Here is a 369869-nt window from a genome sequence, read left to right as displayed (position 1 = left end):
CCAGTCCGAACTAAGGGAGGGTTACAGTACCAGTTTGGGTACCACTAAAATTTAGATTAAGAAATATTAATGGCGACACTATAGCAGAAATTGTTATTATTTGTCAAGTGTTTGATAGCGAAATTTGGACGGTATTGGATGGCATAATTAATTAAATTATGGCATTTGGGAACAGGAGGCCCACAGTTCGAATCTGTGTATCCCGACCATTTTAAATACTTAAAAAACCTCGCTTTTTTGGCGAGGTTTTTTAATTTGGATAGGCCTTGTTTGCGGTAAAATGGCGTTTGGGTACCAGTTTGGGTACCACTAAAAATTAGACTTTATTAAACACGGGTGGATTTGATTCTCAAAAATTTGCGAGTAAATCACCAATACTATCCGTTTTGAATTTCTCAATTAAATAAATTGAGGGCCAATTTCTTGTATCCAGCCAGTAGGCTCGGTATATATATGAGGCTCATGGTTATAAATAAATTCACGAATGAAATTATAATGGTCACTATTACTAAATGAGTTTATTATTAGTGCCCTTGCTTCTTCTACATTATTAGCTAACGCAAAACCTTTTGTCTCTTTGTCGGTAGGAAAGCCCGACCATGTGTAAAGTTTCATTTTATCAGTTTTTAATTTAATCAACTTGTATGGTTCATATCCAATAATCTGAGCCGTTCTAAAATAAATTCTGCAATTTTATTAGGCTCAAATTTACTGGCATCTATATATCCATCGGTATTAAATACCCCATCAACAGAGCCTTCACCTGCTTTAATAAACATTACCCGATTAAATTCACGATCAAATACAATATCTTTTATAGCCCGAAATTCAACACCGCACCAATTTTTTTTCTGGTAATCGGCACTTAAAAAAACTACATCAAGTTTAGCTCTCCTATATATACCTTGAAGCAATGTATCTAAAGATGGCTGCGCTAACTGGGAAACGTAATTGTTATCATAAAAATAACGGTTAGGGCCTAATCTTCGCTCTAACTCTTGCACAATTTTTTCAACCAATGGTCTCGCTTCGCCAGGGAACGATAACGCTACATCGAATATATGTTTTGAAACGTCCACGGCATTAGCTATATCACGAAGTGACGCGGGGATTAATATACCCTTAGAATGTAATTCTTTGGGTAGGTTAACGTCTTTTACAGCCCAATGAGTTCTATACAGTTCAAGCTTTCCAATATCTAATTCAAAAGTCATCTGTTCCAAGTCTTCTGCTGTAAGAAATGGCTCTACATGTTGGATTTCATACTCTATACGTACTTCCCCCTGTCTAATTACAATGTCTTTTATGAAACCAAATTTAGGCGGTAATTTGTGGCCTGATTCATACGCGAAGATACACGGCAATCTTTTTAATTCGCCAATAGAAGCAGGATCAAGTTTTCCTAATCGCAGGCTTAGGTTAGGGTTTGTGTACTCACTAATGCAGCGTGTTAATTCAATTTGAAAGGGCTTTCCAGTCCATTCTTGACCATTTCCTGATACAAAAAGGTTGTACATGGGGCCGAAAGATACATTTGATTTTTGTGCTATCAGATTGTCCAGTATCAAAACATCCATAAAAATTTGATCAAAGATTGCTTTCTGGTCAGGCCAAACCATATCGTGTGGACTGCGTAGATTATTCACATCATATGTTGCGACGCCAGGGTCGCCAGTAAGCGATATGTATAGACCAGCTAAATCGCTATACCGCCGTACAAATGAATTAACACCTGTCCATTTTGCGTGGTCTGGCGTTGTACCTCTTGTGACATTCTCCATAGCTTGACGTAAGCCAGAGAGATGTGCTTTCATATCCAATAACGACATTTAAATACTCTTTTGATTAAGACTAATAAGTTTTTTGATAATGCTTATCTACTTGTATCGATTTTTTCTTGGGTATCATCGATCAAAACTTGAGGCGTAAATTCGTCATTTTCTCTTAGAAGTGAGCGTTCTTTTATACCATCACCAATGAGTATTAAGTTGGCTTTTCCTCCAAAAAAGTTCAAATTATAATTTGCTGCCGAATTTGTCGTATTTTTCAATTCAGCAATCGAAAAAATTATTTGAGTATCAGTTGGACGATTTTTTGATATAAAGTTTATAATTAACTTTTCGGTATTTTCATCTGTATCTTCTTTCAAAATAGCATCTAACATAAATGGGAAACGATGAATTGATTGCGATTGCGCAATGATTTTATTGAAGGCAAAATGATAGGCCATAACGGTTTTATGAAGTTCAACTCCTTGCGACGGAAATGAAGATATTTCGTATAATTCGGTATATCGACGCTCATCTAATGATTTGACGTTCATCTCTTTTAAGTAGCCCGTAAAAACAGATTTAAACAAATTGTTTTTTTCTTTTCTTAATTCTTCAACCTGTTCATCTGTTTTGAACCGACCTAATTTTTCAATAATATCATTTTTTTCTAATGTTAGCGCGCCAACTTTTAAGGTTATGTTGTTTATAAGTTGGACATTTGCTTTGTTGTTCAACCATTGATCGTAATTAATTTGACTTTCGCTATAACTGTTCAGTATGCGATATTTATTTGCGATTTCTTCCTTGTCTTCATCAATGTGTTTTCGTAAAGAATTTATTTTCGCTTGAACATCTTTTATCTCGTCTTTGCACTTTTTCAATTCCTTTTCAGTGTCATTCTCTTCTTGAAAAAACTTATAATTCGCCTGTAGCGTCGGTTGTAAATTTTGGAAACACAGCGGACAATTACCAATTTCTGGTTTTTGATGCGTTCTATGTTGCTTTACCTTTCTAAGCACAGATAATCTTTCATTTAAAAATGCAAGTTCATTGCATTTTAAAATAAACTCATTTTCGTTATCAATTACCTTACGTTGAGTGGTTGCGTATGTTTCTACGTAAGCTTTAGAGGTTTCAATAAACTTCTCGTCAAGTATTTTTGTGACTTGCAGTGTTTGGTCTTGTTTTTCCGCGGAACTTATAAATGAAATTTGATCCTCTTTTTCCTTTAATTGGTTTTCAAGCCTCTTTTTTTCATCTCGTTCAATAGCGTTTTCTATTTCTAAGTAGTAATCCAAGTAATCTTCTTTGAAATTTCTATAAAAATCGAGACTATTAAATGATTTGCGCAGGTAAACCCATCCAACGGATTGAGCAATATAGAAGGGTAAAAGCATCGCTTCTAAAGGGGCACTTTTATACTCATTTTTACTTTCTAATTTAAGATTGAAATTGAAAAGATGACTTACGTAATCTTTGAGCTTGATGTGTTCAAATGAGCTATTTCCACTTATGCCACTAAACTTTCGTGTTAAGTGATCTCCAACTTTGACTATTAAGGTTTCATTTTCACGAATAAAAATACAAGGGGTTGCGCTTCCTCCTGTTGTCATTTCGATATCCAGGCGAAAAAAAACATTTTCGGAAAGCAAATCTTTAATATATGCATTGCCGTCGTTTATTCCCAAGGTATACAGCAAGCACTGAAAGAGGGTAGATTTTCCTGAAGTATTCCGGCCATAAACAATGTTTACTCCTTTCCCGAATTCAGTGAAAAAGTATTTCTTTTTGTCTGCTGAATAAGCCAAAAGGCTTTTAAACTCTATAGTAGTATTCATTACAAGCTTTCTAAAAGTTCTATGTATGCCGCATAAATCGCGGCTTTTAATTCATTCTCACCAAGTTGTGTTCGGATATTGGCTTTGAAATTTTTGTATAAAACCACTATACATTCAGCATCCGTCGTTAAGGTATCCAGAAGCATTTTATTATTTTGTACATATGTGTAAACCAATCTGTGATCGGCTTGCTGTAGGTCTTTAAATAAATCAAAGCTATTAGTAAAATCCTGGACGAATTTCTTCTTGGAGATTATTGGGATGTTAAGACTATCTGATATGGCATCGCCTTTTGTACGCCACAATTCATAAGCTTTTGTCTGTGTAGTTATAATATTGATAGCCTTATTTATTTCATCCGAAGTTACCTGTTTACTTACATCCATTAACTTAATAATATTGCCGTTATTTAACGTATTTTCTACGTTTCTGAATAACAATAACAGAGTATCGACTGCTGCCTTATGATCTATAACGGAGTTACCGAAGATATTTCCGAATTCTCCGATGAGAGTAGATTTTTGTTTACTACTTGTCTGGGGCAAGTCAATAAATCTAAAAGTCATTTTTTGCAACTCGTTGATTGCCGCAGGGCTACAGCTAAAAGTATTCTTTAATTCATTTTTGATTACATCGCTGATTGTTTGGTCAAGAGTTGAAAATCCTACGCTCGTGTTTGAGGCATTAATAGTCGCAGTGATTTTATTTTTCTTCGTTTTTTTGTTATTGAGATTAATTGCGCGATTGGAAAGAAACTGTAAGCTATGATCGTATTGAGGATCTTTTTTTATCGGGTCGGCTGCAAGGTCTAAACCGCCCTGAGCAATTTTACTTAAGAGATCATATAAATCTTGACTCATCCCCCAATCTGTAGTTGATTTTTTAGCTTGATAAGCTTGTATCGAAAGTATATGCCCATTTGGCGCTATTCTCGATAACAAAAAGTCATCATGGTGTTCTAAACAAATAAAGTATGGATGGGATTTTAATTGAGAATATTGATCAAATAAAATTAACAGTGCGCAATGTTTCTGAAATTCGAAACCATTAGCCGCATTTACACCTGCATTAACAGCTTTAGTTGATATCGCCATTTAGTTATATCCTATACTTATAATTCAATATCTTATAATTGAAATCTAAATATATCAATTGTTTTTAAACTTATTTTATGGCAATGATATGGATTTACATATGCCTATTTAACTATAATACTATCTGCCCTTTAACTTAGTTTGATTTCGCTCTTTCCTTGCTTGCTGTTGCTGGAAAATCTTGTCTTTGTGCGATTGTTTGGCACCTTGTGTTAAGGCTTGCGCAATTTCATTATCGTTATCCGTCGATAGAAGTTTTTCCACCAGTTCAGGATCGTACTGTTGCATGGTGTAGCCAGCATTAAAGGCCATTGCTATTTGTTCGTCTGTTGCCATGGTTTAACTTTTACGAGTGTGCCTGTCGAGATAGGCGCGGATGCTATCAATATTATACAAGATTACCTTTTTGGACGGTTGGGAGATTTCAATTTCACCTGTATCTCTTAGCTCCTGTAGTTTGGTTGTCTTCACGCCGAGCATTTCCATTGCTTTTTCCGGCAATACCCATTTCTCTTCTTTTATATCGTGTAGGGCTTTGATGTACTCATAAGATTTTTTGAGTAGATCAAAATAAGCGTCTTCCTGAATGCAAATAACTTCCATTTGTGATTGGTTAAGTTATCAACAAAATTATAAGAATATTTGAGGGAACAAAATGGATTGGTCTAACATCCTGCAAATGTTAGACCAATGTTAGACCAGAAATTTTTGGCAACAAAAAAGCGATTAGTGTCTTTCACCTAATCGCCTCATTTTCAAGTACTCAGAGCGGGAATCGAACCCGCACTCCGTTTACGGGAACAGGATTTTAAGTCCTGCGTGTCTACCAGTTCCACCATCTGAGCAGGTGTCTAACCTTTTAAAAATAAAACCCTTCTTTCAATCAGAAGGGCTTTGAGCGAAAGACGAGATTCGAACTCGCGACCCCGACCTTGGCAAGGTCGTGCTCTACCAACTGAGCTACTTTCGCGTTGATATTTCCTCGCTTGGAGTTGGCTTTCGTTTTACCGTTTGCTTATCTCGTTTGCGGGAGTGCAAATATAGGCAGAAATGAATAGTCTGCAAGGAAAATTTTCATTTTTTTGAAAATAGTTTATAACTCGCTGTCTTTCAAAATATCTAATATCAGCTCGGCCTCAAATCCGCGGCCCATGGCGTACTGTTGGAGTTTGTAGCGGCGCTTTAACTGGTTCTTTTCGGTTAGGGTGGCCGCTTTTTTTTGTAAAAGATGGGTTAAGGCGGCCAAATAATCGTCAAGGTCGATGTTCAGGAGCGCCTTTTTGATCAATACATCAGGGATCCGCTTCAGCTTAAGTCCTTGTTTTATCTTAATACGTCCCCAGGCTTTTTGATTGAATTTACTTTTGGCATAAATTCTTGCAAAGCGTTCCTCATTCAGGAAATTACCTTCTATTAACTGACTTATAATGTGTTCAACAGCATCAGGCCATAATCCCCATTCGTAAAGTTTGTCGCGAACTTCCTGTTGGGCACGTTCCTGGTAGGCACAAAAATGCTCGGCTTTGGCAAGGGCAACTTTCTCGTCGGTAATTTTAATTGATTTGGGCTGATCCATTTAAAAACCAAAATTCGTTAAAAATTATTCTATTTGTTTTAATATCTCCAAATTAGCAGCATGCCCAATAACACGTACTCTATCTCCGCTATAAAAAAGATCATCAAGGCCGATGGTAACATCGTTGAAGAATATACCATCAGCGCGCTTTTTACTGATAGCCGCCGGATCAACAATCCTGCCGAGGGCTTATTTTTTGCCCTGAGCGGCAGGCGCAACGGGCACGAGTTTGTTGCCGAGGCCTATGCCGGTGGTGTGCGCAATTTTGTGGTTGAGCATGGTCCGGAGTTTAACCTGCCTGGCGCTAACTTTTTGATAGTGCCCGATCCATTGGCAGCCTTGCAAACGCTTGCTGCGTATCATCGGAGCCTATTTAACTTGCAGGTTATTGGTATTACCGGTAGTAATGGTAAAACAATAGTAAAAGAATGGCTTTACCAGCTGCTTTCGGCCGATAAAAATATCGTACGTAATCCTAAAAGTTATAACTCCCAAATTGGCGTTCCCTTATCGGTATGGCAAATCAACGAGCGGAACGACCTGGGCATTTTTGAAGCGGGCATCTCCACCGTAAATGAAATGGATAAGCTGGAAGCCATTATCAAACCGGAAATAGGGGTGCTTACCCATATTGGCCCGGCGCATGACGAGGGATTTGAATCGCCAAAGCAAAAATTGCTGGAAAAGCTGGGACTGTTTAAAAACAGCAAACTGCTTATTCACAATTATGATCAGTTAATCGGTTATGAAAATGATATCGCTGCCAACGAAACTTTTACCTGGAGCCGTAAATTTCGCGAGGCCGATCTTTATGTTTTCAGCGAAACGGCGATCTCCAAAAATTACTACTTCCGCGCCCGCTACCAGGGTAAGGAGATTGAGTGCCTTGTTCCATTTACCGATCAGGCATCGGTTGAAAATGCTATTACCTGCTGGGCAACAATGCTGGCTTTAAACTATAGTCCGGTAGAGGCTGATAAGCGTATTGAGCGCCTTGCTCCGGTAAGCATGCGGTTGGAGTTAAAAAATGGGGTAAACAACTGCTCTGTTATTGATGATTCTTATAACTCAGATCTGCAGTCGCTTGAAATAGCACTTAACTTTTTATCACAGCAAAATCAGCATCAGAAAAAGACGCTCATTCTGTCGGATATTTACCAGTCGGGCTTGCAGCAAGATATACTGTATAAGCAGGTTGGCGAATTGATCAGGGCTAAAAAGATAGACAAGTTTGTTGGCGTAGGTGAAGCATTGCTTAACCATCAGCAATATTTTGATGTTGCTGAGCAGCATTTTTTTGCCGATACCACCACGCTGCTTCAGCAATTAAAAACGCTTAGTTTTAAAGAAGAAACTATCCTGATCAAAGGTTCGCGCAGTTTTGAGTTTGAGCAGGTAAGCCGTGCCCTGGCCCAAAAGGCGCACGAAACGGTAATGGAAATTAACCTGAACTCTTTACTAAACAACCTGAACTTTTATAAATCAAAGCTTAAACCGGGTGTAAAGGTAATGGCTATGGTTAAGGCTTTTAGTTATGGCAGCGGTACGTTTGAAGTGGCCAATATGCTGCAATATAACAAGGTTGATTACCTGGCGGTGGCTTATATTGATGAAGGGGTGGCCTTACGTCAGGCAGGCATCATCCTACCCATTAAAGTGCTTAACCCGGAAGCCTCCGCATTTGACAAACTTACCGAATACAAGCTTGAGCCGGTAATTTATAGTTTCGGTTTATTGGATGATTTTGTGGGTTATGCCTTGGCACAGGGTATTTCCAATTACCCGGTACACCTTAAAATTGATACGGGTATGCACCGCCTTGGTTTTGAAAACTACGAGATAGAAACCCTGTGCGATATGCTGGAGGCAAACCGGTATGTGAGGGTACAGTCGGTATTTTCGCACCTGGCGGCCAGTGAAGCACCGGAACATGACGAGTTTACCAAAAAACAGATCAAGCGTTTTGAGAAAGCCTTTAAAGAGATTGAGCGTACACTGGGATACAAAGTGATCAAACATATTTGCAATACGGCGGGCATTATCCGCTGGCCATCGGCTCACTATGATATGGTTAGACTTGGGATTGGGTTGTATGGGATTGATTCGTCGGTGCCGGCTTCTGATGCAGGCTTGCAGCCTATTGCCAGCTTAAAAACAAGTGTTGCCCAGGTTAAAAAGATTGGGGCAGGGGAAACCATCAGCTACAGCCGTAGCGGCAGTTTGGCTAAAGACGGTAAAATAGCTACTATTCGAATTGGTTATGCCGATGGTTATCTGCGCGCTTTTGGTAAAGGCGTTGGCAAAATGCTCGTAAAAGGTAAGTTAGTACCCACGGTGGGCAACATTACAATGGACATGTGTATGCTCGACGTAAGCGGACTGGATGTGCGCGAAGGCGACGAGGTAATCATATTCGACGAGCACCAGCGCATTGAAGAACTGGCAAAGCAGATAGGTACCATTCCCTATGAAATATTAACCAATATTTCACAAAGGGTAAAAAGAGTGTACTTTTACGAGTAGAAATCTGGGGTTAAAATGAACAAGGTAGCGCGGGTATTATTCAGGTATTTTGTAAAAGGGATGTTGGTGGTTGTGCCGGTGGGTGCAGCTATTTTCCTGATGTACTGGGCCGTGGCCAGCATTGATAAGGCATTAAACCTGAGTGATTTTCTGGTTGATAAAACTGGAAAACACATATACATTCCCGGCCTCGGCATCCTGAACGTGGTTGTGGTGATCATGGTAATGGGGGTTCTGGTTACCAATGTAATTACCGAGCCCATTAAAGCCTGGTTCAAGCGCTGGTTTGCGCGTTTGCCTATTTTCGCGTTCCTGTATTCCTCAATAAAAGATCTCACCGAAGCCTTTGTTGGCGAAGAGAAAAAGTTCAATGAGCCGGTACTGGTTGAGGTTAACGAGTTCGGCTTAAAAAAGATAGGTTTTCTTGTTCAGAAAGATCTGGCAAAGATCGGTTTACCCGGTGAGGTAGCTGTGTATTTTCCATATTCCTACTCGTTTGCCGGCCAGGTTGTAATTGTTGCTGCCGATAAAGTAAAGCCAATGGATAAGAGCGCGGCAGATGTCATGAAGTTTGTGATATCAGGTGGTGTGAGCGGGTTGGATTAAACAATTCCCTTATTTAAAAACGATATTATCCCACCTTAAAAAGAAGCGTCGGCCCGATAAAAAAGGGGGGAGGGTGTATGGCCTGTGGGCANTAAAAAAGGGGGGAGGGTGTATGGCCTGTGGGCAGAAGCATTTTTTTGTCTTGATGTTTGGTTACTTTGCATCTAAGGTAAAGTAACTGGCCCGCCCGGCCAAGAGGGCGACGTTGGAAGTTGTTATAACAAAATTTGTTATTTATCCTATTTGGGATTGCTTCGGACCCTATAGTGGATTGTTAGATATGTTTTCTTGAATTTTGTTATCAATTTGGCGTTGCCTTCGGCCCGGGCTTTCCGCTCATACGCCTGCAGGCATTACGCTCAAGGCCGGTATCCGCTGCAATCCCTAACGCTGGCCTGCGCATTCTGAACCTGTGAAATTACGGTACCGCTTCCACTTCTTTTGAATCAACCACCCCGGTTTTCTTAAAACTCCTTATCGCCAGGAAAACAGCTATCAGCATTAAAACCGCTCCCAAAATATACGGAGCGCCCGGAAAATAGGTTGATGTATTGCGATGGGTAAACAAATGAAATACCGAACTCATCAATAGTGGCCCTATGATCACCGCCAAACTGCTGATACTGGTTAATGAGCCCTGCAACTCGCCCTGCTCTTTGGGGGATACCGTACTGGTGATCATCCCTTGTAGCGATGGCCCCGAAATGCCGCCGAGGCAATAGGGCACCATGAAAGCGTACATCATCCATCCCTGGTTGGCAAAGGCGATGAGTGTTAAGCCGATGGTATAAAATAGTAGTCCGGCTACGATATTTTTTTCCTGTCCAAATTTGGGGATGGTGTATCTGATCAATCCTCCCTGTATAGCTACCAGCACAATGCCGATAAAAAAACCTAAAAAGCCAATGCTTTTGAGGGCCCAGTCAAATTTTTCTGTTACGTAAAAAGATAATACGTATTCAACTGCTTTTTGTGCGATATATACTAATGAAAACGCCCCAATTAATCCTGTCAAAGATTGATAGCGCGATAAGTTACGTAATGAGCTTATTGGGTTAGCCTTTTTCCACTCAAAACGCCTGCGGTTTTTAATATTTAATGATTCAGGCAATACAAAGTATCCATAGGTGGCATTTAGCAAAGCCAGTCCTGCAGCCAGCATAAACGGGAACCGCACATTCAGCGCACCCAAAAAGCTTCCTGTACCTATGCCAATGATAAACCCAAGTCCTGATGCTGCCCCAACCAAACCGAAGTTAGCCGCCCGGTTTTTGCCGGTACTGATATCGGCTATGTAAGCCGTTGCTGTGGTATTACTGGCCCCGGCAAAGCCCGCTATCGCCCGGCCAATAAATAACCATGCTACAGTAGGGGCAAAGGCCATAAAAATATAATCTATCCCAAACCCAATCAGTGAACCCAATAACACCGGTCTGCGCCCGTACCTGTCACTTAGGTTACCCAGTAGTGATGAAAACAGGAACTGCATAGAGGCATAGGTGAAAGTGAGATAGCCATTGTACTGCGCGGCGGTGCTCACATCCATATTACCCAGTTTTTCGAGCAGCGAAGGCATTACCGGAATAATGATACCCAAACCCAACACATCAATAAAAAGCGTTACGAAGATAAACCCTAAGGCGGCGGTATGTTTTTTTTTAGGTTTGGCGCTCATTAATAATGATAAAGGTTTAAGCAGGTTAAAAGTTTTATTATGAGGTGTTTTACAGCTTTATCTTTAATTTATACTTGCTTTTTTGCTATCGCGACAGGTGTTGGAAATACAAAAAAAGTGTCATTGCGAGGAGGAACGACGATGCAATCGCACGGAAGCGTGGCCGCTCTGTATAGCATGCGATTGCCGCAATGACATGGTTCTTGTATCAATGCAATGTTGCTACGGTATCAATATCCTTTGCCGAGGTTTTCTTTACGTTTTTAAAATTGCGTATGGCAAGTAAAGCGCTTATCAGCATGAGTATCGCACCTAAAATAAATGGTGCTCCCGGTAAAAAGAACGGTCTTTTATCGTTAGTGAAATAATAAAACAAGGTAGTCATTACCCAGGGGCCAAAAATAGCGCTCAAGCTCATGAGGCTGGTTAAGCCGCCCTGTAATTCGCCTTGTTCATTGGCAGGTACCTGGTTGGTCATGATGCCCTGTAGTGCCGGGCCTGCTATACCGCCAAGCGCGTAAGGTACCATAAAGGCAAACATCATCCAGCCTTGCGTAGCCATGGCAAACAAGATCAGGCCGACGCTGTAAAGTAACAAGCCAACCCAAATGCAACGTTCCATGCCCAGTTTAGGTAGTATAATGCGCATTAACCCTCCCTGTACAAGGGCTATCATTAAGCCAATAAAGGCCAGGGAATATCCAACGGTGTCCTCGCCCCATTTAAATTTTTCGAAAGTGAAATATGTCCAAACGTTTTGTACGGCTTGCCCGGCAAAATAAACAAGGAACAGCGAAAGCGCCAGGCCCATTACCGATGGGTATTTTTTTAATTGTAATAATGAACCCAATGGGTTTGCCCTTTTTATATCAAACGGGCGACGGTGCGCGTCATCAAGCGATTCGGGCAGGATAAAGAAACCGTAAATAGCATTTAAGAATGCTAAGCCAGCGGCGGCAAAGAATGGATACTGAACATCCATTTTACCCAATACACCGCCAATGGCCGGACCAATAATAAACCCAAGACCAAAGGCAACACCTATCATTCCAAAGTTTTGGGCGCGTTTTTCGGGCGTGCTTACATCGGCAATGTAGGCTGATGCGGTTGTAAAGCTGGCGCCGGTAATTCCGGCAATGGCGCGTCCTAAAAATAACCAGCCAATAGATGGCGCAAAAGCAAGGAACAAATAATCGACACCAAAACCTAATAGCGAGCAAAGCAAAACCGGGCGACGACCATATTTATCGCTTAGGTTACCGATCATTGGCGAAAACAGGAATTGCATCACTGAGTAGGCCAGTGTTAAAAAGCCGGCGTAAAGCGAAGCCTCACTTAAACCCGCGTGGATTAGTTTTTCAATGAGTTTGGGTAGTACCGGTATAATGATACCTAAGCCTACTACGTCAATCAGTAAAGTAATAAAAATAAAGCCTAAAGCCTTCTGCGGTTTATTTTGGGCGGAAGTGTCCATGGTGCAAAATAAATCATTAGCGTTAATTATTGTTAAAATAATTGTATTTAAAATAATTTGTTCCTAACTTAACTAAACAATTAGTTAGACCTATGAAACCACACAAATCAATCCTGCTGATGCCGGCTTTGCTGGCTATGGAATGTGCTTTCGCGCAAAAGAGCCGGTACCCGTTGAAGCCACTGCAACTGCTAAACAAAGCATGAAATAATTAATTGCAACCTAATCGTATTTTCAATAGTTAGTACTTAACTTTAAATAAACCAAATAATTAAACCTATGAAACCACACAAATCAATCCTGCTGGTGCCGGCTTTGCTGGCTATGCAATGCGCCTTTGCGCAAAACTCCCGCCTTACCTTATCAAATAATTATCCTTCCGCTTCTGAAAAATTGCAGATGACTTATACGCCCGCAGGCTCGCCACTTGCCGAAAAAAAAGACATCAGCGCGCGGGTATACTTTTTAGATGGGAAAGACTATCCGGTTTCAGAGGTAGTGTTGAAACCCTCAAACGATACTTTAACAGGTGAGTTTGAGATTCCTGCTATGGCAAAGGCTTTTTTTGTAAAAGTTTATAGCGGTGCCGATATTGACAATAATGGTGATAAGGGCTATATGTATGCAATTTATAGAGATAAGAAGCCTGTTCAGGGCGCTAATGAACTGGAAGCTTATGCGTTGATTAGTAACCTTGCCTCCAATTTTGGGAAAATCAAGGCCGATAATGATAGAGCATTCGAGCTGTTTAAAAACGAATACGAAACCTATCCCAATGATGAAAAGAAATATGAAGCCAGCTACTATTGGTTAATGTCAAAAAAAGCGTCGCCGAATACTAAAGCATTGATGGAAGCCAAAGTTAAATCGCTTAAAAAAAGCGACAAGGAAAAAGATCTTAGTCTTGCATCCTACATTCTCAACGATTTGGATAAAAAAGCAGCGGCCGATTCATTGAAAAAGGTGATAAAAGCCAAATTCCCTACCGGCGAAATGGTGAAAAATGATGCCATTTATGCTATGGCAATGGAAAAGGAATTAGGTAAACGCGATTCGCTTTACAAAGATTTCGCAAGTAAATATCCTGATGAAAAAGATGCTAATGTTGATTATGTTCGTACCCAGCTGGCAATTGGCTATTTAAAAGCAGGCGATAACAAGGCATTTGAAAACTATGTGGCGCAGGTAAAAAGTAAAACAAATTTGGCAGGCAGCTATAACAATATTGCTTACGACTGGGCCGTAAAAGGAGAAAAGCTTGAACTGGCAGAAAAACTATCGAAACAATCGCTTGATATTATATCAGACAAACTAAAAAAAGCCGAGGCTTCTCCTTTTTATTCAAAAAGCGACGTGGAAAAACAAAGTAGGGGTATGTATAATACCTACGAGGATAGTTATGCTTATATTCTTTATCGCCAAAAAAAATACAATGAAGCGCTGAAATATCAGAAGGAGGTTTATGACTACGATAAGGACAATGATCCAACAACAAATGAGCATTATGTTTTGATATTAAACGCGTTGGGTAAATATGCCGAGTCGAAAACTGTTATTGAAAAAGCTTTAAAAGCCGGCCGTGGAACCAGCGTGCTCAATGATGAACTAAAAAAAGCTTACGTAGGCTTAAATAAAAATGATAAAGGCTTTGATGTATATTTTGCAGCCCTTAGCAAAATATCAAACCAAAAGAAACACGATGAGCTGGCTAAACAAATGATCAATAAACCTGCTGCTTCTTTCACCCTGAAGGATTTTAGTGGCAATGCAGTTTCATTGGCCGATTTGAAGGGGAAAACTGTTGTTGTTGATTTTTGGGCCACCTGGTGCGGGCCTTGTAAGGCATCGTTCCCCGGTATGCAGCTTGCCGTCAACAAATATAAAAGCGATCCGAATGTGAAATTCCTGTTTATCGATACCTGGGAAAATGGAGATAATTACGCCGATGCCGCGAAGAAATTTATTGCTGATAACAAGTACACCTTTACCGTGTTATTTGATGAAAAGGGTACCGATGGCAGGCAGGCAAAAGTAGTGTCGCAGTTTGGAGTAGAGGCTATCCCAACAAAGTTCATTATTGATAAAAATGGCAACATCAGGTTTAGTATGCGTGGCTACAGCGGTTCGGATCAGGCGGTACTGGACGAAGTGAGTTCGATGGTTGATATGGTGAACGAGGAGATTGCCGCTACAAAAGAGGCTGCACCTAAGCAAAGTATGAAATAGCAGATCAATTACTTAAACTATACCAACAAAAAATGCCGCCCTTAACGGAGCGGCATTTTTTATTTTGAAGCCTGTTAAAAGTTTGGCTTAAGTACGTATTTGTTGTAGAACCGGGTGATGTGTTCAACCGCTTCTTCGGCGGTATCAACAACGCGGTACAGGTTAAGGTCGTCGGGGTTAATGTTGTGCTGCTCGTTCAGCATTTTTTCTTCAACCCAGCTAAACAAGCCTTTCCAGTATTCAACACCAACAAAAATGATAGGGAAACGGGCAATTTTACCGGTTTGGATAAGGGTGATGGCCTCGAACGATTCGTCCATAGTACCAAAGCCGCCCGGCAAAATGATAAAACCTTGCGAGTACTTCATAAACATAACCTTTCGGATAAAGAAGTAATCAAACTCCATGATCTTATCCCTGTCGATATATTTATTGTGAAACTGCTCAAAAGGTAATTCGATGTTCAATCCTACCGATTTACCGCCGTTTTCATATGCCCCTTTGTTGGCTGCCTCCATGATACCGGGGCCACCGCCTGATATTACACCGTAACCATGCTCGGTAAGTAGGCGGGCGGTATCTTCGGCCAGTTTGTAGTACTTGTTATCGTTGTGCGTACGGGCCGATCCGAAGATGGATACACAGGGGCCAATTTTGGCCAGTTTCTCAAAGCCGTCAACAAACTCGGCCATTATTTTAAATATCTGCCAGGAGTCGGTAACTTTAATTTCCTGCCAGTCTTTGTTCTCAAACGCTTGTCTTATTTTATCTTCACCTGTCATAGCCTTTTATTAGTCCGGAAGTCGGGGAAGTCCGAAAGTCCGGAAGTGGATTACATTTGTCTTACTTTACGCAAAGTACAAAGAAAATAGATTTCGATTAGGTAATTATTAAGTTTTTAACTTTCTGATTGACGGACTTCCCCGACTTTCCGACTCGAAAAGGCCAGGAGCCCGATAAATGTAATTAACCCGTTTACAATGATGAGTTCGTTACCAAAAACATATCCGCCTAAAATTGATTTTGATTCGGCATTTAAAAAATAACATATAGCAGGAGAGAGTACGCAAATGAAAGGTACCAGTTTATCCCTTACCTGCCTGTTGCCTACAAACAAGCCAAACGAATACAACCCAAGCAATGGGCCATAAGTATAGGAGGCCACGCTGAATATGGCGCTTACCACAGCCTCATTATTAATGGCGTTGAATATGATAATGGTCAAAAACATCAGCCCCGAAAAGGCTATGTGCACCCAATGCCTAACCGCTACCATTTTTTTGCTGTTTACATCCGCGCGTTTATTAAAGTCTAAAAAGTCGACACAGAAAGAGGTGGTTAGCGCGGTAAGGGCTGAATCTGTGGTTGCAAAAGTGGCTGCAGTTAATCCAAGCATAAATATCATTGCAGGTACAAGTCCCAAATATTGCAGTGCTATGGTAGGGTACAGGTAGTCGGTTTTGGTGACATTGATACCGTTTTTAGCTGCGTACATATACAGCAAGGCGCCAACGCTCAGGAAAAAGATATTGATCACCACAAAAACGCCCACAAAGCTGAACATGTTTTTTTGTGCCTCTTTGATGTTTTTAAGGCTGAGGTTTTTTTGCATCAGGTCCTGATCGAGCCCGGTCATGCCGATGGTAATGAACATGGCGCCTAAAAACTGTTTACCCAGGTGCAGCTTGCTGCTCATGAAATCGTTAAAGAAAAATATTTTGGAGTAGCTGCTGTTTTTGATGGTTTCGGCAGCTTCAAAAATATTCATGTGCAGGCTTTGGCAAATAAAGTATATCGACAGGAAAACAGATAGCACCAGGAAAAATGTTTGCAGGCTATCGGTAATAATAATGGTCTTTAACCCTCCTTTAAAGGTGTACGACCAGATAAGCAGCAAACAAATAAGTACCGTAACCGCGAAGGGCACATGATAGCTGTCAAAAATAAACTTCTGCAATACGATAACTACCAGGTACAATCTGAAGGCAGAGCCAATTACCCGGCTCACTAAAAAGATAGCAGCAGCAGTTTTATAGCTCCAAACTCCCAAAGCCCCTTCAATGTAGCTGTAAATAGATGTAAGCTTAAGCCGGTAATATAGCGGAAGCAATACCGTGGCGATAATGATGAAACCGGCCGCGTTGCCCAGCACAAACTGAAAGTAAGCAAACTGATCGGTGCCAACCTTGCCCGGTACCGAGATAAATGTAACCCCACTCAACGCTGTACCTATCATGCCAAAGGCAACCAGGTACCATTTGGAGTTTCGGTTGGCTACGAAGAATGTATCATTATCCGACGATTTTTTTGATGTAAGCCAGGAGATGATAAGTAATACCAGAAAATAACCGATGATAAATGATAATAATACTCCGGGCGACATAGGTGTGTGTTATAATGTTTTTCTAAAGTCGGAATCTTTTTTTAAAAAAGGTAATTATTGTTGGAAGGGATTTTGCTTCCCGTCATTGCTTCGTGCATCGCAATGACGTGGTGGATATGTTATTTAAAAAACTTTATCTTCGCGTAATGAATTTTTCGTCCAAATTACTGGAAAATGCTGTTGCCGAATTTGCCAAATTGCCGGGTGTTGGTCAGAAAACCGCGCTGCGTTTGGTGTTGCATTTACTTAACCAGGATAAGCAGGATGTTGAGCGTTTTAGTACGGCGGTAACCAAGCTCCGCAACGAAATACAGTTTTGCCGCGTTTGTCATAACATATCTGATTTGCCGGTTTGCGAGATCTGCTCATCGCACCGTCGTGATCATAGCCTGATTTGTGTGGTTGAAGATACCCGCGATGTAATGGCTATCGAAAATACCAACCAGTTTAATGGCATTTACCATGTGCTTGGCGGCTTAATATCGCCAATGGATGGCGTTGGGCCGTCAGACCTGCAGGTGGATACCCTGGTTGAGCGTCTTAAACCAACAGTGGATAACGAGGTGAAAGAGGTGGTTTTTGCCCTCAGCGCTACCATGGAGGGGGATACAACACTGTTCTATCTTCATAAAAAATTAAAAAGTTTCAATATTACCATTACAACTATAGCTCGTGGCATAGCTTTTGGTGGTGAATTAGAGTACGTGGACGAGATAACTTTGGGCCGCTCCATAGCTACCCGCGTTCCGTATGAAAATTCACTATCAAAGTAAGCATGAAACTATCTATAGTTTTTGTAAGCCATAACTCCTGTAATCTGCTCAGAATTGCCCTGAATGCAGCGATCAGGGCTGCCCAGGACGTAAGTCACGAGGTTTTTGTGGTCGACAATGCCTCGGCCGACAAATCCCTGACCATGCTTAATACCGAATTTCCTGATGTGAAAATCATAGCTAACGATAAAAACGAGGGTATGGCCCGTGCCTATAACCATGCGCTTAAGTTGGCTATTGGCGAGTATATTTTACTGGTCAATGCGGATACAATTACAGGCAAAAAGACGGTTGAGAAAGCTTTGGAGTTTATGGATATGCATACCGATGCCGGTGGTTTAGGTGTGCGCATGATAACTCCCGAAGGTAAATTTCTGAAAGAGTCAAAACGCGGTTTTAATAAGCCATGGGAAACCTTTTTTAAGTTAACAGGCCTGGCAAAGCACTTCTCTAAATCAAGGCTCACCAATCCGGAGAGTAAGGATTGGGTTGAGGAGTTTCAAACTTCTGAATCGGATATTATTAATGGCGCATTTATGCTGCTCCGTAAAGAAGCCCTTAATCACATAGGCTTGATGGATGAACGTTTCCATACCTATGGTTATGATATCGACTACTCGTACCGTATCAGGCTTGCCGGGTTCAAAAATTACTATTTCCCCAAAACATATATCATCAACTTCAACATACAAAACAAGGTTAAATTTAGCTGGATACACCTTAAGGAATATTATGGCGCGATGATTATCTTCGCCTCCAAATATTTATTTAAGGTGCCCGAACTTAAGGTGGAGGGCATCCCCCAGCTAATTCCTCCTTCGTATGAAGTTAAATGATAAGGTTGTTATAATTACCGGCGCTTCGTCGGGTATCGGAAAATCACTTGCTTATGAATGTGCTAAACGTGGCGCCCATGTGGTATTGGCGGCAAGGCAATACGTTACCCTTTGCCAGATCACCGAAAAGCTACAGCAGGAGTATAAGATCAAAGCCCTTGCCATTCAATGTGATGTAACTGTTGAGGAGGATTGCAAACAACTCATTAAACAAACCCTTACCACATTTGGCAAAGTTGATGTACTTATTAACAATGCAGGTATGTCCATGCGGTCGTTGTTTAAAGATGCCGACCTTAAAGTGCTGAAAACTTTAATGGATGTTAATTTTTGGGGTACGGTTTACTGTACCAAATATGCCCTGCCCGAAATTATCAAAACTAAAGGAAGCGTAGTAGGCGTATCATCTATAGCAGGCTATAAAGGCTTGCCGGGCCGCTCGGGTTATTCGGCGTCAAAATTTGCTATGAATGGCTTTTTAGATTCCTTACGAGTTGAAAACCTAAAAACCGGCGTACATGTATTAACCGCCTGCCCCGGCTTTACCGCGTCAAACATCCGCAATACTGCATTAAACAGCGAAGGTAAGCAGCAAGGTGAAAGTACACTTGAAGAACAAAAAATGATGACCAGCGATGAGGTAGCAAAAATTATAGCCGATGGTATAGAAAACCGGAGCCGTACCCTCATCATGACCGGCCAGGGAAAGCTAACTGTAGCCCTCAGCAAATTTATCCCTGCCTTTTTAGATAAGATGGTCTATAACGTTTTTACAAAAGAACGGGATCCGTTACTACGTTAGTCATTATTTCATTAGGTCATTGAGCCATTTTTTACATGCGAAAAGTCAATGACTTAATGACGCAATGACCTAATGACCAATCAAATCATAGGCACTTATCCTGCTCAAATCCAATACAACGCGGCCTGTTTCATCGCGCTCGAATACAGGCTTAAATTTGGCATCCCATATAAAATCATCGTACTGATAAGAGGTACGTGAGTGGATGGTTTGTGAAAAAGTATCATCGAATGTTTTGAGGCTGACAGTTAGGCCGGCTTGGCGGCGTTGAAGCTCTTCCGGAGTAATATCTTTGATCGGGCTGTTATCATCAAGCGGATGAACCACTGTCCAGTTCAGTGTAAGGATACTTACCCGGGTGCGCTCCAGTTCCAGCTGGAAAAATTTCCGTACCGTTTTGCCGTTCTCCTCGTCGTTATAGCTAAAAACAACTTCCATCTCCAAATCGATCAGAATGTTTTTGCGCTCATTTGCCAGCCGAAACATCAGGCCTTTGCCGCCATCGCGATAGGGGGCGATAAGCACATTGCGGCTGTACATGATCTTGGCCGATGGGCGTGAAAAACGCCCGTAAAGCAGACCTGTCGCCAACGCGAAAGCCAGTAAACCCATCATCGATTCCAGCGCGGCAATGGTATTAGGCATAATGCCTCTGGGACTGATATGCCCGTAACCTACCGTTGATATAGTTTGTGCCGAAAAAAAGAAGGCATCCATAAAACGGTCAAAGTCACTGGTGCCGCTTTTACCGTCTAAAACATCTGACCCCAGTGAAAAGTAAATCAGGGCAAAAATGATATTGACTGTAAAATAGGCGCTGAAAACAATAACCCAGAATTTGCGCCAGCTCATGGTAATCAGCGAATGGTAATTATTAGCTGTACTTAAAAAAGGCAGACCGGTACGCTTTACATTAATGGTACCATCTTTATTGATAACTGGCTGGCTTTTTATAACCGGCTGGGTACCAAAACCAAGATCGTCTTCCGGATTAATTTTCTCTTTACGTATAGCCATGGGTTGATTAGTGACTTATGATCGATTGATAAATCAACAACTAAATTATTGAAATTATGCGAACCGTAGATTGCTCAGAAGTATTTAAAACAAAAAAAGACGTCATTGCTTCGTGCCTCGCAATGACGCTCTTATTAAGGTGATTTAAATAGCTTTTCAATATTTAAATCAATAATTCACCAACTAAATAAATTCTGTTTGTTTTTATAAAAACTATTTACATATTTGTGCCAACAAGTAACAATGAACAAATTAAACAACAATTGGTGGTGGCTTAACGAGTAATCGTAAGGCAATTCCATGTTTGTTTGAAAAATATATTCAGGAGGGTTGCCATACGGCAGCCCTTTTTTGTTGCACCCCGGCGTCCGCCAACTGGCGGAGGAGAATTTGCGGGGGGCGAATTAAATTAAAAACTAACTATACCAACTCCCCGCCAGCGGGCGGGGCCGGGGGGCGAGCAAATGAAACAGATACTTAATCATCTTTTTGAGCACAAAACCTTTAGCAGGGAACAATCTAAAGGTATTTTGATGAACATTGCGCAGGGTAAGTACAACAACGCGCAAATGGCTGCCTTCATGACGGCCTATTGTATGCGGAGCATTACCGTTGAAGAACTGGAAGGTTTTCGTGATGCCATGCTGGAACTTTGCCTGCCTGTAGATCTGGAAACGGATGGCCTTATTGACCTTTGCGGTACCGGCGGCGATGGTAAGGATACGTTTAACATTTCAACGCTGGCATCATTTGTAGTTGCGGGCGCGGGTTATAAAGTAGCCAAGCATGGGAACTACGGTGTATCATCAGGTTGTGGTTCGTCAAATGTGATGGAGTACCTGGGTTATCGGTTTACCAATGATATGGATAAGCTGAAACGCAGTACGGATGAGGCAAATATCTGTTTCTTGCATGCGCCGCTGTTCCATCCGGCTATGAAAATGGTAGCGCCTATCCGTAAGGAGTTGGGTGTAAAAACCTTCTTTAATATGCTTGGTCCAATGGTTAACCCGGCTAAGCCCGACAATCAGCTGGTGGGAGTGTTTAACCTGGAGCTTGCCCGCGTGTACGCCTATCTTTACCAAAAATCAACTACAAAGTATACTATTATAAACGCGCTGGAAGGGTATGATGAGATCTCTTTAACCTGCGATTTTAAAACTTTCTCGGCCGATGGCGAAAAGATCAACAGTGTTGAGGACCTTGGCTTTGAATTGCTTGATCCTAAAGAGATCATCGGCGGAGATACTGTAGAGGCTTCGGCGACCATATTCAGTAACGTGCTCAAAGGCGATGGCACTTTTGCTCAAAATAACGTTGTTTTAGCAAATGCCGCGCTTGCCATTAAAACTATATGCCCTGAAAAAACTTTTGGCGATTGTTTTTATGAAGCCGAAGAAGCATTGCTTGGTAAAAAAGCGCTTAAAAGCTTTAATAATTTATTGCAGAACTAAGCCATGAAAATAAAGGTTTGCGGTTTAAAACATCCTGAAAATATTGAAGCGGTCGCGGCTTTACAGCCAGACTATGTAGGCTTTATTTTCTATGATAAAACACCGCGTTATGCAGCCGGTTTGTCAGCAGACGCGCTGCAGGGGGTACCGGCTTCAATTCAAAAAACAGGTGTTTTTGTAAACGAGAGCGTTGAAAATATAGATAAGTTGATTGCCGAATATGGTTTTAACGCTATTCAATTGCATGGCGATGAAAGTCCGGAGTTTTGCGCAGCTTTTAAAGGTAGGGTAACTGTAATAAAAGCATTTGGACTTAACGAAGAGTTTGATTTTGAACAATTAAAAGATTACGCGAACAATGTTGATTTTTTCCTGTTCGATACCAAAACTAAAATATACGGCGGCTCGGGCAAAACGTTTGATTGGGCTATTCTTGATCAATACAAATTGGACGTTCCTTTCTTTTTATCAGGAGGGATAGGTTCCGAAAATATAGCAGAAGTTAAAAATATCACACATCCCCAATTTTACGGGGTTGACCTTAACAGCAGGTTTGAAATTGAACCGGGTTTAAAGAATATCGAAAAACTAAAAGACGCATTTAACATCGTCAAAAATAAAATACAGCAGATGAAATACGGAGTTAACGAACAAGGTTATTATGGCGATTTTGGGGGAGCGTACATTCCCGAAATGTTATACCCTAACGTAGAGGAATTAAGGCAACAATACCTCACTATCATAAATGATGACGGTTTTAAAGCCGAATTTGACGATCTGCTAAAAAACTACGTAGGCCGCCCTTCTCCTTTATATTACGCTAAAAGATATTCGGAAAAATATGGCGCCAATATTTTCTTTAAAAGGGAAGACTTAAACCATACCGGCTCACACAAAATCAATAATGCCATAGGGCAGATCCTGCTGGCCAAACGCCTTGGCAAAAAACGTATCATTGCCGAAACCGGTGCCGGTCAGCATGGTGTAGCGACAGCAACTGTATGCGCCTTGATGGGCATTGAATGTGTGGTTTACATGGGCGAAATTGATATGGCCCGCCAGGCACCTAACGTATCGCGTATGAAAATGCTGGGCGCTAAAGTGGTGCCGGCAACATCGGGAAGTAAAACGCTTAAGGATGCAACCAACGAGGCCCTGCGCGATTGGATAGGCAACCCGGTTGATACACATTATATTATAGGTTCAGTAGTTGGCCCATATCCGTACCCTGATATGGTGGCCCGTTTTCAGTCGATAATCTCGGCCGAAACAAAAAAACAATTGGTAGAATACACAGGAAGCGAGCTACCTCAATATGTATTGGCCTGTGTGGGCGGCGGTAGCAATGCCATGGGCATGTTTTATCATTTTCTGGATGATGAAAGTGTGAAACTGGTAGCTGTTGAAGCAGCAGGTAAAGGTGTAAACAGCGGAGAATCTGCTGCTACCACAGCTTTGGGCAATGAGGGTGTATTGCACGGCAGTCGCACTATTTTAATGCAAACTGAAGATGGACAGGTTGTTGAGCCTTATTCTATTTCGGCTGGTTTGGATTACCCCGGTATTGGTCCGCAGCATGCGCATTTATTTAAAAGCCACCGCGGCGAATACGTAAGTATTACCGACGATGAAGCTTTGCAGGCCGGCCTGCTTTGCTGCCAGTTAGAAGGGATTATCCCGGCCATTGAAACAGCCCATGCTTTGGCTCAATTGGAGAAAATGAAGTTTGAGGCCAACGATAATGTAGTGATCTGCATTTCGGGCAGGGGAGACAAGGATTTGGATACTTATATTAAATATTTTAACTACTAAAAAGATCTGAACTCGAATTAAGAGAATTTAGTGAATAGACAGAATTTTGAAATTCGATTAATTCCTATAATTCGTTTAATTCGAGTTCAGACAAATAAAATACCATGAACCGTTTAAACAAGCTTTTTGCATCAAAAACTAATAACCTGTTATCCATCTATTTTACAGCAGGTTATCCCGCGCTAAATACCACGGTTGATATTGCCGAAGCCCTTGAAAAATCAGGTGCTGATTTCCTGGAGATTGGTTTTCCATACTCTGATCCTGTTGCGGATGGCCCAACTGTTCAACACAGCTCAGAAGTTGCGCTTGAAAATGGTATGAGCCTGAAAGTTTTGTTTGAAGAACTGGCCGAATTGCGCAGCCGTGTAAATATCCCTATCTTGTTGATGGGCTACCTGAACCCAATTGTTCAATATGGTATCGAGCGTTTTTGCAAAAAAGCTGCCGAAGTAGGGGTTGATGGCATCATCGTACCCGATTTGCCTATTTATGAATACGAAACATTGTATTCGTCTCACTTTATTGATAACGGCTTAAGTAATATATTCCTGGTTACGCCTCAAACATCCGAAGAACGGATCCGTAAAATCGATGGTTTAAGCAACAGTTTTATTTACTTGTTATCATCATCAACCATAACAGGCTATAACCTTAAATTAAGCGACAGTGTTGAAGAGTACTATAAACGCATTGTTGCAATGAAACTGAAAAACCCTACTATTATTGGCTTTGGCATTACCGATAGCAGCAGCTTTGCTAAAGCGTGTAACTACGCTAACGGTGCTATTATAGGCAGCAGGTTTGTAAAACTTTTAGGCGAGGATGGGTATATGGATAAAATAGACGGGTTTATAAAAGGTATAAGGCCGTAGGTTTTTTCATTACGTCATTGCGAGGAACGAAGCAATCCCAAATAGGCAGAGCCGCTCTGTATAGTTTGGAGATTGCTTTATTTTTTATAAGGATTTTAACGTAGTGTGTTTTTTGATTGATTCGATGGTATGGGCGTTGCCTGCGGCCCGGGCTTTCCGTTACAAGTCCTCGCCTTTCCCACTCTCAATGGCCACCCGCGCTGTGGGCTTTTCACTACAATCCCTAACGCGGCCCTCGCACAGCATCGCTAAGATTATTCAGTGCCTTATAAATATAACTCCAAATCGCCTTTACCTTCACGGATAATGTCAAAGTCGCCGGTAGTGCAGTCAACTATGGTTGATGGGATATTGTCGCCGTAGCCACCATCAATTACAATATCAACCAGATCTTCATATTTCTCATGGATCAGTTCCGGATCTGTTGAGTATTCAATAATATCATCATCATCCCTTATTGATGTTGACAGGATCGGATTACCTAAAACACGAACAATTTCGCGGGCTATATCATTATCAGGCACCCTGATACCAACTGTTTTTTTGTTGGAGCTAAGCATTTTGGGCACCATATGGCTTGCATTAAATATGAATGTGAACGGACCAGGCAAAGCCTTTTTCAGTACGCGGAAGGTAGTATTGTCAATCGGTTTGATGTAGTCAGAGATATGGCTCAAGTCATAGCAAATGAACGAGAAATTAGCTTTTTCGGGCTTGATGTTCCTGATCTTGCAAATAGCCTCAATAGCACGGTGATTGGTAATATCGCATCCCAAACCGTAAATGGTATCGGTAGGGTATATGATGAGGCCGCCTTTTTTTAACACCTCCACCACCTGCTCAATAGCTTTTGGATTAGGGTTTTCGGGATATATTTTAATTAGCATAGTATTTGAACAAATATAGCGCTACTTGGTTTAAAAACGAGGCTTGAACGCGCTTAAAATCATGTTATTACAACGATATGGAAACTTACGAAGTTTTTAAAACTTCGTAAGTTTGATATGGGTTATGTTAATAATTTGAGTATTGGAATGTTCGGGCGCTTTCCAAGTAGAAGTAATCAGTTATCAAGGTATCAAGTCCCTTTACTTTTTCAAATAAATCTCTTTTTAAATCGGATTTTTCATTTTTCTGAATATCGTAATTTGTGCTTAATTCATCTGTTATTTGTTGATGAAGAGCGTTGAGATATAATTTCTTTTGTTTAGTTATATCATAAGTTCGTTCATCGTAACAATCATAAAAATCACCTAAATAGAGCGAGTATTCGGCATCTCCTAAAATGCGTGTATGCTGATGTCCGAAATAAGTGCCGCCCTGCGCTAAACCGCCAAAAATGTAATTGATATCCCTGTAAATTATGATCAATTTTTTTCGCCTCACAGTGTATTTTTTAGAGGAATGAGACTTACTCAGGAAGTGGCATATAAAGTATAATAAATATCTTTCCCTAACTCACTATTAAAGTCAGCAGTCTTCCTGTCGTTATAAGCAGTTTCCGGCGCATCGGGATATTCGCTTTCGTGAAATGCAGGTTCTCGTTTATAAAGTTCTTGCAATTCGTATTGCGTAAACTTAAATCCATGCTCGGTGTCTATAACAACAGTGTCGTTATTTGCTTTGAGAAGGCTATCATTTCTCGTTATGTTTTGTAATTTGGTGTATACTTTACTTTTGGGATCGCCCGGATTGCAAGCCGGTATAAGAAATAGTAATAGAATCAAGCCTAACAGGTTTTTCATAAGGTTTAGCTATAGCGCTAAAATACTTAATCACCTTAAAACCAAAAAGCCAATCGTGTTAAACGAATGGCTTTTTGGTATCATAATTTTTAACCTGTTTGTGACTTCAACAATGCCGTGTTGTTTGGATCCTTTAACAACAGCGGCATTTTAAATGTTAAAACACAGCAACAGTATTAAAACAATTAAGCTTGTTTAGTGAATTGAATGTTGATCAACAATTTAATGTCTTCACCAACTACAATTGAACCGGCTTCGGTTACGCCGTCCCAGGTTAAACCGAAATCTTTACGGTTAATTTTACCGCTAATTTCGAAACCTGCTTTGGTGTTGCCATAAAAGTCAGCAGCAGAGCCACCAAATTCTACGTCAAGGGTTACCGGCTTAGTTTGATCTTTAATGGTCAGGTTACCTTTCAATTCATATTCTTCATCATCTGTTTTGGTGAATGAAGTTGATTTGAAGTTAATCTGAGGGTATTTTTCAGCGTCAAAAAACTCGGCTGATTTTAAGTGCTCGTCGCGTTGTGTCTGGTTAGTGTCAATGCTGTTGATATCTAATGAGAAATCAATTTCAGCATTTTCAAAATCATCATTATCAGTTAATAACTCACCGTTAAAGCTTTTGAAAAAGCCACTTACGGTTGAAATAACTAAGTGTTTAACTTTAAATTGTACTTCTGAGTGCATTGGGTCGATAACCCATTTTGTTGCTGTTTCTGTTGCCATGATTTTTTTGTTTTTTTTGTTGATACAAAGATAAGTACAAAATTAGATGTTTAAACATGTATTTATGCTTTGTGACTTTAAAACGACATTGAGTAAGTTTCTTAACCACAAATTTGGCACATTGTTTAAATTACACTTCTATTTTTATCAAACTTAATAGCCGCTTCATATAAAATTAACCGCTCATGAGAAAGCTCTTCGTTGTTTCCTTCTTTATTATATTCAGTATGCTTGGTGCCTGGTGCATCATCTGGCCGCCAGCCGTATGGTCGTTTCTTATCATGGGGCCTATATACCTTATTGGTTTTTATGATATGGTGCAGCCTAAACATAGCATTGTGCGCAATTACCCGGTATTTGGTCACCTGAGGTATTTGATGGAAGAACTGCGCCCCAAAATTTACCAGTACTTTATTGAAAGCGATACCAACGGTACGCCCTTTAACCGTCAAAACAGGAGCGTGGTTTATCAGCGCGCCAAAAAGGTTGACGACACCCGGCCCTTTGGTACCGAACTTGATGTTTACGATAACGGTTACGAATGGCTTAACCATAGCATCGCCGCTATCGATCATCATCAGTTAAATATGGATCCGCGTGTAAAAGTTGGCGGCCCTGCCTGCAAGCAACCTTATATGGCCAGTGTATTCAATATTTCGGCCATGAGTTTTGGCTCGCTGAGTATGAACGCCATCCTGGCCCTTAATGGGGGAGCAAAGCTGGATAACTTTGCCCATAATACTGGCGAAGGTGGCCTGAGCGATTATCACCTGCAACCCGGCGGCGATATCATCTGGCAGATAGGTACAGGATATTTCAGTTGCCGTCATAAAGATGGTACCATTAACTACGATGCCTTTGCCGAGCGTGCGGTGCTGCCACAGGTAAAAATGATCGAGATCAAGCTTTCGCAAGGAGCAAAACCTGGTCACGGTGGTATTTTACCTGCCGCCAAGGTAACGCCCGAAATTGCCCGAATCAGGCTTGTTGAAATGGGAGAGGACGTGATTTCGCCGCCTTATCATACTGCTTTCACTAACCCTTTGGAGTTGATGACTTTTATTCAGAAGCTTCGTGATCTTTCTGGCGGTAAACCGGTTGGCTTTAAATTATGCGTAGGCCATAAAAGCGAGTTTTTGGCTATTTGCAAGGCCATGGTTAAAACCGGCATCACGCCCGATTTTATTACTGTTGATGGGGGAGAGGGCGGTACCGGTGCCGCACCTCTTGAGTTTAGTAACTCGGTAGGGATGCCGCTGCGTGAAGCCCTGGCCTTTGTTTATGATGCCCTTACAGGGTTTGATCTTAAAAAGAATATCAAGCTCATCGCATCCGGAAAGGTGGCTACCGGGTTTGACCTGGTTAAAAACTTTGCCCTTGGTGCCGATATGTGCAACAGCGCCCGCGGCATGATGTTCGCTCTTGGCTGCATCCAGGCGTTGGAATGTAACAGTAATACCTGTCCAACAGGCGTAGCTACGCAGGATAAAAGCCTGATGAAAGGTCTGGTAGTTGATGATAAAAAAGTACGCGTAGCTAACTTTCACAAGCTAACGGTAAGCAGCGCCATCCAAATGATAGGAGCCGCAGGCTTAACTAAACCCTGCGATTTGCACCGCATGTACATTTATCGCCGTATTAATCACAGCCAGATCCTCACTTATGGCGAACTGTTCCCTTACATCCCTAAAGGCAGTCTGCTCAATACACCTTATCCTGCTTCGTTCGAGTTTGATATGGCCATCAGCAAGGAAGAAACTTTTGTGCCTGATTACAGCGGGATAACTAATATTGATTATAGTAATGTGAGTTCGTATTAAGGTGAATGGTTGATTAGGTGAGTGGTTAGTTTTTTTAGGACTTTGCAGGTTCAAGCGACTTAAGCATCCACGTTTACTAAACAGAGCTTAAACCGTGAGCGTGGACGCTTGAAGATGCGGGTGACAGGCCGTATAGCTGACTCACCCGGTCTACGCTACGCTGGACCACCCTCTCTCCGGCTTCGCCGCAAAGAGGGAAAAAAATAAGAAACAGAATCCCCTCTTTCCGCAAAGCGGAGAGAGGGGTGACGAGCGCAGCGATGTCGGGGTGAGTAAACTCTACGCCATTCAAAACAAATCCACCTAAAAATCATTTATCAAAAATAAATCATCAGCGCAATCAACGTAATCACCCCAAATCAACGGTGCAGCCAGCATTATATGAAAACCTCAGTCCCGAACAGGCCATTGCCTGGCAACAGGAGCTACGCAGGCAAATTGATATTCGGCCTTTGGATAAGGCCATTGAAGTTGTGGGCGGTGCTGATATTTCATTCAATAAGTATTCGGAAGTAGTTTATGCAGGCATCATCCTGCTCAGGTATCCCGAGTTAACCATCATTGGCCAGGCAACGGCTATCAGCAAAACAAAGTTTCCTTACATCTCCGGTCTGCTGGCATTCAGGGAAGTACCTGCTTTGCTCGAAGCATGGGAGAAACTACCCTTTAAACCCGATGTTATGGTGTTGGACGGACAAGGGATAGCGCACGAGCGCCGTACCGGAATTGCAACCCATTTTGGTCTGCTCACCAATGTACCGTCTATAGGCAGCGCTAAAAGCAGGCTTTACGGCAGGTACCAGGAACCCGGTAATGAAGTGTTTGATCAAAGCCCGATGTATGATAAAGGCGAACTAATTGGCATCGCTTTGCGTACTAAAAAGAAATGTAATCCTATTTACATATCTCCGGGCCATCACATCAGTATGGAGCAAAGTGTTGAGCTTATTAAAAACTGCATCCGCGGCTATCGCATCCCCGAGCCAACCCGGCAGGCACATTTATTGGTGAATAAAATAAGAATTGCCGACGGGGAAAATTTTAACTCGCAACCTACGTTATTTTAGCTGACCTGTCACGATAGCTGAATGCGTAACACCATAAAAATTACCTGGTATTTTTATAGATCGATATTGTTATGGTGTATGACCATCAACATGGTATGCATTTACTTTTTGCTCCGTGGAGAGGTAAATGTTGTCGGATCATACGTTTTAAAAATAATGAGCTACGGTTTAATTATTGGTTTTCAGTACTATAATTACAACGCCAACAAAACGTTCTTCTACTTTCGCAATGCGGGTTATAATATTGACAGGTTGTATTTATACGCGCTTACCTGCGATGCCCTGGCTTACGGTATATTGCTATCACTCTTAAAGCTTGTTAAATATTGGGTCAGCATATTTTAAAAACCGACAGCGTTCACCTGGAGTTTGATGGGCGCAAGATATTACAGGATATTTATCTTGATTGCCGCCAGGGCGAGGTGGTTGGTTTGCTTGGCCGCAACGGTTGTGGTAAATCATCCTTGCTGCGGATCATTTTTGGTACCCTAAAGCCATCATACAAACATATAAGCATAAACGATAGGCACGTTTATAAAGGTTATGACGGAGGGCGTGTAGCCTATTTACCGCAACATAATTATCTGCCGCAAAATATAAAGATCGAAAGCCTGGCCGAAATTATTATTGACCCTCAGTTTGCTGGTGAATTTAAATCATTACCGATCTATCAAAACCATTATCAAAAGAAGCCAAGCCAACTATCAGGCGGGGAGTTAAGGCAATTGGAAACACTGATGTGTATTTACAGCCGGGCAGATTTTATCTTACTTGATGAACCGTTTACCCATGTTTCGCCGGTTCAGACAGAAATGTTTAAGGACGTAATCCGCCGGTGTGCAAAGATAAAAGGCATCATTGTTACTGATCATCAGTATTATAGTATCCTTGATGTGGCCAATAGGATAGTGCTGATCACTGATGGTAGTACAAAAGCCATAAATAATCCCGATGACCTGATCAGGTACGGTTACATCAATCACATGATTTAATTGTTGGCCTGTGTAACTTAAAGTATAAAATGAGGGTCTATTAGGTATAGTATTTAATGCGATGCCTAAGTTTTGTCTGTTGGTCCTTTTTTTATTTTTCTGTTGCTTTGATGCAACAGGAAGCGAGAGAATGACTATTGACGGCATCACCTTTAAAAATGCAAAACCCGAAGCTGATCCTTCACCCACCGGCGATTTTAAGACATTGGTTATCCCCATAAAAAGGGCCGGAAATCTCATTGTTATTGAAGCACAGATTGATACCCTTGAAGGTAATTTTGTGCTGGATACCGGTGCCCCTTACCTGGTTTTAAACGAAACTTATTTCAGGGATATGCCGCATGCCGCCGAACAGGAATCGGCCGGGATTAACGGAGCTGCCGAAAACTCTTTTACAACTTATGTACGCAATTTTAATATCCTTGATCTGCATTATTCAAAATTAAGGGCCGATGTTACCGATCTTTCCTCCATCGAAAACGGTCGCGGAATAAAGATCCTGGGTTTGCTGGGCACCCGGCTGTTTGCCGATTTTGCAGTTACTGTCGATCTGTTCCGCAATACGCTCTATATCCAAAAGCTCGACGAAAACGGCAACATTCCCGATGCTGAGAAAGTATTTCATGATCGCTTTATGGTAAGCCCTTTCAAGATGCTTAATGATGTTATTTTAATGAAGGGTACGGTTAACGATAATTCGCTTTGGTTTGCCTTTGACAGTGCCGCCGAAACCAGCCTGCTTGATTACCGGCGGTCAAAAAAGCTGATCCCGGATATGGAAGTTATCAGTCGTTCAAAAATTATGGGTATTGGTGGCACATCTATCGAGGTGATCTATACCCGTTTTGATAACCTGGTTGTTGGGGATCGTAAGTACATGAAAAACCGGATCCTGATAACCAACCTCGAAAAAATGGGGAACGCGTACGGCTACAAAATTGATGGTGTTTTAGGTTACGATTTCTTTGTGAGGGGTATATTCACCATCAACTTTGTTAAAAAAGAATTTGAAATGTACATTTACAATAACCAGTAATATGAAGAGGGGCGCCTATATAGTTATTGTTTTTTTTGCGATGGTTTGCATGGCTCTGTCTGCAAGCGCGCAAAAACGCAGTAACCTGGTTATGGGCAACGATAAACTGACGCTACGCATCGATATGCGCTCGTCTAAAGCTGAAGTCGACAGTCTGCTCAAGAAAGCCGGGTTAAAAGGTGCAAGTGCGGCGGCAATTTTGAAAGGCGATTTTTCGGCTCTGCAAAAAGATGGCTGGACAACGGCCGCGAAGCGGGGAAACATCGTGGAGTTTGACAGACCGCTTGAAAATCTCAACAAAAACCCGCAAAGCCAACCATACCTCATAACCACTAAAATTGATAGGGATGATGACGAGTCGCCGGGATACCCGGCAGAGGTTACCTATGGTATTAATAACTTTGCTAAAGTCACCGTACATGAGTTGCCATCGGGCATAACCCGGTTCTTTTTGCCGGGCTATTTACCAAATAAGAGGGCATTGCTATCGGGTAACTTTAACAACTGGAGCACGCTTAAGGGAATCATGGCTAAAACCGACAGCGGCTGGATTGCCGATGTAAAGCTGAAACCCGGTAAGTACGAGTATAAGTTTATTGTTGATGGCCATTGGATCAATGACCGGTATAACAACCTCGTGGCCGATCATGATAATAACTCCATCTACTTCAGATATAACTACACATTTAAGCTAAATGGCTATGCAAATGCCCGTAAAATAACACTTGCCGGAAGCTTTAATAGTTGGGATGCCAATAGCATCATTATGGAAAAAAACGGCGGAGGGTGGCAAAAACAGCTTTACCTGCATGATGGCACGCAGGCTTACCGTTTTTTGGTTGATGGTAAATGGATCACCGACCCGGCCAATCCCAATAAAATGCAGGGCGAAGACGGGTTGACCAACTCGGTATTGAACCTTGGTGAAACTGTTGTGTTTAAGCTTGATGGATATACCGATGCCAAAAAGGTACAGGTGGCGGGGAGTTTTAACAACTGGGAACACGGTAAGATTCCGCTTGTAAAAACCAAAACCGGTTGGGCCGTATCCCTGATTATCCCGCCCGGTAATTATGGTTATAAATTTATTGTGGATGATAACTGGATGACCGATCCTAAAAATCCACGTAATATGGTAGAGGGCGGTGTTGTTAATTCTTATATATCGGTAAAACCTAATTATACATTTAAGTTAAGCGGGTTTAATAATGCCAAAAGCGTTCACCTGGCGGGCAGTTTTAACAACTTTGATGAGTTTGGCTATACCCTTGCATTTGATGGCAAGGAGTGGACTGTAAATGTTAACCTTAAACCGGGTAAGCAGCTGTATAAGTTTATTGTGGATGGTAAATGGATGATTGATCCCGGAAATAAACTTTATGAAAACAACCAATATAATTCGGGTAATTCCGTTTTATGGATCGAATAGAGTAATAGAAGTACGATTGTAAGAATCAAGAATAAAGAAGGGGAAAAAACACAACTGTAAAGGCTGAATAATAAAGATTTTGGCTCTCATAGTCTTGGTTCTTGACTCTTACAGTCTTGATTCTTGACTCTTACAGTCTTGATTCTTTTCTCTTGTATCTTGATTCTCTCCTTACTATATTAGCTAAATACCAATTTGATATGACTATCCCTATATACCAGGCCGACGCGTTTACCGATAAACTTTTTGGTGGCAACCCGGCGGCAATTTGTCCGCTTAATGAATGGTTGCCCGATGTTACCATGCAAATGATAGCAATTGAAAACAACCTTGCCGAAACCGCCTTTTTTGTAAAAGAAGGGGCCGGTTACAAGCTGCGTTGGTTTACACCCGAGTACGAGATTGACCTTTGTGGGCATGCTACGCTGGCCTCGGCACATATCCTGTTTTCGGAACTGGGTTATGAAGGGGATACCATTCATTTTGAAACTGTAAAAGCCGGGACGCTTACCGTAAAGCGCGATGGCGATAAGTATACCATGGACTTTCCGTCGAGGCCACCGATACCAATCGAGGCTCCAAACGGACTGGCCGAAGCGCTTGGCGAAAAGCAGCCCGTAGCGTTTTTGCGCTCGCGCGATTACTTCATTGTTTATGAAACGGAGCAGGATATCAGGGACCTTACACCCGATTTCTTCGCCATGTCGAAAATGGATACCGTAGGCATTATAGCTACCGCTCCGGGCGAAAACTCCGATTTCGTTTCACGCTTTTTTGCCCCCGGAGCAGGCATCCCCGAAGATCCCGTTACCGGATCGGCACACTGCAACCTGATCCCGTACTGGGCAAAGCGCCTGGGTAAGGATACCCTTCATGCCTACCAGCTTTCGGCCCGACAGGGCGAACTCTGGTGCGAGCTTAAAGGCGACCGTGTGCTGATGAGTGGTAAGGCAGTTACTTATTTAAAGGGGGAGATAAGGGTTTAGTTTTTTCTTCACATCATTGCGAGGAGGAACGACGAAGCAATCGCATGCTATACAGGGAGGCTATGCTTCCGTGCGGTTGCCACGCTGCGCTCGCAATGACATAAGTCGTATTCATCTTTATCCTTTTCCCTTTCGCCTCAAAATATACTTTCAAAACTCAATTATTTATGATTACTTTGGGGGTTTGGACTGTGCACGGTACTTAATAAATTAAATGCAGCTTACCCGTTTAGAAATCAAGGGCTTCAAGAGTTTTGGCGATAAAATAACCATCAATTTTAATGAGGGTGTTACCGCTATTGTGGGGCCAAACGGTTGTGGTAAGTCGAACGTTGTTGACAGTATCCGTTGGGTTTTGGGTGAGCAAAGCACCCGGGCGCTCCGTTCGGAGAAGATGGACAACGTTATTTTTAACGGTACCAAAAGCCGTAAATCGGCCAATCTTGCCGAGGTTTCCCTCACTTTTGATAATACAAAAAATATCCTGCCTACCGATTATTCGCAGGTAACGCTTACCCGTAAACTTTACCGTACCGGCGAAAGCGAGTACCGCCTGAACGATGTGCAGTGTCGTTTAAAGGATATTACCGACCTGTTCCTGGATACCGGTATCGGCTCCGATTCATACTCTATCATTGAGCTGAGGATGATCGACGAGATCATCACCAATAAGGAAGGCTCGCGCAGAAACCTGTTTGAAGAGGCATCGGGTATCTCCAAATACAAGCTTCGCAAAAAGCAAACTTTCAGTAAGCTGAAAGAAACTGAAGCCGATTTGGCCCGTGTAGATGACCTGCTGTTTGAGATTGAAAAGAACCTCAAAACGCTCGAAAACCAGGCAAAAAAAACCGAACGATACTATCGCTTAAAAGAGCAATACAAAACGCTGAGCATTATGCTGGCTTCGTTCCGGATTGTGGCCTTTAGCGACTCGTTAAAAAAGATAGAGGAGCAGGAGCTTAAACATAAAGCCGAGAAAGGCGATATCATTGCCCAGATTGATACTTTGGAAGCCACATTGCAGCAACAAAAGCTGGATAGTATCACCAAAGAGAAGAACCTTTCTGTTCAGCAAAAAACAACCAACGAGTTTGTTTCAAAGATCCGCGCTTACGAGAGCGAAAAGAAGATCAAGAACGAGCAGTTGAAGTTTCAGCAGGATAAAGAATCGCGTTTAACAGAAGAGTTGGAGCGCGATAAAAATCAGCTGAACCACGTTTTATACAACATTAAACGCTTAAACGAGGAAAAGGCTACCGAGGACGAAAGCTTGCAAGCCATCCAAAGCAAACTTTCTGATTTAAAGGAAGCTGTTGATGAACTACGCGCACAGCAAAGCGAGGCCCGCAACGAACTTAATGAGTTAAATAATATCAATACCCGCCTGCAAAACCAGGCTTACAAGGCCGAAAAAGATCTGGATATATTACAGATCCAACAGCAGGCATTGGAGCAGGAGAGCCAGCGTAATATGGAAGATACCACCAATAAAGAGGTGGAACTTTCACACTTTAACCAGGTGGTTGCCGAGCTTCAATACCGCAAAGAAACGCTTGATGATGAGTTTCAACAAGCTGTTGAGTTTGAAAATAAATTAAAAGAGCAAATTGCCGAAACCGATGTTGAACTAAACTCGGTTAAGGATACCATTATAAAAGAGAGCCGCAGGCTGGATGCCAAACAAAACGAGTATAACCTTACCAAAAGTATGGTTGATAGTTTGGAGGGCTTCCCGGAGTCTATCAGGTTCCTGAAAAAGAATACCGACTGGGCTAAAAATGCGCCGCTGTTCAGCGATGTGCTTTTTTGTAAAGAGGAGTTTCGTGTAGCTATCGAAAACTACCTGGAGCCGCTCATGAACTACTATGTAGTTGAAAGCTACGACGACGCGGTGAAGGCTATAAACCTGCTCAGCAATTCGGCTAAAGGACGTGCAAATTTCTTTGTACTGAACAATTATGCCGATGAAGCCGCAGCACAGGTGAATTTCGAGAGGGTAGATGCAATACCAGCCCTCGGAGTTATCGAGGTTGAAAAACGTTACCTGCCGCTTTGTAATTACCTGTTAAAAGGGGTTTATCTGGTTGATGATGATAAAGAAGGCCAGATCAACAGCGAAGCTTTGCCTCAGGGCGTAACGCTGATTGGCAAAAGCGGTAAGTTCAATAAATCAAAGCATACCATGGCCGGTGGATCGGTTGGTTTGTTTGAAGGTAAAAGGATCGGTCGCGCCAAAAACCTGGAGAATTTAGCTAAGGAAATTCGAGGGATAGAGAACCAGGTAGGTGCTTTCAGAACCAAATCCGAAGAGCTGCAAAATAAGCTCGGCGCTTTACGTGGTTCAACCAAGGCGGCTGAGATCAATGAGCAGCAGATGATCATTAACCGGTTAAATACGGAGCTGATCACCGTGAAAACCCGCCAGGAACAGTATCAAACTTTCATTGAAAACAGCCTCAACCGTAAGGAGGATATCGCCCGCAAAATTGCAGGTATAAAAGATGAAATGGCTGCCCTGCAGCCGCAACTGGCCGAGCTGAAAACTCAGCGCCAGATTCAAAGCGATTTATTGGCCGATAAACAGATGGCTTTTAACGAGCTCAACGAATACGTATCGGTACAGTCTAACGCCTATAACCAGGAAAATATCCGTTTCCATCAGCAGCAAAACAAAGTGTCGGGTTTAATGAAAGACCTTGACTACCGCGATAGTCAGCAGGAAAATCTGGATACACGGATTCGCCAGAATACCATTGAGCTCGAGAAAGTAAAGGTTGCCATACAGGAAAACCTGAAGATGGCCGATAACTCGGACGATAACCTATTGGAGATGTACGAGCAGAAGGAGAACCTGGAGAAGGCTACCCAACAAGCCGAGCAAGAACACTATCAATGGCGCGGACTGATCACCGAAAATGAGAACCAGGTAAGTTCATTAAGGCGGAAAAAAGAAAACAGCGAAGTTATTGAGAACGAATTACGTGACGAACGCAATAATTTAAAGATAGACCTGAACGCGCTGAAAGAACGTCTTTCGGTGGAGTTTAATATAGATATAGAAGATCTGCCCGAAAGCGAAGTACCCGAAGGCGAAAACGAGCAAGACTTGCGCGATAAGGCGGAAAAGCTGAAAAAGCAACTGGATGATTTTGGCGCCATCAACCCGATGGCGGTAGAGGCTTATAACGAAATGAATGAACGTTATACCTTTATTCAGGCACAAAAAAAGGACCTGAGCGAGGCTAAAGCTTCATTACTGGCTACCATCCAGGAGATTGATGATACCGCCAAAGATAAGTTCATGACCGCCTTTATGATGGTGCGCGAAAACTTTATCAAGGTGTTCCGCTCGTTGTTTAATGAGGAGGATTCATGCGATCTGATCCTGACTGATCCCGATCACCCGCTCGAGTCAGATATTGATATTATAGCGAAGCCAAAGGGTAAACGTCCGTTATCTATCAATCAGCTGTCGGGAGGGGAGAAGACGCTTACGGCTACGGCTATCCTGTTTTCGTTGTATCTGCTTAAACCGGCCCCGTTCTGTATTTTTGATGAGGTTGACGCCCCGCTTGATGATACCAATATTGATAAGTTCAATAACATCATCCGTACCTTCTCTAAAGAGTCGCAGTTTATCATTGTGTCACATAATAAACGTACTATTGCCAGTACCGACGTTATTTACGGCGTAACCATGGTTGAGCAGGGAATCTCACGTGTGGTTCCTGTCGATTTAAGGGAACTGGCCGATTAGGGATAAAACATTAGACATAAATAAAAACGTCATTGCGAGGCACGAAGCAATCCCAAACTATACAAGGCGGACCTCTCGCCGTTGTTGGTGTTGTCACCAACAACTTTTTATCCTCGCATGATCTTATTAATCGCTAAAACCGATACGCATAGCGTGAAGTTGCTGGTGACAACACCAACAACGGCAAAAAAGTATGTCATTGCGAGCGCAGCGTGGCAATCTGGTAGCCAATGCATGCCCGATCTGTATAGCTACGAGATTGCTTCGTCGTTCCTCCTCGCAATGACATGGCTTTTTTAACTAACGCTAAAGCCGGCGTGCATAGCATAAGGTTGTTGGTGACAACACCAACAACGGCAATAAAAAAGGCGAAAAGCCTTTCAGCCCTTCGCCTTTTGAATATTCCGAAAAAATCTTATTTCTTCTTTTTAAATACCGATGGCGTTTTAAGCATCAGGCCTTTAACCTTGTTGCGGGTAAATTTTTGTTCCATTGTACGTTTTTGATCTGCAGTAAGCACGTTTTTAGAGGAAGTAGCCAGGCTTTGTGTTGTTACCGAACGGGTTATGTATTTACCTGTCGATATATAGCTTAGCGCTTGTGCCAATAATCCTTCTGTAGGGTCGCCAAAATCTTTGGTCAGGTCGTCCGTTGCACTGATGCCTTTATAAGGATCTTTTCCGGGTGTCATCCCTGTATAATAGTCACCGCTGTTGGCCGAATTTCTTGTGGAGAACATAGGCATATACAACTGGTACTTATTGATATCTATACCATAAAAACCAACCGGTTTACCGTAGGTAGTTGAGCCTATTAGTTGAACTTCAAGTTCCGGAATAAGGTTATTGATAGTTAATTCGCTTGCCGATGCCGTACCGCCGCCAACTATAAAAAATATTCTGCTCAAGTTAAGTGAGCCTTCTTTTTGGAAGTTAACAGTTTGATTGGTTACCGAGAAAAAGCCTTTAGGAATATCATAAAGGTTTTTAAATAGGGTATAGTTGTCACTTGTAAGCTTATCATTAAAATAAGCAGTATACATTTTAGTATTGGTTTTTGCCGATGGTACCAAAAGGTTATCAAAGTATTCGGCAGTTTCTACCGACCCGCCACCATTATACCTTAAATCAATGATCAAATCAGAAATTCCGGCAAAGCTGTTTATGGCCTCCAGAATTTTAGGTTTTGCATTAGTTAAATCAGTAAAGGAGTTGAAAACCATGTAGCCCGCTTTTTTGCCCGAACCCACATCTAATGTTTTATAGGTAATTACCGGGTTTATGGTGTAATTAGCCGTATTTAATGTTACGTCAATCGTTGTATTGTCAGGCCTTGTCAGCGTCATGTTTATCGTTTTGCTGTTGGCGTAAGCATTTATAACAAATTGCGTAGTTGTACCGCCATCATCATAAGCGAGATCGGTACGGCCGTTGATCTTGGTGATCTGGTAGCCGCGTTTAATACCGGCGTTGGCAGCAGGGGATCCAGGATATACGTATTTAATTCTTAGATCGGTACGGCTTGGGTAGAATACCGAGAAGCCAAAGTCGCCGCCATTACCGCTTAGTTCATTTGATACCGAGCCATCGTCAATAAACGAATATTTGGCAGTACCGGTATTATCGTAATATTCGTAAGGTTGAGAGGTAGCCGGATTTATGGCATATTGTGATAAATGATCAACCTCGCTGCTTAAGCCGGTGATGGTATCGCTGCTAACGTAATTACGTGGCTGAAAATTTTTATACGTAGGAAGCTGGTTATACCATAAATAAGTTTCCTGCGGATAAAGATAAACCGAATCCCGTACACGATCAAGCAATGATCCTGTGCTTGACGGCCCTGAGCCATCATCTCCGTTGTTAACCGGTTTGTTTTTTTTACAGGCAGATAACGACGCAATGGAGATAAGGGCTAAAAAGTAGAGTGTTTTCCGCATAAGCTTGAATTTTAATATTTAAACGCCTGGTTATTAAGTATGTTATAGGTAATGTTATAAAAAGTCTTCCACACTGATAAAGTCTACGCCGCTGGCTTCAGCACAAAGTCTGTCAGTTTCCGAGTTTCCTATCATTACTATTTCTTTACGCTGAAGGCCATGTTCCTGAATGAGCAGGTTTATTACATCAGGCTCGGGTTTGGGCGTTGTTTCTTCGGTAAAATAGCAGCGCAGATATTTTTCCAATCCGTGCCATTCAGTTTGCTTTATTTTATTTACTTGTTCCTGTACGTTGCCATTGGTTACAATGAACAGCATCTTACGGTCGACCACAATGTCCTGCATCAGGGTAAGCACATTTTGGTATAAAAGTAGCTTTAGCGGTAATTTGGCAGTTAGAAGCAGGTTTTCAAACTTATCGCGGTATTGCTCAGCTACCGGAAATTCAACAGCTAAACGATCAAAAGCAGCATCTTTCCCTTCAGCTATATACGTATCGGTTAGTACTTTGGTTGCAGCCTTCGCGTCTATCAGTTCAATATATTCAAGCATATTGGCAAACAGGTAATATGCCTGAAAGTAATAATCCTTTGCCGGATAAAGCACATCATCTAATTCAAAAATAAAAGCTGTTTTACGTTTATCAATATCCTTATAGTCCATTAAGCAATTACATGTAGTTTTATATCGTATTCATTAAAAAGGGTTTCGGCTTTTAACAGGAGCTCCGCCTCATCGGGCCTTAATAAATAAACCGATTCGATGCCTTTATCTAAGCAAAGCGTAAGCATTTCATGCGTATAACTTGCCGAAGCAGGTTTAGGCAGCAGGATCATCTGGCCGGTTTTAACCATAAAATCGGGCAGGTCCATGTGATCACCTAAAATAATATTTTTTCCGTCAAGTTTGTTTTTAAGCTGATAGGCTTGTGCTGATGTAGCGGCAGTAATTAAAATGCTCATGTTAGTGGGCGTTAACAATTAAACCATCCTTCATTGTAACTGTACGGTCCGACAGGTTTGCAAGATCTTCATTGTGAGTAACAATTACAAAGGTTTGCCTGAAATCATTCTTCAACTTAATAAATAATTCATGAAGCTCAAGGGCGTTAACCGAATCAAGGTTTCCTGATGGTTCATCGGCAAAAATAAGCGCCGGGTTATTGATGAGTGCACGGGCTACCGCTACCCGTTGCTGTTCGCCCCCCGATAGCTGATTGGGTTTGTGATGCAACCTGTCTTTCAAGCCAAGCAGGTCAAGCAGTTCGACTGCTCTTTTTTCGGCGTCTGACTTTGATTTCCCTGCTATAAAAGCCGGGATACAAACGTTTTCCAACGCACTAAACTCAACCAGTAAATGATGGAACTGGAATATGAAGCCGATTTGACGGTTACGGAAATCGCTCAGTTGTTTATTGTTTAGTTTGTTTAATTCAATACCATTGATAGTTAAAGTGCCTGAATCGGCCTTGTCAAGAGTGCCCAATATGTTAAGCAGAGAGCTTTTTCCCGCACCCGAGGCTCCAACAATGGTCACAATCTCGCCCTTTTGTACCTCAAGGTCAACGCCTTTTAATATTTGTAATTGTCCGTATGATTTATGGATAGAATTGGCTTTAAGCATTTGACAAAGGTAACGGATTAGCTGATTTATTTGTTTGGTTGATGGGGGATAATGTGATGCTTTATGCTGAGTTGTGTATCTATGTTAAATATGCGTTTAGTCGCATTTTTCTTTTTCTATTCCCCGTAGGGGATACCTGTTTGTAGCAAAGTAATTGTAATGATTTTTTTGCCTCGTAGAGGCTACCCTTGCAAGTTTGATTTTGTATCGGATGAGAAAGGGTAGCCTCTACGAGGCAAAATTTTAACTGAACATTATGCTGCTACAAACAGGTAGCGCCTACGGCGCATTTAGCAAAGTGTATGGTACTTAGGCAATGTTGATTCATGGCAACCCATTGTGAGTAATAACCTTTTGTAAATACAATGTTATTTACCCAAACAAAGGCAAATAAACTGAAACAAGGTGTTTACCGTTTCAAACAAAATTGTAGCTTTACCGCAAATTCTTCAAAACATGAATATTCACGAATACCAGGGTAAAGCTATATTAAAAAGCTATGGCGTTAGAGTTCAGGAAGGCATTGTAGCCGATACTGTTGAGCAGGCTGTTGAGGCTGCCCAAAAAATGAAAGAAGACTTCGGTTCGGATTGGGTAGTAATAAAAGCTCAAATCCACGCAGGTGGCCGTGGTAAAGGCGGCGGCGTTAAGTTGGCCAAAAACATTGATCAGGTAAAAGAATTATCAGGCAATATTTTAGGTATGCAACTGGTAACACCACAAACCGGTCCGGAAGGTAAAAAAGTTAAGAAGGTTTTAGTAGCACAGGATGTTTACTATCCTGGCGAAAGCGCTGTAAAAGAGTTTTACATGAGCGTGCTGCTTGACCGCGCACGTGGCCGTAACATCATCATGTACAGTACCGAAGGCGGTATGGACATTGAAGAAGTTGCACACTCAACTCCTGAGCTTATATTTAAAGAAGAGATTGATCCTAAAGTTGGTTTACAGGGCTTCCAAACCCGTAAAATAGCTTTTAACCTTGGTCTTGAAGGCGAAGCGTTTAAAGATATGACCAAATTCATTGCTGCTTTATATAAAGCCTATGAAGGTACCGACTCATCACAGTTTGAAATTAACCCGGTTTTAAAAACCTCTGATAATAAAATTTTAGCAGTTGACGCTAAGGTAAACCTTGACGATAACGCGCTTTATCGTCATGCTGATTACGCTGCTATGCGTGATACCGATGAGGAAGATCCAACCGAGGTTGAAGCCAGTAAATCAAACCTTAACTATGTTAAGCTTGATGGTAACGTAGGTTGTATGGTTAATGGTGCCGGTTTAGCTATGGCTACCATGGATATCATTAAAATTGCCGGTGGCGAGCCTGCCAACTTCCTTGATGTAGGTGGTACCGCTAACGCGCAAACTGTAAAAGCCGGTTTCAATATCATCCTTTCTGATCCCAACGTAAAAGCAATCCTGATTAATATCTTTGGTGGTATTGTTCGTTGTGATCGTGTAGCACAAGGTGTAATTGACGCTTACCAAGAAATCGGTAATATTCCGGTTCCAATTATTGTACGTTTACAAGGCACAAACGCTGCAGAAGCAAAAGAACTGATCGATAACTCAGGTTTGAAAGTTTACTCGGCTATATTGCTGAAAGAAGCTGCTGACCGTGTTAAAGAAGTGTTAGCGCTTTAATTTGGAGTGATTGGAGGTTGGTGACTAGAGATTAGTTGCCGATCTTTCAGATATAAAAGCGGTGAGTTTAGACTCACCGCTTTTTTTGCAATAAGGTAGCGTTATTCCTTAACGATGTCATTTCGATTGAGCAGGCAGGGGGGGTGTAGGGGCGAAAGAGAAATCTTATACGCTTTGCAAATCCAATAAGCATGTGGATTAGCCGGGCGTATAAGATTTCTCCTCGTTCCTCGTTCGAAATGACAAGGAAGAGAGTAAAGCCAACAAAAAAGCCATCGATTTTCGATGGCTTTTAAATATCTTATTGTGGAAGTTTGATTAACCTAAGTATGATTTAAGGATTTTGCTCCTTGAGGTGTGACGAAGGCGTTGTAAGGCTTTATCCTTGATCTGGCGTACACGTTCGCGGGTAAGGTTGAATTTTTCGCCAATTTCCTCTAATGAAAGCGGGTGATTGGTACCTAAACCGAAGAACAATACAATGATCTCACGTTCGCGCTCGGTAAGGGTCGAGAGTGAACGTTTGATCTCTTCAGATAATGACTCGTTGATCAGGATCGAATCGGTGTTTGGTTCCTGGTTTTCCAGTACGTCAAGCAGCGTATTTTCTTCACCCTGTACAAACGGCGCATCCATTGATACATGACGGCCAGAGTTGCTTAGTGTATCAGAGATCTTATCAACGGTGGTTTCCAATATATCGGCAAGCTCTTCAGGCGATGGCTCACGCTCATACTCCTGCTCAAGCTTAGAAAAAGCTTTACTGATTTTGCTTAATGAACCTACCTGGTTAAGCGGTAAACGCACAATGCGTGATTGCTCGGCAATAGCCTGCAATATAGATTGACGGATCCACCATACAGCGTATGAAATGAATTTGAAACCCTTTGTTTCATCAAAACGTTTTGCAGCCTTAATTAAACCGAGGTTACCTTCGTTAATTAAATCGCCTAAGGTAAGACCCTGGTTTTGATATTGTTTAGCAACAGACACAACAAAGCGAAGGTTGGTTTTGGTGAGGCGTTCTAATGCCGCCTGGTCACCCTCGCGGATCTTCTGAGCTAAAATTACTTCTTCTTCAGCAGTTATCAGGTCAACTTTACCAATCTCGTGCAGATATTTGTCAAGCGATTGTGACTCGCGATTGGTAATGGATTGCGTTATTTTGAGTTGTCTCATTTAGTTTCTTAAGCCTCTCTACTCAGTGTTCAGGGAGTAGAACGTGTAAATCTACAAATTTGTTCTAAAAAAATACAATTGGTTAAAGTATTTTGAAAAAAAATATGGCATTAATTAATATTGTAACATCTTGATAGTGAGGGTTTAATTTTTATTGTGTAAAGATTCTGTGCATGTTTATAATAATAATTGTGCAAATTACCAAGCGGTATGATTTTTGTGGTGATCTTATGACACTCCTTAAACATCCCCCAGTTTAAATGCTTCTTTCATTCTTATTCCTTTTTCTGTCTGCTGTAGTGTACAGCATTCGTTAACCGGGTCGTGTTCAAAATATAATATGTATTCTTTTTCGAGTGCTTCGTTTAAAAATACTTTTTTCTCGGTAAGCGTTTGCAGTGGGAACATGTCATAAGCCATTACATAAGGTATAGGCAAGTGTCCTACAGACGGCAGCAGATCGGCCATATACAGGATCTGTTTCCCTTTATAATTAATAAGCGGCAGCATCATGGATTCGGTGTGTCCGGATACAAAGCGGATGTCAAAATCTTTCATAAAATGGATGCCATCTGTCGTGTCAACAAACTTTAGCTGTCCGCTTTCCTGTATAGGCATAATGTTTTCCCTGAAAAAGGACGCCTTTTCGCGTTCGTTAGGGTTTATAGCCCAATCCCAGTGTTTGGCGTTGCTCCAGTAGGTCGCGTTTTTAAAGGCCGGTAAAAGCGTTTCTCCGTCCCTTACAACAGCCCCGCCAACGTGATCGAAGTGTAGGTGGGTTAAAAACACATCAGTAATATCATCCCGGTGAAAGCCCAATGAAGCCAGTGAATTATCCATGCTTGCATCGCCATGTAGGTAATAATGGCTGAAAAACTTTTCGCTTTGCTTATTGCCTATGCCTGTATCAATTAGTATCAGCCGGTTTTCATGCTCAACCAGCAGGCAGCGCATGGCCCAGGTACAAAGATTGTTTTCATCGGCAGGGTTGGTTTTATTCCAGATGGTTTTCGGGACAACGCCAAACATAGCTCCGCCATCTAATTTAAAAAAGCCGGTATCGATGGTATGTAAATTCAAAGTCGTAAGTTTTAAGTTCGAAGTCTGCAGTCAAATATATTATAATAATAAAGAAGAAGCCCGAAGTTTTGAACTCATAAATGAAAGTTCAGAACTTCGGGCTTCAGACTTAGAACTTAAGACTTTTAGCTTACAAGTGGATACATTCGCCGTAAGCTTCTGCAGCTGCTTCCATTACAGCTTCGCTCATGGTTGGGTGAGGGTGTACCGATTTGATGATCTCATGACCGGTAGCTTCCAGCTTGCGTGCGGTAACTACTTCGGCAATCATTTCGGTAACATTGTAGCCAATCATGTGAGCTCCTAAAAACTCGCCGTATTTGGCATCAAATATCACTTTTACAAAGCCATCTTTAGCACCGGCAGCACTTGCTTTACCTGAAGCTGAGAATGGGAATTTACCAACTTTAATTTCGTAACCGGCTTCTTTAGCTGCTTTTTCGGTGTAGCCAACAGAAGCAATTTCAGGCGAGCAATAAGTACAGCCCGGGATGTTGTTATAATCAAGCGGGTGAGGGTTTTCACCTGCAATTTTTTCAACGCAGATGATGCCTTCGGCAGAAGCTACGTGAGCGAGGGCCTGGCCTTTAACAATATCGCCGATAGCATAAACGCCTTCAACGTTGGTGCGGTAAAAATCATCAACCAATACTTTACCACGATCGGTTTTAACGCCGTTTTCTTCAAGGCCAATGCCTTCAAGGTTAGTAGCGATACCTACTGCAGAAAGAACGATTTCAGCTTCAAGGGTTTCGGTGCCGGTAGCTGTTTTTACAGTTACTTTGCACAGATCGCCGCTGGCATCAACCGACTCAACATTTGAGCTGGTCATGATATTGATGCCTTGTTTTTTAAGGATGCGGTTCAATGCTTTTGATACATCTTCGTCCTCAAGCGGAACAATGTTATCAAGGTATTCAACAACGGTAACTTTGGTACCTATTGCGTTATAAAAATAAGCAAACTCGATACCGATGGCGCCAGAACCAACTACGATCATTGATTTTGGTTGCTGCGGCAATACCATGGCTTGGCGGTAACCAATAACCTTTTTGCCGTCTTGTTTAAGGTTAGGCAACTCGCGCGAGCGACCGCCTGTAGCTAATATAATGTGTTTTGCGCTGTAGGTTTTAGCCGAACCATCGGCAGCTTTAACTTCTACAACACCTTTGCTTTTCAATTTACCAAAGCCAACAAGAACATCAATCTTGTTTTTCTTCATCAAAAACTGAACGCCTTTGCTCATGCCATCGGCAACGTTACGGCTTCTTTTAACAACTGAGGCAAAATCAACTTCGCCGGCGCCGTTAATTTTAATACCATAATCGGTACTGTGGTTAAGGTATTCAAAAACCTGGGCGCTTTTTAATAAAGCCTTGGTTGGGATACAACCCCAGTTCAAACAGATGCCACCTAATGATTCTTTTTCGACAATGGCGGTTTTTAAACCAAGCTGGGAAGCGCGGATAGCAGCAACATAGCCACCCGGACCAGACCCAATAACAATTACATCGTAATCCATATTATTATTGATATACTTTAATTTCGTTTCAAAGGTAAATAAGTATCGCGGACTTTTGTGGTTTTTCCGCAGGCCCCTATTTTTTCGAAGGCCAAATCTAAATAAAAAGGGCTGAAACCAAAAATATACCGCCGGTATATATGACTTGTCCCGGAGGATTTATATCTGCGCTGTGTCATAAAATAGGTGCTGTTAATTTAACCGTTGAGTTTGCATATGATTTAAACCATATTATTTATCATATTTTCATTGTTTGTGACCATTGTTTTATGGTTTTTGTATTTATGATGTAAAATGTTGATAAATATATAATGATTGTTAACGTTAACTTAACATTAGTGATTGCCTCAATAATTATCTTTGCGCCAATTAATTAAACGTATAATTAAAAAAGCAATTTATGAGGAAGCATTACCTTCTTTTATTACTCCTTATTGGCTTTTCGTTCTTCACTGGAAAGAGCGTATTAGCCCAGGGTGTAACAACCGCCAGCATCAACGGTACCGTTACCGATGCTAAAGGTGTTATCCCCGGTGCAACTGTATCAATTGTACACATTCCAACAGGTACTGTGTACTCAACCGTAACCCGTGCCGACGGCCGTTACAACATCCCTAACTTAAGGGTAGGTGGTCCGTACACCTTCAAAGTAACTTTTATTGGTTACGCAAACTACGTTCAGGAAGGTATTAACCTTTCAATCGGTCAGGATCAAAGGATCTCTGCTCAGCTTGCAGACAATACTACTTCACTAAAAGAAGTAACTGTTAGAGGCGCTGCTGGTAAAGTGATCAACTCATCACGTACCGGCGCACGCGAAACTATTAGCCGTCAGCAAATTGAAAACTTGCCAACTATCGCGCGTTCATTATCTGACTTCACTAAATTAACTCCTTCTGCTAACGGTTTATCATTTGGTGGTCGTTCAAGCACTTTCAACAACATTACTGTAGACGGTGCATTGTTCAACAACTCATTTGGTTTATCAGGTACTTTGGGTGGTCAAACAAGCTCACAGCCAATTTCATTGGACGCGATTGACCAGATTCAGGTTGATATCGCTCCTTATGACGTTCGTCAGGGTAACTTTACCGGTGCCGGTGTAAACACTGTAGTAAAATCAGGTACTAACCAGGTTAAAGGTACTGCTTACTACTACGCTCGTGGTTCAAAATTACAAGGTTACCATGTTGGTCCAACCAACCTTAACGTAACCGACGTTAACTACCACACAGACGGTGTTGCAGTAGGTGGTCCAATCATCAAAAATAAATTATTCTTATTCGTATCTGGTGAGCAGGAAAGAATCACTCAACCACCTTCATCTGTTTATGTAGCAGGTGGTGCAGGTGCAAGTGGTGCTAACGTATCACAAGTACAAGCTTCTACACTTGATGCGATCAAACAAAAACTTGCAACTTTTGGTTATGACCCAGGTGTTTACCAAGGTTACAACTACCGTACTTCAAGCAATAAGTTAACTGCTAAAATCGATTGGAATATCGACAAAAACAACACTTTAAGTGCTAAGTATTTTTACTTAAAATCATTTAAAGATCAGCCTGCAAGTAACTCAGGTATCACCAACGGTGGTGTAGGCTACGGTACTACACGTGCTCCGGGTGTAAACACTTTACCTTTCTATGGTTCAGGTTACACCATCAACAATAACTTTAACATTGGTATTGTTGAGTTGGATACTCGTTTCAGCAACAAAATTTCAAACAAATTTACTGTTGGTTACTCTGCTTTAAGAGACTTCCGTAACTTCCTTGGTAGCTCAGCTATTCCAATGGTTGATATCGGTAACGGTACAAGCGATGCTAACGGTAACGTAGTAACTGCTGCGAACGCAACTGCAACCAGCTTTGGTTCTGAGCTTTATACAGCCGGTAACTTGTTAAATACAAACATCTTCCAGTTTTCTGATGATTTAACCATCTTCTCTGGTAAGCATGAGATCACTATTGGTACAAGCAACCAGATCCAGAGCTACACCAACGGTTTCGCTCCAGATTACAATGGTTTATATACCTATAACTCAGCTTCAGATTTTATAAACGGTTTACCTGCACAGGCTTATACTTTACGTTACTCTGCAGTAGGTAATGATTTCCCTTTTGCTAAAATCAAAGCTTCTATCTATAGCGCTTACGTACAAGATAAAGTACACGTAACTGATAACTTCAGGTTGACTTACGGTTTAAGAGCTGATTATGATGTATTCCCTACTACTTTAGCTGCTAACAGCAATGCTGCTGCTTTAACTTTCCAGGGTGGTACTCATGTTGACGTTTCTAAATTGCCAAAAAACAGGGTTCAGTTATCTCCTCGTGTAGGCTTTAACTGGGATGTTAACGGCGACCAGTCAACTCAGGTTCGTGGTGGTTCTGGTTTATTCACTGGTTCTGTACCATTTGTATGGATTTCAAACCAGGCTTCAAACAACGGTTTATTGTTTGGTTCATACACTATTACCAAAGCAAATGCAACTCCTGCTAACGCTGGTCAGTTAATATTTGATCCAAACGTTAACAAAAACAGGCCAACAAATGCAGTAGCTGCTACTTCATACGAGTTAGACGTTGCTGATCCAAACCTGAAATATCCAAAAATCTGGAGAACAAACTTAGCTATCGACCAGAAATTACCTGGCGGTATCATCGGTACTATCGAAGGTGCTTACACTAAAGATATCCGCGCTATTTACCACCAGAACCTTGTTCTGTCTGATGGTTACAGCACTTTTGCTGGTCCAGAAGGTCAGATTCGTTATGACTCAAGAAACACTACACCAGCTGCAGCTGCTGCAACTGCGCAAAACCCAGGTATTACCGGTTTATACTACATGAAAAATACTTCAAAAGGTTTTTCATACTTCATCACCGGTCAGTTACAAAAAAGCTTCACCAATGGTTTTGCTGCAAGCTTCGCGTATACTTACACCAAATCGAAAGATGTTAACGATGGTGGTTCAACTGCAAGCACTATCTGGAGCACCAGGTATGTTGCCGGTAATCCTAACGCCGATAATATTTCAAACAGCTCATACGTACAGCCAAACCGTATCATTGCTACAGTATCTTACCGTAAACAATACGCTAAAAACTTAGCTACTACAGTAGGTTTAGTATTTGAGGCTGCCAACAGCGGTGCTATCTCTTACATCACTGCTAACGACCCTAACAACGACGGTGCTACCAACGACCTGATGTACATTCCTAAAAATCAAGGTGACATCTTGTTAGTTGCTGCTCCAACTGCTGCTAACGGTACTGTTGATACTCGTACTCCGGCTCAAATCTGGAACCAGTTGAATAACTTCATCAACCAGGATTCATATTTAAGTGCACACAGAGGTCAGTATGCTCAAAGAAACGGTGCTATATTGCCAACCTATAAAAGGTTAGACTTGCACTTTGCTCAGGATTTCATGATCCAGGCTGGTAAAACTAAAAACACTTTAGAGTTTACTTTCGACGTAATCAACTTCACTAACTTATTGAACCGTAACTGGGGTTTATACCAAACTTCATACAGCGGTTTCAACAACGGTGCAACTACAGTGTTAAGGTACATGAGCAAAGACGCTACTACAGGCAAAGCTCAGTATTCATTCCCTTATCTTGATGCAAACAATGCAATCCCTGTTACCAAGTCATTCCAGAATGATATCAGCACCTTCTCTCGCTTCCAGGCGCAAATTGGTGTAAGGTATATCTTTAACTAAGAATAACTTTAATAACATATAAAAGTCCCGGCCATTTGGCCGGGACTTTTTTGTTTTACAAGAAATTCGGATATGTGTAATGTGCATAAACAATAAAGGCGCTTAAGTTGAACCTAAGCGCCTTTATTATTATATAGTATTAACTTATTTATTCGTATTCAAATACGCCAAATTCTGATGTTACTGTTACCTTCTTGGTGTCAGCCTTCTCAACGCGGCCGATGATCTGGGCATCTACACCGAAGCTTTTCGAAATGCTGATCAGGTCTGCTGCAATAGCTTCAGGTACATAAAGCTCCATGCGGTGCCCCATATTAAATACTTTATACATTTCTTGCCAGCTGGTTTTTGATTCCTCGTGGATTAGTTTAAACAGCGGAGGGACGGGGAACAGGTTATCTTTTATGATATGTAAGCCTTCTACAAAGTGTAATACTTTGGTTTGCGCGCCACCACTGCAATGCACCATGCCATGTATCTGACTGCGGTAAACATCTAATATTTTTTTGATAATAGGGGCATAAGTACGGGTTGCGCTTAATACAAGCTTGCCTGCGGTTACGGTTTCGCCATTGCCGATATCAATAGCATCGGTAAGGTTTTTACTTCCGGAGAAGATCAGCTCATAAGGAATGGCTGCATCGTAGCTTTCAGGGAATTTTTCGGCAACGGTTTTGTTAAACACATCATGACGGGCAGATGTGAGGCCGTTTGAGCCCATGCCTCCGTTGTATTCTTTTTCGTAGCTGGCTTGCCCGTATGAGGCCAGGCCTACAATTACATCGCCGGGTTCAATGCGGTGGTTTGATATCACATCTTCGCGCTTCATGCGGCAGGTAACTGTCGAATCGACGATGATGGTACGTACCAGGTCACCCACATCGGCAGTTTCGCCACCGGTTGAGTAGATGCCGATGCCGGCTTCACGCAGTTCGGCTAAAATTTCTTCGGTGCCATTGATGATAGCCGCGATAACTTCGCCGGGAATCAGGTTCTTATTACGGCCAATGGTTGATGATAACAGGATATTATCCGTTGCGCCAACGCAAAGCAAATCGTCAAGGTTCATGATAATAGCATCCTGAGCTATGCCGCGCCATACGGATATATCGCCGGTTTCTTTCCAGTAGGTATAAGCTAATGACGATTTAGTGCCTGCACCATCGGCATGCATAATATTGCAATACTCGGCATCGCCGGTTAAAATATCAGGTACTATTTTACAAAATGCTTTAGGAAAAATGCCTTTGTCGATGTTTTTTATGGCATTATGAACGTCATCTTTGGAGGCGGATACGCCACGCTGATCATATCTTTGCGAAGAAATCATGGGCAAATATAAGGTTATTGACTTTAATTTCCTTAATCAGTGTCATTCTGCTCTGTCGGAAGTCTTCGACTTTGGACTACTATGCTGGTAGTCTCTGACTACAGTGCGTTTTGAGCTCAAAAATACTGGGTTCCTGTAGTTACAAACTACAGGCATAGTCAATTCGAAGTCGGAGACTTCGAACAGCGTAAGGTGAGGTACTGAAGCTGGCAATGGCACTCCGTAGGAGTATCATGTTTATAGCTAGGCAAAATCTCAGTTATCCCAGGCTCCGTAGGTGCCTCCTATCTAAAATCGGTTTTTATCGCAGCTATACAATCTATTGGATCAAAATTCCGTTACTTTGCAAGCACAGGCTGAATTATACCTGATCTTTCAAACAAATCTCGCTGATAATACTTCATCAGCAAGATTAGTATTTACTTCTGTTATGTTAAAAACACTTTCCTACAAAATAAACCGCTGGCGCTTGAAGCGTAACAGTCAACGCAACTTTTTAATTTATTGCAGCGTTTTTGTAGGTTTTGTAGGCGGACTGGCAGCCGTGGCCCTTAAGTTTTTGGTGCATTTGATGGAAGAGCTGAGCCACAATATATCATCGCACCTGTATTATCACATAGCTTACGTGTTTTTACCGGCAATTGGCATTTTGGGTACAGTAGCCTATCAGCACCTGGTAAACCGCGATAAGATTGAAAAAGGAATAGGTAAGATCCTCATTAACATCAAAAAAAATCGCTCAAACATTAAGGTCAATAATATTTATTCGCATCTGATCACAAGTTCATTAACCGTAGGTTTCGGCGGCTCGGCAGGGTTGGAGGCACCTATTGTTTGTACAGGCACGGCCATTGGCTCAAACGTGGGCAAGTTTTTTAAGCTTACACCCTATGAAAAAACTGTACTGTTAGCAGCAGGATCATCGGCAGGTATAGCGGCAGTGTTCAATAGTCCTATAGCTGGCGTTTTATTTTCGCTTGAAATATTGATAGGGGAGATCACTATTCCAACCTTTATTCCGCTATTGATAGCCTCGGCTACCGGTGTGGTTGTTTCAAAGGCCTTATACTCGGGGCAGTTGTTTCACCTGGTTACCGAAGGCTGGGTAATGAACGCTTTGCCTTTTTATGTAGCCCTTGGTGTATTAAGCGGCTGGGTTGCTATTTACATAGCGAAAGTAGGAGGTAAATTAGAGGGTGGCATATTTAAAAAGCAAAACCGATATGTGAGGGCCGTTGCAGGCGGCGTAATCCTGGGATTGATGATTGTGATATTTCCGCAGTTGTTTGGCGAGGGCTATCATTACCTTACGGCCATTTTAAATGGTAATATCCACGTTTTAAAGGAGGAAACTTTATTTAGCGAATGGCTTGATCAGCCGCTTGTTATGCTGCTGTTTATAGCGGCATTGGTGTTTATGAAAATCATTGCAGCCGGCATCACCATAGGCGCGGGCGGTAATGGCGGTACTTTTGCGCCAACTATGTTTACAGGGGCTTTTCTGGGTTTACTGGTGGCTTATGGTGTTAACCAAACCGGGTTCATACATTTAAATACGGTTAATTTTATTGCTGTAGGTATGGCCGGCGCACTGGCCGGTGTATTGCATGCGCCGCTTACCGCTATATTCCTGATAGCTGAAATTACAGGCGGGTATGTATTGTTTATTCCGCTCATGATCGTATCGGCTATATCTTATATCATATCGCGCTACTCATCGCCGCACAATATGTACTGGAGCCATCTTATTCATGAAAACAATATCCAGCCCGGCCAGGATTACGGCATGTTGAATGCCATAACGCTTGATAGTATTATCAACCGTAAATACACGGCTGTTGATAAATCAATGACGGTGACCGATTTTTATAAAGTATTGGCCAAAACGGACGCTAATATTTTCCCTGTATTGAAAGATGACGGCAGCCTGGAAGGAGTAGTGCTGATAGATGATATCCGCCGCCGGTTATTTAATAAGGAGATAGCAGATAGTCTGATAGCCGATATTATGATAGAGCCGCCAACTGTAATTGACTATGAGCAACCGGCCAGCAGTGTAATGGATACCTTCGATGCTATTGATGTTTGGCAACTGCCAGTGGTAAAAGATGAGGTTTTTATAGGTTTTATATCCAAATCGGCTTTGCTATCTAAATACCGGGCGGTGCTTATTGAACAGCACAAGGCAAGTGATTTGTTTGCGTAAATAGGGATGCCAATTATCAAGACATGACACAGGGCGACGTATTAACCTTTTTGGCGGCTGATAATCGGTATAAAATGATTATATGCACGAGTATTTACAATGAAAAAAGTCCTCACAATTATACTTTTGCTGCGCTGACTTATAATAGTGAAAAAATACCAACAGTTGTCGATGCTGTTGAAGATGACTTTTGGGGAGTGGCTAATATTAGAAATGATATTTTTAAATACTCGAACTCGGAGCTGGAAAATATGTGGATGATTCATCCTGAAATTAAGCGCTGTCAATTGGGAAGTTATGGCTTTATTATTTGGCGAAAGGATTATTTAAAATTTAAGGATAAGATGATGCTTATCGGAAATTTAAAAATTATTAATAATCTGGATAAAAACGGTAACGGAGGCGTTAACGCGAGCAGTTGGAGTTTTTTACAAGGCTTTTTTAATAACGAAGTGTCAAGTGTGTTGAAATATAAATCGCAGAAGATGTTTAAAGTGCGTTCGATACTTTGCGAGTAGTGATTTATTACGACCATTGTTTAAAAAAAAGAAGGCCGCTAATGTTTAACATTAGCGGCCTTCTTTTTTTAGATGAAATGCTACTTAATAAACAGCAACTCCCTGAATTTAGGTAGGGGCCATAAGCTGTCATCAACCAGTTGCTCCAGTTTATCAACGTGGTAGCGGATAGGCTGGAAGAATGATTTTACCTTTTCATCATAATCGATAGCGCGCTGGCGGATGTCATCAATTACGTTGGCTTTTTTACGTTCATTAACCATTTGCTCGGTATTGGTTTTAATGAAGTTCACATGTTCAGATATCCTGTTAATAATATCCAGTTGCGACTCGTAAGTTGATTTATCCAGACCGATATCTTTCAGGCCTTTAACGTTCTCGATGAGTTTGCTTTGATAGGCAATTGCAGATGGGATGATCACGTTCATCACCAGCTCGCCAATTACGCGGGCTTCTATCTGAAGCTTTTTGTAGAAGGCATCCAGCAAAATTTCGTGGCGGGCATGTGCCTCGCGAACGGTGAACACACCGGTTTCGGCAAAGAGGTGCTCAGATTTGTCGCTTAACAAAGCATCCAGTGCTTTTGGAGTGGTTTTGATGTTTGACAGTCCTCTTGTAGCAGCTTCTTTTTCCCATTCTTCGCTATAGCCATTGCCTTCAAAACGGATGCTTTTTGATTCCTTGATGTATTTTTTGATCACCATTAATAAAGCAAGGTCTTTTTTCTCGCCTTTTTTCATGAGCTTATCTACATCATATTTAAACTTCTTAAGCTGATCGGCAACAATAAGGTTAAGAATGGTCATCGGGCTGGCCGAGTTAGCTGACGAACCTACGGCACGCAATTCAAACTTGTTACCGGTAAAGGCAAAAGGCGAGGTACGGTTACGGTCGGTATTGTCAGGTAAAATCTGCGGTATTTTAGGAATGCCCTGCCATAGCAGGTTTTCTTCCTTAATTTTTTTACTGATGCGTGATGTTTCAATCTCGTCCAGTACATCATTAAGCTGACTACCCAGGAAGATAGAAATAATGGCCGGAGGGGCTTCGTTTGCACCCAAACGGTGATCGTTATTAACAGATGCTATAGATGCCCTTAACAGGTCGGCATGTTCATGAACCGCTTTTATGGTATTTACAAAAAAGGTAAGGAACATGAGGTTGTTTTTAGGCGTTTTGCCCGGAGATAGTAAGTTTTTGCCTGTATTGGTTATCAGCGACCAGTTATTGTGCTTACCTGAGCCATTAATGCCTGCATAAGGCTTCTCATGTAACAACACCTTAAAATTATGACGTTTGGCAACGCGGTCCATCAAATCCATTAACAATTGGTTATGGTCAATAGCCAGGTTGATCTCTTCATATATAGGGGCGCATTCAAATTGCGATGGCGCAACCTCGTTGTGACGGGTTTTAAGCGGGATGCCTAATTGCAGTGCTTCGGCCTCCATATCCTGCATGTAAGCATATACGCGTTCAGGTATCGAACCAAAGTAATGATCTTCCAGCTGCTGGTTTTTTGCAGATATATGGCCAAATAGCGTACGGCCTGTTAAATAAAGGTCAGGACGGGCATTAAATAAGGCAATATCAACCAGAAAGTACTCCTGCTCAATACCTAATGACGCGTTTACCTTTTCAATACCTTTATCAAAGTAGTGGCAAACATCAACAGCGGCTTTGTCAAGCACGTTCAATGCTTTTAATAAAGGTACTTTATAATCAAGCGCCTCACCGGTGTATGACACAAACACGGTTGGGATACACAGCGTACGTGCCATTAAAAAGGCGGGTGATGATGGGTCCCAGGCGGTATAGCCGCGGGCCTCGAAAGTATTACGGATACCGCCGCTCGGAAAGCTTGATGCATCAGGCTCCTGCTGGGCAAGCGCGTCGCCCGAAAAGCGTTCTATAGCGCCGCCATCGGCGGTAGGTTCAAAAAAGGCGTCATGCTTTTCGGCGGTAGTGCCGGTAAGTGGTTGAAACCAGTGTGTATAATGTGTAGCTCCTTTGCCCAAAGCCCATGCTTTCATGGCCGATGCAATCTGTTCTGCAAGGTCGCGGGGGATAGGTTCGCCTTTTTCGATAGAATTTACTATTCCCTGGTAAGCCTCTGACGAAAGATATTCCTTCATTTTCTTTTTATCGAACACATTCGACCCGAAATAATCAGAAATTTTTGGTGAAGGTGGTTTTACTTCAGGAATTGTGCGTGAAAGTACATCCTGTAAGGCTTTGAATCTGATATTGGACATATTTTTATGAGGTTTAAATAAAGGTTAGTGGTCAAAATTATAACTATCCTTTAAAATACGGGGCAAAATTAAGCGAAATATAACATTTCACCTAATACCATATAAAAGGATAGAAAAAAGCTCCGAAATAGCCATGTGGGTATTAAGTTTTGCCTGAAAATATAAAAAATGTGCTTTTTAATAGATTTTGCGCTGTTTTTTAATGTTAAAATGGATTAAAATTGGTTTTATCTGTTTAAAACTGATGTTTTTTAAATTTTTCATTGAGTTTTTTGAAATTTTTCTGAAAATATCATTTTCAAAAGTTTAAAAAATGGCATTTTGGATGCCTTGTTTTTGCAATTTTCATAATTTTTAGATTTTTTACCATTAATTTATCATTAATAATTTGTTATTCTTAAGAATACTACCTAATTTCAGAAAATAATTTACGAAAACATCAAAATTATCGGTGTTTTTATGAAAATTCCGAATAATTGGAATGAGTAGTGAAAGAAACTAAAGATTAAGATGTTTTGTGAAGCCTAAATAGCAATCAAACTAAATTTAAATACAACAATCAAACTAATTAATTTTTAAAAAACAATCAAACTAAATTAAACGATGAAAGTAGGTTCTACAAAACACAACTTCCTAAGTTCAGTCCGACAGCTGACACGTGAAAAATGGGCGCTGGGTGCGACCATTTTTACAGGGAAAATGATTGGCTTGTTGCTGGTTTTTGCCGCAATGATGGTTTTGCCAGGTATGTTCGGTACAAAAGCTAACGCTGCCGAAACTTATACCGCCCATGAAACAGCATTAATTAACACGGTTAATACTGTTTGGACACTGGTTGCTGCCTTTTTAGTATTTGGTATGCAGGCAGGTTTCGTTATGCTCGAAGCTGGTTTTGCCCGTAAACGCGAAACAGTGAACGTGCTGATGGAATGTATTTTTGATACTTGTCTTTGTGGTTTGCTATTTTACGCTATTGGTTATGCCTTTATGTTTGGCAATGGCAACGGCTTTATTGGCTGGGGCGGTGCTGATGGTAAAACCTGGTTCTTCCTTCAAAACACTCCTGAAACTTACGGTTCAACCGGTATCCCGGTATTGGCACACTGGATTTTCCAGTACGCTTTTGCTGATACTTGCTCAACCATTGTATCAGGTGCTATGATTGGTCGTACCAGCTTCCGTGGCGACATTCTTTACAGTATCGGTATCACCGGCTTTATCTATCCTATCATCGGTCACTGGGCTTGGGGTCCGGATGGTTTCCTTGCTACAATGGGAACTTCAGGTTTCTTCAAGTCAATAAGCGCTCAGCCTTTCCGCGACTTTGCAGGTTCAACAGTAGTACACACTATTGGTGGTGTTGCTTCACTGGCAGGTGCAATGGTGTTAGGCCCACGCTTAGGCCGCATTTTTGCCCGCGATGATAAAGAAAAAGGCGGCTTGCCTCCAGGTCACAACTTATTGGTTGCTGCTGTAGGTGGTTTCTTACTTTGGTTTGGTTGGTATGGTTTTAACCCAGGTTCAACATTGTCAGCAATGGATATGCAGGGTATTGGCCGCGTTGCAGCTAATACTACGCTTGCAGCCTGCGCCGGTGGTTTCACCGCAATGCTTGCCGCTTTATGGTTTGGCCCAACAAAAGGCAAATTTGATTTAGCCTTTACTATTAATGGTTTCCTTGCAGGTTTAGTTGCTATTACTTGTCCTTGTTACTGGGTTAGCCCATTCGGTGCTATCCTTTTAGGCGCGGTTTCTGGCTTCATTATCTTCGGTGGTGTATACCTGATCGAGTGGTTCCGTATCGATGATCCGGTTGGTGCAGTATCTGTACACGGCCTTAACGGTATCTGGGGTACTATCTCTTTAGGTTTATTCGCTTCTGGTCAATATGGCGCTACAGGCCCAACTGGTGCTGATAACTCTGCCCCGGTAGCTGGCTTATTTTACGGCGGTGGCTTTGATGTATTAAAAGCTCAGCTAATCGGTAGCTTGACCATTACACTTGCTGTATTTGTGGTTTCTTACGTGATGATGTTTGTGATTAACAAATTAGGTCATCCTTGGAAATTGCGTATCGAAGAGCATGGTGAAACCGGTACCGGTGGTATCGACGTGTTTGATCACGGTATCGAAGTTTATCCTGTTCAGGACGATGAGATCAGCCTGAGTGGCCTTTTTGATAAAGGTGCTAAGGTTGCTTCTGAAGCCTAAAGAAATAGACTAAGCTTTTAAGCTTAACAAAATATTGATGCCTTGTGCGGTTGGAGAGTGGTAGTATTAAGTCTATAGTCCTCAGTTTAAAGTCAGAAGTTAATTTTCTGACTTTAAACTAAAGGCTGCTGACTTAAGACTTAACAGCATTTCATGTTGAAACAACAGTAGTTGTTTAAGTGGACGTTGCCGTTGCCAATCGTACAGGGATTTTTTATGCCGACACATAACTGATCCTTTTAATTGCAAGGTGTTGATAATCAAATAATAACAATAGAATTTTCCCAAAAAAACAACAATTAACAAAATAGTTTATCAATTCACAATTAAATCGTTATCATGAAAAAAGTATTTCTACTCTTCTCATTTTTTTCAATTGCTGCCTTTACGGTAAAGGCTCAGGACACGGTTAAAACCACGTCTGATGCCCCTTTGGTTATCTACGGTTCGGTAGATACCTACTATAAATATGATTTCTCAGACAAGGGCTCTCAGATCCCTACCAGCTTTGCAAGTGACCATAATTCGGTATCAATTGGTATGATTGATCTGGGCTTGAAGAAAAAGGTAGGTAAAGCTGCGTTTGTTGGTGAGCTTTCATTTGGTCCGCGCGGGCAGGCTCAGTCAATTCCAAATGGTCCTAATGGTGATTCATTCCACATTCAGAACTTGTATGTATCATATGATCTTACCGATAAATTAAACCTTACCGGTGGTTATATGGCTACCTTTATTGGTTATGAGGTTATTAGTCCTGTAGGTAACTTTAACTACTCAACTTCATACCTGTTCACTAATGGCCCGTTCCAGAACCCTGGTGTTAAGTTAACTTACGCGTTTAGCGATAAAGTAAGCTTAATGGCCGGTATATTTAACGATACCTGGAACAATTATACTTCAACGCATAAGGTAAATACCTTTGGCTCGCAGTTGTTTGTATCTCCAGTAAAAGGATGGACTGCTTATCTTAACCTTGCTACCGGTAAAGAATCTGGTACCGAAGTTGATTTGACAACGGCTTATCAAATTACCGATGCCTTTAAATTAGGCTTAAACGGTGCTACTTACTCGGCTCCAAATGATGGTGGCGGCTTTAGTGGTGTTGCTTTATATCCGCAGTTAGCTGTATCAAAAACAGTTACTTTGGGTTTAAGGGGCGAGTATTTCAAAACTAAAAATGGCGCGTTGCAAACATTTGGCCCTCCTCCGGGGCAAAATGTTAAGGCCTTTACCTTTACTGCAAACATTAAATCAGGCCCGCTTACTTTCATTCCTGAAATCAGGTTAGATCACGGCTCATCTACTTCATTCATTAATCACTCTGGCGATCCTTCAAAATCAGCCGGTCAGTTTGCTGTAGCTGCGGTGTACGCGTTCTAAAAAAAAAGTTTATATTGACCCTATTTTTATCATGAGCCGTTCCGGAATTGTCCGGAGCGGCTTTTATATTTGTTTTATGAAAAAGATACTATTAGGCATTGTTGGTCTCCTTTTTTCGTTGGGTGCCTTTGCGCAAAAGGATTCGCTGGCCCTTGATGAAAATAACAAGTATATCTATTATAAAACGGCAGATCAGCCCGGTGCTGTAGCTGATACGCTTTATGACCGCGGGTTGTATTTTTTTAAAAAAGCTTACCCGGCAAAAGCGCTTAAGCTGACCAAGGCCGATAAGGATGGTAATGCGCTTACCGGTACCGGCTCTTTTTTGATCAATAAAAAAGGCCTGGTGGGTAATAGTGAAGGCGGGGAAATGGCCTATACACTTAGGGTGGAGGTAAAGGATGGTAAGTATCGTTATTGGTTAACCGATTTTGTGTACCAGCCTTATCAGCGTAACCGTTATGGCAATGTTGAGTTTATGCATGGAAAAGATGTAGCTCTTGAAAAAGCATCGGAAAAGTTATCAAAGGCCGATTTTAGTACTTGTATAAGCCAGGTGTTAGTTAACAGTAAACATGTTGGCGATAGTCTGAAGGCTTATATGCTTAAAACTTCATCGCTGGAGAAGCATGATGTTAAAAAGGTAAAGCGGGTTTCAACTAAAGAATGGTAGTTTTTCTGAGTTTGCAGGTATTGGTTTGTGTTGAGCCGTAAGCGCCTGCAGAATAAAGGTATTTAATAAAAGAGCCGCACCTTGTAAAAGGTGCGGCTTATTTTTTATGTTGTTAATTGAGTTTAATCAGTTAGGGGATAGGAGTTGATTATAGCTCCTCGTCGTGCTGGCTGATATCCAAACCTGCAAGCTCTTCTTCAGGAGTTACACGTAATGTGCTGATCATGTCGGTGATCTTTAATAAAATGAATGAGCCGATGAAAGCAAAGGCCGATACACCAATTAATGTAATTAAGTGAACAAGGAAAAGATGTGTTTCGCCGTAAAATAAACCATTGCCGGTTGTGTTGGCTGAGTTAACATTCTGGTGTGCGAATACACCGGTTAAAAGCATGCCAACCATACCGCCTACGCCATGGCAAGGGAATACATCAAGTGTATCGTCGATGCTGGTTTTGGTTCTCCAGATCACAACCAGGTTGCTCACTACAGCGGCTACTATACCAATAATTAAAGAGTGTGGGATAGTTACAAAGCCTGCTGCCGGAGTAATAGCTACTAAACCTACAACCGCACCTATACATGCGCCTAATACGCCAGGTTTTTTACCGCGAAGGATATCAAAGAACATCCAGGCCATAGCCGCAGCGGCAGATGCTGTAGTAGTTGTTGCTAAAGCGGTTGCTGCTAAAGTCCCCGAGCCTAATGCAGAGCCAGCATTGAAACCAAACCAACCGAACCATAATAAACCTGTACCTAATAGTACATAGCTGATACGGGCCGGATTGTGTGAAGTTTCGTTGCGGCCTTTTAAGTATATAGCTGATGCCAAAGCTGCCCAGCCTGCGCTCATGTGTACTACGGTACCGCCGGCAAAGTCAAGTACGCCTTTTCCGAAAAGGAAGCCTTTTGGATGCCATGTAGCGTGAGCTAAGGGAGCGTAAATGAAGATCATGAACAGGCAAAGGAAAATCACGTAAGAGTTAAAACGGATCCTTTCGGCAAAGGCGCCGGTGATAAGGGCAGGTGTAATAACCGCGAATTTTAACTGAAACATAGCGAATAGTACCAGTGGGATGGTTGGGGCAAGTTCCCAGGTGGCATTACCTAATGTGCCTTTCATCATAAAGAAAGTGCCGGGGTTGCCAATAAAACCACCAAACTCATCTTCGCCGAAGGCAAGGCTAAAGCCAAATATCACCCATATAACGGTAATTACGCCCATACAAACAAAGCTTTGCAGCATGGTTGATAATACGTTTTTTTTGCTCACCATACCGCCATAAAAAAATGCCAGACCAGGGGTCATGATCAATACAAGGGCGGTACTTACTAATAGCCAGGCGGTATCGCCAGAGTCAATTTTGCTGTCTTTAACGGTTGTAAGGGTAACTGAAGGATATATAAGGGCTAATACAATTACAATTAAGAGTATGCCAAAAGGTATGAATTTTTTCATGTTTCGGGTTTAAGGGAGGAAAAAAAATGAAGGTTTGAATAATACTGTCCGGTGTCCAATCAAAAACACCGGACAGTATTAAAACTAAATTTTTTAAAAAACAATAATCCCTCATGCTTAATCAGGGCATGTGGGTTGGGAATTGTTTTTTAGCCTACCAAAAGTCGTGAAACGGAAAAAGGATGAGTTTGCGGAGCTGGGACAATTTGCTTGTGTCCAGGCCGCAATTAAAATCAAGGTACTTAAATCTAATTGTGTAGCTGCCGGGCGTTGCTACAAACGCCTGTAAAGAATGCGCCCCCCTGTGTTGCTGTACATTAATAACCGGAGCGGGTACATTATTAAGTACAAACTCCAGGTTAAATGGATTGTGATGGGGTATTGTTGCAGATACAGTGGTTTTTTTAGTGCTTTTGTGGTAATAATGGTATAATCCACCCTTTGCGGATGCGGTAAATCCGTAAAAGAGTAGAAAAAATAAGGCAATAAGTTTGTAAAACCTTTTAACCATATCTAAAAGTAATAAAAACTGTAAATAATTGATAGTTTTTTTTGAAAAATTTTAAATTTTTTGTGATTTGATTGTTTAAAATGCTTTTAAAGTCAACTTTTATTGATTATTTTTTTATTTTATGAGATAAAAAAGGTTTTGTTGAATGGTTTTTTAATCTTTTTATGGATTATGTCTGTTTTTATAGAAGATGAAAAACAGATGAAAAATCTGACGGAATTATTTTGAATTATTTCTGCTTTTTACAAAATATAATATAAGTATATTCGTTATTAATAAAATTTAATTCCGAAAATATGCTTATCACCAAATTTGATTTGTACAATGCCGAGTGGCTCGACCTTGTATTTGACCATCGCAACAAAAATTATGGGGCGTATGAATTACGCAGCACTTATTCAAAAACGTTAACCAAGGCCATGGGAATCGCTTTTGCTGCCGTAGCTGTGCTATCGGCTGCTACCATAGTTTTTAAGGCTAAGCCGAAAAAAGAATACGTTTTTCACGAAGTCTCACTTAAAAATCCGGTAGATATCCCCAAGCCTCCTGTTGAAGCTAAACCAAAACAACCCGATCCGCCTGCCGCGGCACAGCAACAGCAAAAGCCTGCTGTTCAGGTTGAAACCAAAGTGTTTACAAATCCACATTTGGTTACCACAGATCCGCCGACGGATCCGCCAACTATCAACGATTTGAAAGACGTGGCAATAGGATCTGAAGATGTCAAAGGCCCTGTTGGGGACGGTAATGTATTAAAAACCGAAACTGGTACACCTGGCGGCCCCGGTACAGCCAAGGTGGATGACGGGGTGCATACCATAGATGGTTTGGAAGTTATGCCTGAACCAGTAGGTGGAGCGGCGGCCTGGGCTAAGTTTTTACAGAAGAACCTGCGTTTCCCGGCGGTTGCACAAGAGCAAGGTGTTTCAGGCAGGGTGTTTATGAGTTTTATTATTGAAAAAGACGGAACACTTTCAAATATTAAGGTTGACCGTGGTGCAGGTTATGGTTTTGATGAAGAAGCAACCCGTGTACTAAAACTGGCCAAAGCCTGGAAACCGGGTGTGCAAAACGGTCAGAACGTACGTGTTAGATATAGTATCCCAATAAGCTTTCAGTTAGCGACAGAAGAATAGGTAATAAGTTTGTGTTATAATTTTTAATTAAGTGTGTGTTAGAGTTGCTGACTGTGTTTTAGCCCTGCGAAAGCAGGGCTTTTTTGTATCTTAGCATTACCAGTTATAAAAATAATGAATCAGCCTAAATCTGAGATTTTCAGCGACGGTATATGCGTTTATGTTTCTGTAAACGTAAGTAATCCGCTTATAGGTAAACTGGCCCTTGTTTTAGCCAACCTTTTTATTTTAGCAGTTATTGCTTTGGGTGTTGTATGGCACATTCCGGGAATAGTTATATGCTTCGGGCTGCTTTTTGTGTTATTGGCTAAATATTCACTTTGGAATTTTTTTGGATGGGAAAACCTGATCATTAATACACGGTCGGTTAGTTACCAACGTGACTATGGCTTATTTAAAACAAGGTATATTATTAAAAGGCTGCAGAGCCGGTTAATTATCAGCCACAGTTTATATAAATCCAGCCCTGGTTGCGTATTGTGCAGCTTTGGCTCTTATAAGCAGGTTGATAATACACCCTTTGAAATTTACAACATGACCTTCCCCATGGCTGAGGCCGACGCCAAATACCTGAACACTTTAATTGAAAAGCTTTTTATTGATGATATGTCCCGGCGCTATGATCTGCCGCAGATCATTTTAAACTGAGACTGGCTTGCATTACAACTTTTTTCTGAAGCAAAAGCTATAAGGCAGATCAACGTAAGGGGCATAGTTCTCGATACGCTCATATCCCGATTTGTGGTACAGGCTATGTGCTTCAACCTGCTTGCTGGCGCTTTCGAGGACTGCAAACTTAAAACCGATTTCGCGGGCCCAGCTTTCCAGTTCGTTTAAAACTATTTTACTGATGCCGTTTCCCCTTGCATCAGGCTCAACAAACATTCTTTTAACTTCTATTGATTCGTGATCGAAATCTTTAAAACAGCCACAACCGGCAGGTTTATCATCTATGTAAGCAATAACTACGGTGTCATTTTTTTCGATAATGTTATGATGATCATAAAAATCCATCATATCGCCGTTGCGAAGACGAAGATCGGCATCCAGCTTGGTAATAAGGACTCTGAAATCGGGGTTATCGCTGTCTGTTCTTTTAAGGGTAACTTGTTCCATCGCGGCAAAAGTACGCTAATTGCTAAAACGGCCACAAATTGAAGCCCCATAATTTTTATCATTATCTATCTGTCCAATATTAAAACATATTTTTCTCCGTTAGTAAACCTGCAACCTGGCGTAAGGATATGATTGGTTTTTCAATGATCATTCACCAACCTTTAGCCTCCTTATCATAAAATTGGTGACCTGTAATGTATAAAATCCTGTTTTTCTGTGGCGTTTTTACCTGTTGTTTATCTGCAGCTATTGCACAAACCGGTGCAATAAAAGAGAAAATTTATCACCCCGATAGTTTGCATTCGGCACATAAAGCTGTGATCCGTTCGTTGGTGCTACCGGGCTGGGGGCAGGCATATAATCATCGGGCCTGGAAAGCTCCGCTTATTTACGGCGGCCTTAGCATTTTGGTAATTAACACTATTCATAATCAGCAATATTATCGCGAATATCTTACGCTCTCACGTTATCGTAATGATGGTCCTCCCAAAAAGGGCGATCCTTATTACGCAGAATATATAAGGTATAGTAGTCCGGAAAATTATGTTAGTGATGGTATTCTGGCATCGGCGCGTGAAAATGCAAGGCGTAACCGGGATATATGTATCATTGGTATTTTAGGAGTATGGGGGATACAGGCAATTGATGCTTATATTGATGCTAAAATGATCCACTCGTATACTGTGGATAACAACTTATCGCTAAAAATAACTCCCGGGATATTGAATCAGCGGCTATATGCTCAGGGCGGGTCAGCATTTAGCTTTGTACCTTGTATTAAAGTTGTTTCTATATTTTAAAGGTTACTTTTTATTGGCCATCATTCCCCGCAATACCTCGTTATATAAGGATTGTGTTGAAACTATGGCCGAATATTTCCCGTTTTCGGTTATCGCTATAAAAGGTTCTTCGGCAGCAAACAGCGCGTTGGTTTGCTGTTCATCCGGCCAGCTTTTGTCAATTTGTTTTTTGATCAGCACAGGGCTAAATATTTCATCAAGATGTACCATATTAACATGCTTTGCCCCGCCCTGATTTTCAATAGTTGAGCCAAGTTCGTTTTGCAAAAGTTGTTCGGCCAATAATTCGTTAGGTAAGCCGGTATTGGTTGAAAATGCCATCCAGCTGTGGTTTAGCGCGAGAGTACCCTGCATCCAGGCTGGTGCCGGTGGAATAGCATAATAGTTGTTCATTGGCGGAACCGGCTCTAATGGCCCTAATAATGCCCATTGTGCCGCGGCCGCGCGGGCGGCATAAAAGCTTTTTAAATATAACGGATCCTCTTTCAGTAATTGCTCTAACAGATCGCCGGGGCGTGCCCAGCCCAAATAAGCTTGTTGTTTGGCTTCAACGGTTGCTACAAAAACTATCTTATCTGGTTTTTTAAGGCGCTCGGCACCAGAAATTAAAACCAGCAGCCGGGTTTCCCACCAGGCATGCCCATCTTCAAGATCAATCACCACTACGCCCGATGAGGTGGCCTCGCGCAATGTTTCGAGAATGTTAGACGTGCCGCTATCGGTAACCTGTTGCCCACGTACACCAATGTTGGCGGGCACCGTAAAGCCCGAATTTGACAATTGCTGAATTTTTGAAAAGTCGATTTTAAGATCACCATAGCCAATGCTGCCGCCCCGCTCAATAATTACATTAAGCACTGCCAGTACAATGGGTAGCAGACTAAGTATAAAAATACCAATTAAAACAGTGCTGTTAGATGTGTCTGCAGGCCAACCGGTGAAAGTATGGAGCGCACTTGTAATTAACAGCAATCCTAATAAAACTGCTAAGGCGCTGATGATGCTCACCTTTGGCGTAAATGGCCAGAAACTATGATCGCGTGTTTCCATTGGTTTGGTCTTAAAACTGTGCTAATGAAAGTAAGCCGCTTAGGTGTAATGGCTGCTTATTGGATAGTTAAATTTAAATATAAAATATTGAAAAGCAATTTGTTGTGTTTGTGATTTTATTGGGATGTAAATAGGCTGACTGTAACTTAAAATACCACATCCGGATGGTAGGGATGGTGAAAATCAACTATCTTTAATCAGGATATATTTTATGAAGATTTTAGTCTTATTCGGATTTCTATTACTGCTCAATAGCGCTCAGGGACAGGAATATGGAGCCGCCACAAATGCAACAGAACGGAAAGTGCTAAGGCTTATTAATGCTTTACCCGAGGTGCAACAAGAAAATAAACTAAGAAAGGCGCGTAAAAACCCACATCTGTTAAAAGTCCTGATTCAGGGCACACCAACGAAAGAGAATAATTACTATAGGGTATCGATAACCGAGAATCTCGGGTTTCAATTACGCACATATGAATGGTATGAGGTTGATGCCAAAACCTTTGCTATAAGATATTGGGATATAGCAAGCGGCGAAAGCATGTCATTAAGTGAAAAGCGCAGGCGTAAGCTTTAAATACCTACTTACCAGATAACGGCACCAGTTTAGCCTTCAGATCCGGATCTTTCATGTTTTTATCCAGCGGAAACATTGGCCGCTGAATGCGATGATAGGGGAGCCGTTCAATATTTTGGTCAACACCGCCGGGTGTAATGGCCAAAAGCCAATCGGCACGCATGGCATACAACTCCGGCTCAAGGTAGCCTATTTTTACTACAACGATATCTGCCGTGCGTGGGTTGAGACCAAGGCGTGTAAAGTCGATCTCCTTATGGTAAGGCTTGCGTTTTTGGGTGATGATCACATGCACACTGCCAACTTTTATTACTGCTTCAACTTCGGCATCTTTATCGCCGGATACAATAGATTCAACCGTGCCGGAAAGTTTTACAGGCGACGCAAAACGGTTATCTACTGCCGCGCCCGCGTAGCCCTCAACATGGCTGCCTATGCCGGCGGCAATGGCGCTTTTGATGAGCTCCGGCGCGGGAATAGACGCGTAAAGGAGCGAAGGCCCATTTGCTGCCTTAAATTCTGGTCGGGTAAGGATTTGGGTCAATGTCCAGGTGGCATCACCTGCGCCGCCGGCGGTAGGGTTATCGCCCGAATCACTGATATAAAAAGGATGTTTAGGGCTGGCGATGGCTTTATCCAGGCATTCGGTTAATGTGCCGGTTGGCGCTACAAATTCAAATTGGTTGCGAACGTCCCAAAAACTTTGGGCCAGCTGCTCGGCGGTATGGCTTACTTTTTCTTTGTCATCGCCGGTAACCATTACTACAGCATGGTTGCGTGGCTCATCGGCCCAGGCATAACCAATCCAGATGGCGGCATCGGTAATACCACTTTGTGCTGCAGCCGGGGCAACTTGTTGGTATAAGCTTTTACCCGGTTCAATGCGGGTGCTTGTTTTTTCGCCGGGGAGTAAAATGGGCACAGATATATAAGCCTTATAAGCGGGTTTGCCTTTGCCACCTTCAATCCTGTCGATAAGGTTTTGCACAGCGCGTTGTTTGGTTTGCATGGCATCCTCATGAGGGGCCATCCGGTAGCAGGTGATCAGGTCAGAGTTTTGGGCCAGCCGCCAGGAAACATTACCATGCAGGTCCATTGAAGTAGATATCACGGTTTTATAGCCAATTACTTTTCTTATCCGTACAATAAAATCACCTTCCGGGTCATCAAGACCAACAACGCTCATGGCGCCGTGAATATCAAAATATAGGCCATCATAAGGCAGGTGCTTTTTAAGCGAATCGAGCGTTTTATTCACCAACGATTCATAAGCCGCCCGGGTAACCGCCCCACCGGGTAATGATTTGCCAACCACCGTAGGAAACCAACCTGCTTTTTTGCGAAGCGGAGAATCAGCAGCCATAAAAGGGTATGCGCTGAAAACATCCGCGCCGTATTTGGCATGAAAAGCCGCTTCATCAGTAAGTGCTGGCGAAAATGTGCTTGATTCAATAGCCAAACCAGCGATGGCTATACGGGGGAGCTGTTTGTTAGCTTGCAGCGTTAGCGCCCGGGTTAAACATGGTAGCAGGCAAATGAATAGGGTTAAACAAAATAAAGGCGCTGATTTCATTTGTAATGTTTTATAAGCAGGCGATATCTGCTAAAAATAGGGAATATTTTTTGTTTGCCTATTGCTAACAGTTACTCGTTAATACAAATTCAATTAGCTGCATCAACTTTATTTTCATATTATTACCACGCGATTATATTAACCTACACCTCCATGAAAAAAATCTTCCTGCTTATGCTTGGCCTGATGCCGATGGCATTACTGGCCCAAAACAACTTCACCGTAAACGGAAATGTAAAAAACTTAAAAAACGGCGATAAGGTATTCCTTTTTTACCAGCTGGATGATCAGCAAAAGTCCGACTCGGTCACCGTACAAAACAGCAACTTTAATTTTGCCGGTAATGTACCTCACGGCGTGCAGGCAACCATCTGCCTTAACAAAAATCCTTTGGTAAGCAGAGCGGCTCCCGGTGAAAAGCTCGACTTTTTGCATTTTTATATAGAGCCGGGCCAAATAATCCTTAAGGCTGCTGATTCGCTTAAGAATATCACGGTTAGCGGTTCGCAGCTAAATAATGATGCCGCGGCATTTAGAGCGCAGCGCCAGCCCATTGAAGATAAATTTACCGCCCTGAATAAAGAGTTTGCCTCAACGCCCGATTCATTAAAGACTGAAGATTTTATTAATAAAATGCGAAGCCGGGAAGTGCAATATATGGGCGAATTAAGAGTATCCGGATTAGAGTTTGCTAAAACTCATCCTAAATCATATATCAGCCTGCTTACCTTGCAGCAGGCCGCTGCTGATACTTTGATTAACGAACAAGCGGCTAAAGCGTACAGTAACCTAAGCCCGCAATTAAAAAATACGCCCATAGGTAAAACTATCCCGCTGTTATTGGCATCATCGGCAAAAACAAGAATTGGCAGCCAGGCGATTGATTTTGTACAGGAAACCCCGGAAGGTAAAACCGTAAAACTATCCGACTTTAAAGGGAAGTATGTACTGGTAGATTTTTGGGCAAGCTGGTGCGGCCCTTGTCGCGAAGAAAACCCTAACGTAATTGCGGCTTACAATAAATACAAAGACAAAGGTTTTACCGTAGTTGGCGTATCGCTTGATAACCCGGGAAAAAAAGACGCCTGGGTAAAAGCTATCGCTGATGATAAACTAACCTGGATACAGGTATCCGACCTTAAGGGCTGGAATAACGTTGTTGCCCTGCAATATGGCGTACGCAGCATCCCGACCAATTTCCTGATTGATCCTGCCGGAAAGATTATAGCTAAAGGTTTGAGAGCAGAAGGACTGAATAGCAAATTAGCGGAGCTACTTGATGCGGTAGGGAAGTAAGAAATTTAAACAGCTGTATCCAGCACCTACATTGCCGCCAGTGTATTGCTTTGATTGAAGATATTGCAGGTTAGCTATTTTCATAATTTGTTTATCCATAATGTTTTACCATAGGTTTAAGTTGTTAACTTTATGAATCAATCTTAACCTATATTTATGAAAATACAAACTGAGCCTATCGGGAGCATTCCGCGCCCGGTTTACTTACAACAAGCCATGACCGCCTTTGCCGGCGGGCAAATTAAAGCCGATGAATTAGATAACCTGTTTGATAGGGCTACCCGCGAAACCATCCAGGAACTGGAAGCCACCGGTTCGCCTGTTATCAGCGATGGCGAGCAATCAAAACCAAGCTTCGTTACCTATCCTATGCAGGGCTTCAAAAATTTTGCTGCCGATGGCGTGGTGATCCCTTTTGCCGACGGGCATACACGCCAGCTACCCAAACTTACCGGAGGGCCTTTTCATTATACCACTTTTGCAAATTCATACCTGAGCCGTGCTAAAAAATATGCCACATTACCGGTAAAGCAAGCGGTAATATCTTGCTCGGCCATGAGCCTGCTTTATCCTCAGGAAGGAATTGATGGCTACTCGCGCGATCAGTTTCTGGCCGATCTGGTGAAGGACGCGGCTTATGATATCCGCTCATGCCTTGATAGCGGCGCTTATAACGTACAAATTGATTTTACCGAAGCTCGCCTGGCTATTAAGCTGGATCCCAGTAAACAACTGCTGTCGGCATTTATCGATCTTAATAATAAAGTACTTGGTCATTTTACTGCCGAAGAGCAAAAGAAAATAGGTGTACACACCTGCCCCGGCGGAGATCATGATTCAACCCACAGCGCCGATATTCCTTACACCGAACTCCTGCCACTGTTGTTTAAACTCCACGCCGGTAATTTTTACCTGGAGTATGCGGCCGAAAAAGACAAGAAAACAGTACTCAATGCCATAAAAGAAAACCTTGGCGCAGGCCAGCGCGTTTTCCTCGGCGTTACTGACGTTATTAACCCCAAAGTAGAAACCGCTGAAGCGGTAAGCGACCTGATATTGGAAGCCGCCCAGATCATCCCTGTTCAGCAATTGGGTACTACCGATGACTGCGGTTTTTCGCCATTTGGTGATGATACTTCAACCGCAAGGGAGATCGCTTTCGCCAAGATCAGTGCAAGGGTTGAAGGGACTAAGCTGGCAGAAAAGGTGTTGGCAGGGTAAGGGCATTTGAAATCTATATTTTATTCAAAAGCCGGTCGGATTGATCGGCTTTTGATGGTTATTGGATAAGTATATAAGGAAGAAATACCTGATCCTCGCCAATTATTTTACCGCTATTTTCTTATCATACTCAGCCTGCAGTTCGGCTATTTCATCGTAATAATTCTTCTTATCGCCGAAGGCCATAGGGTTATAAGGGCTGCCTGGCTTATGTTTGCTGATCAGATCAAACTGGCTGCCGTGGGAGGCTAACCAGATATCAAATTTTAAACCTTTCATTGCCTTCAGTGTGTAAGCATAATCTTTAGCAATGTTAGGATAAGAAGGGATATCCGAAAACTTTTTATCGGTAACAATAGTGGGCATGTTGGCTATCAAAACCCTGTAGCTGCGTTTATTGTCTTTTACATCAAATAAATAGCTGCATGACCCTTTTGTATGACCGGGTGGTGAAGTATGGTGAGTTTCGCGTTGCCCAATTTAATGATATCGTCATTGTGTAAAATACGATCTGCCTTTACCGGGGTGAATGTGCGCACGTCTCCTTTAAGATCATAATCAGAAAGGCCACCATCGGCAGCAACCGCCGCGTCACCTTCATCTACCATCATTTTGGCTTTTGTGATCTTCTTCATTGCCGCCATAGCGCCCATGTGATCAAAGTGGGCCTGGGTGGTCAGCAGGATTTTGGTGTCTGAGATTTTGAAGCTCAAAGTCTTAATGTTTGCTATGATTTGTGTTTCGGAAGATGCCAGCCCGGTATTGATCAGGATATTGCCCGCGGATGTAGTGATGAGATAACAAGCCAGGTCGGCGGTGCCTACATAATAAAGATTACCCGCGATTTGAAAAGGGGGAAATGACTGCGTCCATTCGGGATGCTTTTCTGCAGATGGCTCAACTACTTTTTGCGCCTGAACAGCTAAAGCACCACAGAGAAAGAATAACAGGAAAAGCGTTCGTTTCATTTTATTGATTTTTAAAAGACAAAGGAATCATTTTATTTTATCCGGGACTATGTAAAAATGATGAATGTGTTTACGGTTAGATAATGCAAGTTCAAGCGTCTACGCTTGAACTTGCGAAATATTTTAAAAATCCCCCTCTTGAGAGTAATAGTCCACCGTTAAATATAATCTTTAACGTCATCGCGCATATATACTCACCCCGACATCGCTGCGCTTGTCACCCCTCTCTACGCTACGCGTAAAGAGGGGATTCTGTTTTTTTATTTTCTTTTCTTTTCCCTCTTTGTGGCGAAGCCGGAGAGAGGGTGGTCCAGCGAAGCGTAGACCAGGTGAGTCAACTATACGGCCTTTAATTTTCTATTGCTGTCTAATGATGGACTATTACTCTCTAAAGAGGTGAATCGCGCAGCCCTATGTTTTTTGTGCATGTAGAACTATAAAAATGCAACAAAATCGAAAGCATTTGCAACATACGCGTAAGTGTTTTTTTATCGGGTACCCGTTTTTTGTAAGGCAATTGCATCAGCATAACAGCCATGGACGGTAACGTTTGGTGCGGTTAACTTGATATTCAATTCTAAACCTGATATCTATTAAATACCTATGAAAAACACTTATCAACCCCGAATTTGCAGCGCAAAGCTCAATCTGTTAAAAATTAGCCGGCTAATTGCTTTTGTGGGTCTGTTATTTTTTGCCGCCTGCAAAAAGGACTCGCCCTCTGTAACTAAAACTACCACCGGAACGGATACCACCCATACTGGAACAGGTACGGGAACTGGAACAGGTACCGGCACCGGCACCGGAACGGGTACTGGTACAGGTGGCGGCGGAACCGTGATAGATACCCTAACGCCAAGCAAAGTTGCTGTCGCCGCTTTAGATGATGAGGTGAACACCTTTATGACTACTTATAATGTGCCGGCGGTGTCTGTAGCAATTACTAAAGGCGAAAAACTGGTTTACCTGAAAGCTTACGGCGTAAGCGATAAATCAAAGGGGACCAAAGCCGTTATCAGCGACCGGTACCGTTTAGCCAGCTGTTCAAAGCAGTTTACGGCTGTTGCTATTATGAAATTGCTTGACCAAGGTAAGATAAAACTGTCGGACAAAGTATTTGGCGATGGCGCTATTTTGGGTAAAACTTATGGTACCAAAGCCTATGGCTTGCACATTACCGATATTACGGTTGATGAGTTGCTGCACCATACCTCCGGCGGTTGGGGCAATTCGGTGAACGACCCCATGTTCAGTAACCCAACCATGACCACCGCTGAACTCATTACCTGGACATTAGATAACCGCCCGCTTGACCACGTACCGGGCTCTAACTATGATTACTCCAATTTTGGCTACTGCATATTAGGGCGCGTAATAGAAAAAATTACCGGGCAAACCTATGCAGAAGCTGTAAAAACATTGGTTTTAACACCTATCGGAATTACAGACATGACTATTGGCGGTAACACCCTGGCCGATAAGCAAACAAAAGAAGTTACCTACTACGGCCAATCGGGCGAAAACCCTTATGCCTATAATATTACACGCATGGACGCGCATGGAGGCTGGGTGGCTACCGCAGCAGATCTGGCCCGGTTCCTGGTTTACATTGATAAATTCCCGGTACGCCCTGATATACTTACTTCTGCTTCGTTGAACACCATGTATACCGGATCAACAGCTAATGCAGCTTATGGATGCGGCTGGGCTATTGCCGGCAATAATTATTTTCACCAGGGGAGTTTGCCAGGTACGGCTACAGAACAGGCACGCCTTGACAATGGATTTAATTTCGTGTTCCTGACCAACACGCGCAGTTTCGTAGCCAATTTCGATTCTAATCTGGATCAGATCTTCTGGAAAGCTTTCGCTAAAAACCCAACCTGGGCTACGGAGGATTTGTTTCTTAAATAGTTAATTAGTTAATGGGGAGACCGGGGGAGACCCCGGTTTTTTGTTTGATCGGGGTTTAAGATGATTAGCTGGGCATATTTATCTTTTTTTTAATTCATAACGGAGCTTTTATATGAAAATCAATAGCTACAAATTCATAGTAGTTGGCCTATGCTGGCTGTTTAGCTTTGAGGCCTATAGCCAGCAAATAGATACTGCAAAAGAAAACGGGGCAATAAAGCAACTCATCAAAAATTATGAAGACGCCTGGAACCGGCACGATCCTAAAGGCCTGGCTGATAATTATACCGTTGATGCCAGCTGGGTAAACTGGTTTGGCGCATATTATAAGGGGAGGGATGATATTCAATTTCATTACCAGCAAGTGCATACCACCTATTTTAAACTCACACATTACTATACCCGTGCGGTTGAAGATATTAGCTATCCGTATCCCGATATTGCTATTTCACATGTACGAACGGGCTTGGATGGTGATGAACGATATCCCGGTGAAACATTTGAGTTTCGGAGAACTATTGTACTGATAAAACGCGACGGGGTTTGGAAGATACTTGCCGGGCAAAATGCTAAGTTAGAGAAGGGGGTAAAATAGAGTCCCGTTCTTAAAAGAGGGCCACAAGCGGGGATGATTGGTTAATGGGAGAAACCGGGGCGAAGCCCCGGTTTTTGTTTTTAAGAGTAATAGCTGTGTATTTATTCTCTCACTATCAACGCAAACGCTAAAAATATATTGGGCAGGCAACATTTAAATTTTATCGAAATGTAGTACTTTGCAGAGTAACCTGAATTTCAATTGAAAGGCCCAACCTTATATTTCTGCAGATGAAGAATGCAAAAAATATGTCGTCCAATTATTGGGATGGAGTTTTTGCGTTCCTGCAACAGCCATTATTTATTATCGGGGTTATATGCGTGTTGCAATTATGCATTACACTGCTGAGCAACGGTTTTGTGTTGTCCTTCGATGAATCTATCTGGCATTACATCGGCAGGAATTGGTTGCGGCATGGCATGGTTCCTTACACAGGGGGGATAGACAATAAATCACCATTGATTTTCCTGGTTTATGGTGTCTCTGATCTGCTGTTTGGGCCTAATTATTGGTTCCCCAGGCTGATTGGTACCTTTTGCGAAATGACCGGCTTGTATTTTGTATTTAAAATTGCCGATGCAGTTTCCGGGCGATTTGCCGGTGTCCTGTCTATCCCTATTTATGGCCTTTCGTTGTTATGGCATGCTACGGGCGGTAAATATGTCGATTTTACAGAAACGTTTGAAGTGATGTTTCTGATCATCGCCGTGTATCGCAGCTTGTCGACTACTGACTTTAAAGGTTGGTTTATTACCGGGCTTTGGGCCGGCATCGCGCTCGATTTTCGGATAACGGCTGCTTTTGGGATACTGGCTATTCTTTTGGCCGGGCTGCAGCAAAAACGTTCGGTTGGTCATCAATTGGGATTGATTGCCGGTGTAATAACCGCTGTAATTATGCTATTGATTTTTTGCCTGTTTACAGGTATTAAAATAAGTGAGTTTTGGACATATGGCTTCTCCGACAATTTTGGTGCAGGCAGTGCTACGGCACATACATTGGCCTATAAACTGGAGAACTTTCTGGAAAAATTTGTTTACTCGCCCATAGCTATTTTATATCCATTGTTGATAGCCTATGTTTTTCTAAAACGCAAGGCCGATTTGCTGATCTGGTGGTGTGCCTTGTCGTTCACGGCGGTTAGCCTGGTTGGCATATTTGATGTTGTGCATTTAAAAGATGTATTGCCCGCTTTAGCCCTCAGCAATGCTATCGCTATGTCGCAATTATCGCAGCGATATGGTATCAGGCTCTATTTAGTTGTTATACTATTGTTTGTGATTCTTTTTCCATCCTTGTCGGAACCAATACAAAATATCCGGATCCTTGCCTGCCAGGCAACAGTTCAGCCGGTTTACGGTCAGGAGCCTTATATTAACCCAAGCGAGGGCGATCGTAAGCTGCTTGCAAGCTGGATTAAACAACACACAAAGGCCTCAGACCTTGTATTGGTTCACAGCTATGGAACTCAAATACAATGTTATTCTGAACGGTTGTCTCCGTCTGTGTATTTTTCAATCAACCGGACGTCGTTGGCAAAAAAACGTTTCTATGAAGATTTGAACAAGAACAAACCGGAACTCATCCTGATACCTATGTTTGCCGAATATCAACAAATGGTTGACGCCGACCAGCGGCAGTTTGTGGCTAAGCTTGTTCAGCAGCATTATTTTCTTGATACAACTATGTATGACTATAAAATATACAGGATAAGCGAAAAACAATAATTACTAAGGTGTAATTTATTTTTGCTTCAGTTTTAAAAAGATACCGGTAATGGCATCAATAACCGCGCATGGCGAATTGGCCGGACAGTTTGCAACTTTGGGAACATAAAAAATCTTTTTGTTGCCGGGTTGCCCGTCGGGACTTATCTCTACAACAAATGTGTCATCACTAATGCCACCGCAATTACAGTCCTTTTTGTTGATGCTTTCGAAGTTTTTTGCAGTCAAATTGCTCATGAATTTGGTTATAGTAACATCGGCTATATATTTACCGTTTTCGGCCGATAAGGGTTTGCCTATTTGAGTATGCGGTAGTTTTTTAAAGTAATAACACTTGGCCGCCAAAAGCGCTATCGCTTTAACCTTATGATCTTTTTTGCGATCCGGATCATACCGGTAAATGACAACCAGTTTTGAGTTTATGTTTGATGGAGACTGGCTGCCGGCCTGGGCAAAAGTATTCCCTGTGCTTATGATAAGCAACGCTGTCGATATGGTTTTTATAAATATTGACATCGGTTTAAATTGGGTTTGCCTGCGCGGGTCTGTCGTGCGCTTTTTATACCAATAGCCCTTGATTCCTTTGACCGGTATATCAGTTATGCGTTTGCGCCCGATATGGGAAGGATCGAGTCCATCGTAGGTTATATTCAATTTTATAATTGGTTGGAATAAAATTAGGGATTTGTTGGGGGAATGGCAATTGTTGCTGTGAGGTCACGAGTACATCACACGTGTGCTAACGGTGCATACGCGCGCAGCTTGGTCAGCCTTGCATATCCATAATCTAAATCAGAGCTACAAACAAGGACGCTTGCGGTAGTAGGTGAGCTTTAATTGCTTAAATATTGCAGCGATAGCTTTTTTAAGAGAGAGTGATGGTTATCTTTATGAGGTAATTTTATTTATTATGCTTTTAAAAATTGCTGCGCAAATAATTTAAACTGTTGCTGCAGCTCAAAGATAGGTTTGAGTAATTCAAATCTTTTTTCATAATATTCCTCGCCCAATAGTTTTTGCGCTGCATAGTTCTTCTCAATATTAGCCTTAAGATCGAGGGTTTCTTCGTGGGTTAATTTTTCTGGATTTTCAAGCAAAGCAATGAGATGTTGTTCCGTCGCAATTAAAGGCAACATTTTTCTCAAGCTACCTTCAATATGGTGCATAAGATGCAAGCAATTCAATGCTATTTCGCCACCTAATTTGCCGCCTTTATTATCATCAATCAAAATCTCAACCGCACTCATAGATACATCAAACTTATATTTTTTTTCTTTAATTGATAACAATGATTTTTCTGCTTTTTCTCTACTTAACTGCCTGATGGAGATATCGATTGAATACGAAATGAAACTTTGCAAATCGGTAAAATAATTGATAATTGCTTGCTGCGCTTGAGTATAGCTTTTACCACGTCGATCCTTTAATATATCTAAATCGGAAGTAATTTTTGCGTTTTCCTGAATGAATTCGGCTTTAACACCTTCTACGATTTTCGTTAGCTCGGCAATATCCTCCTTATCCGCTTTATTTTGGCCCTTTTTATAAAAGTAACCTTGCCTGGCTAAAATAGTTATTGATATCAAAATTTGAACGGCCAGAGTGATTAAGTACGCTATTTGGTAGTTATCCATATGTTTTGAATGCAAGTTATAATAAAGTATTATTGTATAAAAATAATAAACGATTAGTTTTGAAACTGGAGCATTTGGTGCGTGCGTGTGCCGAGTGTGTTCTCTATGATCAGCCTACAACCATTGATTGCGAATATATTGTTATCGTATTTATGCACAATATATTACGCACATGACACGTATGCTCCCGCTACCGCAAGCGTCCTCGCTTGTGGGCATCACGCAGAGTTGTGCAGCTTTAATTAGCGTTTCCTCAAAAACTTACGAAGTTTCCGAAACTTCGTAAGTCTACATTTCGACTGCCAAGCCCCAAACCTTTCGCCTTTCAGCTTTCACCTTCCCCTCTTTTTTTCATACTTTTGCGCATCCTTTCAAATAAAGCAATATTACATTGGAGCACCAGGAATTAACTACCGTTGAAACCGCTAAAAATCTGGGCCTTTTACCCGAAGAATTTGAACGCATAAATGAAATATTAGGACGTGTGCCCAACTTTACCGAGCTTTCTATTTTTTCGGTAATGTGGAGCGAACACTGCTCATACAAAAATTCAATTACATGGCTTAAAACTTTGCCGAAGGATAGTCCTCGGATGTTGGCTAAAGCTGGTGAAGAAAATGCCGGTCTTGTTGATCTTGGCGACGGCATTGGCTGCGCCTTCAAAATCGAATCGCACAATCACCCTTCGGCCCTTGAACCATATCAAGGTGCTGCCACAGGGGTAGGCGGTATTAACCGCGATATTTTTACCATGGGCGCAAGGCCTATCGCGCAGCTTAACTCCCTGCGTTTTGGCGACTTAAGTCTCGACAAAACCAAATGGTTAGTTAAAGGTGTGGTTAAAGGTATCAGCCACTATGGTAACGCTTTCGGTATCCCAACCGTTGGCGGCGAATTGTTTTTTGACGATTGCTATAATGTTAACCCGCTGGTTAACGCTATGTCGGCCGGTATTGTTAAGGCTGGTGAAACTGTTTCTGCTACGTCATACGGTGTGGGCAACCCGGTTTATATAGTTGGTTCGGCCACAGGTAAAGATGGTATTCACGGTGCCGCCTTTGCTTCTAAAGATATTACCGAAGATTCGGTGAACGACCTTCCTGCCGTACAGGTAGGTGACCCTTTCCAGGAGAAACTGTTACTGGAAGCTACCCTTGAGGTTATTAAAACCGGCGCCGTTGTTGGTATGCAGGATATGGGCGCTGCCGGTATCATCTGCTCAAACTCAGAAATGAGCGCCAAAGGTGAGCACGGTATGCGTATCGACCTGGATAAAGTGCCAACCCGCCAGGATAACATGAAACCTTACGAAATCCTGCTTTCTGAATCACAGGAGCGTATGTTGATCGTGGTTCATAAAGGTCGCGAGAAAGAAGTTGAAGACATTTTTGACAAATGGGACCTGAACTGCGCCATTATTGGTGAGGTTACCGATACCCAGCGTTTAGAGTACTTTATGCATGGCGAAAAGGTTGCCGATGTACCTGCCGATGACTTGGTGTTAGGTGGCGGTGCCCCGGTTTACCAACGCGAATATCGTGAGCCCGCATACTTTGCCGAAAACCAGAAATTTAATATCGATGACGTTGCCGAGCCTGTAAACCTGGTAGAGGTTGCCGAGCACTTGGTTGGTCACCCTAATATTGCATCAAAACGTTGGGTAACCGACCAGTACGATAGCATGGTAGGTGTACAAACCATGACCGCCAACCGCTCATGCGATGCAGCCGTTGTTGCCGTTAAAGACACCGACAAAGCCATTGTGTTAACTACCGACTGTAACTCGCGCTACGTATATGCCGATCCTTATAAAGGTACCGCCATTGCCGTTGCCGAAGCTGCACGTAACATTACCTGTGCCGGTGGTGAGCCGGTTGCTATAACCAACTGCTTAAACTTTGGTAACCCTTACATTCCTGAAGTTTACTGGCAGTTTGTAAGCGCTATTAAAGGTATGGGCGATGCCTGCCGTAAGTTTGAAACTCCTGTTACCGGTGGCAACGTAAGTTTTTATAACCAATCGGCAGATGGTGGTTCGGTGTTCCCTACGCCAACTATCGGTATGCTGGGTGTAATGGACAACGTTGATAACATCATGACTGCTGATTTTAAACAACCGGGCGACCTGATCTATCTGATCGGTGAATCGGTAAATGATATCGCGTCATCACAATATCTTGCTTCATGGCATAAAATAATTAAGGCACCGGCTCCGTATTTCGATATCGATAAAGAATACGATATGCAGCAAACCGTTAAAGAACTGATTAGTCACAGAGTGGTTGAATCGGCTCATGACGTTGCTGACGGCGGTTTATATATTGCCCTGTTAGAGTCGTCAATGCCTAATGGCCTTGGTTTCGAGATCGCTTCTGACGATAGCATCCGTAAAGATGCTTTCTTATTCGGCGAAGCACAAGGCAGGGTAGTAGTGAGTGTTGCCCCCGAAGAGCAGGAGCGTTTTATTGAGGTAATGGCAACCAGCGAAGTCGAGTTTACGCTGTTGGGTACTGTTACCAATGGTGCTTTAACAGTTGATGAAGAAGCCTTTGGTCATGTTACCGACCTGAAAATGGTTCACGCAAACATCCTTCACGGTATTTTAGGCGAATAATGTTAAAACTTAACCGCATACATCATATAGCTATCATCTGTTCGGATTATGCAAAATCCAAACAGTTTTATACCGAGGTACTCGGCTTAAAAATAGTTCGCGAGGTTTATCGTGAACAACGACAATCATACAAGCTTGATCTGGAAGTGGGTGACCTCTACCAGATCGAGCTCTTTTCTTTTCCCGATCCACCTGCACGTCCGTCGCACCCCGAAGCTGCAGGTTTGCGCCATTTAGCTTTTGAAGTTGATGATTTGGATGAGTCGGTAGCACATATTTCATCTTTTGGTGTGGATATAGAACCTATCCGTATTGATGAACTTACCGGCAAACGTTTCACTTTTTTTGCCGATCCGGACGGTTTGCCGTTGGAGTTGTATGAGCGGTAATCCCCTCTAATTCTCTATTTAGATAGCTTTTGTTGTTATTAACAGTCATTGGCCCGCTCAATCGCCGCGGGATGGCTTTGTTCTTTTGTCTTGATACAAAAGAACCAAAAAATCAAGTCAGCAGATAGGCTTCTTTGCCGCACTGGCCAACCCACATGCCTTTGCTCGGCCTTTGTCCTGCAAACCGGGCAGAACCACGGGCTGCAATTATTTTGCCCCGCTTCGCCCACAGGTTTCCGGCCCTCTGCAAAAACTTGCTATGCCCCTGCAGTCGCACAGCCCACCATTGTTCTACCCGCTTTCGCCCGAAGCTTACCTGCTGACGAAGAGGGGAAAGAGGTAAGACTGTAAGAGTCAGGAAACAAGATTGTGAGAGTCAAGAATCAAGACAGCAAGAGTCGGAAGTAAAATAGTTGAATAGAGAAGAAAGCAACTTAAAACCATGTCATTGCGAGCACGAAGCAATCGCACGGAGGCATAGCCGCTCTGTATAGCTACGAGATTGCTTCGTGCCTCGCAATGACATGTTATTAGAAAAGCAAAAGCGCGTCGGCCCGGCAGAAAAGCGGGCCAGGGAGTATGGCCTGCGGGGGGAAGCTTTTTTCTGTTTTGGGTTTTTGGTTACTTTTGGGCCAAGCCAAAAGTAACAGCCATCCCGCGGCGATTGAGCGGGCCAATGTTTTTATTTAGCAGAAATATATTCATACCTTATCAACCGGAAGTTTTTAATCCGAAACAATAACTTCGCCCTCATGTTCCGTTTCAAACAATTCAGCGTTGACCAAACCGACTGTGCCATGAAAATCAATACCGATGGGGTATTACTTGGCGCTATGGCCGGCGAAGGAGAGCCGTTAAACATTCTGGATATAGGCACCGGAACAGGTGTCATAGCCCTGATGCTGGCTCAACGATTTACCGAGGCTAAAATAGACGCTGTTGAAATTGACGAACAAGCTGCTATAACAGCAAAAAGCAACTTCAGTAATTCGCCATTTGAAAGCAGGCTAACACTTTATGCAGCAGGGTTTGAGCATTTTTTTGAAGAGCACCCTGAAAAAAGATATGACCTAATTGTATCGAACCCGCCGTTTTATATCAACTCCCTGCAATCGCCGGGAATTAAAACAAATTTGGCCAAGCATGCTGCCGATGGCTTTTTTGAAAAGCTGATATCGATAGTTGCAGCGCAGCTTACCGAACGGGGAATGTGCTGGTTGATATTGCCCGTAGATACCGCTGATTTGGTTAAGAACCTGGCGGTGCAGCACAAGCTGCATTTGCAAAAAATAATTACTGTGCACTCTTTTAAAGATGATGCCGCACACCGGGAAATACTTGCTTTCAGGAAAAGCGATGTGCAGGCAATAACTAATAAGTTTGTTATCTACGATGAACCAAAAGTATACACGGAAACATACCGGGAGGTGCTGAAAGATTTCCTGACGATATTTTAATCTCCGGCATGGTTCTCAACTCTAACCTCTTAAACTCTATCTTTACACCATGACCCGCATAGGCCTCATTTCCGATACCCACAGCTACCTCGACGATGCCGTTTTTAAACACTTTGAAAATTGTGACGAGATCTGGCATGCAGGAGATTTCGGAAACATCGAGTTAGCTGATAGGCTCGCTGCTTTTAAACCCTTAAAAGGCGTTTATGGTAATATTGATGATAAGGATGTAAGAATAGTTTATCCCGAGCACCTGCGCTTTAAATGCGAAGACGTGGATGTGTGGATGACCCACATCGGTGGTTACCCCGGCAGGTACAGCCAAAATATCAAAGCCGAAATTTATAGCAATCCTCCCAAGTTATTTATCACCGGGCATTCGCATATCTTAAAGGTGATGTTCGATAAAAAGATTAATTGCCTGCACATGAATCCCGGCGCGGCCGGCAAACAGGGCTGGCATAAAGTACGTACTCTATTGAGGTTTAATATCGATGGCGATAAAATCCAGGATCTGCAGATTATAGAACTTGCAGGATAAAAAAATAAAATATAAGAAATGTCATTTCGATAGAGCCGGATGGATTTGAGCACTGGGGCGAAAGAGAAACCTTGTACGCTTTGCAATGCAATAATGACTTAAAGCAGGGCGTATAAGATTTCTCCTCACGGGCACCGCACACTCCTCAGCCTGTTCGTCGACGGCAAAGTTGGATTCTTAAGTAAATTTGTGATTAGATTACATCATTCCAGCCCTGGCATTCTCAGCCTCAAAAACCGAGTCGATAAGCAGGGGAGGACGTTTGCCTGCTGCCACAGCTAACTGGTCGCAGCGCTCATTTTCCGGGTGACCGTTATGGCCGCGCACCCAGGTAAATTTAATTTTATGAATTTTGCTTATCTCCAAATAGCGCATCCACAGGTCTTTGTTTTTTTTGCCCACAAAGCCTTTTGCTACCCAGCCGTTAACCCAGCGTTTTTCGATGGCATCAATCACATATTTAGAGTCGGAAAAGATCATGACATCCTGGTTGGGTGCTTTCAATGCTTCCAACCCTTTGATAACTGCTAACAGTTCCATTCGGTTGTTGGTAGTTTTACGAAACCCTTCAGATAGCTCCTTGTAATGCTGTCCCGAACGCAATATCACACCATAACCACCCGGTCCCGGATTACCACTTGAAGCCCCGTCTGTAAAAATTTCGATCATTTAAATTAGTTCATGGTTGATGGTTCATAGATCATAGTCAGGAACCAGGTTAACAATTTAGCAGATAGTTAATGGTTCGTCATAGTAAAAACCGCGTTAACATGCAGCTTCAAAAATAACAAACTTTGCCTTATCCTCTAAAACTAAAGGACTAAAAAGCGACCATGAACCATGATCTATTATCTATCAACTTTTTTAATCTTCAGCCTCAATGAATTCCCTATTACTACTACATCTGAAAATGCCATGGTAAGCGCGCCAACCATGGGGTTAAGGAAGCCCATGGCAGCTACAGGGATGGCTATAATATTATAGGCAAATGCCCAGAAAAGGTTTTGTTTGATGGTAAGCAGTGTATGCCTGCTAATTTGCAAAAACTTGATAACCGAATGCAGATCGGTGTTCAACAACACCACACTGGCCGACTGGATAGCAACCTGGCTGGCATCGTTCATGGATACACCAACATCGGCATGGGTTAGGGCAGGGGCATCATTAATGCCGTCGCCTATCATGATGGTTTTGCCTTTTTGCTTATAAATATCAATCGCTTTAAGCTTTTCTTCTGGAAGTCTCTCGCCGTGCACCTCGTTAATGCCCAATTGATTGGCTACTTTAAGGCATCGTTCTTTTTTATCGCCGCTCAATAATACCGGGATAATGCCCATTTGTTTAAGTTGGGTTATGAGTTCCGGAGCTTCGGGTTTTATCTGGTCATCAACGGCAATTTGTGCCATCAGTACCTGGTTTTTATAAAGTGCAAGGTTAAAGTGACCATCATTACTGGCTTTTGCCGTACCTAAAAAGTAATGATTTCCTTCAACATCCTCAGCGCGCATACCCAGCCCTTTTTCTTCTTTAACCGATTTTAAAATGAGCTTTTGCTGTGACAGGTCTTTTAAACCGTTTACAAGCGATTTGGCTATCGGGTGATTGGAACGTTCCTCGATAGCAACAATAGCACCCCTGATCTGTGCTATATCGGCACCATCCGTAATATTGATTTCGTTAACTGTGAACTTTCCGGTTGTGAGGGTGCCTGTTTTGTCAAATACCACATATTTGGTGTTGGTAACAGCTTCAATGGTATCGCCACCTTTTACAAGGATGCCGTTTTTGGCCGCCCTGCCTAAACCAACCATAACCGCGGTAGGCGTAGCCAGGCCCATAGCACACGGACAGGAAATTACCAGTACGGCTATTGCGTTCATCATAGCATGCTGAAAGCCGGCGTTACCCACAAGATAGGTAAGCATAAAAGTAATAAGCGCTATTAGTATAACTGCCGGTACAAATATGGCTGCAACCTTATCTCCCAATTTTTGAACAGGTGGTTTAGCCGCCTGGGCTTTTTTCATCAGATCGATGATTTGAGCAAGGATGGTATTTGATCCAACACGGGTGGCCAGCATATGGAAATTGCCGTTAACCAGTATAGTGCCACCAATAACCTTATCATATTTTTGTTTTTCAACCGGGATGCTTTCGCCGGTAAGCATAGCTTCATCAACTGAGCCCTCACCGGAAAGCAGCTCGCCATCAACCGGGATCTTGTCGCCCTGATTAACCAGTAGCGTATCTCCGGGGCGTACTTCTTTGGCATTGATTACCTCAACGCTGCCGTTTATGATCCGGTTAGCATTTACCTGTTGAAACTTAATCAGATCTTTTACCGCCGAAGTAGTCTGACTTACCGAACGTTTTTCAAATACATTGCCCAATAGTACCAATGTTATGATCGTTGCACAGGTTTCATAAAACTGATATTGTGGTCCCAGGTTACGTATTGTGCCGATAACGCTGTAAACAAAAGCCGACGTTGAACCCACAAAAATGAGCACATCCATATTAGGAATTCCTCCTTTAAGTGAACTGATAGCACTTTTGCCAAAATGTAAGCATCCAACAATAAAAACTGGCAGGCACAATAATAGCTGGATTACGGGCTGATGCAGGAAATGCCAGGGCAATATCATATACAGTAAAAGGGGAGTGGTAAAGATGGCGCAGAAGATAAATTTGTTTTCTACCCGCTCATAAAACGGCACCGAATGAGTGCTGAGGTCCTCGATAACTTTAAATCCTAAATTTTCTATCCCTTTTTTTATTTCAGGCAGCTTTGCTTCGTCGCTGGTAGAAAATTTCACCTCTTCGCCGGCAAAATCAACCAGGATATTATGTAAGCCCTTTTTTTCGAGGAATTTATGGACAGACATGGCACAGTTATTACAATGCATGCCGGTCACATTTAGTTCTATCAATTGCTCAGCCATAGTTACAAAAATACTTATTAAGCATAATCATTCTAAATTAAACGGGTAAGCTTAATGTAATTTTAAAAAAGAGTTTGCAATTTCCCGGGAGATTTCTATTTTTGCACACTCGAAAAACAAGACGGTAGGCATAGCTCAGTTGGTTAGAGCACCAGATTGTGGTTCTGGGGGTCGTGGGTTCGAGCCCCATTGCTTACCCGCTTTTCTAAGGCTCATTTACATAAGTAAATGAGCTTTTTTTGTGTCCCTTCAAAAAGTGTAAAATTTACTTCAATGCGAAAGAAATGCCGGAAAGATATATCGGGTATCTGTTTGGCTGGGAAATACAGATTGTTGATTTTAAATCTCGAATTTTTTTTAAAATATATAAGATTTGAGGGAGGTGAAAGACTATTGGGTGTGTTTTTTATTTGAGCTGTGATTTAATGGGTTTGTAGATAGCATTGGAGCGAGTTTTTAGATATTTTTTTAAAAACTATTTGTTTTTTCGGGTTTGTTATGGCCTTTTTAAGGTGCGGTTTGCTTTTGGATAATAAAATTTGTTTAAAAATTACGATTTTTTAGAATTTTGAATTGATTTGGTTGTTTTTGGGAACGGCATGGGGTAGCAGGATTGGAAAAATAGAGAATATTTATATCTTTACTCCTATTGATTAATCCATGAAGTCTTATCGTTCATATTCGGACTTAGAATTGCTTGACCTGGTAAAGGAGGAAGATAGAAACGCTTTTGTTGAAATCTTCGAACGCTATAATAAACTTTTATATAGCCATGTGTACAACAAGCTCCGGGATGAAGACACATCAAGAGATTTGGTGCAGGATGTGTTTGTGGCATTGTGGGAAAAGAGGGATATGATTAAAAATGTTAACCTCTCAGGATATCTTTTTACCATGAGCCGTAATAAGATATTAAATCTTGTTAGTCATCATAAAATAGTGACTGACTATGCAACGACAATTCAAAATTTTGCAGGGGTTTCCGGAGGCCTTGCGGATGAAAGAATAAGGGAAAAACAATTAGCAGAGATCATCAATAAAGAAATTAATGCCTTGCCCGAAAGAATGAGGGAGGTTTTTTTAATGAGCCGCTTTGAACATCTTAGCAATCGGGAAATTGCAGAAAAGTTGAACCTTTCAGAACAAACTGTTGCTACTCATATCAAGAAATCACTTAGGGTTTTGCGTCAAAAAATTGGTATGGCTATATTTCTTACTTCTTTTTGTCATTGTGGTGGTCTTGATACCCCTCTGGTACCAGAGAAAAACGACCATAAAAAAAATATTTTACTTTTTTTTCCTTCCGGGATACCCGATCGATCCGACTCAACTGTTATGTAATTGTTAAGTCATTATTGACTTATTGATTATGGCAGAATTTGATCACGAACAATTATTAAAAAAATTCAGGGAAGGTAACTGCACGGAAGAGGAGCTTGCCATCATCGAGTCGTGGTATGCGGACTGGAATATGAATGATCATATCCATCTTTCTGAAGCTGAACTCAGAAAAGCAGAGTCACTGATGCGGAACCAGGTAATGGGGCGCATTGGTATAAGGACAGTACAGTTCTGGCCTCGTATATCTATGATCGCCGCGTCGGTAGTGTTGATAACCTCAATATGCTTTTATTTATTAAAACTCGAAACCTCCCGTAAAGCTATAACGAAACCAGCTATCGCCAGTACAGAGATCTTAGCAGGGAAGGAAGGGGCTACACTCACACTGGCTAATGGTCAGAAAATTAAATTAGGTAAGAGCGTTCAGGGGCATTTGGCTTCGCAGGGAGCGATAAACATTACCAAATCTGTTAAAGGAGAAATTACCTACACTGTGCAGGATCAAAGCAACTCAAAAGGAAAGACCGATGGCCACAATCCGGAAATGCTTTTTAATACTTTAAATACCGGTAAGGGAGAAACTTTTAAGGTCAAACTTCCCGACGGATCCCTGGTGTGGCTAAACGCGGATTCGAAGATCACCTTTCCGGTTAATATGGAAGCCGAAAAGGAGCGTAAGGTTAATCTTATCGGCGAGGGGTATTTTGAAGTAGCTAAAGATGCAGCTCACCCTTTTGTTGTTAGTGTCTCTGGTACCTCCGAATTTTCGGGCCAGGAAATCCGGGTGTTGGGGACCCATTTTAATATTAATAGTTACCCTGGCGAAAGTAATGCTGCTACTACATTACTTGAGGGAAGTATCAGCCTTACTGTGGAGGGTTTAAAATTTACCAGGAAATTAACACCGGGACAACAGGCTGAGGTAAAGAGCAACAATGTCCGGATATCGGAGGTTGATACTGAAAACGCCGTGGCCTGGAAGAATGGCTACTTTTACTTTGACCGGACAGATATAACCACGGTAATGAACCAGATTTCGCGTTGGTACGATGTTAATGTGGTTTATGAAGGCAAGGTCCCCGATGCTCACATCACCGGGAAAGTACATCGCAATGCTAATCTGTCTGAAGCATTGCAAATCCTGAAATACCTAGATATTAACTATGTCGTGGTTGACAGAACCATTAAGATCAGGCCTTGATAATAAACATTTTAAAATTAAACAAAACTTAAATAAGCTATTGCCTATGGTGAGATTTTACTAATAAGAGAGCACAGGAGCTTGAATAACCGTGGAAGTGTTGGAACCACAACCACGGTAAGTGTTCAGGTTATCCTATTCTGTTCAGGTGGTGCCTGGGCCGAATAAACAATTGACTATTGATTTCATTAACCTCAACCCATCAAATATAATGAATAAATATCTAATCGGGAATGGCTCCCGGCCTGGATGGCTATGGCCTGTTCCCGAGAAAATTCTCTTAATAATGAGGCTGACAATTTTATTACTGGTCATCTCCTTTGTACATGTAAGCGGAAAAGTACTCAGCCAGATCACCCTTAACGAATCCAACGCGAAACTTGAAACTGTTCTGAAAGCGATTGAAAAGCAATCGGGCTATGTTTTCGTTTATAATGCCGATAAGGTAAACCTGGACAATGTTACCGTAAGCCTGAAAAACGCGACTATAGAACAGGCGCTTGAGGCATGTTTCAAAAATACCCAGATCCAGTACCAGATTGTTAGCAAAAACATTGTGCTTCGCAGGCGGGAAGTGGTGCCGGAAAAGCCTATCGCCGCCGAGGCAATACTCATATTGGGAACGGTGACCAACACTTCCCGGCAACCCCTAAGCGGTGCCTCGGTTATTTTAAAAAGAACAAAAAAGGGGGTATCTACCGATGCCCAGGGTAAATATTTAATTAAAACTGCAGAAATTACCGATACCTTACTTTTTAGCTATCTGGGATATGTTACAAAAGCTATCCCTGCCAGGGTTGCCGCTAAATCACCCATCCTTGATGTGATTATGGAAGAGGCAACCAACGGATTGGATGAGATTGTTATACAGGGATATGGCAAAACCAGCAAGCGGTTAGCTACAGGTGATATTACCCGGGTATCCGGAAAGGACATTGCGGATCAACCCGTGATGAACCCCATACTTGCCCTTCAGGGTAGGGTAGCAAACGTTGATATAACACCAGTTGGCGGAACGGCGAGCGGACCTGTGAAAATAGAGATCAGGGGACGAAAGGCCTTAAATGATCAGTTTCCGTCCGATCCGCTTTATATTATCAATGGGGTTCCGTTAACTGTGCTGGAGGTTCGGGGTGGGACTGCCAATGCTGGAAGCGCCGCGTATTCCAGGGGCTATGATCAAACTGGTGCTGGCCCAGGCCAAAGCCCATTTTTTAGCCTGAACCCCGATGATATCGAATCCATCGAGATATTGAAAGACGCGGACGCGACAGCTATTTATGGCAGCAGGGGCGCAAATGGGGTCATCCTTATCACCACCAAGAAGGGACAGCCTGGTAAAATGAAAGTAGATGCCAGTTTCAACACCGGCTCCAATTTCGTAACGCGATATTTTGATCTGCTGAATACGCAGCAATATATTGCCATGCGAAAAGAGGCATTTGCCAACTCCGGTGTACAGCCTACTGTAAATAATGCTGTTGATTTATTGGTATTTGATCAGTCAAAAGATACTAACTGGCAAAAATATCACAGCGGTTCTTCCAGTCAAACTAATTATACAGGTAGTGTAAGTGGCGGTAGCGAACTAACTACTTACAGGATTGGGGCCTCGTATGGAACAACACATGATCTGAGTACGATCACCGGTGGAAACAGGCGGGGAACAGTGTCTCTTTCGCTGCAAAACCATAGTGCAGATCAGAAGTTTTCAATGGATTTGAACGCTTCATATGCAGCAACGTCGGTTGATGCAGTTCAGATGAATGTTCCTCTTACCCTTCCTCCAAATGCGCCGGATCCTTTTGATTCGCAGGGGAACCTGAATTTTGCTGCGTGGGGAGCTGCCCATGCCAGTTACCCGTTCAACGGATTGAAGATTACCACCGACCAGAGAGGAAACACCTTGTCAAGCGGGCTGCTTTTAACCTATAATGTTGTTAAAGGTTTATCTTTATCTACTTCCCTGGGATATACCAACACTACTAACCTTAATACAGTTATTACTCCGATAGCCGCTCTTGACCCCTTCAGCACTCCTCCTTTTTATGGCAGGTCGCAGTTTGGAACTACCCGGGTAAGTAATATGATTGTGGAACCGCAGCTTAATTACCATACGTTATTGGGTAAGGGCAGCCTTGCTGTATTAGCAGGAGGAACGTACCAGCAAAATTCTACAAGCGGTGCTAATGTGCTCGGATTGAATTATACTGATGACGCCCTTCTGTCCACCATCACTAACGCACCTGTGGTAACGGCAGATGATATCTCAGGTAAATACAAATATACGGGTGTATTTGCGCGGGTGAATTTCAATTGGGATGGTAAATACATATTGAACTTAAATGGACGGCGTGATGGAAGTTCAAGGTTTGGGGCCGATAGCAGGTTCGGTAATTTTTATTCAATCGGCGCTGCCTGGAATATCAGCGATGAGAAATGGGTTAGCGATTTCCTCCCGAGCTTTTTTTCATTGGTTAAAATCAGGGGAAGTTATGGCATTACCGGAAGTGATCAGGTAGGCGATTATAAATATCTGACCCAATATGGCAATACTGCTATTAAACTTCCCGATTATAATGGGATTTCTCCCATTATCCCACTGATCCAGCCTAACGCGGATTATCACTGGCAAGTGAACAGATCGACTGAACTTGCACTTGAAATAGGCATGTTAAAAGATCGCTTATCGTTAAGTGTATCGGCATACCGTTCTTATTGTGATAACCAGTTAGTTGATTTTTTAACACCTGCAATCACCGGTTTTACATCAGTTATAGCGAATTCGCCGGCGAAAGTTGCAAATGATGGTTTAGAGATAGCACTTAATGGCACTTTGATCAAAACCAACAAATTTAGCTGGTCGGCCTCCTTCAACACAGGCTTTAACCGTAACCGCTTATTGGCCTATCCTAACCTGGAAAAATCGCCTTATGCCGACAGATTGAAAATTGGCACCTCGGTTAATTCTGTTTACGTGCTTAAATACCTTGGTGTCGATCCGCTTACCGGTTACTATACCTTTGAAGACCATAACGGTGATAATAACATTACTACAACCGGCGGGCCGGAATCAAGAGGGGATAGGTACATTGCAGTAAAAACAACGCCTGATTTTACCGGTAACCTAAGCCAAACGTTCCGGTATAAAGGCTTTTCCCTATCTGCTAACTTTTATTTAGTTAAACAAAGGGGAAGGAACTCTTTATACAACAGTATCGCAACTGGTTCAACAAATATTTCGTTAGAACGCTATTTAACCAGGTGGCAGAAACCCGGCGATCAGGCTCTTACCGCTAAATTGAGTGTGGTAACCACGGCAGAAAATTCCTTTATACTTCAAAGTGATCAGGCGTATACAGATGCGAGCTTTATCCGCCTTAACAGTATCAATGCATCTGGTGCGCTTCCTAAAAGCTGGGCGAAACAAATAGGCGCATCTAATATCAATTTCATGGCGTCGGCCTCAAATATCTTTGTGATCACCAAGTATAAAGGGCTTGATCCGGTTGTTCAGAGCGTGGGAAGCGCCCTTCCAAGCAGAACTATCACTTTTGGTTTAAACTGTTCATTTTAAAAGGAAATGATGAAAAAGAAAATTATTTCAATAATAGGTATTTGTATTGCATTGCTTTTCATTTATGGGAGCGGCTGCAAAAAAATGGTGGATGTGGGTGATCCAACAACTACAATCACTACCGAGAAAGCCTTTACAACAGATGGAACTGCCTATGCCGCTTTGGCTGGATTATATTCTTACATGCTTAATGGCGACGGGCCTCAGGCAATAACAGTATCTAATGGCGGAACAACTGTTTATGCTGGCATGTCTGGCGATGAACTGACCAATTTTCTTGGTACAAGCAACGATGTAGATTATAATTTCGTGAGTAATAGGCTTACCAGCCAGAATGATTTGGTTAACAGCATATTTTGGACCCCTCTTTATAAGAGTATTTACAATGCCAATTCGATTATTGAAGGCATAGCGGCTTCAACATCAAATTTGCTGAAGCCCGCTGCAAGGAAACAGATCACTGCCGAAGCCAAATTTATCCGGGCTTTCAATTATTTCTATCTGGTGAATCTTTTCGGAGATGTGCCCCTTATAACCGGCACAGACTGGAAGGCCAACGCGCAGGTACCGCGAACCCCGCTGGCAGATGTGTATACCCAGATTACAAATGATTTGCTGGATGCGCAGCGCGACCTTCCGGAAGACTATGCGATAACCGGTGGTGAGCGTATCAGGGTTAATAAATACGCAGCTACGGCAATGCTGGCCCGCGTTTATCTTTACAGGAACGACTGGAAAAACGCCGAAGCGGAAGCATCGGCAGTGATTGCCAATAGTCAGTTTGCGATCGACCCTAACCTGGATAATGTATTTCTGCCGTCCAGTAAGGAAAGCATCTGGCAGTTGAAGCCCGCATCAACCAATATTAATATACCATCGTACGAAGCAAAGGCTTTTACGCCACAGATATCGTGGGAGAAAGATATACCAGAAGATCAGCGCCCTCTCTATTTGGATCCGAGCGTTTTTTCGGACGTGGCAATATTGTTTTTTCCGTCATATTACATGACTGATGATCTTTCGGCTGCTTTTGAGCCTGGTGATCAACGGTTAAAAGCCTGGACAAATTTTGTCGAAACACCAAACTCTCCTCCTTATACCGGTGCAACTGCCCATTTTTCGAGTAAATATGCCAGACAGGGGCTTGCCGCTACACAATACCTTGTGGTACTGAGATTGGCAGAGCAGGTATTGATCAGGGCCGAAGCAAGGGCGCAGCAGGGAAATCTTTCAGGTGCCGATGAAGATCTGAATAAGATCAGGACGCGTGCGGGGCTTGGCATCATAAGTTCAGCTTCAAAGGATAATGCGCTTGCTGCTATCGCGCATGAGCGCCGGATCGAATTTTTTTCAGAATGGGGCCATCGCTGGTTTGACCTGAAGAGAACAGGTAAAGCGATGGAGGCTCTTGGTTCATTGTCATATAAAAAGATCATAGCAACACAGCTTCTTTACCCTATCCCGCTGGATGAGCTGCAATCAGCACCAAGCCTGGTCCAAAATCCTGGTTATTAAAATGACAGATTCTGAGGATTAAGTATTCAATATTCAAACAATAAAAAGAAAAACATGAAAAAGATATATCAATACACATTACTTTTTGGTGCCGCGGTTATGCTGCTTACAAGTTGTACAAGCCCAAGCAGTGGGCCCGGCCGGAAAAAAATGCCCGAATTTACCGAACAGGGAGATGATTTTAGCAATATGCATTTATTTCAGTCTTCGCCCGGTCTTGATATGGGTAGCTCAAGGTTTGGGTTCAGCACCTCATTTACCTCAGTGGCCTTTAATGGCGGAGCGAAGGATTGTGCCGCCGTTACCGTTCCGGAATCTTTAGATCAGCAGGCCTTCGCTTTGATTGGCCTTTATAAACCCTTTGCGCCAACATTAATTGCCCAATGGTCAAAACAGCAAAATAACGGTATTGTAATTGATTTTTCGGATGGAACAGATCAGAAAAGGAGCGATTATATGATTGAAAGTAAAGGCAATCCGGATGTTCCTGTTATTGTACTTTGGAACGATAAATCGTCGAAACGGTTGGCAACTTACCTTGCGCAGCTATCGGATGTTCCCGGAATATCGCTGAAAACATTAAGTAAATAATCAATCCTTAATTGCATATGAAACGTACAAATTATTATGTATTGGGGCTTTTTGCTTTGATAGCATTATTCGTTTCCTGTAAGAAGACAGAAGATGTGGTGAAACCAACAAGCTCCATTACGGTGTATAATGGATTAACTGACGGTAGCGCAATTTTTGCCAATTTTTACAAAACCGGGAAGCTTAATTTTTCCAGTATCTTAAACGGGATACAGTCTGCATCTATAGGGGCCGGCACTTATATTTTGGAAAAAGGGGTTACATCAGGAACTATCCCAATTGACTTTTATGCTTATCCGGATAGTGCAAACGTGGCATTAAGTGTTACGCGCGACTATAAACCATCAGGAATGTATTCTATATTCATAGCAGGTACCAGGTCGGCTATCGACACATTGGTTACGGAAGATACTGTTCCGGTTTTGCCTTTATCGGATAGCCTGCTTTTGATCAGAACGGTAAACCTGTCTAATTTTCCGGTACCTGTATCTGTCAATATATTGGGTAAAACAACTCCTATACCCGGCTGTGAATCATTAAAATATAAAAAATCAACCGGCTTTTTGAAAGTAAGCGTGAAGCGTGCGGATGTGCCTGGAAATGACCTTACCCTTCAGATCAGGAATGCAACTACTGGTGCTTTGTTGACTTATACGGCATTTGCCTGGCGCTTCGTAGCCGGTTCAGAATCTTCAAGCTATATATCAAAGCCTGCTACCCTGATTATTACAAGCGCCGGAACTAACACGGTTGCCAAATTTATTTATCCTATAAAAACTAAATAGAACTTTAAAAAACATGAAAAACTATATCAAAAAGCTCCTCTTTTTAGGGTTGCTGGCATTAACTGCGCATTCTTCTTTCGGACAGACGGGAAGGGGCTGGCCATTTAACCTCTTTTCTAAAAAGGATACTGTAAAGAAAGATACGGTTGCAAAGGTTGTACCAAGACAGGCATTGAAGAGTTATGCATCGGTTATTACCAAAGCATTCAAAACACAGAACGGACTCTTTACAGTTCATAGTTCAAAGGATATCATTTATTTTGAAATACCTGATTCGCTTCTTAAACGCGACATTATGGTCATTAACAGATTAACTAAGGCACCCGCCGGGCTCGGTATGTATCCCGGTGAGGAACTGGATGAAAACACAATTCGGTTCGAAAAGACCCAGGACTCGAGCATCAGGATCCGATATCACCTGATAATAAATGAGGTAGATTCTGCCGACGCGATTTCCCGGGCTGTACGGGATGCCAGCGTAGACCCCGTTGCAATAAGTTTCCCTATTGTGTGTTACGGCAAGGATTCCAAGAGCTATGTAATTGATGCCTCCAAATTTCTGAAAGACAGGAGTATGGTTAATAACATAGACCAGAGTACACAGATTGCAAAAGGAGTTAATACCTTTTCAATGAAGGACTATCGTGTTGAATCAATTCATGTGTATCCGGAAAATGTTGAAATCAGCATCAGTAAAAACATGGATTCGAAACTGGTTCCGGCTACCACTCCGCAACTTACTGTAGAATCACATACTTCATTCATTGTTTTGCCACAGGTGCCAATGCGCCGCAGGCTTTCCGACCAACGCGTTGGATATTTTGTGGATAAGCATTTTTCATTTAACGATCAGCAGCAGCGTTCGGAAATTAAGAACTTCATTGTACGCTGGCGTTTGGAGCCTAAGCCCGAAGATGTAGAAAAATGGAAAAAAGGTGAGCTTGTTGAACCCAGTAAACCAATTGTGATTTACGTGGATCCGGCTACCCCCAAACAATGGCGCCCATATTTAGTGGCCGGGATCAATGATTGGCAGAAAGCATTTGAACAGGCAGGCTTCAAAAATGCCATTATCGGTAGGGAATGGCCTGAGAACGACACAACCATGCACATGGATGATGCTCGATATTCTATGATCAATTACTTCCCATCGGATGTAGCCAACGCCTACGGCCCCAATATCCATGATCCAAGAAGCGGGGAAATTATCCAGACTCATATCGGTTGGTATCACAATGTAATGAGCCTTTTGCATGATTGGTACATGGTGCAGGCTTCGGCAGTAGATCCGGCGGCCAGAACGCCAAAATTTGATGAAAAGCTGATGGGTGAGCTTGTACGATTCGTATCGAGCCATGAAGTAGGACATACACTTGGCCTCAGACATAATTTTGGTAGCAGTAGTCTTACCCCGGTAGATAGTCTTCGCAGCAACAGTTATCTTACTAAATACGGGCATACAGCAAGTATTATGGACTATGCCAGGTTTAATTATGTGGCACAGCCCGAAGATCATATCGAGCAGAAAAATCTTTTCCCGCGTATTGGCGACTATGACCGATGGGCGATAGAATGGGGCTATAAGTATAGCGGCGCAAATACCGAAGATGAGGATAAGAAGATCATGAACGGCTGGATCATGAATAAATCGGGCTCCGGAAAACGCACCTGGTATGGTGATGGCGAAACCCGTAAATGGGACCCTCGCTCCCAAACTGAAGATCTGGGCGATAATGCTATGAAAGCAAGCGCCTACGGCATTAAAAATCTGCAGCGTATTGTTCCCAACCTGGTAAACTGGACAAAAGGTGAAGGTGGGGTGAATAACAATCTTCTTACCATGTACAAAGCGGTTCAGTCACAATATTTCAACTACATGGGGCATGTGCTGAAAAATGTTGCCGGTCTTTACTATAACCCGAAGAGTGAGGAAGAAAAGGGGCTTGTTTACGTTCCGGTAAGCAGAAACCGCCAAATAGAGGCCCTGGCATTCTTTAATCAATATTTGTTTAAAACCCCCGAATGGCTTTTAGATAAATCAGTAATCGCGAGGATTGAGGCCCCGGCAGATCCCGATTTTATTTCGGATACGCAGATCAGGGTATTGAATACCCTGCTGGATTTTGGAACATTAGGCCGTATGCAGGCCCTGGTAAATAAATTTGGTACAAAAGCAGTTCCGGTGGATGATTTTGTGGCGGTTATACATAAAGGTATATGGAAAGAAATTGAGACAGACAAAGCAATAAAAGTAGATAAGTACAGAAGGAATCTTCAAAAGGCGTATCTGGGAAATCTCATTGCTATGTTGACCACAAAAGAATCGGAATCTGCCGAAAATGACGCGTTCTCAATCGTTAAAGCTGATCTGTACAAGCTTCAGGCGGAACTTAAGCGTGCTATCCCAAGATCCACAGATAAGTTGACCACCTATCACTTGCAGGATTTGGAAAGACGTATCGAATCAATGCTGAGACTAAGCTAAGCACCATAAAAATTTCTGGATAATCAAAATAACCCGGCCGATAAACGGCCGGGTTAAATAATACTGTCCGGAGTTTGAATATTATAGTGAAGAATTACAAATGTTTGTTGTGGGCAGTCATGCTATTCCCACTGTCGGCCAATTCTCAGGAAAAGCTTAGAACCATATATGGAAAAGTATCCGATGTGGAATTTAAGGCACTTTCTGGTGCTACCATAAAATTAAAAGGGAAGCAGATAGGCGCCTTTACGGATAGTCTTGGTTATTTTAAAGTAAACACTCGCTTTAGCGGAAAACACTGGTTGTTTTGCTCATCCATAGGTTTCAGAACAGATAGCGTTTTAGTCGATATCGGAAAGGATAGTACCCGGGCAGATTTCCAGTTAAAAACCACAAATAATGATTTAAGCGCTGTAAACATTGTGCTTAAACGAAAGATTGGTGAAGTACCGAGAACCTACACGCTCAACGAATATGATATTGTTACAACGGCCGGAGCTGTGGGCGATGTTTCGGCTGCGTTACAGACATTTCCAGGCGCGTCGCCTGCTGGAAATGAAACCGGACTTTTTATTCACGGAGGCACCTCGCAGGAAACCCAGGCCTTTTTTGATGGCATGCTGGTGAAAAACGCGTTTGGAAGCAGGTTGCCGGATGTGGCCAACAGAAGCCGTTTTTCGGCATTTCTGTTTGAACGAACAACTTTTACCGGCAGCGAAGGATACGGTGCCGAGTACGGCGAAGCGCTGTCGTCTGCTTTTATAATGGATACCAAGGGAATTCCCGGGGCGTCATCAACCGAGTTTTCGCTCCTTAGTCTTGGGGCTGGCGCCGCGCATACAGAACGTTTCAAAAATAGTTCGTTAATGGTTGGCGGCAATTATTATAATTTTGGACTAAATAATAGTGTAATTCCTCAAAATACATTATGGCGCGAAGATCCCCGGCAATACCAAACATCCACTCATTATAAATTAAGAACTAAAACAGGAGGCATGTTTAAGGTATACGCCGATTACAGTGATACCCGACTGGCTTTTGATATCAGAAACCCTAATAAAAATAGTTTTGATCTGTTAGGTAACACCAATAGGAACCTTTATCTGAATGCTACATATAGGGAATACCTTGGGGCAGATTGGAAGCTTTTTGCCGGGGTGGCCTATAACCGCACCCTGGAGAGTGGAAAAGTAAACGCTGATCCTTATAATCAAAATGATAATGCCTGGCATGAAAAAATTACATTGTCGAGAAGTTTTGCTAATAACAGTTTAATCACCGTAGGGGGAGAGCTGTTTCAAAACTCAAGGGCTGAGGGTTATGCCGGGATGTCTCGAAGTTATAGTGATGTGCTTTCTGCATTATTTGTTTCTGCCGACGTTTTTGTTAGCAAGGTTTTATCAGTACGATCTGGAATACGTGGAGAATATTCGGCCTATTTAAACAAGTATAACCTTTCGCCGCGGTTAGATCTTATCTTTTTTGCAGGCAGAAAAAGCAGCTTTACATTAAATTACGCTTCATATTATCAGAAACCGGATGATAGTTTTTTGGCCCAGACAGCTAAGCTTAAATATGAGGAATCGATCAATTATGCACTCTTGTATGAACTGAAAATCCCGCACAGAAATCTTAAGGCAGAAGTTTTTTATAAGGATTATAGAAATCTGACAAAGATCACAACTCCGGTGTTTTCAGGATTTCAGGCGTATGGTCCCCCTGTGGTTATTTACGACTTTAATAATCAGGGAAGCGGATATTCGCGCGGCTTTGATTTGTTATGGCGGGATCAAAGTTTTGCCGTTGGCGAATACTATGTTTCTTACTCTTACCTTGACACCAAGCGCAACTATATCGATTACCCTGTTGCCGGCAGGCCTCCATTCGCGCCCGAGCATGTGCTTAATATAGTGGGACGAAAATACATAACAGGATCTAATATCCAGGTTAGTGGGACGTATACTTTCAGCAGTGGAAGAACCTATTTTAATCCGCTGAATCCCGTGTTTCTGTCAGATAAGACCAGGGATTTCAATAATCTAAGCCTTGGCCTGAGCTATATACCCCCAATGAAAAAGAATTTTGCCGTGTTTAACATCACTTTTGCCAATGTACCTGGTTTTAATCAGGTATATGGCTACCGGTACAGCTATGACGGAGGCAGAAGTGAGGCGATACTACCACCAAGCAAAAGGGGCATTCTGATCAGTTTCTTGCTCAATATAGGAGATGGACAGTTTAACCATTAAGGAAATATATCAAGCCGCCTCTAATTAAACATATCATAAAAATAAAATCAGTTTTAGTTAACCAAACCTTTCCAAATTTTCAGTATTGAATTAGTTAGTTGATTATGTTGTGCGCAGACGGCGAATGCCGCTGCGCTCTTTTTTTAGTATTTAGAAATGTGACTTTGGTAGCTTGCCTGCCTGGCGCGAGATGAAGATACATTTGCCAGCGTTGCAGATGTATAACGCAATGCGGGAGCCGGAACTGGTAAATTGATCAAATATTCTGTTATATTTGTATATATGTCAAAAGGCTTGAAGCTATTTTTCGGAATACTAACTGTGTTTATCCTCTCAGGATTAACAGTCAAGTCTTATGCCGCCCCAGCTCCAACTACTCACTCATTTACCCTGAAAGCGGCAGCCCTAAAGGATGCCGGGCAATCAGCGCAGGAGCTTTGTGGTGAGGTACTACACACAGGGTTTAATTTTCAGCAGCAGCTGAATTATTCGCCGGATTTACATGCGGAGGCTGTTATAATACAGCGGGCTAATGTCCAATACCCGGTGCCCGCCAGCGCGCCCCAAATTTCATCTATATATAAGATTCTGTATTACAGGTTTCTCCTGTACCCTTTTCATGCCTTCTGGTAGTCATTGATATTTTCTGTGTATTAACGTTTATATTTTTATGATAAACGCTAATGCTGTTTAGCCTTAATTTATTGATTAATTTATTACCGCATTAACCTGGCGTTATGAAAAGAAATTTGAAAAGGAAATTTCATGCACAAGTAGCGGTCATGCTGAAAAGGGAACTTCGGGAAGAAGCTGAAGTTTATTTCCAGGATATGATCATTAAAGTCAAGATGCCCTTAGCTGCAATCGAGTCCAGGCTGGGCGCGATCCTGCTGCAAATACAACGACTGGTAGAAAAGTATTTTCCCGAAAGACAGGAGGATATCGCTTTGCTGATCAGAGATGGTGGCAGCCGCTATGAAAATGTTTTCAAGATCTGGAAGCCGGTGGCTTAAGGATCTTGAAAACCCTGATTTTTTACTATAAAAGGAATACCAATGAATAAGCAATATTTAACGGCAGGAACGTTGCTGCGTTATATCGGAAAACCATTTGAAGGACTTGATCCGCGATCGCCTCAAGCCAAATTTCTTGGCTATGACAGCAATGGCTGGACCGGAATCTGGATTGACTATCAAGGACAGATTCGCTTCGTTTCTTTATCGGATGTTGAAGTTGACCACTCAATAAATTAACACATGATACAAGACCATTTGCTTGTTGTGCTTGCCCTGTTGTTCACTACATCCATGCTGGCATTGCTTAGTAACAAACTAAACGTGTCGTACCCGATACTGTTAGTTCTTGCTGGATTAGTGATCAGCTTTATACCGGGCGTTCCCGTGGTAAAGATGGATCCCAATATTATATTTGCGGTGTTCCTGCCGCCGTTGTTATATTCGGCTGCATGGAACACCTCCTGGGCCGAGTTCTGGCGGCTGCGCCGTCCGATAGGGTTACTGGCTTTTGGGCTGGTCATCTTTACGGCTACTGCTATTGCTTTTTTTGCGCATTGGCTTATTCCTGATTGTTCGCTGGCGCTCGGTTTTTTGCTGGGTGGTATAATTTCACCACCCGATGCTGTTGCAGCGGCGTCCGTATTTAAGGACCTGATGGTGCCCAGCCGGATAGTTGCCATATTGGAAGGAGAGAGTCTGGTTAATGATGCATCAAGTCTTATCGTTTTCCGCTTTGCGCTTGTAGCGATCTTTACCGGGCAATTTACTTTTTGGCAGGCAACGGGTAGTTTCTTTTCTGTGGTTATCATGGGCGTATTGATTGGCCTGGCGATAGCGCATGTGGTTTATGCTATCCACCGGTTTTTGCCAACCACACCAAGCATTGATACGGCGCTGACGCTTATTGCTCCGTATCTCATGTACCTTTTGGCAGAGCATTTTCATTTTTCGGGCGTACTGGCGGTTGTTAGCGGAGGTCTGTTTTTATCCTTCTGTTCATCTGATATTTTTTCTTATGACTCACGCCTGCAAACAATTACGGTATGGAATGTGGCTATCTTTTTATTAAATGGTGTGGTATTCATCATGATTGGCCTGCAATTACCCGGTATTATCCATGGAATTGAGCATTATTCTTTGTCCGACTGTATTGTTTTCGCAGTCGCGATTAGTGTGTTGTCGATAATTGTCAGGCTGATCTGGGTTTTTCCTTCGGCTTATTTGCCGCGACTGTTTAGCCGCCGGATTGTAGAAAAGGAGGGACCGCTTAGTTGGAAACCGGTGTTTGTTATTGGATGGAGCGGGATGCGGGGAGTAGTTTCGCTTGCATCGGCGCTTGCCATTCCGCTGACGCTCGCAGATGGGACTGCTTTCCCGCACCGTAACCTGATCCTGTTTATCACTTTCGCGGTTATACTTTTTACGCTTGTGCTTCAGGGCTTAAGCCTGCCGCTGTTATTGCGCGTGCTTAAACTGGAAGTTATCGAAAATGATGCCAGCCAGGAGCAGCAGATCAGGCATCGTTTAGCCACAGCTGTCATCGCCTATCTTGACGATAATTGCAGCCATGAGATAGAAGCTAAACCGCTGTTTCGCCGTGTAAAAGAAAAATACGAGCGCATGGCCGAGATAGCCGAAAAACAATTAAACGGTGAAGAACAAACACCTTCCTTTATACACGATTACCGGCAAATGTTGCTGGAGATTATTGAGGTTAGGCGCGGAGAGTTAAAAAAGATGCACCGAAACAAGGAGTTTGCTGATCACTTGATCCGGGCCAGGGAGCGCGAACTGGATCTTGAGGAGGCGAGGACCCGGAAAAATTAATTTTTAAGATGTTTTACAGATTATTTAAACTGCTTACGGTAACCGGTTTGCTATACTTAGCTTTTACAGCGAAGACTGGCACTGGTATGGAGAAAACTCACGTACCAGGACATATTGTAAAACAGCACTTTCATATCCAATTTGAAAGTCTTGCGGAGGAAGCCTCTCTGGCTTCTATTTTAATTAGGGAGGCCCCGCCAACTCATTTTATTTCGCATCCGGCCTGCGTTGCAGATCAACTTGCCAATCTGTTTAGTGTTCCTGAGGCCGCACGTTCATGTAACATAATCTTGCGCAATTGTCAAATACCTCGCAGGATTCTGCTGCTGCTCTTTCCCTTCCATGTTTTTTGGTGATATCACTAAGTTTTCCGCTATAATCAACGAAGCGTACGGCTTCTTTTAAACTTATTTAGAAAATTTTAGTATGACTCATATTTTAGAAAACTCCCTGATTGCAGGTGGGTTGGTGACGCTTTTTAGCGTACCGTTTTATATTATTGCCAAACGCTCAAAGCAGAAGCAGCAGAAATTGTTGGAAGATAGATTACTGCGTAAAGCGGCCGACCTCAGCCTTGAGCTTACCAGGTATGAAACCCTTAGCAATAAGATCATAGGCTGGGCCAAGCCAAGTAAAATATTGTTACTGACCCATGTTTCACAATCTGAAGTTGAAGTATATAACCTGACAAAAGCCGTGCGGACTTATGTGCTGAAGACCATGAACGGCACTTCGGTACGTTCAATTTCATTGCAGATAGCCGATGCGCAAAACAGGGTGCTCGATACTCTTCCCTTTTATCAACAATTTCAGGATAATGAAATGAAACTGAAACAATTTGAAAAACAGGCGAAGGATTGGGAAACATTGCTCAATTCTTATTTGGGGCGATAAAGAAAGCCTTCCCTTATCCGGGAAGGCTTTTTTATTATAAGTATGAGTTCGTGATTTTTGGATATTCATTAAGAACGGTATTTACTTAAATTAAAACCTGCAATAGTTACTTATGGCATTCGGCAAAAAGCTGTCAGTAATTTAGCAGAGAATATAATAGACCAACTTTGGGTTTTATTTAACATGCCAGCTTTGATCAAATTGGCGGTGATAGGATGATTTAAATTTTTATTTCGGTTAGGTGTAACAAATTCATTTGGGATGCAGTCCTATGTTTATAGTACTATGTATTGCATGGTATTATGGATTGTAATTTGATTTGGAGCGGTTCCAAAATTTATGTCAAACATTTTACCTATCACATCATCATGAAACTAAAATTGTTACTCGCTATCTTATTTTTAATCATTATGCTCCCTGCATTAGGGCAGAAAGCGCAGACATTATTCGCAATAAGCGGAATTGCGACAGATTCGATATCCAAACAACCGATTGGTTATGTAACCGTAAACCTGCGTAATGAAACAAAGCAATTGGTGCGCACGGCTGTGACCAAAACTGATGGGACATTCAGGTTTGAAAAACTGTCATCTGGAAAATATTCCCTTTCAGTGGTTAGTGTCGGTTTTAACACAAAAACACTGCCTGTTGACTTAACAGAAAACACGAAACCTTCCATAAACCTGGGCAGCATAGCTATCAGTGAGCAAACTACGCAGCTTAAAACGGTAGCTATAACCGCCGACAAGCCTATCATTAAACAGGAGATTGATAAACTCACGTACGACTTAAAATCCGACCCCGACAGCAAAAGTAGTAGTGTGCTGGAGATGATGCGCAAAGTACCTTTATTAAGTGTAGACGGCGACGATAATATCCTTTTGAAGGGAAATAGTGGTTACAGGATATTTGTTAACGGCAAACCATCGAGTATGATGGAGCGCGATCCGAAAAATATCCTCAAAAGTATGCCTGCTTCAACCATTCAAAGCATCGAGGTAATTACCAATCCTTCGTCTAAATATGATGCCGAAGGGTTGGCGGGTATTATCAACATAGTAACGAATAAGAAAGTAAGCAACGGGTACAATGGTACACTAAACCTTAGCCATGTATTCCCGGTTGGTGGTCCCAGATTGGGCGGGTCATTTTCATCTAAACAGGGTAAGCTGGAGATATCGAGCTATTTTGGCGGGAATATTTCTAATTCGCCCGAAGTACGGAGTTCTATTGCCAGGCTTACCACCGGGAGTGATCCTACTAATCTTAGCCAAAATAATACTGCAGAATGGGATGGTAAAAATGGCTATGCGGAAGTCGGGATCAGTTATGAAATAGACAGCCTTAACCTTATTTCGGGGCAATTCAATGTTAATGGAAATAACCAGGACGGCGTCAATACGCAAAATTCCGTTTTGAACCAAGCAGGCGATATGGTTCAGCAATACGACCTGTACAATAATAATACCTCGGGCGGCAGGGGCCTTAATGTAGGTTTGAATTACCAACTGGGTTTTAAAAGTAGCAAGCAAAGATTGCTCACATTTTCTTATCAGTATTATACATTCAACAACAGGCAGAATGCGGCACTGACGGCATCAAACCGCGTGAACTATACCACGCCCGATTACCTGCAACATAATGAAGACGAATCGTCCGAACAGACTTTTCAGATAGATTACGTACAACCTGTAAAGAAGTTGACTATCGAAATGGGGCTAAAAGCAATTATGCGTGATAATAAGAGTGATTATCAATATCTAGGATATGATGCCGTAACGGGCGGTTTTGAAACAGATCCATCGAGAAGTAATAAATTCAACAATAGGCAAAATGTATTGGGAGCATACAACACTTATAGCTACACTTTGCAGAATTGGAGTTTTAAGGCCGGTGCAAGAATAGAAGAGACGCTGATTGATGCTGATTTTATTTCTACTTCATCGCAGCTGAACAAAAACTTTTTTAATATAGTGCCTTCGGTAAGTATAAATAAACGGTTTAAAAGTGCTGGTACGATTAACCTTGGGTTTTCACAAAGAATACAGCGCCCGGGTATATATCAGCTAAATCCCTTTGTTGACCGCTCGAACCCAAACTTCGAATCGTCGGGAAACCCTAATCTTAGGCCGGCGGTTTCCAATAGTATCCAGTTGAGTTACAGCAGAACGCAAAAGGCTTCATTGAACCTGATGCTGGGCTACAATTATTTTAATGACCTGATCATGCCTGTTGTGATTTTTGATCCGGCCACAAATATCACCCGCAACAGTTTTGATAATACCGGCAAGGCTCGTCTTTTTACCTTCAATGGCAATATTAATTACCCCATTACCAAAAAATGGAGCTCTTCGTTTAACGGAAGAATTGCGCATGGTCGAGTGCAGGGTATAGTAAATGGCCTGTTGGTAAAAAACCAGGGCTTTATGTATGGGGCATCGTTAAACAGCGGCTATAATTTTGAACAGGGTTGGCGTGTTAGCACCAACGTGTTTTTGAATGGTCCTAATCTTTCTATCCAGGGTACCTCAAACCCTTATGCCAGTGTATCGTTAACTGTTAATAAGGATGTAGTGAAGGATAAACTTTCGTTTTCGGCCACAGTAAACAACCCTTTCAGTAAATACCGGAATAACGTACGGAGTTCATTCGGCCCCGACTTTACTCAAACCAATATTAACTACACCTATTTTAGAGGTTTTACTGCCAGTCTGAATTACCGCTTTGGTAAGTTGAAGGACGCAGTGAAAAAAAATAAACGCGGTATTAGTAACGATGATATTCAGGGAGCGCCTTCTGGAAATTAAGCGAATAACCTATCCGATCCCAATTATGTACGTGATTTTAATTTGGATATAAATAAGAAAAGCCTTCGTTTGAAGGCTTTTCTGTGATCCCGCTGGGACTCGAACCCAGGACCCCAACATTAAAAGTGTTATGCTCTACCGGCTGAGCTACGGAATCATTCTTTAAACTTCTCGCTATTAAAGCGAAGCTGTTAAAGGCAGCTTTTATTTTTAAAAAGAAAAGCCTTTTTTTGAAGGCTTTGTGATCCCGCTGGGACTCGAACCCAGGACCCCAACATTAAAAGTGTTATGCTCTACCGGCTGAGCTACGGAATCATTCTTTAAACTTCTTCGTTCCGATTATCGTTTCCGTTTAAAGTGGTGCAAATATAGGGTTCTTAATTATACCCTGCAAGCTATTTTTTAAATTAATGTAAAGCTTTTTTTAAGCTATTAATAACCAGTAAACTATAATTTCAGAATGCCTAATTTACCGCCGTTCCCAGCTAATAACACAAGTTTTCCGTGCTTGGCTTTGCGACAAACGTTAAAACTTGTGCCGTCAATCTGCTTCCAAGTCCTTCCGCCATCAACACTTATGTTGCTTCCAGGCGTTCCGGTTGATAGGAATATATCTGATTTTATGTGTTCAACAGATGATTGAAAACCTGCCGGGCCTGTTTGTGGCGATGTGAAACTTGGAGTAGGGTGGGAGGAGGTGTAGATAGTCGCAGCCGAATCTGTTTTTTTATCTTGAGCATAATCACCACCAACTACAATTCCTTGATTTTGGCCTATTGATAATGAAAAGGCACCCTCGCTGCTTTGGCCATGAGTGATGGGTAGATTTGAATACTGCCATGAGTTGGCATTAGGTTTTAACGAAATAAGTCTTGCTCTTTTTCCTCCGGAAACAATATATATCGCTCCTTTATCCGATACTCTGAGGCAAGTTCCACTTGCGGCAAATGCGGCTTCGCCGGCTAAAGCATTCGGAGGATTATTAGCTTCACTCCATGTTTCGCCGCCGTCTTTGGTTTCCAATAATAAAAATTTGTTGTTGATGGGATCGCCTAAAATATAACCATGGAGCTTGTCTGCAAAATCCATGGCATCTAAAAAATAGGTTGTATCAGTTTTCTTGTATTTTTCCTGCCAGGTTTTCCCGCCGTCTATTGTTTTTAAAATGAAGGAAGGGGAACCTGCACTCATGATCACCGCTTCCTTGTCGTTAAAAGCTTCGATGTCCCGGAAGTCGGATTTTTCATAGCCTTTTATTTGCTGCCAGTTCCAGGTTTTACCGCCATCTTCAGTTTTGGCGATGTATCCCTTACTGCCGCTTATCCATGCTGTTTTATCATTAACAACAGATAAACCACGAATACTTGTAGGCTTATCTTGCTGTAAAATGTCAATTGTTTGTGCTTTTAAACCGGAATTAAATGATAGAGAACAAAATAAAATGCCTGAAATAAAAACGCGACTTAGCTTCATTTAATTTGATATAAAGTGTTTTATGAAAACCTAAGTTATCTCTTAAACGAGCGTTTAACAACATAATTTTGATTTTTTAATTTATTAAGTTGCAATTTGCCGGAAACGATTATATTTGCACGCTTGTTAATAAAACGATAAGCCCGGATGGCGAAATTGGTAAACGTTGCGGTCTCAGAAGCCGTTGAGAATTGTCTCTTGAGAGTTCGAGTCTCTCTTCGGGCACGCCTTTTTTAAGTAAGGAAAAATTGAAATGTGAGAATTGAAAGATTCTCACATTTTTTAAAAGCCCAGGTGGCGAAATTGGTAGACGCACCATCTTGAGGGGGTGGCATTCGTAAGGATGTACGAGTTCGAATCTCGTTCTGGGCACACCTAAAACGCAATATTTAAGATTTCTTTCCCTCTTTTAATCCCTGAACTTCCTGTTGAAGTACGTTCACCTGCCCTTCAAGCACTTTTAACCTGATCTCGTTAATTCGGCTTTGTGTTTCCTGCGATGAGCGGATATCTTTTATATCGCCTTTGAGCTGGAAATAGCCCGTCATAACGGATACAACAATACTTATAGTGCTCGCAATAGTTACAATCATATTTTTTATGGTGATGCCTCTGATTTCTCTGTGTTCAAATGTTGTCATGGTGGGTGTTGGTGGTATACGAAGGCTGATTTTGGGTTTTTGTAGGTTAATTGAGTTTGTTTTCTATTCCATATGATGATGATCACTGCTATTAATACTGCTTTTATTACTTTTGGTAGATATTAAGGATAGATCTAAATGAGAAAAGCACTTATTACTTTAGCAATAGGCGAAAAATTTGAGCAATTATTTAACGAATATTGTAGGGCAAATTGGCAGCAGTACTGCGATTTGTTCGACTTTGAGCTAATTGTTATTACCAATGCTTTAGATAAATCCGAGCTTGCAAATACAAGGTCTCCTTCGTGGCAGAAGCTATTAATCCTTTCACAACCCTGGTCATTGGAATACGACCGAATAGTTTGGGTTGACAGTGATGTTGTCATTAATTGTGAATATGCATCTGATATAACGCAGGGTGTCCCCCTTGATAAAGTGGGCTGTGTGGATCAATATTCGATGCCTACTCCTGACATTTTCAAATTATCTCTCGAAAGGCTTTATAAATCGTGGGATAAAAACAATATAAAGTATTTAAGCAATCTATCCGCAGGTTCCTACTATTCTAATCGTGGTATACCTGGCGATGATCTTAACCACGTAATTCAGGCTGGCATATTTGTATGTTCACCTAAATTTCATAAGGAGATTTTTGAAAAAGTTTATTATCAGTATGATGATAAGAGCGGTGGCGGTAACTATGAAAATCCGGCACTTTCATACGAGCTGTTACGAGCAAACTTAGTCTTTTGGTTGCCGTGCAGATTTAATTTCTGTGTCATTAATATTATTTCAGCATTTTATCCGCATATTCTTCACGAAAGAAAAAGTGTTTTTTTTGAATTTTACAGTAGGGTCGTTCGAAAACTTACCGGTAAACACGCGGAACAAAAAGCAAGCAAAGAAAAGATCGACTGCTTAAAAAATATATACGATTTGTCAATATTTATGCACTTCGCTTCATGTTCCGAGTTAATGCCCAAAATGAAAGAGGCTTTGATTTTATCGTAATTGTAGCATTAAACTGTATTTTTTCTAAATTAATGCGCAAATAAATCGCTTCATGTTATTTCTCTACAAGCTATGATGATTTAGTCTTAAATTATTGCCGAAATCATACCCAGGATTTTCCAATGAAGTAAGCGAGTGTAAATTTAACGCTTATGCTAAGGTCACCTGTTTCCATGCTTGCCAAGAGCCATAACCTACGCGTACACGTTCATCCGTTGTCGTGTCATAAGATGACAATGTTTGCTTAATTAAACCAATACTTGTTTTATGAGTTATCAACATCCCATTTATAGGCCAACCATCACTGGCAGTAACAAAATCGGTACAGATTCCAATGGGAAACGCGGTAGGTAATTTAGCAATTGTTATTCCTCCGGGTGTTCCATCATAAATTAGTGGGGGCGTTACGGCTTGTAATTGTACCCATTCCTGGTAAATGCCATTGTATCCGTTTCTTATATAAATTCTAGTCGCTTGGTCGTATGGCATCAGATATTGCGAAATCATGCCAATGCTGTTTTTGTGAGTCGTGAGAAGCCCTTTTATGGGGTATCCATCATCCGAAAGTACAAAGTCATAATTAACACCGATATTAAAATGAGAAAAGGCAGCCATGTTTGTAATACCAGTCTGTGTATTTTCGGTAAATGGCAGTTTTCTAAAATACTCGGGATACAAAACCTTAAAGATAGCGTCAGATATCCAAGCATAGAATACATCTTTGGGATGGATTAAATTCAGTGTTGTGGCATCGGTTGAATTAATATAATCCTGGCCATTTTTGCTATCCTGCCACATCCCATAAATATCCATAAAACAGCATTGATACTTACGAGCTAGCACCCGCAAACCGCTGTTAACAGCTTCATTAAATATTTGCCCTTTATGGCCTGAAGTATCATCCGTGGTTGTATTTTGTGATTGTAAAATGATAGTCAGCTTATCTCGTGTAAAATTAGCATTTGCTCTAATTGTCGAAAGTCCAGTATCTAAATTCTCAATGAATTGGTCGGCCGTGAGACTTATGGTATCATTCACCCCCCAACGGATTATATATACATCAGGGTTAAGTGCTAAATCGTTAGTCAAATAAGTACTAAGCCAATCCGTAGTTCCCTTACCTCCAACAGCATTATTTGTATACGTCACACCTCCCTGTATTTGATATCGCAATGTTAACATATGGAGGATATTTTCAATGCGAAAAGAAGCGTTAGATGTTCCATCACCGGCAGTAGTGCTATCACCCGTCAATATTACTTTTGTTGCTGTTCCACTAATTAGCTTTTTGTGAAAGGATGATAAATACTCTTCTCCAAATATCCTTTGATATTTATCTGCATAGGAGTTAATTTGCTGTTTTTGGTTTGGAGTTTGTTTTAATATTCTTACGTCTCCTTCGATTTGACACCCATAATCATTAACCATATTTGTAACAAGAAAATCTCCGTTATCAAATACCCTTTTGTTTGCCAGCAATGCTGCATTGACAGCCACCGTATCATCCGTTACCCCATCACCTACCGCTCCATAATCACCCCGAAAAGATTTTATTTGACCTGATGGTTCGGATGAACCGCTACCCCCACTACCCGAAGGCGGATTAATCCAATGCAAATCGCCATCAGCATTACTATTTTTTGCTAATATCTGTCCGCTTGCACCTCCTGTCGGAATCTTGAATAAGCCGGTAATTTGAGCCTGAAGTTTACCAAGGGCCTGTAAGATTGTATCAGTTGCAGTAATTGCTGTAGTAGCACTAAAACCTATGCCCGTTAATACAGATGTCAATACTCGTGAGACTGTAAAATATTTATTCGTTGTGCCTTCAGGCACCGCATCGGTAGTCCCAGGTGAGGCGACAATTTGAATATAAGCCGAACCACTCCAACGATACTCATTGTTAGTATCAGTGGTTATGTATATTTTTCCGGCTTCGCCGTTTGCGGGTAGCGAGGCATAGTTGGCAGCTTCCAGCACATCATCAACATAGCTGGGAAGCTGCGCGGCCGCAATTTTCCCGCTTCCATCTAAACCAGCGTAGCCATTCGGTGTGTTTTTATTATCGGTTTCTTCAAATTGTACACCTGAAATTATCAGGGAGATCCCGGGGCCCCAGGCACCGGCGCTTTTGGGGCCAAATAAAAAGTAAGAAGACGTATTAATGTAAAAATCACCATCGGCGCCCAGGTTGTTGGATGGGTTGGCTGTGCCGTTTAATACGGTTTTGCCATTACTGCCGTTGGTACCATTTGTTCCGCTTGTACCTTGGGGACCTTGCGGCCCGGTTTGCATGGAAAATACCTGGCTCCAGGTACCTCCGGATTTTTTGTAAAAAATCCCGCTTACTGTGTTTATAAAAGTATCACCGTTACTACCTGTCGCGGTACTTGGATTAGTAGTGCCATATAATACAGTGGTATCAGCGGTACCTCCTGAGGCTATGGTATAAACAACCGTCCAAATGCCGGCTATTTTTTGAGCGAAGGATCCGGCAGTCGTGTTTATAAACACATCTCCATTTTTACCGCTAACATTTTGCGGCAGCACAGGGCCAAAAGTTAAGTTGGCACCGGCATTTAATCCTGAATTAATAAATTGCAGTAGGGCTGCAAAATCAAACTGATAGTCGGCATTATTACTAATCAGGATTGATTTGTCGGAGGCATTTATAGTTTCTGCTACTGGAAGTTCGCTTATTTTTTTATCGTTTGCCATCAGTTTAAAAAATCGATTATTGGTAAGTTGTAATTGTTAATTGTACCAGGGTAATTAAAATCAGTTTTGTCGATACCACGGATCCTCGGACCCGATTGGCGACTGCTTTTATTTTTTTCATTATAGTGCCAAAGCGGAAAGTTTTCCTGGTTATCTCTTAAAAATCTTTCAATATCATTGGCGTAGGCATTGGCGATACTGCGTTGCTGCTGCACCAGTTTTGTTATCTCTGGCGATGAAAGCGCATTGCCATTATCGTGTTGCTTAATAACCGGTCCGGAAGCCGTATAGTGTATGGCATCGTTTTCAATAAAGCGGGCAAAAGTGAAATAGACCAGGGCAGGAGCAAGTCCCTCATATAAAACAATTCGACCGTATTCGTCCAGATACTCGCATCCGTTTAAAAGGTCTTTGTAAGCCCGTGGCGCATCTTCCTTTATAGTGCCATCGTCGTTGCAATAAGCTATCAGTTGGTAATATAAAGCATAACCTAACAATGGTTTTAAGTCGAGTTCCTGCGCTTTTTTAATAAATACTTTGAGGCGCTCGGGTTTAATATTTACGTTGATATCCTCGTATTGCTGAAATATGGTTTGATTGATTAAATAGATCATAGCATGCCCTCCTAACTCTCGTTGTGCGAGTTGAAAATGTGTTGTTCATAATGATGTTTATTGAAATGCCAGTTGGAATAATAGTCTTAAGTACGAAGTCTCAAGTCAGATTTTCTTCTTTTAATATTTAGAACTCACGACTTAGAACTAAAGACTTATGATTTAATCACAGGCACATTGCTTCAGCTTCGACTTGTTTAAAGCCGTATGCATATACCAGGGCAGCTATTTTACTTTCACGGGGAAGGGTAGATTGCAAGAGTTCATTGATTGCCTTTCCCGCTTTAACGCCCGGATTGTCATCGGCTGCTATAGCTGTTACCGGTAAAATGTTCCAGTTTTTACCGGGGTTTACGTCTTTGTAAAACCGACTGAAAATTTCGGCTAATGTTTCCGATAGCTCAAGCCTGTCTGCAGCTGTATTATCATTGAACTCTAAAATGGCTTGCTTCTTTTCGCTGCCGTTGCTTAATCCTGATGATTTTTCGGCATTGATCAGTTCTTTGGGAACCGAAAAGCCTTTAATGATCCGCGCTTCGACAGATCGTTCGGTGGTTTCAAAAAGCTTGTCGTTATTTTGAATAGGATAGGCTTTAAACTCGGGCTTCGAACTTTCATCTTCGTATTCAATAACAATAATTTTTTGCGCGCTTTTGGCTCCCTGAAATGCACCAAGGTCTTTTTCAAGTTGCGAAGGTATATTGATACCGGGGTACGTATCAGCATCGGGCCTGATATTTTCAGCTTCCTCGCGTCGCGACTGCATAAAAAGCATGGTTGATGGCAGGAAACCGGTTGTTACTTCCCTGTTATTGAAGATTTTGATCCCCGCCTCAGTTTCAAAATCTTCCCATACCGAATCAGCCTCAATCAATGGATAATCATCAACTTCCGGGTTGAAATAAAACAACTGCCCTTTGTAGTGTTCCCATCCGCCAGCCCTACACACCTGTTCGCTGATTACTTCCGGACTGGTATCATATTTGTCTAAAAAGGTCACCTTGCTGCGCATGATGTTTTTCCAGGTTTTGCGGCCCCAGTCGGAGTACAAGGCAAATTTATCGGCAGTTTCCGGATTGTCGGTATCGCCCATGCGAATATCCTCGAACTTCACATAACTCACCGATGTGATCCTGAAATCGGCATTATAGTTTACATGTATACCGAAGCCTGTAAACAACGCTTTGTCTGTCGCCAGCGCTTTTAATAATTTAGCAATGGTTAAGCCCCTTGCGTTGATAATCTGCTTTCCCACATCCTTTTCTTCAAATCCGTTACCCGCAATGAATTTTGTCCGCTTGTTCCAGCAATCTTTTGCCGTTGGTGATCCGGCAACCAGCTCAAGCATGCGCTGCGGGTAAGCATTGTCCAGGTCATAATTAAGGATGCCGTACGTTTGATTGGGCCTTACCAGTATTCGCCGTTCAATTTGCGGGAGATAAGTTTTCATATCGAACCTCCTTTATCCGAAGCCTCATCTGTAGTCACTTTGCGCTTATAGTCAGTATGTTTGATAGCTCCCCCTTCGGGGGCTGGGGGGCAAATAGTTTTGCAATATGTGGGAATCGCTGCAAATACCATTCTGCTTCTTCGTCGCTCAAATTATCATTACAATGCACAGCTGCCGAACCGGGGGCGAACTGATGGAGCCCGGGTTTCAGGGTGTATTTTTTTGTTATTGTGTCATTAGTCATTAGGTCATTAGTTTTAGGTTTAAAAAAAAAGCTTTTAATGGTCATTAGCCATTATTAAAATGACTAATGACCTCATGACACAATGAATTATGCCGTAACAACCAGCGCTTCGATAGCTGCTATAGTACTTGCATAGGTGGCTGTGCCAGATGTAGGAGCGATAGAAACCGCGCGTGGAGGATAAGGCTCTTTCATCTTGTCGGGATTGGTAAGTTTTAATTTGTAACCACCGTCTAACGACTCATCAGCAGCGTTACGTTCGGCATCGGTGAGGATCAATCCGTTTACCGCACCAAAAAGCTCAATTGCCGAATCGCTGGATTTATAGTTGTTAACTGCTATGGCACGTACACGACCATATCCCATGGCCATAAGCTGAGCCTTAACCTCAACAGACAGGCCTGCGATGTTGAAATCTATCTCTTCGGTATAGCGGGGCCCAACCTGGGTTTTAGTCAGTTTTGACGTAGTATTGAAGCTGTTGTTGGTGCCTTCAAATTTGTAAACTTTAGCATTGCTTACAGCCGTTAAGCCTTTAACAATTAGCGGATTGGTTGTATCGTAAGTGAGCACGATATCATCTGCATTAAAGATATAGATCACGTCCTCGATACCCGAGGTGATAGGTTCATCTGTGCCAAGGCTGAAACCGGTATTTATTTTATTATAAATTGACATGTTATTTGGGTTGATTAAGTTAAATGGTTGATTATGTTGATTGGGTTGTCTTCATAAGTAAATAACTACTCACTTAATCAACCCAATCAACAACTCACTATGCCGACAGGTAAAACAATTCGTTGGCAAATTTGAAGTTTACCGCGGCTTTCATACGGGCTTTCATACGCACCACGTTATCATTGGTATAAGGTTTCAGGTAAACGGTTGATAGTTCGGAAGCATCACCTAACAGATCCACGCCAAGAAACAGGTTTGATGATCTTGCGCCTAAAATGGTATTGGCTTGCCAATGGTTCATGATCTGTAGCGGAATACCCAGGTAGTCCATCTTTTTCATATCGGTGAAGGCATTGATAACGTTGAGTGCTTTGTTGGCCTGGGCCTGGGCATATGCATATCCCACATGTAACGGGATCTGTAAGTTAAAATCCTCCTGAATCCTGTCGGCTGGATCAAGTTGGGCATAAACACTGCCCAGTACCTGCAATACATTACTTACGTTAATGTAATTTACTGTAGCTGCAGTAGCAGTGCCCGTAAAAGTTGCCGGTTTTCGGCTGTTAACTTCGTTGTAGTTGCGCAACAGTTTAAATGAAGTAGCGCTTGCAATCTGAATAAAGTATGATTGCCCCTGGATAGCAATGCCCGGTGCACCGTTTGTGGTGTCCTTACTGGTACCGGTTACACCGGTAATGGTAACAACGTCGCCATCGGCAAGGGTAGATGTATCAGCCACGGTTACAATACCGTTGGCGTCAATTGCTGTTGCTGCTAATGAAGTGGCAGGTTTGCTTAAGCCTACTTTGTAAACGCCGGAGGCAGCAGCGATTGAAGGTAATAGACCAGGGAAATCGGCGGTAAAGGCTGCTTCTTTTGTAGCACTTTTGCCAAGCCAGTACAGGCGTTCATTGGCGATCTGGATTTTGGTTAAATAGCGCTGCACCATAAAGTCTGATAGGTCAACCACGCCTTCATAATCCATAAAGGCTCCCGGTTTCAGGGCCTGGGCCTCCCAGCTTTGGGCAAGTTTGTCCCACTGTTCCTGTTTCATGAATTCGTAAACTACAGGGTCAAGATAGCTTTCAGTTTGGTGAGCAGTTGTTCCCTGATCCGTGAATATGCCCGAAGGGTTTTGCAATACAACGTCATCGTCTACATCAAGGATTACCTTGCGGGCCTTTACGTCGTTAATCACTGTGAGCAGTCCACGTTTAACCGAATCAGCTTCGAGTAATGTGCTTGCCATAAATCCTGCCAGCGCTTCGCCGGCATAGGTGTTGTTTGTAAATGTAAATTGAGCCATAAGTTTAGCTCCCCGCCCCCTAAAGGGGGAGCTTTTGATGTTTTAAACGCATAGGGATAGTGGGAAAGGGTTAATGAATTTTGATAAGGTTTAGGTTGGTGAAGAGGATAATTAAGATGCAATCGCTTTTTTGACAGCGTTTTTAGCAATCTCGGTTTGTGGCGCAAAGAACGGTGCCGGTTCTGAATGGGCTTTGTTACTTCGTTTTGAGCTCTCGGGTGTAAAGGTCGACTTGATTTCGTTTTTTACCTCGGCGCGTGTTTTTTGCAGGCGGTTATTTGCATCTTCAAGCGCGGTACGGGCCTCCGTTAATAACGCATTTTGCGCATGTAATCGGGCTTTTAGTTGTTGCATGCGGTTTTGTACGTCGGTAGGTTTGGTTGATTTTAATTTGCTTTCGGGCAAATCTTCGTCTTCATCTTCCGCTGAGGGAGCTTTTTCTGGATCTGCTGGCGCTACGCTATTGATCTTGCCATGTTTTATGTCCAGTTGCTTACCATCGGCGCAAGTATAAATATCACTTATGGCAGGAGTGGTCATGTCCTCGTCCTGGTAAACTTCGGCGCCTTCTTCAATCTGTCCTGTGTGATGTAGTGTGCCTTTATCGGTAATAGTTTGCTTGTTTACCACTTTTTTAAAAAAGTTCATGATCTTGTCTAATACCGAAGTGGTTTTCTCGATAAGTTCTTTGTTTTCGATGTTCATGCTGTTATTGTTTATGTTTAAGATTTTGTTAATGCATCGCTGGTAAATGGCAGGCGCTGTGCTGGTATAATTTTTTATGAGGGCGCTGTTAGTTATTTCTGTGCCATAATCTTCTATTTGATCGATAAAGCCCAGGTCAAGGGCCTGGTCGGCTGTCATCCAGGTGACGGAATTGATCAAACTGTTCACAGTAGTTCCGTCCAATCCTGATTTGTCCATATAGATCTGCGCCAGCCGCTCCTGAACTACATTTAACATCTGCACATCTTTTAAAAGCTCATCTGCATTGCCGCCTGTGCCAACCATTGGTTTGTGGATCATGAGCAACGCGTATTTGCTCATGATTATTTGGCCGCCGCCCATTGCGACAACTGAAGCGGCAGAGGCTGCCAAAGCATCAATATAAGTAGTGACCTTGCCAGGGTGTTTTTTTAGCAGATCATAAATGGCGATGGCATCAAAAGCGCTGCCGCCTACCGAGCTGATGTGCACTTCAACATCAGCTCCGGCTGCTGCCTCAAGCTGGGTTTGGATGTAGGCTGATGATAAATTACCCGAACCAATGCAAGCGGTTTCGGTATCGTATAAATAAATTTTGTAGCTCATATTGGTGTTGTTTTTTGTCCGAAAGTCGGGAAGTTAGAAAGTCCGGAAGAAGGACTGGGTTTGTTAATTAGCTTGAAATAGCAGATGCTTTTCGATGTTTTATAATGCCGGTTGGCATGTATCAAAGGTCGTGGTTATTATTTAGTTTATTGGTGACAGTGTTTTGTCAGCTGCTTTCTGAACCTGTTTTAGCCGATTTTCTATTCAGGGATTTTTAGCTTGCCGAATTGACATAACAAATGTCGGCACAAATTTACTTTAACCTGGTGGTAGTATTTTGTCAGTGCTGCAGATTAAGCTGTTTGGGCCGAAAAACTGTTTAGTGCACGCCATATTGTACGCTCGTCTTTGCCAAACTTGACTTCGGCCTCAAGCACTGCCTGGTTTTTCGAAATCCCCCGGGTTTGTTGCTGTGCAGTTACCCATAAATAAATTTCGCGGTATACAAATACCTTGGTTGTAATGAAGCCAGCTTTGTACATAGCCGAGAATATACCCTCATCAAATAGTGTGTTGGCGATCTTGATATCCATTTAGGTTAGAGGTTAGAGGTTAGAGGTTAGAGGTTAGAGGTTAGAGGTTAGAGGTTTGAGGTTAGAGGTTAGAGGTTAGAGGTTAGAGGTTAGAGGTTAGAGGTTAGAGGTTAGAGGTTAGAGGTTAGAGGTTAGAGGTTAGAGGTTAGAGGTTAGAGGTTAGAGGTTAGAGGTTAGAGGTTAGAGGTTAGAGGTTAGAGGTTAGAGGTTAGAGGTTAGAGGTTAGAGGTTAGAGGTTAGAGGTTAGAGGTTAGAGGTTAGAGGTTAGAGGTTAGAGGTTAGAGGTTAGAGGTTAGAGGTTAGAGGTTAGAGGTTAGAGGTTAGAGGTTAGAGGTTAGAGGTTAGAGGTTAGAGGTTAGAGGTTAGAGGTTAGAGGTTAGAGGTTAGAGGTTAGAGGTTAGAGGTTAGAGGTTAGAGGTTAGAGGTTAGAGGTTAGAGGTTAGAGGTTAGAGGTTAGAGGTTAGAGGTTAGAGGTTAGAGGTTAGAGGTTAGAGGTTAGAGGTTAGAGGTTAGAGGTTAGAGGTTAGAGGTTAGAGGTTAGAGGTTAGAGGTTAGAGGTTAGAGGTTAGAGGTTAGAGGTTAGAGGTTAGAGGTTAGAGGTTAGAGGTTAGAGGTTAGAGGTTAGAGGTTAGAGGTTAGAGGTTAGAGGTTAGAGGTTAGAGGTTAGAGGTTAGAGGTTAGAGGTTAGAGGTTAGAGGTTAGAGGTTAGAGGTATGTTTAGTGTGATGATTGGCATAGTCTATTTACAGGTTTACACGGTTGATGGTTTGGGCAAGGATATTTTGTTGATTGTTAATGTCCTTCACATCAACATAAACAGGGGGGAAGTTATTGATCATTTGATAGGCGAGTGTATTGGCCAGATCTTTCACATCATTAACCGGTTGATTATAATAGCGGTTAGCGTTACCGCCATCGGTAAATATACCACCTACAGCATAGCCGCGCCCTGGGTTAGGTATCGAAAAGTCGCGGCCACCGTGCGCTACGTTTATAGCACTTACCAGGTTACGGGCCCAGGGATTGCGCATGGCTTCGGATACAACAACTGCTTCACCCGAACGGAGATAAGCGTTGGTATTATCAGTTAGGCTGTAACCTGATAATAACGCTCCCCGACCATCAGACTGATAGTGTAAACCGCCTTTTGCATATTGCGGTGGTTTTTGAGCTACTATGGTTGCAACCTGTAAAGCCGTAGATGCAATTATACCGGGAATTACAAAAGGAGCCAATACACCTGTTTGAGAAGTCGCCTTGGTAACCGCTAATGCACCGTTAATAATGGCCTGAAGTATCGACGCTTTCTGTTCGGACTTAAAGGCTTTGACTTTTTCTGCGGCTTCCTTTTTTTGATACTTATCTTCAATCGCTTTTTTCTGGGTATTTGTTAGGTTTTTATTGCTTAGTTCAGCTGCTTTGTCTTTTTCCAATCCTCTTACCCTGGCATCGCTTTGAGTTTTAATGTTATTTTGAATGATAGAAAAAGCTTTGTCGGCCACTTGTTGTGCGCTTTGCAAGGCAAATTCTCTACGCTGCTGTTCGTATTGCTGGGTTAAGGCTGTAATATCCTTTTGCTTTTGATCTTCAAGTGTCTTGATTTTTTCAGCATTACCGGCAGCGAGATTTATCTCATAAGTGTATTTATCATTAATAAGTTGTTTCTCCGCATCTAACCTTTGACCGGGCAATAACGCATTATCAACCTTTTTTTGATCCTTTGCCATGGTATCCTCACGCTGCCGGGCGTCTATCATAGCCTGCATTTGCTTTTGCGCTTCTGCAAAATCATTTTTATTGAAAAACTGGATCTTATCGCCAATGCCGAGGTGAAATTTTTGTTGGAGCTCTTCACTTTTTTTGTTGTATTCGTCCTGGCCAATCAGCTTTTTGTTATACTGATCATTTAACAACGAAAGTTCAGTGTCATAATCTTGCTTATCAAGTTCAATTTGTTTCCCAAAATCAATTGCTTTGGCTTGAAGTATTTCGGCAGAGCGGGTTTGTTCAATCGTCGGTTTTTCTACCTTTTTATGAGAAATAATAGGGCCGCTGTTATTTGTATTATCCGGACCGCTTTCAGCTAACTTCTTTCCGGCTAAAATTAATTTCTGCCTCGCTTCAATTTCTTGGTATAATTTTTCATTCTGGTTGTTTAGTAGTTTCGAATCCGTTGATAAATCATATATGATTTTGTCACTGGCGGCCAGTAAGTCGTTTTGTTTTTTTAGATCGTCTTGAAATGGTTTATCTGCTTTTACAGCTATCGCATTACTTTTTGACCATCTATCAATAAATGAATCATTGTCATCAAAATCTAACTTCTCCAGACTGTCTTGCTGTTTCTTTTGTTCGGCCCGTATTTTTAAATTATTGACCCTTTCTTTCTCTATTTTTAAATCATTTTCCAGTGTCCTGCTTGCATTCGCTGTAATCCTGCTTTTTGCAGCTTCCGCATAGGCAGTAGCATAAATTTGATCTTTTAATTTTCCGTAGGCTGTTGCCGCATCTCCCGCTATAATGGCTTCATCTTTCATGTTTTTAAATGTTCCGGGCCATTGGTCTATCAGCTCAGCCGCAGCTTTCTTTTTTTCGACCATTGATAAGTTATGGCTTTGGGTAGCACGATACAGTGCCGTGAGATTGGTAATTTCGTTTTGCGCTGCCTGATCGGCTTTCAACTTGGTTTGTATAAGCGATTCGGTAATAATTGCAGTATCCTTCATGGCTTTACCCAAAGCCGATAGCGTGGTTTGCCCCTTGAGCATATCAGCAATCCAATCAATAATTACATCGCTGTAACTGGCAAGTAGGGTGATGCCCACCGAAATAAGGGAGTTCCACGATAGAAAAGATGAAGCTAATTCTTTTAAAACACTCTTAGGCTTCTGTCCGGATGCCGCAAGTTCCTTATTTTGTTCGTTTAATTTCTGCATCGCGTCTACCACTTCCGGTAACTTCTCACCAATAGCTTTAATACCTTCTTTTAATCCGTCCGAAAATTCGGGAAACTTGCTATTTACACCAACAACTGCTTTTTTTAATTCATTTAAAGCATCGGTATATTTTTTTGCTTTCTCAATATCATCGTTATTGATGTCAAGTTTGTAATTGTAATTAGTCATATATTATGTTTTTAATGCTGTTTGGCATAATTTAAACAAAGCGCCTTAGGTAAGGCGTTGTCAGTAGTGCTTAGTTAAATTTATTTAATTCTTTATCGGCACATCGTGTCCAATTTAGATAGAAATTGTTATCCGCAAATACATAATTTGGCGGTAAAGGAGGCGGAATTGATGCGTTTTTTTTAATCACCTTCCAATTGGGCGTTATAGAGTAAACGCGCCAGATCCCTTCCTTGCCTTTATCAGTGGAAGGAAATATTTTGTAGTCAATATAATTGCCGATATATGATGACTTGTATTTGCTTAGACTATCATTTACAATTACATTTCCTGAGGGTATAAGCTTGAAATCAGATGACGTTGTCGATTTGATCAAACGCTTTAATGGCAAATTAACCGATGTTACATCATCCACAAAATATTTATATGCATAAACCTTATCACCTTTATTGAAGTGGTTAACCTTGTAATTAATATAGTGAACCATTATCAATTTTCTGTTGGTAATGCCCAAAAACGCGATGATTATTAAAATAACTGTGATAGCAATTATGCTATATTTCTTTTTATTTTACATAGAGAGTTGTTTAGGTAAGAAAGATTCGACCTTGGGTAATCTTTTATTTCTTGAGAATATGAGATTCTTTGTCTGTTATTTCAATTGCCCATACATAAAGAGGGCCATCTTCAAATTCGTATCCAACTGGTGGATTACTGTCAAAGTCTTGCTTTATTAGTGCTTTCTTGTTTGTCGTGATAGAAAAGAAAATCATCGGGAAATATTTATTGTTTCTATTTTCCATGCTTTGAATTTCGTATCCGGTATATACACCTATACAAGCGGTTTTATATTTACGTAAACTATCAGCGCTTATTACCCAGCCAGAGCTTGCCATAGACGGGCGTCCATTCGAATTACCGTTTATAGGTTTAACTTTTCTATATAAGGTTATAAGAGATGAACTATCAAGCAAACGATCCTGAGCATATAACTTGTCGTTAATTTTAAAGTGGTTATTCTTAAAGTTAAGATAGCAAAGCGTTAAAAAACGTTTATTAACAAAAAATACGGATACAATTATTAGGATAATCGAGATGCCGGTTATCAGCCAAATTGTTCGTTTATTGTTTTTGTTCTGTTGCTGACTTTCAGTCTTAATCATGATAATTTAAGGTTAGCTATTTTATTGGTAAGTATAAGCGGCGGCTTCGACAAAACTATTGAAACTCAATATTTTTTAATTTATTAATATTTCAATAGTTTACAAAAGGTTATTTCTATTGAATTAAAGATGGAGATTTATTTTAGAAGAGATCGATCCCTGATAGTTTTATTTTCTAAAAATAGGAGATTCTTTGTCTGTTACTTCAAACAACGTCACATAGAGCGGCCCTTCATCAAATTCATATCCCGCAGGCAGTGCATCCAGGTAATCTTTAACTAATGCTTTTTTGTTTGTTGTTATCGAAAAGAAAGTCATAGGATGATATTTGTTTTCATCATTCGCCATGCCATATATTTCATACCCGGTATAATTGCCTATATAGGCGGTTTTATACTTACACAAACTATCGCTGCTTATCGACCAGGCGCATCGCATCATGAAAGGCTTGCCTGATGAATTACTATTTATAGGCTTAATTTTTCTATATAAAGAGACATTGTATGGCCCATAAGTTGAAGTACTATTAACGAGGCGGTTTTTAGCATAAAGTTTGTCATTTAATTTAAAGTGATTGTATTTTACGGCTAAATAATAAAGTGCCAGATAACTTTTATTATACCAAAACGTGGCGAAACCAGCTGCAACTATGAAAAGGATACTTATTAACCAGATAATTCTTTTTTTCTTTTTTTTGTTACTAAGTTCCAGTCTTTCCGTTTTTAACATGATAATTTAGGATTTGCTAATTTTATTGGTAAATATAAGTGGCGGTTTCCATAAAAAAAATAGTTAGATTGAATATTTTCTAACATTTATTAATGCTTCAATATTTTAATTAAAAGTTGTTTTTAACTATCTTAAAATAATTACCCCAGTTTCACCAATTCAACCTTTGTTGGTTGTCCCTTACGCCAGCTATCAATTTTATTGATATAATAGTAACAGCTATCCTGTTCAAGATGTACTGGGATGAGCAGATCAAGTTCCAATATATCGCGGGGCGTAAGCAAAAAATATCTCACTACCTTTTTTGTTTGAGTAAGTATTTTTTCGAGCTCGGGGTAATATTTTGTTTTTAAACCTGATAATATATTACCGTTGGTCCCGGGTTTGTCACAAAAGCAGAGATTAAATTCACCATCTGGCTTGTAAAAATAGGGTACGGATACAATGTCATTTACCTCTACTGTCTTTTCTCCGTCGGTAAATTTTACGATGGGTGAGTCTTTGAGATTGAGTAGGTTTAATTTCTGATCAATCAATATTCTTGGAGATGTACTGATACTAAAATCATTGCTGTCACTGTCCGGATTAAGCTTTTTAATTTGGGCTATGGTTCCGCCGGTAAAAACCCGGTTAAGGGTAGGGGCAAACTGGCTTTCAAACAGATCTGCACTGGCGGGCAAGGTTTTATCTTTCACTATGATTTCCGAATCGGCCAGTTTTTTAGGCAATACATTATCATCGTCCCTGTATTTCATGTAATTAACCTGCGCATAGCCGCCGAGTTGAAAACTTATGGTTTTACCCTGATCAATACATTTGCTTGTCCAGTTTTTTGCGATGGGAATATTGGCAACAATATCTGCAAATGAGTTAAAAGAAACGGTTCTGGTACTGTTGTCCGTTTGGCAAACTATCCCAAATCGTTGTAAAGTATCCTTCAATAAATCTTTCTGACTGATATCCGGAAAAATACGTTCGCATTGAACCTGTTGGCCATACAAAACCGGTTTTTGATCAACATCAAACCTAAATGCCGCACCCTTGTGAATAAAGACTGTAGTATTATAACGATGCAGGTGGTAAGTAATAAATACCGAATCACCTTTATTAAGCTCAAAATCGTACGTTAATTTTAAGTTTTTGACGGTTTCCGTACGTTCGCGGGTATTTGGCGGATATGCTTTATCGGTAAAGTTTATGGTTTGCCTGGTAGCCTCACTTTCGTGCCCGCTGGCATCCCGGTAATTGATAATGAGTTCAAAGTATCCGTTGTCGCCGGTATTGGCCACACCATGCATGTCCAGATCAAGAATAAGGCTCGCGGTACCATTAACCCGATCGGCTGCATGGTATTCCTGAAAACCTATTGGCAATGTTCTGTCTGTATTATCATTGGCATGCATACCTAATTGGCCGCCATCAATTACAAGTTCCTTATTGGTTACATACAACATCGAGGCGGATTTACTTAAACCATCAACAGAATTTTGAAAATCAGTACCATGTTCAAATTCATCATTGGCAAACTGGCAAATAAGTTTAGGATATAACTCGTTTTTAAGTAAAGAGCCGCTTGCTTTATAACCAGTGTTGCTTATCATGAGTTCTATTGCTGTTTTAATGAAAAAGCCGGGGCGCATGGTATAAACATCCAAAGGTTTATCAAAGTCGATCTCATTGATCGACCCATAGTCAACAACGGGCCAGATCCAACCCTCTTCCTTTTTTTGCGATGCAATAATGGTTCCCAGGTTCCAGGGGTGGTCATAAACTTGCCAAGGCAGGTTTTTCCCTAAGTTAGTAACCGAGCTGCTGCTATCGCCCATGTCATAAATTTTGCCTTCAAGCGCGTCAAAAAAATCGACATTACCGCTTAAAATAGTTACGTTGGCCATATCCTGTTCAATGCCGTTGAGCACAGCAAGCCCGTAAGGGATAATTTCGAGCCCATCCTGTATCACCTTTGCCTGGTAATTATCATAAGGTAGTGCGGTAGTAAAAGCTATATCATCCGGAAAGCCGAGAATTTGTCGGTTACGTTGCGTTAAAGGGAGTTGAAACTGGTTACTGGTGTTACCCTGCTGGTTTTTAACCTCGGCCAGGTTATTGATCTGGAAGGTAAGCGCTATTGGGCTATCGTCACTTAGGTCGACCAATTGATCATTAATATAAAGTTGAATCTGGTTCATGGAATTGTTAGTAGAGGCTGTTTAAAAACAATTGGTTTGTTATCAATAATTTATTAAGTTTATTTGTTGCTTCCGGCTCTGGTAGCAATCCTAAAATTGCATTTCAATGCATATGAAATTTTTCTTTGTAGTTGTTGCACTGGCGTGCTGCCTGTTATCATGTAAAAAGGACAATAGTGCCGCCAATCCTGAGGTTACCATTGTGGGCAAATGGTATCTGAAAAAATACCATACCCGCAGCTACAAGAACAACGTGCTGCTGAGGGATACAAGTCGGTCCAATTATAGCACTACTGATTTTGAGGTTTTTGATGCTGATGGTTCCGGATACACGTCAAATCTTACCCCAGCGGGCGAAACGGCCCTGATAAAATATAATTACACCTTAACTGAGAAAGTGTTAATGATAAGCCGTGATACGCCAGCATTTTATGCCGGTACTTATACGGTTATTCAGCTTACAGAAAATACACTTGAGGTTACCTATGAAAGCTCAACCGTTTTTAATGGTGATCATTACCACGGAATTGACAACATACTTTTTAAAAGGTAGCCGTTGCTTACTGGGTTTGAATATTTATTGACGGCATATTGAAGGTAATACTAAAAGGAGCCTGCCCGTTGCGTGTTTCATATTCACTGTAGGTTGCCGTATTGATTACTATGGTTTGCCATTTAACCGGGTTTTTATTCATCAGCATCTGGACTTTTGGCGAATATTTTATGGATTGTAACCCTCGAATATCATTTACGGACAGGTCTTCGGCCATAACTTTCATTTTTTGCCCCGCACTTTTGCTGATCACTTCTTCAATCCCTTGTTGGCTTTGCCAGTTTTGCACAAAGTTTTTGATGATAACCGCATTCTGAACATCCAGGCTTATTTCCTGATTAAATACAAAACGATAGTAATTCCAGGCGCCGCTCAGCCCGATCCATCTCAGATATACAGAGTTGTCATCAACCGCGTCATCGATCCTCATGGTTTGTAACTGAGTTAAGGAATGTGAACCATTTTCATTGTCATACCTGATCTGGAGGTTGAAATAATATGCCTCGGGCGGAAAATTTGCATTGATCACCAACCGGTGCAGTCCCCCAAGGCCACTTAACGGCATTGTAAAAGATGTTTGATTGCCAATGTTAAACTTACTGCCATCCTCATTCAGGATCCATGAGTTATCTTCATTTTGCAGATAATCCGGTTCCGAACCGCCGGGGAGTTGGTTTCGGTTGATATCCAATAAAGTAAGCTGACAATAGGGTTGAAGCGTTGACATCTCACCGGTATAAAGAAACCCGATATCAAATGGATATCCGGCTGAATATGCAGGTTCTTTAAAATCTGTTATCCACTGCGCGGGTGAATTGATATCGGGTACATAGGCGGCAAGGTTCCCCCCGTATTTATCCCCAAGTTGTTTGGCAGCGTAAACTACATAGTACGGATGCTGAATCTGGTTGAAGTTGCTTGTAAAACCTTCGGCTGATCCATCATCATAGTGTTGAGCATATTCAACCGTAAATTCGGCACAGAGGTTTGTATCGCGGTAATCAATCTGGTTGTAATTATTGCCATCAAACGGGCGTAATAAGCTCTGTAAAAAGTTTGACAGATCAGCTTTAATCAATCCCGTATTATCTGGGCGATTTACTGATTTTATTGTGGCCGATGCGTTGGTTAAAGGATCGGTATAAGTTATACGGGTGTGCAGTTCATAATATGGATACATGCTGTTTATATTAATAAAGCCGGTAATATCGTCTCCTGCAAATGGCGTGTTAATTACAATAGTGCTTATACCGATAACCTTATCTACAATATAAATTCCTTTATACGCCGGCGTATAAAGGTATACTTTATCACCTTCCTTAACTTTTGCCAATCCTGTATTAGTATTGTTAAGATTTGCATTAATGCTGATGCTCGCGTAGCCTTTTTCACTATCCGCCGTTATGCTTTTTATTGTGAAATCTTTCCGTTGATAGGTAAACACTATGGGGTTAAACGCCGCGTTCCAGCGGGACACATATCCATCGGGAAGTGCTACTGAAGGATCGCCGGTTAATAGGTTTGTGGCTGTTGGGATACTTACATCCGCAGTATCGGTACATCCCAGTGGATTACTGTCTTTAACCATTACATGTTTTAATCCACCACTTAAACCTGTAAAAACGGCTGAGCTTTGCCAGTTCTGGCCCATGTCAATACTATACGATATGGATGCGAAACTTGAGCTTGCATGAACTGTGATCTGGGCATCTGCAGCCCCCGGGGCCGATTCGATCTTGTTTATATCGATATAGTTTATCTTCAGATCGCAAACAGAAGGGTTAACAGGTGGGGTGTTCCCTGCTTTTACAGAAATTAAGGTGAACGATACGTAATCACTTCGGATCATATCGCCCTGGGGACTGTATTCAAAATCCCTGATCACCCCGGAATAAAGGGGAAACGATTGTCCGGCCACAATAACCGTGTAATTGTTTGTTATCCCGTTTTGGTTACGCTGATAGGTCACTTCACAATTATTGCCGTTAGTAGGTTGCCTGGTATCTGCGTCAATAATACTTATAAATACATCGCCCTGGTCTATCCGTCCGCCGTTTTGATCGGGGTAGGTTGTTGAGCTGATGATTTCATTTATTGTAGCTGTAATATTCATTTATTTATGAGTTTGTTTTAAGGAGGGAGTCATTTAAAAAATGTCGAAGTACATGGTTGATAGTGTTATAGTTAAACCAACTCCTGTGGTATTAACATCAAACTTGTTATAAACCGGTACACATTTGGCTTTTTGCCCAGCCTTGATTCTGAAATATCTACCCTCTCCTTCACGGTATTTAGAGGCTTTTACCACAAACTGATTGGCCATTTGCTGCGCCTGCGCTATGTAGGTTTCGTTTTCGGCTGTATACTGTCCAAAATCAGTTTTAAACAGGAACTCCATATAAAGAGTAAATGTATTATCAACAGAACCATTAACCTGCGGACTAACCTCAATGGGCTGAGGCGGATAGAGAAATACGCATGGAAAGGTAATGTCGTCTGCAAGGGTATTTAATTCGGCCTGGGTGCCGTAGGCAAATGCCGGCTGACTGTTAAGTGTTTGTACAATAGCTTCTATTTGGTTACGCATAATAATTATAGGGCCCAAATCCCCGGTTTGGGTTGGTTAATTGTGTTAATAGCCTTGCCAGGGATAAGGCACTTAAATTGAGGTTTGAGATAGTTCGCTGTACCGTTTTTGATACTCGGCCTCGGTTTTGTTTAACAGGAGTTTGGTGAGTACCCGCTCATATGGCATACTCATGATCAGGTGCCATTTGGTAATATCGCCACCGGCTAATGAGTTTACTGTATTGATATACTTGAATTTTTCGAACGATTGGATCCCCGCCCTTTTTTCAAGCGCGGTAGTAGCCGAAGCCAGAAGTTTGTTTTCGCTATCGATAAGTTCGGATAACATGTAAAAAAATGCCTCGAGATGGGCAGTGCCTCCGTTACCCGTAGCTTTTTTACTTCATCCATAAAGCTTTCAACCTCATATTCGTTGTATGGTTTACCCGTTGCCCGGCAGTAAAAGTATTGCGCCAACACCTGGCAGCAGGCAGTTAGCGAAGGGTTAAAATGTTCCTCCCAGTCATCTTCGCCATGCGTTTTTATATGCGCGTTTATTTCTTCGGTAATGATATCGCGTGCCGCCATAAAAGCACCCGCAGGTTCAACCGAGAGGTTTTGCATGACTTTTACCCTTGTTTGTTTGAGCGAGGATCCATTGATGCCCGGTAACGTGAAAGTTACCTCTTTCGGGATTACATTGCTACTGTGTAGGTATTTGATCTGGCCCGACAATGAAAGCACAGTGTCTCCAAATTGGTGCAACTCATCATAGTTTTTGATATTCTGAAGCTCAGGAACGGGTATACCGGAAAGTATGCTGATAGCCTCAGTGTCCGTTATATCAGTCTTAGCTTGCAAGTCCATCATTTGACCAAGACTTATTTCATTTAGTTGCGTTGGCATCTGAATGCGAAGTTTACCCGCGGTGGTTTTTACTATTCGTTCTATCATAATTAAAATCTGTATCGGTTTTTATTGTAACGCTCAGATCAGTCCGTGTAACGCGTTTGTTTGTTGACTGCTTTGCTGTTGAGGCAGGCGTGATTGAAGTTTTCCAGTGTTGCTTATTCTTAATTTATTAAGAGCGATATACCTTAACGGATCTATTAAATGGTTCCATGAATCAACAGGCTCATTAATGGTTTTGCCTGTTGTATCCACGCGCCACTTATAACGGTTAAGCTCGTTACGAAGGTTTACACTGTTACGGGTTACATTTATTTTGTAACGCCTCAGGATATCAATAGAGTTTTTGACGCTGTCGGCGCCTTTTTTTGCGGCTGCGGTACGCCAGCCCAGGCGTTTTAGCTCTTCAATTGATTTTGGCTCGGCGCTATCGGCAATAATCTCGTTATTGATGCTTACCCCGGCTGCTTTTAATTTTGCAGATATATCGGTATTGGTTAGGCCTGTTTCATAAAATAACTCATTGGCCCACAACTCTCCATTTTGTTGGTATAGCTCGATACAACCGGTTTCATCATTGGTAAAACCAAAATCCAGGCCCAGCGCTATCAAACGTGCATCTGCCGGGATTGACTCGCAGATATGCCAGTTGTCAAATATCAGCCCGGTTATTTTGCCGGTTAAGCCGCGGGCGTATACTTTCCACAGCTCAATATCAATGGTTTTTAAGGCTTCTATTTTATCGTGCATTTCCTGTGCTAAAAAGGGATTATGCCTATGGTCGGATACAATAAGTTGTACGCCCGGTTTCCCGATCAGATGTTCATGTACCCAAAAGCCTGAGTTGGGGTTGTAGTCGATAAAAATGCGCTTTTTAGTGCGAAGGGCCAGTTCGGTATATACATCCCAGGTAAGGCCATTAGCTTCATTTATAAACAAATAGTCACGCTTCCCAGACTTAGCATCCTGGCTATTATCGTAGCTTTTGAACTCGATTATGCTACCGTTAGCGAACTCAAAAATACGATCACTTTTATTATAGTTTTTAATTTTTGCCTGTAAAACCGGCGAAGATCCATATATATTCAACGCATCGCGCATCGCACCTGCTTTAAGGTTAGGGATATCCTGGCCTACTATAGTGATTACCTGCTTGGGGTTTTCGCCGGCGATACAAAATAGCGCCTGTTCAATGGCAAATGTTTTACCGCTGCTGGTGCCGCCCTGGTTAATCACGATGTGTGCTTTTGAAAGGTAATTTTGTTTAAACAGGATTGAGCAGTGAAAACCTTCCGGTTCTTTAAGTGTAATTTCGGTACTTATTTCGTCATTGGTCATGATTATTAATTGTTTATCTGCTGGCTGAAGTGCTGTTGGATACCTGGTTATAATTTTACATCTTTTTCGCTGGCAGCAGGAGGAGGACCAGCGTCAAAGATCTCTACTTTGAGGGTGTTTTCGGTTTCTGAATTGGCTGTTGCCTGCTCATGTTTTTCGCTCCATCCCATACTTTTTAACGCGAACATTGCGCCTGTTGTATTTTGATGTAAATGTGCTTCATAACTGGCTTCTACACGTAAAACTCCCTGTTTAACAGCTTGCGAAAAACAGCCATGCTGCACATAATCCTGAAATTCCTGTCGGCTGCTAAAGCCAAGGGCGAGGGCCAATCCCGAGAGGGTGGCCGGTTCAGGCTCACGGTCCCAAACTTTGTGTTCAATAGTTTCTGCATTGTCTTTGCTGCTTTTTAAAGGTTTTTGTTCGAGGTGGTATTCACCTTTTATAGTGTCGAAATATTTATCAATAAGCCGCCTAATCTGGGCGGCGTTATTGCAGGAAGATATATCGGGTTTCATTATGTTTATAATGCCGAATGGCATAAAAGAATAATCAAATGTCGGAAATATTTTTTACAATTACTAATTTTATTGGTAATAATTTTGTGCTGATAAAAGTTACAGAGAGTAAGTGCTGATTATGATTAAATGTAAATATTTTCTTTTTTAATAGAAAATATTTACATTTGTATATGAGCAAAGCAATCAAACACCGTAGTACGGCTATCGAAGCCAGGCAAGGGCAGGCGGCATCCCGTCCTTATGTATTTACCGATGCGCCTATGCAGGTTTTTAATGATCTGCTGGTGCCTTATGAAACCTATTTTAAATCGCCTTTAGCTAAACTTGGGGCTATAAAACAAGGGTTGCATTCCAATTCCATCACCGATTTATTAAAAGTAACCGGTGCAACTCAAAGTGATATTGCCAAATGGCTGCATATTACTGAGCCTACCTTACGTAAGCATCTGCAAAGCGCTCATGAATTAAACCAGGGGCTTAGCGAGCATATTATCCAGCTTTTTGAACTTTTTGATAAAGGCCTTGATACATTTGGTGCCCTTGATCAGTTTAAAGGCTGGTTAAAACAATACAATCCGGGTATCGATGCTGTTCCTTATGACCTGCTTGATACCATAACAGGTATTAGTATTGTGATAAGTCAGCTGATCCGCATTGATTATGGCGTGCTTGCTTAATATCAATTATTGAATTAATGATTTAGTGAATTGTTGATTGTTCCTGATAGAACTGTATTTTTGATCGCTAATAATTTATTAATTTATCTACCCTGCCTTTTGAACGTTTACCGGATAAGCCAAACTAAATACGCTCATGACCGTAAGGGTTCAGGTATTGACGGCCGCTGGAACTCATTGGGGCAATACATGATCTATACGGGTGGCTCCCTTGCCCTTTCATGTCTCGAAAAACTGGCACATTCACCTGGAACAGCTTTGTACGCCGGCGACTTTTCCGTAATTATATTTCAAATACCCGATACTCTGCCCATATTTGAGATCACTTTAAACCAGCTTCAAAAGCTTAATGCCAATTGGTATAAGGTAATCAATTACCCGGCTACCCAAATGCTTGGTGATACCTGGCTTCGTAAAATGGAAACAGCTGTTTTGAAGGTACCCTCGGCAATTATCGATCTGGAGTATAATTACCTGTTCAACCCGACCCATCCCGATTACGACAAGATAACCATCAGCGCCGTAAATAAGTTCACTTTCGATCCCCGGCTCAAGGCGCAATAAGACTTTGCACAAACAAATAACTTAAATAATTATTTTATAATTGCACGGATATAACCTTTACACATCCTGCATCGAATAATTATAATGGGTATTAATAAAACAGGCATTTTAATATTTGCAGGCTTGCTCATAGGCATACGGGTGCATGCCCAGGATCAAAAATACATCCCCATAGGGCATACTAAATATAAGGATACAATACTTGTCACCCATCCCGATACCACCTTTGATAAAGATATTTTTGATGTTATAGGATCCATTTTTGGCGAAAGCAAGAAGCCAGGTAAGGTTGACTCTGTAACTTCAAAACCTGTAATATCAATTATCCCTGCCATAGGATATACTTTGCAAACCGGCCTGGCCGGTACCATATCCGGCAATGTAATTTTCAGGTTAGCGCCAGATACGCGTATCTCCACAATAACAGTAAATCCTGCGTACACTCAAAATAAACAGGTAATTATCCCTATACAATCAAACATCTGGTCAAAAAACAATAAGTATGATTTTATCGGCGATTTCAGGTTTTACAAATATCCGCAAAGCAGTTTTGGTTTGGGCAGTAATTCTGACAGGGATAATGAGAATCCTTTAGTTTATAGCTTTTTCCGTTTTCATGAGACTGTATTGCGCAATGTGGCCGGGAATTTTTATGCCGGTTTGGGCTATATTTTTGACGACCGGTGGAATATGTACGAGAAGGGACAGCTCAATGGAAAAGTATCAGATTATGAAAGATATGGCCCCGTTAGCCATGCCATATCGACAGGGATAACATTTAGCGGGTTGTATGACAGTCGCGATAACCCAATCAATGCCTCACGCGGTTTTTACAGCTCATTGCAGTACCGGGACAATTATACCTTTTTAGGAAGTACAACTGCCTGGCGTTCGTTAATTGTTGATGTACGTAAGTATTTCAGGTTCCCTGAAAGTTCAGATAATGTGCTGGCCTTTTGGTCGTACGATTGGTTGGTAATACATGGTCGCCCGGCATATCTTGATCTGCCGGCCACAGGGCATGATCCAAGTTTTACTACAGGCCGCGGCTATATACAGGGCCGGTTCAGGGGGGCGCAAATGGTTTACCTGGAAAGTGAGTACCGGTTTAAGATAATGCGCAACGGTTTGCTTGGCGGCGTAGCCTTTGTAAACGGCGAATCATTTTCGGCAGCGCCCGGTACGGCTTTACAAACTATACAGCCCGGTTTTGGCGCAGGTTTAAGGGTAAAGTTGAACAAAGTGTCTAAAACCAATATTGCCATTGATTATGGTTTCGGACGTGAAGGATCAAAAGGACTGTTTATTAATGTAGGCGAGGTGTTTTAATTGTCATGTATTAATTTGACTGACAGTGTATTGTATACACCACAGATTTTAATTTTTGCATTTGTTACAAGTAAAAGTCCCTGAAAACAGGTTGTTGTTTATTTGTTTTTTGCATTTTTATTAAAAGTGCCTTGTGGTGCAGTAAAATAGCAACTTTTGCATGAATATTGACGTATATCATACAAAGGTTAAAAAAAGTTAAAAAATTAATTTGTTTAACTACAATTAATGAGATTTGTAATTATTTATTGCTATGTTTATTCGCCAATAAGCCTATGATTCGTGCCAGTATTACTAAATGGTTTGTTTTACTAAGTCTATCCATTTCGGTGGCCTTAACTTCCTGTCAAAAAGACGAGGAGGTGAAGGATATTAGCGCGGTTAAAACAGCTACAAGTAAAGACAGCGTATCATCAGTAAACATTATCAATACCCCGGGTAACTTCCTTGCAGGAAAAGGCACCTTAAAGGTTACCATCGAAGATTCAACTTATACTTTCGATGCCAGTCAGGATTCAATCGCATTTATCAATGTGCATAACGGCGATGACAAATATTTCGGCATCACAGCAATCAATAAGGCACATAACATGAGTTTTGGCATTAGCTCATTAGGGTTGGCCTCGGTGAAAACCAGTAATGATGTAGCCGGAAGCCAGTTTCTGTTTAAAGTTGACGACAAAAAGCCTTTACTGCAATATACACTCACCAAATATGCCGGTCAGCAGGATTTTGGCAAGATAGATATGGATCAGTATAATCATGACAACATGATTGCTAAAGGTACCTTTTTTACCTTTTTAGCTAAAGATGATAAATCAGACTCTCCGTTTTATCGTGTTGAGGGCAGTTTTGAGCTACAGCTTAAATAAAATTCAGTTCTGTTTTTACGTTGGTTCGGAAAACTTTTCTTCAGTAATATTAAGGTAAAAAAGCCATTACTAAATTGTCATTAACGCTTTGAGGGGCGGTAATATGGCTCTTTTTTTGTACCTTTACGCAAATTTTAAAAACATTGATGAAAGTATTTATTGCAGGTCTTCCTTTAGAAGTAGATGAGGCCGAATTAACAGCTGTTTTTGGTGACTTTGGGCCTGTTAAATCGCTCAGGATCATTAAAGATCGCGAAACAAAAGAGAGTAAGGGTTTTGGTTTTGTGGAGATGGTTAACGAGGATGAAGCGAAAGAAGCAATACGTTGCATGAATGGAGCAAGTTATTATGGTCGCAGGATCACGGTTAACATAGCCGAAGATAAAGGTCCTGGCTTTAACGGTGGCGGCCAAAAAGGTGGCTTCAGGCGTAATTAATACCAAATAAAACATTATTCTTCTTTTTCAAAATATTAGCCGGCATTGCCGGCTTTTTTTGTTTTCGGCCGTAATCCAGAACTGAATAATTAAAATCATATAACGTTAATTGAGTTGCCGGAAAAAACTTATTTTAGTATGTCTATAAGTGATTGGTAGACTGATGAGATAAAACAGATTACGATAACCTTACCTGCAATTTAATGGCCAATTATATCTGCTCTTATTATCTTCCATATTCTGGAACTCGCCTGCTTACAATTTAAAATAACAGCAGTGCATACTTTCCTGAAACCGGCAATAGCAGCAATTGCGCTTTGGCTAATAGCTCTTTCGACTTTTGGCCAGGCGCCTGATATTACCTATACCACTCCCAATGTTTATATTCTTGGTGCCGAAATAACGCTATTAAGTCCTTCAAATACCGGTGGCGCTGTGCCTGCCACTATTTATTGTGAAACTAAGATTGTAGCGGGTACAGGTCAGTTTGGCAATGTAAATGGTGATGCGGCTGCTGCACAGTTTAAATTGCCATATGGTATAAGTATGGATGCCGAAGGAAATACATATATAGCCGAAAGTGGCGGTGGAATCCGCATGATAAGTGCTTCCGGGCAGGTTTCGTCAATAGCCGCCGATGCGTTGCCTGGTCCCCCGTTTAACGTGCCCAAGCTTAATAACCCCCGCGGCGTAGTTAAGGATAAAAGCGGCAATTTATTTGTAGCAAATTACAGTAATCACAACATACTAAAAATTACACCTGCTGGGATAATTACAGTTTTTGCCGGTATTAACCAAAGCGGTACTGCCGATGGTCCGGGTGATGTGGCAAATATTATCAATCCTAATGGTATTGCGATTGATAAGGACGATAATCTTTATGTGTCGGATGGGAATAACGCAATCCGCAAAATTTCTCCGTCGGGGTATGTATATACGCTTGCTGGCCAACCGGCCGCAGGGACCTTAGATGGAGTGGGACCTGGTGCCAAGTTTAACAAACCGGCCGGACTTGCAGTTGACAAAGATGGGAACATCTACGTTGCAGACCCCGGGGGATTTGTGATACGTAAAATTACTCCTAACGGGCTGGTTACAACAATAGCCGGGAGTGGTTCCTTTGGTACAGGTGATGGAAACGGAGCAGCAGCTAACTTTCAATTTCCCGTGGGGATAACGGTTGATCCATCCGGTAATTTATATGTTACGGATGGTGGGGTGGGCACCGTACGGCGGATTTCGCCGGATGGTGAAGTTAAAACTATAGCAGGGGGCGGCCCTGTAGGAGCGGAAAGCGGGGTTGGTGCCAATGTTCATTTTAGTAGCCCGAGTGGTATAACAATTGGGCCGGATGGTAATTTATACGTGGCTGAGTATGGTAAAAATGCTATAAAACGTGTTATAGCAACCGGGTATACCATTGATAAAGCGTTGCCTGCCGGCCTTGTCTTTGATCCTAAAACAGGCATTATTACTGGCACGCCTACAGTTTTATGGCCAGCTACTAATTATACTGTTACCGCATATAATGCAGCCGGCAGCAGTAAGTTTATAATGAGCATAGAAGTTGATGATGTGGCAAAGCCGGTTATCAATGGTAGCAGTGCCAGCGGGACTATTACAGCTTGTGTTGGGACAGCATCTGCAAATTATCAAACAGTCTTGGTGGCGGGAACTAACCTCACCAACGATGCAATTGTTATAGCTCCTGCCAATTTTGAAGTGTCGTTAACGCCGTTAGGCGGCTATGGCAGCACTGTCATCATACCACTTGCTGATTTGGAGCTGCCGCCTGACGGAGATGGAATTGCAGTATATGTTCGTTCTGCAGCAACAGCGCCTGCTGGAAACCTAACGGGTACTGTGTTATTAAAATCAGCAGGGGCAACGGATATTCAGGTGCCGGTAAGCGGAATGGTAAGCCAGATTATGACACTGGGAGTGAGTATTAATCAGCAGATTTTAGGTTGTCCCGGCGAGCAGGTGATACTTGTTGCGTTGACGCCCAATCCGCCCAATAATCTAAATTATCAGTGGTACGTAAACGGCAATCCCCGGGGGGGCAATAGTGTAAATTTTATAAGCTCTGAAATTAGCAGTACAGATGTAATAACGGTAACTATGACTAATACCGTTGATTGTACAACTTCGCCATCCGTTACTTCTGCTCCGGCATCACCCATGTATATACCGTTAGTAACGCCGTTAGTAACAGCAGAGCAACCGGATTTAGCTTGCCCGGGGGAGTCGGTAATGTTTGTGGCAAATACACATGGTACTGAGAATGTTAGTTCTGCTTACCGCTGGGAGATAAACAATATTGATCAGCATAATAACAGTAAAACATTCCAGGCGCCTGCTACAATTACTGCGGGTGATAGAGTGACTGTTACGCTGACCAATACAAGTGTTTGCGGTCCATTGAGTGCAACTTCAGCCTCGATATCGCCTATGTATATACCGGTAGTGCCCCCGGTAGTAACGGTGGAACAACCGGATTTGGCTTGCCTGGGACAGTCAGTAATGTTTGTGGCAAATAGCCATGGTACTGAGACTGCTAACTCTGTTTACCGTTGGGAGATCAACAATATAGATCAGCATAACGGCAATAAAACATTTCCTGCGCCTGTTACTATAACGGCTGCTGATAAAGTGACTGTTACACTAACTAATACAAGTGATTGCGGTCCCCTGAGTGCAACTTCTGCTCCGGTATCTCCTGAGTATACAACGCCGGTAGTGCCTCCGGTAGTAACGGTAGAACAACCGAATTTGGCTTGCCCGGGGCAGTCGGTAATGTTTGTGGCAAATACCCATGGCACCGAGGTCGTTAATTCCGCTTACCGCTGGGAGATCAACAATATCGATCAGCATAATAACAATAAGACATTTACAGCACCTGTTACTATAACGGCTGCTGATAAAGTGACTGTTACACTAACTAATACAAGTGATTGCGGTCCCCTGAGTGCAACTTCTGCTCCGGTATCTCCTGAGTATACAACGCCGGTAGTGCCTCCGGTAGTAACGGTAGAACAACCGAATTTGGCTTGCCCGGGGCAGTCGGTAATGTTTGTGGCAAATACCCATGGCACCGAGGTCGTTAATTCCGCTTACCGCTGGGAGATCAACAATATCGATCAGCATAATAACAATAAGACATTTACAGCACCTGTTACTATAACTGCTGCTGATAAAGTGACTGTTACACTAACTAATACAAGTGATTGCGGTCCCCTGAGTGCAACTTCTGCTCCGGTATCTCCTGAGTATACAACGCCGGTAGTGCTCCCGGTAGTAACGGTCGAACAACCGGATTTGGCTTGTCCGGGGCAGTCGGTAATGTTTGTGGCAAATACCCATGGAACCGAGGTTGCTAACTCTGCTTATCGTTGGGAGATCAACAATATCGATCAGCATAATAACAATAAGACATTTACAGCACCTGCTACTATAACGGCTATTGATAAAGTGAGCGTTACGTTGACTAATACAAGTGATTGCGGTCCCCTAAGTGCAACTTCTTCCCCGATATCGCCTTCATATAATTCACCACTAACACCAATTGTAACTATTAACCACTCATCGTTTTACCCTGCTTGTGAAGGGATTGATCAAACTTTTACAGCAGCGTCACCTAATCCGGGCGTTAATCCTAATTATCAATGGCAATTGAATCACGTTAACGTTGGCGGAAACAGCGATAAGTTTAAAAGCAGTACTCTGAAAAACGGCGATGTGTTAACTTGTACCATAAGTAGCTCTGGACAATGCGCTATACCGGGCATCAGCAAAGAGTTTTTTATTCAAACCAACGAGCTGCCTACAGTTGCGTTTAACGGGAATGTTACCATTAAAAAAGGTGAAAGTATTACCTTGTCGCCAATACTATCCAATGGAATTGTTAATTATAGCTGGTCGCCTTCGGTTGGGTTAAGTAATTTAGCTGTTTCGTCTCCAAACGCGTCGCCAACTGTAACTACTACATATACATTAACGGTAGCATCTGCAGGGGGATGTCAGGCATCGGCCAGTATTAAGGTTAATGTACTTGAACAAATGCTTATTCCAAATGCTTTTACTCCAAATGGCGATGGTGTTAATGATACCTGGCGCATAACAGGACTTGCTGCATATCCAAACTGTACAGTGAACGTATTTAATAGGTACGGTGCCGGGATCTTCCGTTCGGTGGGCTATAGCAAAGATTGGAATGGATCTTTTAACGGGTATGTATTGCCTTCCGGTACTTATTATTACGTGGTTGATCTTAAGGATGGCAACAAACCTTTATCAGGTTATGTTGTGCTCTTGAAATAATAGTAAAGGAATTAAGAAGCCTGCGCCAGCGATACTTTGTTCGGATCGATATTGTTGAGCAGGGTATCCAGTTTAAGGTTAAATTCCTTTAGTTGAATGTCGCCTTTTTCAAAGGCTTTGGTTAATTGGGTTAGTTCTTCTTCAAGATGTTGAACATCAATATTGTTTGTGGCGGTACTGTGCTTTTGATGGTCTTCAATAACTTCTATTTTATATTCGGCAGCTTTAAGCAGGTATGCTTGTTGAACATCAAAAGTGATATGACTGTTATCTGTCACTTTTGCTTTTTGTTGTTTGTTAAATTCTACTAAAATTATAGCAGCAATAATAGCGGCAATTACCAGCATCATTATAGGATCCATCTTCTTCTCTCTTTATTGTTACAGGTTTATGATTCCGGACTCAGGGCCGGCGGCTTATAATTGAACTAAATATACCTGAATAAAAAATAAACTAAAAGGCAATTGTTGAAAAATTGCTCATTTGTGAATAACTATTGAGAAATGACTGTATGTTTTGTGTAAAAGTGTGAAATTTCAAAAGAAAGAAAATGAGAAATTTCGTGCAAATGCTTTCTTTATTGTTAATTGTGGTTTATCCGTTTTTCATAACATAAAAATCTTAGGCCTGGTCTTAGATCTAAGCTGATTTCTCCTGCCAAAACATAGCCTAATTTGGGGAATAATTTTTGAGTTGCCTGATTGGCGATATTAGTGTCAATTCGTAATGTATTAATTCCACGCCTGGTGGCTTCTTGTTCGGCTTGTATTAAAAGCGCTGCTGCAACACCGCGACCCTGGTAATTGATGTTTACAGCAAGGCGATGTGTAACGATGGCGGTTTCGGTGATGTCAAGCCCGGCCTGGGCATATTCGGCATCCTGATCGGTAGTGATTGCAGCTACGCCTGCGATAGTCCCGTTAATTTCGGCTATCCAAAGCTGGCTAAGGTCAATATCGTTAGTAAATACCTCTTTACTGGGATAGTCATCATCCCATTGAAAGTTACCCGCTGCTTTCATGGCTGGTACCAAAGTATTAAAATCTGTGGTATATCGTTGAGGGTGGCCAGTCTGATTATCATTCTATCTGTCGAAAAAGACGTCGCTAAAATATGGAAGTTTAAGGCTGGAAGATTTGCATTTTGTAATAAATTTTATCTGCTACTTCAAAGCGCGGCGCTCTCTAGGTACAATTTTTGAAGGAGATTGTATTTGCCGGGTAACTGTACAGAATAATAGGAGGAGTAGGGCATAAAATGCAGAGTTTTGTACCCAGTTACCAACACTGAGTTCATTAATAACAAATTTTAACATCTCACTTTGCATCGCTTAAAAATTTAGCCTTGCTTAATACTATAATTTTGATTCGCGGCATCTTCAAAGGTTTAAAAGTACTGCGGAACAATAAGCAGGGCGTAGATAAATTAATGTGTACTACATTAACCGTATATGCGTAAGAATGTTGTTAATTATATAATGTTTTTAATATTAATGGCGGAATAATGACAGCTGCATTTTGTTGCGGTAATAACAAAATGCAGCTACCAAAAAGATTAGTGGTTGTGTTTTTTGTGAATGTCTTTAACAAGACAAAGCTTTTTGATATCGGCTACTTTTATAATGAACGGTGCGTATTTTAACCGGTTGCCAACCATTTCGGTTGTATTATCTGAGTGGGCAATTACCTCGTCGGGACTATCGCCGGCAAGCAGGCGTTTGTACATGCGATAATCTCCCCACTCGATATAATACACCTCTCCGGGTAGGATCTTTTTATCGTGAATTATTTTTAGTGCCACCCAGCATCCGTTTTCAAGATATGGGTACATACTGTGCCCCCAAACCGGAAGCGCGAAATCACAATCCTCAATACCCGGGAAATTCATATGGCCAACGGGCTGGGAATCATTAATGTCATTATATACTTCCACGCCGGAAGCAGTAGCGGAAATTTCATACATCGGTATGCCTTCGCTGTGTTTGGATACAGGTTTTGATTCAGAAAAATTCTGTTTTATTTCTCCTGATATGTAATCTTTGTATTTTTCTTTAAAAATACGGAGTTTTTCTGGATCTATGTTTTGTCTGCTCTTTATTATCTCTGTGATTGAGCTTGGAGAGTTAAAGCCTAAAGCTTCGGCTAACTGCGCATTGCCGTTAAATGCCTTTCCTTTAAGTTGGTTGTAAATGATAATGAACTCCAATGTTTCTGGACGCACAATCTTTATTTTGTTGGGTTTTGATCCGTCTTCCATGATTAAAAATAATTAAAGATTATTCTTGATTTTAATAAAGATTATTCTGTATATTTGTTTCGTTGATAATTGCTAATGTAAGTCAAATTATTCACAAATCAAAATATAGAACTTTGTTTATCAAGAGTATTCTTTTGTTGAACTATGGTATTCTGTATTTTAAAATCAAGAAAATATAGATAATAATCAATAATAACGGCACCATGTATATAGCATTTTCGGCGCTCAGGCAACCGGCGCAAATCAGTATTAATGAATATAGAACCGACGTAGAAAATGAGCAGGAGGTATTGCAACGCATAGAAGGGTACAGGATGGCATGCGAAAAATATCGCGACGAAATTGCCGCTATTCAAAAATATATACCTGGGTGGATGCCTTCATTTAAGCGGTAATAACGCATCATAAACTTTATTGAACTAAAATAATATACTAATTACCATGATAAAAATTTCTCAAAAACTTAAAAGCCAGCTTTGGTGGCTTATTATTTCGGTTGACTATGATTATAGCCGGATAACCATTGCCGATCATGACCTGACAGACGAAGTACTTACTTTATGGTTGGAGGATAAACAGGATTTCAAAAATTCAATTGATGAATGCCTGCAAGTAGATATTCGTGTGCGTGATATGGCCCGCATAATTAAAACCGAAAACCTGAATAGTTATGAAGGTACCAGGTTGCACCCGACTAAGAACTTTGCTTATAAAACCCGCATAGAAATTAATGCGCCTGTGCAATGGTACAGGGATGATGCATCGATACAAGAACAGCAATGGACTCGCGAGGCTATTCTGAAAGCACTGCTTACTCAGCTTGTAGAAGCAGGTGCCGCAAGTGATTATGCTTATTAGAATGGATTTTAATTATGCTATTTGGAATTTTTATCATATATAACAAATGAATAAAATTAGGTTTAAAGCTGTTTCAATCAGTTAAATCTTATTAATAGCCTGCTGCAGAAGCTGGTTAAATTCAACAGGTTTTTCAATCATAGGGAAGTGCCCGGTTGCATGAATTTGTAATAGTTGATAGGGGATACCTGCCTTGATAAAACCGATGGTATCATTAGGGGTATAGTCGCTGTTAACGAGGTGGAGTTTTGTTTTTGTGGCCTTAAGTTTGGCTACGGTATTAAAGCCATTATCTTCCATGCTTGCTATGGCAATAGCGCTATCGGCATTAGCTACATCATTGAGTATCCGTTTTCTGATGGCTGTGTTGGTTGTTTTATAAAAAAGATCCTGGTTAAAATACGCTGTGGTAACTGCTTTGAAATGTTTTTTTAGCTCGGCTATGGCTTTTGCGTAATCTGCTTTTGCATTCGTGCTTTCAGGTTTTCCGTCAAAACCTTTAAAGTTATCAATACCAACCAGGCCTATAACTTGTTGTGGTGCGTTAAGCTTGGCTTGTACAATAATTTCGCCCGCCATGGAATGGCCAATGAGTATTACGTTTTTTAATTTAAGCGTATTTATTACAGCGGTTACATCACCGGCAAAATCATTTGTTGTCCATGAGTTGCGGTTTTTACCCGATTGGCCATAGCCTCCCAGATCCATAGCAATCACCCGGTATTTTTTGCTGAAGTGTTTTACCTGGTTGTCGAAATAGCTTTTGTTAATGCACCAGCCATGCACAAAAAGCAGGGTAGTATCACCTCTGCCCGTATCTGTATAGGCAATGTTAACACCATGGTTATTGACTTGTAAATCAGATCGAAGAGTCACTTTTTTGCTTTGCGGGTGCTGAACACAGGCATACCACAAGCCAATTGATGCTAATAATGAAAACAACGCGGGTAGTTTTTTCATAAACGGATATTTATATACAGCGGTTTCACTATATAAATATCCGTTTATGAACGGGTTAGGCCAAATGTTTAACTTATTTTAACAATGGAGATGCTAAATGCAGAGAGCCTGATAGCGCTACATTGTTAATCATTTTGCCTTTACCTGCTGCTGTTCTTTTTCATTTGGCTCAACAAGTACCAGTTCTTCGTTAACTTCTTCTTGTGCCTGCTGAGTAGCATAGTTCAGTTTCCTGAAACGCCATTGGGCAAAAGCCGGTTCCTGGAAACGGTTTATCAGTTTAAAGAATTTTGGGAAATTATGTACCTCTTCCAATAGCAAGCCGGTTACTATGCCATTGTTATCAAGTATTTCACGTATGGTGTATTCCTTATCTTTGGTGATCCATATCTCGAAGTCCTGACGTATTTCGGCCATCTTTTCAGGGTCTATTTTGTCATTTATACAAATTACCTTATCGCCCGGTTTCATAATAATTTCAATTTTAAGTATCCCTTTTGTTAAGAGATTGTAAATGTAAAGTTCGGCTTTTTAGGCATATTTTAAAATTTATGCATGGGGTAATTTTCAGACAAAAAAATATTCGAAAAAGTTTTAAATATTACGCAACTTTATTTTATGGGCTTCGTATTAAAATGTATAATGAGCCTTTAATATCAGGACGTTATAACTGCTCGCTGCTTTAACCTAAGCTTATTTTTATTGTCATATATAGTTTTTGTTGGTTAGTTTTACTTTAAGGTCATTTGCTGTTGGGGCATTTGACCTTTTTTATTTCTGATACTTGTCAATAAAGTAATTATATGTTGCATGGATAAACAAAATGATTATTATTGCAGTCACTTATGTCTGACGAAGCGATTATAAAACGGTTGAAGGTTGTTGTGAAAGAGCACGGCGGCCAGCTGGGGCTTGCCGGAGCTATTGGTGTTGACCAGGGTTTTATTAGTAAGGTGATCAATAAAAAGCAGGATATCAGCTATTATCTGATCCGGAAGCTTTGTTTTCAACTTAAATATTCGCCCGAATGGTTGATCCTCGGTACCGGCGAAAAAATGATCAATAAACCTGAATCTGCTAAACTAATTACCGAAATACAGATGATGCGTACCGAGGTTGATATTTTGCAGGCCCGGATGCGTGCCTACGAAATGGAACTAAAGGACTTGCGCGAACAATTACATATAGAGGATAAGAAAGCGGTATAACCGCATTAAAATCCGTTTAAATGTAAAAGCCCCTTTCGGGGCTTGGTTGTTATTTATAGATCAGTTAATAGTTACTTATTTTACGGATATTGTAAATAAAAAGTTATACTTATTTGCAATATTTTGATATTAAATCCGGTGCTTCCTTCGAGCCCATGCTTAAAGCTTTATTAATATCTGCGCAGCCCTCTGTTTTATCACTGAGCGCTAATTTGGCAAGGCCTCTTTGTAAATAAGCCCTGCTGTTTTTGGGATCGAGACCTATAGCTGTATTGCAATCCAAAACAGCGCCGTTGGGATCTTTTAAATTTATTTTGGCAATTGCCCTGTCAATATATAAATCCGGATTGCTTGGAGCTATTTTAAACGCGGCGGTAAAATCATCTTTTACGCCCTGGGCATCGCCAAGGTAACTTTTGGCAATTGCACCACGGGAGTATGCTTTTATGCTGGTATCATTCATGTAGGCAGCGTTGTGAAAATCGTCTGCCGCGCCGGCATAATCTTTAATGGCCATTTTAACATCGCCCCTGATTAAGAAAGTTTCATCGTTGGAGTAAATTGAAACGGCACGGTCAAGATCAGCAAGGGCGCCCTTATAATTTTTGAGTTTGGCTTTTACAAAACCCCTTGCCTGCCATACCAATGCGGTAGAGTCGGATAAGGAATCGATTTTGAGCGCACTGCTCAAGTCAGTGATTGCGCCACTATTGTCTTCGGCATCGGCTTTGGCTAGGGCCCGTTTTAATAGCAGTGTGATATTTTTAGGGGCTTTAAGTACGCCTGCATTATAATCGGCCATAGCCCCTTTGGTATCACCGATGGCGGCTTTTGCCTCTCCCCGATAAAGATAGAAATTAACATTTGCTGGGTTAAGCGCTATAGCAGCACTAAACAGCTGTATGCCGTTATTGGTATACTTATAGAAGTTATTGATTTTACCTAATCGCGCGTACCCATTTTGCTGCTGGGGCGCAATGCTGATGAGTTTTTCAAGATCTTTTACCGCTCCGGCATGATCGCTTAGTTTTGTTTTTTCGATGGCGCGGTTTAAAAAGGCATAGGTGTAAACGGGGTTTACGGCAATGGCCTTGGTATAATCATTAATAGCCGCTACTGGTACTCCTAAATCACGGTAGGCATCGCCGCGCGCGAGGTAAGCCTCATCGCTTTTGCTATTGAGGCTTATTGCTTTGGTTAAATCGGCAATAACCCCAACGGTATCCTTCATGGCCATTTTAGCTTTACTTAAGCTTATGTATGCGCTAATGCTATTGGGATTAATATCAATTGCCGATTGGGCATCATCTTTTGCACCTTCATTATCACCCAATGCCAGTTTTGCAAATGAACGGCTTTGATAGGCCTCGCCGTTTTTTGGGTCGAGTTCAATAGTTTTATTAAAATCGTCTAAAGCACCCTGGTTGTCTTTCTTGCCACTTTTGATAACCCCGCGCGACATATACAGGTTGGCATTTTGAGGCGATTGCGCGATAGCTTTGTTGAAGTAGTCAAGCGCGGTATTGGTATCTCCCGTATTGCTTTGCGCATTGGCCATATAAAGCAAAAGATTTTTAAGGTTAGGGTTTATGGCCGCGGCTTTCTTATAATCTTCAATAGCACCTTTATTGTCATTTAATTTAGCCCGGGTATTCGCCCTGTAAAAATAAGCTTCGGCGTTATTAGGGTTAAGCGACAGCGTTTTGGTATAATCAGCAATAGCGCCATTATAGTCATTTAGGCTGGCTTTGCTGCCTGCCCGGTATTGATATACCTCGACACTGTTGGGGCTAAGTTTTATGGCCAGGCTATAATCGGCAATAGCACCGATAAAATCGTTGTTATTGTTTTTGGCAAGTCCCCTGTATTTGTACAGTTCGGCATCGTTTGGCGTAAATTGAAGCGCGGTTGTAAAATCAGCAATAGCGCCTACATTATCGCCCATATTACTTTTGGCATTGCCCCTGTAGTGGAACATGTCTGCAGTTTTTGGCCCCCGTGCTATGGCTTTATCAAAATCGACGATTGCTGCCTGGTAATCCTGTACGGCGGCTTCTGCGTTAGCCTTGTAAAGGTAGCCGTTAGCTAGTTCGGGCTTTAGCGCAAGGGCTTGGGTATAGTCATTGATAGCCGCCTTGTAATCTTTAATATTGCCATAGGCATTCGCCCTGTAGTAAAAAACTTCAGCGTTTTGATTGTTAAGTTCTATAGCGCGCGTAAAATCCTGGATGGCCCCCTTATAATCTTTGGCGTTGGCTTTTGAGTTGCCTTCCTGGATGTATGAGCCTGCAGTTTGGGCGAGTGAGTATAGTGGCAGAAAAAGTAGAAATAGAATTTTTTTCATGAACGCGATAGCGGTTTACCAAATATCAATAAAAAAACTATTATTGAACATGGCAAAACTTATACCATCATGAAATACTGTATAACTAATAAGAAATTAAGGGTAGTATTGTGGGGCTTTAAAGTAAAATTGGGGCATAAAAACCCCAATTTTAAAGCAGGCTTTGTAAGCCCAACCTAAATACTTTTATTTTTTGTATAGACTGTTCAGGAAAATGAAGCTTCGTTAGCTGGAGCCTGATTGCGTTTTTTTCCGTATGCTATAGCCGCGGTGCAAAGTGAAATGCAAAGTAGCAATGCTACTTCAATCGCTACATGAACTACCGGAACTTTACCAGGGAAATTTGACAATAAAAAGCCGGCATCCGGAACCAATAAGCCCACAAGCGGGAAGCAGAAGAACATTCTTAATATTATTAATTTTTCCATAATTATTAACATTTAGTATGATAATGCTAAGGTAGGGATTATTTCTTTATAATTTAAATAAAAATAATTAATTATTGTTTCGAAACTCGAAATGACTTGTTTAAGTCGGCTTTATCGTCGTTTTGTAAAAATGGTATCCATTGCGTGGTAATTATTAGTTAATCAGAATAGGAACAGGCGATGCTGCTTATTGTTTTAACGGGGATGGCTTTTATTTCAAACACACATTTAAATTGCCGGATTTAAGTAATTTAGTTGCACAAAAACCTTATTGCAAATAGCGATGGAAGCTCAGAAATTTAAGATTGGCCAGGCCGGATATGAGGCGTCAAAGAAAAATACGGTAATTTGGGCAATAACTGCAATAGTTATTGTTATAATAGCTTTCGGTTATTATACTTATGAGCCGCGTAACGGAGCAGACGCCATGTGGGTTGGTTTGCTGGTTTTTTTAATATTACTTTACGGATTTCTTGTTTTCCGGATATTAAAAAAGTTAAAAGCAGCATATGATAGTTATGTTATTACCATCGACGAATTGACGATTACCCGTGAGCAAAAGAATTTGTTGCCAAGATCTATCCTGCTTTCTGATATAACTGCTATTATAAAAAGTACCAACGGCGCTTTTACAATCAAGGGTAAAACTAATGATCCGGCCAATACCATAATTATCTCTAAACTGATAGATGATAGGGAAGCATTGGCGTTAGTGTTAGAGGGAATAAAGCCGATAACTGTTAATACCCGGCCTACATTTAAAGAAAAATATGGCCGTTGGGTTTCAATTGCTATTTTACTACCGCTTTTAGGTGTATACCTTATAGATAATAAGATTGTAGTTAGTATTTGTGCCGCGTTTTCGGTGGTACTGTATACTGTGGCCTTTTTCAAGGTACTTAAAAACAAGGACGGGATGAGTAAGCCCAGAAAAAGTTTGATCAGTATTGTGTGGCTGCTGCTGTTGGTTTTAGCTATATCTTACTTTAAGCTTATTGCGTAAATAATTTGTTCCACGACAAAATGGTCGTTTGAGGATTATTTGAACATTTTACTTTTAAATAAGCGAACGCTCACTTATATTTGTATTGAAATGAGACCACGCGACGAACATAAAGAGCAGCAGATACGCCAGAAAGCTATTGAAATGATAGTTGCCGAAGGGCTTGACGGCTTTGGTGTCAACAAGCTCGCGAAGGCAGCAGGTGTATCACCGGCAACCATTTATATTTATCATAAAGATAAAGAAGAGCTAATCAGTAGCCTTTGTGTTAGTGTAGCGGAAAAGATGATGGCTTTTAGTCTCAGGAGTTTTTCGCCCGATATGGATTTTGCAGAGGGATTAAAGGTGCAATGGCGTAACCGGCTTGAATATTTTATGGAATGCCCGTTGGATATGGAGTTCATTGAAATTATGCGTTACACTCATTTTTATGAAAAGGTAACCGCCATGCTTACAGTTAGCTTTGGGCAAATTTTAGGCGTGTTTATGCGTAACGCCGAAGAAAAACAACAATTGGTGCCATTACCTTTTGAGGTTTACTGGGCAATTGCTTATGCGCCGCTTTATCAGCTCATCAAATTTCACAACCAGGGCAATAGTTATGTTAACAGCAGTTTTACACTTGATGATAAACTGATGGAGCAAACACTTGGCCTGGTATTAAAAGCATTAAAACCATTATAATTATGTCCATTACCAATATTAAGCTTAATCACATTAATTTGCCGGTAACGGATGTGCAGGCAAGTTCCTTGTTTTTTGAGCAATACTTTCAATTTAAGTGCACCGGTGTAAAGGGCAATAATATGCTGGCTATAATGGAAGGTAAGGACGGGTTTATCCTGGTGCTCATGGCCGATACCTTTAACCGTAATGGCAACAACAGCTATCCCGATGCCTTTCATATTGGTTTTTTAGTTGATAGCCATGAACAGGTAACCGAGGTTTACGATCGCCTGGTTGCAGGTGGCGTCAATGTGACGCAGGCCCCGGCTTCTTTGCGTGGCGGCTACGGGTTTTATTTTAACGCTCCGGGTAATATCCTTACCGAGGTTACCTGTTTAGCTTCATAGGTTTAGTAATTAAATATCTGCAATAAGAAAAAGCAATTTTATGGTACATGCATCAGCCTATAAAGATCCGCATCACGTGATGCTGTTTTTTGAAGAAATTACCAACGCCACAAATAGCCAGCAATGTTTAACCGATAGGGTAGGTTATTATGATGAGCTTAAAAACAATGGTAAGGTGGTTATAAGCGGCAACTTCTGGAACCAGGATAAAAACTTTGTAATTGTTTCGGTATCAAATGATGATGAGCTTTTGCATATCATCGAAAATGATCCGGCGATTAAACAAAATGTACTTGAACTGGTAAAAGCAATGCCTTTTTAACCCTTTTAAATAGGTATAAATACGTAGTGCAAAATGGGTGAAAATACGGGGTGTATCCGGCTTGCATAACTTGTATATTGCGCAATAGTTTTGTGTAACTAATGCCTATGGAACCTTTTGAACTAAAAGTTAATACGCGAACTTATAAAATTATTCCCTCAGTTGCTAATCACACTACCTTTAGTGTGTTAAACTACTCTGCTTTTTACACCATAACCAGGTTAACAAAAGGTTATTGGGAGATTATTGAGCACCGTTTTGGGGATCATTTAATTCCTTTGCAGGAAATTGGCCGCTCAATAGAAGAGTACTATCAACTCTGACCCATTCAAGACCGGTAAAATATTTTTTTAATCATATCGAAAATAAATGTTTACTAAAAGGAAATATTTATTTTTTATTATTCGCAAAAGTTGTAAATTAGACGTATTAACTGACACCTATCTCTCTTATGGAAAAATTAGCAATTTTAAGGTTGTTTGCAGGCTTTCCATTGTTTGGCTTGTTGCTACCTGATATCGCCACTTTTATTGTTGGCTCCTTTAAAAATATTTCACCATTTCATATTTACATTGAGTGCTCTTTGCTGGTTTTTATAATCGCCTGCACACTGGGCATAGCTTACCTGCGAAAGCTCAGGGATACAACTGATTCACAGTTGCAATAATAATTTGCCGGCTTTAAGCTGATACAAACAGATCATTATAAACCTATATATAGTTTAGTACCCCTTAATGCGCCATTGCCCGGTTTACAAAGCCGGGCTTTTTTGTGGTTTTGTATTGTTATGAAATTAATTTAGTGTTTCTGATTAACTTAATTTTCTTATTTTTACGGGTAAATGACCCCTAAACACCATTATCCAAAATCTCCCCAAAGGTTTTCCCTGCTGCTCATGAAAAATCCTGTTTTCTTTTTTAAGCTATCATTAATAGTTGTTTTGTTTTTGTGCTTTAGCAATGCCATTGCACAGCGTCGGTCTAACCGGGCTTTAACTTATGGCGGTGGCGGAAGTGGTGCTGTTAACTTTAGCGATGGCTGGGGCATAGCAGTTGGTACGGGGGCCGAGATTCCAACAGGTAGTTTTAATTCTACTTTTAAATCTGCAATTAATTTTAATGCCAGCGTTTACAGGTTTTTGGGTCCACTTACGGTGAGCTTAAACGGTGGATACACCAACTTTAGGCCGCACGAATATTTTATTTCTGAAACAGATGAAGCAAGCGGGGTTACTGCCAATACCTATTATGCCGATATGCCCGTAATTTCCATTTATGCAGGAGCGGCTTATAACATTGATATAGCAGATAACTTCAGGGTTTATGGTGGTGCTAATTTAGGGCTGTATTTTACTGACTTTGCGGTAGCCTATGAAATTGATGGCATCGATCCTTTTGTTTACGATAAATGGTCGCAATCATTATATTATGCTCCCAAGGTTGGGATAGCTTTTCCTTTAACGCCTAACTTGGGTATCAATATCGAATCTAAGTATAACTTCTTTTCTCAGAAACTAACTTTGGGCGATGCATCCGGCTCAACAAACTGGAACTCGCTTTCACTTGGTGCACAGCTGGTGTTTAAGTTTTAAACGGGCGGCGTAACAAAGCAGGGGCTGGTGTGTTATGTATCTCAATTTACTGATATTTGCACCATAACATTTTGTATTAATGAAAGGCTTGCGCACAGTTTCATTCCTGTTTATATCCAACACCTTTATGACCTTCGCCTGGTACGGACACCTTAAGTTTAAGGAGTACGATTGGGGCAAAAACCTGAGCTTGATAGCCATTATACTAATAAGCTGGGGGCTGGCTTTTTTTGAATATCTGTTCCAGGTGCCGGCCAATGAAGGTGGCTTTAAGGAAAACGGCGGACCTTTTACACTGGTTGAGCTGAAAACTATTCAGGAGGCTATTACGCTTACCGTATTTATGATATTTACCACCCTGCTTTTCAAAAACGAAAAACTGGGCTGGAACCACCTGGTTGGCTTCGGTCTTATTGTGTTGGCTGTGTTTGTCATTTTCAAAAAATGGTGATCAGGCTGTACTAATTACTCCTATTAAGTTATTTCCATTTCATTTCGGCTGGACTACCTGCTTTCTTAATTCTGGCGTAGTGGTGTAGTACAGTTGCTGCTTACATTTGATGTATAAGCAAGTAAACAAATAAACTACAATATGGAAATAACTTACAAAACAGGAACAATGCCAACAGCTCAACAAGTGATAGAGCTTTATGATAACGCCGGACTGAAACGCCCAACCCACGATGCCGAACGAATTGCCAGGATGTACCAAAATTCAAATCTGGTAGTAAGCGCATGGGATGACGATAAACTGGTGGGCGTGTCACGCGCGTTAACTGATTTTTGCTACAGTTGCTATTTATCAGATTTGGCGGTTACTAAAGATTATCAAAAAGAAGGTATTGGAAAAAAACTGCTTGAACTAACCAAGGAGGCCATCGGTGATGAAACTATGCTTTTGCTGCTTTCGGCTACTACAGCTATGGAGTATTATCCTAAGGTAGGTATGGAAACCGTTCATAACGGGTTTATTATCCACCGTACAAAATAAAATGAGGGCAGGATTTCATTATCCTGCCCCCGAAGCTTAGCGCTTATTTCCCTCCAAAAGTATAAAATACAGATAACGACAATCCGTCATTTATTAAATTGAAAAAGACATTGTCGCCACTTCCAATCTGGCCTGTATCATCTTTTAGCTTACTATGCTGATAGGAAACATTTGCTAACATTGCCGATACACCAAGTTTTTTTACCGGATAATAAACAAGGGCCATATTTGCTCCAACTGAATAATTATCGGTTTTATTTTTGGTGACATTGCCGGCGTCTATCGATTTAAAGTCACTACGGCTATATCCCAGGTACGGGCCTGCGCGCAAGCCTAATTTATCGCCAAACATAAAATACTTGCGCATAAAGAGGCTTGCCCTATATTGATGCGATGTTTGATTGCTTGAGTAACTGCTGTTGTTATTGTCCTGTTTAGTATAACCATAATTGGCACTTAAACCTATGTCAAGCTTATCTGCTATAAAATAGCTGTAGGTGGGGCCAAAGTTAAAATTGGTGACTTTAAAATCGGAATTGTACGGGCCACCACCTGGCACAACATAGTTTTGCGATGACTTCTGATGCAGAAACAGCAAATCGGTACCAATGGTTTGTGAGCCTTTTTCAGTTTGCGCTTTTGAAATTTGAAATACCAGCAGGAGCACCGGGATTACGATAAGGATTTTTTTCATTTGTGTTTGTGTTTTGGTTTTATTGAGTCCCTGAAACGGCGAAACACAAAAGATATTTTGCTAAAAAGTGCCTTTAGATAATATTTATAAAATAAATTTTTATTTGGTTTTAGGCGAATAATATAAGCTTTAAAAGTTCGTTTTAACCCGTTATGTTGCTTTGATGCCTTAAATAAATATTACACTATTGATAATAAATATCATAAGGGAGCGTAATGATTGGTTACATTTCAAGATCAAGAAGACTAAGATAGGGATCACCAATTAGACCAAGCGCCTTTGCAAATGCAGGCTCGGTTTTATAACCCTGATTTTTCAAATCTACTATTTGTTTCCTGAATAATTCTCCATTTTGCTGAAGTAGATGATGTTCTACTATCATATGCCGGTAGGCCATTTGTTGTTTTACGGGGATGTTTTGTCCGAATATTTCAATTGGCCAGCCATCTGTTGTAAATGAGGCCAATATCGCTTGTTCCTGGTTTATCAGAAGTCCCTGCAAGGTAAAATCCGCAAATGCCGAAAAGTGTTGTGTTAGACATGCCCTGAAATCGTCTTCACTTTTATAATAGCAAATAATGTCAAGGTCGCTGCTTGCAATATCAATGTTAAGGGGAATTGTGCCGGCTAATAGGGGAGAGAATCCAGAAAGGAACTCGACAAACCGGTATTTTGTAAGCAATCGGTAAGCTTCCTGCTGGCGTACAGTTCCACCGGCCAAATAGGTGATGCTATCAAATTTATTGGTTACTGTATTTGTCAAGCATCAGTTTCCTTCCAGATTATTGCGGTATTGCTTTAAGGCGGTCAGTATCGACCGTACAATTTCATTTTGCCCGCTGGCCGAGTTCAGGTATTCTTCGTCGGTCGGGTTATTGATAAAGCCGGTTTCAACCAGTACTGCCGGCATGCCGCTTTGGGCCAGTACTAAAACCCCCTGTTCTTTTACACCCAAACTATGCCTGCCATTGGCTTTGCGGAATTGGTTATCTACTAAATCGCCAAATTGGATACTCTGTTTACGATATTTTTGTTGAAAGGCGTTTAGCACTATAGTGTTCACCGCTGCATTATCGCCATAGCCGTTGTATTTTTCCTTATAATCCTTTTCAATAAAAATCGAAGCATTTTCGCGCAAAGCCTCGCGCTGTTCCTGACTGCGGTGAAAACCGTAAACAAGTAAGAGCGTACCCCTTGATGATCCTTTGCGCTGAGGCGAGGAGTTACAATGGATGGAAATAAACAGGTTGCCGTTATTATCGTTAGCTATATCGGTACGTTTGTGTAACTCAATAAAAACATCGGTACTGCGGGTCATGACCACTTTAATGCCACTCATTTCGTCGTTTATAGCATCTCTCAGTTTTTTGGCGATACTTAAAGAAACGTTTTTCTCCTTTGAGTAAGCGCCGTGCGATCCAGGATCCTTACCTCCGTGTCCGGCATCGATAATTACCGTTTTAAACTTAAAATGATTGGCCGATGTAGCGACACTTTGCTGAGCAAAACAATTGCCCGGCGTGAACAGGGACATCAGGAAAAAAAGCGGGGCTGTTATTATAAGTTGCTTAGGAAAGGCTGCAGGCATGAACAATGTATGTATACGGTTTATAAACATTTCATTCTATAATAGTTACAGGTATGATATTGTTTTGACCGTATGGTTTAAAAAGTACTTTTGTTAAAGTGCACAAATATAATACATGTTTGATTTACAGCATTATCTAAAAAATAATTAAAGTACGTTGCAACCAAACGCAGAACTGTGCATTATAGGTGTATATTTAATGGACTTAAATCGGGCGATCATGATATTAAAAAAGCTATTGTTAGTAGTATTGGTATGCCAGGCGTTTATGGCCTGCAGTCAGCAAAAAGGTATTGTTTATGGCGATAACGCTGCTGCCGGTAAATACTACGACGTTAGGGGGATAAAACTTTATACGGAGGTTTATGGCAAAGGCAAACCTTTGTTGATGATACATGGCAATGGCGGCAGTATCAACGCTTTTGAAAAAAACATACCATATTTTGCTAAAAAATATAAGGTTATAGCTGTCGATAGCAGGGCACATGGTAAATCAACCGATCCGCGCGACTCGCTGACCTTTGAAATGATGGCCGATGATTTTGCTGCCTTGCTCGATATAATGCATATTGATTCGGCTTATGTAATAGGCTGGAGCGATGGCGGGATCAATGCATTGGTACTGGCCATGAGGCATCCCGAAAAAGTGATAAAACTGGCTTCTACAGGTGCCAATCTCTGGCCCGATTCTACAGCCCTTATCCCTTCATTATGGAAAGATATGGAGAAGGAATATGCCGCTAAAAAGGACTACCATTTCACAACCGCTAAGGAAAAAAACGACAGGAAGATCTTTATGCTTGACTATAAAGAACCCAATATCAAGTTGTCGGCTCTGAAAGCTATTAAATGTCCTTCGCTCATTATTGCAGGCGATCATGATCTCATTGTAACAACGCACACCGTTCAGATAGCTGAAAATATCACTAATTCTTATTTGTGGATCCTGCCCAATTCGGGCCATGGCACCCTGGTTGAACATGCTGATGAGTTTAATAAAAAGGTAGATGAGTTTTTTGAGCAGCCGTTTCATCGGCATTAGGGCAGCCCCTAAAAAAGATAGCCTCACTTTTAGGCGGGGCTATCTCACATAATTACTTTAATTTTTGGTAAAATCTCAATTATAGTTGAATAACAACCGTATTTATTTTAGGTTTTATAAAATTTAAGTTACACTTATCTTTTCTCTAAATGCCTTATAATAATAAAGAAGGAGCATCGTTTTTACTATATTCAATTATAAGCTAACCTGCGGCTTTTACTGTTTTTAATTAATAGTAATATGGAATCAAAAAAACAAAGGTTGCTTGTTGACACGCTTTTAGCCATCTCTTTTCTGTTAATAATTTTACTTGCGGTAATTATGGTGCTGCAGCCCGATGTATTGCCCCAGTAAATGTTATCTTTAGCCGTAAATCAACCGATACAAAAGATCATGCTTAAAGCCGGCGAACATATTGAAGGTACCCCTGCCGAATTACAGGTATTGCTTGACAGCGATGCTGAAGCCAACGAATTTTTTGAGAGCCTGGCTAAATCATACAAACAAGGATATTGCGACTGGGTAGGTTCGGCCAAGCAGGAAGCCACACGGAAAATAAGGGCTGATAAGGCCATGATCATGCTCCGCAACAAGCAAAAGACCTTAAAAACCTAAGGGCAAAAACTCTTCAAAAATTGCTGATTACACTTGCATATTCTACTAAATTGGTAGTATATTGTCATCCGATTTTAATAAAAAGATGTTTAAACATCTTTTTTGTTTGAAGTCCCGATCATTTGTATACTTTTGAACCATAAATCAAAAACAAAAAAGAAATTTAAAGATTAAAACAATGAAAAAGATTCTTATCCTGTTAGCAGCAGCATTCTCTTACACGGCAGCATCAGCACAAACTACCTGGTCTGTAGACAAAGCGCATTCAAACGTTAAATTTACTGTAACCCACTTAATGGTATCTGACGTTGACGGTATATTTAAAAACTACGATGCAACTATCACCGCCGCTAAACCGGATTTCAGCGATGCTAAATTCCAGATCAGCATACAAACAGCTTCAGTGACTACTGACAACGATCAGCGCGATAAACACATCACCAGCCCTGACTTTTTTGATGTGGCTACTTACCCAACCCTTACTTTCACCAGCACTGCTATCACCAAAACATCTGATAAGCACTACAAACTTACCGGTAACTTAACTTTACACGGTGTAACTAAACCGGCTTCATTTGATTTATGGTACCGTGGTACTATCCAAAACCCAATGAGCAAAGCTGATGACGCAGGTTTCCAGTTAACCGGTACTATCAAACGTTCTGACTTTAACTTCGGTTCAAAATTCGGTAACGCCATGGTAAGCGACGAAGTAACTATTAAAGCTAACGGTGAGTTTGGCAAAGCCAAATAATCTGAAAAATATATTAACAGGAACGGCGCGGATAACCCGCGCCGTTTTTTTGTTTTATTAAGGTATGGGACGTCCGATTTTAGGAACGCTGGTACTGAACTTTCAGGTCCTGCTTTTTTTGACGACGGATTATCAATGTACAAATACCGATGATGGCAACAAGGGCCGCTCCGGAAACGATATGAATAAAAGGTATTTTAAAGTCGGGGTTAATAAATGTTTCGGTAATATCCGGAATAATGATGGCGATGAGGGGTAAACAAGAGAACAGCCTCAGGAATCCGAGTTTTTTCATAAAAAAGTGATAACAGGTGTTAAGTGCAATTCAGCATTGCAAATATGCCATTATTCATGCTTTTATGAAATACCCGTATTGAGGTATATTCACAACCAGTATTGCTAAACTGCTGATTAACTGAATGTTTTTGGAGTGTTGTTTTAGATACCCGGGAGAAAAACAGAGTAAATTAAGCGTTGCGGGATACCAATTGTTTCAGGATATTAAACCAAAGCTGGTTTTTTGCGCCAAAAAGGGTATGATCAACAATAAGATATAAGGTTTTCAATTCTTCTTTAAGCCTGTAGCGTAACCTTAGTGGTTGCCAGAATAAACCGCTGCTGCGCACCATCGAGCGTTTGTAAAACTCATCGAATCCTAAGTACAGCTGCTCCAGGCTGTCAAGCGGGATATGCTCATAACCATCGCCATCAAGTACAATGCTTTTAGGGGTAAGTATAATTTCGCCGGTATGGTGGTGTGGCGGTGCCGTAAATGCAAATAATGCGCCTCCGTCGTTAGCCACCCCTAATGTGCCCAGGTCATAATCATGACTCCACATTACCTTTCCTATTCTCAATATCTGCATGTTATAAACTTCGGCAATATAAACGGCAATTGCAATAGATTGTTATCATCATAGTTTCATTTTGTTACAATAATGTTAATAAAGCCCGGCATTACTGTTTTTATATGCTAAACGTAAATTCCCTATCTTTGGTTTCCGGGAAAAACTTTCCTTTTAAACAGAATCTATCAGTTACTTTCACATAAGGTAATTTAATAATATCAATAAGCTAATAGCTTTACGCTTTGCGCGTTCTGCTTTTTAGCTTTTACATAAATAATATGGCTACAGAAGTTAAGTGTCCAAGTTGCGGTTTCGGTTTTCCGATAGAAGAGGTAATGGCCGAAGAGTATAAAAAACAACTCAGGGTTAAAATGATGGATTATACCCGTCAAAAAGAGGAGGAATACCGCAAAAAGGATGAGGAGTTTTTAAACAAGGAGCGCCAGCAACAGATGGCTTTTGAACAACGACTTAACAACGAAAAAAAACAGTTGCAGCAAACACTTGAAGATAACCTGCGCAAAACCATAAGCGAGGATTTTGAGAACCAGTTGCTTTTACTCAAAAACTCAGCTACTGAAACTGAAGAAAAGCTAAAGCAAGCCCGCCAGAAAGAACTGGAGTTTTTACAGCGCGAAAGTCAGTTGAAGCAGAAGGAAGAAGAGATGGAACTGGCTGTACAACGTAAACTGCAGGAGCAACGGAACGAACTTACCGAGCAGATCCGTAAGCAGGAAGCCGAACGCCATAATATAAAAGATACCGAATATCAGCTGAAGGTTAAAGAACTGGAGAAGCAACTCGAAGACCAAAAGAAACTGGCCGACGAAATGAAACGTAAAGCCGAACAGGGCTCGATGCAGCTGCAAGGCGAAGTTCAGGAACTGATACTGGAAGAAGCTTTGCGCAATTATTTTCCGTTTGATATCATTAGCGAGGTAGGGAAGGGCGTGCGTGGTGCCGACTGCGTGCAGACGGTACGAAATCAATTTGGGCAGGAGTGCGGCAAAATCATTTACGAAAGTAAGCGTACCAATGCTTTTTCGATGGATTGGATCGAGAAACTGAAGAAAGATATGCGCAGCATGGGCGTTGACGTAGCCGTTATTGTAACCCAGTGCTATCCCAAAGGCATGGATTGCTTTGGCGAACGTGACGGTGTGTGGATCTGTAGTTTTGATGAGGTGAAAGCCGTGTCGTATATTTTGAGGGATGGGGTAATGAAGCTCTCAAACCTGGCCAAGTCACAGGATAATAAAGGCGATAAAATGCACTTGCTATATGATTACCTCACCAGCAGTGAATTTTCAGAACAATGGAAGGCCATTCGTGAAGGGTATATGAGTATGCGCCAATCGATTCAGCGTGAACGCGACGCCATGGAAAAACTTTGGAAGGCTCGGGAAAAGCAATTGGATAAGGTACTGTTAAGCGCGGCCCATATCCGAGGTAGCATTGAAGGAATAGCCGGTAATGATACCATTCAGCTTAACCTTACTGATGATGAGGACGCGTTGTTGCTGGAATAATGTTGCTTTTATGTCAAGCTATCATAATCGTTGATTAATACCATTGCTTACCCGAAAAGCACCATAGTTACAGGTTACTAACTGCTAATTTTGACTAAAAAAGAAAAGCAAAATGAACAGAGTAATCGCAACCGAAATAATCATCAGGGAGATCAAAAATAAACAAGTTAAGTACCAGGAATTAGCCGATGCCATAGGCCGGAGTTTAGTTTGGACAACCCTTGCATTGCACGGGCAGGCTGTAATGGAAAAACACGAAGCCGAAAAAATTGGTGAACTGCTTGACCTTGATGCCGAAATTATAGCTTCCTTGCAGGACATCCCGGACAGGGGTTCATTAGACCAGATGCCGCCTAAAGATCCCACCCAATACCGTTTTTATGAATTATTGCTCGTGTATGGCACAACACTGAAAGCCATCATCAACGAGCAATTTGGCGACGGTATCATGAGCGCCATCGATTTTACCATGGATATCAGCAAGGTTGAAAACCCTGCCGGGGATCGTGTTAAAGTGGTTATGGAAGGTAAATTCCTGCCGTTTAAAAAGTGGTAAAAGCCTTCAGTTTGAGTGCTTAAACCTTTTAGGTTTAATTTTTATTAGACCGTTTGCTGTGAATGTGTTAATTTTACACAATAATTTCTGGGTGCCCCAAGCACTCATTGATTTGTGATAAGGTTTAGGTTTTAAAGCCCCATGCAGCGAGTGCTATGGGGCTTTTATTTTGATTTTACCCGCTTATACCATTAGTCATAGTTACAGAAAATGAAAAAGATATTGCCGCTTAAAAGCGCATTTGGATACGCGCTGATATTTATGATGATTGGCGCATCCCTTATATTTAACGACAAAGAAATTATACTTCCGGAAATGGCTGCGCTTGCCGTTGGCTGCCTGATCCATGAGCATCCAAACTGGTTAGCCAAGCCACTTCATATTTTCCTTTTGCCTTCTATAACCGCCATAGGTGGCTTCATGATTAACAGGATAGATGTTAACCTTGCGGCAAAACTTATATTGGTCGTGATGTTTGTATTGTTAACCCTGCGCGTGTTTAGGAGCGGCCTGGCCCCGGCGCTGGCAACCGGTCTGCTGCCTGTTATAACCAATGCTACATCAGCATATTTTATTTTCTCTATTCTGACGCTGACGTTCATACTGGCTATAAGTCTCTATGTAAAGCGCGAAGCATTGCCGGCTCCAATGGTTTCAAAGCGACAAAGGCCACAGGATAATATTCTATATATCATCTTTGTATCGGCCTGGGTGCTCATCTGCGCACAAAATGGCTGGATATATATTGCCGCTATTCCGCCGGTTTTGGTGGTGGGATATGAATCAATGCATAAAGAGGAGTACACCTACAAAATGTTTTATAAACAGGTAATTTGCCTGAGCCTCGCTGCTTATATCGGCATTCAGAGCCTGTATTTTTTGAATAATCTGCTCCTGGCTGCATTGCTGGATCTTGTAGCCGTAACCCTCATGTTGCGGTTATTATCCTTTAAATTAACGCCGGTGTATGCCATGTCGTTATTGCCTATGGTTTTGCATCACCCATCGCATCAATATTTTTATTGGAATGTTTTGGTGATGGCAGTTATTGTTTTGGGTACTATCTACTCCTATAAAAATTTCAGGCTTCGCGAGCAGCTTCGTGTGAGGTTGGCCCGGGTAATTAATAAAGGTGAAGAGGTTTAGTTTGATTGAGACTATTAAAGGCTATTGCAAAAGCAGTAATCATAAGTTACTTTTATGCTATAAACCAAATCACAAATGAAACCTCCCCGAAAAACTATTATCCTGACAATCGGTTTATTGTTACTAACGGCCTTTTTTGTATCGTCCAATTGTGGCGATGTTTATGCTTTGACGAGCGGTAAGCCACCGGCAGATTCAACTCTTGTTACGGAGAAAGTACGGCAAGTATTGATTTCGCAGCAATTATTTGTGGTGAAAATATCAAAGATTAAAACCGCCAAAAAAAATGCCCCCAAAAAAGTTAATGCCAACTTTAAAGCGGAGCTCAGGGACGCCTTTATGATAATACGTTACGATAACGGAAAATCCCATACCGAACAAAACTGGGCTATGTGTCCGAATGGCGTTTGTCCTGTTCCCGGCACGTACCGGTTTGGTACACCCGAATATAAGCAACTGGACGTGGCCATAGCCCAGGCTAAGCAGGCTAATATCAAATTTCAGAAGGAAACGGCGGCTTTGATGCAGTAATGTCAATTGTGTACTATAACATTTAGCGATGAGGATTAGAAGAAAACAGCGGGATTAAAAAGTGATTTTCACTCATATTTTTCGCGCCTTAAATTGCAAACATCATCCTCAGCCTGATTATCTTACGGGATTATTAGGATTGACTGAATGACCCGTACGCTTTTATTCTTTTTACTGGCCCTGTTACCCTTGGGCGGCTTTGCACAGCAGTTTACGCTGATTGTTGTTAAAGAAAGTGCCCAGCCTGCTGATGGCGCCACTGTTAAACTGATGCAGGCAAACAGGCAGGTAGGCCTGAGCGTAAGTAACGCCCATGGGCAGGCCAGGTTTCAGAACATTCCGCAGGGAGCATTTAGCTTCTCGGTAACTTATACCGGTTATCAGCCCCAAACTACCCGTAGCTACACTACCGCGGATAATATAAAGCAGGACACCATCCGCATGCGACCTGTTAGTACCGTATTGAAAGAGGTGAGCATCACCGCCAAAATGCCGCCGCTGGAAGTGAAGCAGGGAAAGGTGATAGTCAACGTAGAGGCGTCAGTAACCAACGTGGGCGCTACGGTATTGGAAGTGTTGGAGAAATCGCCAGGTGTGATGGTTGATCGTAATGGCGGTATCTCTTTACAAGGCAAGCCAGGGGTACTGGTGATGATAGATGGCAAGCCTACCTATCTCTCCGGCGCCGATCTGAATAACCTGCTTAGCAGCATGAGCTCTACCCAGGTAGCGCAGATTGAGCTGATTGCCAATCCCACCGCGCGGTATGATGCCAATGGGAACGCGGGGATCATCAACATTAAAACCAAAAAGAACAAGCAGAAGGGTTTTAACGGATCCGTTTCGGCTACTGTGGCGCAGGGCGTTTACTTTAAAACCAATAATACACTAACGCTGAATTATCGCGAGGGGCGTATCAGCACTTTCTTTAATTACAATATCAGCGATCAGAAATATCTTACCAATCTGTACGCGCTGCGCAAATACACCGGCGCTGGTGGGGTAACCACTTCAACGCTGGAGCAGCCTTCACACTTTACCGGCACGCTGCTGAACAACACCGCCAAAGCAGGGCTGGATTATGACGTTTCGTCCAAAACTACGGTTGGTATTGTGCTGGGAGGAACTATGATCCATCGCAAGGGTAATAATACAGCTTCGGCACGCTGGCTCAACCCGGCTGGCACGGCAGATTCAGTCATTGCTACCGATAACGCCAACAATAGCCGGTTTAAAAACGGGCAGGTAAGCCTGAACTTCCGTCATACTATCAGCAAAACCCAGGACATCAGCGCTGATGCAGATTGGCTGCACTACGACATTGCCAGCGACCAAAATTTTAACAACCGCCTGCAAGCCACCGGCGGTTATAACGAACTGACGCGTGCCAACATTCCCACCGGCATCACCATACTCTCGGGCAAAGCCGACTATACACTTAAAACAAATGACGATGGCCAACTTCAACTGGGTTGGAAATCGGTACACAGCAGTACCGACAACTCCGCAGGTTATCAAAACTTCATCTCAGGTCAATGGACGGACGACCTAACCCGCAGTAACCATTTCATTTATAGCGAGAATATCCATGCAGCTTATGCGCTGTTGGAGCGTAAACACAAAGCCATTTCCTACCAGGTTGGCCTGCGTTATGAGCATACCGATTATCATGCCCATCAAATGGGTAACGCGCTGCAAAAAGATTCGGCTTTCTCGCGTAATTACGGCAGCTTTTTTCCCAGTGGCTATTTCAGTTACCAGGCCGATACTGCCAATAACTTTACTTTAACGGTAAGCCGTCGTATTGATCGCCCGGTTTACCAAACGCTTAACCCGTTCTATTTTATCATCAACAAGTACACTTATCAAACCGGCAACCCTTACATTTTGCCGCAATACAGCTGGAACCTGGAGCTGAGCCATCAATATAAAAACCTGCTCACTACCACAGTATCGTACAGTAACATCAGCAATTACTTTTCGCAGATATTTTTGAGCGATCCTACATATGCGGGTATTTTGCTGTATACGCAGGGAAACGTGGGGCACACATATATTATTGGGGTATCTGAAGCTATAACCGCATCACCTACCAATTGGTGGACACTTACAGCGCAGGCACTGTACAATTACAAAAAACTGAGCGGTTTTAACGGTAATCATTACACATCAGATATTAACCAGCTTAACCTCAACGCCAGCAACCAGTTTACCATTGGCAAGCGTTTTACGGGCGAGTTATCGGGCTTTTATACCACCCGCGCCCGCAACGATGTGCAGGAACGCTTGTATCCTACCGGGCAGATGTCGGCAGGACTGGGCATGTCGGTATTTAAAAAGAAGGCTACCCTGAAGTTGAGTATGCGCGATATATTCTATACCAACGCTATGGAAGGTTTAACACAGTTCCCCAATGCCACCGAATATTTTAAAATAAAACGCGACAGCCGTGTGGTGGTGCTCGCGTTTACCTATCGCTTCGGCAAAACCTACAAAACGGTTAAGCGTGATAACGGTGCCGCTGATGAAATGCAGCGTGTGGGAAATGGGTAAAGAATATGTTACCTTATTCTTCATAAATACCATTAAACCATCATTGACGCGGTGAATACGGAAACTCGTGGTAGGCGTGCTGTAACTGGCGCGAGTATGGAGCGCTGGTGGCGTGGACTGAGTACTCGTGACCGCTCTGAAAAAAGTTTAAAGATTGACAAATCCTATTGTAAGTTATCATACATCAAGTCACGAGTACGCCACGCTTCGACCTACACTATATACTTGCACCAGCTGCAGAGTGGCTAGGCATATTAGGAGTTGTTAAAATGAGGATGAGTATTCGGCAAGAAAAATTTCGCTAATTTTGATGCGTTATATTGGTTTAGATAATTTGTTTTACAAAAGCAATTTCCACCACAATTTCTCAACTCAACCAATTTTTTCAATTCCGGATACTTATTTAGTTCTGCATTTAAAGCGCGGGTAGCTTCGTGTAATAACTCAGTTTTGCCATAAATAATAACGTGCGGGTCGTCTATAATTATTTTTTCTAAGTGTTCGAAATCTATAGGTGCGTCTTGGAATCTTACTGTTATCATTTTTCTTTGCAACTCATATTTATTCCAGTTATCTCTTACGTCATCCATATCGAGAAAATACTTGTCTTCCGGTTTGGTTTTCTCATCCCAAAACATTGGGTTACTTTTCGTGATATAAATCTGAAGATCTTCCTTTAAGAGTAAGTCTATATTAAATTTGAACAAGATCGGGCCATATAAGTTCTGTCTTGGGAAGTGTCCATGTAAGTCTCGTGAATCAAAAAAAATATCATTCCAGACATCGTTATTTTTGTCGTCGTCATCTGATAGTTGTCTCGTTTGAAATAAGTTTTGACTTTCAACAAAACCTCTCGATAAAAGTCCTTGGGCACGAAAAAATGTTATGGAGGTTGCTAATGAATTGGCGTGGTGTAAATGAGTTATATCATTTGCTACGAGAAATTCATGTATGCTTGCGTTGTCGAGTCTCATAATAAATATATCCTAAATATAATATTTGTAATTCACAATTTATTGTTAGGCGAATATTTATTATAATTAGTAACTTTTCGGAAAGCTTTAATTATTTAACTAACAGAAGAGAACCTATCTTTTGCTCAATTTGCTCGTCAGTGTAGATAATTTCTCCGAAATGCTTTATTTGAGTGGTTTGATAGTTGTATTTATTTTTAGTATACAAATTAGTTATAAAAGTTAACAACCTTTTCGATATTTCCAGATTATATTTTTCAGCGTAGTATAGAGTGTTAATTATGCAAAGACTGTAATTAGGATTTTTATCATAGACGTAATCAAGTTGTTTGTTTTTTAGGAATTTAACGAAATGTTCTGTGTAATAGAACTTTTGCTTGTTTAACGAATATATTATAGATGAAAAATTGAAGAAGGCAGTATCTGGTATTTTTTTTTCCAAATGAAATTCTAAAGTCTTTTGAGAGTGCTGAAATGCCCAAGTATCTTTGATAAACCATAAATCTAATGGACCTGACGGGAACATTATTTTATAACCTCCGAAACTATTTTTACGGATTGAAAAGTTTTGAAATTCTTTAAAAATATCGATTTCTTGTCCAAGAACAACGTCGACATCTCTTTTTCGATAAATATTTAAAAAGTAATTACGAATTATGCCGCTAAAAATATAAACATCTGTATTAGCAGATATTTCATCAAGTTTTTCCATGATGTCGTCATGGAGCAAGTGATGTATGTATTTATAGAATGCAGATCCTGATTCATCTATTAATTTTCTTATGTCAATTAATTTTTTGGCCACTTAGTTTCTGAAAATGATTTAACGCATATTGATCTGTCATCCCACTGATAAAATCCACAATTACTCTCAATTTGTAATAATTGTTCAGATCTTCAAAGGTACTAACATTACACTCTTTGTATGCTACCTTTTTTACGCTATCGGAGATCAGACCCAAAGCTCTTTTTCGATAATCCTTACTTTCATGAAAAGTAAATTTGATGTAGTAATCGAGTAATCCTGTTAATACAGAATGACCGGTCAATTCCAATGATTGAACCTCTCGTTTAGGGAAAATTTCCTGAATACAAAATCTCTGTAACGTTTCGGCAAGTTTAGATTGATCATCGTAGATTAATTCGAAATTATATTTTCCATCACAAATCATTTTGATCTTGTCTATGAAATTATTTACCGAAAGGTCAACTAATCTCTTAATTAGAAATATTCTTAAATTAACAACCCTACCGATTGGCGTTTGGTGTTTTTCTTCAAGTTTGTCGAATTGTTCTCGCATACCAGCGATGTCTATTAATCTGCCTTTGATAAACTCATATGTGTATAAATTTTTGTTAAATCCGTCCTCGATATCCATTATTAAGTAGCATATTGAATCGGCTGCTTCCATTAAATAAGCTAAAGGATGCCTTATTATTTTAGTATTCCGATATAAACCGCAACCATCTGCTATCTCCTCCAAATAATTTTTTTCAGATTGAAATACACCTCTCTTTTTTTTGTAGATAAATTTCTTATCTATTTTTTCAGTATTCGGATATTTAATGTAAGCAGCTAATGAGGCGTAGGTGAGATTTAATCCAAAAATATCTTCGAGCATTTGCAGTTTAGTCAGAACCCTAAAGCCCTGTGCATTTCCGTCGAAAAGAGTAAAGTCTTCTTGTTCTATTTCATTTAGTCCAAAGTTTTCTGTTTTAAATAGCTTTTCGAAATATGTTTGAATAACTGTTTCTCCGAAATGACCAAATGGAGGATTTCCGATATCATGAACTAAGCAGGCATTTTTCAATATAATTGGAATTTCTCTTATTAATTCACGATCTTGAAGGCCAAGCGATTTGCTGAAATCTTTATTCTCGCAAATATTAAGTCCTAATGAGTGTCCTATCGACATCACTTCCAAAGAATGAGTTAAACGGGAGTGAATATTGTCATCAGAAGTCAATGGAAAAACTTGTGTTTTATCATGCATTCGACGAGTTGCAGGGCTGAAAATTACCCGCCCAAAATCACTTTCAAATTCATTTCTTGGATCTAATTCTTTATCTCTATTAGAAGCTCTAAGTCTATTAGCGTTTAGGTATTTTTCCCAGTTCATTTATGATTTTAGTTAGGTTGGAATATTTTTAATAGGTTACAATTATAATAAATTCACAGATGCTATCTAAATATATGTTTATGAGTGCTGTATTCAATATTTTAAATCAAGCAGATTAAATTGTTGGATTTTTTACCCACAAATCAACCCCGCCACAGTCCTCACCTCCACAAAATCATCTCCCTCCAAATCCTTACAATTCACATGCGTATCAGTACAAATCAGCTTCTTAATAGCACCGCAGGCTTTTAACTTCCCAATGCCATCGTTTACAAACAAACCATGCGTGGTTATTACATAAATATCCCCGGCACCGGCATTTTTATAGGTCAGGGCGGCGTTTACAATGCTGCCTCCCGAGCGGATCATATCGTCATAAATAATAACCGTTTTACCGGCTACGTCGGCGTTGATGGTGCTTACTTCGGTATGGTCGCCTTTGAGACGGCGTTTGAGGATGAAGGCGGCATTTACGCCCATGTCGTTAGCCAGCGATTCCACCCATTTGGCCCGGCCCGCATCGGTGCTGGCCATTACAAAGTTATCGCCACCGTAACGGGTAGCTGCTTCAATTACAATATCCTTGCAGTAAACGTGTACAGGGTACAGGTCCTGCTCAAAATAGTACTGGATGCCCTCGCTATGCAGGTCGAACAGCATAACCTTATTGCCCCGGTTTGATTTGGGTATGGCCGAGAGCAGGCGGGCGCGGGTTTTGGCAGTCACAATTTCGCCGGGTTTAACGGCGCGTTCCATGGTGCTGTAGCCAAAGTAGGGGATGACCAGTGTAAGCGAATCGGCACCATAACTCACCAAGGATGAAGCCAGGTCATACAGTTCAAGCGTAGCGCTATCGCTCACGGTGCCGCCTATCAGCAGCACCTCGCGGCCTTCCACGTTGGAGAGGATGCGTTGGTAACGCTCACCATCGGTAAAGTGGCTCACTTCAATTTCGCCGCGTTCGCAGGTGCCAAGGGCAAGCACTTTTTCGGCAAGGTATTCATATCCGGTTATGGCAAAAAGTAGTTTTTTCATTTTCTATAATAAAGCTGAAAGCGGAATGCTTAAAGCTAAAAGCTTTTTTGTTTACGTGGTTTATTGGTGCTGCAAGGTATCAATCACCTGCTCAAAAGTAAATTCTTTAATAATATGGCCGTTCTCGAAAACGGTTTGCAGCTGGTCGGCCAGTTCTGGTTGTTCATTCTCGTGAATGGTTTTGTAGCCGTCATCGGTTTTTACTAATTTAAGTCTGCCGCCTTTGCTCTTTTTAAAGCTGGTGGTAATGTTGCCATGGGCATCCATTTCGGCAGGACTTTTCTCTACAGCTACCTCTTTACCGTTTATTACGGCACTGCTGCATTTCAGGGCGAATTTTTGGGTATCGCGGTCAACTTTTTGCAGTAAGGCCCCGCCCATACCCAGCACCAGGTTTTCGGCGCTTATGCCGTTTGCCTTAAGGGCTTTATAAATTACGCCTATCTCGGTATAATTAACGCCGTCGCCCTGTATCACCCTAACCTGTGGAGGCAGCACTTTATAACCTTTAGCATTGGTGCTAAAACCGAATTTATCAAACAGGATCTTGAAAATTTCCAGCAGGGTCATTACCGGGTCGCCGCTATCGGGGCGGATCACCAGGGTACCGTCGCGTTTCAGAATCTCTTCTTTCAAATCCTCTCCCCAATACTCACTGCAGGCACGGAAAATGTTGAAGCTATCGCTCACACAGGCTATAACACCGGTAGGGAAGCTGCGCAGCACATGTTTAAATACTTCCAGCTCGCCTTGCTGGCCGAGCAGGGTGCAAATACTGTGCTCCGTAGCCGGAATGCTCAGGCCATGTACTTTATCTGCATGATAGTATTTAATAGCCATGCCTGAGCCTGCAAGGTTATCGCTGCCTGCAAAACTAAGCAGGTGGGCTGCCCCGCCCAGTTTAGCGCTCTCCACGCTGCTCACCCCACGGAAGCCAAAATCATTTAGCACAAAACCAATCCCGCCAAAGGCTTCAGGTGTGGCGGTTTCTTCGTAGTATCGCGTAACTACTTTTTTAACCTCGTGGCTAAGCGTGGCCACGGTGCAAGGGTACCAAACCTGCATCAGCAGGGTTTCTAAAAAGTTGGTGAGCCAGTAACATTCAGGGTCGGTATTTTCAATGGTCATGAGTACGTTGCCGGTAGGCACGCTGGTACCTTCGGCAACAGCTTTAATGCGTACAGGCAGATGGCCGTTATATTTATCTAATATGTACTGAAACTTGCTGCAATCAAACACATCATCGCGACCGAAAACCTGTTTCATAAATTCGTCGGCCTCATCCAAATCAACCTGGTTAAAGGCTGGGCCCTGTAGGTATTCTTTCAAAAAATATTGCAGACCGAAGAAAACGGTTTCGTTGAACATTCCGCCACGGCTTTCCAGGTAACTGTAAATATTGGTGGTGCCGGGGTAGTAAAATTTATGGTGGGCGTATTTATATGCGTCGGCTAAAAGAATCAAATTCTCTTTTTTCATGGCTTTAGTTTTTAAGGTATTTGCCGGTGATGAAATTAAACAATTCAATGTGTTCTTCGCTAATGGAGCCGTCTTTTATCATTAAAGGCAGATCGGTAAGCTTAAACCAGGCCAAGTCGGCAATATCATCCTGGGCTTTTGGCTCACCGCCAATAAAATCACAGCTAAACAGCAGGGTAATGATCTTATCGGCTTCGCTGCGGTAGCGCCAGTCGTTTATTTTGGCCGATGTTTCGTACTGCATGGCGGTGGTTTGCATTTCACCGCATTCTTCGGCAAGTTCACGTTCGGCGGCATCTTCATAGCAGGTATCTTCCGGGTCAGAAAAACCGCCTACAAAACGCCATTTATTGTTGATGGCTTTTTTGCCAAGCAATATCTCGCTGCGGTTATTCCTGAACAGGGCTATATCAACAGTAGGGTATACCTTAGGATATTGATTATAGTAAGCGTACAGGATGCCCGCGCGGAAATCGTTTGAATCAAAAACCTTATCGGCGTATTGTTTGCGAAGTTCGGTGGCGTTGTAATCGCCATGTTCGGGCAGTTCGATGGTTTCAAATTTGCCGCTGTAGTAGGGGATGAAACTATCGCGACTGCCATACAAACAAAACTGCTCAGCATTGAAAACACTTTTCAGCAGGTTGTCCAGATTATCCGACCATATTTTATCGCTCGGATTATCGCTGATGGGCAGTACCACAATTTCAGGATAATCCTTTTTAATCATTTTTTCACGCGTGTAGTAGTCGTAAGGGTTTTTGCGACTGCCTTTTATGGGGCTAACGCCCAGCAGTATAATCAGTTTGGCATGATTTTGCTTAACCTGTGCTATCAGTTGCCTGTGACCCTCATGCAGGTACGGCGTTTGAAAGCGTGCTATAATTACTCCTGTCTTCATTTTTATTTTGCGTTAATTATACACAAATATAAATATGTGTTTTTAATACGCAAATTATTTTTTGATTTTTTTGAGAGAGGGGGTTTGGTATCAGTAATAGCTACGTAAAGTTTTTTGATTCTGAATCGAAAAAAAAATGTCATTGCGAGGAGCGGAAGGGGAGTGAGCATCGGCACGACGTGGCAATCGCATGCTATACAGAGCGGCTATGATGCCGTGCGATTGCCGCGTTGTGCTCACAATGACATGGTTTTGATTGCTTCACCCCCTTGCGGCAAAGACGGAGAGAGGGAAGATCCAGAGAAGCGTAGGCCGGATGGGTAAACGTGAATGATAATTAGAAACTATATCTCAAAACTAATCCCCTCTTTTTGTAGCTGATAATACTTTTCCTCGTTAAAACGGAAAAGGTTACCCGGGCGACCGGCGCCTTCGAGGGCTTGTTTTTCGGCGGTTTCTTCGAGGAAACCGTATTTGGTGATCTTCTTTTTGAAGTTACGGCGGTCAATAGGACGGTCGAGCACGGCGAGATAAAGTTTTTCGAGTTCGGAGAAGGGGAATTTTTGCTCAAGCAATTCAAAACCTACCGGTTGATAAAGCATTTTGCTTTTTAAGCGTTCTCGTGCTACGCTTATAATAGTAGTATGATCAAACGCCAGGGCGGGAAGCTTTTTGATATTGAACCAGTTTACATCGCTGGCGTCGGTAGCGGCTTTAACAACGAAGGCATCCGGCCGTACCAAGCCGTAGTAAGTTATGGAGATCACCCGGTTCCGCGGATCACGCTCCGGCTGGCCGAAGCTGTATAACTGCTCCAGGTAGGTGATGTTTACGCCTGTTTCTTCCCTTAGTTCGCGCTGAATGGCTTCCTCTAACGATTCATGGTCGCCCACCAAACCACCCGGTAATGCCCAACTGTTTTTAAAAGGTTCGATGTTTCGTTTTATGAGCAATACGGATAGCCCCTCTTTTGAGGTATATCCAAATACTACAGCATCAACGGCAACCTTTATATTTTGGGTAACTGGCATAATACAAAGTTAGATATTGGGAAGTGGCGGGGCAAGCATTAGCGAAATTAATCAATCGTATAAAACAAGTGTATCAAATACCGTTTTTCGGTATTTAATCCCAGTAGTAGTGGAAAAGTAACCTATTGTTAAGGTTTAGATAATATTTTATCTTTATAAAGTATCTTAATAAGTATCATATAAGGTTTCATATGGTGAGGTAAACGGGCTAATCTCCAACCTCCAATCTCTTTTCCCAATCGTTCATTTCGTTCATTATGTAATAGGCGTTCACTTTGTTCATAACCGTTCATATATGCTTGTAAACGGCTTTTCTGCCTTAACTTTCGGGTAAAATAATAGCGTAGTCAAATCGTTGCCCTGATCATTATAGCTGCTTATTATTTCTACTTATGGAACTGATAGCTTTATCGTGATTATTGGCATTTTAATAAATGTTGATATGGATAAATTGGACCTTTTAGCTGACAAGCTCGATTTCGTTTACAAAAAGGAGGAAGCCCCCGGCGATATTCGAAGCCTTGTTGCCATTTGCCTTAATTACTGGTACCTTTTCTGTATTGGTATAGTGGTGTGTGTTGTAGCCACCTTTGTGTATATCCAATACGAACCCAGTAAATGGAACATCTCCAGCAAAATTATTGTTGAGGATGAAAAGAACTCACCCACCAAAGCCCTTACCAACGGCGTAAATTCTGATCTGGCATCTCTGTTTGATATCAAGAGCAATGCCGATAACGAGGTTAAGGTGCTTAAGTCACGAAGCCTTATTAAACGGGTGGTTTACCTGCTTGATCTTAATATTCATATCTATGACAACAACGGTTTCCGCAAAACCGAGCTGTTTGACGAAGCCCCTTTTAAAATTAACATCGGTTATAAAACCGATAAACTGGCGCTGGCCAATTATACTTTAGAGATCCTGAATAGCAATACTTTCAGGTTAGTAAATGATAAAGGTCCCGAAAGCGTTACCGGCAGTTTTGATAAGCCGGTAAGCCTGCGCCAGTATAACCTCACTTTCCACAAAACCGAATATTTTAAACCCGAAGGCGAATACAAGATCAAGGTACAAACCCCTAAACAAATCGAAAAAGAGCTGGATGAAAACCTGGGCGTAGGCCTTGATGATAAGCAGGCTACCGTTATTGACCTTAACTTAAGCTACAGCAACCCCGAGCGCGGGCGGGTAATCCTTCAGAAGCTGATGGATGTTTATCTGCAAAATAACCTGGCTAATAAAATCCGCATTGCCGATAGTACCATGAAGTTTATTGATAAACGCCTGGTAGTTGTTGGCGCCGAACTGGGCAAGGTTGAAAAGAACTTGGAACAGTATAAAGTTAAAAACGGCATTTCGGATATCAACGCGCAGTCAAAAGCTCTTATTGAAGGTGCCAATGCTTATCAAAGTAAGCTGAATGATAACGAAGTGCAGCTTGCCATAGCTAATGACCTTTATAAATATGTAAGTGATGAGGCCAACCCCCAGGTGGTGCCAAGCTCTTTAATTACTAAGGATATGGCCTTTGGTACCGCGATAAACGGCTATAACGAAATGCTGCTACGCAAGGAGCAGTTACGCCTCACGCTTACCGATAACAGCGTGATCATCAAAAACCTCGATCAGCAAATTGAGCTGGCCCGCCAGGCCCTGGTAACCAGTTTGAGCAACTATCGCAATAGCCTTCATGTGTCGCAATCGGCATTCAAAAAGCAGAATGCTACTATCGAGAACAAAATTACAAACGCACCGGTAAAAGAACGGATCTACCTGGATTATGCCCGTGAGCAAAGCCTTAAGCAGGATTTGTACCTGTTCCTCCTGCAAAAACGTGAGGAAACCGCTATTTCACAAACCGCCACGCTTTCGAGCTGCCGCATTTTAGATGATGCCGATGCGGACGAGAAACCCTTCGCTCCCAAAAAATCATTGCTTTACCTTATTGGTGCAATTGCAGGCATTTGTATCCCTGCAGCCGGACTTAGTATTAAAGAACTGCTCAACACACGCATCAATACCAAGGCCGATATCAATAAACATACCAGTGTGCCTTTGTTTGGCGAGATAAGCCGGGGCGATAAACGTTCAAAATCGCTGGTTTATAATGATTCGCGTTCGGCTGTAGCCGAAGAGATCAGGGCGCTCCGAACCAGTTTAAAGTATGTTACCGATAATAAAAAAGGTTCAAACGTGATCATGTTTACTTCAAGTATGAGCGGCGAGGGCAAATCCTTCATCTCGCTTAATCTTGGTAATTCCATAGCGCTTACAGGTAAAAAGGTTGTGTTACTTGAGCTTGACCTGCGTAAGCCTAAGCTGCTTAAAAATATAGGAATGAAGGATGACTATGGCTTTACAAACTATGTCATATCGCCCGAAGGTTGTGTTGACTGCCTGGTTAAGCCCTTTGAAACTAATCCCAATTTCTTTTATATATCATCGGGTCCTGTACCGCCTAATCCGGCCGAGCTGCTGATGGATGGCAGGCTTAAAACCCTCATTGAAGACCTTAAGAAAAAGTTTGATTACGTGATCATTGATACCGCCCCGGTAGGCCTGGTATCCGACGCGCTGATCATTGAGGAGTTTGTTGATGTTACCTTTTACGTGGTGCGTCAAAACTATACCCTCAAAACACAACTGGGTATTGTAAATGATCTGCATCGCACCAAAAAAGCCAAACACATGTACCTCATAGTTAATGATATTGAAATGCGTACCAATACCATTACAGGGTACGGACACGGCTATGGCAGCTATGGCTACGGGTCGCCCTATGAAGACACTAACAGCAGCAAAGTTGCAGACTGGCTGAAGAAAATTAAAATGAACGTTTGGTAGAGTAAGCTTTTTAATCTGCCTTGAATCCCCCTAAACCCATTTTATGTTGCAGGTATTAACAGTTGGTATTAACAGGTTTTTTAATAAAGGTCATGAACGCTCGGTAAGGGCGCGGAAAAACATTTTCCGTTCCGTAATACTGAAGGGCGGTAGCGTGGTTATCACACTGATCATGATCCCGCTTACCATCAGGTATGTAAATCCAACCCAATATGGTATATGGCTTACACTAAGCTCGCTCATAACCTGGGCTGCTTTGTTTGATATGGGTTTGGGTAACGGGCTTAAAAATAAACTGGCCCAGGCTATAGCCCTTAATGAGCCCGAAAAGGGGCGGGTTTATATCAGTTCAACCTACGCCATTATGGGTGTTATCGGGATACTGATGTTCGCGGTCTTCTACTTTATTAATCCTTTTATTAAGTGGACAAGCATTTTAAATGTACCTGATGATGGCAGCGGTTACCTGAACCAGGTTGTGTTGATCATCTTCGGCTTTTTTTGCTTTCAGTTTGTGGTACAGTTGATTAATACCGTGCTTGCGGCTAACCAGGAGCCGGCAAAAACAGCACAGCTGAATCTTGTAGGGCAGGTACTTTCGCTGCTGGCCATATTAATATTGATGAAATTGATGCCAGGTTCATTAACCTGGCTGGTGATGGTGATGGCGGGTGTGCCTTTGTTAGTAATGCTTGGGGGAAGTATGCTAATGTTTAAAGGCGATTACAGGTCACTGGCACCCGCCATCTCCGTAGTAAATTTTAAAAGCGCTAAACAAATGCTTGGCGTTGGCAGCACATTTTTCATTATCCAGATCTGCGCGTTGGTTATGTATGAGTCGGATAATATTGTTATTACCCAGCTGTTTGGTCCTAAGGAGGTTACTACGTTCAATATCGCCTACAAATTGTTTTCGGTGGTGCTGATGTTTTTTGTGGTGGTGATAACGCCTTTCTGGAGCGCGTTTACCGAAGCTTATACTAAAAACGAGTATGAGTGGATAAAAAACGCCCTTGCCAAAATAAACAAGCTTTGGCTGGGCCTCAGCTTATGCACTATAGCGCTCACGGCGCTGTCGCCCTGGCTGTATGATGTGTGGGTTGGCAAAAGTGTTTCCATGCCGCTGAGCCTTTCAATAGCAATGTGTATTTACATTATAACGCTTATATGGCAGGCTATCCACGTGCAATTTCTGAACGGCATAGGTAAAATCAGGCTACAACTGTATTTGGGTGTGGCAACATCGCTGGTGAATATCCCGCTTTCTGTTTTATTAGGAAAGCTTATAGGCGTGGCAGGTATCCCGCTTGCAAACGCTATCATTTTTGTGGTGATGGGAATAATTTTTTCTACCCAAACCAACAGGATCATTAACCGAACGGCAACGGGAATTTTTAACAGGTAAGGAGAACAGTAAGATGACACCAGGCTATATCATCAGGAAATTTTACAGGGCTTTAAGGGTGGTTTACTTCAAATCGGCCAAAAATTATTCGCATGTGGTTACCACGTTCAAATTCTGGTTGAATGGCGTAAGTTTTAACAGCGATTTTACCGGGTACGGCATCCCTATTCTTGATATTAACATGAAGGGAAAATTCTCTATAGGAAAAAAATTCTGGTTTAACAGCGGTAAATACCATGCCATGGGCGGGCGGCAGCAGCAATGTTATTTTGTGGTAGCGGCCGGCGGCGAACTAAGCATTGGTGATTATGTAGGCTGCACCTCGGTAGCCTTCATCTGCCACGATAAGATCAAGATTGGCAACCATGTAAAAATTGGTATCAATACCGTGATCTATGATACCGATTTCCACTCGTTGTACGCCGAAGCCCGTAATGATATCCCCGAGCGTTTAGACGGTTTACGCACCAAGCCGGTGATCATTAAAGATGGGGCTTTTATTGGCGGTCATACCACAATTCTTAAAGGGGTAACCATCGGAAAAAATTCGATAGTAGGAGCGGGTTCGGTGGTTTTTCAAAGCATACCTGATGAGCAGATCTGGGCCGGAAATCCGGCGGTTTATATACGTGATACTTATAAAATGGAGTTGGAAGTATGCAGCAGGTAAATCAAGCAGTTTATGCCCTTTTGTTTTTGGTGATGGTACTGGCATCGTTTTTCCATATGCAGGCACCTGTACTTGGTTTGGCTGTGCTTATTATCCTGCCACCGGTAAAGCATCAGTTTGCGGCTATTAAAATGGCCAGGGTTTTTGCTGTTTTACTTATTCCGGCCATGCTTGGGTTAATTGTAGGTTATCGCAATAGCACTTATCTCATCTTTAAGGATTTTTATTATTTCTCGATACCCATATTATTTACACTTGCGGGTATTATGCTGGCGAGGCGCATAGAGGTTGAATTGTTCCTGAAAACGGTGGTTATAGCAGGCGTGCTGGTTTCTTTTCTTGTAACAGGCATATCAATATCATATATGGGCGTCGGGGCGCTGACGGATCCGTATTCGGCGCATTACGCTATTGGGATCGTAGGCACACCTGCGCCTCCCATAGCATTGGCCTGTTTGCTATTTACCTGGAAGTTTAATATCAAGTTGTTTCAGCGCAATTTGTTCAGGCTCTTTTTAGGTGTTAATGCCTTTGGTGTTTATATGTTTGCTTCACGTACGTATCTTATTATTACCCTGTGTTTTGTGCTGCTGCTTGTTGCCGATAAGATAAAAAAGGTATGGATTTTTCCTGTTATATTTTTGCTGGGGGTATTTGTTATAGTAGTACCCTTTTTTACAATCAGCTTAAATTCTGATAGTACCTTCCTGAACAAAATCATGGGTTCATTTAATGAAGTGAGTGTAGGTAATTTCAATACCGAGCAGGACATTAATCTTCGTTATCGTGGTTATGAGTCATTTATGGCATTCAGGGGCTACCTGAGTGGTGGGCTGCCCGACTGGATATTTGGTGGCCTTGGCAAGCTTATCGATTTAAAAACAGTTGTACACCTTGGCGAAGATGCGGATCTGCAGTATATCCCGGTTTTGCATAACGGATGGCTCTATATCCTGGTTAAAACCGGGGCTGTAGGTGTACTGGTTTACATGAGCATATTTTTCGGGCTTATCGTAACCAAATGGCGCACCTATGCCGATGCGATGAGTAAGCCGATTATCCGGATTTTTTCGGCCTTTATTATTGGTTGTGTATTGAGTTTACTGCTCACCAATTATATCGTAACAGCCTTTTTTAACATGGAAATGAGCGTGGTTATGGTATTGCTTGGTTATAGCTACATGAATGTGCACGTATTGATGCACAAATTGAAAATAAGGGAGCAAGCTATAGAATTTCAATTGGCGGGTTTAAATATTTAATGAGGAACAGGATATGGAGCAAATTTACAAGCCACAAAAAGTAACCATCATCACGGTTGTATATAACGCGGTAAATACCATTGAGGATACTATACAAAGCGTTATTAATCAAACCTATAAAAACCTGGAATATATCATTGTTGACGGTGGATCGACCGATGGCACATTACAGATTATCGAAAAATATCGCAACCGGATAGATCGCTTTATCAGCGAACCCGATAAAGGTATCGGAGATGGCTTTAACAAAGGCATCTCCATGGCCTCGGGCGAGTGGATAGGCATGATCAATGCCGACGACTGGTATGCTGAAGATGCCGTAGAGAACATCATAAGCAATATAGCAAAGAGTGATTTTGTTTGCTGCGGTAATATCAGGCTGATAGGGAACAACGGTACCGAGCGTGATAAAAGGAGTAAGGTGGGCTGGTTAAATTTCGGTATGTACGTTATGCATCCAAGCTGTTTTGTACGCAGAAGCGTGTACCGGCATGTGGGGAACTATGATATCGGCCTACGCATAGCCATGGATTTTGATATGTTTTTGCGGATCAAGAGATTGGGTTACAGTATTAAATATATCGATAAGGTAATAGCCTATATGCGTACCGATGGTGTTAGCAACGATACCGTTAAAATGCACCGTGAAGAGTTAAAGGTAATGAAGAGGCATCTTCGTGGCATCGACTACCTGTTATCATACCTGTTTAATTACCTGAACCGGTTACGCTGGCGCTTTTTTTACAAAGATCCATTCCGGAAACAAATGACATTACAAGCTTAAGGATATGAATAAGAAGATACTTATATCAGCCTACGCTATATCGCCAAGTAAGGGTTCGGAATATGGTGCCGCCTGGAATACGGTCATGAACCTTTCCACAAGGCACAAACTTTGGGTGATCTACGGTATGTCTGACGATCATATGGGCGATACCCAAACCATGCGCGCGTATCTGTCTGAAAATAAAATTACCAACGTGAATTTTATAGAGGTGCAGCCAGGCTTTTTCGCCAAAACTATAAACCTGCTTAATAAAGCAGGCTTGGGCTGGTTCTTTTACTTCGCCTATTATCTGTGGCAGAAGGAAGCATATAAAGCAGCGCAAAAATTGCTGGAAACTGTTGATATTGATGTGGTTCATCAGCTTGGCCCAATTGGGTATCGCGAGCCCGGCCTTTTATATAAACTGGGCAAGCCAACGGTATGGGGGCCAATAGGAGGGATGATGGTTATTGATAAACGGTTAATGCGTAATAAGCCCTTGACTACCCGTGTCAAGTTCTCGCTTAAGAATATCATTAACCGGGTACAGCTTGGCTATTCGGCACGGATAAAGGAAGCATTTAAACAAGCTGATGTGCTGATCTCTGCCACCAAAACCGGACAGCAAACTATCATGAGCAGGTTCGGTCGTGATAGTTATTACCTGTCAGAACAGGGTATTATAGGCAGTATATTATTGAACGAAACAAAATTTACCGGTGATTTTGTGCAATTGGTATGGAGCGGTACCCATATCGAACGGAAAAACCTGCAGCTATGTCTTGATGCATTGGCGATTGTAAAAAACAACAACTGGCGGCTTCATGTATTGGGCACAGGGCCGCTCACGGGCAAACTAAAACAGTATGCAACCAAGCTGAATTTACAGGATAAAATTACATGGCATGGCCACTTGAGCCGTAACGAAGCCATGACTATAATGGCAGCTTCGCACCTGCATATTATTACCAGCATAGCGGAGGACAACCCGGCCGTGGTTTTTGAAGCCATGAGCTGTGGCGTTCCTTCGCTTACTATTGATCACCATGGCATGGGCGATGTAATCTGCAATAAATGTGGTATTAAAGTGCCGGTTGATGAATATCCTATAATGGTTAAAAATATAGCGGAATGTTTGGATGGATTACTTGTGAAGCCCGAACTGCTAAGGGGACTCGCCCTGACTACAATTGCTTATGCTGTTGCTTTTAAATGGGATAAAAGGCTTGATACACTTGATGAGGCTTATTCAAAAGCAATCAGGTTACGTGAGCAGAGTGCCGGTTACTTAATTGAAAACGAAAATTTAATTGCCTTGTGATATGAGTAACCAGGATTTGAAGATACGGGTTGGTATAGACGCAAAGTGGTATTTTGACGGGCCACCGAGCGGTCACATGGTGGTTAAAAATCTGGTAGACGAGATTATTAAAGCAGGCGATGACAGGGTTGAATTATGTCTTTTCCTGGTAAGTAAAAACAAGAAAAAGGCCAAAGCGCATTTTCCGGAGCATGTAAGGCTCATTTTTTTACCTGGTATCCCCAACTTGTTATCAAACTTGTTCCTGCTGCCTTTAATGACGTTGTTGTATGATATAGATGTAGTATTGTTTCAGAATTTTGGCAGCGCATGGCCTGCACGGGCGTTAAAGATAGTTTATATCCACGATGTGTTGTTCCTGGATTATCCGCAATACTATACCAAAGCCGAGGTAGGTTATTTTAAGCAGATGGTCCGTTTTGCTGCCAATGTTGATCAGATCATCACCATATCAAATTGCGAGAAAGAGCGCATGCATAAACATGGCCTGGATGCACCGCTGGGTATCAATGTTGTTTATCATGGCATTAACGCAGCTTTTAAGCCGCTACATGCCTATAGCGAAGATGATATTGCTGCGTTGGAGCAAAAATACAATTTACCTCAAGCCTATTTACTTTACGTTGGCAGGGTAAACGTTCGTAAAAATATTATTGGCCTGGTTAAAGCGCTGAACCTGTTACGGGATTTTGATCATAAGCTGGTTATAGCCGGCGAGAGGGGCACTTATCCGGAACTTGACGAGTACATAAGCACAACGCACCTTGAGGATCGTATTATTTTCACCGGACATATACCCGAGGCCGATTTGCGTTTACTTTACGCCCGGGCAAAGGTATTTTGTTTCCCCTCGTACGCCGAGGGCTTCGGACTGCCTCCACTTGAGGCTATGCAATGTGCCGTGCCTGTTGTAGTTGCCGACCGCACATCAATGCCCGAAGTTTGTGGCTATGCCGCAAGTTACGCTAATCCTGATGATGAAAAATCAATGGCGGGAGCAATTGAATTGCTTTTGAGTAATCCGGATCTATATAACGAAAAAGTAAACCATGGCTTAAAACAAGCAAGCAAATTTTCATGGGCAAAAGCCGCAAACGAAATATTAACCTTAATTACTGAAGCTTATGCTGGTAGAGAAAATTATTCGGAAGCTCAAGCGTAACCCTGATTATAAGTGGGAAAGCAAGTACACCTTTAGGGATATGGGGGTAATACTATCGGGCAGGGTTGGGCAAATAATGAGGGGCGGATACGCACGCCTGTTTTTAAAGCGTGTTGAAGGCCTGCTTTTCATAGGAAGAAACGTTAAAATAAAGCATGCATATCTTTTTTCGGCGGGTAAAAATCTAATCATAGAGGACAATGTTTTTATTAACGCCTTATCGCATGACGGGATAATGGTAAAAGATAATGTTTCCATTGCCCGCAATTGTACATTGGTTGGTACCGGTATTATATCGCAAAAAGGTAAAGGCATCAGTATTGGCAATAACACCGGCATAAACGCAGGTGCATATCTCGGTGGCCAGGGGGGCATTGAAATAGGAGATAACGTGATTATTGGTCCGGGGGTACAGGTGTTTTCTGAAAATCATAATTTTTCAGATATCAATGTTAACATTAAAGATCAGGGCGTATCCCGTAATGGCGTGGTTATCAAAAACGATTGTTGGATAGGGGCCGGAGCCATTATTTTGGCCGGTGTTACTATAGGCAACGGTTGTGTAATTGCCGCGGGCAGCGTAGTAACGCGTTCGGTTGATAATGATTCGGTAGTAGCGGGTGTGCCCGGTAAAGTTTTGAAAAACCGTAAAGTGATTAGCGTAGGGAAAGTAGCGTAATATTTTAAACAACAATTTCAATTAACCATGAATATAGCCGAACAAAATATAATGAATACGCCAACGGAGGAAGCTTCTGTGGCTGTGGCAACACCTGTTCAAAAATTAGTAGGTTCGCTTATTTATATCATTTGCGGCTTTATTGGTTATTTGCCTTTTCACACCCTGCGGATTGGCTGTTTACGTTTATTGAATGCAAAAATTGGTAAACGTACAGGCATTTATAGGGGATTTGAAGTAAGGCGGCCGCGCTTTTTAACTATAGGAAATAGTTCTGTTATTGGTCATGGCGCATTGCTTGATGCCCGTTGCGGATTAACCATAGGCGATAATGTTAACTTAAGTAATGAAGTGATGATCTGGACTTTGCATCACGACTATAATGATAGTGGTTTTGGCCAGACCGGTGCGCCGGTTTCCATTGGTAATTATGCCTGGATCTGTTCACGGGCAATTATTTTACCCGGCGTTACCATTGGCGAAGGAGCGGTAGTTGCCGCTGGCGCGGTTGTTACCCGTGATGTTGCACCCTATACCGTAGTTGGCGGGGTACCGGCCAAAGCTATAGCTAACCGGAACAGGAATCTTAATTACGACTTGGGCGATGCCATTTTGCCAATTATCTGAGGTTTAATATTTCCAGGTTATATTTTCTTTAAGCACACGCATCGGGTTACCTCCAAAAATACTTTTCTCGCCAACCAGCTTTTTAGTTACTAATGATCCTGCCGCTATAATACTTCCATTAGGCAGGTTGGCCCCCTTTAAAATAGTACAACGGCAGCCTACCCAAACATTGTCGCCAATAACAACCTCTTTGGGATGATTAAAAACCTGGCCATTTTCATCAAAAATATGATGAAAATCTGTATCCATTACCAGGCTTTCCCAGCTTATGCCGCTGTTGTTGCCAATAGTGATTTTCTTTTCGGCAACCAGGGCGCATTCGGTACTCATGTTAAAGTTTTCGCCAAAAATGAGCTGCCCATTTTCGCCAACGTTTATTTTGCAGCCATGCATAATAAAGGCGCGGCCGTTAAAAACCACTTCGCCAAACACCTGCCAAACCCCTCGTGCCCTTTTAAAATCAGAGATGCCAACTTTGCCATATCCAATTTGTATCAGCGCGGTTTTGATGGGACCGTTTATGGTGATCTTGCCTTTGGTTTCGTGAAGGTAAATGTTGTTTGAAATTAAAACAGGCAGTTTTATAGCTGTTTTAAACGGGAAGTATTTGAAATTAAAAACGATGGTTTTCAGGTTGATGCGCGAAAGCAGTTTTAGTGTTTTGCTCATTTATTATAAATGTTAAATGGCTGTAAATATGTTTAAATATAAATAATCTATTAATGTTCCCTAACTGCAAGTCGTTACCCCCATCCCGTTAAAAAATTTCGTTTACGTTTCAGCTTTGGAGCGGACTAAAGATAAATAAAATGTCTGATAAATAATAGTTTTATAATATTATTATTACGAAATTATTATTTTGTTTTTGTTTCTTTTGTTCATGTCTGTTCGCTCTGTTCATTCCATTCATATCCCCTTAAAAAGCGTCAAAATTGCGTTTTTGTGCGTAATATTAGTCATTCGTTAGTTTGTAAGGCTAACCCCTGAGTGGTTATTAAAGCTAATGTATTTTTTAATTAATATTAATATAATATCAAAATTTTGGCTTATGCGTATTGCTATCATCGGAACCAGAGGTATTCCCAATCACTACGGTGGTTTTGAACAATGTGCCGAATATTTATCGGTTGGCTTAGTAAAAAAAGGGTATGAAGTTGTGGTTTATAACTCGCATAATCATCCATATCAGCAAAAACAGTGGAATGGTGTTGAAATAAGGCATTGTTATGATCCCGAATGTAAATTGGGTACCATTGGCCAGTTTTTTTATGATCTTAATTGTATCAGGGATCTGCGCCGTGGCAATTTTGATATTATACTACAGTTAGGATATACCAGCAGTTCGGTTTGGTCATGGTTTTTTCCGCGTAATACGGTTGTTACTACCAACATGGACGGCCTTGAATGGAAGCGCGCCAAATATTCAAAACCGGTACAGCGCTTTTTGCAGTTTGCAGAAAAATTAGCTGTAAAATACAGTGATCACCTTATTGCCGACTCAACCGAGATACAACGCTACTTAGGAAACAAATACAAGAAGGAAGCCACTTTTATCCCTTATGGAGCTGAACTGTTCGAAAAACCTGATCCGGCAGTTTTGGATGATTATGGCGTTAAAGTTCATGATTACGATATGCTGATTGCAAGGATGGAACCCGAAAATAGCATAGAAACGATACTGGATGGTGTTGTAAGGGCCAATAAGGAGCGGCCTTTCCTGGTAGTAGGCAATACTACCAATGATTTTGGCGAATACCTGAAGCTGAAATTCGCGCCTTATCATAAAATAAAATTTGTAGGCGGGATTTATGATATGGCGAAACTGAATAATCTCCGCTACTATTCAAATCTGTACTTCCATGGGCATACGGTTGGCGGTACAAATCCTTCTTTGCTTGAGGCCATGGGTTCAAACAGCCTGATATGCTCGCATGATAATAAATTTAACCGGGCGGTATTAGGTGACGATGCCTTTTACTTTAGCACAGCTATGGATGTAGCCGAACATTTGCGGGCTGCAAACAAGAGTGACGATGCTTACGCGCATTTTTTGGCAAATAACACGGATAAAATCAAAACGGTTTATACCTGCGAAAATATCGTGAACCAGTATGCCAGTCATTTTGAAAGCATTAAACCACGTGCTGTTAAAACTCAGCCTGTACTACCAGGAAATGTAGAAGTAGCACTATATCTCGAAAACGCTTAAACAACAAACTAATTTTTTCCCCCACTAAGATGATCAAATGTAATTTCCCCCTGCCATTAAAATTGGTTTTAATGGCACTTTTGCTGCTAAGTTTTTGCAGCTCCTGTTCTTATAAGCAGAATCAGGCTTTCCTTGAACGAAAAGATGTAAACGCTCCCATTACGGGCTTCACAGGGAATGTTCAGGTTTATAAAATAAAGCCACAGGATATTTTGCAGGTGCGTAACCTTCAGAGTATTAAATACATAGTTGATGACGTCCCCGCGGGTGCCGGTGCGGGCACCGGGGCTTCATCTCCGGGAGGAGGAGCGGCAGCGGCCGGCCAAAGCTATGAAGTAGCCGAAGACGGAACCGTTGCGTTACCTGTAATTGGCCGGGTAAAGGTCGATGGCTTATCAAGGCTGGAAGCTGCTAATAAAATACAGGACCTCTACAGCAAAGACCTCATCAAAAATCCCATCATTGATGTAAAGATCATTAATCTTAAGGTAACAGTACTCGGCGAGGTAAGGCGCCCCGGTAATTACCAATTAATAAAGGATAATGCCAGTTTAATAGATATGCTCGGTGAGGCTGGCGGCATCACTGATAAAGGAAATGAAAAACATGTTAAAGTTGTTCGTGGTGGCATTGTAAACCCACAAATCATAGAGCTTGACTTAAGCGATGTGTCTTCATTGTCCAGTCCGGCTATGATTATGCAAAACAATGATGTTGTTTACATCGAACAAAACAAGAAATCCTTACGTAACGAAAAACTGCAAAATTTTTCAACCTTAATACAGCCTATATTGCTTCTGCTTAACTCGGCGCTTATCATAACAACAATAAAGTAAAATCGTATCACTCTTCTTAAAAAGTTAACGCCCCGGCACAAAAGCCGGGGCGTTTTTTGTACATGGTAATTGAATAAAATGAACTGCTAAAAAACACAGGGTTATTGTATATCTTACAATAGTGAAACCTAAATATTGAATTTTAAAAAAAAAAAGCAGCGCTTTTAGCGGTTTGCTGACCAATTTATAATGGAAGCTTCTGTTACCATAAGTGAAAAAGATAGCGCGTTTAATGTGTTGTTTTACCACAATCCGCTCCCTGCATGGATAGTTGAAACTAATACGTTAAGGGTTATTGCTGTTAACGACGCCGCGGTAAGGCAGTACGGTTATGAGCGGGAGGAGTTTTTAAAAAACACCATCTCTCTGCTTAATCTGCCCGAAGAAGACGAAAGTTTTAATGCTCTTTTAAAAAAATTAGAACATAATCAAGCAGTAAAAAAACAACTTACCCATCTTAAAAAAGATGGCACGCCTGTATATGTTAATGTAACCTCATATAGTGTGAGATTTTGTAATTGCTGTTGCGGCATGATCATGGTAAACGGTATTGCTGAAAAATGCCGGGGGAGCGATATATTCAACGGACATTTTACTGAGGTCGAAAACCTGGCGTTTATTAATTCGCACATGATCAGGAAGCCACTGGCAAATATATTAGGAATTATTTATGCGCTTGAAGCCTGCGGGCCAGATAAATGTGAATTTGAAGAATCAATAAACATGTTAAAATTAAGTGCAAATGAACTCGATACGGTAATCCGGAAAATTAATTTACAATTGGAGCATCGGTTTATTTGAATACGAATTAATAGATATTAATGGTACTGCTGTAGTACTACTGGCCTTAAGGACCCGCTATGTTATAAGTTGATGCAAAATGAACAAAACCTGCCTGGCATACAATACATAGCTTCCTTAGTAATGGATTTTAGTAATGGTATATGTTAGTTAATCAATACCCCTTTTAATGGAAAACGAATCAGGTAAAGTATTTGCCCCCTTAAACTCCGGTGCCGAAAAACTGCAACCATTTTTTATGGAGCATCTTAACCGGCTTTATTGTGCTAAAGCGCATATTATTGAACGTTTGCCGGATATAGTAGATGCCGGCTGTTTTAGGAGCATAAGAGGCACCATAAATGAAACCATCGAGAGGGCCGAGCTGCAGGTGTACAAGATGGACCAGATCTATTGTTTATTTAAAACCCAATATTCATTTGATACCGTTAGTAGCTTGGTTAATTTTTTAGAAAAATCGTTTACTAATTTTCAGTGGAACATGACCGATCCTGATCTTGGACTTATCATGATCCTCTCATATCTGAGCTTTATTGAATGTCTTGAAGCGTCATCTGTGCAGATACTAAAAATGCTTGCCATTAAATTACAAAACGAAAAGCTTTCATTTTTATTAAGGGAAGATTTTGTTAAGGTTGATGGTACGCTGGCCTCTCAACTGACTAATATGTATACCGAAACTGCGCACTACTAAATTTGCCGTTCTTGATTTAGGTAAGATAATGAACGTTTGCTTAACCAATAGTTATATCTTTTGGTCAGGATGTTCATTTTATGCAATATTGTTCATTTCTGTTCATTTTTTTGTTTTAAAACTAACGGGAATATTATAAGCTGTTTTAAGTGAACTTAATAACAGCATTTACGTAATATTGTATAAAATTTCATTGATATTATTATTACTATCATGAGATTATTAAATAATTTACTAAATTATTAGTTAATAGTTGGGCTGTGTTTTCCACTATTTATCTCCGGATATCAATTAATAATTTCCGTTTGTTTTTGTTTTAAAAAGTAAAGTGTATATGACAGTTATTTCCCATGCTCATTATGATTTGTTAAAAAGGGAGATACTCACGGCTGCTGGATTTACAGGCATCAGCCCGGCAGATTGCCGTGTAATATCAGCGTTGGTAACCAGTAAAACTAAACATTGCATAAGTGAAACCACGCTTAAGCGGATTTATGGTTTCGCGCTAAGCAGGTTTAATCCATCGTCGTTTACACTTGATGTACTTTGTAAATACTGTAATTATGATAGCTGGAAAGAGTTTTGTGAAATTCAGATCCAGCATGATAATGAGCCATTAAATAATGATTTTGACTGGAACCAGATCCGGAAAAAAGCGGCAGGCATAAGCAACTTAACCCTGCAGGCCGCCAGAAACCGAGCCGGAATCCCTTATCATTATATCATTAAAAGAGAACTTGTAAACGCGCACCTGAGCGAGTTTATACATTCGGCCTTTACAAATGCAATTTTGTGCGCACCGGCCGGTTATGGAAAAACAATGGCATTGTGCCATTGGGTTGAAGAGAGATTGGAGTTGAACGCCGCAAATTTACGCAATGACGTTATTTTGTTTATTAACAGTAACGCGCTTGTAAACGCCTTACAAAGCGGGCGCAATTTGTTTGAATGGGTTTTAGCGATTTTGGGTTGCAACACCAACCAACAATTAATAGCGCTGGTTAATAAAAGGCAAAGCAACGGAGGAAAGTTTTACCTGGTGATTGACGGTTTTGATGAGCATGTGGCGGGTATCGATCAGTTTCAGTCTATTTTGAATTACCTTTTAAATGGCATTGGTATATGCCAAAATTATGAGTGGTTAAAACTTGTATTGTCCCTGCGCTCGTCAACCTGGATAAATTACAGGCACGAATTACAGGCCGGCGATAACACCTGGTTTACCGGCTTTCATCCAGATAGCAGCAAGCATAATAATGTACCATTGCTGAGTCATAAAGAGGTAAATGAGCTTTGCCTCAAAATTAATCCCTCGCTAACTAATACTATCAGTTTTGAAGCTGCCGAGACTTTGAGCCATCCGCTTTTTTTTCAATATTATTATAAGCATCACAGAGGCAATTTTTCGTTGAGCAGCCTTAATAATGTTTGCCTTTATGAGTTATCAGCCTGTTTTATATTGAATAATATTTACCTGGGGAAAAATGCAGCCGAAAAGGTATTTATTATAAAATGCCTGGTTGAAAATATGGATATCAGGGGCGGTCATTTTGATGTTGAAAAAATCAAGGTGTTAAACCTGCTTAAGCAATATAATCCGGCTTACCAGGAATTGCTGGGCATTGGCTTTTTAAAGGAACTTAGCCATAACAATGGGCATAGCATCCACGCCTGTATAACTTTTAATAATAATTTTTTAGAGCACAGCATTGCTAAAACATTACTGTTATATACCGGTAACAAGTTTGATGATAGTTTTGCTCAACACTTTAATAACACGTTTGCGCAAACCGGGAAGAAACTTACGGTTTTGAAATGGTGTTTGATGATCGCCATTAAAACCGGGCAGCAAAAGAGCCTTGAATACCTCTCTGCCATAAATCTAAATTCGGCGGAGAAGGCGGAGCTCATGATGTTTATAGGTGATTTGTTGGAAAGGGAGTGTTCGTCGATGAAAGAGAACGAACTTCTGCTTCAATATTTTAAGCAGGTATTCAGCGAAAAAATGTTCGACTACTTTTTTAACCTTGATCTGATCAATCCCGCTTATAAGAAAACACTTTTAACAATGCTGAGGTTTGAGCTTTCTTCAGACCAAAAAATACTTATTCAGACTGCCTTAGGCATAATCGCAGTAATACAGTTAAACCTGAAGGAAGTTAATATCAGAATTGAAGAGTTGAGAAAGTTTGATCAGGTAGATATTGAAAGGTTCGCTATCAACCCCTTAAATTGCCTGACTGCCTTTTATTCATTTTTACATGATGGGGCTATACAGGATGAGGCTTTTAACAAGTTGGACCGATTGTCATTTTCTCCTGTTCTAAGGCCTGATCAGTTAAAGCCCTGCGTAGCAAACGATATGCTTTTTATACAGGGTGCTTATACCATGCTCATTTGCGGCGACTTATATAAAGTGGTGAGGTATGTAAATACGGTTAAAAATATTTACAAAACCGATGAAATAGAGCAGGCGGAAACACCTTTTGCCTTTTTCATAAACCTGTTATTCGGCGAAGCCTGGCATGGGCTTGGTGAAACCGATAAAGCACTCGATATATATAATTTAATAGCAGGTACCTTTGGCGAGGACGGTGAGCAGTTGAGCCCCATTATTAAGGCCCGGTTTTACAGCCTGAAAATAAAACTGCTGATGAACACCTCCAGGGAAGACCTGATAATTGATGAACTGAAGTGTGTCAATTCTATTGCCGAAGACTCGGGTAACAAGATTTTGAAAATGAGTGTACTAATGATGCTGCTAAAGCATAATGGAGTGCTTGATAAGTATCCTTTTTTTAAACGTCAGGCGGTACATGATCTCACAATGATCATTAATAGGAACGGTCTTAACCGTAATCGTTTTATTGTGCCCGATATGGTAGGTTAGTATTGTTTGCAGGAGGGGTATTTAAAAGTTTTTTTATTTAAAAATTTTCTTGTAAATATGCCTTTCCAATCAGTAAACCGATTTACCGCCTGCTTATGCTCCACGATAAGGAATTTCAAATATGGCCTGATGCCCGGTTATTGGAGCAATTAAGGCTTGATGACCGTAAGGCGTTTGAAATTCTGTACCGCAAATATTCGTCGAAGTTGTTTTACGCGGCTTATAATATTTTCAGAGATAAGGACGTTTGTGAAGACCTGGTGCAGGAGCTCTTTATCGATTTGTGGACAAAACGCAATCAGCTAAATATCACCTCGCTCGAAGCTTATCTTAAAGTAGCCATAAGGCACCGCGTGCTATTTTATCTGCGTACTAAAAAGGCATGTGTAGATATCACGGTAATCGAAACACTGGTCGAAAAATATTCTGCCGATAGTAAGTTGTTCCAGGCAGATATTGCTCATTTATTGGAAGACGGCGTAGCGCAACTGCCTGAAAAGTGCAGGCAGATCTTTACCCTGAGCCGTAAAGAGTATCTCAGCAATAAAGAAATAGCCACCCGGCTAAACATTTCTATCAAAACCGTCGAAAATCAGATTACCATCGCTTTGAGATACTTGCGTACCGGTTTAACCGACTACTTACCATCGGTAGTGGCTTTGTTATTGCTGTATACATTCGGTAAATAAAAATCTTAAAAATATTTTCAATTGCTTTGGGGGCTACTCCGGTTTATTACATCCTACAGTTATAAACCAATGGCAAAATTCCCTTTCAGAAAAAAACAATCGGCTGCAAATGACAGGCAATTGCAGGAAGAGCTTGTAAATAAATATTTTGACGAGCTCGATCTCCGTGGCGTACAAAACGAAACCGGCGACGATGTGGAATTTAACGCCGATGGTGTGTACAGCAGGATCAATGCCGCATTAGATCATGCAGAGAAGAAAACTGCAGGCAGGTCAAAAAAATGGATGGTTGCTGCCTCAATCATTGCTGGCTTGTGTATTTCTGTAACTGCCGCCTATTATTACCGTTATGCTCTGCTTGATCGCTTTGATCCTATAACCAGTAAACAATTGGTTGCTGCAAACGGGCAAACCGTAAACTTTACCCTTGCCGATGGTACCAAAATATGGCTGAATGCAGGCAGCAAGCTTACCTATCCGGAAACTTTTCGTGGCGAAAAGCGCGAGATCAGGCTGGAGGGGGAGGCCTTTCTGGATGTTGCCCATGACCCGGCCAAAGCTTTCATTATACATACCGGTAAGGTGTGCACCCAGGTATTGGGCACCAGTTTCAACATTAAAGCTTACGCTAACGAAAGCTTTATTAAGGTTGATGTTTTAAGCGGAAAGGTAGGGGTGGTTACACCTGCGGGGAAAGCGAAAAGCACAACCACATTTTTAACGCCTGCAGAGGAAATTGTTTTTGACAAAAATATGCTATCGGTAGTTAAGAATAAACAGGTTGACGTAAACGTATTAAGCCGCTGGAAAGATGGTGAACTGGTGTTTAAAAACATGGCACTGCCCGAAGTGCTGAATACCATCAACCGGCACTTCAATGTAACGGTTAAAGCCGATGTTAACCTGGCAAGGTGCTCAATCACGGCCAACTTTACCAATGTATCGCTGGAGAATATTATGAAGATCGTGTCGAAGCTGGTAAAAGGGAAGGCTATACAAAAGGGCACTGTTTACCAGCTGAAAGGCCGTGGTTGTTAACGTAAAAACCAATTAATACAAAGAGATATACCAATTATTAGTTAACCTAAATAACAAACTATGATAACATAATTACAATAAAAAACCCTGCTCAAAAAAGGCTTTTGACAGGGTTAAACTAAAATGCCGGGTTATTAATTAGTGCAGCGTTTAGAGGTCCAATTCAGAACGAAGCACTTGAATTTCAAACACTTTAATTTTCTCAAATCTATGAATATATCTCTATTTTCAAATGGAGTAATTCGTCATGTATTAATATTAATGAAAATTACCTCGCTTGCCTGCTTTGTGGTTTGCCTGATGTGCTTTACGGCTGTGGCAAACAACTCGTTCGGCCAAAAATTTCTGGAGGTATCGGTTACGCTCAAACTAAAAAACACCAAACTAACCGATGCGCTGGAAAAGATCTCGAACCAAAAGCATATCAAATTTGCCTATGCCGATAACGTACTTAAACCTACTTATGTTGTAAGCCTTAAGGTTAAAGACAAAAGTATAAAAGAAGTACTTGACCAGGTTTTAACTCCCTTTAACCTCAGCTACAAAATCATTGACGACGTTATTGTTATTGATGAAAAGCCTGAGATTGAAAGCAGCACCGGAGGCATACAGCAAGGCCCCAGGCAACCTATCAAAATCAAAGGCAAGGTTACCGACGAAAATAACCTTCCCATCCCGGGGGCCAGCGTCCGCATTAAAGGCACAACGGTAGGCACGGTGACCGATCTTAACGGTAATTACACCATTGATGCACCCGATGCGGATGGTACATTGGTTTTCAACTTCATTGGCTATACACCAAAGGAAGTTACCATCAGCAATGAAACTACGCTGAATGTGCAGATGGTGCCCGAGCGTACTTCACTTAACGAAGTGGTGGTAGTGGGTTACGGTACACAACGCCGCGCAAATTTAATAGGCGCGGTTGACCAGGTAAGCGCTAAAGCTATCGAATCAAAGCCATCGGTTAATCTTACACAGGCTTTACAGGGAACATCGCCTAATCTTATCATACAACAAACCAGTTCGGAACCGGGCGCTTATGCCACCGTTAACATACGTGGAGTAAGCACGCTGAATGATAACTCGCCATTGGTGGTTATTGACGGTATTACAGGCGGCGATATCAATTTATTGAACCCTCAGGATATCGAAAGCGTTTCGGTGCTGAAAGACGCTGGTTCGGCTGCTATTTATGGTTCACGTTCGGCTAACGGGGTTATTTTGGTTACCACTAAAAAAGGTAAAAATAATTCGCGCACAACGGTGAGTTATAACGGCCAGGCTGGGATTCAAAGTCCGCATGTGGGTTACAAACCGGTGCACAGTTACGAAAATGCCATATTGCGTAACGAAGCCATGGTAAACGCTGGTTTGCAGCCTATTTACAGTCCGCAGGATATCCGTAACTTTCAGCAGCAGGGCGATCAGCAGTGGTTTTTGGATGCCATTTTAAAAGATGCCTGGCTGCAAAGTCATAACTTGAGCCTTACCGGCGGTACAGCTACAACCTCGTTCCTGGTATCGGCAGGTGTTACAGATCAACGCAGTAACCTTGTTGGTCCCGATTATGGCTTAAGGCGATATAACTACCGTATGAACCTTACCAGTAACTATGGTAAGTTGAAATTGACCAGCATTTTGGCTTATTCCCGTTCCGAAATTCGTGAGCACTCATACAATACAGGCACACTTATAGTTGATGCCGGTCGTACGCCTACTTATTATAAAATTAAGGATGATCAGGGCCGCTACCTTACTAACGACGTGCTTACCGAGTTTAATCCTTTAGGCATTTTGGAACAAGGCGGCTATCGTACCCATGACGATGATAACCTGTTAGGTAATTTAAACGCCGAACTTTCTGTTACTAAAGATTTTAAACTGAAGGCGGTTTTCGGTGGCCGGTTATTGTCCGATCATCAGTTTACTCGTGTTAAGCAGGTTAATTTTTATCCTTCAGGAACTTATGGTGCCGATCGTAACACCAATGATGATAACAACAAAACCTTATTCACCAATACACAGTTACTGGCCGAGTTTGCCAAAACCTTCAATAAATCCCATAATGTTGATGTATTGGTAGGTGTGGCCAATGAGTCGACTACAGCCAAATTGAATAGTATTCACCTTAAATACACCGATCCGGAATTAGGAACACCAACTACCGGTACCATTATTGATCCGGCTACTTCGTCAGCATCTAACAACGGTACTACCGAAACAAGCCTTAACTCATTATTCGGCAGGGCAAACTATTCGTACCAAAATAAATACTATGCCGAGTTTGACTTTCGTGTAGATGCTTCTTCAAAGTTTGCGCCTAATAATCGTGGTGCATTTTTCCCTTCGGTATCTGCCGGCTATAGGCTTACCGACGAGAAGTTTATGGAAAATTACCGTACCAAGGTAGGCGATTTGAAATTGAGGGCTTCTTACGGTATTTTGGGTAACCAAAGCGTGAGCGATTACCAATATCTGCGTACTTATGGTCCGTTCCAAAATGCCTACGGTTTTAATAATGTGGGTGTAGGGGGTACGTCGATCAATTTCGCTAATCCAGATCTACGCTGGGAGCGTGCGGCAACACTTAACATTGGTGCCGATGCTGGTTTCTTCAACAATACATTAACGCTTGCACTTGATTACTTTAGCAAAACCACCCGCGACATACTCCTGCCACCAATAGTGCCGGGAACGTTTGGTGCCGGCTTGCCAAGTTATAATGCCGGTAAAGTGGGTAACAGGGGCTGGGAGGTTACCGTTAATTATAACCTTATCACCCGCAACTTTAAGCATAGTTTCAGCTTCAACGTAGCCGACAGTAAAAATAAAGTAGAATACCTGGAGGGCGGCGATCAGCTAAAGAGCTACGATGAGATGCAGGTGATTAACCGGGTTGGTTTACCTATCGGCTCATACGTTGGCCTAAAACGCAATGGCTATTTCCAAAACCTGGATGATATTAAAAACGGCCCAAAACCTACCGGTTTGACAGTGTCACCCGGCGATAACCGCTATGTCGACGTAAATGGGGATGGCGTGATAGACGACAATGACAAGTTTGTTTTAGGTAATCCTTTCCCGCGCCTGACTTTTGGTTTTACCTACAACGTTACATTTAAAGGGTTTGATTTTAACCTGTTTTTACAAGGCGTAGGTAAACGCAGCATGTTTGTACGCGGCGAGCAGGTTGAACCATTTCACGTAAACTACTCTCAGGTTATTTACCAGCATGAGCTTGATTTCTGGACCCCGCAAAACCCCGATGCCCGTTTCCCGCGTCTTGCAGCCAGCGGCAGCCAGTCAAACGAAAATAATTTCAGGCGAGGGTCAGATATGTATCTTTTTGATGGCTCTTATCTGCGCGTAAAAAATGTGCAGCTGGGTTATTCATTACCGGCTACATGGGCCAAAAAGTTAGGTATGCAAAAGCTTAGGGCTTACTTGTCTGCCCAAAATATATTGACTTTCTCGGGCATGAAGTTCATCGATCCGGAGTCTACCGAGTTTAATGGTAACCTGAATGCTGGAGGTGCAAACAGTGCGCGCGCCTATCCAACGCCAATTTATTACGGTTTTGGTTTAGATGTAACCCTTTAATACTATCCATCATGAAAAAATACTCAACATATAAAACCGCTTTTTTAGTGTTGGTAGCAAGTGTAACAGCCTGTAAAAAGCTCGACCTGGCGCCAACCAATAAATTTACCGACAGTAATTTCTGGACCACTGCCGATAAAGCCAATGCTGTACTTAATACGGCATATAACCAGATGTTCACCAACGATTACTTCTTTTATAACGAGGGCATGTCTGACAATGCCTATAATGGTCGTGGTGATAATCAGGGTGTAGCTTCTCTGGCTGCAGGTACTTATGACCCTTCGCTTGGGCGTATTAAGCAGGAGTGGGGATACCACTATAGCGGCATAAAAACCAGCAACATCTTCCTCGAAAATATTGACAGGGTAACCGATATGGATGCAGCCCTAAAAACACGCATGAAAGCTGAAGCCCGCTTTTTGCGCGCGTTTCACTATTTCATGCTGGAAACATGGTGGGGCGATGTGCCTCTGTTTGATCATGACATCAGCATTGACGAATCAAAAACAATTGCCCGTACACCTAAAGCTCAGGTAGTTGATTTTGTTTTAAAGGAGCTTGACGCCGTTGCCAATGATCTGCCTGTTAACACCGCTTATAAAGATGCCGATAGGGGCCGGATTACAAAAGGTGCCGCCATAGCGCTTAAAGCGAGAGTGTTGCTTTACGAAGGCCGCTGGCAGGATGTGGCTACCACCTGCGAAAGGCTGATCAATGACAACAGTAACGGTACCTACAGCCTGTTCTCATCGTACGAGGGTTTGTTTTTGCCTCAGAATGAATATAACAGCGAGGTGATCCTCGATCTGGAGTTTGTTCCGGATGTACGTACTTACAGCAACTTTTTTGATATGGCCCCGCTTGCTGTTGGCGCCCGTCTTAATGCGTTGGCCCCAACCCAGGAACTGGTTGACAGTTATCTGATGGCAAATGGTAAAAAGATCAGCGATTCCGGTTCGGGTTACGACGAAAACAATCCTTATGTAAACCGTGACCCAAGGCTTACCAATACCGTTGTTTACAATGGTTATAAGTGGAAAAAGCCCGACAATAGCGTTCAGGTAATTTATACTAAACCGGGCGATGATCCGGGAGCTACCAAACCAGACGAATATGCGCCTGGCAAGGTGAGTTCACCAACTGCCTACTATACCCGTAAATATTATGATCCGGCTTCGGCGGTTAACTTTCAATCGGCTTTAAATCTCATCCTAATCCGTTATGCTGATGTACTGCTGATGTATGCCGAGGCAAAAAATGAGCTTAACCAGCTGGATGGTGGGGTATGGGATAAAACGATTAAAGCCCTCCGTACACGTGCGGGCTTTACCGATGCGCCTGCATTAAACTTTAATGCCGTAGGACAGGCAGGCTTACGCGATATTGTACGTAATGAGCGCCGTGTAGAACTGGCTATGGAAGGCTTACGCGTTTTTGATATCCGCCGCTGGCGCACTGCCGAAACTGTGTTGAACGGTTGGGCTCATGGCGCCAAATACGGCCCGGCTTCTGTTGATAATGGTTATATCAGGGCAAATTTGCGCTCGTTTGATAAAAGCAGGGGATACCTGTGGCCTATCCCGCGTGATGAACGCTCTGTTGATCCTAACCTAACTCAAAACCCCGGTTGGTAAATCATTAATTATTTATAAAAAAGACATTATAATCAATTACGATCATGAAAAATATTACATACTGCCTTATGGCAGGCATCATAGCCATTTTAATAATTACAGGCTGTAAAAAAGATAAAACCCTTGAGCATACCAAAGTTTCGGCTGTAACTGATCTGTACACTCCTGCAAACAATAAATTCATTCAGCTGGAGCCGGTAACTGGTTCTGCCACTTTTGAATGGGCCGAAGCTCATGCCGAAGATAACGGGCTGGTATTATATGAAGTTGCTTTTGATAAAGAAGGGGGTGATTTCTCAAAACCTATCTACACCATCCCTTCAGATGCTAACGGACTTTACAACAAACTTACCATCTCCTACAAAGACCTGAATAAGGTTGCTGATCTTGCAGGCATTCAGCCGCAAGCTACCGGTAAACTGAAATGGACAGTAATGTCGTCAAAAGGCATTAACGTGGTTAAGTCAAGCGCGTCAAGTATTATTGAAGTTCAGCGTGCAGCGGGCTTTACCGATATCCCAGCCGATTTATACCTAACCGGTTCTGCAACCGAAGGCGGTGACGATTTGAGTAAAGCAGTACACTTTAAACAAACCGCTGCCGGTGTATTTGAAGCCTGGACATCGTTAAAAGCCGGTACATATCATTTTGCCGAGCGTAACACAGGTGCGCCTGCCACTTATTCTATCGATGGTACTAAGCTGTTAAAAGATGGCAGCACTACAGTTACCGGCGCTACCAAGGTTGAGCGTATTGTTGTAGATTTTACTTCGGCATCAGCTGCTATAAGCGAAGTAACCGAGGTTGGTTTATGGTTTGCTGCCGATAACAAAGTTTGGTTCCCGCTGCCGTATAAAGCAGGTGGTAAATGGGAAATTGACAACGCTTCAATCGTGTTCCACCAGGAGTCATGGGGGCGCGATGAGCGTTATAAATTCCGCTTTACGTTTAAGGATGCGGCGGGTAACAGCTCTACCCAATTTTACGGTAGCAAAAACTCAGATAACAGTCGCCCGGATGCCAATACCGCCAAATCATTCTGGTACATGGTACCGGTTAACGATGCGCAGTATGATTTCTGCTTCAAGTTTACCGGAGCCGCGGATAACCACAACGCCGATATCGTAGTTGATTTTAGCGCCGATGCCGCTGCGTATACCCATATTGTTACTGTTAAATAATTAACGATCAGCGCCTGTCGCCTTACCATGGCGGCAGGTTTACCATAAATCATATTTTATGAAAAATAAAGTATTCAGAAATTTAGCTGTCATGGCTTTGGCAGGAGGCTTGATCACAAGCTTTTCATCATGCTTAAAAGATAAACCTTTTCCTTTGTACGGCAACAAGGCATCGGCAAAGGTGGAATATAAGTATGCTGAAACAGCCGATTCCTTACAGGAAAAAACGTATACCACCTTTATATCGGCAAACGGCAATTATTTTGTAGCTGATAACGCAGGCAGCATCACATTTAATTACTGGCCCAATGCCCATACACTTGATATTTTTACCGATGCCTATCTCCGCGGCAAAAATGATATCTACAAGCAAAGGATGAGTTCGCTTTTGGCAGGTATCAAAACAACCAACGGTGGTTTATCAAACAATTTTTATGATGATATGGAGTGGTTGTCGCTGGCTACTCTGAGGGCTTACAGTGCAACCAATGATGCCGCTTATTTAACAGCGGCACATACCTTATGGACAGATATCAAAACCGGTGAAAACAACAACCAGGGTGGAGGTATTGCCTGGCGTAAAAATCAGTTAGATTATAAAAATACGCCTGCAAATGCCCCTGCTATCATCTTCGCCGCCCGCTTATATGCGTTGGAAAAAAATGAGGCCGACCTCGCGACAGCAAAAAGACTGTATACCTGGTTAAAGAAAACGCTGCTTGATCCGTCAGGTATTATATGGGATGGTATCAATGCCAATGGCGACGGCCAGATCAGCAAATGGAAGTTTACCTATAACCAGGGCGTTTTCATAGGCGCGGCGCTTGAACTTTACCATGTTACCAAAGATGCCACCTATCTTACCGATGCTGTAAACACCGCTAACGCCACAATTAACGATACTGATATTTCGCCGGGTGGCATTCTGAAATCAGAAGGTCAGGGTGATGGTGGTTTGTTTAAAGGCATCCTGATAAGGTATCTTACCTTGCTGGCCCTCGACGCAGATGTTTCAGACGCCGATAAAACCAAGTTTATCAGCTTCCTGAAGTTCAACGCCGAAACCCTGTACACCCAGGGCATCGACCGCCCATCGCTTATGATCAGTCCCGATTGGAAAAAGAAACCATCAGGTACAACAGATCTTACTACCCAACTAAGCGGCGTAATGATGGTTGAAGCCGCCGCAACTTTAAAAGCGGCAGGGAAGTTATAACAGGGCCTAAATTTATATGTCATTGCGAGGAGGAACGACGAAGCAATCTCGTAGCTATGCAGATCGGACATGCATTGGCTACGAGATTGCCGCGCTGCGCTCGCAATGACATATTTTTAAATCCTTACCCAAACAAATTATTGGTAAACTCCAGCTTTATTCTTGTTTGAAAATTATCAATCGTTTTAAAGATCTCCTTTAGCGCTACTTTTTCAATTTTGGTGAGCTTATCGGGATCGATGTAGTTGTCGGGCTCGGTGCGGTCCTGGATAATTTGGGAGGCCTGGTTGCGGAGGCGCAGGCTCATTAAAAAGTAGTACGACTGCATAAGTTCCTGAACTTCTTTCTCGGTAAATACTTCTTTTTCCTTTAGGGCTTTCAATCGCTCACCGGTATTAACTTCAAAAACGCGGTGACGCAGGGCATACATCCGTACCAGGTCGACAATAGGAGTCATCGACTTTTTAATGTCGAAAACCTCTTGGCTGCCTTTGGTGAATGTTTTTATATTCTTGAAAAAGGTAAGCGGCGGTTCATATTGCAGCGCGTTCTTAGCCATATGGAAAAAGATCTTCCCGAGGGGTTTTTGCAGTTCTTCATCCAAAAACTCTTTTAGCTCGTCCATAATGCTGGCTTCACCATACAGGTACCGGCAGTCAAAAAAGGTAGAGAACTGGATCACCGTTTCGGGTACAGCCTCGGTCATCCAACTTTCGTAATTACGTTTCCAGTGCGAAAGCGAATGTGTCCATTTAGGATTTTGGGCCATGTAGCCACCGGTACAAAAACTAAATCCTATATGATCAAGCTTTTCGGATACTTGCTGTGCAAAGCTCAGGAAATATTCACGCACTTCTTCGCGGTGCTCGTTGGCTTTATCTTCGTAAATAATGGCGTTGTCCTGGTCGGTTTTAAAGGTTTGTTCTTTACGACCTTCGCTGCCAAGTACCATAAAAACAAATTTAGCAGGCGGTGGGCCCATGACCTCGATAACGCTTTCTATTACTTTTATCGCAATGGTATCAGCAATGGTGGTAATTACCTGGTTCACTATTTCGGCATTTACACCTCGACCAAGCAGCTGCGTAACCATTTGTGGTACCGATTCCCATTTACGTTTAAGTTCCTGTACAGATATCGCCTGCTTAACAGATTGTATAAATACCAGCGGCGATTGGGCCTGCTCAGCAAGTAGTTTGTTCCTGCTGATGCTGCCCACAAATTCATCGCCGTTTTTAATGAGTAAATACCTTGTTTTGGTACGGAACATCATCAAGATAGCCTCATACACATAGGCACTGGTACTGATGCAAACGATAGGGTTATCCATGATATTGCCAACGGGCTGGGCAGTATCCGCCTGTTTGGAAACTACATTATCACGCAGGGTGATATCGGTTACATAACCTACAATTTTGTTTTGTTCATTACGGATAAAAATGCAGCTCACCTTGTGTTTAGCCATTAACCGGGCGGTTTCAAAAACAGGGGTGCTTTGCGGGCAGGAAACTATCTCGCGGTATTCAATGCTTTCTATTTTACGCGAGTACATTTGTTCGGAAGCTATATAGCTTTCCTCAAAAGTTGCCGGGCGCTTGTAAAAATGGGCAAACTCATCATTAAGCATGCGCTTGCCAAAATCGGCGGTAAAGTATTGTACAAAGTCTTCATAGGCTTTGCATAGCGACCGGAAATCTTTACGGTGCAAGAAGAAAACAGTAGTTCCTTTCTTGGCGATCACCGTGCGGATGGACTGCTTACGGTTAAGCAACACTGAAATGCCGCCATAACAATAGCCCGGATGATGATGCTCCAACAGGCGCTTGTTTTGTTGAGTGTCGTAAAAAAACGACTCGTATTCGCCTTCGGCAATAATATCTACGCCGCGCATTTTGGTTACTTCCTGCTGGTAAATAACCGTGTCTTTACTGTAACGGATCTCCTGCAACTGGTCGGCAATTTCTTCCAGCACCTCGGCTGGTAGCAGGTTAAAAGGGGATACTTTGCTTAAAAAATCAAGACGTTGAACCATATAACCAAAAAGCTATGATGATGATCAATATTAAAACGATGGCTGCGGGTAAAAGGTATTTTTTTTCGGAACGGATTTTTTGCAGGTAAACTTCCTGGTGCTGTACGCTGTCGTCGGTAATGTCACTGCGTTTCAGCATCTCAAAAAAACATTCGGCGGTGGCTTCAGCATCTTCAAGGGCGTTGTGCTGCCTGTCTAAGGTTTTGTTAAACAGCACTTCGTACAACTGGTTTAACCTTAAATACTTGACCTGCGGATTTTGCACCCATTTGGTGGTTGCCAGCATGGTGCAAAAGGTTTTTAAGTTTTGAAGCGGATTGATGATACCTGTACGATAAAACTCTACACCGGCAACATTTAGGTCAAGCTCAATGAAATGACCTATCACCAGTGGCTCATATTGGAGCAAATCATTGGCCAGCAGGGTCATAACATCCTTGCGCCACTCGCCGTGCTCAGCCAAATATTCCTGTGTTAAACCGTGAACTGCGTGCGCTTTGGGGCTTATGATAAAGTCGTTATCCTTAATATAATGATCTTCGCGCTTCATCTCCTGCATGTCTTTGGTGTAAACTATCCATGACACCTGCAGCGCATAAGGCCAGTTGTCATTATCGCAGTAGGGCAGGTCCCACTTTTTGGGAAGACCAGAGGTTTCGGTATCTATGAATAAAAGGTAATCTTGCACATGCTAAATTTATGAATTTATTTGAATGATGGTAGCCACATGGCTTTTGTAACCGATTTGTGAGGCATCTTTTTTAAAAAATACCGCTATTTTAGCCCCGCCTTTTAAAAACCGATCTACCCAATGTTCAAAAAAATCACTGTTAGTCTTATCCTGTGTTTTTGCAGCGCATACCTGTTCGCGCAAACTATCAAACAAAGTATCAACACCAGCTGGGCTTTTCACAAAGGCGATATAGCCGGTTGGCCTGCCGCTACTACAGATGCTTCGGCCTGGCAAAAGATAAGCCTGCCGCATAGCTGGAATACAACCGACGCTAATGACGATGAACCCGGATATTATCGTGGTATAGGCTGGTACAAAAAGACCATCTATGTGCCTGTACAATGGAAAGATAAACAGCTTTCTTTATTTTTTGAAGGGGCTAACGAGGTAGCTGAAATATATGTAAATGGCAAACTTGCCGGTAAACATATTGGCGGCTACACCGCGTTTAGCATTCCAATTAATACTTATTTAAAACCTTTTGGTAAGGACAGCTTAATCGCTAACGAGGTGATGGTGAAGATGAATAACAGCCACAATGAAGATATCCCGCCGTTAGATGCCGATTTTACTTTTTATGGCGGTATTTATCGCGACGTGTATATCGTAGCATCTAATCCAATAGCGTTTGATTCGGAACTGGCCTCTCCCAGCATCAAAATAAAAACGCCTGCGGTATCTGTAGAAAAGGGTGATGTGCTGATTGAAGGAACGGTGAATAATCTATCAGCAAAAAAAACTAAAGTTAAAGTTGTAAGCGAGGTAGTTGATGCCGATGGAAAGGTTGTAGCAAAGCTACAAAGCGCGCTGAGTTTAACAGCTGGTGGTAAACTTTCATTCAGTCAAAAGCAAACGGTGGCTAATCCTCATTTATGGTCGCCGGATGCACCTTATTTATATCATGTGGTTTCAAGGATAGTTGATGCTTCAACCGGGCAGGAACTGGATGAAAGCAGCAGCGCTTTGGGGTTCCGCTGGTTTAGTTTTGATGCCGATAAAGGCTTCTTTTTAAACGGAAACCCTGTTAAACTCATAGGGGCCAACCGTCACCAGGATTTTCAGGGAATGGCCAATGCCATACCTGATGCCATCAACATTCACGATATGGAATTGCTGAAGGCTATGGGCGCCAATTTTATCCGCATAGCGCATTACCCACAGGATCCGTCAGTATTGGAGGCTTGCGATAGGCTGGGAATCCTGGCATCGATAGAGACGCCGGAGGTTAACCGGATTACCGAAACCACCACCTTTGCCGACAATGCCAAACACATGCAGTTGGAGATGATCCGCCAGAATTTTAATCACCCGAGTATTATCATTTGGGCTTATATGAACGAGGTGGAGATCAGTCCGCGGTATAAGTCAGGTTCGGATGAGCAGAAGAAGTATTTTGTTAACCTGGTAAGCCTGGCGAAACAGATTGATAGCCTCACCCGTAAGGAAGATCCGTCGCGCTATACCATGATCCCGTGCCATGGCGATTTCGACAGATATTATAACACCGGGCTTGCCGCCGTGCCACAAATTGTGGGTTGGAACCTGTACTATGGCTGGTACGCCAAAGATTTTGCCGGCTTGGATAAGTTTTTGGAAAAACATCACCAGATGCTGCCAACCAAGCCCATGATCATAACCGAGTTTGGAGCCGATGCTGATAGCCGCCTGCACAGCTTTGAACCGGTTCGGTTTGATAAAACTGTTGAATATGAAGTTAAATACCACCAATACTATCTCGACCGCATCAAAAAGCTGCCATTCGTAGCAGGCGGAGCCATCTGGAACCTGGTTGATTTCAATGCAGAACAAAGGCAGGAAGCCACTCCGCATATCAATACCAAAGGTTTGCTGACTAATGATCGCCAGCCAAAAGAATCATACTTTTTTTACCAGTCCAACTTACTGAAGCAGCCATTTATCAAAATAGGTACAAGCACACTAAAGGCTGGCAATGGCAATGAAAACAACGTTTGTATACAGCCTGTAAATGTGTACAGCAATCAATCACAAGTAAAACTATGGCTTAATGGTAGACTGCTGGAAAATAAAACTGTACAGGAGGGGATAGCTACTTTTAGTGTTCCTTTTGTATCAGGTAAAAATACCCTTAAAGCAACAGCAGGAGAGGGTGACAGCCTTGAAGATTTTATGGCGGTTGATTTTAACCTCATTCCGCACAATTTGAGTAACCCGCAAACGCCATTTACCGAGCTTAACGTAAGCCTTGGCGATAAGCGCCAGTTGGTTGACGATAAACTGCACCAGGTTTGGATCCCCGAACAGCCTTACACCAAAGGTAGCTGGGGTTATATTGGCGGCGAGGTATTTACCCTCGGCCAAAACGGACAGCTGCCTTACGGCTCAAACAAAAATATCCTCGAAACCAATTATGACCCTATTTACCAAACCCAGCGTGTAGGGTTAAGCGATTTTAAGTTGGATGTACCGGCAGGTAAATACGAAGTAACCCTGCATTTCGCCGAGTTGACTACTAATGATAATTCGCCGCAGTTGGTTTACAATCTAAATAATTCAACGCAGAAACAAACCGCCGTTGCCCGCAGTTTTGATGTACTTATTAACGGGCAAACCGTTATTGAAGGCTTAAGTAACAGCAATTACCTGGAGCCATTGAAGGCTTATTCAACCAAAATTCCGGTTACGGTTGACGCTGATGGCATAACGATAAGCTTTAAAGCAATAACCGGGCAGGCCATATTGAATGCCGTGCAGGTGAGGAAGGTGTATTAGAGAGAAAAATAAAAGAATAAAAAGTTATGTCATTGTGAGCGAAGCGTGGCAATCTCGTCGCCAATGCACGTCCAAATTGCAGAGCTACGAGATTGCTTCGTCGTTCCTCCTCGCAATGACATGTTTTAGTTTTACGGCGCCGTCAAAGTCTTCCTAACCACCGTATGCACACTAAAATACCCCAGCGAACCCCCTTTGATGTTGGTTAATGGGTTGGCAGGCGCGGCATTATTACCATCGCCATTAGCGCTGTTGCTAAGGCTGTAAAAGTATTTGTATACAGCCTGGTCAATGCTCATCATTTCGATAGTTACCTGGTTGCCGGGGCGGATGTCTCTTGCCGGGTTATCATTGCTGTTATTAAATCTCAGATTGTTATTCACTTCCTGCCCGTCGGTAAATTCATCATCTTCAAGCATAATTGATTCCTCTTTTCGGCCGTTTACGTACTGTACAAAGCGGTAGTAGTTTTTGGTAGATGCAGGGTCGTGGTATTGTACGGTAACATATTTGCGTGGCGTGCCATCCTTGTTGTTTACAAGTTCGTCCTTAACCAGATAAATACTATCCAGCGGAACAGCAGGGTGCATTATACAGCTTGAAGTAAATGTTTTTCCGTTTACGCTCACGTTAAGGGAATAAGTATGACCAACAGCGCCTTTTAAGGTACTGTTTTGGTAAACGCCGGTACTGGTTGCCGTTAGCGGATATACATTGTTATTATCGTCGGCAATGGTAATGGTAGCGCCGGCTATGCCATTAAAATCATTGTTATCGGTAAAGTTTTTCGTTTGGCTTAGCAATACTTTACAGCCGCCTGCTTCATCGGTTAATACGCCTTCAACTACATATTGCGGAGTGGTATCTTTCAGTTTTAGGTCGATGGCCTTTTCACAACTGCTTAGGGCCGTCGCAAACAGGATAATGGTTATATATTTTATAGTGTTTTTCATCGGCTTAAAATTTAAAGTTGTAGGTAACCGAAGGTACAAAGGTGAATAAAGTAGTGCGTACGGCTTCGGTGCGGCTTGCGTCCGTTTTATTATCACGGAAAAATATACGGTACGCGTTAGGGTTGCCGTAAGCATTATACAAGCTGAAGGTTAAATCAGACTGAAATTTCGCGGTTTTCTTAAGTTGCTTGGTGGCGCCCAGATCTAAGCGGTGATAAGCAGGCATCCTGTCGGCATTGCGGTTGGTATAGTAGTAGTAAGTTACGCCATCAACCTGATATTTACCGCTTGGAAAGGTAACTGCATCGCCGGTATAATACACAAAATTGGCCGAGAATGTCCATTTGTCGCTGGCTTTATACATGGCGACAATGGCTATATCATGCGTGCGATCCTGCCGGGCGTTGTACCATTGGTTATTGTTAATCCCGTCAATCATCCGTTCGGATTTTGAAAGTGTATAGCTGATCCAGCCGCTAAGTCTGCCGGTTTTTTTCTTCAGCAAAAACTCAGCACCATAAGCGCGGCCTTTGCCATAAAGCAATTGTGTTTCGATAGGTTGGTTAGTAAATACGTTGGCACCGTTACGGTAATCTATTTGGTTTTGCAGCCTTTTGTAATAGCTTTCTACCGTAAATTCATAGTTATGCTCACTGAAATCCTTGTAGTATCCTACCGAAAACTGGTCGGCAATTTCAGGTTTGATGAGGTTGGTGCTGGCTACCCATTTATCCGTTGGCGAACCCGAATTGGAATTGGAGATCAAGTGCAGGTTTTGCGCGTTGCGGGCGTATGACGCTTTAAGCGAGCTTACATCATTGAGCTGAAATGCTGCCGCCACGCGAGGTTCCAGGTTAACATAGGTTTTAACCTCCTGCCCGGATGTATAATGTTTAGAGCCAATAATGTTTCCATCAGCATCAATGTCATAGTAATCGCCTGATCCCAGTATGGTAAAGGCCGACAGGCGCAAGCCGTAGGTTAAAGTAAAGCGATCCGTAGCTTTCCAGGTATTGGTAACATAGGCGGCGTTTTCAAGGGCGTACCTGTTTTGCAGGCTTTGTGATATAATGCCCGAATTGCCTGTAGCCGAAATTTCGCCCGGTTTAATGGTATGATAGATACTGTTCACACCAAAGCTGATGGTGTTTTTATCGCCGGCATACCATTGCATGTCTTCCTTAAAATTGAAGTCGCGGATCTGCGAGTAAATGTTAAATTCGTTTACATCCTGTTTAATGTTAAGCTTGTAATCGTAATTGCTGTAGATGAGCGATGTATTTGAAAAAAGCTGACTGTTAAAAATGTGGTTCCAACGGAGGGTTGCAGTAGTATTGCCCCAGTTAATGCCAGCTATATCGGCAGCTTTAAGCACGTCCTTACCAAAATAACCAGAAACAAATAAGCGGTCTTTATCGCCTAAAACATAGTTTGCTTTGACATTAAGATCATAAAAATAAAGCTGGCTTTTTTTGGCGATGCTGTCCTTTGATAAAGCCAGGAAAGCATCGGCATAAGTACGGCGTGCCGAGATCAGGAATGAAGATTTACCTTTTTGGATTGGGCCCTCGGCATTGATCCTCGCTGCTATCAGGCCTATGCCGCCACTAACACCAAATTTTTGGTTGTTACCATCGTTCATTTTAACATCCAAAACCGACGATAACCGGCCGCCATATTGCGCAGGCATATCGCCCTTGTAAATATTCATATTTTTGATAGCATCCGAGTTAAAGGTAGAGAAGAAGCCCAACAGGTGCGATGCATTGTAAACCGGTGCTTCGTCAAGCAAGATCAGGTTCTGATCGGTAGCGCCGCCACGCACGAAGAAACCGCCGCTGCCTTCACCGGCCGATTTGATGCCTGGTAACAACTGAATGGTCTTGATCACATCGCGCTCACCAAGCAGCACAGGGATATTTTTGGTTTCCTGGATGCTGAGGTGCTCAACACCCATTTGCGGGCTGGCCAAATCACGTGCCCCTGCGGGAGCGGCTTTAATGGTTACCTCCTGCAATAATTGCGAATTATCTTCAAGTGAGATATCCAGTTTGAGGTTACCACTAAGTGATACCGGCATCGTGATATTTTTTTGCCCCATGGCGCTTATAGAAAGCTCATGATCGCCGGCAGGCAGGGTAAGGGAGTAAAAACCGTACTCGTTACTGGAGGTGCCCGCGTTAGCGTCAGTAACCCTAATGCTTGCGCCGATGATGGTTTCGCCGGTTTGTTTTGATTTAATTGTGCCGCTTACCGTGTATTTGCCATCGGCGGCGGCCTGCTTTTTTACTTTGCCTGCATCGTATTTGATCAGCACTTCGTTATCAAGCACTGTAAAACTAAAGGGGTGCGGAGCGAGGGCTTTGCGCAATACATCGCCTAATGGCTGATTTTTGGCATTGATACTGATCTTTACAGTGCTTTTTGCAACTGTTTCATTATAGGTAAACTTTATACCGCTGGCGGCTGTGATCTTATCTAAAGCCTGCTTAAGCGGTTCGTTATTGATGGTTACAGTAACGGGTTTATCTAAAGGGCCCTGGGTTTGTGCGTGGCTTTGTGCAGTTATCAAAAGTAACATCATTATGCCGAGTGCCGTTCGGAGGGGTGTTCGCGTTATCTCGCAAATCAGCATGGATACCCATGCCGGTCTGTTGGTTTTCATAAATGCTTTAAATTGTTGGTGTGGTTTTTCCTTTTAGGGAGATGTTTAAAAAAATGAAAAGGTTAATTGTTGAGTGGCAAAGGTTGCAGGTAATACCCATTGTCAAGCTTACTCCATCGCAGGTCCATTACAGCGCAAAGTTTATTAAGCGTTTTATCCACCGGCTCGTTAGTGTTGATATGTCCGTAAAAGCCCGATTGAGCAATGCCCGGCGCAAGATTTACGCGGATGCCATACTGGAGCGAAAGGTCATCGGTAACGTTTTGCAGCGATGAGCCATCATAACTGAACAAACCGGTACGCTGCGACAGGAATTTTGAAGCGTTGGGATAATCCTGTTTAATCAACGATCTGTTGTTTTTGTTATAAACGGCCTGCTGGTTGAGCACCATGATAGCCTGTTTGCTTTTAGGCAGATCATGTTCCTGTACAGCTACTTTTCCGCTGATGACTGTTACCTCAGATATGATCTCGTCTGGATAGGCTTTAACGTTGAAGCTGGTACCCAGTACCACGGTTTTAAGCTGGCCCGACTGGATCACGAAAGGGTGATCTTCATCATGCACCACATCAAAAAACGCTTCGCCTTCCAATTTTACCAGTCGTTCTTTCGCTCTGAACTTGTCAGGATAGCTGATCTTACTGCCGGGGCTAAGCCAGATGCGGGTGCCATCGGGTAAACTGATTTGCCGGTGTTTGCCGGGTGCAGTTGCCAGTTCAACCTGTTTGGCCGGATCAACAACTTCCAATACCTCGTTTTTGTAAAGCGCCGCGAATGTAATCAGCAATACCACGGCCGCTGCAGCAGCTATGTTTCGCCACAAGGTAATTACCTTACGCGCGGGTTTCACCGGTGTTTCCATTCGTGCGGTTATCTTGTTCAAAATACTTTCCCGCAGCTGTTCGGGAGTTTGGTGTTTTGAAGTCGATAACAAAACTTCCTCATCGCTAAAATTGGCATACCAGGCATCAAGCCAGATTTTTTCATCCGGACTGATGGTGCCCTGCATTAGCTTACGAGCAAGCTCTTTTACATTATAGGTATTGTTTTCCATTGTAACTGACCTTTCAACCTTTTGCACATATAGTCAGTGAGGAAGGCAGATACCCTTAGTACAAAATGAAAAATATTTTATCGCCGTGATTTTTTGTCAATATTTATAATAAATCATCTATATAAAAAAGTATCCGGTAACTGAAAACGTACACCGTTTGTAATAAAAGCGAACAGTAATTGGTGTTAAATTTTAATGTAACTAACTGTTTCTTAATTGATTAAAATCATGGCATTTGCTTGGCGGAAATTATACTTTCCTCAACATCATGATCAAAAGTTACTTCAAGGTTGCCTGGCGCAATTTGTTCAGGAACAAGTCGCAAAGTTTTATCAACATCGCTGGGCTTTCTATCGGCATCGCCTGTGGTTTGCTTATTTTGCTATGGGTGCAAAATGAGTACAGTGTAGACGGTTTCTTTAAAAACAGCGGGAGTTTGTTTAAAGTTTACAAGACCAATGTTGACCATCATGTACCATCAGGCTCATACGAAGTGCCCGGCGTGCTGGCCGATGAACTGAAGCACTCATTCCCTGACATCGAATATGCTACCAATTTCGGTTTTGGGGAAACCAGCGCCTTCCAGGTGGGCGATAAAGTGGTTAAGATGAAAGGTAATTCTGCCGGTGCTGATTTTTTTAAAATGTTCAGTTATCAGCTTTTAGCCGGTTCAGCGCAAACTGCACTAAATTCACCTGATGCAATAGCTATCTCCCGTAATATGGCCGGGATCTTCTACGGTAGTCCGGCAAATGCCATCGGTAAAACTATCCGGTATCAAAACCAAAAGGATTTTAAGATCACAGCAGTATTTGAAAACCTGCCCAAAAATGCATCACAGTCTTTCGATTTTCTAACCAATTGGGATGCTTTCCTGAATAATTATCCCTGGGCCAGGGAAATGGGAAATACCGGCCCTTCGGCTTATGTGATGCTGAAGCCGCTGGCAAATGCCGCTGCTGTAAACGCAAAGATTGCCCGTGTTTTTGACCTTTATTATCATATTGATCGTAAAACGGCAACCTGGTACGCCGATTTGGCTTTGCAGCCTTATGCCGAGGCATACCTGCATAATGATCTTCAAAGCGGAAAGCCAGGCGGCGGGCGTATCGAATATGTGCACCTGTTCAGCATCGTCGCTGTTTTTATCCTGCTGATTGCATGCATCAATTTTATGAACTTGTCTACCGCCCGTTCGGTTAAACGGGCCAAAGAGGTAGGTGTCCGTAAGGTGGCGGGTGCACAACGTACCTCACTTATTTGGCAGTTCATCACCGAATCGCTAATGGTTACGCTGCTTGGGAGCATTATCGCGGTTGTATTGGTAATCCTTTTTCTCCCGTACTTTAACCAGATCACCCAAAAGCAGATAGATCTGCCATTTACACAGGCGAGCTTTTGGTTGCTGATTGGCGGGATAGTGCTCATAACAGGCCTTGTTGCGGGCAGTTATCCAGCCCTGTTCCTATCCTCGTTTAAGCCTGTTAAGGTATTAAAGAGCGCGGTTACGTTAGATACCCGTACTGTCTTTTTCCGAAAAGGACTGGTGATATTCCAGTTCGTTTTGTCGGTTGTGCTCGTAACCGGTACCATCATCGTATCCAGGCAAATGAATTATTTGGCATCCAGGCAGTTGGGCTATGACCGTGAAAATGTTGTATATCTTCCGGTAGAGGGACAACTGTCTTCTAAATATGAAACTTTCAAACAAGAGTTGTTAAGCCGAACAGGTATTCAATTTGTAAGCCGCCTGAATTCGACTCCTATTGATATTTATGGAAGTACGGCAGCTGTAGATTGGATCGGTCATGACAGTAGCTCGAATATTTTGATCACCCGTGCAGCTATCGGTTATGATTATTTCAAGACTATGAAATTGACCTTATTGGCAGGCCGGGAGTTTTCTAAAGCTTTTGTGTCTGATAGTTCAGGCTATATCCTGAATGAAACGGCGCTTAAGTTAACCGGCTATAAAGATCCCATCGGAAAGCCTTTCCGTTATTTAGGGAAAAAAGGGACTATTGTAGGTATCGTTAAAGACTTTTATTTTCATTCTCTGCACGAAGCGGTTGGTCCGATGGTACTGGTGACCGGCGAAAATAACGAAGGGGGAGTTGTATTGGTAAGAACGCAACCCGGTAAAACCAAACAAGCCATTGCAGCTATCGAGAAACTCAGTAAAGAGTTCAATCCCGCATTTCCACCGGTTATTTATTTTGTAGATGAACAGTATCAGCAGCTTTATCAAAATGAACAGGTGATCAATCAGTTTGCCCGTATTTTTGCAGGGCTCGCCATATTTATCTCTTGTCTGGGACTTTTAGGCCTCGCCATGTTTACCGCCGAACAACGGGTTAAAGAGATTGGCATCCGCAAAGTGCTCGGCGCAAGTATCGGTTCTTTGTTCAGGCTCTTATCCGCCGAATTTATGATATTGATCGTTATTGCCATTGCTATTGCCCTGCCGCTGGCCTGGTATGCTACCAATGGCTGGCTGCAAAGCTTTGCTTACCGCGCTACGCTGCCATGGTGGTTATTTGCACTTTCGGGCGGCCTTATCGTAATCATTGCACTTGTAACCATCAGCTTCCAGATCATTAAGGCGGCATTGCTCAATCCCGTTAAAAGTTTAAGGGGCGAATGATGGTCACATCTTATATACATTTAAAAAATTGGATGATCAGCCTTGTATAAACTGTAATTTTTTATACCTATTTGGTTTTCAGTAATTTAGTATATTACAGCAACGATTGAGTAATAAACCCATTTGGACACCACTATTTTTAATATCGCTCCCTATCAATTGGTCCGCTTGACACTGCTGGTGAGCGGGATTACGCTGGCTTTGCTGTTATGGTTCACCCGGAAAAATAACCCAAAGGCTAACTGGTTGCTGAGCCTGGCATTGATTGTTTCCTTATCACACGTAGCCGGGCTGCCCCCGGCCGTTTTGTTGGCCTTTGGGCCCTTGCTTTATTTATACGTACGTCAGCTTGTTTTGGGAGAGGGGGCGTGGCGCTGGCAGGATGGGCTGCACTTTTGCCCTTTACTGGTGGGCTATTGGATACCCGGAGGGTTAGTTTTGATCCCGGTTATCGTCTACTTGTACCTGTCGCATCGCTTAATCCGGCAATTTTATCAAAGTTTACAGCCCGTGCTGATGGATAGGCCACGGTTTGCATTCCGGGGACTGGAAAAAGTATTGATATTGTTGGGATTGCTTTGCCTGCCTGGCATCATTAACGGAGTTTTTTGTTTAGCCATTGCCCCGGTGATGATGGGGATGGCGGTAGCAGTAATATTGAAAACAGATGTAAATGTACAGCTGACTACCGGTAACATGAATGACAGGGAAAAAGCCCGGCGCTTGAAGGAGGCGGTGGCTGCCGGCCGTTTGTACGAGGATGCTGAGTTGACCCTAACATCGCTGGCTATTAAATTAGGTCTCCATCCGCATGAACTATCCCGGATCATCAACAACGGCTTGCAGAAGAATTTTAATGATCTGATCAATGGCTTTCGCGTTAGGGAGGTTGCGCGAAAAATGCGTGATCCTGCTTATGACCGGTTCACCTTGTTGGGTATTGCTTATGAGTCTGGTTTTAATTCCCAACGCACGTTCACCCGCGTTTTTAAAGAGCTGACCGGCAAAAGCCCGGTTGAATACAAAAATAGCCTTAAAAAAGAGTGGCCAAATGATAAACTGGCCATTCCGTCAAGCTTACGTCCGGTAATATTGCGTCAGGAAAGCCCGGCAGTTGAGGTTTTCGTAACCACCAAACGCAATATTATGATCCGTAATTATTTTAAGATCGCCTACCGCAGCCTGAGTCGAAACATCGGTATGTCCATTATCAATATCAGCAGCCTGGCCATTGGCCTCGCCTGCGTGCTATTGATCGGTTTATATATCGGGGACGAATTAGGTTATGACCGTTTTTTTAAAAATGCCGAACGGATCTATCGTGTAAACATTCATGAGAAAGACGGTAATAATGAATTCACTGCCGCGCACACGCCACCACCGGTAGGGGCGGCCCTGCAAGCCGGTTTTCCGGAGATTGAAAGCTACACGCGTATTTACCAGCCGGGCGATCAGGTGGTTCATTTTGACCGGAATGGACGGCATGAAGCGCTTATCGATAAAAAATGCTTGTCAGTTGACTCTAACTTTCTGCAATTTTTCAGCTACCCGCTGCTGAAGGGCAACGCTGCCAGTTGCCTTAATGGGCCGGGAGCGGTAGTGCTGACCGAAAGCGGGGCAAAAAGATATTTTGGTAATGCAGACCCGATAGGCAAAAGCATGGTTATCGACGGCTACGACACTCCATTCACTGTTACAGCTGTCCTGAAAGATCTGCCGGCACGATCATCAATGCAATTCGATATGCTGCAATGCAATCTGGGTATGCCGGCAATTAAACGCTATAGCTGGAGCTGGGTTTGGCTGCAAACGGGGACTTTTGTTAAACTGCGGCCAAATGTGCCCAACACCGCCGCCGATGTCCAAAAACTGGTTTCGCGTTTTCCCGAAATGGTACGGGTGCAGGCAGCTACCGCCTTTCGCCGCATCGGCACACCGTTTGACGAATACCTGAAGAAAGGGAACAAGTACGAAGTATTACTTCAGCCGCTCACCGACATGCATTTTTATTCCGCACAGATTGGTAACCGTTATTTTATCCAGGGTGATATCAAGTACGTGTACATATTCTCGGCCATAGCCTTATTTATTATTTTGCTGGCCTGCTTCAATTTTATGAACCTGGCAACTGCACAGTCTGCCAAGCGTGCGCGCGAGGTAGGTATTCGCAAAGTGCTCGGTTCCGAAAGGAGGCAATTGATCTGGCAATTTCTTTCTGAAGCACTTGTTTATACCCTACTGGCGGGGATTGTAGCTATAACCCTGGTGATTTGCGTTTTACCGGCTTTTAACCGGCTCGCATCCAAATCCATACCGCTCATTGCGTTATTTGATGCACGTGTTTGGGGCGGAATGCTATTGCTTACCCTGCTTACAGCCTTATTCGCAGGTAGTTATCCCGCGTTTTTTCTGACCGCGTTTAAACCGGTTGCCGTACTGAAAGGCAACACCGACGGCAAAACATCTAAGGCCGGTTTTTCAACACGCAATGTGTTGGTAATTTTTCAATTCGCAGTATCAGCGGTAATGATCATCTGCACTATAGTGGTGTATAAGCAACTCAGGTATAACCAGTCGAAAGACCTTGGCTATAACAAAGAAAACATATTGGTAATTGGTGATGCCGAATGGCTTGGTAACAAAGAAGAAAACTTTCGGCAGGAGATCTTGAAATTGCCCGGGGTAGGCGGTGCCACGATGAGCACCAATCTGCCGGCATCGCAAAAATATTTTGAAGATGAGTACAAACCTGAAATGGATGCCAGTAACCCCTCATCTGCGGAAAAGACACTGGACCTGTCTTCCTACATGGTGGATGAAGCGTTTGTGCCTACATTTAAGCTGCGCCTTATCGCAGGTCGTAATTTTTCGAAAGCCTATAATGACTCGGCATCGGTAATCTTAAATGAAGCCGCTGCAAAGATAGCCGGCTGGAAAAACCCCATTGGCCAGCACATTTCTTATCATGGCGGCGGCGATAAGCGCTTTGAAGTGATCGGCATTACACAGGATTTTAACCCGCTCTCCTTACATGACCAGATCATGCCATGGGCACTGTTCTATACTAAATCAGGAAATTATTTAACGCATTCGTCGTACATCGCAGTCAAACTGCGTCCGGGTGATTATGCCGGTGCGATTAACAGGATTCGGTCAGTTTGGAAAAGTTTTATGCCGGAATATCCTTTCGACTATCATTTTTTGGATCAGCAATATGACGAATTGTATCGTACCGATCAAACCATGGGTAAAGTATTCAGCGTGTTTACTGTGTTATCTGTTATTGTAGCCTGCCTTGGGTTATTTGGCCTGGCGATGTATACTGCCGAACGGCGCACCAAAGAAATAGGCATAAGGAAAGTGTTGGGTGCTTCCATTGCAAATGTAGTAATGATGTTATCCCGGGATTTTCTGAAACTGGTGCTGCTGGCATCGGTAATTGCTTTCCCGGTAGCCTGGTACGCCATGCATACCTGGCTGCAGGACTTCGCCTATCGAACATCAATCAGCTGGTGGGTATTTGTCTTCGCAACCGGCATTGTTACTCTGATCGCATTGGTGACCATCAGCTTCCAAGCCCTTAAGGCCGCTACTAATAACCCCGTGAAAAGCTTAAAGAGTGAATAGGGTAAGTAATAGAAGTGACATCCAGTTGCTGTGTCAACCCGGAAATCCTTATTTTTAGGACAACCTAACTAAAAACCGATCAAATGAGAAAAGTAATCTACGGTATCAACCTGAGTTTAGACGGATGTTGCGACCATACCAAATTTGGAGGGGGCAAGGATATATTAGAGTATTTTACCCGGCTTATGGATGGTGTAGACCTGATTGTATACGGGCGTAAAACCTATGAGCTTATGGTTCCTTATTGGCCCGATGCCGCAAAAGATCCTAATTCAACCAAAGAGGAGCGCGAATTTGCACAGGCATTTGATAGGATTGAAAAACTTGTGTTTTCGCGGACATTAACCATTGCCGATGATAAAAACACAACAATTACCCACGCAGACCTTGGCGATGACATCCGAAAATTGAAACAGCAACCAGGTGGTAATATTTCGATAGGAGGTGTAAACCTGCCTTTGCAGGTTATTGAACTTGGCCTGGTTGATGAATTTAATTTTGTGATCCACCCTGTAATTGTAGGCGAGGGTAGAAGCTTGCTGGAGGCCGCCGGTTTAAAGGAAAATTTAAGTTTAGAATTAATTGAATCAAAGATCCTTGAATCGGGCTGCATTGCGCTTCATTACAAGAAAGCCTGACAGGCATTAAATATACAGTTATTCCTAACTAAGCAGCAAAATCAGTATCGGTAAGGAAACACCAAGCGACTGCCTGAGTGAACCTAAAGCCTTTGACATATGGGCTTCGACTGTTTTTTGTGAGATGCCAAGTTCTGCAGCTATCTCAGTATAGGTTTTATTTTCATCGCGGCTCAACAGGAATACAATACGACATTTTTCGGGCAGTTGGCTAATGCTGTGGTCAAGCAGTTCGCGTAGTTCTTTTTCTTCCAGCCATTGAATTGTGGTGTCCTCAGTTTCTATTGAGGTAAAAGCAAGCTCATCCAAATGCTGCTGCTTTCTGTATTGACGGTCAAGATGGTTGATCACCTTATATTTAACTGCAACCGACAGATAGGTTGCCATGGTATGGGTTAACCTGAGGCTTGCCCGGCGTTGCCAGATACTTAAAAACACTTCCTGAACCACTTCTTCGGCCTCGTGCTCATCATCCAAACGGTGGTAAGCTACCGCGAAGGTTTTATCCCAATACCGGTTATACAGCTCAGTAAAGGCATCGCGGTTGTCGCCGGCCATGAGTTGTAGTAGCTGTTCGTCGGTATTTTTTGGGAGACTGAGAGTCGGCATGCTTACAATTTTCAGTTCGGCGCTAAGGCTGATTTTAACTGGAGTTTCAAAGTTAGAGTTTTAGCCCCGTTAAATGTTACGCTTAAATTCAAATTTGTAAAACGCAATTGCTTCTGCTTTGGTACGGGCAATTAAAAACAGTTTGGAGATTTTGTAAGAAAGCCAACTGCCTGAAAGAAATAACAGCCACTGTTAAAAGTTTTTACGGATTTAAAATGCTGAGATATTTTATTATTTTCGGGAGTATTTTAATCCTTATCACACTTCTGCCAAATGCGTAGAAAATATTTTCTCCTGTTGATCGCAATGTTTTGTTGTATCAATATCTCCTTCGCTCAAAATTTTCTTAAAAATTTCTCATCTGTAGGTCCGTTCACAAAGTATAACAATTACATATTGTTTGCTGCTGATGATGGTGTGCACGGTATTGAACTTTGGAAAAGCGACGGCACGATTGATGGAACTGTTTTGGTTAAAGACATCGCCCCTGGCGCTCCGTCATCAACCGTAACAAGTTTAACGGTTTATAATGGCAAGGTATATTTTGCCGCTAATGACGGTGTAAACGGAACCGAACTTTGGAAAACCGACGGTACGGCTGCGGGTACAACCATGGTTAAAGATATTAACCCGGCACGCACCGGCAGTAATGGATCAATGCCTTCAAATTTGGTTGTTGTAAACGGAGTACTGCTTTTCGTAGGTACCGATTCGGATAGCGTACCTACTTCCGCATTATTTAAAACAGATGGTACAGCTGCCGGAACGGTGAGGATGACGGATATTCAATATTCAGGTCCGGGTCAGCTTACTGTTGTTAAAAATAAGGCTTATTTTATAGCCGCAGGTGGCCCATTGTGGAAAACCGACGGAACCGTGGCTGGTACTAAACCTATTCCTGTTGATGATTATTATATTGTAGACGCCCTGAAAACTGTAAACGACGGTTTGGTTTTCATCACCAATACCTCATACAGGCAAAGTATCCGTTTGTATCACCTTAATGTTGATGATGATAAACCTGTATTGCTTCATCAATATGATGCCGTAACTTACGGATCGACCGACATTGACAACATCACCGCTGCCGGGAATGGTTTTTTTTATTCTATCAGAACGGTAGATGCCAATAATAAAGGGGTTGACTATTTGTGGTACAGCGACGGTACACCAAATGGTACTAAGGTTGTTAAAAGTTTCGATTGGAACAGCTATCAGAGTGGTACGCAAATGCAAAGCTTTGTTAGCTTTAACGGTAAGCTATATTTTTCGTCAAGTTCAAACTATAACTTGTGGAGCAGCGACGGTACCGATGGCGGTACTGTCAAAGTATCTGATGTTGGGGTTTACAATACCGTGGCGCCCGTGGTTTCAAATAATAAGCTGTTTTTCAACGGGTCGGGCAGTTTGTGGGCGGTTGATGCTTCGGGCACAGCCAAAGCTCAATTTAGTAGCCCGGCAAATCCCGCTTATCTTTTTGATCTTAACAACACGCTTTTCTTCACGGTTAAAAATTCCATGGGTTATGTTACCGCTCTCTGGAATAATGTTTCCGGGCCCGTGCTATCCGTTACAGCCGACTATGCCACCGTAAATACAGGCGATAAAATGAATTTTACCTCAAAGGTTGATAGTGCTGCCGTTAGGTCATTTGTATTAAAAAATAATGGTAATACTGATCTGGTATTGTCAGAAATCAGTGTAGCGGGAACGCCATTTTACGTAAATGGCACCCCGTCGCAAATCATTAAAGCCGGAGCCCAAACAACTTTTAAGCTTGAATATTTGCCCGGAAAAGAGATTCAGGATAAAGGAAACCTGCTAATCAGGAGCAACGACAGCTTTCAGGGTAATTTAAGTGTTGATTTAAACGGAAGTGCTATCGGTAAAGCAAATTCAGCGAAACAACAGGCAGGCGATGGCTTGCTTAAACGGATAGATTTTACTGATACATCGGCTGTAATAAATTTAAGCGCTAATACGATAGATGAAGGTAAAGTTAAGACTACTACAGTAGGTACCTTATCAGTCAAGGGCAACACCGGTCCGTTTGTTTATCAACTTGTAACAGGTACCGGATCTGCCGATAATAACAGTTTTACAATTGAAGGCAATCTTTTAAAAACTAATCAGGTATTTAAATATGCCAGTAAAAATACCTACACAATACGTGTAAAGGCCAGTCATGACGCTATAAGTTATGAGCAGGCTATTGCTGTTGGTGTTAACCCGCCTGCCGCCTTCACCGCGCCGGGTAATTGTAACGCGGTAGTGCAAAATATGGCCTACGCTTTAAATAGTGTTGATTTTGCCGGTAGCCGGATAATAGCAGTTGGCGACAACGGAAATATCCTTAAATCGGATAATAACGGGCTTGATTGGAGCCTCACGAATAGCGGTACAACCATGTCCCTCAATAAAGTTCAATTTACCAGCGATAAAATTGGTTATGCCTCTTATGTGAACAACTATCAGTCGATACTACTCAAAACAGAGGATGCCGGTGATAATTGGTTTCCGATAGATATAACCGATCAGGCTTTGAAAAACTCCTTTTTTGTGACTGATAATATCGGTTATGCGTTTACCGACCAGGGTTCGTTTAAAACTATCGATGGCGGCCACACATGGAAAATGAATGTTTCTACCGGCTTCAGCTTTATGTATTCGGTTTATTTTACAGATGAACAAAATGGTTTTGCTTGCGGAACTGACCGTACAGTGATGCGCACAAAAAATGGCGGAGAAACCTGGGAACAAACAGCTGCGCTACCTCTGGGCGAATCTACAAGGCTGGCTAAAGTTGTTTTTACAAGCAGCACAACGGGCTACGTCATAAGCTCTGTTGGTGATGTAGTCAAAACAACGAATGGCGGTAATAGCTGGACAAGGGTAGCTGTGGTTGGAACCGATTATGTAAATGACCTTTATTTCGTCGATGATAAAACCGGATATATATCCGCAGGCTGGAGTGGCTCAACGCTTTATAAAACCACTGATGGTGGCGTAACCTGGACAACTGAGTTGCAACCTGGTTATTTAACACTTTTTGGGCTGAAATTTAATAAAAGCGAAAGCACCGGCATAATAGTAGGCTCCGGAACGGGTTTAGGTTCGTCAAGCGCGGCGGGACGCAGTATCTGGATGAAGCAGGGCGCCGATAGCTGGAAAAACTTGTCGACACTGGCAAGCAGCGATGATTATTTTAGTATCAACTTTACCGATAGTAAAAACGGCTATGTTTTTGGAACCTATAAAACGGCTAAAACTACCGACGGCGGTATTACGTGGCAACCTATGTCGTTAACCGGTTCGTACGGGTTGAGGCACAGCGCGTTTATTAAAAATATAGGTTATGCTGCCGACCTGGTTGATATTTATAAAACAACCGACTCAGGCAATAACTGGACTAAAATATTAGCGGGCGATAGTCCTGATCAAATACGGAGCCTGTATTTTTTGAACGCTGATGTTGGTTTCTATACTACGTTTTCGGGCAGCGGTTTGATCGCGAAAACTACTGATGGCGGGGCTCATTGGACAAAGACCCAGATCTCGCCGTTTGATTATATTAATAGTCTGGAATTTTTTAATGCCGATATTGGTTATGCAGCAGGCAGCGATGGAATTATTATGAAAACAACTGATGGTGGTGTCAGTTGGAAAAAGTTAAACACGGATAATACCACCTGGCTCACAACTATCCACGCATTTGATGCTAATAACGTCATTGCTGGCGGGATGAATGGCTTATTACTACGCTCGGCAGACGGAGGTGCCACCTGGAATGTGGTCCGATCAACTATACAGGGCGATATCAGCCATCTGAAATTTGTAGATAATAATCGCGGTTACGCCTTTGCCGGTAATTATGGTAACTCTTATCGCTACATTTATGAAACCATTGATGGAGGCTTAACCTGGAGCAGCTTTTCATCTTCTCTTAACGAAGGAAGTGGAGTTGATAGCTACGGCAACGTGGTATACTTAGCGGGAAGTGGAGGAAATGTTAACAAAATTGCCGCTCCCGAGATTTTTTCAGAACCAGGGTATATAAGCGGGGTAACTGCCACCGTCGAAAAAATAAAAAACCAATATACAGTAGCAGCGGCTACCGGTACAAATTTTAACTGGTCGGCTACAGGCGATGCGAAAATAACATCATCAGGCAATACTGCTACAGTACAATGGAACGCGCCCGGAAAATATCAGCTGAACGTGAGTGCTTCCAATAATTGCGGTAGTGGCGCTACCCGATCGCTTGATGTTACAGTAGATTCAATGCTTAAAACAAAGTTAACGGGCCCCGATACGGTATTGGCACATGCTAAAAATACAGCTTACAAGGCTGTGTTACATGATAACAGCATTTATAACTGGGCAATTAATGGCGATAGTACCTACACTGCCTCTGCTAACCTCGCCAATATAAACTGGGCTAATGCAGGGGCCGGAAAAATTGAGGTTATCGAAACACAAACAAGCACCGGGCTTAAAACCTCGGCAGTACTTAACGTGACTATTAAAAACCCTCCGTTTTCTTTGCCCCAAACAAATTTTAAGGTTAAGGCTATTGCCGCTTCCTGCAAGGGAAGTAATAACGGGCAGATTAAAATTTCGGCCGATAATAAATTGAACTATCTGGCATCTGTACAAATGGGCAATTCCGCCCGTTCTGTTGCCTTTAAGGATTCAGTTTCGGTAGGCGATCTTGCCACAGGTACCTACCATGTATGTATAAGCGTAAGTGGCCGCACGGATTACCAGCAATGTTATGACGTAACAATAGCAGAACCTAAAGATTTGTCTGTATACGCTACATTTAACCAGGTAGACCGTACCGTAAGCTTTGCGTTAGATGGGGGTGAAAGCTATCATGTTAACTTAAACGGAAATACTTATACCACCACTGCCAATCACCTTACACTTGAACTTGCGGGCGGCAGTAATAACGTAACAGTTACCACAGATAAAGAATGCCAGGGGATTTTTAAGCAACTATTTGTGTTGCCTCAAAGTGTTATAGCGTATCCTAATCCATTTACAGATAAGGTGAGCCTTCAGTTAAATAAACGTAATGCTCTAAAAGCAGCGGTTGAGGTGCGTGACGTAAACGGAAAATTGGTGTATAGTGGCAACCCGCCAATAGAAGATAACAGGGTAGATCTTGGGCTTGGCTCTTTAGGGTCAGGCGTTTTTATTTTGAAGTTAACGTTGGATGAAAAGCAATCAGTGATCAAATTATGGAAAAAGTAAAATATAATATAGTGTTGCTGTTGCTTGCGGTAATGATTACATCGTGCGGGGGCAAGCATAATGATCCTGCAATTATTAATCCTACGGCGTCATTATTAATATTCCCGGATAAAGACGCGGCCTGCATAATTGGTACCAATGTATCAGCAACACAAAGTACAGTAAATTTTAGATGGCAAAACGCGGCTACCGCCGATAGCTATGATATTACGATAAAGGACCTGGTAAGCGGAAATACAATCACCAGATCATCAACCGGAGCTCAGCTTGATGTTGCACTGGCATTAAATACACCTTACTCATGGTTTATTACATCAAAAGTTAGCGGTAACAGTAATACAGCTAAAAGCGATACCTGGCGGTTTTACAATTCGGGGCCCGGTGTAAGCGCGTACGCTCCTTTCCCTGCCGAAATAATAAGCCCCGCTCCTGAACAAAAAGTGGAGGCGGTTTCAGGCAGTGTAACCCTTACCTGGAGCGGAAAAGATATAGATAACGATATTGTTGATTACGATGTTTATTTAGGTACTTCCGCTACACCAGCTTTATTAAAAGCCCACGTTACCGACAGTAAGTTGGCTGTTTCGGTAACATCTAAACAAACATATTATTGGAAAATTATTACCCGCGACTCAAAAAATAACAGTTCAGATTCGGGAGTATTTAAGTTTAGCGTTAACTAAAAAACGTTCTGAAAACAAAAAAGCCGCCCCGCAAAACCGGGGCAGCTTAAGCTATGAGATCTGTCAGTTAATAGTTTTAAAATGTAAAGCCTACCCTTGCGAAAAAGCGGCGGCCGTTTTGTCCCATCTGTACGGCGTCAAACGGGCCGGATGGTTCATTGTTGAATGCGTAACCTTTCGCGCCTTTAACATATGCTAAATCTGGATGTACATTGAATACGTTATCGGCTCCAATAGATAAACGGACAGATTTAGCTACTCTATAGGCGAAATACAGGTCACTTACAACTTTGCCGCTGTAAATGTACTGGTCGGGCAGCTGTGCCGAACCATCATCTGTAGGCACAGTAGGGGTAAGGGTTGTACCATCGCCGTAGCCATCAATTACAACTTTACCAAAGTAGGTAAAGCGGGTTCCTACCGTAAAGTTTTTATGGCTAAACTCAGGGTTCAGGTTAAGTTTTTGAGGCGGTGCCGATGCAAGGATGAATTTCTTTTCACGTTCGCTCAGGAAGGTTTCGCGCAGGGCGGCGGTAGTTCCTAAAATAGGTGGGTAGTTTACCTTGTCAATTTTCATGGTTTGGAAATTGCCTGTAAACAATACCCTGAACCTGTTTGCACCGATGGTTTTGTTATATTCGATTACTACATCCAGACCTTTATTAGTGGTGTTAACCGCATTGGCAAAAAACTGGGCAGAGCTAACATGCAGATTTTTTAAGGCATTTGTAAATGTAGGGTCGAGGGTTTCGTCGTCGGCACTGAACTGGCCCGAAAGCACTACGCGGTCGGTAACTTTAATATAGTAACCATCAACAGTAAAGCTTAACTCGGGCACTGGCTTAAAGGTGAAACCTAAGCCGGCATTTTTTGATTTTTCTTGTTTAAGGTTAGGGATACCTGCCGCTTTAGTGATAGGGCTGTAGTTTGGCGCTATCTTAACTTCGGATATTACTGTTCCCTGTACATTGGTAAAGGTTGAACTGTAATTGATCTGTTGTAACGATGGTGCACGGAAACCTGTACCTAAGGACCCGCGGATATTAAAGTTATCGGTGATTTTGTAGCGTGTGGCCAGTTTGGTATTAAAGTTTGAACCAAAATCGCTGTAATGCTCGTAGCGGTTGGCAAAGTCCACCAGCCATTGTTTGGTGATATCTCCTTCAAGGTCAACATACACGCCTTCAACCGAGCGATGTGCACTTACCGCGTCGCTTGGCTGGTAACCGGGGAAGCCCTGCGCACCTGCCGCTTTTACACCCGTTGGGTCGTAGTTTTTGTACGATGCTTCTTCACCCGAAAAGATTTTATAACGTTCGTAACGGTATTCGCCGCCGAAACCGAGATTAAGGCCCTGCATTACATGGCCAAAGTGTTTATTGATGTTCAGGTTACTGGTGTTTTGTAAAAACTCCGACCCGCCGTCGTCAAAATTGGTTTTATCTGCACCTAAAGAAGCATTAAACGTTTTGTAGCCAAAAAAATGGAATTTGTTATTGCCTATGTTATTGCTCAGATCCCAGTCCCAGGCATCACCTAAGGTGCCTTTGGCTCCTACCGCAACCGCGATATCGGTGTTGTGTGTGCGGATGATGGGGTTATAATAAGATTCGCCATCGGGAGTATTAAAAATAATACCGCTAACAGGAATTATCTTACCGCTGTTATCGGTAGGGAACCTTTCGGGTCTGCCAGAGAAATTACGGGTGAAAGCATAATCGTCAGATGCTTTATAACTGTAACCTCCAAAACTGTACAAAGTTGTACGAGTACCGGCAAGCGGCGATTCATGGTTGAAAAAGAAAGTACCGCTCTCGGCCGATCCATCACCATTAGCCCGTCTGTAAGGGTTTATTGGAAGCGCTTTAGGGTTTGAAGTTGTGGTATCATGCGTTTGGCGGAAGGTTTTGCCGTTTTTGGCATAATCGCCGGTAAAGTTGATAAAGCCGCCACTTTTACCGAGGGCTAAACCATAGTTGGCATCAATCGTAATGCCGTTACCATCTATCGCGCCTCCATGTGGATATTGTGAGGCAGCGACGCTTTTGCCACTGTTAAAAGCGGGATCATAGTAACCGGAATAGCCAACATTGGCGTTAAACACACCTGTGGTTTTCTTTAACACCAGGTTGATAACACCCGCGATAGCGTCAGAACCGTATTGGGCCGAAGCACCGTCTCGAAGGATCTCGATCCTGTCGATAGAGGCCGTTGGGATCGAACTCAGATCGACGCCTGAGTTACCACGGCCGCGTGTACCAAATACTGAGACGAACGCTGTGGAGTGACGGCGCTTGCCGTTCACCAAAACCAGTGTCTGATCTGGCCCGAGGCCACGTAATGTACCCAGTTCAACGTGGTCGGCGCCATCCGAGCCGGATTGTTTGTTGTAATTAAAGGAAGGAGCCGAATAATTAAGAATGTCTGTGATATCCATTCGGCCGGTTACAGAAGCGGCTTTGCCTACATTAACAATATCAACAGGAACGGCTGTTTCCAACTTTACACGCCCTGCCGAGCGTGTACCTATTAATACTACTTCATTTAGCTGGGCTACATCGCTTACCAGGGTGATATCAATTTTACTGCGTCCGTTAACTCCAATTGTAAGGGTTTTGTAGCCTGTATAACTTATCACCAATTCATCGGCCGCCGCGGCCGAAATGGTGTATACCCCCTTGGCGTTGGTGCTGCTGCCTAAATTACTCCCTTTAATATGTATCGATACGCCGGGCATAGGTGCGCTGTTTGCGGCATCGGTAACGGTTCCGGTAATAGTTTTCTTTTGTGCTAACGCCAGTAGGGATGACATGGCAAGCAAAATAAAAGTAAGTGGTAAAAATCTCTTCATAAAACGGTTGGTGAAGCTTTATTGATGCTGTTAATTTAATGTAAGTTAATAATTATTAAACTATTATCAATATTTAGTGTGTTTTATTGTTGATTTTATATTTTAAAATTATGTTTTTTGAAGTTTGTATGAAATATTTTTTTTTTTATGGTTTTTTTTTGTGTGTATTTTTAAATTAAACTAAAAAAGCCAATTATTAAAGCATGGATATCTTTAATAATTGGCTTTTATGGATTTAAAAAATAAACTAAATGTCTTTTCTGGACAGGGTTTTTAATTATAAAGCTTTTTCAGTTTCGGCAATTTTTGCTTTTTTGCTCACTTTTACCTTTTCAGGTGCAATTGCTTCGGCTGCTTTTTTCTCTTTTTTAACTTTCGGCTCAGTTGGGGCGGCGTGTACAACGGGACTTAATTTAGCTGCTAATGTTTTAGCGAGGTTTTTCGCGGCTTTGTCAATAGCTTTTTTTGCTTTGCTGGCATCAGGGCCAAATTCGCTTACCAGGGTTTCAATCTGGATCACTAATTTTTCTTTTAATTGTTTTTTAAGAACTTTGCGGGCTTGCTTGGTAGCGGCTTTATCTTTTATGTTTTTCATGTGAACGGATTAAATCGATTGGGAGCGGTTTTTTTCTTCGCGATGCAAAGTTAGGTTAATATAATGTGTTTTTAATATTATATTTATGTTAACAACTGTTAGATATGTTAAGTTTTTATGAACTGATAATCAGTGCTATTAATTGGTTTGTGTTTATTTATTTTTATTTTATAAAACATAGCGTCCAATACAGGTTAAACTAATTTTTTGAAAGCCTTTTAGTTAATTCATAACTTAGCCGTTTATTTATCGTTCCAAACCAATATGATCAAAGATTTAAGCGCGTTAACCCAGGTAGCCGAATTTCATACCACTTTTAAGCACCCCATAGTTGAAAAGCCCGTAATGCCCTCAAAAGCACGCTGCGATCTGCGTATCGAACTTATTGCCGAAGAGTTAAAAGAATTGCAGCAGGCCGTAAACGATAATAACATGGTTGAAGTGGCTGATGCCCTTTGCGACCTGCAATATGTATTATCGGGCGCTGTACTTGAGTTTGGACTGGGCTCAAAATTTAAAGAACTGTTTGATGAAGTGCACCGTTCCAACATGAGCAAAGCCTGCAAAACAGTTGAAGAGGCCGAAAAAACCATCGAACATTATAAAAACACAGCTAATACGGATGCGTATTATAAAGAGATAGATGGCCTTTACCTGGTGTACCGTTCATCTGACAATAAAACATTAAAATCTATCAACTATTCACCGGCCGATCTGAAAAGCATCGTAGGCTAATTTTATATTAAAATATTATTCCATTGGCAGAACAGGAACCCAACCAGCCCGAGGCTAAAACCAATATGCACCCACGCAATAAACATCGCGGGGGATACGATTTTAAGACATTGATTAAAGCTACTCCTGCTTTAAGGCCGTTTGTGCGCACTAACGAGTATGATAACTTTACCATCAACTTTGCCGATCCGGAAGCGGTAAAAACACTTAACAGGGCGTTATTGCAGCACCATTATGGGATAAATTATTGGGATATTCCCGAAGGATTTTTATGCCCGCCTATTCCAGGTCGCGCCGATTATATTCATTACGCTGCCGATTTGCTTGCTTCTGTTAATAATGGCGTTATCCGTAAAGGAAGAAGGGTACGTGTGCTTGATATTGGGGTAGGGGCTAATCTTGTTTATCCAATTGTAGGTTTTAAAGAGTACGGATGGAATTTTGTTGGCTCTGAATTGGAACTGGAGGCGATGGCATCAGCACAAAGCATTGTTGAACAAAACAGTCATCTAAAAGTTGCTGTTGAATTAAGGCAGCAAAGTAAAAAGGCCGATATATTTAAAGGTATTATCAAACCAGGCGAATTGTTTGACCTTACTATTTGTAACCCTCCGTTTCATGCTTCGGCTAAAGAAGCGGCTGCCGGTTCGGCCCGCAAATGGGATAACCTGGGTTTAAGAAAAGATAAGCAACCTATACTAAACTTCGGTGGCCAAAATACGGAGTTGTGGTATCCCGGTGGTGAGGCCGCATTCCTGAAACTGATGGCTGCACAGAGTAAACCATTTGAAAAACAGGTTTTATGGTTTACCACGCTCGTATCTAAAAAAGAGAACCTCAGGATATTGTTTAATGCCCTTCAAAAAGAAGGCGTAACAGATGTGCAAACCATTAACATGTCGCAAGGCCAAAAAGTAAGCCGCATCATGGCCTGGACTTATTTAACTCCAGAGGAGCAGCAGGCGTGGGGTAAACGAACAGAACCCTGATTCGTAGGATTAAAGGATTTTCTTGATATCTGAACCTTGATTTTTAGGATTTTAGAATAGCCTTGATGTTTTTTAATTCATGGTCATCCTAAAAATCATGGTTCATTACACTCTTAAAAATGTCTTCTTAGTATACAGGTAGTACAAAAACAACCATTTCACCATCACGTAGCAAATAGCCATTACTACGATATTATAGGGATCGCCAACTAACTGGCCTATCCAACCAAAGAAACCTTCAGTAGTATAATCCCATTTAATGAAGTGGCCAGATACGTAGATCAGGATGGAGTTCATACCTATCACCCTGAAATAAAAGGACCACTTTTTGTACCCCTTTACATCAATGATATAGTAAAACAAAGCCATCAGCAATAAGCTTAAACCGCCTACGTGTAGTACAAATGAGCTTGTCCACAGGTTTTTGTTGATCGGGAAATCAAGGTTCCAGATCTGGGCCAGTACCAGGAAGATAACGCCAGCTACAGCCATGGTAGCTACCTTGCGCATTTGGGTTATGCCTCCTTTTTTAAGTAGTATGCCGGTAAGTATCCCTAATATACCGGTACTGATAGCCGGAATGGTTGAAAAAAGGCCCTCTGGATCATGAATGCCCAAATACAACCTGCCGGGTAATATACTGCGGTCAACGTATGAAGCAAAGTTGCCTTTCATGGTCAAATCGCCCATCGGGAAGCCCGGGGCTGATGTGAATTTAAGCAGCAGCCAGTAGCCGATAATGAAAAAGCAAAACCAGAACATTTGCCAGCGCTCTTTACCGTACAGATAAATGATGTTGGCAAACATATAAGCGATACCAATACGACCGAGCACACTCGGGAACCGGATCTCGGAAATAGGCATAATTTTTATCCCGTTGTTTACTACAAGCCCAAGCAGCACTAAAATAAATGCCCTTTTTATAACCCGAAGCAGTAACTGCTGACGGGTTTTGCCTTTCTCCAGCTCACGCCCTACAGAAAATGGTGTGGATACACCTGCCATGAACAGGAACAATGGAAAAATAAGATCATAAAGGTGAAACCCGTTCCAATCGGGGTGGGTAAACTGATTGGCTATCGCGCCCCAAAACGGCGATCCGGTAGCTTTGGCCATACCGTGAAAAATTTCTTCGCCACCCATAATCCAAAACATATCGAAACCGCGAAGGGCATCCAGTGAAAATAAACGGGTAGGGGCTGCATTAATATCATCGGCCTGTTTGGCGCTTGCCTGGTTTGCTGTAATAGCCATTAGCTTAATTGTATTTTAGGTTTGAACTAAAGATATGAAAACCAATACTATTTAAAATTATTTTTTTACATCTGTGAACTTTTAAAAGAGGTTTAAAAAGATTTTGCATTCTTATGTAGCAGACGCATTACATGCGTCTGCCGCAATGCAACTTTGGGCATTTTACATAGGGAGACGCATGTGATGCGGTAGGAAAAGATTTTAGAAATAAATCCAAAATGCTACCGTAAATTCGCGGTCTTGTAATTATGCCGATGTTAGAGATCATATACCGCGATGAGCACCTGATTGCCATCAATAAACCGCATGGCCTGTTGGTGCACCGCTCATCTATAGCGGCTGATGCTTCAGAATTTGCCCTGCAGCTGCTTCGTGATCAAATTGGCATGAAAGTTAACCCTGTTCATCGTATCGACCGGAAAACCGGTGGAATCCTGCTTTTTGCATTCAACAAGGAGACTGAAATAGCCATGCAAAAGGCATTTATGGAAAATCAGGTAAGCAAAAAATACCTGGCCATAGTACGGGGCCATACGCCGGACAAGGAGGATATCGATTATCCGCTCCGAAAAGAAAACGGCACGCTGCAGGATGCATTTACTACTTATACCACCTTAAAACGTGCCGAACTTGATATCGCTTTTGGTAAACATCCTACTTCAAGATACTCCTTAGTTGAGGCTGTGCCTACCACCGGGCGCATGCACCAATTGCGTAAGCACCTGAGCCATATATTTCACCCCATTATTGGTGACCGTACCCATGGCTGCAATAAGCAGAATAAGCTTTTTTTAGAACAATGGGAAATGACAACCATGTTGCTCCATGCCTCTGTGTTAAAGTTTAAGCATCCCGTAACCGGTGAGGAAGTAAACATCCATGCCAACCTTCAACCCGAATTTAAACGGGTGATGGAGATCATGGGCTGGTAACCGCATTAATCTTTAAGCAATTATTTAAACAAAACCGACCTGCTATTGTATTAAATACATGGAAAAATTGGTCGTTTTTGATCTGGATACCGAGGATGGTATGCGCCAGATCAGTATTGAGGCGGTACACCAGCTAATACCAGGCACCCATGTATATGCAACCGGTGTATTCAGATTAAGTGAGGGTGAAACAGATTTGGGGGATATCGTTTTTGACGATAACCTGAAAGAGTGGGAATATACCTGTATGGGAAATTTAAATCACCACGAAGCGAAGAAAATAGCAAGGTTTATCAAACATAATTTTAGCACCGAGGTAGCTGGATAACGCACGTTCGTGCGTCCTTCGCTTGAATGCCAATGAAACGGGCGCGCTTAAACCGAATGTCATTAAGTTAAGAAATTGGCATGCTGCGCCAGAGGTGCAAAAGGTTTGTAGTTATACGAAACAATTTTTAGTGTGCCAGAGGTCAATGTCATTAAGTTAAGAGATTGACAGGGTGCACCAGAGGTGCAAAAGGTTTGTAGCAGTAAGATATACCCGATTTTCTGTGTGCCAGAGGTACACAACTCCGGTGTTCCGTACCTCCGGCACGGTTGTTTTTGGGTATATTATTGCTACAAACCTTTACCCCCTCTGGGGGATTTCCCTTAACTTAATGACATTGGCCAGAGGTACACAACTCCAGCGTTTCGTACTCTGGCACGGTTATTTTGGCTGTGTATATTACTACAAACCTATACCCCCTCTGGAGGATTCCTTAACCTAATGTCATAGCGTTTAAACCTTGCGCAAGGAGAAGAAAAGTTCCATAGGATTTTTACCGTATCTTTGCGCCTCAACAAATAAATTATGATTGATCAGGCTCTGAGTAACCTCGGCATAACTGCCCTTAACCCTATGCAGCTTGCCGCGCTTAGTGCCGCAAAAAAAGGCGATGTAATCCTTTTATCGCCTACCGGGTCGGGAAAAACGCTTGGTTTTTTATTGCCCTTACTAAATTTGCTTAAGGCTGATGTTGATACGGTACAGGTAATGATCCTGGTGCCATCGCGCGAGCTTGCCTTACAAATTGAACAGGTTTGGAAAGCAATGGGTACCGGCTTCAAAATTAATTGCTGTTATGGCGGTCACGCAGTAAAAATTGAACGCAATAACCTGTCGCATCCGCCAGCGGTTTTAGTTGGTACGCCGGGTCGGATTGCCTTTCACCAGCGCGAAGAAAATTTTAGTGCTGATACCGTTCATACGCTCATACTTGATGAGTTTGATAAAGCGCTTGAATTTGGTTTTCAGGAGGATATGTCGTACATCATCAGGCAGTTGCCTGCTGTTAAAAAGCGAATCTTGACGTCGGCCACTAAAATGGATGAGATCCCGGCTTTTACCGGGGTAGACAAGCCTGTTGAAGTAAATTTTCTGGCTAATGTAACTTCGGCACCCGATATTAAGCAAAAGGCTGTGATATCAGAGGCGGCTGATAAACTGGATGCCTTGTTCGCGTTGATCTGCAAAATAGGAAATAAGGCCACCCTGGTGTTTTGTAATCATCGTGAAGCCGTCGACAGGATCAGCGAACTACTTTGGTATAAAGGGCTTGAGCATGACATTTTTCATGGCGGTATGGAACAGGACGATCGTGAGCGGGCCCTGTTAAAATTCAGAAACGGAAGCCATCGCTTGCTGATCACTACTGATTTAGCCTCGCGCGGGTTGGATATTCCTGAAATAGAATATGTGGTGCATTATCAATTGCCGCACAATGAAGAGGCTTTTTTACACCGTAACGGTCGCACAGCACGCATGAACGCCAAGGGCACCTCGTACCTGATGTTAACGCCCGATGAAAAGCTACCATATTTGAAACAATTACCTGAGATTGAACAATTGCCCGAAAAGCTGATATTTCCACCTGCATCGCCCTGGGTTACCTTGTACATAGCCGCCGGTAAAAAGGATAAGGTTAATAAGGTAGATATAGTAGGCTTGCTGCTTAAAAAAGGGGGGCTGGCAAAGGATGATCTTGGCTTGATAGAAGTGTTGGACTATTCATCATACGCAGCTATCAAACGCGATAAAATAGAGGGTGTTGTAAGACAGGTGAAAGTCGAAAAAATTAAAGGCAAAAAGGTGAAGATGGAAATTTCGAGGTAATTTTGTTAAAAAGAAAGATATATAATGAGCAATAACGATATCATGAAAAAGCTGCGGGTGGCTATGAAATTTACTGATGATGATATCATCAAGGTTTTAGCATTAGTCAATTTCAGGATCACCAAAGCCGAAATAGGTGCTATTTTTCGTGCAGATGATCACCCAAACTTTAAGCCCTGCGGCGATCAGATCCTGCGTAATTTCCTGAACGGACTTATCATTTACAAACGCGGCCCAAGAGAACCAAAACCAAAACCGGAAGCTGAGAAGTAAGGTTGTTGGAGACAACTCCAACAACGGCTAAATGGCAACAATAAAGGGATTGTCATTGCGAGGAGGAACGACGAAGCAATCGCATGCTATACAGAGCGGCTCTGCTTCCGTGCGATTGCCACGCTATCGCTCGTAATGACATGAGTATTTTTTCAGTGCCCCTCCGCAGGTTTTTCCTGTATCAGCCTGTATTTGCCCGATTTAATGAGTTTTTGCTGTTGTGCCGAAAACGAGGTGCGCCCTCCAAAATCCTGTACCCAGTAGGTTTTATATTCCGCTACGCCAACTTCTTTAAAATCGGGGTTCATGAGGTTACGGCAGTGGCCTTCGCTTTTAAACCAGCCGGTCATTACCTCGGCAATACTGAGCTGGCCCTGGGCTATGTTTTCGCCTATGGCAAAACTCTTGAAGCCTTTAAATTTATATCCGGCGTAAACAATACGGTCTTCCATGCTCCGCCCGTCCTTACTGTCGTGACTAAAATAGTTTTGGCGTGCCATATCTTTGGCATGACCAACGGCTGCATCTTCCAGATCGTTATTCCAGGTGAGAGGTGGAGCAGGAGGAAAATATTTGCTGCCGCAATTACAGCCCTTTTGCCGGGTAGCATTAATACTGTTCAAAAACTCGGTTCTGAATTTTTTGCTGCTTTGCCCGTAAACGTTATCCAAAAACAATAGGGCAGCAAATGATAGTATCAACTTTTTCATCTTAGTGTTATGACACTTTTAAACGCATGTGGTTTAAATTATTGTTTCGGCCGCCTGATAGCTGAACGCCAGCGACCGGTTTTCTTTCGCCTGTAAATAATAACAAGGGTTATAACGACGAGAACAAGAGTTGTGGCGATGAGAAAGATAATGAGGTTATGTGCCTGGCGTATCTTAGCATTGGCCTGCGCCTGGAGTTGCTGGTATATACTTTTTTTTTGGCCAATACCGAATCTTTCTTTTTGATCTTGATAGAATCTGCCGCGGCTACCTTTGCGATGCTGTCAACCGTAACCTGGTTAAGGCTATCGTCTAAAAACTCGTGACGTTTAATGGCAGCAGCAGCTTTTTCAAAATCATTCATTTTGCGGTACAGTTCGGCATAACCTACCTGTACTACCGATTCTTTTTTAGGGTCATGGGTTTTAAGCGAAAGGTTTAAAGCATCATTCAAGTCCTTCATGCTTAATTTATAGTCCTTGATATCGCTTTTAATAGCTGCCAGTTCAATTAACGAGGTAATGATATTAAGAGTATCCTTTTTTTGCCGCGATATGGTGTTCGACTGTAAAATGAACCATTTGGCCTGGATAAACTTTCGTTGTGAGCGGTAAACCTTCGCCAGCGCGTTAAAGCTTGTACGCTGGCCTAAAGTATCATTATATGTAGAATAGTAATGCAGCGCGAGCATGGTATAGTTAAGCGCCTCGGTCTGGAAGTAGTATTTCATCCGCCTGGTTGATACCGTATCATACGTTAAATAATAAGCGGCTATTTGGGTGTAGATAGGGCCTTTCAGCGAGTCACCGGTGACCTGTAATTTTTGCTTAAGGCTATCCAGATCACTTGCATGTGCAGATAATTTAAACGCAGCTGTCAGAATAAAAAGTAAGGTAAAAAGTCTCTTCATATAACAGATTACTCGAAAATACAATAATCTGCTTATAATTAGGCAAATAGCGTGCCTGTTTAACGTAATCTTAATATAGTTTATGAGAACAGAATGACTTTTGACTCGTTTAGTAACGATACAGGCTGTTTTTCAGGATAATAGCGCGGGAAATATTAATTAACAATGGCAATCCCTTTTTCCACAGCACTGGCTTTGCTACAGAAGATTGTATGCAAAAGGAGATTTTGTACAGTGGCAACTGCTTAAGAGATCACTTTTTCGTAACTGTGCAAGGCAGATTGTAAACCGGTAAATTTCTTTACCAATACGTTGTACAATGTTATACCTAAACAAGCGCAGGTAATGCCGGCTAATACGTCAAGTACATAGTGGTGACTTGCATATACAGCCGTGAACCAGATGCCAACAGTTACTATTGCAAAGAAGATATTAACAAGCCCCAATCTGTTTTTTATTCCGTAGTAAAGCACTATAACAGGGTAGGAGGAATGCAGCGACGGCATAGCTGCGAACACGTTTGATCCTTTGGTGTAGATATTCTTGAAAACATCCGCGTGAAAATAAGCGTCAAACCTGGCCAGGCCCGCAGTGTTGCCCATGGTTAACGGGATAAAGTGGAAACCGTGATATTGAACAAACCATGGCGGTGCGGCAGGGTAGGTGTAGTAAACTATAAAACCCAATATGTTCACCAAAACAAATGTCAGCGAGAAATTAAGGAACTGTTTTTTGTTTTTGAAAAACAGGTAAGCGGCAAAACCAAGCGGCACCGGGATCCAGCACAGGTAAAAAAGACCCGATATTACATCAATGTAAGTTTTTGTATTGGCGAGCCAGTATTCGTTAGGTGTTAACAGTTTTCCGTTAAAGTGGATGCCGAACAAATGTTTTTCTGCATTGTAAAGCTGCGCGATATGTACCGGGTTGTAGTTATAATTGGGGAAGGCCTTCATGTAATCAAAAATGATCCAGTACACTATAAAAATAGTGAAGCCCAATATAAACTTGCGTGTTATGGCCGATGCATAAAACAACACGTTAAAAATAACTACCAGGGTAAGCTCATCGGGTTTATAACCGATAAGAAAAGTGGAAAGCGCCAGGTAAGCAACGGAAAGCAGCGAAACAATAATTACCGACTTGATATTTACTGTTACACCGTTGTTGGCATTGGTCATTGCTATTTTTTTAAGAAATCTGAACGGAAAATTTTATCCCAGAAAGGTGAACTAACACCGTAACCCTTTTCAGGATCCTGGTAATGGTGCAGCATGTGATGCTGTTTTATCTTCTTAAACAAACCGCTTTTAAAGTTAAAGTGGTGCATGGCATAATGCGATATGTCATAAAACAGGTAACCTAAAATAAAGCCAGGGAAAAAGCCCCAGATATAGTTTATAGGCAGCATCCATTTAAACAAAAAGAAAAAGCCGGTTGCCAGCGGAATGCTTAATGATGGTGGTAATACCAAACGTTTGGCGTCGCTTGGGTAATCATGGTGTACCCCGTGCATGATAAAGTGCAAACGTTGCGCCCACTCCAGTTTTTCGCTTGGCTGGTAGTGGAAAACAAAGCGGTGCATGATGTATTCGGTGATGGTCCAGATGAACAGACCGAAAATGAACAGACCGATATAGGTTAATATATCCAACCCTAAATCAAAAAATTTATAGCTGCAATATCCAATAACAGGTACAAAAATGTACAGGGGCACAGTGTAATGTACTTTTGAAAGTCCCTCTAAAAAATCGCTCTTGAACATTCTCACAGATTCCTGTGAGTTGGATATATATTTCTTTTTCATGATATAATCAGGTTTAAAAATGCTTTACTATTTCTCTGCCTGTTTACGGTGTATTAATTTATTAAAGACGATTGGCCTTAAACCAACAAAAGGCAATTTTAGCAAAGATATTGCTAAGTGTAAATGCCTTTATTTTATTGTGGCGAAGATATGATATTTTGTCGGTTGTTGTAAGCTAAGGTTACTATTCACTTATCAACCTGCCAACTGCCACTGCTTACTGCCAACTTATTTACCTTCTTCTTCCAGCTTCATTAATGCTTTTTTGGCTTCTCTTAAGCGGTTAAATGCAGTGATATTGGTTAACACAGCAAGTATTACAATAGGGATAGTAAATATCGATATAGTTTCAAACACATGAAATTTAATGCCCGGGATAAACAGTTTGTAATTACCACCAATATATTGTGCTACGATGCCAGATAAAGCGGCAAACAAACCAATGGTTACCACACGCTCCGGCCTTTGCATTAAGCCACCTTTTATCTCAACACCTAAACCTTCGGCACGGGCACGTACATAGCTAACCATCATTGAACCGATAAGCGCGATAAAAGCAGCTATCGAGCTCAGGAAGTAGTGATGAGCTACCAGGTAATAACAGATACCCAAAAACATGATCAGCTCGCTGTAGCGGTCAAGTACCGAGTCATACAGGGCCCCAAATATCGATTTCATGTTACCTAAACGAGCCACCTGACCGTCAAGCATATCAAATAAACCTGCAAAAAGTATCAAACCGCCTGCCCAGCCTACATAGCTCAGGTCGCCGCGGTTGCCTTCTTCGGCTCCTAAAATAAAGATACCGGCAACACCTACGTTAAGTACAAAACCAATAGTGGTAACGGCATTAGGGGTTAAGCCTATTTTTATAAGGATCTTCACAAACGGATCAATAACCTTATAAATGCCTAATTGCAAGTTGGTTCTGAATGATCTCCTAAGTGTTGTTGTTTGCTGTTCCATGTTTCTCTCTGCTTATTTAGGTGCAATGATTAGAAGTCGAATTTAACCCTTGTGCGCAAACCCCATTGGGCAACGTTTGGCTGGTCAAGGTAAGTAAAGCGTCTTACAAAATCTATGCGTATAAATTTAAATATATTTTCAATACCAACGCTACCTTCAACGTAAGGTGTTTTGCCTATAGTATAGGTGATTGGCACGCCATCGGCACCAACCGGAAGCTGGTACAATGACGGATGTATTGACGGGTTATTTTGATCAGATAAACCACCGTATAATACTTTTAGCGATGCCGTTTCACGCCATTTCAGTTTCTTTAACAATGGTATTTTATTGAAGAAGAAACCACTGAAGTGCTGGTCTATCCTGAAGCTTGCGTATTTATCGCTCACAAACTCCAAAAAGTTCATTAAGTTGTATGAGTCGATATCATAAGCGTAAGTTTGGTTAGCCCTGTGTATAGTTAACAAAGGATATGGCACCGAACCGAAAATTTTACCTGCCGAAAGATTGATATCCGCGTAACCTAACTGTGAAAAGTAAAAGCGTTTATCGGCACGAAAATCAAGCTTCTGATAGTTGTATTCGCCGTTAAAAAAACCTTTTATGCCTTGAGCATAGTCAAGCTCAAATGCAGGATATTTGTTAGGGATAGGGATACGATAGATCTTGCCCTGGTAAAACTGCTCGTGCGGCGCCCAACGCACGCTTGCGGTAAGCTCGGTAGTAGTTAAATGATGGATAGAGTTTGGCAGATCATTGATCACATTGTCAAAATATAACGATCCTGCCGGCTCCTGGGTCCACTTTTTGAAGCCAGCGGCGTAAGAAAAGTGGCTTTCCAATTCGTGTACATAATCAAACCTGTAAAAATCATTGTACAAGAATTTATCGTTCACGCCACGCTTGAATGATAACAGGAAGTTATCCTCCTGCACAAACTGGAGGCTTGCACCCGGAATTTTGGTATCGCGCTGAAAGCTTGCCCTGATATAGTTTTGCGGAAAGCGGTAGATAGATTTATCGTTAAGCGAATAAGTTGCGCTTAAAAAGTATTTCCAACGCTCGTCTTTAAAACCGTAAGCCGCGTAAGTTTCAAAATAGTAACGCTTACTTAATTCGGGCGTTGTACGACCGCCAATACGCAAACGCAGACCCTCAACCGGGTTAAAGCTGTAAAATGTATTTGCAGGGCCTAATTCAAACTTACCGAAACCTTTGTAACCCGCAAGCAATAGGGTTGCAATATCAACGGTGCGCTTAAATGATGGCATATTGCGCAGGCTATCAATGTTTTTATAAACCTTTGATTCGGCCAGCGTTAATGTATCAGGCCTGTTTTCCTGCCAGAATGAGTCAGGACGATGTTTCACTTCATCGCTTAGCTCAGCATATTCCGATCCCTGGTAAGTTGTATCAGGACGTGGCTTGTTTACAACATAGTTGCTGTACGTTATGGCCCTTATACCGAATAATCCGCTCTTAGCATCTTTTTTGGAAGCACCAAAATCGGCAATAGTTGTGCTTTTGCTCAGGTGGTAACGTCCGTCGGGGTTTTGCTGAAACTCCAGGTTCACGGTCATGGACCTGATGAAGTTGATGTTGATATGTTTATTGATGGTCAGGTCGCACTTTTGCACGGCGTAATTACCATCAAGGGTAATGTAAATACTACCTTCAAAAAGCACATCGGTTGTATTACGCGGGGTGAAATCAAGCTTTACAAGCTTGTTATTGTGCGCGTCAAGAACAGTATCGGCAATAAAGTATTTGTAGTAATTAGGCGAGTTATCAGAGATAGGGCTCAGGAACTGGCTGGTTATTAAAAATACGTTGTTAGTATAAATATCAACCTTATTGTAAAGGTGTTTAAAATACTGGGTTAAACCTTCGTTATCAATACCCGGACCGTAGTTTACACTTTTTTGTCCTGTTATATTTTCCCTTGTTTTTTCGGGGTTTTTGCGGTAATAAACCTGTTGCAGTTTTTCGTCAAGGTAGATAGGGAGTAATGATTTGCCCGGTACAAGCGAGCTATCGCGATTATCTAAAATGAACTTGTATTTACGGAAAAACTTCCTGTCCGAAAACTGGGCTGATACATTACTCAGCGCAAACATCATTTTATCGTATTCCTTGTATTCTACGTAGTTATAAGCTTCAGGACGGTTCTTTTCTTTATTTTCGATAACCTTACGGATCAGCTCAACAGCGGGATTGTCCTTATTACGGTATTTAGGCTTTTTGCCCGATTTTACCACAACCTCGTTAAGCTGTTGTGAGGCCGGAAATAATTTTACATTGATAACCTGTTCTTTACCAGGAATAACGGCTAAGAAAGCGTCTTTATAACCTAAAAACGATATTTTGATTTGTTTATAATCCTGGTTGCTGGTTACAAGGCGATATTTACCGTTAACATCGGCAGTAGTGCCTGTTGTAGTACCTGTAAATGATATGCTAACAGAAGGGAGAGTTTGTTTGTTACCTGCATCAGTAACAACACCCGTTATTACCGTTTGCTGTGCATATAATGCCGAAGCAGAAAAGAACAGTATTAAGAAAAATAAGCTTTTATAAAATTTTTTACAATCCATGTACTTAGTGCATTGTGCAAATACAAACTTCTTTTTTCGGCTTAACACTGTATTATTAGATAAAGAGGTATGTATAAGTTATTCAAATGTTTTTGACGGATTAATTATGCCCGCCCCTGTATGTTTTTCATTAGTCCACCGCCGAAATTCATCTTGCTTACTTCAATTATACACTCCCGGCGGCAGTTGTTACGGAGTTCACAATTAACAGGCCAAAGGTAAAAAAAATCAGTACAGACTAATGTGGTCAAAAAGTCAAATATTGTTTACAGCTATTTTACCATCATATTATGATAACCATAAGTAAATGCAAACAACGGTTTTAACATATGGTTAGTATTCTCGCAATATCGGACTTTTTCTCTTTTTGTTTACGTAATGTGCTGATAATTAGATGTATTTTATTGAATTCAAAGCCGTTTTACGATGATGCAAATAACATTATTTAACATTTTGTTTATCATCGGTAAGACTGTGGTTTTAAAATAATGTTACCTGTCTATGATTATTTTACATCATAAAAACAAAACAGCCGTAAAGCAGAGGTTCAACTGCTTACGGCTGTTTTGACGGTATTTAGTAATTTAACGATTATTCAGCAGCGAACATATCGTCATAATAATCCAAACCAAGGTGGGTGATCAGATCTTCGCCCATCAGGTAACGAAGTGTATTCTCTAATTTGATCAATTGTTTGAAGATATCGTTTTCCGCATGTAAACCTGGTGCAGTTTGAGGCGATTTCAGGTAGAATGATAACCACTCTTGTATGCCACTCATACCTGCACGTTTAGCCAGATCGCAGAAGATAGCCAAGTCAAGCGCGATAGGGGCGGCAAGGATCGAATCACGGCAAAGGAAGTTAATCTTGATCTGCATTTTGTAGCCTAACCAGCCAAAAATGTCGATGTTGTCCCAGCTTTCTTTGTTATCGCCATGCGGAGGGTAGTAGTTGATACGGATCTTGTGGTAAATATTACCGTAAAGCTCCTGGTTATCTTCTGGTTTGAAGATATCTTCCAATACACCCAGTTTTGAAACTTCTTTAGTTTTGAAATTATCCGGATCGTCAAGAACCCAACCATCGCGATTACCCAAAATGTTGGTTGAGAACCAACCGTGTACACCTAATGAACGTGCTGCCAGGCCTGGAGCCAATACAGTTTTCATTAAAGTTTGACCTGTTTTGAAGTCTTTACCTGCAATTGGGGTTTTGGTTAATTTAGCCAATTCAATCAGTGCAGGGATGTCAACGGTTAAGTTAGGAGCACCGTTAGCGAAAGGAACGCCTAATTTTAACGCAGCGTAAGCGTAGATCATGCTTGGAGCGATCAGCTTATCATCGTTTTTCAAACCCTCCTCAAAAGCAGCCAATGACTGGTGTACAGCCGATGCTTCGTAGTAGATCTCGGTTGAACCGCACCATACCAAAACAACCCTGTCAAGGCCGTTAGCCTCTTTAAAGTTTTTGATATCTTCCATAACCTGCTCAGCAAGCTCAAGCCTGGTTCCGGTTTTAACGTGGGTACCATCAAGGTTCTTAGCATAGTTTTTATCAAAGGCGGCTTTCATTGGTTTTATAGCTTCCAATTCTGCTTTAACTGCCTGTAAAAGAACTGGTTCAAGTACCTGTGCGTTTGATGCAGATTCAAATACGTTATCTTCATAAACGTCCCAGCCACCAAATACTAAATCGTTTAAGTTGGCGAGCGGAACAAACTCATTAATTTTAGGATTACGGTTTTCGGTCCTTTTTCCTAAGCGTATGTGGCCCATTTGAGTAAGGGAGCCAATTGGCTGCGAGATGCCTTTTTTAACGGCTTCAACGCCGGCAATCAGGGTAGTTGCCACGGCGCCTAATCCTGGGATCAGGATACCAAGCTTACCTTTGGCAGGTGTAATGTTGATTTTCATTTATGTAACTATTATTTATTAAAATTATTGGCTAAAGCCATTTGTTGGCTTTATACCATTTTAGCGTTTCGGCCACACCGTTTTGCAGATTGTATGAAGGATAAAAACCCAGGTCGGATTTAGCTGCTTCAATATCACAATTCCAGTTAATGGCGGTTAATTCATTAAGCTTTTCTATATTCAATACCGCAGCCTTGTTGCTCAAAGAACTTACTTTTTCGGCCACTGCGGCTATTATTTTCACAAAATTTACAGGCAGATGAAACTTTATTGTTTTTAGTTTCAACACCTCTTTGGTAATGTTACCTAACTCATAACGGTCGTAAAAATTACCATCGCTCAGGTTAAATGTCTTGTTATTACCACCATACAAAGCCTTGATACTTGCCTTGGCCAAATCTTTAACATATATAAAGCTTAGCTTTTGCGGGGTATTGCCAATGTATGGCTCAATGCCTTTTACTACCTGTTTAAAAAATATAAATATGCCTGTGTCCCTTGGTCCGTAAACCGCGGTGGGCCTAAGTATGGTATAGTTTAGGCCGGTTACCGTTTTTAGTTTCTCTTCGGCAAGCAATTTACTCCGACCGTAAGCTGTAACCGGGCGCGGAGTAGTTGCTTCGGTTATGACACCTGTTAGTGAATTAAGCGGCCCAACGGATGCCAGACTGCCAATAAGTACAAACTTTTTCAGATCGGGGCAGGCTTCATGAGCTGCCGATGCGAGGTTATAAGTGTACGTAGCGTTAATGCGGTTATATTCGGCTTCGGAGCGGGCGCTGGTAACGCCGGCAGCGTGTATAATATAATCGGGCTTTATTTCCGCGAGTTGTTTACTTAATGTTTCCCTATTGTTAAATTCGGGGTAAATATATTGAATATCTAAATCGTTTAAGTGACTTATTTTACTACTTTTTCTGACGGCTATAAAAACTTCCAAATTGTTTTGTAAGGCCTCTTCAATTAAATGATATCCAACAAATCCGCTTGCACCGGTTATTAACACCCGTTCCCTCATATTGCTTTTTGGTATAACCTGTATTTTTTATAAGGATCGCCTTTAATGGCTTCAATGGCACGATTCATCATATCGTTGTTTTCCAGTGTCCAGCCTGCTTCAGCATGTTTATAACCTTTGGCTTTATACTGTTTTATGATGGTGCCATATAAACAGGCTTCGATGCCCATTTTTCGGTAATCTTCAATAACACCTAAGGCATAAATACGGATGCCGGTAATGCTTTTCTTGCCAAACAATAATTTGAAAATACCGGTAGGCAGTAAGCGACCGCGTTTTATTTTCTTGAAAATATCGTTGTAATCTGGCAAGGCCAGGCCAAAGGCTACTATTTTACCACGTTGTTCGGCTACGATTGCAAAATCAGGATCAAGGATTAACTTAAGGTCCTTGGCCAGGTAATCATACTCTTCGTTAGTTAAAGGCACAAACCCGGTGTTTTTATCCCATGCTGAGTTGTAAACTTCGCGTAGTTTAATGGCTTCCTCCTTGAAGTTTTTAAGGTTAATTTTACGGATGATGATATCATTACGCTTTAACCGCTCCTCAAGTGAGTTTAATAAACGTACGGATTTATCGTCATAGGCTTGCCCTTCCCAGTGCCATCCAATCAGGTCAACATCTTTGGTAAAACCAAAATTTTCGACCAGGTTGGCATAATAGGCAAAGTTATAGGTGTTCATCAGGAATGGCGAACTGTCAAAGCCTTCAATTAACAAGCCGCAAGGCTCGTTGGTTGAAAAGTTGGTAGGGCCTAATAATTTGCCGGTAACACCTTTTTCTTTAAGCCATTTAGTAACGGTTTCAAAAAGCAGGTTGGATACATTGGTATCATCAATGCAATCAAAAAAACCAAAAAAACCATCATTAACATGGCTGTACTCATTATGGCCGTTGTTAAGAATGGCAGCTATACGGCCAACTATTTTATCGCTGTCATAAGCTAAAAATGGCTGTACGGTATTGTGTTTATGAAAGGGATGCTTGGTTAAAAGATCTCTTTGGGCAATAAATAATTCTGGAACGTAATATGGATCGTCCTTGTACAGGTCGTGCGGGAAATCAATAAATGAAGCCAGTTCGTTTTTTGATTTAACCGTTACAATTGTAATCATGTGTGGTAAATGATTGAATTAAAGCAGATTGATGTGCCTTAAAATAATAATGTGCATTTAGCTTACCTTAAAATAAAAGTAGCTAAATGCACAATTAGAGTTCTTCATTATATTTTTTCTTTAACAGAAGCGTTTACACCAACTTCTTTAAAGGCTTTTGATAGTTTTTCAACAGCTTCGTCAATTTGCTCAAAGGTATGGGTAGCCATTAATGAGAAACGAAGTAATGACGAATCAGAAGGAACGGCAGGGGATACAACCGGGTTAACAAATACACCAGATGCTTGCAGGTGTTTAGTAACCGCGAAAGTTTTTTCGTTATCACGAACGTAGATCGGCAAAATAGGGCTTTCGGTTGGGCCAAGGTCAAAACCTTCTTCCAGTAAAAGCTTCATGGCATAATTGGTATTATCCCATAATTTTTCGATACGCTCTGGTTCTGACTCGATGATATCTAACGCTGCAATTACGCTGGCTACAGAGCCTGGAGGCATACTTGCGCTAAACATCAATGAACGTGCACGGTGTTTAATGTAGTCAATAGTATCCTGGTCGCTGGCGATGAAACCACCTAATGAGGCCAATGATTTACTGAAGGTACCCATGATCAGGTCAACTTCATTGGTTAAGTTAAAGTGTGAGGCAGTACCTGCACCTTTATCACCAATTACGCCAAGGCTGTGCGCGTCATCAACCATGATGTTGGCACCGTAAGTATCAGCAAGCTCAACAATTTTAGGCAATTTAACGATATCGCCTTCCATGCTGAAAATACCGTCAACGGCAATAATCTTCACGGCATCTTCAGGAAGTATGCTTAATTTGCGCTCAAGATCGGCCATATCATTATGGGCATACTTGATCACTTTTGAAAACGACAGGCGGCTGCCGTCAATGATACAGGCATGATCATACTCATCAAGTATGATATAGTCATTACGACCGGTAACGCACGAAAGTACACCAAGGTTTACCTGGTAACCAGTGCTGAATAAAACAGTGGCTTCTTTACCTACATAGTTAGCCAGCCTGTTTTCAAGCTCAATGTGAATATCAAGTGTACCGTTCAAAAAACGTGAACCGGCACAACCTGTACCATATTTGTCAATTGCTTTTTTTGAAGCTTCTTTGATTTTTGGATGATTGGTAAGGCCTAAGTATGAGTTAGAACCAAACATTAATACCCGCTTGTTGTCAATAATTACCTCAGTGTCTTGTGCAGACTCAATAGGCCTGAAATAAGGATATAACCCTCGTTCACGTAGCATGTTGGCCACTTGAAACTGAGCGATCTTCCCATGTAGTTTTTTAACCATGTATATTAACTCTGCTTAAATTTTGTGTAAAAATACCATGAATAAGCATATAACTTATACGGTGTGTGTAAATTTTTTTAAAATAATGCCTATTAACGTATCAATACTACTTAAGAAGCACACAAATTCTTACAAGGCAAATTAATTAATTTTTTTATTTATATCAGGCCTATTATTTTCATTTTTTTGTAAAAAGCCCAAAAAGCTGACACTATCCCGAGTTTTTGTAAAATTTTAGGTAAAATTCTTGTTCCTGATTTTAATTTAGTAATATTAATTACATATTCGCATTCCTTCGTATAAATCCTGTACAAATTATAAAACTTTTCTTTATGATTTTTGCTTGATATACACAGTTATCTATAGCTACCGTATGAAAAAAAACAAGTACTTCCTTGCAATTCTTGTACTTAATTTAACATTTAATTTACATAGCAATAGTTATGCCCAAACAGCCGCCGACAGCATAAGTGGTCCGGTTACGCTGAAACAGGCTATTGACTTTGCTTTACGTAATCAGCCAACCGTAAGGCAGGCCTCCATTGATGAGCAAATTAATGAACGCGATATCAAAATTGGACTTTCGGCCTGGTTGCCGCAGGTAAACGGATCTGGGCTTTATAACTACTATTATAAAGGTAGTCCACAGGCTGGTGCATCCGGTGCAAATATCCCAAGTAACGCGGGTAGCATCCGTAACCTTTCAACTTTAGGGGTTACGGCTTCGCAGGTTTTATATAATAACGATGTGTTCCTGGCATCAAGGGCAAAAAAATATTCACGCGAGTATTATAAACAGAACACGCTGAGCATCCAGATTGATGTAGTGAGCGACGTAAGCAAAGCCTTCTTTGATGTTTTACTTTCTGAAAAACAACTCGACATTACTAATGAGGATATTATCAGGCTGCAAAGAAGTTTAAAGGATGCCAAAAGCAGGTATACAGCCGGGGTATCCGATCCTACAGATTATAAGCAGGCTACCATCTCATTAAATAATTCATTAGCTACCCGTAAGCAAACCGAGGAAGCCATTAAAAGTAAAAGCGCGTTGCTGAAGCAGATCATGGGTGTAGGTGCGGCTACACAGTTAAACCTTTCTTATGACTCTACCAGGTATGAGCAGGAAGCAAGTATTGATACCCTGCAACAGCTTAACATCAATAACCGTATTGAATATCGTTTGCTCGAAACAAGCAAGGCGCTCAATAATCTTAATGTAAACTACTACCGCTTTGGCTTTTTACCTTCATTGTCGGCAGTAGGCAGCTATCAGCATGCATACTTCAGTCATGATTTTAGTGATCTGTATAACAATTCGTTCCCTACAGGTTATGTTGGTTTAACACTGGCGGTACCAATTTTTCAGGGGACTAAGCGCCTGCAAAACCTGGCCAAGGCTAAATTGCAGGTTGAACGTACCGATCTGGATTTGACTAATACCAAAAACTCCATTTTTACTGAGTATACCCAGGCATTAGCGGCATATAAAAGTAATTACACCAGCTATCAGCTTATTCGCGAGAATGTAAACCTGGCGAAGGACGTATATAAGGTAGTAAGTCTGCAGTACCGTGAAGGAGTGAAAACTTATCTGGACGTTATCGTATCGCAGGCCGACCTGCGTACCGCCGAACTGAGCTATTATAATGCACTGTTTAATTTGCTAAGCAGCAAAATTGATCTGGAGAAGGCATTGGGGATATTGCCTGTTCAGCAACCGTAAATCATCGTCATAAAAAACAAAAAACTACAGCAACTCAACGAACAACCTATTCTACATGAAACATACATATATATATTGGTTAGCCCCTGCAGCACTTTTAACATGGGCATCATGCGGTAAACCTCAAAAAGGCGGACCGGCCGCCATGCCCCCAACCCCGGTATACCTTGCCGAAGCTAAAACAGCCGAAGCGGTGTACTATGATAAATATCAGGGTATTGTGGTTTCGGTAAACACTGTTGAACTACGCAGCCAGGTTCCTGGTTTTGTAACCGGCATCTTTTTTAAAGAGGGTGACATTGTGCAAAAAGGCAAAGTATTGTATGAAATAGATAAACGCAAATATCAGGCTGCTTATGATCAGGCTAAGGCTAACGTATTAAGTGCTGAAGCTAACCTGGTTAAAGCGCAAAAAGATATAGACAGGTATAACATGCTCCTGAAGAGCGATGCAATTGCCCGTCAAACGGTTGATCAGGCACAGGCCACTTATGAAACCAGTAAAGCCCAGGTTGCTGTAGCCAAAGCAGCACTTGAGTCGTCCCGTACCGATTTGTCATATGCTACCATTACGGCACCTTTCACAGGCCGTATCGGCATTTCGCAGGTAAGGCTGGGTACGCAGGTATCTACAGGCACTACTTTATTGAACACCATATCTGCAGAGCATCCTATTGGTGTGGATGTAGTGATAAACGAGCAGGATATCAATCGCTTTTATAATCTGCAAAAATCAAGCACCGACAGTACATTTAAATTGGTGCTGCCAGATGGTAGCAAATACGCTAAAGCAGGTAAGGTGCTGGCTATTGACAGAGGGGTGAATAATCAAACCGGTAGTATTAAGGTGAGGATCCAGTTCCCGAATGAGGATGATGTGCTGAAGGATGGCATGAGCTGTGTTTTGCAGGTGTTGAACAGTCAGTCTGGCAATAGGGTACAAATTCCGTTTAAGGCGGTAACCGAGCAGATGGGCGAGTTCTTCGTTTTCGCGACAAGGGATACCGTTGTTAAAGATACTGCAGCTGATAAAACAGTTAAGGACAGGCGCGATACTATTGCGAAACAAGTGAAGGTAAAATTAGGGCCGCGTATTAATAGCGATGTTGTGGTAATGGATGGCATAAAACAAGGTGATAAGGTAATTACCGATGGTTTCCAGCGTTTGCGCGATGGAGGCAGGGTAACCGCCGGATCGGCAGCACCGGCCGGGGCAGCTCCTAAAAAATAATTTTACATCAAAGGAATAAACTTAAGCTGAACAAGGGCACATCTACCCTGGAAACTTAATATAAAGAAAGAATGATCGCAGATACTTTTATAAAACGACCGGTTACCGCCATTGTAATATCATTAGTGATATTAATTGTAGGTATCCTGTCAATTACCAGCCTGCCGATAGGCCAGTACCCCGACATTACCCCGCCAACCGTATCGGTTAGTGGTACTTATACCGGTGCCGACGCGTTAACCGTTGAACAAACCGTAGCTACTCCGGTTGAGGTACAGGTAAACGGCGTACCGGGCATGACCTACCTGCAAAGTAACAGCAGTAGTAACGGCCAGATGAGTATGACCGTTAACTTTGACGTTGGCACAGATATTAACATTGCCGCGCTTGACGTGCAGAACCGTGTGGGCATTGCCCTGCCTACCTTGCCGCAGGAGGTACAGCGTTTAGGTATGGTGGTACGTAAACGTAACCCGAGTATCCTGATGCTGGTGGCTATGTTTAGCCCCAAGGGTACACATGACGTTACTTTTACCGATAACTACACCAACGTATTTATAAAGGACGCTATTTTGCGTACCAAAGGTGTGGGTGACGTTGTTACCCGTGCCGACGACTTCAGTATGCGTATCTGGCTTAACCCGGATAAGCTTGCTGCTTTAGGTATGAGTGCTGCCGATGTAACCAATGCCCTGCAAGAGCAAAACGCGCAGGTTGCAGCAGGTACGGTAGGTGCCACACCACAGCTAAAAGGGCAAACGTTTGAATATTCGGTAATTGTAAAAGGCCGTTTGGAGAAGCCCGAAGAATTTGGCAACGTGGTGATCAGGACGCAGCCTAATAACGGCGGCATTGTACACCTTAAAGACGTTGCCCGTATAGATCTGGGTAAATTCAACTACTCAGGTAACTCGTTTGTTGATGGAAAAAGGGCTTCTTACCTGCTGGTTTACCAGGCTCCAAACAGTAACTCGCTCGAGACTGCTGATAACGTGTATGCCACCATGAACGAGCTTAAAAAGAGTTTCCCTACTGATATTGACTACGTTGTACCATTTGAAGCAGTAACTGTGGTAAAGGTATCTGTAAGCGAGGTGATTGATACATTGGTTATCGCGTTGGCACTGGTTATTTTGGTAGTATTCCTGTTTTTACAAAGCTGGCGTACCACACTTATCCCGGTACTGGCTATCCCGGTATCTATTATTGGTACGTTCATCTTTTTTATCCCGCTCAACTTTACTATCAATACGCTAACGTTGTTTGGTTTCGTATTGGCTATTGGTATTGTGGTGGATGATGCCATTGTGGTGGTGGAAGCCGTACAGCATTATATGGACGAGGAGGGGATGACACCCAAGGAAGCTACTCAACACGCTATGGCCGATATATCCGCGCCGGTAATAGCTATCGCCTTGATCCTGGCGGCGGTGTTTGTGCCGGTAGGTTTTGTGCCGGGTATAGTGGGGCGATTGTATCAACAGTTTGCTATCACCATTGCTATATCAGTATTGATTTCGGCTTTTGTGGCGCTTTCATTAACACCTGCGTTGTGTACGCTGTTATTAAAACCGCACAAGATAGACGAAAACTCAGGTGGACTTAACAAGTTCTTTTTTAAGTTCAATAACTGGTTTACACGTGTAACAGGCAGATACCGTAATACGGTTGATAAGAGCATCAAAAATTCAAAATACATTATCATTTTGCTGGTATGTATTATCATAGGAGCGATTTTATTGTTCAGAAGCAAACCGTCGGGTTTTATTCCGCTGGAAGATGATGGTCGTGTGTATATAACATTTGATTTGCCCGAAGCGTCGTCAACCGGCAGAACGGTAGATGTTTTAGGCCGAATGATGAAAACGCTTGATAGTGTACCCGAAATTGCGCACTACGCAGCTTTGGGCGGTTTGAACGCTATCAGTTTTGCAAGTAAATCAAACAGTGCTACCATATTCGTGCAGCTTAAACCCTGGGATGAGCGTAAAGAAAAATCACAGCAAATAACGGCCCTTGTTGCCCGGTTAAACCAAAAGTTGAGCAAATACAAAGAGGCCAACGTGGTGGTGATCCAACCGCCTGCTATCCCTGGTTTAGGTAGTACAGGTGGTTTCTCGTTCATATTGGAAGAAAAACAAGCGGGTGGGGATATCAAAGTGTTTGAAAAAACGCTTCGCACATTCCTGGGGGCTATCAATCAGCGTAAAGAAATTGCAAGGGCGTTCTCGTTTTTCACAGCAAGTACCCCAGCATATCAGTTAACTATAGACCGTGAAAAGTCTAAAAAACTGGGGGTAGCTATATCTGATGTCAACAACGCGCTACAAACCTATTTGGGTAGTACCTATATTAACGACTTTACCATTTACGGGCGTAATTTCAGGGTAGTGGCCCAGGCCGATACCAGTTACCGTACCAATGTGCAAAACATCGGCCAGTATTTTGTACGTAACACAGCCGGCGCCATGGTTCCGTTAAGTACCCTTACATCGTATAAGGTAATTGAAAATTCTCCGTTGATATCGCACTATAACCTGTTCCGTTCGGCTGAGATTAACGGTAGTACTAAGCCGGGTTATAGTAGTGGTGACGCTATTACCGCATTAAAAGAAACAGCTGCACAGGTATTACCACAGGGATATGGTTACGAGTTTTCGGGCTTGAGCCGTGAGGAGTTATTATCCGGTTCTAAAACGGTATATATCTTCGCCTTGTCGATAGGGTTCGTATTCCTGTTCCTGGCTGCATTGTATGAAAGCTGGTCTGTGCCGTTCTCCGTATTATTATCGGTACCATTGGGTGCATTTGGGGCTATATTGTTCCTTACGTTCTGGCCAGACCTTACCAATAACGTTTACGCGCAAATTGGTTTGATAACGCTGATAGGTTTGGCGGCGAAGAACGCCATTCTGATTGTGGAGTTTGCCAAGGAGCGTGTAGACGCGGGGATGGAGCTGGAGAAAGCAACCCTTGAGGCGGTAAGGCTTCGTTTAAGGCCAATTATCATGACCTCGATGGCCTTTATATTAGGTGTAGTACCATTGATGATTGCATCGGGCGCCGGTGCTGAAGCCCGTAAAACCATAGGTTGGACGGTATTTGGGGGGATGCTCACCGCTACATCATTAGCGATATTTATAGTGCCGGTTTTATTTTACCTGATCACCAAAATGGCTTATGGTAAAGAAAAACTTGCTGAGCTTGAAAAAAATTACGACCCTAAAAAGCACGGTCCTGAAGCTTAATAACATTGTTTGAATTTTGTAAAAAGAGAGGCGCGCCTCTCTTTTTTTGTTTTAATGCAGTTTTGGTATGCCATTCACGATTGATGAAATGATGTTTATCGTCACTAAATTTCGTGTTTGCATACACTTTTGCATTGTAAGCAGGGCAGTTTTTAACAAGATTTTTACTCAGGCAGATACACTTTTCCAGTGCGCGAATATTTGTTATGTCTCCTTAAAATGATGCTGATTTTCAATTACTAAGGTTGTAGTTATTGGATAAAATACGGTTGTTTTAATAGTTAAACTAATATTGGCAAAGGCAAACTGTGCCAACAATGGCAAAGTATTTGTTAAGATGGGGTTAATACAATGAAAAATTAAGATTTAACCATTGTAGAATTGACTAAAAAAACACAACTATGAAAACAATGACTAAAATGATAGCTTCGGCATTTACAGCAGTAGCTATTTTTATCGGAACAAATGTAAAAGCTCAAACAACACCCGCTAATGCCCTCCGTTTTGGAGTTGGCCTTGAAGCAGGTATCCCTACAGGTAACGCGCATGACATTTCAAAATTTGAATTAGGCGGTACCGCCCGTTTACAATACGGCGTGAGCAATGATTTGGCCCTTACACTTACCTCTGGTTACTACAATTTCTTCGGTAAAACTTATACCTCGTCTTTTTCCGATAATACCTCAACAACTACCGTAACTGTTAAAGGCAGATCGTTGGGTATGATCCCGGTTAAAGCTGGTATTAAAGCCTTTGTTGGCGACGGCTTTTACTTTGCCGGTGAAGTTGGTGCCGGTTTTGAAGTACACGAACCTGTTGCCGGAGCCGAGAAAAATACCAAGCTGATCCTTGCTCCTGGTATCGGTTATGCTACCAAATCATGGGATATCGGCGTTCGTTATGAAAACTTCTCAGGCCAGAGCAATAACTATGGTTTAGTAGGCTTGCGTTTAGCTTATGGCTTTGGTTTGTAAGCTAAGCAATAAAAACTGTTACAAAAGCCCTCTGTTTATGTATAACAGGGGGCTTTTATTTTTTTATACATTTGCCACCCCGTTAACAAAAAGTTAACAGGAGTTTAAATTACAGCTATATGAAAAATACAATTACAAAAGTTATAACCGGTGTATCGGTTGTTCTTGCATTGTTTACCGCCAAAAATGTTAACGCCCAAACCACACCGGCCGATAAATGGCGTTTGGGAGTGGGCCTTGAGGTAGGCAGGCCAATTGGAAACGCTCACGATATCTCAAACTTTGAATTAGGTGGTACAGCAAGGTTGCAATATGGTTTAAGTAATAAAACAGCTTTAACACTTACTTCTGGCTATTACAATATGTTTGGCAAAAACATTGCAGTTCTTGACGCAAATGCAGCAGGAACTACCGTAAAGGTAAAATCCAAAGACCTTGGCATTATCCCTGTAAAGCTTGGTATAAAATCTTTTCTGGCCCACAGGCTTTACTTTGGCGCTGAGGCTGGTGCAGGTTTTGAAGCTACTTCGCTTTATCCTGACGGTAGCAAAGACACTAAGCTGATCCTATCGCCAACTATTGGTTATGCTACCAAGATCATTGATTTAGGCTTGCGTTATGAAGGCTTTTTCGGTCAGGGTAATAGCTACGGTTTAATTGGTTTGCGCATAGCTTACGGTTTTGGGTTGTAAATAGAACTGAACCCTGATTTTTAGGATTTGGGGATTACCTTGATTTTAGATAAAAGCGAATAGTTTCGGGTAATGCCAGTTTAATTTAACAAAGAACCCCATGCCAACGGCACGGGGTTCTTTGTTTTTAACACTTTTTATATTTCATTAGTTAAGGTTTGTTAAACAGGCAGAGTTCATGAACTAATAATTAAGGAGTGCCGTTCATAAGGAATTAATCACACACTTAACTTAACCTTTATGAACACACAGATCAAAATCGTTTCTGCAATTGTTAGCTTCTTATTGTTAATGACCGGGCAACTGGTAAAAGCCCAAAAAACATCGGCGGGCGAAACACGCTTTGGTGTGGCCTTTGAAACCGGCTTGCCAACCGGCCCAAGTGCAAAAGAGTACAAGCTTTCCTTAGGTGGTACCGGAACCATCCAGTATGGAGTGAATGATCATCTGGCTTTGACATTTACATCCGGCTATTACAATTTTTTGTCGAAGACATTAGGTACGCCTTTCGCCCCTTACAAACGGGCTAATCTGCAAATAGTACCTATAAAAGTAGGCGCAAAAGTATTTTTTTACGATGGGTTTTATGCCGCGGGCGAAACTGGGATGGCTATTGAAGCCGTATCCGGCGGAGGTAGGAAATTTATTTTAGCCCCTGCATTAGGCTACGCCACAAAACAGCTTGATGTAAGCGTGCGCTATGAAAACCTGTTAGGCGGGTTGGAAAATTATGGTTTAGTAGGGCTGCACACAGCGTACGGTTTTAAACTTTAGTTACAGATGCAAAAAAATCCCCTTGCCAGCGGCAAGGGGATTTTTTTGAAGTATGATTGTCTGAACTCGAATTAGATGAATTAAATGAATTTATCGAGTTTGCTGAGCATTTCTGTTTATTCTTTAATTCTATAAATTCCGGTTCAGACAAAATTAATCCGGTGCATATTAAGAAAGTTTACCCAGGGCTTCTTTCAATCTTCTCATAGCTTCAATCAGCTTATCTTCGGCCGCTGCGTATGATAAGCGGATAGAAGACGGATCGCCGAATGAATCACCGCCTACAGTGGCTACGTGGCCTTCTTCAAGCAGGTACAGGCTCAGGTCATCTGAATCATTAATTACGCGGCCGTTATAGCTTTTGCCAAAGAATGAAGTTACGTTAGGGAAAAAGTAGAACGCACCATCTGGCAGGTTCACGTTAACACCATCGATCTCGCTTAATAATTTGTAAACTATATCACGGCGTTTTTTGAATTCGGCACGCATCTCAAGCACGCTTTCCAAACCACCTTCATAAGCGGCAACGCCTGCACGTTGAGTGATTGAACAAGTACCTGAAGTTACCTGGCCCTGCATTTTATCAAAAGCAGCAGCAAGCTCTTTAGTGCTGGCAGTGTAGCCAATCCTCCAGCCGGTCATGGCAAACGCTTTTGACCAGCCGTTGATGATCACAACACGATCTTTTATGTAATCAAACTGGGCTATAGATTCGTGCTTGTCAACAAAGTTGATGTGTTCGTAAATTTCGTCGCTCAGGATGTAAACCTGTGGATATTTTTCAAATACTTTAGCCAAACCTTCAAGTTCATCTTTGCTGTAAACACTGCCGGTAGGGTTACACGGCGATGAAAACATGAACAGCTTGGTATTTGGAGTAATAGCAGCTTCTAATTGCTCAGGAGTAATTTTAAAGTTGGTATCAACGGTAGTGTTGATGAAAACGCTTTTACCTTCGGCCAATTTAACCACTTCACTGTATGACACCCAATAAGGGGTAGGGATGATCACTTCTTCGCCGGGATTTACCAAACATAATACCGCGTTAGCGATTGCCTGCTTAGCACCTGTTGATACAACGATATCGCCGAAATCGTAATCAAGATTGTTCTCGTTCTTCAGCTTGGCAACTACGGCTTTACGAAGTTCAGGGTAGCCTGCTACGGGTGTGTAGTAGGTGAAGTTCTTGTCCATAGCCTGCTTGGCAGCTTCCTTGATGTGTTCAGGAGTATGAAAATCAGGTTCGCCAAAGCTAAGGCTGATCACGTCGACACCTTTAGCGGCAAGTTCACGGCCCAGTTTGGCCATTTTAATTGTTGCAGATTCGGACAGGTTTTGTATCCGGGTACTTAATGCGCTCATATAAATTATGTTATCGCGGCAAATATAGAAAATAACTTTACTGCTACTTACGCTTGTTATTTTTAAATTTGCGGCCTAATACCACCTTGCTTTGAATCAACAAAAAAGGATCATATTAATTTCGCTGATAACGGGGATTGTGCTGATGCTGGCGAAATTTGGCGCCTACTTTTTAACAGCCTCCAACTTTGTACTAACCGACGCCGCCGAAAGCATTGTAAATGTTATTGCAAGCTCTTTCGCTTTTTACAGTATTTACCTCTCGGCCCTGCCGCGAGATGAAAACCACCCTTACGGGCACGGTAAAGTGGAGTTTTTCTCCGTTTTTATTGAGGGCGCACTTATCGGTATTGCCGGATGTGTCATTATCGTAAAATCGGTTTACAGCTTTTTCTTCCCTAATATCATCCATGACCTGTTTACCGGTGCTATTATTATAGGTATTACCGGTGCTGTTAATGGCGCGCTGGGTTATTATATGATCCGCAAAGGAAAAGAACTTCGCTCCATGACGCTGGATGCTGATGGCCGCCATTTACTTGCCGACACGGTTACCAGTGGTGGTTTGGTGGTTGGTTTATTGCTTATTGAATTTACGGGCATATTATGGCTTGATAGCGCGTTGTCTATATTGGTAGGTTTATACATAGTATATAGCAGTTATAAACTGGTGCGTAAATCGGTGGGTGGATTAATGGACGAGGCCGATTTTCAGGTGGTGACAGATATCATTAATGTTTTAAGCGAAAAACGCCGCGAGGCCTGGATAGATGTACACAACCTTCGTGCGCAGAAATACGGTCACGAACTGCATATCGATTGTCACATGACCCTGCCCAGCTATTTTGACCTGAATACGGTACATACTGAGATATCGTTAGTGGACAAGATGATTAATAAGGATATGGGTATTAAAACAGAACTTTTTATTCATGCCGATCCTTGCCTGCCCGATTGCTGCCACTACTGTAGTATGCCCAATTGTCCTATCCGGTCGGAAGCACAAACGGAGACCATAGCCTGGACACTGGAAAAAGTTGTACGTAATAAAAAACACTTTGAATAATGGAATACTTTAATGTGAGGGTTTACGGCCTGTTATTAAATGACGAGGATGAACTGCTGATAAGCGATGAGCAGGAGTATGGCATTCGTTTTTCAAAATTTCCGGGTGGAGGCCTTGAACTTGGCGAAGGTTTGATTGACGGGCTTAAACGCGAGTTTATAGAAGAATGTAACCTGGAAATTGAAGTGGTGAGCCATTTTTATACTACTGATTTCGCAGTAAAATCGGCATTTAATAATTCGCAGATCATCAGCGTATATTATATGGTGAGAAGCCTTACCCCAGTTAATTTAAATATAAAAACCGTGGCGTTTGATTTTGACGGGGAAGGAGAGGTGTTGCAGGCTTTCAGGTGGGTGCCGCTTACCGCGTTAAGCACAGCCGATTTCGAATTTCCGACAGATAAACGTGTGGTTGAACTTTTACAAAACGAACTATGAACCTTGCCGAAAGGGATTTACAGGTAATATGGCACCCTTACACCCAAATGAAAACCGCCCAGCCGCCAATAGGGATTGTGCGGGGAGAAGGTGCGCTGCTATTTGATGAAGAAGGAAAACAATATATCGATGCGGTATCGTCATGGTGGGTAAATATCCACGGGCATGCTCATCCCTACATCGCAAAAAAAGTGTCAGAACAGCTTCATAAGCTGGAGCATGTAATATTCGCTGGCTTTACCCACGAAGGGGCTGTTGAACTGGCCGAGCGGTTACTGACTATTTTGCCGGCCAATCAAAAAAAAGCGTTTTACTCAGATAATGGTTCAACCGCAGTTGAGGTAGCCATAAAAATGTGCCTGCAATACTGGCTCAACAAAAGCGATCAGCGTACTAAAATTATCGCTTTTAATAACGCTTATCACGGCGATACCTTTGGCGCTATGGCCGTAAGTGGCCGCAGCGCGTTTACTAAAGCTTTTGATAGTTTATTGTTTGAAGTTGAATTCATCGACATTCCTAGCGAGGAGAATATCGAAAGTCTCAAATCTCAAATCTCGGATCTCAAATCTCAAACCGCTTGTTTCATTTTTGAGCCGTTAATACAGGGTTCGGCAGGGATGATCATGTATGAGGCTGAATACTTAAATGAGTTGATGGCGCATTGCCGCCAGGAAGAAGTGATGCTGATTGCTGATGAAGTATTTACCGGCTTCGGGCGTACAGGTAAACCTTTTGCCACAAACCATGTGGAGGTAGAACCAGATATCATGTGTTTTTCTAAAGGACTTACAGGCGGTACTATGGCCCTTGGTTTAACAACTTGTACACAGCAAATTTACGATGCATTTTTATCTGACGATAAATTGAAAACCCTTTTTCACGGGCATTCATTTACAGCTAATCCGATAGCTTGTGCTTCGGCACTGGCCAGCCTTGACCTGTTTCAACAGCCCGAAACGGCAGAGAACATAGCCCGGATCAAAGCCGCCCATACGGCCTTTGCCGATAAGATCCGCAATCACCCTAAAGTAAAAACTATAAGGCAAACGGGTACCATCGTAGCTATGGAGTGGGAAACCGGCGATAATACATCGTACTTCAGTTCGCTTAGGGATAAGCTGTACCATTACTTTTTGGCTGCGGGGATCATATTGCGCCCATTAGGGAACGTTATTTATATTTTACCGCCATATTGCATTACTAATGAGCAACTCAATTATGTTTACAACAAAATTGAGCAAGCTCTTGAAGAACTATAAATTATGCTGAACAAAATACTACCTACCATAATAGCCGATAATCAATTACACTCACGCTGGTTAAATACATTGTCATTAATGGAAAATACCGGCGCGCGCAAGATTTCGGCCAGCGAAGATCCGCTTACTGTTACTTACATTATATTAAAGCACGCTGCCGAAGAGCACCGCCATGCTTTCTACCTGAAAAAACAACTGGAAAAAACCGGTGTAACTTTACCAACCTATGCCGCGGAATATTTGTTGGCTCCGGGTTCAAGCAAGTATTATCTGAACCAGCTGGATGTTGATGTTTGTCGCTATTTAAAGAATGAACTTAACCTGAAAGGTGCCGAACTCCGTTTTGCGGCTTACCTGTTGGTTACTTACGCTATAGAAGTTCGTGCCGATGAACTTTATCCTATTTACCAGGATGCCCTTGATGAAGCAGGCAGCAAAGTGAACGTAAAATCGATCATTCTGGAAGAAGAAGGTCACCTGGAAGAGATGATCAACCAGTTACAGCATTTTTCACCGCAATGGGAGCTACACGCTCAAAAAGCTGTTGAATTTGAAACTAAACTGTTTAATCAATGGGTTGAGCAGTTGGGTAAAGAACTGGCTTTGTAAGGAATAAAAAATATGTCATTGCGAGCGAAGCGTGGCAATCGCACGGAAGCAGAGCGGCTCTGTATAACATGCGATTGCCACGCTTCGCTCGCAATGAAATGACATGAGAATAAACCTCAATAACTCATATACTCTGTAAACACCTGCTGCAAATAAGCCTTACCATAGGCAAGCCCAGTTTCGGTATCCTTGTCATCTGCGTTACGATTGTTGTTATAGATCATGGTGCGGCCTGCGTTATCGTAAGAAACCGTTTGTCCCGGCTGCATAAAGCCGAAACCATTATCCCAATCAAAAAAAGCAAATGCTTTACTATTAGGATTCAACAAATCTTTCGACCATTTAAACTGGTTGTGTGGCATCCCCAATTGTGACAGCAGGGTAGCGGCAACATCGGTTTGTCCGCCCAATTTGCTGATCTTTTTGCCGCGATATTTGGGTTTTATCACATCGCCAAAAAACAATAGCGGAATATGGTATTTAGCCGGATCATAAGCTTCGGCGGTATTACGGGGCAGGCGATGACCGTGATCGGCCACTAAAATGAACAATGTATTTTTATACCAGTTTTGTTTTTTCGCATGCTCAAAGTAAGCGTTCAGGCATGAGTCGGTAAAGTAGGCCGTACTGCGGAATTTGTTGGCTGGGTCGCCATTAGCATCGTCGTCAAAATGATGTTTTACCGGTAAGGTAAAAGGCTCATGGTTTGATGAGGTTTGCACATAATCAAAAAAAGGTTGTTTCTGCCTGGCCGAATATTGAAGGTTGCGCGTAAGCAGGTCATCATCATAAACGCCCCATTGTGTTTTTACGTAGCTGTTATCAAAGCTGGCCTCGTCAATAATATGATTGATATTGTGTGAGGTCATGAACTTATTAAAATTCATGTAATTGCTTTTGCCGCCATAAAAATAAGCGGTTTCATAACCTGCATCTTTAAATGCTGTAGATATAGCAGGAAGCTTTTTATGTTTAACAGTATCGCTGATAATGGTGCGGATAGCTTGAGACGGGAAACCGCTCATGAGGGCTATAATACCTTTATCAGTACGATCGCCGGAGGCATAAATGTTGTTGAAGAACAGGCCGTTTTTGATGAACTTTTCAAAGTTGGGCGCTACGCCTTTGTCGCCGTCTAATGATTCAATGACATCAGCTGTATAGCTTTCCATTTGGATAATTACCACATTGGGCCTGCTGGTGGTAAGGATTTGTTCGGTGGTATTATCCTTTACATGATACAGCTCGTCAACGGTTTTTTCAGCCTCGTCCGGATGGTCGTAAAGGTAAGGGTTATAAAGCGGGCGCAGATTTTCAAATACGTTGTTAAAAAGGTTCCACTCGGTATTCAGGGCGCTTTGGTTCAGGATCTGTTTTTCGGAAAAATAGGCCGAGTTTTGGCTTACGGGCTTAGCCTGCAGGCCGCCACGCATCAGCACAAAGTTTACAAACACTAGGAGTGTAGTTAACGAAACCTTGAGACTTGGCCGGGCGTCGGGCTTTTTAAACCGGTAGTTGATAATCAAGTGCGATAGCACGATGCCTGTAGTAAGTAAGGCTATGCCAATGAAAATACATTTGCCAACCGGCGATGAGCCGCTTGAAGCAATGGCTTCGGAAGGCGCATGATAAAATGAAGTGAACACCCTGAAGCTAACCTTGGTACCCCATTCGCGGAAAATATTGAAGTTAAGTACCGTATTTAACGAAATACAAAACAGACAAAACCAAACGTAAACCTTTAGCCAGATAGGTTTTACCTGCACCTTTGGAATAAACCAATTGAAGATGAATACTAAGATGGGAATAATGCAGATATACGCGGTTGCAGAAGCATCAAGCCTTAAACCCCAGAAAAAAGTTTGCAGGATCTCGCCGATGCGGGCATCATTAAACTTATGCAGAAAATAGATCTCAAATGTAGCCCTCGTGATAGCGAAGAAGACAATCCAAAAGACAAAAAATCTGAAGAAGCTGAAAAGGTTCCTTAACATTGGTATAACAAAAATAATATTTTGCTACAATGTTAAGGAACCTTTAATGAATTGTTAATGAAATATTTTTTGATTACCTGCCGCCGCTCATCGCTTTCAGGTCATCCAAAGTGATCTTTTCAAAGTCAGCAGGGATGCCAAATGTACCGGCCGGGTTTTTTTGTTCGGTGATGCTTTTAACAGTAACCTCGGTGCTTTGACCTTGTGAAAATGAAGTATACTGAACCGGGAAACCGCCAACATTGCGGTAGTATTTAGCGATACCAGTGGTTGGTAAAGTAACATCATTAGTTACCCAAACATCATAGGTTTTGTTGGTTTTAGTATCTGTAGCTACTACCTTTTTGCAGTTAAAGCCCGAAATTACTTTGGTTTCGGTACCCGGAGCAAATGTTAGGGTTGGCAGGGTGGCCAAAGCCTGATCAACCTCATCAGGAGTTGCGATAGCCGCTTTTTTAATTGAAGCCACCGGCACGTCAACCAAAACAGCTAATGATTTGCCATCGGCATCCGTTAATATTTTAATAGTAGCCGGACCGGTAGTAAACTGCATAGCTGCAGAATCGGCACGGAAATAACTTTTCGCTTCAACCTGTTGTCCCTGCATTGCCGTAGAAATAGTTATCACACCCTCTTTGTAAGCTTTTTGGGCGTTAGCACTGATTGCTGTTGCGGTAAGGGCAAGGCCTAAGGCAACGTTGAAAATTTTAATGTTCATGTTTTGAGTTTGATTTAATACAAAATTGACTTTTATTAATTAAAAGACAAATTTTTAGGTATGTAGTTTAATATGTTTTTTAATTAGATGCCGTCACAAACGATTTGTTACGTTTTAAAATCACATAATTAGCGTGCAGGGAACGGGCCTGATCTACAATGAGCTGTACGGTTTTAGGGGTGTTTGTGGCATCAATAATTATAGTATGATATTCGTGATTTTTATTAATAATAGCAAGCGGAATTTTAGGGCTGCCGGTAATGTAAAGGTAGTCAGTTTTTTGTTTTATGGTCGATATAGTATCGATATCATCTTTGGTGATGATAGCTATAGATTGATTCCGGAACTGTATTAAGTTACCCTGCTTTCGTAAAAATGCCGACCGGATATCCTGACCTGGTTCGTACAATGCAACATCGCTTACTTTACAACTATCAAGGTTCGGCCTTATGGAGTAATTGTAGTTTCTATCGGTATCGGCAAGGTTGCTTATAACGATGGCATAGTTGCCGTTTTTGAACACGATGCCTGTGTTTTTACGAAGGTTTAAAAAGGCGATGCTGTTTGTATTGGAAGAGCGATATCTTTTTATGCCGATACTAAGGGTAAACAAAAGCATCAATACAAGGCCTATTCGTAACAGCCAGGGGCGTTTATCATACAAAAAGTAAAACACACAAATGATTATGGCATAGAGTAAAAGGTATTCGGTTGTAGTGAGCCATATTTTACTGATGCTTGCGAAAGGTAAACGCTCAAACCAAGCCAGTACATAATTCATGAGCAAAATGGTTTTTTCTAAAACCCAGGCCGTGCAAGCCGATATATAGGGAATTTGTGGCAGTAGCAGGTAAAAAATCCCGCTGTACATAATAACAGCCGTAGGGATAACAATAAATAAATTGCTGATCAGAAAATAAACCGGGAACTGGTGAAAGTAAAAGGCACTTAGCGGAAAGGTAATAACCTGCGCGGCTACGGATACCGAACACAAGGCCCAGAGTTTATCAATCCATTGATTGCTGAAAGTAAACCACGTGTAAACTACAGTTTGTAAAATAACAAGTCCGGCTACGGCCAGATATGACAACTGAAAGCCTACATCCGTTATCAGTAAAGGATTATACAACAGCAACATAAACGCGGATATAGCCAGGATATTTAAATTGTTGATATAGCGGTTATAAGTTTTCCCAATGATAACTGTACTGATCATTACTGCGGCCCGGCAAACCGCGGGTGAGAAGCCGGTAAGCATGGCGTAGTACCAGATAACGGGAATGATGATGACTGCCCTGATAAGCCGACCATGCCTCCACCTGTCCAGAAAGCGAAGCAGGAACGCCAGTAAAGCCCATATCATAGCTACGTGCGCACCTGAAACCGACAGCACATGTATGGTTCCGGTTTTGGAATAAGCCTGCAGTACATCTTCGCTTAAATCGGCTTTGTAACCTAATATCAGGGTTGAGGCTACAGCTATGGCGTTTGGATCATGTAATTGTTGTTTAAGTTTTTGAACCATTTGCCGCCGCAGGGACAATGCTTGCGATATGAAAGGATTGCCTGTGTTTGATTGTACCAAACGATATTGCCCTGGATATAAAAACTCCTGGTAATAAACATTCTGGTGCGAGAGGTATTTTTTGTAGTTAAATTCTGCCGGGTTAAAGGGCGGATCGATATGGGAGTATTTGCCGGGAATCAGCAACTCATCGCCATAAGTTAACTTTATTGCAGCGCTATCTTTTATGGCGATCAGCAATGTACCGGTTGTTGGTGCCCGTTGTTTTTGATTGATGTTTGCAATTACGTTTGCCGTAAAGCGAATTAATCCGTTTTTAAGCTGAGGCTCGGTATTAATACGCACAAGCAATCTTTGTGCAGGCTGTTTTGAAAAATGCCCGGTACTATTAAGCTCGTTGTTATTGACGGCAGCTATCCAGCCTGCAAGTAATAGCAGCAGATGAATGAGAATACCGCCCAGCCATCGTTTTTTATAAACTTTGAATCGGTTATAATAAAAATTGAGGAGCAGGAACAAGATTAGCAGACCGGCAAAAGCAATAGCCAGGGGCATCAAATACACGGCCGAATTGAAATTGATACCGAGGCTTATACCTAATAAAAACGGAAGCAATAAAATAACAACCGGGATCTCGCCCTTATGGTTAGCGATCATATTAAGTACGGCTTGTTATTGCAGGTAACGGCATGGTTATAGGTTAATCCAACAGGATTATAAAAATAAAGATAGTTTTTATGCCGTAGATTACAACTGGTCGCGTACTTCGAGCAGGAACTTTTTGAGGTTTTCGAGCGAGTCGATAACACGCTGGTTATCCTTTGTATCGCCCATGTTGTTTTTGAGGTGTTCCTTAGCGCCGTTTAATGTGTAGCCCTTATCGCGGATGAGGTGGAAGATGATCTTGAAGTTTTCAATGTCTTCGGGAGTGAAATACCGGTTGCCTTTTTTGTTTTTCTTGGGCTGCAGTACATCAAATTCCTTTTCATAAAAACGTATAAGCGACTGATTAACATCAAACATGGCCGATACCTCGCCCATGGTGTAGTACATCTTGCTTATTTCACGTTCTTTATACGGCATAATACAAATGTAAGTGTTTAGTATTAAAGTCCGCAAGTCTATAAAACGGAAAGTCTGCAAGTTTCAGATGTTATTTTTTCCGGGAACCAATAAAGTTGTCCCGGAAAAACTTCTGCTTATTTTTTTTCACCGTAGTTGAGTGTATACTCCCTTATTGCAACAGTATCACGATCGCCGAGTATGCTAAGTCCTCCTGTATTAAATTCATTGGATACCCACATTATATTACGCGCTATAACTTTACCTGTGTTTGAATCACGTTGCAAATAGCAAAAATCCATTTGGCTGATTTTGATAGCAGAATAGTCTCCCTGTAAAATTAAAGGCCATTGGTAAATAAAATTATTGCCAGAGCTTTTCAAACCAGGATATTTATATAATGGAGCAAATTTTACCGCAGCGTCAAGTGGCGGGATCACTGAATATACATTGGCCGAAAATATCGACTTATGGTCCTGACCTTCATCAATAAATGAGTATTTATCGCCTCCAATCTGAACCTCATTTTTAGAATTCACTACAATCGTACCTCCGCTTGTCCAACTTGGATGCAATATCAGGTTAAGGCCGGTTGATACAATTGCTTTGGCTTTAATTGCAGGATCGGTGACCTCTCCTTTATTGGTAAACACTCTTTCAGTGGATAAAAATGTTGTTCCCTGATATTCAAGCGTCTTTGGGAACTCATTGACAATAGCAGGCTTTTCTTTTTTGCAGGATACGCCGGTGATGCTTATAATAGTGAGTAATAAGAGGATAGGTTTGTAAGATAATTTCATAATAATTGTGATAGGTTGCAAATTTAGGTTAATAATTAATAGTAATAATTATAATATATAACACAGACACATTAAAAGATTAAAAGTTTAATTGTGTTCCTGAAAATAAGATCTTGGATTATAAAAGGAGAATGCACTATTTAGTACAAAGTATTGATAAGCAGTTTTAAATGAGCTGAAAATCCCGTAAAGATTCGATAAGTTAGATAGATGCCTGCTGGACTGGTAAGGTAGCGTAAGGCTCGAAAAGTCTTAAAAGGAGACCTTTGCGTTATTTGCTTTCGCTCCAGGGAAGGGAAGAAGCTTTACCTGCTAAAAAATCGGCCTTGCGACTGGCCAGTTCTTTAGCCTGCTGTTCAAGTATGGCATCGCTTTCATTATCTATACGGTAGTTATAATCCAAACTGTCAAGAAATGCCAGGAGTACTCTTTTCTCCTGTTCGTTTTGAATGTCTACTCTTAAAGTTTCCATATGCAAATTTAAGTTAAATATGACAAATCGCGCTAATAGTATCGACGAACAAAGCCTAAATCAGCTATAATTAATAAATAAATCCGAAATCGAAAATCCGATATCCGAAATAATTGAAAATCCTATCTTTGCTCCCTATGACTGCTACTGAAATACGACAGGCTTTTCTTGATTTTTTTGTTTCAAAGGGACACACCATCGTTCCTTCGGCGCCAATTGTAATTAAAAACGACCCAACCCTGATGTTTACCAACGCGGGGATGAACCAGTTTAAAGATATATTTTTAGGCGAGGCAGCACCCAAGGCCCCGCGCGTGGCCGATACACAGCGTTGTTTACGCGTATCGGGCAAGCATAACGATTTGGAAGAGGTAGGTATTGATACCTATCATCACACCATGTTTGAAATGCTGGGTAACTGGAGCTTTGGCGACTACTTTAAAAAAGAAGCCATTGCCTGGAGCTGGGAACTGCTTACTGAAGTGTACAAGCTGCCTAAAGACCGCCTGTATGTTACCTATTTTGAAGGGGACGAAAAGGAAGGCCTTGAAGCGGATACCGAAACCTACGAACTGTGGAAACAGTATGTGGCCGAAGATCATATCCTGCGTGGTAATAAAAAAGATAACTTTTGGGAAATGGGCGAAACAGGCCCGTGTGGCCCATGTTCGGAGATCCACTTTGACAGTCGCCCGGATAGTGAGCGTGCCGAAGAAAGTGGCGCTATATTAGTAAATGCAGATCACGACCAGGTTATCGAGATCTGGAACGACGTATTTATGCAGTTTAACCGCCTTAAGGGTGGTGTATTGCAACCGCTCCCTAATAAACATGTTGATACCGGGATGGGTTTTGAACGTTTGGTACGCGTGCTGCAAGGTAAAACATCCAACTATGATACCGATGTTTTTCAGCCGATGATCCAGTTCATTGCCGAAAAATCGGGCAAGAAATATAACAGTGCCGCCAAACCTGGTGACGCTGACTGGAATGACGCGGTAGCTATGCGCGTACTGGCCGATCATATCCGTGCCATAAGCTTCGCCATTGCCGACGGGCAATTACCGGCAAGCAATAAAGCAGGCTATGTGATCCGCAGGATCTTGCGAAGGGCTGTGCGTTATAGCTATCAAACTTTAGGTTTTCAAGAGCCCTTCTTTAACGTGTTAGTTCCTTTATTAGCTGAACAGTTTAAAGGTGTATTCGATAATCTTTTTGAGCAAAAGGACTTTGTACAAAAGGTAATTTTGGAAGAGGAAGTATCTTTCTTAAGGACATTGCAAAATGGAATAAAAAGATTTGATGAAATAACTACAGTAATCATCGATGGTCAAGTTAGTGGCTCCATTAAGTCTGATGCAAATATTGACACAATGGATGCAATGAAAGGAATAATAACCGGAAAGGCGGCCTTTGAGCTATCTGACACTTATGGCTTTCCTATTGATTTAACTGAACTGATGGCTCGTGAGAAAGGTTGGTCTGTCGACGTTGAAGGCTTCAATGCTGCCCTTCAGGAACAAAAGACCCGTTCCCGAGCTGCTACCGCCATTGATACCGGCGACTGGATTGTTTTAAGAGATGATGAATCGGTTGAGTTTACCGGTTATGATGAAACAGAGAGCATTGCCCATATCGTAAAGTACCGTAAAGTAACTGCTAAAGGCAAGGAGCAATATCAACTGGTATTGGATAAAACGCCTTTCTATGCCGAAAGCGGTGGCCAGATAGGCGATAAAGGCGAACTGGTTTTTCCTGACGGCGAGATCATTCCGGTTACAGATACCAAAAAAGAGAACGGACTGATAGTTCATTTTACCGATAAACTGCCGCAGGATATTGACGATGCGTTAACCGCCATTGTTGATCCTGCTTTGCGAAGCCAAACCAACAGCAACCACTCGGCCACGCACTTACTGCATGCCGCTATGAAGCAGGTATTGGGAGCGCACGTAAATCAAAAAGGTTCGTTGGTTAATGCCGATTATCTGAGGTTCGACTTTTCGCACTTTGCTAAAGTGACCGATGAAGAGTTGGCCCAGATTGAGGCCATCGTAAACCAAAAGGTACGTGAAAATATTCCGCTTAAGGAAGAGCGCAGCGTATTATATGCTGAGGCTATCAGCAGCGGTGTAACAGCCCTGTTTGGCGAAAAATATGGCGAGTATGTGCGTGTAATTACTTTTGATGATAATTTCAGCAAGGAGCTTTGCGGTGGTACACACGTGAAAGCAACCGGACAAATCGGTTTCTTTAAAATAGTGGCTGAAAGCGCTGTTGCCGCAGGTGTACGCCGTATTGAGGCAATCACTGGTGTAGCTGCCGAAAAATATATCGTTACGCAAAACGCGCTGATTACCCAGTTAAAAGAGCTGCTTAAAAATCCAAAGGATCTTTCAAAAAGTATTGAAGGACTGCTGGATGAAAATGCCAAACTGAAAAAAGAGATCGAAAAATCGATCCTCGAAAAATCATCAGGCTTAAAAACCGAACTGGCTCAAAAAGCAGAAGCTATTGGCGATATCAATTTCATCGCCCAAAAAGTAGCCCTGCCTAATGCCGACGCGGTTAAGAACCTGGCTTATCAGCTTAAAGATATTGTATCAAACCTTTTCCTTGTGCTGGTAGCCGATTTCGACGGCAAACCAAGCATCACCGTAATGATTGCCGAAGAGCTGGTAAAGGAAAAAGGACTGCATGCCGGTAACATTGTAAAAGAACTTGCCAAAGAGGTTAAAGGCGGCGGTGGCGGTCAGCCGTTTTTCGCAACTGCCGGCGGTAGTGATGTAAGTGGGTTGGATAACGCGCTTGCGAAGGCGAGAAGCTTTGTAGGGTAAATAACACCTCCATCACGTCATTGCTTCGTTCCTCGCAATGACATAAAATAAAAAAACGACTGCCTCAACAGAAGCGGTCGTTTTTTATTTTATATACTTTTTTTGGGGAAAAGTCCAGTTGAATATTAATGGTGGTGACCATTATCGTGTCCACGGTGTTCAACCACGCGGGTACGTTTTACTACAGTAGTATGTGGCCTTGGATTATGGTTTACCACGCGGGTACGGTTTACTACGCGTGTGCGGTTCACTACCCTGGTATGATAATTATCACGGACAATCACATTTCTGGTACCACGGTAACGGGCATAAGTATCACGGTCGTGCGCAAAATAAGTATAGGGCCTTGGGCGGTTTACAGCTACTTTATAACCGGTAGCGATGCTATAGGTTGAATAACGAGGAGGTAAAGAACGCCTCCAAACCCAGTTGCCGCCATCTAAATAAATATATTGGTGAGTTGGTACGTAGTAATAACTTTCTACATCTGGTAAATAGTAGTAATTAACGCCTGCATATTCGGCAGGTGGGTTCCATAAACCAACATTTACATTTACGCTTACCTGTGCATTTGCTTTTGTAACCGAAGCCGCAAGTACAAAACATCCTGCAAGCATTCCTAAAATTAACTTTTTCATAGTGTCTGTCTAAATATGCGGCACATATTCAAATGCTGTGCCTGTATTTTGATAGACGGGATCATCTGCATAAGGTTTAAATTTAAGAAGCTGTTAAAATCAACGAACGTCATTTACAGGTTGATAAAATTTCATTGCCGTTGGTTTTAACCAATGGATCATTGAAAAGCGATAAAGGGGCTTTAGCCAAAATCTGCTCGTATAGTTGGGCTAAAGCCAAGTTCTTTCGGCCTTCACTCCGTTGGTTAAAACCAACGGTAATGAATTTATTGCAAACGGCCTTTAGGCTAATCTTAGGTTACTAACTTTCACTTTTTAAATGATATAAATCGCTGTCGCAATTGGATTTTTTAGGCTTAATGCTTTTTACCTTAGAAAATTTAGCAATTCAAAAGCCATCGGTGCGGTTAATACACCTCATTGATTATGTGTACTAAACTGTAAACCTGATGTTTCCTACCGTATAAGTATATTATTGCATCTTTACCGTTGTTTTTAAGAGCAAAATGGCACAGATAGTGTATTAATCTTTATATATTTGGTTTTTATAGCTCAGTAAATTATAGCTGAATTTTTATTTTTATGACAGTTCTCGCAGACGGGATAGCTGAAAAGTACGAGTTGGTGATAGGCCTCGAAGTACACGCGCAGTTATCTACATCAAGTAAGGTATTCTCGGCAGATTCTGCTGCCTTTGGTGCCGAACCTAATCGCCATGTTAGCGCGGTATCGTTGGGACATCCCGGTACCCTGCCCTTTATTAATAAAAAAGCGGTTGAATATGCCGTTAAAATGGGCCTGGCCTGTAATTGCACTATCAACCTGAATAATAGCTTCGCCCGTAAAAATTATTTTTATGCCGATTTGCCTAAAGGTTACCAGATAAGCCAGGATCAGGCACCGATATGCCTTAAAGGCTATGTGCCTGTGAAGCTGGCCGATGGAACTGAAAAGAATATCGCCCTGCATCATATCCATATGGAAGAGGATGCAGGTAAAAGTATGCACGATCAGCACCACGCCGATTCATTGATAGACCTGAACCGTGCAGGTGTGCCACTGGTTGAGATCGTATCTGAACCAGATATGCGCAGTGCCGAAGAGGCTGGTCAATTCCTGACCGAGATGCGCAAGATCCTGCGTTACCTGGATATCTGTGATGGTAACATGGAAGAGGGTAGCATGCGTTGCGACGCCAATATTTCGGTAAGGCTTAGAGGCGCGACCACTTATGGCAACCGCTGTGAGGTAAAAAACCTTAACTCTATCCGTAACGTACAGCGTGCCATTGAGCACGAATTTGTGCGCCAGGTAAATATTATTGAAGCAGGTGGCCATATCTACCAAAATACGCTGAACTTTAACGCTGACACCGGCGAAACCTCGGTGCTGCGCTCCAAAGAGATGGCAAACGATTACCGTTATTTCCCCGAGCCAGACCTACCGCCGTTAAAGCTTAGCAATGAGTACGTAGAGAACATTCGTAAAGGTTTACCTGCATTGCCAGCTCAACTGTATCATAAATATACCGAGCAATTAGGTTTAACAGCTTATGATGCTTCGGTTATCACTGCCGATAGGGATACTGCCGTTTATTTTGAATCGCTGATAAAACATACTGATCATTATAAAGCTGCTGCCAACTGGCTGATGGGTGCTGTACGCTCTTACCTGAACGATCATAATCAAACCATTGGTAACTTTGCTGTTACGCCGCAAAACCTTGCCGCCCTCATCAAACTAATTGACACCGGGGTGATAAATAATTCTGTAGCTTCGCACAAATTATTCCCTGCCATGATCAAGGAACCGGGTAAAAAACCGGATGATCTGGCTAAGGAGCTTAACCTGCTGATTAGTGCTGACGGCGATGATGTAACCCGTTTTATAAAGGATGCCATCGCTAAATATCCTGATAAGGTTAAGGAATACCAAAAGGGGAAAAAGGGCGTTTTAGGCCTGTTTATGGGTGAGATCATGAAAAGCTCAAAAGGTAAGATCGATCCGCAGAAAACTAACCAGCTATTGATTAAAGAATTAGAAGCTAAGTAAATGAAAGTTAAAAATATGGCTGCCGGCGCATTGTTATTGCTAAGCGCCGGTATGTACTCTTGTAAAAACCAATCGCAGTTCAGCGTTTCTGGGACTATCAAAAATCCCGGTGCCCTTAAAGCTGTTTATTTGATTGAGGCCGATAGCTCGGGCTTAAAAATTGTTGACTCAACATCATTGGGCGAGGGCGGCAAATTTGAGTTTAAGCATGTGGCGCTTTATCCAAACCTGTTTAAACTTCGAGTAGGCAATACCGGTCCGCAAGGCAGCGAAATGCAGGGCGAAAACCTGTACGATTTCATTGCTAAAAATGGTGATGATATCGAGTTTGAAACTGACAATAACGATAAAAAGCACGAGTATACCATTAAAGGCTCTGACGATTCGGACAAAATAAAAGAGTTTAACCGTATCAGTAACCTTTATGGCGATAAAAACGCCAAGCTTTTTGCCGAGTACCAGGAAAAATCGCACGGTGAGCGTAACGATTCGCTGCTGAAAATATACATGCCTATATTTTTAAAGAACGTGAACGAAAGTGGTGAGGCGGTTTTAAAATTTGTGAACGACAATAAAAACTCGCTTGCAGGTTTCTACGCGGCTACCACACTTGACCCTACAAAATACGAAGCTCAACTGATTAAGTTTGCCGATGAGATCAGGGGCGATTTTAAAGATAATCCTACTGTACAAAAATTCATTGCGCAGATGGATAAAGCTAAGCCTATTTCTATCGGGCACAAAGCGCCTGAGTTTACTGTTAACGGTATAGATGGTAAACCAATTAAACTGTCAGACTATAAAGGTAAATATGTAATGATCGATTTTTGGGCTTCATGGTGTCAGCCTTGCCGCCAGGAAAACCCTAATGTGGTTAAACAATATGCTACTTTTAATTCTAAAGGCTTTAATATATTAGGTGTATCCCTTGACAAAGACAAGACCCCATGGCAAAAAGCTATCAGCGATGATAAACTTACCTGGGCTCATGGATCTGATTTAAATGGCTTTGAAGGCCCTACAGAAAGGCTTTATCATATAGAGGCTATCCCGTCAAATTTCATTATCGACCCGCAGGGAAATATCGTTGCCAAGAATATTACGGGCGCCGATCTTGAAGCTTTTTTAAATAAAACATTTAAATAGCCTCAACTTACGGTTAATATAAGGTAACGTTTAACAATTTGTTAATATTAACTTAACTATTAGCTGTTGTAAAGCGTATACTTTTATACAAAAAAATTAACGCAACATGAGCAGCACCGCAAAACAGAAAATACTTATTGTTGATGATGAACCGGATATTTTAGAACTGATTGAGTATAACCTGAAAAAAGAGGGTTACCAGGTGTTTTTAGCGCGTAATGGCCAGGAAGCCGTTGCCGAAGCAAAAAAAGCCTTACCTGATCTGATTGTACTGGACATCATGATGCCTAAAATGGATGGGATAGAAGCATGCCGTATTATGCGCACCATGCCTGAGTTTAAAAATACCTTTATGGTGTTTTTAACAGCCCGCAGCGAAGAGTATTCGGAAATTGCCGGTTTTAACGTAGGTGCCGATGATTATATTGCAAAGCCTATTAAGCCCCGCGCACTGGTTAGCCGCATAAATGCAATCCTGCGCCGTAATGCTCCTGCCGAAGACGTAATTGATAACAAACTGGAAATTGGCGATCTGGTTATTGACCGCGAAGCTTACCTGGTTTACAAAAACGGCGTTAAGGTAGTATTGGCCAAAAAAGAATTTGAATTGCTTTACCTGCTTGCTTCAAAACCAGGCAAGGTTTATACCCGTGAGGTGATCCTTAAAAATATCTGGGAAGATTCGGTAGTGGTTACCAACCGTACCATCGACGTACACATTCGTAAACTACGCGAAAAACTGGGCGACGATTGTGTTGCTACAGTAAAAGGTGTAGGTTACAAATTTGAGGCGTAAGCCCCCCGGCCCCCTAAAGGGGGAGTTTGGAATATTAAAAAAGCGATTGGAAAACCAATCGCTTTTTTTGTGCCTATATCGTCAGCCGGTCTTTAGTTCACAGTTTCGGTTTCTTTAGTATAATATTTCCGCCGAAGCCAAAATGCCGCGTTAACCAGTGCTATCAAAGCCGGTACCTCAACCAACGGGCCTATTACCCCGGCAAAGGCCTGACCCGAGTTAATACCAAATACGCCTATTGACACCGCGATGGCCAGCTCAAAATTATTGCCGGTAGCTGTAAAGGCTATCGATGTGCTTTTTGAATAATCGGCGCCGAAGTATCTGCCAGTAAAGAAACTCAGTAAAAACATAATGGCAAAGTACAGTACCAGCGGTATAGCAATATGTACAACGTCCATTGGGATCTGTACGATAAGTCTGCCTTTAAGGCTAAACATAACTATAATAGTAAACAAAAGCGCGATTAACGTAACAGGTGAAATAAAGGGAACAAACTTTTGCTGAAACCAATCAATACCCTTTAACTTAATTAAAGTATAACGACTAATGATTCCTGCGGCAAATGGAATTCCCAGATAAACCCCTACACTTTTAGCAATCTGAATTACGGTGATATGAATCTGAAGGCCCTTAAAGCCGAATAAGGGCGGTAGTACGGTTATGAAAATATAAGCGTACACACTGTATAAAAGTATCTGGAAAATACTGTTCAAAGCTATCAGACCCGCAGCGTATTCACGGTTGCCATCGGCAAGTTCATTCCACACCACCACCATGGCAATACAACGTGCAAGCCCGATGAGTATGAGCCCTACCATATACTCGGGGTAGCTATGCAGGAAAACTAATGCCAATATGAACATCAGTACCGGCCCTATGATCCAGTTTAAAAACAGGGACGCACTCAAGACTTTAACATCCTTAAACACTTTGCCCATATGTTCGTATTTTACTTTGGCAAGCGGTGGGTACATCATCAATATAAGCCCGATGGCCAGGGGGATATTGGTTGTACCGGTTGAAAATGAGTTGATAAAGCCTGATGAGGAAGGTATAAAATAGCCTATGGCAACCCCTATAATCATAGCCAGGAAAATCCAGACGGTAAGATAACGGTCAATAAAACCAAGCCGTTTTCGTTCAATGGCCGGAGCACAATTATTGGCAGACATATTAAGGCCTTTCTGTTAAATAGCCCATCACAAACTCCCGGGCATATACTTTGATCTGCTCCCGTACTTTTCTAAATTCATCCATCACCTCATCTTCGGTACCACGGGCTTTTGCCGGATCCGGGAAATTATGGTGGAAACGTTTTACATCTCCCGGAAAAAACGGACAGGCTTCTTTGGCGTTATCACAAACAGTGATCACATAGTCAAATTTAACATCGGCATATTCATCAACATGGTTTGATGTGTGGCCGGAAATATCAATGCCATCCTCTGCCATTATTTTAATGGCTTTGGGGTTTACGCCATGTGTTTCAATACCTGCGCTATATATCTTTGCGCTATCGCCGGCAAAATGTTTTAAATATCCTTCGGCTATCTGGCTTCGGCAACTATTGCCTGTGCATAATACTAATACATTTTTCATTTATTATTGATTAACAGCAGCCGGGTTCGCAGCATGCTTTAGGTTTTTCGGCGTAAACAGTAACACTTACAATAGCTCCGTTGCTATTTTTGAATTCGGCAATCTCATCTGCCGACAGGTAATTAGCTAAGATATCGTCGGGAATTACTATGGGTTTTTCCTTTTGTATGGTGATATTCACAAAACCATTTTTGCTGATGAACTCCAGATAGTCGTCTTTTTGGATGGCTCCGGACACGCAGCCTGCATACATTTCGGCCGCTGTCCTGAGTTTTTCCGGTAACTCGCCGGTTAGCACGATGTCCGAAATGCTAAAGTGCCCGCCGGGTTTCAATACCCGATAGATGTCTTTGATAACTGCATTTTTATCCGGTACCAGGTTCAAAACACAGTTGCTTACAATTACGTCGGCTACATTAGCTGTAACCGGCATATGCTCAATATCGCCCAGGCGAAATTCTACGTTGTTAAAGCCAAGCTTTTCCGCATTTTCGCGGGCCTTGCTAATCATTGCTTCTGTAAAATCAATACCGATCACTTTGCCTGTTTCGCCGGTTTCAGCACGGGCAATAAAGCAATCGTTACCCGCGCCGCTGCCAAGGTCAATAACGGTATCTCCCTTTTTAATTTCGGCAAATTGAGTAGGCAAACCGCATCCTAAACCAAGGTCGGCATCGGCATTATACCCCTGCAGCTCGGTATAGTCTTCGCTCATGATATTATAAACCTCGGTTGAGCAGCATCCTGCGCCGCAGCATGACGATTGATTGGTATCCTTATCCTGTAAGGCTATTTCGCTGTATTTCAGTTTTACCAATTCTTTTAATTCCTCGTTTGTTTTCATTTGTTTATTGCAATATTACGATTGATATCATCAAAAAATTTTAGCAGCAGCTATTAATGCCTTTGTAAGATGAGAACAATTTGTTTAACTCATTATTCAGGTTTTTCCAGGCCTGGGGTTCAATGCAATAACAAACGCTTACACCCTCAATAGTACCTTGTATCAAACCGGCGTTCTTCAACTCTTTAAGGTGTTGAGATACCGTGGGCTGCGCCAGGCCTAATTCAGATGACAAATCACCACAAATACAAGCCTTTGCCTCAATAATGAGTTGTAGAATGGCAATGCGGGCAGGATGGGCGATAGCCTTAAGCTGTAGCGCCAGTTTATTCTGCTCGTCGGTAAATATTTCTGTTTTGGTAATGCCCATAATTATATTGCAATATTACGATTAATTAAATTGATGTCAATGGCAGTCTTAATTTATTTTTCAAAATTGTTTGTTTGAGGGATGAATTGAGGATGGGAGAGAGGAAGACTTACGAAGTTTTTAAAACTTTGTAAGTCTGAGGAAAATTGTAATTTACTTTGAAGCCGCAGTAGCTTTCTTGTTAACTGCAGTAGTAGCTTTTGCCGTTTTAGATGCTACGGCCTTTTTAGCTTCTGTAGCTTCGGTTTTGGCTTTTGTGGTAATGGCTTTAGCTTTGGTTGCCGCTTTGGCTTTTACTTCAGCTACGGCTTTCTTAGCACTTGCTGCCTCATCTTTCGCTTTGGTGGTGATGGCTTTAGCCTTGGTTTCTGCTTTAGCTTTTACTTCCGAAGCCGTTGTTTTGGCCTTGGCTGTTACCGCGGCAGCTTTGTTTGTTGCTGCTGTTTTCGCCGTTGCTACTTTTTTGGCAGTAGTGGCTTTTTTAGCGGTTACTTTTTCTTTTATATCTTCTATTTTTTCTTCGGCTGCTTCTTTTACGTCTTCGGCTGTGTCTTTTGTGCCTTCCCAAAGGCTTTCAATTGTTTCTTTAACCTTCTCGAAAAATCCTTTTTCTTCTGGTTGGGTTGAATTGTCAATCATGATGTTTTTTATAGATAGGTAAACAGATTGTTATTAATTAACCTTCTAACCTTAAAAAGTTTAGGTTTGTTTTAAATCTGCTTAACAAACGCATCATATTTACATAAAACAAAAAGTCCCGCCTTTGGGGCAGGACTTTCAATATTGGAGCATTCAACTATTTTACAACCGAAAACTTATAAAGTGACTGAGTTTTATAAGTATCGCCCGGTTTCAACTCTGTTGATGGGAACTGTGGTTGATTTGGAGAATCAGGAAAATGCTGAGTTTCCATAGCGAATGATGTACGGTACTCATCTTTGATACCACGTTTCATCACGTTTTTAGCCTGCATAAAGTTACCGCTGTAAAACTGTAAGCCAGGTTCTTCGGTAAATACTTCCATTTTGATACCGCTTTTATCACCAATAACTGTAGCAATAGGGGTGCTCAGGTCATGCTTGTTTAACACAAAGTTATGATCATAACCTTTACCATCTTTTAATTGAACATTGTCCACATTAATGCGTTTGCCAATAGTTTCAGGTTTGGTGAAATCAAACGGAGTACCTGCAACTTTTTCAAGTTTGCCGGTAGGGATCAGGCCTGCATCAACCGGTAAATAGTTATCTGCATCTATCTGCACTACGTGATCAAGAATAGTACCGCTACCTTCGCCATTTAAGTTAAAGAACGCGTGGTTAGTAAGGTTAACAACTGTTTTTTTATCAGTTGTAGCCTCGTACTGGCATTTAAATGAGTTATCATCTGTAAGGCTGTAAGTAACTTTAACATTGAGGTTACCAGGAAAACCTTCTTCCATATCTTTTGAAAGATAGGTAAGCTCAACAGTAGATGAATCAATCATTTTGCCATCCCAAACCACTTCCTGGAAACCATGTTTACCACCATGCAGCGTGTTTGGCGTATTGTTTATTGACGACTGGTAATCTTTGCCATCAATTTTAAAATGACCTTTGGCAATACGGTTACCATAGCGACCAATAGTAGCGCCATAGTAACGTTCGGTTGATTTCTCAAAACCTTCTACATCGTCAAAGCCCAAAACAACGTCGGTTAGCTTACCGTTTTTATCAGGTACCGACAGGCTTACCACTCTGCCGCCGTAGTTGGTGATGGTAGCAGTTAAGCCGTTTTTGTTTTTAAGGGTGAAAAGATGGGTTTGTTTTCCATCGATTGTTTTTTCGAATGCTGATGCAGTGGTTTTGGTGCTATCCGCCATAGTAGTGTTTTTCTGTGAGGTTGAAGTTTGATTACAAGCAGCCAAATATAGGCTACAGGCGGGTAAAATTGTTAAAGAAATACCTTTAATTAAGTTTCTCATAAATGGCTTGTTTATAGTTTGGTTTAAAAATAGCGTTTTTTCATTATCCCCTTTCTTTATAATGTACCTCACTTAAACCACGTAGCTTTTCGGCAGCAAATTCGGCGGTAATATCGCGCTGCGGGTTTGCCAGCATTTCATAGCCTACCATAAATTTTTTAACCGTAGCCGAACGTAGCAAAGGCGGATAAAAGTGCATATGCCAGTGCCAGTAAGGATGCTCACCAGAGTTAACTGGCGATTGGTGCATACCTGCCGAATAAGGGAATGAGGTTTCGAACATATTATCATACCTGATGGTCAGCCTCCTGATGGCATCGGCAAGGCCGTGTTTTTCTTCTTCTGTAAAGTAAAGAATGCTGGTTACATGCCTTTTGCTGATGATCATGGTTTCGTATGGCCAAACCGCCCAAAACGGCACTAACACTGCAAAATGATCATTTTCAAAAACGATACGGTCTTGTTTTTTCAGTTCAAGTGCGAGGTAATCGGCCAACAAACTGGTGCCTTTTTGCTCAAAATGAAGTTTTTGTTGCTGAGTTTCCTTTGCTACTTCAACCGGAAGACTGTTTTGCGCCCAGATTTGCCCGTGCGGATGCGGGTTACTGCAACCCATGATATCGCCTTTGTTTTCAAAGATTTGGATATGTTTGATCCATGGGTAAGAGGCAAGGTCTTCAAATTCCGACTGCCATACATCAACCACTTTGCTGATCTCCTTGGTGGTCATCTGTGGCAGGGTAAGGTCATGTCGTGGCGAAAAGCTTATCACCCGGCAAATACCTTTCTGGCTGTTTGCTACCAATAGTTCATCTTCATTTAAACCACCATCAGGGGTATTCAGCAAAAGCGATGAATAATCATTGGTGAAAACAAAGCTGCCTTTATAATCGGGGTTTTCGCTGCCATCGGCGCGTTTGTTTGTGGGGCACAGGTAACAGGCCGGATCATACTGAGGCCGGTCGTCGGTTTGTGTAGCTTCGACTTTGCCTTGCCATGGGCGTTTTGTACGATGCGGCGATACCAGGATCCAGTCGCCCGTTAAAATGTTTAACCTACTGTGAGGATGCTCTTTCAGATCAAAATTAGTGTCCATTAGTTTAAAATCAGGTAATAATTGGCTTAATACATGTAAGGTAGACAGTTATACCTTAGCGATTTCAAAGTTGGTAAAAATAAATGTAAACCATACATTTAAAATAGCTTTTTTGAAATAAATAGATAAAGTAGAAAGATTGATAGGATTTGTAGAAAAAGTGGGGAGAGAGATTAGAAATGGGTGTCATGCTGAGCCTGTCGAAGCATAGCGGGGTTGGCCTCTGCGCGCGTCCTTCGACAGGCTCAGGATGACAGCTCATCCACACCAAATATTATTCAACGCTGACAGAACTTAAAACCCAAACCCACCAAGCTCCACCACAGCCGAATCGCAGATGTAGGTGGGCACAATACCGGTTGAGGTAATGCGGTTTTCGGCGTCTTTGGCCTGGGTATTTCCGGATAGTACCAATACAGTATCTAACCCGAATTTATTACCGCCCAGGATATCAGTTTGCAGGGTATCGCCAACCATTACAATATCTTTTTTGCTGATAGGGCGGCGTTCACGAAGCAGGTCATAAGCAAACATGAACATCTGTGAATCTGGTTTACCGAAACGGATAAAGGCCTTGCCCACAATTTTTTCAATCATGCTGGCCAAACCGCCAATAGCTATAGATACATCATGCTTGGTTAAGGGATAGGCCTGATCGGTATTGGCCACAATAGCGGGAATGGTGCGTTTGCGCATCAGGTTAACCGATTTGTTCAGATCGCGGCCCCAGTCAAAGCCTTCATCATCTAAAAATACCAGCGCGTTAACCCTGTCGATATTGCTTTCATTCACTTCGGCGATCGGTAGTGTATGCAGACCCGAGCTATCAATATAATGGGCAGAATCGGGCGTGCCAAGGTAAGCCACAATGCCATCATTTACCTTCAGGTCAAGATACTCTTTGGTAAGCATACCCGATGAGATTATCCTATCAGGAGTTATGGCCATCAGTCCTTTTTTTGTATAGGATTCGGCCAGCTGCACCGGGCTTCTTGAGGCATCGTTGGTTACAATGTAGTACTCCTTGCCTTGCTCTTGTAAATAAGCAAAAGTGTTTTCAATACCCGGAAGCAGGCCACCATAATTTTTCAGAACTCCAAAAGCATCAAAAAAAACAACTTCGTATTTATCAATGATGGATTTAAAGTTGTCTATTCTGGTCATGCTTGTCTGTTTTTAGGGTTCTGCAATAAAATGAGCCCGAAAGATAGCTAACCTATTTTAATTTTAAAGCCTCAATGATTTTTTCGGCATCAAAATCCCTGTCTACCGATGGTAAGTAGATATCAAATGCCTCGGCCTGCAGTTTTTTGGCGTATTGTTCGTTAAAAAAGTGCTTGCCATCCTTAATTACATAATTCAGGATAAAAAAGCGGTAAGCTTCTTTTAAAAACCTTATCTCATCTGCAGTCAGCGGGTTTACCTTGTGGTATTCCTTTAAAAACATGATAAAACGGTCTTCCATCATGGTGTTGATCACATAACTGAACACGGTACGGTCGCCAATATCAGATACTACGCGGCTAAAGAAATAAAAATCAAGCAAACGGTAGCTCATCCTGAACCAGTCATAATCCCAGCGCGAGTAAAGTTCCAGGTTTGGCGTTACCGAAAAATTGCCGATGTTCCAATCAATAAATACCGGGATGATCTCAAACGAGCTCATGTTGTATTTAGAGCGGTTTTTCAGGAAAGTTTCGCAATGGTATTTCAGGAAATCGGCCTGCATACCCGTACCAAATTGTTTAGGATCAACCTCGATTTGCTGTAATAACGCCGAAATATCGGTACGTAAAGTTTTTGATGATTTAGGCAATACATTTTTAACCCTTGAACAGGCCTTGTGGAATTTACCCACTTGCTGACCAAGCTTTTTGATATGATTTTCCTCCAACCGGCGCGGTAGACGCTGTAATATGCGGGTAGGGTTATAAAATACCACCCAGGCGTCGGTTTTACCGTGTTTATGATGATAAATGTATACCCGGTTATTTTTCTGTAAAGAACGTGCCAGGAAATTCTCAAACGGGTAAAGCAGGTTAATCGCCAGTGTTTGGATAATGCGGTGATCTTCTTTAAAGTGCTCAAATATGCCAAAATATGATAGTTTGGCTATGATTATATCGTCGTCGTCGAACGTAATACGGTATACATGATTGGTTGAAACCATGGCGCTGATATCTTCAATATCGCGGATAGTTTTTGACGCGTCATACCCCTCCCAGGCCTTGCGGATAATAAAAGAATAGTCCATTTGTATATATCTGCCGGCAAAGTTACGCCAATGGCAGCATTCGGTTTATAATTAAGGGTACAAATATATTATAATTTGTTTGTTGGGGGTAGATAATAAAATGTCATTGCGAGCGAAGCGTGGCAATCTCGTAGCCATTGCAGATCGGATATGTATAACTAAGGGATTGCGTCGTCGTTTCTTTTTACTTATGGAGTGGTTGTAAGTGATTGATGATTAATTGTTTTTTAGATATGGGCGTTGCCTGCGGCCCGGGCTATCCGCTGCAAGTCCTCGCTTTGCCTACACGCAATCCAACGCACGCTGTGGGCTTTACGCTTCTATCCCTAACGCTACCCACCGCGCAGCATAGCTAAAATATAATTTACAAGTCATCACTTTTTTTAGGTTTTAACTGATGGTTACTGGCAATGACGTGAAGAAGAGAAGTCAGATAATCTCAAAATACCTCTTCAATTCCCAATCAGTTACGCTTTTGGCAAACTGGCGGTATTCCCATAGGCGGGTTTGGGTGAAGTGGTCAACAAAGCCTTCGCCGAAGAGTTCTTTGGCAATATCAGAGTTTTGCATGGCTGTTGCGGCCGCGTGAAGGTTAGGCCAAAGTACACCATTGCGTTTATCCTGGTAGCCGTTGCCTACGGTTGGTTCAATATTTAATTCGAGCTTGTTTTTAATACCATACAGGCCTGATGCCAGCGCCGCGGCCATAGCCAGGTATGGGTTGGTATCCGATCCCGGGATGCGGGTTTCCAGGCGGGTATAGTTTTCGGTGGTGTTAATGATCCGGATGGCTGTGGTACGGTTTTCAACGCCCCATGTAATGGTTGTTGGGGCCCAGGCACCTTCTACAAGGCGTTTGTAGCTGTTAATGGTTGGCGCGTACATGGGCAATAAATGGGGCATGCAATAAAGCTGACCTGCGAGGTAATGCTTATGCAGATCGCTCATTTTGTTTACATCATTGGCATCGTAAAACAAGTTTTTTGACTGGTCGCTGGTCCACAGGCTTTGATGGATGTGACCGCTGCAGCCTGGCAGGGTTTCTGTCCATTTAGCCATAAACGACGCCATAATGCCGTGCTTATAGGCAATCTCTTTAACGGCGGTTTTAAATAGGGTAGCCTTATCAGCGGCCGCTAAAACCTCGTCATGCAATATAGCTGCTTCGTATACCCCCGGACCTGTTTCGGTATGTAAACCTTCTATCGGGATATTGAATTTGGTAAGCAGGTTAAACAGGTCGTAGTAAAAATCACTGTTTTCTGACGTGCGTAGTATTGAGTAGCCAAACATGCCCGGTGTAAGTGGTTCAATGTTGGTGAATTTTTTGTCGGCAAGGGTTTGCGGCGTCTCTTTAAAATTAAACCATTCAAACTCCTGTGCAAACTCGGCGTGGTAACCCATGTCGTTACATTGCTTCTTGATGTGTTTGAGCAAACTGCGTGGGCATGCCGGCAGATCGTCACCATCAGGTTTACTGAAATCCGCTAAAAAAAACGGAATATCATCCTGCCAGGGCACATTGCGCAGTGTTGAAAGATCAATGCGGCAAAGCTTATCAGGGTAGCCGCTTTGCCAGCCGGTTAGCTGTACATTATCATAGCAAACATCGTTGCTGTCCCACCCAAAAACAACATCGCAAAATCCGTAACCGCTCTGTAACCCGTCAATAAACTTTTTAGGGTGGATCACCTTACCCCGCAAAATGCCATCGATATCGGCAAAGGCGAATTTTATTTTCTGGATGTTATTCTGTTCAATATATGCTTTGATCTGTTCTGCGTTCATGGTGTAAAAGTATGGCCGGTTAAGGTATGGCAAGATAGCTATTATGGCTTAAACTATAAAAAAATAGCCTTTACGCGTTTAATACGCAATTGCTTTTACCTTTGTTTGAGCTATTTATATGGAAATAACAAATCGGTTTTTATTTGTTTACGGCACATTGCTGCAGCCGGGTAATGAGTTTGCAGATTACCTGAATAAACATTGTAAATTTATTAACAAAGGTAAGGTCAACGGTCGGCTTTATGATATTGGGGAATACCCTGGCGCGGTGATTGATAATGCAGAAGCTCTTTTTATCCACGGCGCTATTTTTATTATGGATGAGCCGCAAACGATATTAGAGGTAATCGATGATTACGAGGGGATAGGAGAGGCCTATGATCATCCGCAGGAGTACACAAGAGAACTGGTTAAGATTCAAACTGTTAATGGTGCCGAAAATTGCTGGATGTACATTTACAATTTGCCTGTAAGCACACACCGACAGATAATTGGCGGCGATTATATGTTATACTTAAACAATGCCGTTAAATAATTATTAAGCAAAATGTTTTTCCATTTTAAAGACAGGTTTCCGAAGTTAAATACCTACTGGGACAAATACCTGCCATTTCAAAAACGGGTAGAGGCCCCGGCTAAAACTGTTTTACTTGAGGAAGGTAAAATATCCCAGCACTATATCTTTATTGAAAAAGGCTGTGTACGCACTTTTTTTAATAATAACGGAGATGATAAAACAGTGCAGTTTTTCTTTGAGAATGAAGGGTTAAGCTCTTTCGATAGTTTTATAAATAATGTGCCAAGCACATTCACCATTGAAACTATCGAGCCTTCGGTTATTTATCTGCTGCCTAAGCAACACGTTCTCCGTTTAATGGATGAGTTGAGCCATGAGCCCGACTTTGCCCAGATGATATTGCAAATGACAGCCCGACGGCAGATGCACTACATCAACGAGTTTGTTTCTATTATTCGTGATACACCGGAGCAGCGCTATCAGCTACTTTTGAGCGAGCGGCCACACATTGTTCAGCGGGTACCCCAGCATTATATAGCCTCATATCTTGGAGTAAGCAAAGTGCATTTGAGTCGTATAAAAAGTAAGCTTGCAAAAGGTAAACCGCATTTCTGAACTTGATAACATATGTTATCGTTTCTCCTGTGTCTGCCGGCCTAATTTTGTGTTATCAAAAAATAATATAACATGAAAGCAGCAGTAATGTATCAACCAGGAGGGCTTCCTCAATATACAGATTTCCCTGAACCGGCGGTTCAAAATAACGATGAAACATTAGTAAGCGTAAAGGCGGTAGCACTTAAGCATTTTGACAAAGTAAGAGCTTCCGGCAAACATTATTCGAGCGACGCGCCCGTTACAAGTGGCCAGGTAATTGGCGGCGATGGTGTTTGTGTGCTGGACGATGGTACAAGAGTTTATGGCGTAGGGGTAAGTGGTATGCTTGCCGAAAAAGCAACTATTCACAAAAGCAGGATAGTGAAATTGCCTGATGAACTGGATGATATTACAGCGGCAGCCCTGCCTAACGCGGTAATTGGCGCTGCTATGGGACTTAAATTTAAAGCTGATATTAAGCCGGGCGATGTAGTGCTAATTAATGGTGCTACAGGGTTTACCGGTCGTGTTGCCGTGCAAATAGCAAAGCACTATGGCGCTAAAAAGGTGATCGCAACAGGTAGGAGCCAGCAGTCACTGAATGAATTACTATCTCTTGGGGCTGATGAAACAATTCAGGTACTACAGGATGATGAAAGTTTTAAAAGTCGGATTAGCGCTATACATTCAGAAACACCTATTGATATTATTGTCGATTACCTGTGGGGGCATACAGCCGAAATGATACTGGGCTGTATAAAAGGAGATGGCTCATTTACCAATAAGATAAGGTATGTATCTGTTGGTGGCATGTCGGGAGATCTTATACAGTTATCGGCTGCCAACCTCAGGAGTGTTGATCTTCAATTAACCGGGTCGGGACTTGGTGCCTGGTCAAAAGCACAGGTAGGCGAACTGTTTTCTGAGATTTTGCCGGAAATGTTCGCGCTTGCCGCAGCAGGTAAGTTGAAAGTAGATACGATTGCGGTGAAATTGGCGAATATTGCTAAACTGTGGGAGCAGGACGTATCTGGCGGGCAACGCCTCGTGGTAACAATTTAAGAAGCCGTTTTAATCATTGCCGTTGGTTTTAACCAACGGTAAAAAAGGTAAAAAGTCCCGGCTTTAGCCCAATTATATAAGCGGTTTGTGGCTGAAGCCATTTTATCGCTGTCTATTAAACCGTTGGTTAAAACCAACGGCAATGAAGTTTATCTACCGGTCAAAAAAACAATTTTAAACAGCTTCTAAGTAATCTGCAAAAAAAATCCCCCGGTTTGTTAAAACCGGGGGATAAAACAAATAACTATTTTATTCAGGGCATTAAAGCTTCGCTGTTTTTACAGTTTTGATGATAACCGCTGCAACTTTGTATGGATCTGCAGCTGAGTTAGGGCGACGATCTTCCAGGTAACCACTCCAGTTGTGATCTACAGCGTAAAGAGGGATACGGATAGAAGCACCACGGTCAGATACACCATAGCTAAAGTCATGGATAGAAGCGGTTTCGTGTTTACCGGTTAAACGCTGATCGTTGTCAGCACCGTAAACTGCGATACACTCAGCAACAGCTGGACGGAAAGACTCGCAGATAGCTGTGAAAATTTCTTTGCTGTTTGCAGTACGTAAAGTAGTATTTGAGAAGTTAGCGTGCATACCAGAACCGTTCCAGTCTAATTGACCAAGCGGTTTGCAATGCCAGTTAATAGCAACTCCGTATTTTTCACCAATTCTTTCTAATAAATAACGTGCAACCCAGATCTGGTCACCAGCTTCTTTAGCGCCTTTAGCGAAGATCTGGAATTCCCACTGACCTGCAGCAACCTCAGCGTTGATACCTTCAACGTTTAGGCCTGCTTCTAAACACGCGTCTAAGTGCTCTTCAACGATTTCGCGACCGAAAGCGTTTTTAGCACCTACTGAACAGTAGTAAGGGCCTTGTGGAGCTGGGTAGCCGGCAGCCGGGAAACCAAGTGGTTTGCTGGTTGATGGATCCCACAGGAAGTACTCCTGCTCAAAACCAAACCAGAAATCGTTATCATCATCAGCGATGGTAGCACGACCGTTTGATTCGTGTGGTTTACCGTCAGCACTTAATACTTCGCACATTACTAAGTAAGCGCTTTTTCTTTGTGGATCAGGAACAACAAAAACTGGCTTTAAGATACAATCTGATGAACCACCTGGTGCCTGCTCAGTTGAAGAACCATCAAAGCTCCAGTTATCTAAATCTTCTACTTTGCCGCTAAATTCTTTAACGATTTTTGTTTTGCTACGCAGGCTTTGTGTTGGTTTATAGCCATCAAGCCAAATGTACTCGAGTTTTGTTGCCATTTTTTAATTAATTTGTAAAGTTGGGGTTCTAATTATAGTTTTTGTATTAATCTCAATAATTATTAAGGCGAATTTAAATTATTTTTACAAAAATCATTACAAATGTTAAGAAATTTTACATTTTTTTTCAATAACATGTTAATTATGTCCGGAAACACGTAAAAAAGAAACCTCAAAACTGCATTTTTAACAATTTCATATTTTTAGAAATAAATTGAGGGTGTTTTTTGACAATAACGCAAATTTGAATGCACAGCCGTACAGCCGGGGCATTTGTTAAACAGGTTAACTTGCTGCGGATGATTAAGTTATGGAAACTTTATTGTCGCCTGAGTTTAATCGCTTAGTTTGTCGGAGATGTTCTTGATGGCCTCATCAAGTTTATTAGCCGAATCGTAAAGGTGCTTTTCTACCAGTAAAAACTCCTGCTTTTTATCCTTGCTTTCACTCATTAGTTCAACAAGACCTAATATATTGGTCAAATGCTTGCGTACCTCGTGCGAGTTAATAAATGCAAGCTCATTTTTTTTGTTATCGTACAGCAGTTTCTCGTAGTGGCGTTTTTGCCTGGCACTGCGGTACAATAACGCGATAACAGCAAACATAAAAACGGTGGTGATACTAACGAGGATTAAAATCAAACGTTCGCGACGATATTTTTCGGCAGTATCTGTAAAAGTGTTTTCAATTTTGTCGATTTTTATCTGCGCCGACGCGTTGCCCACCTGTGTAGTATTATTAAGGCTTTCTTCTGATTGCTTTAAGGCGAGGTCGAAATTTTCGGCTGCCAGTTTATAATCGCCCCTGTCACGGGCTATTTTTCCAAGTAATTCGTAAAGGTGATGTTTTATTTCCGGGTGATTGGCAGAATAGGGCAGGACAAGTAATTGGTTGGCTATGGCAGTTGCCGAATCGGCCTGACCATTGAGGTAAAACGCATCGGCCAGGTTTTGCTTCTCAAGGTCGTTGTGTACGTACTTTTTATTGGCCTGAAGCTCTTTAATCTGCGTTATAGCTTCGGCATAGTGGTGTTTCAGGATAGATATATAGTAGGCTGTACGGTTTTGATAGGTAAATAATTTGTAGCTTTTGTTATTAGGCCCCATTAACTCATTGTGGCACTGCTGCAACGAATCGAGGTTTCTTCTTCTGAAAAAGTTTTCGGCCTTGTTATAGCTTATGATGGTGTAAAACCTATCGTCTTTAATCTTATTTTCTTCCTTGATCCGGAATGCCAGGTTAAGGTAGTATAGCGATTGGCTATACAGGTTAAGCTTATAGTACAGGTCGGATATATTAATATTGAGGTATACCTGTAATAACGGCTCGTTAAGTTTCAGCGCCTGCTTTTGGGCCAATCCGTAGCTGTAAATGGCTCCGATGGGGTTGCCGCGGTCTGTTTGAATGAAAGCAAGGTGACTGATAAAGGAGTAGATCAGGAAATCGGCTTTGGCTTTTGACGCCTGGTCAATGGCCTTAACCATGGCCGTTTCCGCTTCGGGGAGCTTGGATAAACGCCTTTGTACGGTACTTTCGATAAAGTATTTTAAAGCTTCTCGGTCATCAACCTGGTATTTATCCAGTTTTTCGTAAACTTCTGTCTTACCTTCCGGAATGGTGTTTTCCGGCCCTTGCTGAAAACGGAGTTTGATATAATCAACTATTTTCTTGTCCTGTAAGTTTCTGTCTTTTATCTTAATAAAATTAACCAGACTGTCTTCGGAGAGATAGATGTATGATGAGGCTTCTGAACTGCTTACAACAAACGCCACCAGTAAAATACAGAGAGAGAACTTTTTAACAAGAGAAGCCATTAGGCATAAAAATACGTTGGCGTGGGTAAATATCAAACACTTTCTACTATTTAATTTTAGAGGTCAAATTTATCAAGCAGCTTTAAAAGTGTTTCAAAATCTTTAGGGTAGGGCGCATGAATGGTAACCTCAGTTTCCGGATTGATGCGAAACGTTACCTCATAGGCATGCAGGGCAAAGCGTTTCATGATAGGCAGTTCTTCCTGATCTTTACCTAAATGGTATTTGCGTTTTATTTTTGACAGAAAAACAGGCTCGCCCTTATACATTTCGTCGCCGGCTATTGAGGCCCTTTGTGTAGCCAGGTGAATCCTGATCTGGTGCATACGGCCTGTTACCGGGCGGCATTCAACCAGGGTATAATGTTTATAATATTTTAACGATTGAAACCAGGTTTCGGCACGTTTGCCTTCCTGCCGGCTGATGGTAACGCTGCCTTTGCCTACGTTTAATATAGGTAGGTCAACAAGCAGGTTGTCGAAGGTGTGGGTACCGTCAATAACGGCATGATATACTTTTTTAACCTTGCGTTTTTCAAACTGCATAGAAACCGAGCGGTAAGCCTCAGGATTTTTAGCAAAAATAAGCGCACCGGATGTTTCCTTATCCAGGCGGTGGCAAATCTGCGCATCGTCCCAATAAGCCTTAGCCAGCCTCAGCATACTGATCTCGCTGCTGCCTTCGCCGCGTTCATCAAGCGAGCTTATAAAAGGAGGTTTGTTAACAACTATAATATCATCGTTTTCAAACAGTATCAGGTCGGCGAATTTCGGAAACTTCATAGCCTGCAAAAATACGGTTTATAATTTAAACAGCAGTTACTCTATTTTACTCATTCGTGATGTTAATTAAAGTAGCAGGGATTGTAAGGAATTAATGGCTTTGTTAATAAAAGTTTTAGCCAATATTTAGATAATATCATCATTATTAATAAATAAAACTTCGTGATTTTTTGGTGTTAAAAAAGCGTACCTTTGCGCCGTTATTTTCATGACGGTATTAAAGACAGTTTTACCTGTAAGCCCTTCATCGACAATAAAAAAAATAGAATAAATAATGAAAAAAATTGTCGACTACAGGAAACTCCTGAACGTAAATGAAAATGCGGAGCTAACCGAGCTACGCACGGTTTATAAAAGCATGATGAAAACCTGGCACCCCGACAGGTTTCAGGATGAGAGCAGGATAGAAGCCGAAGAAAAGAGCAAAACCATTATCGAAGCTTATCACTTTTTAGTAAGCATAGCTCCCGAAACCCGTGCCCAAACCCTGGCCGATTATACTGCTACAACAACATTATCAAACATTGCCGATTTTGAGTACAAACAACAGGTACTAAAAGTTACTTTTTGGGATGGTAACGTATACGAATATTTTGATGTGCCTAAAGCGGTTTACACTAAATTTATCAATGCCGATTCGCCGGGACGATTTGCCCGCAGGCATATTTTCAACGAGTTTGTATACCGAAGCGTAAATAAACTGGTAGCTTCTGCATAATTAACCGGCCTGGTTAAGCCTTTCCAGGTCTTCGGCAGTATCAATATCAATGGCACCAAGCGGAAAGGGGAGGACAAAAACATCATCGGCGTGTGTTTCGATGATTTTTTTTGCTCCCTCATGCCCTTGTAGGTTCATCAGATCGGGGAAATACTTTGCATCGAATAGAGCCGGTGCACCCAAAGCATCGCGATAACTGCTGGCGATGATGCCACAATCATTAATTTCCTTTTTCTCAACTAACTGGGATATCAGGAATGAATCAACAAAAGGCTGATCGCATAGCATCAAAATAATTGAAGTTATACCGGGTTTAAGCCGCAGCATTTCCTGTACGCCAATTTTTATTGATGAACCCATGCCTTCCTGCCAGCGCGGATTGTAGGCAACATAAACAACCTGGTCATCTATATTTGAACGGATCAGTTCTTCATTGGCTCCCAGCACAACAATAACTTTTTCGCAGTGCAGACAGGTGAGTGCGGTTTGAATTGCCCGCTGCAAAAGGGTTTTACCCTGGTAAACGAAATTTTGTTTAGGTGAGCCAAAACGGCTTGATGAGCCTGCTGCCAGAATAATAATCCCCGTCATTTTTTAACTGTTAACATTAGGTATTGTATAACTATTGCTGTAGTGCCCGGTTATTCATCGTGCATTACAATTCATACAGCTTCCGAACCTTTTTGCTTATGTGTCAGGGTTCAGGGGACTCCCTTTTTATAATTGTTTTAGGCGGATGCTTGCCTTAATACGGGATTGATTGAATTAAAGTTTTAGTTATATCTGTTCATTTATAACAAATTGACTTTTTGTGGTTTATGATGATGTGATGAATAGGAATTAATTGTGCTGTTTTCCTGTTGGTTAATTGTAAATAAAATTGAACGTCGACCAGGAAGCAAAAAATACATTTTATAAACATACCGCCGCCCGGTAATGTTTACTTTTACCCTCGCCACATATAAACTTAAGTTTTAATGGCTGTTAATTGATTAAATTTACAAAGTAAAAGCGCTATATTTTGCTAACAGATAACCATGGTCGGAAGATAAGTTACATGCGCCTTGCGGTGACAGACAGGTGCAACCTGCGCTGTTTTTACTGTATGCCGGAGCATGGCCTCGACTGGCTTTCACGCACCGAGCTCATGACCAACGAGGAAATGCTGCAGATCTGCGGTTTGCTGGTTAAAATGGGCATCGAGAAGATCCGTATAACCGGAGGCGAGCCTTTTGTAAGGAAGGATATTATGCAACTGCTCACCGGCATATCCGGCCTCAATGGCTTAAAAGAACTTGGCCTGACCACTAATGGTGTGCTAACCGCCCCTTACGTTCCCGAATTGAAAAAGATTGGTGTACGTTCCATCAACCTTAGTTTGGATACGCTGGATGCCAATCGATTTTTTACCATTACCCGTCGCGATGAGTTTAGCAATGTAATGGCCTCTTTAGATGCTATGCTGAGCCACGATATGGAGGTGAAGATCAATGCCGTGGTGATGGACGGCAAAAATACACAGGATATTATACCGCTGGTTGAGCTGGCCAAAGAGTTGCCCGTTAGCGTGAGGTTTATTGAAGAAATGCCTTTTAACGGTGATGGCCATGTGTATGATGGATTGCACTGGGATTATGTCCGGATTCTGGATGAAATAAAAAACAAATATCCTGAAATAAAAAAACTAGATGATCCGGCTTATTCTACTTCCTATAATTATCAAATCCCGGGGCACAAAGGGAGCATCGGCATTATAGCCGCTTATTCGCGTACCTTCTGCGGTACCTGTAACCGCATTCGCATAACACCACAGGGCGAGTTAAAAACATGCTTGTACGACGATGGCGTGCTTAATTTAAAAGATCTGATGCGGAAGGGCGCTTCTGACGAGGTACTGCAAGGCGCGTTGTTAACTGCCTTTAGTCACCGGCCGGCAGACGGCTGGGAGGCTGAGCGGGCCCGTGTAGCTAAAACCGGGATTCATGAATCAATGGCCACTATTGGCGGATAGTTTTAAAACCCAATATAAAAATGACAACGGTTGAAGAGGCTGAAAAACTGGTATTGGCACAAACAAGGGACTACGGTACACAAAGTCTGCCGTTTGAACAAGCCTTGGGTTATGTACTGGCCGAGAACCTGCAAGCAGATCGTGACCTGCCCCCTTTTAACAGGGTAACCATGGATGGCATTGCAGTAAAACATGCCGCCATTGAAAAGGGCATCCATACTTTTCGCATTAAAGCCACCCAGGCAGCAGGTGACCAACCTGTTGAAATAAATGAACTTGACGAATGTATTGAGATCATGACAGGGGCGGTATTGCCTGCTTCGGTTGATACGGTGATCCGTTATGAAGATGTGGAGATCAGCGCGGGACAGGCAAGCTTAAATGTTATAGACGTCAAAAAAGGCCAAAACCTGCATCTGCAAGGTGTCGATAAAAAACAAAATGATGTTATCGCGCTATCCGGTCAGCTGGTAAGTCCTGCCATCATCAGCGTGGCGGCATCGGTGGGTAAAACCCATCTGCTTGTTAAAAAAATGCCGCGGGTGGTAATCATTTCATCGGGCGATGAACTGGTGGATGTGGATGAAACACCTTTGCCATACCAAATTCGCAAATCAAACAGTTACACAGTTAAGGCAGTTTTGAAACAACATCACAATGATGCCGATATTTTACATATCCCCGATGAGCCAAATATCACCCGCGAAAAAATCCAGCATTGCTTACAGAGTTATGATGTGTTACTGCTGAGCGGCGGCATTTCGATGGGGAAGTTTGATTATATCCCCCAGGCACTGGAAGAATCTGAAGTTGAAAAACTGTTTCATAAAGTGGCTCAGCGCCCCGGCAAACCTTTTTGGTTTGGCAGGCATAACAACGGCGCGTTAGTGTTTGCCTTTCCGGGTAACCCGGTAGCAACATTTATGTGCCTGCATCGTTACTTTTTAACATGGCTGAGTGCTACGCTTGGTCTGCCCGCAAAGGCTCCATTATATGCTGCATTAGGGAAGGATTTTACTTTTCAGCCGGCATTACAATATTATCTGCAGGTAAAATTGCAGAGCAACCGGCAAGGACAATTGATAGCGATGCCTGTTGAGGGAAATGGTTCGGGCGATTTTGCTAACTTAGCAGATACCGAAGCTTTTTTGGAGCTTCCACTGGAAAAAAACGAATTTAAAGCGGGAGAAGTGTTTAAGGTTTGGAGGTTTAACCATGATTTTTAGGATTTTGGGATTACCCTGATGGAATAAAATCTGATAAAATATGCAAGCAAAATCCTTAAATCCTATAATCAAGTAAATCAAGGTTCATCATGTTAACCCACATAAACAAACAAGGCGACCCAAATATGGTTGATGTAACTGAAAAACAGGTTACACACCGCACTGCCACGGCGCGCAGCGTAGTTGCTTTGCCTGCCGAAGTATTTGAGCTATTGGCAGGGAACGAATTACAAAGCAAAAAAGGCCCGGTTTTTCAAACAGCTATTATTGCAGGAATTATGGCGGCCAAAAAAACCGGCGACCTGATTCCGCTTTGCCACCCGCTGGGTTTGGATAATTGTAACGTTACTATCCACATAAACGAGCAGCAGGAGGTTGAGGTTGATTGTACCGCAAGTATAACCGCTAAAACCGGGGTGGAAATGGAAGCATTAGTTGGCGCTTCAATAGCGGCACTTACCATTTATGATATGTGCAAGGCCATGAGCCACGATATAGTGATAAAAGAAACCAAACTGATATCAAAAACAGGAGGTAAACGTGACTTTAAAAGATCATAACCAGCCATCAGGCCATCGTAAACATGCTAAGCTGGCCAGGCCTTCAACCGGCAATTTTGGACGTAATGAATGGGCTATTGTAGGTGGTCCATGCACCGTGATCAAACTACTGGCCGATGATGTGGTCCGCTCGCTTTCGCCGGTATATAAATGCGCTTATGTGGATATGTCGCATAACGATGATATCACGTTACTACCCGGAAGGCTGGTAAGCGGCGCCTCACTTGAGTATACTGACCAGGTAAATTATCAGCAGTTTAATTATCAAAACCTGGTATTCCCTTACCAGCTTAAGCAGCAATTCTCATCGGCAGATCTGGTATTGGTTAACGGTAACCATCAGCAGGCCAAAGCCCAGGTGGTGATCATCGACATCAATAAAAAAGCATCGCTGCAAAAAAGAACAGATCAGCTTGATAACGTACAGCTTTTTCTGCTGGCCGATAACGCGGGCGAAATTCCTGATTTTATACAGGAGGCAATCCCGCACTGGCAGCAGATCCCGGTTTTAAAGGTAGACGACCGTGAAAAGATCGTAGCTTTTTTTGAAGCAGCTTTAAAGCAAACCAGGCCTGTTTTAAACGGACTGGTTTTAGCAGGCGGTAAAAGTACCCGGATGGGTTTTGATAAAGGCGCGGCCAACTGGCATGGCAAACAACAACGCTATTATATGGCCGATTTGCTTAAAAGTTTTTGCAAGGAAGTTTATATATCCGGCCGCCCGGGCCAACAGCAGGAAATTGACCCGGCTTATCCTGTTATAGAAGATACATTTACAGGTTTGGGCCCGTATGGTGCTATTCTTTCGGCGTTTCGTGAACAGCCGGACGCGGCATGGTTGGTAATAGCCTGCGATCTGCCATTGATGGATGATAGTACGCTCCGCAATTTAGCAGCCTGGAGAAACAGTTCTTCAGTGGCAACGGCTTATCATAGCCCGGTAACCAATTTTCCCGAACCTTTAATTGCTATATGGGAGCCCAAAAGCTACCCGGTATTGTTATCGTTTTTGGCACAGGGGTACTCCTGTCCCCGCAAGGTTTTGATCAATAGCGATATCACATTGCTAAATGCTCCGCATGAGGAGGCGCTGACCAATGTGAATACGCCTGAGGAATTGGAGAAAGTAAAATCAATGATCCATAATAAAATAGTTGCTACTAATGAATGAGGATTTACAACGATATAACTGCCAGATAGCGCTGCCCGGTTTTGGCGAAGGAGCTCAGCAATTATTACAGCAAGCCCGCGTATTGGTAGTAGGGGCAGGTGGCTTGGGCTGCCCGGCCGCGCAATACCTGGCATCAACGGGAATAGGCACATTAGGCATTGCCGATTTTGATATGGTATCGGTAAGCAACCTGCACCGCCAGGTTTTGTACACCCCGGCCGATGAAGGCAAAAATAAGGCTGAAGTAGCCTGCGCACGTTTACAAGCTCAAAACCCCGGTATTAAGCTTGTACCACATATCTCCAAGATAACCTCCGATAATGTCATGGACGTTATCAGTAATTATGATATTGTGCTGGATGGTACGGATAATTTTGAAACCCGTTACTTGCTTAATGATGCCTGTGTTTTGGCCGGTAAACCGCTTGTTTATGGCGCTATATACCAGTTTGAAGGTCAGATAGCCGTTTGGAACGTAAGCAATGGCAAGGGTGCAAATTCGCCCAATTACCGCGATTTATTCCCGGAAGTAGATGCCACGCAGATCCCCAACTGTACCGAAGGCGGGGTGATCCCTACATTGGCCGGTATTATTGGTTGCATGCAGGCCAATGAGGTTATTAAATACATTACTAAAACAGGCGAGCTGCTGGCAGGAAAAGTGCTGATATTTGATGCGCAAAGTATGCAAAGCCGCATCTTTAAGATAGGCCCGGTTACCAAAACGCATATCCGCAGGTTAAAAACAACTATTACCATTCCTTCTATTAATGCCGATGACCTGAAAAAAAGGATCCTGGTTGACGATACGGTTGAGCTTGTAGACGTACGTACCATACAGGAGCGCGAGGCTTACGACATTGGCGGTACGCATATCCCCTTAGATGAAGTTGAAGAATACCTGGCCTATTTTACCAGTCCGAATACCAAAGTTCTTTACTGTTCGTCAGGTAAACGGAGCGACGAGGCTGTAAAGCTGATCCTTAAAATGATCCCCGAAGCTGATGTGTTTTCGTTGGAAGGTGGATTGGAAGGGTATAAGGTTAGTTAATACGTATGCTGTTGATAACAACAGCAATAATATAACGTCATTGCGAGGAACGAAGCAATCGCGAACTGTACAGAGCGTCTATACCAATCGGGGATTGCTTCGTTCCTCGCAATGGCGCTTTTCTTTTTTAATCCCAAATCCTAAGGATGTGCTGCTACCCAAACATCGCCATCCTCAAAGCTTTCTTTTTTCCAGATAGGGACGGTTTGTTTGAGTATATCTATGATATATCTGCATGCGTCAAAAGCGGCATCACGATGGGCCGCTGAAACAGCTATTACCACAGGTACCTCGCCAACCTGCAGCAAACCGGTACGGTGATGGATCAAGATCTTTTGAACCGGCCAGCGCTCAAAGGCTTGCGCCGCTATCTTGTTCATCTCGCTGATGGCCATGGGCTCATAAGCTTCAAAATCAAGCTTTAAAACTTTTTTGCCTTTGGTGGCATTGCGCACTGTGCCAATAAAAACATCTATTCCTCCCGATTCGGGCGACATGATCCAGTCGATGCAGGATTGGATATCCAGTGTTTGGGCCGATAGGAGGATCTGTGTATTCAAGATGATGTAATTTAAATATTATTCAACTAATGATTTCATCAGGTATTTGGGCGATTCGGAATAACCCTGCCTGTAATAAAAGCGGTGTGCATCCACCCGCCGCGAGTGGCAATGAACTTCTATGCGATCGCAATTACGCTCTTTGCCAAGTTCGGTAATATAATCTTCGAGGGCTTTACCTATGCCTTTACCACGCGTGTTTTCATCAACAGAAAAACAACTGATGCGAATAAAATCACCCTTAACAACCAGTTGTGTTAAAAAGTCGATAGCTATAAATCCCGCAACTTCACCCTCGTCTTCATAAACCAAAACCTGCGATGACGCCTGCCCCAGCATCTTTTCAAGGTTCTCCGGTAAAAAATCTTCAGTACCGGGATATCCCAACTGGGTTAGCAGGCTTGATATTGCAGAATGATCGGCAAGCGTAGCGCTTCTGATAGCCATTGTTTTATTTAGGTTGAATGAATTTGTAATAAAATATCGTTTTAGAGGTACCGTAAACCGCCGGAAAAAACTGCAAACTATAAGGACTGCCGCTGCCACTAATAACTGCTACTAACTGCCAACTGACTACCCCCCGCTTACCGGTGGAATGATGGCTATTTCATCGCGTTCGTGAATGGTATCGCCGGGCAACGCATATTCGTTATTAACAGCCAGCATATATGATGATAGCTGCTTTAAACGCGGATATTGCTGTTCGAGCAGGTATTTCAAATTGGAGATGGTAGCGTCGTTTGTCATTTCCAGGCTAATTTCACTGCTTCCAAATATTTCCCTGGTCACTCCAAAAGCCAGTATATTGATCTTCATATCTCAAAATTATTCAATTTAGCTTATAAAACGAGTACTGGTTTTAAATTTAACATGATGTTATATGCAGGTCCAAGCGTCCACGCTTGAACCCAAACAAAAAGTAAGCATCCTCGCTTACGATTCTCTAACTTGAGCTCGGGACGCTTGATCTTGCCGGGGTTAACACATGTTAATGCTGTTTTTTTTTAATATTCTGGTTGTTAACTTGATGTGTGAATATAATCCAAATTTCTGTTAACCCTGTTAACCCCCTGTTGGCCTAAGTTAACAGTTATTGCATGGACGCTTACCCTCAAAATAATTCAAGCAGAGATGCTTGAACTTGTATTACGTGCGTAAACTTGCGTAAACAAAGCCGCCCTTTAAGTTGTATATTTGAGTATGTCTACGCCATCAATTATACATATCCCCGTTGTAAAAGTTAACGCCAATCAGAGCGCAAGGGAAGAGGATAGTATAGCTATTGAAGAACCACTGGAAATTAAGCTGGAATACGGGCCTGCCGACCGTAAGGAGGTGCGCAATATTTCAGTAACCATGCGTACGCCTGGCCACGATGCCGAACTGGCTACCGGTTTTCTTTTCACCGAAGGCATCATCAAAAACGCAGACGAGGTAAAATCTGCCAAACATAGCTTTATAGCCTGTGCCGAAAATAAGGAGAATACTATTCTGGTAACACTTGAGCACAACGCTGTGCCCAATCTCCAAAATACCGAGCGTAATTTTTATACCACCAGCAGTTGCGGTGTATGCGGCAAGGGTTCAATTAGCGCCATTCGTACGGTAAGCAGCTATGCTGCAGGGCCGGATGATGGCAACATGATCCACAGCGTTGTACTTAATCAGCTGCCGAATATCCTGCGCAGGCATCAGCGGGTTTTTGATGATACCGGGGGCTTACACGCATCGGCATTATTTACCCCCTTTGGCGAGTTGTTGCTGCTCAGGGAAGATGTTGGCCGGCACAATGCTTTAGATAAGCTTATAGGCGCAGCCATGATGTATAACTGGCTGCCTTTACAGCAAACCGTATTGTTGTTAAGCGGCAGAGCCAGTTTTGAACTTGTACAGAAAGCGGCCATGGCAGGTATCAGCATTATAGCTGCTGTAGGCGCGCCGTCAAGTCTGGCTGTAGAGCTGGCAAACGAATTTAATATAACACTGATAGGCTTTTTGCGCGATGAGCGTTTTAATATTTATACTGGCGCGCACCGGGTAATGATCCCTGCCGATGAAGCTGTCTTTACAGCCCCATCAATATAAACCGTTTAATACCAAATGAAAATAAGAATAAAAGGTAATTCGCTGAGATACAGGCTTACTAAAACCGATGTAGCCAAGTTGGCCGAAGATGGCTACGTGCAGGAAACAGTTGATTTTGGCAGCCAGCAGCTTGTTTATGCTTTAAGGCTGGTTGATGATGAGCATCTGTCGGCAACATATAAGGAAAACATCATAACGCTTTACGCGCCTAAAGTAATGGTTGCCGGTTTCGCCGACGAAGATAAAGTTGGTTATGAGGGCAATCATGGCAATTTGCATTTACTTGTTGAAAAAGATTTTACTTGTTTAGATGAAGTCGCCGAAGATCAAAGCGATAATTACCCCAATCCATTAGCAGCTAAAAAGATATGAGCAAGGAGCCAGAACAGAGTCCGGCAGCTGAAAACCCCGAGGAACTGCTCGACCTGAAAATAACAGAACCTAAAGATTGGGCGGCTGGCATTCCTGCTGTAACAGTTGCCATGGTTGATATACTCAAGGAAACAGGCTTTGTGAGGGGGATGGAAGGCCTTTTTCATATGAACAAAAAAGGCGGCTTTGATTGCTCGGGCTGCGCATGGCCCGATCCGGATGATGACCGCTCACCAATAGCCGAATATTGTGAAAACGGCGCTAAAGCCCTGGCCGAAGAAGCTACTACCAAAAAGCTTACCGGGGAGTTCTTTGCCGAAAATTCGGTGGCTGACCTTGCCAAGCTCAATGATTACGACATAGGCAAAAAAGGGCGTATAGCTCAACCGATGTACCTTGCCAAGGGGGCTACACATTATGCTCCCATAAGCTGGGACTTCGCCTTTGAAAAAATAGCCGCTGAACTTAACGCTTTGGCATCGCCGGATGAGGCTGCGTTTTATACATCTGGCCGTACCAGTAACGAGGCCTCATTTATGTATCAATTGTTTGTGCGCGAGTTTGGTACCAACAATATGCCCGATTGCTCTAATATGTGCCACGAAAGTACCAGCGTTGGCCTTGCCGATGCAATCGGAATAGGCAAGGGGACCGTTACCCTCAATGATTTTTACGATACGGATGTGATCATTATCATGGGGCAGAACCCCGGTACTAATCACCCGAGGATGCTCAGCGCGCTCGAAAAAGCCAAGGATAAAGGCTCGAAGATTATAGCCGTCAATCCATTGCATGAAGCCGGTTTAATGGGCTTTAAAAATCCGCAGAAGGTAAAAGGCATTTTGGGTATCAAAACCCAGCTTGCCGACTTGTACCTGCAAGTGAGGATAAACGGAGACATGGCACTGCTTAAAGCCATGGAAAAATTGCTTTATAAAGCCGAGCTTGAAAATCCCGGAAGTGTGTTCGATCATGAATTCATCAAAAAGAACACTACCGGCTATGTTGCTTTTTTAGATAGTCTGAATCAATACGAGGTTGATGACCTGGCCAAAGCTGCAGGCTTAATGGTAAAGGAAATTGAGCAGGCCGTTGAACTGATCAAAAATACAAACCGCATTATCATTTGCTGGGCCATGGGTGTTACTCAGCATAAAAACGGTGTGGCTACGGTAAAGGAAATTGTAAACCTTGCTATGCTTAAAGGTGCAATAGGCAAGCCGGGTGCCGGTTTATGCCCGGTTCGCGGTCACAGCAATGTGCAGGGAAACCGAACCATGATTATATGGGATAAACCCAAACCTAAACAGTTGGATAAACTTAAGGAGGTTTTCGGTTTTGAGCCGCCGCGGGGCCATGGCTATGATGTTGTTGAATCCATTAAGGCGATGGATGAGGGTAAACTGAAAGTGTTTTTCGCTATGGGTGGTAATTTTCTTTCGGCTACGCCCGATACTTTATTTACAGCACAGGCGCTACGTAAACTTAAACTATCGGTACATGTATCAACCAAATTAAACCGGAGCCATTTGGTGCATGGTGAAGAAGCTTTGATCCTGCCAACGCTGTCGCGAAGCGATAAAGATGTTGTAAACGGCGAAGACCAGTTCATCAGTTGCGAAAACTCTATGGGCGTGGTCCAGATGTCAAAAGGGATGCTGACGCCGGTATCTGAGCATCTGATGAACGAAAACCAGATTGTTTGCAATATGGCAAAAGCAACTTTAGGCAGCCGCTCTGTTATTGATTGGGATAAATACGCTAAAAGCTATGATGCCATACGCGATGTGATAGCCAAAGTTATTCCCGGTTTTGAGGATTATAATCAAAAGGTGCGCTTGCCCGGTGGTTTTTATCTGCCTAACCTGGCCCGTGAGGGCAAATTTATTACCGAAAAGAATGGCGACGTTGTGCCTTTCAATATTGCTCCGCTACCGAAACACGAACTTGCGGCAGATGAGTACCACATGACCACCATCCGTAGTCATGATCAGTTTAATACCACCATATATGGCCTTAATGATCGCTATCGTGGTATTCACAATGAGCGCCGGGTAATTTTGATGAACGAAAACGACATGCGGAAAGCCGGTTTTGGTCCGGAAGAAAAAGTTGACCTGTTTAACTACGACGATGGTGTGGAACGGGCCGCAAGGCTGTTTGTAGTAGTGCCCTACAATATACCTGAGGGCAACACAGCTACCTACTATCCCGAAGCCAATGTACTGGTGCCTATCAACAGCGTGGCTGTGCAAAGTAATACACCTACATCAAAACTGGTTACCATCAAAATAAGGAAACACCTGGCTTGATAACCATTCTAAATACTGCAAAGCTTAAAACAAAAATGTTTAAATCATGCTTATCTCCTTTAAAAAAGGAGTAATATGTCATTTGATCAATATCACGAACCTGCAAATGAGCTATCGGACGAAACCCGCACATTTGCGCGCATGATTGTTTCTTTAACCGAAGAGGCCGAAGCTATAAACTGGTATGAGCAGCGTATTTCGGTTGAAAAGGATAAACAGGCAAAAGCCATTATGCAAAACGCCCAGCAGGAAGAGTTTAAGCACTTTGGTATGGACCTTGAGTTTTTGCTGCGTAAAAAGCCGGTATGGCGTACCACTTTGCAGGCCATACTTTTCAAAAAGGGCGATATTGTGGAATTGGGAACCAAAGGCGAAGAAGCGGCGGAAGAATAGTCATTTTTACAATTTTAACACCATTGTTTTATCAACGTTACATTAAGTTTGGGCTATTGTATTATCTTTAGCGCTTAATTTAATACGGCCCTACTATAGAAGAATATGATCTGGTACGAAGAGGATGTGAAGCAGCTGGAAATCAGGCGAACAAAGCTTGATTACGTGCCGCGGGTAATATTTTACGGAAGCTCATCCATTCGTTTATGGAATACGCTTGATAATGATTTTGATGATATGCAGCCTGTTAACCTCGGTTTTGGAGGTTCAACACTGGCGGCATGCGTGTGGTTTTTTGAGCGGATAATGCATTCTTACAATCCCGAAGCCATTGTGGTGTACGCGGGTGATAATGATCTTGGCGATGGCCGCAATCCCGAAGAGGTTTTTATATTTTTTAAGCAGCTAACCGTTGAGGTTGAGCGGCTTTTTGGAAATATCCCCTGCTATTACATATCACTTAAGCCAAGCCTCGCGCGCTGGCCTATTGTTGAAAAGTACAGGTACACTAACAGCTTAATTGAAAACGAAATAATTCACCGCCATAAAAACTGGCAGTTCATCAACATATTTAATCAGATGATAGATGCTTCCGGTAAACCAATACGCGAATATTATGATAAAGATGGTTTGCATTTAAGCACCGCCGGTTACACTTTGTGGAAAAATGCAGTTTTGCAGCGAATGCCACAAAGCATCAAATTAGCTTAATATAGGGTTTACACGCATTTGTCATCTTTCAGCGGTTTAAAGATGAAAAGAGAGTACCACAAGTGGTTCAGTCCGTCGCTTCAGCGTAATATGGAATTGCTGGTTTTTGGCCATGCCGGTGCCTCTGTTTTATTTTTCCCTACACGTACCGCCCGGTTTTATGATTATGAAGACTGGAGGGTAATTGAAGCCTTACGCAGCAAAATTGAAGCAGGCCACCTGCAAATTTACTGCGTTGACAGCATCGACCGCGAAAGTTTTTACAACGAGTACAGCCACCCTTACCATCGTATGGAACGTCACCTGCATTATGAGCAATACATTTTGCAGGAAGTGGTGCCTCTGATGAAAACACTTAATGCTGATGGGCCAATTATTTCGGCAGGTTGCAGCATGGGCGCTTACCATGCTGTTAATATCGGGTTTAAACATCCCTCGGTATTTGTTAAAGTTGTAGGCATGAGTGGCCGCTATGATATTACCCAGGCCATGGGCAACTTCCGCGATCTGCTGGATGGCTATCGTGATGAAAATGTGTATTTCAACATGCCTAACCAGTTTTTAAATAACCTGCACAGTCCCGAAATTATTGACCAGATCAAGCGCCTCCAAATTATCCTGGCCGTAGGCGAGGAGGACGCGTTTTTGGAAGATAATAAATACCTGAGCACTGTATTGGCGAGCAAAGGCATTCAAAACAGCCTGTATATCTGGCATGAGGAAGCGCATCGCGCGCGTTACTGGCGCAAAATGGTGCAGCTATATTTCTAAAAGCAAAACATTTCCCCGTTTGTTATATCAGCTATAAATCTTAAATGTTATGGGCGCTATTGAGTTGATACAGGGCGATATCACAAAAATTAAGGCTGATGCCATCGTAAACGCCGCGAACAGCTCGCTCATGGGCGGAGGCGGTGTTGACGGTGCCATACACCGTGCAGGCGGACCGGAAATACTGGAAGATTGCCGTAAAATAGTAGCCCGGCAAGGTGGCTGCAAAACTGGGCAGGCTGTAATTACCACAGGAGGCAAGTTGCCCGCTAAATATGTAATTCATACGGTTGGCCCCGTTTACAACAGTGGTAAAAAAGGAGAGGACGAGCTGCTGCATGCCGCTTATTTAAATAGTTTGAAGCTTGCTGCCGAAAATGATATACATACTATAGCTTTCCCCAACATCAGCACCGGTATTTACCATTTCCCAAAGGATAAAGCCGCGGCTATCGCTGTTAAAACAGTTCAGGATTTTTTAGCTGATAATAATGTAGTTGAGAAAGTGATATTTGTTTGCTTTGATGATGAAAACTATAATTTATATCAAAATCTACTCGCTCAAAATTGATGCGGACTTGTCAACTCCAAGCTAAGTGCATAAATTGCAGCTATGCACCCGGCTTTAAAACAACATATTGGAGATAAGCTAACACTCTCGCCGGAGCATGAGCTACTGGTAGATAATTGTTTTAAAACCCGACTAACCAAACGTAACGAGATACTGGTTGAAAAAGGAAGTATCGCAAGGCATTTGTATTTTGTAGTGAAAGGCTGCCTCCGCGTATTTTTGACCGATGATGATGGTAATGAATCAACCCGCTTCCTGATATTTGAGGGGCGTATGGGTACAGCGTTCCCGAGTTTTATATTGAAAGAACCATCTGTCGCATCCATTCAAAGCCCCGAACCATCCGAGCTATTGGTATTGAGCTATGCCGACCGTGACCTCTTGCTGAACGAAATTCCTGGCTTTGAAACTATGTATCGTTTGGGCCTTGAACTGGATTACATCGCATCCATACAACGGATAGAAAGCCTGATCACCATGGATTCAAAAGCCCGCTACAATATACTGATGCAAACCCAACCCGAAATCATCAAAAGGTTGCCCAATAAAATAGTTGCCGACTATCTTGGCATTTCCCAGGAAACCCTCAGTCGTCTCAAATCAAAAAAATGATTTATTGACTATTGTCAATCTTTTTAGAATCGTAAATGCCTTGTTTTGTGGTATAAACACTAAACAATGATGTACAAGCAAATACTTATCGCTCTTACAATACTGCTATCAGGTGGCGTAGCTATGGCTCAAAATTTAGGCGAACGTACGTTTAATTTTAAAGATCGCAGCCGTAATAACCGCCCTGTGGTTACAGAAATCTGGTATCCGACGGTAGATACGCTAAAACCATCAGATAAACATTTCTCACCCTTTTTACGACAACCAACCGTTCGTGATGGCAAACTCCCGGTAAATAAGCTGCCGCTGATCCTGCTCTCACATGGCACCGGTGGTGGCAGGCTGACTTTAGAGTGGCTTGCCCAGGCCCTGGCAAACAGCGGCTGCATAGTTGCAGCCGTAGATCATTACGGTAATACTTATGATCATAAAATCCCGCTCGAATTTGTTAAGCCCTGGGAGCGGCCTCTGGATCTCAGCTTCGCGCTTACCTCCTTGCTGAATAACTCAGATATTGGTCCGCTTATCGACCAGCAGAAGATCGGGGCTATAGGCTTTTCTTTCGGTGGTTATACCGTAATTGCCCTTGCCGGTGCAAGGCTTGATTTTGAACAGGCGCGTAATTATTATAAAACCACAGGCCGTAAAGAGTTGGAGATTCCCGAATTTCCGGGTCTGGTAAAATTACTGGATGATAGTTCGCTTATCGCCGGGTCTAAACATGTGCCACCACTAAAGGATAAACGGATCAAAGCTTTCTTTTCCATATCGCCCGCGCTGGGCTTCGGCTTTATCCGCAAAGAGCAAGTGGCCGATATTAAAAGCCCTTTGTATATTGTAGGCTCTCAAAGTGATAGCATCGCCCCGGTAAAAACCAATGCGAGGCACTATCATCAGTTAATCAGTAAATCAATCTATACCGAACTACCGGGCAAGATAGGCCATTATGTGATGCTTGGAGAAGCTATTGACGCAGTGAAGAAAGAGGCACCAATATATTTTACCGATGATCCTTCGGTTAACAGGCATGCTATCCATTTACAGGTAGATAGTCTGGCCGTAGGTTTTTTTAGAAAGGAATTGAAGTAAGGTTATCACATTAAATAAAGAAGCCGGTTAAAAATAAACTTTAACCGGCTTCTTTGTATAACATCAGGCTTTTACCTGCTTGTAGAGTTTTTAAGGAATGGCGTAATATTGGTAGCCTGTACAGTTGCCAAAGTTGAAACATTAAATGCTTTGAAGCGTGTACTGCCGCCAAAAACAAACAACATATTATTTACTATAGCTGATGATGCAGCGCGACGCGGCTCCATATTTGATTTCAGTTTGGTGAATTTGCCACTATCGGTATCAAAATAACCTAACAGGTCTTCATCATCATAGCTACCTGCAACAAATATCACGTTACCGCTTGCAGCTACGCTGTTAGCCGACATAAACTCCGGCAGTTTGCCAACGGTTTTCCAGGTATTGGCCTTGATGTCATAAGCGTAAATATTAGTACCCTGGTGTTTAAGAAAAGTATCGTAACCACCAAAAGTATAAATAACGCCGTTTACAACTGCCCCTGCAGCCTGCAGGTATTCGGGCATATTAGCTAATTGAGTGAATTTTAGTGTTAGCGGATCAAATTCATACACCGAATTGATGCTGCGTTTGCCTTCGCGACTGCCGCCGAATAAGTAAATTTTGTTTTGCCATTCAATAGCGCTGCCGTAGGTGCTGGCCATCGGGTTTAATACATCAAGATTTTTTACTTCCCCGGTTTTAATATCAACACTTTGTACGCCTTGAAATATCTGGCTGGTGCGTATGTCATTGCTAACGCCGCCAATACCCCCAAAAACATATATTTTACCGGTAGCTGGCACATAAGCCGTGGCCGATTGAACTTTGTTGCCGCCCATGTCGGCAATTTTAGTCCAGCTGTTTGTTTCAGGACTGTATTTCAATACATCCGACGAATAGCCGCCGCGCCCTCCTTTATAACCGGCAACGGTGTAAATATTGTTGCCATCGGTAACACTGCTGGTCCAGGTAAGCGGATAGGGGAGATTACTTACATTTTGAAAAGTTACTGTTGGTACAGAAGTAGATTGGGCAGATACGGGATTATAGCTTAATCCTGCAATAGCTGCAAAAAGACACAAGGTTTTTATTGATTTCATGGCGGTTTAGTTTAATAAGTGAATGTACAAATTATTAAACTGAGGTATAGAGCCTTTGGTTTAATTGTAGCTTATTATTTACACTAATATTATATAGTATTAATTGGCTTTTAACAAAAGCTTATTATTCAGCTAAAAACATTTTTACCGTGCAGGAGTTGATAATTTAACTCTTGGTATTAAATTATTTCTGCTGATACTATGAAAGCTATTGTGTTTTGTTTCCTTATCCTATTTTTTGCCGGTGTTGATGCCGGGGCGCAAACAAAAAATGTAAGTGGTGTTTACGCCGGTATTGAATTAACACTGCCCGTTACCATGGGGGCCGGGATGGGGCGTAACGATGTGGTATACATGTTAAGGCCCGATGGAACGTTCAACGATCTGCTTGAAAAGCCTGATTGGAAAACCCACGTTGCCGGTCATTATCAGGTACAGGGCAATACGCTCAAAATGCAGTATCTAAAAGGCTCCAAACAAGAGTACAAGTTGGAAGCCGATGGTGATATAGATGCAGGCAGCTTTAATATACTGAAACTTAATACATCTGACAGGGTGCCTGCCGGTTACTATGAATTTACGCATGCAAGCAGTATGGGCGGTATGAACACCGGGCAGGTATTTGTTGGTACCTCCGGCGAAAAAGGGCTTTATTTTGATGGGAAGGGTAATTTTAGTCAAAACAGTTCATCGGCTACCATGGTATCGGGTGATGGTATTGGTGGCGGCGGGAGTCATAAAGATAGCGGTGCTGGTACTTATACCATAAAAGACGGCATACTTACCTTAGCTTATAACACCGGTAAAACCGAAACCCACAGCTTTTTTTGCCGCCCCGGCGAAAAACCGATTATGGCCGCTATAGATGGCAATATTTATTTTATGAAAGATAAAGCACCTAAAAGTGCTTCATCTACAGCAAAAATTACATCTGGGGCTCCCCGTAATAATACCAAGCCGACTGCTGATTCTGAAACAAGCAGTATCAATGATGCCGCAAGTTTACTAAGCAAAGCTGCCGAAGCTCATGGCGGGGCAAAACTTGATGCCATTAAAACCATGCAGGTATCCGCTACGATGATGGGTATTGATATTACCCTGAAGGTTGATCTGGCTGCTCATCGTGTACGTTCTGAACTCCGAAAAGGAGGGAAGTTGCTACAGGTTGAGCAAATGGAGGGAGATAACGGCTGGCAATGGCGTAATGGCAATAAACAGCCGCTTTCGGCCTCACGCATCGCGCAGTTAAAACAAGGTTTCCGCTCCGGGCCATTGTTATTCAGGAAAGAGAATCTCGATCACATCCAAAATGTTAAAGTGCAGGAGGGTAAAAACAATATCGTGATCGTAAGCTATAACTATGATGGCGTAACCAGTTTTGCGGCGCTAAACAGTAATAACCAGTTGGTTGGCGAAGGTACTAAAACAGGTTCAGTGATCCAGGCATCGGTCTTTACAGGTTTTAAAACGGTAGATGGTATAGTATTGCCTGCCAATGAATTACAAAGTGAAGGGGCACAAAAAAGTAGCATTACCTATAACGATTATAAGATAAACCCATCATTTACCGATGCTGATTGGGCCGATGCCCGGTAGTGGATTGTTTATAAAGTCTTTAATACCCGTTGATATACAATCTTAACCGGTTCGATGAAAAAAATAGTGGCAATAATGACGAAAAATATCTGCCGGTCACTTTCTTTATAGCTGTTTATCGCCAATAAACCAATAACCAGTAAAAACAAGGGTGCTGCATATTTAAGTATGCTCCAATTGGCTTTTGCCTTAGTATCGATAATGTTATATACCAGGTAGCTGCAAACAGCAATCACATAGCCTGGGATAGCAAACAAGGCATACATTACCGCTGCGACTATCTCACTTCCCTCGCGGGTAATGCCATAAATAATAAATGCAATTATCAGGAAAGGGACGCAAATACCGGCCTGGATAAGCGCTTGTGAAATTAGGGTTACTGGTTGTTTTAAGCTCATCGAAAGCATAAAAGTAACAGAAAGTTTCTGAATAATGCAAGTGGTTGATTAAACACTGTTAACTCAAACGATATAGTTAAAATATACCGTTACGGACATGGCTGTAACCGCACAGGTTAAGCCTAAAGCTATATATTTGGAAAAACCAACCCTAAAACAACCTCATGAGAAATAAATACTGCCTGCCCCGGGTTTTCGTGGCATCCGCTTTATCTCTTAGCTTTAGCCTCAGTGCATCGGCACAGGAAAAAAACATCTACCACAAAGGCTGGATAGATTTCAACAAAAACGGCAAGATGGACGTGTTTGAAGATCCATCCCAACCCATTGACAAACGCGTGGCCGACCTGGTAAGCCAGATGACCGTTGAAGAGAAAACCTGCCAGATGGCTACTCTTTACGGGTACAAGCGCGTATTGAAAGATGAAATGCCGGTGCCCAACTGGAAAAACGAAGTTTGGAAAGATGGTATAGCCAATATTGATGAAGAACTGAACAACCTTACATCACATACCGATGACGCGCCTACGCAGTATTCGTACCCATTTAGTAAGCACGCCTCGGCCATTAATACCATTCAAAAATGGTTTGTTGAAGAAACCCGTTTAGGCATCCCTGTTGACTTTACCAACGAGGGGATTCACGGCCTTAACCATGACCGGGCCACGCCACTGCCTGCGCCAATTTCAATAGGCAGTACCTTTGATAAAGAGCTGGTTTATGAAGCAGGTAAAACGGTTGGTCGCGAAGCAAAAGCTTTGGGATATACCAACGTTTACGCGCCGATACTTGACCCCGCCCGCGACCAGCGCTGGGGCCGTGTGGTTGAATGCTATGGCGAAGATCCATTTCATATTGCCGAAATGGGCAAGCAAATGGTGCTGGGTATCCAGGAAGGCGGCGTGGCTTCAACCCTGAAACACTTTGCGGTATATAGCGTACCCAAAGGAGGCCGTGACGGTAGCGCCCGTACCGATCCGCACGTGGCCCCAAGGGAGATGCATCAGTTGTATTTATATCCATTCCGCAGGGTAATTCAGGAGGCGCATCCAATGGGCGTAATGAGCAGTTACAATGATTGGGATGGTGTGCCGATAACCGGCAGTTACTATTTTCTTACGCAGCTTTTACGTCAGCAATTTGGCTTTAACGGTTATGTAGTGAGCGACAGCGAGGCTGTTGAGTTTCTTTACTCTAAACACCATGTAGCGGCCGATTATAAGGAAGCTGTAAGGCAGGCTGTTGAAGCAGGCCTTAACGTGCGTACCAACTTCACTATGCCGCAAACATTTATCATGCCTTTGCGCGAGCTGATCAAAGAGAACCGCATTTCGATGAAGATCATTGATACCCGTGTTGGCGAGGTGTTGAAAGTGAAATTCAGGTTAGGTTTATTTGATAGCCCTTACGTTAAAGACCCTAAAGCTGCTGATAAAATAGTACACACCGACGCTGATAAGGCGATGAGCCTTAAAATGAACCGCGAATCGATGGTATTGCTTAAAAACGCCAACAACTTGTTACCGTTGGATAAAAAGAAATATCCTAATATTCTAATTACCGGTCCGCTGGCTAAAGAAACCAACTATGCTGTCAGCAGGTACGGCCCATCGCACAACCCCGTTACCACCGTGTTTGATGGTATTAAAAACTATGCAGGCAATGATGCTAAAGTAAGCTATGTTAAAGGCTGCGACATGATTGATGCCACCTGGCCCGAAAGTGAGATCATCGAAACACCATTAACCGCTCAGGAGCAGGCCGGTATTGATTCGGCAGTGGCACAGGCTAAGCAATCGGATATCGTAATAGCTGTGGTAGGTGAGGATGTTGACCGTGTGGGTGAGAGTTTATCACGTACAGGCTTAAACCTGCCGGGCAGGCAGCTGAAGCTGATCCAGGCTTTACAAGCTACAGGTAAACCTGTAGTAATGGTTATGATTAACGGGCAACCGCTAACCATCAATTGGGAAAACAAATATGTGCCAGCCATTTTAGAAGCCTGGTTCCCGAGCGTACAAAGCGGACAGGTAATTGCCGAAACCCTATTTGGCGATAACAATCCTGGAGGAAGGTTACCAATCACGTTCCCTAAAACAATTGGTCAGCTGGAGTATAATTTCCCTTTCAAACCGTCATCACAGGCCGAACAGGGCGGGCAAAACAGCTGGGGTAAAACCAGTGTAAAAGGCGCTTTATATCCTTATGGTTACGGTTTAAGCTACACTACATTTGAGTACAGTAATTTACAGGTATCGCCCGAAAAAGGAAACTCCCAGGGACTTGTACAGGTAAGTGTTGATATAACTAATACCGGTCAACGCAAAGGCGATGATGTGGTGCAGCTTTATCTGAAAGACGAAGTGAGCAGTGTTACCACTTATGAGTACGACCTGCGTGGCTTTGACCGTGTAACCCTTAACCCTGGCGAAAAGAAAACGGTACAGTTCACCCTTCATCCTGATGACCTGGCACTGCTGGACAAAAACATGAACTGGACAGTTGAACCCGGCAAGTTTGAAGTTATGATAGGAAGCTCGTCAGTTGATATTAAACTGAAAAAAGAGTTTGAGGTAGAATAAATACAAGCAAAATAAATCATTAGCGTTAACGAAAAAGAGCAATTTGATTATAATTCAAATTGCTCTTTTTTTATGCCGATAGCGCTATTATCCGTAACTTCAGCGTAAAATTAAACCTATGATCTTAGATGATACCTGGGTATCGGTAGAGGCTGTATCCGAAGAAGATATTCCCCTGCTGGTGCGCTATAGACCCAATCTCACAAATTTTTTTGAAAGCGGTACTTACTTTCAGCGTATGGACATAACCTGGCGGTATGATACGTTTGACCCCTCACTATTACCCCCGGCAGATGAAATGCTTTTAATGGAGCAGGTAGAAGATGCCCTGGTAGACCTGCTTGAGGATGACCATCAAAGTATTCTTGCCTTTGTGTTCACTGGCGAAAACGAACGTTGGTGGGCCTGGTATACCACAGATATTGAGGTTGCAGGTGACAGGTTAAACGATGCCTTATCCGAATTTGATGAACTCCCCATCAACATTACCGTTATCGATGACCCGGACTGGGAAGAATATTTTGGTGTAATGGAAGATTTTGGAGAAGATGTAGGGTAGTTCTGATATGTTGAGGTAAAGATTGAAGGACTGCACCAGAGGTGCAAAAGGTTTGTAGGAGCAAAATCAAAGTATTTTTAGTGTGCCAGAGGTACACAACTTTGGTGTTATGTACCTCTGGCACGTTTGATTTTTAGTTCTGATGTCCTTTAGGTCTTTCCAATTTCTGAAAAGGTATTTTAAGAATATTTGCAAACCTGCCGGTAACGTTTTTATCCATGTGGGTATCAATACCAAAGCGGGTGTTTTCCTGTTCCAGTTCGCCAAAAGTGCCAAAAAGCCTGTCCCAGATGCTTAGTACGTCGCCGTAATTGCGGTCGGTGTGGGGTAGTTGATAATGGTGGTGTACGTGGTGCAGGTTAGGTGTTATAAAAATTAAACCAACAATTTTGTTAACGCGTTGTGGTAACCTGAACTCAGTATGGGCCAGTATGTTAAATAATGACTGGAATGTTTGTCGTAACACTAAAACACCAATTGCCGGACCGCAAATAAACACCCAAAGCATTAAGCAGCAGGTGCGCACACAGGTTTCGCCTGGATGCTCACGTACGGTGGTCGACACATCAACATGAAGATCACTGTGGTGCACGAGGTGAAATTTCCAGAGCGGGTCTATCTTGTGCATTACTACATGATAAATGTATTCGCACAGGTCAAGCAGCATGAAAAGGCTGATGTAATAAATCCATTTGTTGTGATGGCCGGGTATGTAGTTAATCAGTCCCCAATGGTGTACGTTGGTCCATTCCAGTATTATTAAAACAACGGTGGTAAGCAAAAGCTGGATGGGAAGGGCGGTAAAAATAAACAGCAGATTGGTTTTGTTATGTTGCCAGCGCCTTTTTACCGAAATGATACCTGATGAAAAACAAACTTCCATCAGCCACAATGAGCAAATGATTAAAGCATACAAAGCAACTTGCACAGCATCCTGATGCTGGTCGAGGAATTGGGTAACCGTCATTCTTAAATTAGTAGGGTAGTCGCTTTTAAGTATTAAAAAGCAATTGGAGTGCAATTTCTTTTTTTTGAATGAATGTTTGATGAAGTGTGTTAAGCAGTTGTTAAAACTGTGTGATTTGATGGCGCTTTGCTCATGGCCAATGTCCAGCGCGTTTGGTCATAGGGATGTGATAAACCATTAGTTGTTAATGTTTAATTACCACTTTTAAATATCTTCGCGTTTACACAAAATGAAACTATCGGTTACAGAACAATCCACGGGCGGCGATCTGTTGTTGCTTATCAATGAAAAACATTTCGACAGGATGTTTTACACGCGAGACCGTCAGCATAAATACCTTACCATAGCCTGGAACAGGGGCGAAATGCAAACCGTTACCATTGATGAGGTGGATTATGATTTTTTGCCCAATACCATTTTGCCTTTAATGGTTAACCAGTCCTTCCGTTTTGAACGGCCCGAGGATATTGTGGCCTGGCAGTTTAACCGCGATTTTTATTGCATTGTTGACCATGATGAAGAGGTAAGTTGCGTGGGCTTCCTGTTTTATGGCAGCGCCGAGCAGGTATTTGTAAGCCTTGATGAAACCATGCAGTTTAAATTGCAGCGCCTGCTCGATATTTTTATTGAAGAGTTTGAAACGGCAGACAATATCCAGATAGATATGCTCCGGATGTTGCTGAAACGCCTCATTATTATTGTAACTCGGCTGGCCAAGGCCCACCGGGGGCAAAGTGAAGCAATAGCCGATGAAAAATTTGGCACTATCCGCAAGTTTAATTTAATGGTTGAGAATAATTATCGCCAGCAGCATTCAGTGGCCTATTATGCACAACAGTTAAATAAATCGCCTAAAACGCTGTCAAACCTTTTCGCTTTGTATAACCATAAAACACCTTTGCAGGTAATACAGGAGCGGCTTATCATTGAAGCTAAACGATTGTTATACTATACCGACAAGTCGGCAAAGGAAATTACCTATGAACTTGGCTTTGATGACGCGGCTTATTTCAGTAATTTCTTTAAAAAACATACCTCGTTTTCACCCACCGATTTCAGAAATAACAAGCTTTTAGTTGCCGAAGGGAAATAATTACAAGAAGCCGGGAAATTTGCCCATTCCGCAGGGCTGCTAAAGTCGCCATCTTTGTATTGTTAATTCAAAACAACAAAAATTAACACTATATAAAATGAAAACTTTCGCAATTCCAACCAGAGAACAAGTAACTCCAGAAAATCAGGCCATATTTGATACATTAACCAAAGTAGTAGGCCGTGTGCCAAACCTGTTTGCAGTTTTTGCAACTTCAGATCACGCGCTTGCTAACTATATAACACTTTCAAACGGTAAAACATCGTTACGTGCTAAAGAAAAAGAAGCTGTAAACCTAATAGTAAGCCAGATAAATGATTGTGCTTACTGTTCTGCCGCCCATACAGCCATTGCTAAAATGAATGGTTTTACTGATGACCAAATCCTTGAAATTCGTGGTGGTTCAGCTTCATTTGACCCTAAAATTGACGCTTTGGTTAAAGTAGCTAAATCAATTACTGAAAATAAGGGTCATGCCGATCATCAAGTGGTTGAAAACTTTTATGCTGCTGGTTATACACAAGCCAACCTGATTGACGTAGTTGTAGCCGTTGGCGATAAAACCATCACCAACTATGTATACGCCTTGACTCAGGTACCAGTTGACTGGCCAGCTATCCCGGAAGTCAAATAATTGTCGATTTATAATTTAGTTTACGCTTTTATGCCCGCCTTGCTTCTGTAAGGCGGGCATAACTGTTTATTTTTATAAAAAACCTATATCATGAACTTTGCACGTTTTGCATTTACCGATGGGGTAAAAAAACTCCAAGAAAAATATGGCAGCCGCCCGGCTTACGCCCGTATGGAAAATATGCTGGCCGATAAGGAGGGGATCACCGAGGCCGAACAAATGTTTATTGAAAGCCGGGATAGTTTTTACATGTCCAGCATAGGCGAAAACGGTTACCCGTATATTCAGCACAGGGGAGGTCCCGCCGGTTTTATCAAGGTGATAGATAGCCATACGCTTGGTGTAGTTGATTTTAGGGGGAACAAGCAATATATTTCTGTTGCCAATGTGATGGCGCACCCGCAGGTATCTTTGTTTTTGATGGATTATCCGCATAAAACAAGGCTTAAGATCTTCGCCGATGCCCGGATTGTAGAACTTGCCGATAATCCCGAATTGTTTGATTTGATTGATCCTTCAGAATACAAACATACCGCCGAACGGATGCTTATTTTTGATGTAAAAGCGTTCGATTGGAATTGTCCGCAGCATATTACACCACGTTACACTGTTGAAGAGATCAAAGAAGCTTTCGCCCCGCAAAACGAATATGTGCTTAAATTGGAGTACGAAATAGCCAGGCTCAAAAAACAGCTGGAAGAAAAATAAGCTGCTTTGATAATTATGTTTCAATAGTTTACCTTAGTTGCAGATAACAACCAGTGGTAAACAGATGAGTAATAACCAGCAAATAATTCCGATGCTTGCCTATGAAGATGGCCTTGCGGCTATGGACTGGTTATGTGATGTATTTGGGTTTACCGAAAACATGCGGATGACGGATGACGCCGGTCGCCTTGCTCACGGTGAGCTAAAAATGGGCGATAGCCTGGTGATGTTGGCTGAGCCTTCACGTGATTATCAGGGGCCTGTGCACCATGCTCAAAATTGTGAAATCGCTGCTAAATGGAGCACCGTACCTTATATTATAAACGGCGTTTTAGTTTATGTAGATGACGTTGTGGCTCATTATAATATAGCGAAAAGTAAAGGCGCGGTTATACTAAGCGAGCTTGAATATGGCTTTCCGGGTACACGTTATCGCGCTGCCGATCTTGAAGGGCAACGCTGGATGTTTATGCAAATTGAAAAAAATTAAACCACCTTATGACCGTTCTGTTCCATTTCCTATTTGTTATCATTAAATCATACGTACTTGCCCTGATTTATACGCCTATAGTTTGGCTTTTATGGGTGCTGATCCTGAAGGCCATGAAAAAATATACCGGCTTCAAATGGTCAAAAGTATTGAAGGTTTATACTGTTGTCAGTCTTTTACTGATCGTTTTTTCATTTACTTATTATGGCAATCACGGTCTTGGTGATGACTCCCGTATTCCTTTAGGACACGGCGAAGCGATACTGGAAAGTGATCAGTCCGCTTATTTTGAACCTAAAGGCAAAAGTGAACAGATCCATGTAAAAGCATTTGCCTTGAAAGGGGATAACCTTTCTATGGCGATTGATTCGGGATATAAAGTATACAATTTAAAAACTAAAGGCGTTGTAAACTTCAGCGAAGGGCAAATGTATGATGCTTTTGCTTTTTCATACGGCCTACCTTTATCGCTCCAGTTACGGGGTTTCAGGCCCCAATATGACGAATATTGGAACGGATGGCGGTTTTGGCTGTTGCCGTAGCAGGTTTTAACTTTAAATTGATGTAATTGGCTTTGAATAGCTAATTTTTAACCAAAACCTTTACAGATTGTTATCGTACACGGATATTATAGATATTTTTGTGCCTTGTAGGCAAAAAGTACATTAATTGTGTCCATGTACTAACAGCAGGTTAATACTGTAATAAATACAGTTGTACTTTATTACTTTATTTATAATTTTATAAATGCAATACACTAAGGGGCTTGGCCTGTTATAAACCAAACTATAAATTTTGTTAATGGAAGTTACGACTAAAGGGGTAAAAGGCAGCCAGTTAAAAAATATGATCATTAAAAGGCTTTATTTTAATAAGGCCATGTCGTGTGCTGGATTAAGTGAGTTATTTGATAAAAGTATCCCTTCTATAGCTAAAGCTATAAACGAATTAATGCACGAGGGCTTCGTGGTTGAGCAGGGTTATGCCCCGTCAAGCGGTGGGCGCCGGCCGTTAATGTACTCGGTAAAATCAAGTGCCATGCATATTTTGGCCATCGCGCTTGATCAGCTTACGGCCCGCATCCAGATGTTTGATTTATTGAACAATCCGGTTGCTGATATGCTCACTTTTGAGCTTAAACTGCTCAATAACCCCGATGCTTTACCTAAACTGGTTGAAGAGATCAATAGTTATATAGCGCACAGCGGTATCCCTAAAGATAAAATTGCAGGTATCGGCATTGGTATGCCCGGATTTATAAATATCACCGAAGGTATCAACTATACCTATCTTGATGCAGGCGGACAAAGCTTAACTGCATATCTCACTTCAAAAACAGGTATAGCCACTTATATCGATAACGACTCGAGCCTGATAGCGCTTGCCGAGCAAAAGTTTGGCATAGCCAAGGCTCAGCAGGAGGTTATGGTGATAAACCTGGGCTGGGGTATTGGTTTGGGGATGATTGTAAACGGCAAACTCTTCCGCGGGCATAACGGCTTTGCAGGCGAGCTGAGCCATATCCCACTGTCGGAAGATGGCTCCCTTTGCGAGTGCGGTAAACGCGGTTGTCTTGAAGCTGAGGCCTCACTACTTGTTGTGGCCCGTAAAGCCATCGAAGGTATAAAAAAAGGCCGTGTAACCAGTTTGAAGTATAATGAGGAAGATCATTCCAAACTGATAGGTGATGCCCTTTTAGATGCTGCGAACAATGGCGATCAGTTTGCTATTGAACTATTGTCTGACGCAGGCTATAAAATAGGGAAGGCCCTTGCAATCCTGATCCACATTATGAACCCGGCTATCATTGTTTTGAGTGGTCGCGGCGCTAAAGTGGCCAAGATCTTAACCGCGCCTATGCAACAGGCTTTGCATAAATATTGTATCCCACGTCTCGCCGCAGGCACCGAATTGTTGGTATCCGAACTTGGTTTTGATGCCGAGCTGATCGGCGCAGCCGTACTGGTGATGGAAAACTTTGACCGTGTGATAAAAACTAAAGCAGTTAAAGCTGCTAAGAGCGCTGCAGCGTAAAAGTTGTCTGAACTCGAATTAAACGAATTGTTAGAATTTATTGAATTAGCCTGGTATTCTGGCAATTCCTTGATTCAATAAATTCGAGTTCAGACAATATCAGACAAACACCCTACCCGAATAATCCATCGCTTCCCTAAATTTATCCATATTAAGCCCTGTGGGCTCGTCTTGCATTTTAAGATAAGCTATCAGGTTTTCAGTAGCGATATTGCCTGTAAGGTCATCTTTGGCCATTGGACAGCCTCCGTAACCCTTAAGTGCAGTGTCAAAGCGTTTACATCCGCTTTGATAGGCTGCGGCTATTTTAGGCTGCCAGGTATCAGGTGTAGAATGAAGGTGGATACCAAACTCAGTATCCGGGAATAAACGGCAAAGGCTTGGGTAAATACTGCTGATCTGTTCTGCATCTGCAATGCCTATGGTATCGGCAAGGGCTATATTTTTTATGCCTTCAGCAACAAGCTTTTCTGCCCAGCGTTCAATGATGCCGGTATTCCATTCATCACCATAAGGATTCCCGAAGCCCATAGACAGATAAACCAGTAATTGCTTGCCGTTTTCATTACTCAGTTCATTTATCCGCTGCACAGTTTCAAAAGCCTGGTCAATGGTAGAGTTGGTATTTCTTAGCTGAAAAGTTTCGGATATGGAAAAAGGATAGCCGAGATAGGTGATCTCTTTATGTTTAACCGCGTCTTCGGCGCCCCGGTAGTTGGCAATGATAGCCAATAGCTTTGAGTTTGTGCTACTCAAATCGAGTTTCTTTAATACCTCTGCTGTATCCTGTAACTGAGGGATAGCTTTGGGAGATACAAAGCTGCCGAAGTCAATCGTATCAAAACCCACCTGTAAAAGCAGGTTGATATATTCGGCCTTTACATCGGTAGGAATAAAATCATGAATACCCTGCATAGCGTCGCGGGGGCATTCGGTTATTTTGATTGCCATTTTTTTGAAATCTTAGGTTGTAAGTCGAAGGTCTTAAGTTCAAAGCCTTAAGTCAAAAGTCATCAATTTAGTTTACAAAACACTAAATTGATGACTTAAAACTTGTAACCACAGACTTAGAACTTTGGACTTCCGACCCCGGACTTCCGACTTATAATTCAATCAACCGTATTAGGTAAATGCTGATCCTCCGTTAAGCCTTCGCGCTCAAATTTGCGGATTATAAGCCTTGTACCGCCATTATAGGTCACATAGCTCGATACCCAGTTAATGAATACGATCACCTTGTTACGGCCTCCTAAAAGCGATATCAGGTGCACAAACATCCAAACCAGCCATGCAAAAAATCCCTGGAACTTTACTTTACCCAAATCGGCCACCGCTTTATTGCGGCCAATAGTTGCCAACGAGCCTTTATCATTGTATTTAAACGGCGACGTTTGTTCGCCATTAATAATGTGAATGATGTTTTTAGCTACATGTTCGCCCATTTGTATAGCTACCTGGGCAACACCGGGATGCCCTTTAGGCGTTTCGTCGGTGATCATGGCTGCAACGTCGCCAATGGCAAAAACGTTGCTGAAACCGGCTACGCGGCCAATGCTATCTACCTTTATTCTATTCCCACGTTCAAGAACGTCTTTATCAAAACCTTCAGGAACAACACCCATAACCCCGGCACTCCAGATCACATTTTTGGTACGGATGGTTTTACCGCCTTCAAATTTGATCTCTTCTCCATTATAGCTTTCCACCTTTACGCCGGTTAGCACCTCAACGCCCATATTGGTGAGGAAAGTGCGTGCCGCGTTTGATGCCTGCTCAGAGAAGGGGCCAAGTACTTTCGGTAAAAAATCAACCAGGTACACCTTCATATCCTCTTTTTTAAGCTCAGGATAATCTTTGGTTAATACGTGGTTACGGAGTTCGGCCAGCGAGCCTGCAAGCTCAACACCGGTTGGTCCGGCTCCTACCAACACAAAGGTAAGGTAGGGGTCACGCTCAGCCTTGCCAACTTTAAGCAGGGCCTCCTCAATGTTCTGCAAAATAGAATACCGGAGGTTAAGCGCCTCAGGGATCGATTTCATCGGCATGGCATAATGCTCAATGTCTTTATTGCCGAAAAAGTTGGTGGTTGAGCCGGTTGCTATTACCAGGTAATCATAAGCTATATTGCCTATGGTGGTTTCGAGCATGTTGTTATCCGTATCAACCCTGGTTACCTCAGCAATCCTGAACCGGAAGTTTTTCTGACTGGCAAAATTCTTCCTTAATGAGAAAGCTATCGACTCCGATTCAAGGCTGCCCATGGCCACCTGGTACAAAAGTGGCTGAAATGTATGGTAGTTGTGCTTATCAAGCATCAAAACGTCAACCGGTTTGTCCTTTAGCTGCTTTGCTACCTGCAGACCGCCGAAGCCGCCGCCCACTATCACTACTAAAGGGAATTTTGAATTATTGGATGTATTCATGAGCAGGTTATTATTAAAAATTATTCTTTTACAGACACTTGCGATTCATATGCAGGTGTTGCACAATCACCGTGCCGCCAATGCTGATGCGTATTGAAGTACAGTGCAATTATACCTCATTGTTTATGATATGCAACACCAACTGTCGGTTGTTTTTATGTTTTTTATGGCGATTGGTCTATAACAAAAAAGGCCCCAAATTACTTTGGAGCCTTTTAGTTATTTAAACTTTATTTTATTTAAGGTCTTTCTTTCCAAAGTCAACGATTACCGGTGTTGCCACACAGATCGACGAGTATGTACCGAAAAGAACACCAATTAATAACGCAAATGAGAAGCCTTTGATCACGTCACCACCGAAGATGAACAATACTAACAATACGAATACCACGGTTAAAGCAGTGATAATGGTACGGCTTAATGTACTGTTGATGGCTTTGTTGATAACCTCTTCTGGTTTTTCGTTTTTGTTAGAATGCTCAAGGAATTCACGGATCCTGTCAAATACTACCACCGTATCGTTAATCGAGTATCCGATAACTGTAAGGATAGCCGCGATAAACGCCTGGTCAATATCTAATGAGAACGGAAGGAAACCATTGAATAATGAGAAGAACGATAATACCAACAGCGCATCGTGAGCGGTCGCGATCATCGCGCCCAGGCTGAACTGCCATTTACGGAAACGGATCAGGATATAAGCCGAGATCACGAAGATGGCGAACAATACAGTATAAATAGCTGATGTTTTTAACTCATCGGCAATAGTAGCACTTACTTTTGAACCACCTAAAATGTTGCTGTCGCTGATTTTGGTTTCGGATTTAGTGGCTAATTTGCTCACCAATGTAGCGCGTACTTTTGCGTCGGCCGCAGTAGAGTTATCATTAAACAGGTAGTTGGTTGTGATACTGAATTTATCGGTACCCATGGTTTTAACCTCGGTACTGCGACCTAATGTAGCATCAATTGCCTCGTGGATCTGCTCGGTAGTAACCGTTTTGTTAGGGAAGGTAACGATGTAGTTACGGCCACCTTCAAAGTCAACACCATAAGTAAAGCCACGTGTGAAGATAGAAACCAAACCGGCAGCAATGAACAAGCCTGAGAAAATGTAAAACTTGGTACGGTTTTTTACGAACGCGAAGTTTGCATTTTTAAAGGTATGTGAGCTCCATGGGTTAGAGAATTTGATATCCATGCCTTTATCAAGCATCCACTCAAATATAACCCTTGAAATTAGTAATGAACAGAATAATGAAGTAGCGATACCGATCATCAGGGTAGTTGCAAAACCCTGGATAGGACCTGAACCAAACACGAACAGGATTAAACCGGTAAGGAATGTACTGATCTGTGAGTCAAGGATTGAAGGTAAAGCGTGTTTGAAACCGTCAGAAACAGCAACCCTTAATGATTTACCTAAGCCAAGCTCTTCACGTACACGTTCGTAAACCAGTACGTTAGCATCTACCGCTATACCTAAGGTTAATACGATACCTGCAACACCAGGTACAGTTAATACTGCGCCTAAGCTGGTTAATACACCCATCAGGAAGAAGATGTTGATGATTACCGCAACTACCGCTACAGTACCTGCACGGTTGTAGTAGGCAATCATGAAGATCAATACAACTACCAGACCTAAGATACTTGAAGTGATACCTGCCGAGATAGCTTCCTGACCTAATGACGGACCTACAATTGACTCAGATACGATGTGAGCAGGAGCAGGTAAACGACCAGCTTTTAACACGTTGGCTAAGTCGCGGGTGTCATCGATAGTGAAGTTACCAGAGATTGATGATACACCACCTGAAATTTCGTTTTGTACAGTAGGGGCAGAGTATACGTTATCGTCCAATACGATGGCGATAGCTTTTTTGTTAGTACCAGATGATGCTTCGGCAGTAACGGCACGCCATTTTTGAGCACCTTCTGAGTTCATGATCATCACAACCTCAGGGCTGCCTTTCTGGTCGTTATCGGCGCGGGCATCGTTAATTACGTCGCCTGATAATACCGGACCGTTATCAGCACCGGTAAGTTTGATAGCGTATAATGCAAAAGTTTTAGTGTTTTTAACTGGTTTTACTTCCCACAAAAATTTGATGTTACGTGGGATAACCGCTAAAACATCCGCACTGTGCAGGTATGAGTTAACTTTAGCAGTATCTTGTAATGGAGCATAACCAACAACCGGGCCCGGGCCTAATTGCTGCTGACCATTTGCGCCCTGGCCAACATTTAATGACATTACTGCAAACAGTGGGTGCTGTGAAGCCAATTTTGTTTTGCTTAACGAAGCCGCTGAAGTATCGTTTTTAGCTGCGTTTTTCTGAACCTTGCTTAATAACGAGCTACCTTTAGCAGTATCTGCTTTTCCGGCAGCAAGTTTAGCAGTAGTATCAGCTTTTGCTGATTTACCTGTATCGGCTTTAGCTGTTTTACTTTTAGCTGCAAGCAGGTTATCAACGTTGATCAGGTATTGGTAAGCCTCAGCGTTGTCAAAAGTTTCGTAAAACTCCAATTTTGCCGAACCTGAAAGCAATTTACGAACACGCTCCGGTTCTTTAACACCTGGCAACTCAACCAAAATCCTGTTTGAACCTTGTTGCAACTGAATGTTAGGCTGGGTTACACCAAACTGGTTGATACGGGTGTTCAAAACAGTAAATGATTGTTTAACCGCTGTTGAAGCCAGATCCTCAAGGTAAGTTTTAACCTCACTGTTTGAAGCATTAAACTTTAGGTGGTCCTGGTTATCTTTTGTTGAAAAGATAGCGGCAAGCTTACCGTTAGGGTTTAGCTTTTCGTATTCGCTTACAAATAATGCGATGTAATCTTTCTGGTTGGTTTGAGCGTTAGCCTGTAATTTATCGGCATTAGCCAAAGCCTGGTTAAAAGTAGCATCAGGATTGTTGTTGGCGATTTTCCTAACCAGTTCATCAAGCTGAATCTGCATGGTAACGTTCATACCACCCTTAAGGTCCAAACCTAATGCAATTTCCCTTTGCTTTACATAAGCATAGTCATGTTTTAACAGCGGATATACCGGCTGGTTAGAGATCGAATCTAAGTAAGTTTTCTCTTTTGTAGAATCTCCTTTGGAATACTCCCTGGCATCACTCTCAACTTTATGGGCCACCCACGTAAATGATAGCTGGTATAAGCACACCACTGCCAGTAGTATGGCGAAAAATTTAATAACCCCTTTGCCTTGCATTGAATTTGTAATATGTAATAAATTAGTTTATAAGCTTTTTTAATAAGGCAGCAAATCTAATAAAATTTCGTAAGGACAAAATTTTAAATTAAAACAAAATGATGACAAAAAATGTTACCGACGTTCAAGTGTGATAAACGAATATTTATACTTGTTTTTTTCGTCGGGCTCAAAATCTTCATGATCTTTTTCCTGCCACTCATCAGGATTTAACTCCGGGAAAAATGTGTCCCCCTCAAAATCCTGGTCTATTATGGTGAGATATATGCGGTTTGTAAGCGGAATAGCCTGCCGGTAGATCTCAGCCCCGCCAACAATAAAAACTTCCTCCTCGGCTTTACAAAGCTCAATAGCGGCCTCAATAGAGGGTACCACCTCGCAACCTTCAATACTGATGGCTTGGCGGGTAACAACAATATTGCGGCGCTTAGGCAAAGGCTTACCAACAGAATCAAAAGTTTTGCGGCCCATGATCACGGTATGCCCGGTAGTAACATCCTTGAAATGTTTCAGATCGTTAGGCAGGTACCAGAGTAGTTTATTGTCTTTGCCAATAGCATGGTTTTTGGCTATGGCTACGATGATGCTTAGTATCATTAGTTCGTTAGTTCATTAGTTCATTGGTGCTAAGCAGATGAACCCGTGTGTTTTTTTAAAGTGGCTATGTTTTTCAAAGCGTCATTGCGAGGCACGAAGCAATCCCAAACTATACAGAGCTGCTCTGCTAATCAGGGATTGCTTCGTGCCTCGCAATGACGTTTAGTTTATTTTTGTAAGGATAGTGAAATTCTATTAATTCTTAAGTCTGGCCATAGGTAAGCACCAATGAACCAATGAACCAGTGAACAAATGATTACACCGCCACTTCCGCCTTAATATGCGGCCATGGATCATAGTTCTCGAGCGTGAAATCTTCGAACTTGAAGGAGAAGATATCTTTAACCTCCGGGTTGATTTTCATGGTTGGCAACGGACGCGGATCGCGGCTTAGTTGCAGACGTGCCTGCTCCATATGGTTGTTGTACAAATGGGCATCGCCAAAGGTGTGTACAAAGTCGCCAAGGTCAAGATCGCATACCTGTGCCATCATCATGGTGAGTAGGGCATAAGACGCAATGTTGAACGGAACGCCCAGGAATATATCAGCACTCCTTTGGTATAGCTGGCAGGAGAGTTTTCCTTTAGTTTCGCCATTTGCAGTATCGGGTGGAGCTACGTAAAACTGGAACAAGCTATGGCACGGTGGCAGGGCCATTTGGTTAACCTCGGCAACGTTCCATGCGGATACAATGATGCGGCGCGAGTCGGGGTTGTTTTTAAGCTGATTTACCACTTGTTTAATCTGGTCTATATGGCCGCCATCGGGCGTTGGCCATGAGCGCCACTGTTTGCCATACACCGGGCCAAGATCGCCGTTCTCGTCGGCCCATTCGTCCCAGATGCGTACGCCGTTTTCTTTCAGGTAACGGATATTGCTGTCGCCGCTCAAAAACCAGATGAGCTCGTGGATAATAGATTTGAGGTGGAGCTTTTTGGTGGTCACCATCGGGAAACCATCCTTAAGGTTGAAACGCATCTGGTAGCCAAACACACTTACCGTACCGGTGCCGGTTCTGTCATGCTTTTGCGCGCCGGTTTCCATCACATGCCTCATCAGGTCGAGATACTGTTTCATTTTTTAGTTGATTAGGTGAGTTGTTGATTAGGTGAGTGGTTATACATGTTTATCGGATAGGACTCCAATGAACTGATGAACCAATGAACTAATGAACATTTTCAAAGGGCAAAGAAAAATAATCTACCTTTGGTTTCCTACGGATGTTAGCAAATACATCACGTGTTAATTACTTTGTATGATTTTATTTCCGAATGCAAAAATAAACATCGGCCTCAATATTACCGAACGCCGGCCGGATGGTTATCATAATCTCGAAACCATTTTTTACCCTATCGACATTAAAGATGCTCTTGAAGTAGTAAAAAGCGACAAGCTCAGCTTTACCTCAACTGGTCTTGATATTCCCGGCCTAATGGAGGATAACCTGTGCGTTAAAGGCTACCACATGCTGAAGCAAGATTTCGATTTGCCGCCGGTTAGCATCCACTTGTATAAACATATCCCGATAGGCGCTGGGTTGGGCGGAGGCTCATCCGACGCTGCTTTTTTTATCAGGCTGATGAACGACGAATTTAAGCTTGATTTATCTGTTGATGAGATGACAGATTACGCCAGCCGTCTCGGTGCTGACTGTGCCTTCTTTATTGAGAATAAACCGGTGTTTGCTTTTGAGCGTGGCGACGAATTTGAGAGCATTAAACTCGATCTGTCGGCTTATAAAATAGTGCTGGTAATGCCACCTGTTCACGTATCAACCGGCGAGGCTTTCAGGGGCATACAACCTGCTCCTGCAAAGGAGTCGTTATTTGATCTTATCAACGAGCCAATAGCCGACTGGAAGAAGTTTATCAAAAATGATTTTGAGCAAACTGTGTTTAAAAATCACGTGGAGATCCGCGGTATCAAAGCCGCCCTTTATGAAGCCGGTGCCATCTACTCCAGCATGAGCGGAAGCGGCGCGTCTGTATTCGGGATTTTTGCCGATACACCCAACCTGAAATTTTTAGAAACGGAGAACGAAGTGTTCTATTTATGATATCATTGTTGATGTCGGATTTCGGATGTTCGATTTCGGATTTAGGTTGATTTAGAAGGCCTGCCAAAGGCGAGAAAAAGACGTCATTGCGAGGTACGAAGCAATCCCCAATTAGCAGAACGACTATGCAGGTTTGCCCTGTATAGTTTGAGATTGCTTCGTGCCTCGCAATGACGGGATATTATACGAAGTTTTAAAACTTCGTAAGTCTTAAATACAATAATTCCGCAACAGGTTTGCTTATCCTATTACGCACAAAAATGCCGGATGATATATCGATGTATAAAACGATCAATCCATCATCCGGCATTTTGTTTAAATGAGAAATCTGATATCAAAAATCCGTCAATCAAAAAATCCGAAATTGAACATCCGAAATCCGAAATCGAAAATAAATCAAAGACCCGCGTCTTCACTCACCCCGCGTGCTATTCCTTCTACCCAGTCGCTCTCGCCCCAGCCTTTGGCTACGGCGGTTAATAAGCGGCCGTGTACGGCGTTTGCGATTGGCATAGGCATCTCACTTGTCTGCGATAATTTGAATGCAAGACGCGCGTCTTTATAGCCCAATTTTGACTTGAAGCCTACCGGCTCATACTGTTTACCGGCTATAAGCTTACCGTAGTTTTGAAAGATAGGAGCGTTGAAAAGTGTGGAACCAAAAAACTCGGAAACCTGCGTTCTGCTCAGTCCATTTTTTTCGGCGAGGGTAAATGCTTCGGCCATCATTTCCATGGATGCCATGATCATGAAATTGCCGGCTATTTTAACCACGTTTGCCCCACCTGCCGAGGTGCCAAAATCTATTACCGACTGACCTAATAAGTCAAGGATAGGGCGGGCGTCAGTTTTAGTTTTTTCGTCGCCCGAAACGCAGATCCAAAGCTTGCGTGCCCCAGCTGCTTCGGGCCTGCCGAACACCGGAGCGGCAAGATAACAGCTGCCAGCCTGCTCGTGTAATTTAGCCAGTTCCTCGGAAGTTTGGGGCGAAATTGTACTCATGGAGATGTGCACAGCATTTGGCTGTAGCGTTTTTAAAATTCCGCCGTCGCCTACAGCCGATTCTCGCAACACTTCATCATCCGACACCATTGTGATTAAAAATGGCACGTCGGCGGCCGCTTCGGCAGGGCTCAGGCACCTGGTTACGTTGTCGGTGCCAAGCTCGTCAATCTTTGAAAGTGTACGGTTGTAAACCTGTAGGTGGTACCCCGAGTTGATCAGGTTTTTGGCCATGTTGATACCCATGTGGCCAAGGCCTATAAATCCAATTCTTGTTTTCATATGTTAGCTGATGTATTCTCTGTCTTCGTCGCTTAGTGTATCGGTGTTGTCTTTTTTGTGTAGGGCGTCATGGTACCCTTCAATATCATACTTCTGTTTTTTTGGCCAGGCAACAATCAGGCCGAGCACAAAACCCGTTATGGCCACTACAAGCATCATCATTAGTTTGGATACCCTGAAAGTGGCGAACAAAAATTTGAAGTAAACCTCATCTGTGTTTTGCATCAGGACGATGGTAAGCAAAACGGCGATGGCTACAATGACTATGGTTTTAATGCTCATGATGGATGTTGGTTTTAGAGTAATACAATATCCGCTTTTTAAATGTTTAATAAAAATTGATCTCCGGTTAATTGACATCCCGAAATTCGATGAATCCGGAGCGTGAATCGCCCTTGTCTTTTTTTCTCTACTTATCTACTGCCGGCAACGGTGCCAGGCATTCCCGTTGTTCTTGAGATTTCAAGATTTCGCCTGGTCGATGATCATGTCTCAAAAATCGAACTAGGACGAACCACATGGAACTTTGCTTCTCGTTTTTTCGGCGTTGAGATTTGTACTCCCAGCTTTCCTGGAGTTTGTGGTTTCGGCAAATTTTTGTGCCTGAAATTTCTCCGCGACAATCGTACGAGAGTGAAAAAAAATCAGCACGAAAACGAATTCTGTATACAAGCAGGAGAGATGCGCTGATTTTTTTTGATTCTTGAATAATTACTTCACTACACTTTGTAAAACCATTTATGTATTCACCTTAATTGAAACATTTACCTTATATAATATGATTTAATTATTTGATTATTAAAATTATATAATTGTTTTAAAATGCGATAATTCAAAATACTAATATTTTTAGTTTTATGCAATTTTACTTAGCTCGCTTATTGTTGATTTATTGTTTATATAAACAATATAAATATCTGATTATTAATTTTTTATTTTTATCACTTAAATGAATATTTTAACTTTTAAAGTTTAAAATAATTGAAGTAAATCCAATTTTATGAAATTGGCTGTCTGATTTTGTGTTTTGAATTTGATACACTAAGTAAAAAATGGATTTTGCCGCTATTTTGCGCTGAAGTGTTGATTGAGCCCGGAATACCCTAAAAAATTAGAATCGCTCTGAGGGGCTAAAAACGGCCAAAACTGGCATAGGGAATTTGCCCCTATTTGGGGCTGGAAATTAGAAATGCAGGAGAGATTTGATTGTTAGAACTGCTGTCCGATAGCCGGCGGAAGTACGTTTGTTGCAACCGATTTTATGAAGTGAGGATGCGGAAAGAGAAAAAATCAGACGCGGTTTTTACGCCTGGTAATTTGCTTCTGGGCTACGGGGTATAAAAAAATTGTAGACAAAATAAGGACTGCGCCACCCCAAAATCCCAGTGTCATTTTATTGATGTCGCCAAAAAAAATGAATGACATGATGATGCCGTACACCGGTTCAAGGTTGGTGATTAGTGCCACGCGAAAGGCCGACAGCTCGCGCATTACGGATACGCCGGCAACGTAAGCAAGCGATGTGCATACCGTTCCGAGCAGTACCAGGTAACCGATATCTGCGGGCTTCAACAGCATGGCCCGGGTATAGCCCGAGGTTATAAACAGGTATATGGAGATCCATACGAAGGCGCCGGAAAGCTCGTAAAATGCAATGACAGGAGCTTGTATTTTTTGTACCTGGCGCGAGTTTATGATAGAGAAAAGGCTTGCGCAAACAGCGCTTGCGAGCCCGGTTATTATACCCTTAGTGTATCTGCTTTCAAATTTAAAAATCAAAACAATGCCGGTGATTATTAAAAGTCCGGCCAGGATCTCCAATTTTGAAATGCTTTTTTTATTGATCAGCGGTTCAAAAATTGCTGTGAAAAGTGTGATGGATGATAGGCAAACCAGTGTTACCGCGACGGTTGAAAGTTTGATCGCGGCGAAAAAAAGGATCCAATGACCGCCCACAATTGCCCCGGTAAGCACCAGTTTTATCAGCGACTTTTTATCAACCTTAAAATCGGTTTTGTTGAATTTGAAATACAAAAACAACGAAACAAAGGCTATAAGTACCCTAAACCATACTAATTGTACGGCCGAAATACTGATCAAAGCGCCTAAAATTCCGGTAAATCCCCAAACAAAAACCGTAAAATGGAGGATAATAAGGTTCTTATTTAGGGTAGAAGGGGTGTTTTGTGCCACTATTTAGGTGCTTTTAAAAGTAGGTAATAGCCTAAAATGCCGAAAATGATATTAGGAATGAAAACGGCGATCAATGGAGACATGCCCCCTTTTATCGAAAATACCAGGGCAAACTTCTCTAATATAATATATGCGAAGCATAATAATATACCTATACCCAGTGGTAAACCGACGCCTCCGCGTACCTTTCTTGATGATATGGAAACGCCGATAAGCGTGAGCACAAACGCCGATAAAGGGTACACAAACCGGTGGTATTTTTCAAAATAAATGGCCTTTAAATATTCGGGGCGGCGTAGTTTTTCCTTGTCGATATTCTTGTTCAAATCGCTTAATGACATCGCCTGGTATACGTTATCATATACAATAAAATCGCTCGGGTGCATGTCTAAAACGGTATCTTTTGGCGCGTCACTTTTGATAAATTGCTCCTTCATCCCGTTCACATATTTAACACTGTATTGCATAAGCGACCACTTTCTTTTTAAAGAATCATACTGAATTCTATCGGCAATTAGCTTTTCCCGCAAGGTATCACCGTTGAATTTTTCCATGATGAAGTTGTATCCAAGGTGTGTTGTTTCATCGTAATTGGCAAGATAAACAAAGGTATGCTTGTCAATTTGCATGTGTACTTCCAGCTTGGTGGGGTCATTATCCATCATGCCGTTGGCGTTTTCGAAGTCGATTTTAAGCCGGTTTGTATACGGAATGAGGTAAACATTCGCAAAAAACGATACCACAAATATGATGGTAGAAGCAATTGCATACGGTCGTAAAAAGCGATTGAAACTTGCTCTTCCGCTCAGGATCGGGACAATTTCCGTCTGGTTTGCCATCTTGGCTGTAAAGAAAATTACAGCCAAAAAGTTGATCAGCGGCGACAGCATATTCAAATAAAACGGAACAAACCCGGCATAATATCTGAATACAATATCGTGAAAGCTGGCGTGCTTGTTCAGGAAGTTATCCAGCTTTTCGGATACGTCGAATACCACAGATATTACCATGAAAATGCCCATGGTAAAGATGAAAGTACCGAGGTATTTTCCGATAATAAACCTATCGATGATCTTTAAATGTCTATGAAAGAAAGCTTTCATCTATCGGTTATTTTTTGATTTTTTGATGTTCATTTTGGGCTAAAATCTCTAAAATTTTTAATTGCTTATAAGCGTTGTCCCAGGCGTTTTACCATCATGTTTTTCCAGTCGTAAAACTCACCTGCAATGATTTTTTTTCTCGCTTCTTTAACCAGCCACAAATAAAAATGCAAATTATGCAAGGTTGCAATCTGTGCGCCAAGCATCTCGCCTGAGTGAATCAAGTGGCGCAAATAGGCCTTGCTATAGTCCCTGTCTGCAAACAGATCGCTATCGCCTTCAATAGCTGAGAAGTCGTTTTTCCACTTTTCGTTTTTGATGTTGATGATACCATTTTTTGTAAAAAGCATGCCGTTTCGCGCGTTACGGGTTGGCATAACGCAGTCAAACATATCAATACCAAGAGCTATATTTTCGAGGATATTTACAGGTGTACCTACACCCATTAAATAACGTGGTTTTTGCTGTGGTAATATATTACATACAATTTCGGTCATGGCATACATTTCTTCAGCGGGTTCACCTACAGAAAGGCCACCTATTGCATTACCTTCACGCTCGTAAGAAGCAATAACTTCGGCTGAGCGTACGCGCAGATCTTTATATACCGAGCCTTGAACAATAGGGAAAAGTGTTTGGCTGTAACCGTACTTTGGTTGTGTACTATCAAACCTGTCGCAGCAGCGTTTCAACCAGCGGTGGGTCATTTCTATTGATCGTTTGGCATAGTTGTAATCGCATGGGTATGGAGTACATTCGTCAAACGCCATGATGATATCGGCGCCAATTATGCGCTGAATATCCATAACATTTTCGGGTGTAAACAGGTGTTTTGATCCGTCGATATGCGAACGAAAAGTAACACCTTCCTCTTTAATTTTGCGTACTTCAGTCAATGAATATACCTGATAGCCGCCACTATCAGTTAAGATAGGGCCGTCCCAGCCATTAAATTTATGCAGCCCTCCGGCACTTTCAAGGGTATTTAACCCGGGGCGCAAGTATAAATGGTAAGTGTTACCAAGTATAATTTGCGCTGAAATATCCTGTTTAAGCTCGTGCTGATGCACTGCTTTTACAGTACCTGCAGTACCTACAGGCATAAATATCGGGGTTTGTATAGTACCGTGGTCGGTAGTGATCTCGCCGGCGCGGGCCTTTGAAAGCGGATCTTGTGCTGTTAAGTTAAATTTCATTTTAGGGTTGCAAAATTAGCAAAAAAAAGCCTCCCGACCGTTCTTTCAAGGGTGTCATTACGATAAAAGCTATTTATAAAGGTGCTGAATATTAAAACCATGTTAATTAATGGCCTTTATTTTACGGGAATAAAATAAGAGCATATTAAACTTCAAATTAACGCTGATATTGGCAGTTAATTTCATTGATTTTTAACAAATTTGCCTCATTATTTTTTTTGTTTGGAAACGTACTTACACGACGCGCTTTTTATTCTTTTTCAGCTTTGTTTTATAGTTCAGCTGTATTATCTGGTAAGCAGGCATACCCGCCTTGCAGGCTTTAAAACTGCCGAAGGACCGCCGCCACAGGTTATGATCCCTGTTTCGGTTATTATAAGCGCCCGTAATGAGGCCCGTAATTTACAGGAAAACCTGCCGGCCATATTGGAGCAAAACTACCCCGATTTTGAGGTTATTGTTATTAATGACTGCTCGTATGATGCATCCGACGAAGTACTTGAAGACCTGCAAAAGCAATACCCGCCCCTGAAAGTGGTCACCATTACAGAGCATGACCGCTTTAAAACCGGGAAAAAATTTGCCCTTACACTAGGAATCAAAGCCTCAAAAAACGAATACCTGATATTTACCGATGCCGATTGTAAGCCCGCTTCCGAAAATTGGATCAGCCGGATGGCAGCCAATTTTACCAGTGGTGTACAAATTGTGTTAGGTTATTCACCTTATATTAAGGCCGGTGGTTTTATTAACACTTTTACCCGCTTTGAAACAATAAAAACAGCCACAAGTTATCTGTCAAGCGCTTTAACAGGTGATCCTTACATGGGTATCGGGCGTAACCTGGCGTATACAAAATCTCTGTTTTTTAGTGCAAAAGGCTTTGCATCGCACATGCATGTAATATCGGGCGATGATGACCTTTTTGTTAATCAGCATGCTACTGCCGATAATACAGTTATAGAGTTAAACCCCGAATCCTTCATGTTTACCGAGGCTAAAACTACTTTTAAATCGTGGTTTAAACAGAAAAAACGGCACATGGGGGTAGGAAAACTGTACAAAAACCAGCACAGGCGTATGCTTAGCTTTGACGCAATAAGTGGATTTATATTTTATATTTTATTAATATTATTCCTTATTTTAGGGTATGAGCCTTTACTGGCATTAGGTTTGTGCGTTTTTCGATTGATATTACAAGCGGCCATTTATAATCGTATATTTAAAAAACTGGATGCTAAAGACCTCTTGTGGTATCTTCCCTTTTTTGACATATTATATTATATGTATTTAAATGTTTTTGGATTGATCGGTACCTTTTTAAAAACTACTCAATGGAAATAAACGCCAACTTTACCGAGAATGCGAAGAATGATTTTCACCTGGTAGTGAAAGCCAGGCAAGGAGATCAGAAAGCCTATGCCGATCTGATGCACCGTTATAAAGATTCGATTTACTTTATGGTGCTGAAGATGGTAAACAACAAAGAAGATGCGATGGATTTAACGGTTGAAACCTTTGCCAAAGCATTTGAAAAACTTGAGAAGTATCAGCCTGATTATGCTTTTAGCACCTGGCTTTTTAGGGTGGCAACCAACAATTGCATTGATTTTATCCGCAAAAAAAAGCTGACCACTATGTCTATCCATGGTATGATGGATGATGACGGAGATGAAAAGCCATTACAAATTAAGGCAGATATTCTCAATCCGGAAGAAACTTCTATCAAAAAACAGCAAACCCAGGAGCTGAAATTGTTGATAGAAAGCTTGCCTACACGTTACAGAAACCTCATTACTTTACGCTACTTTGATGAGCTTTCGTATGAGGAAATAGCCCAGCAGCTCGACCTTCCGTTAGGAACTGTAAAGGCCCAATTGTTTAGGGCGAGATACTTGCTTGGCAATATTATTAACCGTTTTAACAGGGATGACATCTGAAATAATTCTACAATATTTTCCTGATTTAAGTGCAGAACAACGCGCGCAATTTGAAAAACTGCCCGCATTATATGAACATTGGAACAGCCAGATCAACGTAATTTCGCGCAAGGATATTGATCTTTTGTACGAGCGCCACGTGCTTCACTCGCTTGGAATTGCCAAAGTTATGGCGTTTTTACCCGGCGAAAATGTACTTGATGTTGGCACCGGCGGGGGCTTTCCGGGTATCCCATTGGCTATTTTATTTCCGGAAACGCGCTTTCATTTGGTTGATTCTATCGGGAAAAAAATCAAGGTTGTTACCGAAGTTGCAGCGGCTTTAGGCCTTAAAAATGTAAAGGGATCGCATGCAAGAGCAGAGCAGATTGCTGATAAATTTGACTTCGTAGTATCACGCGCCGTTACCCAGTTAAAAGATTTTTATCCCTGGGTAAAAGGTAAGTTCAATAAAGAATCCAACAACAAATTACCCAACGGAATCCTGTATTTAAAAGGCGGAGACCTTGATCAGGAGATCAAAGAATCGGGTTTAAAAGTTGTTCAATATCATCTGAAAGATTACTTTAAAGAAGAGTTTTTTGAAACCAAACAGGTGATATACGTGAAGGGGTAACCGCTATTTTTTGTTATGCCGAGTGGCTGTAAAGTATACAAAGGCTAAGGATTTTCACAGAAAATCCTTAGCCTTTGTTAATTATAGGGCTTGAAGATTGCTGTCATCCTGAGCGATAGCAAAGGATCTTCATTGATATCCACAGCCGCTATACAGGCGAAAAAACTCCTCCGTTTTTGTTCCTGATTCAATTAAAATGGGGTGTCATGCTGAGCCTGTCGAAGCATAGTGGGGTGGCCTCTGCGCGCGTCCTTCGACAAACTCAGGAGGACAGTCCCTCTGCACACGGTCTAATTTTATTTTCAAAAGTTGATGGATTTTAGCCGCATTAAACGCAACTAATCCACTCCTTTTTTATATCAAATGATCGTGGTGTTGGTTATCAGTGCGTGACGCAGCCCAGAAAACAAATCCCAGGAAAAACAAAGCACCACCTGCAAAAACAGGTAGTTTAAAAGTCCATCCGCCATTTACTCCTAAGGTAATAATTGAACTGCCAGAACTATCTACAGCGTTGATAGTATGGTGATAAAAGAAGTTGCCAGCAATGAGCATCACAATGCCCACAATTGCTAAAATGATACCAAACCTTTTCATATTATCAAGTTTAAAAATTGAACAAATCAGGTTACCGGTAAGGCTCAGGAAGTATAATTGGTATAAACTAAACAAAGCGTATTTGGATAGGTTTGCCTTGTTTGGTTAAAATCTGTAAGATATATAACTAAGTTACAAACTTTTAAATAGTTAATGAAATATTTAAAAGTTTAAAAAAAGGATACTTTAAAAAGGAGGAATGGGCTTTACGCAGAAAATTGCCGGGACGGTTTTAGGCCGATCGGCAATGAATTTAGTTGGAAAAATAGAATAGTTTAGTCTACATACCCAACCACAACAACCTGACTTTTTTCTTTGTCGATAGTGTTAGATATAAATTTATCATTTGAAGTTGCCAGTTCAAGAGCTACGGTAACTGTATAATCACCCTGGTTTAAGCTTGCGAGTTTGCCATCAAAATCACTCACTACTCTTGCTACCTCTTTGTCTATTTGAGGGTCAGCAGATTTAAGTACTTTAACCCCGTTTATTTTTCCGTTGCTTAGCTTAAAACCCACCGTTACCTGGCCTGTAATACGGTTGTTGCGTGCTGCAGCCGGGTACCTTACGTGCTTAGCTATGTATTTGTAAAGCGGGTCCATCGGATCTGCAGGTGGCGGTGGTGGCGGCAATTTTGCTGAAGCTGAAGGTTGTGCAGGGGCTATAGGCTCGCCTACAGGAATAGCTTCCTGAACTTTTACCACCTTGGGCGCCTTTTTTACTTTTTCGGGATTTGGCGGTGGCGGCGGCGGAGGGACCTTAGCATCAATGCCTTTAGTTTTTTTGCCTGGAGCAGGTGGTGCAGGTGGCGGTGGCGGAAGTTTTGGGTAGATCATCATTTTAGGGAAGGTATAGCCATATTTACTTTTCAGCGTAGCCAATTCCTCTGGTGTTACTTTGCTTTTATAGTATTCTTTCTGTTCTCCGTTCTTTTCGGTAATGATCACCCTGTAATCGGTTTTATTGTTAACCAGATAACCGGTTTCCTCGTATTGATAACCTTTTGAGGTACGATCTTCTTTTTTTATGCGGATTGGATCTGCTTTTATCGTATCTGCAGAACTTGTTTGTGCAATTGCCGATGGGGTAACAATCTGCTGCTTGGGCATCAGATCAATAAATCCGTAGCTTTTACTGAATACTAAGGTCGACGCGCAAAGTAGGCCGGCGCTTATGGGTACGGCCACGAGGTATTTTAGCCTGGCTAATTTCCCCGAACGTTTTTGGTTTAACATGATTATCCTCTTTTTTAATAAGTTATAATTGAAAAATGAATGCGCGAGGGATGATGCGTTTAATCCATAAGCGTTGCTTACCAAAAATGATGAATAGCTTAATGCATCGCTTTCCTGTGCAGCTGTTTGCTCATCAGCTATATATTCATGTATAGTTTTCAGGCTTATCTGCAGTAAATAAATCAGCGGATTAAACCAGTTTAGGATCTTGATCAGCTCCAGGAAAACAATATCTGCCGAGTGTTTTTGACGGATATGCACCAGTTCGTGCCTGATGATGATATTGTTCGCTTGTGTTTTTGTGCCGATAAAAAGATAGTTAAAGAAGGAAAAAGCAGTGTTGGAGCCTTCAATGCTTATAAGTTTATACTTATCATGAACCAAAGTTTTGGTTGCTTTTGTAAGTTTGACCAGCTGGTATAATCTTACTAAAAGTACAGCCGTCAGTACTATCGCACCCAATATATAAGCATAAATCAGCAGTTCCTGAAAGGTTAAAACAGGTTGTGCGGCCAATTTATGATCAATAGTTTGCTTGCCGTTGCGTGGTATAATAAAAGTAGTAGTTGGCGATTCGAGTGCTTTTAACCAACCAATTTGTACTACCGGTAATACAAACGAAATTATGCAACTCAATAACAGGTATACACGGTTTAGCGTGTAATGTGTTTCCTTGTTCAGAAACAGGCAATATACCGCATAAAATATGCAGAGGTACAAATTTGCCTCCAGGAGGTAATGCAGCCAGTTCATTGTTTTTCGTTTTTAAGTTTATCAATTAATGAAGTTAACTCGTCCAGTTCCTTTACGCTGATCTTCTTTTCGTCAACAATAAATGATACCAGGCTTTGATACGAATTGCTGAAATAGTTCGTCATCATCTTATCAAAAGTGAACTTTTTATAATCCGCATCGCTGATAAGGGGGAAATAAACATGCGAGTTTCCGTAGGCCTTGTGGTCAATAAAGCCCTTGCCCTCCAGTACTCTTACCACGGTTGATACGGTGTTATAAGCTGGCTTAGGCTCCGGCATTTCCTCAATAATGTCTTTAACAATGGCTTCCTTCAGCTGCCAAAGTATTTGCATCACCTGTTCTTCGGCTTTGGTTAATTCTTTAATGTACATAGCAAACTATTTTTATAGTTAGATAAAGGTAGAACTATTTTTATAGTTTGCAAACTATTTTCGTAGTTTTATTTGGCAATGGATTTTTCCACTTGATAATCGGCCGAATATTTATAATTTGCGCGGCTGTAATCTATCATCAGCGCATCTAAACCCAATGTCATTACTCCATAAAGTTGCCTTATCTTTTGTTAAAAATCTCGGCCCGGTAGCGGCTAAGTCCCTGATAGCATACCTTGGTAATGAAGAAGAGGTATTCAGGACGTCGCCCGAAAAAATGACCAGAATACCCGGAATAGGAGAGAAGCGTGCCGTGAAATGGGATTTTGATGATGCCTTAAAACAGGCCGAAAAGGAACTGAAATTTGTTGATGAAAACGGTATTGATGTTATCTTTTATACGGATGCCCGATACCCGAAACGCCTTAAAAATTGTCACGATTCGCCTGTGCTGCTTTACGCGAAAGGGAAAATGGACCTTAATCCGCCTCATATCATCAGTATAGTTGGCACCCGTAACGCTACGGAGTACGGCAAGCAGCTATGCCATCAGTTAATAGAAGAATTACAGCAATATAATGTATTAATAGTAAGCGGATTGGCGCACGGTATCGACGTTGCAGCTCATAAAGAGTGCGTAAAGATAAATCTGCCAACCGTTGGCGTGCTTGGTCACGGGCTCGACAGGCTTTATCCCGCTCAAAACCGGGCCACCGCCGATAAAATGCTCCAAAACGGCGGCTTGCTTTCAGAATATCCGTCAGGAACTAATCCCGACAGGGAAAACTTCCCGCAGCGAAACCGCATAGTTGCCGGTATTGCTGACGCGACGGTGGTAATTGAAGCCAGTATAAAAGGAGGGGCACTTATCACTGCCGAAATAGCCAATTCCTATAACCGGGATGTATTTGCTTTTCCGGGCAGGTTGGGCGACGAATTTTCTGAAGGCTGTAACTTCCTGATCCGCAATAATAAAGCAAGCCTGCTAACCTGCACTGCCGACCTGGCTTTTAGCCTGGGCTGGGAAAAGGGTGATGTAAGTAAACCGGTTGAACAATTTATGCTGCCGTTTGATCTGTCTGACGATGAAAGGCTGATCATGGATATACTACGACAAAGCAGCGCACCAATTGCCATAGATGATCTTACCTTAAAAGCCAATATGCCAATGAGTCAACTTGCCATGACACTCCTTACCATGGAAATGCAAGGCTATATCAGTTCATTACCGGGGAAGACTTATAAGGTTAATTAAGTCTTAAGTCGGAAGTCTTGAGTTTAAAGCCTTGATTTTTAAATACATATAACTATCGACTTAAGACTTAGAACTCAAGACTACAGACTTAAGAAACTACCCTTTCGGCGAATCAAAATGGATCAGTTTTCCGTCCTCTTCGCTGATAGATTGCCAGGTATCGTTTTCAAAAGCGATAATGGCCACAGCACAGGTAGGCATTTCCTTTAACTGGCTGGTGAGGTAATATAAAATCTGGCTAATACCAGGATTGTGGCCTACTACACCTATAAAATCATACTCATCCGGAAGGCTGTTAATTACTTTAACCCAGGTATTTTCGCTGGCTTCGTAAATCTTTTTATCCTCGCCGGGTGCCGGTAATTTAAAATGGTTGGCAAAGATCTCGGCAGTAGTTTTGGTACGCAGTGCCGGACTGGTAATTATAAATTCGGGGATCTGTAACTGCCCTTTTAAAAGGGTAGCCATTAAAACCGCATCCTGCATACCCGATTGTTTCAAAGGTCTGTCAAAATCAATATAACCGCTTTCATGGGTAGCTTTTGCGTGGCGTATTAATAATAACTTTTTCATGATTTTAAACGGGTTAGCGATGGGTTTATAATATTAAGGTGTTGTAAATATAACGTGAAAGTTTTTCAATAGGTTTCAATAATACTAAATAAAAAAAGGAGAAGCGAAAGCTTCTCCTTTTTAAAAGAGATGGACAAAAAGCCCCTTTTTTCCCTGTTTTAATTAGAACGCGTAACCAACTGAAACGCCGAAAACGCGGTTTGTAAGTTTAATACCATTAACATTGGTAATATTGGTTAATCCCCAGTCATAATTGGCATTGATAAGGAACCCGGTTTTGAATTTAAAGCCAACAATAGCGTCTAAACCGGCATCGGTTCTTTTGATCTGATCCTGGCTGCTGCCAAATTTAATGTCTTCAGAGTTGCCGCTATCATCTTTTGCTTTTCCTGAAATACCCATGCCAAGGTACGGGCCGGCACCAAAATAAAAGTCGCCAACAACAGCAGGAACATGATAAACAACGTTTACAGGTACCTGCAAGTAGTAAAGTTTTACTTTGCTGTTTGAGCTTGCTTCATCGTCGACAGCGAAGCTTGACGAACCGCCTTTACCGGTAAAGTTCAGGGCCGGTTGCAATGATAAGTTGCCAAATTTAAAGTCGACAAAAGCGCCTACATTGAATGAGGTTAAGCTGCCGGAATTGCCGGAGCCACTAAATCCATCAACTGTTGCATGTAAAGTAGCGAAGTTTACGCCACCTTTAACACCAAAGGTTGGTAATTGAGCAAACGCGGCAAAAGATGCCATTAAAAGGCACAGGCTTAGTAAGGTTTTTTTCATGGTGTAAGGATTTTAAGTTAATTCACAAAGCTACACAAATACACTTAGTATAAAGTGTATCTGGTATTTTTTGTGGGATATTAACAGTAGTGTGCTTGTAAGTATTACTTACGCAATGTTTTACGATGTTGTGTTATCGATTGGAGAAATTTACGATATCTGCCTCAGGCATATCGTTCATACACTTAAAGTGCCCAAGCGGGCATTTCTCAAGACCGAATTTTGAACAGGGGCGACAGGATAGATCAACGCCTGCAACCAATACTTCTTTTACTTTATAAGGCCAAACGCCCAGCAGATCGGGCGTGGTACCGCCCCATACAGATGCTATTGGCACGTTAAAAGCCTCGGCAATGTGAGTGAGACCGGTATCAAAACCTATTACATTTTTAGCTTTCGATACCAGGTAAACGGATTCATCAAGGGAGGTAATGCCACACGCGTTATAAACGGAGGTGCCTGCTGCCTCGGCAATTTCATCGCCATTGGCTTTTACATCATTGCCACCCAGCAATAAAACAGGCAACTGAAGCTGTTTACAAATGCTGATGATCTTGTAATTGGGCATGCGCTTGGTGAAATGTGTTGCGCCAATTACAAATGCTACGTATCCGCTATGATGACTTAGGGGGAGCAGTCTGGTTATATCATGCTCGGCTTTGATATAGTAGTCGATAGGATTATCATCATTAACTACGCCTAAGAATTTAACAGCTTTTAAATACCTGTCAACCAAATGATCCTTGCTTACCAGGTTGCGCTTCAGCTTTAAACTCAGCCATTTGAGGATAGGTTGTTTTTTATAGGTTGATGCCTTAACCCCTGTACGCAGCTTAATGATACTGGTGCGAAGGTTATTATGCAGATCGATGATCTGATCGTACTTTTCGGCTTTTATCTCGTTGATCGTATCTGTTAAGGAAGGTTTTAGTAACAGTAGTTTATCAACGTAAGGATTATTATCGTAAATGTATTTGAAGGCTGGTTTTGTTAAAAAGTGGACCTCGGCATTGGGGACCTGCTTTTTTAGACAGCGTACAACAGGTGTGGTATATATTATATCACCCATCGAGCTAAAGCGGATCACCAGTATCTTCATGTTGTTATTTGGGCTCAGGAAATCTGGTTCCTGATTTTTTCGATTATCGAGGTTGACGAATATCCCTCAACAAAATTAATAGTTTTAACCTCGCCTCCGTTGGCTATCACTTCTTTGGCGCCTACAATGTTCTCAACCGCGTAATCCGCGCCTTTTACCAGGATATCGGGCAGGAGCGAACTGATCAGGTTAAGCGGTGTATCTTCTTCAAAAACAACAATGGCATCCACAAAAAATAGGGCTGCCAATAATGCGGCACGGCTATTTTGATCGTTTACCGGGCGGGTTGGGCCTTTGATACGTCTTACCGAGCTATCGGCATTGAGACCAATCACCAGCTTATCGCCAAGTTCGGCTGCTTTGGCCAGGTAGGTGAGGTGCCCAATGTGCAACAGGTCAAACACGCCATTGGTAAACACCACTTTTTTACCTTCGGCTTGCCAGTTTTTGATTTGGGACTGCAACGATGGTTGATCAGTTATTTTATCAAGAAGTGTTTTTTCGAAACCTGTTCTCATTTAGTTTTCCTGTGGAGACGCATCAGATGCGTCTTCGTTTTATCATTTAAAAAGACGCATGTGACGCGCCTCTACCTACTGTTATTCAAAAAGATTATCCACGGCAGTACACAGGATATGCCCAATAAGAATATGCATTTCCTGGATGCGCGCGGTGATGTTTGACGGCACAATAACATTCAATTGGCAAAGGCCATTCATTTTACCGCCATCCCTGCCCGAAAGGCCTAAGGTTTTAAGCTCCAGTTTTTTAGCTGATTCAAACGCCGCCAATATCCCCGGACTGTTACCACTGGTTGAAATACCGATGAATAAATCGCCCGGTTTGCCAAATGCCTCTACCTGACGCGAAAACACGTGCTCATAACCATAGTCATTGGCAATAGAAGTAAGTGCCGAAGTATCAACTGTTAAAGCAATGCCAGGCAAAGGTTTACGGTCTTTTACAAAACGACCGCTAAGTTCGGCTGCAATATGCTGGGCATCGGCAGCACTGCCGCCATTGCCGGCCAGTAGTACCTTGTTGCCGCTTTTTATGGTTGATGTGATCATTTCACAGGCTGCCTCAATATCGCCGCTAAGGGTATCAATTACCTTTTGCAGGGTATCCTGATGATCTTTAAGTTCGTTTAATATTTGAATTTTGTTCATTAATTTATTTCATTAGGTCATTTGGTCATTTTTTCTGACCTTTCGCCTTTGACCTTTTCCCTTTAACCTCAATTAGCTGCTGACTTTAATATATCTTCAACTATCTCATCTACAGTAGTTGTGGCACTGCCTACCCTGCGGATCACTATGGCGGCGGCATGGTTGGCCAGTTCGCATGAGTCTTCAATGCTTAAGCCACCGGCCATAAAGTAAGCCATTGTTGCTAATACAGTATCGCCGGCACCGGTTACATCAAAAACTTCGGTTGCTTTTACCGGTAAGCTTTTATGATCCTGCTCACTTAGTATTACCATGCCCTCTTCAGACAAAGTAACTACAATGTATTGCGTACCCGTTTGCTCAAAAATAACCTGCCCTGCATGCTGTAGGCTTTCTATCGAGTTGATCTTCTCGGTTTTAGCGGCTTCAGACAGTTCCTTGCGGTTAGGTTTGATGATAAAAGCACCCTTATATTTTTCGTAATTAAGCCCTTTAGGGTCGATGATCACTTTTTTGCCTTTAGCATTCGCGGCCTTTATAATGCCTTGCGTTAAAAACGGCGAAAACAAGCCTTTGTTATAATCAGATAAAAGAACCATATCAGCACCATCAATATGGCTGTTTAATTTGCTGATGAGCTCATTGGCAATCGGTTCCGATACTTCGTCGGTAACTTCACGGTCAACCCGTACCAGTTGATGGCTGCCGACAACAACACGGGTTTTAACTGTAGTTGGCCTGTCGTTATCCTTTATAATGGTGTCCGTTTCAACACCTTCATCTGTCAGTATCTTGATTAATTCGCCTGCTGCCTGATCATTGCCAATTACCCCTGCAACAATAACCTTAGCCCCTAATGATACCAGGTTTTGAACCACGTTGCCGGCACCACCCAATGTAGTAGTTTCGTTTTTTACGTTTACAATAGGTACAGGTGCCTCGGGCGAAAGGCGGGTAGCATTGCCCCATATATAATGATCAACCATAAGGTCGCCAATAACCAGTATTGCCGGTTTGTGTGCAGCTGCCTGTATGGATTGTACTTTGTCTTTTAGGTGGTTCATTTAATTTTTAGTCATTATTTCATTGCGTCATTAGGTCATTGTTTTATCGGCTATATACCTCGAAAACTAATCTCCTATCTCTAATCACTAACCTCTTTTAGCCGCAAACGCTTTTGTAATTTCATCCAGCGACATAGCATTCATGCACATCTCCTTATATAAGCCGCCTTTACGTGCTGCAAGGATGCCGTAATGCATATCTGTAAAACCTTCAATGCGGTGGGCATCAGGGTTTATGGAAAGCATAACACCTTTATCTAAAGCATATTGATGCCAGCGCCAGTCGAGGTCAAGACGCAACGGGTTGGCATTGATCTCAATAACTACGTTGTTGGCAGCACATGCGTCTATCACTTTTTTATAATTGATAGGATAACCGCCACGACTTAATAAAAGCCTGCCGGTAGGGTGCCCCAATATGGTTGTATACGGATTCTCGATTGCGGTGATCAGCCTTGAAGTTGCCTTTTCCTCGTCCATTTTAAGGATTGAGTGCACAGAGGCTACAATGAAATCAAATTTTTGCAGGATCTCATCAGGATAATCAAGCGAACCATCATACAAAATGTCCGACTCAATACCTTTAAAAATATGAAAGCCGTCGATATTTTTATTCAGGGCATCTATTTCGTCATGTTGCTGTAATACCCGTTCAATGCTCAGTCCTTTAGCGTAAAAGGCGCTTTTGCTGTGATCGCACATGCCCAGGTATTCCAGTTTCAGGGTATCCCGGCAGTAAAGCGCCATTTCTTCAATAGTGTTTACCCCATCGCTCCAGGTACTGTGGTTATGGAGCGTGCCTTTCAGATCATGCCAGTTAATCAGCGTTGGCAGTTCGTTCTTTTCGGCTTTTTCAATAAACAGGGTGCCCTCGCGTAGTTCGGGTTGCATCCAGGCTAAACCGGCTTTGGTGTAGATCAACTCCTCACTCGCAGGTTGTTCTATCGGTGTGTTGATCCTGTCAAAAACAGCCTGTACATGGTCATCTGTGCCGGTATTAACAAACAGTTCATAATAATAGTCCGCTTTATCAACACAAACAATATCAACCAGCAAGCCATTTTGCAGTTCGCCCTGGATATGATTTTTATTTTGACTTACATTGCAAAGAATAGTAGAATTTACCAACGCGTTGTAAGCCAAATCCTGGTTAAGACTGCCAACTACAATCACAATTTCGGTAATGATCTCATTTAAACGCCTGAATTCACCTGCGAAATGTTTCAGCGCATCAGGGAAAATGGCCTTTACTTCATCCATCAACTCATTAGCTTCCTTTTCAACCTGCGCAAAAAGGAATTTGCCATTGCTCGCCATCCTGAATTCAATAGCCTTACGGATCTCTTCCTGCGTTTTAAGTCCGAAGCCTTTGGCTTCAATCAAGCGGTTTTCATTGCAGGCATAAAAAAGTTCGCCGGTATTTTCAATGCCCAGTTCTTTCCAGATAATGGCTACCTTTTTAGGGCCTATACCTTTGATACCCATCATTTCAACCACACCGGCCGGCGTTTTATCCAACATGTCCTGTAGTTCGGTCATGGTGCCGGTTTCAAGTAGTTCGGCTACTTTGCCGGCTATGCTTTTGCCTATGCCATCAATCTTTTCCAGTTCGTCCAGTTTTTTGCCGGCGATAGGAAAGGGAAGTTTATCAACCTTAAAGGCCGCGTTTGCTACCGATTTGATCTTAAATGGATTAGCCTCATGGAGTTCCATGAGTTGCGATAGTAAACGAAGCGTGCGGGCTATGGGTTTGTTTTCCATAAATACAATGAGGCGGTAAAAATACAAAAAGCCATTGTAATGACAGCTTAAGGAGAGGGTTTGTTTTATGAGAGCGTTACATAATTAGTTTTGAAAGTATTCGCTTATATTAGATACACTAAACGTCTAATCACAAATCATGAAAAAAGTAGCCTTTTTACTGGGATTTATATTTTCCGGTATCAGCATAGCCTTAGCCCAGGATGCCGTTTATAAAAATGATACGCTTGTTTATAAAAACATTAAAATTTATCCGATGCAAAAGATTCAGTTGCTTTATGGGGCCAAACCGGATAAAAATTTTGTATTTATAAGCAACAATAAAAGAATGGATGACCCTTTACCCGCTATTGTTTCTAAACAAAAGGGTGGTATACTCAAAATAATAAAACAGCATAGTAAATATTATGCCGTGGGTTATTTAAGCGATGCTCCGGCATATCTGGCTAAAGAAATTGTGATAGATTTAGAAGGTGCTATCGATAACAACGAAATAAAAATGGAATCTAAATGATTTAAAGCCATGCCCAATTACAACGACATCCTTTACGCGGCCGAAACTCATGCAGTTGATGAGATCAAAGCGTATTTTAATAAAGGCGGCAGTCCGAATGAAATTCATGACGGGATGCCGGTTTTTACCATGATGGTTGAAATGTATGCCCGCGGCCCCCGGTTTAAGGATTGTGTAAGAGCGTTTATTGATGCCGGACTTGAATACGAAGACAAGGCCTTGCTGGCGGTTTTGGCTCATGATGAAGGGATGTTAACGCAGGCTTTAAGTACGGATGCTTCAGTTGTTGACAAAACATACTCTTTATATAATAATACCTACACGCCATTAACCGGCGGCACCTTAATGCATTTTTGTGCCGAATACAATAGCCTTGCCTGCGCCAAAATACTACTACAGCATGGCGCTCATGTAAATGCTAAAGCCGCATATGATGAATATGGTTTCGGCGGACATACGCCTGTTTTTCATACGGTTAATCAAAATGGCAACAGTTCGATTGATATGCTTCATTTTTTGCTGCAAAACGGAGCCGATCTGTTGTATACGGTTAAAGGTCTGATCTGGGGCAGGGGATATGAATGGGAAACGTTTATCCCTTCGGTAAATCCAATAAGTTACGCCATGATGGGTTCATTGCCGCAGTTTCATCGTAAGGAGCAAACCATTATGGAGGTGGTAAGCCTGCTCATAAAACATGCTTACGGAATTGACTATACGCCAAAGAATATACCGAATGCCTATTTGAAGAGGGGGTAGGTAACTTTTACTTGCACCTTGCGCCAAAATAAACTTATTCTTGTTTGTACGCATCGTTTACCGCATAATAAATAACAGCCTCGGTGATGTCCTCTGGCGAAGCTCTTTCGTTTAGTGTGTAATCATTCCAGACTTCAATCACATCTTTAATCAGGTCTACTTCTAATAAATAATATATACTTCCAATTTTTGTGAAAACTTGCTCATCTTCTGAAAATCTATAAACAAAAGCATCACAATCTACCGCTGGTAGTTCGGTTGCTGTAAATACAACCATATCATCTTCTAAAGCATCAATATGTATAATGATGTTTTTTAGTTTGTCCGTTTTATAAAGTTCCATATAGGTTATAGGTTGGTGATGATTATATTTAACCATCACCTAAAAAGTAAAAAAAAGCCACCCAAACGGGCGGCTTTTCACAATCAAAATGTATGTATTAATGAAATTTTATTTGATCACAAGGTCGTAAGGAAGGCGGGCTTGCGGGGTGCGCATCATTTGAGTGATGCCTTTTATCTGTTGATAAATCCTGTAGTTTTCGCCAAGCTCATTTTTTACCATGCGGGTTTGTACCTCGGCACTTAAGCCGCTGCCCACTTTGCTGAAAATACTTTTTTGCTCTGGGTAGTTTACAATGTTATAGTTTTTGATCTTCGCTTTTTTAGCGGCAGAGGCAATAGCGTCATTTATATTTCCTAAGCGGTCAACCAGTCCAATTTTCAGGGCTTGTTCGCCTGTCCACACGCGGCCCTGGCCAATGCTGTTGATGTAGGCCTGTGTTTTACCACGACCGTCGGCAACAGCCTTGGTAAATTCGTCATAACCGTGGTTTACACTGTTTTGCAATATCAAACGCTCTTCCGGGCTCAGCGGGCGACTGATATCGCCCAGATCGGCATATTTGCCGGTTTTTACACCGTCAAATGTTACGCCCAGCTTATCATTAAACAATTTTTGCATGTTAGGCAACACCGCGAAAATACCAATAGAGCCGGTTATGGTGTTAGGTTGTGCGATGATTGAATCGGCAGCACATGAAATGTAATAGCCACCTGATGCCGCGTAATCACCCATCGAGACAATGATCGGTTTCTTTTCATGGATGAGTTTTACCTCGCGCCAAATCACATCTGATGCTAATGAGCTGCCGCCCGGTGAATTTACACGCAGTACCACAGCTTTTACTTTGTTATCTAAACGAGCCTTGCGTAGTGCCTTGGATAATGTTTCTGAACCGATGTTATTGTCGTCACTCTCGCCGCCGGTAATATCGCCCGATGCATACACTATAGCGATGCGATTTTTTGATGATGAATCATCTTCCTTATCGTCAGAATCATCGGTTTTATTTTTTGCGTAGTCTTTAAGGTCAACGCTTTTTAAATCGTCTTTTAAATCGGTACCGGTACGTTTTTTCAGGTCGTCCAGGATCTCGTCTTTATATTTCAATCCGTCAACCAGTTTCAGTTTATAAGCATCTTCGGGGAACTGGATGCGCATGTTATCGGCGTAGCTAAATAATGAATCTTTGCTAACACCGCGGCTTTTGCTGATGCCGGTTAAAAAATGATCATACAATGAACCCAGATATGAAGTTACCTGAAGTTTATTGGCATCACTCATTTTGGTCAGGAACAAAGGCTCTACAGCGCTTTTATAAGTGCCAACCTTAATGATCTGCGCTTCAATGCCTAGCTTATCCAAAGCTCCTTTCAGGAAAGTAGTTTGTGAGCTGAATCCATGAAATTCAAAAATACCTTTGGGGTTAATATAAACCTTATCTGCAACAGAAGCGAGGTAGTAAAAGCCCTGGGTATATACCTCGGCATAGGCAATAATAAATTTGCCCGATTTTTTGAAGTCGATAAGCGCGTTGCGGATCTCTTCGGTAGTAGCCTGGCCGGCAGTCATATAACTTTCATCCAGGTATATGCCTTTTATGTTATTATCGGTTTTAGCTTTTTTAATATCGGCCAGGATATCATTTAGCCCTATCGATTTATTGTCATTCAATCCTAAAAAGTCCAGATCGGCAAGCGGATTGTTGGGGGTACGTTCAACTATCTGATTTTTAAGCGACATGTACAAAATAGAGTTGGGACTAACATCTACCGTTTTATCGCTACCGGCTGATGCGATGAGGCCGACAATAATGCCAGCTCCTATTACACCTATTATTATGCCTGAAATAATTACCCCTACAATAGTGGCCAGAACGAATTTGAAGAATTGTTTCATTAATGTTATAAATCTTTTTAACTATGCAAACTTAGTAATAAGGCACCGTATAATGCTAAGAGCGGTTTCCATTATATTTGTTACAACATGATTGATGTTTTTTTACTACTTGGGAGTAACCTCGGTAAGCGCGAATTGTTTCTGCAACAAGCGATTGAAGCTATTTCGTCCCAAATTGCGCCCGTTAAAATGATATCATCGGTTTACGAAACCCAATCGTGGGGGAAAACTGATGAGCCGGACTATTTAAACCAGGTGCTGATGCTCCAAACCGAGCTTTCGGCACAGGATGTTTTAGAAAAAATATTGGGTATCGAACTGGAGATGGGGCGCAAGCGGGAGGTTAAGTGGGGATCGCGTACTATTGATATTGATATTTTGTTTTATGGCGATGAAGTGATCCACGAGTTTAACCTGGTAGTTCCACATCCTGAATTGTATAAACGCAGTTTTACGTTAATTCCCTTGGCCGAGATAGCGCCTGATTTTATTCATCCTGTGTTTAAAAAAAATATTTTGCAGCTAAAGGATGAACTAAAGGATAACTTAATCGTAAAAAAACATATTTTTGAATAAACACAAAGCTTTTATAATGGCAGATATTTCACCAGATCAGGATCTTGATCTTTCTTTTTTATACGAGATTGCTGACGGGAGCGACGATTTTATTGTTGACTCGATTGGGATGTTCCTTGAGCAATCGCCCGAGCTACTCAACACCATCAGCAACGCGTTGAATAACCAGGACTGGGCATTAGCCGCACAGGCCGCACATAAATTAAAACCAAATCTTGGATTTTTCGGTATGCCTATAAGTCAGGCTACTATTCAGGAAGTTGAACTGGCCTGCAAAGCCGGTGGGCAAAACCCCGCCGAAATTTTTGAAAAGTTTAACCAGGTAAACAGCATGGTATCAGCCAACCTGATCACTTTAAAGGAAATTAAAGCCGAGAAGGAAGCGAACTTATAAGGTGAAAGGATAAAGGCGAAAGGTAAAAGGTTTTCGCCATCATCATAAAATACAAAAGGCAAGAGGTTTTTCCACTTGCCTTTTGTACTTTATAAAAGTTTTAATTATTGAATGAGATTAGAAAAATAAAAAACCTTTCAGCTTTTACCCTTCGCCTTTAGCTTAAACGGCTGATATTTTAAAAGTATAGCTTTCCATGATCAGGTTAGCCAACAGGCTTTTGCAGGCCTGGTCAACCTTAGCACTTGCAACTTCTGCATTCTCGGCTTCAATTTCAAGCGTAATGTGTTTGCCAATGCGCACGTTATGAATTTCGGTTAAGCCAAGATTTTTCATACTGCCGGTCACTGCTTTTCCTTGTGGGTCAAGTATTTCTTTTTTTGGCATTACTTCGATTTCAGCCTGGAACTTTGTCATTTGTGAGTTTTGTTTGAATCAGGGATAAGGTGATATAAATAAATATAACCACCGGAACGGCCACAAATTTAAAAAATAGTATGAGTATCGCCGAAAACAAGAGTAGTAAATACCGGAAAATGTTTTTGTTAAAGTCGCGGTTCTTAAATTTAAGCGACATTAACGGTATTTCGGATACCAACAGGGAGCACATTACCAGTACCAAAACTGTAAGGAAGTAAGGGTTTAGTATATAATGCGCCAACGCATCATATTGCTGTACTATTAAAGGTAATGAAGCTATTAATATGGCGTTTGCCGGTGTTGGTAAACCTATAAAGCTATCTGATTGCCTGGTATCGTTATTGAATTTTGCCAACCTCAATGCCGAAAATACAGGTAATAAAAACGCGACAAAATTTAATATCTGGCTCACCCCGTTTATTTGCGGCGCTTGTAAAAACAGCTCATACATAATAACCGAAGGCAATACGCCAAAGCTTACCATATCGGCCAATGAATCGAGATCTTTACCTATAAACGAGTAAGAATTTAAAACCCTTGATGCAAGACCGTCAAAAAAATCAAATATCGAACTAAGAAAAATGGCGTAAGCTGCCACTACAAGGTTACCCTGAAAGGCGAAAACAATTCCTATGCAGCCGCTAAACAGGTTGGCACAGGTAATAGCATTCGGGAGGTGTTTTTTAACGCGTCTCTTCATTTCGCCATGAAATTATCAGGAAATTATTAAGTAATAATGAAGTTACAAATAATATTCTACTTTACTTATAACTTCATTATCGCTAAAATATTACGAATTCATCGAAATCAGAAATTCTTCGTTAGTTTTTGTGCCCCTAATTTGAGCCTGTAAAAACTCCATTGATTCCTGCGAATTCATATCGGCAAGGTGGTTGCGAAGGATCCAAACACGTTGAAGTGTTTCACGATCAAGCAGTAAGTCGTCGCGGCGGGTACTTGAAGCAGTAATATCGATAGCCGGGAAGATACGTTTGTTTGATAATTTACGATCAAGCTGTAACTCCATATTACCGGTACCTTTAAACTCCTCAAAAATAACCTCGTCCATTTTTGAGCCTGTTTCGGTAAGTGCAGTAGCGATGATAGTTAATGAACCACCGTCCTCAATATTACGGGCAGCACCAAAGAAACGTTTAGGTTTGTGTAATGCGTTGGCATCAACACCACCTGATAATATTTTACCTGATGCAGGGGCAACAGTATTATAAGCACGGGCTAAACGGGTAATAGAATCAAGCAGAATTACTACGTCGTGACCACACTCCACCATACGTTTTGCTTTTTCAAGTACAATGTTGGCAATTTTTACGTGACGCTCAGCAGGCTCATCAAAGGTTGATGAAACAACTTCGGCACGTACGCTGCGGGCCATATCGGTAACCTCTTCCGGACGTTCGTCTATCAGTAATATAATAAGGTATACTTCCGGATGGTTTTTTGCAATAGCATTGGCCACATCCTTTAATAACATGGTTTTACCTGTTTTTGGCTGCGCCACGATCAAACCACGCTGGCCTTTACCAATAGGCGAGAACAGGTCCATAATGCGGGTTGAATAATTGTTCGGATCGGTGAACAGGCTCAGCTTTTCAGATGGGAACAATGGGGTTAAGTGGTCAAACGGAACACGGTCACGCACTTCTGCCGGGATACGGCCGTTAATGGCTTCAACACGTACCAACGGGAAGTATTTTTCGCCTTCTTTTGGCGGACGGATGCTTCCGCGAACGGTATCTCCTGTTTTAAGACCAAATAATTTTATCTGTGATTGCGATACGTAAATATCGTCGGGAGAAGTGAGGTAGTTATAATCAGATGAACGAAGGAAACCATAACCATCAGGCATAATTTCTAAAACACCTTCGTTTACAATTACATTATCAAAGTCGAGATTAATTGGCGGTTCCTGCGCTTTTTGTTGGTTTTGATTATTGCTGTTGATCCTGCGTTCAAACTTTTGCGGACGGGCTTCGGGAACAACTTCTTCCGTTTTGGCCGGTGCTTCGCCCGGTTGCGGAGCTTCTGTTTCAATGGCAGCTACTACCGGAACTTCGTTTTCTGATTCATCTGCTACCGGCTCATCATCCTGTGTATCAAAAAGAGTAGCATCATCTAACAACGGAACTTCAACGCGTGGTTTTGCCGACTCTTTGGTTTTTATAACACGTGCTCTTTTACGTGGTTTTTCTGCTGTTTCTGCAGGTTCTTCACCCGGAACTGGAGTTGGAGTATAATTTGATTCAACAAGATTTTGCTGGGCCCTGGCGGCTTCAATAAGCTGTTGTTGTTCAATAATGCGGGCAACAAGCTGAGCTTTACGTAGTTCGTCGGCCTCAGCAATACCTAAATTTCTGGCAATTTCGCGCAACTCAGAAACGAGTTTGTCGTTCAATTCAATTTTATCAGACATGATATGAATTATAGTTCAATGGGATTTTTTAATTGTAAGTTGTTTTCAAACGGCAAAAATTTCTAAGCAAGTGTTAAAGCTTGACCACATGTTGAAACATATGAGGCTATAATTGAAAGAAATTGATCTTGAAACCTTGTTTTAGTAAAACATCCAAACCCATGCAAGTATTATATAAAAGTGATAATAAAAAGCGTGGTGATTTAAATTGTTTCTTTAGTGCAAGAAAAATTCAATGGAAAACGATGCAAGTGTAAACAATTATTCTTTAATTTCAAATTAATTAAATAAATATCACCTATATAAGAACACATAAGCCAAATTTTTAGTTTTTTTGACAATTAAAATATTATTCAGCAGCTGATGATGTCTCGCCAGGAGTTAATTGAACAGATCAAAAAAAAGAAATCGTTTTTATGTGTTGGGCTTGATCCCGATATTAATAAGATCCCTGAATTTTTAAGATCATACCCTGATCCTATACTTGAATTTAACAAACGTATTATTGATGCCACACAGGATTTGTGCGTGGCCTATAAGCCTAACGCCGCCTTTTATGAGGCTTATGGTATTAAAGGCTTACAGGCATTAATTGATACTTATAAATACCTGCCGAAAGATTGTTTAAGCATCATCGACGCTAAACGCGGTGATATCGGCAATACGTCCGATAAATATGCCAAAGCGTTTTTCGATGAACAATCGGGCGGGATGAGCTTTGATGCTATCACCATTACACCATATATGGGTAATGATAGTGTTACGCCATACCTGGCATATGAGGGCAAATGGGTAATTATTCTGGCGCTTACCTCATCTGTAGGTAGCAAGGATTTTCAGTACCTGGAAACCGGAGATGGATATTTATATGAAAATGTTATTAAAAAAGCCAATACCTGGGCCGGTGCCGATAGGATCATGTATGTAGTAGGGGCTACAAAAAGTACCGAGTTTACCAACATTCGTGCATATGCTCCCGATAACTTTTTACTGGTGCCAGGAGTAGGAGCACAGGGGGGCAGCCTGGAAGAGGTTTGTAAATACGGTATTACCAAAGAATGCGGTCTTTTGGTAAACTCATCCCGCTCCATCCTGTACGCAAGTAACGGCGAAGATTTTGCCGATGCCGCCCGTGCCGAAGCGCTTAGCCTGCAACAACAAATGCAGGTTGAGTTAGAAAAGGCAGGGGTGATATAACCATAAGGAGGCAGGTTCAAGCGTCCACGCTTGAACCATATAAAAAGTAAGCGTCCACGCTTACGAAAAACAACTATTTAAAATAGTAAGCGTGGACGCTTATCTTAAAAATCATTCAAGCGTGGACGCTTGAACGTGCAAAGGTCGAATAGGCAAATCGGCCATATCAGGAATAGCATTACCCCTTCGTTTACCAAAATTTATCTTAGTCAACACCGTTTCCAGCGCAGGTAGTGTGTTATTCAGGCTTTTGGTTTTGATCAGGAAGTTCCATACCGGTTCAAATTTCTTCCATCCACCAGCGTAAAAGAAATGTTTCAGCTTATGCAGGTGCGATTCATGGTGCATGCTGGCTTTAAGAATATTATTCCATTTATAAAACTCCTTATACGCCCACCAATAGCCATCTTCCAGTTCCTGCGCGGTTAAACCTATCGTTTGATATACAACCTTCCGGGTATCATATAAATCCCAGTTTTTTGTGAGCATCCGGCCCTGGCGTTCCATGCTGTTAAATAGCTCGGTGCCGGGGTATGGTGTAAGCACATGATAGGTTGACGTTGTGATGGAATGCTTTACACCCCAGTCCACCGTACGTTTAAATACATCTTTGTCGTCATCATCTAATCCAAAAACAAAGCTTCCGTTAATCATTATGCCCAGGCTATGCAGGCGGTTAACTGCCTTAATATAGTCTTTTTCAAGATTTTGCTTTTTATTACTTTGTTTAAGGTTTTGTGGAGAAAACGTTTCAAAACCGACAAATAAGCTACGTAATCCGGCTTCGGCGGCCTGTTCAATTAAGTTTCCACGTAATATCGAATCGACGGTAGCAGCTCCCTGAAAAACGCGGTTCATGCCCTTCATACCGCTAAAAAGTGCCGAAGCGAATTTTGTGTTGCCAAGCAGGTGATCATCCAAAAAATATAAATGTTTACCTGGCAAACGGTCAATTTCGGCAAGGGCATCATCAACTTCCTGTGTATAAAAAGTGCGGCCGCCCTCAAAAAAGGCGTCTTTATAACAAAAGCTGCAATGGTGCGGACAGCCACGTGTTACTACTATTGAATTAGGTACCAGGTATAAATGTCTCTTGATAAGGTCGCGGCGAATTGGTGGGACTCGTTCAAGGGTTCGGATGGTAGACCGATATATTTTTTGCGGACAACCATTCTTAAAATCTATTAAAAATTTAGGGAAAGTATCCTCACCCGGACCGATAAATATGCTATCGGCATGTGGCGCCGCTTCCAGCGGTAATGAGGTAACATGTAAACCTCCCAAAATAACGTACGATCCTTTTGCCCGGTAATGATCGGCTATTTTATAAGCCCGGTAGGCATTGGTTATATATACCTGTATAATTACAAGATGAGGATGATCAGTAAGGTTGAGTTTTTCTACGTGCTGATCCTGTAAGTCGATCTCATCATCGGGCGATAGATAGGCCGCAAGTGTCGCCAACCCCAAGGGCGGGAAAAGTGAATATTTTATCGGGCGCCAAAAAGGACTTTCGGCTTCGGTTAAGGCTGGCAGGATCAATTTTACTTTCATTGTTTTTGATATTTAAAAGTACTTTGTATTTCAAAGTTAATGATAAAATTAGAAATTCAAAGTGGAAATATCGATCAGTTTGGATAGGGGATTAATTATTTATTAAAAGAGCTTTGTCATCATGAGAGATAGTGGAGGATCTTTCGGAAACGCCATTCCTTTCAGAATTGCAAATACTTCTAAAATGTGCCAAAATTTTATAACAAAACCATGGCAATCCTTTTAACCCTAAAATCGAGGTTCTTTTAGTAAATTACGAGCTCTATCAAATACATCATTTATGAAGCGAGCCTTACTTGCAATTATCACGCTTTCAGTTGCTTTCAACGCGTCCGCCCAACAAAAAAATCCTTTAAAGCCTGCTGATGTTTATCGTATTCCCACGGTTAGCGACCCTCAGTTGTCGCCCGATGGTAAATGGGTTGCCTATAGCGTTTCGGATGTGGATACGGCGAAAGATCGGAGGGTATCTCATTTATGGATGCAGAGTTTTGATGGCAAGGAATCCATCCAGCTAACACATGGCGACGAAGCGGCTTCATCACCGCGCTGGAGCCCGGATGGTAAATATTTGTCATTTCTCTCCTCGCGCGATTCAAAAACAGGTTCGCAGGTTTGGCTGATCGACCGCCGTGGCGGTGAGGGCGCCAAGCTAACCAATATTAAAGGCGATCTGAGCGATTATGCCTGGAGCCCTGATGGTAAACGTTTGGTAATGGTAATTGGCGACCCTGAAAATAAGGGTAAGGAAGAGCCTAAAACGCCTAAGCCTATAGTGATAGACCGTTATCATTTTAAGCAGGATATAGTTGGATACCTTCAAAATTTGCATAGCCACCTGTATTTAATTGATGTTGCTACTAAAAAGCTGGATACACTTACCAGCGGTAATAAAGACGAGAGTTCGCCGGTATGGTCGCCTGATAGCAAGACCATCGCTTTTGTAAGTAACCGCAGTGCCGATCCGGATAAAAACCAAAACACTGATATTTTTACCATTGATGCCCGACCTGGCGCCAGCATGCTGCAACTCACCACCTGGAAAGGAAGGGACGGCAACCCGCAATGGAGCCCCGATGGCAGATATATTTCCTATCTGCGCTCAACCAGCGATGCTGATTATATGATGTACGATCAAAGCGTGGTATGTATAATGGATGTTGTTGGCCAAAATAACAAACCGCTTACCCTGCAGCTTGATCGCCCGGCTGCGGCGCAAATCTGGACTAAAGACAGTAAAAATATCGTATTTATTGTAACCGATGATCGTACACGCTACCTGGCCAACATCAATATCAACAATGGTAAAATCACTACCATAAATAAAGGAGATTATGTTTTTAACGATATCGCTACCAATCTTTCGGGTAACTGGATAGTACAGAAGACCGATCCGTACACACCCGCGGAGCTATTTGCCTTGGAGGATAAAAAGCTGCGCAGGCTAACATTTCATCATGATGCCTGGTTAAATACCGTACAACTGGCTTATGCCAAAGGCTTTGAATCAACAAGCTCTGACGGCACAAAGGTATCGGGCATTGTTTTAACGCCTGATAGCGTTCCTAACAAGAAATACCCTTTGATCCTGTTCATTCATGGTGGACCGGTAGGGCAGGACGAGTTCGGGTTTGATGCTACGCGGCAAACACTTGCCGCGGCAGGATACGCCGTAGCGGCTGTAAATTATCGGGGTAGTAACGGCCGTGGCCTTGATTATTGTAAAGCCATTTATGCCGATTGGGGTAATAAGGAAGTTAAAGATTTGCTTGGGGCTGTTGACGAACTGGAGAAATTGAGCATTGCCAATCCCGATAAATTGGGCATTGGGGGCTGGAGTTACGGCGGTATCCTGACTGATTATACCATCGCGTCTGACACCCGCTTTAAAGCCGCGGCAAGCGGCGCGGGCAGCGCCCTGCAACTTTCGGTTTATGGGAGCGACCAGTACGTGTTACAATATGAAAATGAAATAGGTGTACCATGGAAAAATGCCGATAAGTGGATCCAGATCTCGTATCCGTTTTTTCATGCCGATAAAATAAAAACACCGGTAATGTTTATGTCAGGTCTGCGGGATTTTAATGTGCCAACAATCGGTAGTGAGCAGATGTATGAAGCTTTGCGTACTCAAGGCATTCCAACCGAATTAATACTGTATCCTAACCAGTTTCACGGCCTTACCAAGCCAAGTTACCAGGTTGACAGGCTGCAGCGTTATGTGGATTGGTATAATAAGTATCTGAAGAAATAAGGTTTACACTAAGGATTTTGCATCGTGTTTATGAAATATGTTCTGTTGATTTTAGGAGGGTTGGTATTCAAACCGGTATTTGCCCAAACTGTTAAAAAGCCCCTCAAACCCACCGACCTGTATAAACAGTCAACGCTTATGGCGCCGCAATTATCGCCCGATGGCAAATGGTTGGTTTATGAATTATCTGAAGTTGATACGGCTAAGGATAAACGTGTATCGCACCTGTGGATGCAGAGTTTTGATGGCAAGCAATCTATCCAGCTTACCTATGGTGATGAACCTGCGTCTACCCCAAAATGGACACCGGATGGTAAGTCTGTGTCTTATCTATCCGAAAAAGATTCAAAAAATGGTGGACAGGTTTGGCTAATGGACAGGCGCGGCGGCGAAGGGCATAAACTCACCGACCTTAAAGGTGAGATTGAAGAATACGCATGGTCGCCGGATTGTAAAAGGCTGGCACTGATTGTTAAAGATCCGGAGAATAAAGGCAAGGAAACGCCTAAAACCGCGCCGCCTATCCGGATAGATCGTTATCATTTTAAACAGGATATTGACGGCTATCTGCAAAACCGGCATTCGCATTTGTACCTGTATGATATCAATACAAAAAAGATAGATACACTAACCAATGGCGATATGGACGATAGCTCGCCGCAATGGAATCCCGACGGAAAAACTATCGCTTACGTGAGTAATCATACGCTTGATCCCGACCGGAATGAAAATACCGATATTTTTATCATTGAGCCTAAACCCGGCGCAGAACCTAAGCAGCTAACTACTTTTACCGGCCACGATATTAATCCTTTGTGGAGCCCGGATGGTAAGCATATTGCATATCTCCGGTCCACAAGCGATGCCGATTATTTTATTTATCAGCACGATGTTTTGTACCTGATGGATGCCGATGGTAAAAACAACCGCCCGCTAACCGACCAACTGGATAGGCCCGTAGGCAACATAGCCTGGAGCAAGGACAGTAAAGATTTGGAATACGTGGTAAGTAGCGACAGGATCCGCTATATCAACAGGTATAATTTATTGCTCCGCAAATCGGTATTGGTGTATAAAGGAAATGAATGCAGCTTTTCTGATATAGCAGGGCACTCCTTAGGTGTATGGGTAGGGCGGATGACCACGCCTTATATGCCTAATGAACTGGTGGCGATTGAAAACGGTAAGATTCGCCGTTTAACATTTCACCAGGAAAAATGGCTGAACGAAGTTAAGTTGGCCTATGTGAAAGGTTTCCAGTCGTTTAGTAGTGATGGTACGTTGGTATCCGGCATTTTGTATACGCCGGATAGCCTGGTAACTAAAAAAATGCCATTCATCCTTTATATCCATGGTGGTCCTACCGATCAGGATGAGTTTGAGTTTGACGAGATCAGGCAAACTTTAGCCTGTGCCGGTTATGCTGTAGCAGCGGTAAACTATCGCGGAAGCACCGGCAGGGGGATCGAGTATACCAAAGCCATTTATGCCGACTGGGGAAACAAGGAAGTAAAAGACTTACTTGGAGCTGTGGATGAATTGGTTAAGCTTGGCATAGCCGATAAAGACCGTTTGGGAATTGGCGGCTGGAGTTACGGAGGTATCCTTACCGATTATACCATAGCCACCGATCCGCGCTTTAAAGCGGCGTCGAGCGGGGCGGGGAGTGCTTTACAGTTATCCATCTACGGCTCAGATCAGTGGATAATGCAGTATGATAACGAATTGGGCGCGCCATGGAAAAACGCCGATAAATACATTAAACTATCATACCCGTTTTTTCATGCCGATAAAATAAAAACACCAACGCAATTCATGTCGGGTTTAAAGGATTTTAACGTGCCAACCGGCGGAGGCGAACAGATGTATGAGGCGCTCAGATCGCAAGGCATACCAACACAATTGGTACTTTACCCCGGTCAATATCATGGCATCACGGTGCCCAGTTACCAGGTGGACAGGCTGCAACGATATATAGAATGGTTTGATAAATATTTGGCCCCCCAGCCCCCTAAAGGGGGAGCTTTTTGATAAGCTAACTTATAAACTTGAAAAGGCCTGAGTTAATGATTTCAGGCCTTTTCAAATTCTTTTAATTCCTTAATTCGACAAATTCAGGTTCAGACAATCTGATCTCAGACTGTCAGCTTTCCCTCAACGGAGTCATCAATAGTTTTGCCAATTGCAGCCCCTGCAAGTCGTTTAACAAAGGCTACGGCATTGCCATGTTTATTGTCCCAGTAATAACCCTCAGATGGTTCAACTTTGATAACGCTGATGCGAGGATCGTCAATACCTTCGGTAAACCAAACTTTTAATGTCGGTTCCCATAATTCCTTAATCTTTTCTTTGTCTTCGGTGATGGTAGCGAATCCGTAAAGGTTCAAAAAATCAGAATAAGCCGATCCCTGGAAAAGCAGGTGAACAAACGGATCTTTAGCTAATTCATCGTTTTTATGGCTGTCATTAGCGCTCAGAAACCAGAAGTTTCCCTCCTCATCAATTTTTTGTGCCGACATCGGACGTACGGAAGCAGGTACACCTGTTTTAATATTACTTACAAAAAAGCAGCTTTTCGCGCTCTCTGCCATCTCTTTGATCTTGGCCAAAGCTTCTGGGCCGTTAAGGTCCTGCATATTATCCTCGGGCTGTTGTTGATTAATACTATCCATTATTCAAGTTTTTGATTGGTAAATGATATAAGATTAACCAATGGAAACGCCCTTTGTGTTTTGATATTTAACTTTATGGATAATTATTTAGTTATAAGTATTGCATGGAGCAAACGCATTTCCGTTACGTCATTACGAGGTACGAAGACAACCGACCGGAGGAAGCTCATTAATACCTATAAAAACAAATTATAATATTAATAATCCCCAATTGGCAGAGCGGCTAAGCAAGTCCTCCTATACTGTTAGGGATTGCTTCGTACCTCGCAATGACGCGCGGAGGCAGGTTTTTAAAACGTCGTAAGTTAATAACGAACAACTACCCAAACACAACCATTCTCTCCGGATACTTGGAGGCGTAAGTGGCTACAATATTTTTGATGTAATCATTCCCTGGGTAGGGTGTGAGATGGCTTTTGAGTTGCTGTATATTATCAGCGTCAAAATAATGAGAGATATAGCCCATGCCATAAAATTGCCCTTTCTCTACCAGGATACAGCTATGTTCATCACCAGTTCGGCCTTCATCCCTGATGGCGTAGGTTGGTAAGGCTTGCTTAAGCTGATCTATGGCGTTGTTAACCTTTTTGTTATAACTATCAGCAGCTTCAACACCCTCACATGCGCAGGAACTTCCTGAAGGGCTGGTGCACAGCTCATTGTTTTTCTGGATAAAACAAAGCTTCGGGCATAGGTCGAAGGCCTCTATCAGCTTGTTAAGCAGGTTATATCCATCAAGCAATGAGTTACAGGTATATATCGGGTCGCTGTATTTACGATATTTGTCAACCGCCAGGCGAATGTAGCCACGCTGATCTTCAAAAGCGTAAAGACAAAATGCATTTTCAAAACGCTTTAACGAACGGTTATATTTTGGCCACAGGCGTTTGATCTCGATGGCTTCCAGTACAAAGGCAATCAGTTCGGTACCACAAACCTGGTAGCTGATCTGGTGGATATTGCGCAAAAACTCCTGCCGCTGAAAGCCGGGATTGTTACCGGTAAAATGGCTGCTTACCCTTTTCTTGACATTTTTGGCCTTGCCTACATAGATTACTTTGCCTTTTTGATCGTGAAAGTAATATACTCCCGGCGTATACGGCAATTGGTCTATATCTTTTTTAGATAGGTTAGGCGGCAATACCTGGTCTTTTGAGCCCAGCTTAAGCGACTGTTTGATATGCCCATCTGTATCGTTGTTCAACAACAATGTAAAAAGCTCTGCGGTGGCTTCGGCATCACCCATAGCGCGGTGCCTGCTTTGGTTATCTATACCAAGGTGTTTGCATAACTTACCCAGGCTATAAGAAGGCAATCCCGGTATTATCTTGCGACCAAGCCTTACGGTGCATAGCTTATTGGTTTGCAGATCGTATCCCGCGGCAGCGAGATGATACCTTACAAAAGAAAAATCGAAATTGACATTGTGGGCAACGAAGATTTTACCGTGAATAAGGTGATAAATATCGGCGGCCACATCCTCAAAAGGAGGGGCGTCTTTTACCATTTCATTAGTAATGCCGGTTAATGCGCTGATATAAATAGGGATGTCGCGCTTTGGGTTGACAAGGGTTTCAAAGCGCTTTACCACTTTTTTACCGTCATGTATACATATGGCTATCTCGGTAATGCCATTAGCGCTGGCATGCCCTCCGGTGGTTTCGATATCGACAATTGCATACATTATTTCAAATGTAAAATAATTTTGCTAATTATTTTAGTGTTTGTGCTGGAAAATTATTCGATTGTTTCACCTTTTTCGTTTAAAATATAATTGTAACCTTCAAAATCCCGAAGATGAATTTCTGTTCCTGAAATCTCAAATGATTTTGTTCCATCAATAGTGACAAATATATCCCGCGCACTAAAGCTCCATTTTACAACTCCATCATCTGATATTCGAAGTATATCTATTTCTCCATGAATAAGTAAGTCATCATTAAATTGATGGATGCCAAAGCAGGTTCCGGCATCAGTCTCTTTATACCAGTTGAGATCTAATTCCGGAAGGTTAAGTGAATATATAGTATTACCACAACAAATAAAAATTGTATCATTTCTAATGACAGCTGAATTCTGATGAATTGTTGTTGCCCCTCCTCCGCTACAAATTATAGCGCTGCCCTTCTCTGAACCGCTTTTTTTGATTCTTAATCCGTGTTTATGTGTGTACCACAAATTATCGGAACTCGTCGAGTAGACTTTTTCATAATTAAATAAGTTATCAGCTGAACCGAGAATGTATTTATCATCATTTATTATGTCAATGATGTAGTCGTTGTAGATTATGGTCATAGTTGATAATAACTGTGTATCTAAATAAAGATCAATAAAAAACCCACAGTTGTAAAACTGTGGGTTTAAAATATTCCGATTTGCAGACTTCCGACTAAAAACTTAAGACTTCTTATTCTTATTAGCCTGAACTTGTTGTTGCTGACGCATCATCTCTTCCATTTTTGCGCTAAAGCCTGATTTTTTCTTTTTAGTGTCTTCAGGTTTCTTTTTGTTTTCCTGGATCTGGGCATGAATCTTCTTATCATCAACCATGAATTTGATCAGGTATTGTTGTAAGAAGGTGAACATGTTGGCCAAAAAGTAGTAGTAGTTCAAACCTGCAGGGTAGCTGTTAAGTGTGAACAGGAACACCAGCGGGGTTATATAGCCAATGTATTTCATCTGCCCTGTAGCGCCCGAAATCTGGTTGTTGAAATAAGTATAGATCAGCGTTGAGATGGTCATCAGCAAACACATTAAGCTAATGTGGTTAACACCGCCAAGGAAAGCTACAGGAGCAAATTTGATAACCGAATCATAAGTTGAAAGGTCATGCATCCACAGGAAGCTTTCGCCCCTTAGCTCAAATAAACTTGGGAAAAAGCGGAAGAACGCGATAACTATCGGCATCTGGATCAGCAATGGTAAACAGCCACCCAATGGGTTAACGCCTGCTTTTTTGTATAGCTTTAGGTATTCCTGTTGTAACAATGTAGGGTTATCTTCACCAACCTTGGTTTTGATCTCATCCATTTCAGGCTTCAGCACACGCATTTTAGCCATTGACAGGTATGATTTATAAGTAAGCGGCGATAAAACCAGTTTCAACAATACCGTTAATACCAGGATGATTAAACCGTAGTTCCAGTTAAACTTGTTAAGGAAATTAAATACAGGCAATACCGCGAAACGGTTGATGTATTTTAAAGGTCCCCAGCCCAGGTTAACCATTTTGTCAAGGTCGTGGCCCTGATCTTTAAGTGTATTGAAACGGTTAGGGCCAAAGTAAAACTCTAACGGTACAGAACCATCTGATGCGCGTGTAAGCGACAGGTCGGCCTTCATTTGTTTTACATCGGTAGTATCATTAACATCTGTAGCAACTGCGACATCTGTTTTGGCTATATTATTCTTTGCAATCAGCACATTTGAAAAGAAGTGCTGTTTGAAACCAACCCAGGCCATTTTTTTATCGCTGATGCTTTTCTGATCGTCTTTAGTCTCGCTCAGGTAATCAACATCACCATCGGTATTGTAATAGTATACAGTTGAGTACTGACGTTCCTGTTTCATATCCTTTTCCTGTTTGTGCAGGCTGGCTGCCCAGTTCAGGTTATAGGTACTGCTATTGGCAATTACAGCATCAAGACCAGTAGGTTTAATGGTTAAACCAAGTTTAAAACCATCACCTTTTAAGCTGTATATATAATCAATATACTGAGTTGGGCTGTAGCTTAAACGCATGGTAACCGAACCCGAATCTTTTTCGGCAACGGTAAGTGTCTTGGCGCTTGGCGTAAAATAGTAATTGTTGGTATTGATATTGGCAACGCCGGCGGCAAACTTTAACCCAAACTGGTTATTGTCGCCACTGAAAAGTACCAAAGGTTGTTTGCTAAAGGTTTTATAGTTCTTTAACTCAACCGAAGACACTTTACCACCTTTAGTGCTTAATTTAATAAGCAACTCTTTGTTTTCGATGGTAACAAAGTCTTCTGTACCAACGGAAGCGGCGCCAAAAGGCATTTTTAATAGAGCCGAATCAACTTTTGCTGTTTTTGAAGTATCAAACTTAGCTGTGTTTTTAACTGCTGCCGTCGCGGCTGCGCCTGCTTTTTTCAGCGAATCCTGGTGCTGTACCTCGCGTTCTTTTTTAAGGTCGGCTTCCGATGGCTTTAAAAAGTATATCGAGCCGGCAATGATCGCCATGATCAGGAATAATCCTGTAAACGTATTTTTATCCATTATCTAATTATCGTACAATTACTTATTTTTTGCGGGCATAAGCCAGCGAAGCGGCGACAAAGTTAATAAAAAGTGGGTGCGGATTAGCAACTGTTGATTTTAATTCGGGGTGAAATTGCGAACCAACAAAAAATGGGTGGTTTTTTAACTCAACAATCTCCACCAGGCCATTGTCAGGATTTATGCCAGATGGGGTAAGGCCCGCAGCCTCATATTGCTTAAGATAGTCATTATTAAACTCGTAACGGTGACGGTGCCTTTCCGAAATATGGTTTTTACCATAAATAGCAGCTGCTTTAGTCCCTTTTTTGATATCGCAAGGATAAGCGCCCAAACGCATAGTGCCACCTTTCAGTGTAATGTTTTTCTGATCTTCCATCATGCCGATAACCGGATGTGGGGTGTCGGGGTTCATTTCGGTGCTGTTGGCTCCTTCAAGTTCCAATACGTGACGGCCAAATTCAACTACGGCACATTGCATGCCTAAACAGATCCCAAAGAAAGGAATATTGTTTTCACGTACGTGACGGATAGCCTGAATTTTGCCTTCAAAGCCACGTTCGCCAAAGCCAGGGGCAACCAATACGCCATGCATGCCTTTCAGTTTTTCAACAGCGTTTTCAGGAGTTAACTGTTCAGATGGGATATATTCAATCCGCACTTTACATTCCTGTTTAGCACCTGCATGGATAAATGCTTCGGTAATTGATTTATAAGCATCAGGAAGCTCTACGTATTTACCAACCAGGGCGATGCGCACATCGGCAGTTGGGTTTTTAAGCCGACCCAGAAAATCTTTCCAGTTTTCGAGGCTTGGCTCGTTTTTGTGTGGAAGCTTTAATTTGGTCAATACGGTTTTGTCAAGCTGTTCTTTCAGCATCAACAAAGGCACGTCATAAATACTTGGCGCGTCAATTGATTCAATAACCGCGTTGATATTCACGTTACAGAACTGTGCTATTTTTTTACGGATATCGTTAGTTAAGTGATGTTCGGTACGGCAAACCAATACATCCGGCTGGATACCATATTCAAGTAGCATTTTTACGGAGTGCTGGGTTGGTTTGGTTTTCAATTCGCCCGCAGCTGCAAGGAAAGGCACCAGGGTAAGGTGAATAACCAATGAGTTATTAGAGCCAATTTCCCAACGGAATTGCCTTACAGCCTCAATATATGGCAGCGATTCGATATCACCCACGGTACCGCCAAGCTCGGTGATCACGATGTCAAATTCGCCGTTTTCGCCCAGGATGCGGAAGTTTCTTTTTATTTCATCAGTAATGTGTGGTACTACCTGTACAGTTTTGCCTAAAAAAGCACCTTCACGCTCTTTGTTGATCACATTTTGATAAATACGACCGGTGGTGATGTTATTAGCTTTTGAAGTAGGGGTGTTCAGGAAACGCTCGTAGTGGCCAAGGTCAAGATCGGTTTCGGCACCATCTTCGGTAACATAGCATTCGCCGTGTTCATAAGGGTTAAGCGTTCCCGGATCGATGTTGATATAAGGATCGAACTTTTGGATGGTTACGCGGTAACCGCGCGATTGAAGGAGTTTGGCTAAAGAAGCAGAGATTATACCTTTTCCTAACGATGAGGTAACACCGCCCGTAACAAAAATATATTTAGTCATGATTTTTTTTGAAAATGACCGGGCTTTTATACCGCGACCAATTGTTTCTGTACGGGATACAAAAGTAAGAAAATTTTCAGGCTTTGACGTATCTGTTTTTCAAAAAAGGGAACGGTTAATATAATTTGTTTGTAAGTTATTTATAAAGAGGTTTTTGTGAAAGTGTTTGTAAAACGATGTCATTTCGATGGAGCAAGGGATGGTTTGCTGGTTGGAGAGAGAAATCTTATACGCTCTATAAGTTCAACGTGCATAGTCCATCAGGTATGCAGTATAAGATTTCTCGTCGTTCTTCCTCGAAATGACAACTTTAACAGGGTGCGAGTTAAACACTTTCATTTTGCCTGCTGTACAGGTCTATTTTTCGGTGCAGCTCATTTGGGTTAAAAGGTTTGCTCACATAGTCATTCATGCCAACAGTAAAGGCCATATCCTGAATATCGAGCATGGCAGATGCCGTTAGCGCTATGATGGGCAGGTTTTTGTATTTATCGCCCGGTAACTCACGTATGGCGCGGGTGGTTTGGTAGCCATCCATTTCGGGCATTTGCAGGTCCATCAATATCATGTCATAGTCATGGGTTTTCACCAGCATTAAGGCTATTTCACCGTTTTCGGCCACATCGCACTCAACTTCCCATTGTTTCATGAACTGCTTGGCCAATATTACGTTTATCTGGTTATCCTCGGCAATTAACAGCTTGGTTCCTTTTAAGCTTTTTAAACGATAAAACTCATCGCTATCGGCTGTGCTGGCCAGTTGCTTCCGGCTGTTTTTAAAGGTAAGGCTGAAGTTAAATACCGAGCCCCTGCCATATTCACTTTCAACGGTTATGTCGCTGCCGAGTAGCTGTAACAGACGTTTGGTAATGGTTAAGCCCAAACCGGTACCGCCGTATTTACGGGTAGTATCTGAACTGGCCTGGCTAAAGCTTTCAAAAATATGGTCAATTTTATCGGGAGTTATGCCAATGCCGGTATCGGCTATTTCAAATTCAATGGTTGATGAATTATTAGTGCTATTTGCAAGGGTTGCGGTTACGGTTACTTTTCCTTTATGCGTAAATTTAACGGCATTGCTCATGAGGTTGGTGAGGATCTGGCCCAGGCGTACGGGGTCGCCAATAATGGCATTGGGCAGGTCCTGATCCATCATCAGTTTTATCTGGATGTTTTTTTCGTTGGCCTTTTGCAGCAAGGCAAGTCTGATATTTTTGATCAGATCAGTAAGACTGAAATCAACGCTTTCAAATTCAACCCTGCCCGCCTCTATCTTGCTAAAATCCAATATATCATTAATAAGCACCAACAGGTTTTCGGCCGAGAACTTGAGGAAGTTGAGAAATTCCATTTGCTCGGGCTTAGGGTCCTGGTGAATAAGCAAGTGCGTAAAACCGATAACCGCGTTCATTGGTGTACGGATTTCGTGGCTCATAATACTCAGAAACTGGGCTTTGGCCATGGCGGCCTTTTCGGCAAGCTCTTTTGAATGGATCAGGGCAACTTCCAGCTCTTTAGCCTTGGCTATGCGTTCATGTAAAAAGCTGATGATATGGATCAGATCATCGTCCGAATCAGAGATGTTCAGCTCGGTATCTGGATTAAGCGCTTTGATGGCTTCTTTTAGCTGGGAGATTGAGCGCTGCTTGATCTCGTTTTGCAGTTTCAGGTTATCTGTAACGGCTACATATTCACGCTCGCTTACATTGAAAGCATGATCTGCCAGTTTTATAGATTTATCGAAGTTTCTGAAACTGTTATTTATGGCGCCTAAAAACTGCAAAATGGTTTCATCTTCCAGGTATTGGGACGGGAGCATCTTTTTTATCTGCTTATCTAATAAGTGATGGTACTCCATAAATTAACGTTCGGTGAAAGTTGTGATAGTCATGGTTTGGTTATGCAGCTCGCAGTTTGACCCTTTATTCAGGGGTGACAATTCTCCATACGAGTAAAATCCTGCCATGGATGTTTTATCACCGAAAATATTTTTTGCAGCCATTAACTCTTCGTCTGTACGATCGTTTAATACCAGTTTTCGGCCAACGCAGCTTACTAATATAGCCAGATCTGCCTCTTCCGGGCTTATTATAGAGTCGGTAGCGGCGGATGATGAGGCATCAATCAATTTTTCAAAGTTGGCCTTCATCAGTCGTACTTTACTGCCTTCGGGCAAGTTGCCTGCAAAGGTCATTGATTTCTCGTCTTCACTAACGTTTAATATGGTACGCACCAGTTTTTTATCCGAACCATCAATGCTTAACGATAATGGGAACAACAGGGCCGAACCGGGCAATTCTTTAGCGTATTCACCTAAATATTCTTTATAAAGGTCGAGGGCGCTTTTTCCATCTATTTCAAAAAGTACGTTTTTGTCCGATCTGGTAATAGTGCGCTGTGGCCCAAATTCTTCCCAACCTCCGCATGACCCATGATTGATATGCAGGTTATCGCCATAAAAGCCAATAGCTATAACATTTCCCTGGGTAGGGACAGCATTAAGACTTGTAAATGTACTGCTGAACCGCGCCGCATCACCGGCGAGGCCTCCTGTTACAGGGACTTTACCGGGATTATCACCGTTAAAACCATCAACCAGCTCGCTGCCATTTATAAAAGTACCGTCGGATATGATGAATACACAGTTTAATTCTTTTTTATCCAGCTGCGACATCAGGAAGGCGCCAGTTTCGGCACTGTTTGCCTGTTCATTTACATGAGTAGCCGTGCAACTAATAGTTGACTTTTCCAGTTCTACGGCAGTTACTACGATACTATCGTCGTACACGTCGCTACCTATAATTTCGCCGGCCGTGGAGGCAAACACGATATTGGCATTAGGATAACCTGATTTAAGATAATCGTAAATTCCGGGATCGGTAATAATCTGCGGTGCGCCAAAGGCAAGTACCAACTGACATTTTTCGGTGTTAAATTCCGGATCGGCAGAATAATTTACCCAACCTTTGTTTACAAAATGATGCTGCCTTATTCTCATAATGGTTTTTAGGTTAAAAGCGCGGCTATGCCATATATAAAGTTATATAATTTACAAAGCAATAATTGGTTAAATACGAAAGTATTAAACTGTTTACCGTTGGTGTAAACTATTTACTTTTTAATAGTAGAGCCGTGTTTCAATAGTTCAAACTGGCTGTTAATTTAACGCATTCCACTTTTATACGGGTGAGTAGCAAGGAAGGTTATTGCAGGAAATGCGAACGTTGTTTTCGCCGTATTTATATATCAAACTTCAACTTTTCCAGATCTTCCGGCACATCAACGGCATGGGTTTCCAGTTCGGTTTCGGCAACTTTAATGCGGTAGCCGTTGTCAATCCAGCGAAGTTGTTCCAGGCTTTCAGCTTTTTCAAGCGGAGATACAGGCAGCAGGGTAATTTGCTGCAAAACATCGGCGCGGTAACCGTAAATGCCAATGTGTTTATAAAAAACATGAAACTCGAGCCAGTTTTCGGGTTCCTGACCGCGAATGTGGGGTAGGGTAGCGCGGGAGAAATAAATAGCCTCA

Annotated in this window: 315 protein-coding genes, 7 tRNA genes and 1 pseudogene (1 of these 323 only partly in view); 165 read left to right on the top strand and 158 right to left on the bottom strand. The window is 42.1% G+C overall.

The genetic code is table 11. The features are described from left to right. Positions 1-399: 399 nt before the first annotated feature. The 9 genes from DUL71_RS24755 to DUL71_RS24715 all read right to left on the bottom strand — a co-directional run bounded on the left by DUL71_RS24755 (position 400) and on the right by DUL71_RS24715 (position 6280). On the bottom strand, positions 400-615 hold the full coding sequence (locus DUL71_RS24755; RefSeq protein WP_154402475.1) for a hypothetical protein: 216 nt from the start codon (positions 613-615) through the stop codon (positions 400-402). A gap of 20 nt (positions 616-635) precedes the next feature. Then, the gene (locus DUL71_RS24750; protein WP_279629799.1) at positions 636-1814 is read right to left on the bottom strand and encodes a TIR domain-containing protein; all 1179 of its coding nucleotides are present in this window, start codon (positions 1812-1814) and stop codon (positions 636-638) included. 59 nt (positions 1815-1873) lie between these two features. After that, entirely contained in the window at positions 1874-3610 is a 1737-nt protein-coding gene (locus DUL71_RS24745) for an ATP-binding protein (RefSeq protein ID WP_114940542.1), read from the bottom strand. Next, on the bottom strand, positions 3610-4704 hold the full coding sequence (locus tag DUL71_RS24740; RefSeq protein ID WP_114940541.1) for a dsDNA nuclease domain-containing protein: 1095 nt from the start codon (positions 4702-4704) through the stop codon (positions 3610-3612). Before DUL71_RS24740 ends, DUL71_RS24745 begins: the two co-directional genes overlap by 1 nt. A gap of 120 nt (positions 4705-4824) precedes the next feature. Further along, the gene (locus DUL71_RS24735) at positions 4825-5040 is read right to left on the bottom strand and encodes a hypothetical protein (protein ID WP_114940540.1); all 216 of its coding nucleotides are present in this window, start codon (positions 5038-5040) and stop codon (positions 4825-4827) included. A gap of 3 nt (positions 5041-5043) precedes the next feature. Next, complete coding sequence (locus DUL71_RS24730; RefSeq protein ID WP_114940539.1) at positions 5044-5307, bottom strand: DNA-binding protein; 264 nt, start codon at positions 5305-5307, stop codon at positions 5044-5046. Positions 5308-5464: 157 nt separating this feature from the next. Next, positions 5465-5549, bottom strand: a tRNA-Leu gene (locus DUL71_RS24725). 52 nt (positions 5550-5601) lie between these two features. Further along, positions 5602-5674 (bottom strand) — tRNA-Gly (locus tag DUL71_RS24720). A gap of 123 nt (positions 5675-5797) precedes the next feature. After that, complete coding sequence (locus tag DUL71_RS24715) at positions 5798-6280, bottom strand: regulatory protein RecX (protein WP_114940538.1); 483 nt, start codon at positions 6278-6280, stop codon at positions 5798-5800. Between the two features lie 60 nt (positions 6281-6340). Here DUL71_RS24715 and DUL71_RS24710 point away from each other — a divergent pair, with 60 nt between their 5' ends. Both DUL71_RS24710 and DUL71_RS24705 read left to right on the top strand, forming a co-directional pair. Next, entirely contained in the window at positions 6341-8803 is a 2463-nt protein-coding gene (locus DUL71_RS24710; RefSeq protein ID WP_114940537.1) for a bifunctional UDP-N-acetylmuramoyl-tripeptide:D-alanyl-D-alanine ligase/alanine racemase, read from the top strand. 15 nt (positions 8804-8818) lie between these two features. Further along, on the top strand, positions 8819-9409 hold the full coding sequence (locus DUL71_RS24705; protein ID WP_114940536.1) for a DUF502 domain-containing protein: 591 nt from the start codon (positions 8819-8821) through the stop codon (positions 9407-9409). A 418-nt stretch (positions 9410-9827) separates the two neighbouring features. On the opposite strand, the gene DUL71_RS24700 is transcribed toward DUL71_RS24705, so the two are convergent. Beyond that, positions 9828-11084, bottom strand: a complete 1257-nt coding sequence (locus DUL71_RS24700) for a TCR/Tet family MFS transporter (protein WP_114940535.1) — start codon at positions 11082-11084, stop codon at positions 9828-9830. 208 nt (positions 11085-11292) lie between these two features. Next, entirely contained in the window at positions 11293-12558 is a 1266-nt protein-coding gene (locus DUL71_RS24695) for a TCR/Tet family MFS transporter (RefSeq protein ID WP_114940534.1), read from the bottom strand. A gap of 279 nt (positions 12559-12837) precedes the next feature. Between DUL71_RS24695 and DUL71_RS24690 the strand changes: the two genes are divergently transcribed. Next, entirely contained in the window at positions 12838-14784 is a 1947-nt protein-coding gene (locus DUL71_RS24690; protein ID WP_114940533.1) for a TlpA disulfide reductase family protein, read from the top strand. Positions 14785-14858: 74 nt separating this feature from the next. On the opposite strand, the gene DUL71_RS24685 is transcribed toward DUL71_RS24690, so the two are convergent. Then, positions 14859-15566, bottom strand: coding sequence for an LOG family protein (locus tag DUL71_RS24685; RefSeq protein ID WP_112569956.1), 708 nt, complete (start codon positions 15564-15566; stop codon positions 14859-14861). 116 nt (positions 15567-15682) lie between these two features. After that, positions 15683-17167, bottom strand: a complete 1485-nt coding sequence (locus DUL71_RS24680) for a sodium:solute symporter (RefSeq protein WP_114940532.1) — start codon at positions 17165-17167, stop codon at positions 15683-15685. Positions 17168-17313: 146 nt separating this feature from the next. On the opposite strand from DUL71_RS24680, the gene recR reads away from it, so the two are divergent. From recR to DUL71_RS24665, 3 genes are read left to right on the top strand one after another with little or no spacing between them, the layout of a single operon-like run. Next, entirely contained in the window at positions 17314-17940 is a 627-nt protein-coding gene (gene recR, locus DUL71_RS24675; RefSeq protein WP_114940531.1) for a recombination mediator RecR, read from the top strand. Between the two features lie 2 nt (positions 17941-17942). After that, positions 17943-18776: a glycosyltransferase family 2 protein gene (locus DUL71_RS24670; RefSeq protein ID WP_114940530.1), complete on the top strand. Its 834-nt coding sequence runs from the start codon at positions 17943-17945 to the stop codon at positions 18774-18776. Next, positions 18763-19578 (top strand): SDR family oxidoreductase, encoded by an 816-nt coding sequence (locus DUL71_RS24665; RefSeq protein ID WP_114940529.1) that lies wholly within the window; start codon positions 18763-18765, stop codon positions 19576-19578. Before DUL71_RS24670 ends, DUL71_RS24665 begins: the two co-directional genes overlap by 14 nt. Positions 19579-19647: 69 nt before the next feature. Here the strand turns inward: DUL71_RS24665 and DUL71_RS24660 are convergent, their stop codons facing one another. Beyond that, positions 19648-20595, bottom strand: a complete 948-nt coding sequence (locus tag DUL71_RS24660) for an ion channel (RefSeq protein ID WP_114940528.1) — start codon at positions 20593-20595, stop codon at positions 19648-19650. A 464-nt stretch (positions 20596-21059) separates the two neighbouring features. Between DUL71_RS24660 and trpD the strand changes: the two genes are divergently transcribed. The 3 genes from trpD (at position 21060) to trpA (ending at position 24736) form a co-directional block, all read left to right on the top strand. Continuing rightward, positions 21060-22049 carry an anthranilate phosphoribosyltransferase gene (trpD, locus tag DUL71_RS24655; protein ID WP_114940527.1) on the top strand — a complete coding sequence of 330 codons (990 nt, stop codon included), beginning with the start codon at positions 21060-21062 and terminating at the stop codon, positions 22047-22049. A gap of 3 nt (positions 22050-22052) precedes the next feature. Further along, a complete protein-coding gene (locus tag DUL71_RS24650; protein ID WP_114940526.1) occupies positions 22053-23861 on the top strand; it encodes a bifunctional phosphoribosylanthranilate isomerase/tryptophan synthase subunit beta in 1809 nt (602 codons plus the stop codon). 104 nt (positions 23862-23965) lie between these two features. Next, entirely contained in the window at positions 23966-24736 is a 771-nt protein-coding gene (gene trpA / locus DUL71_RS24645; protein ID WP_114940525.1) for a tryptophan synthase subunit alpha, read from the top strand. Positions 24737-25002: 266 nt separating this feature from the next. Here the strand turns inward: trpA and DUL71_RS24640 are convergent, their stop codons facing one another. From DUL71_RS24640 to DUL71_RS24625, 4 genes are all read right to left on the bottom strand, one after another. Continuing rightward, positions 25003-25623, bottom strand: a complete 621-nt coding sequence (locus tag DUL71_RS24640) for an L-threonylcarbamoyladenylate synthase (protein WP_112569976.1) — start codon at positions 25621-25623, stop codon at positions 25003-25005. A gap of 127 nt (positions 25624-25750) precedes the next feature. After that, positions 25751-26107: a hypothetical protein gene (locus DUL71_RS24635; RefSeq protein ID WP_114940524.1), complete on the bottom strand. Its 357-nt coding sequence runs from the start codon at positions 26105-26107 to the stop codon at positions 25751-25753. Positions 26108-26151: 44 nt separating this feature from the next. Next, entirely contained in the window at positions 26152-26481 is a 330-nt protein-coding gene (locus tag DUL71_RS24630; protein WP_114940523.1) for a hypothetical protein, read from the bottom strand. Positions 26482-26666: 185 nt separating this feature from the next. Continuing rightward, on the bottom strand, positions 26667-27209 hold the full coding sequence (locus DUL71_RS24625) for a YceI family protein (protein WP_112569978.1): 543 nt from the start codon (positions 27207-27209) through the stop codon (positions 26667-26669). Positions 27210-27394: 185 nt separating this feature from the next. On the opposite strand from DUL71_RS24625, the gene DUL71_RS24620 reads away from it, so the two are divergent. From DUL71_RS24620 to smc, 8 genes are all read left to right on the top strand, one after another. Then, positions 27395-29029: an FMN-binding glutamate synthase family protein gene (locus DUL71_RS24620; protein WP_114940522.1), complete on the top strand. Its 1635-nt coding sequence runs from the start codon at positions 27395-27397 to the stop codon at positions 29027-29029. Positions 29030-29394: 365 nt separating this feature from the next. Beyond that, complete coding sequence (gene nfi / locus DUL71_RS24615) at positions 29395-30096, top strand: deoxyribonuclease V (RefSeq protein WP_114940521.1); 702 nt, start codon at positions 29395-29397, stop codon at positions 30094-30096. A gap of 156 nt (positions 30097-30252) precedes the next feature. Further along, positions 30253-30441, top strand: a complete 189-nt coding sequence (locus DUL71_RS32205) for a hypothetical protein (RefSeq protein WP_161964504.1) — start codon at positions 30253-30255, stop codon at positions 30439-30441. After that, positions 30423-31088, top strand: a complete 666-nt coding sequence (locus DUL71_RS24605) for an ATP-binding cassette domain-containing protein (protein WP_161964503.1) — start codon at positions 30423-30425, stop codon at positions 31086-31088. The genes DUL71_RS32205 and DUL71_RS24605 overlap by 19 nt, the downstream gene beginning before the upstream one ends. A gap of 130 nt (positions 31089-31218) precedes the next feature. Continuing rightward, entirely contained in the window at positions 31219-32124 is a 906-nt protein-coding gene (locus DUL71_RS24600; RefSeq protein WP_161964502.1) for a pepsin/retropepsin-like aspartic protease family protein, read from the top strand. 49 nt (positions 32125-32173) lie between these two features. After that, entirely contained in the window at positions 32174-33553 is a 1380-nt protein-coding gene (locus DUL71_RS24595; protein ID WP_161964501.1) for an early set domain-containing protein, read from the top strand. 200 nt (positions 33554-33753) lie between these two features. Further along, positions 33754-34539, top strand: a complete 786-nt coding sequence (locus DUL71_RS24590; RefSeq protein WP_114940517.1) for a PhzF family phenazine biosynthesis protein — start codon at positions 33754-33756, stop codon at positions 34537-34539. Positions 34540-34753: 214 nt separating this feature from the next. Beyond that, a complete protein-coding gene (gene smc, locus DUL71_RS24585) occupies positions 34754-38296 on the top strand; it encodes a chromosome segregation protein SMC (protein ID WP_114940516.1) in 3543 nt (1180 codons plus the stop codon). Positions 38297-38711: 415 nt separating this feature from the next. Here smc and DUL71_RS24575 read toward each other — a convergent pair whose 3' ends face one another. The 4 genes from DUL71_RS24575 to DUL71_RS24560 are packed head-to-tail and all read right to left on the bottom strand — an operon-like array spanning position 38712 to position 41858. Beyond that, a complete protein-coding gene (locus tag DUL71_RS24575; protein ID WP_114940514.1) occupies positions 38712-40235 on the bottom strand; it encodes a S41 family peptidase in 1524 nt (507 codons plus the stop codon). Positions 40236-40289: 54 nt separating this feature from the next. Continuing rightward, a complete protein-coding gene (locus DUL71_RS24570) occupies positions 40290-40898 on the bottom strand; it encodes an HAD family hydrolase (RefSeq protein ID WP_114940513.1) in 609 nt (202 codons plus the stop codon). Further along, the gene (locus DUL71_RS24565; RefSeq protein ID WP_112569997.1) at positions 40898-41197 is read right to left on the bottom strand and encodes a hypothetical protein; all 300 of its coding nucleotides are present in this window, start codon (positions 41195-41197) and stop codon (positions 40898-40900) included. The genes DUL71_RS24570 and DUL71_RS24565 overlap by 1 nt, the downstream gene beginning before the upstream one ends. Position 41198: 1 nt before the next feature. After that, complete coding sequence (locus DUL71_RS24560) at positions 41199-41858, bottom strand: ABC transporter ATP-binding protein (protein ID WP_114940512.1); 660 nt, start codon at positions 41856-41858, stop codon at positions 41199-41201. 456 nt (positions 41859-42314) lie between these two features. Between DUL71_RS24560 and sucC the strand changes: the two genes are divergently transcribed. Further along, on the top strand, positions 42315-43508 hold the full coding sequence (gene sucC, locus DUL71_RS24555) for an ADP-forming succinate--CoA ligase subunit beta (protein WP_114940560.1): 1194 nt from the start codon (positions 42315-42317) through the stop codon (positions 43506-43508). A 318-nt stretch (positions 43509-43826) separates the two neighbouring features. Here sucC and DUL71_RS24550 read toward each other — a convergent pair whose 3' ends face one another. From DUL71_RS24550 to lpdA, 3 genes are all read right to left on the bottom strand, one after another. Further along, positions 43827-44687, bottom strand: coding sequence for a sigma-70 family RNA polymerase sigma factor (locus DUL71_RS24550; RefSeq protein WP_090466905.1), 861 nt, complete (start codon positions 44685-44687; stop codon positions 43827-43829). 240 nt (positions 44688-44927) lie between these two features. Then, positions 44928-45767 (bottom strand): MBL fold metallo-hydrolase, encoded by an 840-nt coding sequence (locus DUL71_RS24545; RefSeq protein WP_114940511.1) that lies wholly within the window; start codon positions 45765-45767, stop codon positions 44928-44930. A 130-nt stretch (positions 45768-45897) separates the two neighbouring features. Beyond that, entirely contained in the window at positions 45898-47289 is a 1392-nt protein-coding gene (lpdA, locus tag DUL71_RS24540) for a dihydrolipoyl dehydrogenase (protein WP_114940510.1), read from the bottom strand. A 400-nt stretch (positions 47290-47689) separates the two neighbouring features. Between lpdA and DUL71_RS24535 the strand changes: the two genes are divergently transcribed. Beyond that, complete coding sequence (locus DUL71_RS24535; protein WP_114940509.1) at positions 47690-51019, top strand: TonB-dependent receptor; 3330 nt, start codon at positions 47690-47692, stop codon at positions 51017-51019. A gap of 148 nt (positions 51020-51167) precedes the next feature. Here the strand turns inward: DUL71_RS24535 and DUL71_RS24530 are convergent, their stop codons facing one another. Then, the gene (locus DUL71_RS24530) at positions 51168-52349 is read right to left on the bottom strand and encodes an AIR synthase related protein (RefSeq protein ID WP_114940508.1); all 1182 of its coding nucleotides are present in this window, start codon (positions 52347-52349) and stop codon (positions 51168-51170) included. A gap of 430 nt (positions 52350-52779) precedes the next feature. On the opposite strand from DUL71_RS24530, the gene DUL71_RS24525 reads away from it, so the two are divergent. Both DUL71_RS24525 and DUL71_RS24520 read left to right on the top strand, forming a co-directional pair. Further along, entirely contained in the window at positions 52780-54555 is a 1776-nt protein-coding gene (locus DUL71_RS24525; protein ID WP_154402473.1) for a chloride channel protein, read from the top strand. A gap of 23 nt (positions 54556-54578) precedes the next feature. Next, positions 54579-55073: a hypothetical protein gene (locus DUL71_RS24520; RefSeq protein WP_114940506.1), complete on the top strand. Its 495-nt coding sequence runs from the start codon at positions 54579-54581 to the stop codon at positions 55071-55073. Between the two features lie 80 nt (positions 55074-55153). Here the strand turns inward: DUL71_RS24520 and DUL71_RS24515 are convergent, their stop codons facing one another. Continuing rightward, on the bottom strand, positions 55154-57328 hold the full coding sequence (locus DUL71_RS24515; protein ID WP_112575144.1) for a glutamine synthetase III family protein: 2175 nt from the start codon (positions 57326-57328) through the stop codon (positions 55154-55156). 603 nt (positions 57329-57931) lie between these two features. On the opposite strand from DUL71_RS24515, the gene DUL71_RS24510 reads away from it, so the two are divergent. The 3 genes from DUL71_RS24510 to DUL71_RS24500 all read left to right on the top strand — a co-directional run bounded on the left by DUL71_RS24510 (position 57932) and on the right by DUL71_RS24500 (position 61592). Next, positions 57932-59539 carry an ammonium transporter gene (locus tag DUL71_RS24510; RefSeq protein ID WP_112575146.1) on the top strand — a complete coding sequence of 536 codons (1608 nt, stop codon included), beginning with the start codon at positions 57932-57934 and terminating at the stop codon, positions 59537-59539. Between the two features lie 339 nt (positions 59540-59878). Continuing rightward, positions 59879-60919, top strand: coding sequence for an outer membrane beta-barrel protein (locus tag DUL71_RS24505; protein ID WP_114940505.1), 1041 nt, complete (start codon positions 59879-59881; stop codon positions 60917-60919). Between the two features lie 76 nt (positions 60920-60995). Beyond that, positions 60996-61592: a DUF4468 domain-containing protein gene (locus tag DUL71_RS24500; RefSeq protein ID WP_161964500.1), complete on the top strand. Its 597-nt coding sequence runs from the start codon at positions 60996-60998 to the stop codon at positions 61590-61592. 148 nt (positions 61593-61740) lie between these two features. On the opposite strand, the gene DUL71_RS24495 is transcribed toward DUL71_RS24500, so the two are convergent. Next, complete coding sequence (locus DUL71_RS24495) at positions 61741-63051, bottom strand: ammonium transporter (RefSeq protein WP_114940503.1); 1311 nt, start codon at positions 63049-63051, stop codon at positions 61741-61743. Between the two features lie 807 nt (positions 63052-63858). Here DUL71_RS24495 and DUL71_RS24485 point away from each other — a divergent pair. Both DUL71_RS24485 and DUL71_RS24480 read left to right on the top strand, forming a co-directional pair. Continuing rightward, positions 63859-64698, top strand: a complete 840-nt coding sequence (locus tag DUL71_RS24485; RefSeq protein WP_114940501.1) for an energy transducer TonB — start codon at positions 63859-63861, stop codon at positions 64696-64698. 114 nt (positions 64699-64812) lie between these two features. Continuing rightward, positions 64813-65346: a hypothetical protein gene (locus tag DUL71_RS24480; protein WP_114940500.1), complete on the top strand. Its 534-nt coding sequence runs from the start codon at positions 64813-64815 to the stop codon at positions 65344-65346. Positions 65347-65358: 12 nt separating this feature from the next. Here DUL71_RS24480 and DUL71_RS24475 read toward each other — a convergent pair whose 3' ends face one another. Further along, on the bottom strand, positions 65359-65814 hold the full coding sequence (locus DUL71_RS24475; RefSeq protein WP_114940499.1) for a GNAT family N-acetyltransferase: 456 nt from the start codon (positions 65812-65814) through the stop codon (positions 65359-65361). Between the two features lie 194 nt (positions 65815-66008). On the opposite strand from DUL71_RS24475, the gene DUL71_RS24470 reads away from it, so the two are divergent. Next, complete coding sequence (locus tag DUL71_RS24470) at positions 66009-66614, top strand: DUF5683 domain-containing protein (RefSeq protein WP_114940498.1); 606 nt, start codon at positions 66009-66011, stop codon at positions 66612-66614. 3 nt (positions 66615-66617) lie between these two features. Here the strand turns inward: DUL71_RS24470 and DUL71_RS24465 are convergent, their stop codons facing one another. Beyond that, entirely contained in the window at positions 66618-67664 is a 1047-nt protein-coding gene (locus tag DUL71_RS24465) for a hypothetical protein (RefSeq protein WP_114940497.1), read from the bottom strand. 211 nt (positions 67665-67875) lie between these two features. Here DUL71_RS24465 and DUL71_RS24460 point away from each other — a divergent pair, with 211 nt between their 5' ends. Continuing rightward, complete coding sequence (locus tag DUL71_RS24460; RefSeq protein WP_114940496.1) at positions 67876-68241, top strand: hypothetical protein; 366 nt, start codon at positions 67876-67878, stop codon at positions 68239-68241. 4 nt (positions 68242-68245) lie between these two features. Here the strand turns inward: DUL71_RS24460 and DUL71_RS24455 are convergent, their stop codons facing one another. Further along, positions 68246-69814, bottom strand: a complete 1569-nt coding sequence (locus DUL71_RS24455) for a M81 family metallopeptidase (protein ID WP_114940495.1) — start codon at positions 69812-69814, stop codon at positions 68246-68248. A 153-nt stretch (positions 69815-69967) separates the two neighbouring features. Here DUL71_RS24455 and DUL71_RS24450 point away from each other — a divergent pair, with 153 nt between their 5' ends. Beyond that, the gene (locus DUL71_RS24450; protein WP_114940494.1) at positions 69968-71110 is read left to right on the top strand and encodes a TlpA disulfide reductase family protein; all 1143 of its coding nucleotides are present in this window, start codon (positions 69968-69970) and stop codon (positions 71108-71110) included. A 156-nt stretch (positions 71111-71266) separates the two neighbouring features. Next, positions 71267-72331 carry a cobalamin-independent methionine synthase II family protein gene (locus DUL71_RS24445; RefSeq protein ID WP_114940493.1) on the top strand — a complete coding sequence of 355 codons (1065 nt, stop codon included), beginning with the start codon at positions 71267-71269 and terminating at the stop codon, positions 72329-72331. Between the two features lie 102 nt (positions 72332-72433). Here DUL71_RS24445 and bla read toward each other — a convergent pair. Next, positions 72434-73299, bottom strand: a pseudogene (gene bla, locus DUL71_RS24440) (subclass B3 metallo-beta-lactamase). 603 nt (positions 73300-73902) lie between these two features. Between bla and DUL71_RS24430 the strand changes: the two are divergent. The 3 genes from DUL71_RS24430 to DUL71_RS24420 all read left to right on the top strand — a co-directional run bounded on the left by DUL71_RS24430 (position 73903) and on the right by DUL71_RS24420 (position 77535). Next, positions 73903-75213 (top strand): serine hydrolase domain-containing protein, encoded by a 1311-nt coding sequence (locus tag DUL71_RS24430; protein ID WP_154402472.1) that lies wholly within the window; start codon positions 73903-73905, stop codon positions 75211-75213. A gap of 112 nt (positions 75214-75325) precedes the next feature. After that, on the top strand, positions 75326-75808 hold the full coding sequence (locus tag DUL71_RS24425; protein WP_114940490.1) for an SgcJ/EcaC family oxidoreductase: 483 nt from the start codon (positions 75326-75328) through the stop codon (positions 75806-75808). A gap of 230 nt (positions 75809-76038) precedes the next feature. Further along, entirely contained in the window at positions 76039-77535 is a 1497-nt protein-coding gene (locus DUL71_RS24420; RefSeq protein ID WP_114940489.1) for an ArnT family glycosyltransferase, read from the top strand. 15 nt (positions 77536-77550) lie between these two features. Here DUL71_RS24420 and DUL71_RS24415 read toward each other — a convergent pair whose 3' ends face one another. After that, positions 77551-78051, bottom strand: coding sequence for a hypothetical protein (locus DUL71_RS24415; RefSeq protein WP_161964499.1), 501 nt, complete (start codon positions 78049-78051; stop codon positions 77551-77553). 392 nt (positions 78052-78443) lie between these two features. Beyond that, positions 78444-79169 carry a hypothetical protein gene (locus DUL71_RS24410; RefSeq protein ID WP_114940487.1) on the bottom strand — a complete coding sequence of 242 codons (726 nt, stop codon included), beginning with the start codon at positions 79167-79169 and terminating at the stop codon, positions 78444-78446. A 391-nt stretch (positions 79170-79560) separates the two neighbouring features. Here DUL71_RS24410 and purL point away from each other — a divergent pair, with 391 nt between their 5' ends. The 4 genes from purL (at position 79561) to DUL71_RS24390 (ending at position 84170) form a co-directional block, all read left to right on the top strand. Continuing rightward, the gene (gene purL / locus DUL71_RS24405; protein ID WP_114940486.1) at positions 79561-81783 is read left to right on the top strand and encodes a phosphoribosylformylglycinamidine synthase subunit PurL; all 2223 of its coding nucleotides are present in this window, start codon (positions 79561-79563) and stop codon (positions 81781-81783) included. Beyond that, positions 81783-82172, top strand: a complete 390-nt coding sequence (gloA2, locus tag DUL71_RS24400; protein ID WP_114940485.1) for an SMU1112c/YaeR family gloxylase I-like metalloprotein — start codon at positions 81783-81785, stop codon at positions 82170-82172. Before purL ends, gloA2 begins: the two co-directional genes overlap by 1 nt. A gap of 752 nt (positions 82173-82924) precedes the next feature. Next, positions 82925-83629, top strand: a complete 705-nt coding sequence (locus tag DUL71_RS24395; protein WP_114940484.1) for a tRNA1(Val) (adenine(37)-N6)-methyltransferase — start codon at positions 82925-82927, stop codon at positions 83627-83629. Between the two features lie 49 nt (positions 83630-83678). Continuing rightward, complete coding sequence (locus DUL71_RS24390) at positions 83679-84170, top strand: metallophosphoesterase family protein (protein WP_114940483.1); 492 nt, start codon at positions 83679-83681, stop codon at positions 84168-84170. 198 nt (positions 84171-84368) lie between these two features. Here the strand turns inward: DUL71_RS24390 and rnhA are convergent, their stop codons facing one another. Both rnhA and DUL71_RS24380 read right to left on the bottom strand, forming a co-directional pair. Further along, a complete protein-coding gene (rnhA, locus tag DUL71_RS24385) occupies positions 84369-84839 on the bottom strand; it encodes a ribonuclease HI (protein WP_112575182.1) in 471 nt (156 codons plus the stop codon). Positions 84840-85018: 179 nt separating this feature from the next. Next, entirely contained in the window at positions 85019-87112 is a 2094-nt protein-coding gene (locus DUL71_RS24380; RefSeq protein ID WP_167443313.1) for a heavy metal translocating P-type ATPase, read from the bottom strand. A 124-nt stretch (positions 87113-87236) separates the two neighbouring features. Here DUL71_RS24380 and DUL71_RS24375 point away from each other — a divergent pair. From DUL71_RS24375 to DUL71_RS24300, 14 genes are all read left to right on the top strand, one after another. Next, a tRNA-His gene (locus tag DUL71_RS24375) sits at positions 87237-87310 on the top strand. Between the two features lie 462 nt (positions 87311-87772). Continuing rightward, a complete protein-coding gene (locus DUL71_RS24370) occupies positions 87773-88453 on the top strand; it encodes an RNA polymerase sigma-70 factor (RefSeq protein WP_114940481.1) in 681 nt (226 codons plus the stop codon). A gap of 28 nt (positions 88454-88481) precedes the next feature. Continuing rightward, entirely contained in the window at positions 88482-89654 is a 1173-nt protein-coding gene (locus DUL71_RS24365) for a FecR family protein (protein WP_114940480.1), read from the top strand. A 286-nt stretch (positions 89655-89940) separates the two neighbouring features. Further along, positions 89941-93231: a SusC/RagA family TonB-linked outer membrane protein gene (locus DUL71_RS24360; RefSeq protein WP_161964498.1), complete on the top strand. Its 3291-nt coding sequence runs from the start codon at positions 89941-89943 to the stop codon at positions 93229-93231. A 6-nt stretch (positions 93232-93237) separates the two neighbouring features. Further along, a complete protein-coding gene (locus DUL71_RS24355; RefSeq protein WP_114940478.1) occupies positions 93238-94746 on the top strand; it encodes a RagB/SusD family nutrient uptake outer membrane protein in 1509 nt (502 codons plus the stop codon). Between the two features lie 54 nt (positions 94747-94800). Then, complete coding sequence (locus DUL71_RS24350; protein ID WP_114940477.1) at positions 94801-95337, top strand: hypothetical protein; 537 nt, start codon at positions 94801-94803, stop codon at positions 95335-95337. Between the two features lie 17 nt (positions 95338-95354). Then, positions 95355-96122, top strand: coding sequence for a DUF4397 domain-containing protein (locus tag DUL71_RS24345; protein WP_114940476.1), 768 nt, complete (start codon positions 95355-95357; stop codon positions 96120-96122). Positions 96123-96135: 13 nt separating this feature from the next. Then, positions 96136-98607: a zinc-dependent metalloprotease gene (locus tag DUL71_RS24340; protein ID WP_114940475.1), complete on the top strand. Its 2472-nt coding sequence runs from the start codon at positions 96136-96138 to the stop codon at positions 98605-98607. Positions 98608-98726: 119 nt separating this feature from the next. Next, on the top strand, positions 98727-100856 hold the full coding sequence (locus DUL71_RS24335; RefSeq protein ID WP_114940474.1) for a TonB-dependent receptor: 2130 nt from the start codon (positions 98727-98729) through the stop codon (positions 100854-100856). Between the two features lie 737 nt (positions 100857-101593). Continuing rightward, on the top strand, positions 101594-101869 hold the full coding sequence (locus DUL71_RS24325; RefSeq protein ID WP_114940472.1) for a hypothetical protein: 276 nt from the start codon (positions 101594-101596) through the stop codon (positions 101867-101869). Positions 101870-101911: 42 nt separating this feature from the next. Beyond that, positions 101912-102109 (top strand): hypothetical protein, encoded by a 198-nt coding sequence (locus DUL71_RS24320; protein ID WP_114940471.1) that lies wholly within the window; start codon positions 101912-101914, stop codon positions 102107-102109. A gap of 3 nt (positions 102110-102112) precedes the next feature. Next, a complete protein-coding gene (locus tag DUL71_RS24315; protein WP_114940470.1) occupies positions 102113-103699 on the top strand; it encodes a Na+/H+ antiporter in 1587 nt (528 codons plus the stop codon). A gap of 426 nt (positions 103700-104125) precedes the next feature. Next, positions 104126-104593 (top strand): hypothetical protein, encoded by a 468-nt coding sequence (locus DUL71_RS24305; protein ID WP_112575196.1) that lies wholly within the window; start codon positions 104126-104128, stop codon positions 104591-104593. A gap of 368 nt (positions 104594-104961) precedes the next feature. Beyond that, positions 104962-107400 carry an outer membrane beta-barrel family protein gene (locus tag DUL71_RS24300; protein ID WP_114940559.1) on the top strand — a complete coding sequence of 813 codons (2439 nt, stop codon included), beginning with the start codon at positions 104962-104964 and terminating at the stop codon, positions 107398-107400. A gap of 84 nt (positions 107401-107484) precedes the next feature. On the opposite strand, the gene DUL71_RS24295 is transcribed toward DUL71_RS24300, so the two are convergent. The 3 genes from DUL71_RS24295 to DUL71_RS24285 form a co-directional block, all read right to left on the bottom strand. Further along, positions 107485-107557 (bottom strand) — tRNA-Lys (locus DUL71_RS24295). A gap of 85 nt (positions 107558-107642) precedes the next feature. Further along, positions 107643-107715, bottom strand: a tRNA-Lys gene (locus DUL71_RS24290). Between the two features lie 132 nt (positions 107716-107847). Further along, positions 107848-108873: a WD40/YVTN/BNR-like repeat-containing protein gene (locus DUL71_RS24285; RefSeq protein WP_114940468.1), complete on the bottom strand. Its 1026-nt coding sequence runs from the start codon at positions 108871-108873 to the stop codon at positions 107848-107850. A 141-nt stretch (positions 108874-109014) separates the two neighbouring features. Between DUL71_RS24285 and DUL71_RS24280 the strand changes: the two genes are divergently transcribed. Both DUL71_RS24280 and DUL71_RS24275 read left to right on the top strand, forming a co-directional pair. Next, a tRNA-Leu gene (locus DUL71_RS24280) sits at positions 109015-109098 on the top strand. 63 nt (positions 109099-109161) lie between these two features. After that, positions 109162-109245: transfer RNA gene (locus DUL71_RS24275), tRNA-Leu, on the top strand. 17 nt (positions 109246-109262) lie between these two features. Here the strand turns inward: DUL71_RS24275 and DUL71_RS24270 are convergent. Beyond that, positions 109263-109514 carry a hypothetical protein gene (locus DUL71_RS24270; protein WP_114940467.1) on the bottom strand — a complete coding sequence of 84 codons (252 nt, stop codon included), beginning with the start codon at positions 109512-109514 and terminating at the stop codon, positions 109263-109265. 138 nt (positions 109515-109652) lie between these two features. On the opposite strand from DUL71_RS24270, the gene DUL71_RS24265 reads away from it, so the two are divergent. Next, positions 109653-110525 carry a glycosyltransferase family protein gene (locus DUL71_RS24265; protein WP_114940466.1) on the top strand — a complete coding sequence of 291 codons (873 nt, stop codon included), beginning with the start codon at positions 109653-109655 and terminating at the stop codon, positions 110523-110525. A gap of 150 nt (positions 110526-110675) precedes the next feature. Here the strand turns inward: DUL71_RS24265 and DUL71_RS24260 are convergent, their stop codons facing one another. The 12 genes from DUL71_RS24260 to DUL71_RS24200 form a co-directional block, all read right to left on the bottom strand. Then, positions 110676-113243 (bottom strand): GDSL-type esterase/lipase family protein, encoded by a 2568-nt coding sequence (locus tag DUL71_RS24260; RefSeq protein ID WP_154402471.1) that lies wholly within the window; start codon positions 113241-113243, stop codon positions 110676-110678. Continuing rightward, positions 113243-113857: a DUF6712 family protein gene (locus DUL71_RS24255; RefSeq protein WP_114940464.1), complete on the bottom strand. Its 615-nt coding sequence runs from the start codon at positions 113855-113857 to the stop codon at positions 113243-113245. The genes DUL71_RS24260 and DUL71_RS24255 overlap by 1 nt, the downstream gene beginning before the upstream one ends. Before the next feature lie 166 nt (positions 113858-114023). Then, on the bottom strand, positions 114024-115307 hold the full coding sequence (locus DUL71_RS24250) for a hypothetical protein (protein WP_114940463.1): 1284 nt from the start codon (positions 115305-115307) through the stop codon (positions 114024-114026). Positions 115308-115638: 331 nt separating this feature from the next. Then, entirely contained in the window at positions 115639-116229 is a 591-nt protein-coding gene (locus tag DUL71_RS24240; protein WP_114940461.1) for a hypothetical protein, read from the bottom strand. A 97-nt stretch (positions 116230-116326) separates the two neighbouring features. Next, complete coding sequence (locus tag DUL71_RS24235; RefSeq protein ID WP_114940460.1) at positions 116327-117535, bottom strand: hypothetical protein; 1209 nt, start codon at positions 117533-117535, stop codon at positions 116327-116329. Positions 117536-117646: 111 nt separating this feature from the next. Further along, positions 117647-118846, bottom strand: a complete 1200-nt coding sequence (locus DUL71_RS24230; RefSeq protein WP_114940459.1) for a head maturation protease, ClpP-related — start codon at positions 118844-118846, stop codon at positions 117647-117649. Positions 118847-119139: 293 nt separating this feature from the next. After that, positions 119140-119379, bottom strand: coding sequence for a hypothetical protein (locus tag DUL71_RS24225; RefSeq protein ID WP_114940458.1), 240 nt, complete (start codon positions 119377-119379; stop codon positions 119140-119142). A gap of 743 nt (positions 119380-120122) precedes the next feature. Continuing rightward, positions 120123-122504 carry a hypothetical protein gene (locus tag DUL71_RS24220; protein WP_114940457.1) on the bottom strand — a complete coding sequence of 794 codons (2382 nt, stop codon included), beginning with the start codon at positions 122502-122504 and terminating at the stop codon, positions 120123-120125. A gap of 70 nt (positions 122505-122574) precedes the next feature. Next, positions 122575-122991 (bottom strand): hypothetical protein, encoded by a 417-nt coding sequence (locus DUL71_RS24215; RefSeq protein ID WP_114940456.1) that lies wholly within the window; start codon positions 122989-122991, stop codon positions 122575-122577. Positions 122992-123124: 133 nt separating this feature from the next. Further along, entirely contained in the window at positions 123125-123667 is a 543-nt protein-coding gene (locus tag DUL71_RS24210; RefSeq protein WP_114940455.1) for a hypothetical protein, read from the bottom strand. Between the two features lie 168 nt (positions 123668-123835). Further along, the gene (locus tag DUL71_RS24205) at positions 123836-124396 is read right to left on the bottom strand and encodes a hypothetical protein (RefSeq protein WP_114940454.1); all 561 of its coding nucleotides are present in this window, start codon (positions 124394-124396) and stop codon (positions 123836-123838) included. 140 nt (positions 124397-124536) lie between these two features. Further along, entirely contained in the window at positions 124537-126585 is a 2049-nt protein-coding gene (locus tag DUL71_RS24200; RefSeq protein WP_114940453.1) for a hypothetical protein, read from the bottom strand. A gap of 112 nt (positions 126586-126697) precedes the next feature. Between DUL71_RS24200 and DUL71_RS24195 the strand changes: the two genes are divergently transcribed. Next, on the top strand, positions 126698-127138 hold the full coding sequence (locus DUL71_RS24195) for a lipocalin family protein (protein WP_161964497.1): 441 nt from the start codon (positions 126698-126700) through the stop codon (positions 127136-127138). 7 nt (positions 127139-127145) lie between these two features. On the opposite strand, the gene DUL71_RS24190 is transcribed toward DUL71_RS24195, so the two are convergent. The 5 genes from DUL71_RS24190 to DUL71_RS24170 all read right to left on the bottom strand — a co-directional run bounded on the left by DUL71_RS24190 (position 127146) and on the right by DUL71_RS24170 (position 132471). Further along, positions 127146-129251, bottom strand: a complete 2106-nt coding sequence (locus DUL71_RS24190) for a hypothetical protein (RefSeq protein WP_114940451.1) — start codon at positions 129249-129251, stop codon at positions 127146-127148. A 33-nt stretch (positions 129252-129284) separates the two neighbouring features. After that, positions 129285-129725 carry a hypothetical protein gene (locus DUL71_RS24185; protein WP_114940450.1) on the bottom strand — a complete coding sequence of 147 codons (441 nt, stop codon included), beginning with the start codon at positions 129723-129725 and terminating at the stop codon, positions 129285-129287. Between the two features lie 215 nt (positions 129726-129940). After that, positions 129941-130660, bottom strand: a complete 720-nt coding sequence (locus DUL71_RS24180; protein ID WP_114940449.1) for a hypothetical protein — start codon at positions 130658-130660, stop codon at positions 129941-129943. A gap of 33 nt (positions 130661-130693) precedes the next feature. Beyond that, positions 130694-131953: a PBSX family phage terminase large subunit gene (locus DUL71_RS24175; protein ID WP_114940448.1), complete on the bottom strand. Its 1260-nt coding sequence runs from the start codon at positions 131951-131953 to the stop codon at positions 130694-130696. 47 nt (positions 131954-132000) lie between these two features. Next, positions 132001-132471, bottom strand: a complete 471-nt coding sequence (locus DUL71_RS24170; RefSeq protein WP_161964496.1) for a terminase small subunit — start codon at positions 132469-132471, stop codon at positions 132001-132003. Between the two features lie 173 nt (positions 132472-132644). Here DUL71_RS24170 and DUL71_RS24165 point away from each other — a divergent pair, with 173 nt between their 5' ends. The 6 genes from DUL71_RS24165 to DUL71_RS24140 all read left to right on the top strand — a co-directional run bounded on the left by DUL71_RS24165 (position 132645) and on the right by DUL71_RS24140 (position 140673). Next, complete coding sequence (locus DUL71_RS24165; protein WP_114940446.1) at positions 132645-133151, top strand: antitoxin Xre/MbcA/ParS toxin-binding domain-containing protein; 507 nt, start codon at positions 132645-132647, stop codon at positions 133149-133151. Between the two features lie 99 nt (positions 133152-133250). Continuing rightward, entirely contained in the window at positions 133251-133715 is a 465-nt protein-coding gene (locus tag DUL71_RS24160; protein ID WP_161964495.1) for an RES family NAD+ phosphorylase, read from the top strand. An 84-nt stretch (positions 133716-133799) separates the two neighbouring features. After that, complete coding sequence (locus tag DUL71_RS24155; RefSeq protein ID WP_114940444.1) at positions 133800-135044, top strand: BamA/TamA family outer membrane protein; 1245 nt, start codon at positions 133800-133802, stop codon at positions 135042-135044. Between the two features lie 275 nt (positions 135045-135319). Next, positions 135320-135916 carry a hypothetical protein gene (locus DUL71_RS24150; RefSeq protein ID WP_114940443.1) on the top strand — a complete coding sequence of 199 codons (597 nt, stop codon included), beginning with the start codon at positions 135320-135322 and terminating at the stop codon, positions 135914-135916. Between the two features lie 146 nt (positions 135917-136062). Continuing rightward, positions 136063-136353, top strand: a complete 291-nt coding sequence (locus DUL71_RS24145; RefSeq protein ID WP_112575243.1) for an RNA recognition motif domain-containing protein — start codon at positions 136063-136065, stop codon at positions 136351-136353. Positions 136354-136629: 276 nt separating this feature from the next. Then, positions 136630-140673, top strand: a complete 4044-nt coding sequence (locus DUL71_RS24140) for a T9SS type B sorting domain-containing protein (RefSeq protein WP_114940442.1) — start codon at positions 136630-136632, stop codon at positions 140671-140673. Positions 140674-140684: 11 nt separating this feature from the next. Here the strand turns inward: DUL71_RS24140 and DUL71_RS24135 are convergent, their stop codons facing one another. The 3 genes from DUL71_RS24135 to DUL71_RS24125 all read right to left on the bottom strand — a co-directional run bounded on the left by DUL71_RS24135 (position 140685) and on the right by DUL71_RS24125 (position 142929). Continuing rightward, positions 140685-141035 carry a hypothetical protein gene (locus DUL71_RS24135; protein ID WP_114940441.1) on the bottom strand — a complete coding sequence of 117 codons (351 nt, stop codon included), beginning with the start codon at positions 141033-141035 and terminating at the stop codon, positions 140685-140687. Positions 141036-141256: 221 nt separating this feature from the next. Further along, entirely contained in the window at positions 141257-141694 is a 438-nt protein-coding gene (locus DUL71_RS24130; protein WP_208645641.1) for a GNAT family N-acetyltransferase, read from the bottom strand. A gap of 533 nt (positions 141695-142227) precedes the next feature. Continuing rightward, positions 142228-142929, bottom strand: a complete 702-nt coding sequence (locus tag DUL71_RS24125; protein ID WP_114940440.1) for a S24 family peptidase — start codon at positions 142927-142929, stop codon at positions 142228-142230. Between the two features lie 203 nt (positions 142930-143132). Between DUL71_RS24125 and DUL71_RS24120 the strand changes: the two genes are divergently transcribed. Next, entirely contained in the window at positions 143133-143324 is a 192-nt protein-coding gene (locus tag DUL71_RS24120; protein WP_114940439.1) for a hypothetical protein, read from the top strand. 46 nt (positions 143325-143370) lie between these two features. After that, positions 143371-143787 carry a hypothetical protein gene (locus DUL71_RS24115; RefSeq protein ID WP_114940438.1) on the top strand — a complete coding sequence of 139 codons (417 nt, stop codon included), beginning with the start codon at positions 143371-143373 and terminating at the stop codon, positions 143785-143787. A gap of 81 nt (positions 143788-143868) precedes the next feature. Here DUL71_RS24115 and DUL71_RS24110 read toward each other — a convergent pair whose 3' ends face one another. Further along, entirely contained in the window at positions 143869-144747 is an 879-nt protein-coding gene (locus DUL71_RS24110) for an alpha/beta fold hydrolase (RefSeq protein ID WP_114940437.1), read from the bottom strand. A 129-nt stretch (positions 144748-144876) separates the two neighbouring features. Then, positions 144877-145218, bottom strand: coding sequence for a hypothetical protein (locus tag DUL71_RS24105; RefSeq protein ID WP_112575995.1), 342 nt, complete (start codon positions 145216-145218; stop codon positions 144877-144879). A 374-nt stretch (positions 145219-145592) separates the two neighbouring features. On the opposite strand from DUL71_RS24105, the gene DUL71_RS24100 reads away from it, so the two are divergent. Further along, positions 145593-145955, top strand: a complete 363-nt coding sequence (locus DUL71_RS24100) for a helix-turn-helix domain-containing protein (protein ID WP_114940436.1) — start codon at positions 145593-145595, stop codon at positions 145953-145955. Between the two features lie 109 nt (positions 145956-146064). Here the strand turns inward: DUL71_RS24100 and DUL71_RS24095 are convergent, their stop codons facing one another. Beyond that, a complete protein-coding gene (locus tag DUL71_RS24095) occupies positions 146065-148299 on the bottom strand; it encodes a tetratricopeptide repeat protein (protein WP_114940435.1) in 2235 nt (744 codons plus the stop codon). A 206-nt stretch (positions 148300-148505) separates the two neighbouring features. Continuing rightward, positions 148506-148727: a hypothetical protein gene (locus DUL71_RS24090; RefSeq protein ID WP_154402470.1), complete on the bottom strand. Its 222-nt coding sequence runs from the start codon at positions 148725-148727 to the stop codon at positions 148506-148508. A 283-nt stretch (positions 148728-149010) separates the two neighbouring features. Between DUL71_RS24090 and DUL71_RS24085 the strand changes: the two genes are divergently transcribed. The 8 genes from DUL71_RS24085 (at position 149011) to DUL71_RS24045 (ending at position 153707) form a co-directional block, all read left to right on the top strand. After that, on the top strand, positions 149011-149730 hold the full coding sequence (locus tag DUL71_RS24085) for a hypothetical protein (protein WP_114940433.1): 720 nt from the start codon (positions 149011-149013) through the stop codon (positions 149728-149730). Positions 149731-149820: 90 nt separating this feature from the next. Next, positions 149821-150414, top strand: a complete 594-nt coding sequence (locus DUL71_RS24080; protein WP_114940432.1) for a TetR/AcrR family transcriptional regulator — start codon at positions 149821-149823, stop codon at positions 150412-150414. A 2-nt stretch (positions 150415-150416) separates the two neighbouring features. Continuing rightward, entirely contained in the window at positions 150417-150803 is a 387-nt protein-coding gene (locus DUL71_RS24075; RefSeq protein WP_244228827.1) for a VOC family protein, read from the top strand. Positions 150804-150843: 40 nt separating this feature from the next. After that, a complete protein-coding gene (locus DUL71_RS24070) occupies positions 150844-151125 on the top strand; it encodes a YciI family protein (RefSeq protein WP_114940431.1) in 282 nt (93 codons plus the stop codon). 107 nt (positions 151126-151232) lie between these two features. Next, positions 151233-151448, top strand: a complete 216-nt coding sequence (locus tag DUL71_RS24065; RefSeq protein WP_114940430.1) for a hypothetical protein — start codon at positions 151233-151235, stop codon at positions 151446-151448. Between the two features lie 572 nt (positions 151449-152020). Further along, entirely contained in the window at positions 152021-152716 is a 696-nt protein-coding gene (locus tag DUL71_RS24055; protein WP_161964494.1) for an outer membrane beta-barrel protein, read from the top strand. 79 nt (positions 152717-152795) lie between these two features. Beyond that, complete coding sequence (locus tag DUL71_RS24050) at positions 152796-153167, top strand: DMT family protein (protein ID WP_114940428.1); 372 nt, start codon at positions 152796-152798, stop codon at positions 153165-153167. A gap of 141 nt (positions 153168-153308) precedes the next feature. After that, positions 153309-153707: a GNAT family N-acetyltransferase gene (locus tag DUL71_RS24045; RefSeq protein WP_114940427.1), complete on the top strand. Its 399-nt coding sequence runs from the start codon at positions 153309-153311 to the stop codon at positions 153705-153707. Between the two features lie 43 nt (positions 153708-153750). Here the strand turns inward: DUL71_RS24045 and DUL71_RS24040 are convergent, their stop codons facing one another. From DUL71_RS24040 to DUL71_RS24030, 3 genes are all read right to left on the bottom strand, one after another. Further along, positions 153751-154401, bottom strand: a complete 651-nt coding sequence (locus tag DUL71_RS24040; protein WP_114940426.1) for a hypothetical protein — start codon at positions 154399-154401, stop codon at positions 153751-153753. Between the two features lie 223 nt (positions 154402-154624). Then, complete coding sequence (locus tag DUL71_RS24035; RefSeq protein ID WP_114940425.1) at positions 154625-155164, bottom strand: DUF4269 domain-containing protein; 540 nt, start codon at positions 155162-155164, stop codon at positions 154625-154627. Positions 155165-155167: 3 nt separating this feature from the next. Then, positions 155168-155989, bottom strand: coding sequence for an N-acetylmuramoyl-L-alanine amidase family protein (locus DUL71_RS24030; protein ID WP_244228826.1), 822 nt, complete (start codon positions 155987-155989; stop codon positions 155168-155170). Between the two features lie 220 nt (positions 155990-156209). Between DUL71_RS24030 and DUL71_RS24025 the strand changes: the two genes are divergently transcribed. The 3 genes from DUL71_RS24025 (at position 156210) to DUL71_RS24015 (ending at position 158400) form a co-directional block, all read left to right on the top strand. After that, positions 156210-157031, top strand: coding sequence for an alpha/beta fold hydrolase (locus tag DUL71_RS24025; protein ID WP_114940424.1), 822 nt, complete (start codon positions 156210-156212; stop codon positions 157029-157031). A gap of 354 nt (positions 157032-157385) precedes the next feature. Next, positions 157386-157646 (top strand): YdeI/OmpD-associated family protein, encoded by a 261-nt coding sequence (locus tag DUL71_RS24020; RefSeq protein WP_114940423.1) that lies wholly within the window; start codon positions 157386-157388, stop codon positions 157644-157646. A gap of 178 nt (positions 157647-157824) precedes the next feature. Next, entirely contained in the window at positions 157825-158400 is a 576-nt protein-coding gene (locus DUL71_RS24015) for a YceI family protein (RefSeq protein WP_114940422.1), read from the top strand. A 79-nt stretch (positions 158401-158479) separates the two neighbouring features. Here DUL71_RS24015 and DUL71_RS24010 read toward each other — a convergent pair whose 3' ends face one another. Continuing rightward, positions 158480-158695 (bottom strand): hypothetical protein, encoded by a 216-nt coding sequence (locus DUL71_RS24010; RefSeq protein WP_114940421.1) that lies wholly within the window; start codon positions 158693-158695, stop codon positions 158480-158482. 172 nt (positions 158696-158867) lie between these two features. Next, entirely contained in the window at positions 158868-159266 is a 399-nt protein-coding gene (locus DUL71_RS24005; RefSeq protein ID WP_146750160.1) for a hypothetical protein, read from the bottom strand. Between the two features lie 260 nt (positions 159267-159526). Between DUL71_RS24005 and DUL71_RS24000 the strand changes: the two genes are divergently transcribed. The 5 genes from DUL71_RS24000 to DUL71_RS23980 all read left to right on the top strand — a co-directional run bounded on the left by DUL71_RS24000 (position 159527) and on the right by DUL71_RS23980 (position 165563). Continuing rightward, positions 159527-160777, top strand: a complete 1251-nt coding sequence (locus DUL71_RS24000) for a DUF2130 domain-containing protein (RefSeq protein ID WP_167443312.1) — start codon at positions 159527-159529, stop codon at positions 160775-160777. 112 nt (positions 160778-160889) lie between these two features. Continuing rightward, complete coding sequence (gene cynS / locus DUL71_RS23995) at positions 160890-161333, top strand: cyanase (RefSeq protein WP_114940420.1); 444 nt, start codon at positions 160890-160892, stop codon at positions 161331-161333. Between the two features lie 210 nt (positions 161334-161543). Continuing rightward, the gene (locus DUL71_RS23990) at positions 161544-162479 is read left to right on the top strand and encodes a hypothetical protein (protein WP_114940419.1); all 936 of its coding nucleotides are present in this window, start codon (positions 161544-161546) and stop codon (positions 162477-162479) included. Positions 162480-162554: 75 nt separating this feature from the next. Next, on the top strand, positions 162555-163010 hold the full coding sequence (locus DUL71_RS23985) for a hypothetical protein (protein WP_114940418.1): 456 nt from the start codon (positions 162555-162557) through the stop codon (positions 163008-163010). A 147-nt stretch (positions 163011-163157) separates the two neighbouring features. After that, positions 163158-165563 carry an outer membrane beta-barrel protein gene (locus DUL71_RS23980; protein WP_114940417.1) on the top strand — a complete coding sequence of 802 codons (2406 nt, stop codon included), beginning with the start codon at positions 163158-163160 and terminating at the stop codon, positions 165561-165563. A gap of 254 nt (positions 165564-165817) precedes the next feature. On the opposite strand, the gene DUL71_RS23975 is transcribed toward DUL71_RS23980, so the two are convergent. The 7 genes from DUL71_RS23975 to DUL71_RS23945 all read right to left on the bottom strand — a co-directional run bounded on the left by DUL71_RS23975 (position 165818) and on the right by DUL71_RS23945 (position 173103). Next, on the bottom strand, positions 165818-166537 hold the full coding sequence (locus DUL71_RS23975; protein WP_114940416.1) for a hypothetical protein: 720 nt from the start codon (positions 166535-166537) through the stop codon (positions 165818-165820). A gap of 91 nt (positions 166538-166628) precedes the next feature. Then, positions 166629-167249, bottom strand: a complete 621-nt coding sequence (locus DUL71_RS23970; RefSeq protein WP_154402469.1) for a hypothetical protein — start codon at positions 167247-167249, stop codon at positions 166629-166631. Positions 167250-167322: 73 nt separating this feature from the next. Continuing rightward, a complete protein-coding gene (gene dgt, locus DUL71_RS23965; RefSeq protein ID WP_114940414.1) occupies positions 167323-168657 on the bottom strand; it encodes a dGTP triphosphohydrolase in 1335 nt (444 codons plus the stop codon). Between the two features lie 132 nt (positions 168658-168789). Then, positions 168790-169692: a ribose-phosphate diphosphokinase gene (locus DUL71_RS23960; protein ID WP_114940413.1), complete on the bottom strand. Its 903-nt coding sequence runs from the start codon at positions 169690-169692 to the stop codon at positions 168790-168792. 60 nt (positions 169693-169752) lie between these two features. Continuing rightward, complete coding sequence (locus DUL71_RS23955) at positions 169753-171171, bottom strand: nicotinate phosphoribosyltransferase (protein ID WP_114940555.1); 1419 nt, start codon at positions 171169-171171, stop codon at positions 169753-169755. A gap of 4 nt (positions 171172-171175) precedes the next feature. Then, the gene (locus DUL71_RS23950; protein WP_114940412.1) at positions 171176-172072 is read right to left on the bottom strand and encodes an NUDIX domain-containing protein; all 897 of its coding nucleotides are present in this window, start codon (positions 172070-172072) and stop codon (positions 171176-171178) included. Between the two features lie 344 nt (positions 172073-172416). Beyond that, positions 172417-173103 (bottom strand): NUDIX hydrolase, encoded by a 687-nt coding sequence (locus tag DUL71_RS23945; protein ID WP_114940411.1) that lies wholly within the window; start codon positions 173101-173103, stop codon positions 172417-172419. Between the two features lie 442 nt (positions 173104-173545). On the opposite strand from DUL71_RS23945, the gene DUL71_RS23940 reads away from it, so the two are divergent. From DUL71_RS23940 to DUL71_RS32700, 9 genes are read left to right on the top strand one after another with little or no spacing between them, the layout of a single operon-like run. Then, on the top strand, positions 173546-175948 hold the full coding sequence (locus tag DUL71_RS23940; protein WP_114940410.1) for a GumC family protein: 2403 nt from the start codon (positions 173546-173548) through the stop codon (positions 175946-175948). A 43-nt stretch (positions 175949-175991) separates the two neighbouring features. Further along, positions 175992-177353, top strand: coding sequence for a lipopolysaccharide biosynthesis protein (locus DUL71_RS23935; RefSeq protein WP_114940409.1), 1362 nt, complete (start codon positions 175992-175994; stop codon positions 177351-177353). Positions 177354-177366: 13 nt separating this feature from the next. Further along, complete coding sequence (locus DUL71_RS23930; RefSeq protein WP_114940408.1) at positions 177367-178023, top strand: acyltransferase; 657 nt, start codon at positions 177367-177369, stop codon at positions 178021-178023. Then, the gene (locus tag DUL71_RS23925) at positions 178011-179285 is read left to right on the top strand and encodes a hypothetical protein (protein WP_114940407.1); all 1275 of its coding nucleotides are present in this window, start codon (positions 178011-178013) and stop codon (positions 179283-179285) included. The genes DUL71_RS23930 and DUL71_RS23925 overlap by 13 nt, the downstream gene beginning before the upstream one ends. A gap of 13 nt (positions 179286-179298) precedes the next feature. Further along, on the top strand, positions 179299-180069 hold the full coding sequence (locus tag DUL71_RS23920; RefSeq protein WP_114940406.1) for a glycosyltransferase family 2 protein: 771 nt from the start codon (positions 179299-179301) through the stop codon (positions 180067-180069). A gap of 4 nt (positions 180070-180073) precedes the next feature. Beyond that, positions 180074-181372, top strand: coding sequence for a glycosyltransferase family 4 protein (locus DUL71_RS23915; protein WP_114940405.1), 1299 nt, complete (start codon positions 180074-180076; stop codon positions 181370-181372). Between the two features lies 1 nt (position 181373). Then, positions 181374-182534: a glycosyltransferase family 4 protein gene (locus DUL71_RS23910; protein WP_114940404.1), complete on the top strand. Its 1161-nt coding sequence runs from the start codon at positions 181374-181376 to the stop codon at positions 182532-182534. Further along, positions 182497-183213: an acyltransferase gene (locus DUL71_RS32420; protein ID WP_208645640.1), complete on the top strand. Its 717-nt coding sequence runs from the start codon at positions 182497-182499 to the stop codon at positions 183211-183213. The genes DUL71_RS23910 and DUL71_RS32420 overlap by 38 nt, the downstream gene beginning before the upstream one ends. 27 nt (positions 183214-183240) lie before the next feature. Continuing rightward, the gene (locus DUL71_RS32700) at positions 183241-183840 is read left to right on the top strand and encodes an acyltransferase (protein ID WP_154402468.1); all 600 of its coding nucleotides are present in this window, start codon (positions 183241-183243) and stop codon (positions 183838-183840) included. A gap of 3 nt (positions 183841-183843) precedes the next feature. Here DUL71_RS32700 and DUL71_RS23895 read toward each other — a convergent pair whose 3' ends face one another. Continuing rightward, positions 183844-184509: an acyltransferase gene (locus tag DUL71_RS23895; protein ID WP_114940403.1), complete on the bottom strand. Its 666-nt coding sequence runs from the start codon at positions 184507-184509 to the stop codon at positions 183844-183846. Positions 184510-184888: 379 nt separating this feature from the next. On the opposite strand from DUL71_RS23895, the gene DUL71_RS23890 reads away from it, so the two are divergent. The 11 genes from DUL71_RS23890 to DUL71_RS23840 all read left to right on the top strand — a co-directional run bounded on the left by DUL71_RS23890 (position 184889) and on the right by DUL71_RS23840 (position 200634). Further along, a complete protein-coding gene (locus tag DUL71_RS23890; RefSeq protein WP_114940552.1) occupies positions 184889-186049 on the top strand; it encodes a DUF1972 domain-containing protein in 1161 nt (386 codons plus the stop codon). 71 nt (positions 186050-186120) lie between these two features. Beyond that, positions 186121-186885, top strand: a complete 765-nt coding sequence (locus DUL71_RS23885) for a polysaccharide biosynthesis/export family protein (RefSeq protein ID WP_161964493.1) — start codon at positions 186121-186123, stop codon at positions 186883-186885. A 189-nt stretch (positions 186886-187074) separates the two neighbouring features. After that, positions 187075-187686 carry a PAS domain-containing protein gene (locus tag DUL71_RS23880; RefSeq protein ID WP_114940401.1) on the top strand — a complete coding sequence of 204 codons (612 nt, stop codon included), beginning with the start codon at positions 187075-187077 and terminating at the stop codon, positions 187684-187686. Between the two features lie 169 nt (positions 187687-187855). Then, positions 187856-188380: a hypothetical protein gene (locus tag DUL71_RS23875; protein WP_114940400.1), complete on the top strand. Its 525-nt coding sequence runs from the start codon at positions 187856-187858 to the stop codon at positions 188378-188380. Between the two features lie 334 nt (positions 188381-188714). Then, positions 188715-191270, top strand: a complete 2556-nt coding sequence (locus tag DUL71_RS23870; RefSeq protein ID WP_114940399.1) for a hypothetical protein — start codon at positions 188715-188717, stop codon at positions 191268-191270. 95 nt (positions 191271-191365) lie between these two features. Continuing rightward, positions 191366-191959 (top strand): RNA polymerase sigma-70 factor, encoded by a 594-nt coding sequence (locus DUL71_RS23865; protein ID WP_114940398.1) that lies wholly within the window; start codon positions 191366-191368, stop codon positions 191957-191959. 69 nt (positions 191960-192028) lie between these two features. Then, a complete protein-coding gene (locus DUL71_RS23860; protein WP_114940397.1) occupies positions 192029-192997 on the top strand; it encodes a FecR family protein in 969 nt (322 codons plus the stop codon). Between the two features lie 261 nt (positions 192998-193258). Further along, the gene (locus tag DUL71_RS23855; protein ID WP_161964492.1) at positions 193259-196600 is read left to right on the top strand and encodes a TonB-dependent receptor; all 3342 of its coding nucleotides are present in this window, start codon (positions 193259-193261) and stop codon (positions 196598-196600) included. An 11-nt stretch (positions 196601-196611) separates the two neighbouring features. Beyond that, the gene (locus DUL71_RS23850; protein ID WP_114940395.1) at positions 196612-198237 is read left to right on the top strand and encodes a RagB/SusD family nutrient uptake outer membrane protein; all 1626 of its coding nucleotides are present in this window, start codon (positions 196612-196614) and stop codon (positions 198235-198237) included. Positions 198238-198281: 44 nt separating this feature from the next. After that, positions 198282-199418: a SusE domain-containing protein gene (locus tag DUL71_RS23845; RefSeq protein ID WP_114940394.1), complete on the top strand. Its 1137-nt coding sequence runs from the start codon at positions 198282-198284 to the stop codon at positions 199416-199418. Between the two features lie 58 nt (positions 199419-199476). Further along, positions 199477-200634, top strand: a complete 1158-nt coding sequence (locus DUL71_RS23840) for a glycoside hydrolase family 76 protein (protein ID WP_114940393.1) — start codon at positions 199477-199479, stop codon at positions 200632-200634. Positions 200635-200758: 124 nt separating this feature from the next. Here the strand turns inward: DUL71_RS23840 and DUL71_RS23835 are convergent, their stop codons facing one another. Further along, entirely contained in the window at positions 200759-202666 is a 1908-nt protein-coding gene (locus DUL71_RS23835) for a DUF294 nucleotidyltransferase-like domain-containing protein (protein WP_114940392.1), read from the bottom strand. Next, entirely contained in the window at positions 202650-203354 is a 705-nt protein-coding gene (locus DUL71_RS23830; RefSeq protein WP_114940391.1) for a 3'-5' exonuclease, read from the bottom strand. Before DUL71_RS23830 ends, DUL71_RS23835 begins: the two co-directional genes overlap by 17 nt. A 123-nt stretch (positions 203355-203477) precedes the next feature. On the opposite strand from DUL71_RS23830, the gene DUL71_RS23825 reads away from it, so the two are divergent. Further along, positions 203478-206150: a glycoside hydrolase family 2 TIM barrel-domain containing protein gene (locus tag DUL71_RS23825; RefSeq protein WP_114940390.1), complete on the top strand. Its 2673-nt coding sequence runs from the start codon at positions 203478-203480 to the stop codon at positions 206148-206150. A gap of 131 nt (positions 206151-206281) precedes the next feature. Here the strand turns inward: DUL71_RS23825 and DUL71_RS23820 are convergent, their stop codons facing one another. The 3 genes from DUL71_RS23820 to DUL71_RS23810 all read right to left on the bottom strand — a co-directional run bounded on the left by DUL71_RS23820 (position 206282) and on the right by DUL71_RS23810 (position 210823). Next, positions 206282-207103 carry a DUF4249 domain-containing protein gene (locus DUL71_RS23820; RefSeq protein ID WP_114940389.1) on the bottom strand — a complete coding sequence of 274 codons (822 nt, stop codon included), beginning with the start codon at positions 207101-207103 and terminating at the stop codon, positions 206282-206284. A 4-nt stretch (positions 207104-207107) separates the two neighbouring features. After that, a complete protein-coding gene (locus tag DUL71_RS23815) occupies positions 207108-209768 on the bottom strand; it encodes a TonB-dependent receptor (protein WP_244228825.1) in 2661 nt (886 codons plus the stop codon). A gap of 62 nt (positions 209769-209830) precedes the next feature. Next, complete coding sequence (locus DUL71_RS23810; RefSeq protein ID WP_154402467.1) at positions 209831-210823, bottom strand: FecR family protein; 993 nt, start codon at positions 210821-210823, stop codon at positions 209831-209833. 268 nt (positions 210824-211091) lie between these two features. Between DUL71_RS23810 and DUL71_RS23805 the strand changes: the two genes are divergently transcribed. The 3 genes from DUL71_RS23805 (at position 211092) to DUL71_RS23795 (ending at position 217732) form a co-directional block, all read left to right on the top strand. Further along, on the top strand, positions 211092-213467 hold the full coding sequence (locus tag DUL71_RS23805; RefSeq protein ID WP_114940387.1) for an ABC transporter permease: 2376 nt from the start codon (positions 211092-211094) through the stop codon (positions 213465-213467). 123 nt (positions 213468-213590) lie between these two features. Beyond that, the gene (locus tag DUL71_RS23800) at positions 213591-217094 is read left to right on the top strand and encodes an ABC transporter permease (RefSeq protein ID WP_154402466.1); all 3504 of its coding nucleotides are present in this window, start codon (positions 213591-213593) and stop codon (positions 217092-217094) included. A gap of 83 nt (positions 217095-217177) precedes the next feature. Next, positions 217178-217732, top strand: coding sequence for a dihydrofolate reductase family protein (locus DUL71_RS23795; protein WP_114940385.1), 555 nt, complete (start codon positions 217178-217180; stop codon positions 217730-217732). 24 nt (positions 217733-217756) lie between these two features. Here DUL71_RS23795 and DUL71_RS23790 read toward each other — a convergent pair whose 3' ends face one another. Continuing rightward, positions 217757-218341 (bottom strand): RNA polymerase sigma factor, encoded by a 585-nt coding sequence (locus DUL71_RS23790; RefSeq protein WP_114940384.1) that lies wholly within the window; start codon positions 218339-218341, stop codon positions 217757-217759. A 273-nt stretch (positions 218342-218614) separates the two neighbouring features. Between DUL71_RS23790 and DUL71_RS23785 the strand changes: the two genes are divergently transcribed. Together DUL71_RS23785 and DUL71_RS23780 are read left to right on the top strand one after the other, a co-directional pair. Beyond that, positions 218615-223597, top strand: coding sequence for an ELWxxDGT repeat protein (locus DUL71_RS23785; protein WP_114940383.1), 4983 nt, complete (start codon positions 218615-218617; stop codon positions 223595-223597). Further along, positions 223585-224280: a hypothetical protein gene (locus tag DUL71_RS23780; RefSeq protein WP_114940382.1), complete on the top strand. Its 696-nt coding sequence runs from the start codon at positions 223585-223587 to the stop codon at positions 224278-224280. The genes DUL71_RS23785 and DUL71_RS23780 overlap by 13 nt, the downstream gene beginning before the upstream one ends. A 76-nt stretch (positions 224281-224356) precedes the next feature. On the opposite strand, the gene DUL71_RS23775 is transcribed toward DUL71_RS23780, so the two are convergent. Further along, positions 224357-227131, bottom strand: coding sequence for a TonB-dependent receptor (locus DUL71_RS23775; RefSeq protein ID WP_114940381.1), 2775 nt, complete (start codon positions 227129-227131; stop codon positions 224357-224359). A gap of 277 nt (positions 227132-227408) precedes the next feature. Then, positions 227409-227726, bottom strand: coding sequence for a hypothetical protein (locus DUL71_RS23770; protein ID WP_114940380.1), 318 nt, complete (start codon positions 227724-227726; stop codon positions 227409-227411). A gap of 264 nt (positions 227727-227990) precedes the next feature. On the opposite strand from DUL71_RS23770, the gene DUL71_RS23765 reads away from it, so the two are divergent. Together DUL71_RS23765 and rlmF are read left to right on the top strand one after the other, a co-directional pair. Beyond that, positions 227991-228461 (top strand): pyrophosphohydrolase domain-containing protein, encoded by a 471-nt coding sequence (locus tag DUL71_RS23765; RefSeq protein ID WP_208645639.1) that lies wholly within the window; start codon positions 227991-227993, stop codon positions 228459-228461. A 23-nt stretch (positions 228462-228484) separates the two neighbouring features. After that, complete coding sequence (gene rlmF, locus DUL71_RS23760) at positions 228485-229450, top strand: 23S rRNA (adenine(1618)-N(6))-methyltransferase RlmF (RefSeq protein WP_114940379.1); 966 nt, start codon at positions 228485-228487, stop codon at positions 229448-229450. A 105-nt stretch (positions 229451-229555) separates the two neighbouring features. Here the strand turns inward: rlmF and DUL71_RS23755 are convergent, their stop codons facing one another. After that, positions 229556-230704 carry an acyltransferase family protein gene (locus DUL71_RS23755; protein ID WP_114940378.1) on the bottom strand — a complete coding sequence of 383 codons (1149 nt, stop codon included), beginning with the start codon at positions 230702-230704 and terminating at the stop codon, positions 229556-229558. Positions 230705-230958: 254 nt separating this feature from the next. Between DUL71_RS23755 and DUL71_RS23750 the strand changes: the two genes are divergently transcribed. The 4 genes from DUL71_RS23750 to DUL71_RS23735 all read left to right on the top strand — a co-directional run bounded on the left by DUL71_RS23750 (position 230959) and on the right by DUL71_RS23735 (position 234064). Then, positions 230959-231636: a pseudouridine synthase gene (locus DUL71_RS23750; protein ID WP_114940377.1), complete on the top strand. Its 678-nt coding sequence runs from the start codon at positions 230959-230961 to the stop codon at positions 231634-231636. A gap of 58 nt (positions 231637-231694) precedes the next feature. Next, positions 231695-231964, top strand: coding sequence for a hypothetical protein (locus DUL71_RS23745; RefSeq protein ID WP_112576053.1), 270 nt, complete (start codon positions 231695-231697; stop codon positions 231962-231964). Positions 231965-232489: 525 nt separating this feature from the next. Further along, positions 232490-233791, top strand: coding sequence for a DEAD/DEAH box helicase (locus DUL71_RS23740; RefSeq protein WP_114940376.1), 1302 nt, complete (start codon positions 232490-232492; stop codon positions 233789-233791). Between the two features lie 24 nt (positions 233792-233815). Beyond that, entirely contained in the window at positions 233816-234064 is a 249-nt protein-coding gene (locus tag DUL71_RS23735) for a DUF1456 family protein (RefSeq protein WP_112576055.1), read from the top strand. Positions 234065-234216: 152 nt separating this feature from the next. Here DUL71_RS23735 and DUL71_RS23730 read toward each other — a convergent pair whose 3' ends face one another. The 10 genes from DUL71_RS23730 to spt form a co-directional block, all read right to left on the bottom strand. After that, entirely contained in the window at positions 234217-234774 is a 558-nt protein-coding gene (locus DUL71_RS23730) for a CAP domain-containing protein (RefSeq protein ID WP_114940375.1), read from the bottom strand. A 109-nt stretch (positions 234775-234883) separates the two neighbouring features. Continuing rightward, a complete protein-coding gene (locus DUL71_RS23725; protein ID WP_114940374.1) occupies positions 234884-235684 on the bottom strand; it encodes a hypothetical protein in 801 nt (266 codons plus the stop codon). Positions 235685-235929: 245 nt separating this feature from the next. Beyond that, positions 235930-236865, bottom strand: coding sequence for a phosphatase PAP2 family protein (locus tag DUL71_RS23720; RefSeq protein WP_114940373.1), 936 nt, complete (start codon positions 236863-236865; stop codon positions 235930-235932). A gap of 2 nt (positions 236866-236867) precedes the next feature. Beyond that, positions 236868-237491, bottom strand: coding sequence for a sterol desaturase family protein (locus DUL71_RS23715; RefSeq protein ID WP_114940372.1), 624 nt, complete (start codon positions 237489-237491; stop codon positions 236868-236870). Between the two features lie 228 nt (positions 237492-237719). Further along, on the bottom strand, positions 237720-238457 hold the full coding sequence (locus tag DUL71_RS23710; protein WP_112574171.1) for a CDP-alcohol phosphatidyltransferase family protein: 738 nt from the start codon (positions 238455-238457) through the stop codon (positions 237720-237722). 29 nt (positions 238458-238486) lie between these two features. Next, positions 238487-241051, bottom strand: a complete 2565-nt coding sequence (locus tag DUL71_RS23705) for a DUF5686 family protein (RefSeq protein ID WP_114940371.1) — start codon at positions 241049-241051, stop codon at positions 238487-238489. 591 nt (positions 241052-241642) lie between these two features. Next, entirely contained in the window at positions 241643-242965 is a 1323-nt protein-coding gene (locus DUL71_RS23700; protein ID WP_114940370.1) for an inositol-3-phosphate synthase, read from the bottom strand. A gap of 31 nt (positions 242966-242996) precedes the next feature. Further along, the gene (locus DUL71_RS23695) at positions 242997-243983 is read right to left on the bottom strand and encodes an NAD-dependent epimerase/dehydratase family protein (protein ID WP_114940369.1); all 987 of its coding nucleotides are present in this window, start codon (positions 243981-243983) and stop codon (positions 242997-242999) included. Next, positions 243980-245098 (bottom strand): GNAT family N-acetyltransferase, encoded by a 1119-nt coding sequence (locus tag DUL71_RS23690; RefSeq protein WP_114940368.1) that lies wholly within the window; start codon positions 245096-245098, stop codon positions 243980-243982. Before DUL71_RS23690 ends, DUL71_RS23695 begins: the two co-directional genes overlap by 4 nt. Positions 245099-245205: 107 nt before the next feature. Beyond that, positions 245206-246414 carry a serine palmitoyltransferase gene (spt, locus tag DUL71_RS23685; RefSeq protein WP_114940367.1) on the bottom strand — a complete coding sequence of 403 codons (1209 nt, stop codon included), beginning with the start codon at positions 246412-246414 and terminating at the stop codon, positions 245206-245208. Positions 246415-246787: 373 nt separating this feature from the next. Between spt and DUL71_RS23680 the strand changes: the two genes are divergently transcribed. The 6 genes from DUL71_RS23680 (at position 246788) to DUL71_RS23655 (ending at position 255059) form a co-directional block, all read left to right on the top strand. After that, complete coding sequence (locus DUL71_RS23680; protein ID WP_114940366.1) at positions 246788-248140, top strand: TolC family protein; 1353 nt, start codon at positions 246788-246790, stop codon at positions 248138-248140. Between the two features lie 55 nt (positions 248141-248195). Next, the gene (locus DUL71_RS23675; RefSeq protein WP_114940365.1) at positions 248196-249371 is read left to right on the top strand and encodes an efflux RND transporter periplasmic adaptor subunit; all 1176 of its coding nucleotides are present in this window, start codon (positions 248196-248198) and stop codon (positions 249369-249371) included. Between the two features lie 71 nt (positions 249372-249442). Further along, a complete protein-coding gene (locus DUL71_RS23670; RefSeq protein WP_114940364.1) occupies positions 249443-252619 on the top strand; it encodes an efflux RND transporter permease subunit in 3177 nt (1058 codons plus the stop codon). A 401-nt stretch (positions 252620-253020) separates the two neighbouring features. Next, entirely contained in the window at positions 253021-253593 is a 573-nt protein-coding gene (locus tag DUL71_RS23665) for a hypothetical protein (protein WP_114940363.1), read from the top strand. 119 nt (positions 253594-253712) lie between these two features. Continuing rightward, on the top strand, positions 253713-254285 hold the full coding sequence (locus DUL71_RS23660) for a hypothetical protein (protein ID WP_114940362.1): 573 nt from the start codon (positions 253713-253715) through the stop codon (positions 254283-254285). Between the two features lie 240 nt (positions 254286-254525). Then, positions 254526-255059 (top strand): hypothetical protein, encoded by a 534-nt coding sequence (locus tag DUL71_RS23655; RefSeq protein WP_154402465.1) that lies wholly within the window; start codon positions 254526-254528, stop codon positions 255057-255059. A gap of 168 nt (positions 255060-255227) precedes the next feature. Here DUL71_RS23655 and DUL71_RS23650 read toward each other — a convergent pair whose 3' ends face one another. After that, entirely contained in the window at positions 255228-256421 is a 1194-nt protein-coding gene (locus tag DUL71_RS23650) for a pyridoxal phosphate-dependent aminotransferase (protein WP_208645638.1), read from the bottom strand. Between the two features lie 91 nt (positions 256422-256512). On the opposite strand from DUL71_RS23650, the gene DUL71_RS23645 reads away from it, so the two are divergent. Genes DUL71_RS23645 through DUL71_RS23630 form a run of 4 tightly spaced genes read left to right on the top strand, consistent with a single transcriptional unit; the run spans position 256513 to position 259798 of the window. After that, a complete protein-coding gene (locus tag DUL71_RS23645) occupies positions 256513-257487 on the top strand; it encodes a cation diffusion facilitator family transporter (RefSeq protein ID WP_112574159.1) in 975 nt (324 codons plus the stop codon). After that, entirely contained in the window at positions 257487-257927 is a 441-nt protein-coding gene (locus tag DUL71_RS23640; RefSeq protein WP_112574158.1) for an NUDIX domain-containing protein, read from the top strand. The genes DUL71_RS23645 and DUL71_RS23640 overlap by 1 nt, the downstream gene beginning before the upstream one ends. Then, complete coding sequence (gene bioA / locus DUL71_RS23635) at positions 257924-259189, top strand: adenosylmethionine--8-amino-7-oxononanoate transaminase (protein ID WP_114940360.1); 1266 nt, start codon at positions 257924-257926, stop codon at positions 259187-259189. The genes DUL71_RS23640 and bioA overlap by 4 nt, the downstream gene beginning before the upstream one ends. 3 nt (positions 259190-259192) lie before the next feature. Then, entirely contained in the window at positions 259193-259798 is a 606-nt protein-coding gene (locus tag DUL71_RS23630) for a hypothetical protein (RefSeq protein WP_208644873.1), read from the top strand. 116 nt (positions 259799-259914) lie between these two features. Here DUL71_RS23630 and DUL71_RS23625 read toward each other — a convergent pair whose 3' ends face one another. From DUL71_RS23625 to DUL71_RS23600, 6 genes are all read right to left on the bottom strand, one after another. Next, a complete protein-coding gene (locus tag DUL71_RS23625; protein WP_114940359.1) occupies positions 259915-261792 on the bottom strand; it encodes an LTA synthase family protein in 1878 nt (625 codons plus the stop codon). Between the two features lie 73 nt (positions 261793-261865). After that, a complete protein-coding gene (locus tag DUL71_RS23620) occupies positions 261866-262510 on the bottom strand; it encodes a DUF4412 domain-containing protein (RefSeq protein ID WP_112574155.1) in 645 nt (214 codons plus the stop codon). A 79-nt stretch (positions 262511-262589) separates the two neighbouring features. After that, entirely contained in the window at positions 262590-264692 is a 2103-nt protein-coding gene (locus DUL71_RS23615; protein ID WP_114940358.1) for a ComEC/Rec2 family competence protein, read from the bottom strand. Between the two features lie 90 nt (positions 264693-264782). Further along, positions 264783-265118, bottom strand: a complete 336-nt coding sequence (locus tag DUL71_RS23610) for a MerR family transcriptional regulator (RefSeq protein ID WP_114940357.1) — start codon at positions 265116-265118, stop codon at positions 264783-264785. 116 nt (positions 265119-265234) lie between these two features. After that, complete coding sequence (locus DUL71_RS23605) at positions 265235-265897, bottom strand: hypothetical protein (protein ID WP_114940356.1); 663 nt, start codon at positions 265895-265897, stop codon at positions 265235-265237. Between the two features lie 271 nt (positions 265898-266168). Continuing rightward, positions 266169-266369, bottom strand: coding sequence for an addiction module protein (locus DUL71_RS23600; RefSeq protein WP_114940355.1), 201 nt, complete (start codon positions 266367-266369; stop codon positions 266169-266171). 137 nt (positions 266370-266506) lie between these two features. Between DUL71_RS23600 and alaS the strand changes: the two genes are divergently transcribed. Next, the gene (gene alaS / locus DUL71_RS23595) at positions 266507-269206 is read left to right on the top strand and encodes an alanine--tRNA ligase (protein ID WP_114940354.1); all 2700 of its coding nucleotides are present in this window, start codon (positions 266507-266509) and stop codon (positions 269204-269206) included. Positions 269207-269331: 125 nt separating this feature from the next. Here the strand turns inward: alaS and DUL71_RS23590 are convergent, their stop codons facing one another. Next, positions 269332-269844: a hypothetical protein gene (locus tag DUL71_RS23590; RefSeq protein ID WP_114940353.1), complete on the bottom strand. Its 513-nt coding sequence runs from the start codon at positions 269842-269844 to the stop codon at positions 269332-269334. 582 nt (positions 269845-270426) lie between these two features. On the opposite strand from DUL71_RS23590, the gene gatB reads away from it, so the two are divergent. The 3 genes from gatB (at position 270427) to DUL71_RS23575 (ending at position 273838) form a co-directional block, all read left to right on the top strand. Continuing rightward, positions 270427-271896, top strand: a complete 1470-nt coding sequence (gatB, locus tag DUL71_RS23585; RefSeq protein WP_114940352.1) for an Asp-tRNA(Asn)/Glu-tRNA(Gln) amidotransferase subunit GatB — start codon at positions 270427-270429, stop codon at positions 271894-271896. Beyond that, positions 271897-273042 carry a TlpA disulfide reductase family protein gene (locus DUL71_RS23580; protein WP_114940351.1) on the top strand — a complete coding sequence of 382 codons (1146 nt, stop codon included), beginning with the start codon at positions 271897-271899 and terminating at the stop codon, positions 273040-273042. Between the two features lie 106 nt (positions 273043-273148). Beyond that, on the top strand, positions 273149-273838 hold the full coding sequence (locus DUL71_RS23575; protein ID WP_022831601.1) for a response regulator transcription factor: 690 nt from the start codon (positions 273149-273151) through the stop codon (positions 273836-273838). Between the two features lie 92 nt (positions 273839-273930). Here the strand turns inward: DUL71_RS23575 and arsB are convergent, their stop codons facing one another. The 10 genes from arsB to DUL71_RS23525 all read right to left on the bottom strand — a co-directional run bounded on the left by arsB (position 273931) and on the right by DUL71_RS23525 (position 283755). After that, a complete protein-coding gene (arsB, locus tag DUL71_RS23570) occupies positions 273931-275013 on the bottom strand; it encodes an ACR3 family arsenite efflux transporter (protein WP_114940350.1) in 1083 nt (360 codons plus the stop codon). A 1-nt stretch (position 275014) separates the two neighbouring features. Then, entirely contained in the window at positions 275015-275440 is a 426-nt protein-coding gene (locus DUL71_RS23565) for an arsenate reductase ArsC (protein WP_114940349.1), read from the bottom strand. Between the two features lie 10 nt (positions 275441-275450). Next, positions 275451-276284, bottom strand: a complete 834-nt coding sequence (locus DUL71_RS23560; protein ID WP_114940348.1) for an arsenite methyltransferase — start codon at positions 276282-276284, stop codon at positions 275451-275453. 40 nt (positions 276285-276324) lie between these two features. After that, on the bottom strand, positions 276325-276654 hold the full coding sequence (locus DUL71_RS23555) for an ArsR/SmtB family transcription factor (protein WP_114940347.1): 330 nt from the start codon (positions 276652-276654) through the stop codon (positions 276325-276327). 153 nt (positions 276655-276807) lie between these two features. Beyond that, positions 276808-277293, bottom strand: coding sequence for a hypothetical protein (locus tag DUL71_RS23550; protein WP_114940346.1), 486 nt, complete (start codon positions 277291-277293; stop codon positions 276808-276810). Positions 277294-277450: 157 nt separating this feature from the next. Then, on the bottom strand, positions 277451-278617 hold the full coding sequence (locus DUL71_RS23545) for an aldose epimerase family protein (protein WP_114940547.1): 1167 nt from the start codon (positions 278615-278617) through the stop codon (positions 277451-277453). A gap of 43 nt (positions 278618-278660) precedes the next feature. Next, the gene (locus tag DUL71_RS23540; protein ID WP_114940345.1) at positions 278661-279713 is read right to left on the bottom strand and encodes a UDP-glucose--hexose-1-phosphate uridylyltransferase; all 1053 of its coding nucleotides are present in this window, start codon (positions 279711-279713) and stop codon (positions 278661-278663) included. 294 nt (positions 279714-280007) lie between these two features. Further along, a complete protein-coding gene (locus tag DUL71_RS23535; RefSeq protein ID WP_114940344.1) occupies positions 280008-280877 on the bottom strand; it encodes an HAD-IIA family hydrolase in 870 nt (289 codons plus the stop codon). Positions 280878-280929: 52 nt separating this feature from the next. Further along, positions 280930-281967 (bottom strand): hypothetical protein, encoded by a 1038-nt coding sequence (locus DUL71_RS23530; protein ID WP_114940343.1) that lies wholly within the window; start codon positions 281965-281967, stop codon positions 280930-280932. A gap of 429 nt (positions 281968-282396) precedes the next feature. Continuing rightward, the gene (locus tag DUL71_RS23525; protein ID WP_114940342.1) at positions 282397-283755 is read right to left on the bottom strand and encodes a glutamine synthetase family protein; all 1359 of its coding nucleotides are present in this window, start codon (positions 283753-283755) and stop codon (positions 282397-282399) included. 118 nt (positions 283756-283873) lie between these two features. Between DUL71_RS23525 and DUL71_RS23520 the strand changes: the two genes are divergently transcribed. The 3 genes from DUL71_RS23520 to DUL71_RS23510 all read left to right on the top strand — a co-directional run bounded on the left by DUL71_RS23520 (position 283874) and on the right by DUL71_RS23510 (position 285931). Then, positions 283874-284290 (top strand): gamma-glutamylcyclotransferase family protein, encoded by a 417-nt coding sequence (locus DUL71_RS23520; protein WP_114940341.1) that lies wholly within the window; start codon positions 283874-283876, stop codon positions 284288-284290. Positions 284291-284302: 12 nt separating this feature from the next. After that, positions 284303-284887: a Crp/Fnr family transcriptional regulator gene (locus DUL71_RS23515; RefSeq protein ID WP_114940340.1), complete on the top strand. Its 585-nt coding sequence runs from the start codon at positions 284303-284305 to the stop codon at positions 284885-284887. Positions 284888-284959: 72 nt separating this feature from the next. Further along, positions 284960-285931 carry a quinone oxidoreductase family protein gene (locus tag DUL71_RS23510; protein ID WP_114940339.1) on the top strand — a complete coding sequence of 324 codons (972 nt, stop codon included), beginning with the start codon at positions 284960-284962 and terminating at the stop codon, positions 285929-285931. Positions 285932-286192: 261 nt separating this feature from the next. On the opposite strand, the gene DUL71_RS23505 is transcribed toward DUL71_RS23510, so the two are convergent. The 3 genes from DUL71_RS23505 to DUL71_RS23495 all read right to left on the bottom strand — a co-directional run bounded on the left by DUL71_RS23505 (position 286193) and on the right by DUL71_RS23495 (position 289799). Then, entirely contained in the window at positions 286193-287203 is a 1011-nt protein-coding gene (locus DUL71_RS23505; RefSeq protein WP_110585013.1) for a glutamine synthetase beta-grasp domain-containing protein, read from the bottom strand. Between the two features lie 335 nt (positions 287204-287538). Beyond that, positions 287539-289017 carry a hypothetical protein gene (locus DUL71_RS23500; RefSeq protein ID WP_114940338.1) on the bottom strand — a complete coding sequence of 493 codons (1479 nt, stop codon included), beginning with the start codon at positions 289015-289017 and terminating at the stop codon, positions 287539-287541. A 56-nt stretch (positions 289018-289073) separates the two neighbouring features. Then, complete coding sequence (locus DUL71_RS23495) at positions 289074-289799, bottom strand: RluA family pseudouridine synthase (protein WP_112574132.1); 726 nt, start codon at positions 289797-289799, stop codon at positions 289074-289076. A gap of 274 nt (positions 289800-290073) precedes the next feature. On the opposite strand from DUL71_RS23495, the gene DUL71_RS23490 reads away from it, so the two are divergent. Beyond that, positions 290074-290517 (top strand): KTSC domain-containing protein, encoded by a 444-nt coding sequence (locus DUL71_RS23490; protein WP_114940337.1) that lies wholly within the window; start codon positions 290074-290076, stop codon positions 290515-290517. Here DUL71_RS23490 and DUL71_RS23485 read toward each other — a convergent pair whose 3' ends face one another. Continuing rightward, positions 290518-291108, bottom strand: a complete 591-nt coding sequence (locus tag DUL71_RS23485; RefSeq protein ID WP_114940336.1) for a nucleotidyltransferase family protein — start codon at positions 291106-291108, stop codon at positions 290518-290520. Between the two features lie 430 nt (positions 291109-291538). On the opposite strand from DUL71_RS23485, the gene moaA reads away from it, so the two are divergent. From moaA to DUL71_RS23460, 5 genes are all read left to right on the top strand, one after another. Beyond that, complete coding sequence (moaA, locus tag DUL71_RS23480) at positions 291539-292528, top strand: GTP 3',8-cyclase MoaA (RefSeq protein WP_114940335.1); 990 nt, start codon at positions 291539-291541, stop codon at positions 292526-292528. Positions 292529-292548: 20 nt separating this feature from the next. Further along, complete coding sequence (locus DUL71_RS23475) at positions 292549-293754, top strand: molybdopterin molybdotransferase MoeA (RefSeq protein WP_208645637.1); 1206 nt, start codon at positions 292549-292551, stop codon at positions 293752-293754. Positions 293755-293843: 89 nt separating this feature from the next. Further along, positions 293844-294314: a cyclic pyranopterin monophosphate synthase MoaC gene (moaC, locus tag DUL71_RS23470; RefSeq protein WP_114940333.1), complete on the top strand. Its 471-nt coding sequence runs from the start codon at positions 293844-293846 to the stop codon at positions 294312-294314. Continuing rightward, a complete protein-coding gene (locus DUL71_RS23465) occupies positions 294295-295485 on the top strand; it encodes an NTP transferase domain-containing protein (protein WP_208645636.1) in 1191 nt (396 codons plus the stop codon). The genes moaC and DUL71_RS23465 overlap by 20 nt, the downstream gene beginning before the upstream one ends. Then, on the top strand, positions 295478-296536 hold the full coding sequence (locus DUL71_RS23460; protein WP_114940332.1) for a HesA/MoeB/ThiF family protein: 1059 nt from the start codon (positions 295478-295480) through the stop codon (positions 296534-296536). Before DUL71_RS23465 ends, DUL71_RS23460 begins: the two co-directional genes overlap by 8 nt. A 140-nt stretch (positions 296537-296676) precedes the next feature. On the opposite strand, the gene DUL71_RS23455 is transcribed toward DUL71_RS23460, so the two are convergent. The 3 genes from DUL71_RS23455 to DUL71_RS23445 all read right to left on the bottom strand — a co-directional run bounded on the left by DUL71_RS23455 (position 296677) and on the right by DUL71_RS23445 (position 297912). Further along, positions 296677-297096: a molybdenum cofactor biosynthesis protein MoaE gene (locus DUL71_RS23455; protein ID WP_244228824.1), complete on the bottom strand. Its 420-nt coding sequence runs from the start codon at positions 297094-297096 to the stop codon at positions 296677-296679. An 18-nt stretch (positions 297097-297114) separates the two neighbouring features. Next, positions 297115-297543, bottom strand: coding sequence for a GNAT family N-acetyltransferase (locus tag DUL71_RS23450; protein ID WP_114940330.1), 429 nt, complete (start codon positions 297541-297543; stop codon positions 297115-297117). A 126-nt stretch (positions 297544-297669) separates the two neighbouring features. Next, positions 297670-297912, bottom strand: a complete 243-nt coding sequence (locus DUL71_RS23445; RefSeq protein ID WP_114940329.1) for a MoaD/ThiS family protein — start codon at positions 297910-297912, stop codon at positions 297670-297672. Between the two features lie 384 nt (positions 297913-298296). Between DUL71_RS23445 and fdhD the strand changes: the two genes are divergently transcribed. From fdhD to DUL71_RS23400, 9 genes are all read left to right on the top strand, one after another. Continuing rightward, positions 298297-299181, top strand: a complete 885-nt coding sequence (gene fdhD / locus DUL71_RS23440; RefSeq protein ID WP_114940328.1) for a formate dehydrogenase accessory sulfurtransferase FdhD — start codon at positions 298297-298299, stop codon at positions 299179-299181. Positions 299182-299196: 15 nt separating this feature from the next. Beyond that, entirely contained in the window at positions 299197-299553 is a 357-nt protein-coding gene (locus DUL71_RS23435; protein WP_114940327.1) for a DUF7009 family protein, read from the top strand. After that, entirely contained in the window at positions 299550-301865 is a 2316-nt protein-coding gene (locus tag DUL71_RS23430) for an FdhF/YdeP family oxidoreductase (protein ID WP_114940326.1), read from the top strand. The genes DUL71_RS23435 and DUL71_RS23430 overlap by 4 nt, the downstream gene beginning before the upstream one ends. A 75-nt stretch (positions 301866-301940) precedes the next feature. Beyond that, on the top strand, positions 301941-302258 hold the full coding sequence (locus DUL71_RS23425; protein ID WP_091210719.1) for a ferritin family protein: 318 nt from the start codon (positions 301941-301943) through the stop codon (positions 302256-302258). Between the two features lie 105 nt (positions 302259-302363). Then, positions 302364-302969 (top strand): GDSL-type esterase/lipase family protein, encoded by a 606-nt coding sequence (locus DUL71_RS23420; RefSeq protein ID WP_112574119.1) that lies wholly within the window; start codon positions 302364-302366, stop codon positions 302967-302969. A 42-nt stretch (positions 302970-303011) separates the two neighbouring features. After that, positions 303012-303740 carry an esterase family protein gene (locus DUL71_RS23415; RefSeq protein WP_112574118.1) on the top strand — a complete coding sequence of 243 codons (729 nt, stop codon included), beginning with the start codon at positions 303012-303014 and terminating at the stop codon, positions 303738-303740. 49 nt (positions 303741-303789) lie between these two features. Then, complete coding sequence (locus DUL71_RS23410) at positions 303790-304311, top strand: O-acetyl-ADP-ribose deacetylase (protein ID WP_114940325.1); 522 nt, start codon at positions 303790-303792, stop codon at positions 304309-304311. A 42-nt stretch (positions 304312-304353) separates the two neighbouring features. Next, positions 304354-304923, top strand: a complete 570-nt coding sequence (locus tag DUL71_RS23405; protein WP_114940324.1) for a Crp/Fnr family transcriptional regulator — start codon at positions 304354-304356, stop codon at positions 304921-304923. A 66-nt stretch (positions 304924-304989) separates the two neighbouring features. Further along, the gene (locus DUL71_RS23400) at positions 304990-306012 is read left to right on the top strand and encodes an alpha/beta hydrolase family protein (protein ID WP_114940323.1); all 1023 of its coding nucleotides are present in this window, start codon (positions 304990-304992) and stop codon (positions 306010-306012) included. Between the two features lie 71 nt (positions 306013-306083). Here the strand turns inward: DUL71_RS23400 and DUL71_RS23395 are convergent, their stop codons facing one another. Then, positions 306084-307094, bottom strand: coding sequence for a Kelch repeat-containing protein (locus DUL71_RS23395; RefSeq protein ID WP_112574114.1), 1011 nt, complete (start codon positions 307092-307094; stop codon positions 306084-306086). 201 nt (positions 307095-307295) lie between these two features. Between DUL71_RS23395 and DUL71_RS23390 the strand changes: the two genes are divergently transcribed. After that, entirely contained in the window at positions 307296-308690 is a 1395-nt protein-coding gene (locus DUL71_RS23390) for a hypothetical protein (RefSeq protein ID WP_114940322.1), read from the top strand. Positions 308691-308698: 8 nt separating this feature from the next. Here the strand turns inward: DUL71_RS23390 and DUL71_RS23385 are convergent, their stop codons facing one another. Next, positions 308699-309088 (bottom strand): hypothetical protein, encoded by a 390-nt coding sequence (locus DUL71_RS23385; protein ID WP_114940321.1) that lies wholly within the window; start codon positions 309086-309088, stop codon positions 308699-308701. A gap of 164 nt (positions 309089-309252) precedes the next feature. On the opposite strand from DUL71_RS23385, the gene DUL71_RS23380 reads away from it, so the two are divergent. After that, entirely contained in the window at positions 309253-311670 is a 2418-nt protein-coding gene (locus tag DUL71_RS23380; RefSeq protein ID WP_114940320.1) for a glycoside hydrolase family 3 N-terminal domain-containing protein, read from the top strand. Positions 311671-311788: 118 nt separating this feature from the next. Next, the gene (locus DUL71_RS23375) at positions 311789-312229 is read left to right on the top strand and encodes a DUF695 domain-containing protein (protein WP_114940319.1); all 441 of its coding nucleotides are present in this window, start codon (positions 311789-311791) and stop codon (positions 312227-312229) included. Positions 312230-312362: 133 nt separating this feature from the next. Here DUL71_RS23375 and DUL71_RS23370 read toward each other — a convergent pair whose 3' ends face one another. Beyond that, complete coding sequence (locus tag DUL71_RS23370; RefSeq protein ID WP_114940318.1) at positions 312363-313196, bottom strand: sterol desaturase family protein; 834 nt, start codon at positions 313194-313196, stop codon at positions 312363-312365. Positions 313197-313425: 229 nt separating this feature from the next. On the opposite strand from DUL71_RS23370, the gene DUL71_RS23365 reads away from it, so the two are divergent. From DUL71_RS23365 to DUL71_RS23340, 6 genes are all read left to right on the top strand, one after another. Continuing rightward, positions 313426-314289 (top strand): helix-turn-helix domain-containing protein, encoded by an 864-nt coding sequence (locus DUL71_RS23365; protein WP_114940317.1) that lies wholly within the window; start codon positions 313426-313428, stop codon positions 314287-314289. A gap of 97 nt (positions 314290-314386) precedes the next feature. Then, on the top strand, positions 314387-314923 hold the full coding sequence (locus tag DUL71_RS23360; RefSeq protein WP_114940316.1) for a carboxymuconolactone decarboxylase family protein: 537 nt from the start codon (positions 314387-314389) through the stop codon (positions 314921-314923). 90 nt (positions 314924-315013) lie between these two features. Beyond that, positions 315014-315631, top strand: a complete 618-nt coding sequence (locus DUL71_RS23355) for a pyridoxamine 5'-phosphate oxidase family protein (RefSeq protein ID WP_114940315.1) — start codon at positions 315014-315016, stop codon at positions 315629-315631. A gap of 64 nt (positions 315632-315695) precedes the next feature. Beyond that, positions 315696-316121, top strand: a complete 426-nt coding sequence (locus tag DUL71_RS23350) for a VOC family protein (RefSeq protein ID WP_154402464.1) — start codon at positions 315696-315698, stop codon at positions 316119-316121. Positions 316122-316129: 8 nt separating this feature from the next. After that, on the top strand, positions 316130-316663 hold the full coding sequence (locus DUL71_RS23345) for a hypothetical protein (RefSeq protein ID WP_114940313.1): 534 nt from the start codon (positions 316130-316132) through the stop codon (positions 316661-316663). A gap of 259 nt (positions 316664-316922) precedes the next feature. Further along, on the top strand, positions 316923-318155 hold the full coding sequence (locus DUL71_RS23340; protein WP_114940312.1) for an ROK family protein: 1233 nt from the start codon (positions 316923-316925) through the stop codon (positions 318153-318155). 99 nt (positions 318156-318254) lie between these two features. Here the strand turns inward: DUL71_RS23340 and DUL71_RS23335 are convergent, their stop codons facing one another. The 5 genes from DUL71_RS23335 to DUL71_RS23315 form a co-directional block, all read right to left on the bottom strand. After that, on the bottom strand, positions 318255-319106 hold the full coding sequence (locus DUL71_RS23335) for a hydroxymethylglutaryl-CoA lyase (RefSeq protein WP_114940311.1): 852 nt from the start codon (positions 319104-319106) through the stop codon (positions 318255-318257). Between the two features lie 158 nt (positions 319107-319264). Beyond that, positions 319265-320578: an NAD(P)/FAD-dependent oxidoreductase gene (locus DUL71_RS23330; protein ID WP_114940310.1), complete on the bottom strand. Its 1314-nt coding sequence runs from the start codon at positions 320576-320578 to the stop codon at positions 319265-319267. A 235-nt stretch (positions 320579-320813) separates the two neighbouring features. Continuing rightward, positions 320814-323804, bottom strand: a complete 2991-nt coding sequence (secDF, locus tag DUL71_RS23325; protein ID WP_114940309.1) for a protein translocase subunit SecDF — start codon at positions 323802-323804, stop codon at positions 320814-320816. Positions 323805-323918: 114 nt separating this feature from the next. After that, entirely contained in the window at positions 323919-324401 is a 483-nt protein-coding gene (locus DUL71_RS23320; protein ID WP_114940308.1) for a dihydrofolate reductase, read from the bottom strand. 256 nt (positions 324402-324657) lie between these two features. Next, the gene (locus DUL71_RS23315; protein WP_114940307.1) at positions 324658-325479 is read right to left on the bottom strand and encodes a thymidylate synthase; all 822 of its coding nucleotides are present in this window, start codon (positions 325477-325479) and stop codon (positions 324658-324660) included. Positions 325480-325657: 178 nt separating this feature from the next. Between DUL71_RS23315 and ispE the strand changes: the two genes are divergently transcribed. Further along, complete coding sequence (gene ispE / locus DUL71_RS23310; RefSeq protein WP_114940306.1) at positions 325658-326458, top strand: 4-(cytidine 5'-diphospho)-2-C-methyl-D-erythritol kinase; 801 nt, start codon at positions 325658-325660, stop codon at positions 326456-326458. Positions 326459-326854: 396 nt separating this feature from the next. On the opposite strand, the gene DUL71_RS23305 is transcribed toward ispE, so the two are convergent. The 5 genes from DUL71_RS23305 to tgt form a co-directional block, all read right to left on the bottom strand. Further along, positions 326855-327742: an NAD(P)-dependent oxidoreductase gene (locus tag DUL71_RS23305; RefSeq protein WP_114940305.1), complete on the bottom strand. Its 888-nt coding sequence runs from the start codon at positions 327740-327742 to the stop codon at positions 326855-326857. A gap of 3 nt (positions 327743-327745) precedes the next feature. Then, positions 327746-328024: a lipopolysaccharide assembly protein LapA domain-containing protein gene (locus tag DUL71_RS23300; protein ID WP_112574095.1), complete on the bottom strand. Its 279-nt coding sequence runs from the start codon at positions 328022-328024 to the stop codon at positions 327746-327748. A 1008-nt stretch (positions 328025-329032) separates the two neighbouring features. After that, positions 329033-329938, bottom strand: coding sequence for a DMT family transporter (locus DUL71_RS23295; RefSeq protein ID WP_425270982.1), 906 nt, complete (start codon positions 329936-329938; stop codon positions 329033-329035). After that, positions 329935-331038, bottom strand: coding sequence for an LptF/LptG family permease (locus DUL71_RS23290; protein WP_114940302.1), 1104 nt, complete (start codon positions 331036-331038; stop codon positions 329935-329937). Before DUL71_RS23290 ends, DUL71_RS23295 begins: the two co-directional genes overlap by 4 nt. A 65-nt stretch (positions 331039-331103) precedes the next feature. Then, the gene (gene tgt, locus DUL71_RS23285; RefSeq protein ID WP_114940301.1) at positions 331104-332234 is read right to left on the bottom strand and encodes a tRNA guanosine(34) transglycosylase Tgt; all 1131 of its coding nucleotides are present in this window, start codon (positions 332232-332234) and stop codon (positions 331104-331106) included. A 222-nt stretch (positions 332235-332456) separates the two neighbouring features. On the opposite strand from tgt, the gene DUL71_RS23280 reads away from it, so the two are divergent. The 3 genes from DUL71_RS23280 to rsmG are packed head-to-tail and all read left to right on the top strand — an operon-like array spanning position 332457 to position 334790. After that, positions 332457-333578 (top strand): glycosyltransferase, encoded by a 1122-nt coding sequence (locus DUL71_RS23280; RefSeq protein WP_114940300.1) that lies wholly within the window; start codon positions 332457-332459, stop codon positions 333576-333578. Next, positions 333569-334174 carry an RNA polymerase sigma factor gene (locus DUL71_RS23275; protein ID WP_112574090.1) on the top strand — a complete coding sequence of 202 codons (606 nt, stop codon included), beginning with the start codon at positions 333569-333571 and terminating at the stop codon, positions 334172-334174. The genes DUL71_RS23280 and DUL71_RS23275 overlap by 10 nt, the downstream gene beginning before the upstream one ends. Then, positions 334164-334790, top strand: coding sequence for a 16S rRNA (guanine(527)-N(7))-methyltransferase RsmG (rsmG, locus tag DUL71_RS23270; protein ID WP_114940299.1), 627 nt, complete (start codon positions 334164-334166; stop codon positions 334788-334790). The genes DUL71_RS23275 and rsmG overlap by 11 nt, the downstream gene beginning before the upstream one ends. 354 nt (positions 334791-335144) lie before the next feature. Here the strand turns inward: rsmG and DUL71_RS23265 are convergent, their stop codons facing one another. The 3 genes from DUL71_RS23265 to DUL71_RS23255 all read right to left on the bottom strand — a co-directional run bounded on the left by DUL71_RS23265 (position 335145) and on the right by DUL71_RS23255 (position 337749). Further along, the gene (locus DUL71_RS23265) at positions 335145-335387 is read right to left on the bottom strand and encodes a hypothetical protein (RefSeq protein ID WP_121810747.1); all 243 of its coding nucleotides are present in this window, start codon (positions 335385-335387) and stop codon (positions 335145-335147) included. Between the two features lie 275 nt (positions 335388-335662). After that, positions 335663-337375 (bottom strand): M56 family metallopeptidase, encoded by a 1713-nt coding sequence (locus DUL71_RS23260; RefSeq protein ID WP_114940297.1) that lies wholly within the window; start codon positions 337373-337375, stop codon positions 335663-335665. Continuing rightward, on the bottom strand, positions 337372-337749 hold the full coding sequence (locus DUL71_RS23255) for a BlaI/MecI/CopY family transcriptional regulator (protein ID WP_114940296.1): 378 nt from the start codon (positions 337747-337749) through the stop codon (positions 337372-337374). Before DUL71_RS23255 ends, DUL71_RS23260 begins: the two co-directional genes overlap by 4 nt. A 157-nt stretch (positions 337750-337906) precedes the next feature. Here DUL71_RS23255 and dprA point away from each other — a divergent pair, with 157 nt between their 5' ends. Further along, positions 337907-339004: a DNA-processing protein DprA gene (gene dprA / locus DUL71_RS23250; protein WP_114940295.1), complete on the top strand. Its 1098-nt coding sequence runs from the start codon at positions 337907-337909 to the stop codon at positions 339002-339004. Between the two features lie 96 nt (positions 339005-339100). Here the strand turns inward: dprA and DUL71_RS23245 are convergent, their stop codons facing one another. From DUL71_RS23245 to DUL71_RS23215, 7 genes are all read right to left on the bottom strand, one after another. Next, complete coding sequence (locus DUL71_RS23245; RefSeq protein WP_112574084.1) at positions 339101-339577, bottom strand: SixA phosphatase family protein; 477 nt, start codon at positions 339575-339577, stop codon at positions 339101-339103. A gap of 162 nt (positions 339578-339739) precedes the next feature. Then, a complete protein-coding gene (locus tag DUL71_RS23240) occupies positions 339740-340360 on the bottom strand; it encodes a porin family protein (protein WP_114940294.1) in 621 nt (206 codons plus the stop codon). A gap of 133 nt (positions 340361-340493) precedes the next feature. Beyond that, complete coding sequence (locus tag DUL71_RS23235) at positions 340494-341459, bottom strand: glycosyltransferase family 9 protein (protein WP_114940293.1); 966 nt, start codon at positions 341457-341459, stop codon at positions 340494-340496. A gap of 14 nt (positions 341460-341473) precedes the next feature. Continuing rightward, positions 341474-341977, bottom strand: a complete 504-nt coding sequence (gene rfaE2, locus DUL71_RS23230) for a D-glycero-beta-D-manno-heptose 1-phosphate adenylyltransferase (protein ID WP_112574081.1) — start codon at positions 341975-341977, stop codon at positions 341474-341476. An 81-nt stretch (positions 341978-342058) separates the two neighbouring features. Continuing rightward, positions 342059-342628, bottom strand: a complete 570-nt coding sequence (gene gmhA, locus DUL71_RS23225) for a D-sedoheptulose 7-phosphate isomerase (protein ID WP_114940292.1) — start codon at positions 342626-342628, stop codon at positions 342059-342061. 68 nt (positions 342629-342696) lie between these two features. Then, complete coding sequence (gene rfaE1, locus DUL71_RS23220; RefSeq protein WP_114940291.1) at positions 342697-343692, bottom strand: D-glycero-beta-D-manno-heptose-7-phosphate kinase; 996 nt, start codon at positions 343690-343692, stop codon at positions 342697-342699. 87 nt (positions 343693-343779) lie between these two features. Next, entirely contained in the window at positions 343780-345453 is a 1674-nt protein-coding gene (locus tag DUL71_RS23215) for a DNA polymerase/3'-5' exonuclease PolX (RefSeq protein WP_114940290.1), read from the bottom strand. A 139-nt stretch (positions 345454-345592) separates the two neighbouring features. Here DUL71_RS23215 and DUL71_RS23210 point away from each other — a divergent pair, with 139 nt between their 5' ends. Next, positions 345593-345967: a hypothetical protein gene (locus DUL71_RS23210; protein WP_114940289.1), complete on the top strand. Its 375-nt coding sequence runs from the start codon at positions 345593-345595 to the stop codon at positions 345965-345967. 9 nt (positions 345968-345976) lie between these two features. Further along, entirely contained in the window at positions 345977-346726 is a 750-nt protein-coding gene (locus DUL71_RS23205; protein ID WP_114940288.1) for an ankyrin repeat domain-containing protein, read from the top strand. A 34-nt stretch (positions 346727-346760) separates the two neighbouring features. On the opposite strand, the gene DUL71_RS23200 is transcribed toward DUL71_RS23205, so the two are convergent. Beyond that, a complete protein-coding gene (locus DUL71_RS23200; protein WP_154402463.1) occupies positions 346761-347069 on the bottom strand; it encodes a hypothetical protein in 309 nt (102 codons plus the stop codon). A gap of 108 nt (positions 347070-347177) precedes the next feature. Beyond that, complete coding sequence (gene sppA / locus DUL71_RS23195; protein WP_114940286.1) at positions 347178-348968, bottom strand: signal peptide peptidase SppA; 1791 nt, start codon at positions 348966-348968, stop codon at positions 347178-347180. Positions 348969-349055: 87 nt separating this feature from the next. Between sppA and folK the strand changes: the two genes are divergently transcribed. Continuing rightward, positions 349056-349544 (top strand): 2-amino-4-hydroxy-6-hydroxymethyldihydropteridine diphosphokinase, encoded by a 489-nt coding sequence (gene folK, locus DUL71_RS23190; protein ID WP_114940285.1) that lies wholly within the window; start codon positions 349056-349058, stop codon positions 349542-349544. A gap of 16 nt (positions 349545-349560) precedes the next feature. Further along, entirely contained in the window at positions 349561-349938 is a 378-nt protein-coding gene (locus DUL71_RS23185; RefSeq protein ID WP_112574073.1) for an Hpt domain-containing protein, read from the top strand. Positions 349939-350100: 162 nt separating this feature from the next. On the opposite strand, the gene purS is transcribed toward DUL71_RS23185, so the two are convergent. From purS to rho, 3 genes are all read right to left on the bottom strand, one after another. After that, complete coding sequence (gene purS / locus DUL71_RS23180) at positions 350101-350355, bottom strand: phosphoribosylformylglycinamidine synthase subunit PurS (RefSeq protein WP_112574072.1); 255 nt, start codon at positions 350353-350355, stop codon at positions 350101-350103. Beyond that, the gene (gene pssA / locus DUL71_RS23175) at positions 350336-351058 is read right to left on the bottom strand and encodes a CDP-diacylglycerol--serine O-phosphatidyltransferase (protein ID WP_091210667.1); all 723 of its coding nucleotides are present in this window, start codon (positions 351056-351058) and stop codon (positions 350336-350338) included. The genes purS and pssA overlap by 20 nt, the downstream gene beginning before the upstream one ends. A 90-nt stretch (positions 351059-351148) precedes the next feature. Then, complete coding sequence (rho, locus tag DUL71_RS23170) at positions 351149-352789, bottom strand: transcription termination factor Rho (RefSeq protein ID WP_114940284.1); 1641 nt, start codon at positions 352787-352789, stop codon at positions 351149-351151. Positions 352790-353155: 366 nt separating this feature from the next. Between rho and pyrF the strand changes: the two genes are divergently transcribed. Then, positions 353156-353986 (top strand): orotidine-5'-phosphate decarboxylase, encoded by an 831-nt coding sequence (gene pyrF, locus DUL71_RS23165; protein ID WP_114940283.1) that lies wholly within the window; start codon positions 353156-353158, stop codon positions 353984-353986. A 111-nt stretch (positions 353987-354097) separates the two neighbouring features. Here pyrF and DUL71_RS23160 read toward each other — a convergent pair whose 3' ends face one another. Then, positions 354098-355540: a B12-binding domain-containing radical SAM protein gene (locus DUL71_RS23160; protein WP_114940282.1), complete on the bottom strand. Its 1443-nt coding sequence runs from the start codon at positions 355538-355540 to the stop codon at positions 354098-354100. Between the two features lie 280 nt (positions 355541-355820). Between DUL71_RS23160 and DUL71_RS23155 the strand changes: the two genes are divergently transcribed. Next, positions 355821-357794, top strand: a complete 1974-nt coding sequence (locus DUL71_RS23155) for a S9 family peptidase (RefSeq protein ID WP_114940281.1) — start codon at positions 355821-355823, stop codon at positions 357792-357794. A 30-nt stretch (positions 357795-357824) separates the two neighbouring features. Further along, positions 357825-359825 (top strand): alpha/beta hydrolase family protein, encoded by a 2001-nt coding sequence (locus DUL71_RS23150; RefSeq protein ID WP_114940280.1) that lies wholly within the window; start codon positions 357825-357827, stop codon positions 359823-359825. Positions 359826-359929: 104 nt separating this feature from the next. Here the strand turns inward: DUL71_RS23150 and DUL71_RS23145 are convergent, their stop codons facing one another. The 8 genes from DUL71_RS23145 to kdsB form a co-directional block, all read right to left on the bottom strand. Further along, entirely contained in the window at positions 359930-360466 is a 537-nt protein-coding gene (locus tag DUL71_RS23145; protein WP_114940279.1) for a pyridoxamine 5'-phosphate oxidase family protein, read from the bottom strand. A 319-nt stretch (positions 360467-360785) separates the two neighbouring features. Beyond that, positions 360786-362150, bottom strand: a complete 1365-nt coding sequence (locus tag DUL71_RS23140) for an exonuclease domain-containing protein (RefSeq protein ID WP_114940278.1) — start codon at positions 362148-362150, stop codon at positions 360786-360788. Positions 362151-362203: 53 nt separating this feature from the next. After that, complete coding sequence (locus DUL71_RS23135) at positions 362204-362761, bottom strand: hypothetical protein (RefSeq protein WP_114940277.1); 558 nt, start codon at positions 362759-362761, stop codon at positions 362204-362206. Positions 362762-362863: 102 nt separating this feature from the next. Then, complete coding sequence (yidC, locus tag DUL71_RS23130; RefSeq protein WP_114940276.1) at positions 362864-364708, bottom strand: membrane protein insertase YidC; 1845 nt, start codon at positions 364706-364708, stop codon at positions 362864-362866. Positions 364709-364730: 22 nt separating this feature from the next. Beyond that, on the bottom strand, positions 364731-366341 hold the full coding sequence (locus DUL71_RS23125) for a CTP synthase (protein ID WP_112574063.1): 1611 nt from the start codon (positions 366339-366341) through the stop codon (positions 364731-364733). 325 nt (positions 366342-366666) lie between these two features. After that, the gene (locus DUL71_RS23120) at positions 366667-368199 is read right to left on the bottom strand and encodes an ATP-binding protein (RefSeq protein ID WP_114940275.1); all 1533 of its coding nucleotides are present in this window, start codon (positions 368197-368199) and stop codon (positions 366667-366669) included. A gap of 3 nt (positions 368200-368202) precedes the next feature. Then, on the bottom strand, positions 368203-369339 hold the full coding sequence (locus DUL71_RS23115; protein WP_114940274.1) for an FIST signal transduction protein: 1137 nt from the start codon (positions 369337-369339) through the stop codon (positions 368203-368205). A 241-nt stretch (positions 369340-369580) separates the two neighbouring features. Beyond that, positions 369581-369869: the end of a 3-deoxy-manno-octulosonate cytidylyltransferase gene (kdsB, locus tag DUL71_RS23110; protein WP_114940273.1), read on the bottom strand. It continues 446 nt past the right edge of the window; the window shows 289 of its 735 coding nt (coding positions 447-735); its start codon lies beyond the right edge, outside the window — the gene reads right to left on this strand; the stop codon is at positions 369581-369583.

Origin of the sequence: Mucilaginibacter endophyticus, assembly GCF_003351025.1 — a bacterium.
GTDB lineage: Bacteria > Bacteroidota > Bacteroidia > Sphingobacteriales > Sphingobacteriaceae > Mucilaginibacter > Mucilaginibacter endophyticus.
This window is presented reverse-complemented; position numbering and strand designations above follow the sequence as displayed.

Excerpts from the sequence above, each read along its gene's own strand:
- DUL71_RS24755 (WP_154402475.1), bottom strand. The coding sequence starts at position 615 with ATGAAACTTTACACATGGTCGGGCTTTCCTACCGACAAAGAGACAAAA.
- DUL71_RS24750 (WP_279629799.1), bottom strand. The coding sequence starts at position 1,814 with ATGAAAGCACATCTCTCTGGCTTACGTCAAGCTATGGAGAATGTCACA.
- DUL71_RS24745 (WP_114940542.1), bottom strand. The coding sequence starts at position 3,610 with ATGAATACTACTATAGAGTTTAAAAGCCTTTTGGCTTATTCAGCAGAC.
- DUL71_RS24740 (WP_114940541.1), bottom strand. The coding sequence starts at position 4,704 with ATGGCGATATCAACTAAAGCTGTTAATGCAGGTGTAAATGCGGCTAAT.
- DUL71_RS24735 (WP_114940540.1), bottom strand. The coding sequence starts at position 5,040 with ATGGCAACAGACGAACAAATAGCAATGGCCTTTAATGCTGGCTACACC.
- DUL71_RS24730 (WP_114940539.1), bottom strand. The coding sequence starts at position 5,307 with ATGGAAGTTATTTGCATTCAGGAAGACGCTTATTTTGATCTACTCAAA.
- DUL71_RS24715 (WP_114940538.1), bottom strand. The coding sequence starts at position 6,280 with ATGGATCAGCCCAAATCAATTAAAATTACCGACGAGAAAGTTGCCCTT.
- DUL71_RS24710 (WP_114940537.1), top strand. The coding sequence starts at position 6,341 with ATGCCCAATAACACGTACTCTATCTCCGCTATAAAAAAGATCATCAAG.
- DUL71_RS24705 (WP_114940536.1), top strand. The coding sequence starts at position 8,819 with ATGAACAAGGTAGCGCGGGTATTATTCAGGTATTTTGTAAAAGGGATG.
- DUL71_RS24700 (WP_114940535.1), bottom strand. The coding sequence starts at position 11,084 with ATGAGCGCCAAACCTAAAAAAAAACATACCGCCGCCTTAGGGTTTATC.
- DUL71_RS24695 (WP_114940534.1), bottom strand. The coding sequence starts at position 12,558 with ATGGACACTTCCGCCCAAAATAAACCGCAGAAGGCTTTAGGCTTTATT.
- DUL71_RS24690 (WP_114940533.1), top strand. The coding sequence starts at position 12,838 with ATGAAACCACACAAATCAATCCTGCTGGTGCCGGCTTTGCTGGCTATG.
- DUL71_RS24685 (WP_112569956.1), bottom strand. The coding sequence starts at position 15,566 with ATGACAGGTGAAGATAAAATAAGACAAGCGTTTGAGAACAAAGACTGG.
- DUL71_RS24680 (WP_114940532.1), bottom strand. The coding sequence starts at position 17,167 with ATGTCGCCCGGAGTATTATTATCATTTATCATCGGTTATTTTCTGGTA.
- recR (WP_114940531.1), top strand. The coding sequence starts at position 17,314 with ATGAATTTTTCGTCCAAATTACTGGAAAATGCTGTTGCCGAATTTGCC.
- DUL71_RS24670 (WP_114940530.1), top strand. The coding sequence starts at position 17,943 with ATGAAACTATCTATAGTTTTTGTAAGCCATAACTCCTGTAATCTGCTC.
- DUL71_RS24665 (WP_114940529.1), top strand. The coding sequence starts at position 18,763 with ATGAAGTTAAATGATAAGGTTGTTATAATTACCGGCGCTTCGTCGGGT.
- DUL71_RS24660 (WP_114940528.1), bottom strand. The coding sequence starts at position 20,595 with ATGGCTATACGTAAAGAGAAAATTAATCCGGAAGACGATCTTGGTTTT.
- trpD (WP_114940527.1), top strand. The coding sequence starts at position 21,060 with ATGAAACAGATACTTAATCATCTTTTTGAGCACAAAACCTTTAGCAGG.
- DUL71_RS24650 (WP_114940526.1), top strand. The coding sequence starts at position 22,053 with ATGAAAATAAAGGTTTGCGGTTTAAAACATCCTGAAAATATTGAAGCG.
- trpA (WP_114940525.1), top strand. The coding sequence starts at position 23,966 with ATGAACCGTTTAAACAAGCTTTTTGCATCAAAAACTAATAACCTGTTA.
- DUL71_RS24640 (WP_112569976.1), bottom strand. The coding sequence starts at position 25,623 with ATGCTAATTAAAATATATCCCGAAAACCCTAATCCAAAAGCTATTGAG.
- DUL71_RS24630 (WP_114940523.1), bottom strand. The coding sequence starts at position 26,481 with ATGAAAAACCTGTTAGGCTTGATTCTATTACTATTTCTTATACCGGCT.
- DUL71_RS24625 (WP_112569978.1), bottom strand. The coding sequence starts at position 27,209 with ATGGCAACAGAAACAGCAACAAAATGGGTTATCGACCCAATGCACTCA.
- DUL71_RS24620 (WP_114940522.1), top strand. The coding sequence starts at position 27,395 with ATGAGAAAGCTCTTCGTTGTTTCCTTCTTTATTATATTCAGTATGCTT.
- DUL71_RS32205 (WP_161964504.1), top strand. The coding sequence starts at position 30,253 with ATGAGCTACGGTTTAATTATTGGTTTTCAGTACTATAATTACAACGCC.
- DUL71_RS24600 (WP_161964502.1), top strand. The coding sequence starts at position 31,219 with ATGACTATTGACGGCATCACCTTTAAAAATGCAAAACCCGAAGCTGAT.
- DUL71_RS24595 (WP_161964501.1), top strand. The coding sequence starts at position 32,174 with ATGGCTCTGTCTGCAAGCGCGCAAAAACGCAGTAACCTGGTTATGGGC.
- DUL71_RS24590 (WP_114940517.1), top strand. The coding sequence starts at position 33,754 with ATGACTATCCCTATATACCAGGCCGACGCGTTTACCGATAAACTTTTT.
- smc (WP_114940516.1), top strand. The coding sequence starts at position 34,754 with ATGCAGCTTACCCGTTTAGAAATCAAGGGCTTCAAGAGTTTTGGCGAT.
- DUL71_RS24575 (WP_114940514.1), bottom strand. The coding sequence starts at position 40,235 with ATGCGGAAAACACTCTACTTTTTAGCCCTTATCTCCATTGCGTCGTTA.
- DUL71_RS24570 (WP_114940513.1), bottom strand. The coding sequence starts at position 40,898 with ATGGACTATAAGGATATTGATAAACGTAAAACAGCTTTTATTTTTGAA.
- DUL71_RS24565 (WP_112569997.1), bottom strand. The coding sequence starts at position 41,197 with ATGAGCATTTTAATTACTGCCGCTACATCAGCACAAGCCTATCAGCTT.
- DUL71_RS24560 (WP_114940512.1), bottom strand. The coding sequence starts at position 41,858 with ATGCTTAAAGCCAATTCTATCCATAAATCATACGGACAATTACAAATA.
- sucC (WP_114940560.1), top strand. The coding sequence starts at position 42,315 with ATGAATATTCACGAATACCAGGGTAAAGCTATATTAAAAAGCTATGGC.
- DUL71_RS24550 (WP_090466905.1), bottom strand. The coding sequence starts at position 44,687 with ATGAGACAACTCAAAATAACGCAATCCATTACCAATCGCGAGTCACAA.
- lpdA (WP_114940510.1), bottom strand. The coding sequence starts at position 47,289 with ATGGATTACGATGTAATTGTTATTGGGTCTGGTCCGGGTGGCTATGTT.
- DUL71_RS24535 (WP_114940509.1), top strand. The coding sequence starts at position 47,690 with ATGAGGAAGCATTACCTTCTTTTATTACTCCTTATTGGCTTTTCGTTC.
- DUL71_RS24530 (WP_114940508.1), bottom strand. The coding sequence starts at position 52,349 with ATGATTTCTTCGCAAAGATATGATCAGCGTGGCGTATCCGCCTCCAAA.
- DUL71_RS24525 (WP_154402473.1), top strand. The coding sequence starts at position 52,780 with ATGTTAAAAACACTTTCCTACAAAATAAACCGCTGGCGCTTGAAGCGT.
- DUL71_RS24520 (WP_114940506.1), top strand. The coding sequence starts at position 54,579 with ATGACACAGGGCGACGTATTAACCTTTTTGGCGGCTGATAATCGGTAT.
- DUL71_RS24515 (WP_112575144.1), bottom strand. The coding sequence starts at position 57,328 with ATGTCCAATATCAGATTCAAAGCCTTACAGGATGTACTTTCACGCACA.
- DUL71_RS24510 (WP_112575146.1), top strand. The coding sequence starts at position 57,932 with ATGAAAGTAGGTTCTACAAAACACAACTTCCTAAGTTCAGTCCGACAG.
- DUL71_RS24505 (WP_114940505.1), top strand. The coding sequence starts at position 59,879 with ATGAAAAAAGTATTTCTACTCTTCTCATTTTTTTCAATTGCTGCCTTT.
- DUL71_RS24500 (WP_161964500.1), top strand. The coding sequence starts at position 60,996 with ATGAAAAAGATACTATTAGGCATTGTTGGTCTCCTTTTTTCGTTGGGT.
- DUL71_RS24495 (WP_114940503.1), bottom strand. The coding sequence starts at position 63,051 with ATGAAAAAATTCATACCTTTTGGCATACTCTTAATTGTAATTGTATTA.
- DUL71_RS24485 (WP_114940501.1), top strand. The coding sequence starts at position 63,859 with ATGCTTATCACCAAATTTGATTTGTACAATGCCGAGTGGCTCGACCTT.
- DUL71_RS24480 (WP_114940500.1), top strand. The coding sequence starts at position 64,813 with ATGAATCAGCCTAAATCTGAGATTTTCAGCGACGGTATATGCGTTTAT.
- DUL71_RS24475 (WP_114940499.1), bottom strand. The coding sequence starts at position 65,814 with ATGGAACAAGTTACCCTTAAAAGAACAGACAGCGATAACCCCGATTTC.
- DUL71_RS24470 (WP_114940498.1), top strand. The coding sequence starts at position 66,009 with ATGTATAAAATCCTGTTTTTCTGTGGCGTTTTTACCTGTTGTTTATCT.
- DUL71_RS24465 (WP_114940497.1), bottom strand. The coding sequence starts at position 67,664 with ATGGAAACACGCGATCATAGTTTCTGGCCATTTACGCCAAAGGTGAGC.
- DUL71_RS24460 (WP_114940496.1), top strand. The coding sequence starts at position 67,876 with ATGAAGATTTTAGTCTTATTCGGATTTCTATTACTGCTCAATAGCGCT.
- DUL71_RS24455 (WP_114940495.1), bottom strand. The coding sequence starts at position 69,814 with ATGAAATCAGCGCCTTTATTTTGTTTAACCCTATTCATTTGCCTGCTA.
- DUL71_RS24450 (WP_114940494.1), top strand. The coding sequence starts at position 69,968 with ATGAAAAAAATCTTCCTGCTTATGCTTGGCCTGATGCCGATGGCATTA.
- DUL71_RS24445 (WP_114940493.1), top strand. The coding sequence starts at position 71,267 with ATGAAAATACAAACTGAGCCTATCGGGAGCATTCCGCGCCCGGTTTAC.
- DUL71_RS24430 (WP_154402472.1), top strand. The coding sequence starts at position 73,903 with ATGAAAAACACTTATCAACCCCGAATTTGCAGCGCAAAGCTCAATCTG.
- DUL71_RS24425 (WP_114940490.1), top strand. The coding sequence starts at position 75,326 with ATGAAAATCAATAGCTACAAATTCATAGTAGTTGGCCTATGCTGGCTG.
- DUL71_RS24420 (WP_114940489.1), top strand. The coding sequence starts at position 76,039 with ATGAAGAATGCAAAAAATATGTCGTCCAATTATTGGGATGGAGTTTTT.
- DUL71_RS24415 (WP_161964499.1), bottom strand. The coding sequence starts at position 78,051 with ATGTCAATATTTATAAAAACCATATCGACAGCGTTGCTTATCATAAGC.
- DUL71_RS24410 (WP_114940487.1), bottom strand. The coding sequence starts at position 79,169 with ATGGATAACTACCAAATAGCGTACTTAATCACTCTGGCCGTTCAAATT.
- gloA2 (WP_114940485.1), top strand. The coding sequence starts at position 81,783 with ATGTTAAAACTTAACCGCATACATCATATAGCTATCATCTGTTCGGAT.
- DUL71_RS24395 (WP_114940484.1), top strand. The coding sequence starts at position 82,925 with ATGTTCCGTTTCAAACAATTCAGCGTTGACCAAACCGACTGTGCCATG.
- DUL71_RS24390 (WP_114940483.1), top strand. The coding sequence starts at position 83,679 with ATGACCCGCATAGGCCTCATTTCCGATACCCACAGCTACCTCGACGAT.
- rnhA (WP_112575182.1), bottom strand. The coding sequence starts at position 84,839 with ATGATCGAAATTTTTACAGACGGGGCTTCAAGTGGTAATCCGGGACCG.
- DUL71_RS24380 (WP_167443313.1), bottom strand. The coding sequence starts at position 87,112 with ATGGCTGAGCAATTGATAGAACTAAATGTGACCGGCATGCATTGTAAT.
- DUL71_RS24370 (WP_114940481.1), top strand. The coding sequence starts at position 87,773 with ATGAAGTCTTATCGTTCATATTCGGACTTAGAATTGCTTGACCTGGTA.
- DUL71_RS24365 (WP_114940480.1), top strand. The coding sequence starts at position 88,482 with ATGGCAGAATTTGATCACGAACAATTATTAAAAAAATTCAGGGAAGGT.
- DUL71_RS24360 (WP_161964498.1), top strand. The coding sequence starts at position 89,941 with ATGAGGCTGACAATTTTATTACTGGTCATCTCCTTTGTACATGTAAGC.
- DUL71_RS24355 (WP_114940478.1), top strand. The coding sequence starts at position 93,238 with ATGATGAAAAAGAAAATTATTTCAATAATAGGTATTTGTATTGCATTG.
- DUL71_RS24350 (WP_114940477.1), top strand. The coding sequence starts at position 94,801 with ATGAAAAAGATATATCAATACACATTACTTTTTGGTGCCGCGGTTATG.
- DUL71_RS24345 (WP_114940476.1), top strand. The coding sequence starts at position 95,355 with ATGAAACGTACAAATTATTATGTATTGGGGCTTTTTGCTTTGATAGCA.
- DUL71_RS24340 (WP_114940475.1), top strand. The coding sequence starts at position 96,136 with ATGAAAAACTATATCAAAAAGCTCCTCTTTTTAGGGTTGCTGGCATTA.
- DUL71_RS24335 (WP_114940474.1), top strand. The coding sequence starts at position 98,727 with ATGCTATTCCCACTGTCGGCCAATTCTCAGGAAAAGCTTAGAACCATA.
- DUL71_RS24325 (WP_114940472.1), top strand. The coding sequence starts at position 101,594 with ATGAAAAGAAATTTGAAAAGGAAATTTCATGCACAAGTAGCGGTCATG.
- DUL71_RS24320 (WP_114940471.1), top strand. The coding sequence starts at position 101,912 with ATGAATAAGCAATATTTAACGGCAGGAACGTTGCTGCGTTATATCGGA.
- DUL71_RS24315 (WP_114940470.1), top strand. The coding sequence starts at position 102,113 with ATGATACAAGACCATTTGCTTGTTGTGCTTGCCCTGTTGTTCACTACA.
- DUL71_RS24305 (WP_112575196.1), top strand. The coding sequence starts at position 104,126 with ATGACTCATATTTTAGAAAACTCCCTGATTGCAGGTGGGTTGGTGACG.
- DUL71_RS24300 (WP_114940559.1), top strand. The coding sequence starts at position 104,962 with ATGAAACTAAAATTGTTACTCGCTATCTTATTTTTAATCATTATGCTC.
- DUL71_RS24285 (WP_114940468.1), bottom strand. The coding sequence starts at position 108,873 with ATGAAGCTAAGTCGCGTTTTTATTTCAGGCATTTTATTTTGTTCTCTA.
- DUL71_RS24270 (WP_114940467.1), bottom strand. The coding sequence starts at position 109,514 with ATGACAACATTTGAACACAGAGAAATCAGAGGCATCACCATAAAAAAT.
- DUL71_RS24265 (WP_114940466.1), top strand. The coding sequence starts at position 109,653 with ATGAGAAAAGCACTTATTACTTTAGCAATAGGCGAAAAATTTGAGCAA.
- DUL71_RS24260 (WP_154402471.1), bottom strand. The coding sequence starts at position 113,243 with ATGGCAAACGATAAAAAAATAAGCGAACTTCCAGTAGCAGAAACTATA.
- DUL71_RS24255 (WP_114940464.1), bottom strand. The coding sequence starts at position 113,857 with ATGATCTATTTAATCAATCAAACCATATTTCAGCAATACGAGGATATC.
- DUL71_RS24250 (WP_114940463.1), bottom strand. The coding sequence starts at position 115,307 with ATGAAAACTTATCTCCCGCAAATTGAACGGCGAATACTGGTAAGGCCC.
- DUL71_RS24240 (WP_114940461.1), bottom strand. The coding sequence starts at position 116,229 with ATGTCAATTTATAATAAAATAAATACCGGTTTCAGCCTTGGCACAGAT.
- DUL71_RS24235 (WP_114940460.1), bottom strand. The coding sequence starts at position 117,535 with ATGGCTCAATTTACATTTACAAACAACACCTATGCCGGCGAAGCGCTG.
- DUL71_RS24230 (WP_114940459.1), bottom strand. The coding sequence starts at position 118,846 with ATGAGCTACAAAATTTATTTATACGATACCGAAACCGCTTGCATTGGT.
- DUL71_RS24225 (WP_114940458.1), bottom strand. The coding sequence starts at position 119,379 with ATGGATATCAAGATCGCCAACACACTATTTGATGAGGGTATATTCTCG.
- DUL71_RS24220 (WP_114940457.1), bottom strand. The coding sequence starts at position 122,504 with ATGACTAATTACAATTACAAACTTGACATCAATAACGATGATATTGAG.
- DUL71_RS24215 (WP_114940456.1), bottom strand. The coding sequence starts at position 122,991 with ATGGTTCACTATATTAATTACAAGGTTAACCACTTCAATAAAGGTGAT.
- DUL71_RS24210 (WP_114940455.1), bottom strand. The coding sequence starts at position 123,667 with ATGATTAAGACTGAAAGTCAGCAACAGAACAAAAACAATAAACGAACA.
- DUL71_RS24205 (WP_114940454.1), bottom strand. The coding sequence starts at position 124,396 with ATGTTAAAAACGGAAAGACTGGAACTTAGTAACAAAAAAAAGAAAAAA.
- DUL71_RS24200 (WP_114940453.1), bottom strand. The coding sequence starts at position 126,585 with ATGAACCAGATTCAACTTTATATTAATGATCAATTGGTCGACCTAAGT.
- DUL71_RS24195 (WP_161964497.1), top strand. The coding sequence starts at position 126,698 with ATGAAATTTTTCTTTGTAGTTGTTGCACTGGCGTGCTGCCTGTTATCA.
- DUL71_RS24190 (WP_114940451.1), bottom strand. The coding sequence starts at position 129,251 with ATGAATATTACAGCTACAATAAATGAAATCATCAGCTCAACAACCTAC.
- DUL71_RS24185 (WP_114940450.1), bottom strand. The coding sequence starts at position 129,725 with ATGCGTAACCAAATAGAAGCTATTGTACAAACACTTAACAGTCAGCCG.
- DUL71_RS24180 (WP_114940449.1), bottom strand. The coding sequence starts at position 130,660 with ATGATAGAACGAATAGTAAAAACCACCGCGGGTAAACTTCGCATTCAG.
- DUL71_RS24175 (WP_114940448.1), bottom strand. The coding sequence starts at position 131,953 with ATGACCAATGACGAAATAAGTACCGAAATTACACTTAAAGAACCGGAA.
- DUL71_RS24170 (WP_161964496.1), bottom strand. The coding sequence starts at position 132,471 with ATGAAACCCGATATATCTTCCTGCAATAACGCCGCCCAGATTAGGCGG.
- DUL71_RS24165 (WP_114940446.1), top strand. The coding sequence starts at position 132,645 with ATGAGCAAAGCAATCAAACACCGTAGTACGGCTATCGAAGCCAGGCAA.
- DUL71_RS24155 (WP_114940444.1), top strand. The coding sequence starts at position 133,800 with ATGGGTATTAATAAAACAGGCATTTTAATATTTGCAGGCTTGCTCATA.
- DUL71_RS24150 (WP_114940443.1), top strand. The coding sequence starts at position 135,320 with ATGATTCGTGCCAGTATTACTAAATGGTTTGTTTTACTAAGTCTATCC.
- DUL71_RS24145 (WP_112575243.1), top strand. The coding sequence starts at position 136,063 with ATGAAAGTATTTATTGCAGGTCTTCCTTTAGAAGTAGATGAGGCCGAA.
- DUL71_RS24135 (WP_114940441.1), bottom strand. The coding sequence starts at position 141,035 with ATGGATCCTATAATGATGCTGGTAATTGCCGCTATTATTGCTGCTATA.
- DUL71_RS24130 (WP_208645641.1), bottom strand. The coding sequence starts at position 141,694 with ATGAAAGCAGCGGGTAACTTTCAATGGGATGATGACTATCCCAGTAAA.
- DUL71_RS24125 (WP_114940440.1), bottom strand. The coding sequence starts at position 142,929 with ATGGAAGACGGATCAAAACCCAACAAAATAAAGATTGTGCGTCCAGAA.
- DUL71_RS24120 (WP_114940439.1), top strand. The coding sequence starts at position 143,133 with ATGTATATAGCATTTTCGGCGCTCAGGCAACCGGCGCAAATCAGTATT.
- DUL71_RS24115 (WP_114940438.1), top strand. The coding sequence starts at position 143,371 with ATGATAAAAATTTCTCAAAAACTTAAAAGCCAGCTTTGGTGGCTTATT.
- DUL71_RS24110 (WP_114940437.1), bottom strand. The coding sequence starts at position 144,747 with ATGAAAAAACTACCCGCGTTGTTTTCATTATTAGCATCAATTGGCTTG.
- DUL71_RS24105 (WP_112575995.1), bottom strand. The coding sequence starts at position 145,218 with ATGAAACCGGGCGATAAGGTAATTTGTATAAATGACAAAATAGACCCT.
- DUL71_RS24100 (WP_114940436.1), top strand. The coding sequence starts at position 145,593 with ATGTCTGACGAAGCGATTATAAAACGGTTGAAGGTTGTTGTGAAAGAG.
- DUL71_RS24095 (WP_114940435.1), bottom strand. The coding sequence starts at position 148,299 with ATGAAAAAAATTCTATTTCTACTTTTTCTGCCACTATACTCACTCGCC.
- DUL71_RS24090 (WP_154402470.1), bottom strand. The coding sequence starts at position 148,727 with ATGGAAAAATTAATAATATTAAGAATGTTCTTCTGCTTCCCGCTTGTG.
- DUL71_RS24085 (WP_114940433.1), top strand. The coding sequence starts at position 149,011 with ATGGAAGCTCAGAAATTTAAGATTGGCCAGGCCGGATATGAGGCGTCA.
- DUL71_RS24080 (WP_114940432.1), top strand. The coding sequence starts at position 149,821 with ATGAGACCACGCGACGAACATAAAGAGCAGCAGATACGCCAGAAAGCT.
- DUL71_RS24075 (WP_244228827.1), top strand. The coding sequence starts at position 150,417 with ATGTCCATTACCAATATTAAGCTTAATCACATTAATTTGCCGGTAACG.
- DUL71_RS24070 (WP_114940431.1), top strand. The coding sequence starts at position 150,844 with ATGGTACATGCATCAGCCTATAAAGATCCGCATCACGTGATGCTGTTT.
- DUL71_RS24065 (WP_114940430.1), top strand. The coding sequence starts at position 151,233 with ATGGAACCTTTTGAACTAAAAGTTAATACGCGAACTTATAAAATTATT.
- DUL71_RS24055 (WP_161964494.1), top strand. The coding sequence starts at position 152,021 with ATGAAAAATCCTGTTTTCTTTTTTAAGCTATCATTAATAGTTGTTTTG.
- DUL71_RS24050 (WP_114940428.1), top strand. The coding sequence starts at position 152,796 with ATGAAAGGCTTGCGCACAGTTTCATTCCTGTTTATATCCAACACCTTT.
- DUL71_RS24045 (WP_114940427.1), top strand. The coding sequence starts at position 153,309 with ATGGAAATAACTTACAAAACAGGAACAATGCCAACAGCTCAACAAGTG.
- DUL71_RS24040 (WP_114940426.1), bottom strand. The coding sequence starts at position 154,401 with ATGAAAAAAATCCTTATCGTAATCCCGGTGCTCCTGCTGGTATTTCAA.
- DUL71_RS24030 (WP_244228826.1), bottom strand. The coding sequence starts at position 155,989 with ATGCCTGCAGCCTTTCCTAAGCAACTTATAATAACAGCCCCGCTTTTT.
- DUL71_RS24025 (WP_114940424.1), top strand. The coding sequence starts at position 156,210 with ATGATATTAAAAAAGCTATTGTTAGTAGTATTGGTATGCCAGGCGTTT.
- DUL71_RS24020 (WP_114940423.1), top strand. The coding sequence starts at position 157,386 with ATGTTATCTTTAGCCGTAAATCAACCGATACAAAAGATCATGCTTAAA.
- DUL71_RS24015 (WP_114940422.1), top strand. The coding sequence starts at position 157,825 with ATGAAAAAGATTCTTATCCTGTTAGCAGCAGCATTCTCTTACACGGCA.
- DUL71_RS24010 (WP_114940421.1), bottom strand. The coding sequence starts at position 158,695 with ATGAAAAAACTCGGATTCCTGAGGCTGTTCTCTTGTTTACCCCTCATC.
- DUL71_RS24005 (WP_146750160.1), bottom strand. The coding sequence starts at position 159,266 with ATGCAGATATTGAGAATAGGAAAGGTAATGTGGAGTCATGATTATGAC.
- DUL71_RS24000 (WP_167443312.1), top strand. The coding sequence starts at position 159,527 with ATGGCTACAGAAGTTAAGTGTCCAAGTTGCGGTTTCGGTTTTCCGATA.
- cynS (WP_114940420.1), top strand. The coding sequence starts at position 160,890 with ATGAACAGAGTAATCGCAACCGAAATAATCATCAGGGAGATCAAAAAT.
- DUL71_RS23990 (WP_114940419.1), top strand. The coding sequence starts at position 161,544 with ATGAAAAAGATATTGCCGCTTAAAAGCGCATTTGGATACGCGCTGATA.
- DUL71_RS23985 (WP_114940418.1), top strand. The coding sequence starts at position 162,555 with ATGAAACCTCCCCGAAAAACTATTATCCTGACAATCGGTTTATTGTTA.
- DUL71_RS23980 (WP_114940417.1), top strand. The coding sequence starts at position 163,158 with ATGACCCGTACGCTTTTATTCTTTTTACTGGCCCTGTTACCCTTGGGC.
- DUL71_RS23975 (WP_114940416.1), bottom strand. The coding sequence starts at position 166,537 with ATGAGACTCGACAACGCAAGCATACATGAATTTCTCGTAGCAAATGAT.
- DUL71_RS23970 (WP_154402469.1), bottom strand. The coding sequence starts at position 167,249 with ATGGAAAAACTTGATGAAATATCTGCTAATACAGATGTTTATATTTTT.
- dgt (WP_114940414.1), bottom strand. The coding sequence starts at position 168,657 with ATGAACTGGGAAAAATACCTAAACGCTAATAGACTTAGAGCTTCTAAT.
- DUL71_RS23960 (WP_114940413.1), bottom strand. The coding sequence starts at position 169,692 with ATGAAAAAACTACTTTTTGCCATAACCGGATATGAATACCTTGCCGAA.
- DUL71_RS23955 (WP_114940555.1), bottom strand. The coding sequence starts at position 171,171 with ATGAAAAAAGAGAATTTGATTCTTTTAGCCGACGCATATAAATACGCC.
- DUL71_RS23950 (WP_114940412.1), bottom strand. The coding sequence starts at position 172,072 with ATGAAGACAGGAGTAATTATAGCACGCTTTCAAACGCCGTACCTGCAT.
- DUL71_RS23945 (WP_114940411.1), bottom strand. The coding sequence starts at position 173,103 with ATGCCAGTTACCCAAAATATAAAGGTTGCCGTTGATGCTGTAGTATTT.
- DUL71_RS23940 (WP_114940410.1), top strand. The coding sequence starts at position 173,546 with ATGGATAAATTGGACCTTTTAGCTGACAAGCTCGATTTCGTTTACAAA.
- DUL71_RS23935 (WP_114940409.1), top strand. The coding sequence starts at position 175,992 with ATGTTGCAGGTATTAACAGTTGGTATTAACAGGTTTTTTAATAAAGGT.
- DUL71_RS23930 (WP_114940408.1), top strand. The coding sequence starts at position 177,367 with ATGACACCAGGCTATATCATCAGGAAATTTTACAGGGCTTTAAGGGTG.
- DUL71_RS23925 (WP_114940407.1), top strand. The coding sequence starts at position 178,011 with ATGCAGCAGGTAAATCAAGCAGTTTATGCCCTTTTGTTTTTGGTGATG.
- DUL71_RS23920 (WP_114940406.1), top strand. The coding sequence starts at position 179,299 with ATGGAGCAAATTTACAAGCCACAAAAAGTAACCATCATCACGGTTGTA.
- DUL71_RS23915 (WP_114940405.1), top strand. The coding sequence starts at position 180,074 with ATGAATAAGAAGATACTTATATCAGCCTACGCTATATCGCCAAGTAAG.
- DUL71_RS23910 (WP_114940404.1), top strand. The coding sequence starts at position 181,374 with ATGAGTAACCAGGATTTGAAGATACGGGTTGGTATAGACGCAAAGTGG.
- DUL71_RS32420 (WP_208645640.1), top strand. The coding sequence starts at position 182,497 with ATGCTGGTAGAGAAAATTATTCGGAAGCTCAAGCGTAACCCTGATTAT.
- DUL71_RS32700 (WP_154402468.1), top strand. The coding sequence starts at position 183,241 with ATGAATATAGCCGAACAAAATATAATGAATACGCCAACGGAGGAAGCT.
- DUL71_RS23895 (WP_114940403.1), bottom strand. The coding sequence starts at position 184,509 with ATGAGCAAAACACTAAAACTGCTTTCGCGCATCAACCTGAAAACCATC.
- DUL71_RS23890 (WP_114940552.1), top strand. The coding sequence starts at position 184,889 with ATGCGTATTGCTATCATCGGAACCAGAGGTATTCCCAATCACTACGGT.
- DUL71_RS23885 (WP_161964493.1), top strand. The coding sequence starts at position 186,121 with ATGGCACTTTTGCTGCTAAGTTTTTGCAGCTCCTGTTCTTATAAGCAG.
- DUL71_RS23880 (WP_114940401.1), top strand. The coding sequence starts at position 187,075 with ATGGAAGCTTCTGTTACCATAAGTGAAAAAGATAGCGCGTTTAATGTG.
- DUL71_RS23875 (WP_114940400.1), top strand. The coding sequence starts at position 187,856 with ATGGAAAACGAATCAGGTAAAGTATTTGCCCCCTTAAACTCCGGTGCC.
- DUL71_RS23870 (WP_114940399.1), top strand. The coding sequence starts at position 188,715 with ATGACAGTTATTTCCCATGCTCATTATGATTTGTTAAAAAGGGAGATA.
- DUL71_RS23865 (WP_114940398.1), top strand. The coding sequence starts at position 191,366 with ATGCTCCACGATAAGGAATTTCAAATATGGCCTGATGCCCGGTTATTG.
- DUL71_RS23860 (WP_114940397.1), top strand. The coding sequence starts at position 192,029 with ATGGCAAAATTCCCTTTCAGAAAAAAACAATCGGCTGCAAATGACAGG.
- DUL71_RS23855 (WP_161964492.1), top strand. The coding sequence starts at position 193,259 with ATGAAAATTACCTCGCTTGCCTGCTTTGTGGTTTGCCTGATGTGCTTT.
- DUL71_RS23850 (WP_114940395.1), top strand. The coding sequence starts at position 196,612 with ATGAAAAAATACTCAACATATAAAACCGCTTTTTTAGTGTTGGTAGCA.
- DUL71_RS23845 (WP_114940394.1), top strand. The coding sequence starts at position 198,282 with ATGAAAAATATTACATACTGCCTTATGGCAGGCATCATAGCCATTTTA.
- DUL71_RS23840 (WP_114940393.1), top strand. The coding sequence starts at position 199,477 with ATGAAAAATAAAGTATTCAGAAATTTAGCTGTCATGGCTTTGGCAGGA.
- DUL71_RS23835 (WP_114940392.1), bottom strand. The coding sequence starts at position 202,666 with ATGGTTCAACGTCTTGATTTTTTAAGCAAAGTATCCCCTTTTAACCTG.
- DUL71_RS23825 (WP_114940390.1), top strand. The coding sequence starts at position 203,478 with ATGTTCAAAAAAATCACTGTTAGTCTTATCCTGTGTTTTTGCAGCGCA.
- DUL71_RS23820 (WP_114940389.1), bottom strand. The coding sequence starts at position 207,103 with ATGAAAAACACTATAAAATATATAACCATTATCCTGTTTGCGACGGCC.
- DUL71_RS23815 (WP_244228825.1), bottom strand. The coding sequence starts at position 209,768 with ATGAAAACCAACAGACCGGCATGGGTATCCATGCTGATTTGCGAGATA.
- DUL71_RS23810 (WP_154402467.1), bottom strand. The coding sequence starts at position 210,823 with ATGGAAAACAATACCTATAATGTAAAAGAGCTTGCTCGTAAGCTAATG.
- DUL71_RS23805 (WP_114940387.1), top strand. The coding sequence starts at position 211,092 with ATGATCAAAAGTTACTTCAAGGTTGCCTGGCGCAATTTGTTCAGGAAC.
- DUL71_RS23795 (WP_114940385.1), top strand. The coding sequence starts at position 217,178 with ATGAGAAAAGTAATCTACGGTATCAACCTGAGTTTAGACGGATGTTGC.
- DUL71_RS23790 (WP_114940384.1), bottom strand. The coding sequence starts at position 218,341 with ATGCCGACTCTCAGTCTCCCAAAAAATACCGACGAACAGCTACTACAA.
- DUL71_RS23785 (WP_114940383.1), top strand. The coding sequence starts at position 218,615 with ATGCGTAGAAAATATTTTCTCCTGTTGATCGCAATGTTTTGTTGTATC.
- DUL71_RS23780 (WP_114940382.1), top strand. The coding sequence starts at position 223,585 with ATGGAAAAAGTAAAATATAATATAGTGTTGCTGTTGCTTGCGGTAATG.
- DUL71_RS23775 (WP_114940381.1), bottom strand. The coding sequence starts at position 227,131 with ATGAAGAGATTTTTACCACTTACTTTTATTTTGCTTGCCATGTCATCC.
- DUL71_RS23770 (WP_114940380.1), bottom strand. The coding sequence starts at position 227,726 with ATGAAAAACATAAAAGATAAAGCCGCTACCAAGCAAGCCCGCAAAGTT.
- DUL71_RS23765 (WP_208645639.1), top strand. The coding sequence starts at position 227,991 with ATGATCAAAGATTTAAGCGCGTTAACCCAGGTAGCCGAATTTCATACC.
- DUL71_RS23755 (WP_114940378.1), bottom strand. The coding sequence starts at position 230,704 with ATGGCTATTACAGCAAACCAGGCAAGCGCCAAACAGGCCGATGATATT.
- DUL71_RS23750 (WP_114940377.1), top strand. The coding sequence starts at position 230,959 with ATGTTAGAGATCATATACCGCGATGAGCACCTGATTGCCATCAATAAA.
- DUL71_RS23745 (WP_112576053.1), top strand. The coding sequence starts at position 231,695 with ATGGAAAAATTGGTCGTTTTTGATCTGGATACCGAGGATGGTATGCGC.
- DUL71_RS23740 (WP_114940376.1), top strand. The coding sequence starts at position 232,490 with ATGATTGATCAGGCTCTGAGTAACCTCGGCATAACTGCCCTTAACCCT.
- DUL71_RS23735 (WP_112576055.1), top strand. The coding sequence starts at position 233,816 with ATGAGCAATAACGATATCATGAAAAAGCTGCGGGTGGCTATGAAATTT.
- DUL71_RS23730 (WP_114940375.1), bottom strand. The coding sequence starts at position 234,774 with ATGAAAAAGTTGATACTATCATTTGCTGCCCTATTGTTTTTGGATAAC.
- DUL71_RS23725 (WP_114940374.1), bottom strand. The coding sequence starts at position 235,684 with ATGAAGAGACTTTTTACCTTACTTTTTATTCTGACAGCTGCGTTTAAA.
- DUL71_RS23720 (WP_114940373.1), bottom strand. The coding sequence starts at position 236,865 with ATGACCAATGCCAACAACGGTGTAACAGTAAATATCAAGTCGGTAATT.
- DUL71_RS23715 (WP_114940372.1), bottom strand. The coding sequence starts at position 237,491 with ATGAAAAAGAAATATATATCCAACTCACAGGAATCTGTGAGAATGTTC.
- DUL71_RS23710 (WP_112574171.1), bottom strand. The coding sequence starts at position 238,457 with ATGGAACAGCAAACAACAACACTTAGGAGATCATTCAGAACCAACTTG.
- DUL71_RS23705 (WP_114940371.1), bottom strand. The coding sequence starts at position 241,051 with ATGGATTGTAAAAAATTTTATAAAAGCTTATTTTTCTTAATACTGTTC.
- DUL71_RS23700 (WP_114940370.1), bottom strand. The coding sequence starts at position 242,965 with ATGAAAATCAACATTACACCTGCCAAAGGTAAGCTTGGTATCCTGATC.
- DUL71_RS23695 (WP_114940369.1), bottom strand. The coding sequence starts at position 243,983 with ATGAGGGAACGGGTGTTAATAACCGGTGCAAGCGGATTTGTTGGATAT.
- DUL71_RS23690 (WP_114940368.1), bottom strand. The coding sequence starts at position 245,098 with ATGATTACAATTGTAACGGTTAAATCAAAAAACGAACTGGCTTCATTT.
- spt (WP_114940367.1), bottom strand. The coding sequence starts at position 246,414 with ATGGTTAAAAAACTACATGGGAAGATCGCTCAGTTTCAAGTGGCCAAC.
- DUL71_RS23680 (WP_114940366.1), top strand. The coding sequence starts at position 246,788 with ATGAAAAAAAACAAGTACTTCCTTGCAATTCTTGTACTTAATTTAACA.
- DUL71_RS23675 (WP_114940365.1), top strand. The coding sequence starts at position 248,196 with ATGAAACATACATATATATATTGGTTAGCCCCTGCAGCACTTTTAACA.
- DUL71_RS23670 (WP_114940364.1), top strand. The coding sequence starts at position 249,443 with ATGATCGCAGATACTTTTATAAAACGACCGGTTACCGCCATTGTAATA.
- DUL71_RS23665 (WP_114940363.1), top strand. The coding sequence starts at position 253,021 with ATGAAAACAATGACTAAAATGATAGCTTCGGCATTTACAGCAGTAGCT.
- DUL71_RS23660 (WP_114940362.1), top strand. The coding sequence starts at position 253,713 with ATGAAAAATACAATTACAAAAGTTATAACCGGTGTATCGGTTGTTCTT.
- DUL71_RS23655 (WP_154402465.1), top strand. The coding sequence starts at position 254,526 with ATGAACACACAGATCAAAATCGTTTCTGCAATTGTTAGCTTCTTATTG.
- DUL71_RS23650 (WP_208645638.1), bottom strand. The coding sequence starts at position 256,421 with ATGAGCGCATTAAGTACCCGGATACAAAACCTGTCCGAATCTGCAACA.
- DUL71_RS23640 (WP_112574158.1), top strand. The coding sequence starts at position 257,487 with ATGGAATACTTTAATGTGAGGGTTTACGGCCTGTTATTAAATGACGAG.
- bioA (WP_114940360.1), top strand. The coding sequence starts at position 257,924 with ATGAACCTTGCCGAAAGGGATTTACAGGTAATATGGCACCCTTACACC.
- DUL71_RS23630 (WP_208644873.1), top strand. The coding sequence starts at position 259,193 with ATGCTGAACAAAATACTACCTACCATAATAGCCGATAATCAATTACAC.
- DUL71_RS23625 (WP_114940359.1), bottom strand. The coding sequence starts at position 261,792 with ATGTTAAGGAACCTTTTCAGCTTCTTCAGATTTTTTGTCTTTTGGATT.
- DUL71_RS23620 (WP_112574155.1), bottom strand. The coding sequence starts at position 262,510 with ATGAACATTAAAATTTTCAACGTTGCCTTAGGCCTTGCCCTTACCGCA.
- DUL71_RS23615 (WP_114940358.1), bottom strand. The coding sequence starts at position 264,692 with ATGATCGCTAACCATAAGGGCGAGATCCCGGTTGTTATTTTATTGCTT.
- DUL71_RS23610 (WP_114940357.1), bottom strand. The coding sequence starts at position 265,118 with ATGCCGTATAAAGAACGTGAAATAAGCAAGATGTACTACACCATGGGC.
- DUL71_RS23605 (WP_114940356.1), bottom strand. The coding sequence starts at position 265,897 with ATGAAATTATCTTACAAACCTATCCTCTTATTACTCACTATTATAAGC.
- DUL71_RS23600 (WP_114940355.1), bottom strand. The coding sequence starts at position 266,369 with ATGGAAACTTTAAGAGTAGACATTCAAAACGAACAGGAGAAAAGAGTA.
- alaS (WP_114940354.1), top strand. The coding sequence starts at position 266,507 with ATGACTGCTACTGAAATACGACAGGCTTTTCTTGATTTTTTTGTTTCA.
- DUL71_RS23590 (WP_114940353.1), bottom strand. The coding sequence starts at position 269,844 with ATGAAAAAGTTAATTTTAGGAATGCTTGCAGGATGTTTTGTACTTGCG.
- gatB (WP_114940352.1), top strand. The coding sequence starts at position 270,427 with ATGACAGTTCTCGCAGACGGGATAGCTGAAAAGTACGAGTTGGTGATA.
- DUL71_RS23580 (WP_114940351.1), top strand. The coding sequence starts at position 271,897 with ATGAAAGTTAAAAATATGGCTGCCGGCGCATTGTTATTGCTAAGCGCC.
- DUL71_RS23575 (WP_022831601.1), top strand. The coding sequence starts at position 273,149 with ATGAGCAGCACCGCAAAACAGAAAATACTTATTGTTGATGATGAACCG.
- arsB (WP_114940350.1), bottom strand. The coding sequence starts at position 275,013 with ATGTCTGCCAATAATTGTGCTCCGGCCATTGAACGAAAACGGCTTGGT.
- DUL71_RS23565 (WP_114940349.1), bottom strand. The coding sequence starts at position 275,440 with ATGAAAAATGTATTAGTATTATGCACAGGCAATAGTTGCCGAAGCCAG.
- DUL71_RS23560 (WP_114940348.1), bottom strand. The coding sequence starts at position 276,284 with ATGAAAACAAACGAGGAATTAAAAGAATTGGTAAAACTGAAATACAGC.
- DUL71_RS23555 (WP_114940347.1), bottom strand. The coding sequence starts at position 276,654 with ATGGGCATTACCAAAACAGAAATATTTACCGACGAGCAGAATAAACTG.
- DUL71_RS23550 (WP_114940346.1), bottom strand. The coding sequence starts at position 277,293 with ATGATTGACAATTCAACCCAACCAGAAGAAAAAGGATTTTTCGAGAAG.
- DUL71_RS23545 (WP_114940547.1), bottom strand. The coding sequence starts at position 278,617 with ATGAGAAACTTAATTAAAGGTATTTCTTTAACAATTTTACCCGCCTGT.
- DUL71_RS23540 (WP_114940345.1), bottom strand. The coding sequence starts at position 279,713 with ATGGACACTAATTTTGATCTGAAAGAGCATCCTCACAGTAGGTTAAAC.
- DUL71_RS23535 (WP_114940344.1), bottom strand. The coding sequence starts at position 280,877 with ATGACCAGAATAGACAACTTTAAATCCATCATTGATAAATACGAAGTT.
- DUL71_RS23530 (WP_114940343.1), bottom strand. The coding sequence starts at position 281,967 with ATGGACTATTCTTTTATTATCCGCAAGGCCTGGGAGGGGTATGACGCG.
- DUL71_RS23525 (WP_114940342.1), bottom strand. The coding sequence starts at position 283,755 with ATGAACGCAGAACAGATCAAAGCATATATTGAACAGAATAACATCCAG.
- DUL71_RS23520 (WP_114940341.1), top strand. The coding sequence starts at position 283,874 with ATGGAAATAACAAATCGGTTTTTATTTGTTTACGGCACATTGCTGCAG.
- DUL71_RS23515 (WP_114940340.1), top strand. The coding sequence starts at position 284,303 with ATGTTTTTCCATTTTAAAGACAGGTTTCCGAAGTTAAATACCTACTGG.
- DUL71_RS23510 (WP_114940339.1), top strand. The coding sequence starts at position 284,960 with ATGAAAGCAGCAGTAATGTATCAACCAGGAGGGCTTCCTCAATATACA.
- DUL71_RS23505 (WP_110585013.1), bottom strand. The coding sequence starts at position 287,203 with ATGGCAACAAAACTCGAGTACATTTGGCTTGATGGCTATAAACCAACA.
- DUL71_RS23500 (WP_114940338.1), bottom strand. The coding sequence starts at position 289,017 with ATGGCTTCTCTTGTTAAAAAGTTCTCTCTCTGTATTTTACTGGTGGCG.
- DUL71_RS23495 (WP_112574132.1), bottom strand. The coding sequence starts at position 289,799 with ATGAAGTTTCCGAAATTCGCCGACCTGATACTGTTTGAAAACGATGAT.
- DUL71_RS23490 (WP_114940337.1), top strand. The coding sequence starts at position 290,074 with ATGAAAAAAATTGTCGACTACAGGAAACTCCTGAACGTAAATGAAAAT.
- DUL71_RS23485 (WP_114940336.1), bottom strand. The coding sequence starts at position 291,108 with ATGACGGGGATTATTATTCTGGCAGCAGGCTCATCAAGCCGTTTTGGC.
- DUL71_RS23475 (WP_208645637.1), top strand. The coding sequence starts at position 292,549 with ATGACAACGGTTGAAGAGGCTGAAAAACTGGTATTGGCACAAACAAGG.
- moaC (WP_114940333.1), top strand. The coding sequence starts at position 293,844 with ATGTTAACCCACATAAACAAACAAGGCGACCCAAATATGGTTGATGTA.
- DUL71_RS23460 (WP_114940332.1), top strand. The coding sequence starts at position 295,478 with ATGAATGAGGATTTACAACGATATAACTGCCAGATAGCGCTGCCCGGT.
- DUL71_RS23450 (WP_114940330.1), bottom strand. The coding sequence starts at position 297,543 with ATGGCTATCAGAAGCGCTACGCTTGCCGATCATTCTGCAATATCAAGC.
- DUL71_RS23445 (WP_114940329.1), bottom strand. The coding sequence starts at position 297,912 with ATGAAGATCAATATACTGGCTTTTGGAGTGACCAGGGAAATATTTGGA.
- fdhD (WP_114940328.1), top strand. The coding sequence starts at position 298,297 with ATGTCTACGCCATCAATTATACATATCCCCGTTGTAAAAGTTAACGCC.
- DUL71_RS23435 (WP_114940327.1), top strand. The coding sequence starts at position 299,197 with ATGAAAATAAGAATAAAAGGTAATTCGCTGAGATACAGGCTTACTAAA.
- DUL71_RS23430 (WP_114940326.1), top strand. The coding sequence starts at position 299,550 with ATGAGCAAGGAGCCAGAACAGAGTCCGGCAGCTGAAAACCCCGAGGAA.
- DUL71_RS23425 (WP_091210719.1), top strand. The coding sequence starts at position 301,941 with ATGTCATTTGATCAATATCACGAACCTGCAAATGAGCTATCGGACGAA.
- DUL71_RS23420 (WP_112574119.1), top strand. The coding sequence starts at position 302,364 with ATGATCTGGTACGAAGAGGATGTGAAGCAGCTGGAAATCAGGCGAACA.
- DUL71_RS23415 (WP_112574118.1), top strand. The coding sequence starts at position 303,012 with ATGAAAAGAGAGTACCACAAGTGGTTCAGTCCGTCGCTTCAGCGTAAT.
- DUL71_RS23410 (WP_114940325.1), top strand. The coding sequence starts at position 303,790 with ATGGGCGCTATTGAGTTGATACAGGGCGATATCACAAAAATTAAGGCT.
- DUL71_RS23405 (WP_114940324.1), top strand. The coding sequence starts at position 304,354 with ATGCACCCGGCTTTAAAACAACATATTGGAGATAAGCTAACACTCTCG.
- DUL71_RS23400 (WP_114940323.1), top strand. The coding sequence starts at position 304,990 with ATGATGTACAAGCAAATACTTATCGCTCTTACAATACTGCTATCAGGT.
- DUL71_RS23395 (WP_112574114.1), bottom strand. The coding sequence starts at position 307,094 with ATGAAATCAATAAAAACCTTGTGTCTTTTTGCAGCTATTGCAGGATTA.
- DUL71_RS23390 (WP_114940322.1), top strand. The coding sequence starts at position 307,296 with ATGAAAGCTATTGTGTTTTGTTTCCTTATCCTATTTTTTGCCGGTGTT.
- DUL71_RS23385 (WP_114940321.1), bottom strand. The coding sequence starts at position 309,088 with ATGAGCTTAAAACAACCAGTAACCCTAATTTCACAAGCGCTTATCCAG.
- DUL71_RS23380 (WP_114940320.1), top strand. The coding sequence starts at position 309,253 with ATGAGAAATAAATACTGCCTGCCCCGGGTTTTCGTGGCATCCGCTTTA.
- DUL71_RS23375 (WP_114940319.1), top strand. The coding sequence starts at position 311,789 with ATGATCTTAGATGATACCTGGGTATCGGTAGAGGCTGTATCCGAAGAA.
- DUL71_RS23370 (WP_114940318.1), bottom strand. The coding sequence starts at position 313,196 with ATGACGGTTACCCAATTCCTCGACCAGCATCAGGATGCTGTGCAAGTT.
- DUL71_RS23365 (WP_114940317.1), top strand. The coding sequence starts at position 313,426 with ATGAAACTATCGGTTACAGAACAATCCACGGGCGGCGATCTGTTGTTG.
- DUL71_RS23360 (WP_114940316.1), top strand. The coding sequence starts at position 314,387 with ATGAAAACTTTCGCAATTCCAACCAGAGAACAAGTAACTCCAGAAAAT.
- DUL71_RS23355 (WP_114940315.1), top strand. The coding sequence starts at position 315,014 with ATGAACTTTGCACGTTTTGCATTTACCGATGGGGTAAAAAAACTCCAA.
- DUL71_RS23350 (WP_154402464.1), top strand. The coding sequence starts at position 315,696 with ATGAGTAATAACCAGCAAATAATTCCGATGCTTGCCTATGAAGATGGC.
- DUL71_RS23345 (WP_114940313.1), top strand. The coding sequence starts at position 316,130 with ATGACCGTTCTGTTCCATTTCCTATTTGTTATCATTAAATCATACGTA.
- DUL71_RS23340 (WP_114940312.1), top strand. The coding sequence starts at position 316,923 with ATGGAAGTTACGACTAAAGGGGTAAAAGGCAGCCAGTTAAAAAATATG.
- DUL71_RS23335 (WP_114940311.1), bottom strand. The coding sequence starts at position 319,106 with ATGGCAATCAAAATAACCGAATGCCCCCGCGACGCTATGCAGGGTATT.
- DUL71_RS23330 (WP_114940310.1), bottom strand. The coding sequence starts at position 320,578 with ATGAATACATCCAATAATTCAAAATTCCCTTTAGTAGTGATAGTGGGC.
- secDF (WP_114940309.1), bottom strand. The coding sequence starts at position 323,804 with ATGCAAGGCAAAGGGGTTATTAAATTTTTCGCCATACTACTGGCAGTG.
- DUL71_RS23320 (WP_114940308.1), bottom strand. The coding sequence starts at position 324,401 with ATGATACTAAGCATCATCGTAGCCATAGCCAAAAACCATGCTATTGGC.
- DUL71_RS23315 (WP_114940307.1), bottom strand. The coding sequence starts at position 325,479 with ATGAAACAGTATCTCGACCTGATGAGGCATGTGATGGAAACCGGCGCG.
- ispE (WP_114940306.1), top strand. The coding sequence starts at position 325,658 with ATGATTTTATTTCCGAATGCAAAAATAAACATCGGCCTCAATATTACC.
- DUL71_RS23305 (WP_114940305.1), bottom strand. The coding sequence starts at position 327,742 with ATGAAAACAAGAATTGGATTTATAGGCCTTGGCCACATGGGTATCAAC.
- DUL71_RS23300 (WP_112574095.1), bottom strand. The coding sequence starts at position 328,024 with ATGAGCATTAAAACCATAGTCATTGTAGCCATCGCCGTTTTGCTTACC.
- DUL71_RS23290 (WP_114940302.1), bottom strand. The coding sequence starts at position 331,038 with ATGAAAGCTTTCTTTCATAGACATTTAAAGATCATCGATAGGTTTATT.
- tgt (WP_114940301.1), bottom strand. The coding sequence starts at position 332,234 with ATGAAATTTAACTTAACAGCACAAGATCCGCTTTCAAAGGCCCGCGCC.
- DUL71_RS23275 (WP_112574090.1), top strand. The coding sequence starts at position 333,569 with ATGGAAATAAACGCCAACTTTACCGAGAATGCGAAGAATGATTTTCAC.
- rsmG (WP_114940299.1), top strand. The coding sequence starts at position 334,164 with ATGACATCTGAAATAATTCTACAATATTTTCCTGATTTAAGTGCAGAA.
- DUL71_RS23265 (WP_121810747.1), bottom strand. The coding sequence starts at position 335,387 with ATGAAAAGGTTTGGTATCATTTTAGCAATTGTGGGCATTGTGATGCTC.
- DUL71_RS23260 (WP_114940297.1), bottom strand. The coding sequence starts at position 337,375 with ATGAACTGGCTGCATTACCTCCTGGAGGCAAATTTGTACCTCTGCATA.
- DUL71_RS23255 (WP_114940296.1), bottom strand. The coding sequence starts at position 337,749 with ATGTACATTAAAGAATTAACCAAAGCCGAAGAACAGGTGATGCAAATA.
- dprA (WP_114940295.1), top strand. The coding sequence starts at position 337,907 with ATGTCATTACTCCATAAAGTTGCCTTATCTTTTGTTAAAAATCTCGGC.
- DUL71_RS23245 (WP_112574084.1), bottom strand. The coding sequence starts at position 339,577 with ATGAAAAAGTTATTATTAATACGCCACGCAAAAGCTACCCATGAAAGC.
- DUL71_RS23240 (WP_114940294.1), bottom strand. The coding sequence starts at position 340,360 with ATGAAAAAAACCTTACTAAGCCTGTGCCTTTTAATGGCATCTTTTGCC.
- DUL71_RS23235 (WP_114940293.1), bottom strand. The coding sequence starts at position 341,459 with ATGAAGATACTGGTGATCCGCTTTAGCTCGATGGGTGATATAATATAT.
- rfaE2 (WP_112574081.1), bottom strand. The coding sequence starts at position 341,977 with ATGAGAACAGGTTTCGAAAAAACACTTCTTGATAAAATAACTGATCAA.
- gmhA (WP_114940292.1), bottom strand. The coding sequence starts at position 342,628 with ATGAACAAAATTCAAATATTAAACGAACTTAAAGATCATCAGGATACC.
- rfaE1 (WP_114940291.1), bottom strand. The coding sequence starts at position 343,692 with ATGAACCACCTAAAAGACAAAGTACAATCCATACAGGCAGCTGCACAC.
- DUL71_RS23215 (WP_114940290.1), bottom strand. The coding sequence starts at position 345,453 with ATGGAAAACAAACCCATAGCCCGCACGCTTCGTTTACTATCGCAACTC.
- DUL71_RS23210 (WP_114940289.1), top strand. The coding sequence starts at position 345,593 with ATGAAAAAAGTAGCCTTTTTACTGGGATTTATATTTTCCGGTATCAGC.
- DUL71_RS23205 (WP_114940288.1), top strand. The coding sequence starts at position 345,977 with ATGCCCAATTACAACGACATCCTTTACGCGGCCGAAACTCATGCAGTT.
- DUL71_RS23200 (WP_154402463.1), bottom strand. The coding sequence starts at position 347,069 with ATGGAACTTTATAAAACGGACAAACTAAAAAACATCATTATACATATT.
- sppA (WP_114940286.1), bottom strand. The coding sequence starts at position 348,968 with ATGAAACAATTCTTCAAATTCGTTCTGGCCACTATTGTAGGGGTAATT.
- folK (WP_114940285.1), top strand. The coding sequence starts at position 349,056 with ATGATTGATGTTTTTTTACTACTTGGGAGTAACCTCGGTAAGCGCGAA.
- DUL71_RS23185 (WP_112574073.1), top strand. The coding sequence starts at position 349,561 with ATGGCAGATATTTCACCAGATCAGGATCTTGATCTTTCTTTTTTATAC.
- purS (WP_112574072.1), bottom strand. The coding sequence starts at position 350,355 with ATGACAAAGTTCCAGGCTGAAATCGAAGTAATGCCAAAAAAAGAAATA.
- pssA (WP_091210667.1), bottom strand. The coding sequence starts at position 351,058 with ATGAAGAGACGCGTTAAAAAACACCTCCCGAATGCTATTACCTGTGCC.
- rho (WP_114940284.1), bottom strand. The coding sequence starts at position 352,789 with ATGTCTGATAAAATTGAATTGAACGACAAACTCGTTTCTGAGTTGCGC.
- pyrF (WP_114940283.1), top strand. The coding sequence starts at position 353,156 with ATGTCTCGCCAGGAGTTAATTGAACAGATCAAAAAAAAGAAATCGTTT.
- DUL71_RS23160 (WP_114940282.1), bottom strand. The coding sequence starts at position 355,540 with ATGAAAGTAAAATTGATCCTGCCAGCCTTAACCGAAGCCGAAAGTCCT.
- DUL71_RS23155 (WP_114940281.1), top strand. The coding sequence starts at position 355,821 with ATGAAGCGAGCCTTACTTGCAATTATCACGCTTTCAGTTGCTTTCAAC.
- DUL71_RS23150 (WP_114940280.1), top strand. The coding sequence starts at position 357,825 with ATGAAATATGTTCTGTTGATTTTAGGAGGGTTGGTATTCAAACCGGTA.
- DUL71_RS23145 (WP_114940279.1), bottom strand. The coding sequence starts at position 360,466 with ATGGATAGTATTAATCAACAACAGCCCGAGGATAATATGCAGGACCTT.
- DUL71_RS23140 (WP_114940278.1), bottom strand. The coding sequence starts at position 362,150 with ATGTATGCAATTGTCGATATCGAAACCACCGGAGGGCATGCCAGCGCT.
- DUL71_RS23135 (WP_114940277.1), bottom strand. The coding sequence starts at position 362,761 with ATGACCATAATCTACAACGACTACATCATTGACATAATAAATGATGAT.
- yidC (WP_114940276.1), bottom strand. The coding sequence starts at position 364,708 with ATGGATAAAAATACGTTTACAGGATTATTCCTGATCATGGCGATCATT.
- DUL71_RS23125 (WP_112574063.1), bottom strand. The coding sequence starts at position 366,341 with ATGACTAAATATATTTTTGTTACGGGCGGTGTTACCTCATCGTTAGGA.
- DUL71_RS23120 (WP_114940275.1), bottom strand. The coding sequence starts at position 368,199 with ATGGAGTACCATCACTTATTAGATAAGCAGATAAAAAAGATGCTCCCG.
- DUL71_RS23115 (WP_114940274.1), bottom strand. The coding sequence starts at position 369,339 with ATGAGAATAAGGCAGCATCATTTTGTAAACAAAGGTTGGGTAAATTAT.